This window comes from Sorangium sp. So ce281 (assembly GCF_051527395.1).
In the GTDB taxonomy this organism is placed as follows: Bacteria; Myxococcota_A; Polyangia; order Polyangiales; family Polyangiaceae; genus Sorangium; species Sorangium cellulosum_B.
In genome coordinates this window covers 4,567,606-5,028,978 of record NZ_CP150322.1, presented here as the reverse complement: position 1 = coordinate 5,028,978, position 461,373 = coordinate 4,567,606, and the positions used below count along the sequence as shown (strand labels likewise).

The window sequence follows — 461,373 nt, the reverse complement described above, 5'->3', positions numbered from 1 at the left end:
CGACCGCGGCGAGGCTGCGCGAGGCGCGGGTCGTGCTGCTGCTCGTGAGCGCGGATTTCCTCTCCACCGACGCGTGGCTCTCTCCGGAGATGCGAGAGGCGATCGGCCGCCACGAGGCCGGCGAGTGCCGGGTCATCCCCGTGATCCTGCGGCCCTGCGCCTGGGAGAAGACGCTGCTCGGCGCGCTGCAGCCGCTGCCGAGCCGCGCGCGGCCCGTGACGAGCTACCCCAACCAGAGCGAGGCGTTCACGGAGATCGCGAAGGGGATCCGGAGCGCCGTCCGCGAGACGGAGCCGCCGACGCAGCGGCCAACCGCTCGACGGCCGTCGAGCTCGCCCGACGCGGAGCCTCACATCAAGAAGCTGCCGCCGCGGAACCCGGGCTTCACCGGGCGCGACCAGCTCCTGAGCGAGCTGCGGAGCACGCTCACCACGGGGGGGCCCGCTGCGCTCACGCAGTCCATCAGCGGCCTCGGCGGTGTCGGCAAGACGCAGCTCGTCGCCGAGTACGCGCACCGGTACGCGAGCCAGTACAGCGTCGTCTGGTGGATCCGCGCCGAGGAGCCGGCCACGGCGGCCGAGGACTTCGCGCGCCTCGCCGCGGCCCTCGACCTGCCAGAACAGAACGAGGCCGACCAGCGGATCGCGATCGAGGCGGCCCGGTCGTGGCTGTCGCGCAACGACAGGTGGCTCCTCATCTTCGACAACGTGAACGATCCGCAGGACGTCGCCCCGTACCTGCCGCACCCGCGCACCGGGCACATCCTCATCACCTCGCGCAACCCGAGCTTCCGCGGCATCGCCACCCCGCTCACCGTGCCGGCGCTCGATCGCGCCGACTCGGTGAAGTTCCTGCTCGATCGGACCGGGCAGAGCGACGCGCGCGCCGCGGAGAAGCTCGCCGAGACGCTCGGGGATCTCCCCCTCGCGCTGGTGCAGGCGGCGGCGACCATCAAGGAGACGGGATCGTCCATCGCGACCTACCACGCCGCCTTCGGTGATCACCAGCGCGGGCTCCTGCTCCGCGGCATGCCGATGGACTACCCGACGCCGATCGCCACGACCTGGGGCCTCGCGTTCCAGGAGGCGCAGCGCTTCTCGCCCGTCGCGGTCGACCTCTTGAGCCTGTGCGCGTACCTGGCGCCCGACGACATCCCGCGCGAGGGCCTCGCCGACGCCGCGCCGCACCTGCCGGCGGCGCTCGCGGAGGCGCTGAGCGATCCGCTGATGCTCGACGAGGCGGTCGCCGCGCTCCGCCGCTACTCGTTCATCGACGTGCACGAAGGCGCGCTCTCCGTGCACCGGCTCGTCCAGGCGGTGGTCCGCGATCGCCTCTCGCCCGAGGACCGGAAGGTGTGGGCCGAGGCGGCGGTCCGGCTCGTCGATCACGCGTTCCCTGAGAGCAGCGACGAGGTGGAGACGTGGCCCTTCTGCGCCCGATGGCTGCCGCACGCGCTCGCCGCGGCGAGCCAGGCCGAGGCGCACGACGTCGCGCGGGAGGTGCGCGGGCGGCTCCTCGCCCGGTTCGCCGTCTACCTGCAGGGGCGCGCCGCGTTCGCGGAGGCGAAGGGGTACCTGGAGCGGGCGCTCGCGCTCCACGAGGCGGTGTTCGGCCACGACGATCCGAAGGTCGCGGCCGTGCTGCGCAGCCTCGGCAGCGTCCTCCACGACCTCGGCGATCTCGGCGGCGCGCGGGCACACCTGGAGCGCGCGCTGGCGATCGACATCGCGAGCTTCGGCCCCGATCACCCGGACGTCGCGCGCGACGTGAACGACCTCGGCAGCGTGCTCATGGATCAGGGCGATCTGCCGGGCGCCCGCAAGCACCTGGAGCGCGCCCTCGCCATCGACGAGGCGACGTACGGCCCCGACGATCCGAGCGTCGCGATACGACTCAACAACCTGGGCGCGCTCTTCCGCGACCTCGGCGACTTCGCGGGCGCGCGCGTGCACCTCGAGCGGGCGCTCGCGATCGACATCCGCGCCTACGGTCCGGATCACCCGACGGTCGCGATCGGGCGCACGAACCTCGGTCGCCTGCTCCACGATCTCGGCGACCTCAAGGGTGCGCGCGAGCAGTTCGAGGAGGCGCTCAAGATCGATGAGCACAGCTACGGCCTCTACCACCCGCGCTTCGCGCACGCGCTGAACAACCGCGGGCGCGTGCTGCGCGATCTCGGTGACCTGGCCGGGGCGCGCGCCGACTTCGAGCGGGCGCTCGCGATCGTCGAGGACACCTACGGTCCGGATCACCCGGACGTGGCGCGGGACATCAACAACCTCGGCAGCGTGCTGCGCGACCTCGGCGACCTCGAGGGCGCGCGCGCGAACTTCGCGCGCGTGCTGAAGATCGCCGAGGCGACCTACGGCCCGGACCACCCGGCGGTGGCGATCGGCTGCAACAACCTCGGCAGCGTGCTGCAAGCGCTCGGCGAGCTGCCCGGGGCGCGCGAGCAGCTGGAGCGCGCGCTCGGCATCGCGCAAGCCACGTACGGTCCGGACCACCCGGTCGTGGCGAGCATCGTGAACAACCTCGGGCGCGTCTTGCAGGCGCTCGGCGATCTGTCGGGCGCGTGGCAGCAGATCGAGCGCGCCGTGGCGATCGCCACGAAGGCGCTCGGGCCGTCGCACCCGTCCGTGCAGATCTTCTCGCGGAACCTCGCGCGCCTCGGCGACGCCCTGGAGAGCAGCGCCGAGGCGACCTGAGCTAGCCGATCAGGATCTGCGTCGGGTGCTCCAGGAGCTGGCGCAGGACCTTGAGGAAGGTCGCGCCGACCGCGCCGTCGACGACGCGATGATCGCAGGAGAGCGTCATGCTCAGGCGGCGGCCCGGCACGATCTGCTCGCCGCGCACGACGGGCTCGCGACGGACCTGGCCCACGGCGAGGATCGCCCCCTCGGGCGGGTTGATGACGGCGCCGAAGTTGTCGATCCCGTACATGCCGAGGTTCGAGATCGAGAACGTGCCGTTCGCCATCTCCTCGGGCCGCAGCTTCTTCGCCTTGGCTCGCCCGGCGAGCTCGCGCACCTCGGCCGCGATGTCGAGCACCTGCTTGCGATCGACGTCGCGCACCACCGGCGTGACGAGGCCCTCGGGGACGGCGACCGCGACCGAGATGTCGACGCGCTGGTGAACGAGGATCGCGTCCGGGGTGAACTGCGCGTTGCACTCCGGGACGCGCACGAGCGCGATGGCGCACGCCTTGACGAGGAGATCGTTGAAGCTGACCTTGGCCGGCTTCTCCCCCTCGGCGGCGGTCGCCGCGAGATCCGCGTTGATCTGCTCGCGAAGCGCGTTCAGCGGATCGGCGTCGACGTCGATCGAGAGGTAGAAGTGCGGGACCGTCTGCTTGGACTCGGTGAGGCGCCGGGCGATCGCCTTGCGCATCATGCTGAGCGGCCTCACCTCCGGCGCAGCGAGCTCGCCGGGGGCGGTCGCCTTGGCCGCCCCGGCGGCCGGCGCCGGCTTCAGCCCCTCGAGGTCGCGCGCGACGATGCGCCCGCGCGGGCCGCTGCCGGCGACGCTGCTGAGGTCGAGCCCGCGCTCTCGGCCGAGCTTCCGCACGTAGGGCGACGCCTTCACGCGCCCGTTCGACGACGGCTGCGGCGCAGCCGGCTGCGTGGGCGGCGAGATCGCCTCGCCGCGCGCCGCGGGCGGCGGGCTCGTCGCGGGCGCCTCGCCGCCGGCCGGCGGCGCGGCGCGCTCTCCCTTGGGCTGAGCCTCCGCCGCGCTCGGCTTCGCCGCGGCAGCGCCGCCGCTCCCGCCGGCGAGGGCGCTTACGTCCTCGCCCGGGGCGCCGATGATCGCGACGGGCTGGCCGAGCTGAACCACGCTGCCCGCAGGCACGAGGATCTTGAGCAACGTCCCTCGATCGAAGGACTTGTACTCCATGGTCGCCTTGTCGGTCTCGACCTCTGCGAGCAGATCGTCGATGTCGATCGCGTCGCCTTCCTTCTTGTGCCAGGCACTGATCTGCCCCTCCTCCATGGTCGGGGACAGCTTCGGAAGTTCCAGAACCTTCGCCATGGGTCTATCAACCTTGATCGGGGATGTGGGTCCGCTCAGTCAGCTTTTGTAGAGAACGCGGTGAACATTTTCGATGATCCGCGACGCCTGCGGGATCACGTACTGCTCCAGCCGCGCGTTGTAGGGCATCGGGACGTCGAGCGTCGTCGCGCGCAGCACGGGCGCGTCCAGCTCGTCGAACGCGAGCCGCTGGATGCGATCGGCGATCTCCGCGCCGACGCCGCCGTACGGCCAGCCTTCGTGCGCCACGACCGCGCGGTGCGTCTTCGTGACGCTCTGCACGATCGTCTCCTCGTCGAGCGGGCGCAGCGATCGCAGGTCCACGATCTCCGCGCTGATGCCCTCCTTCTCAAGCTCCGCCGCCGCCTCGAGCGCGACGTGCACCATCCGGCTCCACGCGATGATCGAGACGTCGGTCCCCTCGCGCGCGATCGAGGCGACCCCGAGCGGCACGATGAAATCGGGGTCGTCGGGCACCTCGCCCTTCACGCCGTAGAGCGTCTCGCTCTCCATGAAGAGCACCGGGTTGTCGTCCCGGATCGCCGACTTGAGGAGACCCTTGGCGTCCGCCGGCGTCGCGGGCGCGAGGACCTTGAGGCCGGGGATGTGCGCGTAGAAGTGCTCCATCGAGTGCGAGTGCTGCGAGCCGACCTGCTTCGCCGAGCCGTTCGGCGCGCGCAGCACGAGCGGGATGCTGAGCTGTCCGCCGGACATCTGCCGGAGCTTCGCCGCGTTGTTGAGGATCTGGTCGAACGCCACGGCGGAGAAGTTCCACGTCATGTACTCGACGATCGGCCGGAGCCCGACCATCGCCGCGCCGATCGAGATGCCCGTGAACCCGCTCTCGGTGATGGGCGCGTCGATCACGCGCCTGCTCCCGAATTTGTCGAGCATCCCCTCGGTCACCTTGTAGGCGCCCTGGTAATGCCCGACCTCCTCGCCGACGAGGTACACCCGCTCGTCGCGCTCCATTTCCTCGACCATGGCGGCGCGAACCGCCTCACGGAATCTTAGGACGGTCATCGCGCAAAAGGTCCTGCATAGGTTGTGGGCTCGAGCACCTCGGGCCCGGGTTCGGGGCTCTCCTCGGCGAAGCGGATCGCGTCGGTGATCTCGTCTTCCACCTCTTTCTCGATCGCCTCGAGGGCGGCCTTGTGGCCCTTCTCCTCGAGCTCGACGCGAGAGCGAAGGAGCACGTCCTTCTTCTTGCGCTCCTCGAGCTCCTCCTTCGTCCGGTACTTGCCGGGATCGCTCATCGAGTGGCCCCGGAAGCGGTACGTCCTGATCTCGACCAGCGTCGGCTCCGACTGCGTGCGCGCCCGCGCGACGGCCTCGGCGAGGCGATCACGCACCTGGAGGACGTGCTCGGAGTTGAAGCGATCGCGCTCCATCCCGTAGGCGAGCGCCTTCTGCGAGACGTCCTCGACCGAGAGCGTCCGGGAGAGCGGCGTCCCCATCGCGTACTCGTTGTTCTCGCAGACGAACACGATCGGCAGCTTCCACAGCGCCGCGAGCGACATCCCTTCGTGGAAGTCGCCGATGCTCACCGCGCCCTCGCCGAAGAACACCATCGAGACCCGGTCCTCGCCGCGGTACTTCGACGCGAACGCGGTCCCGACGGCGATGGGGATGTGCCCGCCGACGATGCCGTAGCCGCCGAGCATGTTGTGCTCTTTGTCGAAGAAGTGCATCGAGCCGCCGAGCCCCTTCGAGCACCCGGTGACCTTGCCGTAGAGCTCGGCCATCGCGGCGCGCGAGCTCATCCCGCGGGCGAGCGCGAGCCCGTGATCGCGGTAGGTGGTCATCACGTAGTCGTCGGGGCGGAGCGCCGCGGATGCACCGACGGCGATGGGCTCCTGACCGATGTACAGGTGAAGGAACCCACCGATCTTGCTCTGCGCGTACGCGCGGGCCGCCTCTTCCTCGAAGCGGCGTATCTGAAACATCTTTCGGTAGAGCGACAGATGGAGATCGTCGCCGTTTGTCAGGGTAGTCATCGCGGAGATCTCACGGGGCAGAACAGCAATTCAGACAGTCGCTAGCGCAGCGGTCGGCGTGTTTCCAGGGCGCCTCTCCGGGGCCTGCGATGGACCCGGCGAGGCGCTTGACGTCGGCCGTGCAGGACAGCGACGGTGCTTACTCGGGCTCCTTTACGGGAGTTCTTTCCGCGTGACAACGCATCCGCGATGTCACCCGTTCAACGCGCAGCAGCATCGGCGCCACCGGCGTCCTGCGTGCCGGGCTCTGTGGTCTCTGGCACGTCGATGGCCTCGGTCTCCGGTGCTCCGGCGTCCGCGCCTTGCTCGTCCTCGGGAAGCGCGGTCGGCACGGGCGAGGTCGTGGCGCTGCCCGGCGCGCTCGCGCTGCCCGGCGCACTCGCGCTGGGCTCCGCGGCGCTGGGCTCCGCGGCGCTGGGCTCCGCGGCGCTGGGCTCCGCGGCGCTGGGCTCCGCGCTGACCGTCGCGCGCGCCGTGGTGTCGGCGGGGTCGTGCTTCGGGCGCGCAGGCCGCGTCGACGGGACGGGGCGCGGTCGCGGCGCCGTGGTCGCCGACGAGGCGATCGGCGCTGCTCCGACGGCGGGCTCCTCGGCGGGCGCGTCTGCAGATCGCAGCGCCGTGTGGAGGAGCAGCGCGGCCGTGGCCACGACCACGGCCGCGCCCACGGCGATCTGCCCGGTCTTCCGCTCGCGGGGAGGGAAGTCGGCGTCGAGCGGATCTGCGCGCACCGCCGGTGGCTCGGCGGGCAGCGCCGGCGTCGCCGTGACGGCGCTGTCCAGCATCCGCCTCGGCATCTGGCTGGAGGCCGCCCACTCGAGGCTGCTCGCGAACGCGGTGCCGAACTCGTCGCAGCTCGGGTACCTGTCCTCGGGTCGCTTCGACAGCCCGCGCGCGAGCACCTGATCGAGCGACGGAGGGAGGCCGAGCTCCTTCGCGATCGGCGGCGGCTCGTCGCTCGCGATCTTCGAGGCGACCGAGACCGCGTCGTCGCCCGGGAACGCGCGGCTCCCGGAGATCGCCTCGTACATGACGGCGGCGAGCGAGAACTGATCGCTCTCGGGCGAGAACTTCCCGACGCGGAACGTCTCCGGCGCGCTGTACGCGGGCGTCCCCATGAGCCCTCCCTGGTGCGTCAGCGTCGAGTCCGGGATCCGCGCGATGCCGAAGTCGGCGATCTTGCCGCCGTTCGCGGAGAGGATGATGTTCTCCGGCTTGATGTCGCGGTGGACGATGCCTGCCCGGTGCGCGATCGTGAGGGCCTCGCCGAGCTCGCACGCGAGGCGCGCCGCCTGCGGCGCCGAGAGCCGCCGCTCGAGGAGGTGCTGCTTGAGCGTCGGCCCCTCGACGTACTCGAAGACGAGGTAGAGCCCGAAGTCCGGGTCCTCGCCGACGTCGTGGAGCGTGACGAGGTTCGGGTGGGTCACCCGGGCGGCGGCGCGCGCTTCGTGGCGCATCCTCACGATGAGCTGCTCGCGGACGTCGCGCGGGATGCGCAGGTCGTCGCGCAGGTGCTTCAGCGCGACGTCGCGATCGAGCAGCGGGTCGTGCGCGAGCAGCACGCGCCCCATCGCGCCCTCGCCGAGGAGGCGCTGCACATGGTAGCGGCCGAGGGCGGCGGGCAGCACGGAGCTATCGCTCGGCTGTGCGAGCGCGCCGCCGCCATCGGAGGACGAGGATCGAGGCACGTCGCGTCGGTTCTAACCGGCCGGCGGCCCCGGCGGAAGGCCTGGCCGGCGTCCCGCTTCCGGTTATGCTCTGCCGCAGCGCGCCCCGGGCCCACGAGCGGCGCTCGCGGTTCTGCGGAGGCGGTTCCCGCTGGGCCCTGGCGGCGTGCGGCATCCCAGAGAGGGCGCAGCGAGCACAGATGAGCACCGAGAGCGCGTCGAAGCCGGTCCAGGTCGCCGGAGCTAAGAAGAAGCGAGGCAAGGCCAAGTACATCGTGCTCGTCGGCCTCATGCTCCTCATCGTCCTCGCCCAGCAGACGGGGCTCCTCGGCTTCGGCGTGGCGCACCTCCGCGCCGCAACCTTCCCGAGAGACGAGTCGCTGCTCGAATATGTCCAAGGCAGCGCCCCCGGCGTGGTGATCGTCGACCTTCACCAGATCGATCTGCAGGCGCTCGGCGCGGAGGGGGGCGCGGTGCGGCTGCACATCGAGCGCACCCGAGACGACATCAAGAAGGCGACGGGCATCGATCTCGGGTTCGACGTCGACAAGCTGGTCGTCGCCCCGTCGCTCGTGGTCGCGCGCGGGCGTTTCAACGAGCAGAAGCTCGCAGAGCGCCTGGCGACGCACAGCTACGTCCAGGCAGAGTACAAGGGCGTGAAGTACCTGCTCCGCGCCGGCGAGGACGCGATCGCCGTGCGCGGCGGGTCGATCCTGCTGTATGGCGCCGAGCCGGAGATCCGCGCGAGCATCGACGCCGAGGAGGCCGGGACGTCGCTGGCGAGCCGGGACGAGGCGACGTCGCGCCTCGCGCACATCGGGTGGGATCGTCCCCTCCTGGGCGTCGCCCTCCTTTCCGAGAGCAAGCCGAGCCTCCGCGCGATCCTCACCGGCTCCACGGGCCCGCGCGCCGTCACCGTCGGCGTCTCGACGAAGGGCGGGCTCTCGGTGACCGTCGCGATCGACGCCGCGTCGGCCGACGCGGCCGAAGAGCTCCGGAAGCTCCTCGAGGAGAAGCGCGCGAACGTCGATGCGATGAAGGCGCTCGTCGGCCCGGAGCCCGGGGCAGCGCTCGCCGAGATCGCGAAGCGCGCGACGCTCGCCGTGGAGCCGGGCCCCGGCCGGCTGACGGTGCAGGTGGAGGTGCGCCCCGAGGAGATCGAGCTGCTCGCGAAGGCCGGCCATGCGGCGGCAGGCTCGCTCGGGGACATGTACAAAAATGTGCGGCTGCTTCAGCTCCTCGCGCCGGGCCCGTGACGGCGTCGTCTGAGCGGAGGGCGCGCTCGGCCCGTATCGAGGTGGGCACAGCTGTGCGCGACGGCAGCGCCGCTCACGTCGAGCTGGAGCGGCCGGCGGTGCGTCCCTGGTCGAGGCTCAGAGCTCGGCGCAGCGCGGGCACCGCGCCTCGACCCGGTCTGTCGCGCTCTTGACCCGGGCGCGTGCGGAGTCGCACCGCTGGTCCGCATCGCCGGCGAGCCCGCAGAGGTGCTGCGCGGCGCGGCTCATGGACGCGAGCGCGCGGCACGCGGTTTCGCACGGCGGCGCGGACGTCGGCTCGGCCTTCTTGGCCGGGGGCTCGCCGCCGGCGGCCGTCGCCCGCGGTGACGGCGCGGCGCGGCCGTCGGGTACGCTCGGACTCGGCGGTGAGGCCGCCGGCGGCGGCGCTCCCGGCTGCGCCGCTTCCGCCACGGCCCGGCCCTCGTCGCGCTGTGCGGGCGCGCCGATCGCCTGATCGAGCTCGTCCTCCGCGCGCTCGAGCTCCGCGAGCGCATCATCGGCCGTCTCGACGGCGCTCCCCTTGTGCGGCGCCATCGAGGTCGCACCGGCGGGCTCCGGCGCCACCGGGGCTTGCGCGACGGAGGCGCCGCCGCAGCCAGAGAGCGCGGCGGCGCTGATCCACAGGGTGGCGGCGGCGGCAGACCAGGCACGGTGTCTGTTCATCGGTCCTCCTGCGCCTGACGCCCGGCGCCCGGCTTTCGGCTCATCGCGGCGCCGCGGCGTGCGCCGCGGACCGCGACCGCGCGCCGAGATCTTGCGCGCGGCGCGGCGAGGTTGATCCCCCCGCCGTGCGCTATGCTCGCGGCGATGAATCTGCTTCGACCGATCGGCGCCCTCGTTCTGGCTCTCGGACTGGTCGCAGGCTGTCAGCGAGGCAGCTCGCGCCGGCCTGCGTCTCAGCCGTCGTACGGCCAGGCCTATCCTCCGTACGGCGCGCCCCAGCAGGGTGCTCCTCCACAGCAGCCCGGCTACCCGCAGCAGCCCGGGTACCCGCAGCAACCCGGGTACCCGCCGGCGCAGACCGGGCCTGTGCCGGCGCCTACCTTCAACGTGCCCACGATGCCCGGGCTGCCGGTGGTCGGCGATCCCATCAACGACATCAACGTCAGCTGGCTCCAGTCCGAGGCCGGCGTCGTCATGGGCGCGTTGATCGGCGCGCTGCCGGCGGCCTCGCAGCAGAAGGTGAGGGGCATCCCGTTCATCGCCGATCCGACGGTGGGCGAGGTGAACGCGTTCGCCGGCTGTGACGACCAGCGGATGCCGTTCATGGCGATCACCGACGGGCTGCTCGAGGTCGAGGCGCAGATCGCGCAGTTCAAGGCGACCGACGAGGTCTTCGGGACGAGGAAGCTCGACGAGTTCCTGCGGATGCTCGCGCAGCGGCAGCGGCCTGGGCAGCCGATCATCCGGCCGCCGGTGGGCTTCGTCGATCCGGTGCAGCACACGGACGCGCGCAAGGTCGAGCGGCAGCGCCAGCTCTACCACGAGCAGCTCGCGTTCGTTCTCGGCCACGAGCTCGGCCACCATCACCTCGGGCACACCGGCTGCGCGAACGGGCAGGGGGGGAGCCGGGGCGTCACGCCCGCGGATCTCGGGCGGATGCTGTCGCGCACGCTCCCCATCTTCAACCAGCCGAACGAGATCGCGGCGGACGTGGCGGGCGTGAACAACCTGCTCGCCGCTGGCGCGCGGCAGCAGGGGTACCGCTGGACCGAGGGCGGCGCGATGCTCACGCTCGGCTTCTTCGCGTCGCTCGATCAGCTCACGCCCGCCACGATCCTGTTTGCCTTCGAGCAGACGCACCCGCACCCGCTGCTGCGGCAGCCCGTCGTCCAGCAGACCGCCAACACCTGGCGGATGACCGGAGGCGCGCCCGTGTTCACGTTCCCTGGTTTCGGCGGCTGAGCCACGATTACCCGAGCGTCTTTGCGCTCGCGGGCGCTCGCCCGGAGGGCTCATCTGCTGCTTCGGCTTGACGCGACCGTGCAGCGCTCCTCCCATCGCGCCGAAAGGAGTCGACCATGCAAGCAGAGCTCGGGATCGAGGACCTCAAGGAAGGCACAGGCGCGGAGGCGAAGCACGGCCAGCTCGTGACGGTGCACTACGTCGGCACGCTGACCAACGGCGACAAATTCGACAGCTCGCGCGACCGCGGCCAGGGATTCTCGTTCAAGCTGGGGGCCGGACAGGTGATCAAGGGATGGGATCAGGGGGTCGCCGGCATGAAGATCGGCGGCCTCCGCAAGCTGACGATCCCGCCGGAGCTCGGCTACGGCGCTCGCGGCTTCCCGCCCGTGATCCCGCCGAACTCGACCCTCGTCTTCGAGGTCGAGCTGCTCGCGGTCAAGTGATCTGCAGCGTCGGCCCGCGGCGTCGGTCGCTGCTCGCGACCGGCGCTCGGGGCGGCGCGCAGGTCGACGCCGAGCCGGCCGCCCCGCCCGCGCGGCTCACGGCTTGATGGGGGCGCCACACTCGACGCAGAACCGGTTGCCGATGAAGAGCTCGTGCTTGCAGTGCGCGCACCGCGCGACCCGCACCTCGGTCGCGCGCTTCGCGGGCTTCGATGGCGGGGCTTCCTTCACGGGAGGCCTCGCCGCCGTCGTCACCGCGGTGTAGCGACCGGAGCCGGCGGCGGCCCGCGAGCGCCGATCCGTGAACGGCGCGGCGGCGGCCATGCTCGCCACCGTGCCTGGCGCGCTGTGGGCCTGGCTCCGCAGGCCGCTGTCCGCGATGGAGTGGACCTGCTGCGCCGCGATGTCGAGATCGACCTCGTCGACCGGGAGCTGTCCGTCGTGGACCGCCGCGGGCGGGACCGTCTCGCCGAACTCATCGACGTGGAGGGGCCGGGTGTCGTCGAGCTCGGCGCTGTTCGGTTGCCGCTCGTCCTGCGCGTCGAGCTGGATGCGGACGATCAGCGCCGAGATGTTGTCGGTCCCGCCCGCCTCGTTGGCCATCTCGATGAGGAGCTCGCAGGCCTCGTGCGGATCCTGGGTGACGTCGAACACATCGAGCATCTGCTGCTCGGAGATCATCCCGCTCAACCCGTCCGAGCAGAGCAGGAAGACGTCGCCGGGCTGGGTGGGCTCCGAGCGGATGTCGACCTTCACGGCGTCCTTCATGCCGAGCGCGCGCGTGATGATGTTCTTCGGGAGCCTTGCCAGCTCGTCCTGGCTCAGGTCGGGCTTGAGCGCGAGGGCGTCGTTGATGAGCGAGTGGTCCTTCGTGAGCTGCTCGATCTCGCCGTGTCGGATCCGGTAGCAGCGGCTGTCGCCGACGTGCCCGACATGGATCTGCTCCGATTCGCACGACACGTAGGCGGCGACCACCGTCGAGCCCATGCCCTGGTGCTGGGTGTACGTGTTCGAGATGACGAACACATCGTGGTTCGCCTTGCGGATCGCCGCGACGATGCGCCGTGCTTCCGGATCGAGCTCCTGCTCGTCGGCCGGGACGGGGCCTGGCAGGCTGCCGGCGCGGGTCGCCTCGAAGAAGTTGTCGAGCGATTTGGTCGCGAGCGCGCTGGCGACGTTGCCCGCGTTGTGCCCGCCCATGCCGTCCGCCACGACGAAGAGGCCGAGCTCGGACTTCACGAGGACGTTGTCCTCGTTGTGCTTTCGCTGGCGACCTACGTCGGTCACGGCAGCCGCGACGGGTCGGGTGCGGCTGCTCGTCCTGAACTCGCCCATTCGCGGCAGATTATACCTGCCCCTCACTCTGGACCGCCCACATTCCGGCTGCTTTAGCGGCGGGCTGCTTCCTCGAAGCCGGTCGCTCGAGCGGCGATCCTCGGTGATGTACCGGCCGAGGCCGCCGGAGGTCGCGTGCCCCGGGGTAGGGGATCCAGCGCGAGGCGCACACCGATCTGGAAGAATCCGTAGGCCGTGGGGTCGGAACCCTCGTCAGGGCGCGAGAGGTAGGTGCCGACGTCGAGCTCGGCGAACACTCCGACGCCGAGGATCGGCGCCGGGTAGAAGTCGGCGCCCAGCGCGATACGGGCGACATCGAGACCGTGGAACACGCGATCGGTCGCTGTCGAGCCGGCCGCCGAGGCCTCCGGCGATGTGAAGACCGTTCGCCGGTACCCCACGCCGTAGCTGACCCAGGGGTCGACCGCGATCCCCTGGGCGACGTGGTAGACGAACCCCAGACCCAGGTCGAGGCTTCGGCCGGAGCAGTCGCTGCAGCCTGCCGCTGCCGGGAGCAGGGTGTAGGAGCCGCTTGCTTCCAGGACGGTCACGCGGCTCAAGCCGATGCCGAGGTTGGCGCCGAAGGCGAACCCGCCCGAGACCGTGTCGGTGACCGGTTGGCCGGCGGCCATGCCGCCGAAGGGCTGGCTGTACCCGGCCCGTCCCTGGAGCAGGAGGTGTCCGCTTCGCTCGTCAGGCCCGGCGGGGCGCTTCACCCCTGCTTCCGGACCGGCTTCCTCTTCTTCCTCGGCTGCGGCCGCTTCCTCGGCTGCGGCCGTCGTCTGATCTGCGGGCTGGGCGAGGGCCTGGTTGGCCGAGAGCACCCAGCCCGCTGCCGCCACGCCGAGCATCGGCGCGGTCCACCTTGTCGAGCGCGATCTCACGAACGGCCTCTAGAACAGCGCGGTCCGGAGCGCAAAGGGGGCGCGTGCCGACGAGCAGGAATGTCGCCCGGGCGACGCAACTGCGCCTCGCGTGCCGACGACAAACCTCCTGGACCATGGACGACGCACAGATCCGCAGCGACCACGACAGCCCTTCCAGACCCCTCACCTCGGCTCATGGCGAGATGGCGGCGTCCGCGCCGCCTGCGGCGCCGGCCGCGCCCCTCGTGGCGCTGCCGGGAGCGCTCGTCGGAGCGCCCGGCGGTCGATCGGACCCCGGCGCGCGCGGCGGTGAGCCCCTCTCGACCCGGGACGTCACCGTGGAGATCGTGGACGATAGCGACGTGCTCGCCACGGTGTGGCTCCGCTGCGAGCACCCTGGCGGAGGCGCTCCGGTGCGCATCGCCGTCGCGCCGGGGTCCGAGCTCATCCTGGGCAGCGCTCCGGCTGCGGACGTGCGGCTTGACGATGCCGCGGTGAGCGCCCGGCACTGCCGCGTCGCGCACCGCGGCGCATCGATCGAGGTGACGGACCTCGGCTCTCGCAACGGCGTTCGTGTCGGTGGCGTCCGCGTGCGGCAGGCGATGCTCGTTCCTGGCGGCTGCTTCGAGATCGGTCGCACGGCGATGTGCGTCGAGGCGGCCCGAAAAGTCCCGGTGATCGAGGAGGACGGGCCGCCGCTCCCCGGGCTCATCGGCCGCTCGCGGCCCATGCGGCAGCTCGCTGCGGCGGTGCGGCGGGTGGCGCCGCTCCAGCTCCCCGTGCTGTTGCGCGGCGAGTCGGGCACGGGCAAGGACCTCGTGGCCCGGGCGATCCACGCGGAGAGCAGCCGGGCCGACCGGCCGTTCGTGGTCCTGAACGCCGCCACGATCCTGCGGGAGCTCGCCGAGTCCGAGCTGTTCGGCCATCGTCGGGGCGCGTTCACCGGCGCGGTTCGGGAGCGTCAGGGGGCGTTCGTCGAGGCCAGCCATGGGACGCTCTTCCTCGACGAGATCGCGGCGCTCTCGCTGGAGGTCCAGGCGAAGCTGCTGCGCGTCGTCGAGGAGGGGACGGTCCGCCCGCTGGGCGCGGAGAGGCCGACGCACGTCAACGTGCGGCTCATCGTCGCGACCTGCGAGCCCCTGGAGACCCTCGTCAGTGAGCGTCGCTTCCGCGCGGATCTCTACGAGCGCCTGGCGGTGTGCCGTCTTCAGCTCCCCGCGCTGCGCGATCGGCCCGACGACATCCCGCTCCTGGCCGAGCACCTCCTGGCGAGCTCGGAGATTGGCCGGCGCCAGCTGTCCCCTGGGGCGCTCGCCGCGCTGAGGGCGCACCGCTGGCAGGGCAACGTCCGAGAGCTGCGGAACGTGCTCATTCAGGCCGCGCTGCGCGCGCATGGCCGTGTGCTGCCCGAGCACATCACGGCGGTCATCGCCGATCGCGAGCCCCCGGTCCGCCGGAAGATCACGCCCGCCGACGCGCTCCGCGCCTTCGAGGAGGTGGGCGGCAACGTGAGCGCCGCGGCGCGGCTCGCGGATGTCCCGCGGTCGACGATGCGGGATCTGCTCCGCGTCGCGAGGGATACGTGAGCTCGATCCGCGGCGCGCGCGCACCGGGCTGCAGCGCTAGAAGGCGCCTGCGACGCTGAGCGTGGCCTGACCTGGCGCCACGAACGGCGCGATCGCGGTGATGCGCGGCCCGTCGGCCGCGGTCTGCTGCTTCTGCGGGTACCAATCGATCATGGCGTAGGTCGCGGTGCCGACGACCCCGACGCCGAAGAGGACCCACCCGGTGATCGCCCAGGGCACCGCACCGTCAAAGCGGTCGAGCTTCTCGCGGAGCTTTCCGCACGCGTTCCTGAAGTCGGGGAGGTCACCCGACGGATCTTCGCGCGCGCCACAGGGCTGAGACCTGCGGTTCGCGGGGATCGCGCTCTGGTGACCCGCGACGTACGCCTCGATCTGCCCCCCGATGTTGTCGGCGCTGCTGCGCGCGTCGACGGTGATGGCCGAACCGACGATCCCCATGACCAGGCCGACGCCGGCGACGCCGGTCCCCGCCCAGGCGAGCGGCTTGCGCGCGTACCAGTGGAAGAACGGCTCGCGTCCGCCGGAGGCCTGCGCCGGGCCCATCGAGCCCATCGTGCTGCTCGTCGAGACGCTGAAGCCGCCGGTGCCCGTCGGCGCTGCTGGTGATGGCGAGGGGCTCGGCGCGGCTGCGCCGGGAGCCATCGCGCCGGGAGCGGTCGCGCCCGGCGCGGGCGGCGCGATGTTCGTCGCCGGAGGCTGCGCCGGCGGTGGCGGCACGGCGCCCGGGGGGGCTGAGGTGGGCGCACCTGTCGGCGTCGCCGGGGTCGGCGCGCCGACAGGCGGCGTCGCGGGCGTCGCGCCGCTCGTGCCCAGGGTGAGCGTCGCCGGCGTGGCTGTGCCGATCTTCGCGTCCACCTGCGTGGTCGCTGATCGGTCCAGGTAGGTCGCGAACAAGGTGTGCTTGCCGGGCGTCACGAACACCGGATCGAGCAGCGGCGCCTTGCCGATGAGGACGCCGTCGACGCTGATGTCCGCGCCGTTCGCGTCGGCGGTCACGACGAGGAAGCCGGACCTCCGTTTCACATCGGCGATCGCCTTCTCCGCTGCGGCGCGCTGCTCCGGCGTCGCCGCGGCGTGCTCGCGCAGGAACTGCTGCAGGTGCTTGCCGGCGTCCTGGAGGTGATTGGAGCGAAGCTCGCTCTGTCCGAGGTTGAGCAGCACGGCCGGGTGTCGCTTGAGCGCGTAGACCTGAAGGAACGCGGTGCGTGCCTCCTCGAACCGACCGGCGTCGTACGCCTTGACCCCTTCCTCGTAGCGCTGGCGCGCGACCTCGGTCACGGGATCGGACGGTTGCGCGAAGCTCAGCGGCTCGCTGAAGAGAGAAGGGGGGAGCCCGGCCTCCGTGAGCACGGCGGGAGCGATCAGCGAGAGCAGGAGGACTGGGGCGCAGGCGCGTGTTTTCATGGCTCCTCAGATCGGGCTTCGCCTCGTCGGCGTCCGCGGAAGGTACGATTGCAGCAGGCCTCGCTGCCGAGGCGAGAAAGAGGTGCGCTTCAGAACGGCGCATCGCGGATGATGCCGCCGCCCTTGCTGCCTCCGGTCGAGCTCGCACCACGCTGCGCCGGTGCTGGAGGCGCGGGCCTCTGTGCAGGGGGCGCCGCCTTCGGCCTGGTCGCTGGCACCGTGGGCGTCGCTGCGCTCACGGCGGAAGCGGGCGCCGTGGCAGATGCAGGTGCCGTGGCCGCAGGAGGCGTCGTGACGGAGGTAGACGCCGCCGCTGCGGCAGAGTTTGTCGCCGTGGGCGCCGGAGGCGACGCTGATGCGCTCGGCGCCGGCGACGCGCCGTCGTCCGCAGCCGCGGCGGCGGTCGAGGCGACCGGGGGCGCCTGCGAGGCGGCGGGGGGCGTGGTCGCTGCGGCGGGGGTCTCCGCCACCGACGACGCCGCCGGGGGCCCGGGATCCTCTCCGGCGTCGTCCTGACGCAAGGCGCGAACGACGACGAGCAGCAAGGCCACGCCCGCGAGGGCGATCACGACCCGCAGCGCCGTCTTGTTCGGCGTGGACACGGGGATCTCGATCGGATCGTGGTCGTCCGTGCGGACGCCGGACGCGGCGATGGAATCCGCGCTTTCCCTGGCCGGATGCCCTGCGCGGGAGCCTCTGCGCGCCGGCCGTGCCGACGGCGGTTCGTTCTCCGGGGGCGGGGAGGGGGACCGGTCCACCCGCGGCTGCGGCTCAGCGGCGTGCGCGCCGGCCGCGGCGTCCGGCGCGCCGGCCGCGGCCGCCGGCTCACCCATTCCTACCTGTGTTTTCCCTGCCGGCACGGGGGGCTGATCCCGCGTCACCGCGCCGCCCTCCAGCGCGCTCGGGGCGCCCGCGTCCGAGGCGCCGCCGGCCGTCCGGGCGTGAGGCGAGGGGCTGGCCTGCTCACCGGTCCCCGCCGCTCCCGCGTCGCGGGACGTGGCCCCCGATGCGGGCCGCCCCGGCGGGTCCTCGCCGATCGCGATGGTCGGGACCCCCTCGATCACGGTGTCGGACACGCCGGACGCGCCGGCTGGTGGGGCCTCGATGACGCGCGTCGTGGGCGCCGCAGGTGCAGCAGGAGAAGGCGCCACCGCGGGTCCAGGCTTCACCGCCGGCGCTTCGGCGGGGGAGGGCGCCTGGGCTTCCGACGGTTTCGCCGCGGATGCGCCGGGCTCCTGAGCGACGGTGCCGCCGCGCGCGTCGCCTCGGGCGCCCGACAGCTCGTCGAACCCCTCCCAGGATGGCCGGATCGACGACGCGATCCGCTCCGCCTCCTCTGCAGAGAGGGAGCGCTCACCAGGTTCCGCGGTCGTCGGTTGCTCCCCCGCAGTCATCGCGGTGAGGAACTTACCACCCGCGTCTGCTGCACCGCAATCTCGCGACGGATCGGCGCATCACGGGCTGCCGCGCACGGCGGGAGCGCGCGCCCCCCGGCGCCCCCGGAAACCACCGCGAACGGCTCACCCGCCGCGCACGTCGCGCAGCAGCGCGTCATCCCAGGTGTCGGCGACCTGGCTCACCGTCGCGACGATGTCCTCGAACTCTTCGTACTCGAGCGCGCTGAGGCGCCGCAGGCAGCGCACCACCACCTCGTTGCGCGACTTGTCGATCGCGAAGGCCGCGTCGGAGGTGATGACGAAGCTGAGCTCCAGGAGACGCCTATAGAAGGCCTCGCGCCCGCTCAGGGGGACGGCCATGATGGGAGAGAAGACCATCAGGACGCCCTGAGCCTCCAGCACGTTGACGCCGATGGTCGCGCTCCCGTGCTGGAGCTGCGCGTACCCCGTCTCGTCGAGCGTGCTGGCGCCAGCGCCGCTCGGCGATCTGGCCCCGCCTTGAGAGCTCGCGTTGTACCGGGCGAGATACGCGTTGACCATGCTCGTCGCGTCGGCAAACCTCTCCCCCGACGCGCGGTCGGCGTAGAGGGGTCCTGTGGATGAAGTGGGCGTGAGGTCGGGCACGTGAAACCTCCTGGACGCATCGCCAGTCGCTCGGCGCGCGGGGCTGAACTGGCGAGCCGACAGCACACCAGCCCGGCGCAGTTGCATCGTAGCCCCGCGGTGTTCGCGGCGATCGCGCTTTTTGCAGTGGTGGCGCACGCCACCCTCGGGTGCAGCGCGGAGGGCGGCGCGCCGGCTGCGCCCGCCGGCGTCTCCGACGAGGAGCGCGCCGCCGCGCTGCTCGATCCGGCTGCGCTCCTCCCACCGCGCGCCGAGACGGTCGCCCTCGCCGATGCCGTCGCCATCGCGTCATCGCGCGCCGGGGCGCCGGCGCAGGCGGCCTCGCTCGCGGAGCTGGCCGGCGACCTTCGCGTGCGGCTCTTCCGCCTCGATCAGGCGGTCACCGACGCGCGCGAGGCGATGGAGCTCTACAGCGCGGCGGCGACGGCCTTCCGCGCCTCGGCCGAGCCGGCCCACGTCGAGCGCGCGTGCCAGGCCGAGCGCCGCCGCGCGCTGCTCGCCGGCGAGCTCGCTCACGACGCGGCCGTCGCGTACCGCGAGCTCTACCTGGTCTCGCGGCGCTACGCGGCCCTCGCCCCGCCCGCGCCGTCCGGCGGCGCGCCGCGCTCGCAGTGCCTGGGCGCGCTCGCGCTCGCGCTCGCGCAAGCCGCTGCCTACCGGCCGAGCGGGGATGCGCTGCGCGCGCTGGAGCAGGAGGGACACCGGGTCGAGGGCGTCGCGCTCGCGCTCGCATCGGGGCCGGCGCCGGCCTCCTCCGCCGCGCCCGCGAGCTCCGCGGGCGCGGCGCCGGTGCAGGTGACGACCGCCGAAGCCACCGGCGATGTCGTCGTGGCCCCCCGTGCGCCGGCCGCGCCCACCGGCCCGGTGAAGATCACCTCGATCGAGCGGCACGGCTCGGACAAAGGGGCGCGCGTCGTGGTCGAGCTCTCCGCGCCGACGACGTTCGACGTCGGCACGCTCGCGGCGGACGAGAGCGCCGGCAAGGATGCGCGCGTGTTCGTCGACATCGCGAGGGCGACGTCGCGCGGCATCGCGCGGGAGATCGAGGTCGGCGGCGTCCTGCGGCGGGTGCGCGTCGGCGTCCAGCCGGATGGAACGCGCGTCGTCCTCGATCTCGCCGCCAACCTGCACCGCCGGGTCTTCTACCTCCCCGATCCGTTCCGGATCGTCGTCGACGTGAGCACCCGCGCTCCGTTGCGCGACGACAAGGACAACCCCGGCGGCGCGCGAGAGGTCCGGCGTGTCGCGATCGACCCGGGGCACGGCGGCAACGACACCGGCGCCGTCGGCCCCACCGGGTTGAAGGAGAAGGACGTGACGCTCGACGTCGCCCACCGCGTCGCCCCGCTCCTCGCGCGCGAGCTCAAGATCGAGACGCTCCTCACGCGGGACAGCGACACCTACGTCCCGCTGGAGCTCCGCACCGCGCGCGCGAACGCGTTCCACGCCGACCTGTTCGTCTCGATCCACTGCAACGCGAGCGAGAACGGCCGCGCTCGTGGCGTGCAGACGTTCTCGCTCGCGGCCCCCCACGACGGCGAGGCGACGTCGGCGCAGCTCGCGGCGCGCGAGAACGCCGCCCGCGCCGGGCGGGGAGGGCAGGGCGTGGACCCAGGGGATCCCGGCGCCCGCCTCGAGGTGGCGGCGATCCTGTCGAACCTCAACGTCGGCGACATGGCGGCCCGCTCGCGCCACTTCGCCGAGCTCCTCCAGCGGTCGTCGCTCGCCTCGCTCTCGCCCCGCTACCCCGACACGAAGGATCAGGGCGTCAGGGGCGCGGGCTTCTTCGTCCTCGCGGGCGCCGACATGCCGGCCGCGCTGTTCGAGACCGCGTTCATCTCGAACCCCGAGGACGAGGTTCGCCTCGCGACCGCCGACTTCCGGCAGAAGATGGCGGACGCCATCGTGAACGCGATCCGCGCCTACCGCGAGGGCAAATGAGGGGCGCCGCTGGCCTGCGCGGGCGTCACCCTCGCTCGAGGCCCATGAGCCGCTCGAGCGAGTCGCGCAGCTCGCCGGCCTCGCCCTTCTTGATGAAGTCGTAGGCGCCGGCCTCGGTCGCGTTCTTCTTCATGTCCTCGTGGTTCGAGTACACGATGCAGCGGATGTGCGAGGTCGCGTCGATGGAGCGGAGCCGCTCCAGGCAGCGCACGCCGTCGAGGCCCGGCATCATGATGTCCAGGATGAGCGCGTCGGGCTGGAGGTTGCCCACCGCGACGAGCGCGTCGAACGGATCCTGGAACGTCGTCAGGTCGAACCTCCGCGACAGCGTCTTGCGGAGCGCGGCGAGGACGGAGGGGTCGTCGTCGACCACGACGACCTTCGGCTTGCCCATCCGGAGGATCTCCGGGATCGGGTAGCCGTACTTTCGGAGGAAATCGAGCACGTCCAGCCGCCGGAAACGGAGGTGCCGTCCTGGCGTGCGGAAGTGGCGGATCTCCCCCTTGTCCGCCCAATTGTGGATGGTCTTGAGGTCCACCTGACAGAAGCGCGCGACGTCGCTCGCGGTGAACAGCTCGGGCTGCGTCGTGTTCTCTTTCGGGTTCGTTTCCATGGCTCACTCCTCGAGATCAGGCGTCGCCGGCACGGAGGGGGCATTCGTCTGGGGGGTGTCGAAGCTGGTCGGCACGGGTGGATCTGGCTCTCGTTCCTGTTTGATGTGGATCAGGGATCCATGTGCGCAGCATTCTTCGGCGACGAAGCGCCCGTTGCGCAGGACATAACGGGTAGGACCCTCGGTGCGCCGATCGCGGGCCTCGTGCGAAGGGTCGCCTGGCAGCGCCAGGTAGGGCGGCTCGGCACCGTCGCCCGGGACGAAGCGCGGACAGATCGGCAGGAGCGACTGGCGTTCCGCGAGCGCCACGGCGCTGCGCACGTCCGCGACCGCGGCGAGGAGCTCGAGCGTGCGTGAAGTCGGCGGAGCGAGAAGGATCTCCCCACGCGCGGCGCGCTCCAGGACCTCGGACGGCGCTGCCCAGAAGCTCATCGTCGTCTCGTGCCCGTCGTGTCGCCCGATCTGGCCTGGCGGTAGCGGTAGCAGGAAGAAGCGCGCGTCGAAGCGCCGCGCCTCGGCGAGGGGCGTGAGCCACCGCGCCCACGGGACGAGCGCCGCGAGCGCGAGCTTCAGGCCGCGCCGCGCGAGGACCGCATCGAGCGGCGCCCCGGCGGCGAGCTCCCGCCCCACCGCGTCGACCTCGTCGCCGGACAGCGGAAGATCGGCCGGCAGGATGCCCCCTTCCTCCAGCGTCTCGCGGCACGCGGCCACGCACAGCGCTCGCGCCGGCGCCTCGCCCGTCGCGAACGCAGCGGCGCGCGCCGGTGGCTCGGTCGCCCGATCCCTCCAGACTTCCGCGCCGTCCTGCGCATCCACTTTCCCACCAGGGAACACCACGGCGCCCCCCATGAAGCTCGAGCTCGCGTGGCGGCGAACGCAGAACACCTCGATTCCAGCGTGACCGTCACGGAGGACGATCACCGTGGAGGCATCGCGGGGACGGACCGGGGTTCGGTTCTGATCGAAATCCAGCAATATGGGATAAATTTGTTCCACGTGAGCTGCCTTTCGTCAAACCGTCCGCTGCGTCTCATTTCCGGCGTGCTCTGTGGTGAGCATGCGGGTTTGAGGCCAAGTCCGCCGCCTTTTCCGGCGGCTCGGGGACTTCCCGCAGATGCTTTCCACGCTGTCCCGACAACCGATGCAAACCGATGCCGCAGCGTGCGGTCGGTCGCGGGCGTGATGGCGCTTGATGGAGACCGATGGCGAGTCGAGAGGCGTCGGCCGCAGTGAGCTCGGGCGATCTCTGCCTGCGACGGAGGCGTCGTTGACGGGCTCGGCTCCCACGCTTAGAATCCCGCGCCTCGCAATTTCGGGGGGCTGTCTGGCCTCTCCGGACATGTCGCGGAGCCGTAAGTCCCGGCAGCCGGGGTCAGCGCCCCGCGGCTTGCATGCGCCAGGGAGCTCAGACGGCAGCGCCGAACGGCGCATTCGACGCGAGAGGACCTATGAACAAGGCCCAGCTGAAAAAGTTCAAGACCCTGCTTGAGACGAAGCGCGACGAGATCGTCAAGAAGGCCAAGCAAACGCTGACCGAAGACATGATGCTCGACGCGAACGATCTCCCCGACGAGATGGACCTCGCGTCGAGCGAGTACCTGCAGTCGTTCACCTTCCGGCTCCGTGGCCGCGAGAAGTCGTTCCTCGACAAGATCCAGAAGGCGCTCGTGAAGATCGAGGACGGCTCGTTCGGCAAGTGCGAGGAGTGTGAGGAGGAGATCTCGGCGAAGCGCCTCGAGGCGCGCCCCGAGACGACCCTGTGCATCCGCTGCAAAGAGGATCAGGAGCGGGTCGAGAAGGACTACGGCTGACGCTGCGCCGCGCGAGGAGGCCGGCCGTCGGTCGCCTCCTTGCGCGAGGGTGCCTCGGCGCCGTCGGGCGTGCGCTCCTGCTCCCGGTCCACGTCGCGCGGACCGGGCGGGGCCACGCCCGTTCTGCTATTTGCGCGCGGTCGCGCGGCCGCGCGGCTGCTGTGGGGTGCGACGCTTCGACGCCACGAGCACCTCGCGCAGGTACCCGCCGGTGAAGGACGCCTCCTCCTGCGCGATGTCCTCCGGGGTGCCAGCGGCGACGATCGTCCCGCCGCGCTCGCCGCCCTCGGGGCCCAGGTCGATCACCCAGTCGCTGCAGGCGATCACGTCGAGGTTGTGCTCGATCACGAGGACGGTGTTCCCGGCGTCGCGCAGGCTCGTCAGGCTCGCGGTGAGCACCTCGATGTCGGAGAAGTGCAGGCCCGTCGTCGGCTCGTCGAGCACGTAGAGCGTGCGGCCGGTGGCCTTGCGCGCGAGCTCGCGCGCGAGCTTCACGCGCTGCGCCTCGCCGCCCGAGAGCGTCGTCGCGGGCTGCCCCAGCGTGATGTAGCCGAGGCCGACCCGCGCGAGCGCGGCGAGCCGCTCCCGGACGCGGGGGAGCGCCTCGAACTGGTCGATCGCCTGCTCGACCGTCAGGTCGAGCGCGTCGGCGATCGACATCCCGCGGTAGAGCACCTCGAGCGTCTCGCGGTTGTACCGGCGGCCGCCGCACGTCTCGCACGTCACGAAGATGTCGGGCAGGAAGTGCATCTCGATCCGGAGCACGCCGTCGCCCTGGCAGGCCTCGCAGCGGCCGCCCTTCACGTTGAACGAGAAGCGGCCCGCCTTGTACCCGCGCGTCCTCGCCTCCGGGAGGCCCGCGTAGAGCTCGCGGAGGAGCCCGAAGACCCCCGTGTACGTCGCCGGGTTCGAGCGCGGCGTGCGGCCGATCGGGGCTTGATCGATCGAGATGACCTTGTCGATGTGCGAGAGGCCCTCGATGCCGTCGCACGCGCCGATCGGGGCGGAGCTCCTGTACAGCTCGTTCTTCGCGGCCGGCAGCAGCGTGTCGACGATGAGGCTCGACTTGCCCGAGCCCGACACGCCGGTGACCGTGCAGAAGAGGCCGACGGGGATCTCGGCCGTGACGTTGAGGAGGTTGTGGGCCCGCGCGCCGATCACGCGGATGAAGCGCCCGTCGGGGCGCTGGCGCTTCGTGGGGATCGCCAGCTGCTTCTTGCCGCTGAGGTACGGGCCGGTGATCGACGCCGGATCGGCGCTCAGCTCCTCCGGCGTGCCCTGCGCCACCACGTTGCCGCCGTGCACGCCCGCGCCCGGGCCCATGTCCACGATGTGGTCGGCCGCGAGGATGGCGTCGCGGTCGTGCTCGACGACGATCACGGTGTTGCCGAGGTCCACGAGCCGCCTGAGCGCCTCGAGCAGGCGCGTGTTGTCGCGCGCGTGCAGGCCCACCGAGGGCTCGTCGAGCACGTAGAGCACGCCGACGAGCGCGGCCCCGATCTGCGTCGCGAGGCGGATGCGCTGGCCCTCGCCGCCGGAGAGGGTCTGCGCGGAGCGGTCGAGCGTGAGGTAGTCGAGCCCGACGTCGATGAGGAACCCGAGGCGGGCGATCACCGCCCGGAGCAGCGGCTCGGCGATCGCGCGCTCGCGCGGCGCGAGCGCCCCGTCGGCGTGGGCCTCGCCCGCGGCCTGCCGATCGGCGGAGGCCCGCGGCGCCCCTTCCTTCGGCGGCATGAGGCCCTCGAGGAAGACGCGCAGCGTGCGCAGCGGCAGGGTGCCGACGTCCGCGATGTTGCGATCCCCGAGGCGCACGGCGAGCGCCTCCGGGCGCAGGCGCCTGCCGTCGCAGGCGTCGCACACGCGCGTGATGACGAAGCGGCCGATCTCGTCGGAGAGCGCGGCGCTGTCCTCGTCGGGGTCGGCCTCCTCCTCGTCGGAGAGGGCGGGCTCGCCGCTGCTCAGCAGGCGCTCGAGCCGCGGGATGATCCCCTCGTAGGCGGCCCTCTTCTTCCCCCGGCCGCCGGCGCCCTGGGCGTCGCTCCCCTCGAGGATCGCCTGCCGCACCGCCGCCGGCAGCTTCGCCCACGGGACGTCCGGATCGCAGCCGAGCGCGCTGACGGCCCGCTCCGTCTCCGTGGCGAGCGAGAGCGAGCCGCGGCGCCCCCAGGCCACCACCGCGCCCTCGCGGAGCGTGCGCCGAAGGTCGGGGACGACGCGGTCCGGATCGATGCGGGTCCTCGCGCCGATGCCGTCGCAGGCCGGGCACGCGCCGTGCGGGCCGTTGAAGGAGAACATCCGCGGCTCGATGGGCGGCAGCGAGATGCCGCAGTCGATGCACGCGAAGCGCTCGCTCATCCAGAGCGGCTCGATCTTCATGCCGTCGCTCGAGATGTCGACCAGCAGCCTGCCCTCGCCCAGCTTGAGCGCGAGCTCGACGGAGTCGGTGAGCCGGCCCTTGATGCCGTCCTTGACCACGATCCGGTCCACGACCACATCGAGGTCGTGCGCGCGCGTCCGGTCGAGGACGATCTCGTCGCCGAGATCGACGATCTCGCCGTCGATGCGCGCTCGCACGAAGCCCTCCCGGCGCAGCCGCTCGATGTCGAGCTTCAGCTCTCCTCGGCGGCCTCGCGCGATGGGCGCCATGATCGTGACCCGCGTCTTGTCGCCGAAATCGAGGATGCGGTCGACGATCTGCTGGACGGTCTGGGCCTCGATCCGCTTGCCGCAGGCGGGGCAGTGCGGGGTGCCGACCCGCGCGAAGAGCAGGCGGAGGTAGTCCGAGATCTCGGTCACCGTGCCGACGGTCGAGCGCGGGCTCTTCGCCAGCGCGCGCTGCTCGATCGCGATGGCGGGCGAGAGGCCCTCGATCGACTCGACGTCCGGCTTGGACAGCTGCTCGAGGAACTGCCGCGCGTAGGCGGAGAGCGACTCGACGTAGCGGCGCTGCCCTTCCGCGTAGATGGTGTCGAACGCCAGGGACGACTTGCCCGAGCCGCTCGGGCCGGTGATCACCACCAGGCGGTCGCGCGGAAGCGACACGCTGACGTTCTTGAGGTTGTGCTGCCGGGCGCCTCGAACGACCAGTCGATCCATAGGGGGAACCGGAGAGCTATCACACACGGAAGCGGGCGTGGCGCCGCTCCTGCTCGCCGCTCGCTGCTCTGTTGGCTCAGTTGCCTCAGTTGCCTCAGTTGCCTCAGTTGCCCTGGTGGCCCCGCCCCGTCGCGCGCCGCGACGCGCCGCGCGCGGCGCGCGCCAGGTCTTCCGGTTGTCTTGCAATTCTTCTCACGTCGCTGCGCTGCGAGCTGGACTATGAGAGGGCGCGCAGGTGGAAGCGCGTGCAAGGAGTGTCCTGATGGCGGTCGGCGCCGGCGCTGCGCTCGGCGCGGTCGCGCTCCTTGCGCGGTACGCCCCTGAGCTCGACGCGCTGCTGCTCGCGCCGCCCTCTCCGTCCGGGCGCTTCGACCCCGGTCCAGCTGCGGCGCGCTCTGCCGGGCCCGCGGCACCAGCGTCGTCCACGCCTGCACCCGCCACGGCCGCTGGTCAGGGGGAGGCAGCAGCGCCCGCTCCGGGCTCGCCTCCCGGTGCGGCCCCGGTTCCGCGAGGCGCGAGCCTGCAGGCCGCCGCGTCGGCCCCGCTGGTCGATCCCTTCGCGGCGGATCCGGTGGCGAGCGCCGCGTGTCCCGCCGACATGAGCCTCGTGGAGGGCGATTTCTGTCCATCCCTCCCGTATGTCTGCACCCGCAGCGGCGACGGAGCCGGCCATGGCTGCCCCGAGTACGGGCGCGGCGCGCGCTGCCGGGCTCCGGTGGATCACCGGCGCTTCTGCATCGACCGCCACGAGTGGCCGAACCGGGTGGGCGAGCTCCCGCGCGTCTACGTCGACTGGTACGAGGCGAAGTCGCTCTGCGCGTCGATCGGCAGGCGGCTGTGCCGGCGCTCCGAGTGGATGCTCGCTTGCGAAGGACCGAAGCGCCTGCCGTATCCTTGGGGCTTCGTGCGCACGCCCAGCCCCTGCAACATCGACCGCGCCGCGATCGAGTTCGACATCGACGCCATGGTGGACGAGGCGACCCGCGAGGGCGAGATCGCCCGGCTGTGGCAGGCCGATCCCATCGGATCGCACCCGAACTGCATCAGCGCCTACGGGGCATACGACCTCGCCGGCAACGTCGACGAGTGGACCGACAACCTCGCCGACGATCCGGGCACGTCGCGCCCGGCCACGCTCAACGGCGGCTACTGGGGTCCTGTTCGGAACACCTGCCGCCTCACGACCGGAGGGCACGGGCCGACGTTCAAGTTCTACCAGGTCGGCTTCCGCTGCTGCTCGGACACGGTCGACGGCGTCGTCACGCCGCCGCCGCGGCCGTTCATCGAGCGCGACCGCGAGAAGGACGGCGTGTACGACTGACATGCGCGAGCGCATCGCCTTCATCGCCGCCCTCGTCGTCGCCGCCCTGGTGAGCGCGCTCCTCTTTGCTCCCCGCTTCCAGAGGCCGCCTGGTCCGCTCGACGCGGCGAGCGCGGCTCCGGCTGCGACCATCGCCCCGCCGGAGCCGGCCCCGCCCGCGCCCGCGCTGGCGCCTCCGCCACCTCCGCCGCTGCCTGCGTACGTGCGCGTCGACCCGGAGAGCCGCGCGGCGTGCCTCGGCGGGATGGTGCTCGTCGACGGCATCTATTGCCCGTACGTCGGGCACCACTGCGCCGCTTACATCGACGAGGAGAAGGACATCTGCGCGCGGTTCGAGCCGGAGGTCCTCTGCGAGGGGCGCCTTCAGCACCGGCGCTTCTGCATCGACGTCTTCGAGTACCCGAACATCGAGGGCGTCCGCCCGGTGGTGATGGTCAACTGGCTGGAGGCGAAGCGCGCCTGCGAGATCGAGGGCAAGCGGCTCTGCTCCGGCGAGGAGTGGGAGTTCGCGTGCGAGGGGCCGCAGATGTGGCCCTATCCTTACGGGATCGCTCGCGATCCCGAGGCCTGCAACATCGACAGGAAGATCGCGATGCCGGTGCTCGAGACGTTCGCTGATCCATGGAAGATCTCGGCGGAGGTCGAGCGGCTCGATCGCCGGGTTGCGTCCGGGGAGATGCGCCGGTGCGTCAGCCCCTTCGGCGTGCGCGACATGACCGGCAACGTCGACGAGTGGGTGAACAACGAGCTCGGCACGCTGGACGAGAAGCCGTTTCGATCGACGCTGAAAGGGGGGTACTGGGGGCCGATCCGCTCGCGATGCCGCCCGGTCACGTCGACGCACAACCGGTGGTTCCGCTTCTATCAGGTCGGGTTCCGGTGCTGCTCCGACGCGCTCGACGGGGGCAAGCCCGTGACCCCGGCGGCCAAGACAGCGCGCATCCCGCGCCGCAGCCCGATGGTCGATCCGGGCGGGCGGCAGGGGCCGTGAGGGGTCGCAGCCCGAGCGGGCCTGCGGCATGGCCTCCGGCGTGGCCTCCGGCGTGGCCTCCGGCGTGGCCTCCGGCGTGGACTGACCGCGCTCGCCGGCGCAATGTCCCTGCGCCCCGCCCGGCGAGGCCCCCCTCGCGCTGCCGCCCCGCCCGCGGACGGCTTCCCTCACGGCCGAGCCACCCCCGACCGCCGTGGCGCCATCGTGGAACCCGATCCGGCCGAACCGCTCCCCTTCCAACTGCGCGCCGCTTGGACTACGTTGTCCGCCGGTGCGAAAGTGGGCGGACCCGATCAGGGGTTCGCCCTTGTACCAGGGCCTATAGCTCAATCGGTCAGAGCCCCCGGCTCATAACCGGGCTGTTCCTGGTTCGAGTCCAGGTGGGCCCACGAAAGCCACGAAACAGAAGGAGACAAGGAAGCACGTGAGCATCCGCGAGCAGATCGCATTCCTCGAAGAGCTGTCGGCCATCGACAGCGAGATCCGCCGCATCGATGAGCAGCTCGACAAGCAGCGCGGCAGCCTGGAAGGGATGCGGTCCGACCTGAAGCGGCTAGAGGATCGGCTGAAGGGCGATCGGGAGACCCTGGCGGCGATGGACAAGACGCGCTCCGAGCTCGTCGTCGAGCTCCGCCAGATGTCGAGCCAGATCGAGCGCTCGCGGGAGAAGCTGCAGCGCTCCCGGAACGAGCGCGAGTCCAACGCGGCGCAACGCGAGATCGAGGAGCTGCGCAAGCTGCACCGCGATCGTGAGGAAGAGATCGAGCGGCTGAACTCGGCCTCCGAGGGGGCGCGCTCGGCGATCGATGTGGCGGAGGCGAGGCGCGTCGATCTAGCGGGGGCGATCGACGGCAGCGCGCCGGGGACGCAGGCGTCGCTGGCCTCGCTCGAGGCCGAGCGCGCCCAGCGCGCCGGGGCGCGCGAGCAGGTGGTCGGCAAGCTGCCGGTCGTCCTGTACCGCCGCTACGAGTCGATCCGGACGCGCAGGCCCGTCGCGATCGCCCGCACCTACGACGGCACATGCCTCGGCTGCCACCTGTCCGTGCCGCCGATGATGTTCCAGAAGATGCGCCGCCAGGAGGAGTTCGAGCGGTGCCCGAACTGCAACCGGATCCTCTACTACATGCCGCCGGAGCCCGCGACGGGCAGCACGCCGGCCGCGGACCCCTCCCGCGCCTGATCCCGGGTGCGGCTTGAAGACGTGCTCCGCCTGTTTCAGGCTCTTCTCGCACGACAGCGGCTTCTGTCCGGTCGACGGGCAGCGCCTCATCCCGGTCGCTGAGGTATCGCCGCCGGTCCACCCGGAGGACAGGCGCGTCGGCGCGATCCTCTGCGGCGGGCGCTACCAGGTCTGGCGGATCGTCGCCGACGGGGGCATGGGGCGCGTCTACCAGGCGCTCGATCTTCGGACCGGCCGCAGCGTCGCCTTGAAGATCCTCCACCCCGAGGTCGCGCTCGACGAGGTGAGCGTCGAGCGCTTTCACCGCGAGTTCGAGGTCAGCGCGTCGCTGCCCCACGGGCAGATCGTCGACGTGCTCGCCTTCGAGAAGACCGAGGACCACAGCTTCGCGCTGGTCATGGAGTACCTCGAGGGCGAGGAGCTGCGGACGGTCCTCAAGCGCGACAAGGTGCTGCCCCCCGAGCGCCTGGTGCGGATGCTGTCGCAGATCGCGCTCGGCCTGGAGGAGGCGCACAAGCGCAAGGTCGTGCACCGCGATCTCAAGCCGGACAACATCTTCCTGGTCGGCACGCACGACGGCGACATGGTGAAGATCCTCGACTTCGGCAGCGTGCGCGACAACAGCGAGGGCGCGAAGAAGCTGACCGTCGTCGGCACGACGATCGGGTCGCCCTTCTACATGTCCCCGGAGCAGGCGCAGGGGCTGCTCGCGCTCGACCATCGCGCCGACGTCTGGTCGGTCGCGGCGATCGTGTTCGAGTGCGTCACGGGGCAGGTCCCGTTCCACGCGCCGACCGGTCCGATGATCCTCGTGGCCATCATGGGCAGCAATCCGCTGCCTCCGAGCGTGGCGGGCAAGGCGTACGGGGCGCCGGCCTCGCTCGATCCGGTGATGGAGGAGGCCTTCATGAAGAGCCCGGAGGCGCGCCTCCCCTCCGTCGGCCTGCTCGCCGATCGCGTGGGCCAGGCGTACGGCCTCGCGGGGTCGCACCGCGACTGGGCGTACCTGCCGCAGAAGGAGCTCGCGGCCCGGATCCGCGCCGCGCCGCCGTTGGTCCTGGCCCGCCGGCCGCATGCCTCGGCGAGCGTGGGCGCGGCCCCCGCCGGCGCGAGCGGCGGATCGAGCGCCGCCGCGGTCATCGCGCCCTCGACGGACGCCGCCGATGCGTTTGCCGAGGACATCGTGATGGGCGTGCCACAGCGCTTGCCGCGGTGGGTCATCCCCGCCGTGGCCGGCGCGGCGGTGCTGCTCTGTGCGCTCGTCGCGCTGCTGATTTCGCGCTGACAGCGGCGCCGGCCGCGCGCTCGCGCGATGTTGCACGTTGCGCGCCCCAGCGTGCGGTGGCGGCGGTGGCGGCGGTGGCGGCGGTGACGCAAAGCGCGCGCGCTCCGGTTCAGTGCGCCATCGTCCTGGGCGCCGGGGCCCCGCGTTCGCGCTGGCGCCGCCGCTGTGTTATTTGTGTTGACCATGAGCACTCATCCTTCAACTCGGACCGGCAAGCCCCTCTCCGCCGCGATGTGCCTGATCGCGCTCTCCGGGCTCCCCGTCCTCGGCTGTAGCCAGAGCGAAGCGGCGACCTCTCGCGGCGCCACCGAAGCAGCACCTGCGGCCCCACCCCAGGGCGGAAAATCGAAGGTCGAGGATGCGGTCTACACCCTCGAAATGAAGCCGACGGGGACGTACAAGGCCGGCCAGGAGGGGCTCGTGGAGGTGTCGCTCCTGTCGAAGGGCGACTACCACATCAACGACAAATACCCCATCAAGTTCAAGGTCACCGAGGCGGCCGCCGAGGGCGTTTCGTACCCGAAGCCCTTGCTCAAGCGCGAGGACGGCGCGTTCGAGGAGACCAAGGGCCTCCTCAAGGTCCCGTTCGTGGCGGCCAAGAAGGGCAAGACCAAGGTGGCGGGCGTGCTCTCCTTCAGCATCTGCAGCGCCGCGAATTGTTTGATGCAGAAGCAGGAGCTCGAGGCGGTCGTCGACGTGCAGTAGGCGGAACGGTAAACTCAGCCTCACGTGAACAACGACACCTCCGGTTACCGGGGGGGCCAGCCCAGCGAGGTCGGCCCCAGCCAGACGGTCCAAGGCAGTGCGGCTGAGCGGGCCCGAAAGGCCCTCTCCGAGCTCGATGCTATCGCCTCCTCGATGGCCAGGCGCTTCAACGAAGAGCAGCGGGTCCTCTCCTTCCAGCAGTACCTGGAGCTCTTCGCTTCCAATCCGGTCCGCTTCGGACGCGACGCGGCTCGCTACGTCCGCGACATGTTCGACCATTTCGGCACGCGGACGATCAAGAAGCCCTGGGGGGAGCTGACCCGGTTCCAGCTCTTCGATCTGCCGTGGGACCTCCCCGCAGCCGAGCCCGCGCAGCAGGGCGCGCCGGCCGCGGCCTCCTACCACGGGCGGGACTTCGCGCTGATCGGCCACGAAGAGCTCCAGGCCGAGGTCTACCGGGTGCTCTGCAACTTCGTGCGCGAGGGCAGGGCCAACAGGCTCGTCCTGATGCACGGGCCGAACGGCTCGGCGAAGAGCACGCTCGCCGCCTGCATCCTGCGCGCCCTGGAGCACTACTCGACCCTCGATGAGGGGGCCGTGTACCGCTTCCACTGGGTGTTCCCGAGCCGCAAGACGATGCGCGGCTCGATCGGCTTCGGCGGCGACGTGAAGGCGAGCGCCGCGGACGGCACGAGCTACGCCCACCTCGAGGACGATCAGATCGACGCCCGGCTCGTGATCGAGCTCAGGGATCACCCGCTGTTCCTGCTCCCGGTGCGAGAGCGGCGGGCGCTCATCCTGAAGCTCTACGAGGACGCCGGCGCGACGGAGCCGCCGCCCGAGTGGCTGATGAGCGGCAAGCTGTCGCACAAGAATCAGCAGGTCTTCGAGGCGCTCCTCGTGGCGAGCGGCGGCTCGCTCGTCGAGACGTTGCGGCACGTCCAGGTCGAGCGGTACTTCATCTCCCGCCGCTACCGCGTCGGCGCCGTCACGATCGGGCCGGAGCTCTCGGTCGACGCCGGCGAGCGGCAGATCACGGCAGATCGCTCGCTCGCCTCGCTCCCGACCTCGCTCCAGGCGACGACGCTCTTCGAGGCGCACGGTGAGCTCATCGACGCCGCCGGGGGCGTGATCGAGTTCAGCGATCTCCTCAAGCGACCGCTCGACGCCTTCCGGTACCTCCAGCTCACGCTGGAGACGGGGGAGGTCAGCCTGCCGCAGCAGACGCTGCAGACGAACGTCGTGATGATCGGCAGCGCCAACGACGTGCACCTCAACGCCTTCCGGGAGCACCCCGAGTTCCCGAGCTTCCGCGGGCGCTTCGAGCTCCTGCGCGCGCCCTACCTCCGGAGCTACCCCGACGAGCAGGCGATCTACGACACGCAGATCGTCCCGTTCGTGACCCGCCACGTCGCCCCGCACGCGACGCGCGTCGCCGCGCAGTTCGCCGTGCTCACCCGCATGCGGCAGCCGGAGGCGAAGCGGTACCCCGACGCGCTCGCGCCGCTCGTCTCGAGCCTCACCGCCGTCGAGAAGATGGAGCTCTTCGCGACGGGCACGGCGCCGGAGCGGTTCGACGCCGAGGCGCAGAAGGTCCTGCGCGCTGGCATCGAGGCGATCTACCACGAGAGCGACGCGTCCGTGGACTTCGAGGGGCGCCTCGGCGTCTCGCCGCGGGAGGTGCGGACGCTCCTGCTCGACGCCGCGCAGAGCGAGGACCACGCGTGCCTCTCCCCGTTCGCGGTGCTCTCGGAGCTCGACGCGCTCTGTAAGCGGCAGGCGGAGTACGACTGGCTCAAGGAGAAGCAGCTCGCGGGCGGCTACCACGATCACCGGCTCTTCCGCGAGGTCGTGCGCACGCGCCTGCTCGACACGACCGAGGAGGAGATGCGGACGGCCAGCGGCCTCGTCGACGAGACGCGCTACGCCGAGCTGTTCGATCGGTACGTCTCCCACGTCGGCGTCTGGGTGAAGGGGGAGAAGATCAGGAACCCGCACACCGGCGACTTCGAGAACCCGGACGAGCGCATGATGCGCGAGGTGGAGGCGCTCCTCGGGGTCCGCACGAAGCACGACGATCACCGGCGCGGCCTGATCTCGGCCATCGCGGCGTGGGCCATCGATCACCCTGGCCAGAAGATCGTCAACGCGGTCGTGTTCCCGCAGCAGATCCGCAAGCTGCGGGAGGCGGTGTTCATGGAGCGGCGCAAGGGCGTGGCGCTCCTGGTTCGCGATCTCGTCGGGCTCCTCCGCGACGCGCAGAGCGAAGGCAAGTCCGAGAAGGGCTGGGGCGAGCTGCGCGAGGAGGAGCGCAGGAACGCGACGCGCGCGCTCGAGCGGCTGCGCGGGATGGGCTACTGCGACCGCTGCGCGCTCGACGCCGCGAGCGCGCTGCTCCGCGCGCGCTTCGCGGAGCTCGTCACCTGAAGCGAAGCATGCTCATCGACTCCCATTGCCACGTCGATCCGCGTCATTTCCGCGAGGGGGCGGACGCCGTCCTGGACCGCGCGCGGGCCGCCGGCGTGAATGCGTTCGTGGTCGTCGGCGTCGACGCGGATCTCTCCGCGGCGCGCTTCGCCGCGGCTCTCGCGGCGCGGCGCGCTGACGTGCACGCCGCGGTCGGCGTCCATCCGCACGACGCCTCCGCCGTGGACGACCGGATGCTCGCGGAGCTCGAGGCCCTCGCGCGCCGGCCCGAGGTCGTGGCCGTCGGCGAGATCGGCCTCGACTACCACTACATGCACTCGCCGAAGGACACACAGCAGCGTGTCTTCGCCGACCTCGTCGCCCTCGCTCGGAGGGTGGAGAAGCCCATCGTCATCCACACGCGCGAGGCGCCTGAAGACACGCTCGCGATCCTGGAGCGCGCGCAGGCGAGCGACGTCGGTGGCATCATCCATTGCTTCTCCGAGGATCGCGCGTTCGCCGAGCGGGCGCTCGCGCTCGATTTCGACCTCTCGTTCTCGGGCATCGTGACCTTCAAGACCGCGCGCGCGATCCAGGAGGTCGCCGCCTGGGCTCCGGCGGATCGGATCCTGGTCGAGACGGACAGCCCTTACCTCGCGCCGGTGCCGTTCCGCGGGAAGCGGTGCGAGCCAGGGCACGTGCTGCACACGGCGCGCTTCGTCGCGGAGCTCCGGGGCGAGCCCTTCGAGGCGCTGGCCGCGCGCACGGCGGAGAACACCCGCAGGCGGCTGCGGCTTCCGCAGGACGGCGCGCTCACCGGCTGAGACGAGCGCGCGCGGTCCGCGCCTGCGGGCTCGCCCCAGGCACGTCTCGAGGCATAGTGACAGCACGATGGCGCAGAGGTCTCGCGACGGTCGCCGGATCGCATTTGCGTGGGCGCTCTCCGTCGCAGCCCACGCAGGGCTGGTGGGCGCGGGCGCGCTGGCCGTCGCTGGCTCGTTCTCGGCGCGGGAGGTCGCGCGCGCGCGGACGGTCGGATCGCCAGCCGCGGTGAGCGCGCCGATCGAGATCGAGCTGCCCGTCGTCACGGACGGCACGCTCGACCGCGCTTCGGCGATCGCGCCCGAGCTGGCCGTCCGCCTTTCGCGCGGCGGAGGGGAAGCCGCGCCGCGGCCGGACACGGGGACGAGCGGGCGTGGCGGTACCGACGCGGCGGAGCTGCCTGCGTTGAACCTCGCCGACAGGGACGACGCGACCTTTCTGTCTCCAGAGATCCGCTCGCGCCTCGACAGGAGCCAGATCCAGCGCATCCGCTCGTCGTCCCAGCGCGCATCGCGCGAGGACTGGCGCGCCAGCCGGGAGCCCATGGAGCTCACGTTCCTCGCGGGGGGGCGGGTCGGCCGCCGGGCCGAGCGACGCACGTCGGCCGAGCGCGATCCGTCGCTCGGGGCGCGCGACGGCGGCGCGCCCCAGCATCGCGGCGGCGTGCTCGGCGCTGCGGCCCAGCCTGCAGGCATCGACGGCGCGACCGACGTGTCCGCTGCGCGCGACGCGACGCTTTCCCTGGCGGCGCGCCCGCGCGCCGCCGGCGGCGCCGTCGAGGGAGGCGAGCGCGCGTCCGCTGGGCTGGGCGTTCGCGACGGGCGGCCCGGCGAGGATCACCGCGAGAGCGCGGCGGTCCCGCTGGCACGGCCGATGGTCGCGGTGGGCACTCCATCCGTCCCCGCCGACGCCGTGGGGCACCCGAACGACACGGTGGACAGCGAGCAGGAGGTGGCGACGGCGATCCAGTCGCTCGTCCACGCCAGCTCGGCCGGAGGGGCGCGTGGGTTCGGGCCGGGCGGGCAGGCAGGACCGGGCGCGACCGGCGCGGGGGGCGTGGCGGGCCGCGGTGCGCGTTCCAGCGCGCTCGGTTCAGGGCGCGGCCGGCAGCTCGACAACGATCCGCTCGATCGCAGGCGCAGCCATTACATGAGGCAGGTCATGGCCAAGCTGCACCCGCTGTGGGCCGACGCGTTTCCCAAATGGGCCGCAGGCGAGGGGCTTCAGGGGACCGTGATCGTGACCTTCGTGATCGGCGCGGACGGGACCGTGGGGAGCGCGTCGGTGACGCGGCCGAGCGGCATCCCCGAGTTCGATGAGAACTGCCGGCGCGCGGTGCTGCGCGGTTCGCCGTACCCCCCGGTGCCGCCCGAGCTCGGCGAGAGCTTCCGGTGGTCGATGCCGTTCGAGGCGAGGAACCCCGCGGTCCTGCCGAAGCACCGAGGGCGCGAACGGTGATCCCGAGCAAACTTTGGGGATGACCGGGATGACCGCGACGATCACGCGTCACGACGCGCATGACCTCGCTTGACAGAGTGGAGACGGGGCGGTACTAGTCCGCCCTCACTTTTGCCGAAGTAGCTCAGCTGGCTAGAGCAGGCGTTTCATACGCGCCGGGTCGGGGGTTCGATTCCCTCCTTCGGCACCAGCAATGGTGACAGTCGGCCGCTGGCCTCCCTCGGAGGGCCAGCGGTAGCTGCGTGAACATCAAGGCCGCACGTGGACGAGGGTTCCTTCCTCGTCGTTGCTGTACACAGCGTGCCAGCCTTCGGGGAGCTCCGGCTCGGCCCACAGGAAGATGCGCCGCGCATCGATGGGCGTCAGCGCGATGTCGTGGAAGCCTTGCGCTTCGCCGACCCCGGCGCCCCAGTACATGCCGGTGATCGCCTGGCCCGGCGCGAGGTCCATCACCCACGGGGCGTCGGTGACGTCGAAGCTGCCGGCGACCTCGCGCGGATCGATGTTGCGCGTGACGTGCTTGCTCCGCACGCGGAAGGTGCCGCGCGCGGTGGACGCGGTCGCTTCAGGGTCGCGCAGCTGGTCGCGTCCCGACGAGATCAGCGTGGCGTAGATGGGCTTCTGCCCCTCGTAGGCCGTCAGGGTCTGGTTCACCACGCTGACGTCGAGCCAGCGCTGCGCGCCTTTGGCGAAGTCGGGGAGCTTGGTGCGACGCACGACGACGACAAGGTCCTGCGCGCGCAGCCAGAAGCCGTCGCGCGCCTCCTCGAAGCGGACGCCGTCCACCGTCCTGAACCTGCCCGTGAGCGGCACGCCCGTGTGGCGCTCGAGCTCCTCGTCGTTCGCGTTCGCCTTGCCGCGGCCGAGCGACCACGTGTGAACGTCGTGGCGATGGACGAACGCCACAGGCAGCCCGTGCTTCTCGACATCCAGGCCGTGCCACGGTGATCCGAGCGCGGCCTGGAGCCGGTCGGTCGGGATGAGCCGTCCGTCCGGCGTCACGCCGAACCTGCGTCCGTCGGCCGCGCCCGCCGTGAACGTGCGGGTGATCGCGACCCCGCTGCCTTTGCGCAGCGCCACCGTCTTCAGCGCGGCGCGCAGATCGACGCGGGCGCCGTCCTTTCCGCCGATGTCGATGCCGAGCGCGGCGACGGGCGGGAGCGGCGCGATCGCGTCGGCGATCGGGAAAAGGAAGTATCCGGCCTCGGTCCTGCGGCCGTCCTCGCCGATACCGTCGCCTCGCGGCAGCAGCACCGGGGGCCCGGAGGCGACGCCGCGCGCGTCCAGCGGGACGTCGTTGGCTGACGCGCCGAGCTGCGCGTCGCTGCGCTGCACACGCTCGAGATGGCGATCGAGATCCGGCTCGGCGTGCTGCAGCTCCTCGCGGCTGGGCACGGCGAAATACACCGGGGCGCCCTGGGTTCGCGTGCGGCCATAGCGGTAGGGGAGGGGCCGCGACGTGTCGGGCAGAGCCGGCAGGAGCGCGAGCACGTCGGTGTTCAGCGTCGCGCCGTCGCCTGCGCAGACGAACCCGCGGGGGCGGATCGCATACCAACCACCGCTGCACCCCGCGCGTCCGTACGGCTCCGAGGACCTCACGACGGCGGCGCCAGGATAGAGCTCGCCGAGCTTGCGTGCGCCCGCCTGCGGACGCGCGAGTACGGGCGTCCCTGCGCGAAGCGCGACCAGCTTGGGGCCGTCCGCGGGCAGCGCGGCGACCTCGAGCGCATCGTCGCTCGCCCCCTCCTTCGACAGCTCCGCTACCGCGCCTGCCGGTTTGCATCCGCACACGGTCAGCGCGACGAGCAAGCTCGCGAGCCGCCCATCGACGGGTCGCCGGCGGTGGCCGCCGTCAGGGCGCCGCGGCGCGCAGGGCGGCGGCGTCCGGAGGCGCGAAGGCGCGACCGAGCGGGGGAGATCCGTCGGCATGGAAGCGAGCGGCATCTGCCGATGCATGCCCGGCTCGCGCGCGCTGGGCCAAGTTCCGTGGCGTCGCCGGGGCATCGTCGGCGCGCTCGGCGCGTGTGTCGTGGGCGCGCGTCATCGGCGCGCGTGCCGCCCGGCCGCTGGCATGGCGCCAGCATCGACGCCATGAGGTGCTCGTGCGCCTTCGTCCTGCGCTGGTGTTCCTCCTGCTCGCGCCGTATGCCCTCGGTTTCTATGCATTCCTGGCGTTGCGCCGCGCCTCCGCGTCGCTCCAGCCGCGGCACCCGTGGCGCACGTGGGTGAGCCCGAACCTCCTGATCGGGGGGTTCCTTCTTCCAGGTGACGTCGCCGAGCTCCGACGCCTCGGCGTCCGCGCCGTGATCAACGTGTCGCGCGAGCTGTACGATCCGGTGCTCGCGCTGCGCGCGGCGGGGGTCGAGTACCTGCGCATCCCCTGCTGGGACATGTGCGCTCCCACGCTCGAGGAGGCCGCGCGTGGCGTGGCGTTCCTCGAGCGGCATATCGTGGCTGGCCACCGTGTCCACGTCCATTGCGCGAGCGGCGTGGGCAGGAGCGTCACGCTCGCGCTCTGCTACCTCGCCACCCGCGGCGGCATCGAGGTGGGCGAGGCGCTCGCCCTGATCGCGCGACGGCGCCCGCGCGTCGCGCTGCGCCCCGTGCAGCGCGCGTTCGTCGAGCGCTACGTCGCGTGGCACCGTGCGCGCGCGGAGGGCCGTGCGCGCGCGGCGCCGCCCATGATCACCTCCGGCGGAGGAGGGACTTCAGGCTGAAGAGCCCGAGCGCCGGCGCCGCGACGGCGAAGGCGCCGCCGCACGCAGCGAGGATGAGCGCGGCACCCCACGGCGCCGCGGCCACCGTCTCGGGCAGCGCCGCCTTCAACGCGGCGCCGCAGCCGACCGATATCGCCGCGAGCAAGGCCACGCGGCCGATCCGGATCTGATCCAGCCCGAGCCCGCCGATCTCGCGCCGCACGCGGCGCCCGAGGGCGATCGCCTCGACCCATCCCGCGATGACGGCGCCGAGCACCACGCCGAGCACGTCGAGCCACTGCATCAGGAGGAGCGCGACGGCGGTGCTGACGACCACGCGATAGAGCGCGTAGCGGGCCGGGGTCCTCGTGTCCCCGAGCGCGAACGACGCGGTGATCAGCACGCGCCCGGCGGCGTTCCCGAGCAGCGCGAGCCCGTAGGCGCACACGAGCGGCTCGACCCGCGCCGTCGACGCCTTGTCGAACGTCCCGGTCTGCAGCAGCAGCGTGATGAGCTCCCGCCCGAGCACGATGAACACGGCCGCGGCCGGCACGGTCAGCACCGTGATCCGCGCGAGCGACGCCCCGAGTCGGCGCGACAGCGCCTCGTTGCGCCGCGCGACGTCGGCCTCGGCCGTGTCGCGCGCCATCTCGGGCAGCGCGACCGCGGCCTCGCCGACGCCGAGGACGCTCATCGGCAGGAGGTAGACCGTCTGCGCGTAGCTGAAGGCCGCGTTCGCGCCGGCGCCGAGGAAGCTCACGAGGAGCGTGTCGACGAGCCCGGACACCTGGATGATCCCGCGGCCGAGCAGCGCGGCGGGCAGCTTGCTGCCGGCCTCTCGGACGCTCGGGTCGCTCGCGTCAAGGCGCGGCCTGAGCCCGCCGAGCAGCGAGCGCGCCGATGGGAGCAAGAGCGCGAGCTGCAGCGCCGCGCCCGCGAGCGCGCTCCACGCGAGCGCCTCGGCGAGCGGCTCCCCGCGCATGCCGAGCCACGCGCCGCACGCGAGCAGCCCCGCGATCTGGGCGGCGCTCCACGCGACGGGCGCGGCGTACGGGAGGAAGAACCGCCGGTGCGCGTTGAGCACGCCGAGCCCCCACGCGGACAGCACGAGCAGGCCGGTCATCGGGAAGATGATCCGGACGATCCGGGTCGTGCTGGCGAGCTTGTCGTCGTCGAAGCCCGCCGCGACCAGGAAGGACAGCCACGGCGCCGCGAGCACGCCGGCGAGCGACGCGGCCGCGGCGGCGACGAGCAGTAGCCCGAGGGCGGAGAGCGCGAAGTGCGCCGCGCGTCGCGCGTCGCCGGCCGCGCGGAGGCGCGCGTAGACGGGGATGAAGGTCGCGGAGAGCGTCCCCTCGCCAAGCAGGTTCTGGGTGATGTTCCCCGCGCGGAACGCCGCGGCGAGCACGTCGGCGAGCTCGGATGTCCCGAAGAAGTGCGCCGTCACCCGCTGGCGGAGCAGCCCGACGAGCCGCGAGAGGATGATCCCAGCCGTGACCATCGCCGACGAGCGCGCCGCGCTGGTCGCCTTCTCCTGCCCGGCCGCCGGCGGGCTTGCGCTGGTCGCCGGGGGCGCGCCCGGGGCCGCGCTCGCCGGCGTGGTCCCTGCCTGGATGGCGGCGGGCGGATCGAGATCGGGCGGCACGGCGGCGCTTCTATCAGACCTCCCGCCCCCGGGCGAACTCGGCGCCGGCTGCCCGGCGCCTCAGTCCCTGAGCCTCGCCGTGCCGAGCCGCTCCGCGTGCGCCAGCACCCGCCGGGCGATGGCCGGACCCTCGTCCCGGCGATCGAGGTGCCGCGGGATGAGCCCGCGCTCCGCGGCCTCCCACAGCTCCGGCTGAGAGATCCCGGACTCGGTGCGCGAGCGCAGCCGCGACAGGGAGATGTCCATCTCGGGCAGCAGGATCGGCGCCTGAGGATCGCGGAGGATCGCCGGATCGATGCAGCATGAGAGATCGTTCGCGCCGGCGGAGCGCGCGTTCAGCGAGGGGAGATCGAAGCGCGCTTCCAGCGTGCGGATCACCGACGCGTGGTCGAGCACGGTGCTCACCGCGCAGCCCCTCCGGACGAACGGGCCTGCCACGATCGACGGCACCCGGAACCCGAGCTGGGTGAACAGGGGGTCGTCGTCCGTCGTCGTCGGCGGCGCGACGTGGTCGAAGAAGCCTCCGTGCTCGTCGTAGGTGATCACGAGGAGGCACTGGCCCCACTGGGGGCTCTTCGCCAGCGCGTTGTAGACGCTGGCGATGAGCACCTGCCCGAGCTGCACGTCGTGGTCCGGGTGATCGTCGTTCGCGGTGGCGCCAAAGAACTGGGGATCGATGACGGAGAACGAGGGGAGGATCCCCGCGGCCGCGTCCTCGAAGAAGCGCTCGATCCCGGAGACGCCCTTGAATTTGAAGTACGCACCCGAGCACCACGGGACGTCGTGGAAGTAGTTCCTGCTCGAGATCCCGGCGTCGCTCAGCAGCTCGAACACGCTCGTGAAGCCGGTGACCGGCACGTTCCTCGAGACGCCCCTCGACGTGGCGCCGTGCAGGTAGAACCGGTTCGGCCAGGTCGGGCCGAGCACCGAGGAGAACCAGCGCTCGCAGACCGCCGACGCGTCTGCGAGCGCGTAGAGGACCGGCAGATGCTCCCGCACGTGATAGCCCATGACGTCGCGCTGGTCCGGCCCTGCGTGCGCGATGACGAACCCGTCGTTCCTCCCTTGATTCCACTGCGTGCGGGCGGCGTCCCAGCTGTGCGGCGGGTCGGCGGGCGTGAAGTTGTCGAGCTGGAAGGGCGAGATCCGCGTCCCATCGAGCGCTCGGTTCGACTCTGTGCCTGTCAGGCCGTCGATCTGCCGGCCTTCGTTCAGCAGCAGCGAGCCGAGATAGTGGTCGAAGGAGCGGTTCTCCATACAGAGAACGACGATGGTGTTGATGGGCGCCAGCAGCTCCGCCGGGCTCAGACCTCCCGTTTCCGCGCACCGATCCGGAGCGCCGCCGGCCTCGCCACCTTCCGGCGGTTCTGAGCCGACCGCTCCTCCCGAGCCACCCGCACCGCCGGCTCCGTCGCTCTCGTCCGCGCTGCCCGCGCTCGGCGCGGCGTTGCCGAGCAACATCGCGCCCTCTGGGGTGCTGCATCCGAAGGCCGAGGCGCCGAGCGCAGCGCCGAGCCCGGTCAGCACATGGCGACGGGTCAGAGGATCACGGGTCGAACCATTCCGTTTGTTCATCACGCACAGGATTCCCATGAACGCGGCTCCGAGGAAGGAGTTTTGGTCTCATCCAGAAGGTGATGAATCGTCCGCTGCGTATCGATGAAGCGGACGTAGCGGACGTACCTGAAGCGGATGTAACCGCTGTAATGGACATAACTGGTGTGATCAGCATAACAAGCACAGCGGATGTGACAGACATGACGGATGTGACGGATGTGGTCGACGTGAACGTAAAGGGAGCCGCTGATGAAGCCGAAGTAGCGGGAACAGTCGGCGTAACGGACGTAACGGGCGCAACGGGCGCAACGGGCGCAACGGGCGCAACGGAGGAAACCATTCTTTTCGCGAGGTCGGTGGGGTGGTATGAGTAAAAAAGGCGGGGGTTTACGTCAGCGAACTGTCACCTTCCGATGAGCTCGAATCCACTTCCACCTACTCCCGGCCGGCAAGCTACCGTCGCGAACGGCCGGCCGCTGCGGTTGTGCATCGTGGACATGAACAATGGCCACGTGAACCAGGCGATGCGCTGTCTACGCGGGCTCGCCGCGGGGTTCTTCGAACGCGTTCGGGCGCGCAATCCGGGCCTATCCTGCGAGGTCGTCGAGGTGTCTCCCAGAGACACCAACGCACCCATCCCTACGGATTGCGATCTGTACCTCGCGTCAGGGGGGCCCGGCTCTCCCTTGGATGGGGAGGGCGAGCCCTGGACGCGGGATTTTGCGCGCTTCGTGGACGGCGTGGTCGAGTCGGCGATCCAGGGGGGCGCGCACCGGCGCGCTCTCTTCGCGATCTGCTACTCGTTCGAGCTCGTCGTCCATCACTACAAGCTGGCCGACGTCGTGCCGCGCGTCGATCGCAAGTTCGGCGTCATGCCGATCTACACGACCCCCGTCGGCCAGCAACACCCGCTGCTGGCGCCGTTTGGGGATCGCCTCTTCGCGTTCGAGCACCGCAACTGGGAGGCGGTGAACCTCGACGAGCGCCGGCTGAGCTCCCTCGGCGGCCAGCTCCTCGCCCGCGAGAGCCGTGACGGCATCTCCAAGGGGCGGGCGATCCTCGGGTTGCAGGTCGCGCCCGGCGTCGAGGCGGTCCAGTTCCACCCAGAAGCGGATCGCGCCGGCGTCATGAGCTGGCTGGCGCGCCCTGAGCAGGCGGCTGCCTTCAAGGCGACCTATGGGGAAGTGACCTACCTCGCGATGCTGCGCACACTGGACGATCCTCGACGGCTTGCGCGCACCTACGCGCTCGTCATTCCGGGCTGGCTCGGGCGCTGCTTCAACGAGATCGCCGGTCCCCGCGGCTATGCGGAGCTCCCATCGCTCGAGGACCTCCCGTGCTCTCGCTTCAACGCGCACTGCAGCGCCGAAGAGCCGTCTGCGCGATCTCTCGCCTCTGGCGAGCGCGTTGCGCGCCAGATCTGAGCGGAGCGCCGGGGCAGCCTGCAAAGGATGCGTCCGAGGGCTACACTGCAGAAACGAAAGAGAAAGAGCTGGGATGTAGAGGCAGCAGAGGCAAAGCAGAGGCAAAGCCAGCGAGGCTGAGGAGGAAGCTGAGGAGGAAGCTGAGGAGGAAGCTGAGGAGGAAGCTGAGGAGGAAAGGGAGAAAACAAAGCTTACCGCCGCAGCGCCGACGAAGTGCTGCTCGCGCCTTGCGCGCCGGGCAACCTCTGGCTTATGGTCATAGGATAACGGGACGAGCGCGAGCAGTGCTCGCGGGCCAACATTTGGAGCCGGAGGCTCCTCGGGCACGCATGAGAGAGAACGCATGAATCACTCGCGTCCGGCCGCTCCGACGAGTCTATCTTCGCCGGACGTCCGCGAGCCGGGCGCGTCTGGAGAAGGCCACGCCGGCGTCGACTTGCCTGTGGAGCCCAAGGTCGCACGGCCATCCATTCCGCACGACGACCTGGGAGCCCAGGACGTCCAGTACGAGTCGCAGCTGACGGACCCGATCGCCATGTCGCAGGTCCGTGATGCGCTGACGCAGCTGAGCCGCGAGCGCGGGACGCAGCCGCACGTGCTGCTCATCATCTACCACCGGCAGGGCGCCGAGACGGTGCGGCTGACCGAGGGGGTCGGCGTCGTCATCGGCCGCGATCCGAGCGCCGATGTCGCGATCCCCGAGCGCAGCCTGTCGCGACGCCACGCGCGCTTCACGTTCCAGCGCGGCGACGTGCTCATCCAGGATCTCGGCTCCACGAACGGCACCTTCCTGAGCGGGCAGCGCGTCGAGCACGGCGTCTTGAAGCCCGGCGACGAGGTGATGCTCGGGGAGATCACGGCGTCGCTGCGCGTGATCGCGAGCGCCGAGCTGCCGGTGCTGAACCTCGACGCGCTCGACGTGCGTCGTGGCGCCCCGGAGCGGAGCAAGATGCCGAGCATCGAGAGCCTGGTGGGCGGACCCACGCCTGTGGGTGGGCTGCGCACGGTCGGCGACGAGGGGCTCGTGATGCGCAGCCCCGCGATGCGCCCGGTGCTCGAGACCGCGATGCGCCTCGCGCGCTCGTCCACGCCCGTGCTGCTCCAGGGCGAGACGGGGACCGGCAAGGACGTGCTCGCGCGGCTGATCCACGAGGCTGGCCCCCGCCACAAGATGCAGATGATCCGCGTCGGATGCAGCGGCGTGCCCGCCCAGCTCCTCGAGAGCACGCTCTTCGGTCACGAGGCCGACGCCTTCCCCGGCGCGGTCCACGCGCAAGAGGGCGTCTTCGAGGCGTGCGCGGGCGGCACCGTGGTGCTCGACGAGGTCGGCGACCTCCCGCCGTCCTGCCAGGCCGCGCTGCTGCACGTCCTCGACACCGGTCGCATGGTCCGCGTCGGTTCGACCAAGGAGATCGAGGTGGACGTGCGGATCGTCGCGACCACGTACCGGGATCTCGAGGCGATGTGCGAGGCGGGCACGTTCCGTTCGGATCTGCTCTACCGGCTCAACGCGGCGCTGCTGCGCATCCCGCCGCTCTGCGAGCGGCGGGAGGACATCGGACCGCTGGCGCAGCGGTTCCTCCGGCAGGCGAGCGAGCTGCACCGCAGGAACGTGCGCTCGCTCGATCCGGAGACGCTCGCGCTCCTGGAGCAGTACCCCTGGCCGGGCAACGTACGCGAGCTGCGCAGCGCCATCGAGCGCGCCGTCGTCATCGCGCGGGGGCATGTGATCACCCCGCTCGACCTGCCGGAGAGCATCCATTCCCTCTCGGCGCCCAAACGCGCCACGCCGCTGCCTGATCGGACTCCCGTCGAGCTCGCGGGGCCGCCCAGCTCTGCGCCGACGATCGGGCTCAAGGCGCAGATGGACCGTCTGGAGACGGAGATCATCCTCGATGCCCTCCGCGGCACCAACGGCAACCTGGCGATGGCCGCTCGGCGGCTCAGGATGCCGCTGCGCACGCTCCAGGAGAAGATCGCGAGCCACGGCCTGAAGCGCTCCGACTACCGGGACGGCCCGTCGTCGCGGTCGAAGTAGCGAAGCGCGCTAGCCTTCGTCCTCCAGCACCGCCAGGGCCGCATTGCGCCCGCACGCGCCGTGGACCCCGGCGCCGGGGTGCGCATAGGACGAGCCTAGATACAGGCCGCGGAGCGGCGTGCGGTAGCGGAAATAGGGGAACACCGGCCGGAAGATGAGCTGGTGCCGGATGTCGGCCGAGCCTCCGCCGAGATCGCCGCCGATGAGGTTTGCATCCATCGCCTCGAGATCGTCAGGCGCCCAGATCGTCCGGGCGATGATCCGCTGCCGGAAGCCGGGGGCGAGCTCCTCGATCCGCGCCTCGATGCGATCGGCGAAGCGCTCGCGCGAGCCCGCCCAGCCGCCCTCGATGGAGGAGGGGACGCGGGAGTAGGCCCACAGGGTGTGGCGGCCGGCCGGCGCGCGCGTCGGATCGACCAGCGACTGCTGCCCGATCACGAGATAGGGATGCTCGGGGAGCGCCCCGGCGCGCACCTGCCGCGTGAAGGCCGAGAGGTCGTCGAGGCTGTCGCCCGCGTGCACGACCGCCGCGCGCGCGGGGTCCTCGTGGGACCACGGCGTCGGGCCGTCGAGCGCCCAGTCCATCTTGAAGGTGCCGAACCCCTGGCGGAACCGTCGCATGGCGCGCTGCACCCGCTCGGGGACCAGCTCTGACGCGAGCAGGCGGAGGTAGAGCGTCGGCGCGGCGAGGTCGGCGACGATCGCGCGGCGGGCGCGGAGCTCCTGGCCGTCCTCGAGCCGGACGGCGACCGCCCGTCCCTCCCTGGCGATGATCTGGTCGACGCGGGCGCCGCAGCGGAGGGCGCCCCCGCGCTCCTCGACGCGCCTGAGCAAGGCGCTCGTGATCGCGCCGGCGCCGCCCTCGGGCACCGCGAAGCCGCCGCTCGAGGCGAGCACGGTGAGCATGAAGCCGACGATCGCTCCGCAGGGATCGTCCGGGCCCACGTCGGTGTGGAGCGCGAGCCCGGGGACAACGCGCCGGGCCGCCTCTGTCCGGAAGGTGCGCGTCGCGAAGCCACGTCCGCTCGAGAGGGCCACCTGCGCGAGGCGGAGCAGGTTGAGGGGCCCGAGCCGGAGCAGCGGCCCGAGGGCGGGCGGCGTGGACAGGAGCGCGTTCAGCAGCCGCTCGCGGGTGGCCGCGTGCCAGCCGGCGATCCGGCGCCACGCGGGGCCGTCTTCGCCGAGCGACCGCGCCGTCGCCTCGACGTCCCGCGCGATCGAGGCGCACGTCCCGTCGGGCGCCGGGTGAGCGCTGTCGATCGGCGCGTGCCGCCACACGAGGCCGGCCCCCGGCAAATCGAGCGGCACCAGCGCCGGGCTCGTCTGCCCGAAGGGGAAGAACGCCGCGCCGAGATCGTGGCGGAACCCGGGGAGGGTCACCTCGCGCGTGCGGACCGCGCCGCCCGGCTCTCGCTCGGCCTCCAGCACGAGCACCGAGAAGCCCGCGCGGGCGAGGTACGCCGCCGCCGTGAGGCCGTTCGGTCCCGCGCCCACCACGATCGCATCAGGGTCTCCACTCTGCATCGTCGTCTGCGGCTCCTCAGCCCACGAGCTGCGCGCTTGCCATGGTGCGGTTCGAGGCGATCGCCTGGCCGCTCCGCCCCACCACGAGCACGCCGACGGCGAGCACGTCGGGGAACATCGCGACGCCGCGCTGCGCGGCGCGCGCGGGCGCGACGCCGTCGGCGAGCCAGTCATAGACGGTCCGCGCGAGGAAGCGGCGCGCGATCTCCTCGCCGACGCCGGTCGTCGCCACGGCGCCGTGCGGGCCGGCGTAGATCCCTGCGCCCAGGAGCGGCACGTCCCCGGCGCGGCCGCGGAGCGAGTAGGTCGACCCGCCCGTCGAGGCCGCGGCGGCGAACCGGCCGTGCGTGTCGCGCACGACGGCCCCGACGGTGTCGCACTCGAGCGGCTCGGCGTCGAAGTTCCAGAACCGCGTCGCCGTGAGCGCACGGAAGCGCGCCGCGTCGTTCGTGGTCTCGTCGTCTCCGCCCTCGCCGCGCAGCGCGGCGAGGGCGCGGGCGTGCTTCCGGCGCGCCTCCTCGGTGACCGGATCGTGGTCGGCGAACCCCAGCCGGCGAGCGAACGCCGTCGCGCCGGCGCCGGCGAGGAGCAGGTGCGGCGTCTCCATCACCTTCGCGGCGACCAGGACGGGGTTCTTCACCCGCTCGATGCACGCCACTGCGCCGAACCGTCCGTCGCTGGCCATCACGGCCGCATCCATCTCGACCGTCTGCCCGTCGAGGCGGAGGTTCGAGCCCGTCCCGGCGTTGAAGCGCGGGTCGTCCTCGAGGCGCACGGTCGCCCCGATCGCCGCCGCGAGCGCCTCTCCGGCCCCGTCGAGCGCGCGGCGCGCCTCGTCGGCGGCCCTGGCGCAGCTCTCCGAGCCGCTCTGCGGCGCGGTCACTCCGCCGTGCGTGAGGATGACGTAGTTCACGTCGTTCTCCTGCGCGTACCACGACGGCGCGCCGCCGCGAAGGCAGCGTGGCGCGCGGCGGCCGGCGAGGCGAGCGGCGTGTCGCTCCAGCCAGCGGGAGGGCGGCGCGGCTCCGGCGCTGGGGCCGCTGCGCTCGACACCCTGCCGCGCTCCTGATACGTCGCGCGCTCACCCCGGAGCGGGGCCGGCGCCAGCCGACCGTCCGCAGCGGGACGAAGGCGGCCCGGTCGAAGGCCGCCGGCCAAGCCGCCCATCGAGGAGAGCAGAGACCGTGGCCAAGAACGAAGCGCCGAAGACCGCCATCACGCCCACCCGCAACGAGGACTACCCGGAGTGGTACCAGCAGGTCGTGCGCGCGGCCGACCTCGCGGAGAGCTCCCCGGTCCGCGGCTGCATGGTCATCAAGCCGTGGGGCTACGCGATCTGGGAGAACATCCAGCGCGAGCTCGACAGCATGTTCAAGGCGACCGGGCACAAGAACGCCTACTTCCCGCTGTTCATCCCGAAGTCGTTCCTCGAAAAGGAAGCGGAGCACGTCGAGGGGTTCGCGAAGGAGTGCGCCGTGGTCACCCACCACCGGCTCGTCCCCGGCCCTGGCGGCGGGCTCATTCCCGACCCTCAGGCCCGGCTGGAGGAGCCGCTCATCGTGCGCCCCACGTCCGAGACGATCATCGGCGCGGCGTTCGCGAGCTGGGTGCAGAGCTACCGGGATCTCCCCTTGCTGATCAACCAGTGGGCAAACGTCGTGCGCTGGGAGCTCCGGACGCGCCTGTTCCTGCGGACGGCGGAGTTCCTGTGGCAGGAGGGGCACACGGCGCACGCGAGCGAGGCCGAGGCGCGCGAGGAGACGCTGCGCATGCTCGGGGTCTACGCGACGTTTGCGCGCGACTTCATGGCGATGCCCGTCCTCGAGGGGCCGAAGACGGCGAGCGAGCGCTTCCCCGGGGCGGTCGACACCTATGCGATCGAGGCGATGATGCAGGACCGGAAGGCCCTGCAGGCCGGGACGAGCCACTTCCTCGGGCAGAACTTCGCGAAGGCGAGCGGCATCAAGTTCCAGACCAAGGAGGAGACCGAAGAGCACGCCTGGACGACGTCCTGGGGCGTATCGACGCGCCTCGTCGGCGGGCTGATCATGACCCACAGCGACGACGACGGCCTGGTGCTCCCGCCGCGCCTCGCGCCCGCGCACGTCGTGATCCTGCCCGTTTACCGGGGCGACGACACGCGCGCCAAGATCGACGAGTACATCGACGGGCTCGCGAAGGAGCTCCGGGCGCAGCGCTTCGGCGAGCGCCGCGTCGAGGTCGAGATCGATCGGCGGGACATCCGCGGCGGCGACAAGCAGTGGGAGTGGGTGAAGAAGGGCGTCCCCCTGCGCATCGAGATCGGGCCGCGCGACGTCGACGCCAGCGTGGCCATGGTGATGCGCAGGGACCGCTCGCCGAAGGACAAGTCGAGCATGGCGCGCGGGGAGCTCGTGGGCCGCGTCACGGAGATCCTTGGCGACATTCAGGCGACCCTCTACGCGCGCGCGCTCGCCGTGCGCGACGGCAACACGCACGTGATCAATAGCCGCGCCGATTTCGACGCGTTCTTCGCGTCGACCGGGGGCAAGGAGGCGCAAGGCGGGTTCGCGCTGGCGCACTGGTCCGGCGATCCGGAGATCGAGACGGCGGTGAAGGACGCGCACAAGGTGACCATCCGCTGCATCCCGACCGGGGGGTTCGAAGGGGCGCCGTGGGCCGACGCGCTGACGGGTGAAGGGCAGTGCATCTTCACCGGCAAGCCCAGCCCGCGGCGCGTGGTGTTCGCGAAGTCGTACTGAGCCGCAGCGGTTCGCAGGGAACGCGCCGACGCGTCGGCGCGTCCCCTGGCCGAAGAGACGCCGCGCGCTTCCTCGCGCCAGCGGCTCAACGGCGAAGGGCCGGGAGCACGTGCTCCGCCAGGATCGCGGGGAGCAGCCGCAGCTGCGCGCAGTGCTCCCCGGGGCCCGCTCCGGCGTAGCCGCGGACGTAGAGGCTGCCGCCGTCGTACATCCGGGTGAGCCGCAGCGCGTCTCCTGCCTCCGCTGCGCGGTCGCCGGGCGCGCCGGGCGCGGCGGAGGGGGCCTCGTCCCCGCGCGAGGTCACCGCGATGGGGGTGGCTCCGAGCTCGCGAAGAAGGAACGTGGCCGCCTCTTTCGTGGACGCGTAGCCGCTGGTCGGGATCTCGGTGTGCGTCAGGTAGAAGACCGGCGCGCCGCGCGCGGCGGCGTTGGCCAGCGCAACGTAAGGGGCGAGCTGCCCCTGCGCGAGCGACGTCTGCCCTGGCATGTAGGAGCCATAGAGGGAGTCGAGCAGGATCAGCGCATCCACGTGGCTGCTCCCGCGCTCGATGATCCTGCCGATCGCGCCGGACCCAGCGCTCCAGGATGACAGCACCAGGCGGCGCATGCGCGCGCCCGCGCTCCCGGAGGCGCCCTCGACCTCGCGGTCGATCGCCTGGAGCAGCGCGTCCCAGCTGCCGCCCTCGAGCGCGCGCGCGTATTCGCTCGAGCGGGTCCCCACGTCGACGCCGGCGATGACCAGATCCATGCCCCTGGGAGCCAGCACCTTCCGGACAGGCTCGGCGCCGTGGAAGTGGATCAGAAGATCGTAGCCGCCATCCGAGCGAATCGCGTGCGCCGGCGGGACGAGGAGCCTTCCGAGCGGAAGCGGGCGCCATCGCTCGTAGACGCCGAACCCTTGGTCGGCAAAGCCGCATCCCGCTTGCGCTTCGTGCTGATCGAGCGCTGCGCGCTCGGGCTCACCGCCCCTGGGCAGGGGCGACGGTTCCGCGGACGCGCTCGCCTGCGCCGGGGTTGGCGAGACGCTGGGCGCTCGGCTCCGCCGCAACAGCAGGGCGCCGCCTACGACGCCCAGGCTTGCCGCCAGGAGGAGCGCATCGCGGAGCTGCCGCGCCCTGCGGCCGCTCAGAACCCGGGGTTGGTCACGGTCGGTACCCACTTCGTCGAGGGACGCTTGCCCGGGGTTGTTCTGCGCGCGCTGGCGGCGCTCGATCCAGCAGCCGTCGCGCTCGGCGTCGCGGCGGCCGTCGCGTCTTTGGCCGTCGGGGCCGGAGCGCTCGCCCCGCGCACCTCCGGGTCGCTCGCCTCGAGGGCGGACCGAGCACCCACGCCGCCGTGGTCGTCCAGGAGCGTGGGCGCGCCGTCCGGCCTTGGCGTTGCGCCCGTCGTGGCTGCGGTCGCCGCCGGGCCAGCGCCGTGGGCGTGCGCCGTGAGCTCCTCGGACGCGCTCTGCTGCGGCGCGGGCCGCCGCAGCCACATCGCCCCGGCGCCCAGCAACGTGATGAGCGCGAGCGCAGCGGCTGCCACCCGCGTCCCCGAGCGACGGCGCGCCGCCGGGACCTCCATCGGGCCCAGCTGAGTGTCCTGGCCAGGCGCGCTCGGGATCAGCGACTCGGATGGCAGCGATGGCAGCGCCGGTCGCGAGGGCGCCGGGGTGCTCCGGCGAGGCGTGGGGAGCTGGGCGCTCGGGTGACCAGGAGGGAGCTGCGTGAAGAAGAGCTCGCTGATGCTGTCGCGAACGAGCATCACCTCGGGCGGGTGGTGGGAGGCGCGCTCGTCGAGCCTGCGGACCGTGTCGCGCAGCGCTGCCCGCCGGCGCTGGTTGCGCTCTCCCAGGAGCCCGCGCACGAACGCCCCGACGTCGTGGTCCGTCACCGTCGGCTCCTTGGCCAGCACGGCCTCCAGGGCGGTCTCCAGATCGAGCATCGTCTGGTATCGCCGCTCCGGCTCCTTCTGCAGGCACTTCATCAGGACCTGGTCCAGCTCGGGCGGGAAATCCGGGTTCTTCAGGCGAGGCGAGAGCGCCGGTCTCGAGGTGATGTACTTGAGCGTGAGGAGGTCGTTCTCTGCGGCGAAGGGGTGCTCTCCCGTCGTCAACTTGTAGAGCACGATCCCCATCGCGAAGACGTCGGTGCGCCGATCGACCCGCTCGCCACGCGCCTGCTCCGGCGACATGTACGGCACCTTGCCCTTGAGCTGGCCCGCGGTCGTGTCGTTGTGCGTGCGGTTGGTGGCCTTGGCGACCCCGAAGTCCACGAGCTTCACGTGGCCGTCGTACGTCACGAGGATGTTCTGGGGTGACACGTCGCGGTGCACGAGCCCGAGCAGCTGGTCCTCGTTCTGCGGGTCCCGGAGTTCGTGCGCGGCGTGCAAGCCGAGGCAAGCGCGGCCGAGGACGCGGAGCGCGACGCGCAGCGGGATGGCCACGCCGCTCTTGTTCGCCGCCTTCCCGATGACCGACAGCGCCTCGCCGTCGACCCACTCCATCACGATGTAGAGGACGTCGTCCTGCTCGCCGAGGTCGAGGATCTCGGCGACGTTCGGGTGATGGATCCCCGAGGCGAGCCGCGCCTCCTCGAGGAACATCTTCTCGAACTGGGGATCATCCGAGAGCGACGGCAGCATCGTCTTGATGGCGACCGTCTTCTGGAAGCCACGACGCCCCTTGTGGCGCGCGGCCCACACCGTGGCCATTCCCCCCTGCGCGATGGGCAGGAGGAGCTCGTAGTGCCCGAGCTCCTTTCCCGGCAACAGCTGGGGTTGGGGGATCATGACGTCGTGCGGCGCGCTCCTGACCGGTACGCGGGGACCTCGGAAGCTCGATCAAGTCTAGCCATCCGGACCCTGCGGTCACGATTTGTGGTGCTGATTACAAATTAGACTGGTGAAGCTCCGCGCCGCGGCAGGGGATCACGCGCCGGGCGGGACCGCCTGTCCCCAGAGCTGCTGGTAAATCTCGCTCAGCTTCTGGTGGGTCTCGGCCGAGAAGCCGTTGGTCGCGTGAGGCCAGCGGAAGCCGTCTCCCATGGCCTGATTGCACGAGAAGGAGACGAGCAGGTCGACCGGCGTGGGGTTGTTCGGCCGCACCATCGAGATGCCCAGGCCAGGATAGAAGCAGTTGCCGCGGTCCGCGGTGAAGCTGTCCTCGTCGCCGAAGACGTCGAGGATCTGGTCCTTGAGCTCCTCGTCGGCGTCGCTGGTCGTGAGCTGGCGCTGCTGGAGGATGACGAAGTTCTTGAAGCGCGGCTGCGCCGGCAGGACCGGCGTGCTGGCGGTCTGCCCCGGGATGAGGTTGGGCGGGATGAGCCCGGGCAGCGCCTGCTGCAGCCCCTGCAGGGCGGCCTGCCCCATCTGCTGGAGCTCGGGCGGGATGCCCGGGATGAGGGTGGGGGCCCCGGTCGTCGCTACGGGCGTCGGGGCCAGCTCCTGCCCCTGGAGGCGGAGGACCGTGATCTGCGCCTTGTCCATCTCGTCGAACGGCGCCGTACGGGCCGCGCAGCCGAAGACGAGGGGGGCCAGCAAGGCGATGCCTGCAAATGTACGGGTGGTGAGGTTCATGTTCACTTTGACGGTCGTCTAGCACGGCTATGCGCCGGAAGGTGAACAGCGACCGCACACGGCACGCGCTCGCGCCTGCGCTGGCCCCGGCGGGCTTCACATGGTGCTTGCGCCGAACTCGTACAGCGCCCGGATCTCGGTCAGCCGCGCCGCGATGTCGGCTCGAGTCACCGTCGCGATCCGCCGCGTGCCGACCGCTTCGACGCAGAACGACGCGGTCGCCGTCGCGTGGAGCATGCCGCGCCGGAGCGCGAGCGGCGTGATCTCCGGCTGGCACGCCAGGTAACCGATGAGCCCGCCGGCGAAGGCGTCGCCGGCGCCCGTGGGGTCGATGACGTCCTCGAGCGGGAAGCCGGGCGCGGCGAACACGCCCTCCTCGTCGAAGAGCAGCGCGCCGTGCTCTCCGCGCTTGATGATCAGCCGGCGCGGACCACGGGACAGGATCTCCTTCGCCGCGCGGCGGATGTTGTACTTGCCCGACAGCTGGCGCGCCTCCTCGTCGTTGACCACGAGCGTGTCGATGCGGCGCAGCATCGCCGCGACCGCCTTCGGCTCCCCCTCGATCCAGAAATTCATCGTGTCGGCGAGGACGAAGCGCGGCGCGCGGACCTGCTCGAGGACGTCGAGCTGGAGCGCGGGATGGATGTTGCCGAGCAGGAGGAAGGGCGTGTCGCGGTAGGTCTCCGGCAGCTTCGGCGCGAACGACGCGAACACGTTGAGCTGCGTGTCCAGCGTCGTGCGATGGATGAGATCCACGTCGTAGCGCCCGGCCCAGCGGAACGTCTTCCCAGGAGCGCGCTCGACGCCCTCGATCGAGATCCCTCGGGATCGCATCGCCGCGAGGGTCTCTTCGGGGAAATCATCGCCCACCACGGCCACGGTGCGCACCGGAGCGAAGCTCGAGGCAGCGAACGCCGAGTAGGTGGCCGAGCCACCGACGACGTCTCTTTCGTTGCCGGAGGGGAGCTCGAGGTCGTCGAACGCCATCGAGCCGATGATGAGGATCGCGGATGAGGTCGTCACAGGACGCCTCTTAGCCAGGTTTGTGCGTAGCCGCTAGCCGCGCGTTTCGTTTCCGCGACGGCGCCGCTGCGCCGCGGCCGCACCCGACCGCCAGCAGAGCCCGCCGTGCCCCTCGCGCCCGCTGCGCCCCCTCGCGCCCGCTGCGCCCCCTCGCGCCCGCTGCGCGGAGGAGCGGGCGAGGTGCCCTGAGGTCAGCTCAGTCGGCCTTGCGCCGAGGGCCGATGAGCCACTCGAGCCGCGCCTCTGCGTCGGGGGATGACGCGCCGGCCGCCGTCATGATGCACTTCTCCAGCGCGTGACGGGCCGGGCTCTGCGACACGTCGGGGAGATTGCGGGCAAGGGACTTCGCGACGTCCCGCGCATGCCCGATATTGCGGTTGAGCACCGCGATGACCGCCTCGACGCTCACCGCCTCCTCGCTGACGTGCCAGCAATCGAAGTCGGTGGTGAGCGCGAGCGTGGCGTAGGGGAGCTCCGCCTCGCGGGCGAGCTTCGCCTCAGGCAAGTTGGTCATCCCGATCACATGCGCGCCGAACGTCCGGAACATGCGGCTTTCGGCCCGCGTCGAGAACTGAGGGCCCTCGATGCAGACATAGGTGCCGCCGCGGTGGACGCGCGCGCCGGTGGCGAGCGCCGCGTCGTGGACCGCGCTCGCCAGGATCGGGCACACCGGATCGGCGAACGGCACGTGGGCGACGAGGCCTTCGTCGAAGAACGTCGAGATCCGGCGCTTCGTGAAATCGATGAACTGGTCGACGACGACGAGGTCGCCAGGCACGACGTCCTCGCGCAGGGAGCCGACGGCGCTCACGCTGAGCACGTGCGTCGCGCCGAGCATCTTCAGCGCGCAGATGTTCGCGCGGTAGTTGATCGTCGACGGCGAGAAGCGGTGCCCGCGGCCGTGGCGCGGCAGGAAGAGCACCGTCGCGTCGCCGCCCTTGACCTGCCCGCGCAGCACCACGTCGCTCGGCAGCCCGAAGGGGGTGGAGACCGAGACCTCCTCGACGTCCTCCAGCCACCCCATCTCGTAGACGCCGCTGCCGCCGATGATCGCGAGGACGTCGCGTGTCGCGCTGGCGCTCATCGCTCGAACCTCCGCTCGGAGAGCAGCCGTTCGCAGAGGGCCGCGCGCCGCTGGCGGCGGCACCGCTCGGCGAAGACGAGCGACCGCAGCTGCTCGTAGGCGCGGTTGATCTCGTCGTTCACGATCACGTAGTCGAAGAAGCCGTAATGCTCGATCTCGCCTTTCGCGTTGCGGAGGCGGCGGAGCGTCGTGGGCTCGTCCTCGGTGCCGCGCCCGCGCAGGCGCCGCTCGAGCTCGGCGAGCGACGGGGGAAGGATGAATACGGCGACCGCCTCGGGCAGGCTCGCCTTGATCTGCCGCGCGCCCTGGTGGTCGATGTCGAAGAGGACGCCGCGCGCGGTGGCGCGGGCGATCTCGATCTCCTTCAGGCTCGTGCCGTAGAGGTGATCGTGCACCCTGGCCCACTCGGCGAACGCGCCGATGCGGATCATCTGCTCGAACGTGCCCGGGTCGACGAAGTGGTACTCCCGGCCGTCGACCTCGTTCGGGCGCGGGCGCCGGGTCGTGTGGGAGACCGAGAAGCGCAGGTCGGGGAACTCGCTGCGCAGCCTCCCGCAGAGCGTCGTCTTCCCCGCGCCGGACGGGGACGACACGATGAGGAGGAGGAAGTCGTCACTGAGTGCTTCGGTCGACATGCTCTCCTGTCACTCGATGTTCTGGACCTGCTCCCGCAGGCGTTCGAGCTCCACCTTCATCGCCACGACGTGATGGGAGATGGCGGCGTCCTGCGCCTTGGAGCCCAGCGTGTTCGCCTCGCGTACCATCTCCTGAAGCAGAAAGTCGAGCCTCCTTCCGCAAGGGTCGGCGCTCGAGGCCGCGAGCGCGCCGCCGAACTGGTCGAGGTGGCTCCGGAGGCGGGTGACCTCCTCGGTGATGTCGCTGCGCTCGGCGAGCAGCATCACCTCCGCCTCGATCCGCGTCGCCTCGAAGCCGGCCTCGACCCCCTGGAGCAGGCGCTCGACCCGCTCGCGCAGGCGGCGCCTGAGCGCCTCGCGCGCCTCGTCCGCGCGCGACACGACCTCGGACGCGAGCGCGCGCAACGTGGCCACCCGCCCGCGCATGTCGCTGGCGAGCGCCTCGCCTTCGCGCAGGCACATGCCCTCCATCGCCTCGATCGCGCGCTCGATGGCCAGCTTGAGCGCCGCGCGGACGGCCGCGATCTCGTGGCCGCCGGCGGGCGCGAAGAGGTCCGGCACGGCGCAGAGCAGCGAGAGCGGCACGTCGGCGCCCGGCGTGAGCTCGTCGCGGAGCTCCGCCAGGGCGCGGAACGCCGCGCGCGCCTTCGACTTGTCGAGCGTGCTCGGGGCCAGCACCGCGCCCTCGGTGCGCACGATGATCTCGATGCGTCCACGCCGCAGGCGCTCGCGCGCCACCTGCTCGGCGAACATCGTCAGATCGACGAGCTCGCGCGGGAGCCGCGCGCGCACGTCGAGGAAGCGCTGGTTCACCGAGCGGATCTCGGCGACGACGCGCCCATCGGTGAGCGAAGCGTCACCGAGCCCGAAGCCGGTCATGCTCCGCACGAGCCGCCCCCGCTCTACCTAGCTCGCCTTTTGCCCGCTGTCCGAGGCCCCTTGGGCCTTGGGCAGCGGAACCTTGCCACAGGTCACCGTGGCCGACGCGGCCGCGGGGCCCTTCTCACGGAGCGTCCGCAGGTACGTGACCGTGGGGACGATGCCGTCCTCCCAGCGTACGCGGGGCTCGTAGCCGATGAGCTCGGCCGCGCGCGAGATGTCGGCGAGCGAGTGGCGGATGTCCCCGGCGCGGGCGGGGAGGTGCTCGACCGCGACGTCCCGCCCGAGGGCCCGCGAGATCTCCTTGCAGAGCTCATTCAGCCCGATCCTGCGTCCGCCGGCGATGTTGATGACCTCACCCTTGAACTTCTTCGGCGACGTCGCGCCGAGGAGGTTCGCGAGGACGGTGTTCTCGATGAAGCAGAAGTCGCGCGTCTGCTCGCCGTCGCCGAAGATCGGGATCGGCCGGCTCTGCAGGGCGGCGTCGACGAACCGCGGGATCGCCGCGGCGTAGGCACCGTCCGGCGTCTGGTTCGGCCCGAAGACGTTGAAGTAACGCAGGCTCAGGGTCTCGATGCCGTAGATGCCCGCGAAGACCTTCATGTAGTGCTCGCAGGCGAGCTTCGTGACCGCGTACGGCGACAGCGGCATCGGCTCCATGCCCTCGTGCTTCGGGAGGACGGGCGTCTCGCCGTACGCGCTGGACGACGCGGCGAAGAGCACCCGGCGCACGCCCTGGCGGCGCGCCACGTCGAGCACCGTGACCGTGCCGCCGACGTTGACGGAGTTCGACTCGATCGGCGACTCGACGCTGCGCGGGACCGAGCCGAGCGCGGCCTGGTGGAGAACGACCTCGACCCCCTTGGCCGCCGTCGCGACCGCCGCCGCGTCCCGGATGTCCCCCGTGATGCGCTCGATGAGCGACTGGTGGGGGAGCCCGTCGAGGTTCTCCCATCGACCGGTCGCGAGGTTATCGAGGACGCGGACGCGCTCGCCGGCGGCGGTCAGCGCCGCGACGAGGTTGCTTCCGATGAACCCGGCACCGCCGGTGATCAAGTAGCGAGGCGTGGACATGTGCGTGCTCCCCCGGCGGGCGCCTACTTCTTCTTGAAAAGGTTGTCGAGCTTGGAGCGAGAATCCGCGATGCGCTTCGAGTTGTCTTCCGGTACGCCGTTCTTGAACGTGAAGAAAGTACAATAATTCGCTTTCTCCCGATCCGGGATGTACTCGGCGATGTGCTCCTTGCACTGGTTGTGCGCGGCCGGATCCCAGTTCTCGCAGTTCCTGCAGCAGTGGAGGTCGACACCGCAGTGGGGACAGGTGTCCGCGCGCTGGAGCTTCACCTCGAAGATGAGCTCGTTCTTGCATTTATGACAGAAGTGGCGCTTCGCCTCGACCTTCGGAATCCAGCTCATGATGTCCTCCGGTACCACGACGAAGCCCGATCTGGCAGAAGGAACGCGCCGCCGCGGGCATGGTCGCAGATGGTGCGTGCTTATCCTACAGGCAGTGTCCCTGCGGATCGGGCGCCGAGGCCATGGGGCGGACGGCGTCTCGCTGGACCGACAAACGCCGCAGGCGGTTCGCCTGCTCGGCTGAGAGCCCGCCTGCCTGGCGGCGGCGATTACAGCAGCCCCTTGCGTCGCTGGATCTCGCCCATGACCCGCTGGTATTCGATTTCCCAGGTGCGGGAGCCCTCCTGCACGTGGCGGAGCTTGCCGCGCACCTCGGTGTCGAGCGCCTCGTCCATCTCGAGGTACTTCCGGAGGATGGGCCTTATCCGGCGGCGCAGGTCGTGGTCCTCGACGAACACCTCCTCGACGTTGTTCGAGTGCATCAGCATCTCGAGCAGCTGGTCGAGGAGATAATCCATGGTTTCCTCGCCTGTCTTGATCCCTTTCTGCTCCGCGGCCAGGCGCTTGACCCGGTTGAACTCGCCTTGAGGCAGCCCGCGTGCCTGGAGGATCTCTTTCGCCCGCTCGGTCGCTTCCCGCTCTGCGTGCAGGTAGCTCGTGAAGACCGACTCGACGTCGAGCGCGACCTCTTTCTTCGATTCGCACTCGATATCGCGGTTGTCCACGAGCGCGCGGACGAGTTCTTCTGTGAGGGGAGTAATTTTGCCGCTAAAGAGGCGCATCCAACGTCCGTAGCTGGAGGAGCGGTCGAACTGGCTCCCCCGTGCAGGGGTTCATTCACGGGGCGTGCCCGGCTCGAACCGAAAGGTACGGGCCGGGTATCCAGGATGTCAACGCAAGTGGGAGGTTCCGGCACAAGTCGGGCCCCCCAGCCGGTGGGGCCCCCCGGAACAGTAGGACCGCGACACCGCAAACCGCAGGAGCAGCCGCGATGATGATGGGTAAGGATGCGATGGCACGGAGCGTCAGGGTCCAGCCTGGCGCGCTCGGGAACGACGGTGGACTCGACCTGGACTCCCGCAAGCGGCGGGTTGTCCGGCGCGGCGCGATCGGCAACGCGGCCTCCCCGGCCACGCAGTCGGCGCTGGCGGACGGAGGGACGATCCAACGCGTCGCGAAAGGGCGTCACCTGGTGACGCAGGGCGACGCAGCGACCGCCCTTGCCATGCTCAGCCTCGGCCGAGTCCGGCTGGTGCGCGGGATGAGCGACGGGCGCAGCCTGTCGCTCGGCTACAGAGGGGCCGGCGACGTGCTAGGCGAGGCTGCGCTCGGGGGCGTCACGGCCCACCGGGAGAGCGCGATCGCCACGGAGGACGTCGAGGCGCTCCTCGTCCCCCTCGCGACGGTGCGCAACCTGATGGCGAGCGACGCCAACTTCGCCGCCGCCATCGTGACCACGCTGGTCGAGCGGCACACGGACACCGAGGAGCGCCTGGCGTCCATGCTCTTCCGCAACGTGGAGGCCCGCCTCTGTGAGTTCCTGCTCAAGGCCGCGACGCGCTGGGGCATCCCCGATCCGCGCGGGGTGCTCATCTCCGCGCCGTTCACCCATCAGGAGATGGCGAGCATGATCGGCTCCACGCGCGAGACCGTCACGCTCACCCTGGGCGATCTCCGTCGCAAGGGGGTGATCGAGATCGATCGCCGCAGGATCGTCATCCTCGATCGCGACGCGCTGAAGGGCCGCATCTGAGCCCGCCCGTCCGGCGGTGTCGTTGAGGGGCCGGCAGGGCTCCTCGATCGAGCGCCGTCGGTCACCGTCCGGGCTGTTCGCTCGGCGGCCTCTGCTCCGATAGCCCGACTGCTCCCGGCGTCGCAGCGGCGTTCGCCGCCCTGCTCGCGCGTTCCGCTCTCCAGGGACGCACCTCCCGGATATCCCGCGGATCTCTCCGGTCTGCCCGCTCGATTCGTCGCGGTGTTGCCCCACGCATCCGCCACGCCGTGGCCGTTCTGTCCGTGCGCTGCGCGATCGGATGTGCTGCGCGGTATGGGCCTCGCCACGCCGGTGCAGGCTCGCCGCGCGGTCCAGCGGTGCTGCGCGCCAGCGGCCTCGTCTTTACGGCGTCTGGACGGCGACCCGCGCCGACCGCGGCGCCTAGCGATCTCGCTTGGGTCCGCCGTTCGCCGGGTCACGGGTGGAGCGGACCCCGAGCTTGAGCCTGCGCATGACCGCCTGCTTCTGCCGTTCCTTGTACCTGGCGTGGCTCGCCTCGCCGACCTCGTTCGCCGCCTCGGTCTCGCGGTCGATCAGCTGGAACTCGCAGAGGACGAAGATGATCGGCCCGAGCGCCCAGGCCGCGGGCGGCGCCATGTCGAGGATCTCGGCGGGGAGCCGCACCGGCAGATCGACGACGAAGTGGATCACGCGGTAGCTCCGATCGCTGAAGCTGTTGTCGCCTGCCGTGAGCCCGTCGTCGACGTCGGTCTGCAACGCCTCGAGCATCGGCTGAAGGAAGGGCCGCGTCTCGCAGTAGCTCCGGAACCGCAGGATCGTGTTGGTGCTCTCGCCTGGCACGACGTAATTGAACGGAAACAGCCGCTCGGACAGGTACAGGAGCACCGGCAGCAGATCGTCCACGGTGCGGCAGACGATGCGGAAGCGGAGCTTGTCGTAGATGGCCGCCGCGGTCGTGTCGGTCTTCGACAGGAGCTTCGTGTAGAGCGAGTCCTTGTTCTTCCGCCCGCCGATGAACTCGGTGATCGGGAAGCCCGCCGCGAGCATGCCGCCGATCACCCGGTACACCTTCTCCTCGACGAGGTGGAAGACGTCCTGGTCCGACATGGGGATCGAGAAGAGGAGCTCGCGCCCGGCCAGGTGATGGATGATGTGCATCGCCTTGAGGATCGTGCAGGCGCAGAGCTGGCGGTGGCCCTTGCCCGAGGCGAGCAGCAGGATCTCCTCGACCGAGGCGCGAGCGACCGGGCTCGGGATCGGGAACTCGAAATGGCGGCGCAGGTACGCGATCGCTTCGTTCTTGACGCTCTCGAGGTGAGCGCGATCCCCCGGCTCGTCCGGGCGGAACTCCTGCGCCAGCAAGAGGTCCCGCGCCGCCTGCTCGCCCTGCAGGTTGAGCCTCCTCCAGTCGATGACCGAGTCGCCGCGCAGGATGAGGTGCACGGACTCCAGGTCCATGAGCGTGAACTCTTCGAGCCGCTTGAGCCGGCCGGCCGAGGCGTCTTGCGTCATGACCTCACGCTCCCCGAGCGTAAGCGCCAGCGATGTCGCGCGCTCGGGAAACCCTCGCGTCGAGGTGCAGCAGGCGGCAGCTGGGCGAGAAAGTCAGGAGACAGGGGCGTTCGGCGGGGCGGGGCTCGAGCTCGGGGTGCGGCCGAGCGAAAGGGTCCCGAGAAAGATGCCGATCGTCAACGCGACGACAGCGGCGTGGCCGAGGTACGCGCCACTGCAACCAATGGCGGCGAACGGGGCGAGCGCAGCCAGATACCACGGGGTGATCCTCATCGGTTCTCCTTCTCCGCCTCCAGCGGCACTGTACAGGCCGCATGGTCGCTCCCTCCGGGGGGGCACCACGATGCACCACGGTCGTCCCAGTCAGAGCGTGTAAGTGGTTGTAGGATAAGGTGCCACGCCCTGCTTCCGCGGGCCAAGAAGTAGCGGTTTCGGGGGGAACGCATCAAGGGAATTCGTTCTCACATTCCATTCCCACCCGAAACGTTGCCACTGGAAGCAAGAAAATATCAACAATAACAATGATTTATATTTGAGAACGAGGGTCTTTCATCAAGGGCTGCGTGCGGCCCGCTGGACGCGAGGTGGTACCTCAGAGACACGCGTCCAACTCACGGCGCTGCCTTGCTTGTCGATTTCCGGGCGTCAACGGTCTCGTGCGCCGGGCGACCGCAATGCGCGGCGGCAGGTCTCCGGCGCATCTGGCTGCTGCCGGGCTCGCTCCAGGAGCGTCGGCCGAAGCGCGCTCCGCGAGGCCAGCGGGAACGCGCTGGGCGCCGTTCAGTGCACGAACAGCGTGATCCGGGACTCGTCCGCGAGCGTGATGGCCCGGCTCGTCACGTCGTGCCCGCCCTTCCTGCCGACCGTGATCTCCACCTGGTAGAGGCCATCCGGGAGCGACACCTTCGTGTGGACAGCCCGTGGGGCCGTGCCCTCGGCGAAGCGCCATGAGCTGTCGATGACCGTCGCCGTGTCGTCCGCACGGTCGCCCGAAGAAGAATCCGTCCACGTCACGTCGAGCTGCACGACCGTCGCTGCGTCGTCGAGCTGCAGCTCGACCTCCCGCTCTTCGGGCAGGCGATTGACGAGGATGCTCCCCGCAACCAGCGCGCCCAGGAGGAGGATCGCTGGCGCGAGGCGCCGGAGCCACAGCGGCCGGCCCTCCGGCTCCGCCGGCCTCTCCTCTGGCTCCGCCGGCCTCTCCTCCGGCGCCTCATCGCGATCGTGCTGCGAGGTCGAGCTCATCGAGCTTCAGCGCGCTCGGTTGGTGCGGACGCGCTTCACGAGGCCCTCGATCACCGGCTGCGGCAGGTCGAACGCGGGCATCTTGTTTTTTCCCTTCCTGATCGTGTCGGCCATCTGGACGTCGGTCACCCGATCCTGCCATGCCGCGTCGGTGAGGTCCGGGGCGCGGACCATCGGGCCTTGCGGGCCGTCGCCTCGCCCGGCCCTGCCGTGGCAGGTGGCGCAGTTTCGCTGCCAGGCGAGCTCGATCAGCCCTGGATCGGTCTCGTCGGACGCGACCGGCCGAGCGGCTACCTTGCCGCCCTGGCCCTGCCCCTCGCCGGGGTTCGGCGGATCGTGGTCGTCCCGCGTCCACGGGCGGACGTCGCCCGCCCCGGAGTTGCAGCCGAAGAGGCCGACCGAGAGGAGGGCGATGGAAAAGAGGCGACCCAGGGGCCTGTCGTGACGTCTCCGCATGTCGTGGAGACGTACCGATAGTGAAGCTGGTGGGGGAGGCAAGAAAAGAAGGATCGCAGGGCGGCGTCGACCGCCGGCGCGCGGGGAGAACGCAGCGGCGCCCGTGGCCGGAGCGCTCCGAAGGGCGCTCGCACCGGCCACTGGGCTCCGCCGTCAGCTGTCAGCAGAAGGGGAGCGCGCCGGCTTGCCCGGGCCCGCGGTGATCGCGGAGCGCGGCCCGGAGCGCGGCCGGCGCAGGTGCGTCACTTGCAGGCGTCGCCGGCGACCTTGCCGCCGCCGTCCACGGGCTGCTTGTCGACCGCCTTGCCCTTGATGGCCGCGATGAAGAACCCGGTGCGGCGGTTCTGGGCCTTGCCCTCGGGCGTGTTGTTGTCGGCGACCGGCTTGGTCTCGCCGAACCCGACGGCGATGAAGCGCTTGCAGTCGTTCCCCTTCGCGACGAGCCAGCGAGCGACCGCCATCGCGCGCTTCTCGGACAGCGTCTGGTTCGCGGCGTCCTCACCGTCCGAGTCGGTATGGCCCTCGATGCGGAGCAGGCTGACATCCTCCCGCTGCTTCAGGAACTCGTCGACGAGGTTGAGGACCTCGTCGCTCTCGGGCAGGAGCTTGTCGCTGTTCGTCTCGAAGACCACCGGGCCGGGGAGAGAGACCTCGTTGCCCTTGAGCTTGAACGTCAGCTTGAAGCGCGGGCGGGGCTTCTTCTCCTCCTTCGGCTCGGGCTTCGGCTCCGGCGGGGGCGGGGGCGGGGGCTCGGCCACCGGCTCCTTGCCGGCGTTGAACGAGGCGCTGGCCGTGCAACCCGCCGTCGCGGCGGCAGCGCCAATCATCATCACGGCGCACAGAACGGAAGCGACGTATCTACGCATGGACCTTGTTCTCCTCTGAGGGGCACGAGCCAGAGCTCGCATCGGCGACCCGCCGGGCTGACGCCCTTGGACGGCGGCTCGCCATGAATCTTCACCGCCATCGGGTATTTGCGTGGTGGACGCTCGAAGCGATGCCGACTTCTAGCGAAAAGTCAGGACGAACGAAACCAGGAAGAGGGCGCCTCTCGGCCCGCCCACCAGCGGGCGGACCGAGAGAGCGCGCTGGCAAGCCCTCCCTTGCCTCAGCGCGTGCCCTGGACGGGTGGGGTCGCTCCTTGAGACGCTCGCGGGGGGCGCGACGGCTCAAGCGCGAGCACGATCTTCGCGGGTGGCCGGAGCCAGCGGAGCAGGCTGCACGTCGCAGGCTGTGGGGATTCCGGCGGGCGCGGGCACCCGGGAGGTGCCCGCGGAGCCCAGGTGGCGTGCGCGACGCAGCGGCCGCCGGTGGATGGGAGTCGCGCGGCGCTCAGCCTTCGTCTGCGGGCGCCGGCTGGCACGGAACGCCGGTCGTCTCGGCAGGCGGCGCGATCTCGCCCAGCTGGACCGCCTTCGCGGTGAACCCGATGCCGATGGAGATGGCGTCGCACTCCCTGCTCGGGTCCTGGCTGCCATCCTTCATGATGTCCGAGGCGCGGCGGACCTGGTCGAGGATCGTCTCCAGCGCGGGGCCTTCGCAGAAATTCGGCTGCACGGCGCCGATGACGCCGCGGAGCTCCTCGACGAGGACAGCCGTCTCGAGCACGCCGGCGATGGTCCCTTTGACCACCGATTTGTGATCGGGCGCGAGATCCATCGCGACCCTCACGTTGCGGATCGTGAGACCGATGATGGTGTCCGAGATCGTCAGGTTCAGCTGGAACGTGACCTGTGAATCCGGGCCCGAAACCCATGTGTCGTCGACGACGTAGCTGGCCGGGAACACCACCTTGGCGCTCTCGACGTCCTGAGCGTCGTCGAGGAGCTCCGGTACGACAGGCCACCGGTCGGCGCCATCCCAGGTGGGCGCCTCGCCCAGCGTGGCGCCGCCGTAGAGCTTCGCGGTGAGGGGGTTGTAGGACGACCGCTCGCCGAGCCCGTCGACCTTGAAGATCACCGTGAAATCGCCCTTGCCGATGGCGTCGCTGACCCGGGTCGACGGGTCGGTCAGGAGGTTGGAGATGAGGCCGACGAGCTTGCTGCCAAAGGCGTTGTCGATCCCGTCGGCGCCGTCCGGATAGACCTCCGAAGGGGCGGTGTCGTCCACCGGCTTGCACAGGTCCTGTGATACGGTGCTGGACACCTTGCCGTCGAGGTTGAATCCGTACTGCTTCCAGCTGCCGGCCACCTTCTTCCCGTCGCGATCCGTATCGCCGAGGAAGAGCCGGTCGATCGCGAACGCGACGCCCTCGCCATCCGCTGCCTGCTCCGGCCCCGGCGCGGGCGGCTGACCGAGGTCGACGTCTTGAACGACAGGCGCCGCGGCCTCGGAGCCACAACCGGCAGCGGACACGAGCGCGGTCGCCAAATACACCGCGACGGCGATACGGGATTGACGCATCATCGACCTCACTTTCTGGAAACCCCACCCCAGATCAGGCAAGTGCTCTCAAACGGGCGCACATGCTAGCGCCGGCCTGCGCGGCTCATCAAGGGCGATCCCCGCTGCGCAATGCGCTATATGTGAGCCCGCCGGCGAGCGCTGGTGGATTGTCCCGACGCCTCCCGATCTCGCTCGCCGCGCCCTCTCCACGGTTACCGATCTTTCCAGACTACAACCACGATGAGAAGCCCTCCGGAAGCCTGCTGTGACCGCTGAGTTCATCCACCTCCACGTGCATTCGCAGTACTCGCTCCTCGACGGCTCGCTGCGCGTCAAGGACCTGGCCGCGCGCGCCAAATCGCTGGGAATGCGCGCCGTCGCCCTGACCGACCACGGAAACATGTTCGGGGCGATTCAGCACTACAAGGCCTGCAAGGAGCAGGGCATCGGCGCGATCATCGGCTGCGAGGTCAACGTCGCCCGCGGCTGGGGCGCGGCCGCGGGGCAGGTGTCGCGCTCGGGCGTGGACGAGACGCCCGTCGATCACCTCGTGCTGCTCGCCGCGTCCGAGGAGGGCTACAAGAACCTCGTCCGCATCGTCTCCAAGGGGCACGTCGATCCTGCGAGCGGGCTCGCGCCGAGCGTGCGGCTCGACACGGTGGCGCAGTACAGCGCGGGGCTCATCGGCTTGACCGGCTGCATGGGCGGCGTGGTCGCCCAGCGGATCCTCGAGCAGGGCGAGGGGGAGGGGCGCGAGGCGCTCAGCCGGCTGAGGGACTGCTTCCAGCCGGGGAGCCTCTACGTCGAGCTGCAGGACCACGGGATGGTCGAGCAGTCGGTGCTCAACGGCATCCTGGCGCGGGCGGCGGGCGATCTGGGGCTTCCGCTCGTCGCGACCAACGACGCGCACTTCGGCGCGCGCGAGGACGGCGAGGGGCAGCTCTACCTGTCGTGCATCGCGGCCAACCGCACGTTCGCGGAGGCGAGCGCCGCGCACCACGGCAGCTTCGAGATGTTCCTCAAGCCCGCCGACGAGATGATGCACCTGTTCCGCGACCACCCGCAGGCGTTGCGGTCGACGCTCGAGATCGCCGAGCGGTGCTCGGCGCTGAAGCTCAAGCTCGGCAAGCCGATGCTCCCGACGTTCCCGCTGCCGAGCGGGTTCTCGGACTCGGCGTCGTACTTCCGGCACGTGGCGCACGACGGCCTCACGAAGCGGCTCGCCCAGATCGCGCAGACGGGCAGGAGAGTGGACGAGGCGACCTACCGCGCGCGGCTCGACATCGAGCTCGACGTCATCGTCCAGATGGACTTCCCGGGCTACTTCCTCATCGTCTGGGACTTCATCAAGTACGCCAAGGACCACGGCATCCCGGTCGGGCCGGGCCGCGGATCGGGCGCGGGCTCGCTCGTCGCCTATGCCATGGAGATCACCGATCTCGATCCGCTCCCGTACAACCTGCTGTTCGAGCGCTTCCTGAACCCGGAGCGCGTGAGCATGCCCGACTTCGACGTCGATTTCTGCATGGACCGGCGCGACGAGGTCATCTCCTACGTCACCAAGAAGTACAGCAAGGAGGCCGACAAGCCCTCCGTCGGGCAGATCGCGACGTTCCACGAGCTCAAGGCGCGGAGCGTGATCAAGGACGTCGCGCGGGCGATGGCGTTCCCCGCGAACGAGGCGCAGAAGATCGCGAGCCTCATCCCGCAGAAGAGCCCGGGGATCATGTACACGATCCCCGAGGCGCTCGAGATCGAGCCGAAGCTCAAGGCCCTCAAGGAGAGCGACCCCACGGTCGCGGAGCTCCTGAAGCAGGCGCAGAAGCTCGAGGGGCTGACGCGGCACGCGGGCATGCACGCCGCCGGCGTCGTGATCAGCGAGGGGCCGCTCTGGGACCACGTCCCCTGTTTCAAGAACGGCGACCAGCTCGTCACACAGTACTACAAGGACGACGCCGAGCTGGCCGGGCTCGTGAAGTTCGACTTCCTCGGGCTGAAGACGCTCACCGTCATCGACATCGCGGTGCGGCTCGTGAACGCGCGGCCCGACCTCGCGGGCAAGGAGGGCGAGCGCTTCGACGTGAACGCGGTGCCGCTCGACGACACCGCCACCTACGCGCTCCTCCAGTCGGGCGAGACCACCGGGGTGTTCCAGCTCGAGTCGAGCGGCATGCAGCAGCTCTTCAAGGACCTCAAGCCGGACGCCTTCGAGGACATCGTCGCCGCCGTGGCGCTCTACCGGCCCGGGCCGCTCGGCACCGGCATGGTGAAGGACTTCGTCGACTGCAAGCACGGCCGCAAGCCGATCGAGAAGATGCACCCGTTCGTCGACGAGCTCCTCCAGCCGACGTACGGCGTCATCGTCTACCAGGAGCAGGTCATGCAGATCGCGCAGAAGCTCGCGGGCTACACGCTCGGCGGCGCCGATCTGCTCCGGCGCGCCATGGGCAAGAAGAAGCCCGAGGAGATGGCGAAGCAGAAGGCGACGTTCGTCGACGGCTCGCTCAAGAACGGGGTGAAGGGCGAGGACGCCGAGCGCATCTTCGGGCTCCTCGAGTACTTCGCGGGCTACGGCTTCAACAAGAGCCACTCTGCCGCGTACGCGCTGCTGACCTACCAGACGGCGTACCTCAAGGCGCACTACCCGGTCGAGTTCCTCTGCGCGCTGATGACGGCCGACCGCGACAAGATCGAGAAGGTCGTGCGGATCATCGCGGAGGGGCGCGCGTGGGGGGTCGAGATCCTCCCGCCCGAGATCAACGAGTCCAAGACCGACTTCACCGTCGTCTACAGCGCAAAGCCGGCGACGAACGGCAAGCGCGTGGCCGGCACCCGGCGCGGAGGCTCGCGGGTGAGGGACCCGTACGATCCGAAGATCCGCTTCGGAATGGGCGCGATCCGCGGCATCGGCGAGTCGGCGCTCGAGGCGATCCTCGAGGCGCGGGACGCGGGCGGCGCGTTCGCGGATCTGTTCGACTTCGCCGAGCGGGTCGATCCGCGGCGGGTCAACAAGGGCGTGTTCGAGGCGCTCGTGCAGTGCGGCGCGTTCGACGCGAGCCTCCTCGCGCGGGGCATCTCGCGGGCGCGGGCGTTCGCCGGCATCGACAGGGCGCTCGAGCGCTCGCGCTCCGCGAGCAAGGAGCGGAACAGCGCGCAGATCGGCCTGTTCGCGGCGGTGGCGTCCAAGAGCGAGGTGAGGCTGGACGATTACCCGATGGTCGAGGACTGGGATCTGCGCGAGACGCTCTCGCGGGAGAAGCAGTCGCTCGGGTTCTACGTCTCGGGGCACCCGCTCGATCGGTACGGCGTGGATCTGAACCGCTTCGACGTGACCGCGGTGAGCGCGCTGGCCGGCATGGATGCCTGGGCCAGGGTGCGCGTCGGCGGGATGGTCGAGGGCTACCGAGAGCGCATCTTCAAGGGGGGCGGCGGCAAGATCGCGTTCTTCGTGCTCGAGGACACGACGGGCCGGGTCGAGGTCAAGGTGCGCGAGAAGCAGATCGAGAGCTATGCGGATCTCTTGAACCGGGGGGAGCCGGTCCTGATCTCGGGGAAGATCAGCTTCCCGATGGTGGAGGAGGGGGCCGAGGAGGCCGAGGCCGCGCCGCGCGAGCCGACCCTGCTGCTCGACGAGGTGCAGCCGCTCGCCGACGCCATCCTCGCGCAGACCCGGAGCGTGGCGATCACGCTGAAGTCGCGCAGCGCCAGGCGCGAGCACATCGATCGGCTCGGGGCGCTCCTGCGGGCGAGCCCCGGGGTGTGCCCGGTGCAGCTCGTGATCCAGCTCGACGACGGGGCAGAGGCGGTGCTGGCGCTGGGGCGCGATCTCCGCGTCGAGCCGAACGACGCCATGCTCGGGCGGCTCGAGAAGCTGTTCGGCGAGAAGGTGGCCGAGCTCAGGTAGCCGGCTCGCCCGCCCCCGCGTGCTCGGCGGCCCGCACGAGGGTGCCGAGCTTCGCCTCCGCTTCGCCGCGGTCGCTCTGGTGCTTGAGCAGGACGCCGAGCGTGTCGCGCGCGAGCTCCGGCGTCACCGCGCGCTTGCCGAGCAGGAGCAGCGCGCGGGCCCAGTCGAGCGTCTCGCTGATCGCGGGCGATTTCCGCAGATCCATGGCCCGCAGGGCGCCGACGAACGCCACGATCTGCGCCGCGAGGCGGGGCTCGATCCCCGGGAGGGCGACCTTCAGGATGGCGATCTCGCGCGACGGCGGCGGGTAGTCCAGGAACGCGTGCAGGCACCGGCGGCGCAGCGCCTCGGTCATCTCGCGCGTCGCGTTCGTCGTCAGCAGGACGAGCGGCGGGTGCGCGGCGCGGATCGTGCCGAGCTCGGGGATCGTGACCTGCATGTCGGAGAGCACCTCGAGCAAGAACGCCTCGAACTCAGGGTCCGCGCGATCGACCTCGTCGATGAGCAGGACGACCGGCGCGGCGCTCCGCAGCGCCGCGAGGAGCGGGCGCGCGATCAGGAAATGCTCGCTGAAGAACGACGCCTCGCTCCCCGCGATCGCGCGCGCGGCTCCGGCGAGGCTCGTCGCGCCGGCGATCTCCTTCGCGACGGCGTCGCGCAGCAGCTGCGTGTAGAGCATCTGCTTCGCGTAGTCCCACTCGTAGAGCGCCTTCGCCTCGTCGAGGCCCTCGTAGCACTGGAGCCGGATGAGCCCTCGGCCGAGCGCCTCGGCTGCGGCGCGGGCGAGATCGGTCTTGCCGACGCCGGCCGGCCCCTCGAGCAGCAGCGGCCGCTCCATCCGGAGGGCGAGCCAGAGCGCGAGCGAGGTCGCCGGATCGGAGATGTAGCGGGCCGCCGAGAGGCGGACGTCGAGCTCGGCCGCGGTGGCCGGGGTGTCGTCGCGGGCGCCCCGATCGTCGAGCGCGCCGCCGTCGTGATCCGGAGGAGGCGTCACGGCGGGACGGTAGCACGCCGCGCGCGGGCCATCGGGCGGCGCGGCGCGGCGCGGCGCGGCGCGCCAGAGTCCGCTAGCCGCGCAGCTCGGCGAGGATCTCGGCGGCGAGGAGATCGAGGCGCGGCGCCGCGCGATCGGGGCAGGGGAGATCGGCCTCGCCGCGGAGCGGGCACAGCTCGCAGCGGCGTCCATCCATGACGAGGCCCGCCCGCATGCCCGCCGCGCGCGCGGCCGCCACGTCGCTGGGCGCGTCGCCGATCATCCAGCTCGCCGCGACGTCGAGATCGAGGTCGCGCGCGAGCGCCGTCAGCATGCCCGGCTGCGGCTTCCTGCAGTCGCACGGGCCGATGAGCGCCGGATCGCCGCCCGGCCCGCCCTCGGGGTGGTGCGGGCACACCGCGAGCGCCGCGATCGCGACGCCGGCCTCGCGGAGCCGATCGACGAGCGCGCGGTTCGTGCGCTCGATCGCCCCCCACGGGACCTGGCCCTTCGCCGCGCCCGGCTGGTTGGTCGCGATCGCCAGCAGGAACCCCGCGCCCGCGAGGCGCCGCAGGCCCTCGATCGCGCCGGGGAGGAGGCGGATCTGATCCGGATGAAACGCCGTCACGACGACGCCGAGCTCGTGATCGCGCACCACGTCGATGAGCGTGCCGTCGCGGTCGAGCAGGATCCCGCGCCTCGCCACGCGGCGCTCAGCTCTCGGCCACGAGCTGGAGGAGACGCTCGCAGATGAGGTGGTGGTAGACCTCATGGAAGCCCTCCACGTGCGGCGTCGACGTGTAGCCCGCCCGCGTCCTCGGCACGATCACGCTGGCGTCGGCCATCTGGCGCAGGGCGCCGCCGTCGTAGCCGACGAGCGCGACCACCTTGGCGCCCGTCTTCTTCGCGAAATCCGCGGCGGCGACGAGGTTCTGCGACCATGGGCCGGCGCGATCGGCGCCCGAGCCGCCGTGCACGCTCAGGCACACGAGCACGTCGCCCGCGACCATGCGGCCGTCGAGCTGCTCCAGGAAGATCCGGTTGAAGCCGACGTCGTTGGTGAGGGCGCTGAGGAGCGCCGCGTTGTCGCAGAGCGAGGTGCACTTGAAGCGCCGCTTGCCGTCGACCCACGTGAACTTGGCGATGTCGCAGGCGAGGTGGCTCGCGTTGGCCGCCGAGCCGCCGTTGCCGCACGTGAAGATGGTGCGATCGCTCCGGTACGCATCGAAGAGGATCTCGATGACGCGAGCCATGTCGTCGGGGCTCGTCGCGAGGGCGATCTCGGACGTCTCGCGGAGGTACTTTTCGACGAAGTCGTGCGTGCTCTGAGGCATATGGCCGATCTATAGCCAGAGTCCCGCTGAAATGCCCAGCAGGAGGGGGGCGCCGGCGCGCCCGCTCACGATCGGTGCAGGTTCGCGACGATGCGCGCGCCGTCGAGATCGAAGCGGAAGCGCAGGACGCGCAGGCCCTTCGCGGCGAGCGCCTCCAGCACCCGGCGCCGCTCCGCCGGCCGGACGTAGAACATGAAGAAGCCTCCGCCGCCGGCCCCCATCAGCTTGCCGCCGAGCGCCCCCGCGCGTCGCGCGATCTCGTAGATCTCGTCGAGGACCTCGTCGGTCATCTTGGACGCGAGCTTACGCTTCTGGGTCCAGTGGGCGTGGAGGAGCTCGCCGTAATCGTCGAGCCTGCCCGTGACGAGGATGCGGTGCACGTCGCGGCCGATCTCCTTGATGCGGTGCATCCGCTCGACCACCGCGGGCTCCAGGTCTTGCAGCCGCCGGCCCTGCTCCGAGAGCACGATCCTGGCGGGCCTCTCGACGCCGCTCCACACGATGAGCAGGTTGCTCTCGAGCTCGTCCAGCACCTCGTCGCGGACCGGGACGGGCTCGACGTGCACCGAGCCGTCCGGAGAGAACGTGAACGCCGTGACGTTGCCGTAAGCGGCGATGTACTGGTCCTGCTTGCCGATCGGCTCTCCGAGGCGCTCGATCTCGATGGAGCAGGCCTCGCGAGCGAGCTGCTCGGACGACACGAAGTCGCGCTTGTACGTGTGCAGGGCGTTGAGGAGGGCGACCGTGAACGAGCTCGACGAGCCGAGGCCCGAGTTCGCCGGGAGATCCGCGACGCTCGTGAGCTCGATCGAGTGCTCGATTCCCAGCATCCGGAGCGCTTCCCGGAAGATCGGGTGCTCGATCGCGTCGACCGAGGGGACGATCTCGGTCTTGGAGTACGCGAGGCGGATGTCCCGGTGGAAGCGCTTGTTGGCCGTCACGTAGATGTACTTGTCGATGGCGGCCGACACGAGGTAGCCGCCGAAGCGGCCGGAGTACGCGGGCAGATCGGTCCCGCCGCCGCCGAGGGAGAAGCGGACCGGGGCGCGAGAGACGATCATCCCTGCTCCTCCGTCGCGGCCGCGGTCGTGAGGGCGGCCTCGAGATCGCGGAGGCCCTGCTCCGAGCCGATCTCGTGGAAGCGCGCCGCGACCGCGAAGGCCCGGAGGAGGCCGCGCGCCGCGAGGTCGCGCTGCACCACCTCGAAGCCGAGCGGCGCGCCGGCTGGCAGCGCCTCGACGACCTCGCGGCGGAGCGCGGTCGCGCCATAATCGATGTGGTCGAGCGCAGGATCGGGCGGCGCGCCCGCGCGCCGCTTCTCGTAACGCACCACCAGGTCGCCCGAGACCGCGGCGTTCGACGCATCGAACCGACCCTCGTTCCGGTACACGGCCATCGTGCCGAGCGCGCCGGGGTGTGCGCAGAGGTCCCGGAGCGGGGCCAGGTAGTCGAAGGGGAGGTAGGAGTCGCCGTAGGTCATGAGGAACACAGGAGCCAGCTGGGGCAGCGCGCGGCGCAGCGCGCCGGCCGTGCCCAGGAGATCGGGGCCGTCGTCGGCATAATGGAGAGGCAGGCCCGCGAACCGGTCGCCCATCGCCCGTCGAACGGCGTCGCCGAGGTGACCCACGCAGACGACCACCTCACCAAAGCCCGCTGCGGCGAGCCGCTCGAGGAGCCACGCCCCGAACGGCCGCCCGGCCACGGGCAGCAGGAATTTCGGAGTGCGCTCCGTCCGGGGGTGCATCCGGGTGCCGAGTCCGCCGGCGAGGATCACGGCTTGAGGAGGTGAGGCGTCGGCGCGCACGGGGAGGACCTACCATAGACGACGGCCGCCTTCGGGGCGTCTCCAGCGCTCCCCGCAGGCGACTCGGAGAAAAACGTCGCCACAAACTGTACGGCCGTTCAGGCGGTGGCTACGGTGTGCGCCATGACCAACAAGGACCTCGCTCCGTATCTTCTCCGGACGCTGGTTGCCCTCCAGAGCGAGGGCAAGACGGTGACCCTCGACACCTTGACCACGGCCCTTCAGGTGCGTCGGACCGACGTTCGCCGGGCGATCACCGCCCTGCACCGCGAGGGGTATCTCGACGTCCTCCGCATGCGGCTGACGCTCCGCGGGCTCGCCCTCGGCGCGGCCTTTGCGGCGTCGCAGCTCCGCCCGTTGCGCCGCGCGTCGCTCCGCGCCGTCAAGGCTGCTTGAGCACACCCACAGGGCCGCCACCCTGGCGCGGCCGTGAGCGGCGAGTCGACCTCTACCCGAGCGCGAGGCCCATGCGCGCGGACGGAGGGTCCCGACATGATCTCTCGATGCGTTTCAGATCTTGCCAGCATTTCATTTGATAAAACGGCAAATTCACACCGGACGCGCGCGGCCCCAGCCAGGGATCCGGCGCCCGGTCGCGAGCGCCGACCGGCGCAGGAACACCTGGTTTCTCCGGCCTGCGCGGGCCACTGTGCGTGGAAGACGTTGACATTCCGAGGGATTCATGAGACGGCGGCTGCGTGATATCCGATGTCGAGATCGAGAATGAGATTCGTGCTTCCGTGGCCGAGTTCCTGGAGGGCATGAGAGCGCTGGTCCGTAAGGACGTTCTCCGGACCGCCGCGCGGTACCTGCAAGTCGACATCAGCGCTGGGCTATCGACCGGGCCGGCCGCGACTCCCGCCAAGCCGGTCCGGAAGGGCGAGCGCGCTCCGGCGCCGAGCCGCCCGGCCGCGCCTCCCCCCCGCAGCGCCCCGTCGCCCAAGAAGCCGAAGCGCGCTGCGCCGCGCAAGAAGGCCGCCGCGCCGCGGACGCGCGGAGGTGGCGCGCGTCCGGCCGTCGCTGCGCCGAAGTCGCGCGCCGCGCGCGCCCCGGCGCCCGCCGTCGCGGCCCCCCTGAAAGCCGCCGAACAGCCCGCTCCGGCGAGCCTGGTAAACCCCGCGAGCCTGTCGTCCGGGAGCTCCGGGGACGAGATCGCCGAGGCGCTGCTCGCTCATGTGGAGATCGAGCCTGGGCAAGGGATCGACGACCTTGCGTTGGCGATGGGGACCCCTGCGGCGGAGCTCCAGGAGCCGCTCAAGAAGCTCCTTGCGGAGAACAAGATCACCGAGGAGCTGCGTCAAGGCCAGGCCTCGTACTACCCGGCCTGAGCGACCTCGGTGGGCCGGTCAGCCAGGCATGAGCGTTGCTTGGAGCCGGCCGAGCATTGGTTGGCGCCGGCCGCCGTCCGTCCGGTCAGAGCGGGCACGGGCCGGGCGACGCCCTGCGTGATGCGGGCGATGGACCGAGCGGGCCCTGCTGGCGCTGCCCTTCAGGAACTCGGCGGTTTCGGCCTCACGGCTGGCGAACCCGGCGATGCCATCGCCGCGGACTCGACGCGGACCCGGGGCCCCGGTACCCTGCCGGTCCAGGCGCTTTCCGGATGACTCCCGCGCACGAACAGATTCTCAACGTCCTGCTCGGCTATCTCTCGGCGATGAACGCAGAGGGAGTCCTGCTCCGGGCCATGCGGGAGGCGGAGATCCAGCCCGAGGCGTTCTCGCTCGACGACCTCCCCGACATCCTTCCGAGCATCGAGCGCCGAGCCCGCCTCTATGTGGATCCGATGCGGCTCGGTCGGCTCAGGTCGGAAATTTCGGCGATTGGCGGCGATCGACCTTCGCGGCGCTCGAAGGTCATGGCCATCCACGTGGAGGCCGACATCAGCGAGGCGCGCTTGAGCGCGAAGGCCGTTTGCGATGCGGCCGGCGCAAAGAGCTTCACGTCGCACAAGGTCGCGACCATCGTCAGCGAGCTCGCGCGAAACATCGTCCATTATACCCCTGGCGGGACGATCGAGCTCGCGGTGCAGCGCGACAGCCCGGTCCGCTTCCTCATCGTCGCCGTGGACGAGGGCGCAGGCATCCAGAACCTGCAGGAGATCCTCGCCGGGCGCTACAAGAGCAAGACCGGTATGGGGCGCGGCATCATCGGGGTCAAGCGGCTGGCCGATCGCTTTCATATCGACTCGGGGCCGAAGGGCACGCGGGTGGAGATCGAGGTCCACCTGTGAAGCTCTCCGTGGAGTACTCGATCCTCCCCAAGGACGGAGAGCTCGTGAGCGGCGACGCCGCGTTCGTGCGGGCAGGGGAAGACGGCGTCGTCTTCGCGGTCATCGACGCCCTCGGCCACGGGGAGCACGCGGCGGCCGCGGCGAACGTCGCGCTCAAGGTGCTCGCCGACGCGCCGAGCGGCGAGGACGTCCGCGCCCTCGTCGATCGCCTCCACGTGCGGCTCCGCGGCACCCGCGGCGCCGCCGGCATGATCTGTCGCTTCCGGGAGGGGCGGCTCCAGGGCTGCGGCATCGGCAACGTCGAGCTGATGTCGCACGGCACGCGCGTGCAGTGGCTCCAGAGCCCGGGCATCCTCGGCGCATCGCTCAGCAAGGTCCGGATCTTCGATGCGCAGCTCGCGCGGGGCGACCGGCTCGTCGTGTTCACCGACGGGGTCTCCCCTCGCTTCGATCTATCGCTGTTTCGTGGAATGAAGGCCGCGGATGCCTGCCGCGCCCTCATGAGCCGACACCGGCGCTCGCACGATGACTCAACGGTCTTGATCGCCGACATCGAACCTTAGGATGACCATGGAGCTCAAGCGCCTTCCCATCATCAACCTGTGGGACCGGATCCTGGTGCCCATCCAGGGGGACGTGACCGATGACCTCGCGGAGCAGCTGAACACCGAGGTGCTTCGGGCCATCCACGAGAGCGGCGCGAAGGGGCTGGTCATCGATCTCACGGCCGTCTGGATCATGGATAGCCACCTGTGCGCGGTGCTCTCGAACCTGGCCTCCGCCGCGCGGCTCATGGGCACACCGACCATCCTGTCCGGGCTGAGCCCCGAGATAGCGATGACGCTCCAGGCCATGGGGGTCGAGCTCGAGGCCGTGAAGACGGCGCTGACGCTCGAGCAGGCGCTCACGATGCTCGGGCTCGAGGTGCGCCGGGCCGAGGCGCGCGACGAGGACGACGACGACGAGGACGACGACGACCTGTTCGACGACGAGGACGACGAGGACGAGGACGACGACGGGTGGGAGGCGGACGACCGCGGCGACTCCCGCCGAGCGCCGACGAACGGGCGGTCCGCTCGGCCCGCGACGAGCGTCGATCGGCGGCAGAGCGCGAAGAGCCGGCTCAGGCGCCGCTGAGGCCGCGCGTGCGCGTCCACGACGATCGCGACGACGTCGACACGCCGAACACGCCCTCCTGACGGCGGGGTGACGGTGATTGTCCGGGTGGGCAACGCCGTGGGTCCCTGGTATGCCTCACGACCGCTCTCCGGGCGATCACCATGGACAAGCTGGATTGCCTCGCCGCCCCGCCGCCCAAACAGCGGGGGATTTTCTGCAACCGGACGCTGAATCTCCGTTCGATCAAGGCGATCGGATACGACATGGATTACACGCTGATCCACTACCGGGTGGAGGCGTGGGAGCGTCGGGCCTATGAGCACCTCCGGCATCTTCTGGAGAGCGAGGGCTGGCCGGTCGGGGACCTGACGTTCGAGCCGGACCTCGTGATCCGAGGGCTCATCCTGGACACCGAGCTCGGCAACCTGCTCAAGGTGAATCGGTTCGGCTACGTGAAGCGGGCCTTCCATGGGACGAAGCCGATCGACTTCGAGACCCAGCGCGCGACCTACGCGCGGACGATCGTCGACCTCGCGGACGGGCGCTACGTCTTCCTGAACACGCTCTTCTCTCTGTCGGAGGGGTGCATGTACGCGAAGCTGGTCGATCTGCTCGATCAGCGCCGGCTGCCCGAGGTGCTCGGCTACAGCGACCTCTATCGCCGCGTGAAGGATCGCCTCGACGCGACGCACATGGAGGGGCAGCTGAAGGCCGAGATCATCGGGGATCCGGACCGGTTCGTGCCGCTCGATCCGGAGATCCCGCTCACGCTGCTCGACCAGCGGGAGGCGGGCAAGAAGCTCGTCCTGATCACGAACTCGGAGTGGGTCTACACGCGCGCGATGATGAGCTACGCGTTCGACCGCTTCCTGCCGGGCGGCATGACGTGGCGTGATCTGTTCGACGTGGTCATCGTCTCCGCGCGGAAGCCGGAGTTCTTCTCGAGCCGCAGCCCGCTCTTCGAGGTGGTCACGGAGGACGGCCTCCTGCGTCCGGCCGGCCGGTTGCGCGTGGGCGGGCACTACCTGGGCGGCAACGCGGGGCTCGTCGAGCACCACCTGGGGCTGTCCGGCGACGAGATCCTCTACATCGGCGATCACATCTATGGGGATGTGCATGTGTCGAAGAGCGCCTTGCGGTGGCGGACGGCGCTCATCATCCGGGAGCTCGAGGACGAGATCCTCGCGATCGAGGAGGCGCGCGGGGCCGAGGCGCGCCTCGATCTCTGGATGCGGGAGAAGGAGGACGCGGAGCGCGTCTATGCCAGGCTGCGCCTGGAGCTCCAGCGGATGCGCGCCGGCTACGGGCCGGTCGCCGGGGCGACGGAGGGCGAGATCCAGGCGAAGATGAACGAGCTCAAGGCGAGCCTGGCGGCGCTCGACGCGCGGATCGCGCCGCTCGCGAAGGCGTCGGCCGAGACGTTGAACCCGAGGTGGGGGCTGCTCCTCCGCACGGGCAACGACAAGAGCCACCTGGCCCGGCAGATCGAGCGCTCGGCGGACATCTACACGTCCCGCGTCTCCAACTTTCTCCTGGCGACGCCTCACGTGCTGCTCCGCTCGCACCGCGGGAGCCTGCCGCACGATCCCATGGGCGCGCCGCCGGGCGCCGAGCCGCAGAACGGCGAGCCCGCTCCGGTCGACGACGCGACGCCCGTGGGCATGTAGGCGGCGCCGCCGCCGGCCTGCCGCGCCTCAGGCTGCCGCGCCTCAGGCCGCGAGCCGCTGCGCGGCGCTGTCGAGGATGTCGAGGCACCCCGACAGGCTGTCGCAGAAGAGCAGCTCGCGCCGGAGGGCCGACGCGCCGGGGAGGCCGCGGAGATAGCCGGTCAGGTGGCGCCGGGTCACGCGCACGCCGTGCGGCTCGCCGCGCGCCTCGGTGTTCGCGATGAGGTGCGCGCGGCACAGGGCGAGCCGCTCCTCGGCCGTCGGCGGCGGGAGGTGCACGCCATCGTCGAGGAGGGCCCGGGCCTCGCGGAAGATCCAGGGGTGGTCGATGGCGGCGCGGCCGACCATCACGCCGGCGCAGCCCGTCTCGCGGAGGGCGCGGGCCGCGTCGTCAGCGGTCTTGATGTCGCCGTTCACCACGACAGGGATGGACACGGCCTCGCGCGCCCGGGCGGCCCAGCCCCAGTCGGCCGCGCCGCTGTGCCCCATCTGGGCCGTGCGGCAGTGGATCGTGAGCGCGGCGACGCCGGCGTCCTCGAGGCGGCGCGCGAGGTCGACGATCGGCATATGGGACTCCGGCCCCCAGCCGATGCGCGTCTTCACGGTGACCGGGAGCGCGACCGAGCGCGTCACGAGCCGGGCCATCGCCACCATCGCCTCCGGATCGCGGAGCCAGCCCGCGCCCGCGCCTCGTCCGGCGATCTTCGGCACCCAGCAGCCGCAGTTGATGTCCAGGAACGCCGGTCCGGCCTGCTCGGCGACGCACGCGGCCTCGGCGAGGCGCTCCGGGTTGGCGCCGTAGATCTGGATCGCCGTCGGCTGATCGCCGTCGGCCAGGGCGAGCTTGCGCCGCGCGGTCTTGCACCCGCGCAGCAGCCCCTCGACGTTGACGAACTCCGTCACGCACAGCTCGGCGCCGAGCTCCCGGCCGATGCGGCGGAACACGGCGTCCGTCACGTCCTCCATGGGCGCGAGGACGACGGGGCGGCTTGCGAACAGCCGGCGAAAGCTTTCGGGCGAGAGCGGCACAGTGGCGAGCTTTCAAGCATGGATCCGGCCGGTTGACCAGGGCGACCGCCGCGGCCCGAGGCGTGAGGGCCCGCTGAGCTCGAGCCCGCGGCGCCGAGGCGCGAGCGGCGCCTGGCGCCTGACCGGCGCCTGACCGGCGCCGCGGCCAAGGCGACGAGCGAGACCCGAGCCCCCTGCCGCCCCGGTCACCTCGCCGCGCCTCGGCGTCCCGCCACGCCGCTCCCCCGAGGCGCTGACAGGATTCATGACCTCACGGGCATATGTGTGCACGGCGGACGAACACGGCATGTGGGGTGGCGAACGGTCATGTTGGTACGACATCCGGGGTGGGAGACGGCGGGCAGCGCAGCCCGGCATCGTGGCCGAGGAAACCTGCCGCACGAGAAGCCAACAACGCTCGCTTGACGTTCGGCGTGGCTCTGGCGACCCTCGAGATTGCCATGAAGCGTGCGCTGCTCCGAGAGGCTCTCCGCGCTGAGCGCTCGGCCGCGGCGCGCACGCTCAGAGAGCGCGAGACTCGCCCGCTCGGCACGCGGCGCAGCGCTCCGGGCGTCCACGACGCGGAGAGCGTCCGTCGCGCGGTCCGCCGCGCTTTCCGCGTCGCGCTCTGGATATGGCCGGCGTTCACGCTTGTCGACGTGTTCATGGCGACCGTGCTGTACCCCGCGGCGCCGGTGTGGCGCTGCATCGTCCTGCGCGTCGTCGAGCAGGCGCTCTCCCTCGCCGTGTACCGGCTCTCGGGGCGCCCGACGCTCTCGGGGCGCGTCGTGCTCCTCGGGTACGAGGCCGCGTTCCTCACCGCCGCGATCTTCATCTCGCTGATGGCGCTCGATTTCGGCGGCCTGACGAGCGCGTACATGCACGGGCTCTCCATCGTCGTGCTGCTCCGCACGGCGCTCGTGCCCGCGCCGTTCAGCAAGGCCCTCCTCGCCTCCGCGCCGATGTTCCTCGCCTTCCCGGCGACGATGGGCATCGCCGCGATCTTCTCCCCGTCCATCCAGGCGGCGTGGCTCGATCCGACGACGCTGCTCACGGCCGCGAGCCATTACATCTTCGTCCCTGCCTCGGGGGTGATCGGGGCGCTGTCGAGCCACGTCGTGTGGGCCGCGCAGCAGCAGGTCTATCAGGCGCGCAAGCTGGGCCGGTACCGGCTCGAGGCGCCGATCGGCAAAGGGGGGATGAGCGAGGTCTGGCTCGCGTGGGACGAGACGCTCCACCGCGACGTCGCCCTCAAGCTCCTCCGGACGCGGGACGCGCCGGACCCGGCGGTGCCGAAGCGCTTCGAGCAAGAGGCGCACGCGGCGAGCAAGCTCAGCGATCCGCACACCATCCGGATCTTCGACTTCGGAGCGAGCGACGACGGCATCTACTACATCGCCATGGAGCACCTGCGCGGGGCCGATCTCGCCGCGATCGTGCGCAGCTACGGCCCCATGCCCGTGGCGCGCGCCCTGCGCTTCGCCCTGCAGGCCTGCCGCTCGCTCATCGAGGCGCACGAGGCCGGGATCATCCACCGGGACATCAAGCCGCAGAACCTCTTCGTCACCCGCGTTGGCGACGATCACGACTTCCTCAAGCTGCTCGACTTCGGCGTCGCGCGGATGGTCGAGGGCGGTCGCGACGCCGAGCTCACGAACAGCGGCATGCTCTGCGGGACGCCCGCCTACATGGCACCGGAGGTGTGTCGTGGCGATCGGGCGGATGCGCGCAGCGACATCTACTCGCTCGGGGGCACGCTCTACTTCCTGCTCACCGGGGAGCTGCCGTTCGAGGGCTCGTCGTCGGGGCAGCTCTTCGTCGCCCACATGACGAAGGCGCCTTTCGCGCCGTCGGTGCGGCGCGGCCAGACCGTCCCTCGCGCGGTCGACCGCCTCGTCCTGCGGTGCCTCGCCAAGGACCCGCGCCACCGTTTCCAGAGCGCGCGGGCGCTGTTCGATGCGCTCCTCCCGCTGCTCGACGAGTCCGCCTGGACCGCGGCCGACGCGGAGCGCTTCTGGGTGACCGAGCGCGCGGAGAAGCTCGGCCGCCCGGAAGCGCCGCCCGAGCGCCCCACCGCGGCGCGCGGGGGCTCGACGCGGACGGCCTCCGCTCGATAGAGCCAGCGCACCGTCGCGCCGCGCCGCGCGGCCTCCTGTCTCACCTGCATGGGGGTCACGCGGCGGTGTTACATGAGGATTCGCTTCCTCGTAAGCCGCGTCCCGAGCCTCGTCGAGGCCGACGCCTGAGCCCGGGTACCCAGGGACCGCTCGCAGACCCGTGCGGGCGATCCGGGGGCACCGCGGTGGCGGTCGAGGCCCCTCCGCGGCCGCGTGAGGGAGCCTCGACCGTCAGCGGGCCCGTCGCTTCATCGTCCGCTCATGACCCCTTGCCGGCGTCCTGCCGTGGCGAGGACCGAGCCGCGGCGGCGCCGCACCCAGGGCGCGGAGCGGGCGTCAGCAGGGCCTTCTCGAGCGAACCGTGCTGGCGCGGCGTCCTACCAGCCGCAGCCGCCGCCCCAGCCGCCCCAGCCGCAGCCGCCGCCCCAGCCGCCCCAGGGCCGGAAGCCCCAGCCGCCGCCCCAGCCCCAGGGCCGGAAGCCCCAGCCGCCGCCCCAGCCCCAGGGCCGGAAGCCCCAGCCGCCGCCCCAGCCCCAGGGCCGGAAGCCCCAGCCGCCGCCCCACCAGCGCGCCGCATCGGGCTTCTCGCCGACGCCCTCCTCGCCAGTCGGGATCGCCGAGCTGGGGTCCGCGGCGCCGACATCGGGCGCGCCGGGGGCCGGCGCGCTTGCGCTTGCTGCGCTGGGGTCCGTGGCTCTCTCGTCCATCGCCGGATTCGCGCTCGACTCCTGATCAGCGGAGTCCGCCTCTTCGGCCTGGAACGCCTGCTTCGCCTCGTCGGTCTCACTCATCACATCGTCGGTGGGCGCGTCCGACGTCGTCGCCTCGGCCATGCAACCGGCCGCGGAGAGGGCCGTCGAGAGGGCGATGAGCGATGCGAACTTCGTCAATTGGCTCATGTTCCCGTTCTCCTGTGAACATCAATCCATGTCGAATGGAGTCATCGCCCGTCATGGCGACGAGCTCTGACACGCGGGGACCTGAGATCCCCCGCCGCACGATCATGTGTGGTGTTCGGGAGGTGATGTCGATTGCCGCAGAAAGGACACATGAGACACCATGGACGCTTTCTGCGAGGCCGTGCGCGCCGCGAGGGAAGCGTCACGCGCTCCTTCCGGGAGGGAGCGAGCCGCGGCCGCCCGGGAGAGCGCAAGCCGCGGCTGCGCGGCGCTCGCCGGCCTCCCACGTGCTCCAGCGGCTGCGCGCGCTCTCCGCAGATCCAGGGCGCTGGACTGCGATGCTGGCGAGGACCGGGCGCGGGAAGGCCTGTCCTTATGAGGCTTCGGCCGTGGTGCCTAGAGCGACAAACGGGTTGAAACCCCAGAAAAGAGCAGGAATTTGAGCCGCCAAGCGCGTCAAGGACGCCAAGATTGTGTTTTGTTCTCGGCGCGTTGGCGGCTCGTCTCTCGCTCGATCAACGTGATCGGCGTCCTGGAATGCAAACAGCTCGATCAACGGAGATGAACCGGATGGCGCGGAGCACCCAGGCGTCGGCCGCGAGCGACCGTCGCGCGGCGAAGGATGCTCCATGAAGGCTCGCGCGACCGTGTCGTTCGCCAGGATCTCCAGCGTGAAGGGTGCTGGAGGAGATCCGCGCGACTGCGTCTCCGGAGCACATGCTCCCGCGGTTCACACAGGAGTTCGTCAGGGCCACCATCGGACCCGTCCGCGACACATGCTGTCCCGTCCGGGTCGATGGCCGGGGGCGAAGCGCGATGGATTCGCGCGAGGAAAGCGGTGGACTGGATAGCCTGGGAGCAACGCGTAGGAGCGGCCCGCGAAGGGGCCTTGTGTCGACGCGTCGATGGTTGTGCAGGGAAGGGGGCGAGAAGAGCGCGATCGTGACGTCGATTGCGCGCGGCGAGCCCCGGTGAGGGGCTCGCCCGAGGCCGCCTGGAGGGAGCGCTCAGCCCGCGAGCTTCGCGCGGACCGCCTCGCCCATCCCCTGGGTCGACAGCTTGCCGCCGAGGTCCGCCGTCCGTGCGCCGCCGGCGATGGCCTGCGCCACCGCGCGCTCGAGCACGGCCGCCTCCTTGTCGAGCCGCAGCGAGTGCCGGAGCAGCATCGCGGCGCTCAGGATCGTCCCGATCGGGTTGGCGAGCCCCTTGCCGGCGATGTCGGGCGCCGAGCCATGGATCGGCTCGTAGACCCCGCGCGTCCCATCGCCCAGCGACGCGCTCGGGCAGAGCCCCAGCGAGCCGGCGAGCACGGCGGCCTCGTCGGTCAGGATGTCGCCGAACATGTTCTCGGTGACGATGACGTCGAACGCCGCGGCCGAGGTGATGAGCCGCATCGCGCACGAGTCGACGAGCTGGTGCTCGATGCGGATCTCCGGGTGGCGGGCGGCGACCTCGGTCGCCACCGTGCGCCAGAGCCGCGACGACTCGAGGACGTTCGCCTTGTCGACGGACGTGACGAGGCGCCTGCGCGACGACGCGAGGCGGAACGCGAGCTCGACGACGCGCTGGATCTCCTCGTCCGTGTACTCGAGCGTGTCGACCGCGCGCCGGCGCCCGTTCACCTCCTCGCGGAGGCGCGGCTTGCCGAAGTAGAGCCCGCCCGTCAGCTCACGGACGACCAGGATGTCGACGTCCGCGAGCCGCTCCGCCTTGAGGGGAGAGGCCTGGATGAGCTCCGGGAACAGGCGGATCGGCCGCAGGTTGGCGTACAGGCCGAGCCCCTGGCGCAGCGCGAGCAGCCCCTGCTCGGGGCGGACGCTCGCGCTCGGGTTGTCCCACTTGGGGCCGCCGACGGCGCCGAGCAGGACGGCATCCGCCGCGCGGCACGCGTCGAGCGTCTCCTGCGTCAGCGCCGTGCCGGTCGCGTCGATGGCGCAACCGCCGATGAGGTGCTCCGAGTAGCTGAAGCTGTGGCCGAACTGGGCGGCGACAGCGTCGAGGGTGGCGCGGGTTTCGGCGACCACTTCGACGCCGATGCCGTCGCCGGGCAAAAGAACGATATTGGCCTTCATGCGACCTCGCTGGCAGGCAACGTGGATGTGTACTGCTGGGGCTCTCTCGCTGCGAGCGTGAGCCCATACTCGATCCCGTCCGCGAGCGCATGCCAGGACGCATCGATGATGTTCGTCGACGCGCCGACGGTGCTCCACTGGCGATGCGCGTCGCGGCTGTTGATGAGCACGCGCGTCGTCGCCGAGGTGCCGTCGCGCCCGTCGAGGATACGGACCTTGTAGTCGACGAGCTGGATGTCACGCACGGCCGGGAACACGGGCGCGAGCGCCTTGCGGAGCGCGCCGTCGAGCGCGTTGACGGGGCCGGACCCCTCGGCCGCCGTGATCACCACCTCGTCGTCGACCGCGATCTTGATCATCGCCTCGGCGAAGGTGCCGACGCCCTCGCGCTGGCCCGCGATGACCTTGAAGTCGAGCAGCCGGAACGGCGGCTTGTAGCCCGGCGAGCTCCGGCGGAGCAGCAGCGCGACGGACGCCTCGGCCGCCTCGAACGACGAGCCTCGCGCCTCACGCTCCTTGATCTGCTCCAGCACCTCGACCTCGGCGCCCGTCGGCACCTCGAGCCCGAACTCCTCGGCCTTGCTGAGGAGGTTGCCGCGGCCCGACAGCTCGCTGACCACGGTCCGCATCGCGTTGCCGACGAGCGCGGGATCGATGTGCTGGTAGGACGCAGGCTCGCGCCGCATCGCCGCGACGTGCACGCCGCCCTTGTGCGCGAAGGCGCTCCGCCCGACGTAGGCCATGTGATCGTCGGGGGAGAGGTTCGCCACGTCGGCGACGTAGTGCGAGAGCTCGGTGAGCCCGCTGAGCGCCCCGTCCGGGAGCGCCCGGAGGTCGAGCTTCAGCTCCAGGTTCGGGATGATCGCGCAGAGGTTCGCGTTCCCGCAGCGCTCGCCGTAGCCGTTGATGGTGCCCTGGACGTGGCGGGCGCCCCCGCGCACGGCGGCGATCGAGTTGGCGACCGCGCACTCGCCGTCGTTGTGGGCGTGGATGCCGAGCGGGTGGCCCAGCGCCGCCTTCATCTCGGCCACCACCGCCTCGATCTGCCAGGGCATCGAGCCGCCGTTCGTGTCGCAGAGCGTGACCACCTCCGCCCCGCCGCGCACGGCGGCGCGCAGCGTCTCGGTCGCGTACGACCGGTCGAGCGCGAACCCGTCGAAGAAGTGCTCGGCGTCGTAGATCACGCGGCGGCCGTTCGCGCGCAGGAAGGCGATGGTCTCCTCGATCATCCGGAGGTTCTCGTCGAGCGTCGTGCGCAGCACCGCCGTCACGTGCTGGACCGAGCTCTTGCCGAAGATCGTGCAGACGCTCGTCCCGGCGGCGAGGAGCGCGCGCAGCCCGGGGTCGTCCTCCGGGGCCAGCGAGGCCCGTCGCGTCGAGCCGAACGCGGCGATCTTCGCGTGCTTCCACTCGATGTCCTTCGCCCGCTCGAAGAACTGCGCGTCCTTCGGGTTCGAGCCAGGCCACCCGCCCTCGATGAAGGTCAGGCCGAACGCGTCGAGGTGGCGCGCGATGTGCAGCTTGTCCTCGCACGCGAGCGAGATGCCCTCGCGCTGGGTGCCGTCCCGTAGCGTTGTGTCGTAGACGTCGACGCGGTCCGAGGGGCGGGCGCCCTGCTCCGCGCCGTTATGAGGCGGATTCATAAGGTTCGACTTCCTTGGTGCAGCGAGATCGGGTCGCCGAGCTCGTCGCCCCCCTGGGGGGCCTCCTGCGCTCGGCGCACGGCCCTACCTCGCGGTATCGACGGCGGCGCCGTGGCCGCTCTGGTTGCTCTCTGACGCCGCCGCGTCGTCCTTGGGCTCGACGCCGTAGGTCGCGAGGAGCCGGTTCAGGGCGGTGAGGTACGCCTTCGCGCTGGCCACCAGGATGTCGGTGTCAGCGCCGTGGCCGTGGAAGACCCGCGCCGCGGCGTCGTGCTGCGGGTGCCGCTTGCTCGACGTCGCGTCCGCCCGGACGCGGACGCTCACCTCGCCGAGCGCGTCGATGCCCTCGGTCACCGCGTGCACCGAGAACTCGAGGAGGCTGCTCGGCACGCGGACGATCTCGTCGATCGCCCGGTAAGCGGCGTCCACCGGCCCGGTGCCGATCGCGGCGCGGACGTGCAACGCCCCGTCCGGCCCGCGGAGGCGGACGGTGGCGGTGGGCATGCCCGTGGTCCCGCAGGCGACCTGGAGCGCGTCGAGCGTGTAGAGATCGTCGGCCTGCGCCCGCGTGGTCGAGACGATCGCCTCGATGTCGGGATCGGTGACGTGCTTCTTCTTGTCGGCGAGCGCCTTGAAGCTGGCGAACGCGGCCGCGAGCTGGGCCTCGTCGAGGTGGTAGCCGAGCTCCTCCAGCCGGTTGCGGAGCGCGTGCCTGCCCGAGTGCTTGCCGAGGACGAGCCGGGTCTGCGTCACCCCGACCATCTCCGGCCGCATGATCTCGTACGTCTCCTGGTGCTTCAGCATCCCGTCCTGGTGGATGCCGGACTCGTGCGCGAAGGCGTTGGCGCCGACGATCGCCTTGTTCGGCTGGACGTTGAAGCCCGTGGCCGCGCTGACGAGGCGGCTCACGGTGGCGATCTGGGTCGTGTCGATCCCGGTGCGCAGCCCGAAGACGGCCCGGCGCGTGGCGAGCGCCATGACGATCTCCTCGAGCGCGGTGTTGCCGGCGCGCTCGCCGATGCCGTTGATGGTCACCTCGGCCTGGCGCGCGCCCGCGCGGATGCCCTCCAGCGCGTTGGCCGTCGCGAGCCCGAGGTCGTTGTGGCAGTGGACCGAGACGATGGCGCGGTCGATCCCCGGCACGTTCTGGCGGATCCCGGCGATGAGCGCGCCGAACTCGCTCGGGATGGTGTAGCCGACGGTGTCCGGGATGTTGAGCGTGGTGGCCCCGGCGGCGATCGCGGCCTCGAGCACCTGGTAGAGGAACTCCGGCTCGCTCCGGCCGGCGTCCTCGGGGCTGAACTCCACATCGGCGCACAGGTCGCGCGCGTACGCGACCATGGCCCGCACGCGGTCGAGCACCTCCGCCCGGGTCATCCGGAGCTTGTGCTTGAGGTGGATGTCGCTCGTGGCGAGGAAGGTGTGGATCCGGGGGTGCGCGGCCCGGGCGACGCCCTCCCACGCCTTGTCGATGTCGACCTTGGTGGCGCGGGCGAGGGCGCAGATGATCGGCGGGGTCGCGGCGGGGCGGCCGGGGACCGCGGCCGCGCCCACGCGCTCGGCGATCGTCTGGACGGCGAGCAGATCGTCGGGGGAAGCGGCGGGGAAGCCCGTCTCGATGACGTCGACGCCGAGCTTCGCCAGCGCGAGCGCGATCTCGAGCTTCTCCGACGATGTCATCGTCGCGCCCGGCGACTGCTCGCCGTCGCGCAGCGTCGTGTCGAAGATGCGGACGTAATCGGACGGGGGCATCGCTTGATTCGCAATCATCTCAGGCATGGTGTTCTCCGCCGCCTCCCACGAGTGGAGAGGCTCAGTCGCCGGGCTTGATGGTGACGGGATCGATGAACGGCATCATCTTGCGCAGGTTGGCGCCCACGATCTCGAGCCGCTGCTCCCGCTCCTTCGCCCGCGTCGCCTCGAACTTCGGCCGGCCCGCCTCGTTCTCCGCGATCCACTTGCGCGCGAACTCGCCGCTCTGGATCTCGGCGAGGATGCGCTTCATCTCCTCGCGCGTCTTGTCGGTGATGACCCGCGGGCCCGACACGTAGTCGCCGTGCTCGGCGGTGTCGCTGATCGAGTACCGCATGTAGTTGAGGCCGCCGCGGTACATGAGGTCGACGATGAGCTTGAGCTCGTGCAGACACTCGAAGTACGCGATCTCCGGCTGGTAGCCGGCGTTGACGAGCGTCTCGAAGCCGGCCTTCACGAGCTCGCTCGCGCCGCCGCAGAGCACCGCCTGCTCGCCGAAGAGGTCGGTCTCGGTCTCCTCCGCGAACGTCGTGAGGAGCACCCCGGCGCGCGTGGCGCCGATGCCCTTCGCGTAGGCGAGCGCCTGGGCCTCCGCCTTGCCGCTCGCGTCCTGGTGGACGGCGAGGAGGGCCGGGACGCCGCCGCCGGCCTCGAACGTCTCGCGCACCCGGTGGCCGGGGCCCTTCGGGGCGATCATCGACACGTCGACCGACGGGGGGGGCGTGATCGTGTTGAAGCGGATGTTGAACCCGTGCGCGAACATGAGCGTCTTGCCCGGGCCGAGGTGCGGCGCGATCTGCTCGTTGTAGATGCGCGCCTGCGACGTGTCGGGGGCGAGGATCATGATGACGTCGGCGGCCTTCGCGGCCTCGGACACCGTGGCCACCTGCAGCCCCGCGGCCTGCGCCTTGGGCCGGCTCTTGCTGCCCTCGGGCAGGGCGACGATCACCGTGACGCCGCTGTCGCGCAGGTTCAGCGCGTGCGCGTGCCCCTGGGAGCCATAGCCCACGATCGCGACCTTCTTGCTCTGGATGAGCGAAAGATCCGCGTCGTTATCGTAAAAAATCTTAGCCATCTCTCTCTCCTTGCAACCGGGACCCGCACCTCGCGGGCTCCCGTCCTTCACGTCCTTCACGTGTCGCGCGCGCTCTTTACACCGTCGCTACACCGCCGTCATACCGTCAGGAGGCGCCGTTCTCGGCTGTGCGCACGGGGATCGAGTCGAACCTGGCCTCGGCCTCCTCGGCGCCGCGGGTCATCACGATCATCCCTGTCCGCACCATCTCGATGATCCCGAACGGACGGAGCACATCGAGCAGGCCCTCGATCTTGTCGCCGGTCCCGGTGATCTCGATGGTCAGCGCCTCGGGGGCGACATCGACGGTGCGCGCGCGGAACACCTCGCAGAGCTGGAGCACCTGCGCCCGGCTCGTCGCGTCCGCCTTCACCTTGATGAGCGCGAGGTCGCGCGCGACGGAGGCGGTGTGGGTGACGTCCCGGACCCAGAGGGTGTTGACCAGCTTGTAGAGGTTCGCCTCCAGGCGCCGCGCCCCGTCCTCGTCCGCCTCGAGGACCAGGGTCAGGCGCGAGATCCCGGCGATGTGGGTGCGCCCGACGCTCAGCGACTCGATGTTGTAGGCGCGCCGCCGGAAGAGGGACGCGACGCGGTTGAGCACGCCGGGGCGGTCTTCGACGTAGGCGATGAACGTGCGCAGGATGGGTCGATCCATGGATGCCTCTTGAAAGTCCCTCTTGTCTGTGGTGCGCCCGGCTCCGGCCGCGGCGCGCTCGGGCGCGCCCCGCCCGTCCGACGGGCGCACGCTCACGCTGGAGCGCGCGCCCGGGGCGCGTGGGTCTGCTGGCGCGTTCACGGGTCCTCCCCGGTCTCCACGATGGGGCTCGGGCGCCGGATCATGTCGTTCAGGTCGGCGCCGGCGGGGACCATCGGATAGACGCTATCCTCCTGCTCCACGCGGAAGTCGACGACCACGGTGCCCGGCGTGGCGCGGGCGCGCTCCACGGCCCCGGCGATCTCCTCGCGCTTCGTGACGCGGATGCCGGTCAGCCCGTGGGCCTCGGCGAGCTTCACGAAATCCGGGCTGCGCATCGGGGTCGCCGAGTAGCGCCGGTTGTAGAAGAACTCCTGCCACTGCCGCACCATGCCGAGGTAGCCGTTGTTGATGACGGCCACGTGGACCTTGAGCCCCTCCTGCGCGCAGGTCGAGAGCTCGCACGCGGTCATCTGGAAGCCGCCGTCGCCCACGACCACCCAGATCTCGTCCTCCGGCTTCGCGAAGCGCGCGCCGATCGCCGCCGGCAGGGAGAAGCCCATCGTCCCGAGCCCGCCGGAGGTGATGAGCTTCCGCGGGTAATCGTGCTTGTAGTACTGCGCTTCCCACATCTGGTGCTGGCCGACGTCGGTTACCACAAGCGCCTTGCCGTCGGTGAGCCGCCAGAGGTCGTGCAACACGTGCGCGGCGTACAATTTTTCGTTGTACGGCAATTGTTGAATGTCACGGACCGCCGAGTCGCCCTTCAGCAGGGTGATGCGGTCGACCCACGGGCCGCGGTCGCGCTGCTTGCACCCGGGGATGAGCGACAGCAGCGTGTCCCGGACGTCGCCGATGAGGCCGACATCGACCTTGACATTCTTGTTGATCTCGGACCGGTCGATCTCGACGTGGATCTTCTTCGCCTTGACGGCGTAGGTCTTGAGGTTGCCGGTCACGCGGTCGTCGAAGCGCATCCCGAGCGCGATGAGGAGGTCGGCCTCCTGGATGGCGTTGTTCACCCACGCCTCGCCGTGCATCCCCATCATGCCGAGGCTGAGGGGGTGCTTCGCCGGGAAGCCGCCGAGGCCGAGCAGCGTGGAGGCGACGGGGATCCCCGTCTTCTCCACGAAGGCGAGGAGCTCGCGCGTCGCCTCGGCCCTGACGATGCCCTGACCGGCCAGGATGAGCGGCCGCTCGGCCTCGTCGATGAGGTCGATCGCCTTCTCGATGTCCGTCTGGACGGCGTGCTGCGAGGGGCGGTAGCCGGGCAAGCGGACCTCGCCCTTCGGCGGCTCGAAATCGATCGACGCCTGCTGGGCGTCCTTGGTGATGTCCACGAGCACGGGGCCCGGGCGGCCCGAGCGCGCGATGTAGAACGCCTCGCGGAGGGCGGGGGCGATGTCCTCCACGTCGGTCACGAGGTAGTTGTGCTTGGTGATGGGCAGGGTGACGCCCGTGATGTCCGTCTCCTGGAACGCGTCGGTCCCGAGCAGCTTGGAGGACACCTGCCCGGTGATACAGACGATCGGCGAGGAGTCGAGCATCGCCGTCGCGATCCCGGTGACGAGGTTCGTCGCGCCCGGCCCCGAGGTGGCGACGCACACGCCGACCTTGCCCGAGGCGCGGGCGTACCCGTCCGCCATGTGCGCCGCGCCCTGCTCGTGCCGGACGAGCACATGGCGGATCGGGTAACCGAGGATCGTGTCGTAGGCGGGCATGATCGCGCCGCCCGGATAACCAAAGACCACGTCCACGCCTTCGCGGACGAGGACTTCCCAGATAATCTGTGCACCGGTTCGTTTCATAATTCCCGACTCCATCGAGTCACGCGGGTGAAGGTGGGGCCCGTGGGGGCGCCTTGGCCGCGGGGTTCCGCCGTTTCTCAGAGGCTCAGCAAACTAGGCGATCGCGCGCTGCAGATCCTCCCGAGGGCCGCCGCCGCTGCTCTCCTCGCGGCGGATCGCGTCGAGCACCCTGCGCGCGTCGTCGAGCGACACGACGCGCGAGCTGCCCGGCGCGCCCGCCGGCTTGGCGCGCAGATCAGCGCGCTGGTCCACGCTGGAGCGCGCGGAGGGCGGGTCGGCATGGAACTCGAACGATGCCTCCGCGGCGTCGCCGTGCGGGCGCGCGCCCACGAGGCGCGTCGAGGAGCGCTGGGGCGCGCGGACGGCGCTCCCGCTGGCTCGGGCGCGGATCTCGTCGACGAGCGCCTCGAACTCCTCTCGCACGGCGCTCGACGCGACGGGCACCCCACATCCCGCGGCGACGAGCTCGGCGAGCTCCGCGATGCGCTGGCCGACGGCCTCGGTCGAGGCGTCCTCCCGATTTTTCCTCGAATGTTCCTTGCTCACCTGATCCTCCTTCGACGACGGCTGCTCTCCGTGAACCCTCAGGCCGAAAAAAACGAAAGCCCCCGGACCATCTCGGTGCGGGGGCCAATCTCCATGCTGTTTCAGCTCAGAGCGGCGGCCCGCAACCGTTCCCGACGCGAATCAGCCCGACGACGTCAACTAGGCTGATGAGCGCAGGAATGGCTAGGCCCGCTAGGAGCCCGACGGACACGCCGCCTTCGACGACGACGAACGAACGCGCCGTCGAGGACGCCAACGAAGCGTGGTGCACAACCTTCTCAGCGAGGGTCCCATCGCCGGAGGCGTGGGCGCTGGCGGTGCACATCGGCTTCTGCATGGCGTAGATGGTTCTACCCTACAGAGCTGCTGCGTCGCGTCAAGTTGTTTCTTTACAGATCGCTTGTTTCTGCGGCATTTCGTGCGGTTTTTTGTTCGAGCGCGCGCACGTGAACCGCGTGATGTTCAGCACGAACCGGTGCTGTCCGGGAGCTCGGTCTGCGGTGGCTCGAACGGCGATGCACTGCGCTCGATGTGCACGGATGCGTCGCTCGAGCGCGACGCCGGGCGAGTCGAGCGAGGCGCGCCGAGCGCGTCGCGTGGAGCGCGCGCAAGCGAAGGCGCGGCCAGGATGCCGGAGTGCCGGGGGGAGAGGTGCGCAAACACCGGACGTCGGCTCGTGCACCCCCGAAGTGCAGACTGCTGTCTTGAACTGACTGCCGCCAGATCGCGCGACACACCCATGAACCCGGCATGCAAGCGCATCGCGTCGCGCAGGCGCGCCCTGCCGATCGAACGGCCTCGCCCTGGGGTCTGCAGTGCCGCCGCGTGGCCTCTCTCGGCACGGTCGGGCTCCTCGCGCTGAGCGACGCCGCCGCGGCCCGCGCCGATCCTGCGCAGCCAGGCGATCCCACGGCGCTCGCCGGTGCACAGCCAGCGCGGCCGTCGCTTCCACCCGCACCGCCTGCGCGGCCGCCTGCCGCGCCGGAGCGGCCCGCCGCTGCAGCGCCCCGGACGCAACCGAGGGCGGCCGCCAACTTCAGCACGTTCCTCGAGCTCCGGAACGATTACTCGAGCGGCAAGAACGGCTTCTTCAACGCAGCGGTGCTCCGGGGGGACTACGCCTTCACCAGGACGTTCTCGCTGCGCGCAGACCTGCCGCTCGCGTACGCGGGCGACATCGAGGGCCAGCGCGACGTGGGGCTCGGCGACATCCTGATCCGGCCGCTCGTCCGCGTGGTGGGCACGCCGCGGTTCGCGCTGGTCCTGGGCACGGATCTCCTCCTCGACTCGGCGACGAGGCGCGCGCTCGGCGCGGGAAAGAACCAGGTGGCGCCCCTCGTCCAGGCGTACGTCCGCGTGGCGCGGCCCGCGCGGCTCGGGGCCCAGCTGCAGCACGCGGTGTCGTTCGGCGGCGACCCGGGGCGGAACGCCATCCAGAAGTCGACGATCAGGGAATTCGCGATCATCGAGCTGCCGCATGGGTTCTGGGTGAGCCCGGACCAGGCGTTCACGATCGACCATCGCGGCGCGCACCGCGTCGTGTCGACGAGCGTGCTGGAGGTCGGCGCAGAGCTCAGCGAGCGGGTGCAGGTGTACGTCGATCCCGGCGTCCAGGTCGACGACCGGGGGGCGGTCGACTGGCTGGTCACCGGGGCGGTGCGGTGGGCCTTCCCGCAGCCAGCGCGGGCGCGCGCGGTCGCCGCCGCGCCGGTGCAGCGCGCGGGCGCGGGGCAGGCGGCGGGCGCGGGGCAGGCGGCGGGCGCGGGGCAGGCCGCGGAGGAGTAGGAGGACGCCCGGCGAGGGCCGCGCGCGTCCCGCGCCCGGGATGGGGCGGGGGGGGCGATCGACGGATCCGGGGTGGCGGACCCTTGACCTGGGTCGTCGTCCCGAGCCTGATCCTCGGTCGCACGCATGCTGTCACGAGATCCGCTGCTCCTGCTCTCCGCGACCCGGCTCGCCGCGCTGATCCGCGAACGCGCCGTGACGTCGGCCGCGGTCGTGGAGGCCCATATCCGGCACATCGAGCGCGTGAACCCGACGCTCAACGCGATGGTGGCGTACCGGTTCGAGGCCGCCCGCGCCGAGGCGCGCGCGGCCGACGCCCTCCTCGAGCAGGGCGGGGCCGCGGGCGCGCCGCCGTTCCTCGGCGTCCCGTGCTCCATCAAGGAGAGCTTCGCCGTCGCGGGCATGCCGAACTCCGCGGGGCTCGTCGCCCGCGCCGGCGTGCGCGCGGAGGAGGACGCCGTGACGGTCACGCGCCTCCGCGCGGCCGGCTTCATCCCGCTCGGCGTCACCAACGTGTCGGAGCTCTGCATGTGGATGGAGACGAACAACCGGCTCTACGGCCGGACGAACAACCCCTACGACCCGGCGCGCACCGCGGGCGGCAGCTCGGGCGGGGAGGCCGCGGTGATCGGCGCGGGCGGCGCGCCGCTCGGGCTCGGCTCGGACATCGGCGGATCCATCCGCATGCCCGCGTTCTTCAACGGCGTCTTCGGCCACAAACCGACCGGCGGGCTCGTGCCGACCTCGGGCCAGTTCCCGCTGCCGGGCGAGCGGGGGCTCCGCTTCATGACGACGGGGCCGATCGCGCGGCGCGCCGAGGATCTCATGCCGGTGCTCCGCATCCTCGCCGGCCCGGACGCGCGCGATCCGGCCTGTGCGCCGCTGCCGCTCGGCGATCCGGCCTCGGTCGAGCTCGGCACGCTGACGGTGCTCTCCGTCGAGCACGACGGGGTGCGCCGGGTGAGCGCCGATCTCGTGGCCGCGCAGCGGAGGGCGGCGGAGGCGCTCGCCGCCTGCGGGGCGACGGTGATCGAGGCGAAGGTCGACCTCCTCGCGCGGGCGCTCGACATCTGGACGGCGATGGTGGGCACGTCCGGGGGCGTCACGTTCCGGGCGTTGCTCGGTGATGGCCGCCCGGTCAGCCTGCCGCGCGAGCTCGCCCGCTGGTCGGTCCGCCGCTCGCCGCACACGCTGCCCGCGCTGGGGCTCGCGTTGCTGGAGGACGTCGGCGGGCTGCTGCCGGCGCGCGTCGAGCGCGCCCTGGAGCTCGGCAAGGCGCTGCGCGCCGAGCTCGTGTCGCGCATCGGCGAGCAGGGCGTGATGCTCTACCCGTCCTATCCGAGCCCTGCGCCGCGGCACTACGCGCCGCTCCTGCCGCCGTTCCAGTGGACATACACCGCGGTGCTCAACGTCATGGAGATGCCGGCGACGCAGGTGCCGCTGGGCCTCAACGGCGAGGGGCTGCCGCTCGGCGTCCAGGTGGCGGCGATCCACGGCAACGATCATGTGACGATCGCCGTGGCGGAGCACCTGGAGCGCTCGTTCGGCGGCTGGGTGCCGCCGTCGCTCTCGTGGTGCCGGCGATGACGTTCCCGCCCGCGGTCGTGGTATCAAGGCTGCCCCCATGACCAGCGACCGCGCGTACGACGTGATCGTCTTCGGAGCGACCGGCTTCACCGGTCGCCTCGTCGCCGAGTATCTCGCCACCAAGGGCAAGGACGCCTCGGCCCGCGGCGCAGAAGAGCGGCCCATCCGCTGGGCGATCGCAGGCCGGAACGCGGGGCGCCTCGCCGAGGTGAAGGCGGCGATGGAGGCGATCGATCCGGCGTGCTCCTCGCTGGGCGTCATCGAGGCGACGTCGGACGACGCGGCGGCGCTCGAGCGCATGGCTCGACAGGCGCGCGTCGTCATCACGACGGTCGGTCCTTACACGGCGCTCGGCGAGCCGCTCGTCGAGGCGTGCATCCGCGCGGGCACCGACTACGCGGATCTCACCGGCGAGCCCGGGTTCGTCGACCGCCTCATCGAGCGCCACCACGAGGCTGCCCGCGCGCGGGGCGTGCGGATCGTCAACTGCTGCGGCTTCGACAGCATCCCGCACGACCTCGGGGTGCTCTTCACGGTGACGAAGCTCCCGGCGGGCGAGCCGATCGTGGTGGAGGGCATCGTGCGCGCGCACGCCAGCTTCTCCGGCGGCACCTGGCAGTCGCTGCTCGAGATCATGGCGCACCCCGGCCCCAGGAAGGGCGCCGCGCGCGGCGAGGACGCGCAGGGTGCGCGCAGGGTGCGCGGGCTCAAGACGCGCGTCCGCTACGAGAAGGGGCTGCGCGCGTGGCTCTGCCCGATGCCCAGCATCGATCCGCTCGTCGTGCTGCGGAGCGCGCGGGAGCTCGACGCCTACGGCCCCGACTTCCAGTACAGCCACAACGTGCAGGTCAAATCCGGGCTGCAGCTCGTGATGGGGATCGCCGGCTTCGGCGCGGTCACGGCGCTGGCCAAGGTGGGACCGACGCGGGAGCTGCTCCGCAAGGTGCGGAGTCCGGGGGAGGGGCCGAGCGCGGAGGAGCGGGCGCGCAGCTGGTTCCAGGTGACCTTCCAGGGGAAGAGCGCGTCGCGCAAGGTGGTGACGCGGGTGAGCGGCGGCGATCCCGGTTACTCGGAGACGGCCAAGATGGTGGCAGAGTCGGCGCTCTGCATGGCGTTCGACCGCGAGCGGCTGCCGGCGCGCGCCGGGGTCATCACGCCGGCCGTCGCGATGGGGGAGCGGCTCATCGAGCGGCTTCAGGCGGCGGGGATCCGGTTCGAGCTGCTCGAGGGGTGAGCTGCGGCGGCTGGCGGCCGGCGCGGCTTGGTACAATCGCCCTGTGCACCGCGAGGCGTGGATCTTCGGTTACGGCTCGTTGATCTGGCGGCCTGCCTTTCGCTTCGAGCAGATGGTGCCCGGGTACATCACGGGGTGGGCCCGCCGCTTCTGGCAGGGGTCCACCGATCATCGTGGCGTCCCTGGGGCGCCTGGGCGGGTGGTCACGCTCATCCCGGCCCCTGGCGCGCGCTGCTGGGGGATGGCCTATCGCGTTGCCGGGGCCGAGCTCGACGAGGTGCTCCGCGCGCTGGACCACCGCGAGAAGGGCGGCTATGCGCGCCACGACGTGCCGCTCCACCTCGAGGACGGGGCGGCGGTGCGCGCGGAGATCACGGCCCGGTCGGCCATCGTGTACCTGGCCACGCCGGATAACCCCGACTACCTGGGCGCTGCGCCGCTCCCCGAGATGGCCGCTCAGGTGCTCGCGTCGCACGGCCCGAGCGGCTCGAACGTCGAGTATGTCCTGCAGCTCGCCGACGCGCTCGCGGCGATGGGCGCCCACGACGAGCACGTGACCGAGCTGGCGGCGCTCGTCGGCCATCGAGCTCCGCGCCCGGTCGACGTCTAGTTGACCTCGCTGCTCCCGTTCCCGCCCGCGTGATCCGCGACCCCGTTGGTCCCGTCCACGCCCGCAGCCGGCGGCGTCGACCCGCCCTCCTCGGCCTCGGCCGCGTCGGCCGCGAAGGCCTCGACGGCGACGACCCGCTCGTCCTGGCCGACGTGCATGATCCGCACGCCCTGCGCGTTGCGCCCCGTCTCGCGGATCTCGCTCGTCTTGGTGCGGATCATCTGCCCGCGATCGGTCACGATCAGCACCTCGTCGCTCGGGCTCACCATGGCGACGCCCACGACCGGCCCGTTCCGCTCGCTCGCGTCGATGAGGATGACGCCCTTGCCGCCGCGGCTCTGGAGCCGGAACTCCTCGAGCGGCGTCTGCTTGCCGTACCCGCGCTCGCACACCGCGAGCACCCGGTCGCGCCCGTCGCCGCTGACGCCGAGGCCCACGACCACGTCGCCCTCGTCGAGCTCGATGCCCTTCACGCCCATCGTCGCGCGGCCCGTCGGGCGCACCTGGTCCTCGGGGAAGCGGATGCTCATCCCGCTCCGCGTCGCGATCACGAGCTCGCGCTTGCCGTCGGTGAGCGCCGCCGTGAAGAGCTGATCGCCCTCCTCGATCCGTACGCCGATGATCCCCTTGTCCCGGTAGTTCTCGTACTCGTTGAGCGCCGTCTTCTTGATCTGCCCGCGGCGGGTCAGCGTCACCACGAACGTCTCGCCGTCGAAGCTCGGCACCGGCGTGATCGCCGCGACCTTCTCCCCCGGCTCCATCCCGACGAAGTTCACGATCGCCCGGCCCTTCGCGTTCCGGGGCGCCTGCGGGATCTCGTAGACCTTCTTGACGAAGACCTTGCCCTTGTCGCTGAAGAAGAAGACGTACGAGTGCGTCGACGCCACGAAGAGCTGGCTCACCCAGTCCTCCTCGCGCGCCTCCATCCCCACCATCCCCTTGCCGCCGCGGCGCTGCGCCCGGTACGTCGAGGTCGGCGTCCGCTTCAGGTAGCCGGCGTGCGAGATGGTCACGACCATGTCCTCTTCCTGGATCAGGTCCTCCATCTGGATCTCGGCCTCGGCCGGCACGATCTCGGTGCGCCGCTTGTCGCCGAAGCGCTCCTTGATCTCCTCGAGCTCCATCACGATCACGTTCATGAGCAGCCCCATGTCGGCCAGGATCGCCCGGAGCCGCTCGATGGTCTGCGACAGCTCGCCGTACTCCTTCGCGAGCTTCTCCCGCTCGAGGCCGGTCAGGCGCGACAGCCGCATCTCGAGGATCGCCTTGGCCTGCCGCTCCGAGAGGAAGTAGTCGCCGCGCGTGTCGGCCTCGGCGCACTCGGGCTCCGGCCGGCCGGCGCGCCGGAGGAACTCGCCGAGCCCCCGGAGCGGCAGCTTCTGCAGGTTCTCCCGCGCTTCGTCCGGATCGCTCGAGGCCCGGATCGTCGCGACGATGCGATCGATGTCGCTCGTCGCCATCCCGAGCCCCTCGATGAGCTCGCGCTGCGCCTCGGCCTGCCGGAGCTCGAACCGGCAGCGCCGCGTCACGACCTCGCGCCGGTGCTCGATGAAGTGCGAGAGCGTGTCCTTCAGGCTCAGCACCGCGGGGCGGCCGTTCGCGATCGACAGGTTGATGACGCCGAACGTCGCCTGGAGGTCCGTCAGCCGGTAGAGCTGGTTGACGACCACCTGCGGGAAGATGTCCTTCTTCAGCTCGATGACGATCCGCATCCCCTCGCGGTCGCTCTCGTCGCGCACCTCGCTGATCCCCTCGATGCGCTTCTCCTTCATGCACTCGGCGATCTTCGCGACCAGCCGGGCCTTGTTCACCTGGTAGGGGATCTCGGTGAAGACGATCTGCTCGCGGTCGCCCTTCATCGTCTTCTCGACCTGGTGGCGCCCGCGCATCGTGATCGAGCCGCGGCCGGTCGTGTACGCCTGCACGATCCCGCTCTTGCCGTAGATGAGGCCGCCGGTCGGGAAATCGGGGCCCGGGACGAGGAGGAGCAGCTCCTCCAGGGTGATGTCGGGGTTGCGGATGATGGCGATCGTCGCGTCGATGATCTCGCCGAGGTTGTGCGGCGGGATGTTCGTCGCCATGCCGACGGCGATGCCGCCGGAGCCGTTCACCAGGAGCTGCGGGAACTTCGCCGGAAGGACGCTCGGCTCGAGCTCCGAGTCGTCGTAGTTCGGGACGAAGTCGACCGTGTCCTTGTCGAGATCGGCGAGCAGCTCGACGGCCATCCGCGACAGGCGCGACTCCGTGTACCGCATGGCCGCGGGCGAGTCGCCGTCGACCGATCCGTAGTTGCCCTGCCCGTCGATGAGCGGGTAGCGCAGGCTGAAGGTCTGCCCCATCCGGACGAGCGCGTCGTAGACCGCGAGATCGCCGTGCGGGTGGTACTTGCCGAGGACGTCTCCGACGACGCGCGCGCACTTCTTGTGCGAGCCGGTGGGGCCGATCTTCTGCTCGTTCATCGAGTAGAGGATCCGGCGGTGCACCGGCTTCAGGCCGTCGCGCACGTCCGGGATCGCGCGGCCGATGATCACGCTCATCGCGTAGTCGAGGTAGCTCGTCCGGAGCTCGTCCTGGATGCTGACCGGAACCTTCTGCTGGATGTTCGACGTCTCTTCCATGGGGGACCTGCACCCGAGGCGCGGGGGGCGGGCGCGGCGCGCGCTCGGCCCCCGTCGTAGAGGCCCATCCCAGCGCGGCTCGAGCGTCGAGCGGAGCAGCAGAAGCGGCCCTGGCCTCGATCGACGAGCGACGAGGTGGAGCCCGGCCTTCGCCGCCCGCCCTATGACCCACGCTGTTCAGGGGATGCGACGGATGCGTTCAGGTACTCCAAGGGGCAGGCCGGCGCAAAGGGTTTGCCGGCCTCAGAGGGCGTTCCTAGCCCGCGCGCGCGGGCGCGGATCGCGGCCTGCCGCCGGCTCCTCGGCGGACGCCGCGAGGGCGCATCAGGGGTGCCGGACAGCGCGGCGGGAGCGCGGGAGCGTCCTGGGCGGGGGCGATGGACAGCGCGGCGGGAGCGTGAGGCGGCGCGACGCGGGCGCCGGAAGGGTCAGGGCCCGACGCGGGGGGGCGGGGCGCAGGTCCGGACGACGATTTCTACGTCCTTCTCCGCCGCGATCGAGCCGGCGCCGCCCGGGGCGTCGGGGCCGGGGCACTCCCATGTCCAGCTCGGATCGGCCGGTCCACCGCCGGCGTGCAGCATGACGGGGCTCCCGGAGGTCTCGCCGCCCTCGGGCGTGAGCGTCTCGGCGAGCTCCTTGTAGCCATCGATCCTGGCCGTGTACTCGTGCCCCTCGACGACGGACGTGAACGACACGCTCCACGCACAGGAGATCGGCGGCGACGAGGCCAGGGTGGACGGCCCGCCCTCCGCGCTCTCGTCGGTGAGCGTGGCGACGTAGCTGCCCATGCCCCCCTTCGCGCACTGGACGTCGCCCCCCAGGAAGGCGAGCGGGTCGATGGTCACCGACGTCCCGAGTCGCAGGTCGTCGTCGTTGTTGGACCCGTCGGCGCAGGCCGCGAGCGCGAGCACGGCGAGCGCCAGGGCGCACCGGCCGGACCGGGATCGCGGGGAGCGCCCGCGCCCGCGATCCGCAGCGAACAAGGTTCCGAAACCAGCTCGAGCTCGGCCCATTGGCAGGGGGCACTAGTCCAAGCCGGGGAACGGCGCCACATGAAACGCGGCCCGGCTGCGCGGGCGCGGCGCCAGGCGCGGCGCGCGGTCGAGCGAGGCCCGCGGGAGGAGGCGCCGGCGACGGCGCTGACGGGCGAGCTGCCGGATGCGCCGCTCGAGCCCGCGAGGCGGTGATGAGCTCGCGGAAACTGCGGGCGCCCTCTACGGGAATCGGCCCCGCAACGCCTCTTCACGTCGAATCTCGATGACGAGAGGCCGATTCATCCGGAGCAGCGCGACCGTGGCGCGGCCTGTCGGTGTTTTCCCGGCGATCAACAGCTGGTCCGTGACGTCGAAGTGGTCTTCCCAGCGACCCCAGCGAGGGTGGAAGAGGCTCGCGTGGTCGCCCGTGGTCGGGTCCTCTCCATGGGTCCGCGCTCCCTTGCGCAGGGAGCACGACACACACGCGAGCGCCAGGTTCTCCAGGGCGGTCAGGCCACCTGCGTGCCGTGGCTGGATGTGATCGACATGGAACGTGGCCTCCTGGCTGACCTGGGAGAGCCGGCAATACTCGCATCGATCGGCAGCACGCTTGCGGACGCGACGCTGAAGCGCCGCGGGCACGCCGTCGCCGCTCATCGCGTCAGCGCAGGCTCCTTCCGCGATGCGCGGAGGCGCAGCAAGCTGAGCAGCTCGGCGAGCTCTACGAGCCCCTCGGCTTCGACGGCCTCATCCGCCGATAGCTTCTCCCCGCGATCCTGCTTGTCCAGGAGCGCCTGCAGCCTCCGATCGACCCCCGCCGGGAGGCGGAGCTGTGCGAGATCGGAAGGGAGCTCCACATCAACGTGGACTGTTGCCGGCGTAGCCATCGTCGAAGTCCTCCCTGAACCTAGCAGGTTGGTGCGAGGTCGGCGATCAGTCAGTCCGAGGGAGCTTCCCCGCAGCTGAATTAGGGCCCGCCGGAGCCGCCGGAGCCGCCGCCGGAGACATCGCTGCCGCCGCCGGAGCCGCCGCCGGAGACATCGCTGCCGCCGCCGGAGCCGCCGCTGCCGCCGGAGCCGCCGCTGCCGGAGACATCGCTGCCGCCGCCGGAGCCGCCGCTGCCGGAGACATCGCTGCCGCCGCCGGAGCCGCCGCTGCCCGCGTTGCCGGCGCCGCCGCTGCCCGCGCTGCCAGAGGTGTCGCTGCCGGCGCCGCCGCCGTTCGGGGCGGCGACGAACGCGCAGGCCTCGAGCGCCTCCGCCTGCGCGGTGATCACCTTGCAGGGGGTGATCGCGCCGTCCACGCCCGTGGCGAGCGGCGCCGCAGAGCACTCCGCCATGGACGCGACCTTGGCGCTGGCGCAGGCGCGCGCCTCGCCGACGGCGGCAACGCAGGCATCGACCTGGAAGGTCGTCGGCTCTGCCACGGTCTGGCCGCCGCCGACGCCGGTCTCGAAGCCGTGCAGGCACTGGTCCCAGTAGAACTCGACGCAGGTGTTCACCCGCTCTTCGACGTCCCCGGAGCCGATCCACTCCGGGCACACGGCGGCCGCCTCGCACCGGGCCTGCTCGATCCGCCGGCAGGCGTCGACGCCCACAGCGTCGTTGCCGCAGCTCGGCGCTGTGATGAGGGTCACGGCGCCGAGGCCGAGCAACGCGGCCGCGGCCCAGGGCGCGGAGCTCCGCCTCGCGGCGGAGAGGACGGCGAGCGCAGACGAACCCACCCGGCGGAGCTACCACGCGGCCGCCGGAGGCGTCGAGTTTTCCGGCACACCAGCTGCTCACCCCACCTCGGGGGGCGCGAACGGCGACCGGACAAGGCCCGGTCCGATCTATGCTCCCAGGGCCGCGATCACCCTATGGATCCGCCGAGCCTCGCGCAGCTCCGACCCGACACGCCTTTCCATGGGCGGTACCGCGTCGTGCGCCCGATCAAGACGGGCGGGATGGGGGCGGTGTACGAGGTCGTGGACGTGGTCACGGACCGCCGCCGAGCGCTCAAGGTGATGCTCCCCGGCTCCATCCAGGACCCGGCCCAGCGCGCCCGGTTCGCCCAGGAAGCCAAGATCACGGGCGGGATCGAGAGCGACCACATCGTTCACATCTCCGATGCCGGCATCGACGCCGACTCGGGGATGCCGTTCCTCATCATGGACCTGCTCCAGGGCGAGGAGCTCGCGAGCCTGTCGGCGCGCCGCGGCCCGCTGCCGCCGGTCGAGGTGGTGCTCTACCTGGGCCAGGTCGCGCGCGCGCTCGACAAGATGCACGCGGCCGCCATCGTCCACCGGGACCTCAAGCCGGCGAACCTCTTTCTGACGAGGCGGGACGACGGCTCCCCTTGCGTGAAGGTCCTTGATTTTGGGCTGGCGAAGGTCGTGGCGCACCGCAGCATGGCGGACCGCACGGCGATGGTCGGGACGCCCCTCTACATGGCGCCCGAGCAGATCCGCGGCGACGTCGCCGTCGGGCCGAAGACCGACATCCATGCGCTCGCGCATGTCGCCTTCGCGCTGCTCGTGGGCAGCCCGTACTGGCTGACCGAGGCCAACGTCCTGCCGTCGGTCTACGCGCTCCTCCAGCGGATGGTGGCGGGGTTGCCCGAGCCTCCGAGCGCCCGCGCCGCGCGGCGCCGCAGCAGCATCCGGCTGCCGCCCGCCTTCGACGCGTGGTTCCAGCAGGCGACCGCGATCGACCCGAAGGACCGCTTCGAGCGCGCGACGGCGGCCGTCACGTTGATGGCGGAGGCGCTCGGCGCGCCCGCCCCGTCGACGCCGCCCCCGCCCGAGCGGCCCACGAACCCGCCGCCGTCGTCCCGCCGCGGGGTCGACGCCGACGACCGGCGCGCCGCCGACGACCGGCGCGCCAGCTCGCCGTCGGACCCCGGGCCGAAGCCTCCGGAGCCAGGGCCCAAGGCCGGGGAGTCACGCCAGCGCGACGAAGACCTCGCCGCGGTCGTCCACGAGGAGCGGCTCCGGGCCTTCCTGAAGAAGGAGGTGCAGCGCGCCAAGGAGCAGCGGACGACGAGGCTCTCGCTGCTGCTTCTCAGCGTGGAGGGGCTCCAGGGCGTCGAGGAGACGCAGGGCCGAGCCGGGGTCGATCGCATCCTCGGCGATCTCGCGCGCATCGTCAGGATCTACGTGCCGGAAGGCGGGCTGCTCGGGCGCTACCGCCGCGACACCCTCGCGATCGTCTGCCCCGGGATCGGCCGGACGCGGGCGTCCGCGTTCGCGAAGGTGCTCGGCGAGAAGGTGCGCCAGCACCGCTTCCGGCGGGCGGCCACGACGCCCTTCCGGATGACCCTCCGCATCGGCGTCGCGCACATCGAGGAGGGGGACGCGACGGGGCACGAGCTGCTCGAGCGCGCGGCGCGAGGGCTGCCCGAGCGGGGGGAGTGAGCTGAACGAGGGATCGGGCCGATGGCCGCCCGCTCCGCTGGCGCCGTTGCGCGGTCGCGCCGTCGCGACCTCGATTTCTTGAACGTTCCCCGTGAAGGGGCGATCCTCGCGGCCATGGCCTCTGCCATGATCCTCGCGGCGGGGCTCGGGACCCGGCTCCGCCCGCTCACGGACGAGATGCCGAAGCCGCTCCTGTGGCTCGGCGATCGGCCGCTCATCGCGCACATCGCCGAGCGGCTCGCAGCGGGCGGGGTCGTTCGCGTCGCGGTGAACAAGTCCCACCTCGCGGAGCGATTCTCGCGCGATCTGCTCGCGGCGTTCCCGGTGCCCGTCGACGTCCTGCACGAGCCGGAGCCCCTCGGCACCGCCGGGGGCCTCGCGAACGCGGCGGGCGCGCTCGGCGAGGGCGACGTGGTCCTCTGGAACGGCGACATCCTGATCGATCTCGACGTGGCGGCGCTCTCGGCGGCGCACGGTCGTCACGGCGCGGGCGCGACGCTCGCTGTCGCGCCGCGGCCGGCCGGGGAGGGGACGGTCGGCGTCGGCGCGCGGGGCGAGGTGGTGCGGCTCCGCGGCGAGCGCTTCGGCGACGAGGTCGCGGGCGGCGATTTCGTGGGCGTGCACGTGGTCGGCGGGGCGCTCCGGCGAAGGCTGCCGCCGCGCGGGTGCATGGTGGGGGACGTGTACCTGCCGTGGCTGCGCGAGGGGCGCTCGCTCGCGACGTTCGCTGCGCCCGCCGTGTGGCACGACATCGGAACGGTGGCCGCGTACCTGGCGGCGAGCGCGCGCTGGCTCTCGCAGCGCGGCTTGCGGAGCTACGTCGGCCCGGGGGCGTCCGTCGCCGAAGGCGTGGACGTGGCGGGCAGCGTCGTCGGGGCGGGGGCGCGGGTCGAGGGGGCGGGCGCGGCGCGCGGGTGTGTGGTCTGGCCGGGCGCGCAGGTGGTCCTCGGCGCCGGCGCCCCGCTCGAGCGCGCGGTGGTGACGGCGAAGGGGACGGTCGCGCGCGCGGCGGCGTGACGGCGCCGGCGTGGCGGCCTGACCGCCGGCGCACGTCTCACTTGCCGAGGTCGGCGAGCGCGGCCTTCGCGGCGTTGTGCCCCGCCGCGCCGATGACCGACCCGGCCGGGTGCGTGCCCGCGCTGCACGAGTACAGCCCGGCGAGCCCGAACCGGTAGGGCACGCGATCGGCGAAGCCGAAGCTGTTGTCGATGTGGTGGATGTGCCCCCTCGTGATCCCGAAGTGCCGCTCGATGTCCGGCGGCGCCAGCGTGAACGTCTCCAGCACGAGGTCGCTCATCCCAGGCGCGAAGCGATCGCAGATCGAGAGGAGGTGCTTCACGTAGCGCGGCGCGGCCTGGTCCCACGTCTCGCCGCCTGCGAGCGCGTAGGGCACCCACTGCACGAAGAGCGCCGCGTTGTGGTGGCCCTCCGCGTCGCGCAGGCTCGGATCGATCGGCGTGTGGAAGTACCACTCGATCGCGGGGAACTCCGGGAGGCGCCCGCTCATCGCGTCGCGGTGGGCCTGCCGCAGCGTGTCCATCACGACGTCCTCGTCGGGCAGGAGGTGGATCGTCGGCCCGAACTGCCCGCGGTCCTCCGGGAGGCACGTGAACGTGGGCAGGCCGGTCAGCGCCATGTTGACCTTGAGCGTCGAGCCGTCCTTCGCGAGCGCGTCGAGCCGCGCCGAGAGCGAGGCCCCGATCGCCGCCTCGCCGGCGAGCGCGCGGGTGCGGTACGGATCGGCGTTCGAGACGACCACCTTCGCGGCGATGCGCGTGCCGTCCTCGAGGAGCACGCCGGAGACGGCGCCCCCGGACGCCTCGATCCGCGCGACGCGGGCGCCGGTGACGATCGTCGCGCCCTCGGCCGTCGCCTTCTCGGTGAAGAGGCGGGAGATCGTGCCCATCCCGCCCTCGACGATCATCCAGGTCCCGTCGGCGCCGGGGAGGCGGCACATGTTGTGGATGAGGAAGTTCATGCCGGTGCCGGGCGACTCGAAGCCGCCCGCGAGCCCCGAGAAGGCGTCGGTCACGGCGTACATCGCCTGGAGGAGGTCGCTCTTCCAGCCGAACCGCGCGAGGTAGTCGGAGATCGTGCCCCGGCAGAGCGCCACGAACGTCTGCCGGAGGGCGGGCCGCACGTAACGCTCCGCCGTCTCCTCGATGGAGAGCGGCTCCGCGAGCCACGTCGGCGCGATGTCGTCCCGGAGCGCGGCGAGCTCGGCCTGGAGCGCGCTGTTCGCGTCCCAGTCCTCCTGGGAGAAGAACTCCAGGAACTGCCGCTTCATCGCGGCCTGGTCCGAGCCGAAGAGCAGGTAGCGCCGGTCCGTGGTCGGGAGGAAATAGTGCGGATCGCGCCGCCGGAGGGGGAGGGCGACGCCGACCTCGCGGAGCAGCTCGGGCGGGGCGAGCCCGAGCAGGTAGGCGCCGCTCGAGACGCCGAGGCCCGGCGCCTTCCGGAAGGGGTGCTCGGTCTTCACCGCGCCGCCGACCGCGTCCTTCTCCTCGAGCACCACCACGTCGAGCCCACGGCGGGCGAGGAGGACGGCGGCGACGAGACCGTTGTGGCCGGCGCCGACGATGACCACATCGGCGCGGGCCGGAGCTTCACTGCGTTTCACTGGGCACCTCCAAGCGCTGTGCGCGTCCTCTGCCGCGGCCGGCGCGCCGGCGCTCGGGCCATGGCGCACGAGGTGTTGCACGGATGGTACGATGAGGAGAGTCCTTTTCGCGCGCGATGGCCTGGAGGGACGCGCCGCGCTGGCCCCGAGGCCGCCCGCGCGGCGACCCTTTCCAGCCTGTCCTCTCCGCGGCGCCGGCGCGCGCGTCGCGCCCGACCGCTCCGTCCTGCTCTGGTCGGGCTCACCCGCCGGCGGTCGTCGTGGGCGACGCGGGCGCGCGCCACGCCGCGGCGACCTCTTCGGCGATGGCGCGCACGGTCAGCGGCGCCGAGCCCTCGGCCTTGTTGTTCACGAGCGTGAAGCTCTCGATGCGCAGCGCCGCGGCCTCGCAGAGGATCCGCGCGACCTCCGCGCGCATCTCGGGATCCGGCTCGACCACCCGGTTGAACGGGTGGAACCGGCGCTTCTCCGCCTCGTAGCGGCGATCGGGCTTGAGCGAGAGCCGGACGACCGCGAACGGGGCGTTCGAGACGGGCACCACCTCGGCCTGGGCCCCGGGAGACGGCATGTTGCGCCAGTAGCTGTAGGCGTGGGCGACGCCGCGCGCGCCAAGGATCTCCCGGTACTCGCCGGTGAAATACGCGCGCTCCCTGAGCTCGACCGCGCAGGAGAGCTCGCGCGGCAGCGCGCCGAGGAATGCGTCGAGCCGCTCGAAGAACGCGCGCGGCGGGAGCCGGTGGGGCGGGCCGACCGGGGGCAGCTCGAGCAGCACCGGCCCGGAGTGCGCCCGGAACACCGTGAGCAGCGGCGCGGCGACGCGCGAGAGGAAGAGCGGCACAGAGAGGAAATCCGGGTTCGGCTCGAGGCGAGCGGGGCCCGCGCTGCGCCGCTCGTCCTCGTCCGGCGGGGTCTGCGATCGCTCCAGCGTCTGGGACACGACGGCGTGCAGCGCCTTCGATACGCAGCGGAAGCCGTCCGGCAGCTGCGCTCCGTAACGGCGGAAGTCGCTGTCAGGGACGGGGGCGTAGAAGCTGCGATCGATTCCCACCGTCGTGAGCAGCGGGTGCCGGGCGTACTCGGCGAGGCCATCGCGCGCGAGCTCCTCCGTGCTCTGCCGCGCGGCGTAGACGAGGCCCTGCCAGCCGGGGAAGCTCCACGAGCTCGTGCCGAGGTGGAGCCCCGGCGGCAGCCGCGCCGCGAGGCGGGCGGCGTCGCCGTAGACCGCCGCCATCGCGTCGCGCTCGCGTGCCGCCTCGGCAGCGGCGGGCTCAGGCGCTGGATCGAACAGCGAGAGCTGCGATGCGTTGGGGCCACGGCGCCCAGGGGAGCGGCTCACCCGGTCGAGTCTACTGCTTCCGGCGCGCTCCGCGACACCGGCCACGCGGGCGGGGACGACCGCCGCGCTACCGCCGCGCTGGCCATGCGCTTCTGCGGGGAGCATCCGGCCCGCCGTGGGGTACAAGCTCGTGACGTGCTGCGCCGCTTCGCCCTCGTCGTGCGCGTCCTGGTCTCGACGGCCGGGAAGGACGCCTTCGCGCGCGCCATGCCGCTGTACATGGGCATGGGCCTCGTCGCAGCGGTCGTGTTCGGCGGCAACGGGATGCACCCCTCGCAGCTCACGGGCATCGCGGGTGAGTCGCCCCTGTTCCGGGTCGCGCTGTGGGGGGCGTGGTTGCTCGTCGGGACGCCGGCGGCGCGCGCGCTGCTCCGCGCTCCGGCGACGTTCTTTCTCCGCGCGCTGCCGGTCCCGCGCCGCGAGCTGCTCTCGGCTCACGCGCTGCTCCTCGCCGTCGCGGAGCTCCCGTGGGTGGCGCTCTGGGCGGTCGGCGCCGGCGCGCTCGCCGGCTGCGCCGCCGGCGCCGCGGCGCTCGCGGCGCGCTGCATGCTCCTCGCCCGCCCGCGCGGCGCGCGCGAGCTCTCGGCCCTCGCGCTGCTCGCGGGCGCCATCGCGCTCGGGGCCCCGGCGTCCGTCCTGCTCGCGTGCGCCGCGGCCGCGCTGGCCGTCGGGCTGCGCGCGGCTGTCGCCCGCGCGCCGGAGATCCCCGCCGGCCGCGAGCGCTCGATGATCCCATGGGCGGCGCCCGCGCTCGCCGCGCTCGCGCTCGCCTACCTGGCGGCGCTCGTCCGCGGTCACCGCGCGGTGCTCGTGCGGGGCCTCGCGCTCGCGGCGATCGGCGCGCTCGCTGCGGCGGCCTGGGCCCGGAACAGCGGGCGGTTCGGCGGTGGGCCGCTCGCCGCGGCGTCGCTCGTCGCGCTCGCGCCGGTCGCGCTCTGCGCGGGCGCTGGCCTCTCTGGTCCGGTCCTGCGCGAGGAGCGGCGGCTCGCGTGGCTCCTCGACGCGTGCGGCACGGCGGCCGGGCTCCGCGCGGGCGCCGTCGCCGCGGCGGTGGCCGCGCCGCTCGTCGCGCTCGCGCTCGCGCACGGCGCGGTGGTCGGCGCGCTCACCGGCGCGGCCCCCTCGGTGACGTTGCGCCTGGTCGGTGGTGCGGGGCTCGCGGGGCTGCTCCTCGCCGCGATCGCGCTCGGCTGCGTCCGGTGGTCCGTGCGGCAGGACGGCCGCGACAGCAGCCGGGTGCTGCTCTCGGTGGTCGCGGCGATCGCGGCGTCGACCGCGGCCGCATGGACGCTGGGCGATCTCGCGCTCGCGGCCTTCGCTCCGGCGGCCGCGCTGCTCGCGGGGCCCGCCGGGGCGCGCTGGCTCTCGCCGCGTCGCGGGCGCGGCGCGGCGGCGGGAGAGGGGAGGGCGCTGTGACGCTGGAGGCGACGGGGATCCACAAGCGGCTCTCGGGCAGGGACGTGCTCTCGGGCGTCGACCTCCGCTGCGGACCTTCGGAGGTGGCGGTCGTGATGGGCGAGAACGGCGCCGGCAAATCGACCTTGCTGCGGGTCGTCGTCGGGTTGCTGGAGCCCGATCGCGGCGCCGTGACGCTCTCGGGGGAGGCCGTCCACGGCGCCGCGGCCTCGGCGCGGCGCCGGCTCGGCTACGCGCCCGACGCGACCGAGGCGCTGCCCGATCTCCAGGTCGCGGAGCTCTGCGCCCTCGTGCGCGCGCTCAAGCAGGCGCCGCCGCTCGACGGCGCGTGGCGCGCGTGGATCGAGCGGCTCGGCGCGGCCGCCTTCTACCGACAGCGGCTCTCCGGGCTGTCGTTCGGTCAGCGCAAGCGCGCGCTCCTTCTCGCGGCGCTGGTGGGCGATCCTTGGCTGCTCGTGATCGACGAGCCGACCAACGGGCTGGACGCCGAGGGGGCGCGCACGGTGCTGGAGCTCATCGAGCAGCGCCGCGCGGAGGGGAAGGCGACGCTCCTCACGACCAACGACGCGGCCTTCGCGGCGGCGACCGGGGGGCACGTGCGCCGGCTGAACGGAGGACGCCTCGGCGCGGAGTAGGCGGCGCCTCGGCCCGTGGGGCGCCGCGCCGCCGGACGCCGCCTACCGGCCGGGCTGCCCCTCCTCGCGGCCCGAAGGGTGCGCCAGCAGCCGCAGCACCCGCGTCTCGCGCTGCTCGCGGCCTTCGAGGTCGAGCGACGTGGGGACCTGGTACCGCGCGAGCTCCTCGACCGCCTCCGAGGGGCAATAGGCGCGCCCGGGATCGCCGACGATCACCGCGGTGGCGCGCGCGGCCTCTTGGCGCAGCCACGGGAGGACGCGGTCGACCATCGCGCGCTCGTAGCAGACGTCGCCCGCCACGATGACGTCCCACGCGGCCGCCGCGGCGCTCGCCGTGAGGTCCTCGGTGATCACGTCGACGGTGACGCCGTTCAGGGCCGCGTTCAGCCGGAGCGCCGCCGCGGCGAACGGATCGATGTCGGCAGCGCTCACGCGCGCGGCGCCGGCGAGCACCGCGGCGATCGCGACGACGCCGCCGCCGGAGGCGAGGTCGAGGACGCGCTTGCCCGAGACCGTCGCGGGATGATCGAGGAGGTAGCGCGCGAGCGCCTGCCCGCCCGCCCACGCGAACGCCCAGTACGGCGGCGGCACGCCCGCGCGCGTGAGCGCCGCCTCGGTCGCGCGCCAGAGCGGCGTGACCTCGGTCGCCAGGTGGAGCTTGACCTCGGGGACGAACGGCGGGCAGGCGACGGCCGTCTCGCGCGCGACGAACGCCGCGGCGCGCTCGGCGGCGGAGGCGGCCTCCGCGTCGGCGTCGGGCTGCGGCGCGGGAGCGAGCCCCCTCGTCACGGCCATCGTCACCGCTTCGCGACGCGCGCCTCCGCGGCGCGCAGCGTCGTCTCGAGCAGCGAGGCGATCGTCATGGGGCCGACGCCGCCGGGCACCGGCGTGATCCAGGCGGCCCGCTCCCTGACGGCGTCGAAATCGACGTCGCCCACCAGCTTGCCCGCGTCGTCGCGGTTCATGCCGACGTCGATCACCGTGGCCCCTTCCTTGATCCAGTCGCCGCCGATGAGCTTCGCCTTGCCCGCCGCCGCCACGAGCACGTCGGCCTCGCGGCAGAGCGCCTTCAGATCGCGCGTGCGCGTGTGGGCGATCGCGACCGTCGCGTGCCGCGCGAGCAGCAGCTGCGCCATCGGCCTGCCGACGAGGTTGCTCCGCCCCACCACCACCGCGCGGGCGCCGGCGAGCTCGACGCCCGCCTCGGCGAGCAGGCGCATGCAGCCGACCGGCGTGCACGGCGCGATGCCGCCCGGGCGGCCCATCGCGAGCAGCCCTGCGTTCACCGGGTGGAGGCCGTCGACGTCCTTCGCGGGATCGATGGCGTCGAGCACGGCGTGCGCGCGGACGTGCGGCGGCAGCGGCAGCTGGACGAGGATCCCGTCGACGGCGTCGTCCGCGTCGAGCTCGGCGACGCACGCGAGCAGCTCGGCCTCGGTCGTCGCGGCCGGGAGCGCGCGGAGCCGTCCTCGAATGCCGACCTCGTTCGACATCCGCTCCTTGCTCCGCGTGTGCGTCACGCTGGCCGGGTCCTCACCGACGAGCACCACCTCGAGGCCGGGGGGCCGACCGTGGGCGGCCACGAAGCGCGCCACCCCCTCCCGCACCTCGTCGCGGACCTTCTGCGCGATCGCCTTGCCATCCAGGATCTTCGCCGCCATGGCCGCGGAGCTTAGTCCAGCCGCGGCCGTCGCGGGGGCGCGGCCCGCGGCGGACCGGGGAGCGATCGTGAGGATGGCCGGCGCACCGCCTCACGCCGCACGATCTTCCGGTTGACCCGTACGTCCAGCGTCTCTAGCCATGATCTGTGGACGCGCTGCACACCGATCTCTACCAGCTGACCATGGCGGCGGGCTATTTCCACCGCGGCATGGCCTCGCGCGTCGCGACGTGCGAGCTCTTCGTGCGGCGGCTGCCCCGGCACCGGCGCTTCCTTGTCGCGATGGGCCTCGAGCGGGTCGTGCGCTACCTCGAGGAGCTCCGCTTCACCGAGGAGCAGATCGCCTACCTGAGCGCGCTGCCCGCCCTCGCGGACGCGATGACGCCGGCGTTCTGCGGCTACCTGCGGGACTTCCGCTTCCACGGCGACGTCTGGGCCATCCCCGAGGGGACCGCGTTCTTCGCGAACGAGCCGGTCCTGCGCGTCACGGCGCCGCTCATCGAGGCGCAGCTCATCGAGACGTTCGCCCTGTCCGCCATCAACCACGCCACCGCGATCGCGTCGAAGGCCGCGCGCGTCGTCCTGGCCGCCGGCGACGCGGGGGTCATCGAGTTCGGCAGCCGCAGGGCACACCCGGAGGCGGCGATCGACGCTGCGCGGGCCGCGTACGCGGTCGGCTGTGTCGGCACCTCCAACGTCGAGGCCGGGATGCGCTTCGGCGTCCCGGTGCTCGGGACGGCCGCGCACATGTGGACCATGGCCCACCCGACGGAGCAGGCCGCGTTCGAGGCCTACGTCGCCGTCTTCCCGAGCGCGGCGATCCTGCTCGTCGACACCTACGACACGCTCGTCGGCGCGGCGCGCGCGGCGGCGATCGCGCGCGACAAGCTGAAGGGGGTCCGGCTCGACTCCGGCGACCTCGCCGCGCTCAGCGTGGCCGTGCGGAGGATCCTCGACGACGCAGGCTGCACGTCGGCGAAGATCGTCGCCTCGGGCGATCTGAACGAGCACCGCATCGCCGAGCTCCGTCGCGCCGGGGCGCCCATCGACCTCTACGGCGTGGGGACGGACCTCGTGACGTCGATCGACGCCCCGGCGCTGGGCGGCGTCTACAAGCTCGTGGAGATCGGCGACGTCGAGCGCGGCGCGGGCGGAGAGCGCACGCCCATCGCGAAGTTCTCGGAAGGGAAGGCGACCCTGCCCGGCGCGCACCAGGTGCACCGCTTCCACGATCGATCGGGGAAGCTCGCCCGCGACGTGATCGCGCTCGAGGACGAGCCGATGAGCCCCGACGCCGAGCCGCTGCTCGCGCCCGTGATGGCGCGCGGCGCCCGGGTCGCGCCGCCCGAGGGGCTCGACGCCGTCCGGCTGCGCGCGCGCGCGCAGCTCGCCGGGCTCCCGGACGCGCTCCTCTCCATCGACGACGGGCCCGAGCAGGGCGCGCACTTCGCGGCCGACGTGTCGCCGCGGCTCGGCGCGCTCGTGGAGGCGGTGCGCGCCCGCGTCGTCTCCGGCGCAGGACAGCGGTAGCGAGCGAGACCCCTGGCGTGCGCGGCCGCGAGAGGCCGCGCGCCCCCCACGACAGGAGACGACGACATGGCGAGCGGTAAATGGCCCCCACAATCTTCGCCCCCGAGGGTGTTCGTCGACGTCGACGTCCAGCGGGACTTCTGTGAGGAGACCGGCGCGCTGTACGTGCAGGGCTCGCCGAACGCGCTGTTTCGGAGGCTCACCGAGCACGCCGTCGCGCACGGGATCCCCATCGTCGGCTCGGTCGACTCGCACGCGTGGGACGCGTGGGAGTTCGCGTCGAACGACACGCCGGCCCCCGAGGGCGTCAAGCCGGGCTTCCCCGACCACTGCGTGAAGGGGACGCCGGGCTGGCTGAAGGTCGAGGGGACGCTGCCGCCGCGCTTTCGCTTCCTCCCGAACGTGGAGCGCGCGCCGATCGACGCGGCGGTGCGCGAGCTCGCGGCGCGCAGGAGCCACGCCGTCTACTTCGAGAAGGAGGTCTACAGCCTCTTCGCGAACCCGCTCGCCGAGGCGTTCCTGCGCGAGCTCGCCGCGGCGCTCGGCGACGCGCCGGAGCTCGTCGTCTACGGCGTGGCGACCGACTATTGCGTCCGCGCCGCCGCTCTCGGCCTCGCCCAGCGCGGCTACCGCACGGTGCTCCTGACCGACGCCGTCGCCGGCATCACCGAGGCCGGGGTCGCCGCCGCGCTCACCGAGGTGCAGGCCGCCGGCGTCACGCTCACGACGTCGTCAGCGCTTCTTTTCTAGGGAAGGTCCAGCGGATCGCGCGGCGAGCCCGGGCGGGCTCCCGCCGCGATCGCGTCAGCGGCCTTCCGGCGAGCCGGTCGCGTCCGGGATGCTCGGCTCGCCCTGGGCGCGCAGGGACCCGCAGAGGTCCACGAGCGGCTGCGGCTTGTCGAAGTGCCACCCCTGCGCATAGTGGATGCCCATCGACGTGAGCAGATCGGCGATCTCCTGGTTCTCCACCTGCTCGGCGACGGTCTTGATGCCGAGCGTGTCGCCGATGCGGTGCACCGACTCCACGATCGCGCGGTGGAGCGAGTTGTCCTTCAGATCGCGCACGAACATGCCGTCGATCTTGACGTAGTCGACCGGCAGGCTCTCCAGGTAGCCGTACGACGCGTGCCCGCTGCCGAAGTCGTCGATCGCGAACCGGCACCCCATGGCGCCGAGCTCCTGCATGAACCACAGCACCTCGCCGAGGTTGGCGAGCGCCGCCGTCTCGGTGATCTCGAAGCAGATCTTGCTCGGCGGCACCTGCGCCCGGTGCAGCTGCTCGACGAGGAAGTCGAGCAGGCCCTCGCGCAGCAGCGACACGCCCGACAGGTTGATCGAGCACGTGTCGAGGCGCCTCAGCGCGTGCTGCGGCAGCGCGCCGATGAGCCGGAACGCCTGGCGCGCGACGTAGCGATCGATCACGTGGATCAGGCCGCTCTGCTCCGCCGCCTGGATGATGCCGACCGGCGAGTAGAACCGGCCGTCCTCGCCGAGCTGCCGCACGAGCACCTCGAAGTGCGCGCCGTGGGGCGTGTGCGCCGCGCCCGGCTTGATGAGCGGGTGGATGCCCTGCGAGTAGAGCCGGAGCCGCCCCTCGGCGAGGTGGCGCTGCAGGCTCGCGACCCACTGCATCGAGCGCCGGCTCGTCGTCATCTGCTGGTCGTCGAGGTAGACCTGCAGCCTCCCGCGCCCGTTCTCCTTCGCGATGCGGCACGCGTGATCGGCGGCGCCGAGCACGTCGACGGCCCGCTCGAAGTGCGGGGTCAGCACCACGAGCCCGATGCTCGCGCCGATCGAGAACGTCTTCTCCGCCCACCCGAACCGGAACTCGAGCAGGCAGATCTGCAGGTCGCGCGCGATCCGCTCCGCTTCCCGCTCGCTCTTGTCCGCGAGCAAGAGGACGAACTCGTCGCCGCCGATCCGCCCCGCCGCGTCCTTCGGGCCGACGATCTCGTGCACGCGCGTCGCGACCCACTGGAGCAGATCGTCGCCCGCCTCGTGCCCGCAGGTGGCGTTCACGAGCCGGAAGCGATCCAGGTCGATGTAGCAGAGCGCGTACGGCGTGTTGTTCGCCCTGCAGTCGTTCAGCGCCTCCTCGATGCGATCGATGATCGCGTACCGATCGAGGAGCCGCGTCAGCGCGTCGTAGCGAGGCTTGGCCGGGTGGATCGGCAAGGGCCCCGGCGCGCCGAGCTCGCGGAAGAGGATGAGCTGCCCGGGCGCGGGCGGCGGCCTCGAGTCGCGCTGGCTCTCGCGCGTGGGCCGCCCCGTGAGCGCGCCGATCGTGTGGACGACGGGGATGACCGAGCCGTCGCGGCGCTCGAGCAGCGCGGTGTACCGCGCGGACGTCGGTCGACTCGCCGCAGCTGCCTCGGGCGCGGCGAGCGGCGCGCCCGGCGTGCGCAGCGCGCCCTCGTCGATGATCACCGGCGCGAGCGGCGCCACCGGCTCGCGCCGCGGCGTGAGCGCGGGCGGCGCAGCGGCCTTCGCCGGCGCGCCGTCGTCGAACAGCTCGGTCATCTCTCCGACGTCGATGTCCGGATCTCCGCTCGTCGTCCCCGCCGCCGGGATCAGCCGGAGCACGCGATCGAGCAGCGCGCCGCGCGCCTCGACGATCGACCAGCCGGTCAGCCGCTCCGCTGCCCCGTTGACGCGCACCACGCGCTGCTCGGCGTCGACTTCGATCACGCCGACGTCGAGCTCGGACAGCCACGCCGCGAGCTGCTTATCCGGCGAGCCGCGGTGCGCGTCCGAGCGATCGAACGCGGCGTGCAGGCTCGACTCCGGCCGGTCATCGATCTTTGCCACCACCCCGTTATGGTAGTTGCATTCCCGGAGAAGCGGACTTCTTAAGCGCCGACGGCGAGGAAACTCGACGGTCGCAGACCCCCCTTCGAGGTAGGCTCGGGTCGTGGTGGTCACGAGGCGGGCAGGCGCTCCGGGCAGACGTGGGCGCCGGCGCCGGCCGCACCTTCTTCCGACGCCGGCCGCGCTCGGCCGCAGGGCGACAGAGGTAGAATTTAACGCAATGCGTTGTGATGCTGGGTCGAGGTCAGGCAGCGGAGAGGCGTGCAGGTCGCTCCAGGTGGGGGGCTGAGGCGGCCATGGGGATCGTCCTGTTCGGGCTCACCGGCGGCCTGGGATCCGGCAAGAGCACGGTGGCGGCTCATTTTCGCGCGCGGGGGCTTCCGGTCATCGACGCCGACGCGCTCGCCCGCGAGGTGGTGGCGAAGGGAACCGAGGGGCTCGACGCGGTGGTGCGCGCCCTGGGCCCGGAGGTGCTCTCGCCGGACGGCTCGCTCGATCGCGCGCGCGTCGCCGCGGTGGTGTTCGCCGATCCGGACAAGCGCCGCCAGCTGAACGCGATCGTGCACCCGCGCATCACGGCGCTCACGCTGGAGCGCGCCGCCGAGCTCCAGGCGCAGGGCGAGCCGCTCGCCTGCTACGAGGCGGCGCTCCTCGTCGAGAACGGGGTCGCCGATGCGTTCCGCCCGCTCGTCGTGGTCGCTGTGCCCGAGGCGGTCCAGATCGCCCGCGCGATGGCGCGGGACGGCGCGACCGAACACCACGTGCGCGCCCGGCTCGCCGCGCAGCTCCTGCTCGCCAGCAAGGTCGCGGTGGCCGACTACGTCATCGAGAACTCCGGCGATCGCGCCGCGACCGAGCGGCAAGCCGACGAGGTGCTCGCCGCGATCCGGGCGAAGCTCGGCGTCGTTTCCGGCGCCGCGCGCCGGGAAGCAGGTCAGGATCCATGACGCGGCCTCCGCTGGACCACTGACTTGATGCGCAGTGCCCGGCGTGGAAACCTCGCGACCGGCCGATGACGTCGTTCAAGTCGAAGCTCGCGCGGCTCGGACCGCTCCCGGCGGAGCGGCGCGGCGCTGCGCCGCTCGCCCCCGCGCAGGCGCCGCTCGATCGCGGTCCCGCCGTGGACGGCGCCGGCCCCTCCGAAGCGCCTCCCGCACCGCCGGCCGCCGTGGCGCCGGCCGCGGCGCCTGCATCGCCCGCCACGGGCGTCGCTCGACCGTCGCTCGACGATCTGCGCGAGCGCATCTCCCGCATCGTCGCCCGGGGCGCGCCGCCGACCCCCAGGGCCGATCCCGCGCGCGGCGAGCTCCCCTTCCATGTCGAGCAGACGCCCGGGGGACCGCTCTATGCGAGCCGCACCCGCTCGCTCGCGGCGGCCCGCGTCGGCCGCGCGCCGCTCGTCGCCGCGCGCGACGCCGACCCGGCCATGCTCGCGCTCCTCTCGCTCGATCCGGCGCTCGCCGGCTGCGACGTGCGGCGGGCGCTGTTCCTCGATACGGAGACCACGGGCCTCGCAGGCGGCACGGGCACCGTGCCGTTCCTGATAGGCCTCGCCTGGTTCGACCCCGGGGCGGACGGCGCGGGGCCGCTCGGCGAGCCTCTGTCCGACGCCTTCGTCATGGAGCAGCTCCTCCTGCGCCGCCTCGGCGAGGAGGAGCCCATCCTGCGCCGCCTGGCCGAGCGCCTCGCCGGCGCCTCGATGATCGTCACGTACAACGGCAAGGCGTTCGACATGCCGCTCCTGCGCGCGCGCTACGTGATGAACCGCCTTCCGCCGCCGCCGGAGCTGCCGCACCTCGATCTCGTCCACGTCGCGCGCCGTATCCACAAGGCCCGCCTGAAGAGCTGCACCCTCATCGCCCTCGAGCACGACGTGCTCGGCCGGGTGCGCGTCGGCGACGTGCCCGGCGGCGAGATCGTCGCGTGCTACGCCCACTTCCTGCGCACCGGCGACGAGGAGGCGCTGCTCGGCGTCGTCGAGCACAACGCCGCCGACGTCCTCGCGATGGTCGCGCTGGTCGGCCTCTACGGCGAGCCGCTCGGCAGCCTCGCCGCCGGCGATCTCGCCGGGGTGGCCGCGACGCTGCGGCGGGCGGGCGCGCTCGAGCGGGCGGCCGAGCTGGCGGACGCGGCCGTCGAGCGCGGCGGCGGCGCGGCCGCGCGGCGGGCGCGCGGCGACATCGCGAAGGCGCGCGGGGACAAGGCGCGGGCGCTCGCGGACTACGAGGCCCTCGCGGCCGAGATCGACGATCCCTCGGTGCGCCTCGAGCTCGCGAAGCTCTACGAGCACCACGTGCGCGCCTTCACCCGCGCCCTCGAGCTGGCCGACCAGGGCACCGCGGAGCCCGAGCCCGCGCAGGCCCGCCGCCGGGCCCGCCTGCAGCGCAAGGTCGATCGCAGCGCCGCGGCGCTCGCGCTGCCGTTCGGGCAGGCCGCCGGCGAGGGCGCGGTCGACGGCGCTGCAGCGCGCCCGTGCTCCGAGCCAGCGGCGCCGCGGCGCGAGGGGGACGCGAGGGGGAGGGAGGAGTGAGCGGGCATCCACTGCGTCACTACGTCCTCGCGCCCCCGCGTCATCGTTTGGGCGTCCAGGCGGGCCGATCGAGAAATCCATCCGTCTGGCTTCTCGCCAGCGCGCGCGTGGGCTAGGGTGGGGGCGATGATTACCGTCGGCTGCGCCGGTTTCCCCGTCCCAGCGACGCGCTATTTCCGCGAGTTCATGTTCGTGGAGGTGCAGGAGACCCATGTGTCCCTCCCGGGACCTGGAACGATCCGGCGCTGGCGGCGCGAAGCTCCAGGCGGCTTTCGCTTTGCCCTGCTCGGTCCGCGCGAGATCGGGCAGGAGGGGTTTCGGGACGGCAAGGTCATCGAGACGGCGCTCAAGAGCATCGAGGCGGTCGCGGATGAGCTCGAGGCGAAGCTCGCCGTCTTCGTCGGCCCCCCGGAGTTCACGCCGACGCGCGCGAACAAGGCCATCCTGCGCGACTTCCTCGTCAACGTGAAGAAGCGCTTCGAGCGCGTCGTCTTCGAGCCTCCGCCCGGGTGGGATCCGGACGAGTGCGACGAGCTCACCCAGGAGGTCGGCGCGCTCGCCGCGCGCGATCCGCTGAACGCGGGCCTCTCGCGGCTGAAGGTGGCCTACTACCGCCTGCACGGTCCCGCGGGGCACAAGTCGCGCTACGAGGATCCGGCGATCGAGCGGCTCGCGGAGATCGCGCGCGGCGCGAAGCACGACGACGCGACGTACGTGTTCACGAACGTCGACATGTTCGCCGACGCGAAGCGCTTCAAAAAGGCGATGAAGCTGTAGAGCGGCGGTCGCCCGCTTCGGATACGGGCCCATCTCGACGTTTTCTGTGCTCAGCGTACGTGAGTACGCTTCCGCGCAGAAAACGCCGAGCTGGGCCCGTCTCCTGTGCGGGCGACCGCCGCTCTTGGGTCGCTCGAGCGTCCGCCGCGCGCGGGCGGGCGGCGTCGGTGTGTGCCGCGCGAATGCGCGGACGGCTCAGCCTTCGCCGCGCCGGAGCCGCCAGCGCTTCGGCCGCGTGAACAGCGCCATGGCGGCGCTCGCGGCCGCGGCGACGTACCACGGGATGTCCTTCACGGTCCCGTAGACGGTCTGCGCGCGCATGAACCGGGCCTCGCCGAGGAGCGACTGCTCCTTGAACGTGTCGCTGTGCGCGACGACCCGCCCGACCGGGTCGACGATCGCGGAGACGCCGCTGTTCGTCGCGCGCACGAGGTAGCGGCGGTGCTCGATCGAGCGCATCTTCGCGAGCGCGAGGTGGATCCACGGCTCCGTCGAGTCGCCGAACCAGGCGTCGTTCGTGAGGTTGACGAGGAGGTCGGGGTCGCCCTGGGCGACCAGCTTGTTCACGAAGTGCGGCAGGATGTCCTCGTAGCAGATCATCGCCGCGAGCCTGTGGCCGTCCCACTCGAGCGGAGCGAGCGACGTGCCGGGGCTGAAGCGGCCCGAGTTCGGCGACAGCTTGTAGAGGTACGGGACCAGCTCGCCGAACGGGAGGTACTCGCCGAACGCGAGCAGGTACTGCTTGTCGTATCGGCCGAGGATCTCGCCGTCTTTGCCGGCCATGAGCGCGGTGTTGAAGCTCACGCCGCGCTCGTTCCGGTCGGCCGGCAGCCGGTGGATGACCGTGCCGACCACCGTGGGGACGCCGAGGCGGCCCGTGAGCGACCGCTGGACCTCGCGCTGGTAGGCCGACTCGCGGAACGCTTGCGGCACGCCCGCCTCGCTCCACACGACGAGCTCCGCGCCCTGCTGCGCGAGCTCCCGGGTCCGGCTCACGTGGATCTTGAGCGCGTTCCGCCGGTCGAAGAGCGCGAGGTTCGGCTGGACGATCCCGATCTTGATCGGCTCCGCCGCGGCGGCGGCCGCGTCCACGGCGCGGATCCGGAGGACGCCATACACGGCGGCGAGCGCGGGGGCGGCGATCCCCACCGCGACGACCGCGCGGTTCAGCGGGCGACCGCGTCGCGGCGGGCCGGCGTCGCGGCCGGCTTCGCCCGGCGCGGGGCTCGGGGGCGCGCGATCCAGCCGGTGCGTTACGAGCTCGGCGATCGCGAGGTTCGCGGCGACCAGCACCAGGCCGACGAGGTAGGGGCCGCCGAGATCCGCGACCTGGCCCATCACCGGCGCGTTGTGGACCGAGGCGCCGTAGTACCAGGGGAAGAGGAGCGGAAAGACGAGCTCGCTCGTCACGAACGCGAGCGCGAAGGCCACCGAGCCTGGCCATCCGCGCGCCTCGGCCCGCCCGTAGAGCCAGCCGCACAGCGCGATCCTCCCGGCCTGGTAGCCGCAGAGGATGGCCATGAAGAGCGCGCAGAGGATCGTGGGGAATCCGCTGAACACGCGCAGCATCTCGAGCAGCCAGTAGAAGCCGGTCATCGTCATGACGAAGCCGGCGATCCAGCCGAGCAGCGCCGCGCGCCCGGGCGTCTGCCCGCGCAGCGCGACGATCAGCGGGACGAGGCCGAAGAACGAGATCGGCCAGAGATCCATCCCAGGAAACCCGAGGAAGTAGAAGAGCCCGCTGAGGGCCGCGAGCGCATAGGCGAGGCGCGCGGGCAGCGCGCGCGCCGGGCTTCCTGCGCGCGCGGGGGGGGCGCCCGCGCTGCGCGGCGCGCCCGGCAGCGGGAGGCTGGCGGTCTCTCCGCCCCCGGCGTCTGCGACGGCAGCCTCGCTCTCTTGCTGGTGCGCGGTCGTCATCGGGAGCGCCCGAGGAAGGGAATGGAACGCGCCGTCGTGACGGCGTCGCGGTGGAACCTGGAAGGGCCGAGCATGGCGGCCCCGTATTGAAGGGGCGCTGTCCCTCCGTCAACCCGCTCGGCGCGAGCCAGGCAACCCGCTCGGCGCGAGCCAGGCAACCCGCTCGGCGCGAGCCAGGCAACCCGCTCGGCGCGAGCCAGGCGACCCGCTCAGCGCGAGCCAGGCGACCCGCACCGCAAACGAGCGCTGCGAGCGGACGATCCCGGCGCTGGGCGCGCCCGCGCGGCCTGGCCAGGCGCGCGGCCTGGCCAGGCGCGCGGCCTGGCCAGGCGCGCGGCCTGGCCAGGCGGCGGAAGTTCGCGCAGAACGTGCCTGAACCCCCACGATCGCGACTACTATGCGCAGGTAGAGCCCATGTCGAAGATCCTTCACATCGAGGACGATCCCGCGAACCGCCTGCTCGTCCGCAAGCTGCTCCAGAACGCGGGCTACGAGGTCCTAGAGGCCGCCGACGGGCTCGAAGGGGTACGTCTCGCCTGTACGCAGCACCCCGACCTCGTCCTCGTCGACCTGAACATCCCGGGCCTCGATGGGTTCGAGGTCACGCTGCGCCTGCGCGGCGAGGCGTCGCTCGCCGGCGTCCCCATCGTGGCGATCACCGCGGAGGGCGACCGGGACACGAGCCTCGCCGTCGGCTGTGACGGCTTCCTCCAGAAGCCGATCGACGCGCGCTCCTTCCCGTCGATCATCGCCCGCTACCTCAGCGGCGCGCGCGAGGAGCTCCCCGCGTCCCAGGGGCCGCTCCGGCTGCGCGAGCAGAGCCAGCGCATCGTCGCCCACCTGGAGCAGAAGGTGGCCGAGCTCTCGCGCGCCAACGCCCGGCTCCGCGAGCTCGACGCCGCGCGCACCGAGTTCTACCGCAACATCTCCCACGAGCTCGCGACCCCGATGACCCCGATCGTCGGGTACGTGAAGCTGCTCGCCGACGAGGAGCTCGGCCCGCTCAACAAGGCGCAGAAGAAGGCGCTCCTCGCGATGGAGGACTGCGTCCGCAGGCTCCGCTCGCTCATCGACAACCTCCTCGACGTCACCGGCATCGAGACGGGCCGGATGCGCTTCATGCACTCCGAGTACGATTTCCTCGACACCACGCGGCGCGCCCTCGCCCAGGTCGCCGACCGCTTCGCCGAGGGGAAGGTCCAGCTCGTCGAGGATCTGCCGCGCGGCCCGCTCCCCGCGTGGGGCGACGCGGGCCGCCTGCAGCGGGCGATGATCCAGCTGTTCGAGAACGCGGCGAAGTTCACGCCGGCCGGCGGCACCGCGGGCGTGCGGGTCACCGTGCTCCAGTCGGGACACTACGAGCTCTGCGTCGCCGACTCCGGGCCCGGGGTCAAGGCGGACCGCCAGTCCCGCATCTTCGAGCCGTTCTATCAGGTCGACGGCTCGGCCACGCGCGCCTACGGCGGCGTCGGCGTCGGGCTCGCGATCGCGCGGCGCACCGCCCGGGGGCTCGGCGGCGACGTGCGCGTCGCGTCTCCCAGCAACGAGATCATCGAGGGGGAGACGCTGACCGGGGCCGCGTTCTACCTGACGGTCGCGCGGCGAGCGCCCTTCCAGGACGACGGCAGCTCCCCCGGACGGCTCGGCCCGCCCTCGTCGCCTCCCGCCGAGCCCTCGTCGTCCATCTGATGCACCCGGCCGCTCGTGCCATCTACCTCGACTGGAACGCCACGACGCCGCCGCACCCCGAGGTCCTGGCGGCGATGCAGTCCGCGGCGGAGGTGGCCTGGGCCAACCCCGCGAGCGTCCACGGACCCGGGCGCCGGGCGCGCGCGTTCGTCGAGCAGGCGCGGGAGGCGGTCGCCCGGCTGACGGGCTTCGACGCGCGCGACGTGATCCTCACCTCGGGCGGCACCGAGGCGAACAACCTCGCGCTCTGCCACGCGTTCGACGAGCCATCCGGGGCGCTCGTCGTCTCGCGGATCGAGCACCCGTCGGTGACCCGCGCCGCCGAGGCGCTCGCCGGCCGCGGCGTGCACGTCGCGTGGATCGATCCCGAGCCGTCCGGCCGCGTCGCGCCGGAGGCGATCGCGGCCGCCGTGGATCGGGCGGCGGCCGTCGCGCCCGTGCGGCTCGTGAGCCTCCAGGCGGTGAACCACGAGACGGGGATCATCCAGCCGATCGCCGAGGCGGCGGCGATCGTCCACGCCCGCGGGGCGCGCCTCCATGTGGACGCCGTCCAGGCCGTGGGGCGCCTCCCGCCGGAGGCGTGGGCCGGGGCGGATCTCGCGTCGATCGCGGCCCACAAGATCCGCGGTCCGAAGGGGATCGGCGCCCTGGCCGTCAGGCCTGGCATCCGGCTCCGGCCCGTCCTGCTCGGAGGCGCCCAGGAGCGCGGGTTGCGGCCCGGGACGCAGGACCCGCTCGCCGCGGCCGGCTTCGCCGTGGCCGCCCGGCGCGCGATCGGCGGTCCTGCCCGCTACGCGGCGCTCGCCCCGCTCCGCGATCGCCTCGAGGCCGAGCTCGTCGAGATCGGGCGCGCGGCCGGCGCCGCGCCGATCCGCAACGGCGACGGCGACCGCGCCCCCCACGTCACGAACCTCTCCTGGCCCGGCTGGCGCGGCGACGAGCTCTGCGCCGCGCTCGACCTGGAGGGCGTCGCCGTGTCCAGCGGCTCGGCCTGCAGCGCCGGGACCGCCGAGCCTTCCCCCGTCCTCACGGCGATGCTCGGGCCAGAGCGCGCGGCGTCCGCCGTGCGCTTCTCGATCGGCGAGGACACGACCGAGGGCGACCTCGTCGAGGCCACGCGCCGCGTGGCCCGCGTGCTCTCCCGCCTGCGATCGCTTCGAGCCGGAAGCTGAGCCGATCCCGTCGCTTACCGGGAACCCGTCGATTCTTGAACCATCCCTCGAGCCATTCCGGATAAGCGCGCAGAGAAGGGTGAGTCCACAGGGATATCTCTTCGCAGTGATTGAGCTTTTCGAGGGGGCTGTGGATTCTTTTGGTCGATCCATTGAATGGATCGAATCGGTCGTCTCGCTGTGAGCCTGTTCAGCGTTCGACGAGGCGCTCGACTTCGCTTCAGGTTTTGCTTGTATCCATTCGGATTTATTGTCAATTTTGTTGATGTAAAGAGTCGGCTCGCGGCGCTGCCCGGCGACCTCGCGGCGCGCGATCACGCCGGCTCCGGACGCATCGATCGAGGGCCGTCCAGGTCAGCTCTCGGATGAGCTCGCGCTCGAGGTGCGGTGGTGCTGCCAGGCCACGTCGCGTCGCGCGAGCGTGCTCGTGACCGCGACCTGGAGGCGCGCCGCGAGAGGCCGAGCGTGCCGTCCGGCTACGCGCCCGATGCGCGGCGCTGCCGGACGACTTCGTAGAGCGCGATCGCCCCTGCGACCGAGGCGTTCAGCGAGGAGATGGGGCCGGTCATGGGGAGCCGGGCGACGTGCTGGCAGACGCGGCGGACCGAGCGGCGCGTGCCCTTGTCCTCGGCGCCGATGACGATCGCGACTGGGCCGGTCAGGGGCAGCTCGCCGAGCTCCACCGGCCCCTGGGCGTCGAGCGCTATCGCGGCGACGCCTCGGGCGGCGAGCGCCTCCAGGGCGTCGGGCAAGGAGGGGACGCGGCACAGCCTCGCGTGCTCGATCGCGCCCGCGGACGCCCGGAAGGTCGCCGGGGTGAGCGGCGCCGAGCTGTGCTCGGGCCACAGGATGGCCCGGGCGCCCAGGGCGACGGCGCTGCGGATCACCGCGCCGAAGTTCTGCGGGTCCATCACGCCGTCGAGCGCCACCGTGATCGTGCCGGCGCCGGGCCGGCCCTCCTCGACGACCGGGATCTCGTCGACCCCGACGATCTGGAGCTCGGGCGCCGAGGCCACGGCCCCCTGGTGGCGCCCGCCGGCGCTGCGGCGATCGAGCTCGTTGCGGGGCGCGCGCTCGGTCGGGATGCCCTGGCCCTCCGCGAGGCGCGCGAGCGCGTCGAGCTTCGGGCCGCCGTCGCGCTGGACGAGGACCCACCCGACGCGCGCGCCGTGCGCGCGGATCGCCTCACGAACGGGCTGGAGACCGTAGACGAGGCGGCTCACGGGCGCGGCGGGTGGAGCGTGTGCGCGATCTCCTGGACGATCGAGCGCGCCGTGGCGAGCGGATCGGCCGCGTCGCGGATCGGCCGGCCGACCACGAGGAGATCTGCGCCGGCCGAGATCGCGGCCGAGGGCGTGGCGATGCGCTTCTGATCATCGCCTTGTGTGCTGCCTGCGCCTGGAGCGAGCCGGATGCCCGGCGTCACGATGAGCTCGCCCGGCCCGAGCGCCTCCCGCAGCGCGGGGACCTCGTGCGGCGAGGCGACGAACCCGTGGACGCCGGCGCCGCGCGCGAGCTGCGCCAGCCGGACCACATGCTCGGACGCGCTCCCCTGCACGCCCTGCGCGGCGAGATCGCCGTCGTCGAGCGACGTGAGCACGGTGACGGCGAGCAGGATCATGTCCTGAGAGCGCGCCGCCTCGTTGGCTGCGCGCCTCAGCATCTCGGCGCCGCCGGCCGCATGCACCGTCAGGTACCGGACCCCGAGCGCGGCGGCGCCCGCCACGGCCCGCGCCACCGTCTCGGGGATGTCGTGCAGCTTCAGATCGAGGAAGACATCGAGCCCGAGCGACTTGCCGATCTCGACCGCCCTCGGCCCCTCGCGGACGAACAGCTCCAGACCGACCTTGAGCACGCCGATCGAGGGGGCGATGCGGGTCGCCGCCGCCCTGGCCTCGTCGAGGTTCGCGTAGTCGAGCGGGAAGACGACCCTGCGGCGCGCCTCGTCGAGCGAGCCGCCGCCGAGGCTCGTTCTCTGCCTGACGGAGCTGTGGTTAGCCATTCAGGGACCCGTTCCGCGTCAGAGGCAGCTGCAGAGCGGATCGCCAGGGGCACAGTTGCAGGGCGCCTTGGCGCCGCCGCCGCTCGCCGGCGCGCCGCCCGCGGCCGGGCGTCCGCCGCTGCCGCGGCGCAGCTGCTCCTGCTTCTGCTGCTCGGCCTCGAGCTGCTTCTGCAGGGCGAGGCGCGTCGCCTCGTCCTTGGCGGTCGCGAGCTGATCGCGCAGCCCGGCCATCTTGCCCTCGGACTCCTTGAACTGCGCCTCGAGGCGCTTGTTCGCCTCCTCGAGCTCGCGGGCCCTCGCGGCCTCGGCCTGGATGCGCGCCTCGTTCTTCTGCGCCGAGTCGACGGCGACGACCGTGACGATGCCGATCACCAGCACGCTGGCGATGGCGCCGCCGACGAGGAGCTTGCGCAGCTTCTTCTTCGACTCGTCCTGCTGCAGCGCCGCGAGCGAGCGCTCGTGGTGCTGCTGCGCGGCCATCGCCTCGAGCCGCGCCTTCTGCTCGGCCTCGACGCGCGCCTTCTCGATCTCGGCCTGCCGGATCGCCTCGAGCCGCGCCGCCTCCTCGCGGGACCGGCGCTCCTCGTTGCGACGGCGCTCTTCCTCGGTGCGGATGCGCTGCTCCTCGGCATCGCGCGCGGCGCGCTCGGCCTCGACGCGCGCCTTCTCGGCGGCGGCGGCGGCGGCGGCCTTCTGGGCCTCTTCGCTCTTGATGCGATCCTCCTCGAGGTTCATCAGCTCCTTGAGCGAGAACAGGACCGAGCTTTCCTTCTGTTCCGACATGACCTCGTGGCTCCTTCGATCGAGCGCGTGCGGTTGGGCTACCAAGGGGCGGTGCGGGGACCTGCAGGTCGCCCTCGGAGGGCCACCGAGCAGGACGATTCTGACCCGCAGAGCGGCTTTGACGCAATTATTCGCGAACGCCACGACCCTCGTGATGTCGAGGCGCCGCGGAGCCGCCAGCCAGAGTATCGCCGTGGTGCACCGCAGGTACCAGCGGAAATCGTTGTGCTCCGTCCCTTCCACCGCACCTCCACGTCTCCATCTCGGTCACCTCGGCCACCTCGGCCACCTCGGTCACCTCGCGTGCCCTCGGTTCTCCTTGGTCCCTCCTTGCTCCTCCTTGGTTCACCTCCGTTCCCCCCGGTCGTCACGGCGCGCCTGCGCCGTCGGCGGACGAGCTGGTCCGTCGCGGAGGGCGCCCTGGGCATGACGGACAAGGGACCGCCCGATGGCGGGCACCGTCGCTCACCACGGCCCCGTTGGATTCTCGGTGGCTCTCCGGTAGCGTCGCGCGCCCATGGCGAACGTCATCAAGGCGCACATCACCGGTACGGTCTGGAAGATCGAGGTCAAGCCGGGCGACAAGGTCGAAGAGGGGACCGTCGTCGTCATCCTCGAGTCCATGAAGATGGAGATGCCCGTCGAGGCCGAGGAAGAGGGGACGGTCGAGGAGATCCTCGTCACCGAGGGGGCTGCCGTCACGGAAGGCGCCCCGCTGATCAAGCTGGCCTGAGTGGTCGTCAGGGTCCGCGGGGGCCCGGCGGCTCACGGACGTACACCGCGCTCACGCCCGGGTCATCGGCTCGGCGCGTGGGGCGCGGTCGCGCGCCCTCGCAGGACGCGCGCCCCCGCCGGACGCGCGCGGCGCCGCTCACTCGCGCCAGAAGAATTTCCAGGGGTTGTGCTTGAGGTCTCGCGCGAGCTCCTGCAGGTCGTCGAACAGCTGCTCATCCATGACGAGCGCGCCGACCGTCCCCTTGCCGCGCTTCACGTGGGCGAGGACCTCCTGGGCGTCGGCGGTCGCAGCCCTGGCCCTGCCCGCGATCTCGGCGATGTCGTCGAGCGTCTTTCTGATCTTGACCTGCTCGGTCTCGCCGCCCACGGTCGTCGAGAGGCGGCGCGCGTTCGCCAGCGTCTCGCGCGCGTCCGCCATGAGCGGCGGCAGGTCGCGCGCGGCCGTCCCGGTCAGCTGATCGGTGTTCGCGAGGATGCGGTCGATCTGCGGGTTGTTCACGTACCGCTGCCGGGCGTCCTTCACGAGATCGGTGCCGTCGACGCTCATCTGCTCGACGTTCTCGGCGATGCGATCGAGCCGATCCTGGTTTCGGTGCATGAAGTCGCCGGTGCCCTTCAGCGTCTTCCGGAGCCCGTCGAACGCCTCCCCGACCTCTTCGCGGTGCTCGCGCATCGCCGAGACCGTCGCGTGCAGGAGCTCGTAGCCCTCGGCGAGCAGCATGTCGAGGCGCGGCGGATCGAGCCCCCGGACGACGGCGTTCGGCGGGATCACCGGCCGATCGGTCGAGCCGGGCTCGATCGCGAGGAACTGCTCGCCGAGCACGCCCTGCGTGGTGACGTAGAACGTGGCGTTGTCGTGGATGCTCTGCTGGTAGCGCTCCTCGAGGCGCACCTGGATCCGCACGAGCGGCTCGCGCTTGCCGTCCTTGCCGAGCTTGCCGCCGCTGAAGTGGATCTCGCTCAGCTTGCCGACCTCCACGCCGGCGATCTTCACCGGCGCCCCGGTCTGGAGGCCGCCCGGGTTGTCGAACTCGACGTAGATCGAGTACTTCGGCTGGAAGTTGACCCCGCCCATCACGAGGATGAACGTGGCGAGGAGCCCGAGCGCCGTCAGGATGAGGATCCCGACCTTGACCTCGATCGATCGCGGGCTTGCCATGCGTTCGTTATCTTCTCCGATCTGGCGGCGGCGGGGTGAGGGAAATAGGCCAGGATCCACCTGCCGCAACGCGATATTCCAGCGGGCGGCGTGACGCTTCGCGCAGCCATTGCCTTGACGCAACCGCGCTTCTCTTCGTTCTGCTCGTTTCTTCGCTTCTCCTCGTCTCTTCTCGTCGCTTCTCGTCTCTTCTCGTCCCTTCTCGCTTTTCCCCGCTTCTCTCCTCTATCCCTCCTCTATCCCCCAGACCGCGATGATTTCGTTCCGAAATGTCCGAAAATCCTTTGGCCCCAAAGATGTCCTCAAGGATGTCTCGTTCGACGTCGAGGACGGCGAGGTGTTCTTCATCATCGGGCAGTCGGGGGTCGGCAAGAGCGTGCTCATCAAGCACCTCGTGGGGCTGCTCTATCCGGACGGCGGGGAGATCTGGCTGGACGGAGAGGAGGTGAGCCGCTTCGACGAGGCCCGGATGTACCCGGTGAGGATGAAGTGCGCGATGGTGTTCCAGCACTCGACGCTGTTCGACTCGATGACGTGCGCCGAGAACGTCGCGCTCCCGCTCCGCAAGCACAAGGGGCTCAGGCCGAAGGAGGCCCTCGCGGAGGCGCGCCGGCGGCTCGAGCAGGTGCATATGCGCGAGTTCGGGGACCGCTTCCCGCCGGAGCTCGGCGACGGGATGCGCAAGCGCGTCGCCATCGCCCGCGCGCTCACGCTCGACCCGCGCTACGTGCTCTTCGACGAGCCGACAACGAGCCTCGACCCGGTGAGCGCGCGGCGCGTCGACAAGCTGATCCGCGAGCTCAGCGATACGCTCGGCGTGACGAGCATCGTCGTGAGCCACGACCTCGTGAGCATCTTCACGATCGCCGACCGCGTCGTCATGCTCTACCAAGGTCTGGTGCGCCTGCTCGGGGATCGCGCGGCGTTCCGGGGCTCGCCGGATCCGGTCGTGCAGCAGTTCATCACCGGCAGCGCCGAGGGGCCGATCGAGTGAGGCGCCGGCGCGGCGCGGCGCGGCCGCCCGCCTAGCGGAAGATCAGGAAAGCGGCCGCCGAGATCAGCATGTTGAGCACGATGACCGCGAGCGAGGAGTTCACGACCGCGCGCGTCGTCGCCCAGCCCACGCCCTCGCTGCCGCCGAAGGTCGACAGCCCGGAGTGGCCGGAGACCACCGGGATCGCGGCGCCGTAGGCCACGCACTTCGCGAGGCCGGTCGCGAGATCACCCGCGTCGACGAGGCTGACGTTCATGAACGTCTCGGGGCTGACATCGAACATGCTGTACGCGGTGACCATCCCGGTGGTGAAGGAGACCGCGGCGCTCCAGACGATGAGGCACGTGGTCATCAGGAGGCTCGCGATGAACCGCGGCTTGATGAGGTAGTCGATCGGATCGGCCGCGCACATGCGGAGCGCGTCGACCTGCTCGGTCACCACCATCGAGCCGATCTCGGCGGCGATGCCCGCGCCGACCCGGGTGGCGAGCATCAGCGCGGCGATCGACGCGGCGAGATCGCGGACGAGCAGCTCGAGGTACGTCGCGCCGAGCATGGTCAGATCCGGGATGACCCGCTTCGCCTGCTGGCCGGCCTGGAAGACCATGATCATCCCGATGAAGCCCATCACGACCGTCAGGAAGAACAGCGATTTGTTGCCGATCTCGTACATCTGCTGGAGCACCGCGCCCGGCTCGCGGCGCCCCTTCGCGCAGTAGTAAAGCGTCCTTACAAATAGCGAGTAGAGCTCGCGCGCCGACTGGAAGAGGGACAGCGCGGCGGCGCCGATCGCGGCGACGCCGGACGCCTCCGGCGCGAGATCCCTGAGCTCGCTCGAGGGCGGGCCGGCGCTCGGGCGGTCGGATGTGCTCTTGTCCGGGGAGGGCATGCGCGGCGCCGCCGATCAGTCGAGCGTGAAGGAGACGAAGTAGTCGAGGATGAAGATGCCGGCGGCCGAGGCGACGACGGTCGCGTTGACGGCGCGGCCGACGCCGGGCGCGCCGCCGGTCACGCCGAGGCCATACTGGCAGCTCGAGAGCGCGAGCACGACGCCGAAGACGACGCTCTTGACGAGGCCGCTCATGACGTCGCCGATGTCGAGCAGCCCGCTCGTGAGGCCGTTGTAGAAGACGGCCGGGGCGACGCCGAGGAGGAGGTCGCCGGTCAGCGCGGCGCCGAGCAGGGCGAGCGCGTCGGCGAAGATCACCGAGAGGAGCAGCGTCAGCACCATCGCGAGGAAGCGCGGGGCGATGAGGAAGCTCACCGGGTCGATCGCGAGGACGCGGAGGGCGTCGATCTGCTCGGTGACGACCATGGTGCCGAGCTCGGCGGTATTGTTGGCGCCGACGCGGCCGTTGATCATGAGCGCCGTGAGCAGCGGGGCGATCTCGCGGAGCGTGCCGAAGCCGGCGCCCCAGCCGAGCAGGCCGTGCGCGCCGAAGCGCTCGACCAGCGGCGCCGCCTGGATGACCATGATCGCGCCGGTGAAGAGGGCGGTCACGACGACGATGGGCATCGACTTGACGCCCATCCTGTAGAGGTTGCGCATGAACTCGGCGCCGTCGACGCGGAGCGTGGCCACGCGCGCCGCGATCTTGCCCGCGAGCACGGCCATGCCGCCCACCGTGGCGGCGATCTGGAGGAACGAGCCGCCGAGCTGGTGGACGCCGGAGGGCTCCTGCGCGATCGGCGCGCGCGGCCGCTTCACGGGTGGCGCGGGCGGCGCGCCGGACGAGGCGAGCGCGCCGCCGCCGTGAGCGCGCGCGGCGGTGCCTGGGCCAGCAGGAGACGTCATGCGAGGCGGGAGCTTAGCCCAAGGCTCCCGGGGAGCGCGGCGCGATCTGGCGTGTCCCGAGAGGCCGGCGCTCGAGAGGTCGAGATCGCTACCCAAGCAGGAGATCGTCCTCTACCTGGAATGTGCCCGCCTCACCCCGAGGCAGTCTCGTGCGGTGGCAAACGCGCGCTCCAGCGCGCAATGCCGGCGCGCCTCCCGCGGAGGAGCGCGCCGGCCCGGAGGCGGGCTGTCGGCGACGATGTCCGGTCCCCCGGTGGAGCGAGCCTGGTGAAGAGCAGAGAAGCAGGTGGGATGTCCCCTCAGGAGGGCGTGGGCGCGTTGACGGGCGAGATCCGGACCGGCCTCCTCGACGACGGCCGGACGTTCGCCGTCCTCTCGGCGGCGACGTTCGCGCTCAAGGCGATCTTCGTGAAGCTCGCCTACGCCGCGCACCCCGTCGACGCGGTGACGCTGCTCGCGCTGCGGATGGGCATCGCGCTGCCGTTCTTCCTGTGGCTCGCCCGGAGGGAGCGCGGCGCCGCCGAAGGGCCGCTGACGCCTCGCCTCTGGGGAGGTGTGCTGATCGTCGGGTTCCTCGGATATTACCTCTCCAGCCTGTTCGACTTCATCGGGCTCACGTACATCAGCACCGGCCTCGAGCGGCTGATCCTGTTCGTGTATCCGACGCTCGTCCTCCTGATCGGCGCAGCGTGGCTGAAGCAGCCAGTGCGCGGCGAGGCCTGGGGAGCGCTCGCCGTGTGTTATCTCGGGCTCGCGGCGGCCGTCTGGCACGATCTCGAGCAATCCCGGGACGCGCGGGCCGTCGCCATCGGCGGAGCGTGGGTGTTCGCGAGCTCGGTGACCTACGCGCTCTACTACATCGGCGTCGGCAAGCTCGCGTCCAGGGTCGGCTCGACGCGCCTCGCCGCGTACTGCGGGGCGGCCTCGTGCCTGATGGTGCTCGCGCACTACGCGGCGGCGGGGAGCCCGGTCAGGCTGGGCGAGCTCCCGGCGTCGGTGTGGGGATACGCGGCGGCGATGGCGACGATCAGCACGGTGCTCCCCATCGTGCTGCTCGCCGCCGCCATCCGGCGGCTCGGCGCGGGCCGCGCGGCGACGTTCTCGACGCTGGGCCCGGTGCTCACGATCGCTTTCTCGTGGGTCATCCTGGGCGAGCCGGCCACGTGGCAGCAGGTCGTCGGGCTCACGCTGGTCGTGGGCGGGGTGAGCTGGCTCGGCAAGTCGACGTGAACCTGCGCCCCGCTCGGGAGCGCCGGGGCCGCGGGGCGCGGCGCATGCCCGCCGCGGGGTCAGGCGTCGTGCACCGCGGGGCGAGGCCCTGGTGAGCCGCTGCCGAAGAGCTCGCTCCGGACGCGATCGCGCTCGCGTTCGAGCTGCTCGGACGTCGCGCCCAGCCGCACGAGGAGGCGCTCGGTCATCGAGAACGCGACCTCCGCCTCGCCGGTCACCACGACGTCCGCGCCCGCCTTCTTCAGCGCGGTCACCTCGCGCAGGTAGAAGGCGCGGGCGAGGACGAACAGCCGCGGATTCACGCCCTTCGCCTGCTCGATCACCCCGTCCCCGGGCGCGCCCGCCGCCGTGAACAGCAGGCTGTCCGCCGTCCCGACGCCGGCCCGCTCGAGGATCTCCCGCTGCGTGGCGTCGCCGTAGATCGCGCGGATGCCCTGGTCCTGCAGCTGCTTCACCGTGTCGAGGTTCAGCTCGACGACGGTCGGCGCGATGCCGTTCTCGCGGAGCAGCCGCGTCAGCGTCTTCCCGACAGGGCCGTAGCCCACCACGACGGTGCGGTGGGCGTGCTCGTCCAGCGAAGCGGCGTCGGTCTCCGCGAGGGCGGCGTCGCGCTGCCGGAAGAGCGCGGACGTCCATCGCGCGAGGCGATCGCGGACGCCGAAGAGCACCGGGTTCAGCGTGATCGACACGATGGCGGCGACGACGAGCGTCTGCTCGGCCTCGACCGGCAGGACGCCGAGCTTCTTGCCGAGCGCCGCGAGGATGAACGAGAACTCCCCGATCTGCGCGAGCGAGAGGGCCACGGCGAAGGCGGTCTGGAGGGGGCGGCGGAGCAGCACCGTCACCGCGAGCGCGGCGAGCGGCTTGCCGATCAGCACCACCGCGAGCGTCCCCGCGGCCAGCTGCCAGGCCACGGCGAGCTGCGCCGGGTCGAGGTGCATCCCCACCGAGACGAAGAACAGCACGGCGAACGCGTCGCGCATCGGGAGCGCCTCCGACGCGGCGCGCGAGCTGAAGTCGGACTGGCCGACGACCAGGCCGCCGAGGAAGGCGCCGAGCGCCATCGACGAGCCGAAGAGGATGGCCGAGCCCACGGCGACGCCGAGCGCGACGACGAGCACCGTCAGCGTGAAGAGCTCCCGCGAGCCGGTCTTCGCCACGTACCCCAGCAGCGCGGGGATGAAGCGCTGCCCGACGATGAAGATGAACGCCACGAGCCCGGAGAGCTTCAGGACCGCGATCCCCACGGACACGGCGACGCCCGTCGCGCCCGCGCCCGCGGCGTCGCCCATCACGGCGGGGAGCAGCACGAGCACGAGCACGGTGAAGACGTCCTCGAGCACGAGCCAGCCGATGGCGAGGTGGCCAGCGGGGGTGTGCAGGACGTCGTTGTCGCTGAGGACCCGCGTGAGCACGACGGTGCTCGCCACCGAGATGGCGACGCCGAAGACGACCGCCGCGCCCCACGTCCAGCCCGCGGCGCGGCCGAGCATGGCGCCGAGCGCCGTGGCGACCGCGATCTGGATGAGGGCGCCGGGCACGGCGACCTTGCGCACGGCGAGGAGCTCGCGGACGTGGAACTGCAGGCCGACCCCGAACATCAGGAGGATGACCCCGATCTCCGCGAGCTGGTCCGCGAGCCGCTTGTCCGCCACGAACCCCGGGGTGAAGGGGCCGACGAGGATGCCGGCCAGCAGGTAGCCCACGATGGGGGACAGCCTCAGGCGCTGGGTGACGAAGCCGAGCGCCAGGGCTCCGGTGAGCCCGCCCGTGATCGTGAGGATAAGATCGAGTTCGTGCGGCATGTCCCCGTCTAGCGCTTTCCGTCGCCGGCCGCCGCCTCGCGGTGCGGCGCCGTCGGTGATCCCGAGCGCGGCGTGGGCCGCGCTCGGCTCTACCTATCTGTTTACGTGTTATTACGTGTTACATGCCCACGACGCCGATGGCCTCGTACGCCTCGATGATGTGCGGCTCCTCCCTGGCCTTCGCGACCCACGCCTGCATCGCGGGCAGCGCGAGGATCGACGCCACGTAGCGCCGGGAGACGGCGTCGAGCGCGACGCCGTACGTGTCGAACCGCGTCGCGACCGGCGCGTACATGGCGTCCGCCACGCTGAAGCGCCCGAACAGGAACTCGCCTCCCTGGCCGAAGCGCGATCGGCAGTCGTTCCATACCTCCTGGACGCGCGCGATGTCCTCCGACGCCGCGTCGGTGATCGCCACGCCCTGGATCTTCCGCCGCACGTTCATCGGCAGCGCGGTGCGGAGCGCGGCGAAGCTGCTCGCCATCTCGGCGCTCACCGATCGGGCGACGGCGCGCGCGTCGCGCGCCTCCGGCCAGAGCTTCGCCGCGGGGAAGAGCTCCGCCGCGTACTCGGCGATCGCGAGCGACTCCCAGATCGTGAGCACCCCGTGCTGCAAGGCCGGCACCTTGCCCGACGGAGAGTAACGCTGGATCTGCAGCGTGCGCGTGCCGGGCGCCCCGAGAGGGATCACCACCTCTTCGAAATCGGCGCCAGCCTGCTTCAGGACGAGCCAGGCCCGCAGCGACCACGATGAATAGGTCCTGTTCCCGAGATAGAGGGTGAGCTCAGCCATGCGCGGAGTCTACCACCGCGGCCGACCCGCGCGGCGGCGCGCTCACTGCGCTCGTCGCGCCAGATCGCCGCCGAACACCTCGCTCGCCAGCGCCTCCACCGCCATCCGGACCGCCTCGTCGCTCGTGTGGCGCACCCGGAAGCCCAGCGCCGCCAGCTTGCCAGGATCCATCCGCGATCGCGGCACGTCGCCGGGCCAGCCGCGCTCGCCTCCCTGATACCGGATCACCGCGTCCGGATAGGGCGACGCCGCCACGCACAGCTCCGCGATGCGCGAGACGCTCGTCGCGTCCTCGGGCGCGAGGTTGTAGAGGTTGAGCCGCTCCCTGGCCTGGTCGAAGCCGAACAGGATCCCCTCCGCGCAGTCCCGGACATCGAGGTACGGCTTCGACTGGCGCCCGTCGCCGAGCACCTCGAGCTCCGTCCGCCGATCGCGCAGCTTCCTCAGGAAATCGAGCGCCGCGCCGTGCGTCCCGCGCGGCCCGACGACGTTGCCGAAGCGGTAGATCCACGCCGTGAGGCCGAAGCACTCGACGTAGGCGCTGATGAGCGCCTCGCCCGCGAGCTTGCTCGCGCCGTAGAGCGAGATGGGCAAGGCGCCGAGATCGCCCTCCGCGCACCGACGCGCGGTGTCGCCGTAGACCGTCCCGGAGGACGAGAAGATCAGCCGGTTGACGGCCGTCCGGCGCATCGCCTCGAGCACGTTGTACGTCGCGATGGTGCCCTGATCGAGGTCGAGCCGCGTCCGCGCGAGCCCCCAGCGCGCCTCGGGGTTCGCCGCGAGGTGCACGACGAGGTCGTGGCCCGCCATGGCCTCGGTGAGCCGCTCCAGATCGAGGACGTCGGCCTCGACGAGCGTCGCGCGCCCGGAGGCGAGGTGCGACGCCACGAACGCGCGGCGCCCGACGGAGAGGTTGTCGTAGATCGTCACGGGGCCGCGCTCGACCAGGCGATCGGTGAGGTGGCTCCCGATGAACCCGGCGCCGCCGACGACGAACGACCTGAGCTCCGTCACCGCGCGTCTCCCGCGATTCCCGCGATTCCCGCGGTTCCTGCGGCCAGGCGCTCGATCCGCGCCGCGACCTGGAGGCGATCCTGGGTCACGAGGCGGAACGGCAGATCGTGGATCCGGAGCGGCCACTCGAGGCCGGTGATGCGGCCACCCGCGCCGCGCACGAGCGCGACGAGCTCGCCCGGCGTGAAGTACGTGCCCCGCACCTCGACGCCGGGCGCGGCGTTGCCGGCGAGATCCATCCAGAGCAGCACGCGCTCCGAGACCGGGCCGAACCGGAAGTGATCCTTGAGCGCGACGACGCGCGACGCGACCCGGAGCGCCTCGGCGAGCAGCGCGCCGGGGCGCGCGGCGTGGTGCAGCACGTCGGAGAGGAGCACCGCCTCGAACGCCGCGTCGGGGAAGGGGAGGCGCTCGCCGTCGTAGCCGATGACCGGCAGCGCCGCCCCGGGGCGCGCCTTCACGTCCACGCCGACGACGCGGAGCGCCCCGACCAGGCGCGCGACCTCCAGCGCGACCGTGCCGTCGCCCGCGCCGACGTCGAGCAGCGACGCCGCAGGGCCCACCTGCGCGGCCAGCGCCCGCGCGACGCGGCCCACGCGCGGCACGTGGACAAGGCGATGGTGCAAGGAGAACAGGGCGCGCTCGAGGACCGTCATCGTGTATCCGAGCCCCGGCGCCGCCCGCGCCGGAGAGCCGCGCCACGCTAGCACTATTGCGGGAAGTCGGAGGGGGAAGCGGATCGCCATGACGTCAAGGGCGCCAAGAAACCAGGGAAAGGGGAGGAAAAAAATGCCGGGACGGCACGTCTTCTTCTCCCTTTCTCCCTTGGCGACCTTGGCGCCATGGCGGTTTTCCTGCCGATCCGGGGCAACTTCCCGCAGCAATGCTGGTCGAGCGCCCGAGGACCGGCGACGCGCGGGGTTACCGGTTACGCCCGACCCGAAAGGACGGCTGCTCTGAAACAACCACTCTTCCATGGTCTGCGACAATGACGGTCCATGGCGCGCGCCGCCCTCCGTTCTCGCACCGCTCACGCTTGACCGATTCGCGTCATCGAACATAGCTGAATCGATGATCGGAGCGCGTGGGAAGGGGCGAGTGATGTGCGGTGGTTGCCGGCTCGTTCTGGCATCTCTCTGGTTCGCCATTTCAGGGTGCAGCGGAGAGACGGGAGACAAGGAGGCAGGCAAGGACACTGTCCCTCCGGACGACCCGGAGCCAGGCGAAGCGACGTTCTCGCCGGAGGACGCCACGGAGCTCTGGTTCGTGGAGTTCGAGCGAGCGCCGGCCGCGAGGGGCAGCGGGGGCGCCCGCGTCAAGGGCCTTGTCGAGGAGGAGCGGGAGCTCTTCCGGCGAGCCGCCGCGGCCCGCGGGCTCCGGTACAAACAAAGATTCTCGTTCGAGGAGCTCTGGAACGGCCTCTCCGTCGTGGTCGCGCAGGAGAGCTCGGCTGCGCTCGTGGACATGCCCGGGGTCAAGGCCGTCTACCCCGTGGTGCCGGTGGAGCTCGACACCACGCGCGCCGCGCCGACGGCCGACCCGGACCTCGCCGTCGCAGGCGAGATGTCGGGCGCGGATATCGTGCGCCGAGAGCTCGGCGTGACCGGCGAGGACGTCCGCGTCGGCGTGATCGACAGCGGCATCGACTACCATCACCCCGACCTCGGAGGCTGCTTCGGCCCGGGCTGCCGCGTGGCGTTTGGCTACGATTTCGTCGGCGACGATTTCGTCGCCGGTGACGCGACCAAGCCGCCCGTGCCCGACGGAGAGCCGGACGATTGCCTGGGCCACGGCACGCACGTCGCCGGCATCATCGGGGCGAACGGGGTCGTGCAGGGCGTGGCCCCGGACGTGACCTTCGGCGCTTACCGCGTGTTCGGCTGCCGCGGCGGCTCGCGCGCCGACATCATCCTCAAGGCGATGGAGCGGGCTGCCAGCGACGGCATGCACGTCATCAACATCAGCATCGGAACGCCGTTCCAGTGGCCTGACTACCCGACGGCGACGGCGGCGAGCGCGCTCGTCGGGCGCGGCGTCGCGGTCGTCGCGTCGATCGGCAACAGCGGCGAGAAGGGGCTCTGGGCCGCGGGCGCGCCCGGCGTGGGCGAGGCGGTCATCGGCACCGCGTCCGTCGACAGCACGCGCGTCACCACCCTGTCGTTCACCGTCGCGCCGGGCAACGCCGTGATCGGCTACACCCGCGGCGCCGGGAGCCCGCCCGCGCCGCTCTCGGGGAGCGCCGCCCTCGCGCGCACGGGGACGACCACGAGCGCCCGCGACGCGTGCGCCGAGCTCCCCGCCGGCGGCCTCGCGGGCCAGATCGCGCTCGTCCGGCGCGGCGGCTGCTCGTTCCACCAGAAGGCCGCGCGCGCGCAGGCCGCGGGCGCCGTCGGCGTCCTGTTCTACAACGACCGGTCCGGGGCGATGAGCCCGTCCGTGGAGGGCGACCCTCCGATCACCATCCCGGTCGTGGGGATCGCGCAGGCCGACGGCGAGCTCCTCAACGCGCGCCTCGACGCCGGGCCCGTGACCCACAGCTGGACCGACCGGGCCGTGGCCGCGCGGAACAGCACCGCGGGCCTCGTCTCCCGCTTCAGCTCGCACGGCCTGAGCGCGGCGCTGTCCTTCAAGCCCGATCTCGCCGCGCCCGGCGGCACGATCTACTCGACGGTGCCGATCGAGCAAGGTTCGTACGACACGCTCAGCGGGACGTCGATGGCGGCGCCGCACGTGGCCGGGGCCGTCGCGCTCCTGCTCGCCGCGCGCCCGGAGCTGTCCGCGGCGCGCGTGCGCGACGTCCTCCAGAACACCGCGGTCCCCGCGCCGTGGAGCGGCGGTCCGGGCGCCGGCGTGCCGGAGAGCGCGCACCGGCAGGGCGCAGGGGTGATCCGCGTCGACCGGGCGATCCGCGCGACCACCGTGATCAGCCCCGGAAAGCTCTCGCTGGGAGAGAGCGAGGCCGGCCCCGCCGCGCGCACGCTGACGCTCGAGAACTCGAGCGGGCACGACGTCACCTACGACCTGTCGCACGCGCCCGCGGCGTGCGCGACAGGGGGCGACCACTGGGCGCCGGCGAGCGCCACGACCGGCGCCGCGCGCGTCGATTTCAGCGCCGCCAGCATCACGGTGCCCGCCGCCGGGAGCGCGACCGTCTCCGTCACCGTCACGGCGAGCGACGCGCTCGCGGAAGGCGGCCTGTTCGGCGGCTACCTCGTGTTCACGCCGCGGGGCGGCGCGGCCGACGGCCTGCTGCGGGTGCCGTATGCGGGCTTCAAGGGCGATTACCAGAGCCTGCCCCTCTTCAAGCCGTCGGGGTCCGGGGCTCCGTGGCTCGGCAAGCTGAGCGGGACGCGCCTGACCCAGCAGCCGCGCGGCGCGGCCTACACGCTGGCGTCGGACGACATGCCGTATGTGGTCGTCCACCTCGATCACGGCGCGGAGCTCCTGACGCTGGACATCGTCGACGCCGCCACGGCGAAGCCGTGGGGGCGCGCGCTGATGCTGTCCCACGTCGGTCAGAGCACGTCCGCGACGGCGGTCACGCGGTATGGATGGAAGGGCACGACGAAGCGCGACGGGAGGCTCACCGTCGTTCCGGACGGGGATTACCTGATCAAGCTCCGCGCGCTCCGGGCGCTCGGCGATCCGGACAACGAGGCGCACTGGGAGACGTGGACGTCGCCCGTCGTCACCCTCGACCGGCCGTGACGGGTCCGCTCACGGCGCCTTGTAGACGAGCACCGGCCAGAGCCGGCGGACGACGCGCACGAGGTCGCGCTGCGCCCGCATGACCGCGCCGATGTCCTTGTAGGCCGAGGGCGCCTCCTCGCGCAGCCGGTCGGCGAGGCGGTGATCGAACCACACGCCCTCGGCCTCGCGCAGCAGCTGCCGCGCGCCGATGCGGCGGCGCGCCTCGCCCCGCGGCAGCGCGCGCCCGGCGCCGTGCGCTGACGAGCCGAGCGCCTCGGGGTGGCCGCGCCCCTCGACATGGAAGCTCGGGCTCCCCATCGACCCGGGCACGACGCCGGGCTCCCCTTCGCGGAGCCCCATGGCGCCCTTGCGGTGCACCCACAGCGCGCGTCCGCCGTGCTCCTCGCGCCGGACGTGGTTGTGATCGATCTCGATGCGCGACGACGCGTCCGCGTCGACGCCGAACAGCTCGGCGAAGAGCGAGAGGGCCTCGGTGACCATCCGCGCGCGGCTCGCCCGCGCGTACCTCGCTGCCCAGGCTGCGTCATCGAGGTATGCGCGGGCGAGCCGCGCGCGCCCGCTCGTGGCCGGCGCGCGGCCGGCGGCCCGCGCCCGGCACACCGACGGGGCTACGTGGCCTGCTGGCGATGATGATGCGCCGGCGCCGCGCACTGGTACTTGGCGACCCTGGCGACGACGCGGAGCATCCGGCGCATGACGAGCCTCCCGAGCGGCGCCGTCAGCGCGTCCAGGAGGAACAGCCGCCGCCGCGTCCGCGTGTCGGTCGCGCGGACGCGCGCCTCGTACGCGAGCAGCGTCCGGCGCTGTCCGTAGGGCATCACGACGAAGCTCGCCGCCCCCTTGACGTGACCGGGGCAGTCGAACGACTTGAACTCGGCGGCGGTCCGCCTCGTGAACAGGCTCTCCACGCTGAACAGGCGCGCGATCGAGCCGATGACGATCTCGGATCCCTCCTTTTCGGCAAGCTTGGACTGGCCGTACTCCTCGATGTTCTGGAGCGACATCCGCGCGCGCGCCGGGAGCGGCGCGAGGCGGAGCCTGCGCCGGGCGCGCCGCACGGCGGCCAGGCGGAGCGCGAAGACCGCGCGCAGGAGGAGAGAGCGGCTCCTCGCGAAATCCACCCTCTTCAGCGTGGCGTACGTCACCTCCGGTGGCGCCATCACCACGATCGCGTGGTTCATGACGATATCGGCCTCAGGTAGGAAATGTTCGAGCAGCGTGGGGCTGGCGCCGGAGCGCTGCGGGCACGCGTGCGAGGCATCCGTCGCGGATTGCTCTCCGCCCTGTCGGCTCTCACCCTGTTCCGTCGAGATGGTCTGCATGGCGAACTACCCCCTGCGGGTTTTCATTGGGCAGCCTCGACGGAACGCCAGCAGGGGACTCCTGCTCTCGACTCAGCCCCTCGCGCGTCGGGAGGCCTCCGCCATGCGGTGGGCGATGCGGAACGCCATCTCGAGCGACTGGCGGTAGTTCAGCCTCGGATCGCACAGGCTGGCGTAGCGCTGGTCGAGATCGGACTCCGTGAGCCCCGCCCCGACGCACTCGGTGACATCGTCGCCCGTGAGCTCGAAGTGGACGCCGCCGAGGTGGGATCCCATGGATTCGTGCACCTCGAAGCTCGCCTCGATCTCGGTGAGGATATCCTCGAAATTCCGTGTCTTGATCCCGCTGGACGTCGTCTGGGTATTGCCGTGCATCGGGTCGGACATCCAGAGCACCTTGCGCCCCGCGGACCGCACCGCCTCGATGAGCGGCGGGAGCCCGTCGCGCACGCGGCCCGCGCCCATGCGCACGATGAGCATGATCTTGCCCGGCTCGTCCGCCGGGTTGAGCCGGTCGAGGAGGCGGATCACGTCATCGCGGAGCGTCTTCGGGCCGAGCTTGATGCCCAGCGGGTTCTCCACGCCGCTGAAGAACTCGACGTGCGCGCCGTCCGGCTGCCGCGTGCGCTCGCCGATCCACGGCAGGTGGGTCGTCAGGTCGTAGAAGCCGGGCCGGCGCGCGACCTTCCGCGTCTGCGCGGACTCGTAGTGCAGGTGGAGCCCTTCATGGCTCGTGAAGAACTCGACCCGCGAGAGCTCCCCGACCGGCACCTCCGCGAGCGCCTCCATGAACCGAAGGGCCTCCCCGACCTGCTCTGTCATCCGCTGGTATCGCTCGCGCAGCTCCCCGGGCAGATCCGCCCGCTCGAGGAAGCTCAGGTCCCAGTACTCCGGGTGGTGCAGATCGGCGAAGCCGCCCTCCGACAGGGAACGGATGAAATTCAGGGTGATCGCCGCGTGCTGGTATCCCGCGATCATCAGGTTTGGATCGGGGCGCCGGGCGGAGGCGTCGAAGGGAGCGCGATTGATGAGATCCCCGAAATAGCTGGGCAAGCTCACGCCGTCGCGCGTCTCGACGGGGCTGGAGCGCGGCTTGGCGTACTGCCCGGCGAAGCGCCCGAGGCGCACCACCGGCCGGCGGGCGCCGTGCACCAGCACGAGCGACATCTGGAGCAGGATCTTGAGCTTGTTCGTGACGATGTTCGGGCGGCAGTCGTCGAGCGTCTCCGCGCAGTCTCCCCCCTGGAGCACGAACCGGCGGCCGACCTGCGCTTCGGCCAGATAGCCTTTGAGTCGCTCGATCTCCCACGAGGTCACGAGCGGCGGCAGCGCCCGGAGCTTCTCGACGGCCACCTGGACGGCGTCGGGATCGTCATAGGGGAGCGGCGCAGCGTTGAACCGTTCACGCCATGAATCTGGCGACCAGGGTTGAGCAGGAACGTACATGAGTTGAGCCCTATTATGGCAAGGCTCCCACCTGCGCAACCCTCGGTCAACGTCACCGATTCGAGCGTGAGGTGATGGGCTCGCGGGCGCGGTCATCGGCTCGCGGGCGCGGTCATCGGCTCGCGGGCGCGGTCATCGGCTCGCGGGCGCGGTCATCGGCTCGCGGGCGCGTCGGCCGCCCGGGGCGATGGCCCGGTGCGCGCCTCGATCGCCTGGATCGCCGACTTGATCTCTCCCGCGATCGAGGCGCACGGCGCCGCGCACCGGCTCATGCCCAGAAAGCCGCAGCCCTTGCTCTTGCTGGTGACGAGCGGCGTGAGGACATCGACGGCGCGCCGATCGCCATCGGTCGTCGCGCGCGCCAGCAAGGCCTGCCTCGCCTTGCAGGAGGGCGCGATCCGGAGCTCTTGGGCGATGCGCAGCGCGGGCGTCGCCCGCCCCAGGACCGCCGCCTCCGCGAGCCGCTTCCCGGCGCGCTCCTTCAGCGCGGAGCTGCCCACCGCGAGCTCGTAGAGCAGATCCGCCCCGTGGCTCCCCATGCCGCTCGCCATCAGGTCGAGCGCGGCCGAGGCCACCTCGGGCGGTCCGCCGGCGGCGCTCGAGACGATGCGCTTCACGTCGTCGTCGGCCGTCGCCCCCGGATCGAGCTCCAGCAGCCGCTTCGCCGCGGCGAGCGCGGCGGCGTGGTAAGGCGGCGGCAGCGCGTGGCGCAGCATCAGCGCGCGGAAGATCACCGGGTCCTTCGGGTAGCGCGAGGCGAGCGCCTCCAGCGCGAGCACGCCGCCCGCGGTCGCCGTGGCGAGCTCGTCGGCGGGGACAGCATCGGAAGGTCGCGGCGCGGCCGGACGCCGGAGGCCGGAGCTCGACGGCGGCGCGCGCTCGGCGAGCGAGGCCGCCTCGAGCCGGGAGAGCGAGACGCCGTCGCGCAGCAGCGCCGCAGCGAACACGACCGCCACGAGCGCAGCCGCGCCCGTGACCAGCCAGCGCGCCGCGGGCGGCGTCCCCGCCAGCACGGAGGCGCGCGAGCCGGGGGCGTTGCCGCCTGCGCCGCCTGCGCCGAGCACGGTGGTCGTTCCCGCGTGTGTGCCAGGTCTGCCGGGAGTGCTGGCCTGGCTGGCGCTCGTTCCAGGTGCCTGCGCTGGCATGGCCCGCTCCCCTAACACACGCCCGGACAGCGGCCCATGGCGCGCGTCCGGCGGCTCGGCCGCGGGCTCATCGCCGCTGTCCTCGCCACTGGAACAGGGCGGCAGCGCCCGCGGCGAGCACGCTGACGAGGAAGAGCAGCGCGTCCCAGACCGGCCACGCGATGCCGATGGCGCGCTGCAGGAACACGGCCTCGACGAGCCGCACGAGCAGCGACGCGGACCCGTAGGTCACGAGGGCGAGCACGACGGGCGTCGTGAGCCGAGGGGCGAGCGCGCTCATCCGGGCGTCGTCCCGCCAGACACGCCGAAATACATAGAAGCCGCCGAGAAGCCCGACGCCGAACAGGGCGCACAGGATCCCGAGCGTGAGCAGGGTGGCGCCCTGGCCCGACAGCGCGGCGGCGTCGCCGCGCGCCGCGCGCGCGAAGCCGGCGAGGCAGCTGACGAGGCCCGCGCCGAGCCACCCGAGGCCGAGGCTCACCGCGAGGAAGACCATCTGGCGCGTCAGGTACGCCTCGGACGACGCCGAGCCGGGCAGGCCGAAGGCGTGCGAGAGCGCGTAAGGCCGCCCGAGCACGACGGACGCGCGCGCGAGCGACGCGCGGGCGCTGGGCGGCCCGGGCGAGGCCGCTTCCTCGTAGGGCGCGAGCTCGCTGGCGAGCTCGCCCATCGACGCGTGGCGCCCCTCTCTCTCCTTCGCCATGGCGCGCTGGACGACGGCCTCCAGGCCCGGCGGGATCTCCGGGTTCAGCGAGCGCAGCGGCGGCGGCTCCTCCGTCATGACCGCGAGGAGCACTGCCGTCGGGTCGCTGCGCTCGAAGGGGCGCCGCCCGGTGAGCGCGTGGTAGAGGACCGCCCCCACGGCATAGATGTCGGCCCGAGGGTCGATCTCGTCCCCCTTCGCCTGCTCCGGGGCCATGTACGCCGGCGTTCCGAGCACCATGCCGGTCCTCGTGAGCGTGGACGGCGCGGAGGTCTTCGAGATGCCGAAATCGAGGATCTTCACGGTCGGACACGCAGGGTCGCCCGTGAGGAAAATGTTCTCCGGCTTGATGTCCCGGTGCACGATGCCCGCTGCGTGCGCGGCCGCGATGCCGTCGCACACCTCGCGCGCGATCCGCACCGCGGCGCCGGCCGGAAGCCGCCCTCCCGACCCTGCGAGGAGCTCGTCGAGGCCCTTGCCGTCCAGGTACTCGGCGATGATGCACGGACGGCCGTCGCTCAGCCGGTTCACGTCGAAGATCTCGACGATGTGCGGGCTCCGGATCGACGCTGCGGCTTCGGCCTCGCGCTGGAACCGCGCGAGGACGGTGGGCTGCTGGGCGAGCTCGGGCTGGAGCGTCTTCAGCGCGAACCGCTTGCCCGGGATGCGGGTGTGGTGCGTCTCGTAGACGCGGCCCATGCCGCCCTCGCCGAGCAGGCGGATGACGCGGTACGCGCCCGCCACCGTGGTGCCGACGAGGGGGTCCGCCTCCGCCGGCTGCCCGTCCGCCGCGATCTCGGCAGGGCTCGCCGCGCTCCCCGTGGGAGGAGCGGGTGGACGGACCGTGTCGGCGGTCGCCTCGTGCGCGGCCGCTGCGGCGAGCCCCTTGGGGAGCGCAGCGGGGCGGACCGTCTCGGCGGCCAGCTCGTGCGCCGCCGCGCCCGACGCGGAGGGAAGGGGAGCCCCCGCGGGGGGAGGCGGAGGTGGAGGGCGAACCGTCTCCGCGGTCGTAGAGGTGACCGCAGCGGCGGCGGCCGCGGCCTGCGCTCCGCGCACGGCGGCAAGCGCAGCCTGCCGCTCCGTGTCGCTCATGACGCGGGTGGGTCCGTCGCCCTCCTCGCCCCCTGCAGAGCGAGACGAAGGCACGGCAGGAGTGCCCGAGCGACCGGGCGAAAAGCTCGAATCCGACACGCTCAGGGCCTCGCTCCCATGGATCCGGGTCGAACCTCACCAGAGGCGAGGATCGACGGGTCGTCGCCAACGCGCGGGCGAACACCGCGAAGCGACGCTACCACGGATCGCGCCGCGCGAGGGCGCCGACCTGCGGAACCGCGATCGGCACGTGTTGTCGAGGTGTTCGCGCGGCCGGGCTGGCAAGTGTCGCGCGGTGCGTAACGGTGGTCGGCCGGTCAGCTCGCGGGCTGCTCGACCTGGACGGGCTTCTGCTTGGCAGCCTTGCGCTGCTCCGCATCGAGCAGGCCGATCCGCGCCTTCTGGCAGCGCTTCAGGCGCTTCTTCTTGAGCGGGGTGGCGAGCCATTCGTGACGCAGACGGACATTCCACTTCGGAGTATTGGCCATGATCGTAGGACTTTCTCTGCGAGGGCGGCGGAGACTACACAAACGTGCGGGGGCGTCAAGCTGTCAGTGGGGTCGCCCGCTTCGTATTTTTCGCTCTCATCTTGCCGTCTGTGCTGTCTGCCGTCGCGTGGTCGCGTAGTCGCGTAGTCGCGTAGTCGCGTGGGTGTGTGCGGCGCCGTGTGTGTTGCGTTCTGTCCCTATCGTCCGTGCGTTGGTGGCGCTGGCTCGCTGGTCCTTACCACGGTGCCGGCGGGGCGGCCCTGGCAATGGCAGCGCGCTCGTCGATCCGCTGCTGGAGGCGGCGCCAGAGCGCGCGTGCAGCGGGCGCGGGGACGGGAGGGAACGCGCGCACGGCGTGGAGCATGGTTGCGGCGCTCGTGTGGAGGGGGCGCTCCGACGCGATGAGGGCGCACAGGGCGCTGCGGCGCTCGGCCGACTGACGCGCGACGGCGGCGCGGAAGTCCTCGCGGGCGAGGCGCAGGCGGGAGCGGACCGTGTTCTCGTTGAGCGAAAGCTCGCCGGCGATGTCGGCCACCGCGACGCCGAGGAGATCGTACATGACGAGGATCACGCGCCGCTCGGGCGCGATCTTCAGCAGCAGCGCCGTCACGATCTCGGCGCGGTCCGCGCCCGCGAGCGACTGCTCGGGCGTCGGCGCCGGGGCGCGCCCGTCGAACGGCCAGGACACGCCGGCCCCGGAGGGGATCTCGCGACGCCGGTGAGCGCGCGCGTGATAGTGGCTCGTCTTTCTCCAGGCGATGCCGAACAACCATCGATGCAGCGCCGCCTCGGGCGTGATGCGAAGGGGCGGCGGTCCCGCCGCGGCGAGCCCGCCCGCAGGGGCCGCGTGGAACCGCCATGGCTCGTAGCTGGCCAGGCCCCGATAGGCCGCGAGGAAGACCTCCTGGAGCATGTCGTCCAGATCGTTCACCGAGACACCCAGCCAGCGGAGCGCGTGGTGAAGGAACGGCAAGCCCACGGCATAGACCGTCTCGAACGATGGGCGCGCCGGCGCGGACGGCGGCGCGGACGGCGGCGCGGACGGCGGCGCGGACGGCGAGGTGCGCGGCGGCGTCATCCGGAGCCTCGTGGCGCCGGGAGCTCCGCGCCGGCGCAGGTGGGGTAGGGGCGCGGCGCAGGCCGTCCGGATGGCACGTCGAACGCCGGCGGCCGGAGCCAGCGCTCGACCGGCTCGAGCTCGACGAGCATGTCCAGGGAGGTCCGGAGAGAGAGGCGAAAGTCGTCGTCCTCGGCGACTCGAGCGCTGTGGAAGGCGACATAAAACAGCACGGTGCCCAGCTGCATCGCCCGCGGATCTCCCCGGCGTTGCAGGAAGCGATCGGCGAGATCGCACAGGGCATGAAACAGGCGGCCTCCCGGACGACGGCTCTCGGGGCCGCACACCTCGAGGGTGGCGCACCGGCGGGCGCGCCGAGCTGATTTGTTCGTGGAAGGCGCGCGCGTCTTCGTCACGCGCGCCTTCGGACTGCTCCGATTCGGCATGATGCGGTCCCCCGTAAAGTGGAGATCAGGATGGATGCCGCGTGCATCCACCACATGGATTACGGAGACCGCATGGAGATGATTTCGTCCTGTGCTCTCTCTCGTGCGCCCCGGTGAGGGGCGGCTGCGCCAGGGCCGACCGGTGCCAGCCCCGCGAGATCGTCAATCCGGCACGGGCGTGAGCTGCACCTGGAGGTGGATCGGCGGGGCGCCGCTCCTGGCCTCGACCAGGCGGTCCCAGGCGAAGTAGCCGGCCTTCTCCACGGTGATCCGGTGCGCGCCGGGCGGCAGCGCGACGCCGTGGGCGGCGACGTAAGCGAGCGCGCCGATGTACTGGTCGTCGATGGTGACCGACGCGTCGGGCACGTTCCCCTTCACCCGCAGCGAGACCGTCGCCGGAGCCCGCGCGACGCACGCCGACAGCCCGAGCATCAGGAGCGCCGCCGTGGCGCGCGTCCGCTTCGCGCTCGCGCTGGCCATCGTCACTCCCACTCGATCGTCGAGGGCGGCTTCGAGGACACGTCGAGCACCACGCGGTTCACGCCGCGCACCTCGTTGATGATGCGCGAGCTCACCCGGGCGATGAGGTCGTAGGGCAGCCGCGCCCAGTCGGCCGTCATCCCGTCGGTCGAGTGCACCGCGCGGAGCGCGATCGCCTCGTCGTAGGTGCGCTCGTCGCCCATCACGCCCACGGAGCGCACCGGGAGGAGCACGCAGAAGCTCTGCCAGAGCGACTCGTAGAGCCCGGCGGCGCGGATCTCCTGGTCGAAGATGTCGTCGGCCGCCCTGAGCACGCGGAGCTTCTCCGGCGTCACCTCGCCGAGGCACCGGACCGCGAGCCCCGGGCCGGGGAACGGCTGGCGGTACAGGATGTCCCGCGGCATGCCCATCGCCTCGCCGGCGGCCCGCACCTCGTCCTTGAAGAGCTCCCGCAGGGGCTCGATCAGGCCGAGGTTCATCCGCTCGGGCAGGCCGCCGACGTTGTGGTGGCTCTTGATGACGGCGCTCGGCCCCTTGAACGAGACGCTCTCGATCACGTCGGGGTAGAGCGTGCCCTGGACGAGCCACTTCGCGCCCTGGACCCGCTTCGCCTCCTCCTCGAACACCTCGATGAAGAGGCGGCCGATCACCTTGCGCTTCTGCTCGGGATCCACGACGCCGCGCAGCCCCTCGAGGAACCGCGCCGACGCGTCGACGGCGTCGAGGTTCATGTGGAAGTGGCCGCGGAAGGTCCGCTCGACGCTCTCCGCCTCGCCCTCGCGAAGCAGGCCGTTGTCGACGAAGATGCACGTCAGCCGGTCGCCGAGGGCGCGCTGGCACAGCACGGCGGCGACCGACGAGTCGACCCCGCCCGAGAGGCCCAGGATGACGCGGTCGCTCGGCCCGGCCTTCTCGCGGACCGCGGCGACCGCCTCCTCCACGAACGACGCGGGCGTCCAGGTCGGCGAGAGGCCGGCGACGTCGAACAGGAAGGACTGGAGGATCTCCTTGCCGCGCGGCGTGTGGACGACCTCGGGGTGGAACTGGAGACCGTAGAGCTTGTCGCGCTCGCGGGCGACGGCGCAGAGCGGGCTGCCGGTCGTGGTGCCGAGCGACACGAACCCCTCCGGCATCGCGGTGAGCCGATCGCCGTGGCTCATCCAGACGTCGAGGGAGTCGCCCTCGACGAAGCGCGAGAAGATGCCCGTCGGGCGCTCGACGCGCACCGCCGCGGGGCCGTACTCGCCCCCCGTGTGCGCGCGCTCGACCTTGCCGCCGAGGTGATACGCCATGAGCTGGAGCCCGTAGCAGATGCCCAGCGTCGGGACGCCGAGCTCCAGCACCTCCCGGGAACAGCGGGGAGCGTTGTCTCCGTACACGCTGGCGGGGCCGCCCGAGAGGATGAGCGCCCGCGGGGCGAGCCGGCGCAGCTCGGCGACGGGCACGTCGAAGCGGTGGATCTCGCAGTAGACGCCAGACTCGCGCACGCGCCGGGCGATGAGCTGCGTGTACTGAGAGCCGAAATCGAGGATGACGACGAAGTCCCGCCGGGGTGAGAGCATGGCTGCCGCTAGCATGGCGGGGCTGGATCCGCCAGAGTCGCGCGGCCGAGGCGCTCGCCGCACGCCCGCTCGCGGCGCACGGCGCTACGGCTGCGTGGGCGGCGGCGGCGGCGTGGTGGGCGGCGGTTGCGTGGACGCCGGCGGCGCGCCCGGCGACGGGGCGAGCAGCGGCGCGCCCGGCGTCGCGTCGGTCGCATCCGTTGCATCCGGCTCGTCCGGCGTCGCGGCCGGCGCGTCGCCGACGCCGCCGTCGTACGCGCGCGGGCGCTCGTACTCGGGCGGCGGACCGGGCGGCAGCGGCTTCGGCGCGGCGGAGGAGCACGCCGCGGCGAGGTGCGCGGCGAGGATCGCGGAGAGCGCGGCGATCGGCGAGGCGTGGCGGGCGCGTGTCATAGCTCCACTCCGCTCCCCCCGGTGTTCCCGGGAGGAGCACGATACAGCGGCATTTCGGGAGGATCGGCGGGATCGGGCGGGACCTGGAGCCCCTCCGGATCGGCGAACGGCGAGGAGGGGACGGAGGGGCCCGCCGGCGGCGCGTCGAGCGGCGCCCCCAGCGCGCCCGGCGCCGCGAGGGGGATGCCGGTGCTCGCCGTGGCGGGCGCGTCCTCGCCTGCGTCCGACCCGCGGCACGCCGGAGCGATCACGGCGAGGAGCGCCCCCGCGAGGAGCGCCGCGCCGCGCCGCGGGCGGGCAGCGGCGCTCCCCGTGCGGGCGCGGCGGGCGTCTCGGAAGCGGGGTGCGAAGGACGCCTGGATCGGGCTTCGGAGATCGCCGGACACGGCGGGTACGCTAGCATGGACGCGCAGGAGAACGGTTGGCCCGCGCAGGGAGGCGAGCTAGGTTCCCGCTGTGGAACAGAGCAACATCGATCTAGAGGGCACGCTTCGCGCGCTCTGCCAGCGCGCCCGGGCGGCCGCCCGGGCCCTCGCCCCGCTGGACAGGGCCCAGAAGGACCGCGCGCTGCGCGCCATCGCCGAGCGGCTGCGCGCCGAGGCCGGCGAGGGCAAGCGCTCCGCGGTGCTGGCCGCGAACGCCGAGGACGTGGCCGCGGCGCGCGCCGCCGGCGTCTCCGAGGCGCTCGTCGACCGGCTCGTGCTCGACGAGGCGCGGCTCGCGGCGATCGCCGGCGCGGTGCTCGAGGTCGCCGCCGCCAGCGACCCGGTCGGGCAAGTCGTCGGGATGGAGCGGCGGCCGAACGGGCTCCTCGTCGGGCAGGTGCGCGTCCCGCTCGGCGTGATCGCGATGATCTACGAGTCGCGCCCCAACGTGACGGTCGACGCCGCGGTGCTCTGCCTGAAGAGCGGCAACGCCGCGATCCTCCGGGGCGGCAAGGAGGCGGCGCGCTCGAACGCGGCCCTCGGCGAGCTGATCTCGGACGCGCTGCGCTCGGTCGGGCTGCCGGCCGACGCCGTGCAGAGGGTCCCCTCGCTCGACCGCGAGGCCACGCGGATCCTGCTCGGCCTGACCGGCATGATCGATCTGGCCATCCCGCGCGGCGGCGAGGGGCTCATCCGGTTCGTCGCGGAGAACGCGCGCGTCCCCGTGATCCAGCACTACAAGGGCGTGAACCACCTCTACGCCGACGCCGGCTGCGACGTCGAGATGGCCTGCCGCCTCGTCGAGAACGGCAAGCTCCAGCGCCCCGGCGTCTGCAACGCGCTGGAGTGCCTGCTCGTCCACGAGAGCGTCGCGGCGCCGCTGCTCGGGCGCGTGGCCGCCCTCTCGGAGCGCGGGCTCGAGCTGCGCGGCGACGCCGGCACCTGCGCGCTCGTGCCGTCGGCGCGCAAGGCCGCGGAGGACGACTACGGGCGGGAGTTCCTCGCGCCCATCCTCGCGGTCCGGGTCGTGAGGTCGCTCGACGAGGCGATCGAGCACATCGGCCGCTACGGCTCGATGCACACCGAGGTGATCTGCACGCCCCGCTACGACCACGCGCAGCGGTTCCTGCGCGAGGTCGACGCGAGCTGCGTGCTCGTGAACGCGTCGTCCCGGTTCAACGACGGCGGCGAGCTCGGCCTCGGCGCGGAGATCGGCATCTCCACGACGAAGCTCCACGCCTACGGCCCGATGGGGCTCGCGAGCCTGACGACGCTCAAGTGGATCGCGTACGGCGAGGGCCAGACCCGCTGACGCGGGCGAGACGAGTGGCGCCCGTCATCGACGGGCGCAAGAAAGCGAGAGAACGTTGGCGAGCAAGAAGGACGCAGGCGAGGGGAGCGGCAAGCCGCGCGCGAAGTCGGGGGCGAAGGCGGGCGAGGGCGCGGAGCCCCGCGCGCCGGCGCGGAAGAAGGCGACGACGGCCAAGGCGGGCGCGGCCGGTCGAGCGTCGTCCGCGGCGAAGCCGAAGCGGCCGGCGTCGCCCCGGATCCGCGCCTCCCACGCGGGCGTCGGCGAGCCCGGCGCGAAGAAGGTGGTCCGCGCGCGCCGCGCGGGCGGCGAGGCGGAGCCGCTGGAGCGCGCGGCGCGGCCGATCCCGGCGGATCGGCCGGCCTCGAGGGCGCGGCGTCCGGCGCGCGACGACGGCGACGCGCCGGCCCCGCGGCCCACGCGGGGCGGCGGCGAGGGCGGCGCGAAGGCGGTGCTGCCGCTCGCGGGGCGGTCGCCCGCGCGCGCCAAGTCGCCGCTCGCCGGCCCGAAGCGCGCCGGCTCGCGCCGGAGCACGCCGCCGCCCGTCCCCGAGCCTTCGGCCTCCGCGCGCGAGCTCGCGCTGGCGCTGGCCGCGGCGGGGCTCGACAAGAAGGCGATCGGCGTCGAGATCCTGGAGGTCGTGGGGCGCGTCGACTACGCGGACTACCTCGTGATCATGACCGGCCGCTCCGACAGGCACGTCCACGCGATCGCGACGGGGCTGGAAGAGGCGGTGCGCAAGCAGAAGCTCGCGCCGCTCTCGATGGAGGGCCTCGCCGCGGCGACCTGGGTGCTCATCGATTTCGGCGACGTGGTGGTGCACGTGTTCCAGGAGGAGACGCGCCGCATCTACGACATCGAGGGGCTCTGGATCGACGCGGGGCGCGTCCCGGTCCCGGAGGAGAGCCTGCCGCCGGGGGCGCAGCCCGCCCCGCGGTTCGATCCGAGCTGAGCGCGCCGTGCGACTCGTCGTCGCCGCCGTCGGGCGCGTGAAGGACAAGCCGCTGCGCGCGGCGATGGACGAGTACCTCGGCCGCATCCGCCGCTACGTGGCGTGCGACGAGATCGAGATCCAGGACGGCCCGCCGGCGAAGGTCGGGCCGCTCCTTGCGCGCGCGTCGGCGGGGGCGAGCGTCATCGCCATGGAGGTGGGCGGCAAGGCGCTCGGCAGCGAGGCGTTCGCGGCCGGCGTCGAGCGCTGGGGCTCGCGCGGCAAGGGGGTGGTCGCGTTCCTGATCGGGGGCGCGGACGGGCTGCCGCCCGACGTGTCCGCCGCGGCGGACGACCGGTGGAGCCTGTCGCCGCTCACGTTCCCGCACCGCCTCGCGCGGCTCGTGCTGATCGAGCAGCTCTACCGCGCGATGACCCTGCTCCGCGGCGAGCCCTACGCCCACTGACGCGGCCGTGCCGGTCACGGTGGTGGGGTATCGGGCGGTCGAGTGTGGGGTCTTTTGAACCGCCAAGCCGCCAAGGACGCCAAGAAGAACACAAACATCTTGGCGTCTTATGGCGCCTTGGCGGTTCCCTCATTCCGGCAGGGGAATGCCCCCACTACCCCATTCATTCCTTGGGCCAGTCGGGGCACGCGAGCTCCATCGGGCCGTTGAACCAGCTCGCATAGGCCGCCTCGCCGGCCCTGTTGTACCGGCCGAGGTGCCGCTCGAAGTACTCGCCCCAGTGGGGCTTCCGGCCATCGGCGTCGGTGAACCCGTACTCCCTCGCGAGATCCCACGAGCTGAACACGCGGCCGGACTTCGTCGCGACGCGCGGATCGGCGGCGAGCGCCGCGACGGCGCGGCCCACGTAGAACGGCGTCTCCGATTCGATGAAGTGCGGGTCCTTCTCGGCGGCGTCTCGCCAGTTCGCCTCCGTGACGCCGAAGTGGTCGAGCATGGCCTCCGAGCGCAGGAAGCCGGGCGTCACCGCGAGCGCCGTCATGGCGGGGTGGCGGCGCAGCTCCCAGGCCATGGCGAAGGCCAGGCGGATGACCGACATCTTCGCCAGGTCGTAGAAGAGGTTGCCGCGGTAGCCGAAGTGGTCGCCGTCGGTGATCTCGACGATGAGGCCGCGATCGCGCTCGAGCATGAGCGGCACCGCGTGGCGGCTCGTGATGATGTGCGAGGTGACGGCCCGCTCGAGCAGGAGCTTCCCGCTGGGCAGGGACAGCTTCCAGAACGGCTGGCCGAACTCGGTGAGCTCGTCGCCGCCCCACACGTCGTTGACCAGGACGTCGAGCCTCCCGTGCTCCTGCCGGATCCGGGCGCAGAGCGCCTCGACCTGCTCCTCGACGGTGTGGTCGACCTGCGCGGCGACGCCGCGCCCTCCCGCCGCGCCCACGAGCTCGGCGGTCTCTTCGATGGTCTCGGGGCGCTGGCCCGTGGCGGGCCGGCCGCGGACGCTGCGCCCTGTGCAATAGACCGTGGCGCCGGCCTCGCCGAGCGAGCACGCGATGGCGCGCCCCGCGCCGCGCGTGGCTCCGGCGACGAGGGCGATCTGTCCTTCGAGCGGTCTCATACGGTGTCTCCTTCTTGGGGACCGGCGGCTCGGCGGGCGCGCGGGCTCCTGCCGCGCGCGCCCTTGTTTTCCGGCCTGCTCCGGTCGTCCTGCGACGCTACGGGCGAATTCCTGACATCTCCTGTCATGAATTGCGCGTAGCCTCCCCGGGCGAGTCACGGCGGGGTCGGGAGCCACGGACGGTCATGCGCGCGGATCGGCTGCTCAGCTTGATGTTGCTCTTGCAGCGGGCGAAGAGCCGGCAGCTGACGGCCGAGGACCTGGCGCGCCGCCTGGAGGTCTCGGCGCGGACGATCTACCGGGACCTCGACGCGCTGTCATCCGCGGGCGTGCCCGTCTATGCGCAGCGCGGCCCGAGCGGCGGGATCACGCTGGCGGAGGGGTGGCAGACGAGCCTGACCGGGCTGACGCGGCCCGAGGTGCAGGCGCTCGCGGCGGTCGCCGCGCCCGGGGCGCTGGCCGACATCGGGCTCTCGGCGGCGCTGGAGAGCGGGCTGATCAAGCTGTCGGCGGCGCTGCCGGCCGTGCACAGGTCGCTGGCCGAGCACGCGCGGCAGCGGCTCCACGTGGACGCGTCGGGGTGGTTCCAGGGCAGGGAGGTGGTGCCGCACCTCGACGTCCTGCGGGAGGGGGTCTGGCAGGATCGCAAGGTGTGGCTCGCGTACAGGGACTTCGACGGGGAGGCGAGCGAGCGGGTGGTGGAGCCGTACGGGCTCGTGATCAAGGCCGACCGCTGGTATCTCGTCGCCGGGACGGAGCGGGGGCCGAGCATCTTCCGGGGGGCGCGGGTGGCGGGCGCGCGGCTCCTCGAAGCGACGTTTGCGCGGCCGGAGGCGTTCGACCTGGCGGCGTGCTGGAAGGCCTTGAACCGGCGGTTCGCGGAGCAGAGGGCGAGCTACGTGGTGACGTTGCGCGTGACCGGGGAGGGGGAAGCGGCGCTCCGGCGGGTCCGGCCCGGCGGCGAGCACGAGCGGTGGGGGCGGGGAACGTGCGGGCGCGCGGGGACGAGCGTCGTGACGGTCGACTTCGAGCGGGAGTCGATCGCGGTCTCGCAGATCGTCGGGCTGGGCAGGGGCGTCGAGGTGCTCGAGCCGGCGGCGCTGCGGGCGCGGCTCCGGGAGATCGCGAAGGATCTACGAGCGGTCTACGGGGCGCGCGGCGCGGAGGCGCCTCAGCGCGCGGGCAGGAAGAGGTGAGCCGACACCGGAGGGATCGCGAACGTGCCCAGGCTCATTCCACGTCGGGGCACGAATACCCGATCTCCCAGTCCTGCACCTGGACTCCGCCGGCGCCGTCGCTCGTCGGATTCAGCGTCACCTGGAGCTCGAGGTAATCCGCTTGCGCTCCCGGCAGCGCGCCGAGATCGACGGCGCACGGCGGCGTCGAGGTGTCGTCGCACACCTGGGTATCGGCCGGCGTCGCGTGCGCGGTCGCGGCGAGCGTCACGGCCGCTGCGCCGAGATCGGCGGTGTCGTCGGCCGAGCGCACGAAGAACTCGACGCTCGAGTCGCCCGGCGTGGTCGTCCTGTACGTGAGGTATTCCCACCGGGCGTCTCTACGACCCCTCGACCAGATCTCGCAGCTGCGTCAGCTCCTGATCCACCCATCCTCTCTGCTCGTCGAACGCCGCCTCGGAACACCCCGGCGGCCGCTGGATGGTGAAGAGGAGCAGGCTCCCGGGGCCGTGCCGCACGATGCGCATGGGCATCCGCAGCTCTCCGCTGCCTGCATCCGCGCAGTGCCAGACCACGCCCGCGGCCGGGTCCGCCTCGTAGCGGAAGCGCACGTCTCCCTGGGGAGAGCTCACGATCCAGCGCTCCCCCTCCTGTCGCAATCCCTGGCAGAAGCGCGTGCTCCAGCGGGGCAGGAGGCGGATGTCGGCGGCCAGACGGAACGCCGTGTCCAGGGGAGCGCGCGTCAGGGCGAGGGCCGTATATCGCGTGTCCCCGGGCTCGTGGCCCGGAAAGTAGCTCACCTCCAGGCGCTCCAGCAGCGCACGCATGCGCGGAAACAAGGCGGCTCCGTGAGGCGAGCCGCAGTGAGCGGCCAGCGCCTCGCCGTCTTGATAGCGGTCCAGGACCACATAGCGCCCGGGCGCGCCGTCCCTGAACAGGTCGTAGCTGAGCGTGCCCGGCTCGTGGGCCCGGACCTCCGCCGCGTGGGTCCTGAAGATCGCCTCGAACTCCGCCTCGGAACCCGCCTTGGCCTGCGCGCGCTTGATACCACCGATCATGAGTCCTCCTTCCGACCTCGCGGAAGTTACGCGCCGGCATGCCGGCCGACTTGGAGGATCTTGCGATCGGTCGGCGGCTGTCCTCGGAGGCGCCGGATGGTCGACGGGCTGCCCCCGATCTCCCGGTGAAATCCATCGGTGAAATGGCTGCCAAAAAACAAGGACCGCCGAGGTGGCAGCCAGCCCGCCCGCGGTCAGCCACCGAGGCGCAGGGTCGGCCGGACCGGGCTTGGGCGATGGTCGTCCAAACCCGGAGGTTGTCGACAGCCTCCGCGGAGAGAAAAAACTCTGCGGGGAGGTTGTCGACAGGGTGGTGCCCTAGTTTGCCCCGAAGTGCCCTAGTTTGACTCCGCGCCCCGCATGAGCGGTTAGGCTCCCCCGGAAGTAGGCGCAGCCCGCGGGTGTTACGAGCACCCCGGGCTGCATGGTCCGACATCCGCTTACACGGAGCCGAACAGTGCAACTATACTTGATCCCACCCGACGGTGGGCAAGGCGAACGTGCGCCCGCGCGCCGCCCGTACCGCCGAAGCCCATCCCTCTCCCTCACCGCTGACGAGACCCGCCGATTGCGTGCAGCCTTGCGCGGCATCAAGGCCCGCCTGGGCACCTGGCGCGCCGTCTCCGAGGCCATGGACGGCGTCAACACCCGCACGCTGTGCCGCGTCGCCTGCGGCGCCGAGCGTGGATCGCCCGCACTGGTGCTGCTCGCTGCCCGCGTCGCCAAGACGACCGTCGAGCGCTTGCTGTCGCCCGGCGTCGTCGATGCCAGCCGGTGCGCGCACTGCGGGAGGTCTGGATGAAGCGCCCGCGGAAGGGGGCCGGACGCCAGCCTGCCGCGAAACACCCCCGGAAGCGACCGAGCATCGAGGCGATCCTCGCCGAGCGCTCCGCCATCATGGCCGTCATCGTGGCCAGCGGCGTGCCCACGCGCGACCGCGCCGACGTCTTCCAGAACGTCGTCATGGGCGCGTGGCGCTCGATCAAGCGAGGTCTCTACCGCCCGGCGCCCTGGGACGAGCCGCGCAAGGCGCTCCGCGGCTGGCTCTACTCGGTCGCGAGGCACCTTTCCATGCACCACGTCAACAGCGCGTGGTCTAGGCGCGCCGTCCTGACCGAGCAGCCGCTGGGACTGCTCCCTGAGCCCGTCGGGCCGAGCCTGGAGGCACAGGTTGCCGCGCGTGAGGTGCTGGACGCCATGACCGAGCTCCCGCCCTGGCAGCTGGAGGCGCTGCTCTCGGTCGACTCGCCAGAGTCGCTCGTCGCGTACGCCAAGCGGCGCCGCATGAACCCGTCAACGGCGGCGTCGAGGCTCAGGATCGCCAGGGAGGCGCTGGCGCTCCGGCTGAGGAGGTGGCGGCGATGAGCAAGCGAAACCCGGCGGAGCCGCTTCAAGTCGCCCGTCGCCGTCGAGCTGAGGGCCGTTCTTGCCGATGCCAACCCAGACATCGCCGAGGCCGCGCCGGCGCCCGACCCGTTGCAGTACGTCCGTAGAATCGCAGGCGCCCCCGGGCAGCCGTGCTCGACGCGCTCGCAAGGGGCCACCTTCTCGGTGGACCGTCGACCCGCCGAGCTCATGCACTACATGTGGAGCGCTGGAACTAAGAGCTACTACAGGTAGTGGGTCGACGGATTGTGGAAAACCGTTGGATAACCACTGGTAAACCTGTGTTCCGGCTGTTAACGTAGTGCCACGCACCGTCATTCGGTGCCCAAGCAGCATCAACCGACGCATCGCGTCATGACGAGCCGTCTAGGACGTTCCTCTATTTGCAGCTGTGCCATATTGCGGACGGTAGGCGACCACAAAGTGCTCAATAAATCTCTAGCCTAAGCCGTTCGCTATCACTAATCGAGACGCCATGGGACACCCTCACCTGCCTGGCGCGCCGATCACAGAGGCCATGGTCGACCTGCGCGTCGATCTGCCAGCTGGGACGACCGTGGAGCAGCTCTCCTCCCTCCAAGAACTGCTTGGTCCGATCTATCCAGAAAAAAAGTCCATTGTTGAATGGCGCGGACAGATTGACCCGACGGCCCAGCAGGCGGTCTCATCGGAGACGAAGGCTATTAAGGGGTATCAATTCTGGTCCGCAGACAAGCTGCACGTCGTACAGGCTCGGCTTGGTGGTTTTGCGTGCAGTCGTCTGAGGCCGTACCAGAACTGGGCAAATCTGCGCGATGAAGCAACTGCCAGATGGTTGCAGTATGTGCAGGTCGCCAATCCTACGAGGATCGGCCGCATTTCGATACGAACCATCAACCGCATTGAACTGCCATCGCCGGTCACGAATTTTGAGGACTATTTCAAGACGTTTGTTAAGATTGCAGATGGCCTGCCGCAGTTTCTAGCCGGCATGTTTGTGCGCATGGTCGTGCCGTCGGGCGATATGTCAGGCGTGATAACGATTGTGCTGGAAGAGGAAAACATAACTGAGGCCGTTGTGCCGGTGATCCTTGATATTGATGTAGTGAAGCCAGTGAACATGCCGGCTCACGGCGAGCAGCACTGGACAACGATCGAAGAGTTGCGCGCGTTCAAGAACGACATCTTCTTTGGCAGCCTCACCACCAAAGCGCTGGAGATGTTCAAATGAGTCAACTCGCTGCAAGCGCATTGTTTGCGAGCTACGTGGCGTGTGTTCAGCCGGAGTCCGGCGCGGGCAGTGACGCTGGTATAGTTGTTCGCAAATGGCACGAATGCGTTTTCCCGCATTATAATGAGCCGGTCAGTCGCCAGCGCGGTGTCTCGGGCTCGCTCGAGGACTGGGATGGCAGTGACGCCGGCGTCTTTGCGTTCGGTCGCACCGAGCGCGTTAAATGCACGGTGGGCACGAAGAGAGATTTCGACTTCGCCTATATTCCTGGCGAATTCGACTTCGACGGTGATAACGAAAGCTAACTGATGCCCCCGGAGCGAGCTATGGGCTCAACGGAACATTGGCCATGGTATGACATCGTGTCCGGGGAATCCGCGGATCAAGGCGACATAATAGTCGATTATCCGGCGCTGCGCCTGCCTTCTGACAGTAGCGCTGAGCTTGAAACGTATACCACGTCAGCGCTCGTAATGAACCAGACGTGCGATCTGGCCAACGGGAAAGATATCTCTTCGCTTGTTCTTTGTCCGATTAAGTCGGTGGCAGAATTCGTTGTGAAGCATCCTCAGTTTAGGCGAGAAGCTGATAAGACTGCCACCAAATTGAACGTGTCCGTGCCTGACATCGGCGCGAAGGACTTTGAAGAGCGCGCCTGGAAAATCATTTGGCAAAATAAGGACATCAAGAAGCAAATCGATGGTATTACGAAAGGGCAGCGGCCGGCATATGTGACTCTTTGCGAGCACAGGGATGCTCCTGTCTTTCCGATGTCACTCGTTGGCTTTCACCACGTGTTTGTTCAGCCTCGTAGTGCGGTTGACCGATGGTTGGCCAGTCGTGGACCACGGCTGCGGTTGCGTCCACCATATCGCGATCATGTTTCGCAAGCATTCGGAATGTTTTTTATGAGGGTGGGGCTGCACCAGGCAGTGCCTAGGCTTGCAGATTGATTTGTGGCCCGCTTGCGTGGGTTGATAATCCGTCCTTAGCCTTGTTCATGTTGAACAGGCTCAGCTGCTCCCAGCGCCTCGGCTTCGGCGTGGGCGACGGCTCCGACGGCGGGGGCTCCACCGGCGCAGCCGGTGTGGAGCCGACCAGCCGCTACTCCGCGCCGTCGGGCGGGTCGCCGAAGAGGTTCAACTGCACCGGCTTCTGCGGCCTCGGCTTCCAGGCGAACAGGTCAAGCTGACCGGTCGGCTCGGCGGTGGCGGGCTGCGGCGCTACGGGCTCGATCGCCACGACGGGAGCGACGCGAGACGGCGCCTCTATGGGCGCGGCGGCAACGACGGGCGGCGGTTGCGGCGCTGTGGGCGCCGACGTCGCCGACCCGCCCGGCAGCACCCGCAGCCAGCCCCGGCCGGCGGGGAGCGCCCTGGCGGTGCCCTCCGGCTTCGGGATGGCGAGCGGCTGTGGTTCGGGTTTCTCCCCTGCGGGCTCGGTCAGCGCCGCGTCCATGAGCATCTCCAGCGTCCACGCGGTGTCCGTGATGCCCGCCGCCATCGCCGGGGTGACCCGCATGTTCCGGGGGATGTGGCAGAGGTTCGTGTACACGTAGTGCAACGCGATCGCGGCGCGGTGCCGCGTGAGTTTCTTCGAGAACGCCAAGGTGCGGCGCCGCAGCCGCGCGTTCCACTGCCGCGCGGTGAGGTTGCTCCTCTCGATGGCGTAGTTCGTCGCCTTGGCCGGGTCCGGCGTGCCGAAGATGGCGCGCTTCTGGATGGAGTCGACGCCGCGCTCGACCGCGAACTTCTCCGAGGTGCCAGGCCTGCCAGGGCGCGAGCTGAAGTTCTTGACGGTCTGCATGTACGGCACGGCCCGCCCGAAGTTCGCCGCGATGGGCTGCGCGTACAGCGCAAGCCCGTCGGTGGTGATCTGCGGCATCACGGCGAGCCGAGCGCGCACGTCCTCCACGAGAGCATCGGCGCTCTCCTGGTCGCGCTTCCCCACGTGCCACGCGATGATGAGCTTGCTGGTGCGGCAGATCGCGGCCCAGGTCCACTGCTCCCCGCTGGTCGCTGTGTCGTGCTTGGCCGGGTCGACGTGGATCTGGCGGCGGGAAACCCACCCGTGCATCTCGTCGAGATCTACGAGCGGGGACGTCAGATCGCGCACCAGCCGGTCATGGAGCCGCGCGCAGCCTTCCCCGATCACCTGCCCGAAGCGGCCGATGGTGTCCTGATGGACGCCGGTCATGCGCGACGCGGCGCGGATGCTGGTGCCGTTCACGAGCGCGGCGAGTACCTCTAGCCGCCGCTCCGCTGGGAGCACGTTCGCCATGGGCTTGCACCTCTCCGGACGCGTGCCCATGATCGCAGCGCGACGTGCGACGGGTGGGCCACCATCCGGCGTTCCGCAGCCCCGCCTCGGGTACCAGCCGAGGCGGGGCGCTTTGCCTGTGCAAGTGAGTATAGCCCTTGTTTTCTAGGGCTCCAGCGCAGCTCGGATAGCAGTTGTCATAGCCAACACTGCGGATCCAGCGTCGAACAAGGCGTTTCTGACACGGTCAAGGGGGACGGGTGCGCCGTGTGACGCGGCTCGCCCTTGGGGCGACCAGGCGCCTCGGTGGGGCACCGGACGCGCAGCGAGCCCCGTCTGGCGCCGATCCTTTCGGGGAGCTCGGCCTGTTCACCTGTCAGGCTGTTCGGCGATGACGGGGTGACGTATGGATCCACGTCCCTCGCAGAAGGAGCACCGGATGACGAACAACCCTTGGGAAAAGGCGGATGAGCTGCGCGCAGAGGCCCACAGGCGCTACGAGGCGCTAAGCGCAGGCGCTCACGGTGGCGTGAGCCAACCGCGGCGCGAGCAGTTGCTTCGCGAATGGCAAGAGGCGCATCGCGCCTGGTGGGACGAGGTGCAACGCGTCGGCGGCACGCCCTGACCACCCACGCGACGTGCCCTAGTTTGAACGGCTGCCTGCCCTAATTAGGGCACCACCGTCGACAGCCTCCGCGGAGAGAAAAAACTCTGCGGGGAGGCTGTCGATAGCCTCCGCGGAGAGAAAAAACTCTGCGGGGAGGTTGTCGACAGCCTCCGCGGAGAGAAAAAACTCTGCGGGGAGGCTGTCGACAGCCTCCGCGGAGAGAAAAAACTCTGCGGGGAGGCTGTCGACAGCCTCCGGCGGACCGCTCACTCCGGGAAGAACGTCTCGATCGTCAGCGCCGGCGTCCCGTCCGCGTGGACCCCGCCGAGCACCGCGAGCGTCCCGTTCGGCGCGGGCACCACGGCCGCGCCGCGCCGTGGCTCCCGCAGCGGCAGCTCCTCGACCTGCGCCGCCGCGACGTCGACGAGGAAGCTCCGCGTGAGCCCGTCCTCGCCCGCCTCGGACCCCACCGCGAGGATGCGCCCGCCGGGCAGCGCGAACGCGGCGACGCCCCCGACGGCCGCGGTCAGCGCAGCGCCCTCGACCTCCACCGCCGCGCAGGTCGCGGCGCTCACGGCGCACCCCGGCGCGAGCCGCCGGGTCGGCACCGCGGCGCCGCCCTGGACCCCGCCGACGAGCACGATCTCCCCGGGACCGGTCACCGCGGCGCCCGCCCCCTCGGAGGCATCCGGCGGAAACGGCCTCGGCGAGAACTCGGTCGCGCCGTCGCCGAGCACCTCCAGCCCCGCGCCGTCCGCGCTCCCGCCCGCGACGACCAGGCCCAGACCTTCCAGCCACACGGCCGCGGCGCCGGTCCGCGCGTGGCGGAGCTTCGCCACCGAGAGCGCCCCGTCCGCGCCGACGACGAGCACCTTGTCCGAAGGCGCCCCCGCGGCCGCGCCCGCGCGCGTCGCGCCGACCACGAACGAGCGCCCGTCCGAGGCCTCGACCGTCCGGCCGCCCGCCACCTCCGCGAACGAGCCGAGCCCCTCGGGCAGCGACGCCTCGGCGCTCTGCCCCGCCGCGACGTCGGTCCAGCTGGCGCCCTCGTCGTCCAGCGTGAGCAGCAGGTCTCCCCGGACGACGAGCGACCGCGCCGCCCGCGGGAGCGCGCCGCTGGAGGCGCTCCCGCCCCACGCCGCGAGGTCGTACGCGTCGAGCCGCGCCGGGTCGACGTCACCCGCCGCGGCGCCCCCGGCCGCGGCCCCGCCGGTGAGGATCAGGTAACGCTCCGCGAGCGCCGCCCCGGGCGCGCCGACGCGCGACGCCGCGAGCTCGCCCGGCGGCCGCGCCCACCGGCCGGTCCGCTGGGCGAAGAGCGGCAGGACGTCGCCCGTCACCGCGGCGAGGTAGATGCCCGCCGCGGAGCGCCCCCGCACCACGGTCGCGCCGCCCGCGTCGAGGCCACGCACATCGAACGTGTACGCCCGCGCCGCCGGGATCTCGCCGAAATCGAGCTCGCCGCCCGGCGGCGCCGCCGCCGACACGGTGACGTCTCCCTCGGCCGCCGTCGCGGTCACCTCGATCCGGGCGACGGGTGGATCTTCCTGGAACGCGGTCGCCTCGTGCCCCGGCACGACCTCGATCGTGAGCGTCCACGGCCCTTCCGCGCAGCCCAGGAGCGACAGGCCGAGCGCGGGAAGGACACGGCCCAGGGGCGGGATCTTCATGCGGGCCGAGTCATAGCGCCTCGGGCGCGCGAAAGCCCGGCGGTTGCGTGTCGCCGCGCGGGCCCGCGGGCAGATCGAGATGGATTGACCAGGTTCGTCGACCTCGACCTTCAGTCACATTCGTACTTCCACATGCAGACGCCCTGTTCGTCCGTGAGGCCGGCCCCGTGGTATTCGTGCCAGCACGTCATTCCACTCGGGCATGTGGTGGTCTCGTCGCAGGGCAACCAGCAGACCGAGTCGCAGATGGGCGTGGCGGTGCCGCTCTGCGGCTGCGGGCAGTCCTCCGCCACGTCGCACGTGTAGTTGCAGAGCGCCGCCACGTCGCACCACATCGAGCCGTCCTCTTGTCTCTCGGTCACGTACGACACCATGCATGTGCGCTCCACGCCGTTCGCTTCGGGATCCGGGCAACGGGTGGGGAGGAAGTCCTCGCCTCCGGGGGCAGCGCAGGCAGCCCATGGCCCTTCGGTGGCCCCTTCGACGGAGGTCGCCAGGTGGACTTCCACGATCGGATCGACATGGCGGTCGCCGCACGCCGCCTGTGTGGACGCGAGGGCCGCCGACAAGCCCAGAGCCCAGAGCTTCGTAGCCGTGATCTTCATTGGGTCCTCCACGCCGAGCGCCGACGCGCCCGGCGTCAAGATGGTCTGCGCTGAGGTCACGGCAGCTGCCCGTTTCGGCTCACGGCAGCTCGACCTCCACGCCGAGAGACGCGCCCAGGAACGGGCGGCCCCACGCGTCCGTCGCGCGGCCTGCGGCGTCGATCACGACGCGCGGCACCGCGATCCCGGCGAGCAGGTGCTCGCTGATCCGAAGGTGTGGAGTCGGCGCGAACGAGAGCCCCGCGCGCAGGTACGGCGCGAGCGCGAACGCGTCCGCCGACCTGCCGGCGTACTCGGGCGAGCGGCCTTCGCCCTCGACGTGCAGCCAGGCGGCGGCGAGCCCCGCGCCGGCCGACGGCAGCCACGCGGCGTCGGTGCGGCCGAGCGGGACGCGCACCCCCAGCGCGGCGAGCGCCACCCGCACGCGTCGCGTGCCCTCTTTGCCCTCGCGGCTCGCGCTGGCGAGCGGAATCTGGACGAAGGTGGAGAGCCCCAGACGAGACCAGATCATCGCGTACCCCGACACGTCCAGCATCGGGGTGGCGGGCACGCCGCCTGCGCTCCACAGGACCGCCGGCGCCGCCCCGACGCCGAACGTCACCGGTGCTCTTCGGGTCGCGCCTGGCCTGGAGGCCGGGGGAGGGGGCGCGCGGGGGGGGCCGTCGGCTCGCGAACGCGCGACGGCGACGGGCGCGGGCCTCGCCGGCGGTGGCTCTTGCATGTCGACGACGGCGCGAGCCTCGGGATCGGCTTCGACCTCGCCCTGCGACGGACGGGGCGACCGCACCTCCAGGAGGCTCGCGCGCAGGAGCTCCACCGCGCGAACCGCGACCGTGGCTGGATCGTCGGCCATCACGGCGCTCTGGACCGATGGGCCGGTCGCACCATGGGCGATCGAGACCTCGACGCCACCCGGCACCTCCGTCACCCGGATCTCCGCCGCCGCTCCGGGCTCGTGTGCGCTCGTCTCGACCGGCCCCTGGGAGGGCGGCTCGGCGCCGCCCCTCACGATCACGACGGTGAATCCGAGCGTGGCGAGCTCGGCATAGACGCGGGCCATGATGGGGTCCGACCGGCGATCGGCGATCAGGACGACCTTCGGGCGTGGAGGCTCCGGCGGTGGCTCCGGCGGCGCCGCACGCGCTTCGGGTGCGATGAGGAGGCAGAGCCCGAGCGCCCAGGCTCCGCCGTGCGCCGCGCGAGCCGGCCTTCGTGACCGCACTCACTCCCCCTCGAGGAGATCCCGGGCGTGCGCGGCGTGGGGCCCCGCCGGATACCGCGCCAGGTAGCGGCGCGCAGCCTCGCGGGCCTCGCCGGCCGACCCCATCGACTCCCGGCATTCGATGACCCTCCCGAGCGCTTCCCGCGCAAAGGAGCCGCCCGGTTGCTCTTCGAGGTACACGAGGAACCAGCGCTCGGCCTCGGCGTACGATCGCTGCTGGTCGAACGCCATCCGGCCGAGGTGGAAGGCGGCCTTCGCCGCCTCGCCCGAGCCCGCGAACCGGCTCCGCGCCGCGGTGAGCGCCGCCGCGGCGCGATCCGGCTTCCCGGAGAAGCGCGCGACGTCCGCGAGCGTCAGCAGATCCGCCGCGCTCGCGCGGGCGACGAGCCCGTCGAAGCCCTCGGCCTCGGCGGCCGTCATGGCCTCCTGGTACCTGTCGCTGGCCACGAGATCGCGCCAGCTCGGCCGGCGGGGGGCGGCGTCCGCGGCCTTCGCGACCCCCGCTCGCTCGCTCGCGCCGGTCGCCGCGGGGGCCGGCTGATCGATGCGCGTGGCGGACGGCGCAGGCGGCGCGGCGGCGCGCCGCTCCCCGCGCGTGAGCTCGAAGCGCTGCTCCTTGCAGAAGACATAGAGCGTCTCTCCCGCAGCGACGGCGCGCCGCCCCCCCACGAGCGGCCCCGACACGGCGACCGATCCTTCCCGCAGCACCAGCTTGAGCTCCTCGCTCGCCGGGGACCAGCTCAGCTCGAAGCGCGTGCCGGTGACCTGCACGTCGAACGGGCCGACGTCGAAGCTCCAGGCGCTCGTCGCTGTGTGGGTCACCGTGGCCGTGAGCCGGCCGCCTTCGAGCAGAACGCGCGCGCCATGTGCGTCGGCGGCCACCACGCGCGCCCGGGCGCCCGCGTCCAGCGCCAGGGAGGTGCCGTCCGAGAAGGCGACCGCCAGAGGAGCCTCCGCGCCGGCGGCGATCCACGCCCCGACCTGACCTTGCGCCGAGCCGACCGCGAACGAGAGCGACGGCGGCGGCGGCGGGAGCAGCACGAGGAGCAGCGCCGCGCAGACCCCCGCCAGCGCCACGAGGGCCGCGGGCGCGATCCACCGAGGACGCGGGGGGCCGAGGCGCGCAGCCCCGGGACGGGAGGATCCGCCGCCCGCGATCTCCAGGAACCGTCGGCGCGCGCCGTCGAGATCCTGCGCCGCGAGCTCCTCATCCTGGGCCCGGCGGAGCTCATGAAGACGATCGAGCGAGGGACGATCGCTCATGACGCGCCTCCCTTCAGCCACTCCTCGAGGGCGGGTTGGTCCCGCGCCGCCTCGAGGAAGTGGACCTCCGCGCGGGCCAGCCTCCGCTTGATGGTCGCGAGCGAGACGCCGCACGCGCCGGCGACCTCCTGGAGATCCATGCCCTCGATGCGCCGCAGCGCGAACGCGATGCGCTCGTCGGCCGGGAGCCGCTCCAGCGCGCGGTAGGTCGCGCGCAGCGCCTCGCGGGCCTCACCTCCGTACGGGGGCTCCACGAGGGGTGGGAGCTCGTCGGGGGCGAAGAAGAGGAGCCATCTCCGGCGCGCGCGCCGCTGGATGCAGGTCCGCGCCGTGAACACGGCGACCGAGGTGATCCACGCCTTCAGCGCCGCCGGATCGCGCAGGGTGTCGAGGGAGGAAAGCGCGCGGACGAAGGCGTCGTGATGCGCGTCGGAGAGGTCGCGGCTCCCGCCGAGCAGCCGGCCGAGGACGCGGAGCACGTGCCCGGAGAAGCGCTCGTGGAAGGCGGAGAGCGCGGCAGGATGCCTCGCGCGGAGGCCCTCCACGAGCGCCTCGTCGCTCGCGTAGGCGACCACGCCGAGCCTTCGCGGGGGGGCGAGCGCGCCGGCGCGCATCACCATGATCGTGGGGCTCCGCTGGGAATGACCGAACGCCTCCTGCCGCCTCGTGACCCGAGCGGCCCCCTTGAGTCACGGCAGCGCCGCGAGACGGCTCACCGCGGACGAAGCCCGCGGGGATCGGCAGGCGATCGCGCGCCCGGCGCCAGCCGAGAACTTTCCCCGCGCGCGCCGCCGATGCGAGGCTGTCCGGCCCCGCCGAAGCGCGCGCTCGCCCGAGAGCGCTCGTTCCACGACCGGACTTATCTGGATGATGTAGGATAAAGTAGCACACGAAAGTTGTGGGTTGCCGGCCGGGCAGGGTAGACGGGGCGAGGAGGACGCATGAGGCGCAGCAAGGGCGAGAGCATGGACACCGGGGCGGTGCGGAACCTCGAGGAGATCCAGGAAGAGGATCCCGGGGCTCGCCCGTCGCGCGCGGGTGCGCTGGTGCTGGCCTCGCTCGGCGGGGCGTGCATCGTCTTCGCGGCGGTGGCGCTCCTGCGCGCCCCGCACCGCGAGCGGCCGGTCACCGCCGATCCGCTCGGCGATCTGGTCGCGCGCGCCCACCCGGCCGGCGTGAAGCCGGCCCCGCGCCCTGCCACGATCGGGGAGGACGTGACCTTCCCCGCGGTCCTCTCGGACGCGGAGCACCCGACGACCGCGCTCGAGGCCGTGCGCGATCCGCGGGCGGCCAGGGCGGCCGCCTCCGCCAAGGCGCCCGCCGCGGAGCCCGTCCCGCCGCCTGCCGCGGACCGGCTGCCCGTGGTCCCGCTGCCGGCGCAGCACGTGCTCGAGCGTCCCGGAGGCGAGGCCGCCCCGAACGACACGCTCACCGCGATGGCCCGCCACGTGTCGCGCGAGGAGGGGCCCGAGACCGAGCGGGGAGGGCCCGGCAGCTACCAGCTCCAGGTGAGCTCGTTCAAGGACCCCACCGACGCCGAGAACTTCGCGGCGGCCCTGCGCCGGCGCGGGCACAAGGCGTACGTCGAGCCGGCGTACGTCAAGGGCCGCGGCCTCTGGCACCGGGTGCGCGTGGGCCCCTTCAAGTACAAGCGCTCGGCCGTGATCTACCGGCAGGAGTTCGAGGCCAAGGAGCGCCTCGTGACGTTCATCGTCGACCCGCCCAAGACCACGGTCAAAGTGGCGGAAAGCCCCGCCGACGACGCGTAGATCAGGAGCTCTGGAGAGCCCTCCTCCGTCGGCGTGTGCGCCCCCGCTACCGGCGCGCCGCCCCCGGGAGCGCCGCGGCCGGCGTGAGCGCGCAGGACAGGACCCCCTTGGCCCCGGCGAGCTGCCCGGCGAGCTCGGACAGCTCCTGCCCGCGGCCCTTCAGCACCATCACCTGGAGCAGCCGGGCCGCGTCGAGGCGGACCAGCAGGCTGGAGACCAGAGACCCCGCGTGCCGCTCCTCCAGCTCGGAGATCCGCTGCACGAGCTCCCGCACCTCGGGCTCGTAGACGAGCGTCAGCGTGGCCGCCACCTCGGCCCCCTCGTCCAGCGCGGCGCGCGTCAGGTCCGCGCGGACCAGATCCCGCAGCGCCTCCGAGCGGTTCTCGTAGCCCTGCGCGGTGATGCGCCGATCGAACTCGGCCAGCAGCGCGCGATCCATCGCCACGCCGAAGCGGACCAGGTCGCTCATCGCTCGTCCCCGTTCAGCTCTTGCGCCGCTCGAGGTGCCGCCTCGCGGCGTCCTTCACCGGCGACGTCACGTTCTTGCTCTTCGCGATGCCCCGGAGATCGGACTCGCGCAGGTGCTGGACCAGCCGCGTCGCGACGAGCACCGGCGTCCTCGGGTTCTCCACGAGGTTCCGCTTCACCGTGTAGCTCTTCAGCCACTCGGGCGTCGTCGAGATGATCCGCAGCACCTCGTCCGAGATGTTCCGGTTGCGGGTGATGAGGACGACCTCCTCCTCCTGCATCTGCGGGCTGCGCACGGCGGCGCTGGCCACGAGGCGGTTCGAGTCGCGCACGAGCAGCATGCGCTCCTCGCGCGAGCCGAGCATCGCCCGCCGGATCCGCTGCGACATGGTCATGTCGGCGAGCCGCTTGTAGAGGGGGACGTACTGCTCCTTGATCTCCTCCTTGCCCTCCTCGTCCTCGACGTGGGTGTCGACCGGCTCGTCCGCCGCGAGCGCCTCCGCGAGCGCCTGCGTCTCGCTGAACAGCACGTCGTCCGGCGTGGGCTCGGGCGACGGCTCCGCGATGAGCTCGTCCTTGATCGCGATGCTGACCTCGCGCCACGCCGGGATGCCCGTGAGCTCGACCCCGTTGCGGGCGGCGAGATCGACGAGGCGGTCGGCGGTCGACATCCGCGTGTTCTTGTTGAGGTAGAGCCGCTCGATGACGCGCGGGTTCTTGAGCAGCCGCTCCTCGTTGACGGCGATGAGCTCCGTCACCGCCTCGCCCCCGGCCCGCGCGAGCTCCTCGAGCGTCTCCGGGGCGACGCCCGGCATCGCGAGGAGCCTCTCGACGACCGGGAGGCGATCCGCGTACACGCGGGCCAGCCGATCGATGACCGGCGGCTGCAGATCCGCGCCGAGCGCGCCCTGGAGCAGCGGCTCGGGGAGCGCCGCCAGCGTCTTCTCCGCGGTCTCGCGGGCCGGCTCCTCCTCGCGCGACGCGAGCAGCGCGAGCACCGTCACGACCTCGCCCGGCCTGAGCCCGGGGGCGATGCCGCGCGCCGCCATCTCCCTGAGCTTCTGCGGCGCGCCCGGCTGCGCCAGCTTCTGCGCGGGCGCCGAGAGGGCGCTGACGTCGATCGGCGCGGTCATCGAGGCGCCCTCGCCAGCGCGGCCCCATGTGGCGCCAGCGGCTCAAGCAGAGCGAGCAGAGCGAGCGGAGCAACGGGCATACGGTCCTCCCGGCGGGCATTGCTGCCCTGCGATCTGCGGACTATCCTGAGGCCGCTGTGTGCCTGAAAGGCGCGGCGATCGTCAACGGAGAACGAACGGCGCGCGCCCTGCGCGCCGCCTGCCGGAATGAAACCCGAGGTCCCGGGGGGCAGGGGACCGGCAGGTCCGTCACACCCAGCACACCGAAGAGGAGCGCGACATGGGGATTTTCGATTTCGTGAAGAGCGGCGTCCGCGAGATGATGATCGCGCGCCCGGACGCGGCGAAGCATCTCATCGTCTACAAGCACCCGGACCAGAACATCCCCTTCTGGTCGCAGCTGACGGTCGACAGCGATGAGTGTGCCCTCTTCTTCAAGGACGGCAGGTACATGGGTTACCTGCCCACAGGGCGCCACACCCTGCAGACCCAGAACATCCCGTTCCTGAACAACCTCGTCAACAAGTTCACGGGCGGGGACGTCTTCATCGCCGAGATCTTCTTCGTCAAGACGCAGCCGGTCCGCGGCGTGCCGTTCGGCGGGCCGCTGGAGTCGATGGAGGACCCCACCCTTTACGAGTTCGTGACGCCGCGCATCTTCGGTGAGTTCTCGCTGGTCGTGGTCGATCCGGTGCGGTTCGTCGTCGGGTACCACGGGCAGTGCGGCGGCAGCGGCGACAACGACGTCGTCCTGAGCTGGATCAAGGGCAAGTTCTTCATGAGCGTGAAGACCGTCATCGGCCAGGTCTGCGCGCAGCAGCAGAAGAGCCTGCTCAACCTCGGCGGCATGAGCATGGAGCTCGGCGCCCGCATCGTGCAATCCGCGCCGAACCTCGAGGAGATCGGCTGCAAGATCCTCGAGATCGGCAACTTCAACATCAACTTCTCGGCCGAGGACCAGAAGCTCCTCCGCGAGGCGAACAAGGCGCGCGGCGAGGCGCGCCGCGGCATCGGGGTCGCGCAGGACACCGCCCGCGCGAAGCAGTTCGAGCTCGATCAGCGGTTCCAGCAGGACGCTCGGTACGTGCAGCAGCTGGCGGGCAACTGGCAGAACTACGCGGCCGGCCAGGCGATGATGGGCGCCGGCCAGGGCATGGCGCAGGGCGGCGACGGCAGCGGCGTCGCGGGGCTGGGCGCCCAGGTGGCGATCGGCGCCGGCCTGGCGCAGGCGATGAACCCCGCGCTCGCGGCGCAGGGCCAGCCTCAGTTCGTGCCGCCGCACATGCAGCAGCCGGGGGCGCCGCAGGGCTACCCGGGGGCGCCTCAGGGCTACCCGGGCGCGCCTCAGGGCTACCCGGGCGCGCCTCAGGGCTACCCTGGCGCGCCGCAGGCTGCCCCCGCCGCAGCGCCGTCGATCGAGCAGCGCCTGGAGCGCCTCGGGGAGCTCAAGAGCAAGGGCCTCATCACCGACGAGGAGTTCCAGGCCCGCAAGGCGAAGATTCTGGAAGAGATCTGAGTCCTTACCAGGCGGCGCCGGCCGCCGCGCGCGGCGATCCGCGGGGGGGCGCTCCACCGCGGTCGCCAAACTGGCGCCATCTGATCCGAACCACTGAGCGCGCTTTCGGCTAGACTCGATGGGGTGCCAGTGACGCTCCGCATGGCCGGGGATGCTCAGCCCGAGATGACCGCCGGCGAGTCCGAGGCTGCCGAGCTGTTCCATCGGGAAGACATCCCTCGGCTGCACGGAGACGAATCATTTGCTCAGCCTCCGGCGCGCAGCGATGTGCCGCCAGCGCGCAGCGACCTGCCGCCGGCGCGCAGCGACCTGCCGCCGGCGCGCAGCGACCTGCCGCCGGCGCGCAGCGACCTGCCGCCAGCGCGCAGCGACGCGCCGCCGCGCAGCGAGTTGCCGCTTCGCAGCGACGTGCCACTTCGCAGCGACGTGCCACTTCGCAGCGACGTGCCGCCGCGCGGGGGGGAAACACTGCCGGCGCGCGTCGACGCGCGCCCGGCGCTCCCGCCGCTGCCGGCGCTCCCACCCCTGCCGGCGCGCTTCGACGGGCCGGCGCGCCGGGGGAAGGCGAAGCAGACGCCGCGCGCGCGGCGCTGCCCGACCTGCAAGCAGACCTTCTCCGGCGACTCCCGCTTCTGCCCGTTCGACGGCGATCCGCTCGCCGACGCGCCCGACTGGAATCCATCGGCCGATCCGATGCTCGGGCGCACCATCGACGGCCGCTACGAGGTGCAGGCGGTCGTGGGTGAAGGGGGGATGGGGACGGTGTACGAGGTGCGCCACAAGTCGCTCGGCCGCCTCTTCGCCCTGAAGGTGCTCCGGCGCGACATCGCGCAGGACGCCGAGCTCGTCGCCCGCTTCATCCAGGAGGCCAAGGCGGCCGCGGCGATCGGCCACCCCAACATCGTCGCGGTGAGCGATTTCGGCGCGATCGAGGTCGAGACGGGGCAGGCAGAGCTGCCGTTCTTCGTCATGGAGTTCCTCTCCGGGACCTCCCTCGCGTCGCTGCTGCGCACCGAGAAGACGCTGCCGGCCGACAGGGTCGGGCAGATCATGCTCCAGTGCGCCGCCGCGCTCGGGGCCGCGCACTCCGCGGGCGTCATCCACCGCGACCTGAAGCCCGACAACGTGTACCTCGTCCGCAACGGCGATCAGGAGTTCGTCAAGCTGCTCGATTTCGGCGTGGCGAAGGTGACCGGCGGCAAGCGGCTCACGCGCATCGGCATGGTGTTCGGGACGCCGCACTACATGAGCCCCGAGCAGGCGGAGGGGAAGCGCATCGACGCCCGCGCCGACATCTATGCGCTCGGTGTCCTCATGTACGAGTGCTTCGCTGGGCGCGTCCCCTTCGAGGCGGACACGTACATGGGCGTGCTGACCAAGCACATGTACATGTCGCCCGAGCCGCTCGAGCAGGTGATGCCCGACGCCGCCGCGCTCGGCGCGTTCGGCCCGATCGTCATGCGCTGCCTCGCGAAGAACCCCGAGGAGCGCTTCTCCTCGATGGCGGACCTCGTCGAGGCCATCGAGCTCGCGCTCGATCCGCCGGGCCGCGGGGCCTCCGTCGCGCCCCCGGGCGAGCTGCCTCGCCACGAGTCGATACGGCCGCGGGCGCACGAGTCGATGCGGCCGCGCGCGCACGAGTCGATACGGCCGCGCGCGCACGAGGAGGTGCTCGCCCCGGTCCAGGCGCCCGCGGAGCCGTCCGAGCCGCTCTCGATGGCCGCGCGCGTGGCGATCGCGCTCGCGGCGGTCCTCGTGCCCATCGCCATCGCCCTCGGCGTCCGCGCCTTGCGCGTCTCGGCGCCCGAGGAGCCGCCCGAGGCCGCCGCCGCCGACGCTCCCGGCGGCGCCCTCCGGGCGGAGACGGCGCCCGCCAGGGCGATCGACGAGCCGCCCGCCGCGACCGCGACCGCGGCCGCGACGGCGGCGCCCGCGCCGGCCGCGCCGACCGCGCAGGAGCCGCCCCGCACCCAGGGCACGGCCGCCCCGATCCCGGCGAAGCCGACCGCGACGACGGGCCGCCCCGCGGCGACCGCGGCGCCCACGGCCTCCGTGGTAAGGCCGCAAGCAACCGGCGATATCGTCGATCCCTGGAAGCGCTGATCGCGCGATCGGCGCGCGACGAAACCTGGCCTTCCCAGCCGTCCTGTGTGCACGATGGACGACGTCGATCACCGGACCCGCGGCCGCGGGACAAGCGATCGACGGCAGCGGCGACGCTCAGGGCGGAGCGCTTGACAGCGTCCGTTCGGGCTCGCCATCCTTCGCGAGGCGGAAACCTCTAGTGGCCAAGCAACAGCTCCTCCTGGTCGACGCGGATCCGCGCAGCGTTCGGGTCCTCGAGGTCAGCCTGAAAAAGGCCGGTTACAGCGTGACCACCGCGAAGGACGGAGCGGACGCTCTCGCGAAGCTCGAGGTCTCCACGCCGGACCTCGTCCTCAGCGACACGCGCCTCCCCAACGTGGACGGATATGCCCTCGTCCGCAAGATGAAGGAGCACGCCGACTGGGCCTCGATCCCGGTCGTCTTCCTCACGAGCCAGCGCTCCATCGAGGACAAGATCCGCGGGCTGGAGCTCGGCGTCGAGGACTACCTGACCAAGCCGATCTTCGTGCGTGAGCTCATCGCGCGCGTGACGCTGCTCCTCGCGCGGCGGACGCGCGAGGGGATCACGACGCGCCACTTCTCGACGACGGGGCGGACCAGGTTCTCCGGGTCGATCCTCGACATGAACGTCGTGGATCTGCTGCAGACGTTCGAGGTGAGCCGGAAGAGCGGGATCGTCCACCTGTCGCACGCGGACAACGAGGCGCAGGTCTACTTCCGCGAGGGCAAGGTCGTCGACGCGACGCTCGGCCGGCTCTGCGGCGAGGAGGCCGTTTACCGCGCGCTCCTGTGGAACGAGGGGACGTTCGAGGTCGAGTTCTGCAAGGTCGACAACCCCGACGGGATCGAGACGTCGACGCAGGGCCTCCTCATGGAGGGCATGCGCCGCGTCGACGAGTGGGGCCGGCTCCTCGAGGCGCTGCCGTCGCTCGCGACCGTCTTCGAGGTCGACAGCGAAGAGCTCCTGGAGCGGTTGAACGAGATCCCCGACGAGCTGAACGGGATCCTGCGCCTGTTCGACGGCAAGCGCACGCTGATGCAGGTGGTCGACGCGTCCCCGTTCGAGGATCTCTCGACGCTCTCGACCATCTCGAAGCTCTACTTCGAGGGGCTGCTGGTGCCCGCCGCCGCGCTCCCCCCCGACGACGTGGTGCCGAGCGAGCCGGAGGCGGCGTTCCACGACGAGTTCTCGCCGCTCTCGTCGCCGTCGAGCGCGCGGCGCTCCAACTACCCCGAGGGGAGCCCGGGGAACGCCGGCTCCGACGACCTCGAGGACGCCGTGGTGGTCCCGGCGCCGCTCTCGACCCGGGTCTCTCCGGCGGTGCTCCCGCGCTCCCGGCCCGGTCACGAGCTGCACGCGCCGGCGGGGGACCCCGACGCGGAGTCCCCCGGGCGCCCCGTGACGACCCGCAGCGCGGTGCACGGGCCAGGGGCGGTCGGCCGAGCGGCCAGCGCGAGCGCCGCCGTGGCGCGCTCCGCGCCGTCGGAGCCGCCGCGGAGCGCCGTGTCGGCCGCGACGGCGCGCTCCGGCGCGGCGGGGGGCCGCGCGCCGTCGGAGCCGCCGAGGAACGCCGCGGTGCGGCCCGGGGCCGCGGATGGCCGCGCGCCGTCGGAGCCGCCGAGGAGCGCCGCGGCGTGGCCCGGGGCCGCGGGTGGCCGCGCGCCGTCGGATCCGCCGAGGATCACCGTGTCGGCCGCGGCGGCGCGCTCCGGCGCGACAGGGGGCCGCGCGCCGTCGGATCCGCCGCGGAACGCCGCGGCGTGGCCCGGGGCCGCGGGGGGCCGCGCGCCGTCGGATCCGCCGAGGAGCGCCGCGGTGCGGCCCGGGGGCGCGGGGGGCCGCGCGCCGTCGGATCCGCCGCGGAACGCCGCATCGTCTGCCGAGGCCGCCCGGGTTACGCGGTCGCGCGCCGAGGTCGAGCTCGACAAGGACACCACGCTCGCGAGCAGCGACGAGGCCCCGCTCACGCGACCGCTCGTGACGCCGCGCAGCTTCGCGCAGAAGCAGCGCTCCACGAGGAGCGACAGGCCCGCGGCCGCTCCCGCCGAGCAGCGCGTTCGCTCCACGCCCCCCGAGGCACCCGCTGCGGCGCCTCCCGAGCCCGCGGTGCCGCCCGTGCCTGCGGCAGCGCCGCCTGCGCTCGCGGCGGCAGCGGGCGTCGCGCCGCCCGCCGGAGAGGAGCGCACCCCGGCGGCGTCGACGAGCCCCACGCTGCGCCCCCGCCCGCCGAGCGACGCTCCGCCGCCCGTCGCCGTCCCGCGCGCGGCGGAGCGCGCGCAGGCGCCGCAGCCCGTCGAAGCGAAGGCCGGGGAGGCGCGCCCGAACGAGGCCTCCCCGCCGCCGCTGCCGGTGCCGGACGCCGCCCCGGCGGCGAGCCTCGCGGCGGCGCCGGACGACGCGCCTCCTGGCGACCGCGGGCCGATCAGCGAGAGCGAGCGCTTCTTCCTCGGCGGCGGGGTGGACGCGCCGGAGGGGATGGCGGCGCAGGAGCATCCCTCGGCCGAGGACGCCGATACGACCGCCGGCGCCGTCGAGGCCACGCTCTTCGGGCCCCGCCACGAGGAGCGCCGGGCCCGCATCGCGCGGATCGTCGCCGGTCTGGTCACGGCGCTCGCGCTCGGGGCCGCCGGCGTGTGGCTGGTCGGCCAGACGGGGCGCCCCGTGCCCGCGGCGCCGGTCCATGCGCCCTTGCCGGAGGAGGGGCCGGCGGGGCAGCACACCGCGGCGGTGCCCGCAGCGGCGCTGGCCGCGTCGGAGCCGGACGGAGAGCCGGCGGCCGCCGCTGCGGCGGGGCTCTCCGCAGCGACCCCCGCCGACGCCCCGGCGGGGCAGCCGGCCGCGCCGGCGGCCCCGAGCGCGAGCGCGCGGGCGAAGCCTGCCGCGGCGAGCCCTGCGCCGGCCGGAGCGCCTTCCGAGAACGCTTCGCGCGCGCCGACCACCCACGCGGCGCCGCCGAGCGCGGCGGCGACCGCGGGCCAGACCGCCGCGCCGGCGCGGGAGCCGGCGCCGTCGGCTGCCCCGCCCGCGTCCGCGCCTGCCGCGCCCGCGCCTGCCGCGCCGGACGAGGAGGGCGGGCCCCTCTCGACGCGCGTGATGCGCGCCCTGGAGTCGGGGCAGACCGGCAAGGCGGTGCAGCTCGCGCAGCAGCTCACCGCCGCCTCCCCGGGGAGCGCCGCGGCGTGGCACCTGCGCGGCGCCGCAGAGCAGGCGGCAGGGCGCGGCGGGCGGGCGTCGTTCCGCAAGTGCGCCGAGCTCTCCTCGCCCGAGTCCTCGCTCGGCGCCGAGTGCCGCGCGCTCGCCGGCATGCCGTGAGCGTGCGGTCCGCGCTCAGCGCGACCGCGACCTGAGCCGGGGATCGAGGGCCAGGGCCGCCACGTCGAGCGCCACGGTGACGAGCACGATGGCGGCCGCGGAGAAGAGCACCGTCCCGACGATGAGCGGGCCGTCCCGGTTCTGGAGCGCCTCGACCGCCATGCTCCCGACGCCGGGCCAGCGGAAGAGCTTCTCCGTGACGATCGCGCCGCCCGCCAGCGCCCCGAGGTCGAGCGCGGCGAGCGTGGCGAGCGGCAAGAGCGCGTTGCGCAGCGCATGGACGACGAGCGCGCGCAGGCGAGAGGCGCCCTTGGCCCGCGCGGTGCGGATGAAGTCCTGGCGGAGCAGCGTCCGGAGCTCCTCGCGGACGATGCGCGCGTAGAGGGCGCTGCCGAACACGCCGAGCGTCAGCGCCGGCAGGACGAGGGAGCGCAGGTGATCGGCCGCCGTGGCGCCGTACCCGTCGTAAGGCAAGAGCCGGAGCTCGTAGGCGAGCACGTACTGGAGCGCGGGGCCGATCACGAAGGTCGGCGCGCTCGCGCCGAGCAGCGTGGCGCCGAGCGCCGCGTCCTCCCAGGCCGTCCCCCGGCGGACCGCCGCGACGATCCCGAGCGAGAGGCCGAGCAGGAGCTGCACCAGCAGGGCGGCCAGCGCGAGCTCGACGGATCGCGGCGCCTTCGCCTCGAGCAGATCCACGACCGGCTTGCGGTAATGGAAGCTGTAGCCGAGGTCGACGTGCAGGCCGAGCGGCCCCGCCGCGCAGCTGCGGTGCTCCGGATCGGCGCGCGCGCCGGCGTGGCCGCCAGGGGCGCTGTCGTCGCCGACCCCCGCGGGGCCGAGGTGGACGAGCCGCCGGACGAACCGCGCGAACTGCACGGGGACCGGGCGATCCAGCCCGTGGATGGCCCGCGCGCGCTCGAGGTCCGCCGCCGAGGCCTGCGGTCCGACGAGCATCCGCGCGGCGTCTCCCGGGAGCAGGTACGCTATCCCGAACGAGATGGCGGTGACCCCCGCGATGACGATCGCGGCCCAGCCGAGGCGCCGGAGCAGGCGCGCGAGCGCGGAGCCCACCGCGGAGGCGCGGCCCGGGCGGGACGTGGAGGCTCGGCGCGCGCGCGTGGTGCTCATCGGGGGAGGGCCGCGCGCGCCAGCAGCGCGCGGAGCGGCGTCGCGGTTCGTGGCGCGGCCGCGCGCGGCCCTCCGCCGGCCCCGGGCCGCGCGGACGGGTCGAGCCAGACCTCATGCAAGCGGGACGTGAGCGCGGCGGCGCCCTCGTGGCCGCGCACGTAGGGGTGCCAGAGCTCGAGCTGCCGCGCCGTGTACGTGGGCACCCACGGCGCGCGATCGCGGACGATGCGCTCGGCGCGGTCGTAGAGCGCGAGGCGCCGCGCGCGATCCTGCTCGGCGTGGGCGGCGTCGAGCGTGCGATCGAGCTCCTCGTCGCTGAAGAAGGCGTAGTTCTGCGAGCCCTCGTCGCGGATGGCGCGCGTGGAGAGCGTCGGCTCGAAGACGCTCGCCGGGTCGGGGAAATCGGCCTGCCACCCGACCCAGCCCATGGGGACGGCGCGGCGCCGCGAGGCCTCGGCGAGGTAGGTCGCCCAGCTGACGAGCCGCAGGCGGACGCGGAGGCCGATCCTGGCGAGCTGCTGCTGGACGATCTCGCCGATCGCCTGCTCCAGCGTGTCCGGGACCGCGATGTAGTCGATGACGCCCGGGTAGCCGCCCCTCCCCGTCGCCGGGTCGTACGGGTAGCCGGCCTCGGCCATCTGCGCGAGCGCGCGCGGGAGGTCGTGCTGCCGCATCGGCGCCTCGCGCGGGGGGCCCGGGATCGACGGCGGCAGCACCCGGTCGAGCGCGAGCAGATCGGGGCGCACCTTCTCCAGCACGGTGGGGTCGAGGGCGAACGCGACAGCGCGCCGGACCGCGAGCTGGTCGAACGGCGCGAGCTCGGTGTTGAGGAAGACGGCGTTGGTCCTGTTCCGCGTCACCCAGCGCCTCTGCCCCTCCCACCCGGGCGCGGCGCGGTAGGCCGCCGCGTCGATCGCGGTCAGATCGCGCAGGACGTCGAGCTCGCCCTCCTCGAACTTGTAGCGCTGGGTCGTCGCGCGCACGCCGGTCTGCCACGTGATGGCGTCGAGGTACGGCAGGCCCGGGCGGAAGTACCCCTCGTGGCGGGCGAGCCCGATGCTGCCGTCCTGGTCCCACCGCGCGACGCGGAACGGGCCGGCGCCGCACGGCGGCGGCGGGCTCGCCGCGTCGACCGCGGCCCCGGACGAGGGGCACACCGGCGCCATGAACGCGAGCGTCATGAGGGGCAGGAACGTCGCGTCCGGCGCGCGCAGATCGATCGCGACGGCGTGATCGCCGAGCACCCGCACGCCGGCGAGGTGCGGCGCCGCGCCCGCGTGGTACTCGGCGAAGCCCTCGATCATGTCGTACTGGCTCGCGCCCGGGCTCGGCGTCCTCGGGTGGAGCGTCCGCTCGATCGAGCGCTTCACGTCGGCGGCGCGGAGCTCCGCGCCGTCGTGGAACCGCACGCCCTCGCGCAGCGTGAAGACGTACGTCCGCCCGCCGCGCTGCACCTCGATCGCGCGCGCGAGATCGGGCGTGATGCGGCCGCCCTGGTCCCACGTGACGAGGCGGGCGAAGACGAGCTCCGCGACGGTGCTCGAGAGCTCGTCGTACGCGATCGCCGGATCGAGCGCGCGCGCGTTGACCGTGGTCGCGAGGCGCAGCGTCCCGCCGCGCACGGGCGCGCCGGGCGCCGGCTCGCCGCCGAGGGGCGCGCGGACGCCGCCCGCCGAGCCGCCCGAGAGCAGGAGCAGCGCCGCGCCCGCGACGAGCAGATCGACCGGCAGGCGACGACCGCGCGGGAGCGCCGCGCCGGCCGGATCGAGCGCGTCGCGGAGCCCCTCGCTCGCGCGGTGGAAGCCGAGCACGGCGAGCACGATGGCGAAGCCCGGCGCGGCCACGAGGAGCGGCCTCGCCCCGAGGTACGGCTCGGCCTCGTGCAGCATGCGGCCCCAGCTCGCGGTCGGCGGCTGCGCGCCGACGCCCAGGTAGCCGAGGGCGGCCTCCGCGAGGATCATCTGCCCGGCGCTGATCGTCGCGAGCGCGAGCAGCGTCCCGCCCACGTTCGGCAGGACGTGCCGCCGGACGATGTGCAGCGGCCCCGCGCCGAGCGCGCGCGCGGAGGCCACGAAATCGCGCTGCGCGAGCTCCGCCGTCTTGGCCCGGACGACCCGCGCCGCCCCGGTCCACCCCGTGAGGCCGAGCACGAGCAGGATCGTCCCCACGTCCGCGCGCCCCACGGCGACGCCGATCGCGGTCACGAACAGCAGGTACGGCAGGGCGAGGATCACGTCGACGAGCCGCATGAGCGCGCCGTCGAGCGCGTCCGCCCGCGTGCCGGCGGCCATGCCGGCCGTGACGCCGACGAGCGCGCCGAGCCCCGTGGCGAGGGCGGTCGACGCGAGCGCGATGCCGAGCGAGAGCCGCGCGCCGTGCGCGAGGCGCGCGAGCAGGTCGCGGAAGAGCGGGTCCGTCCCGAGCCAGTGGGCGGCCGACGGCCCGGGCGGCGCTCCGGAGGCGTCGCGGGCGAGGGTGAAGTCGCTCGCGTTCGGGTCGTGGGGGATGACGGCCGGCCCCACCGCGGCGAACAGCGAGAGCAGCGCGACGATCCCGAGGCCGAGCAGCGCCGAGCGGTCCCCGAGGAACCGCCGCGCCGCGTCCTCGCCGAGGACGGCGCGCCCCGCGCGCCGGGCCGCTCGCGCCGCGCCGCGCGAGAGCCGAGCCCAGCGCGCCGCCGCCGTCACCGCTTCCCTTCGAGGAACTGCGTCACGAGCGCGACGAACTCCCCCGGCCGCTCCTCGTGGGGCGAGTGCCCGGCGTCCATGATCTCGAGCATCGCGCCGGAGATCTCGCGGGCGAGCCGCTGCGCGCTCGCCGCCGGGAAGATGCGGTCGTCGCGCCCCCACACGACGAGGGTCGGCGCCGTGATCCGGGTGAGGCGTGCGACGACGGGGCGCGCGTCGAGCACCGCGCGCAGCACCGCGTGGGCGCTCTCGCGCGCCGAGGGGGCGTTGAAGAGATCGTAGTGCCGGTCGACGCGCGACAGCGGCACGGCGGCGTCCGCCCGGAACACGTCGTCGCGGAAGTACGACCGGAACGTGCCGCGGCCGTGGAGCTGCTTGAAGACGATGCCGCCCACGACAGGCAGGAGCGGGAGCTTCATCTTGAAGCTCATCGGGAACGGGTAACAGAGCGCGTCCTCCAGGACGAGCCGCTGCACGAGCTCCGGGTGGTTGGCGGCGAGCGTGATCGCGACGGCGGCGCCCATCGCGTGGCCGACGAGGTGCGCGCGGCCGACGCCGAAGGCGGCGATGAGGTCGGCCACGGCCTCGGCGAACGTCTCGATGCCGTAAGCGTACCGCGCCGGGCTCGGCTTCTCGCTCTCGCCGAAGCCCGGCAGGTCCGGGGCGATGACGTGGAACCGCTGGGCCAGCGTGTCGATCACGTCATCGAACTCCAGGTGGCTGACGAGGAAGCTGTGGATCAGCAGCAGCGCCGGGCCGTTGCCCGCGCCGGCGACCAGGACCCGCATCCTGACCCCGCGGGCGGTGACATCCCTGATGACGCGTTCGACGGGTCGGGGGGCGGCGGGAGAGGCCGAGCCCCGACCCTCGCTGGCGAGGGCTTTGGCCATGGTGGCGGCGAGACTATCAGCCCTTTTGTCTGAAATGACCGATGTGTGTCAGGGTACGGGGCATGCCGCTGCACGAGCCCCGCAGGGTGTCGGGCGCCCCCCTGCTCGCACCCATTGCACCGAGCGTCGTTTTTTTCCCGCCTCGGCCCCCGACCCGCGTCGAGCCGGGCGGGCCGACGCGTCGTCCCGACGGACGAAAAATGTCCGAGGGTTGTCAAGAACCCCGGCAAAGCACCGCGTCTCGCGACAGTCACACAATAATCGTAGTCGCGTCAATTGACTGTATTCCATTCAGTGGAATAGAGTCGCCCGCGTCGGTTGGGTAGGGCCTCCGGCAATCGATGGGAGGACCGGTGCAGAGGATCCCTGAGGAGGTGCTTGATCGCATCGAGCGGGAGCACGCCCAGGGGATCACATCGAGCGATATCCTCGAGCTGTTCGCGGCTCATGGCATCAAGTTCAGCGAGGCGACGCTCCGGAAGTATGTGCAGCTCGGCTTGCTCCCTCGCAGCGTGCGGGTGGGGCGCAAGGGCAAGCACCAGGGCTCGCAGGGGATGTATCCGGCCACGGTAGTCCGCCAGGTTCAGCGCATCAAAGAGATGATGGCCCAGGACTACACCATCGAAGAGATCCAGCGTGAATTCCTGTTCGTGAGAGGTGATATCGAGGAGCTCGAGCGCACGATGGCCAAGGTCTTCAATGCGCTCAGGGATGCTGCCAAGGAGAGGCGAAGCGAGACGAGCGGCAGGGCGATAGCCCAGGACCTCGCGAGCGCAGAGTCGCTCGCGCGGGAGCTCGTCGCCAAGCTGGGGTTGATAGAAGAGCGCTTGATGGCGCAAGCGCGGCTCACGAAACAGGCGGCTTCCTCCTGAGGGGCCGAGTCGCGGGGCTTTCGTCGTCGTGAAGTACATGGGGCCGCGGGCGCGGCCCCGCCTGGGTTTGATGCGATCGACGGGACGGGCATCGGCTCGTTTCGTCGCGATTTTTTAGGGACGGCATCCGGCTTTACGTCGGGCTTAAGGAGCGGCTCCCTCTGCGCTCGAGCTGGGACTCGGACGTACGGGGAGAGACGCGCGCGCTTGAGAGCGGAGACGCTACCAAACGGAGGCAGCGCATGGCGACGGTGTCTGACAGCGAGCTCGAGATCTTCGGCCTGGACGGTGCGGATGCGGCGGAGGGCGATCGCGGCCCAGCGGGCTCGACGGAGCCCATCGTGGAGGGCGCGCTCGCGCTCCAGGCCGATCCCGCGGAGTCGGGGAACGCCATCACGCGCGAGCAGCGCAGGTCGCGGCGGAAGCGCGAGATCCGGGCGCGGACGATCAGCGTCAAGCGCATGACCAAGCGCGAGCTCGAGATCGGCCGGATGCTCTACCCCGAGACCGACTACTACAAGCCGCGGGCCCGCGCCGAGTGCGTCGACGGCCCGAGGCCGTGCCCGTACGTCTCGTGCCAGCACCACCTCTATCTCGACGTCTCCGCCAGGACGGGCGCCATCAAGCTGAACTTCCCCGATCTCGAGGTCTGGGACATGAACGAGACGTGCGCGCTCGACGTCGCGGATCGCGGCGGCACGACGCTCGAGGACGTCGGGGCGATCATGAACCTGACCCGCGAGCGGATCCGCCAGGTCGAGGTCAAGGCGCTCGCGAAGCTAGAGGCGCTGAAGGACATGATGGCGCTGCGCGATTACATCGACGAGGGCCCGGTCGGCAAGCGCCGGCTCCCCGTGCTGACCCAGCCGGATGACGACGAGGACGAGGACGAGGTCGACGAGGACGCGGCCGCGGCCGCGGACGGCGACGCCGAGGAGGAGGGCCCCGAGGAGCCCCGCGCCGGGCGCCCGGCCGAGCTCGAGGACGCCGGCGACTTCGACGGCGGGGAGTGATCAGTCGGGCCGGGCCTCGACGGTCACGATAGCGTCTGCGCCGAGCGCGCCCGCCAGGAAGGCGCGCCACGCGGCCAGCGTGATCTTCGCGGCGGCCGCGCGGGAGGCGCGGCCGTTGAACAGGTGGATGAGCCGGCGCCTGGGCTCCGCGAGCGCGTCGCGCTCCCGCCGGGCGAGGTGGGCCTCGGCGCGGCCGAGATCGGCGTCGGTCACCCGCTGCGCCAGGCCGGCGAGGAGCTCCTTCACGCGGGCCGAGGCCTCGCTCAGCTCGCCGGCCTCTGCCCTGATCTCGACGGCGAGCGCCGCGGCGCGTGCCCCGCCGAGGACGCGCGCGCTCGCGCGGGCCGCGAGCGGCCGCTTCGCCGGCGCCGCGCTGGCTGGAGCCGGGGACGCCGTGCTCGCCGCGGGAGAGAGCGCGGCCGCGAGCAGCCCGCCTTCGCCGTTGAGGGCGGAGACCGTGAGCTCGGCGAGCTCGCGCGCCGTGGGAGAGGCCTCGCGCGCCGCAGGGAGCCGCGCGCCGACGACGGCCTGCGACAGGGCCGCCCCGGCCGGCAGGCGGGCGTCGTGGTGACCGAGCCGGGGCACCACCGCGCCGTCCGGCGAGCCGCACCCGCGCGGGGTGAGCCGCGGCGCGAGCCAGCGCTCGGCGGCCTCCGCCGCGGCGGCCGCCTGGGAAGCGTCGGCGTTCGCGAGGACGGCGAGCCGGAGCGGGCCGGTCGCGAGCGCCTGCCAGCGGAGCTGCACGGTCTCGAGCGCGCCGCTCGCCACCCGGTCCCAGACGCCGAACGGCTCGATCCAGGACGGGTGGTCGGGCGCGATCGCGGAGGCGAAGGCCTCGAGCGCCGCGGCCCGCCCTCCGGAGAGGTGCTCCAGGTGCTGGAGCGCCGCGGTGCGCGCCAGCGTGAGCGCCTCGGGGCGCAGCGTGGTCGCCGCGACCGCGCGCGCGGCGGCGTTCGCCACGCGGCGCCCGAGCTCGGCCGGGGTCTCGCGCTCGTCGCGGAACGGCGCGTGCGCGATCACGCCGACGGCATCCGCCGTGACCCACGGCTCGATCGTGACGTCGAGCTCGCGCCGCCGGGTCTGCACGGCGGCGAGCGCGGCGAGCGCCGTCGCGCCGGCGTCGTACAGCCCTTCCTCGGCGACGCCGCACGGGCTCCCGAGCAGGACCCAGACCTCGCCTTGCCCGCGCTCGACCAGCGCCCGCCGCTCCAGGGAGGGCTGGGCTCCCGGCGCGAGCGCGCGCGAGAGCTCGGCCTCGAAGCGCTGAGCGCCGGCCTCGCCCGGCGCCGCGGGCTTCGGCGGGTCGGCGCTCGGAGGGAGGCCGAGCGCCGTCGCCCACCGCTCCGGCTGCGCGCCCGGGGCGCTCCCGGAGAGCGCCCACCACGAGGCGCGCGCGCCGGCGTCGCGAGGGTCCTGCGCGGTGAGGACCTGACGCGTGGCGACGTCGGGGGTCGTCGGCGCCGAGAGGCCGCGGCGGATCTCCTGCCGCGCCACCGCGGCCGCGAGCGCCGCCGAGGCCTCGACGGGCGGGGCCGTGGGCAGATCGGCGCCCTCGATGGTCACGCTCACGCAGCCGCCGCGCGGGCGGGCGACCCCGAGCACCTCGACGGCGCGAAAGGGGGAGGGGAGCGCCGAGAGGCGCGCGCGGAGCGGGGACCCCGGCGCGCCGAGCCGCTCCGCCGCGGCGACGGCCGCCTGAGGGCTCGCGACGCGCGCGGCGACGGTCACGCGGGCGGCCCGCCGCCCCAGCTGGTTCGTCGCGTACACGCCGACCGTGTCCGCCGCCGGCCAGGGGTCCGCGGGCGGGGCGCCCGCCGGCCAGGCGTCGACGCCCTCCGCCGCGCGCGCCGCCTCTTCGCAGAACGCGGCCGGGCCGACGGCGGCGATCGAGGTGCGCCCGGCGTGCAGCGCCGCGGCGCGCCACCCCTCGAGCTCCCGCGCGCCCGCGGGCGTCGCCAGATCGACAACGGGCTCGGCGCCCGCGAGGCCCAGCTGGCCGGTGCAGGCCGCGATCGGCGAGAGCTCCGGCGCGTCGAGCGGGCTCGACCGGAGCGCCTGCGTCCGCTCCGCGGCCCGGGCGACCTCCGGGCTGCCCGCCGCGATGGGCTGCGCGAACGCCGCCGACAGCGCGCGCAGGAACGGCGCGACGCGCGCCGCGTCCCTGACGAGCAGGCGCACGCGGAAGGCGCTGCGGTCGATGCGCGCGTCCACGTCGAAGCCGGCCGCGAGCAGGCGCGCCTCGACCACGCTGGCGAGCGCCGTCGTCGCGACCGAGCCGAGATCGGTCGCGACCGAGACGACGAGCGCGGGCGCGGGATCGCCGTCGCGCGAGACGAGCGCGAGCCGCGGCCGGGCGTCGAGGTGGCGCACCTCGATCCGCCCGACGCTGCCCTCGGGCGTCGAGGCGAGGGCGTCCCCCCGCGCCCGCGAGCCGCCGGGCGCCGCGCCGCCGCAGGCCGCGAGCAGGACGAGCGGCGAGAGGAGCGCGGGCCTCAGGGAGCGCATGCGTCGTCGGAGGGCAACGGCGCGCCTTCCAGCTGGAAATCGGCGGGGCAACGCGGGGCGATCTTGAAGCCGTAGAAGTAGGTGAGCACGCCGGTGACGGACCGGAAGACGGCGCCGTCCGCGAGCGGCGGCCCCTCGCGCTCGAGATCGTAGAGCTCGTTCGAGAGGCGCGGGACGTCGGCGGGGCGCACGCCGGCCCCGACGTCGATCGACGCGGCGTAGCGGCCGTCGCGGCTCGAGGGGTCGCCGGCGATCCTGACGCCCTCGACCCGCACGAGCATGCCGATGTACGGGCGCGCCGACGCGTAGCCCCTCAGGTCGTCGAGCGGCACGCGGATCGGGACGGCGGGGCGGTCCTCGAAGCGGAAGCTCATGGTCCCGCCGATCTCGGGCAAGGTGCGGCAGCCGCCGAAGCGGCCGGCGGAGGGGCCGAGGAACTCGGTGAGCTCGCCGAGCACGTCGACGACGTCGCCGGGGACGAGCCGCAGATCCGGCGGGTCGAACGCGGGCTGGAAGACCGTCATCCCCGAGTAGGGGACCGGCTCGTCGGCGCTGTCTTGCACGTAGTGGTTGCCGCGCGCGCCCTCGCCGGTCTCGTCGAAGCTGTCGATGGCGACGAGGGTGGCGCCGGTGACGTGGGCGCGGCGAGCGGGCGGCGCGGCGCAGCGCCGGCTCTCTTCGTCCTCCGGGTCGAGCCACCCGGCGTCACCGACGATCTCGGCGACGCGCGCGCCGCCGCCGCGCTCGTCGGCGAGGGGGATCACGGGGGCATCTCCGTCGCCGCCGCCGCACGCGCCGAGCAGCGGGGCGGCGGCCGCGATGAGCGGAAGCGCGGAGGAGGGGCGGGGCGGGCGAGCCATCCTCCCCGGCTCATACCACAGGGCCGACGGCCGCCGAGCCCCCTTCGGGGGAGGGAAACGTCACGCCGCGAGGCTGACGCTGGACAGCATCGCCTCCAGGCGGCTCTGGATCTTGTGGCGCTTCGAGTACACCGTCTTCACGCTGATCCTCATCCGCGCCGCGATCTGCTCCGGGGGCAGGCCCTCGGCGAAGTAGAGCGCGACGAACTCGCGGTCCTTGTTGGAGAAGGCGTGGAGCACCCGCCCCACGAGCGCGGCGCGCTCGCGGCGCTCGGCCTGCTCCTGCGGCGAGGGGCGCTCGCAGGGGAGCTCGACCGCCGCGTCGTCGAGCGGGGCGCAGCGCGGCGCGCGCCTCCTCGAGCGCAGGTGGTCGTACGCGCAGTGGACGGCGAGCGTGCCGATCCAGGAGCTCAGCCGCGCGCCGCGGCCCGCGTCGAAGGTCCTCAGCTTGCGCATGTCGTTCGAGAGCAGCTGCACGAGCAGCGTGGCGTGGATGTCGCGGATGTCGTCCTGCGCGACCACAGCGGAGAAGCGGGCGATCACGCCGCTGATGCAGCGGTGGACGAGCCGATCGTAGCGGGCGTGGAAGGCGCGCCAGGCGCGCTCGTCCCCCGCGATCATCGCCTCCACCAGCGCACCTTCGGCGAGATCGCCGAGGTCTTCCGGGCGTCCGCTGTCGCAGAGAAGCAAGTCCTTGGGCATGCCTGGCGCCTGTGCACCCGACGTGCCAGCGAGGACCGACGCGCGGAGGCGTGGCGCCGCTGCGCGGCGTCCTCGCCCGGCGGCGGCCGTCGTCGCGCGATCCGCCGCGCAGCGCCGGCGCGACGCGCGATCTCCGGGGCCGCGGAGCTCGGGCGACGAGCGCGCGTCGCAGGGGTCATCGCGGCGGCGGCGGGTCGTCGCGGAGCTGCGCGCGCCCGACGCGCTGTTAACGCGGGTTCACGCGGCCGGCGCCGTTCTGGGAGACCCGGCGCGCATGGGCTCGGCGCGCGGGCCTGTTTCGGGTTATGGACGGATCGTGCTCTCCGGTCGTGCCCTGGCCCTCGCGGTCCTCGCGTGGTCGCTCCTCAAGGTCGCGGTGCGCCGTCTCTTCGGCGACGGCCCGAGCGGGCTCGCGCTCTTCCGCGAGAACTACGACGCCGATGGCCTGCCGCCGCTCTCGCCCGCCGAGCGCGCGGCCCTGCCCCGCTTCTCCCGCTGCATCGCGTGCGGGCGCTGCGATCTCGGGGAGGCCGAGCGCATCGGGGCCTCCAGGGGGGCCTACCGCGGCCTCATGACCGTGGTGCTCGCGTCGTCGCGGAGCATGCCGGACTTCGACGCCGCCGCGCTCGCGCTCGCGCACGTGCCGGAGGAGGTGCTCGCCGAGAAGGAGAGGATCTGCCCGACCGGCGTGCCGTTCCGCGAGCTGGCCGGGTTCGTGCGGGCCAAGGCCAGGCCCCAGGCGGCGCCGTCCGTGGACGGGGCGGGGAGCGGCGAGCCCTCGGCCCTGGCCCTGGTCGCCGCGGTGACCTCGCCCGCGGCCGACCTCGACCCCTCGTCGGCCGAACGCGCCGCGCCCGAGGCGACGTGATGACGCTCCGTGGACGCCGCGGCGTGGCGAGGACGCTCGCCTTCCTCCTCCTCTCTTTCACCCCCGCCTGCTCCGCTCACCAGCCTGCAGCGCCCCGCACGGGAGCCGACGCGCCGATCGCGCGCGGCGTCGCGCCGAGCACCCCGCCGGCGCCCCCGCGGCACCAGGCCGAGGACGACGATCCGGACATCGACGGCGTCTCCACGCCGATCGCGCCCGAGAGCGCGCGGAGCGCGGCGAAGGGGACGGCGATCCAGCACGGGCGCGCCACCTACTACGCCGACAAGTTCAACGGCCGCCGCACCGCGAGCGGCGAGCGCTACAACCCGCGCGCGCTCACGGCCGCGCACCGGACGCTGCCCTTCGGCGCCGTGGTCGACGTGGTCCGCCGGGACGGCCGCCGCGTGCGCGTGCGGATCAACGACCGCGGCCCGTTCAAGCGCGGGAGGATCATCGATCTGTCGCGCAAGGCCGCCGAGCGGATCGGGCTCATCCGGGACGGCGTCACCCAGGTGACGCTCGAGCTCATCTGGAAGCCGGCGCGGCGGCCGCGCTGACGCGCGCCGCCGCGGCTACTGGACGAGGCTGAGCCGCGGGGCCGCGGCGAAGGCCGCGAGGTGGCCGCTCTCCTCGGCCACGTAGACGTCGCACCGCTCGTCCACCCGCAGGAGATCCGGGATGAGGTCGGTCGGCACCTTGCCGAGCAGCGCGCCGTCGCGCGGCCGGACGACGTGCACCTCGCTCTGCGGCACGAACAGCGCGCCCGAGCGGAGCACCGGCTCGAGGCGCCGCGGCCTGTCGCCCTCGACGCCGCCCGCGATGACGTGCCGGTACCGGACCGCGCCGTCGTGCGCGCCGATCCCGACGATCTCGCCTGCCTCGCTGTTCACGACGACCACGTCGTCCACCATGAGGCACGAGGCCGTCGCCGCGCACGCGGTCAGGTCGAAGCGCGTCGCCCCGGTGCGGCGATCGAGCCCCACGAGCCCCGTGCCGCGCCGCCCGTGGGTCACCACGCACACCGTCTCGGGCCCGAGCAGCGGCGCGCCGACCGGCGCCACGTGCTTCGGCAGATCGACCGTCCACCGCGCCTCGCCGGACCACGGGTCGAGGTGGTGCAGCCGCGCCCCGCCGCGGCCGACGAAGGCGCCGTCGCCCGCCAGCGCGAAGAGCGCGTCGTGATCGACCGCCACCGGCGACGCGAACGGGAGCCGGTCGCAGAAGCGCCACACGACCTCGCCGCTCAGCACGTCGAGCGCCGCGAGGGCCGGCTCGCCGCTGCCCACGAGGACGAGCTTGCCCGCGCGGCGGAGCCGGAAGTTCTCGCCGCGCCGCGCGGCGTAGCGCCAGCGCACCTCGCCGGAGTAGAGGTCCACGGCCGCGAGGTGGCGCGTCCCCTCGCTCACGATGAGCATCCGCGGCAGCCCGGGGGCGCTCACCACCGCGCCCGAGGCGTTCGCGCCCACGCGCGGCGAGAGCCGCGTCGACCAGGCGACCTCGCCGCTCGACAGATCGTGCAGCTGCAGCGTGCCGTCGGGCAGGAGCCGCCCGAGGCCGACCGGCGTCATCACCGAGACCGCGCGCGGCGCAGGCTTGCGCCACAGGCACTCGCCGGTGCGCCGATCGATGCACGTCAGCTCGCGCGTCGAGCCCACCACCAGCACGTCGCCGCAGAGGAAGGTGGCGCGGAGATCGAGCGACGGGATCGCCGCGATCCACCGGGCCGTGAAGCGCAGGCGCGTCCGCCCGAACGTGTCCTCGGCGGCGGCCTGCGGGCGCGCCGCCGCCGCCGCGAAGGCGCGGTACGTCTCCGGGGCCACGTTGATCTTCGCGTCGTTGCGCGTGAGCTCGCGGAGCCGCTCGGCGAGCTCGCGGACGCGCGCCCGGAACTCGAACAGGCGCAGGTTCGACGCCTGCCCGCGATCGCGGCGCACCAGGCTGCGCGCCAGCGCCCGCCCGAACGCGACCACGCCCTGGGCGAGCGCCGCCACGTCGACGGCCGGGAAGGTCCAGGTCTGCGCCCGCTCCTCGGCGGCCGCGAACGAGGGGACGCGGCCGGCGCCGGGCGCGCGGGGATCCGCGGAGGGGACGCGGCCCACGCGGGGCACGCCGAGCGTGAGCGACAGCGCCCCCTCGCTGTGCAGCCGGACGCCGAGGATCGCGCCGCCGACGGTCAGCCGCCGGTGGTAGGGCTGGCGCCGCGCCCACGCGTCGAGCGACTCGAGCGACAGCGACGCGAGCTGCTCGGCGAACGGGAAGACGAAGACGTCGGGCAGCTCCCGCGCCTCCTCGCCCACGAGCACGCGGATCTTGCCCCGGAAGAGGAGCGAGAACAGGTCGGCCCGGAGCACGGCCGGCTGCGTGAGCGCCGCGCCCTGCGACGTGCGCAGGAGCGCCTCGGCCGCGATGGCGATCGGGATCTCGCCGGTCGGCTCGACGCCCACGATCGCGGGCTCTCCCCCCGCCTCGTCGGGCGAGAACGGCAGGGAGGCCGCGAGGCACCGCCGCGCGGCCGGGAGCCGCAGCTCGCCGAGCCCGCCGAGCTCCGCGTCGTTGTCGGCGACGGCGTCGCGGCGCGCGCCCCTGTGCGAGGCGAACCGGTCGATGGCCGCGAGGAGGCGCGCGCAGAGCGCTTCGCCGTCGAAGCGCCGCTCGTGCAGGGCGACCTCGGGCACGTCCCCGCCCTGGAAGACGGTGACGAGGAGGTCGCGGCCCACGCGCTCCAGCCCGAGCTCCCAGGGGTCGGGCTCGAGGCACAGGCGCACGACCGCGCGCGCGCGGCGTCCGGAGGCGAGCTCCGCCGCGGCCTCGGCGAGCTCGCAGAGCAGCGGCAGCGCTTCAGCCTCGGCGCGTAGCGGCAGCGCCGCTCCATCGAGCGGAGGAGGCGCGTTGCGCGCCCCCTCCAGGACGAAGTCGAGCACATCGTGCAGCGACGTGCGCTCGGGCTCCGGTGAGCAACGGGTGTTGTCGGCGACAAGTGACAGTCCGGGCATCCGCCGACGGATGCTAGGCAGTGCGCGGCCCGGTCCTAAGTTTTGTGCGCGGATCGCCGCGGAGTGGACAAGCACGTGCCACCTGGCTAGACGGTGCCGGCGCCGGGCGCGCCGCGGCCCGAGGCGCCCTGCGACGCGAGGACGCCCCGAGGACGGCGACGTGCGCCCCGCAGAATGGTTGGCAATCGAACCGGACGTGCGACACTGCGCACTCCGAGCGCCATGCCTGCCGAGAGACCGCCCCATTTCTCGATGCTCCGGTCGTTCGCGCTCGCCGACTTCGTCACGCTGGCGAACGCGGCGAGCGGCACGCTGAGCATCCTGCTTTGCCTGAACTACGTGGCCGAGCGCGAGCGCATCCATATCTGGGTGGCCTTCGGGCTCCTGCCGTTCGCGCTGGCGTGCGACGTCCTCGACGGCACGATCGCGCGCTGGCGTCGCAAGCACTCGCCGCTCGGGGCCGATCTCGACTCCCTCGCCGACGTGGTCTCGTTCGGCGTCGCGCCCGCGGTGCTCGGCTACGCGCTCGGCCTGCGCGGGCCGTGGGACGCCGCCGCCCTCGTCTACTTCGTCGCGTGCGGGATCAGCCGCCTCGCGCGGTACAACGTGACGGCGGCCGAGCTGTCGGACGAGCGAGGAAAGGTGCGCTACTACGAGGGGACGCCGATCCCCACGAGCCTGCTCATCGTGCTGCTCTTCGGGGTGCTCTTTGCCACGGGGCGCGTGCACGAGCAGCTGTGGCTCGGGTCCATCGCGCTCGGCCCCTGGGCGTTCCACCCGCTCAGCCTGGTCTATGTCGTGAGCGGCAGCGCCATGGTCAGCGGCACGTTGAGGATACCGAAGCCGTAACGGGTGAGGGGCGGGCGCGCGGCGCCGCGCGAGCGTTCAGGTTCGGCGCGCCACACACCCTTGCCACTCCCTGGGCGTCCAGGCAGGCTCCGGTCATGGGTCAGCCCGCCGAGAAGCAACCCCGCGCCACGTACGCGGACCTCGAAGCCGTCCCGTCGAACAAGGTGGCGGAGCTCGTCCGCGGCACCCTGCACGTGTTCCCCCGGCCGGCGCCGCGACATGCGCGAGCCGCGTCCAGGCTTGGGGGGAAGCTGTCCGGCCCCTTCGACCTGGGCGAAGGCGGGCCGGGCGGCTGGACCATCCTGGTCGAGCCTGAGCTGCACTTCCCCGACCCGCACGCGGCTGGTGAGTTCGACGCGCTCGTGCCCGACCTCGCCGGCTGGCGGATCGAGCGTATGCCCGAGCTGCCCGAGACGGCCTTCTTCCCGCTCGCTCCCGACTGGATCTGCGAGATCCTGAGCCCGTCGACCGAGGACGTCGATCGCACGGAGAAGATGCCCCTCTATGCGCGCGAAGGCGTGCTCCACGCGTGGCTCGTCGATCCAATCCGGCGCACCCTCGAGGTCTTCTCGCTCGTCGCGGGCAGGGGCTGGGAGCCCGGCCCCGTCCACCGCGACGCGGCGCGGGTCCGGGTCGTGCCCTTCGACGCCATCGAGATCGATCTCTCGGTGCTCTGGTCGAAGTAGCGGAGGCGAGCCCCGGGTCCGGCGGCCCGCGCACGGTCGCTCTCGATCACGGGCACCCGGCGGCGATAGACTGTCCGGATGCGGCCCTGCAGGAGCTGTGGAGCCTCGCTGGAGGCAAGTCGTGATGGGATCGCATGCCCGCGCTGCGGCGCTGACGCCCCCGGCGTCGCAGGCGTGGCTGCGCCGCCGGGCGCGCGCGCGCCCGCGCCGGGGCCATCCCGGGCGACGAAGGCGCTCCTCGCCGCGGCGATGGCCGCGGTCGGGATCGGCTTCGCGGTGATGTTCTTCGCGCGCGTCGACCCGCCGAAGGAGCCCGCGCCGCGCGCGCGCCCGCTCTCCACCCAGCTCGACGCCCTCTGCTTCGTGGACGCGAACGGCGACGACGCGCCCGACCCGGTGCTGTGGCAGGACGGCAAGACCCGCGGGCGCGTGGTGGCCGTCGACGGGCGCAGCGGGCAGGGGATCTGGGCCTCGCTGGAGATCGAGGAGCCGGACGCGCTCGCCTGCGCGGACCCGAACACGGTGCTCGCGGGCGGGGGCGACGCCGCGGTGCGCGCGCTGGACGCCCGCACCGGCAAGGCGCGCTGGGTGGCGGACCTCCCCGGGGTCCCCGACGAGATCGCGGGGGGCGACGGCTGCGCGACCGTGGTGATGAAGGACGGCACGGCGACCGGGATCAAGCTCGAAGGGGGCGCGGCGGCCGACTGCCCGACGGCGCCGCCTCCGTCGGCGATCACGGGGCAGTTCTGGGAGCGCAAGAAGAACCCCCAGGTGGTCCAGGCCGGCGGCGTGGAGGTCGTGCTCAGCGCGCCGGCCGGGGGCCCGCCGCGGCTCACCGTCGAGGGGCGGCGCGGCGGCGAGTCGCTCTGGAAGAAGGAGCTGGCCGCGCGCGCGCCGCTCTCCGGCGGGCGGCCCGACCTGTTCCTCGTCGCGAGCGGCGGCGCCGCCGTCGTCGTCGGCGTCGACGTGGTGAACGGCGCCGAGCCGCGGATCATCGCCCTCGATCCGGTGTCCGGGGCCGCGCGGTACGAGCGCGCCGCGGCCTACCTCGGCGACCGGCTCACGGCGGCGAAGGCGTCCGGCCCCTACGTCTACGTCGTCAGCGGCGCCGCGGTGAGCGGCGCTGCGCTGCGCGCGATCGACCCGGCGACCGGAGAGACCGCGTGGCGCGCGACCACGCCGCCGGCGCCGTCGCCGTGAGCCGGTCGCCGGCGTGGCCCGCGGCGCGCCCTCAGCAGAGGCAGCCCACGAACGTGCCCGAGAACAGCGGTCGCTCCATCACGGCGGCGCCGCACGTCGGGCACGTATCGCCGAGCTTGAGCTCGCGGGGCTGCGGCGCCGGCTTCGCCGGCTGCGCGGAAGGGGATGGCCCCGCGACGGCGAGCGGCTGGAACTCCACGATCGACACGCGCGAGAACCCCTGCCTCGGCGTGGCGCTGCGCTGCGGCGACGTCAGGAGATCCTGCTTGCTGCGGACCGGCAGGATGGGCCGCGACATGTTGATGTACGCGAGCTCGATCGTGTAGAGCGCCGGATCGAGCATGCGCGGGTCCTCCGGCTGGACGATCCCGTGCTGGAAGGCCTCGATCAGCATGTCGACGTCCGTCCTCGCGTTGCGGTTGCGCGCGGCGTCGACCAGGAAGAGGCCATTGCCGTAGTAGGCGGCGTTGAGCCAGAAGCCGGTGCCCGCGGTGTGGTAGCCGCCGGTCGCCCACTTGTACCCGCGCAGCGAGCGCACGTGGGTCGTCAGCGCGTTCGCGAGCGCGTACGACGTCATGCCGAGGGGCAAGAGGCTCACGAGCGCCGCCGGGTGGAAGTTCAGGCAATCGCTGCAACAGACAGGCACCGTCGGCACGAGCGCCTGCGCGGGATCGATGCAGACCTGGACTTCCGATTCGCTGCGATAGCAGCCGGTAAAACACGAATGCCGCTCGACGGCGGCCAGGAGCGCGGCGGGAAGTGCCATGCGGGGAACTATACCGTCCACGAGGGCGCATGGCTGCCACGAGGCGCAGCGCCGCCGCCGTTGTCCGAGGCGCGCGGGCCGCGGCGAGCCCAGGTGTTCACGACGTTCGCGCGCACGTGGCCGCGTGGTCGCGTCTCGCATCTCGCCTGCTCGCATGATCGCGAGCAGACGAGCGCAATTGCGTCCTTCGTGCGCCTGTCACAGGATCGCCGCGTGCCGATCGCCGTACACCCTGGGCGCTTGCTCCGCTGCCGGTGCGTCCTCGATGGAGATCGCGTGGAGCGGCGCGGGCTCCGGTCCAGCGCGGGCGTCAGCGCCTCGTGGCCACCGGAGTGCCGCGCGGACGCGCAGGCGGCGTGACGGGGCGGGGGCGTTCGCTGCTCGTTGCGCTCGCCGGCGCGCTCTCGGCGCTGCTCCCGGCGCTCGCGCTCTCGGGGTTCACGGTCGACGACGCCCTGATCACGGCGCGTTATGCGCACCACCTCGCCCGGGGGCTGGGCTACCGCTTCAACGCGGCCGGGCCGGTGACCGACGGCGTGACGCCGCTCGGGTGGGCGTTCGTGCTGGCGCCGTTCGCGGCCGGCGGGCCGCTCGCCGCCCTCGCGGCCGCGAAGGCGCTCGGCGCCCTCGCGTGGACGCTCGCCGCCGGCGTCCTGGCGCTCGCGATCGATCGGGCGTCCGCTCGTCCCATCCGGTTCGCGGCGCTCGCGCTCGTGCCGGCGTCGGCGCCGCTCGCCGCCTGGAGCGTGGCGGGCATGGAGACGGGCGTCGTCGCGGCGCTCGGGGCGCTCGCCGTCGCGCTGCCGTCGCTCGGCCGCGCGCTCGCCGGCGCGGCCTGCGCCGGGGCCGCGGCGGCGCTCCGGCCGGAGCTCCTGCCGTTCGCGCTCGTCGTCGCGCTCTCGGCCCAGGCGGCCCCGCGCCGCGACGCCGCGGGGGGCGCGCCGCCGCGGCCCGCGTGGGCGCGAGCGCTCGCCGCGCTCGCGCTCGCGGGCCTCCCGTTCGTCGCCGTGGCCCTGGCGCGCCTCTCGATCTTCGGGCGGGCCGCGCCGCTCGCCGCGCTCGCGAAGGCGCCGGACGCGGCGCTCGGGGCCCGGTACGCGCTCGCGTGTTTCCTCCTGACCGGCCCTGCGGCGCTGATCGCGCCGGCCGCGTGGCGCGCGCTCCCCGCGTGGCCGCGCGGGCTGCTCGCGGCGGTCGCGGTGCACTTCCTCGCGGTCGCGGCGGCGGGCGGCGACTGGATGCCGCTCTCGCGGCTCGTCGTCCCGGCGCTGCCCGCCGTGGTGCTCGCGGCGGCCCACGTCGCCTCGGTGGCGGATGCGCGCGCCACGGCGGTCCGGTTCGCGCTCGCGCTCGCGGGGGAGCTCTTCGTGATGGTCCGGGTCGGGCCGACCGCCGCGCGGGTGGGCAGCGACCGGCTGCGCGTCGTCGAGGAGCTCCGCGGCGCGCTCGCCGGGGCGGAGGTCGTCGCGGCGCTCGACATCGGCTGGCTCGGGGCGGCGACGGGCGCGACCCTCGTCGATCTCGCGGGGGTCACGGATCCGGCGATCGCGGCGCTGCCCGGCGGGCACACCACGAAGCGGATCCCCGGGGCGCTGCTCGACGCGCGCCGGGTGGACGCGCTGGTGCTGCTGCTCGCCGAGGGCGAGGCGCCCGCGTCGCCGTGGCCCGCGTCGCGGTTCGCGCGCGGGGTGGAGCAGCGCGTCGCGCGCCTGCCCGGCGCTGGCGACGCGTTCGCCCCCGTGGCGGTGAGCGGCGTGCCGCACCTCCGCTACGTGGTGCTGCGGCGGCGCGCAGGCGACGCGGACGCAGGCAAAGCGCCCGTGGAGCCACAGGCGGATTGATCCCTCCTGAACAGGGCAGAGTTCAAACCGCCAAGGGCGCCAAGGACGCCAAGATTTTTTCATTTCTTGGCGTCCTTGGCGTCCTTGGCGGTTCATCTCTCGGTTGATGGCGCTCTCGCCGCGCCTGCGGTGCGCGACGACACGTCGGTGAGCCGGCGAGGTGCGCCGGCGTGTGCGCCGCGCCGACGCGAGCGCCGGCGCCGCGACATGCGTCCCCGGGAGGTGGCTCGGCCAGGGGATCGGCCGCGGTGAGCCGGCGCGCACGCCGCGCGGCGTCGAGCGAAGTGACAGTGGACGGACGGCGCGCGCCGCTGGCACGCTGTGCAATAGCGGTAGAGCGCCCGCCAGGAGCGCGTCAGCTCGATGCAGGCAGGAGAGGTCGTCGACGACCGGTTCGAGATCGAGGAGCACGCCGCCTCGGGCGGGACGGCGCGCGTGTACCGCGCGCGCGACCTCCGGTCCGGCGAGCTCGTCGCGCTCAAGCTCCTCCAGACCGCCGCGACCGCGTCGCTGAGCGCCCTCGCGCGCGAGCATCTCGCCCTCGCGACGCTCGCGATCCCCGGCGTCGCCCGTTACGTCGCGCACGGAGCGACGGGCGGGGGCCGGCTCTACCTCGCGATGGAGTGGCTCGACGGCGAGACCCTCTCGGAGCGGCTCGATCGCGGCCCGCTCCCCCTCGCCGAGGGCCTCACGCTCGCCGCGGGCATCGCCGGCACGCTCGCCGCCGTCCACCAGCTCGGGTTCGTGCACTGCGACGTGAAGCCGGGCAACCTCATCCTCGAGGGCGGCGACCTCCAGCGCGTCCGGCTCATCGACTTCGGCGTCGCGCGCTTCTCCGGGGATGACGAGGAGGAGTTCCCGACGCTCGGCGACATCCGCGGCACGCCCCAGTACATGGCCCCGGAGCAGGCCCGCGGCGAGCCGCAGATCGACGCGCGCGCCGACGTGTTCGCGCTCGGCAGCGTGCTCTTCGAGTGCCTCACCGGGCGCGCCGCGTTCGGCGGCAGCGACCCGCTCTCGGTCCTCATGAAGGTCCTCCTCGAGGAGCCGCCGCGGCTCAGGGAGCTCCGCGACGACGTCCCGGCCTGGCTCGATCGGCTCGTCGCGCGGATGCTGTCGAAGGCGCGGGAGTCCCGGCCGCGCGACGCGGGCGTCGTCGCGGCGGCGCTCGCCTCGGGGGCGCTGGATTCACGCCACGACGCGGGCCCGCCGTCGCTGCAGCCCCCGTCGTCCCACCCGCCGGCGCGGCGCGGCCGCGAGATCACGACCAGCGAGCGGAAGGTCATGTGCCTCCTCCTCGCCCGGGAGGGCCAGTCTGACGCGGAGGCGACGCTCTCCGACGTCGAGGACGAGGCGAGGGCGCGGGCGATCCGCGAGATCGTCGAGCGCCACCGCGGCCGGGTCGAGCTCCTGGAGGCGCGGTGGCTGCTCGTGACGCTCTCGGGATCGGCCGCGCCCACCGACCTCGCAGCGCAGGCGGCCCGCTGCGCCCTCTCGCTCAGGGAGCTGCTCGGCGGCGCCCGCCTCTCGCTCGTCATCGGCCGGGCCGAGGTCGCCGCGCGGCTGCCGGTCGGCGCGGTGATCGATCGCCTCGTGCAGCTCGTCCAGGGCAGCCGAGAGCCCCTCCATCCGGCGGCGATCCGCATCGACGACACGACCGCCGGCCTGCTCGGCGCGCGGTTCGACGCCACCCGGGACGCGTCGGGGTGCTGGCTCCACGGCGCGCGCGAGGAGCCCCAGACGCAGCCCTCGCTCCTCGGCCGGCCGGCGCCCTACGTCGGGCGCGAGCGCGAGCTCGGGCTGATCGAGGCCGAGATCGACGCCTGCGCCCGCGGGGCGGCGCCGGGCGCGGTGCTGGTGACGGGCGCGGTGGGGTCGGGCAAATCGCGCCTCTGTTACGAGCTCGTCCGCGCGCTCGGGGCGCGCAGCGAGCCCCTCGCGGTGTGGCTCGGCCAGGCGGACCCGATGAGCGCCGGCTCCGCCTTCGGCCTGCTCCAGCGCGCGCTCCGCCGCGGGCTCGGCCTGCGCGACGGCGAGCCGCTCGACTCGAAGCGGCGCAAGATCCGCGCGCGCGTCGAGCGCCGCTGCGGCGCCGCGGCGGCCGCGCGCATCGCGCCGTTCCTCGGCGAGCTCGCGGGCGCGCCGTTCCCGGACGACGACGACGTGCAGCTCAGGGCGGCGCGGCGGCACCCGCTCCTGATGAGCGACCAGCTGCGCCTCGCGTGGGAGGATTTCCTCGACGCCGAGTGCGCCGCGCAGCCGGTGCTCCTCGTGCTCGACGACCTCCACTGGGGCGACCTGCCGACCGTGACGCTGGTCGAGGCCGCGCTGCGCAACCTGAAGGGCAGGCGGTTCGCGGTGCTCGCGCTGGCGCGTCCCTCCGTGCACGAGCTCTTCCCGGGGCTCTGGGGGCCTCACCTCGTCCGGGAGGTCCGCCTCGCTCCGCTCGCGCCGTCGGGCGCGGAGCGGCTCGTGCGGGAGGCGCTCGGCGCCCGGGCGAGCGCGGAGCTCGTGAGGACGCTCGTCGAGCGCGCCGACGGCAACGTGTTCTATCTGGAGGAGCAGATCCGCGCCGCCGCCCGCGGCCGGGCCGCGGCGCCGCCGGAGACGGTGCTCGCGATGGTGCAGGCCGGGCTCGACGCGCTCGACCCGGAGGCGCGCCGCGTGCTGCGCGCCGCGAGCGTCTTCGGCGAGGCGTTCTCCGAGGCGGGGGTCGCCGCGCTCGTGGGCCGGTCGGAGGTCGCGCGCGAGGTCGACGAGCTCGTGCGGCACGAGGCGATCGTGCGGATCGGTCCGCGGAGCGCGGCCGGCGACGCCGCGCTCCGGTTCCGCCACGCGCTCATCCGCGAGGCCGCCTACGGCATGCTGACCGAGGGCGACCGGCGGCTCGGCCACGCGCTCGCGGGCGGCTTCCTCGCGCAGCGCGGCGAGGCCGACCCCATGGCGCTCGCCGAGCACTTCGAGCGCGGCGGCGAGCCCGCGCGCGCGGCCACGGCGTACCTCGCGGCCGCGCGGCAGGCGCTGCGGGGCAACGACCTCGGCGCGGTGCTGGCGCGCGCGGCGCGCGGCGTCGCGTGTGATCCGGCGCCCGCCACCGTGGGCGAGCTCCGCCTGCTCGAGAGCCAGGCGCACTTCTGGCGCGGCGATCTCGCGCTCGCCGAGGAGCGCGCCGCGGCCTCCGCGGAGCACCTCGCGGAGGGATCCGCCGCCTGGTTCGCCGCGCTGACCCGGATCATCATCGCCGCGGGCGCCACGGGCGGCCTCGAGCGCGTCGAGCGCTGGGCCGCCGTCGCGCGCGGCACGCCTGCGCCCCTCGAGGACGGGAGCTCCGCCAAGAGCGCCTGCCTGAGCTCCGCCGCGCTCATGCTGATCTTCGGCGGCCGCTATGCGCTGGCCGACGCGCTGCTCGAGAGCGCGGAGCGCGCGATCGAGGGCGCCCCGGCGCCGGATCTCGAGGCCGTGGCGAACCTCCACGAGGCGCGCGCGATCCGCGCGCACGCGGGCGGCGACCCCGGCGCGAGCCTCGCGGGCATCGCGGCGGCGCTCGCGGCGTTCGAGCAGGCCGGCGACGTGCGGCGGGCGTGCATGGCGCGCATGAACCTCGGCTACTCGTACGGCCAGGTGGGTCAGCTCGAGGAGGCCGAGGCGGCGCTGCGCCAGGCGCTCGCCGAGTCGGAGCGCATGGAGCTGCGCGGCACCACGGCGTACGTCCTCCAGAACCTCGGCCTGGTGCTCTCCTACCGCGGCCGGCTCGACGAGGCGAGATCGGTCGAGGAGACCGCGTGCGCGATGCTGGAGCGCCACGGCGACGTGCGCATGGAGGGCTGCGCGCGCGTCTACCTCGCGAGCATCCTGCTCCTCGCGGGCGATCCCGAGGCGGCGGCGCGCGAGGCGCGGGCCGCGGACGCGATCCTCGAGCGGGCCCCGCCGATGCGCGCCTACGCCGTCGCGGTGCTCGGGCGCGCGCTGCTCCACCTCGGCAGCCCCGGCGACGCGCTCGCCGCCGCCGAGCGCGCGCGCGCGCTGCTCGACGAGGTGGGCGTGGAGGAGGGCGAGTCGGTGGTGCGCCTGGTCTATGCCGAGGCGCTGTCGGTCTGCGGGCGCGGCGCCGAGGCCGCGGAGGCGATCGCCGAGGCGCGCGATCGCCTGCTCGCGCGCGCCGAGAAGATCAGCGACGGCGCGTTCCGGGCGCACTTCCTGGAGCGGGCCGTGGACAACGCGCGCACGCTCGAGCTCGCGCGGGCGTGGCTGGGCGAGGCGGCGGAGTAGCCGAGCGCGCTCGTCGCTCCTGGCGAGGAGCGCCGCGCGATCCGCGCGCCCGCCCCCGCGCCGCCGGGGTGGCCTGCGCCGTCGTTTTCCGGTCGACCGCTCGACCGCGAGGTCGGATCCGGTAGCTTGCTCCTCGCCTGCGCCGGGGGGCGGCCTGGCATCGCGGGCGTGCGCTGCCAGGCGGGCGAGCGGACGGGCACGAACGAGAGAGGAGGTCATGATGTCGCACCAGGATGCGGGGCCGTCTCCCGCGCTGTTGATGGATGCGTTGAGCGCCCACGTGCGTACGGCGGCGCTGAAGGGGGCCATCGAGCTCGACCTGTTCACCGCGATCGCGGCGGGCAGCGAGACCGTCGCGGCGCTGGCCGGCGCCTGCGGCGCGTCGGAGCGCGGCATCCGCATTCTCTGCGATTACCTGGTCCTCCTCGGGTTCCTGACCAAGGACGAGCGGCTGCATTACCGCCTGACGGCCGACTCGGCTGCATTTCTCGACCGGCGCTCGCCCCTGTACCTGGGTGGGGTCACCGAGTTCGTCCTCTCGCCCATGGTGATGGAGGCCCACCGGGATATCGCCGCTGCGGTGCGCAAGGGCGGGACGGTGCTGCCCGACGAGGGGTCGATGGCGCCCGAGCACCCGGTGTGGGTGAGGTTCGCGCGCGCCATGGCCCCGTTGATGCGGCTCACGGCGCAGCTCATGGCGAACGTCGTCGAGGTGCCGGGCGGCAGGCCGGCGCGCGTGCTCGACGTGGCGGCGGGCCACGGCGTCTTCGGGATCACGCTGGCCCAGCGCCATCCAGGCGTCGAGGTCGTGGCGCTCGACTGGCCCGCGGTGCTGGAGGTGGCGCGGGAGAACGCGGAGGCCGCCGGCGTGGCCGATCGGTGGCGGCCGCTCCCCGGCAGCGCGTTCGATCAGCCGTTCGGCGAGGGGTACGACCTGGTGCTGCTCACGAACTTCCTGCACCACTTCGACGTGCCGACGTGTGAAGCGCTCCTGCGCAAGGCGCGCGCCGCGCTGTCCGAGGGCGGCCGGGTGGTCACGGTGGAGATCGTTCCGAACGAGGACCGCGTCTCGCCCCCGAGCGCGGCCGCGTTCGCCATGACGATGCTCGTCCAGACGTCGCGGGGCGACGCCTATACGGCAGCGGAGCTCGGCGCGATGCTCGGCCGCGCGGGGTTCTCGCGGACGGAGTTTCATCCGCTGCCGCCCTCGACGCAGCACCTGGCCATTTCCTACTGCTAGCGAGCGGGCGGCACGACCGCCTGACCGCGAGCGAGCGGGCGGTGCTACGCCTCGTCGGAGGGCGGTCGGCCAGGTCGTTTACACTGGGCGGCGGCGATGAGGAGCCGCCCTTTCATCACGCTGCGCCTCCCCAGGGTCGTTCATCCGGGCGAGACGTTCGACGTCGGGCTCTCGCTCGAGAGCGCCGCGAAGACGCCCATCAACTTCGTGCGCGTGGCCCTGCGGCACACGCACGAGCAGCTGGTTCCTGGCGAGGGGAGCTTCGAGGTTCGTGATCTGCTCCTCCTCAGCGAGGAGGTGGCCGGGGAGGGGCGGCTCGGCGCGGGGATTCACCGCTACCGGGTCTCGTTCGCGCTGCCCGGTGATCTCCCGCCGACGTTCGCCGGCGCCTTCCAGGCGTGCCGGTGCGAGGTCCGCGCGCACGTCTCCATTCCGTGGTGGCTCGACGCCCGGGAGAGCCAGGAGGTCCTCGTCCGGCCCAGGTCTGCTCGGCGGCCGGAAGACGGGCCGTTCATCGACGCGAGCCACCGGGGGCGTGGCGCCTTCGTCGAGGTGTCGCTGCCGGGCCGGACCCTCACCCCGGGCGCGATCGTGACCGGGGCCGTCGCCTTCGGGGGTCTCCCGGGGCGCTACCCCTTCGGGCTCCGCGTCGCGCTCGTCGGCAATGGGGTGGAGCAGGTGAACGCGCGCAGCGCTTCGTACGAGAGCTGCCCGAACGTGTTCTTCCAGGATGTCACGGGGATCGCCGAGGGAACGGAGGTGCCTTTCCGCATCTCTCTGCCGGGCGATCTCGCGCCGTCCTTCAGCCTCCGCGAGGTTGCCCTGGAGTACGCGCTGGAGGTGACGATCGAGCACCTGGCGGGCGGGGAGCTGGTGCGACATCGCGTGCCGGTCGTCGTCGGCCTGTTCGAGCCGCGGACCAGGCGCGATGGAAAGCGGCCCCGGGTCGGCGCGGATCGCTGGCGCGCTGTCTGGGCGCGCGCGGGGCGGCGGGTGGGGCTCTCGCTGGAGCGGGGGCTGCGGCTCCGCGGCGTGCGCGCGGGCTGCACGGTCGAGGTGGCCTCTGCCGTGAAGGGGTTGAGGGCCGGCCTTGGCGCGACGGTGCGGTTCGCGGAGCCCTGGGGGTTGCGCCTCGACGTCCAGTGGCGGCGCGTGCTGGAGCTCGATGGGCTGGAGACGGGGGACGAGGGATTCGATCGGCGCTTCCGGGCGGCGGGACGGGAGGAGGCGCAGGTGCTGGCCGTGCTCGGGCCCGCGCTCCGGCGCGCCCTGCGTGCGTTCCATCGGGCCGACGTGGACGACAGGGAGGCCTGGGTGTGGAGCGCCGCGGAGGCGTCGGACGAGCAGGCGCTCGACGCGTTCCTGGCGCAGGTCGACGCGCTGGCGCAGGCGCTCGCGGCGGCCGGCGCGGCGCTGCCGCCGCCGGCGGCGATGGCGGGGTGGCTGCCCGCATGGCGCCGCTTCGCGGAGGAGAGCGACGGGAGGCTCAGGGCCGGTTCGATGCGGCTCTCGGGGACGCTCGAAGGGGCGCAGTTCGAGCTGGAGACGCTGTTCAAGGGGGCCGTTCCTGCGAGGACCCGGGTCTCGTTGCGGCTGGATCCGCCGATCGAGGGCGCGGCCAGGCCGAGGAACGCGGCGGAGCAGGGGATCGGCGCGGCGATCCTGGAGCAGGCGGCGCGCATCGGGGGGGTTGCGGACGCGGAGGAGGGGGTCGCGGTGGCGCCGGGCGCGATCGCGGCGGTGATCGGGGCGCCGCTCGCGGATCCGGCGGCGGCGCGGGAGGTGCTGCGGCCCATGCTGGCGCTCGCGCGGCAGATGCGGGGGGAGGGGCGGGGCGGGCCGTACCGGTGAGGGGGAGCGAGGGCGGGGGCGAGACATGGCCGGGGGCTGGTCGGCGGGGCAGGCGGGTATGTCGGACATGGCCCGGGGCCTGGTCGGCAGGGCAGGTCGGCATGTCGGACATGGCCCGGGGCCTGGTCGGCAGGGCAGGTCGGCATGTCGGACATGGCCCGGGGCCTGGTCGGCAGGGCAGGTCGGCATGTCGGACATGGCCCGGGGCCTGGTCGGCAGGGCAGGCCTGTATGTCGGACATGGCCCGGAGGCTGGTCGGCGGGGCAGGCGGGCCCATCGCGAGTTGGCCGGGAGGCTGGTCGGCAGGGCGGGCGGGTAGGTCGCGAGTTGGCCCGGGAGCTATCCGGAGCGGGCTCAGAGCTCCGAGACTGCGCGCCGGATGCTCTTCACCACGTCGGTCCAGGCTTCGTCGCGATTCTCCCAGAGGGTGACCGGCTTGCCGTTGGTCGGCAGCGCCTGGAGCCTGGCGAAGGGCGCGCTGTGCCAGTCGGTCGGCCGGAGAAGGACCGGGATGACCCGGGCCTGGCCGGCGTCGTGGCGTTCGAGGGCGCGCCTCATCTCGTGGTCGATGCAGGAGTCCGAGGCCAGGAAGCTGGCGCTGACGAGGAGGAGGACCACATCGGCCGCTTCGAGGTTCCTGTCGATCCGGTCGGCCCAGGCGTCGCCTGCGGCGATGCGTCGGTCGTGCCAGCTATCGAGGAGGCCCTCGCGTTCGAGGAGGGCGAGGTGGGTCTCGAGCTCGTCCCGGAGCGCCTCGTCCTTGTGGGAGTAGCTGAAGAAGAGGCGGATGGGCCTGGGCGTCGCGGGGGCGTCCCGGGACGGGGTGGATGCGGAGCGCTCGATCAGCCAGAGGTTGCCGCTCGCGTCACCGGCGCAGACGAGCTCGCGCGACACGGCCACGCACGCAAATGGGCCCATTCCATGCGCTGTGTCCGCGCGTGCTCCTGTAGCGGCGTCCCAGAACCTGAGCTTTCCGTCGTTGCCAGCAGCGATGATGTATTGACCGTCGGAGCTCACTGCGCATGCGTTGATGCCATCGGCGTGGCCTTCGAGGGTGAAGTGGAGCTTCCCGGTCGCGAGCTCCCAGACCTTGAGCGTACCGTCCAGGGACGCGGAGACCACGCGCTGCCCATCGGGGCTGATCGCGCAGGCGTTGATCCACTTGGCGTGGCCTTCGAGGGTGGAGAGGAGCCGCCCGGTCGCGAGCTCCCAGATCTTCAGCGTCCTGTCGCCGGACGCGGAGACGATGCGCTGTCCATCGGGGCTGATCGCGCAGGCGTTGACCCAATCGGCGTGGCCTTCGAGGGTGGAGAGGAGCTGCCCGGTCGCGAGCTCCCAGATCTTCAGCGTCGTGTCGCCGGACGCGGAGACGATGCGCTGGCCGTCGGGGCTGATCGCGCAGGCGTTGACCCCCTGGGCGTGGCCTTCGAGGGTGGAGAGGAGCTGCCCGGTCGCGAGCTCCCAGATCTTGAGCGTGCCGTCGTCGGACGTGGAGACGATGAGCTGCCCATCGGGGCTGATCGCGCAGCCCCTGACCCACCTGGAGTGGCCTGCGAGGGTAGCGAGGAGCCGTCCGCTGGACACATCCCAGACCTTGAGCGTCTCGTCGTCAGACGCGGACACGACACGCTGGCCGTCGGGGCTGATGGCACATGCGTAGATCCAGCCCGGGTGGCCGTGGAGTGAGGGGAGGAGCTGCCCGGCCGCGAGCTCCCAGACCTTGAGTGTCCTGTCGCCAGCGGCGGAGACGGCGCGCCGGCCGTCGGGGCTGACGGCACAGGCAGTGATCCAGTCGGAGTGACCTTCGAGGGTGGAGAGGAGTCGTCCGGTCGCGAGCTCCCAGACCTTGAGCGTCCTGTCGGCGGAAGAGGAGACGATGTGCTGGCCGTCGGGGCTGATCGCGCAGGACCTGACCCCCATGGCGTGGCCCTGGAGCGTGGCCAGGGGCTCTCCCGTTGCGAGGTCCCATACCTTGAGCGTCCAATCGGCGGCGGCGGAGACGACGCGCTGACCGTCGGGGCTGATCGCGCAGTCCGAGACCCCGTGGATGTGGCCCTGGAGCGTGGAGAGGAGCCGCCCGGTCGAGAGCTCCCAGACCTTGAGCGTCCCATCTCCTGAAGCGGAGACGACGCGCTGGCCATCGGGGCTGATCGCGCAGGACTTGACCCCTTTGTTGACCCCTTTGGCGTGACCCTGGAGCGTGGAGAGGAGCCGCCCGGTCGAGAGCTCCCAGACCTTGAGCGTACCGTCGTCGGAGGCGGAGACGATGCGCTGGGCATCTGGGCTGATCGCGCATGCATTGACCCAATCGGCGTGACCGGAGAGCGTGCGCTCCTCGCCGGTCCACATCCGCACCGGATGGCGCAGCCGAAGCTTCGGCAGGCCGCGCGGGAACCGTACCGCCATCGCGATTCGGTGGGCTTCCCACCCGGCCGAGCGCAGCCGGTTGTAGACCAGCTCCGGTAGCGTCTCCGGTGACTCACGGAGCCAGTGCGACTCGGCCCGCACCGCCCGGTAGAGCAGATCGAGCTCGCCGTCGTCGAGAACTCTCGCCGCCAGGCGCAGCGCATCCTCGATCGCTGCAGGTCCGTCTTCGCGACAGAGCGCCTCCAGCAGCCCGAGATCCCTGCAGAACCATCGCGCCTTCTCTTGCTCGCCCGCCGTGAGCGCGTGCGGGATCGCATGACGCACGGCGTATCGCCTCTGAAAATCGCTCGCCTCTCCTGCGAGCGGCCACCGCGCCGTCGTCTCCAAGAGCCGCCGGTGCAGCTCGGCCATGCGCTTCGGCCCGAGCTTGTCCGCGACGAACGCGCGGAACGCCTCGTGGTACGGTCGGTACGCCCGCGCGCCGCGCCACGACGCTGGCTCCTCCAGGAGCAGCGCCCGCGCGGCGTGGAGGAAGTCCTCGCCGGCCTCCATACCCTGCCATCCCCACGCCGCCTCGATCTCCTCGAGCGGCAGCGCCTCGCGCGCCGCACAGACCAGGCCCAGCCCGTTCGTGACCAGCCCGAACTGCTCGCGCGGCAGGCCCCGGAGCTGGCGCCAAATCTGCTCCAAGAACCCGCTCAGCCCGCGGGGCAGGCGCTCCACGCGCCGTTGCTCGACCGGCTGCTCTTCGAGCCATTCCCTGAGCTTCACCGCATAGAGCAGGTTCCCCTCCGCTCTGATGACCGCCTCCTCGACGAGCCTCGGGTCGAGTCGCGGCGTGAACCGTGGCGCCTGATCCTCCCAGAACGCGCGGCAGGCCTGCTCGTTCGAGCTCGCCCACGCGGGCGCATCGAGGTCGATGCGCCGCACGTTGCCGCGGCTCTCCAGCCAGCCGAGGTGCGGGTACTGCGGGCGCGAGGCGCAGAGCGCGTGCACGCGGGGCGGCAGCGCGTACGGCAGGAAGCCCGGCAGCGGGTTCTGCCCGGCGCCGTCGCTCCGCGCCTCGTCGAGGCCGTCCACGACGAGCACCAGGCGCTCTCCACGGGGGACGAGCTCGCGCTTCGAGACCTTCGCCAGGAGCTCGGTCAGCCGGCTCTCCGGCCGCGCGTCAGGGTCCTTCTGTGCCGGGTAGAGCGCCTCGATTTGCGCGGCGAGGGAGCGCGTGATCGCCTCGGGGCGATCCCAGTCCATCACGTCACGCCGCAGGAAGTGGTGCGGCGCCCTGCGGCCGCGCTGCTCTTCCACGTCGAGCCATCGGGAGAGGATCGCGCTCTTGCCCATGCCGGGCCCGCCGGTGACGAGCACCCAGCGGCCCGACGCGCCCGCGCCATCGAGGTGATGATCGATGGCGGCGAGCACGTCCTCTCGACCGAAGAAGTGCTCGTGGCGGCAGCGCTCGATGCCGAAGTCGATGAGGTCTCTCGCCACGGCGCCAGTCTAGCAGCGCGCATGACCCGCCCGGCGTGTCCGCGTTCCCGGCACCCGTCCGCCGATGGCGCATCACCCGCAGGGCCCCGATCCTCAGTCCCAGCGGTCGAGCTTGTAGGTAACCCGCCCGTTCTTCGTTGTGACGCGGAAGAGGTAATCCCACTTGCCGGCGCTCTTCTGGAGCTTGATGCCGCAGGCTGATGCCTCCTTGGCTCCCGCGATGGTCGCGTTCTTCGCGTACGCCTCCATGGTGGCGCGGATGCCGTGGTACTCGCTTCGCAGGTCTTCCGGGAAGAAGCCGCCGCTGCGCTCGTGGTTCACGTCCCGCGCGCCGTCGAGGAGGAAGAAGACCGACTGGCCCTGGTGCGGGTACTTGTCCGGGCCGTCCCACATCGTCGGCTGCAGCGCGATCGCCGTGACGTCCTGGAACTGCCCCGCCTTCAAGTTCCACGCGCTCGCCGGCGAGCCCTTGACGTACATGTACCAGCTCACCTGGTTCCGCTTCTCTTCGCGATCCCACTGGAGGATGGGCGGCGAATCAGGGTTCGCGGCCGTCACCAGCGCCGCGTACGACGCGTTCTGCTCGGGCACGAAGAACTCGATGCGCTCCGCGTCCGCGAGCACGGTCCGCTGGAACTTCTCCCAGGTCATGACGACCGGCGGCTGCTCCACGGACGCTGCGGCCGTGGAGATCTTGGCCTTTAGGTGACCGAAGACGCCGCCGCTCCGCTCCTGGGGCGCGCCCGCCTTCGGCTTCCACAGCGCCTGGATGTCTTCGAGCTTCGCGAACCGGCGTTCCAGCGCGCCGGCCGAGCCGAGCTTCTGCACGATGGCCTCGGCCTGCGCGATATTGCCGGCGCTCGGCGCCGCCTGGGGGCGCTGGTAGAGGAGCGGGTGCATCTTGGCGTCGAACTTCGCCTTGATGTCGGAGAAGCCGAGCCCGGCCTGGATATCCTCCAGGAGGGTGCCGATCATGCCGCTGCGCACGTGGCAGAACCCGGCCGGTGCGGTCGCCGCGGCGAACCACGTGAGGTTGTCGCGGGCGACGGGGTTCTTCGTCGCCGCGCGCGCCTCATGCAAATCGATCAGCCACTTCGCCACGCCGATGCACTTCTCCGATCGGTAGAGGTTCCCGGTGACGAGGAGGGTGTGCGCCTGCCTCACGACCTCGAGCGGGAACTCGTCGAGCCCTCGGCAGAGAGTGCCGTAGTCCTGGAGCTTCTCGGCGATGACCTGCGAGGTGGTCTGCACGGCGGACGGCTTGAAGACGAGCTCCCGCCCGGGCGCGACGGCCATGTGCTTCCAGGAGAAGGGCGGCTTCTGGCTCTTGTTGCTCGGCATCCCCCACGTGCGCTCCTCGGAGAGGAAGACGCCGGTCACCTTCGCGCGCGCGACGAGGAGCGCCATGGCCTCGACGGAGGCCCGGAAGAACGGTGGCGCTGCTTCGGGGGCCCACGCGATCGACGTTGCGGTCCCATCGGGGGCGACCTTCACCAGCCCGCCGAAGCGCTCGACGAAGCGGCGGCACGCGGTGCATGTGTAGTGCTGGCGCCGATCCGCGCGGAGCCCGTCGAGGAACGCGTCGAAGAGGCCGGCGGCGTCCGTCGTGAAGAGGCGCGCGCCGCCGGCGGTCACCTCGCCGAAGCGGGCGCGGATGGCTTCGAGGAAGGCCGGGTACCGTTCGTCGTCGATCGGCTCAGCCTGAGACGTCGTGATCGCGTCGGACATCGCGTGCTCCTTGAAGGGCGGTCGGTGCGGCCATCTTATCCGGGGCGCGCTCGGAGCGCGTCGCAGGAGGTGCCTTTCCGCATCGAGGTGCCGGGCGATCTCGCGCCCGCCTTCAGCGACCAGGAGGTCTGCCTGGAGTACGCGCTGGAGGCGGTGCTGGAGCACGCGGGCGGCCGGGTCGTGCGTCGCGCTGCCGCTGGAGCCGGCGATCGAGGGCGCCGGCGGCGGTGCGGCCGCGGCGCCGACCCTCCGCGGCGCCGCAAATCCTTGGCGCCAGGCCGCGCGTCCGGGCGATATTGGCGTCTTCTCACCCGAGGGACGCCCATGAAAGACATCCTGTCTGCTCGCCTGGAGTCAGGCGCCTTCTCCGCCGACGCGGTCGAACTGTACGAGCTCACCGGGCGCGAGGTCATCTCGCAGCTGTTCGAGTTCCAGCTCCACATCGCGTGCAAGAGCCCGGAGGGGCTCGACGAGGAGGCGCTGCTCGCGGAGCCCGCCGCCCTGGTGTTCCTCCGGGGCGACCGCGAGGAGCGGCGGCTGTTCGGCGAGATCGCGGTCGTGCGCGACGCGCTCCTCACCGAGGCGGCGCACATGGCGTACACCCTCACGTTCGTGCCGCGCGCCTTCCGCATGACGCTCACCGAGACGTCGGAGATCTTCATGGACCTCTCGGTCCCGGAGATCCTCAAGAAGAAGCTCGAGCGCGCGGGCCTGTGCGAGGGCGACGACTTCGAGCTCCGCCTGGTCGGGTCGTATCCGCCCCGCGAGTACGTTGTGCAGTACAGGGAGACGGATCTCCAGTTCGCCTCGCGCCTGGCCGAGCACCTCGGCATCTCGTTCTTCTTCGAGCACCGGGACGACCGCGACGTCATCGTCTTCACCGACGCGAACAGCGGCTTTCCGCCCATCCCCGGCGGCGGTCGCGCGTACTTCCATCCCCGGGGCGAGCACGTCGGCGTCCACCGGATCGAGGGCACGACGCGCAAGGTCCCGGGCCGCTACGTGGTCAAGGACTACAACTACCGCACGCCGCACGTGCCGCTCATGGCGGCCGCGGCGGTCTCCGACGCGGCCGGCGGCGGCATCGTCGAGTACGGGGCGCACTTCAAGACGCCCGACGAGGGCGAGCGCATCGCGGCCATCCGGGCCGAGGAGCTGCGCGCTGGCCGCAAGGTCTTCGAGGGGGCGAGCGACGTGCAGGCCCTCGGCGCCGGGGCGCGGGTCACGCTCGAGGGGCACCCGCGCGGCGACATCGAGCTCTTGCTCGTCGAGGTGCGCCACAGGCTGCAGCAGGCGACGATGAACATGGGGACGGGCGGCGAGCGCGCCTATGCGAACGAGCTGCGGGCGATCCCCTTCGCCACGACCTACCGCCCGCCGCGCGTCACCCCCAAGCCCAGGGTGCACGGGGCCATCACGGGGGTCATCGACGCGGCCGAGAAGGGCCAGTACGCCGAGATCGACGAGGCCGGCCGCTACCGCGTGCGCTTCCAGTTCGACACGAGCGGCGCCGAGGACGGCAAGGCCTCCAGGCTGGTCCGCATGGCCCAGCCCCATGCGGGCGCGGGGTACGGGTTCCACTTCCCGCTCCGGAGCGGCGTCGAGGTCCTCCTCACCTGCATCGACGGCGACCCGGACCGGCCCATCATCACCGGCGCGGTGCCCAACCCGCAGACCCCGAGCACGGTCGGGGCGAAGAACGGGCGGCGGAACGTCATCCGCACGGGCGGCGGCAACGAGATCAACATCGACGACACCGAGGGGGAGGAGCGCATCAAGCTGTCGACGCCGTTCGGGGGCGCCACGTTCCAGCTCGGCTCGCCCAACACGCCCGAGGCGGGGGCGGCGCTCACGACGACCGAGGCCTTCACGGCGGTCGGCGCCGCCGGCGTCAACACGCTCACCTCGGTGAGCACCACGCTCACGGACGTGGCGTCCCTCTGGGCCTCGTCCAGCATCACCCAGTTCGCCAGCGGCGCATCGAGCGGGCTGTTCAGCGAAAAAGGATTGAAGATATTCAACGGGATCGCGAGCGCCGCGAAGGGCGCGCTCGACGGCTTCAAGAAGTGGGACGCCTACCAGCAAGCCCAGGCGGACGAAGCGGCCGTCGTCGAGGAGGAGCACATGAAGAGAGCGCTCGCGGCGGCCCAGAAGAAGGATCCCTATCCCGAGCTCGATCCGCCGATGAGGTTCGATCGTTACGGCGTCCCGAGGTCGATGACGAAGGAGGAATGGGAAACGGAGCGGCCCGCGTACGCGAAGGCGATCGAGGCGACCAAGCGCTTCACCGAGGCGAAGAAGCAGGCCGAGGATCTGAAGAAAACGCTCGCCGAAGAGGACCTGACACGGCGGCAATGGGCCGCGGGGGTCGATGTGGCCTCGGAGCTCGGCAAGGGCGCGAAGGGGCTCGTCGATGGCTACAAAGCACGCCAGGACCTCATCAACAACAGCGCGCAGCGGGCCGGGAAGGCCGCGGACGCCGCGAGCGTGGCCACGGCGAAGAGCATGGCCGCGGCGGCCACCTCCTTCGCCGGCGTGGCCCGCGTCGCGGGCGTGGTGCCCGGCATCGGCTCCCCCCATTTTCTCGGCGGCGCGGTCAACTCGGCCGTGCTGATCGGCATGGCCGACGCCTTCGTCGGCGGCACCGCGAGCGCCGCCCTGTCCTCGGGCGGACAGGCCATCGTCGCCGGGGGTACGGCGGCGATGCTGAAGTCGCCGGTCACCGTCTCGATCGGAGCGGGCGCCAGAACGCTCATCACAGCCGGACAGAAGCTCGACCTTCTCTCGCGCGGCAGCTACGTGTCCAGATCGACCGGCCCCTCACGAACTCACAGCCGAGGACCCATGAAAATCTCAACGTCCTCCTCGCTCGACGTCAGCGCCAAGAACACGCAAATCAAGTCCAACGGGGCCATCGCGATCCAGTCCACCGACAAGACAACAATAAGCGCCGCTGCAGATCTGGACGAGACGGGCGCCAACATCAGCCTCAAAGCAAACGCCAAAGCGGAGGTCAGAGGTGGAAGCTCCGTGGAGGTCAAGGGCGGCGACTGGGGAATGACAGCAGTGGCCAGCAAGGTCACCGTAGGCAACGGCGCCGATGGCCTCGAGGTCACCAGCGGGATGACCGAGATCCGCAAGGGCGCATCCAAGTGCACCGTCACCGCGGGCGTCGCCAGGCTGGCAAAGGGAAACAACAGCGTCCAGTGCTCGTCGTCGAAGGTGACGGTGAACGGCAGCCGGATCGACCTCGGTTAGCGCTCAGCGAATCATCAGCCAGGCGACAAGCACGAATGGGGCCAGGAGCAAGATCGCGATGCAGGGCAGAAAGATGGCCATCTGGCGCCGGTCTACTTTGATCCTCTCCTGCTCCTCCCGCCGCCGCTGCTCCTCCTGCTGAGCGCGTGCCTTCTTGAAGGAGGCCATCATTTCTGAACCGGACGGGAAACCGAGATCCTCTCGGCTCGACTTCTTGGGTCTCGGCTCCCTCCGACTGTCGAAGAGCAGCGCGCCCCCCGGATCAAATTTCCATGCGAGCCCCTCCGTACCGAAGAGCCAGAACGCACCATCGGGGCATACGGCAAGGGTCATCTTGTCTCGGGGCAACCCGTCGCGCTTCGACTCCAGGACGATGCTCTGCTCGCCTATCGCGCTGATGCGCACCAGTTGCTCGCGGCGGAGGAGATAGGCATTGCCGTGAACATCAGCACCTAGGTTGCAATATACTGACATCGGCGAGTCGGACGAGATCGCCACGCCGTAGATTTTTCGTCCGCTGGCATCGAATCGGGCTATCTCATCCCGACTTATCAAGTAGACCGACCCGTCCGGACCGCAATGGGTGCGCGCCCCCCAGGCGCACATTTGCACAGGATGGTCGGCAAGCTCACGCGGTCCTCGCAGACCATCGTCCGTGTGCCCCCCTGAAGCGCTGGGAGGCCAGACGGGTATCTCCACGCCGTTCGAAGCAATCCGCCGCAACTTATTCCCTTCCAGGATCAGCAGCGAGCCATCGACGCAACAGGTCAAGTCGTCACCGCCGCTAAGCTCCTCGACGATTCCTTGCGGCGCGCGTTGTGCCCCATCCTCGGCCGTGCCGGTCTCGGAGGACAGCCAGAGTTGCGGTGACTTGTTCTGGACTGTCACGAGGAGCGCGCCCTTGGGGGAGAGCAGGAGGCGCTTGGCCTGCGGGCGACCGCGCTGGATCCAGCGGACGCGCAACGAGGGATCGATGGACCAGAGCAGGTGATCGAACCGGAACTTCGGCTCGAAGTTCTTGCCCGAGAACCAGCGCCCCTGCTTGGCTGCGCAGTAGAGATTCCCCTCGGCATCGACAGCCGCATGAGGCGGCTCTTCTTCCCAGTCGAACAGCCCCGCCTCGACGGCCTGCGCGGCAGGGGCGCCGTCCGTGATCGACGGATCGAAGCAAAGAAACCAGCTCGCCGCCACCTTCCTCCGCCCGCGGAACACGAAGTCGTCCGGCACGTGCACGCTCGCGTTGCAGAACCTGCACACGCACGCGCGCGTCACGCCATCGAACGGCACGGGCGATCCGCACTGCGGGCAGGGAAACGTCGCCGCCTCGGCCGCACCTTCCGACGCCATGGCGGCCGGATCCGGGTCTTCGCCGACCAGGTGCGTGATGCTCGGGAGCGCTCCGGCGAGCTCTGCGGGGACCGTTCGCACCCAGGTCCGCTTCGCGCACCGCGCGCACGTGACCGTCGCCTGCTCCCGCACCTCCCGGATGTCCTCGACGGGAATGTCCTTGTCGCAGCCCTGGCAGGAGGGCGCGCGCCGCGTGTAGGCAGCCGAGAGCTTGCCCGCGGACGTGGACCGCCCCTCCTTCAGCAGCATCTTCGGGCCGTCGTGGATCGGATGGCGGAGCAGCGCCTTCCAGAGATCATCGGCGAGCGCCGCGGGCCTTCCGCAGCTCGCGCAGCCCACCTCGCGGGCCAGCGTGTTCACCGGCATCGGCAGCCGGCAGGTGCCGCACTCCGTCTCCACCTTCACCGCGACGCAGATCATCGGTCTCTTCGTCTCCCCGATGCCTCTCGATCACCAGAGAGGCTCCCTCGGGCGTGCTCCGGCGAAAGCGAACCGGACGCGAGGCTATCGTGCCCGTTCTCGCGGGTCCAGCGCGGGGCCTGCCGGCCCGAGCGCGTCCAGGTGTCGCGCTGTCCCTCGATCCGAGCCTCGTGACTGCGGACGGCCGCCGCGCAGCGTGTGCGGCTGGTCGGCGAGGCGGGCCGGCATGTCTGGACATGATCGCGTGCTGAGCCTGAGGGTTGGCGCGGGACGTCGAGCGGAGCGCCGCGTTGACTCCCGGCGCCGGTCCTCGCGGCGGCCGCCGATCGCCACGGCGACCGTCGCGGCGATGAACACGATCTGCAGTCCGCGGCACGCGCGGCGTCACCGGGCTGCCGCCCAGGGTGAGCCCCGCGCGCGCCGCATGCACGTTCGCAGGGAACATCGCCACGAGCAGCACCGTCAGCCCCGCAGCGGGCGCGGCGAGGCCTGTCGTTCTCGGCGGGAGGAGCATCGGTCCGGAGTCTACCCGGACGCAGCGAATGCCCGGCGAGGGCTCACCGCGCGAGAGCCGAGACTCTCCCAGTGTGCGCCTGCGCGCGCGGTCAGCCGAGCTGCCGCCTTACCGTCCGATGCGCGCGCGGATGGCGGCGCGCGTCTCCGCCGAGAGCGTGTCGAGGTAGGAGTCGGACAGGGCGTGGAGCACTTCGTCCGGCAACGCCAGCAACACCTGCTCGGGCGGCAGCCCGGCCACGCGCTGCTCGGGCGGCAGCCCGGCCATGCGCTGCTCGGGCGGCAGCCCGGCCATGCGCTGCTCGGGCGGCAGTCCGGCCATGCGCTGCTCGGGCGGCAGCCCGGCCATGCGCTGCTCCGGGGCGTACGCCGACAGCACCCGCTCGGGAGGGAGGGTGGCCAGGAGCTTGCGGACAACCTCGTCGAAGCCCTCCAATTCATGAATTTCCATGGCGATCTCCTCGGCTCCAAGCTGCTGCGAGAGCCATCTTCGGGCCTCCACGGTCCGGGCCTCGCCGTGCCCGAACAAGCGTAGCAGATCGTCGTCCTCTGCCTCCGCCGCTGCGTCGATCTCGACGATGAGCAGCGCGAACGCCCCGCCCTCGACCCGCCAGTAGCCGCCGCCGAGGTCGCCCCATTCCATGCCGAGCTCGGCCACATCCGCGTCGAGCGACCTGGTGCGCGACGGGACGAGCAGCACGCCGCACAGGTCGCTCCGCCGCTCGATCCGTTCCGGCTCGTCGGCGCAGTACAGGTGCAGGTAGCTGCACAGCCGGTCGAGGTTGCGCCTTCGGTAAGGCCGGCCGATGCTCTTGAACTCGACGATGGTGTCCCTGGGCAAGAGGTCCCAGAGCTTCTTCAGCGTGCCCGCGGGCTCGCTCGGCCCCGCGCTCCGGCGCAGCAACAGGTAATCGGCGCGGAGCGGCTCGTTCGAGAGCGGCACCTCGCTGCGCACCTCGAACCGGCGCGAGCCCCGTTGGTTGAGCAATGCGACGAGCAGCACGTGCCACGCCGTCCGGGTCGAGCCCATCGTGCGCCGTCTACAGGCCTGTCCAGATCGGGGCCAACAATCCGTGCGGCCAGCCCGACGAGGCGCGGTTCGGCGGGATCGTGATCGAGGCGATCGGCGAGACGACGTAGGAGATCAACCGAGCCCTCAGCGCGCCCTGGCGACGGCGCGGAGCGCCTCGACCGCGCGCCGGATGCCCTTGGCCACCTCGGTCCAGGCTTCGTCCTGGTTCTGCCAGGACGTGACCGGCTTGCCATCGGCCGGAAGCGCCTTGAGCCGGGCGAAGGGGGCGCCGTGCCAGTCGGTCTGCCGGAGGAGGACCGGAATGACGCGGGCCTGACCGGCGTCGTGCCGCTCGAGGGCGCGCTTCATCTCCCTGTCAAAGCAGTAATCGGAGGCGAGGAAATCGGCGCTGACGAGGAGCAGGATCACGTCCGCGTCTTCGAGGTTCCTGTCGATCTGGCCTGCCCAGTCGTCGCCGGCCGCGATACGGCGGTCGTGCCAGCCCCGGACCAGGCCGTCGCGCTCGAGGAGGGCGAGGTGCTTCTCCAGGTCGTTGCGGAGCCCCTCGTCCTCGTGGGAATAGCTGAAGAAGAGGCGGACTGGGTTGGTCGTCGAGACGCTCTCCCTGGCCGTCGAGGCGTGGAGCGCAGGCGACGCGGGGAGCAGCGGATCGTCGTCCGGGATGCGCAGGCCGGGCACCAGGGCGTCGAGCTCGCCCGGCTCGAAGCGGCAGAGGTTCGCGGCGTGCCAGAAGCCGCCCGCGACGTTGCCGCCGAGCTTGTAGCGGCCGTCGGGGCGGAAGGCGACCCAGCCCTCGGGGAGCTTGAGGAGCACGGCGAGGCAAGCGCCGGTCTGCACGTCCCAGAAGCGGACGGTGCCGTCGGTGGAGCTGGAGAGCAGCGTCTCGCCGTCCGGCATGAAGGCCATGTTCACGATCTCGCCGGTGTGCCCCTGGAGGACGCGCGCCATCTCGTCGGCGGACACGCGCCAGAGGAGAACGCTGCCGTCGTCGGACCCCGATGCGAGCCAGGTACCGTCGGGGCCGAAAGCCAGGCCCATCACCGGGCCGGCGTGGCCGCGCAGCACGCGTGGCTCGCCGCCCTCGGCGAGGGGCCAGAGCCGCACGGTCGTGTCGTCCGATGCCGAGGCCAGCGTCGATCCATCAGGGCTGAACGCCACGCTCCGCACGATGTGGCCATGACCTTCCAGCACGCGCGCCGCTCCTTCGCCGTCCACCTTCCACAGCCGGATGGTTCGATCGACCGATCCTGAGGCCAGCGTCGACCCATCAGGGCTGAAGGCCACGCTGCTGATTGTATCGTCGTGGCCGTCCAGCACGCGAAGCGGCTCCCCCGTCTCGGTGTTCCAGAGTCGCACTGTCCTGTCGAGCGAGCCTGACGCGATCACGCCACCGTCATGGCGGAAGGCGATATCCGTGATGTCGTAATAATGCCCGCTCAACACGCGCGCGGTGCGGCCTGCGCCGAGTCTCCGGAGCCAGACCGTGTGGTCGCGCTGTGCGAACGCCAGCGTCGTGCCGTCAGGGCTGAAGGCCAGCTTCGCGGAGGAGATGCCGCTATCCATCAGCGGCGGCAGCGCGGTCCACGTCGACATCCGCCAGAGATGAGCGCCAAAGTCCTCGGAGGCGAGCGCGAGCGTCGCGCCATCGCTGCTCAATGCCATCGCCATGGACACGTTCGGCTGTCCTTTCAGCACGCGCAAGGCGCCGCCAGTCGACACGTGCCACAGCCGCACCGCGCTGTCCTTCGAGCCAGAGGCGAGCGTCGCGCCGTCAGGGCTGAACGCGACGCTCGTCACGCCACCCAAGTGGCCCTCGAGCGCGTGGTACGCGACGCCTGATCGATTCCACAGCTGCACGGTCCCGTCGCCCGAGCCAGAGGCGAGCGTCGCGCCGTCGGGGCTGAACGCGACGCTCCTCACATACCGCGCGTGGCCCTTCAGCATGTGCAGCACCTCGGCCGTCGATACGCGCCAGAGGCCGACGTCGTAGTCCAACGAGCCGGAGGCCAGCATCTCGCCATCGGGGCTGAACGCGACGCTGAGCACGCCAGCCCGGTGGCCGCTCAAGATGCGCAGCGTCTCGCCCGTCGCGACCTTCCAGAGCCGGATGATGGTGTCGTGGGCTCCGGAGGCCAGCGTCTCGCCGTCAGGGCTGAACTTGACGGCCATCACTCCATCCAGATGGCCGAGGAGCACGGCGATCTGCTGGAAGGTGGCCACCTGCCAGAGCCGGACGGTGCGGTCAGAAGAGCCGGAAGCCAGCGTCTCGCCATCAGGGCTGAACGTCACGCTGTTCACGTGTCGAGAGTGCCCCATGAGCACGCAGAGCACGTTGCCAGTCGACACGTCCCACAGCCGGACGGTGCAGTCGGCCGAGCTGGACGCGAGCGTATCCCCGTCAGGGCTGAAGGCGACGCTCGTGACCCGGTCGGTATGGCCGTCCAGCCTGCGCAGCGCGCTCCCGGTCGCCATGTCCCACACCACGATCCCGTGGGAGTGACCCGATGCGAGCAGGGTCCCATCGGGGCTGATCGCCACGGCGTTGCACCGGCTCCCTCGCACCCAGGCTGGCTCGAACCTCGCTGCCTCCGGCGTCGCCGCGCCGAACGTGTCGCACCCGTCGAACCGCGCCCCCCGCGCCCCCACGAGCTTCGCCCCGCGCAGCCTTGTCGAGGCGAGCGTCGCCCCCGTCAGATCCGCGCCCACAAGGCGCCCCCGGATCGCCGTCGCCCCCGTCAGATCCGCCCCGGTGAGGTTCGCCCCGGTGAGGTCCGCGCCGTCGAGCAGCGCCTTCGCCATCAGCGCACCGCTCAGGTTCGCCCTTACGAGCTTGGCTTCCCGTAGATCTGCCCCCCGCAAGTCGCACCCGCTGAGATCCTTCCCCGAGAGGTCCTGCCCCCGCAGGTCCGCCCCCGCGAGGTTCATCCGCTCGCTCACCCCGAGCCCCATCCGCCCGTCGATCCGCAGCGCGTTCGCCGCCGCCACCGTCCCCCACGCCCCGCCGAGCGCCGCGCGTACCCACGCCTCCGCCGCCGTCCGGCCCGCGAGCGCCCCGAAGAAATCGGCCATCAGGTCGCTCAGCTCGCGCTGATCGAGCGCCGCCGCCTGGCCGGCGCGCTGCACCTCGTCGGCAGCCTCCCGCGCCACGAGCCACTCGAGCACCGACTGGTGGATGAACCGGAAGTTCTCCTGGTCGTCCCACACGAGCAGGGTCCCCGACCCGATCTGGTGCGCCGTCACCCCCAGGTCGAGCTCGTGCCGCCCGAGCGCCTGCAGCGCCGCGATGAGCTCCGCCGGCAGCTCGCGCACGTTCACGCTCTGCTCCGTCCGCTGCCACAGCCGCGTCGCGAGCTCCGTCACCGCCCGCCACCGCTGCGCCACCGACAGCCCCGGCTGCGCGCCCTTCGGGTGCGCGCGCTCGTACTCCCAGACGAGCCACCGATCCAGCAGCAGCTTGTACAGGCCCGCCGAGGTGATCTCCCCGTCGCCCGACTTCGCCTTCCGCAGCTGCGCTTCTTCGATCTCGGCGATGAACCCCAGCATCCGCGGGTTCGCCGACAGGCCGAGCAGGTCCTTCACGTCCGCCAGCAGCCGCATGCGCGCGTCGGCCGCCTCCTCGCCGCCGAGCCGGTTGAGGAGGAACCTGCGGATCTGCGCCTCGGTGAACGGCAAGAGCCGCGCGAGCCGGTAGCCGGGCAAGAGCGCGGCCTTCTCCGCGAGCGCGGACCTCACCTGCTGCTCCGAGATGAAGTGCTGGCTCCGGCTCGTGACCACCACCTTCGCCGCCTTGCCCTGCGCCGCCTGGATCAGCGTGTCGAAGTGCTCGACCGCGCGGTCGTACGTCACGCGGAAGGCGAGCTCGTCGAAGCCGTCGAACAGGAGCGCGATCCGCCCCTCGGCCAGCATGTGCCGGAACGCGGGCAGATCGATCTTGCCGAGCCCCGCGAGCGCGAGGTGCTGCGCGATGAGCGCGTTCAGGTCGCGCGCCTTCTCCAGCGCGCGCATCTCGATGAGCACCGGCGTCAGCGGGCCGCCCGCCTTGCCCAGCCGCCGCGCGAGCTCGTGCAGGAGGAACGTCTTGCCCGTGCCGAAGTCGCCGAGCACCAGCACGAACCGGTTGTGCTCCGAGTCGAGCAGCGCTGCGAGCGCATCGAGCGCGCGCTCGTGCAGCACCTCCTCCTGGCCCGTCGTGAGCGCGACGCGCTGGTCGACGTAGAGCGCCGGCGGATACGTGGGGTCCCGCTCGAGGCTCGCGTTCTGCCACGCCAGGTAGCCGCGGAAGTCGATGAGCCCCTGGTACTCGAGGAACCGCACGAGGCGCACGCGCCGCGCGCTCGCGTAACGCACGAGCTCCTCCGGCGCGGGCTCGCCGCCGTAGACCAGCGTGGACACGAGGCCGGGATCCTCGCGCCGGTACGAGGCGTCGATGCTCTCGATGAACGCGGAGACCGCCTCGGTCGAGATGCCGCTCTCGAGCGCCGCGAGCGGGGCGATCCGGACGATGCCGCCCTCGTTGACCGAGACGCGAAGGTAGACGCCGAAGGGGAGGGGCGCGTCGAACCACTCGATCTTGACGCCCTCGGGCTCGCGCAGCCTGCACACGCGCTCGACCCGCGAGAGGAAATCGTCGCTGCGCCCTTCCCCCGGCAGGAGGATGTCGTCGCCATGCGGATCCGCGTGGCCGCCCCGCACCCGCGCCGGGAAGGGGCGCAGCCTCGGGCCTCGGCCGGCGTGCTCGGCGCGCGCAGGCGCAAGGAAGCGCCTCAAGAACGCGACGAGGAACTCCGCTGACGCGCGGCACGCGAACGCGCGGAAGCTGTCGTCCTTGTCGTGGTCGGCGTGATCCGAGACGGCCTTCGCGATGATCGACCGCCTCCCGAGGCGCTCCGCGACGTAGCCGATCGCCGCGGCCTCCATCTCGACGCCGAGCACCTTCCGCCCGATCGGCTTCAGCCGCTCGAGCAGCCCCGCGTCCTCCTGCACCGCCTTGCCCGTGGCGATCGGGCCGATGTGCACGCGGAGCGGCCGGGCCGGCGGTGGGCCGTCCGGGTGGAGCAGGCGATCCCGGCGGACCTGCGCCACGCCCGTCTCCGTGAGCTCGAGGCCGCTGTCGCCGATGCGGAGCACGCCCGCCGCCTCCAGCTCGCCGATGCGCTCGGTCCAGCCCGGGCACCGCGCTGCGCGCTCCGGCCGCGAGACGGGCGGCGGTCCCCCCTCCACCTGGCTCTCGTAGAGCGCGTGCCGGAGCCACCACGCCTGCGAGGGCTTCGACGGCGGGCGCTCGGCCGCGAACGACGCCTGCCGCTCGAACTCGCGCGCGAAGAGCGCTGCATCCATGTTCCACGTGCGCTCGAGGTTGTACGTCTCGATGTCGTGGAAGAACGCGCCCTCGCCGCCGGGGTGGGCGACGCGCTTGCCCTCGTCGTAGCTGTAGACGCGGTCGGCGACGATGACGTCGCCGAGCGACACCTCGCCGCGCTTGCCGGCGCAGATGCCGCACATCGCGAGGCACCCTGGATCGAGCTCCTCGATGAGCCCCTGCGCCCTCGCCGCCGCCGCGCTCTCGCCCATCCGCCCCGACCACGCCGCGGCGACGCGGAGCGGCTCGCCGCGGTCGTTCGGGAGGTCGCGGACGAAGTACGGGAACCCGCCCGGATCCCGCGCCTCCCGCCAGCCGTCGCGACCGCCCTCGCCGAGCGCGAGCACCGCCTCGAGCTCGTCCTGCAGCGCGGTGACGATCAGCGCGTCGACGCGCCCTGTAACGATGTCTGCCGGCACAGGTCCACTCTAACAACAAGCGCTCACGCTCCGAGCTTGGTCCACGTCGAGACCTGGCCGAGCGCGGGTGACCAGACCCTGACTGGGTCCCGACCTGACCGAGCGCCGGTGGGCAGATCCTGAATGGGCCCAGACCTGGCGGCCCCCTCGTTTTCGAGGCCCCGCCCAGGTCGAGACCTCCAGCGAGGCTCCCCGGGGGAGCCGCCGGCCAGATCGGAGCCTGGCCGCCCGCCGCTCCGGCCTTCGCTTCTTCCTGGACGACCGCCCTCCCGGAAGGCTTTCATCCCGCCATGGCGAGGCTCGTCGAGGCGCTGAACCGGTTCTTCGGGCGGGTCGAGATCCTCGCCCTCGGCCTCGAGAACGAGCGCAGCGCCGCCGAGGCCGCGCTCGCGAAGGGCATGCCCCTCGAGGCCCGCGAGCACGCCCGCACCATCCTCTCCGTGCTGCCCGACTCGGCCGTCGGGCTGGCGCTCTGGGCCGACGCGGCGGAGGACGCGTGGCTCGACCAGGAGGTCGTCGCCTCGCTCACGGATCTCGCGAAGCGCGTCCCGTGGCGCGCCGACGTGTGGCTCCGCCTCGGCCGCGCGGGGCAGCGCATCGGCTGGGACGGCGCGCGCGACGCGCTCGAGCGGGCCACGTCGGCGCCGGAGGAGCGCGACGCGGCGCGCCTCGCGCTGCTCGATCTCTCGGACCTCGACCTCGCCGCGGGCGACCCGGCCCGCGCGCAGCGCTGGCTCGACCGCATCCCGGCGCCGCTCACGACCGTGCCCGACCGCGACGTGGCCCTCCGCCGCGCCGAGTGCGCGCTCGCGTACGGCGATCTCGACGGCGCGCGCGCCGCCGCGGAGATCCTCGGCGAGCCCACCGCGATCGAGGGGCGCGCCGCCCTCGTGCTCGCCCGGCTCGCGCTGGCCGAGGCGAGCGCCGCGGCGGGCTTCCCCGCGGCGGGCTCCTCCGCGGCGGCCCTGCCGCCCGCCGTGGTGGGGCGGGCGCTCGACCTCGGGCTGCGGGCGCTCGTGCTCGACGTCCCCGGCGCGGCGGAGCTCTGCGCCGCCCTGGTCGCCGCCTCCCGCGACGTGCTCGTCGTCGACCGCGTGCGCCGCGTCGTCCGCGCCGCGGGCGCGCTCGACGAGCCGACCTGGGCCGCCGCGTTCGCCTTCGCCGAGGGGCGGCGCGACGACGCGCGGCAGGCGCTCGCGCGCGGGCTCTCGGCGGGCGACCGCGCCGCCGCGGCGGCGCTGCTCCGCATGGCCGTCGAGACGCGCGACCTCGGCGCGCTCGACGCGCTCGCCGCGCGTGGCAACACCAAGGACGACGACAAGGAGCCGCGCGGCGCGGCCGCGCCCCCGCTCCCGCCCGACCTCGTCCGGCTGCGCGACGCCGCGGCGATGGCGTCCGGGGGGCAGGGGAGCGGCGCGCTCGACGCGCTCGACGCGGTGACCGGCGAGGGCGCGGCGTGGGCCGACGACATGCGCCGCGCGATCGCGCAGGCGTGGGTGCCCCCCGCGGGCGGCCCCGCCGGGGCCCGCGCCGCCGCCGCGTGGGGCGACGTGCTGCGCGAGCTCGCGCGCACGGCCAAGCTCCTCGACCGGCTCGACCTGCTCGCGGCGATCGAGGCCCTCGCGGTGGAGCGGGAGCGGCCGCTCCGCGCGGCCGTGGTGGGCGAGTTCAACGCGGGCAAGAGCACGTTCCTGAACGCGCTGCTCGGCGAGGACGTGGCGCCGACCGGCGTCCTGCCGACGACGGCGACGCTCCACTGGGTCGCCTGGGCGCCCGATCCGTTCGCGCGCGTCGTCGTGCGCGGCGGCCAGGACCGCGTCGTGCCGCACGCGGCGCTGAAGGACACGCTGCGCGCGCTCGCGGCGGCCGGGGACAAGGTCGCGCGGGTGTTCATCTACGCGCCCATCGAGCGGCTCAAGCGCGTCGAGATCCTCGACACGCCCGGCTTCAACGCGCCCGACCCCGATCACATCGCCGAGGCGCGGCGGGCGTTCGACGAGGCCCACGTCGCCGTCTGGCTGCTCGACGCGCCCCAGGCGATGAAGGAGTCGGAGCGGCGGGTGCTCTCCGAGATCAGCGCGCTCGGCGTGCCCGTGCAGATCCTCGCGAACAAGGCCGACCGGCTCAAGCCCGACGCCCTGGAGACGGTGCTCGCGCACGTGCGCGACAGCCTCGCGGCGAGCTCCATCGCCTCGCTCACGCCGCCGATCGCGTTCTCGGCGCGGCTCTCGCTGAAGGGGCGCCTCGGCGACGAGGCGGCGCTCGCGGCGTCGGGGTGGGCCGAGGTCGAGGCGCTCTTCGCCGAGCAGATCGTCGACGCGAGCGACGCGCTCCGCGAGCGCGCGCTCCGCCGCAAGGCGGGCCGCATCGCGGCCGAGCTCGCCCAGGCGGCGTCGGCGCGCGCGGCCGAGGACCGCGAGGCCGGGCGGAGGGCGCGCGCCGAGGCCGACCGGCTCCGCGCGAGCGCGGCGTACCTGCGGCGCGAGCGGCGCGCGCTCGCCGCGGCGATCGACAAGGCGCTCGAGCCGGCGCGCCGGGAGCTCGCGTCCGACCTGCGCCCGATCGCGGCGCTGCCCGAGGAGCGCAAGCGCACCGACGCGAGCGTCCGCGCCTACGTGCAGGAGCGGCTCGTGGCGCGGCTGAGCTGGCCGCTCTCCGCCGAGATCGCGAGGGCGGCGCGGGCCGGCGCGGAGCCGGCGGCGCGCGGCGTGCGCGGCGCGAGCGGCGCCGACGAGGGGGGCGCCGCGCCGTCGCCGCGGGCGGCGGCCCACGTGCGCGCCGTCCTGATGGGCATGGTGGCGGTGCACGACGCGCCCGACGAGCTCGCGGCGCGCCCGATCGAGGGCGTGGTCGAGGCCGCGATCGACGCGTTCGCGATGGCGCTGTCGGCCGAGGCGGAGGCGCCGGTGCCGCCGCCCGCGTCGGCGGCGGTCGAGCTGCGCGCGCAGGCGCTCCGGGCCGCCTTCGAGGCGCCCGCCACGCCGGCTGACGCCTGAGGCGCGAGGCGTCCGGCGGCTCGGGGAGAACGGCCGCCTTCGAGGCGCCCGCCACGCCGGCCAGCGCCCGAGGCGCGAGGCGTCAGCGGCTCAGGAAGAAGGCGAGCACCCCGAGCGCCAGCCCGATCAGCAGCGCCAGCGGCACCACGAGCTTGACCATCCACAGGTCCGTCGGGCGCGCGGGCGGGCGGCGGTCGCGCCGGACCGGCGCCGGCGCGATCTCGATGACGTTCTCGGCCGAGGACCGCGAGGGCGGCCGCGGCGGCGCGGCGGCGGCGGTCGCGCCGGCGCCGCGCGGCGCCTCCGGCCCCGGGGACGGCGCGCGGGCGCCCGCGGCGGGGAGGAGCGGCCCGAAGTCCTTGCGATCGTGGATCACGACGTCGCTCGCCGGCGGATCGCTCGTCGGCGCGACGAGCCGCCGCACCGCCGGGAGCGTGCGCGAGAGGTCGTCCGACGTCGCTCCGGCCGGCGCCTCGCGCGGGAGGGCGATGCCGGGGAGCGTCGCGGCGAGCGACTGGATCGCGGTCGACGGCGGTCCGTCCGTCAGCGACGCCTCGCGGAACACGGACTTCGCCAGCGCCTCGCCCCGCTGCGCCGGCGGCGGCAGATCGCCCTCGCGCAGCGGCGGCGCGGCCGTCATGGAGCTCCGGAGCGACGGCGGCATCGCCACTTCGAGGGTCGGCGCGTCCTCGGGCGCGCTCGTCCGGGCGGCAGGGAGCAGCGCGGAAGGCAGGTGGGGGAGGAGCCGCTCGAGCTCGTCGCGCAGCTCGGCCGCGCTCTGCTGGCGCTGGTTCGGCCACTTCGCGAGCGCGGTGAGGATGATCGCCTCGAGGGCAGGGTGGATCTGCGGCAGGAACTGGCTCGGCGCGGGCGGCGGCTTCCGGAGGTGATCCATCGCCACCTCCCACGCGACGGCCGTCGGCGGGAAGGGGAGCCGGCCCGTGACGAGCAGGAACAGGAGCACCCCGCACGCGTACACGTCGCTGCGCCCGTCGATGACGTCGCCGCGGCACTGCTCCGGGGACATGTACGCGGGCGTGCCGACGACCACGCCGACCGTGGTGACCGAGCCCCAGACGCTGATGGGCGCGCTGTTCGGCCCGTCCTCCTCGCCGCGGGTGTTCCTCTCGACCATCTTCGCGATCCCGAAGTCGAGCACCTTCACGCGCTCGACCGACGGATCCGCCGGATCCCGCATGACCATCACGTTCTCGGGCTTGAGATCGCGGTGCACGATGCCCCGCGCGTGGGCGGCGGCGAGGGCGTCGGTGATGCCGATCAGGAACCGCGCGGCGCGGGCCTCGGAGAAGCGGCGCTCGGCGAGCAGGACCTCGAACAGGTCCTGCCCGGCGACGAGCTCCATCACGATGTACGGCAGGTGCCCTTCCACGCCGGAGTCGAGGATCTGCACCGTGTTCGGGTGGTGGAGGCGCGACGCCGCCTTCGCCTCCCGGTAGAAGCGGGTGACGAACGTCTCGTCGCCGAGCAGCTGCGGGTGCATGATCTTGATGGCGACGTCGCGCGGCGCCGCGTCCTGCTCGCCGCGGTAGACCGCCGCCATCGCGCCCTCGCCGATGAACCCGGTGACGCGGAAGCGCCCTGCGATCGTCTTGCCGATGAGTTGCGGGCCCGCGCTCATGAGCGAGACTTCACCATAAAGTCCACGGAAAGAGCTACCCCGGCCTTTCGTGATCTACGGCTTCGCCGGCGCGGGGCGGGGCTCGCCCTTCGCCCCGAGGATCGCCTCGAGGATCGGCCGCGACCCCTGCACGGCGGTGCGCTGCGAGTAGAAATGGAGCCCGCGCAGGCCGCCGAGCTCCTCGCCGCCGCCGGCGCGGCCCGGGCCGCCGTGGATCGTCTGAGGGAGGACGGTGCCCGGGCCGGGCGCCTGATCGGCGATCTTCTCGCTGCCGAGCAGGACACGGCCGTGGTACGGCGCGACGCCGATCAGCACCTCCGCCGCGAAGGCGCGGTCGTCGCTGTAAACGGAGCAAACGAGGCTCCCGCGGCCCCGGCGCAGGAGCGCCACGGCGTGCGCCGCGCCGCCGTCGTACGGGAAGAGCGTGGCGACGGGGCCGAAGACCTCGTGCTCGTGGGCGGCGGGCGCGCCGTCGGGGCCGCTCGCGACGAGCAGCGTCGGCGGCACGAAGTACCCCTTGCCCGGGGGCACCCCGATCGCCTCGAAGGGCGCGGCGCCGCCGAGCGCCACCGCAGCGCCCGCCGCGAGGCGCTCGATGCCCGCGCGCACGCCGCGGAGCTGATCGGACGTCGTCAGCGGACCCACCGTGACGCCGTCCTGCGCGGGATCGCCGACGCGCGCGTCGCGGAGGCGGTCGACGAGGTCGTCGCGGACGGCGTCGACGACGGCCGCGGGCGCGAAGATGCGGCGGATCGCCGTGCACTTCTGGCCGGCCTTCTGGGTGATGTCGCGCGCGACGTCGCGCAGGAACATCGCGTACGTCTCGGAGCCGGGGACGGCGTCGGGGCCGAGGACGGCGCCGTTCAGGCTGTCGGCCTCGACGTTCACGCGGACGCCCTCCCGCGCGAGGCCCGGCGAGAGCCGGAGCGCGGCGCCGGTGGCGCTCGAGCCGGTGAAGGCGAGGACGTCCTCGCCGCCGAGGTGCGCGAGGAGATCGCCCGGCGGGCCGGCGACGAAGGAGAGCGCGCCGCGCGGCAGCGGGGCGCGCTCGGTGAAGATTTTCATCAGCCGGAGCGCGACGAGCGCGGTGCTGGTCGCGGGCTTCGTGATGACGGGCATGCCCGCGAGGAGCGCGCAGGCGGCCTTCTCCGCGAGCCCCCACGCGGGGAAGTTGAAGGCGTTGATGTGCACCGCGACGCCGGGGCGCGGGACGAGGATGTGCTGGCCGAAGAAGCGCGGCGAGCGACCGAGCTGGACGCCGTCGCCGTCCGTGAGCAGCCGCGCGTCGCCGAGCTGGGCGCCGAGGTCGGCGTAGTAGGCGAGCGTGCCGATCGCGCCGTCGATGTCGAACTTGGCGTCGCCGCGGGTGTTGCCGCCGTTCCGGATGGCGACGTCGATGAGCGCGTCGCGCTCGGCGTGCGCGGCGCGCGACATGGCGCGGAGCAGCTCGCCGCGCTGCGCGAACGTGAGCGCGCGCAGCGCGGGCCCGCCCTCGGCGCGCGCGAACGCCACCGCGGCCGCGAGGTCGAGGCCGTCCGTGCTCGTCTCGGCGAGCGGCTCCTCGGTCGCGGGGTTGACGAGCACGTGCGGCGCGCCCTGGCCGGCGCGCCACTGACCCTGGACGTAGCTCTCGAGCCGCTCCATCGGGCGCGTAGCCTACTCGCGCGGTCGCTCGGCACAACCCCCGCGCCGGGTGGCGCGGGGCGCCGCGGCCGCGCTGGGCGCGCGCACGTCCTGCGCGCACCTCATTTGCACGAGGCGGACGCGAGCAGCGCGGTGATCTTCGCCTTCACCACCTCGAACTCCCGCACCGCGAGATCGAGCTCGGCCTCGCGCTGCCTGCGGCCGGACTCGACCAGATCGAAGCTCGTCGCGGTGCCGGCCTCGAACGCGACCTGCGTGAGGCGCGCGGTCTCGCGGGCGAGGTCGCGCGACTGCTCGGCGACCGCGCGCGACTGCTCGGCGACGGCGACGCCCCGGACCGCCTGCGTCGTCTCGAGCCCCGCGGTGCGCTCCACCGCCCCGAGGCGAACCCGCTGCTGCTCGACCACGGCCCGGTTGATCTGGAGATCGCCGTAGCGCGCCCCGCCGTCCCAGAGGGGCACGGTGAGCACGGCGCCGATGGACCACCCCCAGGACCGCGCCCGGCGGGTGGACTCGTCCCCGAGCGAGGTCTGAGCGCTCAGCGTGCTCGACAGATCGACGTACGGGGCGAACGCGAGCTTCGCGTCGGTGAGGTTGCGCTCCGCGATCTCGAGCTCGGCCCGGGCGGCGCGGACGTCCGCGCGCTGATCCGAGCGCGCCTCGGCGCACTCCGACTGCACCTCCGCCGCGATCGCGTTCAGCGAGAAGCCCTGCGGGACGCCGACCTCGCCGCGCTCGCCCAGCACGGCCCCGAGCGCCTCCCGCGCCTTGCGCAGCGCCTCGTCGCCGGACACGAGCGTCGCGCGGGCGAGCGCGACGTCCTGCTCCGCGCGGACGACATCGAGCTTCGTGCCGGTGCCGAGCCGCTCGCGCCGCCGGGTCAGCTCGAGCCGCTCGAGCGCGCTGCGCAGGCCGACCCGGTTGATCTCGCTGACCCGCTCGGCCGTGACGATCGAGACGACGGCGTCCGCCACGGCGCCGACGGTGATGCGGCGTCGATCCTCCAGGCTCAGCCTGGCGACGTCCACCGAGCGCCTGGCGGTGCCGATGCCGTACCAGGCGCGCGGGGCGAGGACGGGCTGGCGGAGCGTGAGCGACGCCCTCAAGGTCGTCGGCGCATCCTCGACATCCTGGAACGCTCCCGTCGGCTCCCCAGGGGCGGGAGCGAGGCCCGGCGGGAGCCTCACGGCGCCGCCGCCCGCCAGCTCGTGATCCACATCACCGCGCGCGTCGAGGCTCGGGAGCGCCGCGGCGAGCGCCCGCCTCGCGACCCCCTCGGCGCGGGCGACCTCCTGCACGGCGATGGCGAACTCGACCGACCGCTGTTCGATCATCCCGCGCGCGTCGTTCCAGCTCGCCAGCGTGCGCGCCGGCGGGGGGACCGGCGCGAGCGCCGGGTCGTTCACCTCGATGCGCTGCGGCATCGGCGCCGGCGCGGCGGCCGCCGTCGGGGGTGTCGTCGCCGGGGCCGCCGCGGGCGCCTGCTGGCCCGGTCGCGGCTGAGCCTGCTGACCCGGTCGACCCTGGGGAGGCGCCGGCTGCGCGAGGGCGACACCTTGGCAGAGGGCGAGGACGGCGAGGTGGCTGACAGCGACCATGCAGAGCCGGCGATGGGGCATGCGCGTTCGATGCGCCGGACAGGGCGCGACGACAAGCACGAAGCGGGCAGGGGCGCGCTCCCGCCCTGTGCGCGTGTGCGAAACCGTGGGCGCGGCGAGCCCGCGCCGTGGGTCAGGTCGTGGCGACGAACCGCGGATGCGCCACTATTCTGGACCACCGATGCCAAGCCGGTTGCCCCCGATCGACATCTGCCTCGGCTGCGGGAAGCGGCGGCGATGCGGCCCCGCGGACCCCTGCGCTCGCTGCGGCGAGCCGCCGCACCGCGCCGTGTGGCGGCGGTCCGAGCCGCGCGGCGCGTCGCCGAGGATCGAGCTGTTCCTGAGCGCGATCACGAGCGGCCTGCTGCTCGCGTACACGGCGCTCTACGGGCTGCTCCTCTCGGGCCTGGCCGGGGCCGCGGACGGCTCCCTCGCGGCCGCCGCGCTGTTCGCGGCGAGCGTCCTGCTCGGCGCGAGGCTCGCGCGGTGGATCGTGCGGTCGCTGTTCGATCTCTGGGGCACCACGTGGGCGTACTGCTCGGCCGACGGCGCCCGCCGGGGGACCGTGCGCACGCTCCTCGGGTGGTACGGTGCCGGCGAGGGCGTGAGCCTGACGGGGTTCCACCCGACGAGCGCGGGCTCGACGCTCTTCTGTTCCTCGGACGCGATCGAGGCGGGGCTCCCCGTCGTCGCCGCGAACCTCTCGCGCATCGCGGGGGCGAAGGGCGGCGACGCGTTCTCGCCGTTCGAGGTGCTGATGCTCAGCGCCTTCACGGGCCTCGTCGCGCGCGGCGAGGCGACCATCAGCAGGGCCACGGCGGTGCGCTGGCGGAAGGGCTGGCTCGGCGCCGCGCGGCGCGGCGCGCCGAAGCCGGTGCTCACGATCGAGCGCTGCGGCGATCGCGAGGAGGGCAGCGCGATCGAGCGCGCGATCCTCTCGGCGCTGCAAGCGAAGGCGGACGGCCTCGCGCGCCTCGCGGAGCCCTCGCCGCCGGGGGGCTACCGCGACGCCGCGTGGCGGCCGCCGCCCGCGCGGCTCTGCATCGAGGAGGTGCTGTGCCCCCGCGCGCTCGCGCTGGCGGCGAGGGCGCTCCGGAAGGAGCCCCGCGGCGGCGCGCCGGTCGCGGTCGCCGCGGCGCTCGACGAGTTCGGCAAGCGCGACCCCGCCCGGATGAGCCACCTCCGCGTGCTGCTCGCGGAGCAGCGCCGCCGCGCGCTGTCGGCGTGAGCGGCCGCGCGGCGTCGGCGTGAGCGGCGCCGCGGCGCTCAGCGCCAGACGCCGATGCCGGCGCTCACGCTGTCATAGCGAGGCGCGAAATCCATCGACGCCTGCAGCGTCAAGGCGGTGTCTGGGATCAGGCCCCAGAGGTTCGTCGAGAGCACGCGGACGTCCGCGCCGAACGTGAAGTGCTGCCGGCCGACGCGCCCGCTCTCCAGGCGGCTGAAGCGGTTCGGCTCGTAGTAGCTGCCGAACCGCGTGTGCACGCGGCCCGGGATCGGCTCCGTCTCGATCCCGAACCGCGGCGAGAAGCTCACGTGTGCGCCCGAGCTGCCCACCGCCGACGGTCCGTGCTCGCTCCCGGGCTGCTTCTGCGCCAGGAAGCGCTCCAGGCTCACCCCGTTCGACACCGGGCCCGTGACGAGGAGCTCCGCCGTGATGAGCAGGTGCTCGCGCGGCCAGTTCCAGTAGCGCGCGCGCCGCTCCGCCTCGAGGACGGCCGGCCCCGCGGCGAGCTCGCGCTCGTCGGCGGCGCGCTCGCGCGCCCTCTCTGTCGCGAAGACGCGCTCGCGCCGCGCGCGCTCCTCCGGGTCGTCGATGGCGCCGAGCTCGCGCTCCCTCCGCTCTTCCCGCGCGGCCTGTCTGCGCGCGATCGCCTGGCGGAGCTCCCGCTCCTGGACGTGCGGGTCGATCCACGCCGGGTTGAGCGGGCGCGGTCCGACCTGCACGGCGAGGCCGACCTCGAGCTCCCAGGGGAGGACGACCTCGTTCGGCAGGATCAGCCCGCCGGCGCGGCGGACCTGCCCGTCCATCACCACGCCCTCGCCGAGCAAGCGGCCGCCGTTCACCGGGAAGCGGAACGTGGCGCCGAGCCGGTAGGACGCCCAGTCGGGGCGCACGAGCACCCCGAGCTCCGGGGAGATGCCCGCCATGGTCAGGTCGGTCTGCTCGGCCTGGAGGTTGAGCGTCACCGCGCGCGCGCCGGCGCCCAGCACGAGCGCGTCGCCGAGCAGGCGGACCCCGCCGAGGAAGTGGTACTTGCCGATCACGACCGTGGTCTCGGCGCCGGCCTCGTCCGTCAGGGAGTACCGTTGCAGCTCGGCGTTGACCCCGACGCCGAAGTCGCCCGCCTGGAGCTGGCCGCCGAGGGTCAGGTACACGAAATTCGAGTAATCGAGATCGATGTCGCCGCTGTTGTCGAAATCGTTGTTCTCGAAGAGCTCGATGGGCAGCGAGATCGACGCGGCCACGTCCCACTCGAACCAGCGCATGCTGAACGGCTCGCGGAGCGCGGGCGCCGCGGCGTTGGCGACCATGCCGGCGATCCCCTCGGCGTAGCCGGCGTAGGCGCCGGCGATCCCGGTCACGCGCAGCGGCGCCAGGATGGGCCCCTGGAAGAGGTCGATGGTGTAGGCGTTGTCCTGGAGCGGCTGAGCCAGCGCGGCCCCGGGCGGGCCGAGGAGGAGGGCCAGCGCGGAGAGCGCCGCAGCGGATCGGCGGGCGATGATGCAGAGCGCCGCGGTCCTGTCGGTCACCTCGCGCTGCTCCCGTCCAACAGCATCTCGTCGCGCCCGCGGCGAGGTGATAGCACTGGCCCGCACGGAAGGGACCGTGGAAGCGGAGCCCGACCGGCGGCGGCCGCGCACCCCTGCTCGCTCGAGGAATCGCAGCTCCCATGCCCGCTCAAGCTCCCGCGCCCATCGCTCCCGCCCCGGCCGTGCCGGGGACCGGGACGGGAGCGCGCCCTCTCGGAGCGCGGCGCCGCCCTGGCGGGCCTCGCGCCCGCGGCCGGCGCATCGCCCTGGTCGCGTACTACAGCTTCGCCGCGCTCATCATCGCCTCGTGCACCCTCCAGCTGATCCGGCAGGTCTTCTTTCTGCCGGCCGCGCCGTCGCCCTACGCGAGCTGCGAGGAGGGCCTCCTGGCGCTCGTCCGGGCCGTCGAGCGCGCCAGGGAGGCCGCCCCCGGGACCGACGGGGAGGACGCCGCCCTCGCCCGGTTCAGGAGCACGCTCGCTCCGGCGTGGACCTACCGGGACGGAGTGGCCGCCTCGTGCCGGGGCTCGGAGGACAACGAGCGCGCTCTCGACGCCATCGAGCGGCTCCGCTATGCGGAGGAGCACGCAGCGCGGCGCGAGGCAGGCGATCTGGCTCCGCTGCGGCGGCGGGTCCGGGCGATCGTCGATGGCCAGCTTGGGCCCGCGTCCCTGAGATAATACCCCGACGCGGCGATCACGCAGGACGATATGACCGATATGACCGTTCCTTCTCCCCCTGCCGCAGTGGCGGGTGAAGCGCAGACCGGCGACAAGCCCCAGCCGCCGCCTACCTTCGATGTGCTCCCCCTGTCGTCCGAGCTGCGCGAGACCCTCGCGGAGATTGGCTACGTCCACCCGACGCCGGTGCAGCTCGCCGTCTGGGAGCCGGTGACGCGCGGGCGCGACGCGGTCGTGCAGGCGCGCACCGGCACCGGCAAGACGGCGGCCTTCGGGCTCCCGATCGTCGATCACGCCGTGAAGCGCTCGCTCGCGCAGGCGCAGGTGCTGGCGCTGTGCCCGACGCGGGAGCTCGCGCTCCAGGTCTCGGCGGAGGTCGAGCGCCTCGGCAAGCGCAAGGGCATCAAGGTGGTCGCCGTCTACGGCGGCGCGCCGATGCAGCGGCAGATCGACGCGCTCGCCGCGGGCGCGCAGGTCATCGTCGGCACGCCGGGCCGCGTGCTCGACCACCTGCGCCGCGGGACCATCGTCGCCAAGCACATCCGGCTGCTCGTGCTCGACGAGTGCGACGAGATGCTCTCGATGGGCTTCGAGCGCGAGCTCACCGCGATCCTCGCCGAGCTGCCGCCGGAGCGGCAGACGCTGCTGTTCTCGGCGACGCTCCCGCCCGACATCGAGCGCATCGCGCGCAGCAAGCTGCGCTCGCCCGAGTTCATCACCCTCTCGGGCGACGCCGTCGGCGCGCTCCAGATCCAGCACTACGTCTACCTGATCACGGGCGACAAGCTGACGTCCCTCATCCGCATCATCGAGGTCGAGAACCCCGAGAGCGCGGTCGTCTTCTGCAACACCAAGGACGAGACCGAGGCGGTCGCCGGGGCGCTGAAGCGCCAGGGCTACGACGCCGACTGGCTGAACGGCGATCTGCCGCAGTCCGATCGCGAGAAGGTGATGAGCGCGACGCGCGAGGGGCGCCTGCGCTTCCTCGTCGCCACCGACGTGGCCGCGCGCGGCATCGACATCTCGCACCTCACGCACGTCATCAACTACGATTTCCCGCAGGACGCCGAGGCGTACGTGCACCGCACCGGCCGCACCGGCCGCGCGGGCCGCACCGGCACGGCGATCGCGCTGATCACGCCGCAGGACGTCGGGCCGCTCTACATCCTCCGGCTGACGTACAAGATCCGCCCGCTCGAGAAGCAGCTCCCCACGGAGGGGGAGCTCAAGACGCGCGCCGAGGCCGATCTCGTCGCGATGCTCGCCGAGGCGTTCCTGTCGAAGGGCACGCACCGCGACGATCTCTCGCTCGCGCGCCGGCTGCTCACGCACGACCAGGCCGAGGCGATCGTGGCGGGCCTCCTGCGCGATCACCTCGGCGCGCGGCCGACGGCGCAGGAGGAGGCGAGCGCCGCGCGGCGCGCCCAGCAGCCGCAGCGCGCGGCGGCGCGCGAGAGCGAGGGGCGCGGCCCGGATCCCTCGACCAAGCCCGAGCCCGCGGCGCGCGGACGGGCGGCGCGGGACGCGATCCCCCGCGCGGCCGACTCGGCCGAGCCGCGCTCGCCCGAGACGGAGCGCAGCGAGCGCGAGCGCGAGCGCGAACGCGAGCTGGCGCGCGAGGGCGATCGGGACCGCGGGCGGGAGCGCGATCGGCGATCGCTGCGCCTCCGCCGGGACGAGGGGCGGCGAGGCCCTCGCGGCGCGGACGCGCCCGGGGGGGAAGAGCCGCGCCGGCCCGAGGGGGCGCGGGCGCGCGACGACGGCCCCGTCTCGGTCGAGCCGCTCACGCGGCCGGAGCCGCTGATGCGGATCGAGCCGCCGCGAGCCGAGGGCGGGTCGGGCCGCGGCCCGGCGGAGCGCCTGCGCGATCGGCCCGCTGCGACGCTGCTGTCGGCGCGCCGCGGCGCTGGCGGCGCTGGCGCCGCTGGCGCCGCTGGCGCCGCGCCGGGCAGGCCTCAGGGCGGCGCGTCGGGACAGCCGTTCTCGCGCCACGCCGACTTCACCATGTGGCAGCCGCCCGAGGAGGAGGGCGACGACGAGCCGATCCTCGGCGAGCCTCCGTCTCCGGCGCCCGGCTCGCCGGTGTCGCGCGGCGGTGAGCGCGAGCGTGAGCGCGGCGCCCTGCCGCCGGCCACCGGCGAGGCCGCGGTCGAGATCGAGAGCGGCGAGGCGGGCGAAGCGCCGCGCGCCGAGCCCTCGCGCGACGAGGCGGACGGAGAGTTCGTCGAGGTCTTCATCAACCTCGGCCGCCGCGACGGCGCGCGCGCAGCGGATTTCCAGCGCGCGCTCATCGAGCGGGCCGGGATGTCCAAGGGGGACATCCGGCGCATCCGGGTGCGCGAGCGCAACGCGTTCGTCAGCGTCCCGAAGGCCGAGCTCGCGCGGGTCGTGGCGACGCTGAACGGCGCGACGATCGCGGGCAAGGAGGCGCGCGCGGAGCAGGCCCGGGAGCGCACGTCAAGCGCCGAAGAGGTGGCGGAGGACGCCTGAGCGCGGGTCGCGTGGAGCGACGCAAGAGCGTCTGTCCGCCGCCACATGGCGGCGGAGCGGGCTCCACGCGGGCGTTTCAAGCGGTTCCGCGCGGCGCACGACGCCGCCCGGCGGCGCAGGTCGATGGTACGTCGGTGGGGGCTTGCGTGCGACGTCGTCCAGGCGTCGCCGCTCGGCGCGCAACGCGCTAGCCAAGCTCGCCCACTGGTCGTATCACGGAAGGGATGGGGCGCAGTGGAGCGGAGGACATCGACCGGCTTCGACGGGATATCGATCGAGCGCTTGCTGACAAGCTCGATGCGGACAGGGTGCTCCCGCTGCTCGCGCGCCTGGCCCGCGCGACGGCGCCCGGGAGCGAGCCGTGGCTCTACGCGCACCGCCACCTCGCGGAGATGGGCGTGGAGCACGATCCGTGGCGCGCCGCGCTCTTCGCGCGCCGCGTGCTGCAGTTCCACGAGGAGGACGACGGCGCCTGGGCGGTGCTGGGCCTGGCGCAGTCGCTGCTCGGCAACTACCGCTACGCCGCGCGCGCCTACGAGCGCGCGCTGGCCATCGCGCCCGAGAACCCGTGGTACGCGCACAACCTGGGGCACCTCTACGACGTCGCGCTGAACCGCCCGCACGACGCCTTGCCGCTCCTGGCGCAGGCCACCGAGGCGCAGACAGGCGAGGCCGACATCGCCGCGAGCTACGCGCACGCGCTCGCCCGGTGCGGCAAGCTGGTGCTCGCCAAGAAGATCTTGAAGCGCGCCATCCGTCACGGGGCGACCGCGGACCAGATGGCGCTGTGGCGCTGGCTCGACGCGGGCGCCCCGACCACGGGCGAGAGCGGCCCAGACCCACAGCGCCCGGCCGAGGCGAAGCGCAAGGCCAAGCGGCGGCGCGCTCGCGAGCGTCAGAGCCTCGGCGATTGAGGTTGATCACGCCATCCGCGCCGGTGACCGGCGCGCGTCGCATGGGGGGAACCTCACGTGAGCTTGGACCCTCTCCATCCGCACATCCGAGATCCGCACATCCGAGGAGCGGAGGCAGGAGGTGCGCGCCGGCCGAGCTCGGCTGCGCTGCGGCGCGGCATGAGCTGCTGCTGGCGTGGCCGATCGTGACGCGGGGCACGGGCGCGGTTGTACGGGCACGGGCTACCTCGGCTGGGCGACGGTGGATGCCGTCGCCACAAGCGACACGCATGGCTGACGCGAAGCTTGACGGTGGGTTGCCCGGTTGGCGATAAGCTGTGTTTCTCGACTGGTGCTGGACACGGTCCCCGCTTGGGACAGGGGCACCCTGCGAGGAGAAGAAATGAGCGTCACGAGCGTGCAAAGGACGGACAGGACGGCGAAGAGCCACGCGCTCTCCGCGGCCGCCTCGTCTCGCCCGCGCGGCTCATCCTCCCGGCGCGCGCATCTGGAGCAATCCTGCAAGGGGATTCGTCGCGCCGCGCACCGGAGGGACGCGCTGCCTGGCGCCACGCACGGCGCGCGCGGGCTTACGACGGGGAGTTCGCGATGAGCGAAGAAGCTCTGCGGCAAGAGATTGCGAGGCTCACGGAGCGCGTCGCGACGCTCGAGCAGCAGATCGAGGGGCACGAGCGCGCGGCGAAGGAGCAGGCCGCGCAGCTCGACCTTGCGACGCGCGAGGCGCGCGAGCGCGGCGAGCAGCTGGCCCGAGCGGACGAGGAGCTGCGGCGACAGGCTGGCATCTTCAAGCTCGTGCTCGACAGCATGGCGGACGGCGTCGCCGTCGTTGACGACAGGGGCGAGCTCCTGATGCGCAACCCGGCCGCGGAGCACATGCTCGGCCGCGCGCCGCTCGACCTCACCTCGGGGGACGACGTGGGGCCCGGCGACGCCACGCTGTTCTTCCCCGATCGCGCGACCCCCTGGCCGATGTCCGAGCACCCGCTGTCGCGCGCGCTGCGCGGCGAGACGGTCGATCAGATCGAGCTCTTCGCGAGGAAGTCCGCCGAGCAGGAAGCGCGGGCCGCCCGCCGATCCAACGGCATGGCGGGCGGCGCGATGCCGACCCTCGCGCCCACCGCGGGGCCGCAGGGGGACGACGTCGAGCCGCGGTCGGTCCGCGTGCCGTCGGTGTTCTCCGAGCCGCGCATCGAGACCGGCCCGGTGTCCGGCCTGTTCCTGACGGTCAGCGCCAGCCCGATGCGGGGCAAGGACGGGGCGATCTCCGGCGCCGTCGCCGTGTTCCGCGACGCGACCGAGAAGAAGCGCCTCATCGAGGATCTCGAGGCGAAGAACCGCGACCTCGTGGAGAGCGAGAGCGCCAAGAGCGAGCTCGTCGAGCGGCTCCGTTACGCGATCGACGAGATCTCGACGCCCATCCTCGAGCTGTGGGACGACGTCCTCGCGCTGCCGATCATCGGCGTCGTCGATTCGCGCAGGAGCGCCCAGATCATGGAGCGGCTGCTCGACGAGATCGTCCGCCGCCAGTCGCGCTACGTCATCATCGACGTGACGGGCGTCGAGGTGATCGACACGCGGACGGCCGACCATTTCATGAAGCTGATGAAGGCGGTCGAGCTGCTCGGCGCGCGGTGTCGGATCACCGGGGTCAGGCCCGCCGTCGCGCAGACGATGGTGGAGCTCGGCATCAACCTCGGCACCGTGCGCGCCGCGCGCAACCTCAAGCACGCGCTGCGCGAGAGCATGGCGCTCGCCGGCCAGAAGCCGACGCCCGCGTCCCTCATGGGGACCCGCCGCGGCGCGGCCAAAGACAACGAGAAGCAGACAGGACAGCCGTTCACACCTGGCGGCCCGCGGGCCGCCTTCGATCCGTCGGGCAGCGGTGCAATGACCACGACACAGCTGCAGCTCAGCGCGAGGAAGGAGACGTCCACTTGATGCAAGCGGGTAGGGTCCCCATCGTGGGCCTCTTCGGGAACTTAATCGTCTCGGTGCAGGGCGGGCTCACCGACGGCCAGGTGGAGCAGCTGCGCGACGACGTGACCGGGTCGATCGAAGCGCGATCGCCCCGCGGCCTCATCGTCGACCTCTCCGGTGTCGAGATTCTCGATAGCTATCTCACCCGCGCCATCCGTGACATCGCGCTCACGGCCCGGCTGATGGGCGTCCGGACGGCGGTGTGCGGCTTGCGCCCCGCGGTCGCGATCGCGCTCGTGGAGATGGATCTCGAGATCCCTGGCGTGGTGACGGCGCTCAACCTGGAGCGCGCCGTCGAGATGCTCGCGCCGTCCGCAGAGGACGACATGATGCCGCCGGAGCTCACGAACGAGGTGTCGCATGAAGATCCCTCCTCGTGACGGACCGCCCTCCAGCGGCGGCGCCACGGGGCCGCCGTCGAGCCGGTCCAGCGGACCGGTGTCGACGCGCTTGCCGGGTACGTCGCAGTCGGCGCGCGGCCCCGTGCCGTCGTCTCCGCAGATCGTCGGCCGCTCGATCACCGATCAGATCGAGACGGTGCTGGCGCAGTTCCTCTCGCCTGCGGTGAGGAAGAGCGTCATCGACTGCGGGATCCGGCAGGCGAAGGTCGATCCGCTGGTCGCGCGCGAGGGTGATCTCCGGCGCCTCCTCGTCGAGGTCAAGCGCGGGGTGAAGCTGTTCGTCCGCGACCAGGCGCAGCTCGATCGGTGCATCTCCGAGCTCGGTGAGCTCGACCACGCTGCCCCCGCGCCGCGCGAGATCACCATCGATGTGCGCAACGAGGAGGACGTGCTGCGCGCGCGGTCAGCCGGCCGCGAGCTCTGCATCGAGCACCTCGTCAGCGACGTCCTGCAGACGAAGATCGTCACGGCGATCTCCGAGCTCGGGCGCAACATCGTCAGGTACGCGGGCAGCGGGCAGGTCGTCGTCCGCTCGCTCACCTCGCCGATGCGCGCGATCGAGATCGTCGCGCAGGACAACGGGCCTGGGATCACGAACCTGCCGGAGATCCTGAGCGGCAAGTACCGCTCGCGTCACGGTATGGGCGCGGGCCTCCGCGGCACGAAGGCGCTCATGGATGCGTTCGACGTCAAGACGGCGCCCGGCGCGGGGACGACCGTGACGGTCAGGAAGTACCTCGGATGACGGTCGCCATCGGGACCGCGTGCTGCGTCGCCGCCGGCGAGGAGATCGCCGGCGACGAGGTGGTGGTGGTCCGACATTCGCCGTGGGTGCTGATCGGCCTCGCCGACGGGCTCGGTCACGGTCCCCACGCCGCGCAAGCGGCTTCCGCGTTCTGCCGCTACGTGGAGGACCACGCGTCGATGCCGATCGAGGATCTCTTGACCGGCGCAGGGGAGCAGCTCGCGTCGACGCGCGGGGCCGCGGCTGCGCTCCTGCGCATCGACGAGAGCGTGGGCGAGCTCGAGTTCTCGGGCGTCGGCAACATCGCGATGAAGGCGATCACGCGGACGGCCATGCCGAGCTTCTGCTCGGCGGGGATCCTCGGGCGGCGCGTGCGGCGGCTCCGCAGCTTTCGCTTCCCCATATCGCCTGGCGATGTCGTCCTGCTCCACTCCGACGGGATCTCCAGCGGCTTCGATCTCGGCGCGTTCCGCGACTTCGATCCCGAGGAGATGGCGCGCCGGATCGTCGACGCCCACAAGAAGTCGTTCGATGACGCCACGTGCGTCGTCGCCGTGGTCCGCGACAGGGGCGCGGCGTGACGCAGCGGTCCCCGCCCGCGTTCAGCATCCCCGTCACGCGCGAGGAGGATCGCTTCGCCTGCGCGGCCGAGGGCGCGCACATCGCGCGCTGGGCAGGGCTCTCGGAGCGCGCCCAGCACGAGCTCGCGATCGCGATCGCCGAGCTCGTGTCGAACGCGGTGCGCCACGGCGGCGGCGGGAGCATCTGCATCCGCGCGATCCGCGACGACACGCAGGCGGGCGGCGGTCGGTGGGGCGTCGAGGTGATCGTGCGCGACTCCGGCCCAGGCCTGGACCCGAAGCTGGCGCTGCTCGAGGACGTCGGGCCGAAGAGCGATCGTGGCCCGTCCTCGTCGAACTCTGCGCGGCTGACGCCGAGGATGCCCGGTCAGGGGCTCGGCGTCGGGCTCGGCGCCGTGCATCGGCTGATGAGCTCCGTCATCATCCGTTCGTCACCCGGCATCAGCACCGAGGTCATCGCCGTCAAGTGGAAGTAAGCGCCGCCCCGCGCGCCCACGCGGCGCGGCGGTCGTGGTGCGGAGCGCCTCGCCCGATCAGTTGAGCTCTTTCTCGGTCCGCTCGTTCTGCTCGGCTTCGAGGAACGTCGCGGTGATCTCGCGCTCGAGCGCCAGGTTGATCTCGCGCTCCAGCGCCTCGACGCTGCCCGCGAGGCGGGCGACGTTGAGGGCGTAGACGAAGACCCGCGCGCACGGGTGGACCTCGGCGCTGCCGCGGAGGCCCCGCTCGCGCTCGTCGGCGTTGAGGCCGTCCAGGAGGACCAGCGCGCGGGGATCGACGCCTTCGGCCACGAGCTCCATCCCGGGCACGTCGGAGATGTAGAGCTCCGCGCCCTCGACGTAGCGCCGGAGCACGGGGTTGAGCGCGGCGACCGTCTTCTGGGCCAGCGTCACGAAGCCGTCGCGGCTCGGCGCCCAGGGGGGCATGCCGAGCTCGACGTCGAGCTCGCGGGAGCGCAGGAAGGCCTGCGTCGCGCCGCGGACATCGCCCCGCTCGTCGCGGATGAGGCCGAGGTAGTAGTGGGCCTCGGCGTGCCGCGGGTCCTTCAGCGCTGCCTCCTCGATGAGGGCGGCGGCCTTGTCGGCCTGGCCGATCTCGTAGAACGCGCGGCCCACGAGGAAGGTGTGGTTCGGGTTGTCGTAGGGGCCCTCGGGGATCCTCGCCGCGACCTGGGCCGCCTCGTCGAGATCCCCCTTGCCGAGGAGCGCGTCGAACTTCAGGAGGAGCGCGTCGATGATCTCCTCGTCGACCTCGGCCAGATCGAGCGCCTGGTCGCACATCTCGATCGCCTGGTCGAAATCGCCGAGCGGGTGGATGTACACCTCGGCGGCGTTGAGCATCGCCTCCAGGTAGGTGTCATCGAGGGCGATCGCCTGGCGGTACGCCTCGATCGCCTCCTCGCCCTCGCCCTCGAGGGCCGCGACGAAGCCGAGCAGGTTGTGAGCCTCCGGCGAGTTCGGATCTAGCTCGAGCGCCCGCCGGGCCGACGCCTCTGCTCCGCGCGTGTCCCCGCGCTGGACGAGATCCCACCCGCGGTCGAGGTGCGCCGAGAACTGGTCCATGGCGGCTCCACAAGTGTGCGAAGGGGAGCCCCGAGTCAAGAGGGAGCCCTGTCAAAGCAACCATTCAAGCTGTTCCGAGCACGGCTCGCCCGGATTTCCAGCAACTGGCGGGGGCAGGACGGCAGGCGGTCAGGCCCGCCAGGCCGGTCCAGGCGAGGCGCGGCTCCGGCGCGCGCTCGTACCACGCGTCGCGGCGAGCCCGCTCCGGCCGCTCCCTCTCGGCCCGCTCCATGGGGAGCGCACGGTGTTGTTGCGTCCTCGTCGCGCGGCGGCGCGCGCCGCGCGGCCCGCTCACTCGTGGATGGACACGAGCGTGCCGCGGTTCTCCGGCGTGGCCCAGACCCCGTGCCAGCCGCGCGGGAGCCTTGGCTCGCTCCAGAAGAAGACCTTCTTCGCGTCGAGCGGCGAGAGGTTCACGCAGCCGTGGCTCATCTCCCGGCCGAAGTTTCCGTGCCAGAAGGCGCCGTGGAGGGCGTACGAGCCGTCGTAGTACGCGACGAACGGCACGTCCTCGATGCTGTACGGCAGATCGCCCGCGACCGTGCCGTCGCCGTCCATCGTGGTCGCGATGTGCTTCTCGCGGATGCGGAACACCCCGGTGGGCGTGGCGTGGTTCTTCTTCTTGTCCTTCGAGCGCCTCCCCGGCGAGACGAGCGCCGCGAAGACGGGCCTGTCGCCCTCGATCGCGACCAGCGTCTTGCGCGACAGGTTGACGTCGATCCACTTCTCGCCCGGCGCGAGATCCGGCGGCGGGGCGCCGACATCGGTGTACGTCCCGTCGGCGCCCTTCATCCACCAGCCTTCGGTGGTCTTCCGGTACACCGTCGACCTGTGGGTGTGGCTCTCGCCCGTGAGGCCGAACGCCGCGAAGCGCTCGAGCGAGCCGGCCACGGAGACGGACTTCTTCTCGGCGTCGAACTGGTACTTGCTCGCCGACTTCGCGAGGATGAAGCCGACCGACTTCGCGCCCTCGGGGAAGTCGATGCCCTGCGAGGCCGGCGGCTTGATGATGTACATGCGGTCGCTCGGCGCGACGAGGCCCGCGGTCGTCTTGTACCAGCTGCGGCCGTTCCAGCCGAAGGTCTTGTCGACCGCGACGAAGAAGCCCTTGACCATCCGCTTCGCGACCGTCGAGTCGGCGTCCTTGTCGAGATCGGCGAGCGTGACGTTGAGCGGCCTGCCCTTCTCGTCGACGTTCTCCCACCAGGGCTTCTCGGGCTCCTCCTCGACCGGCGCCGGCGCGATGCCGAGCGACGCGGCCGCGGCGACGGCCGCCGCCTTGTCCTCGACTGCAGCCGGATCCGCGGCGACGGCGGCCACCGGCGCGGTGCTCGCGGCGGCCTCGGCGCTCGCCGCGGCGCGAGCGGCGGCCGCCACGGCGACCTCCTTCTCGGTCTCCTCGTACAGCGCCTCGGCGCGCCGCTTCTCGTCTTCCTTCCGCTTGCGCTTCGAGGACTCGAGGTACGGCTCGTAGCGCGTCATCTCGTCCTTCGAGGGGACGGAGCGGTAGAGCGGCGTGCCGTGGGTCGTGTTGAAGGCGTACTTGTACGGGAGGACCTCGTCGAGGTTCGGCGGCGTGATGCCGAGGCGGACCTGCGGGTTCGACAGGTCCGTCGTGGCCGACCTCCCGCAGACGTAGCCGCCGTCGAGGAGGCGGTACCAGCCCTTGGCGCAGCTCCCGCCCTTGATCGGCTTCGGATCGACCGGCACCTTGCCGCCGAGCCGGATGTAACCGAGCCGCTGCTTGGAGAACTCCATCGTCGGATAGACCGACGCCTGCGGCATGATCGAGCCGAGCAGCGGCCCCGTGTACGGCTTGTCGGGCGCGGGCGGCTCCGGGGCCTCCGTGGGCGCGGCGGTCGGGGCCTCCCCGGGCGCCTCGGCGGACGCGGCGGCGCGCGCCGAGGACACGGGCGCGGGGCGGGGGAGGGACGACGTCCGCTCGGGCAACGAGCCGCCCTCGGTGGAGGGGCCGGGGGGGGCCTCGCCCTGGCAGCCGCTCGCCCACGCCGCGGTGCCGGCGAAGGCCGCCGCGGCGATGAACCCGAGCGCGCTGGACACGAGCGAGGTGCGCGCGACGCCGCCGCCGCCGGCGCGTTCGGCTCCCGGCGCCGGTTGCGGGTTCCGCAGGTCGTCGGTGCGGACATTGCCGCTGCCGTGCGATCGTGCGGGGTCCTTCTGCCCGCGGGGGCGGGGGGCCTGAGAGCGGTTCATCGCATCCACAGCGTTGGGCGAGGACCGGCCTTCCCGATCCTCGCGGTCTGATGATCGACCCGTAGGGTCGGGTCGGCTCGGCGGTCTTAGTACCTGGTCACTCACGTGTCGATCCACTTCTCTGCGGAGCGCGCGCCCCTCGAGCCGACGACGGCGGACGGGGGGGCAGGCGGCATCGCATGACCATCGCTTGAGCGAACGACGTGCCACGAAGCCGCGACGCGCGGCGCGGGCGCGCTCCGGGGCATGGATGCCGTTCGGACGGCTGCTGCTAGGGTACCGCCGTGGCGGAACGGACCCCGGGGCGTGGCTTGAACAACACGACGGAGGCCCAGCGCGTGGGCCGTGGCACCGCGGTCGTCCCGCTCGTCCGCGCCGCCTCCAGGCGGGCGCTCGTCACCGCGGCCGTCGTCGCGGCGCTCCTGCACCTGCCCCTGCTCCCGACCCCGCTGTTCGCGTGGCTCGACGCGATGTTCGCGCTCCGGGGCGAGCTGGCCGACTACGACGCCGGCGAGACGATCGTGCCGATCGATCTCGATCTCCTCGCGGACGACCCCAGCGCGGTCGCGGCGGCGCCCTCCGCGAGCGGCGGCGAGGGGGCGCCTTCCGGGGCGGGCGCCGCAGCGCCGGCGACGCCGTCGCCCGCGACGCCGCCCGCCGCGTCGGCGAGCGCCTCTCCGGAGGCGCCGGACGCGGGCGCGCGCGGTACACCCGCGCCGCGCCGGAAGCCGCCGGGCGACGCAGGACCGGACGCGTCCGGCGACGGGGGGACGGAGAACGAGGGCGACCCCCCGAACCTGCGGACCCCGCTGAGCGCCGCGGGCGCGCCGGGCAAGCTCGCGTCGAAGGACCCGAACGTCCAGGTGCTCATCGCCGGCGACCGGCTCCGCAACCACGAGCTCGGCGCGTGGTTCGGCCGGATCCTGACGACCATCCCCGAGTGGCAGTCCTTCTTCAGCGACACCGCCGTCGACCCGATCCGGGACATCGACCACCTCCTCATCGCCGGGCCGCAGCTCCGCGACTCCAGCAAGGTCGTCGCCGTCATGGACTACCGGGCGCCCGAGGAGACCATGCGCGCGGCCGTCGACGTCATCGTGCAGCGGTCGAACGGCGCGTGGATCGAGGACGCCCCCGTCCCCGCCGCCCGGGCCACCGCGGACCGCAGCAAGCGCATCTTCGCGATGGTCCCGGACCGGCGGCTGCTCGTGGTCCTTCCCGCTGCTGAAGAAGATCAGCTATACAAGTTGAAGTCCATGAAAGGATTCAACAAATCTTCAACGGCGGGCATCGTCCTCTCGATGCTCACGCCCGCGAACGCGTTCCGCGGGGTCCAGGCGGTCCCGCGCAGCCTCGCCTGGATGCGCCTCACCGTCACGCCGACCAAGGACGGGGGCGCGGACCTCGCCCTCACGGCGGGCGATGAATCCGCTGAAGATGCGCTGGTTCACGCGCAGGAGCTCACGAAGACCTTGAACGCGATCCGGACCATCGACCTGGGGATCACGAGGATCGATGTGGTGGATGAGATCGCCTTCAACACCGACGGGAAGGTCATCTGGTCGAAGCTCCACGTCACGAACCGGCAGCTCAAGCTGATCATGGGCTTCGTGGAGAAGGCGCTCCTGGAGCAGGGCGGCGCGCGGAAGCCGTAGCGCGCGGGGCGAGAGCGCCGGCGCCGGGGCGAAGGCGGCCGCGGCGGGGCCGCGGGGGCCATGCCGGGGCGGAGCGCGGCCGCGCCGGGGCCACGGGGCCGTGCCGGGGCGGAGCGCGGCCCGGGCCGCGCGGAACACTAGCCAAAGCGGCGGCGTTCAGTTAATCCGACCAGCCCGCGCCGATGACGCCCGAACACTCTCCGTACGCCGTGCTCGATGAGCTTGCCGGACACCCCCGCGGCGACGACCTCGCGCGGGTCGTCCACACCGCGGCCTTTGCCGCAGCGGACGAGCGGCGGACGACCCTGGAAGGCGGCCTCGCGGAGCTCGTCGACCGGGCGGGCCTGTCGGTCGCCGACGCGGAGACCCGGTTCGGCAACGTGGTCCGGGCGCTCGAGCGCGGCACGAGCGAGGGCGCGGGGAGCGCGACCCGTGTGCTCCTGGCCACGCTGCTCGCGCGCGGGGTCGCGCTCTCGCCGCCCGACGGGCCGGAGGCGGAGGGCCGCGTCGCCGAGGCGCTCGTCTGGCTGGCGACGTACACCTCCGTCGACGCGCTCACCGCGCTGGACGCCGCGCTGGGCGAGCGCGCCGCGGGCCTCTGGCGGTCGATCGCCGCGCTGGTCCGGCGCGCCGACCAGGGCGCGCTGCCGCAGCTCGGCCGGGCGGGCGCGATCATCGCCGCGGCGGCGCTGCGGGGGAGCGCCTCGCCCGACGCGCGCGCCGAGGCCGCGGCGCTGGTGGACGACGTGCGCGATCCGATCGTGCGCTCGCTGCTGCGCGACGCGCTCTCCCCCGGCAGGCGACCGAGCCGCGCGCCGGGCGCCAGCGGGGCCGCGGAGGGGGGCGCCGGGGCCACCGGGGACGAGAGGTGGGCGCCGGAGCGCGACGGCGGGGCGACGGCGCGGCTCGCGGGCGAGCTGTCTCCGCCGCCGCGCGGGCCGGTGGCGCTCGTGCTGCTGGCGGCGACGGGGATCCTGCTCGTGATGCACGTCCTCCGGCTCGTCGGGCGGTTCCTTCTGCGGTACCGCCGGCCCGCCGCGCTCGAGGTCGGCCCGAAGGGCGTGACCGTCCGGAGCCGGACCGAGCTGTTCGGCCGGACGCTGAAGGAGCGGGAGACGTACATCCCGGTCGAGGCGCTCCTCCGGGCGACGCGCGAGGTGCGCTACCCGCGGCTCGCCCTCTACGCGGGGCTCGTCGCGCTGGGGCTGGGGACGTACCTGGGCGTGTCGCTGCTCGTCGACGGCGCGCGCGCGGGCTCCCCGGAGCTGCTCGGCATGGGCGCGCTCGTCTTCGCCTTCGGCGCGGCGCTCGACTTCGGGCTGTCGCACATGGAGACGGCGACGCGCGGCCGCTGCCGCGTGGTGCTCGTCCCACGGAAGGGCGCGGGGGTCGCGCTCGCGGGGATCGAGCGCGACGCTGCAGACCTCGCGCTGGGCAAGCTGCCGCGCGCCTGAAACTTGGCCGGATCGCGCCGCCTTCGCTAGGCCGATCGGGCGAGGTGATGGCGATGCGCTCGAAGACCGAAGCGATGGCGGGGCTCAGGCGGATGCTGCACGACATGCTGACCGCGCGGGAGGGCGGGGAGAGCGCTCCCCGCCTGGCGCGGGTGAAGGGCTGCGTCGACGGCGCGATGCGCGCGCTGCTCGACAGCGGGCAGGCGACACGGCAAGAGCTCCTCGATCTCGTGGCCGCGGAGCGCGCGCGCGTGAGCGGCCCGGCGACGGCGGAGATCCGCGCGGTGTCGCTGAGCGCCTGACGGCGCGGCGGCGCCGATCACGGCTGCGGGCAGCCCTGGTTCGTGGCGAAATCCCAGCAGGCGCCGCTCACCCCGGCCGCGCCGTCGCTTCCGGGGGAGCCACCGAGGCCGGCGGAACCGCCGTTGCCAGCCGTGCCTCCAGTGAACGGCACCTCGGCGGCCGCGGGGCTCGGCGTGAGCTTGTAGGCGATGCCCACCGCGTGGCCGCCTCGGCCGCCGCCGCCAGGGCCGCCATCGCCGCCCGCACCGCCCTTGCCACCCATGCAACCCGCGAGCGAGCCGGAGCCGGAGACGCGACTCCCCCCCTTGCCCCCCATGCCGCCCTCGCCGCCGGGGCTTCCACCTCCGCCCTCACCTCCATGGCCCGCCTTGCCGACGGCGATGGTCACATCGGTCAGCGCCAGCTTGGTCCCCAGGCTGAGGATCCCGATGCTCGACCCGCCGGCCTTGCCGCCGCCGCCTCCCGTTCCACCGCAGCCGCCGGCCCCGCCGCCGCCGCCGCTGGCGCCCGCGCCGTCGATGTAGCTACCCCCGCCGGACATGCAGAAACGCCCTGCTTTCGCGCCGCCGCCGCCGCCTCCGCCTTGACCGCGCGTCCCGCCGACGCCTGTGCCGCCGTCACCTCCGGTGATGCCGGCCAGCATCAGCGTGGTGCCGTTGCCAGCCGTGCCAGCGCCGCCAGAGGCGCCCCTCGCGCCGCTCGAGCCGTCCCTGCACTCCACCGTCTCTCCCGTCTCTCCCATCTGCCCGTGTCCGATGCCGCCGATGCCGGATGCGGGCGGGGAGGCCGCACCAGGCGCGCCGTCGCTGCCGGTCTGCCCGCGCCCTTCATCCACAGCGGGCTGTCCACCCAGGCCGCCGGCGCCGCCGCTCGTCTCGCCATCCGCGCATGTCGTTACGCCGGGCTGGCCGCTGTAGACCGCCACGAGGCACGCGCTCGAGACGTCCTCCAGCGCGTCCGCGCCATCCTGCACGACCTCCGGCGTCTCGCCGCTCGCGCCGTTCACCCCGTTCCCTGCGATCACGTCGACCTGCTCGAGCTGCGCGTCGATGTCCGCGACCGCCACGCCGATCGACGAGCCGCCCGGAGCCGTCGCGTTGGCCGCGCTGATCGTGAAGCTCCGCACCCGTGTCCCGCCGGCGTCCTCCGTCAGCGTGAGCGCCACCTTGTTCCCGGGCCCCTCGATGGCGCTCCGCGCCGCCGGGCTCCACGTCCAGCCCGCGTCGCAGTCGAAGCCGCCGATCACCTCGACGGCCGCCCGGACCGTGACGCTCTCCTCGAACACGCCGCTCGAGCACGCCAGCACCCGCTTGCCGTTCGCGTTCGCGAGCGCCTCCGAGAGCGACGCGTACGGCCTGGTCTTCGTCCCGTCTCCTCCGGACGCCGCGCCCGCGCTCGCGAACACCGCGCACCGGTCCACCACCGTGCTCGCATCCTGGGTCGGGTCCGGTTCGCACGTGGGGCCAGGGCCTTCGCCGCCGCCCGTCGTTTCGGGGGGGGGGCAGTACCTGGAGTCTTTCTTGCAATCCTCGGCGTAGGACAGCGGCCAGCACCCGGCGAGGTGCAGCGCCGCGATGGCCGACGCGGCGGGGAGCAGCCACAGAGAGAGCGGGACGCCGATGCGCCGCCGCGCGGGCGCGCCGGCCTGGTCCTGCGCGCCATCGGATGGCGCAGGGGATGCGTTGCTCACCGCGTTGCTGCTCGTTCGTTCCGTCGCTCTCATCGTCCCAAGCCTTTCCTGTGACGCTTCGCTCTGCCTGCAGATCATCGCAGAAGACGCTCCCGCGCCCTGGCCGCGTCGACCCAGGAGCATACCCAGTCGGCGGATCGCCTGCTCAACGGCGAACCGTCGGCCGAGTGCTCCTGGGGGACGCCGCACGCGGCGATCCCGTCGTCTCACGGCCCGGGCGCTCGCGCTCCGGCGCGCGCTTCAGGGGGTGACGAGCGCCACGTCTCCCTTGGTGGCCTGTCCGCCGACGCGCCACCAGTTCGCGATGAGCAGCCGCCCGTCCACCTCCACGATGCGCGAGAAGGCGCCCGCGAACCCCTCCTGCTCGATCTCCTGGATGAGCCAGCTGTGGCCGTCGCCGCTCTTCGTCCCGATCGCGAGCCGCAGGGTCCCGCTCGTCGCGTCCTGGTAGCTGATGCGCACCTCCCCGGCCGCCGTCACGAACACGTTCGCGTCGTCGCCGATGAGGTGCTGCCCGTCCTCGAAGGGGACGCCCTCGATCCCGAGCCCGTCGTCCGCCACCTCGGAGGGCTCGACCTCCGTACCTCCCTTCACCCGCGCGTACCGCAGCCCCTCCGAGCGGCCGTCCGCGTAGGCGAGGTGCCAGTCGCCGGCGCGATCGATGAACAGCGACGTCCCCATGCCCACGTCGCCCGTGTCCGCCCCGTCCGGCGCCGCGCCGTCCACGATGCGGGTCTCCCACGCGCCCGTCGACCTCGACGCGATCACCACGTCGCCGTGGATGCGATCGTAGAACGCCAGGCCGAACCCGCCCGCATTGTCGGGCGCCATCGCGATGTAGTCGCCGATCGCCTCGGGGTACGTCTCGAGCCGGTTGCCATCGGAGGTCGCGGCGCACGCCGGCGAGCCGCCGTCGTCGATGCACGCCTGCCCGGAGGCGCACCCCGGCTCGCAGTCGCCGGCCGCGAGCGGCGTCGCGCAGCGCCCCGTGCTCCGGATGCATTTCGCCCCGGCGCCGCAGAGGAACGCGCGGCACGGCGTCGCTTCGTCCTTCGCCACGTCCTCGAACCGCCACGCGCCCTCCCCGGGCGTGGCGCTCTCGCCGGTCGCGATCCGGACGCTCGACGTGACCGCGCCGCCCTCGCCCGGCTCCATCGCGAGGTAGGCGATGACGGGCAACCCCTTCACGAAGAGCAGCTTCGCGTAACGGCCGATGTCGCTGCTCGGCGCCTGCTGCACGAAGCTCACCGCCCACGTGTCGCCCTGCCGCTGCGCGAACTTGAGCGCGCGGTTCGTGCGGTCGTGGTAGGCCACCGCCGGCTCGCCGTCCGGCCCCACCGCGATCGACGTCCAGAGGCCGACGTCGTCGCCGGGGTCGGTCTGGCCCCCGCGGAACCCGCTCACGTCGAACCGGGCCGGGTCGACCGCGGGCTCCGCGGGCACCCCGTCGATCGCCTCCCACGCGACCGCCTCGCCGTCCCACGTGCCGACCACGAGGTCGCCCCACGCGAACGCGTTGCGCCAGTCGGCCTCGGCGTAGCCGGCGACCCAGACCGTGCGCTTGTCGGCGGCGACCGCGACCGAGGTGTACGCGCCGATGAGGCCGTGCTCCAGCGTCATGCAGTCGGGCGCGACGCACCCCGGCTCCACCTCCTCCGGCTCCTCGCTGCACGAGCATCCGGCGTGCGAGCCGAGGAGCGCCATGACGGCGACCCCGGCCAGCGCGCCCTTCACGCCCCGCGCGCCGCGCTGCGCGGGGCGCCGAGGCGACGCGCCCCGGTGGCCGCGCCGCGCGAGCCGCAAGGCCGCCGCCGCGACGGCGAGGCCGAGCCAGCGGACGCCCGACGGCGTCTCGCCGGCGCCGCCAGCCATGACGCAGCCGCAGCCCGCCGACGGGTCGACGGGGACCCGGCCGCGGAGGATCGCCTGCCGCGCCGTGCCGAGGTTCCCCTCCTCGTCCACGGCCTCGACCTCGATGTCGATGGCGTCACCGACGTCCACCGACGTCGTCTCCGCCGCCGTCGACCACGGGGACCACGCGCCGTCGTCGAGCCGCACGCGCACCTTCGCGCGCGCGGCGTCCGAGACCCGATCGCGCACCTCGAGCGGCGCCCGGCCGTCCACCGCGGCGCCGACGGAGATGACCGGCGGATCGACGTCGACCACCATCTCGACGGTCGCCGGCGTGGGATCGAGCGACAGGGGAGCGCCCGCGATCCGCGATCGCACCGAGATCACGTGACGCCCCGGGAGCCGCAGCCAGTCGTCGCGCAGGTCGACGATGCGCTCGCGCGTGAACGGGCGCCACACGCCGCTGTCGATGCGGTACGAGTACTCGACGGCCCGCGTGCCGTCGTCGAGCGGCGAGCTCATGACGAGCCGCGCCGTCGGCCCGTTGTCGCGGGTCATCGTGGGCAGGCGGAGCCCCTCGGCGCGCACCTCCTTGCGGCTCAGCTCGGCCTGCGTGTCGCTGCTCGGCGAGCGCTGCTGCGCCGTCATTCCGAAGGCCGCGAAGATGCCGAGGTAGTTGTCCTGCCCCTTCGTGAGCTTCCGCAGGCCGGGGGAGCCCGCGCCCTCGGCCGACTCCGGGATCACCAGCGAGAGCCCGAGCGCCGAGAGCGCCCCGTCGAGATCGATCGCCGGGATGCCGCCGCCGATCAGCTGCCCGAGCTGGCCGCTGAGGAGGCCGCCCAGCGCCTCCGCGATGTTCTCGGGGTTCTCCCGGAGCAGCCCGTGGTTCGTCACCTTGCCGTTCTCGACCCTGAGCGCCTCGATCACCGGCGTGAGCCCCTCGGGGGTGACCGAGAGGTTCATGGGCACATCCACGTCGAACGTCGCCGTCATGAACCGGATGAACCTGTCGAGCGACCAGACGTAGAAATCGAAGCTCGCCCGGTCCAGCTGGATGCGGATCAGCGGGTCGTCGCTTCCGTTCGTGCCATTGCCAAAGGTGAGCCGAGGGGGCGCCTGCGGACGGATGACGACCGCGACCTGCTGTGACTCGCGCTGGAGCGCGAGATCCTTTGCGGAGGGGGCCAGCAGCCCCAGCGTGCCCGAGTTGAGGAGAGGTACCGTCTCCGTGGAGATCCCGAGACAGAGCAGCCCGCTGTTGTAGAGACCGTTCATGGCGTAATTCGCGAAGCGCTCGGAGATCGCGAGACCGACGTGGGGGCCGGGAAGGTCCGCTGGCCAGTCGGAGACGGTGTTGGCGACGAGCTCATCGGGAATCGGGATGCCCGCCGGGAGCGCCATGTTCGACAGCGGCACACATTTCGATGTCGGCACCGGCTCGGCGCCGCCGTAGAGGCCAAGGGTGAGCCCGTTGCCGACCGGGTTGAGGTCGCCCCACGCGAGATCGGAGCCGTCGTCCCGTTCGCTCGTGCCGCCGCCGGCGAGCAGGAGGTCGAACCCGCCCTGCGTGCCGGGGGAGATGCTCGCGAGCAACCGGCCGAGATCGATGTGGCCCTCGACGCCGAGCAGGATCGAGGCGCACTCGTCGTTCGCGTGCGTGCCGTAGCGGCAGACGCCGCCGATGTCGTTCGTGCCGTCGGGGCAGGCCGGGTCCTGCGACGGATCCGCCTTCAGACAGAGCTGCTGGTCGAGCTGGGCCTTCAGCGTGTCAGCGAGCGAGCCGGTCAGGAGGGGGAGGACGATGGGGCGCAGGAAATCGAGGATGTCGCCGGCGATGGAGCCGCCGCAGTTGAGCCGCAACCTCGACTCGAGCTGATCCTTGCCGATGTCGAGCCGGACGATCTTGACGCGCGAGTAGCCCTGCCGCGAGTGCTGCGGATTGACGTCGATCTCGACGGAGAGCTCGACGTCGAGGTTGATGTTCGTGAAGGTCTGGTCGTCGGGCGGGCACGCGTCGTTGCCGTTGAGGGTCGCGATGACCGTGCTGTCCGTGACGAGCAGGTTGACCAGGATCGGGAGGTTCTGCAGGCGCACGGGCAGAGGTCCCCGGATGCGCAGGTTATGCGGCGTCCTCGGCTCGATCTGAAGCGCCGCACTCCCCACGTCGATCTCCGCCGTGCACATGGGCGGGCTGGCGTTCGGGTCGGCGCCGCCGGGACATACCGTGTAGCCGGTCCCGGAAGACCTGGGGATGGAGAACGTGATCACGCCGCCGTCCCCACCCCCGAGCAGCGCGCGCCCTAGGACACCCAGGTTCTGCTCGAGGAACTCGACGCCCGACTGCGTGAGCCGCGCCGCGCCGGCGTTCTCGATGCGATCCGCGGGCTTGAAGCCGGCGGGGAGGGGGGTCATTCCACAGCCGGCGCACCCGCCGCCCGAAGCGGCGCATCCGGCGATGATGAGGAGAGCAAGGATGGCGGAGAAATGCTTGATGAGGCGGGGCATAAGGAACCCTCCAGGGGAGCACGACCCGCAGCGCCACGCCCGCGGGGCGCGGGCTTCAGGACGCCGCGACAGATCGTACGCTCCCCGGAGAGCCCCCCGCAAGCGCTACTGCGGACAGAGACCGGTAATCTTGACCGCGCTGGCGGCATACTCGCCGCCAAGCGCATAGGCGTCGGCGCAGTCGTCCGTCGCGGCCGAGTTCGTCGCGCTGCACCAGTCACCCTTCAGCACGATCTTGGCGCTCTCGTCGCGCTTGCACGTATTGGGGATCTCACCGGTGCCGTACTCTCCGATATCGCCCGAGAGCACGACGCAAAGGCTCTGATCGAGCCCGGGGATGATCACCCGATCGACCTCTTCCAGCGTGATGAACGCGGTGAGCTTGCCCCCGTTGATGAACGCAGGGGGATCGCCTTCCGGGCCGGGGAGGCAGGCCTCCATCGGATCGAGCCCCTCGCGGTTGTACCGTCCGATGCAGTTGTTGTCCGCCGACACCTTCGCGTCGGTGAGCTGCACCTGGTGCATCGGCAGGACGATCGGCTCGGCGGCCGCGTCTCCCGCGCCCGTGTCCAGGAAGATCGGGACGTTCAGGATGTCGGCCGCGCCGCTCCATGCGCCGTCGGTCAGCGGGGCGTCGAGCTCCATCGGCGCGATCTCGAACTCGCCTGCAGACGTGTTGGCGAAGCAGTAGCCCGCGCGCGGGTCGCTCGTGGGCATCGCGCCGCCGGTGCGCAGCTTGCCGGTCGCCGTGTCGAACTCGAGCAACCAGGAAAAGGTCCCGGTGCCATTCAAGTTGCACACGGGCAGATTCATCGTCAGGCCCTCGGCGACGAGGCGGGCGATAAAGCCGACCGCGAGCACGTCGGGCTTCGTGATCGTCAGCTGCGCCATCCGCAGGCCGAACTTGGTCGCGCCCTGATTGTCGTGGACGGCAATGCAGTCGGAAGCGACAGCCGTGCAGACCGGGTTCGTCGGCGAACAGTCGCCAGGAGCCCCGCCGCCGGTCCCCCCTGCCGAGCTCGAGCTCGTCTCGCCGGCGTCGTCGCCCCCGCACCCCGCCCCCGCCGCCGCGCCCATCAGCGCGGACATACCTAGTACGCAAATGGCCTTCAAAAACCGCATCTCTTGCCTCCTCTGTTGTTGCAAGGTGCGGAGTATAGGCGGCGGAAATGCGATGACCACGCGGTCGAGGTGACGCCGCACCGCGTCGCTATCGCCACATTCACGTCACGCTCCGATGAGCGCGACGCCCTGCAGAGCCCGGCGTGACGCCTAGCGGCGCTCGTAGCGGTCGCCGAGCCGGGCGCCGACGGGGAGCGCGCGCAGCAGGCGAATCATGGTCCACACCGTGCCAGCCAGCTTGCGCAGCTTCGAGGTGCCGACGCGCTCGTTGTACTCGATGGGCATCTCCACCACGCGATAGCCGCACTTCGCAGGGAAGAGCAGCGTGTCGATGGGCAACGCGTCGCCCTCACCGTCGAAATCGAACGCGCGAATCACCGAGCAGCGGTAGGCGCGCATTCCGCTGTGGACGTCAGTTGTCGGGATGCCATGCATCGCATGTGTCATGGCGGCAAAGGCGCGGTTGGCGATGTAGTTCGGGACCGGCATGGCCGCCGGCCTCGTGCGGGTGCGCGCGCAGTTCACCACGTCGGCGCCCTCCTCCTCGATGAGGCGCCTGAGCACGGGGATGTTCTCGGCCGGATAGGTGAAGTCGCAATCGAGGTAGATGAGCAGATCGCTCCGGGCGGCGGCGCTGTACATGAGGAGCTCCATGGCCGGCCCGTGGCCGCGGGGCGGCACCTGCCGGAGCACGCGCGCCCCGAGGCCGGCCGCGATCTCGGGGGTCCTGTCCCGCGTGGAGCTGTCGACGCAGAGGATCTCCGCGTCGGGCGCCGCCTTCCTGATCTCGCCGATCATGGCGCCGACGCTCTCCTCTTCATCCATGGTCAGCATGCCGACGGTGAGCCGCATCCGGCGCGGGCGCGGCGGCTTCCTGGCGACGATCACGTGCTGGAACGCGAGGAGGCCGGGCGCGCGGTCGGCGACCACGTCCTCCAGCGGGCGGACGAGCGCGTGATACGCCTTGTAGGGGAGCGAGCTGGCGAGATCGCCGGGGTCGCCTCCCGCGCCGAGGCCGCGGAGGATGAGCCCCTTGGCGGCCCGGACGAGCATCGGGTTCTGCTCGACGCGGAGCACCTCGAGCCCGGCGCGCTCGATGAGCCGGACCGCCGACGCGCGGGTGAAGAAGCGGAGGTGCGTGTCGTCCAGGATGCCGCTCGGCTCGTAGTCGAACCGGCCGGCGAGGAGGCCGAGGCGCACCGGCCAGGCCGCGACGTTGGGGAGCGAGACGATGACGTGGCCGTCCTCCTCAAGGTGGGGCAGGAAGCGGCAGAGCACGGCGAGCGGGTCGGCGGTGTGCTCGAGGACGTCGGCGAACAGGAGCAGGTCGAAGCGCCGGTCGCCGAGCGCCTCGCGCACGGCGGCGTCGCTCGTGATGTCGGCGGCGAGGACCTCGTCGAGCGCCGCGCCGGCGCGCGCGAGCGAGCCGCGCGCGATGTCGATGCCGGTCACGCGCGCGCCCGTGCGCTTGACGGCGGCGCCGTTGAGCCCGATCCCGCAGCCGACGTCGAGCACCGTCCGCGGCCGGCCGGCGACGGCGACGAGGGCCCGGTTCACCTCTTCGACCGCGTACTTGCGCCCGGCGAAGGCGTCCGGCGCGGCGCGGCGCGGCGCGCGCCGACCGGGTGCGTCCCCCTGCTCGAGAGCGCGCGGCCCGCGGTCATCGCGGCCTTCCCTGTCTTCCCCGTCTCCTCGCGCGTGGCCGGGCTCGGCGTTCACGCGCGGCTACTTAGCACGCTTCTCCCAGGCGGCGTTGAATTCGCGGATCGTCTCCTCGGTCTTCGGGTTGTGGAGCATCTTCCGCAAGATCGCGGGAGGCACGGTCACGATGTGCGCGCCGGCGTCGAGCGCCTCGTTCACGTCCATGAGGTGGCGGATCGAGCCGACGATGATCTCGGCGCCCAGCCGCTCGCGCTCGAGCCTCGCGCGCGTGCGCTCGATGACCGGGGTCGCGGCGTAGCCCATGTCGCGGATGCGCCCGCTGAAGATCGAGACGTACGCGCCGCCGGCGAGCGCCGCGAGGTACGCCTGGTTGAAGCTCATCACGCACGTGACGTTGGTGCGCACGCCGCGCTTCGCGAGGGCGTGCGTCACCTTGAGGCCGACGTCGCTGAACGGCACCTTGACGCAGATCCGCTCGGGCGCCCACGCGTGATAGCCGCGTGCCTCATCGAGCATCGCCGCCTCGTCCTCGCTCGTCAGCTCGACCGACACGGGCCCCGCCGACGCCGCGAGCACCTCGCGGATGCGCCGCTCGAGATCGACGCAACCCGCGTCGCGCGCGAGGATGAGCGGGTTCGTGGTCACGCCGGCGAGCACGCCCCAGGAGAAGAGCTCCTTGATCTCGGCCGGGTTCGAGCTGTCGAGGAAGAACATGGAGCGCTCCTGCGGGCTCGCTCGAGCCCCGGCGCGGTCTAGGCCAGTTCGATGCAATAGAGAAGGGGATAGCGAAGGGGAAGAGCGAAGGGGAAGAGCGAAGGGGAAGAGCGAAGGGGACAGCGAAGAGCAGAAGGGGAGAAGAGAGGAGGGGAGAACGAGACACCGTCCACGCTGCGCGGCGCGCCGCGCCGCCCTGCGGTGACGTTCGCGGCGCGGCCTGTGTGAACGACGTTGCAAAGACGGAGAGTCCGCGCTTCAGTTCCGGTTGTCGGAGATGTCTCTCCGATGGAACGTTTCTCCACGGCCATGCGTCGATGAGCAGCGGACGATCGTCGAGGGAACCGGTGGCACCCAGCCCGCTGCTCGCGGCTTGCTCGCCGGCGGGGCTCTACGTCGCCGCGCCTGGCGGCCAGCTCGTCGATTGCAACGACGTGCTCGCCCGGCTGCTCGGCTATGGCTCGCGGGAGGAGGCGCTCGCGGCGGCCGATCTCCACCTCGGCGGGGGCGCGGCGGGCGCGGCACCGCCGCCGGCCGGCGTGGTCGAGGGCTTCCTCACCCGCCGCGATGGATCGGCGGTCCGGGTGATGAGGACCGAGACCGTCGCGGAAGCGCGCGGCGAGCGGCTCGTTGTCGGGGCCATCGTCGATCTCTCCTCCGCGCGCTGCACCGACGATCGCCGGCGCGAGCTCTCGGAAGGGCTCGGCCAGGCGCAGAAGATGGAAGCGGTGGGGCGGCTCGCGGGCGGGATCGCCCACGACTACAACAACCTGCTCGCGATCATCCTGAACTACACGAGCCTGGTGATAGAGGAGCTCGACGAGCAGAGCCCCGTGCAGAAGGATCTCGCCGAGATCAAGCGCGCCGCGCAGCGGGCCGCGTCGCTGACGCGGCAGCTGCTCACGGTGAGCCGGCGGGGGCTCGCGCAGCCGGTCGTGCTGGATCTGCGGGACGTCGTGCGCGGCATGGACGGCGCGCTCCGCGCCGCCGTCGGCGGCAGCATCGATCTGGCGATCGCGCTCGGCCCGTCGGCCTGCCGGGTGCTGGCGGACGCGGGGCAGCTCGAGCAGGTGGTGATGAACCTCGCGCTGAACGCGCGCGACGCGATGCAAGGCGGCGGCCGGCTGTCGATCGAGACGCGCGCGGTCCGCGTCGGCGCTGCGGGGAGCCTGCGCGACGCGCACCCGGCGGTCCCGCCCGGCCGGTACGCGCGCCTCGTCGTGAGCGACACCGGCTGCGGGATGTGCGACGACGTGCGGACGCGCGCCTTCGAGCCGTTCTTCACGACGAAGCCGAGGGGGAAGGGGACCGGCCTCGGGCTCGCCACCGTGTACGGGATCGTCAAGCAGTGGCACGGCCACATCGAGCTCGCCTCCCAGCCCGGGGAGGGCACGCGCGTCGAGATCTACCTGCCGCTCGCCGCGCGCGGGGCGTCCTCGCGGCGAGCGCGCGCGGGACATCCGCGCCGCGCCGCGCCGCGCCCGGGCGAGGGAGGGACGGTGCTCGTCACCGACGACGAGGACGCGGTGGTCACGCTCGCGAGCCGGATCCTGGGGCAGAACGGCTACACGACGCTGACGGCGCGCGGGCCGCGCGAGGCGCTGCGCGTCTGCGAGGCGCAGCGCGGGCGCGTCGACCTCCTGCTCACCGACGTGCTGATGCCCGAGATGTCCGGCGGCGAGCTCGCCGCGCGCCTCGTGAAGCTCAGGCCGGACATGAAGGTGCTCTTCATGTCCGGCTACACGGGCGACGCCCTCGACGGCCCGTTCGCCGTCCGCCCGGGCGCCGCGGTGCTGGGGAAGCCCTTCACGGCCGAGTCGCTGCTCCGCGCCGTCCGCAGGGCGCTCGAGGGGGCCGCGTAGGCGGGACGTGCCGGCCTTGTTGGCTACGGCGCTTCACCTCGCTTGATGCCGTACGCGCGGATCTTCTTGTGGAGGTTCGTGCGCTCGACGCCGAGCAGAACGGCCGCGCGCGAGATGTTCCAGTCGAGGCTGGCCAGCACCTCGACGATGTAGCGGCGCTCGGACCGATCGCGGAACTCGCGGAGCGTGAGGCGAGGGCGCCCCGGCTCGTGGCGGGCCGCGCCCGCGGGCGGCTCGGCCGCGCCGGGGGCGTGGGGCGCCGCCGCGCCGTCGCCGGCGGCCCCCTGCGCGTCGTCCTCGAACGGGTTCTCGTGCGGATCTTCCGGGAGATCGGCGATCGTGACGACATCGCCCGAGAGGATCGCGGCGCGCTCGATCACGTTCTTGAGCTCGCGGACGTTGCCCGGCCAGCTCCGGCGCTCGAGCGCGGCGTAGACCACCGGATCGATGGCCTTCTGCTTGAGGCCGTTCTCGTTGCAGAACGCCGCCATGAACGCGTCGGCGAGCGCGCGCAGGTCCTCCATGCGGTCGCGCAGCGCCGGGCTCTTGATGGGGAACACGGCGAGGCGGAAGAAGAGATCCTCGCGGAAGCGCAGCGCGGCGACCTCGCGCGAGAGGTCCTTGTTCGTCGCGGCGAGCACGCGGACGTCGACGTGCCGGCTGTGCTCGCTGCCGACGCGGCAGATCTCGCCCGACTGCAGCGCGCGCAGCACCTTGGCCTGGGCGGCGAGGTCCATGTCGCCGATCTCGTCGAGGAACAGCGTGCCGCCGTGGGCCTGCTCGAAGAAGCCCCGCTTCGGCCCGCTCGCCCCGGTGAACGCGCCGCGCTCGTGGCCGAAGAGCTCGCTCTCGATGAGCTCGCGCGGGATCGCGGCGCAGTTGACCCGGACGAAGGGGCCCCGCGCCCGCGGCGACAGCCGGTGGATGGCGCGGCTGACGAGCTCCTTGCCCGTGCCGCTCTCGCCCGTGATGAGCACGCTCGCCTTCGTGGGCGCGACGCGGTCGATCTCCTTGAACAGCCGCTGCATCGCCGCGCTCTGGCCGATCATCTCGTAGCGCGCCTGCACCTGCGCCTTGAGATCCTCGACCTCTCGAGCGAGCCGTGAGTTCTGCAGCGCGTTCTTCACGCCCACGAGGACGCGCTCGCGGTTCAGCGGCTTCTCGAAGAAGTCGCTGGCGCCGAGCTTGATGGCCTTCACCGCGTCGTTGACGGTCGCGTGGCCGCTGATCACGATCACCGGGAGCTCGCGGGTGGCGTCGTCCTGGCGCACGCGCTGGAGGAGGTCGAGGCCGTTCATGCCGGGCAGGAGCAGGTCGACCAGGGCGAGGTCGACGGGGCTGTCGCCGTGCGCGAGCAGCTCCAGCGCCGCCTCGGCGCTCGGGGCCTCCGCGACCTGGTAGCCCTCGCCCTGCAGCACCAGCGCGAGGGTGCGGCGGATGTTGCGCTCGTCGTCCACCACGAGCACGGTGGGCGCGGCGGCGCCTCCGGGCGGGGCGGTGGCCGCTGGGGCGGACGGCGGAGAGGAAGCGGGCATGGGTCGACCATACCCCAGCTCAGCCGTGCGCCACGATGCGGGGAGCGAAGGAGCACAGGCCCGGCCCCGCGGCGGAAGCCCTGGCGCGCCGGCGCCGGATTGGGTACGAGGCCTGCTCGATGAGACCCTCCGCCGCTGTCCTCGCCCTCGCCGGGTGCCTCGCTGCCCTCGGAGGGCTCGTGGGCTGCGATTTCGAGCTCAACGACGGCCGCGCCGCGACCCTCACGTACACCGAGGACGCGCGCGCCGCGTACAACGAGGCGCTGGCCGCCTTCCAGGCCAAGGACTGGGAGGACGCCCGCGCCCTCTTCGGCGAGGTGAAGCGGCTCTTCCCTTACAGCCGCTACGCCCGGCTCGCCGATCTCAGGATCGCGGACCTCGATTTCGAGCAGGGAAAGTACCCGGAGGCGATCTCGGAGTACCGCGCGTTCATCCAGGAGCACCGGACGGATCGGAACGTCGAGTACGCGAAGTACCGGATGGCGAAGGCGCTCTACCTGGACATCGACGACACGGTGTTCCTGCCGCCGGCCGAGGAGCGCGATCAGGCGACCACGCTCGAGGCCTACAAGGAGATCCGGACGTTCCTCCGGCAGTACCCGCGCAGCCGGTACCGCGAGGACGCGGCCTACATGCTCGAGGTCGTGACGGGGCGGCTCGTGCGCCACGAGCTCTACGTCGCGCGCTACTACCTCAAGGAAGACGCGTTCGACGCGGCCCTCGCCCGGATCGACTACGCGCTGCGGACCTTCCCGGGCTCCGGGCTCGACCCGGAGGCGCTCGTCCTCAAGGGCGAGACGCTCCTCAAGATGAAGAAGTCCGACGAGGCGCGCGCCGTGTTCGAGTCGGTCATCCGGGACTGGGGCGGCCCGTTCGCCGTGACCGCGCGCCGGTTCCTCGACGAGATGGGCGGGCCGCGCGGCACGCCTGCCAAGAAGGCGGCGTCGGGCCGCGCCCCCGCGGGGCCGCAGCTGTGACGCAGGCCGTCGGACGGCCGTCCTCCGGCGCGCGCTACGTGCTGGAGCAGGCCGACGCCGGAGATGCGCAAGGGGAGTTCGTGTACCGGGGCGTCGTGCGGCTCCCGGACGCGGACGTCCCGGTCGAGGTGCGGGTCGCCGAGGCGACCGGCGCGGCCTCGGCGACGGTGGACGCCGCGGCCGTCCCGCACGGCGGGCCGCATCCCGAGGAGCTCTCCAGGACGGCGGCGGCCCTCGTCCGGAGCGCGACCAAGTCAGCGGACGCCCATGCGCGGCGGCCGCCGCGGAAGATCGTTCGCTGGCGCGGCTAGGCGGAGGCGGCGGGGGCACGCGCCGCGGTCCGGGCGCCTGGCGCCTCGGGCGACTGGCGCGCCCAGGGCCGTCGTCTCCCGGCCGGGAGCCATGCTAAAAGCGTCCCACCATGTCCGAGAAAGTACCGATGACGCCCGAGGGACAAGCGCGGCTCCGCGAAGAGATGCGACGGCTGAAAGAGATCGACCTGCCGCAGGTCGTCAAGGACATCGGGACGGCCCGGGAGCACGGCGATCTCTCCGAGAACGCCGAGTACCACGCCGCCAAGGAGCGGCAGGGCATGATCGTCGCCCGCATCAGCTACCTCGAGCAGACGCTCTCGCGCGCCGAGGTGATCGATCCGTCGAAGCTGAGCGGCAGCAAGGTCCAGTTCGGCGCCAAGGTCAAGCTCGCGAACGTGGACACGGACGAGGAGCAGAGCTTCCAGATCGTCGGGCCCGAGGAGGCCGATCTCAAGGTCGGGCGCATCTCCATCGCCTCGCCGCTCGCGCGCGCGCTGCTCGGCCATGAGGTCGGCGAGGAGGTCCGCGTGAACATGCCCGCCGGGCCGCGCACGTACGAGATCCTCGAAGTCTCCTACGCATGACCGAGCGCAACGGGGCCGCTCCGATGCGCCCGCGGGGCCATGGGGGCGCCAGCCGGCCTCCCGGGGGGCCCGCGCCCTCCGGGCGGCCCCTCCCGGGGAGCCGGCCTGACACGACGGCTGCCGGGGAGGGGATCGCCGGCGTCGTGCCTGGGTCGGCCGGCCACCGGGCCCCGGCGGCGCCGCGCCCGCAGGCCGGGCCGGCGCGCCCGTCCACGCCGGCGCCCGCGCCGAGCCGCGCCACGTTCCCGAGCGGGAACTCCGACGCGCCTCCGAGGAAGCTGGAGACGGAGATCGGGTGGCGCATGGCGGACGCCTACCTCGCGATCGCGGCGCTCGCGCTCGCCGAGCTCCTCGTCGTCGGCGTGTGGCGGTGGCGAGAGCTCCTCGGGCCCTACGAGCTCGGCCGCGCCCTGCGCGACCTCCTGCCGCTCGCGCTCTCGGCCGCGGCGCCATGCGCCGCCGTCCTCGGCGCGGTGCTCGAGATCGTCATGCGCGCCGAGCGCAAGGCGTTCCGCGCCGCGGCCGCGCTGATCGCGGGCGCGTTCGGCGGCGCGGTGGCCTTCGGGGTCTCGACGGGGCGCATGCTCGAGGGCGGCCGGCGCGCGCCCTTCATCGCGGCGCTCGCGCTCGTCGCCGCCGCGGCGACGTTCGCTGCGGCGCCGCGCGCCGCGCGCGCCCTGAAGCGAGCGCGCGCCGCGGCCGCCGGCAGGTGGCTCCTCCTCGCGGCGATCTGCGCGATCGTCCTGCTCGAGGTCGCGAACGTGCGCGTCCTGCCGCGCCTCTACGCCGCCTTCCACCTGGGGCTCGCGGCGCTCACCCTCGCGGCGGCGACCTTCGCGACGCCGGCGCTGCCCGCGCGCGCGGCGCGCCTGGAGGACGCGCACGGGCGGCGCTCGCCCAGGCTGGTGCGCGCGGCGCTCGCGCTCGTCCTCTTCGCGTTCGGCGCGGCGCTCGCGCCCGGCGCCGCGGACAGGCTCGCGCTGGCGGACAACATCCGGCTGATCTACGCGACGCACGGCCCGCTGCTCGGCCACGTGGTCGAGCTCGCCGCCGTGCTGTCGCCGCCCGAGCCGCTCGACGCCGCGCCGCTCGACGAGCGCGCGAGCGGGCACGCCATCGATCTACGGGGGCGCGACGTCGTGCTGATCAGCGTCGACGCCCTGCGCGCCGACCACGTGGGGGCGTACGGCTACGACAGGAAGATCACCCCGAACCTCGATCGCCTCGCGGCCGAGGGCGTGCGCTTCGACGCGGCGTACACGCCGACGCCGCACACGTCGTACGCGGTGTCGTCGCTCATGACGGGCAAATACATCCGCCCGCTCGTGCTGCAAGGGCTCGGGGACGACTCCGAGACCTTCGCGCAGCACCTCCGCCGCTACGGCTACAAGACGGCGGGCTTCTACCCGCCGGCGGTGTTCTTCATCGACGGCGAGCGCTTCGGCGCGCTGCGCGACCGGGCGCTCGACTTCGAGTACCGGAAGGTCGAGTTCGCGAGCGCAGAGCTCCGGCTGGAGCAGGTGCGGAGCTACCTCGCCGGGCTCGGGCCGGAGCAGCGCGCGTTCATGTGGGTGCACCTCTTCGAGCCGCACGAGCCGTACGAGGCGCACCCGGAGCACCCGCTCGGCGACCGCGACATCGACCGCTACGACGCGGAGATCGCCGTGGCGGACGCGGGGGTGGGCGCGATCGTGGACGAGGTCCGCAAGGGGCGCCCTGACGCCGTCGTGATCGTCACGGCCGATCACGGCGAGGAGTTCGGCGAGCACGGCGGTCGCTACCACGGCACGACCGTGTACGAGGAGCAGGCGCGCGTGCCGCTCGTCGTGAGCGCGCCCGGCCTGCTCTCGCCGCGCGTGGTCCGGGCGCCGGTGCAGCTCGTCGATCTCCTGCCGACGGTGCTCGCGGGGCTCGGCATCCCGAGGCCGGCGCGCGTGCGCGGCGCGGACCTCGGGCCGCTGCTCGCCTCCGGCGACGAGGCGGTGGAGCAGGGCACGGCGGCCCCGCCGGGCGGGCCGCCCTCGCTCCCGGGCTTCGCGTTCGCCGAGACGGACGCGCAGACGCTGCTCGCCAAGGGCACGCTGCGGCTCGTCTGCGCGCGCAAGATCGGCGCGTGCGCGCTCTACGACGTGGCGGTCGATCCGCGCCAGCAGGAGGACATCTCCGCGCTGCGCCCTGCGGAGCTCGGCGCGATGCGGTCGGAGCTGCGCGCGGTCGAGGCGTCGCACGGGCGTTACGAGGTCCGCGGCCTCCGGCAGGAGGGCAAGGGCTGGCCCGACGCGCTCCGCCGCGGCATCGCGGGCGACGCCGACGCGGTCGTCGAGGTCGCGGCGCTGCTCGACGACGCGGACGTGGCCATCCGGCGCAAGGCGGGCGAGGTGCTGTTCGATCTGCGCCGCTCCGAGGCGGCGCCCTCGCTGCGCCTCGCGCTCGTGCGCGACGAGGACGACGAGGTGCGGCGCTGGGCGGCGCTGACCCTCACGCGGCTCGGCGAGGGCGCGCCGCTCACGCGCGATCTCGTCGTCGATCCCGATCGCAAGTGGCGGCGCCTCGCGGCGCTCGCGCTGGCGGAGTCGGGCGATCGCCGCGGCGACGACGTGCTCGTGGCGTGGCTGCGGCAGGTGGTCCGCGGCGCCGAGCAGGACGGCGGCGCCGACGCGGGCGAGGTGACCTCGTTCGAGCGGGCGCGCGAGATCGTGGACGCGCTCGCCAAGATCCGGGTGAAGGCGGCGCTGCCGCCGCTCATCGCGGCGCTCGGCGACGTGCGGCTCCGCCCGTACGCCGCGGCCGCGCTCGCGGCGATCGGCGAGGACGCCGCGCGGCCGGCGCTCGCGGAGCGGCTGAGCCAGGAGCCGTACCAGACCGCGCGGGTCGCGATCGCGGAGGCCCTTGTGAAGCTCGGCGCCGGCCCCGAGCTCCGGGCGCCGCTCCTGCGCATGCTCGGCACGCCCGATCCGCTGCCGGGGGGGCTCGGGCTCGCGCTCCGGGCCGACATCCTCGACCTGCTCGGCGGGCCGCGCGAGCGCGATCTCGGCCGCCTGCGCCGCTTCGCGAAGAGCGGGGTGGGCCTCGGCGTCGTGATCCCGAAGGCCGGCAACGGCAAGGGCGTGCGCGTCCTCTGCCGCGCGCGGACCGACGACGGCCGCCCGGGCGAGGTGCGGTTCGGCAGGCCCACGCGTAGCTGGCGCCCGCCGAAGCGGGACGGCGCGTCGCTCGTCCCGGCCAGCGCGCCGGAGCTCGATCCGGAGCGCGCGGTCACGCTCGCGATCCCGCCGGGGAGCGAGCCGACCGAGGCGTTCGCGACGCTGCCGCCCGCGGCGGGCGCGAAGGCCGGCAATTACGGCGATTTCGTGGTGTACGCGACCCAGAACGTCGAGGTGTCCGCGTGCGCGGTCGTCCCGCTCAGCGACGAGATCCCGCCCCCGCCGCCTGCGCCCTGGTCGCCCGAGGAGGCCGGGGCGCCGCCGCGCTCGGACGACGAAGCGCCCGCCGCTCACCGGCCAGATTGACGCCGCAGGCCGCGAGACTAGAGTCCGCCGCGTGTCGGACAAGGACCGAGAGCAGGCCGAAGAGAAATCCGCGCGGAGCGACGGCGATGTCGTCACGCGGAGCGATGGCGACGAGGACGGGGCCGCGGAGGCGGCCCCGGCGAGGCCGCCGCGCGGCGCTCCGGTGAAGGACGCCGGCGGCGACGGCGGCGACGGCGGCGACGGCGAGGCCGCGCAGCGCGTGGCCGATGCGCTCGGCGTCGGCGAGGCGGACGAGGCTCCCGCGCCGGAGGCGGCGGGCGAAGAGGCGGCCGAGGCGGTGCCGAACCGCGCGGCCCGCCGCCGCGACGAGGCCACGGCGCGCCGTCGCAAGAAGAAGGCGACCGGCGAGGAGCTGCCCAAGGACAAGAACGCCCGCGCGAAGGAGCTGCTCGCTCGACGCAGGGAGCAGGCCGAGGGGCGCCGCCCGGTCCAGCTGCTGCCGGGCGAGATGGTCGAGGACGCGCTCAGCCGGATGAGCAGCGGCGCTGGCCGGTGGATCAAGACGAACTTCCACATCGTCCAGTGGGGCGTGCTGGCGGCGTTCGTCGCGACCGGCGGCGTGCTGTTCTACCTGTCGCGGGCCGAGAAGAAGGACGCCGTCTCTTCGTCGGCGCTCGTCGCGGCCGTCGCCGCGGACCGGGGCAGGGTGCTCGCCGAGGACACGCGCAGCGAGGAGGAGAAGGAGCTCGACGTCACGAGGACCTTCAAGACCGCGGACGAGCGGTCGGCCACCGCGCTCGCCGAGTACAACAAGGTCATCGACGAGCACGCAGGCACCGGGGCGGCGACGCTGGCGAAGCTCGGGCAGGCCGGGGTGCTGCTCGACAAGAAGGACTACGCGCACGCGCTGGACGCGTACAGCGTCGTGGTCTCGTCGCCGCTGGCCGGGGCCGATCCCGACGTGAAGGGGCGCGCCATCGAGGGCATCGCCTTCGCCCGAGAGGGCAAGGGGGATCTCGACGGCGCGCTCGCGTCGTTCAAGGAGCTCGAGGCGATCGACATGAAGGGCTACAAGGAGCTCGCGCTGTACCACCAGGCGCGGCTCCAGCTGGCCAAGGGCGACACCGACAAGGCGAAGCAGCTGCTCAAGAGCGCGCACGAGAAGCTCCAGGCGCCGTCGGCGGAGGGCCGCCCGTTCCAGTTCCTCGAGGCGGTCGTCGAGGAGATGCTGCGCAAGATCGATCCGGCCGCCGTGCCGCCCCGCGCCGCGTTCGGCGGTCCGAAGGGCCAGTCGATGACGCCGGAGGAGATCGAGCAGCTGCTCCGCCGGGCGCGTGAGAACGCGGAGAAGAAGGCGGGCGATGCGCCGCACTAGCCGCGCAGCGGGCGTCGCGCTCGTCTGGCTGGGGCTCGCGCCGCTGAGCGGCTGCGGCAACCTGGGCGTCGCTGCGGCGCCCGATGCGCCGCTCTGGCTGCACCACCCGGGCGGCGCCCTCGGCATCACCATGCGCCGCGAGCTCACCGCCGAGACGCGCAAGGTCGGCGAGGCCTACGAGCGCGGCCGCCCCGAGATCGACGTGGCGCACCGGCGCGTCTTCGTCGGATCGAGCGATCACGGGCTGTACGCGCTGCGCGCGGACACGAGCGACGTCCTCTGGCGCTTCGAGACGCTCGGCCCGGTGCAGTGCGAGCCGCTCTACGACGCCGCGTCGGACACGGTCTATTTCGGCTCGGACGATGGCGCGCTCTACAAGGTGCGCGCGTCCGACGGCGCGCTGCTCTACCGCTTCATGACCAACGCGAGGGTCGCGCGGCGGCCGGTGTTGCGCGACGGCGTGCTCTACGTGACGAACTCGAACGACACGCTGATCGCGCTCGACGCGGCGACGGGGGCGATGCGCTGGCACCAGCACAGGACGCCGGCGGGCGGGATGGAGATCTCCGGACACGCGGGGCCGGCGCTCGGCCGGGACAAGGTCTACACCGCGTTCTCGGACGGGGTCGTGATGGCCTACGACCTCAAGGACGGGTCCGAGCAGTGGGCGCTCGTCGACCTGGCTGCCGAGGCCGAGCAGAGCGCGGGCGGCCAGACGCCGAAGTACCTCGACACGGACACCACGCCGGTCCTCGGGAAGATCGCCTCGGGCGATGTGGTCTTCGTGGCGGGGTATGCGGGCGGGGTCTTCGCGCTCGACGCCGAGAACGGGACCCGGGCCTGGATGAACGAGGCGGCGGTCGGCGTGACCGAGCTTCTCCTGTGGGAGCAGCCTGCGCACCAGCCTCGGAGCGGAGGCGGTCCGATCGTGCCCGCGCGGAAGGTGCTGCTTGCGTCCTCCGGCATGACCGGCCTGTGGGCGCTCGATCCGGAGGATGGCCGCACGATCTGGCGCCGGGACCTGCCTGACGGCGGCATCTCGGCCCCCGTGCCGTTCTCGGGGGCGCTGCTGGTGACGACCACGCGCTACGGGATCTTCCTGTTCTCTCCGCTGGACGGGGCCGTGATCGACGGCATCGAGACCGGCGGCGGCATCGCGATGACGCCCGCGGCGTACGGCCGGCGTGCGTTCGTCCTGACGAACGGCGGCTCGCTGCTGAGCCTCGACGTCGAGACGCCCCCGATTCCGAAGGGCTGAACACACGCACAGACCGAGGCGCGGCGGCTCGCTGCTGGCGGGCCGAAGGGCGCGCAGGGCGTTGCGGACGACGCCTTGAGGCGCGTTGCGGGGCTCCGGCGTGGTGCCTCCGGCCAGGTCTCGTGGCGGGCAGAGCCAGCCGACCGACCCAGGTTGCGTCAGCGGACGGGTGGGGTGCGGCGAACCCAGGTTGCCGCGGGCGAGGCCGACCGACCCGGGTTGCGGCGGGCGAGGCCGACGGCCGACCGACCCAGGTTGCGGCGACGGCGACCGACCCGGGTTGCGGCGGGCGAGGCCGACGGCCGACCGACCCAGGTTGCGGCGACGGCGAGGCCGACCGACCCAGGTTGCGGCCCGATCGGCCTTCAGGTGCATGAATTTACTCGTGGAATCGAGCCGATCTCCCCTGCCCGCCGCACCGGCCTTGGATCGCATAAGAAACATTATGTCAACTCGAGCGCCTGGCCGGGTTTCCGGGCCTCATGACTGGCCCCGAGCGCAGCCAGGCGCACCCCGGCCAAGCGGTCGCACGCCCTGAACCGCGCCCCATCGACGGGCCCCCGCGCCCGGCCCGCGACGGCCCCGAGCGAACGGCCCGCCGGGCTCAGCGCTCGGCGCCCACGTCGCCCTCGTCCAGCGCTTCAGGACGTTGCGGCGGAATCGCCGCCCACAGGACGACCTCGCCGGCTCGGGTCAGCGGGCTCCCGGAGGCCTCCTGCTCGCTCCACCACGCGCGGACCTTCGCCGGCGCGCCCTCGCCGAGCGGCTCGAAGCCCTTCTTCTCGTAGAAAGCCTGGGCCCAGCTGGCCCTCTCCCTGGAGCGCACCACGACCTGCTCCATGCCGAGCTCGCGCGCTCGATCCCGGAGCTCCGCGAGCAGCCGCGTCCCGATGCCGCATCGCTGGTGGTCCGGGTGCACCGAGAGCTCCTCCAGGACTGCGACCCCAGGCGCCTCGTCGCGCCACGCCACGTAGCCGGCCACCTCGTCGTCCGCCTCCGCCACGCGCACGTCGTGCCGCCGCGTCAGCGCGGCGAGATCGGCGAGCGTCCGCGCCTCGATCTCCGCCGCCCCGGGGCCAGCCTCGCGGTGCATCTCCGTACAGGCCTGCTCCAGCGCCACGAGCGCCGGCAGCTGGGCCTCCTGCAGTCCTGTCACGCGGATCCGTTCCGGGGCTGTCCGTTCGTCATGCATCCCGCGAGGCTACCGTCGATGCGCGGGATGCCCCACTTCTTGCCGAACGTGTCCCCGCGGCGCCGCGGCAGCTCAGCTGCGCAGCTGGAGCAGCCGCGCGATCGTCTCGCCGTCCCCGGGGCTCAGCGGGACGAGGATCCCGAGCGCTGCGCCCCGGGGCGGAGCGTTCCTTCCGTCCATCGGGACGAGCCGGAGCTCCCCGGCGCTCGATATGCCGATCACCGCGATCCGCAGCGCCGGCAGCGGCTCGATCTGCGACGCGGGCAGCCGCGGCGGCGGCGCCTGCCATTCCCCTTCGTACGGCGGATCGTTCCACGACGAGTGCTCCGACGAGGCCCCACGATCGTCCGAGGGGGCTCCCTGCGACCAGGACGCCGCCTCCTCCGCGCCCTGGCCCTGCATCGCGCCCGAGGGCTCCCTCGCCAAGGTCGGATCTCCGTGCCGATCCGCAGAGGCGATGCCGGCGTCGGCTTCATCCGGCTCGGCCTCGGTCCAGTCGCCGCGGTCGTCGGACGCGTGGCCCTCCTCCGGTGCGGCGGCGGGCGGCTTGCCGTCGCCCGCCAGCTGCTCCAGGACGAGCATCGGCGTCTCCTCGTCCAGATCCTCGATCCGGAGCTCCATCAGCACCCGCTGCTCCTGCGGGGTCAGGGCGCGGCGCGCGGTGCCCTCCTCGTCCGTGCTCGGCCAGAGGCCCGGGCGCCGCTCTGTCGCCTCTTGCGAAGAGCCCGCGCCGAGCGGGACCGCCGGCCGCCGCGCCAACGCCGCGGCCATGGCCGTCGGCGTCGGCACCGTCGCGCGCTGATCCGCCGGAGGATCCGCGTCGGCCGGCAGCTGCTCCCCGCTGGCGCTCTCGCGCGCGGCGTCCGACGCGCCCTGCCCCGGCTCCTGGCCAGCGAGCGCACCCGCGGCCGGGAGCTTGACCGCCGGGACCTCTTCGGTCACCGCGGTGGTCGACGACACCCTCCCGTGGGGCGACGCCGCGAAGCCGGTGATCGCTCGCGCGTTCGCCGGAACGGCGCGGCCAGGCGATCCGGCCGTCGAGGCGGCCGCACCCGGCGGGGCGCCGGTCTTCGTCGCCGCGGCAGGGCGCGCCGGGAGCCCTGCCGCGTGGCTTGGCGTGCGCGCCGCGGGCGACAGCTGGGTCGGGGTCACCTCGCGCAGGGCCGCTGCGTTCACCGGCGCGGGGGCGCGCCCCGGCACCACCGACGCCGGCCTGCCCAGCCCCGCCGGGGGCCTGGGCACGGCGCTGTCGCGGAACGTCGCCGCCGCGGACGTGATCGGCCCTGCCGGCACATCGCCGGCAGGCGCGCGGACCGAAGGCGCCCGCATCGCGGCGGGCGGCGCGCTCGTGCCCGCGCCGCCGCGCTCGGCTCGTCCTGCCTCCACGCCCGGCGGATGCGACGGTCGCGCCAGCGCCCCCGGCGAGCTCGGCCTGGGCGGCGCCGCGCTCGCCGTCGCGGGAGGCGGAGGCGCGCCGGACGCCTTGGGAGGCGCGCTCGCGGCCGCAGTCGGCGGCGCGCTCGCGGTCGTGGGCTGCGAGGCCGTGGCCGTATCCGCCTCGGGCGCCGCGATCTTCTGCGCCACCTCCGCGGCGGCCTTGAAGAGCTCGAGGGCGCGCAGGTCGGCGTTGGCATCCGAGGCCTGCTCCGCGGCGCGGCGCAGCCACCTCAGGGCCTCGTCGCGTTCGCCGCGCCCCCACAGCGCGGTCGCGGTCGACAGCGCCCAGTGCACGTCTTCGTTGTCTTCGTCGTGCGGCGGCGGGATCGGGCGCAAATTGGCTTCCATGAGGCCTCGTCGAGCAGGTCGCTCACCGTGTATCACGACTCCAGCGCCCGCGTCTTCAACGCGAGCTGGCGCACTTTTCGCACCTTTACGCGCACTTTTACACGCGTCTTTACACGCGTCTTTACACGCAACGAATCATTCCCTTTCGCCGCGCTCGGTTCCCATCGGTTCGCATCGGTTCCGATCTCCGCGCGCGCCACATCGAGCGCCCTGGCGGCGCTCGCCGCGTCCTCTCTTCGGGCCGCGCTCGCCTACCCTCTGCTGCGATGCGTCCCTCCGAGGCGCCTTCGCCCCCGAGCTTGAGGTCCGTATCCGCTTCGTGGCACCCTGGCTTTGCGGGACCTCCTTCGTGACGTGCAGGCGCGATGGCGCTGCGTCGCTCCGGCAGACGTCGAGGCTACGGGCCTCCACGAACGTAACGGTGGCACTCGAGCCCTACCCCTCCAAACTCCGCCTCCCCATCTAGTAGGACCACCGCGTGCAGATCCTGTCGGACCTCAAGCCTGGAGACACGCTGGGCCGCTACGAGCTCCTCATGCCGGTCGCCCGTGGAGGGATGGCGGCCGTCTGGGCGGCGCGCCTCGTGGGATCCCGCGGCTTCCAGAAGATCGTCGCCATCAAGACGATGCTGCCGGAGTTCGGCGACGACCCGGCCTTCGAGGCGATGTTCCTCGACGAGGCGCGGCTCGCGTCCCGCATCCGGCACCCCCACGCGGTCGAGATCGTCGAGCTCGGCGACGAGAACGGCGTGCTCTACATCGTGATGGAGTGGGTCGACGGCGACACGATCGCCACGCTGAACAAGCAGGTGAAATCGACCGGGGGCGTCGGCGTCCCCCTGCCGATCCTCCTGCGCATCGCCTCGAGCATCTGCGCCGGCCTGCACGCCGCGCACGAGCTGCGCGACGACGAGGGCAGGCTCGTCGACCTCGTGCACCGCGACATCTCCCCGCAGAACGTGATGGTGTCGTTCGACGGCATCGTGAAGATCGTCGACTTCGGCGTCGCCAAGGCCACGGGCCGCCTGCACGAGACGCACGTCGCCGGCCAGCTCAAGGGCAAGATCCCGTACCTCTCGCCGGAGCAGCTCACGTCGGGCAAGGTCGACCGACGCGCCGACATCTTCTCGCTCGGGGTCCTCCTCTACACGACCCTCAGCGGCTACCACCCGTTCCGCGGCAAGACGGACGCGAAGACGATGGAGAACATCATTCGCTTCGCCCCCGTCCCCATCCGCGAGCTCGTGCCGGACGTCCCCTTCGATCTCGAGCTGGCGATCGAGCGCGCCCTGGCCAAGGATCCGGCGGACCGCTGGAGCGACTGCGCGTCGTTCCAGCGAACGCTCGACCAGATCGCGATCTCTCTCGGCACCCCGGTCACGGAGGGCGACGTCGGCCGCTTCGTCCGCGAGACGCTCGGGGACGCCGTCGCCGAGCGCCGGAAGAAGCTCGCGACGGCGATCCAGCTCGCGGACAGCCGCTTGTCGTCGCGGGGGGAGCTCCGCTCCACGTCCGGGCGGCGAGGCGAGCCGCGCAGCAGCAAGCGGCCGCCCGCCGGGAACACGCCGCTGCCGGCCACGTTCGCCGGCATCCTGCCCGTCTCTCTCGACGAGCCGCCGCCCAAGTCCTCCTTCCCGCCGCCCTCCAGCCGCAAGCTGCCGGTCAAGTCCGCGCCTCCGGCCCTGATGACGCCGGCGCTCCGCCGGCGGCGGCGGTGGCCCCGCCGCATCTTCCTGGCCCTGGTCGTGGTCCTGCTGCTCGTCTCGGGGGCGGCGCTCGCCGCCCGCGCGGGCCTCCTGCCCGTGCCCGGCGAGGTCCACGACGCCCTTCGCGACGTGCGCGCGCTCCTTCGCGGCGCGCGCGAGCTGCTCCGCGGCGTCCTCGAGCGGCTGAGCGCGCTCCTGGCAGACTAGCGCGGACTAGCTCCGCGCGGCCGTCACTTGATGCCGGCGGACGGCTCCGGCAGGCAGACGCCGAGCGCGCAGAGCAGCAGGTTGACGTCGCCTGCGGCGCAGTACACCTGCCGCGCGCAGTAGTCGTCGTAACCGCAGAGCTGATGGCAGGACGCCTCGTTCCCGAGCGCCCCGGTGAACGTCATGCAGGACCAGCCGCTCGACAGCCAGAGCCCCTCGGGCCGCTTCGTGTCGAAGAGGCACGCGTCGGCGCGCGTCTCCGGGTCGAACACCTCCGCGGTGCAGGCGTCGCCTCCGGACAGCTTGCCCCGCGCGGCGGACATCGTGTTGAGCAGGTAGGTCACGTCGCACGCCTGATCCGAGGCCGAGTCCCGCGCGATCCGGGCGCGCAGCTCGTCCTTCCTCGCCGCGTACGATCGGACCGCGCGGATCGCGCCCGTGACCTGGTTGTTCCCGCCGTCGGGCTTCGTCCCCTCGGCGAGCGCCGCCAGCACCTTCTCGACCAGCTGCTCCGTCTCCGGATCGGCCCCTGCGGAGCCGTCCTTCGCGTAGCCGAGCCGGATGGTCGAGGGCGGCGTGCGCGACGTGCACGGCTTCGCGTGCGCCCAGAGCTCCTCGCTCACGATGGGCGGCCGCTTCGTGAGCGGCTGCTTGCAGACGCCCACCGATCCGGGAGGCAGCGAGCCGGAGGCCCGCGGCGTCGGCTGCCCAGGACCTTCGTTGACGTACTCGGTCGACGCGCAACCCGCGGCGCCCGCGGTGACGGACAGCGCGAGCAGCCAGCCCACCGAGAGAGCTGCGACGCAGCGATGCGGAGCGTTTCCCACGGCCGCACGGTAGCAGAGCCGGCGCGCGAGCAGAAATTCTCGCACCGAGGCGCGCCTCGGCCGGCGGCCGCCGCTCGATGCATCCCGCCGCCCCTGCCCCGCCGAGCGCCTCCGCCGGAGCCGCCCGCGGCCGGGAGGAGGGCTCCTCCCGGCGCGCGGCATCCCCGCGGCGGCCTCCGCCGCCGGGCAGCTCGGGGCCTCACAGGCCGAGGCTCGACTGCGCGATCAGGTCGTCGACCACGGCGTGGAAGCTCTTCGTCCGGGCGTAGACCGCGAGCTGGCGATCGGCGCTCGTCCCTTCGTGGAGGATCCTCCGGACCCGCTCGAGCTCGCCCTGCGACCCGAAGATCTCCGCCGACTCCTGCACGAACTCGAGGAGCTCGCCGACGAGGTGGCGGACGGGGACCTGCTCCTGCTTCCCGAAGTCGATGAGCTGCCCGTCGAGGCCGTAGCGCACGGCGCGCCACTTGTTCTCCTCGATGAGCTCCTGCCGGTACTCGCGGAACCCGAGGTTGCGCCGGTAGAGGAGGTAGAGCTTGCCCATGACCGCCTGGACGAGCGCGGCCAGCGCCACGGTGTCGTCGAGGCGCGTGGTCATGTCGCAGATCCTCACCTCGACCGTGTCGAAGAACGGGTGCGGGCGGACGTCCCACCAGATCTTCTTCGCGTTGTCGATGCAGCCCGTCTTCACGAGCAGATCGACGAAGCGCTGGAAGTGGCCGTACGACTCGAAGAGCCCCGGGATCCCGGTGCGCGGGAAGCGCTTGAAGATCTCGCTGCGCGTGCTCTTCAGCCCCGAGGGGCGGCCGAGCCAGAACGGAGAGCTCGTGGAGAGCGCGAGGATGTGCGGCAGGAAGTAGCGGACCTGGTTCGCGAGGGCCATCGCCACCTCGCGGTCCTTGACGCCGACGTGGACGTGCAGCCCGAAGATGAGGTTGGCGCGGGCGACGTCCTGCAGGTCCTCCACGATGCACCGGTAGCGCTCGCCGTCGGTGATGTCCTGCTGCTTCCAGTCGCTGAACGGGTGCGTCCCGGCCGCGACGATCCGCATCCCCCCTCGCCGCGCGAGCGTGTTCAGGCTGCCGCGCAGCTCGACGAGCTCTCCCCTCGCCTGCCGGATGTCCCGGCAGACGCCGGTGCCCGTCTCCACGACCGACTGGTGCATCTCGGGGCGGGCCCGGCCGCGCAGCCGCTCGTGGCCCGGCCCCCCCTCGAGCAGCTGGCTCACGTACGACCGCAGCTCGCGCGTCTCCGCGTCGACGATCTGGAACTCCTCCTCGATGCCCAGCGTGAACTGGCCGTCGAGGAGCCCCTCGACGGCGGTCATGACGAGGCCCCGAGCCGGACCTTGCCCACGGAGGGCCGGACGAGCCTCGACCACGCGTAGCCGTCCCGCGTCCGCCGGTCGCCTCTCGAGCACTCCACGGCGAGCGAGACCATCCAGTCGACGGCGATGTTGAAGTACCGCTCCCGCAGGTGCTCGATGTGCATGTCCGGCGCCGGGTTCGTGAAATCGATCGCGTACGGCACGCCGTCGCGGATCGCGAACTCGATCGAGTTCATGTCGTAGCCGAGCGCCTGGTTGATCTTGATCGCGTCCTCGATGACGCGGTCGTGCAGCGCCTTCGGGAGCCACCGCTCGTCCTCGTGCTGCACGTAGCAGCCGCGGAGCCCCGTGGGGCCGATCGCCCTGGGGTCGTACTGGATCGGGAGGATGCGATCCTTCCCGACGCAGATGCAGCGGACGTAGTCGTCGAAGTCGATGAACTCCTGCAGGGTCATGACGTTCTGCCCCGAGGCGTTGTAGGCGGCGAGCAGCTCCTCCTGGCTCCGCACCACCGACACGTCCTTCCACCCCCCGCCGTCCGCGGGCTTGAGGATGGCCGGGAAGCGCACGTAGTCGATGATCGCCTCCCAGTTGAGCGGATACTCGAGGTTGCGGAGGCTGCGCTCCTTGACGATCGCCGGGATGTAGTCGCGCTGGGGCAGCATGACGGTGCGCGGCGTCGCGACGCCGATCTGCGACGCCAGCGAGTAGCCGAAGAACTTGTCGTCCGCGCTCCACCAGAACGGGTCGTTGATCACGAACGCCCCGCCGAGCGCGGCGGCCTTCAGGTAGAAGCGGTAGTGCTTCACCTCCTGGCTAATGCGGTCGATGAGCACCCGGTACGGGCTCTCGAACCGCTCGGGCGTCCCGCCGAGCTTCGCGATCTCCGCCCGGACGCCCGGCACCTTGTTGCACCTCTCGAGGAAGGCCTGGGGGAACGACTGTTCCCAGCCGACGAGGATGCCGATCTTCTCCGCCATACGTTGCTTGCTCCTCCACTCCGCTTACGCGCGGCTGGCGCCGCTGACGCACAGCGTAGCGCGGACACATGGGAATTTTGCGCTGGAAGTGTGTCGATGAGTCAGGTTGCCACACGGTCCAGCAGCTCTGTTCGCGCGCCCGCCTGGCGCGTTCGTGATGGCGCTTGCAACCGCGGCAAACGAGCGACGCGGACGCGAACGAACGCGGACGCGGATCGCGAGGGTGGCGGCGGGGCCGGTGCGGGCGCGTGTGGTGGCGGCGCGCGGCGCGCGGCGAAAGCCACGGAGATCCAGGGGCAGGCGCGGGCTCGATCAGCCAGGGACGGAGGCCGCGAGAAATAAATCTTGACGGACTCCGCTCGGCGAGTACAGTCGCGCACCTCTCCGACGGGGCGGGTAGCTCAGCGGCAGAGCGTCGGCCTTACAAGCCGATGGTCGCAGGTTCGACCCCTGTCCCGCCCACTTCCTGGGTTTAGGGGCCTGGGTGATCCGTAGTGATGTCAGTCTGGGGTGGTAGTTAAGTTGGTTATAACGCCGGCCTGTCACGCCGGAGGCCGCGGGTTCGAGTCCCGTCCACCCCGCCAGCTTTCTTCCCTGTCATCTGAGTCGATGCTCGCCTGAGCCTCCCTCGGTTGGCCTGCATCGCTCGGTGCAGGCCAGGCGAGGAGGTCTGGCACGTGGCGAGCTTGCTCATGGGAAGCAAAGCCGAGCCGGCTCGGCGCTCGCCGAGCGGTCGTATCCCTGACGTCTGGGGTGGTAGTTAAGTTGGTTATAACGCCGGCCTGTCACGCCGGAGGCCGCGGGTTCGAGTCCCGTCCACCCCGCCAACGCTTCTTGAATCTCCGCCGCGCCGCCGTCCGCCGTCGCACTTCTGACAGGCCGGGCGCTTCAGGCGTGGCGCGCGCGGCGTTGCGCCTCAGTCGTCGCGCTGCGAGAGCGTGAGCAGCGCCTTGACCTTCGCGTACGAGATGTAGGGGTTGTCCTCGGCGCCCCCGAGATCGTCGGCGTCCTCGCCCGCGCCCTGGGCCCGCACCGGGATCCAGAGATAATCCGGGTGGAGCTCCTTGCCGTTGATCCCGTTCACGATCGAGGGGTTCTTGATCCACTCGCCGCCCAGGATGGTGAGGTTCTCGTCGAGCTCGAGCACGTAGTGCAGCTCCGACACGGAGAGCGGGACGGTGCGCTGCTCGGGCGGCGTGAGCAGCGTCTCGCCGGTGACCGAATCGGAGATCATCCAGAAGCGCGCGGCGACGCGGACGAAGCGCGTCGCGCCCGGGTTGAACCTGTAATTGTAGCAGTCGGCGCCCGCATACGCGCCGCCGCACAGGAGCCGCGCGGCCTGCCGGACGTCCACCTCCTCGATGACATCGATCGAGAACTGCTTGACGGGGAAGCTCCACACCTCGACGTCCCAGGTGTGGTCGACGACGAACATGAGCTTCTGTCGCTGGGTCGAGTCGCCGTGGAGCGGCTTGGCTCCGACCCCGAGCAGCCCGGTCATGGCCACGTGCATCGTGGCCGGGTTCAGGTCGCGGCAGGCGGGGTCGATGGGCCTGCCGTAGACGTCGCGCATCGTCCGATCCGCCCGCGTCTCGCAGCGGCGCCCCGCGAAGGTCACCGAGTCGCTGAAGTAGAGCTCGCTCATCAGCGCCTCGATGTCCGCCATGCGGAACAGGACGCAGCCGGTCTCCGCCGCGGCGCACTCGGTCACCTTCGCGCCGGAGAGCTTCACCCGGACGTCGCGGCGCGGCCCGGCCCCCTCGGCGGCGACGTAGGCCGACCACCCGTTGCAGTGCCCCCACCAGTACTCCGGGTAGACACCCTGGTAGAGCCCGTGATGCTGTAGCTCCCAGCGCGTGGCCGGGCCGGCCACGACCACCGTCGGCTGGATATAGGGAGGATTGCGCAGGTAGGGAGGCCTCCTCAGGTCGTCCATGCTCCACGAGGCGATGGCCCCGAGCGTCTCCATCTGCCCCGAGTGGAACAGGACATCGTATTTCTCGACGGGAGAGATGTTGTCCGGGTCGGAGATCCGGTCGGAGTAGTTCTTGTTGGTCGAGTTCCAGCGATCGGCGATGCCGTTCTGCCGCTGCGGCCACCAGTTCGAGGCGAACGCGGTCGACTGCGCCTCGCCTTCCCGGAGCGTCGAGTTGAGCTGGAGCAGGGAGCCCCGGAGCTCGGGGTGCAGGAGCGAGGGCTGGTTGGCGCTGTCGAGCGCCTCGCGGCCGTCGGTTCGAGGGATGAGGAGCTGGTGCGCGCCGCCGAGGATCTGGCCGGTCTCGGGCGAGAAGCCGAGCACATACGGCAGCTCTCCGCCTTCCATGAAGCGGAAGGTCGAGACGTTCAGGCTGCTCGCCGCGGCGGCGACGCTCTCTCCCGGCGCCGGGTCGAGCTCCACGCAGCCCTGAACCAGGAGCACCGAGCTCACGACGCTCGCCCTCATCCACGTCTTCATCGCCGAACCCCCCGGAGACCGACGCCCGCCGATCTCTCGCGCGTGCTCTGCAGAGGGCGCGCCACCGAGCCCGGCGTTAAAGAGCGCAGCCATTGCACGGAGCGGCGGCCGGACGATTCACCGTGCGCCGATGCGCCAGAGCACGACCTTCACGGTGTCGATGAGGATGGATATATCGAACCAGAGCGAGAAGCTCTTCATATAATAGAGATCATACTGGAGCTTCTCCAGCGCGTCCTCGGCGGACGCGCCGTAACGGCAGCGCACCTGTGCGTGCCCCGTCACTCCCGGCTTCACGAAGAGCCGCTGCCGGAAGAAGGGGATTTGTTTCTCCAGAGCGTCGATGAACTCGGGGCGCTCGGGCCGCGGCCCCACCATGCTCATCTCGCCGACGAGCACATTCCAGAGCTGCGGCAGCTCGTCGAGCCGCGTCTTCCGGATGAACCGCCCGACGCGGGTCACGCGCGGATCGTTCTCCGTCGCCCACGCCGCCCCGTCCTTCTCGGCGTCGGTCCTCATCGAGCGGAACTTGTGGATCCTGAACGGCTTCCCGAGAGCGCCTGTCCGGATCTGCGAATAGAGCGCCGGCCCCCTGGAGTCGAGCTTCACGAGGGCGGCCGTGAGCGCCATCAGCGGAAGCGCGAGGACGAGCCCGGCGGTCGCGCACGCGACGTCGAAGATCCGCTTCGCGATCAGCGTCCGCCGCCGCACGCTGAACCCGTGAGAGAAGATGATCTGGCTCGGCTTCAGCTCGCGCACGCAGATCTTGCCGGTCACCCGCTCGTAGAAATCCATGCCCTCCTCGATCTCGACGCCGCGGAGCTTCAGATCGAGCAACTCTTCCAGGGGGAAGGCGGCGCGGCGATCGGACGTCGCCACGATCACCGCCGCGACGCCGCGCTGCTCGACGAGGCGGCGGAGGTCACGGTACCTCCCCGCGATCTCGGCCTCGTCGATCGGCTCCTCGTCTCGGACGAGCCGGCCGGCGAGGCGCAGCCCGAGGACCTGTCCATCCTTCCGGATGAGGGCCGCGCACGAGCGGGCGAGCTCCCCAGAGCCCAGCACGACCGCGCGCTTCGAGAAGCTCTCGCTCCTCATCACCCGATCACACGCCGCGCGCCACGCCGGGAGCACGAGCGCCGCCGCCCCGAGCGACGTCAGGATCACCCGGTCGCTGATCTCCGCGTCCGGCACGAGCCAGAACGCGAGCCACAGCACCGCCGCCGCCAGGCCGAGCGCCCGGAACATCGTCAGGACCAGCGCCCGTGCCCTGGGAGGCTCAGGCCCGTAGAGGCCGTGATAATAGAGCGACGCCAGCGCCACCAACGAGATGCTCGCTGTACGTCCGAAGCGCTCCCCATCGAGCGTGTGCTCCCAGCCCACGAGCACGCCCGGCGCGCAGCACACCAGCAGCGAGAGCAGGCTGGCCTCGACAAACCACACCATCGCCCGGCGCGGCGACCGGAACAGCTCCAGCATCGTTCCTCCACTCGTCGGCCCCGGGCGGTCGCACATCACGGCGCGTCGCCTCTGACGGGGCACCTACGGTTGTAGTTGAACCTACACTAGAGCAGACCGGGGCAGATCGCCAGATGCCTCCGACGAATCTCATTTCATGACGGCGGACTGAGCCGCCGCGCGCGAGGCCGGGCGCGGCGAATTTGGCGCTTTCGGGGCCAGGTTGCGCCGATGACGTGCGGGCTGTCGTGGGGAGTCGCGGCGCGAGAACGCCGTCGACGGATTGCCTACGTCGAGTCCTTAGTGTCACGCGGACCGCGGCTGAGCCGCCACGCGCCACGCGCCACGCGCCATGCGCCACGCGCCACGCGCCACGCCAGCAGCGCGCCGCCCGGTGCACGGTCGTCTCGCCGGCTCTCCGGCGGCTGAGCCGTCGCGCGGGTGGACGCGCCCGCCCCCTGCGGGGGAGCGATTGGCGTGTCGAGGGGGGCTTATCGCGCGTCGCGCGTCGCGCGCGGGCCGGCTTGCGCGGGGGGGGCCTCGCCGGAGGTGTCGCCGCCGCCGTCGGGCTCGCGGCCTGGCTCGGGCGCCTGCCAGCGGCCGGAGGGCATCCCCTGGATCATCGCGCCGCGGCGCTCGTCGTCCCATGCGCCGTCGGGATCGCGGCGGAGCGTCCGGTGTCGATCCGTCGATAGCGTCCCCGAGATCCCGGCGCTGAAGATGCTCCTCAGCGAGCCGCCGGCCTCGCCTGCGCTCGGCGCCGGATCGAGCGCGGCGCGCGTGTACTCCAGATCGACGCCGCCGCTCAGCGCGAGCCCGCGCCAGAGGGGATAGGAGATCTCCGCGCCCGCGAGCGCGGTGGTGGTGGACAGCGACCCTTCCCTGGAGGGCGCCGCCGCGCCGGGGGTGAGGTGGAGCGGCGGATTGGCGGCGACGGGGGCGCTGCCGGTCGAGAAGCGGGCGACCCCGGTCACGAGGAGGTCGCGGGTCGCGCCGCCCCGGGCGGGCCGAAAGCTCGCTTCGAGGGACGCCTCGTGCTCGTGTCCGAATCCGATCCTCGGCCCGAGCGACGTGTAGGCATAGGCATAACCCGCTGTCAGCCGATAGCGCTGCTCCACGTAGGTGAGCCCGAGCCGCGCCGCCGGCGCGATCACCGCGTCGCGCGACGACAGCACGGGCGGCGGGCTCGCGACGGTCACGCCGCCGGCGACCCGCGTCGAGACGTTCCGCGTGAGCTCGTGAGACTCGGAGAGGAGCGCGGCGCCGGCGTGGACGCGGGCCGCGCCGCGCGTGAGATCGGTGTCGAGCAGCGCGTGATGGTACTGGGTGACCTCGTACCGGAGCTCGGGCGTCAGCGTGTCCAGCGCGCCGAGGTCGAACGAGGTGCTCACCTCGGCGCGCCCCGTGTGCGCGTCGATCCCGACCGCGGCAGGGTCGTCGGCCGAGAGCGCGCCCGCCTGCTCGTAGCCGGCGCCGACGCGCACCGAGGAGCGCCGCGACGCCGTGATGGAGAGGGCCGGCGCGGCGGAGAGCGTGTATTGCAGGCGATCGCCGGACAGGAACGGATCGCGCGCGGCGAGCGCGTCGTCGGCGCGCACGCCGAGGCGCGTCGCGAGGTAGCCGGCCGCGGCCATGGAGAGATCCGCGAGCGGCGAGAGCGCCCAGCCCGCTCCCCCGCCGAGCCGCGCCGAGGCGCTGTCGGAGGGCGTGAGTCGAGCCGAGTCGAGCGAGACCTGAAATACCCGCTCGTAGCTTCCATCGACGCTCAGTCCATAACGAGACACCTCGCCCCGGAGAGAGCCCTCGAGCGAGCCCACGACGCCAGCCATCAGCGCTCCCGAGCCCACGTCCCCGACGTTCGACGCCACGCGCTGCTCCACCGCCGCCCGCGCCGTCACGTCGGAGTCCCACATCGGCAAGACGAACGAGAACACGCGCCCCCTCGCTGTCGAGCGGCAAGCCCCGCGGCACGGAGCGACCCGAATCGGCCGCCCTCCCCTCCCCGGCAGCACGCCCGGCGCCCGGAGCGTCCCACGTTCGGTGATGTTTGCAACATTACAAGTCTGGCCTCGGCGTGCGTGTGCCACCGCGCGCCGCGCGAGGGGCTGCGCGGCGCCGCCGGGGACGCTCCGGAGAGCGGGCCAGGCCGTGCAAGGCGCGCGTTCGCGGTGTGGACGTGCGCCGGCAGGGCAGGACGTACCCCGGAGTCCATCGCTGCCCCGCTGAGGGCGGACCCATGGAATGTAACAAATGTTACACCATGAAGGCTGGCGTGGACGTGGGCATGAACGAGGCGGGCTGGCCGAGGCCGCTGCGCGTCCTCTGGGTGACGCGCATCTTTCCGAACCGGGTTGAGCCGCTGTCGTGCGCGTTCCAGCGGCAGCAGCTCGCGGCGCTGTCGCGCCGGTGCGCGGTGGAGGTCCTCGCGGCGATCCCGTACCACCCGGGCGTATCGCTCCTGGGCGATCGCACACGCCCGGGCCGGCTGGTGGCGGTGCCGGCGCGCGACGAGATCGACGGCGTCCCGGTGGTCCACGCGCGCGCGCCGTACCTCCCCGGGGCGGGCCGGGTGCTGGCGCCCGTGAACGCGCCGCTCTACCTGGCGGGGCTCCTGCCCTACGTCCCGCGGCTGCGGGGGCGGTTCGACGTCGTGCTGGGGGCGTGGCTCTACCCCGACGCCTGCGCCGCGGCGCTGCTCGCCCGGATGCTCGGCCTCCCGTACGCGGTGAAGGCCCACGGCACGGACGTGAACGTCGTGGCGCGCTGGCGCTCGGTGCGGCCGCTCGTCGGCAGCGCGCTCCGGTCCGCCGCATGCGTCATCGGCGTGAGCCGGCCGATGGTCGAGGCGCTCGTGGCGCTCGGCGCGCCGAAGGAGCGCGCGGTCCTCGTCCGCAACGGGGTCGACCGCGCGCTCTTCCGCCCTGCCGACCGGTGCGCCGCCCGGCGCGAGCTCGGGCTCCCGGCGCGCGGGCGCATCGTCACCTTCGTCGGGCACGTCAGCCGGGAGAAAGGGATTCACGAGCTGCTGCGCGCGTTCGAGGCGCTCGGCCGGGACGGCGGCGACGGAAGCGAGCCTGTCCATCTCGTGATCGTCGGCGATGGTCCGGAGCGGGCTGCGGTCGAGCAGGCCGCCGCGCGGCGCGATCGCGAGCCCGCCGATCTGAGCGAGGGGCGCGGCCGGATCATCGCGGTCGGAGCGAGGCCGCTCTCCGCGGTTGCCCGCCACCTCGCCGCGACGGATCTTCTGGCGCTTCCGAGCTGGGCGGAAGGAACGCCGAACGTGGTGCTCGAGGCGCTCGCGGCTGCACGTCCTGTGGTGGCCACGCGCGTCGGGGGCATCCCCGATGTGGTGACGCCGGGGCGCACCGGCCTTCTCGTCCCGTCGCGCGACGCCGTGGCGCTCGGCCGGGCGCTCCGCGAGGCGCTCGCGCGCGCCTGGGACGACGACGCGTTTGCCGAGGCGGCGCCGCCGTCGTGGGAGGAGAGCGCCGAGGCGCTGCAGCGGCTGCTCGCGCGGGCGGCGTTCGGGGACGACGGGCGGGCCGCCGCCTAACTCTCCTAACTCTATTGCGGGAAGTTGCCCCGGATCAGCAGAAAAACCGCCAGGCCGCCAAGGACGCCAAGGGGAGAGGGGAAAGGGGGCCGTCCGGGCATCCCCCCTATTCCCCGGTATTCTTGGCGCCCTTGGCGGCTTGGCGGTTCGCTTCCCCGGCCGACTTCCCGCAGTAGAGCTAAGGGTGGATCACCACGAGATCGACCATGTGCAGCGCGGCGCCCCGCGGTGCCTGCAGGCCGTATGCTCGACCGCGCTGCGCCGGCTGCCGAGGAGCGTGAGGCCCGCCTCGACCCAGCCCGAGATGCCATGGCCGCACATGTAGAGCGGCAGGCCGCCGCCCGAGAGCGTGGCCCTCCCCGCGGCGTCGCTGGTGGCCGTCACGCTGAAGTCGCCATACTTGAAGTAGGTCTTGTACATGAGGCCGAAGCGCTTGAAGAGCACCGACGGCGAGCCCACCACCGCCATCGTCTTGTAGGTCGTCGTCAGGTCCTTCCGGGCGATCTCCGCGCCGAAGAAGCGCATCTTCTCCATCCTGCCGCCGAAGAGCCCGTGCAGGAGCGCGCAGTCGATCTCGAGGAGCGGCGTCATGTCGTGCCAGGCCAGAGGCATCGGCGGATCGTCGAGGTAGCGGGCCGCCTGCGGCGAGAGCTGACGGCTCAGATCCGCCACGGCCCGCTCGCCATAGCGCTGCCGCAGGGCCTCGGCGCGGGAGCCGAGCAGGGTGCCCTTCACGAGATTCCCCTCGCGGAGGACCCGAGGATCGCCAAGGAACTGGGAGGAGTCTGGCGTCGGCATGCTGCAGAGCGCTCCTGTCTTCGTCCAGTATAGCGACAGATCCACGCGGAGGTGCGGCGGATTCGCGTCATGTGCCCTCGAGCCTCGATGCGCGTGTCCTCCGAGGTTCCGAGGTGTCCGAGTCTTCCGGGGCCGCGGACGGGCGCGGAGGCGAGGGCTCACTCCGCTCGCTAGTTCGATTGCGCTCGCTATTTCGACGTCGCCGCCGTCCTGCCCCGCGAAGCGCGAGCGCCACCTCGGCCGCGATGGCGTCGCCTTACCAGGTGAATGGTATGCAGTATCACCACCGGCGCGACGTGCATGGCGCCGTCGATGTTGGTCATGTGACACGGACGCACACTGCTCATTCCTCGTGACGCGTGGCGCGCACGCAAATACTCGGCACGACGCGTGCTGTTCAGCATGGGTCAACGCTGGCCGGCGCGGCTGTTCGCGCCCAGCGATACCGGGAACCAGCATGCGACCGATTCACCACATCGTCACCGCCGCGGTGCTCTCTCTGGGCCTTGTCGGGGCGCCGGGGCGCGCCGCCGCGCAGCCCGTCACCGGTCACCCGCGACTCTGGCTCACGAACGAACACCTCCCGAGGCTGCGCGGGTGGGCCGCGGACAGCCGAAACCGCATGTACAGGGAAGCCATGTTGCCCGCGCTCCGGGGTGCGATCGCAGCTTACGAAGGCCGGTTCTACCCGAATGGGCGGCCGAACCCGACGTGGCCGGACGGCGGCACCAACGCCTATGAGCAGTATCCGACCGAGGCGTATGCCGAGTTTTTCGCATTCATGTCGCTCATCGATGCCGACGCCGCGGCCCGCCCCACCCACGCCGTCAGGGCGCGCAACCTCTTGATGGTCGCCATCGAGGAGGCGAGCAAGGGGAGAGCCGACGGCCAGCCCTTCCGCCGCCCGGGGTTCGCGACCGGCGATCGCTCGCGCTGGTGGGGTGAAGGGTTCCCGCTGACGGTCGATTGGATCTACAACGCGACCGACAGCGGCGGCCGTCCGGTGCTCTCCGCCGGCGACAAGGCCAAGATTCGGCAGGTCTTTCTCAGGTGGATTGACGACAACCTGCACGCATCGACGGCGGGCAACGAGCACCCCCACCCCGTCGGCGTCATGAACGATCCGGCGCTGCTCCGCGATCCGCTCCAGCTCAGGTGGGCTGCGAACAACTACTATCTCGGCCATCTGCGCAATGTCACGCTGATGTCGCTCTCGATGGACGACGCGGACGACCCTCCGCTCGATCCGAGCGCGCCGGCGGGGGCGCTCGGCAACACGCTGCGCAGCTATCGCGCGGACGCGACGGGCGCGTGGCTCTACCAGGCCTTCGCCATCTTCGAGGCCTCCGAGACCGCGGCCAAGCAGCTCGGGGTCCCTTCCGACGGGCTCGGCGTGGCCAGCGGCGGCCTGCCCGTGGAGGGCTTTCTCTACGGCGGCGGCATCGCGACCCTCCACCAGGCGCTGCTGGGGCTCTATACGGCCGGCTACGGCACCCAGGCCCAGTCAGGACCTCAGATCGGGCTGCTGCGCAGCGGATACTGGGACCGCTTCACGGACGGGTTCCTGCACTCGATCGCGCCGGGCCCGGTCACGTACCCGTCGAGGACCGACCTCGGGCCGGTCTACGAGATGGCGAACTACGGCGACACGCTGCAGATCTGGGTCGAGCCGCGCTTCGCCGAGCTGTTCGGCTCGCTCGGCGTCTTCGACCAGCTCACGGGCAACACCGCGCGCTTGCAGAGGTCGCGCTGGATCGTGGCCAACACGATCGCGGGCGGCGCGCCCGAGCTCTACGCGCGCACGTCCAAGATCTGGGGCTCACCCGCCCCGAGCCGGGCGATCCTGAGCTTCATGCTCTTCGACCCGGCCGTGCCGCTCCCGGCGGATCCGCGCCAGGCGATGCCCACCGCCTTCTTCGAGCGGGCGCAGGGGCGCGGCTCCCTCCGCGCGCGCTCGGACTGGACGGCGGGCGCGACGTGGTTCACCTGGCGGTGCGGCTGGGTCACCATCAACCACCAGATCGGCGACTGCAATCAGATCGAGCTCTACCGGAAGGGAGAGTGGCTGACGAAGGAGCACACGAGTTACTCGAACAACCTGACCGGGGCCACGACCGACTACCACAACACCCTCTCCCTGCAGAACGACAAGCCGTCGAACATGCGCTGGTTCGAGAAGGAGATCGTCGCGCGAGGCGGCCAGTGGCGCGAGGGGCGCGCCGCCGGCGATCCGAAAACGCGCATGACCCGGGGCGCCGGCTACGTGTTCGCCGAGGGGATAGCGACGGATCTGTACAACACCCGCGAGAACGTCTGGACGCCCACGGACGCCGCCCGCGACATCGTCCATGCGAGCCGGTCGGTCGTCTGGCTGCAGCCGGATCACGTGGTCGTCTACGACCGCGCGACGTCGCGCACCGCCGGCCGGTTCAAGCGGTTCAACCTGATGACCACGTCGGCGCCGCGGATCGCCGGCCGGACGGCCAGCGCCGTGACCCCGCGGGGGCAGACGCTGTTCATCCAGAGCCTCTTGCCGCGGAGCGCCCGCATGACGGCCGCGCCGGTCGAGAACGTCGACAAGCCGGCGACGATGGAGCCGACGACCCACCGCCTCGTCGTGGAGGATCAGACCGCTCCGACGGACGTCCGCTTCCTGCACGTGCTGCAAGGCGCGGACGCGGGCGCGGCGATGGATGCGGCGACGCGGATCGACAGCGCGCAGGGCTCCGGCTTCGACGGCGCGCTCGTGGCAGGCACGGTCGTCCTCTTCCGCTCGGATCTGCGCTCGGAACCGCGACCGAGCTCGGGGCCGCTGACCTATCAGGTGCCTCGCGCGACGCGCAGGCACGTGATCACCGGCCTCCTGCAGAAGGCCGGCTACGACGTGGCCGTCGTCTCCCGGGAGCCGGAGCTCAAGATGCGCATCACGCCGGGCGGGCGCTACGCGACGGACGACTCGGGCGTGCTCTCGTTCGACACGCCGTAGCGCGCGGAGCGCGGCGCGCGGTCGGCGCCGGTGCGATGAACGGCGCGGCGCTCCCTTCAGGGCTTCGGGGCGAACACCCGGTCGAGCTCCTCCTTTCCGAACACCGGCGCCCAGGGCAGGAGCTCGTACTGCGCCAGCCCCTTCTCCGTGAAGGGATCGCCGTCCCGGATCCGATCCAGCGTCGCCCCGGCCGCCTCGTCGGGCACCCGGAGCAGGAGCGCCCCGCCGTGGCGGGGATCGAGCGGCCCTGACACGAGCACGAGTCCCTGCTCGATGAGCCCCTTCAGATAGGCGCGGTGGGCGTCGACGGCCGGGAGCACCTCGTCGAGCGGTCGCCTGTAACGAATGATCGCAATCGCGTACATGATGTCGTGAGTCCTCGCGCGGCAATCTACCAGAGCACAGCGCGCCCGGTCGGAGAGTCTGTTCGCGCCAGGGCGCCCTCCGGCCGAGCCTCCGGCGGCAATCGCGCGGTCCCCCTTTCCCTTCGCGCTCCCGTCTGGCAGTGTGCGCGCCCTCCGCTGGAGACACCTGTATGGCGAGACCCCCGAAAGCAGCACCTGCTCCTGTCCTCCCGTCCTCGCCGGCCGCCGCGCTCGCGGCGTACGGCCGCGTTGAGCCGAAGCTCCTCGAGCTCGGCCCCGACGATCTCGTGACCGTCTACGTCGAGGTCCCCAGGGCCGTGAGCTCCGTGCTCTCCGCCCTGCCCCACCTGCGCGAGCTCCGCGACGAGATCGTCCGGGATCTCCCGAACCATCCGATCGCGATGCTGGACGAGCTCGAGGACTACGCCCTCGCGGCCTGGTACGCCGATCTTCTCTACAGCACGCCCGCGAGCGAGCTCGACGCGAAGAAGCTCACCGAAGAGGCCGGCACGCTGCGCGAGGGGCTCCTCGTCGCGGCCGAGGCGCTCGGTTACAGGAACCTGCTCGACAAGCAGCGCGTCGCCGACATCCGCAAGGGCAAGGGGCACGCGGATCTCGCGAGCGATCTCATCGCCCTGGCCGAGCTCTTCCGCGGCTCCTGGGACAAGGTCCGCGCCAAGACGGCGGTCGAGGACGAGGAGCTCGAGCGCGCCGCGGATCTCGGCGTGCGCCTCCTCGCCGCGCTCGCCGCGAAGCCCGGCAAGGGCTCGTCCGCGGCGCCGAAGATCACCGACGCCGGCGATCGCCGCGCCCGCGCGATCTCGCTGGTCGCGAAGGCGTACGAGGAGTGCCGCCGCGCCGTCGCGTACCTGCGCTGGCACGAGGGCGGCGACGGCGACCTCGCCCCGTCGCTGCTGCAGAAGCCGCGCGGCCGGCGCCCGAACGCCGAGAAGGCCGCGGCGGCCGCGAGCAGCGCCTCGTCCGAGGCGCCGGCCAAGGCGCCCGACGAGGAGGTGTCCGCGGCAGAGGGCGGCGAGCTCTCGTCCCCCGAGCCGGCGAACGACGCCGCGCCGGTCGTGGGCGCCTGATCTCCCGCGCCTCGCGCTCTTGAAGCGAGCGCGCGGCAGGGACGAGGCGCGGGCAGCGCGGAGGCTCCTCTGGGCCTCCGGCTGCCACGCGCCCTCCCCTGCCTCGGCGCGCCTCGCCGACCTCGATCTGCCGGCCTAGAGTCCCGGCTCCGGCTACCGGCTCCGGCTCGACTCCTCGATGAGCTCGACCTTGTAGCCGTCCGGATCCTCGACGAACGCGATCACGGTCTTGCCGTGCTTCATCGGGCCCGGCTCGCGCGTGATCTTCCCGCCCGCCGCCCGGATGCGGTCGCAGGCCCCGCGGATGTCATCGACCCCGAGCGCGATGTGCCCGTACGCCGTGCCGAGCTCGTACTTGTCCACGCCCCAGTTGTGCGTGAGCTCGATCTCGGCGTGCTCGGGGTTCTTCCCGTAGCCGAGGAAGCAGAGCGTGAACTTGCCCTCCGGGTAGTCCTGCCGCGACAGGAGCTGCATCCCGAGCACGTCCCTGTAGAAGCCGATCGAGCGCTCGAGATCGCCGACCCGAAGCATCGTGTGCAAGATCCTCATGCCGATTCCCGTCTCCTTCCTCCGGCCCTGGCGCCCGCGCGGCGCTCAGCCGTAACGCACCGAGATGAGCTCCATCTCCGCCTCGCCCGCCGGGCGGCGGACCGTGATCACATCCCCCGCGCGCCTGCCGAGGAGCGACCGGCCGACCGGAGAGCGCCAGCTGATGCGCCCTGCCGCGCTGTCGATCTCGTCCTCGCCCACGATCTGGTACGTGCGGCGCGCGCCGTCCTCGTCCTCGATCTCGACCGTCGCGCCGAAGAAGACCTTGTCGCCGCGCTGCTCGGACGGATCGACCACGACGGCCTTCTCCAGCCGCTTCGTCAGGTAGTGCATCCGCCGGTCGATCTCGCGCAGCTTCTTCTTCCCGTAGATGTACTCGGCGTTCTCGGAGCGGTCGCCCTGCGCCGCCGCGTCGGCGACCTCCTGGACGATGCGAGGCCGCTCCACGGAGCGGAGCCGCGCGAGCTCTTCGGACAGCCTCCTCGCCCCGCTGGGCGTGATGTAAGCCGGGTCGGACATGGTCGATCGCGGGCGAGCCTACGCCGCGCCGCTCGCCAGTTCAACGCCGTGGATCCCGGCGCGGGGGCCCCGCCGAGGACCCGCCTCGGATGCCCCGATCTTCATGGATCTCCACGAGATTCTCCACATGTTGCGGACGGCTGTTGACGCGCCGCGGCGACATGCTAGGCGAATGCAGAACTGTGCCGCAGCTGCGCGGAAGACCGGGAAGGGAACCGGCTGCCAGCGCCTCCCTGCCGCGGCAACGAGGAGGTCTCCCATGTCGAACGCTCAAACCCACCAGAACCGCTACAAGGCCGACCTCCGCGAGATCCGCTTCCTCCTCTTCGAGCAATTCCGGCTGGACGAGCTGCTCGGCAGCGCGCCCTACGACGCGTGGGGGCGCGACGAGGTAGGGATGGTCGTCGACGAGGCGTACAAGTTCGCGTGCGATGTCTTCGGCCCGCTCAACGCGGTCGGCGATCGGGTCGGCTGTCGCATCGAGGGGGGGCAGGTCAAGACCCCGCCGGGGTTCAAGGACGCGTGGGACAAGCTGTATGAGGCCGGGTGGAAGTCGGTCTCGGTCTCGCCCACCTACGACGGTCAGGGCGGTCCCTTCACGCTCTACACGGTGGTGGAGGAGTTCCTCTGCGGCGCGAACGCGGCGCTCAACATGTACCCCGGGCTGACGTACGGCGCGGCCGAGGTGATCGAGCACTTCGGGACGCCGAGGCAGCGCGATCTCTTCTTGAAGCGGATGTACGGCGGGCAGTGGAGCGGGACGATGTGCCTGACCGAGCCCCAGGCCGGGTCGGACGTCGGCTCGTCGCGGACGAGCGCGGTGAAGCAGAAGGACGGCAAGTACCTCATCCGCGGCACGAAGATCTTCATCTCCGGCGGCGACCAGGACCTCACCGAGAACGTGGTGCACCTCGTGCTCGCCCGCGTCGAGGGCGCGCCCCCCGGCACGAAGGGGCTCAGCCTCTTCGTCGTGCCCAAGGTCCGGGTGAACGACGACGGCTCGCTTGGCGGGCCGAACGACGTCGTCGTCGGCAACATCGAGCACAAGATGGGCATCAACGGGTCGTCGACGTGCGTGCTCAACTTCGGCGAGAGCGACGCCTGCCTCGGGGAGCTCGTCGGCACCGTCGAGCACCAGGGCATGCCGCAGATGTTCCGGATGATGAACGGCGCGCGCATCTCCGTGGGCCTGCAGGGCGTGTCGGTCGCGTCCTCGGCGTACCTGAACGCGCTCGAGTACGCGAAGGATCGCAAGCAGGGCTCGTCGATCCTCCAGTGGAAGGACGCGACCGCGCCGCGCGTGCCGGTCATCGATCACCCGGACGTGCGGCGGATGCTGCTCGACATGAAGAGCCGCGTGGAGGGCATCCGCGCGCTCATCATCAAGCTCGCGCGCCACCAGGACGCGGTCGCCGTCTACCAGGGCAAGGACGACCGCGCGGCCGCCTACAACCAGGGCCAGGTCGACCTGCTCGTGCCGCTCGTGAAGGCCTACTCGTCCGACCAGGCGTTCCGCGTCTGCGAGACAGCGATCCAGACCTTCGGGGGCGCCGGGTACACGAAGGACTACCCGGTCGAGCAGTACTGCCGCGACGCGAAGGTCTTCTCGATCTACGAGGGCACGAACCACATCCAGGCGATGGACCTCGTCGGGCGGAAGCTCGGCCAGGGCGGCGGGGTCAACCTGCAGGCCTTCCTGAACGACGTGGCCGAGTTCGTGAAGGCCAACGAGAAGCACCCCGTCCTCGCCGCGAGCATCAAGGAGCTCCGCGAGGCGCACGAGGCCGTCGCCGGCACCGCGATGCGGCTGCTCTCGTGGTTCCAGCTGGGCAAGATGCCGATGGTGCCGCTCGCGGCGAACCGCTTCCTCGAGATGATGAGCGAGCTCGCGATCGGCTGGCTCCTGCTCGACGGCGCGGTCATCGCGCTCAAGGCGATGGAGGGCCTGCCGGCCGGCGACGCCGGCGCGAAGGACCGCGCCTTCTACGAGGGCAAGAAGCACGCTGCCCTCTACTTCGCGGCCAACGTGCTGCCGCACGCGAAGTTCTCCGCCGAGATCCTCGGGCGCGAGGACTCGTCCGCGCTCGACATCCCGGCCGACGCCTTCGCGACCGTCTGACCTCCCTCCCCGCGCCGGCCCCGCCTCCGGGCGGGGCGCGGCGCGGGCTCACGCGGGGACCGTGAGCCGCTCGGCCAGGTCCCGGACGGGCACGGGCATCGTCGGGTCGCGCGAGACGGCCATGATCTCGGCGCGGAGCGCGCGGACCTCCGTCAACCGGAGCCACGAGAGCGCGAGCCGCGTCATGCTCGGCAGGCCTCTCGCGAGCACCACGCGGACGACGTCGGCCGCGGGGAACGAGAAGGCCACCTCCTCGGGGGGCAGGCCCGCGGCCGTCGCCGCCGCCTCGATGCTCGCGTCGAAGTCGTCCCGCTTGGTTTCCAGCACCTCGAAGAAGGCCCGCTCGCGCTCGGGCGCGATGGCCTGAGCCGCCCCACCGCCTTCGGGCGCGAAGACCCAGGCGCCCGAGCCGTCCAGCCCCACCCGGGCGCCGGACTCCAGCGTGACGAGCGGCAGGAGGCGACCGCCTTCGATCGGCTCACCGCCGCCGGCCTCGATCCGCTCGCGCACGAGGTCCCTCAGCTCCGCGCTCATGGGCCGATGTTCGCACGGAATACCCGGCGATGGGCAACTGGGGGTGGGGCCAACTGAGCCGACACGCCGCGCGCCGGCAGGCGCGGGGCGGCCGCGCGCTCATGCGCGCCGTGGCCTCGTCTCCTCCCCACCCGGGTGATCCCTCCCCCACCCGGGCGACGCCCGCGCCCGCGCCCGCGCCCGCGCCCGCGCCCGCGCCCGCCAACGAGCGCGTGCGTGACGGGGCAGGCGCGGCGATCGCGCCGGGCGGCACGCGCAGGTCGCTTTGCTTGGAAAACGCGCAGGGCTGACCGGAATAGGAATAGTATGAGGATTCGATTCAAGGTTGATGCATGGGTAGTGGGGTTCATTCCGGTCGCGATGGCGTTGAGCGGCTGCGTCGAGCAGCCGGATAACATCATCGGGATCGGGAACCCCGAAGACGAGCTGTCCGACGAGGCCTGCACTCCGAGCAAGCACGAGACGGTCCCCTCGAAGTGCGGGGTGTGGGTCTCGAGCACCCTGGGGGACGACAGCAACGCGGGGATCCAGAGGGCGCCCCTGAGGACGATCTCGGAGGCGTTCCAGGTCTCGCCGGACAAGGGAAGGCGCATCTATATCTGCGCCCAGACGTTCGACGAGGCGGTGATCGTGCCGGGGGGACACAGGCTCTTCGGCGGGCTCGACTGCGACGACCGCTGGCGCTGGATAGGCGACAAGAAGAAGACCACGCTCACCGCTCCCGAAGGCGAGACGCCGCTCTCGTTCGATAACGGCGAAGGCGCGGCGGTGATCGAGGATTTCCACGTGACCGCGCGCTCCATCCCGGTGACCCACACCGAGCTCGCAGGCAGATCCGCGATCGCCGCGAACAGCTCCGGGGTCCCTGTCCATTTCACGCGGTGCATCCTCGAGGCGGGCGACGGGGCGCCGGGGGCGAACGGCGGGGCGTTCGTGGACGGCGCTGCCGGGAAAGGGATGATCGGCAACTTCGGCAACGCCGCGTGCTCGGCCACGACGGTCACCGGCGGGCTCCCCGTGAACAACACCTGCGGTACGCCCGACGATCGGTCGGACGACTCGCGCGGCGGCACGGGAGGGACGGGGGGCCTGGAGTCCGGGGGGGATGGAAGCAGCGGGGTTCCGGGCGATGTGATGAACGGCGGCAAGGGCGAGACCAGCACCCAGCGCTGCACCGCGGGGCAGGCGGGCGCGGACGGGGTGGACGGGAGTCCGGGCGCCGGCGCGACGGGCTTCGGCGATCTGTTCCTGGATGGGTATACGGGCCCGCTCGCCGGCGACGGGACGCCGGGCAGGCGGGGCCAGGGCGGCGGAGGAGGCGGCGGCGCGAAGGGCGGCACCGGCGCGCAGATGTGTCCTTTCGAGGCCTCTGCGGCCGGCGCCGGCGGAGGCGCCGGGGGCGCGGGCGGGTGCGGCGGGCTCGGCGGCCGCGGCGGAGGCGCCGGCGGGGTGAGCATCGCCCTCTTCGTGGGGAGCGCGTCTATCACCTTGAACGACGTGGTCTTGAAGACGGGCCGCGGCGGCAATGGCAGCGCTGGGGGCGAGGGCCAGCCGGGCGGCGAGGGCGGCGAGCACGGGGCAGCCGGGACCCGAGGCGAGGCCGACGGGCTGAACGCCGCCTGCCCTGGCGGTCGCGGTGGCCGGGGCGGCCAGGGCGGCCGGGGCGGCGGCGGGCTCGGCGGCCACTCGATCGCCATCGCGTACGCGGGCATCGAGCCTTCGCTCACGAACACGACCATCGAGCTGGGTGAGGCCGGGATCGGAGGGCGCGGGGCCAGCCGGACCTACGACGGAGCCGACGGCGTGGCGGCAGAGATCTACGATATCGAGCAGCGTTTCCGGCAGTAGCGCGGCGTGAGGTCCGCGCCGCGACAGCGCCCGGCTCTACGCCGGCGCCGCCGGCGCGGGCCAACTCCGATCCTCCTGCATGCAGCGGAGCTGCGTCACGCGCCGTCCCTCGGCGGTGGTCACCACGATCTCCCGAACGGGCGTGTCGCGCCGCGCGCGTCGGCTCAGCTTCTCGACCACCAGGAAGCCCTCCCGCGCGCCCGCGAGGTGGAGGAACTCGTCGAACAGCGCGATGTGCGCGTGCGCGCCCTCGTCGGCCGTCGCGATGCGCCGCTGGGTGGTGACGCCGATCGCCAGCGCGCCGCCCCGGGCCCGCACGACCATCGCAGGATCGAGCCCACGCTGGCTCTCATCAGGCACCGTCCAGATGTCCGCGACCCCCGCCTCGGTGAGGCGCCGCTTCATGTAGTAGAAGGAAGACTCGAGCGTGTTGTTCCGGTACGGGATCGCCTTCGACTCGATCGGATCGACGTGATTCCGCCAGAACGCGATCAGCGCGCGCGCCCAGCGCCCGCCGTCGAGCCGGCGATCCTGGAACGGCCAGTCCTCCGCCATCGCCTGCGCGCACACGCCGCGCAGCGCCTGCTCGTCGATCCCGCGCGTCGCCAGGCAGGGCGCGCAGTGCATGTAGGCCGTTCCCCTATCGAGGAGCGCGCCGCACATCGAGCAGATGTCGTTGCCGTAGCCGGGGCCCATGTACCGGAGCCAGCCGGCGCTGAGCTCCTCGTGAGCCGCGCGGCGCTCCTCGTTCCGCTCGATCTCCCGCAGTCCGTCCCGGAGGGCCTTCGAGGCCGCGCGCCGCTCGTCATCTCGCTGCTTCATCCGCTGTCCTCCAGCGTGAGCCCGTCCGCGCCGGCTCGGGCAGTGTAACGCCCGAGCCTCCGCCACGCTTCGCAAGGCGGTGGGATCCGCCCATGCGCGATCCTGCACACCAGCTCGGCCAGCGTGCCGCCGCGGGTTATTGACGCTGACTTTCATTTACGGCTACGGTCCCGGTCGACGAGATGTCACGATTTGCCCCGTTTCTTGCGCTCCCGCTGGTCTTCAATGTGGGCTGCGGCTCGGAGTCCGCTCCGGACGATCCTCTGGCTGGCATCACGCTGATCGGCGACGACCTCACCGACGTGCCGCTGCGCGACGCTTCTGCGGAGCAGGTAGCGCGGTTCAAGGACGGCGACGCGCTCTTCGATTTCGTCTTTCGCGAGCGCGACGGCCTCGGGCCGCTCTACATCCGCGCGGCGTGCGCCGGCTGTCACGACGGCGCCGCGCGCGGCCCGGGCGCGGTCCAGAAGATGGCGCTCGTCGAGGACGACGGCGTGACGCCGGCGGCGGATCAGGGGGGGCTCCCCTACGGACACACGTTGCGGCCCTACGCCGTCGGGGGGGCGACGACGCTCTCGCAGCCCGAGATCGAGGCGACGATCAAGGTCTCGAAGCGCCTCGGCCCGCCGGTGTTCGGGCGCGGCTACATGGAGGCGGTCGACGACGCCGAGATCGAGCGGGTCGCGACCGAGCAGGCCGCGCGCGGCGACGCCATCCGCGGGCGCATCAACCGCGTGGTGTTCCACTCGAAGCAGAGCGGGGACGCGTCGTTCAACGCCTTCGTCGAGGGCGACGAGAACCTCATCGGCCGCTTCGGGTTCAAGGCGCGCGTCGCCACGCTCGACGACTTCACGGCCGACGCCTACCAGGGCGACATGGGCATCACCTCGCCGCTCCGGCCGGACGAGCTGCCGAACCCCGACGGGCTCACGGACGACGCCAAGCCGGGCGAGGACGTGGTCCTCGACACGGTGAACGCCGTCGCCGACTACATGCGCTTGCTCGAGATCCCGAGGCGCGCGCCCGCGGACGCGCGCGGCCAGGCGCTCTTCGCCGAGGCCGACTGCGCCGCCTGCCATGTCCCCTCGCTGAGGACGCGCGCCGACTACCCGATCGCGCAGCTCGCGGACATCGACGCTCCGGTCTACACGGATTTCCTCCTGCACGACCTCGGCCCTGATCTCGCCGACGGGCTGGCCGACGAGTCGGCCAGCTCCGTCGCCTGGCGGACGGCGCCGCTCATCGGCGTGCGCCACAGCACCTCGTACCTCCACGACGGCCGCGCCAGGACCATCGAGCAGGCCATCTTGCTCCACGACGGCCCCGGCTCGGAGGCCGCCGCTTCGGTCGCCGCGTTCCGCGCGCTCTCCTACGAGGATCGCGGGGCGCTCATCGACTTCGTGCGCTCGCTCTGATCGACGTCCACCGAGGCGCACACGCACCAGTCCACATCGCGCGCTCGCCCCACGCGAGCGGTGACAAGGAGCTCGAAGATCATGCATATCCCCGCCCGCTTGCGGTCCGGTCTGGCCATCGCCGCCGCCGCCCTCTCGCTTCCTGCGTGCGGAAGCGACAACGAGGCGCTGCTCACCGACGCGGAGCACGAGCGGCATGCCGTGTCCGACGTGAAGGCCTTCATCCAGGGCAACATCGACCAGTTCGCCGCCGCCACGGCCGCGCTCCAGGCGGCCGCGCCCGCGCCGGACGCCGACGGATGGAGCGCGACGAGCGACAAGGAGGCCGTCGATGCCATGAAGGCCGAGTGGAAGAAGGCGCGGCACGCCTACGAGAGCATCGAAGGAGCCATCGCGGTCGTCTTCCCGGATCTCGACTACTCGACGGATGCCCGCTACGACGCGTTCATCGAGGTCGAGGCCGACGACAACCTCTTCGACGGTGAGGGGGTGACCGGCGTGCACGCCATCGAGCGCATCCTCTGGGCCGACGCGATCCCGGAGCCCGTCCTCGCCTTCGAGTCTGAGCTCGATAACTACAGCGAGGCTGCCTTCCCTGCCACCGAGGCCGAGGCCGCGTCGTTCAAGGACGAGCTCTGCGCGCGCCTCGCGGCCGACGCGGCGAAGATGCAATCGGATTTCGGCGCGCTCGCGCTCGACGCGCCGTCCGCCTACCGCGGGGTCATCGCCTCGATCGCCGAGCAGGTGGAGAAGACGAGCAAGGCGGCGACCGGGGAGGAGGAGTCGCGCTACGCCCAGTACACGCTCGCCGACATGCGCGCGAACGTCGCGGCCGGCGTGGCGACCTACGAGGCCTTCCGGCCGTGGATCCTGACCAAGGGCGCCGAAGGCGCGGAGGTCGACACGGCGGTGCGCGACGGCTTCGAGCGGCTGTCGAGCGCGTACGACGCGATCGCGGGCGACGCGCTGCCGCCGCTTCCGGAGGGGTGGAGCGAGGCGGAGCCGACCGAAGAGCAGCTCGCGACGCCGTTCGGGAAGCTGTTCTCGCTCGTGGAGCACGAGAGCGACGACGCGACCCCGGGCACGCTCGCCAGCGACATGACGAGGTCCGCCGATCTGCTCCGGATCAAGACGCTCCCGTAGAGCGGGGCCCATCGAAGCAGCGCCCCGCTCTAACGCGGCGCGCGCGGCGCGCTCGGCCGCGTCAGCCGCCGGCGTTCCACCGCACGAGCACGCACGTGACGTTGTCGGGGCCGCCGTGCTGGTTGGCGCGGTCGATGAGGGACCGCGCCGTCGCGGCGAGGTCGCTCTCCTGCGCGAGCAGCTCGGCGATCTCCAGCTCGGAGACCGGGCCCGAGAGCCCGTCCGAGCAGATCAGCAGGAGATCTCCGGCCTCGGGCCGCTCGACGCGCGTGGCCACGTCGACCGTCTTCCCCATCCCGAGCGCGCGCGTCACGACGTTGCGGGCGAGCAGCGGATCCACATCGTCAGGCAGCTGCTCGCCGGTGTTCAGGTGCTCGTTCCAGAGCGAGTGATCCTCGGTGAGCCGCTCGAGCCGGCGCTTTCGGTAGCGGTAGACCCGGCTGTCGCCGACGTGCGCGATGCACGCCGAGCTCCCGTCGACGTAGACGCCCGCGAACGTCGTCCCCATGCCGTAGCAGAGCGGGTCGCGCTGCCCGACCTCGAAGATGCGCTCGTTGGCGCGCCAGATGGACGAGACCAGGCGCAGCTCGAGGGGCGTCACCTCCTCGTCGTACCCCGTCGGCTGGGTGATCTCGCCCTCGCCGTCCTTGCAGCACGAGCGCACGATGTCGACCGCCATCCGTGACGCGACCTCCCCACCGGCGGCGCCGCCGATGCCGTCCGCGACGACGAAGAGGCCGAGATCCAGATCGACCGCGAAGCTGTCCTCGTTGTGCTCGCGCTGGTGGCCAACGTGGCTGTCACCGGCGGCTTCGATGTGGAGCGGGGGGTTCACAGAGCTTCCTCGTCGGCGGGAGGCGTGTCGTGCCGGGAGCATCCAGCGGCGGGACGCCTCGCGCAAGTCAGGAAGGAGCTCAATTCGAGTGAAGAGCGCCGGCCTGCTCGGGTTACGCACGTGACGCGCGTGACGCGCGTCACGTGCGCAGCGCGGCGGTCGCTGGCGACTGGAGAGGCGGATGGGCGCCGTGCGGCTCGCTGCGCTGCCCGGCAGGGGGCGGGACGCTGGCCGTGAGGGCCTCGAAGCGGCCGCTCTTCCAGGTCACGAGGCCCCCCGAGAGGCGCGCGGCGCTGCCCGCCACCGGCTCGGACCTCAGCCAGACCAGGGGGCGCGCGGCGAAGATCGGCTTGGTGCAGGCCACGTCCTCGAAGGCGGCGGACCACGAGCCGGTGTTGCCGAAGAACAGCCCGCCCTCCCAGGTGCCCTCGGGCGTGTGCGTGTGGCCGAAGACGACCGCTCTGGCGCGATGGGCGCGGGCGACGTGGCGCGCGGCGCGACTGACGCGCTGCCACGTCGCGTCGAGCGGGAGCTTCGGCACGAGGCGCTCGTAGACGATGAGCGCCGCCGGCGCGACGAGCGCCGCCGGCGCGAGCCAGAGCGGAGCGAGCAGCAGCCACACGAGCGCCACCGCGACCGCGAGCAGCGCCAGCGCGGCCCGGTCGAGCCACAGCTCGCGCGCGACGAGCCCCAGCCGATCCTCGGCCGGGGGCGCGAACAGGCGGGCGTGACGGGCCACGGCGCGGAGCGGGGCGCCCGTCTCCTGCGCCGCGGCGGCGAGGCACTCGCGCAGGCGAGCGCGCCGCTCCGGCTCGCGCCGGCGCACGAGCTCGAGGAGCGTGCGGAGCGCGCCGAGCGCCCACGCCCCCGCGAGCGAGCGGCTGGAGAACATGTAGTAACGCGCCCAGTGCGCGAAGTACCCGAACGCGGACAGCATGAACGAGGCGTCCACGTGCGGGTTGAAGTAGCCCATCCGCGACACGAGCAGCCGGCACACGAGCGAGCCCATGGTGGGCTGGATCTCGCCCGGTTTACGCCCGAACGGGACCATCGGATAGCGGTAGCTGCAATACGCGTCGTACTGGTTGCCGTGCTCCACGATGATGCCGTCGGGCGTCTTGTGGAACCACGCGCGAAACACGACGCGCGCGCCCAGCGTCGCGCGCGGGGCGCTGGAGGGCGGCGCGTCGCTCTGCGCGGCGAGCGCCGCATCGACGACGCGGGCCCGGACCAGGTCGCGCACCTCGGGCAACGTGAGCTGGACGTCGTGGTTGCCGGAGATGAACACGACGGTGTGCCCGTCCGCGACGACGCGACCGAGCGCCTCGATGAACACAGGGTGGTCCGCGAGGATCGCCTCCATCGCCGGGACCGCGTGCTCCGCGCTGCGGGGGAGATCGTGAAAGACGCTCTGCTGGTCGATCACGCGCGGCGCATCGAAGTCGAACACATCGCCGTTGAGCACGAGCGTGAGCTCATCGCGCCCCGCGCCGCGCGCCGTGCCCTGCCTCATCTCGTCCCGGAGCGCGTCCAGCATCGCCGCGACCTCGCTGTCGGGGGAGTAAGGAGCCTGACGGTAGCGCATCCACAGGCCGTCACCCGGCTCGAGCTCGCAAAGATGGATATCTGAGATCGCCACCGTATGGAGCATTCGATAAGGTGACACACGCGCCCGTCCACGGCCGTCAGGGAACGGTCACGGCCTGGGGTCGGGTGATGGCGGAGGCGCATGCGGGCGCGGCGCAGCGTGACGTGCCGCGGCGCTGCGATCGCCCCGAACTGCGAGGTATTGACGTCTGCGCGTCTGGGCGGCTGTCGGGATTTGTGGTGTCTTGGGCGTTGTGTCGCTCGTGGTCGTGGTCGTTGCACCACGCCGCCGCCGCTTGCTCGCTAGGGCTTTCCCTTGCGCTTGACGATCACGAACTGCACGCGGCGGTTCTTCTGGCGCCCTGTCTTGACGCGGTTGTCCCCGAGCGGCTGCTCGAAGCCGTAGCCCTTGGCGACGAGCTTCTCCCGGGGCACCCCGGCGGACACGAGCCACGAGAGGACCGCGTCCGCGCGCTGCTGCGACAGGTGGAGGTTGTACTCCTCGGTCCCGTTGTCGTCGGTGTGGCCTTGCACCTCGACGAGCTCGATGTCCGGGTTCTGCTGGATGGCGTCGCGCACCTCGTACAGGATCTCGTCGGAGATGGGATCGACCGTCTCGGCGCGCGACTTGCCGTAGACGACGAACTGCACCGGCTTGGACGTCCTGATCTCGTCGGCGTTGACGCGAACGAACCTGGGGCAGCCGTTCTGTCGTGGATCAGGGTCGGAGGGCCCCCGCTCGTTCGGGCAGGCGTCCGCGGCGCCGCGCACGCCGTCTCCATCCGGATCGTCCGGGCAGCCGTTCTGCTTCGGGTCCCGGTTCGCCGGCCCCTTGACCCTGGGGCAGGCGTCCGAGGCGTCGGCGATGCCGTCGCCGTCCGCGTCGCCAGGGCAGCCGACCTTCTTCGGGTCGTCGCTCGCCCCGCCGCGCACGCTGGGGCAGGCGTCGATGCCGTCGTGGAAGCCGTCGTCGTCCGAGTCCTCGGGGCAGCCGTTCTCCGTGGCGTCGGCGCTGCGGGCTCCCGGGGTGTTCGGGCACGCGTCGTCGATGTCGAGCACCGTGTCCCCGTCGCGATCCGCCGGAGGACATCCGTCCTTCGCGCGATCGGGCGAAGGATCGCCCTTCACGTCAGGGCAGGCGTCGATGTCGTCGTTGATGCCGTCGTCGTCCTTGTCGCCCGCGACGGCGGCGGCCTGGGCGCGATCCGGGGCCGGCTTCGGGAGCGGCGTCCAGCCGACCATGCCGACCGCGCGGACCGGCGGTGTGCCGATGGCGCTCGTGAGGCCCGGGCCGACCGCGGCGCCGAGCGTGAGGCCGTCGAGGACGCGCAGCTTGGCGCCGAAGAGCAGCTCGGCGTTGACGCTGGCCCCGTCGCGCTGCACCGGCGTGCTCGAGAGCAGGACCTCGTCGCCGAGCGGCGCGCCGCCGTACGCCTCGGCGCCGAGCTGGAGGAGATCGTCGGCGATCAGGAGCCCCGCGGCGCCACCGAACGTGAACAGCTGCGGCCGGTTGGGGCCGCCCCCGAGCTCGACGCCGCCGCTCGCGCTCCACAGGAAGCCGAGCGACGCGCCCGCCGAGCCGACGCGCCCGCCGAGGCTCGCGTGGACGGCGCCGCGGGTCTCCGCGTCGCCGGTGTACTGCGCCGGCGAGCCGGTGGGCGCGAACAGGTAGCCGCCGATCCCGAGCTGGAACGGGCCTGCGTCTTCCCCGAGCACGCGGAAGCGCGCGCCGAAGCGGAGGTCGCCGAGCTCGGGCGCCGTCAGCTCGGTGAACTCGACGCCGGGGATGCCTGGGTCGTGGCCGCCCTGCGCGACGGCGAGCGGCGCGTCGATCGAGAGCAGCAGGCGATCCCACAGCGCGAGCGAGGCGTCGAGGCGGAGGAACGTCTGCGAGGAGACGAGGTCGACGGGGGTGTCGCCGCTGGTGTGGATGGGGCGGTGGGCGTAATCCAGCATCACGTAGGCGCGCGGCGCGAGGTGGCCGGGAGCGGCCGGAGAGGGCACGCCAAAGAAGGCGTCTCCAGCGGGCGCCGGCTCGAACCGGTCGAGGGAGAACCCACCGGTGGATTGACCGCGCGAGGCGCCGGCGAGCGTCATGAGGACGGCCGTGGACGCGACCGCTGCGACGGAGGAAGACCTCATCGGCCGGGCACGATAGCGGGGGCGCGTGGCGGGGGGCAACATCCGCATTTCTTCCCTGACCGCGGCGATCCTGGGCGAGGTCCAGGAGGCGGCCTGCGACCCGCTCGCGCCGCGTTCGACGTGGTCACTGTCCTGGCGACAGGACGACGGTGCGCAGAGGGCGCGCCGCGCCAGGGACGATCAACGACGATGGGATGGCCGAGCGCGGCGCGTCACGGACAGTCGCCGAAGGCGCTGTTGGGTACGACGCTGCGCGTGATATCCGCCGTGACGGTGGGGATGTCCTGTGTCCAGACGTGATCCGTGGGAGCCGCGTCGCAAGTCCCATTCTGGGAAAGGTCCACGTACCAGTGCATCTTGTACGCTTTGTCGCCGGGTATCTGCCCCGTCACACTGAACGTGCCGTCGGCCTCGATCGCGTCCGACGCGCTCAGCGCCGGCGCGGCATCGCCGGCAGCGACGATGGCCACGTAGACCATGTCACCAGCGGTGTAGGCGGGAACATAACCGGTGCCGCGGAGGGTGAAATTGAAGCTCTCGCCCGACGTGCCGCCAGCGCCGCTGGAGCCGCCTGCTCCCGCGCCGCCTGAGCCGCCCGCGCCGCCTGAGCCGCCCGCGCCGCCTGAGCCGCCCGCGCCGCCCGTTCCCGCACCGCCGGCGCCGCCTGTTCCCGAGCCGCCCGAGCCGCCCGCGCCCTCGCCGCCAGCGCCGCCCGTCCCTGCGCTGCTCGTGCCGCCCTCACCCGTGGTGGTGGTCGTCGTCGAGCTCGAGGTCGTCGCGTCCCCCGTGGCGTCGTCACCTCCGCATCCCGCGCCCGTACCGGCGATGACGAGTGCGCCCATCGCCATCCACACCGCGATCCACCGAGATGCCTGCATGAGGGTCCTCCTTGAAGCTCCGTTATGGCGGGGCGCATCTTCGTGCGCCGCGGGCTCATCCGCGTCGTTCGGCTCGTTGAGGCGTACTCTCGTACGCCTCACTCGCCTGCCTGGCGGCTGAGCCCGTATCACACGAATCTGCACCTCGCTATCCAAGATTGACGATATCGGACGGCTGCGTCGGCGAGGAGCCGTCGCGCTCGCCGGGCGTAGCTCTCAGGTGATCGCCAGAGCCCAGTTTCCGCGGCGTGGATTCATGCTGCCCGTCGCGGTTGCAGCCGGCCTCGCCGCCGGAGCACGGCGGCGAGGAGCAGCAGCATCCCCCACGCTTCCCGGGGCATCGGCGCACGTCCCATGCGGCAGTCGCAGCCGCCTTGGAAATCAGGCGACGTCGCGCCGCCGCTGGTCGCAGTCGTCGTCGCGGCCTCACCGCCGGCGCCGCCCATGCCGCCGGCGCCGCCCGCCCCGCCGGCCCCTCCGCCGCCGCCGCTGCCTGTCGGATCCGGCGGCTCGCAGGCGTCACCCTGGCCGTCCTCGTCGGTGTCGGTCTGTTCGGGGTTCGCCAGGCTCGGGCAGTTGTCGGCGTCGGTCACCACCCCGTCGCCGTCGGGATCGCAGGCGTCGCCGAGATCATCGCCGTTCGCGTCTTCCTGCCCGGCGTTCGCCAGGCTCGGGCAGTTGTCGCAGACGTCGCCGCGGCGGTCGGCGTCGGCGTCTGCCTGATCGGCATTCACGAGCTGCGGGCAATTGTCGTCCGCGTCAGGTATCGAGTCGCCGTCGGCGTCGTCATCGCAGGGATCGCCGAGGCCGTCGCCGTCGATGTCGGCCTGCGGCTCGCCCGGCGCAGGCGGCGGGTTCGCCGCGAAATCGCAGTTGTCGTCCTCGTTGATCACCCCGTCGGCGTCCGGATCGCCGTCTGGATCGCACGCGTCGCCGGTGCCGTCGCCGTCGGCGTCTTGCTGCCCGGCGTTCGCCAGGCTCGGGCAGTTGTCGTCGACGTCGAGCGTGCCGTCGTTGTCCGAGTCGCCGTCGCACACGTCGCCCTTGCCGTCGCCATCGGTGTCGACCTGCGGCTCGCCCGGCGCGGGCGGCGGGTTCGCCATGAGGCGGCAGTTGTCGTCGCCGTCGAGCACGCCATCGTCGTCCGAGTCGGTGTCCCGGTAATCCGGGGTCCCATCGCCGTCTGTGTCGGTCGCCGGCGTGTTCAGCAGAGCATCCCCGGCCTCTTCGGCATCGAGCACCTCGTCGCCGTCGCTGTCGGGGTCCACGGCGTCGATGAATGCGTCCTCGTCGGTGTTATTGGTCGGATCGGCAGGATTGTCGCGGTTCAACACCTCCTCGAAGTCCCCGATGGTGTCGCCGTCGGAGTCGACGCTCGTCGGGTCGGTCCGGAGCGCCGCCTCCTCTGCATCCGTGAGGTGGTCGTTGTCGTCGTCGTCGTCGCAGACGTCCCCGTCGCTATCGCCGTCGGTATCGAGCTGGTTGGTGTTGATGTCGTATCCGCAGTTGTCATCTGCGTCGAGGACGCGATCGTTGTCGTCGTCATCGTCGCACTCGTCACCGAGCGCGTCTTCGGGCCCGTTCTTCGGGTTGTTCTCCTGCCCCGGGTTCGGGGTGGTGCGGCAGTTGTCGCCCCCGTCCGGCACCCCGTCCGCGTCGTCGTCGTTGTCGCACGCGTCGCCCAGCGCGTCGCCCCCGGCGAGGCTCAGGTCGGTGTTGATCTGCGTGCTGTTCGGCGCGAACTGGCAGTTGTCCGCGGCGTCGAGCACGCCGTCGGCGTCGTCGTCGTCGTCGCACGCGTCGCCCAGCGCATCGCCGCCTGCAAGGTTCAGATCCGTGTTGGCCTGGGCGCTGTTCGGCTCGGTCGGGCAGTTGTCGTTCACGTCGGGCACGCCGTCGGCGTCGTCGTCGTCATCGCAGGCGTCGCCGAACCCGTCGCCGTCGGTCAGGTCCTCGTCCGTGTTCGTCTGATCCAGGTTGCGTTGGAGCGGACAGTTGTCGGTGGCGTCGGGCACGCCGTCGGCGTCGTCGTCGTTGTCGCACGCGTCGCCCTGCGTGTCGCCGCCGGGCAGGTTCCGGTCCGTGTTGCGCTGGCTCGTGTTCGGCTCGGTCGGGCAGTTGTCGGATGCGTCGAGCACGCCGTCGGCGTCGTCGTCGTCGTCGCACGCGTCGCCCTGCGTGTCGCCGGTGGCGGCGTCGGTGTTCGTCTGGTTCGCGTTCGGCACGTCCGGGCAGTTGTCGCAGGAGTCGCCTCTCTGGTCCCCGTCGCTGTCGCCCTGGTTGTTCGTGTCGTTCGGCCCGTTCGGCGTCGAGGGGCAAATGTCGCAGACGTTGCCGACCCCATCGTGATCCTCGTCGATCTGGCTGACGTTGGCGACGCTGGGGCAATTGTCGCAGGCGTTGCCGAGGCCGTCGCCGTCGCCGTCGATCTGATCCGTGTTGGCGACCTCGGGGCAGTTGTCGCAAGCGTTGCCGACGTCGTCCCCGTCGCCGTCGGCCTGGTTCGCGGTGATGAGGCGCGGGCAGTTGTCGCACGCGTCGCCGAAGCCATCGCCGTCGGTGTCGACCTGGGTCAGCGTCGCCACGTACGGGCAGAGATCACACGCGTTTCCGAAGGGATCGCCGTCCTCGTTCTGCTGATCGTTCGGGCGTCCCAGGCAGTTGTCGCACGCATCGCCGACCCCGTCGCGATCGTCGTCGACCTGGTCGTCGTTGGGCGCGCCAGCGCAGTTGTCGCACGCGTCGCCGACCGTGTCGCCGTCCCTGTTCGCCTGGTCCGCGTTCGCTCGCTCTCGGCAGTTGTCGCACGCGTCGCCGATCCCGTCGTGGTCCGCGTCTTCCTGACCGCTGTTGGGCGTGCCAGGACAGTTGTCGCACGTGTCGCCGACCCCGTCGCTGTCGCCGTCATCCTGGTTCGTGGTCGGCGTGGTTCGGCAGTTGTCGCACGCGTCGCCGATCCCGTCGGCATCGCTGTCAGCTTGGTTGGTGTTGGGCGCGTCCGGGCAGTTGTCGCAAACGTCGCCGAAGAGGTCTCCGTCCCTGTTGAGTTGATCGGTATTCGGGTCGTCCGCGCAGATGTCGCAGGCATCTCCTATGCCGTCGTTGTCCCTGTCGCGCTGATCGTTGTTGTAGGCTCCGGGACAATTGTCGCAGGCGTCGCCGAAGTTGTCGCCGTCGTCGTTGCGTTGATTGTTATTGGGGACGTTGAGGCAGTTGTCTGAACGAGCGCCGAAGTCGTTGATGCCGTCGCTGTCGTTGTCATCGTCACAGCTGTTTCCAATCCCGTCGCCGTCGCTGTCGAGCTGGTCTTCGTTGCTGGACGTGTCGCAGTTGTCGCAGACGTTCGGCACGCCATCGCGGTCGGTGTCGACGTCCGGATCCGCGGCCATCGGCGTGGGTATCGTCGGACACTTGTCGGCGGTGTCCGGTGTCCCATCGTTGTCGTCGTCGAGGTCTGTGTCGTCCAGGGTGCCGTCGTCGTCGTCGTCGTTGTCGCAAGCATCGCCCAGACCGTCGTCGTCGCCGTCATACTGGCTCGGGTTGCTGACCCCTGGACAGTTGTCGAGCGCGTTCGCGACCTGATCGTTGTCCGTGTCCCACAGCGTCGCGCTCGCCGGCCGTGGCGCGAGCGCCACGAGCGCGAGCAGGCCCGCGAGCAGCGGCACGATCCCGCGTCGCGCGGCGCCGGTGTGCGCGAGGTGGCGGGACATCCAGGGCAAGGCGGGGAAAGTCATCGCGGCTCCTCCAGACAGATCGCGCCGTACGCGACAGCGCCCCCGTAAGCCTACCCAGTTTCGCCCGCCTCCTGGGGAGGTTTTCCTCGGCCGCGCGCTCGATCGAGCGGCGATCGCCCGCCGCCGCGTCCCCGTGTCGGAGGACACGTCGGAGGAGCCCCCCGCCGCTCTCGACGCGCCGCCTCACTGTTCGGCCGCGGGCCGCCTTCTGTTAGGATGGCCCAGATCCGCCCTCTCACGTCGCGCGCGCCGCGCCGACCACGGAACGACCCTTGCGAAACCACCGCGTGCTGCGACTCGGCTTCAGGCTGCGAACGGCTGCGCTGCTCTCTGCGTGCGCCATTCTCCCCCAGGTCCTTGGCTGCTCCGACGAGGGCGCCTCGCGCCGCTCCCCCCCGCCCGGCCCCGGGTCGCCTCAGGCGGCGCCGCCCGGAGCGCGCGCCCGCATCGCCGCGATCCGCGCGCGCTTCGCCGACGTCCTCGCCTCCAGCCCCGTCAAGATCGTCGCGGCGACTCCGGCCGGCGCCCTGCGCGCGGCAGCCCCGGAGGCCGCCGCGGCGTCCGTCGAGCTCCCGGCGCGCGCCGCCGGTCCGGTGCGCCTCGCCGACGGCGCGTCTCGCGTCTCGATCGCCTTCTCCCTCGTCGACGCCGCCGACGTGCCTGCGGCGGTCGACAGCGGCCTCGTCCTCTACGCAGGCGCGCTGCGCGCCGAAGGTGGCGGCGCCCGCGACGTCCTGCACCGCGTCCTCCCGAACGGCACCGAGGACTTCGTCGTCTTCGAGCAGGAGCCGGCGCGCAAGGAGCTCCGCTACCGGGTCGACGTCACCGCCGTCTCGGGCCTCCGCCTCGTGGAGCGCACGCTCGAGTTCCTCGACGCCGGCGGCTCGCCCCGCCTGCGCGTCGCGCCCCCCTACCTCGTCGACGCGACCGGCGCGCGCGTTCCGGCCTCGCTCTCCGTCGAGGGCTGCGCCGTCGACACGAGCCCTCGCGCTCCGTGGGGCCGGCCGGTCACCCCGCCGGGCGCGACGGCGTGCACGGTGATCGTCGGATGGCAGCCCGCCGGCGTCCGGTACCCGGCGCTCGTCGACCCGCAGTGGATCGCCACGACGAACCAGATGATCACGCCGCGCGCCCTTCACACCGCCACCGTGATCGACCCGGCGAACCCTGCGAGCCCCGTGCTCTTCGCGGGCGGGTTCGACGCGTCCGGGGACGCGCTGGCGACGACGGAGCTGTACTTCCCGCTCGACCGCACGTTCGCGAGCACCGGCGCGATGAACGTCGCGCGCGGCGCGCACACCGCCACGGCAGTCACGAAGCTCGCCCCGGCGGCGCCGTCGGATCCTGCGCCTCCGCCGCCGGCGGTCGTCGTCGTGGGCGGCAGCAGCCAGCGCACCAGCGGCACGCCGGTCGCTGCCGTCGAGGTCTACAACCCGGCCACCGGCCAGTTCGTCAGGGACGCGGGGGCCTCGCTGGGCCGGTTCAATCACTCGGCCACCCTCCTCGATCCAGGCGTGGTCCTGGTCGCAGGCGGCCTCGCGGATCCGCTCAACCAGCCCACGAGCTCCGCTTCCCTCTACACCTTCAGCGCCTTCGGACCGAACGGCGGCGCGCCCGTCACGAGCACGCTCGCCTCCGTGGGCAGCATGGCGACCTCGCGCCACGCCCACACGGCGGTCCGCCTGAAGACGGGGAATGTGCTCGTCGCAGGCGGCTTCGTCCTCTCGGGCGCGGCGCTCACCTCGGCCGAGATCTTCCACGAGGACGAGGGCGTCTTCCGGCCGATCGCCGTCCTCTCCCCCTCCGCGACCCCGATGACGGCGCAGATGAGCGCCCTCCGCGGCTTCCACACGGCGACGCTCATCGACCCTGCGGAGGCGCTGGGCGGTCAGGCGGCGACGACGCTCGATTCGGGCGAGGTGATCCTCGTCGGAGGCACCACCCGGGTCTCTGGCGGCGCCTACGTCCGCACCGTCGACATCTACCACGACGGCGTGGCCGATCCGACGAAGCGGGGCTTCGAGCTCCAGCCGACGCCGATCTCCATGGCGAACGCGCGCGCCAACCACACGGCGAGCCTGCTGCCCACCGGCGGCGTCCTCATCGCCGGCGGGTTCGACGGCACGACCTCGCTCTCGAGCGCCGCCATCTACGATCCGCTGACCAGGAAGTTCAGCGCCCTCAGCCTGCCGGCCGGTTCGCTTGCACTGGAGGCTCGCCGGGAGCACGCCGCCGTCGTCGTCAACGCCGGCACCGACCGCGTCGCAGGCCGGGCGGTGCTCGTCGCGGGCGGCATCGGGGCCACGAACGCGCAGGTGCTCGCCAGCGCGCAGCTGCTCATCAAGGCGAACGGCGAGCCGTGTGCGCACGATCAGGAGTGTGCATCAGGGCATTGCTCCGATACGGAGAACGTCTGCTGCAACGAGGCGTGCGACCAGGAGTGCTTCTCGTGCACGGCGTCGGGCAAGGGGACGGGCAGCGATGGCACCTGTGGTCCTGCGAAGCTCGACACGGAGCTCCCCGTCGTTTGCGTCAACCAGATCGAAGTGCACAACCGCTGCGATGGCCAGGGGCGCGCGCTCGCTCATGAATCCACGAAGGACTGCAAGCCCGGCCGCTGCGGCAGCAACAACAGGTGCATCCTCTATTGCCTGGACGACTGCGGTTGCGACGAGAGCGGTTGGTGCGACGTCGGCGTCGGCGATCCGGACGCCTGTGGTGAGGCCGGCGGCGCCGGAGGTGCATCGTCCGGAACGGGTGGTGGTGGCGCGGGCGGCGCGTCCACCGGCGCGGGTGCAGGCGGCGCAGGCGGCGCGTCCGCTGGAGCAGGTGGCGCGGGTGCAGGCGGCGCGTCCGCTGGATCGGGTGGCGCGGGCGGTGCCTCCGCCGGATCGGGTGGCGCGGGCGCAGGCGGCGCATCCGCTGGATCGGGTGGCGCTGGTGCCGGCGGTGTAGGCGGCGCGTCCGCTGGATCGGGTGGCGCTGGTGCCAGCGGCGCCGCCGTTGGATCGGGTGGCGCTGGTGCCGGCGGCGCAGCCGCTGGAGGCAGCGGAGGTGCAGGTGGCGCAGGCGGAGCGTCCGCCGGATCGGGTGGCGCGCCGCCCGGGTCGGGTCTGTGTCTCGATCGACTCGCCAACGGCGCCGAGTGCGCTCGCGATCGCCAGTGCGTCTCGGGTCACTGCGTCGACGGATTCTGCTGCGATTTCGCGTGCGATGGCCAGTGTCAGGCATGCGACGTGGTGAACAACGTCGGCAGGTGCACGAACGTCGGGACGCCTGTCGACCACGAAGCGCCGCACCCCAACGAGGGCGGCACCTTCCGGCGCGAGGCCTGCCCCGGTGACGGCGCGTGTGCCGGCTACTGCGGCGGCGCCACCGACGCCAAGTGCATGTTCCCTGTGGAAGGGGCGGTCGCGAGGACCTTCACGTGCTCCTGCCCAGACGAGGGCTGCATCGTGGGTCCCGCGACGCTCACGCGCTTCTTCTGCACAGGAGACGGCGGCGAGAAGGAGCCGGAGGTCGAGCGCTGCGGCGGGTTCAAGTGCGCGGACGAGACCGCCTGCAAGACCTCCTGCGCCTCCGACGACGACTGCATCCAGGACTTCGTCTGCCTCGACGGCGTCTGCGCCGACCTCGAGGAGATCGGACCGAGCTGCGACGGCGAGCACACGCTCCGGTCCCCGGGCGCCGACACGGACTGCACCCCGTACAGCTGCCCGCCGGGCGGAAGCGCCTGCGCCTCACCGTGCAGATCGGTGGCCGACTGCGTCGATGGCATGGTGTGCAACCTCGAGAACCAGTGCGTCCCGCAGATCGATCCGTCGGAGGTCCCGTCCTGCTCCTGCGGCGTCGTCGGCGCCCCCGCCGAGCGCAACGCAGCGCGCCTCTCCGTCCTCCTCGGCGTCGCCGCGGCGCTGGCCGGGCTTCGCCGCCGGCGGCGCGCGCTCTAGAGCGGCGGTCACCCGCTTCGGATACGGGCCCACCTCGACGTTTTCGGTGCTCAGCGCACCGGAGTGCGCTTCCGCGCCGAAAACGCCGATCTGGGCCCGTCTCCTGTGCGGGTGACCGCCGCTCTGCATGGTGCAGAGGTGGGCGGAAACCGCTGTAGACGATCGAGACGCATGCAACGCCTCGCGGCCGCGCACCGGCGCGTCGGCGCGGGTCTCGTCAGAACTGGTAACGCAGGCTCGCCCCGGGCGAGATCATCAAGACGAAATCGCCCATGAGCGAGTCCGGCTCGTACGTGCCGATCCCGTCGCTCGCCGCCGCCAGCTCGATCGTCCTGTCCCACTTCGGCTTGCTGAGGCCGATCAGGAGAAGCAGCTTCAGGCTACCGGACACCTCCCACCGCTCTCCGAGCCGCAGGCCGAGCCGCACCTCAGGATCCGTGTAGAAGTAGGTCGCCGGGGCGAAGTCGACCACCGGGAACGTGTTGAACGACTCCCCGCCGGTCGTCCTGAACCTGCCGGTCCGCTCGTCGCGGACCTCGCCGACGAGCACCCCGGCGCCCAGCCGGAGCAGCGCCGGGAAGTCCTCGCCGAAGTGGTATCCGAACGTCGCGCCGGCGAGGAAGCCGCCCAGGCGGAGCGTGTCGCTCGCCGTGCCGTCGAGCGGATCCCGGTAGCCGACCGGCCTGAGCGTCGCCGAGCGCTCGTCGAGCTGCTGCGCCGCGAACAGGCCGCCGAGCTCGACCCCGACGCCGATCCCCGAGCCGAGCTCGTAACCCCCGTGGATCATGCCGAGCCCGCCGAGGCCGAGCGAGCTGGAGCAACCCGAATCGCAGCCGTCCGTGATCGCCCCGCCCAGCGTCGGCGCCAGCAGGAACGACGCGCTCACGTCGAGCGTGATCTTCGGGGGCTTGCGCCAGATGTCGGCGTCCTCGTCGCGCTCGAGCCGCATGTCGAGGCTCTGGCGCTGGCCCTTCTGCAGCGTCACCGTGCGCGTCCCGGTGACGAACCCGTTGGCCTTCACCTCGACCCGGTGCGCGCCGGCCTTGAGCCGGCCGAGCCAGACGCCGTTGCCCACGTTGACCGAGTTGATCCACACGCTCGCGCCGGGCGGCGTGGGGTCGATCCGCAGCGACGCGTCGAGGTCCTCGGCGAGCAGCGACAGCGTCGTGAGCTCCTGCGGCTTCACGGGCGCCGCCGTCGGCTGCGTCCCGAGCTTCCCCGCGCCGCGCAGCGCGACCATGTGGTCGCCGACCGACAGCGCGCCGATCCACGGGGTCTGCCCCACGACGACGTTGTCCACGAGCACGTCGACCGTCTTGCCGGCGCGCTCCACCACGCGCAGCCGGCCGGAGCGGGTCAGCCTGCGGAGCTTCGCGTTCACCGTGACGGTCTGCCCCCCGGCGACGTCGACGCGCGTCTCCACCGGCTCGTAGCCTTCCTTGAAGACGCGGACGACGTGCGGGCCCGCCGCCACGCGGATCGGCTTGACGGGCGGGTACTGCCCGCGCTCCTCGCCGCTCACCACGATGGACGCCCCGGGCTCCGCGTTCGTGATGTCGAGCGTCCCCACGAGCGCCCGCAGCTCCGCGATCTCCCGCTGCGCGGCCGCGCGCTCGGCGGCCGACATGGTGAAATCGCGGAGGAAGGTCTCGAACATCTCGAGCGCCTCGTCGTAGCGCTGGAGCTTGCGCAGCGCGATCGCGGCGTTGTTCGTGGCCGCGCGCGTCGGGAAGAGCTTGCGCGAGAGGAGGAACTCCGCGAGCGCAGGGCCCCACGCCTCCTCGCGCAGCAGCGTGAGCCCCTTCTCGAAGTGGAGCCGCGCCACCTGCCGGTCCGTCTCGGAGACGGGCGCCTCCTCGGCCGGCACCGCAGCCCCGGTGGCCGGCGCGACGCTCTCCCTGGCCGGCGCGCCGGCTTCCGCGGCGGGCGCGGCGCCCTCCTTGACCGGCGTGGCGGCGTCCGTGGCCGGCGGCGCCGGCGGCGCCGGCTGCGCGAGCGCCGGTCCGGCGGCGACCGCGACCGCGACCGCGGCCGAGAGCGCGCGCAGCCGCGGCGCTGCGCGGGGACGCCGCGCGAGGGAGAGAGGACGAGAGCCGCCGCGCCGCGTACGCAGATCCATTCGATCGAGCACCGTACTCAGCCTGTCGTTCCGCTGCTACTTTCCGAACTCGTCGGTGTTGTCGATGATCCCCTTGGGGGTCGTGGGCGCGGGCGGCGGCGCCGGCGGCGCGGTCGAGGCGCTCTTCGCCGACGTCGCAGTACCGCCCTTCCCCGAGGTCGGCGTGAGCTCGACCTTCGGCGGCAGCGCGCCGGTGTCGGTCACCACGACGTCGGCCATCGCCTCGCCTCCCCCCTTCTTGAAGACGCGCACCCTGTGCACGCTCCCGGGCGGCCCGGTGATGTCGAGGATCCCGTTGCGCGTCGTCACGCGCTTGCCTTCGACCTCGACCGAGGCGTCGGCGGGCAGGATGACGACCTGAACGCGCTTCGGCTGCGGCTCGACCGCCGCGACCACCTCCGGCGTCGTCGGCGTCGCGGCCGGCGGCGCCGTCGGGGCGGTCGACGTCAGCGCGGTCGACGTCGGCGTGGCCGCCGCAGGCGGGAGCGTCTCGACGGTCGCCTTCGCCTCCGGCTGCACGACCGGCTCCGGCGACGGCCGGCTGATGAAGTACACGCCCGCCGCGATGACCGCTGCGGCGAGCGCGGCGCCGGCCACCACCGGCACCCGCGGCACGCCGGGCTGCGTGCCGCGGTGCGACTGCGTGAGCGCCCCCGTCGTGGCAGCGCCGGCGTGGTTGGCGGCCGGAATGATCGCCGCCGGCGGCCCGCTCTGGAGCGGGGGAGGCGCGAACGAGGAGTAACCTCCGCGGTGCTCCTGCGGGACCGCGGGGTACCCGCCGCTCTGGTTCGCCGGCGCGGTCGCGGCGTACACGCCGCCCTGGTTGGCCGGCGAGAACGCGGGGTACCCGCCGCTCTGGTTGGCCGGCGAGGCCGCTGCGTACGCGCCGCTCTGGTTCGCGGGCGGCGCGTTCATCGCGAGCCGCGGCGCGGACTGGCGGTGCACGGCCTCCGGCAGCGGCACGAGCATGCTCTCGTGGATGCCCCAGCCGTACGGAAGGAGCGGCCGGATGGCGCCGAACATCTCCTGCGCGCTCTGGTAGCGCTGCCCGGGGGATTGCAGGAGGCATCGGTGCACGATCGCCGCGATCTCGGGCGCCACCCACGGGGCGAAATCCTGCACATGCGGCGGAGGATCCGAGCAGATCGCGATGATCAGCTCACCGAGCGCGGTGATGTGATGGTACGGCGTCCGCCCGGTCAGCAGCTGGTAGAGCACGGCGCCGAGCGACCAGATGTCGGTGCGGTGGTCGATCTCTTTCTGGCCGCGCGCCTGCTCGGGCGACATGTAGAGCGGCGAGCCGATCAGGTTCCCGGTGCGCGTCAGATCGGCGCTCTCGGTCTCGTTCGCCCGGTCCATCTTCACCTTGGCGATCCCGAAATCGAGCAGCTTGACGAGGATCTCGCCGGCGTCGCGGCGCGCGAGGAACAGGTTGTGCGGCTTGATGTCGCGGTGGACGACGCTCGCCTCGTGCGCCTTCTGGAGCCCGATGCACGACTGCGCGACGATGCGCAGCGCGAGGTCGGGCGCGAGCGGGCCGACGCGCTTGATGAGCTCGTGGACGTCCTCGCCCGCGAGGAACTCCATCGCGAGGAACGGCAGGTTCGAGCCGCGATCGACGCCGGCGTCGAGCACCTGGGTGATGTGCTGTGTGTCGATCGCGCCCGCCGCGCGCGCCTCGCGCTGGAAGCGGCTCACGACCTTCGGGTCGCGGGTGAGATCCGCCGAGCTGATCACCTTCACGGCGCAGCGCCGGCCGGTCCCCGTGTGCTCGGCCTCGTAGACCGAGCCCATGGCGCCCTCGCCGAGGAGCTTGCGAATCTGATACTTGCCGTCGATGATCGTGCCGATCACAGCGTTAGCGCCACTCTAAGGGATCGCTCGCGGCGTAGCAACGCCCGTGAAGGCGGCGCATGCCGCCGGCGCGGACTCGCTGGACTCGGGTGCAGTTCCGCGCAATTTCGGGGGCCGCGCCGCGCTCCCGAGGCGCAGCGCGTCCTCACCATCCTCGCTGGCCGTCCCGCCGCCATCATCCATCCCGCGCGGGCCTCGGGGGCACGGCGGCGTGGCGCCGTGCCCCCTGCGTCCGCGACCCGCGCTGGCGGCGACGACCTCACCTCACATGGGTCGCCCCCGCCGGCGCAGGCCCAGCCTCTGCCGTTGGGCCGCTCGAGCGCTGCCGTCACGCTCCCGCCGTCCGCTGGCCGCCGAGGTGGTGAGCCCGCTGCGGCGCCGGCGGAGCTCGCGGGGGAGAGCGGCGACGAGGGGCCGACCCGAGATCGGCCATCGAGCGCGAGCGACTCACGCTCTCCCGTGGCGGCCTGCGCGCGGCGCTGGGCCTGTTTCCTCCGAGCCCCGCGCCGTCTCCGCGGCTGGCGTCAGCGGTCGAGGCCCGAGGCCCCGCAGTTACCAGCCGAACCCGTTGCCGCCGCAGGGGCCGCCCGCAAACCCGGCGTTGCCGCCGCAGGGGCCGCCCGCAAACCCGCCACCGCAGGGGCCCACGAACCCGGCGTTGCCGCAGCCCCCCGAGAACCCGTTGCCGCCGCAGAAGCCCCCCGTGAAACCGCCATTGCAGGGACCCTGGAACCCGCCGCCGCAGGGGCCGGCCGAGAACCCGCCGTTGAGCGGGCCGCCGATGCCCGGATTGCAGGGGTTGCGGGGCCGGTTGCAGCAGCAGGGGGAACCGAAGTTGTTGCACGGGAAGCAGTCGGGAACGAACGCGGTGTTGAAGGTGGTGCAACTCGAGATGAGCGCGGCAGGCACGCCGAAGCCGCCGAAGCCGCCGAAGCCGCCGAGGCCGCCGAGGCCGCCGAACGGCACGCCGCCCACGCCCGGCACGCCACCGACGCCCGGCACGCCACCCGGCACGCCCACGGGCCCCTGGCCGACAGGCCCCTGGCCGACAGGCCCCTGGCCGACAGGCCCCTGCCCCATCTGGCCGATCGGCGCCTGCAGGCCGGGGCTCGCCGGTCCCTGCACGCCGACCGGCCCCTGGCCGAGGTCCATGGGGCCCTGCGCGCCGATCGGCCCGCCCTTGCCGCCGTACGGCCCCTGATACCCGCCCCTCGCCGACGCGCCGTCCTCGAGCGCCGCGGTGGTCGAATCGACCTGCTCGACCTCGTCGACGCCGGCCTCGTCGAGATCCGCGTCGCTCACCGCATCAACGGCGCACCCCGTGCCCAGCGCCGCCATCACCACCGCGAGCCCCAGCACCTTGCCATGAATCGAGAGCATGTGTTGTCCTCCTCAATATCCCGTGATGGCCGGAAGGTCCGAGCCACCCTGGGCTCATCGAAGAGCAGGCTGTGTGCCTCAGTCCTCGTGTGCAGACACTGCCGCTGCGAGCTCGTGTCACCGGCCTTAGGGCGTCCGCAAAAAGGCATTCTCTGGATCGACGCCGGCCTTGGTTTTCCGGGTTCTCAACGCGGAGACCGGCGGGACGGCCCCCGATCGGAGCGCGGTTCGCCCGCGGGTCGCGCGCCCCATGCTGGAGATGGCGAACTCAACGCCTCGGGGGCAGGCGCCGCGCGCCGCGCGCAGCGCCTCTCTCGCGGGCTTTCGAGCAGAGCACCTGCGCTCCCGCCCGCGCCGCGGCCGTCGTGAACGAGAGGCGTCGAGGCCCGCTCGCGACGGCGCGCGGCGCCTCCTCGCCGCTCGTCTGACCGGGCCGCAACCCGCGCACGACGTCGGACCCTCTGCGCCTGACGTGCTCAGGCTGCGCCGTTTGTGCCCCAACGGAGGCACGACACGATTCGATCGCCTCGGGCCGTAATCGTCTGCCTCCGCCACCGCAACTTCGCGGCGGGCGCTCGAAACGAGCCGCGTCGGCGAGATCCTGCGCCCATGGACCACCCGATGCGCGTACGTGGGCTCATGTGGTTAAATCTGTGTGGATGGATTCACCTGGCGCCCTGGTGGTCGACGCCCTCGTCTCGCTCGGCGCCGTCCGGCGGCGTGATGTCCTTGCAGCAGCGGAATCCAAGGTGGTAGTTCGCGTGGCTGCCCCTGCTCATGAGGCGCGTCGCGTGCCAGTCGGGGGCGCGAAAGCGGCAGTCGTCGGCGTGGACCTCCATCGACGAGAACGCGAACCAGCTGCCCTTCATCTCGGTGAAGCCCCGATCGCCGTGCCGCGCGAGCTCCTCGGGCAGGATGGGCAGGCTCATGTGCTCGGCCACGTTGCCGTGCAGATCGAAGACACCGAGGCTGCTCCGGCATGCGGGGAACGCGCCGGCCGGATACGTGTTGGAGCCGCAGCGGTCCCACCCGCCGCCTGGACAGCCCGGCGTGCGGGAGCTCCCCGTCCCGCAGAGCGCGTGGTTCTTCGTGGGGCCGTAGCTCCACACCTTCTCGCGCAGGAGGTTGTGGTGCCAGCTCGCCTCGTTCCGGGGGCGCGCCCACTCGTACTCGACGTCCGGATCCCGGAGGGCGCCGGCGCACGCCCCCTCCCACTCGTGCGCGTCGCAGATCCGTTTCCCGACCGCCCTGCACAGGAGCGCCGCCTCGCGGGCCCGGACGTGCACCACGGGGTACTCGCAGGGCACGTTCGGGAACTCGAGCTGATCGATGCACGCGGGGGCGTCTGCCGCGGTCTGACCGCGCGTGGGATCGAAGAGCGGCACCATCCCCGGCGCGCCGCAGGCCGGCTCGCGCGCCGGCTCGACGCCCGAGAGCGCTCGAATGCGGCGGCACTCGGATCGTGACATCGGGTGCCGCGTCAGCGCGGGGTTGCCCTGGCCGAGCACCGTCGACGCCGCGAAGATCGCCTCGACCTGCCGCATCGCCTCGTCGGGGAGCGCGAGCTCGCGCCGCATCCGCGCGAACAGCCGGAGGCGCTGCTCTTCCAGCGTGCCGGGCTCGGCGTCCTCGTCATCCGCCGCGAGCGTCACGCGCTCTGGCGGCGCCGTCGGCGCGCGCTCCGGCAGCGCGCTCGCCGCGCTCGCCACGAGCGGCGCCGCGCTGCGCGCCGCCGTCGCGGGCGCCCCGGCCCACACGGCCACAGCCGCGCTGGTCCACACGGCCGCCCCCGCGCCGGCAGCGCCCGCGGCGACGAGGGCCGCGGCCCTGCCACGCCGGCGCGCAGGCGCCGCGCGCGCGCCGGTCGAGAGCGCGGGCGGCGGGCCGCTCGACGCGGGTGATCGCAGGGCGCAGGCCGGCTCTATCGGCGTCTCGGTGCAGGACATCAGCGCGCGAGCTCGCGCTTACTGCTACGAGCATCCATGGATTCCGGCAACTTTCGGGGCGCGCGCGGTCCGAGCGGCTCCTTGACGGTCCTGCCCGGGGCACGTCAAATGAGGCATGGCGCGAAGGGCGGCCCTCCGAGTCCTCTACCTGGCGCTCTTGCCGGTGCTCGTCCTGCTCGCGCTGGTCATCACCCCGGCCCTCGTCGTCTCCAGCGTCGTGAGCGAAGGCCGCGTGTGGCGGCCGGAGACATGGAAGAAGATCTCCTACGGGAGCCGCTACTTCCGCTCGTCGTTCCGGGGGAGGCTCGGCGAGGTCGTCGACGTCATCGACGTCGTCCGCGATCGCCTGATCCTGCTGTTCGTGCTCCTCGCCGCGGCCTGCGGCGCCGGCGGGCTCGCCGTGTACGCCCTCGAGATCGGCGTCCCCACCTGGCTCTCCGCGTGGCTGGACGGGTCGTTCCTCTCCTTCCTCGCGTCCTGGTTCCCCGCGGGCGGCAGGCTCTCCTTCGGCGGCGGGGCCGCGCTCGTCCTGGCCGTGTGCACGGCGCTCGCCGCGCTCGCGCTCGGGGTCTCGCTCTATGCCTGGCTCGCGTCCGCCCTGGGCGAGGCGACCCGCGTGATCCTGCGGTATGGCGGCGCGGCGACGCTCTTCCCCGATCCTGGCGACGCGATCCCCGGCGGGCGGCTCGTCCTCTGCCAGATCTCCGATCTCCACATCACGGCGGGCGGCCGCGAGCCGTACGAGATCGAGGAGGGCTCCGCCGCGTGGCCGGAAGGGGCCCCTCGCCCCGACACCGCCGAGCTGACAGGCCGGCTCCAGCGGCTCGTGGCGGAGATCGCCGCCATGAAGCCGCCGCTCGTCGCGCTGACGGGCGACATGACCGATCTCGGGGAAGAGGCGCAGTGGGACCAGCTCGAGGCGGCGCTCTCCGGCATCCCGGCCTCCTCGCAGGTGCTCATGGTGCCTGGCAACCACGATGTCGCCATCAACGTCGGCACGTCGCCTGACCCCTACCTCACGAAGCGGGCGGAGCGCGAGCAGCGCTTCATCGAGGTGCTCACCCGCGTGGAGCGCGGCCCCTTCCAGCCTCCCCTCCACCTCCCGGCCCGCAAGCGCGCGCGGCGGCGGCTGCGCGCGATCGCCGGCCTGTATCCGAGGCGGATCGAGCTCGAGGGCGGAATCCGGATCTTCGGCCTCAACTCCAACCGTTACCGGTCGCGGTTCGTGGGGTCGAGCGCGATCGGGCAGATCGGCGGCGCTCAGCTGCGGCGCCTCGCCCGCGCGCTCCGGCGGGGGTCCGGCCCGGTCATCGTGCTGCTCCACCACCACGTGGCGCGCCTCGCGGGGCCGATCTCGCTCAACGACACGTTCATGATCGCCATGGATGGCCCGCGCCTCCTCGAGATGCTCGCGGCGTACCAGCAGAAGAACCCGAAGAAGAACAGCGCGCTCGTGCTCCACGGGCACAAGCACCTCGCGTTCTTCGGCCACTACCGCTCGAAGAGCGGCGGTCGCGTCAGCGTGTACGCGCACCCCTCGTCGACGCTCGGCCACGAGACCGACGGCCACCTCGACGGCGTCGCCAGGTTCGCGGCGATCCGCCTGACGGACGACGGTATCTGGCGCGTCGAGACCCACCCGCTCCGCCCCGCGCGCTCCGCCGCGCCGGCGCCGCCGGCCCCGGCCGAGGCCGAGGTGTCCTGACCGACCCGACCCGGGTCGGGTCAGCCCGCCCGCGCGCGTGGACGCGGATGCCCGCGCGCCTTGCGGAGCCCGGGGAGACCTCGGCCGATGAGGATGTAGCGCAGCGCGTTCTCGGCCGCGTTCGCGATCAGGAAGGGCGCGCGATCCATGGCCTCGGACAGCGTGCATGGAGCCTCGAGGATCGACGAGAACGAGTCGATGCCGCACGCGTAGTTCACGCGCGCATCCTCGTCGATGGTCCCTGCCAGAGCGATGACCGGCAGCCTGAAGTGCTTTGCGCGTCTGGCCAGCTCCGCCGGCATCTTGCCGCGCGAGGTCCGGGCGTCGAGCCCCCCCTCCGCGGTGACGACGAGATCGGCGTCGCGCAGGAGGCCGTCCAGGTCCAGGTAGCGGACGAGGACATCGTAGCGAGGCAAGAGCGTCGCCTTCAGCAGGGCATGGAGCCCCGCGCCGAGGCCTCCGGAGGCGCCTCCTCCCGCCATGGTTCTCACGTCCACGCCCACGTCGCGCGCGATGATGGCGGCGTAGCGCTCCAGGGCTGCCTCCAGCCGCTCGACGGTCTCCGGCGAGGCGCCCTTCTGCGGGCCGAACACGCGCGCCACGCCGCCGGCGCCGCAGAGGACGTTGCGCCAGTTGCACGCCACGTCGATCTGCACGCGGGGAATGCGGGAGTCCCTGCCCGAGAGGTCGATGCGGTCGAGCTCCAGCAGCGCTCCTCCTCCCGCTCCGATCTCGCTCCCCGCCGCGTTCAGCAGGCGGATGCCCAGCGCCTGGGCCATGCCCGCCCCGCCGTCGTTGGTGCCGGAGTCACCGCAACCGATGAGCAGCCGCGCCGCGCCCGCGTCGAGCGCGGCGCGGATCAGCTCGCCGACGCCGCGTGTCGTCGTGGCCATCGGGTTGCGCGCGTGACGCGGGACGAGGCGGAGCCCGGCGGCAGCGGCCATCTCGAGCACCGCCGTCCGTGGTCCTGCGCCGCCGAGGAAGCCGAAATGGGACGCGACGGGCTGGCCCAGCGGGCCTGTCACGATGGTGGGGTGCAAGGAGCCGCCCGTCGCCTTGACCAGCGCCCGGGTGAAGCCCTCGCCGCCGTCCGTGAGCGGCGCCTTCAGGAGGCGCGCTTCCGGCAGCGCGCGCCGGATGCCCGTCGCGATGGCCTCGGCGACCTGCTCCGCGTCCAGGCATTCCTTGAAGCCCGACGGAGCGATCAGGATGCGCAGGGGGCTCGTCATGGCGCGAGCCCCATCCAGCGCCAGTAGGTGAAGTGAAAGACGGCGATCAACGCCAGGTGGATCGGGAGCAGGACGGCGCTGAGGAGCAGGAGATCCGCCGGGCGGAACGTCTCTCCGTCGAGCCCCTGGAACATCAGGAGCGCCTTGGAGCTCACCGGGAACGTCAGGCAGTAATCGATGCCGACCGTGCCGAGGAAGATGAGCGCCGCGGGGTCGAGATCGCGATCGGCGGCGAGCTGCAGCAAGATGGGGCCGAGCGCGACGATGCGAGCGACGTGGGAGGTGAGGTAGAGATGGGACGTCAGCGACATCACGCCGACCGCCACGACGAGGAGCAGGTGCCCTCCGGCGCTCTCGATACCGCTGTTGCGGAGCAGCGCCTGAAAGAGCCAGCCGGACGCGCCCGTGTCGATCAGCGCTCCTCCCAGGACGAGCGCTGCTCCGACGAAGAGGAGGAGGTTCCAGTCGACCGCCTTCACGCCTTCCTTCCAGCGGAGCGCGCTGCCGGGCGCCGTGAGCACGAGCGCGCCGGCCAGCGTGACCGTTGCGCTCTCGTAACCGTGCCACCGCTCCGAGAGCCAGAGCGCGACCATCGTCGCGCCGACGGCCAGGGTGATCCGCTCCGAGCGCGACAGGGAGCCTCGCGGGCGCCGGGGAACCCGGATGCGTCGCCCGCGGCGCTCGCCATCGAGGAAGAGCGCCATGATGACCGCGCAGGCGGCGCCGCTGGCCACCATGCCGAACGGCATCCCGTAGAGGACCCATTCGCCGAAGGACAGCCGGCGGCCGGTGACCTGGCTCAGCAGCTGGTTCGCCACGAGGTGAGACCCCGCGCCGACCAGCGAGCCGATGGTGCTGACCAGGATCACGGTGGGGAACAGCAGCGCGAGGGCGCGGGCGATGCGCGGATCCGCCGTGATGGAAGAGATGCTGCGGAAGATGGGAATGGCGATCACGGCGCGGCCGGAGACCGACGGGACGAGGAGCGACGACGGGATGAGCACGGCAGTCAAGCACCAGAACAGGCCGCGCACGGTGCGAGCGCGCTCGACCACGCGCTGCGCCATCCGCATCGCCAGGCCGGACTGCTCGACTGCGCCGCCCAGGATGAACGCCCCTATCATCAACCAGATGACGTCGGACGCGAGGGAGTCGAAGAGCCGTTCCTGGGGGCTGACGCCGGTCAGGAGGAGGAGCAGCGCCGCGCCGAGCCCGACGTACGCCACGTCGAGCGACGTGGTCGACCAGAGGATGATCGCCAGCAGCACGGCGAAGAGCGCGATCCGGGCGGGCGCCGGCAACGTCGCCGGCAGGACGACGGCGATCCCCGCAGCGATCGTCAGCGAGAGGGGCAGGAGGACGCGAACCCGATCGGCCGGGCGCGGCGGGGCCGGCCGCGAGGGCGGCGTACGGGCGGCCACGGCATGGCTGCCATCCGCGGCTTCGAGGTCGGGCGCATCATCATGATTTGCGTCGTTCGATGACATGAAGATCGCCCGCTTGGAGGAAGGCATAGTCCGTGCCCCATCCTGCAACCGTGCTGGCGAGACAGGCTGCCCGCAGGCCGCGATCACGGCCGCGGATGCGCCCGACCCAAGCCCGGCGCGGCGCCGTCCACGTTCGGCGCCAAGCTCCGCCTCGTCGACGACCTTGCCCACCAGAGCCGGCGCTCTCAGCCACTTCCACACACCGGGCGTCGCGCACCGAGCTGTGGTGAGAGAGGAGACCACACTTCAAGAAATGCTGGGTCGCGGCAACTCATTGCCGGACCGCGTTGGCGGAAAGCATCATTTCTGCTCCGTGCGTCGTCCGGCTGCCATGTTGGTCAGCTATGCTTGCCGGATGGCGAGCACCGGGAGCGAGCTTCACGGCCGTGTCTGCTCCGGGTGCCTCACGCAGAATCGACGGCTTTGGCGCCGGCGACACGCGCCCGGCCGCGCTTCATGGAGGGTTCGACTTATGAGACTGCCCACGATGGCCATTGTGTTGCTGACAGTGGGTGCGATCGGCGTTGGATGTGGGGGCAATGGTGCCAGCGACGGGAGCTCCCAGAGCGGCGGCCCGGGGAGCGGGGGCTCTGGCCAAGGGAGCTCCCAGAGCACGAGCGGCGATTTCGGATCGGGCGGTCCGGGCGCAAGCGGCTCCTCGGGGCAAGGCGGCTCCTCGAGCAACGGCAGCTCCTCGGGCCAAGGTGGGGCGTGCGCCACCCAGTCGGCCAGCGCCGATCTCCAGCCCGTGTACCTCGCCTTCGCGTTCGACGTGTCCGGTAGCATGGGCATGGGCGACGAGCCCTGGTACGATAAGGAGCTCAAGTGGGATCCCGTCGTGGCGGCGACGAAGCAGTTCTTCGGTGATCCCCTGTCCGAGGGCATCAACGCGTCGCTCAGGTTCTTTCCGAGCGACGACGAGGACCGCGATGAGAAGTGCTCGGCCGAGACCTACGAGACACCGGAGGTCCCGATGACGCCGCTGCCCTCTCCGCGCTTCGAGGCGGCGATCACCGCCGTCACCCCGGCCACCAGCGCCGACTGGCGCGGCGGCACGCCGACGCTGTTCGTCATGCAGGGGACGATCTCGTACGTCGAAGACCAGCGGCGGGCCACGCCCGGCAGGTACGCCATCGTCCTCGTCACGGACGGCTATCCTGCGGGCTGCGGCACGGAGTCCAACAGGATCCAGCGCGTGTCGGACGCCGCGGCCGGCGCGCTCGAGGACGGCGTCCCGACGTACGTCATCGGCGTCGACAACCCGCCGATCGAGGGCGCGCCGCACGACCTCGACAACCTGCACCAGATCGCCGACGCGGGCGGGACGGAGCGAGCCTACCTGATCGACACGGGCAATCCCGGGGCGACCTCGGCCGCCTTCAAGGCGGCGATCGACGCGATCCGCGGCGCCTCGGTCTCCTGCACGGTCGAGATCCCGCCCGCTCCCGACGGGCGGAGCTTCGACGCGCAGCGGGTCCGCGTGACGTACCAGAGCGGCGGAGGTAACCCGACGGCGCTCTCCTACGACCAGGAGTGCGCGAGCGAGAACGCCTGGCGTTACGACAGCGCCGCGAACCCGACCCAGATCGTGCTCTGCGACAGCACGTGCGCCACGATCCAGTCGGACCCCGAAGCGGCCCTGGGGGTCGACTTCACCTGCGAAGACGTGATCGTGATACCGCAGTGAAACGCGGACGACGCGCAGCACCTGCGCTCGGCGTCGTCCGTCTCGGCGGTTCTTGACACCCTGCGACATTCCCGCCCACGATGCCTCGGTGACACCGCGCTCGCCGAAGTCGCCCGCCGCCCTCGCTGTCCCGCGATCCGCTGCCCGCCCGCCCGCCGTCCTCACCATCGCGCTGTCGCTGCTGGCCGGCGCGTGCCAGGGCTCGTCGACGAGCACGAGCCCGCCCTCGGAGAAGACCGCCGGCCCCGGCGCCGCGGCGCCGGCGAGCGCTGCGCCCGCCGCCGCATACAAGGTCGGCATGGTGCTGGTCGGCCCCTACAACGACAAAGGGTGGAACCAGGCCCATCACGACGGCATCCGGTCGGTGCTCGCCAAGATGCCGGACGTCGGCTTCGAGTATGTCGACAAGGTGAACCCGTCCGATCGCCCGAACGTGAAGGGTTCCCAGGTCGCGGACGACCTCATCTCCCGGGGCGCGCGGTTCGTCGTGTACAACTCCGACGATTACAAGGACGACGCCCTCGAGACCGCGCGCAAGCACCCGGAGGTCACGGTCATCCACATCTCCGGCGATTACGCCTGGAAGGAGGGCAAGAACCACAAGCCCCAGCCCAACCTGGGCAACCTCATGGGGCGTATCGAGACGGCCCAGCACATCGCCGGGTGCGCCGCGGCGCTCGGCACCGAGACGGGCAAGATCGGGGTTGTCGGCCCGCTCGTGAACGACGAGACCCGCCGGCTGGTCACCGCGGCGTACCTCGGCGCGCGGTACTGCTGGGAGAAGTACCAGAAGAAGAAGCCGGAGGACCTCACGTTCAAGGTCACGTGGATCGGCTTCTGGTTCAACATCCCGGGCGTCACCCTCGACCCCACCAAGGTGTCCGACGACTTCATCGGCGGCGGCTTCGACGTGCTGATGACCGGGCTCGACACGCCCGAGGCCGCGCTGCAGGCCAAGAAGGCGAGCGGCGCGGGCAAGAAGGTCAAGTACGTCCATTACGACCACAGGGCCGGCTGCGACCTGGCGCCGGAGATCTGCCTCGGCGTCGCATACTACAACTGGGCGCCGCTCTACCGCGACGCGATCGAGAAGGCGCGCGCGGGCAAGTACGCGAGCGAGTTCGTCTGGCAAGGGCCCGACTTCCGCGACCTGAACGGCGCGTCGTCGGTCGTCGGCTTCGGGCCTGGCGCCGCGCTGGGAGAGGCGCAGGCGCCGCTCGGCGCGTTCGTCATCGAGCTCGCCAACGGGCTCGACCTCTTCAAGGGGCCGCTCAAGTTCCAGGACGGCACCGAGTTCCTGAAGGACGGCGAGGCCGCGACGCCCCAGCAGATCTGGTATCTGCCGCAGCTCGTCCGGGGGATCACCGGGCCGAGCAAGTAGCCGTCTCCGGGCCGTGATCCATGCGGATCGAGATCGAGCACGTCGCGAAGCGGTTCGGCCCGGTCAAGGCCAACGACGGCGTGTCGCTGGCGATCCAGGCTGGCGCCGTCCACGGGCTGCTCGGCGAGAACGGCGCCGGCAAGAGCACGCTCCTCCGCATCCTGGGCGGGCTCCTCCGCCCGGACGCGGGCCGATTGCTCTTCGACGGCCGCCCGGTGGCGCTCGCGAGCCCGGCGGACGCGCTCGCCGCCGGCGTCGGCGTGCTCCACCAGGAGCCGCTCGATTTCCCGCCGCTCACCGTCCTGGAGAGCTACCTCGTCGCCCGGCCCCGCGCGGCCGGCGCTGGGGGCGGCGCGCGCTCGCCGCTCCCGGGCCGCGGCCGCGCCGCGAGCATCTTCCTCCCCCGGCGCGCGGCGCGCGAGGAGCTGCTCGCGCTCGCGGCGCGCTTCGGTTTCTCCGTCGACCCGGACGAGCACGTCGCCCGGCTCACCCTCGGGGAGCGCCAGCAGCTCGAGCTCTTGCGGCTCCTCGCGCTGGGCGCCCGAGCGCTGCTCCTGGACGAGCCCACGACGGGGATCTCCGGGGCGCAGCAGGAGGCCCTGTTCTCCGCGCTGCGGCGGCTCAAGGCGGACGGCAAGGCGATCGTCCTCGTGTCGCACAAGCTCTCCGACGTCGAGGCGCTCTGCGATCGCGTGACGGTGCTGCGGCACGGCAAGGTGGCGGGAGAGGCGGAGATGCCGGCCGGGGCCGATCGCCTCGTCGCGCTGATGTTCGGCGAGGCGCTTGCGCCTCAGGAGCGGTCCCCCGAGGAGGACGGCGGCGCGCCGCTCGCGCCCCTGGAGCGCCTGCCTGAGCCGAGCGGCGGCGCGGAGCCGAGCGGCGGCGCGGCGCTCGCCCTCGAGGGCGTGGCGTTCGGCGATCACCGGCTCGACGTGCGCATCGCCCACCTGGCCGTCCGCCGCGGCGAGGTGATCGGGCTCGCGGGCCTCGAGGGGAGCGGCCAGCGCCTCCTGCTGCGCGCCTGCGCGGGGCTGCTCCGGGCGCGGCGGGGACGCGTCGTCGTGGGCGGGGCCGACCTGACCGGCCGCCCCTACCCGGCCTTCCTGCGCGCCGGCGTGGGCTACCTGCCCGCCGATCGCCGTCGCGAGGGCCTCATCGCGGGCCTCTCCATCGAGGAGCACGTCGCGCTGCGCGCGCCGCGGCCCGGCCTCTTCCTGCGCCCGCGGGAGATCCGCCGCGCCGCCGAGCGGGCGATCGAGGCGCTCCGGATCCGGGGCCGGCCCGACACGCCCGTCGAACGGCTCTCCGGCGGCAACCAGCAGCGCACCCAGCTCGCGCTCCTCCCCGCGGGCCTCGCGCTGCTCCTCCTGGAGCAGCCGACCCGGGGGCTCGACCTCGCGTCGGCGCGCTGGGTCTGGGAGCAGCTCCTCGCGCGGTGCCGTGCGGGCGCGGCGCTCCTGTTCGCGTCGCCCGACCTCGACGAGCTGATGCGCTACAGCGACCGCATCCTCGTGTTCAGCGGCGGGCGCGTCTCGCCGCCCGTCGGCGTCGCCGACCTCACGCTGGACCGGCTCGGGCGGATGATCGGCGGCGAGCTCGACGGCGCCGCCCTGCCCTCGGCGGCTGGTGCGCCTGCGCTGCCCCCGCCGCCTGCGGGGTCCGACCGATGAGCTCCGAACCGAGCGCCCCCGCCGAGCCCGCCGCGCGCCGCGGGGCCTTCTCCCTCCTCCTTCGCCTCGCGCCGCTCGCCCTGGCGTTCGCGCTCGTGGCGGGCCTCTGCGCGCTCCTCGGCGCCTCGCCGGCGGCGGTGGCCGCGGGCCTGTGGCAGGGCGCGTTCGGCTCCGCGGATCGCGCCGCGCGGGTGCTCGTCACGCTGGCGCCGCTGCTCCTCTGCGGGAGCGGCCTGCTTTTCACGTTTCGCGCCGGGCTGTACCACCTCGGCGTCGAGGGGCAGCTCGTCCTGGGCGCCGTCTGCGCCACGGGCGCGGCGCGCGCACTGTGGCCGCACCTCCCGGCGGGTGCCGTGGTCGCGCTCTGCGTCGGCGCGGGCGCGATCGGCGGGGTGCTCTGGGGCGCCCTCACGGGCGCGCTGCACACGCGGGTCCGGGTGAGCGAGATCTTCGCGGGCCTCGGCATGAACTTCGTGGCCCAGGGGCTGGTCCTGTACCTCGTCTTCGGCCCCTGGAAGCGCCCTGGCGTCGCGTCCATGGCCGGCACCGAGCCGCTCGACGGCGCGCTCCGGCTCTCCACGCTGGGCGGCACCGATCTCAGCCCCGTCGCGCTCCTGCTCGGGGTCCTCTCGCTCCTCGGGACGGCCGTCGTGCTCGGGCGCACCCACCTCGGGCTCCGGCTCCGGGCGGTGGGGCTGAGCCCGCCGGCCGCGGAGGTGCTCGGCGTGCTCGCGGCGCGGCAGGTGCTCCTCGCGTTCGCGGTCTCCGGCGCGCTCGCCGGCGTCGCCGGCGCGCTGCAGGTGCTCGGCACGTTCCACCGGCTCATCCCGAGCATCTCGAGCAACCTCGGCTTCCTCTCGCTGCTCGTGGTGATGCTCGCCGGGCGGCGCGCCGCGCTCGTCGCGCCGATCGCCCTGTTCTTCAGCGCGCTCAACGTCGGCAGCCTGGAGCTCCCGATGACCCTCGGGCTGGAGTCCTCGCTGTCGGGCGTGCTCCAGGGCGCGCTCGTCCTGCTCGCGCTCCTCTCCCCCAGGGCGGCGCGCGGCGGCGGCCGGCCGGAGGTGGCGTGATGGGACGAGGCCCGAAGGGACGAGGCCGATGGGGGCGGGCCTGATGGAAGGACACCTCGGAGGGAAGGAGCAGCCCTCATGAGCGACGGCGGCGCCGAGCTCCTCTCGCTGCTCGCGACCGCGCTCGCGGCGTCGACGCCGCTCGTCTACGCGGCGGTCGGCGAGACGCTGACCGAGCGGGCCGGGGTCATCAACCTCTCGGCCGAGGGCGCGATGATGCTCTCGGCGATGGTCGGCTTCGCGGCCGCCCTGTCGACCGGGAGCGTCCTCGCCGGCTTCGCCGCCGCGGCCGCGACCGGGGCGCTCGTCGCGCTCGTCGTGGCGATCGGCGGGATCTACCTTGGCCGCTCCCAGATCGCGGTCGGCTTCGTCCTGGCGATGCTCTGCGCGGATCTCTCGTCGGTGCTCGGCGGCCCGTACGTGCGCGTCCCCGGGCCGACGGTTCCGGCGGCGTCGATCCCGGTGCTGCGGGACGTGCCGCTCGTGGGGCCGCTGCTGTTCCAGAGCGATCCCCTGGTGTATGGCAGCTACGTCCTCGTCGCCTGCGCGTGGCTCTTCCTTTATCGCACGCGCGCGGGGCTCCTCCTCCGCGCTGTGGGCGAGCAGCCGGCGGCGGCGCACGCGCGCGGGGCGCATGTGACGCGGGTGCGCACGGCGGCGACGCTCGTGGGCGGGGCGCTCGTGGGCATCGCCGGCGCGGCGTACTCGCTCGATTTCAAGGCGGGATGGAGCCACCGCCACACGGCGGGTTACGGCTGGATCGCGCTGTCGATCGTGATCTTCGGCGGCTTCCATCCGGTGCGGGCGGCGCTCGGCGCGTACCTCTTCGGCGTGCTGTCGTCGGCGGCGAGCCTCGGCCAGAGCGCTCTGCCCTCGGTGCCGACGCAGGTCTTCAGCGTGGCGCCGTTCGCGCTGATGATCGCGGTCCTCGGGCTCACCTCGAGCGGGCTCCTGGAGCGCGCCTCCGCGCTGCTGCCGAGCGCCGCGCGCCGCCCGCTCCTGCGCGCGTTCGACGCGACGCCTCCCGCGGCGCTCGGGCAGCCCTACCCGGCGGACGACGGGGCGGAGGAGCGGCCGCGCGGCGTGGATCAGCGGGCGAGATAGCAGACCTCGAGCCAGGGGCGGTCGCTCTGGAGCGGGTGATCGCTCGAGCGGTACGACGTGCGCCCGTCCGGCCCTTCCTCGAGGAGGAAGCCGTAGTTCGGGGTCGCGCCGTCGACCCACGCCTGGACGAGCCCGGTCAGATCGGCGCTCATGGCATAGGGGCTGACATAGGTGAGCTCCGCCGCGGCGGCCTTGTCGTAGCCCGCGGCGAAGCTCTGCCAGGTCACGGTGTCTTCGCGCCACGGCGCGGTGATCCGGTGAGCGCGCACGGTCTGGTCGCTCGATCCGAAGGCGACGACGCCGAACTCTGCCGACGTGACGGTAGCCCCGGCGGGGATGCCGTCGAGCCCGAACCGGTAGAGCGCCTGCTTGCGCGCGCCGCTGGAGTCGCCCGAGTAGTTGTAAGGAATGTGGCCGTCGCTGTAGCCGGGGAAGGCTTCCCAGATATCGGCGTCCTCGACCGCGCCGAAGGCGCCTCGCTGCAGGGTGACGCACACGTCTTTGCACGCGTCCCCGAGGCCGTCGCCATCGCTGTCGAGCTGGTCTGGATTCGCGGCAGCGGGACAGTTGTCGCAGGCGTCGCCGATCCCGTCGAGGTCGCTGTCGGTCTGGTCCCAGTTGGCGACGCTGGCGCAGTTGTCGAACGCATCGCAGAACGAATCGCCGTCGCTATCGCCGAGCGGACACGGATCGCAGGCGTCGCCGATCCCGTCTCCGTCCGCGTCGGCCTGGTCCGGGTTGTCGCGGTTGGCGCAGTTGTCGCAGCCCGCGCCCAGGCCCGGGGCGATGTCGTCGCCGTCGTCGCTCGAGAGCGACGACAGCCCCATCTCGTAGCCGTCGCAGACGTCGCGATCCGCGCAGGGGATCGGGCCGGAGACCGCATCGTACAGGCAGAGGAGCGACGCGCCTTCGGTCGCCTCGACGTACACGCGGGCGAAGCCGACGGCCGTCGACCCGCCGCCGACGACATCGACCTGGAGATCATTGCACGCCGCGGGATTGTAGAGGGCGAGGACGTCGGGCTCGGTGAACGTCCTCTGGAGCGTCTCCGTGGTGCAATCGCAGCCGTTGGTGCTCGCGACCGTGTCGAGGTGGACCCCATTCAGGTACAGCGAGAACGCGCCGGCGCCGCAGTCGGCGTGGTTGATGGTGTACGTGATCGCGGTCGGTGCCCCGAAGGCCGTCCCGGGGATCCCTGCGAGCACGAGAAGTGAGAGGCAAGCGCGAGCAGCGCTCGTATGGAAGTATCGCATGATTCTTCTTATATTCTTAGTTTAGACAACATACAATGACCCCGAGAGGTTTTTGGGGTTCGCCGGTGCGCGCGCGTGTCACGTGTCGCGTGTCGCGCAGTGAACAGCGGGGTACACGATGCGCAGTGAACAGCGGGATACGCGCTGTGGGGTGAACGACGGGATACGCGCTGTGGGGTGAACAGCGAGGTACACGACGCGCAGTGAACAGCGGGGTACACGGTGCGTAGTGAACAGCGGGATACTCGCCGTGAACAGCGGGATACTCGCCGTGGGGTGAACGGCGGGGTACGCGACGCGGGTTACGCATCCGGCGGTCAACTCGTCGGGGGCGGGCGGCCGGGCAGCGCCTCGACACCATCGCCGTCCGCATTCGTGGTGACGCCGGTCGTGGTGGTGCCGGTGTCGATGGGACGTTGCGGGCGTTCAGGCGGCTTGCCGCATTGACGATTTCTTACGGCGCTCCGCCGCGAGCGGCGAGCGGCGGACGCGCGGGTACGGCCGGGACGCTGGCGCGCAACCGGCGGCTGGGATATAGTGTTACGATCGGGCGAACATCGGCGTTCGTCCGCATTTAGCCAGAACGAGAGGTAGGCAGGAGAAGGATCTTCACTGCTGTTGAGCTGGTACAGCTCCCAAAGCTGGACGCGCCTTCTGCCCAGGCGCCGGGCACGAACGAGCTGACCGCCGCGAGGGCCTTGCTGGGGACGAGGCCGCGGTCAGGAAAATTCCCCGGGGAGTGATCGAAGCGCTGCGGACCGATGTGGGCCGTGTGTCGGGCATGATTAGCAAGCGGGATCCGCGGAAGACGGAGATGGTGCGGCGGCTGCTCGCGCCCGTCGAGACCTGGCGGCCGGCGGCGGCGTGGGGCAAGGCGGAGACAGCGCCGGGCGACCTGCGGGTTGGCTCGATGGTGGTCCGGATCAGGTCGGCGCGTTATCAGCCGATGCGCGCGCTCGCCGATCGTGTCCCGGGGTAACAGGGCTCACCGCCTCCTCAGCGTGCCCGCCGGCTCGGTCGGCCCCGCTTCCGTTCGCTGCAGCAGCACGTAGTCGGCACGCAGCGGCTCGCACCTCGAACCGGCGCGTGCCCCGCTGGACAAGCCGCGCCGCGACCAGCACCTGCCACGCCGTCCGGGTCGAGCCCATGGGGCGTCTCTAACGGACTGGACAGGCGGGGCCAAGTACCCGCGCTGCCAGGGTCTGCCAGGGACGGTTCACCTGCTGGTGTGCCTGAATTGGACCGCGCGTGTCGCGCCAACTCAGGAGGAGAAATCCTGGTCCAGGCGGGTGTTCAGGTCGACCCGCTCGATGCTTTGCCATGCGCTGCGCGCAGCCTCGACATGTCGGTGCCGGGCGGCGGAGTCGGGGGCGATGGCGGCGAGCCGGTGATGGGTCCAGCCGATGGCATAGGGCTCCGGGATGCGCTGGTATAGCGCGAGGGCTTCCTCGTAGCGAGCACGGGCAGCGCTGGCATCGCCGTGGTCTCGCGCGATGTCTCCGAGGCTCTTGATGCAGTCGGCCTCACCGAGCACAGATCCGACCTGCCGGTAGAGCGGCAGCGCTTCCTGATAGCCCGCCCTGGCCTCGTCGTGCTGCGACTGCTCGAGCGCGATGTCTCCGAGGCTCTTGATGCAGTTGGCCTCGCCGAGCACAGACCCGACCTGCCGGTAGAGCGGCAGCGCTTCCTGATAGCCCGCCCTGGCCTCGTCGTGCTGCGACTGCTCGAGCGCGATGTCTCCGAGGCTCTTGATGCAGTTGGCCTCGCCGAGCACAGACCCGACCTGCCGGTAGAGCGGCAGCGCTTCCTGATAGCCCGCCCTGGCCTCGTCGTGCCGCGAACGTCTCAGCGCGATGTCTCCGAGGCTCTTGATGCAGCTGGCCTCGCCGAGCACATCCCCCACCTGCCGGTAGAGCGGCAGTGCTACCTGATAGAGCGCCCTCGCCTCGTCGTGCCGCGAACGTCTCAGCGCGATGTCTCCAAGGCCCTGGATGCAGTTGGCCTCGCCGAGCACATCCCCCACCTGCCGGTAGAGCGGCAGTGCTTCCTGATAGAGCGCCCTCGCCTCGTCGTGCTGCGAGCGCTCCAGCGCGATGTCTCCAAGGCGCTGGATGCAATTGGCCTCGCCGAACACATCCCCCACCTGCCGGTAGAGCGGCAGTGCTTCCTGATAGAGCGCCCTCGCTTCGTCGTACTGCGAGCGTTCCAGCGCGATGTCTCCAAGGCGCTGGATGCAGTTGGCCTCGCCGAGCACAGACCCCACCTGCCGATAGAGCAGCAGCGCTTCCTGATAGAGCGCTCTCGCCTCGTCGTGCTGCGAACGTCTCAGCGCGATGTCTCCAAGGCTCCGGATGCAATTGGCCTCGCCGAGCACATCTCCCACCTGCCGGTAGAGCGGCAGCGCTTCCTGATAGAGCGCTCTCGCCTCATCGTGTTGCGAACGTCTCAGCGCAATGTCTCCAAGGCTACGAATGCAGTTGGCCTCGCCGAGCACATCCCCCACCTGCTGGTGGAGCGGCAGCGCTTCCTGATAGCGCGCCCTCGCCTCGTCGTGCTGCGAACGTCGCAGCGCGATGTCTCCAAGGCGCTGGATGCAGTTGGCTTCGCCGAGCACATCCCCCACCTGCTGGTGGAGCGGCAGCGCTTCCTGATAGCGCGCCCTTGCCTCGTCGTGCTGCGAACGTCGCAGCGCGATGTCTCCTAGACGCTGGGCGCACCGCGCCTCTCGCCGCCTATCGCGAGTGCGCTGCGCCTCCTCCAGCGCCCGACCGAGGGGCGATGGCGCCGCATGCCCGGAGAAGCACGCGAACTCCGTCAGTGCCACCGCGATATCGATCCACCGCGTGGCCTCGCCGCCGTCCAGCCCGCGCCGGATCATCGTGTCCAGATTCGCTGTCTCCGGCGCGAGCCGCGCCGCGGCTTCGGTGCCGCCACGTCTCCCCGGAACCGGCCCAAATGTACGCGCGAGCTCCCCATAGTGTTCCATCGCCCGCCCGATGTCCTCAACGACTGGCGGGTACTCCGCAGCCGCGTACTCGCGTACCGGCAAGATCATCTTCAGCCGGCCGCCCTCGAAGTACGCCAGCCCCACCTGCGCCAGCGAACGCGCCGCCGTCGGCCCCATTCCCGGCAAGAGCACCGCGAGATCCCGCTGCGCGATGCCGTCCGGTAGCACCGCCAGCACCGAGAGCAGCCGACGCGCGCCGGCCGTCATCCGCGGCGATCCGATCGACAGCTCCAGCGAGGCTTTCCAGCTTCGGAGCCGATCGTGCGCATGACCCTCGCGCTCCAGCACAGCAGTTCGGCGGGCCTCCCATTCCTCCTTCAGGTTGACCAGATCGTTTCCGTGGGCTGCGTGCGCGAGCAGCGTGATCGCCAGCGGAATGCCCTCCATAGAGGGAAGCAGCGCCGAGAGCGCCGGCTTGCCGCGGTGCTCCTCGCCCGCGATCGCACAGAACACCGTCTCCGCCTCGACACGCCCCAGCGGCCGGAGCTCGACGGGAGAGCTCCAGGTCACGCGCCCCGGTCGGCCCGCGCCGCGCACCGAAGCCACGAGCGACAGGCCCGGCACGGCCGCGAGCTCCGCGAGCAACGCCTCCGTCCCGGACTGGTCGTCGCCATCCCAGGGTGTCTCCAGATTGTCGAGCACGAGCACCGCAGGGCCTGCCGCTAGGCACGACAGCGCTCGCTGCCACAGATCCGGCCCGGAAGAGACGCGCAGGGCGCCGGCCAGCGCGACGGCTGCAGACTCGGCATCCGGCGCGGCATCGAGCCGCGCGAAGAAGCGCCGCTCCCCGAAGCGGGCCACGACCTCCGGGCGGTGCAGGACCGCCAGGCTGACCGTGCTCTTGCCGACGCCCGCAGCGCCGAGGAGCAGCACGCGTCCCGGCGGCTCGCCCACGAGCGCCGCGACGATGGCCTCCACCTCCAGACCCCGGCCGATGCACAGCTCCGCCGGTGGCAGCCCCGCCGCCAGGGCGCTCCGTCCTCCCGGCGCCGCCCGACGGCTCATCACGCCCTCGACCACGGCGCGCAGGCCGCGCACCACCTCGGTCCAGGCCTCGCCCCGAACCGGCCAGCCTTCGACAGGCCGCCCGCCCTCGGGGAGCGGAGCAAGCTTGCCGAACTCGGTCCAACCCCAGTCGCAAACTCGGACAGGCACGGGCACGACCACCACCTCGCCCGCGGCGCGCCGGGCGAGAGCGCGCGCTGCCTCCTCGTCGAAATGACGATCGGAGGCGAGGAAAGCGGGGCTCACCAGCAGGACAACGACCTCGGCCGCCTCGAGCTGCGCGCGCGCTTCCGCCGCCGGTTCTCCCCCCGCGGCGACCCGGTCGTCGTGCCAGACCGCGATCGATCCGCTGCGCTCGATGGGCCTCAGGTGGACCATGAGCTCGACACGTAGCGCGGCGTCTTCCGGGACAGACGAGATGAAGAGACGAACGGGCTTCCCCATGCGCGCCTAGGAGTGCAGTTTGCTCCGCCGAGCTTACCGACGTCGCGGTGGGCTGGATAGCCCACGATGCCCGCCACATCCCATGGGCGGTCGCCTGTCAGCGGACAGATGCAAGGCAGCGACTGCGCTCGCCGCGCGGAAGAGGCTGCAGTAGACGTTGCGGTCGATGCGCCACGAGGCACGCCTGCCGGCCAAGCTCCCCGCCGCGTTGTTCCTCGCCATCGCCCTGACGCTCGCGCCGAGCACGACGAGCAGCCGCCGCGACGCGCCACGCATGCCCGGACGATCCCCCTGCCCGCTTGGGATGGCAAGCTGCTCCGCGCCATGGTGCTCGCGACCGAGCGCGATCGCTACGTCGTCGCGCGCACCGAGGCGGCGAGCACCCTCGCGCGCATCGACGTGGCGGAGGCCGGCGCGACGGCCGCGCCGCTGTCGCTCCCCTCGACCAAGCCGGTCACGGACGCCTCGCTTGCGACCGCCGATGGCTCGCTCTGGATCCTGCTCAGTGAAGGCGACGGGGTGGAGCTGTTCCGCCGGAACAAGGAGGGCGTCTATACGCGCGCGACGTTCCCCGAGGGCCAGGGGCTCTCGCCCACAGGGATGGCCGCTGCGAGCGCCGACGTGGTGTACCTCGCGGGCACGACGTCCAATGTGCGCTCCGTGATCCTGTAGTCTCGTCCAGGCAAGCTCTCCTTTCCCTCGGAGGAGCGAGGCGCGGGAGGTCCCGACGCGGGCGCCCCGACGGCGCCGGACGGCGGAGCGCAGGACGGCGGAGCCGCGAGCGCAGCGCCGGCCGCGCTCTCCTCGAGCTGCGCGTCGCCGTTCGTGATCCTCTTCGCCGTCAGCAAGTCAGCGCCTGCGGACGACGACTATCCCGCGACGCGTGACGCGCTCTCTTCACCCCTGCGGAGGTCCTCCGTGAGGTGAGGCTCGCGGGCGCGTCGTGACGGCTCAGCTGATCCCCATGGGCGCGCCGCCCTCGGCGACGAACCGATCGGCGATGTCCACGAGGAGCGCGTCGGTGGCGGGCTTGCTCTTCACGGTGACCTGCGTCTCGTCCGCCAGGAGCACGAACGAGCCGACCACCTTGCCGTCGAGCCGCACCTCGTGGCTCCCGCCGGGCGGAGCGGGGGCAACCTCGTAGACCTTGCCGTCGCGTGCCTTGATCTTCATGACCTAGCGGTAGCACGCAGGAGCGCCGAGCGCGTTCCCCCGCGCGGCAGCCCCACGGCAGGGCGCCTAGGGCAAGAGCCCCTCCACCGCGGGCGGATTGCGCGGTAGGATGCGGCCGCGCGCTGCGCGCGAGGAGTGTTCACCGTGCCGAGATTCGATCTGATCCCGAGCCCGTTGCTCGCGTCGACGACGGCGCGGGAGCGACCCGGGGAGAGCGTCATGACAGCGGCCTCCGCGCGCGCCATCGAACCACGGACCCACGCCGCGGGCCGCCCGCTCGACGCCGATCGCTGATGCTGACGCCAGCGCCTGGCCAGCCCCCCGAAGCCGGCGGCGGATGGATCGTCCTCGGCGTCCTGAACGAGATCCTCCTCAAGCTCGCCGACCAGCCGGACCTCCGGTCGCTGTGGGAAGAGGTCTGCGCGAGCGCGCGCTGGATCGTCCCGTCCCAGCGGCTCTGCGTCGTGCTCGCCAACGACGGCGGCGGCGCCAGGATCGCGGCGAGGTACGAGCGCGGCACCTTCGAGTACGGGGCGCCCGAGGGCGGCGGCGTCGTCGTGGACGCCTGGATGGTCGCGGCGCTGGAGGCGCAGCGCCCCGCGTGGTTCAGGGGGCCGTGGGACGAGGCGCGCGAGGCGGATCGCGCGCGCGCGTGGCTCCTCGCGGACGACCCCGACGTCGTCTTCCACGTGCCGATCCAGGTCTACAAGAAGACCATCGGCACGATGCTCTTCGCCCTGGGAGACCAGCGCCAAATCGACCGGAAGGCGCTGGCGAGCGCGACCACGTACGCGCTGTACGTCGGGGCCACGTACACGACGCTCAGGAACTCGCTCGATCTCGCCGCCGCGAGCGCGCAGCTGCGCGAGCAGAACGACGAGCTCGAGCGGGTCCAGATCGAGCTGCGCCTGCAGCTCGACCGGGTCCGCGCGGCGCACGAGGCGATGCTCGAGATGTCGACGCCGATCATCCAGGTGTGGGACGGCGTGCTCACGCTGCCCGTGATCGGCACGATCGACAGCGCGAGGGCGGCCCGCATGATGGAAGAGGTGCTCGACGCGGTCGTCCGGCACGGCGCCCGCTTCATGATCGTGGACCTCACGGGCGCGCAGGCGACGGACACCTCGACCATCGATCACCTGCTGCGGATCTTCGCGGCGACGAGGCTGCTCGGCAGCCGGTGCATCGTCTCCGGCGTCCCGACGGCGATGGTCGGGAGCATCCTGGAGTCCGGCGGCAGCCTCGACGGGATCCCGGTGTTCAGCACGCTGAAGAGCGCGCTCGAGCACGCGGTGGGCGCGATCCGGCAGCAGGCACAGCCGGCGCGCCGGTAGCCGCCGCAGCCGGAGGAGCGCCCGGACCGGAGCGGTGAAGGCCGCGCGCCGCGCGCCGCGCGCCGCGCGCTGTGATACGCCCGCGATCCCACACAGGAGCGTGACGGATGAAGCTCGCGATGATCGGACTCGGCAGGATGGGCGCCAACATGGCGCGCCGGCTCATGCGCGGCGGCCACGAGGTCGTCGCGTTCGATCTGAACCAGGACAGCGTGAAGCGGCTCGGCGAGGAGGGCGCGGCGACGGCCTCCTCCCTGGGCGACGCGGTGGCGCAGCTCGCGTCGCCGCGGGTGGTCTGGGTCATGCTCCCCGCGGGCGCGCCGACCGAGCGCGTCGTGGAGGAGCTCGGCGAGCAGCTCGGCGCGGGCGACGTGATCATCGACGGGGGCAACACCTACTTCAAGGACGACGTCCGCCGCGCCAGGGCGCTCGCCCCGAAGGGCATCCGCTATGTCGACGCGGGCACGAGCGGCGGCGTGTGGGGGATCGACCGCGGCTACTGCCTGATGGTGGGCGGCGCCCCCGAGGCGTTCGCCCTGGTGCAGCCGATCCTGCGGACGCTCGCGCCGGGGCCGGGGGACATCCCGCGCACGCCGGGCAGGCAGGAGGCCCAGGGCGGCGCGCAGAGCACGTCGGAGGAGGGCTACCTGCACTGCGGCCCGGTCGGCGCCGGGCACTTCGTGAAGATGGTCCACAACGGCATCGAGTACGGCCTCATGCAGGCCTACGCGGAGGGGTTCGACATCCTCAAGAACGCGGCGGGGGAGCGCCTGCCCGAGGAGCACCGGTACGCGCTCGACCTCGGCGAGATCGCCGAGGTCTGGCGGCGGGGCAGCGTGGTGGGGTCGTGGCTGCTCGACCTCACCGCGATCGCCCTCGCCGAGAGCCCGGAGCTCACCGGCTACAGCGGCTTCGTGCAGGACTCCGGCGAGGGCCGCTGGACCGTGATGGCGGCGATCGAGGAGGCCGTCCCCGCCGAGGTGCTGTCGTCGGCGCTCTACGCGCGCTTCCGCTCACGCCACGATCACACCTTCGCCGAGAAGGTCCTCTCCGCGATGCGGCACAAGTTCGGCGGGCACCTGGAGCGCCCCACGGGGGGCTGAGCGGCGTCCCTGCTTGCCGATCGAGCGAGGCTCCGGGAGCGCTCCCTGGGCACCCGTGCGCGCGGCGCCGCGGGGGAGAACCTCATCCTCCTGAAGAAGCTCACGAATGGGGTGATAAGCTGCTGAATTTGCTGTATTTTTAGCTCAGAGCTCAGAGAATCTCCGACGAGTCGCGCTCGTCGGGCTGCGCGCGCTGGCCGGCGGCGAGGAGCGCCTCGGCGAGGAGCATCGCGTCGACCGGCCAGAGCTCGGGTGGACGCCGGTGCTTCGCCCCGGCCTCGGGGAGCGGGCGGCAGCTGAGCACGAGGCGGCGGAAGCGGTCCGGGACGGCGTCCCGGCCGTGCGCCGCGCCAAGCAGCGCGCCGGCGATCGCGGCGTTCGTGTCGGTGTCGCCGCCGGCCATCACCGTGTCGACGAGGCCTCGCTCGAGCGAGGGCGCGTGGAGGAGCTGGTGGAACGCGTTCTGCAGGGCGATGAGGACCCAGCCGGCCTGGTGCGAGAAGCTCCGGGGCGGGGCGCTGCGCGCGGCCGTGAGCGCGGCGACGACCGCGCGCTCCCCGCTCCGCTCCGCCTCGTCGAGGGCGGCGGCGCAGGCGCCCTCGACGCCGGCGCCGCCCACCGCCGCGGCGATGGCCGCGACGAACGCGGCGGAGGCGGCGCAGCAGACCGGGTGGGGGTGCGTCAGCGCGCTGTCGTCGCGCGCCCAGGCCGCGGCCTCCCGCGGGCGGCCCGCGCCGAGGACGCCGAGCGGCGCCGCGCGCATCACCGAGCCGTTCGCCTCGCTGGTCAGGCTCGCGGCGGCGCGGGCGCGATCGCGGCGCGCGCCGGGCAGCGGCGCGCCCGCGGCGGCCCTGAGCGCGGCCGCCGTTGTGTTGCCGATGTCGAACGGGCCGGAGCCGTACCAGTGCACGTAGGCGTCGAGCGCGGCCTCCGCGACGAAGCCGCGCTTGCGGACGATCGAGCGCGCGAGCATGAGCGCCATCTCGGAGTCGTCCGTCGGCTGCCCGGCCAGCGTGCCCCACGTCCCGCCGTCGGCGAGGTCGCGGACGCCGTCCGGGTAGAGCGGCGCGATCGCCTCCGCGGTGCGGAACTCGACGAGCGCGCCGAGCGCGTCGCCCGCGAGCTGGCCGAGCAGGCAGCCCTGTGCGCGCGCGAGCGTGCCAGCGCCCTCGACGAGCAGGCTGCGCGAGGGGCGCAGGAGCCCGTACGTGCCCTGCGGCGGCGGGATGCGGCCGTGGATGACGGCGTTCCACGGGCGGCGCGCGAGCTCGCGCACGACCGCGGGCGCGCCGCCGAAGAGGCGGCAGACCTCGCCGTCGCCCTGCGCGGTGTACGCGATGGGCGCGCCGTCGTCGTCGACGAGCTCGCCGCCCGCGGCGCGCACGAGCGCGTGCCCGGCGGCGTAGTCCCAGCTGCGGGGCCGGCTGAGCGAGACCGCGGCGACGCCCTCGCCGGCCGCGGCCAGGGCGAGCCGGTAGGCGAGGCTCGGGAGCGCGAGGAACCGCGCGGGGGCGACGCAGCGGGCGTTGCGGGCGGGGAGGTAATCCGCCGACTGCGACAGCAGCACGACGGCGTAGCGATCGAGCGCGCCGCCGGCGAGCGACGGCGAGACTGCGGCGCCGTTGCGCCGGATCGGCCCGGCGCCCTCGGCCCAGGCGATGAGATCGCCGTCGTCGTCGGGGTAGGCGTACGCGAAGACGACGCCGAGCACCGGGGTGCCCTCGCGGAGGAGGCCGATGGAGACCGAGGCGCCGCGATAGCCGTGCAGGAAGGACGCGGTGCCGTCGTGCGGATCGACGACCCAGCGGTGCGACGGGTCCACGCCGTCCAGGGCGCCGGTCTCCTCCCCGAGGAACGCGTACGGGGTGGCCCGGGTGAGCGCGTCGCGCAGCAGGAGCTCGACCTCCACGTCGACGTCGGCGTTCGTCCCGGCGCCGCGTGGGCCGCCCGGGCGGTGGAACTCCGCGCGGAGGAGCGCGCCCGCGCGGCGCGCCGCGTCGACGGCCAGCGCGAGCTCAGCGTCGTAGCCCATGCCGTTCCCCTGGTTCCACGCGAGGCACCCTACCCCAGGTCGGCGCGCTGGCGGTGGCCGGCGTCGAGATCACCCGGGGGAGGCGCGGCGCCGTAGCCGCGCACATCGGCGACGGCCGCGTCGACCTGCGCGACGATGGTGCGGGCGTGGTCGAGGAACGCCGCGCCGGCCGGCAGGAGCCGCATGCCGCGCGCGGTGCGCTCGAACAGCGGCGCGCCGAGCTCGTCCTCCAGGCCGCGGATCTGCCGGCTGAGGGGCGGCTGCGCGATGTGGAGCCGGCGCGCGGCGCGGCCGACGTGGCCCTCCTCGGCGACGGCGATGAAGTAACGGATCTGCGAGAGGCTCACGCGGCCGATTCTAGCCCGAACCCCGCGCGCGGGGAGCCGCGCGCGAGGGCCCGAGATCAAAACGGTATTGGATGGCCGCTCGCTGCGCGCGCATACGCCTCGCATGAACGTGGACATCCTCAGGCCTCACGCGTGCGAGGCGATGCGGCGCGCAGGGCGCGCCGCGGCGGCGACGCTCTCGGCCGTCGGAGCGCGGCTCCAGCCCTTCGTGACGACGGCGGACATCGATCAGTGGGTGCGTGAGGACACGGCGCGGCGCGGCGGCCGCCCGAGTCAGCTCGGCTACAAGGGCTTCCCTGCGGCGGTGTGCACGAGCCGGAACCACGTCGTGTGCCACGGCATCCCGCGGCGCGACGAGGTGCTCCTGCCGGGCGACATCGTCAACGTCGACGTGACCACGGAGCTCGACGGCTACCACGGCGACACCTCCGCGACGTTCTTCATCGGGGACCCGAGCCCCGAGGCGCTGCACGTGGTGGACGTCGCCAGGCGCTGCCGGGACGCGGGCATCGCGGTCGTGCGCGACGGGGCGCGGCTCGGCGACATCGGCGCGGCGATCGAGGAGATCGCGCGCGCGGAGGGGTGCGGCGTGGTCCGCGAGGTCGGCGGGCACGGCATCGGACGGAGGATGCACCTGCCGCCGCACGTCGCGCACACCGGGGTGCGCGGGGCGGGCATGCGGCTCCGCGCCGGGATGGCCATCACGATCGAGCCGATGGTCAACCTGGGCTCGCACCGCATCCGCACGCTCGACGACGGGTGGACCATGGTCACGGAGGACGGCAGCCTCTCGGCGCAGTTCGAGCACACCGTGCTCGTCACGCGGGACGGCTGCGAGATCCTGACGCTCTCCTGAGGCTCCGAGGGCCGCCCTGGGGCCTGCGCCCGCGCGCTCGCAGGCCAAGGATCCTGGGAAATGCTAGGATGAGGGCCCATGCGGCAGGCGCTCGAGCACGGCTACGCGTTCGATCCCGACGACCCGCGCGCCCCCTCCGAGGCGACGTGGGAGCGCATGACCGACGAGGAGCGCGCGCGGGTCGTGGACATGCTTCCGTCCGAGTTCGAGCTCGAGCCGCCCGAGGGCGATCCGCACCGCGTGGCCGCGGCGCAGGTGATCGCGACGCTCGACGCGTACTTCCGCCGGAGCGGGCGGAGGATCTACCTGTCCTCGAACCTCGCGGTGTTCTACCCGGACGAGCCTGCCTTCGCGCCCGATCTGCTCGCCGTCCTCGACGTGGAGCCTGGCGAGAGGATGAAATGGGTCGTCGGCGCGGAGGGCAAGGGGCTCGATCTGGTGCTGGAGGTGGCCTACGCGGGCAACCTGACGAAGGATTTCGAGACCAACGTCGAGCGTTATGCCCGGCTCGGCATCTCCGAGTACTTCATCTTCGACCGGCGCCGGCTGAGCCTCCGCGGATACCGGCTCCCGCCGGCCGACACGGCTCGCAGGGCGCGGAGCTACCAGCCCGTCCTGCCCCAGGCAGGCCGGTTCGCGTCGCAGGTGCTCGGGCTGGAGCTCGCGGTGGAGGGCTCGAAGCTGCGCTTCTTCAGCGGGACGGCGAAGCTGGAAGAGGCGGATGAGCTGATCGCGCGGCTCGGCGTGATGCTGGACGACGTGCTCGCGCGCAAGGACGATGCGGAGCTGCGCGCCGCGGGCGAGGCCAGCCGCGCCGAGGAGGCCGAGCTTCGCGCCGAGGCGGAGGCCAGGCGCGCGTCGGACCTGGAGCGCCAGCTCGCCGAGGCGCTGGCCGAGATCGAGCGCCTCCGCCGCGACTGACCACGCTCGCGGCGCGCGCGAACGCGGCGGCGTCACACCCCCTTGGTCACCCAGGCCCAGACGAACTCGCACTCCATCGGCGACGCGCCGCTCTCGTCGGTCACCGTGACGGCGACCGCCACGTCCCCTTTCGGCTGGTCCAGGAAGGATTGGCGCTGCTCGGGCGTGAGGGTCGCGACCGCGCGGAGGCCGCCTTGGGCGCGGCGCTTGTAGTCAATCTTCATGCTGCGCAGGAGCGGTAGCTTGTCGTCCGGCAGGTTGACGGCGACGACGAAGCCGGTCGCCGTCTCGGCCAGGAGCCCCGCCGCGGCGGCGTGCACCCCGCCGATGTGGTTCCGCACCCTGCGCCCGTTGGCGAGCCGCAGCGCCACCCGATCCGAGCTCACCTCGTCGAACTGGACTCCGGCGGTCCCGGTGAACGGCACCATGCGCTGGAACAGCACGCTCTGCGCGCGCGTGCGAAGGAAGGACGGAAGCGCCTGGAGCGGCGCGAGCGAGCGGGCGATGAAGTTCAGCTGGGACATAGACCCTCCGGAGGCGAGCTTAGCGCATGCTGGCCCGGCGCCTCATCAGGCTGTGGGCGGCGCGGATCCCGCGTCAGCGCCGCCGCCGCTGTGGCTTGCTCGCCGCGACCGCGGCCTCTTCCTCGGCCTGCTCCGCCGTGGAGCGCGCGGTGTCCGTCTCGACGCGCAGCTTGCCCTGGCGATCCCCCTCCTCCGCCGCGCCGATGCGCTGGCGCGGGGCCGCCGCAGGGCGCCAGTCCTTGCCGATCGCCCTCGCCATGGCCACCTCGTGCCTGCGGCGATGGTGCTCGTGCCACCACCGCATCTGCTCGGCCTCCTCCGCCCAGTCGTCCTCGTGCGCGGTGAACGCGACCAGCCCGTGGATGGCGACGCCGATGGCCCAGCCCAGCGGGATGATCGCCGCCCAGAGCACGACGCCGAGCGGAAAGGCGAGCGTGAGGAGCGCCGCGTTGACGATGAGGTAGACGCCGAGGTGCCGGTAGAAATCGCGGCGCTTGCGCCGGAGCCACGCGGCGCGCTCGGCAGCGGTCGCCGCGCTCGACCTCCGCTCCATGCCGTCGCGCTCGTCGCGCTCGCGCCCGCGAAGCGCGCGGCTCGCCTCGCGCAGCGCCTCGGGGCCCACGCCCACCTCCGCCGCCGCGGCGAGCAGGTCGTCGAAGCCGAGGCGCGCGTCGCCCCGCGGGGCGCGCGCCACGCCTCCGTCGGCGGAGGCCTGGCGCTCGATCGCCTGCGCCAGGACGTCGCGGACCTCCTCGGTCGAGAACCGCTGCGCCGCGGTCTCGCCGCCGCGAGGCGCCTCGCTCCGCTGCGCGCCGGGCGCCTGCGCGGGCGGCGTGGACGTCGCTGCGGCAGGCGCGGCGGGCGCCTCGCCCCTCCCGGCCGCCTCGAGCGCGCGCAGGAGGTCGTCCATCGACGCGAACCGATCGTCGGGGCGCTTCGACAGCGCGCGCAGGACGACCGCGCTCACCGCGGGCGGCACGGCGGCGGCGTCGAGCAGGGCGCGGTCGACCTCGTCGGTGAGGATCGACGCGACGACGGCGAGCATGTCGCCGGCGCCGCGCCAGGGCAGCCTGCCGGTGAGGAGCTCGAAGGCGAGCACGCCCCACGCGAACTGGTCCGCGCGCCCGTCGAGCTCGGCGCCGCGGATCTGCTCCGGGGCCATGTAGACCGGCGTCCCGAGCTTGACGCCGAGCGCGGTCAGCGTCGGCAGCGCGGGGGCCTCGGTGGACGCGTTCGGATCGGCGTCGCCGGCGGCGCGGCGCGCGATGCCGAAGTCGAGCACCTTGATCACCCCGTCGTCCCGGACCATCACGTTCTCCGGCTTGATGTCCCGGTGGACGAGCCCCCGCCGGTGCGCCGCCGCGAGCGCGCGGGCGACGTCGGCGAGCCAGGCGACCCGCGTCGAGGCCGGCGCGTCGGCGCCGCTGATGGCGCTGCGCAGGGTGCGGCCCGGGACGAGCTCCATCACGATGAACGGCGTCCCCTCGATCTCGCCGACGTCGAAGATCGAGACGGCGTTCGGGTGGTCGAGCGCTGCGGCGGCGCGCGCCTCACGGAGCAGGCGCGCGCCGGCGTCCTCGTCCACGGCGCCGCCCGCGATCACCTTGACCGCGACGCGCCGCCCGAGCCGCGCGTCGTGCGCCCGGTAGACGCAGCCCATCCCCCCCTGCCCGATGGCGGCCTCGATCGTGTACCGCTCGAACGAATCGCCCGGCTTCAGCATTGCCGGCCGGGAGACTAATGGATCCGCGCGAGCTTGGACAGGCGGCCCTCGGCCGGGAACGGCGCGCGCGCGGCGTCGATCCGCGGCCGCTTGGCGCCCCGTTGGCCATGGAGGGCCCGGGGCGTGGCGTCAACTCCGCGCATCGCGGCGCCGCGGCTTGTGTAAGGTGGCGCCATGTCATCGCATCGAACGATGCTGCTCGGCGTCGCGGTCGGGGCAGCGGGCGGTCTCACGGCGAACGCTGTCGCGGCAGGGCACCCGGCGCTCACCTGGATCGTCGATCACATCACCTACCCGGTGGGCCAGATCTTCCTGCGCCTGCTGTTCATGCTCGTGCTCCCGATCTTGTTCTCGGCGCTCGTGATGGGCGTCTGCGAGCTCGATCTGAAGCACGTCGGTCGGCTCGGCCTGCGGACGCTGGGCTACACGGCCGTCGTCTCGAGCATCGCGGTGCTGATCGGCCTCGTCCTGGTGAACCTGATCCGCCCGGGTGACGGCCTGCCCGAGGCGGTCCGGACCCTCGCGCACGGCGGGGGGATCAAGGCGGCGACCGCGCCGGTCGACACCTCGCCGGTGGGGATGATCATCGCGATGGTGCCTGACAACGTCGTCAAGGCGGCGGCAGGGGGCGACGTGCTCGCGGTGATCACGTTCTCGCTGCTCTTCGGCATCGCGCTGTCGCTCACCCAGACCGACGCGGCGGCGCGGCTCCGCGAGTGCATCCAGGGGCTGCTCGACGTCTCGATGCGGCTCATCGAGGGGGTGCTCCGGTTCGCGGCGATCGGCGTGGGCGCGCTGCTCTTCACGATCACGTCCCGCATGGGCATCGGCATCATGCAGCAGCTGGCGGCGTACGTGCTCACGGTGCTGCTCGGCCTCGGCCTGCACATGTTCGTTGTCTATTCGCTCTCGGTCCGTTTCCTTGGCGGGATGTCGCCGGTCGCGTTCTTTCGCGGGAGCCGGACGGCGATCGTGACGGCGTTCTCGACCGCCTCGTCGAACGCGACGCTGCCGACCGCGCTGAAGGTGGCCGAGGAGGAGCTGAAGCTGCCGCCGTCCGTGTCGCGCTTCGTGCTGACCGCCGGCGCCGCGATGAACCAGAACGGGACGGCGCTGTTCGAGGGGGTGACCGTGCTCTTCCTGGCCCAGGTCTACGGCGTCTCGCTGAGCTTCGGGCAGCAGGCGACCGTGATGCTCATCTCGGTGCTCGGGGGGATCGGCACGGCGGGCATCCCGGCCGGCTCGCTGCCCGTCATCGCGATGATCCTCGGGATGCTCGGCATCCCGCCCGAGGGGCTCGGCCTGGTCCTCGGGGTGGATCGGTTCCTCGACATGTGCCGGACGGTGATCAACGTGGTGGGGGACCTGGCAGCGGCGGTGTTCGTGTCGCGGGATCAGCACCCGAAGCCGCAGGAAACCGCCGGCGCGTGACGTGACGGGGCGAGCGCCCACGCGCGACGCTTCGCGGAAGGCTGTTCCGTCGCGGTCGAGGTGCGCGGAAACGGCGAGCCGGTGGACGGTACCGCCCTCCGTCACTCCAGGGTGAACGTCGCTCCCGTCACCGGATCACGCAGCAAGATCGGCACGTCCTCGCCGGCGCTCTTCAAGCGCGCTCGCGCCTCCTTGATCGCCTCGTCCACGGCTGCCTCCGCTGCCTCCCGCGCGGCCTCCCCTGCCCCCTCGCCGCTCGCGCCGAGCTGGGCCGACCGCTGGTCCTCCTCGGCCCGCTGCGCCCGCTCGCGGTTCGCCTCGGTATCGAGGGCGTCGCTCGTCTCGCCGACGGGCACCACCTTCACGAGGAAGTCACCCACCCGCAGGCTCATCGGATCCGGCTTCTTCGGGTCGCTCACGGCGTCTGTCCTCCGGCCACGCATGAGCTTGCCTCGGTTCCGCGCGATCCACCACCCCGACCGCCGCGCAGATCGCGCGGCGCACGCGCGCGCCCCTCAGGAGAACGACCGGTGCTCCGGCCGGTAACGAGCGCTGGCCGTCGTCGTGGCATAGGAAGAGCGGTAGTCCGTCGCGAGCCAGACCAGGCCGACGGCCACGCCCGACACGAGATAGAAGCTCCTCGCCGCGGGCTCCTCATCGAAGCCGAACAGCCACGGCGCCGCGACGAGGAGCACGGCGACCGTGGCCTCGATCGCTCCGTGGACAGGGAACGGGATGAGCTTCGCGGCGCCCAGCGGGAACGCGGTGAGCAGCGTCATCCCGAGGTGCGCGGCGCCCAGGATGTAGCAGAGCGTCTCGGGGAGCCCGCCGAAGCCGAACAGCGAAGGGGCCAGCAGGAACAGGGCCGCAACCGCATAGTCCACAAACCCATGAGCTCGAGGCGACAGCATCTTCATGACCGACTCCTTGCAAAATCGATGTCCGGATTGATTGCCTTCGTCGGTCCGGAAATTTGCAAGGGGTATGCCGCCCAGACGCTCACGGGAGAGAGCTTGTCCTCCCGGCGACCTCGGCGGCCATTCGATGATCCATCGGCCAGGAAAGGAAGATCAGCGAGCGTGCGCCTGGAGGCGCCGGGCGCTTCGACGGCCGAACCCGCGCCACATTTCCGCCCGGGGGCTCGGCCACGAACGCTCTTCGTGTGGCACATTGCCCCGCCGTGCGTCACTTCGCGGCGGAGATCAGGAGCTCTGGATCGACGCGTGTCTCGAAGAGATTCATGCGCCAGTCGAGGTGCGGTCCGTTCGTGCGGCCGGTCATCCCGACGGTCGCGATGACCTGCCCCTGCTTGACCTCGTCGTTCACCTTCACGGCGAAGCCGTGGAGATGGATGAACGTGGAGGTCAGTCCCTGCCCGTGATCGATGATCACGGTGTGACCGCTCAGCGGGAGGTCCTTCTCGACGAGCACGACCTTGCCGCAGGCAGGCGCGCGCACCGGCGTACCGACGGGCACCGCGATGTCCACGCCCCAGTGGATCCCGCCGTCCGTGCCGTTGAGCAGGCGCGGCTGGCCGTACCGTGAGGTGATGGGGCCCTTGGACGGCCAGATGAAGCCGTTCTTGTAGCAGTTCCTCTTCGTGTACTTGCTCCGGATCGCGTCGAGCTTCTTCTCGGTCTGCGTGAGCTTCACGCGCGTCGCCATGTCGAGCTTGACCATGTTCTCCGGCAGGCGGTCGACCTTGTCGACCTCGAACTTGCGAGGCTCCACGTCGAAGAGCTTCTCGAGCACCTGCCCGTCGTCGAACGTGATGGTCAGCTTCTCCTGCGCTGGCGCGTTGCGCGAGAAGGCGATCAGGAACTCCCCTTCGTCGCTGACGGTCACGCGATGGCCGGGGAACGCCATGCGGCGCAGCTTGCCGTTCAGCTTCGCGCGCAGGAGCCCTCCCTGGACGGCGCGCCCTTCCACCGAGAGGCGGCTGTCGTCGGCCGCGGGCGGCCCGGCGTCGGCCGCCGCCGCGGGCGCCGCGGCATCGGCGGTGTCGGCCGCCGCGGGAACGGCGCTGGCGTCGGGCGCCTCGGCCGGCGCGCTGCTCGCGGAGGCGACCGGGGCGGCGGAGGCCATCGGCGCCGGATCGGCGGAGGCCTGGGCGCCCGTGGTGGACGAGCTCGAAGAAGGAGCCCCGCGATCGCAGGCAGCGATCGTGAGCAAGCTTACAAAGATGACGGGAACGCGCATGGCGTCGATCGTGCCAGAGTTTCCGCACACCGACGAGATAATGTCGAAGCGCGTCATTCGGGCATGGTCCGGTCGCAAACGACCTGTGCGCCTTGCAGACGACCTGTGCGCCTCGGTGCGGCGCCCTCCCCCCGTTGGCGCGCGACGAGCGCCAACGAGCACCCGGCTCGCGACGCCGCGCGCATCAGGCGATGCGCGGCGTGACGTGGCGGATCGAGCGCGGCGGCAGCGCGGTGAGGATCAGTTATCGAGGCGAGGGGTGTCGTGCCGCGGCTGCGACCGCGCCGGGGGCTGCGCCTGCGCGGAGGGCTGCGCCTGCGGCCGAGCATGCCCCTGGGGCTGTGGGCGGCCCTGTCCCTGCGGCCGCGCTTGCCCCTGGGGGTGCGGCCGGCCCTGTCCCTGCGGCCGGCCCTGTCCCTGAGGCCGGCCCTGTCCCTGAGGCCGGCCCTGTCCCTGAGGCCGGCCCTGTCCCTGAGGCCGGCCCTGTCCCTGCGGCCGAGCTTGCCCCTGCGCCTGCGATGCGGGCCTGGGATCGATCTGGAAGAAGGGAACCCCGGGGTCGGCGAGGAGGGGGAGGCGCTTCTGGATGAGGCGCTCGATGTCGGCGAGGTAAGCGCGCTCCTCGCTGTCGCAGAACGAGAGCGCCACCCCGGACGCCCCGGCGCGCGCCGTGCGGCCGATGCGGTGCACGTAGCTCTCCGGGATGTTCGGGAGGTCGTAGTTGATCACGTGCGAGATGTCGTCGATGTCGATGCCGCGCGCCGCGATGTCGGTCGCGACGAGCACGCTCGTCGTCCCCTGCTTGAAGCTCGCGAGCGCCCGCTCGCGCGCGCCCTGGGACTTGTTCCCGTGGATGGCGACCGCCTCGATGCGCGCACGGCTGAGCTGCTGGACCACGCGGTTGGCGCCGTGCTTCGTGCGGGTGAACACGATCGCCCGGCGGAGCGCGGGATCCTTGAGCACGTGCTCCAGCATCGCGCGCTTGTCGGACCGCTCGACGAAGACCACCCGCTGGTCGATGTTCTCGGCCGTCGTGGCGATCCGCGCGACCTCGACGCGCACCGGGTTGCGCAGGATGCTGTTCGCGAGCTTCAGGATGTCCGGCGGCATCGTCGCCGAGAACAGGAGCGTCTGCCGGCGCTCGGGCAGCATCGCGAGCACGCGCCGGATGTCGTGGATGAACCCCATGTCCAGCATCCGATCGGCCTCGTCGAGGACGAGCGTGTCGAGCCGACCAAACGGGGCGATGCCCTGCGAGCAGAGATCGAGCAGCCGGCCCGGCGTCGCCACGAGCACGTCGACGCCGCGGCGCAGCGCCTCCATCTGGGGGCGCTGCCCCACCCCGCCGAAGACGACCGCGGTCCGCAGGCCGAGGTTCTTGCCGTACGTGGTGAAGCTCTCGGCGATCTGCGCCGCGAGCTCGCGCGTCGGGGTGAGCACGAGCACGCGGAGCCCACCCTGCCTCGTCGTCCCGCCGCTCTGCGCGAGGCGCTGCAGGATCGGCAGCGCGAACGCGGCGGTCTTGCCCGTGCCGGTCTGCGCGCACCCGAGGAGGTCGTTGCCCTCCAGAATGGGCGGGATGGCCTGCTGCTGGATGGGCGTCGGGGCGCTGTACCCCTCGGCCTCGACGGCGCGGAGAAGCGGTTCGATGAGCTTGAGATCGGCAAATTGCATGGACATCGGGCTGGAATCGGGCTGGAGCACAGCCCCTCCTGAGCAAGGGCGGAAAGTACGCCGCGGCACCGCGCCCTCCTTGTGGAGAGGGTTCGATCACGGAGAGCTGCCGCCTCGCGCCGCCTTGAGCGGAGGCTGCGAGGACCAATGACAGCGACCGAGCACCGCGACCCGTGCCAGGTCAGTCCGAGGCGGCGACTCTAGTACGGCGTGATGAGGAAGTCGAGCCGCGACCGCGAGCCGACCGCGAGCCGTCGCGCTTTGCTCGCGCTGCTTCGCGTCCGGTGCCAGTTCCAGCTCCAGTTCCAGCTCCAGCTCCAGCTCCAGCTCCAGTTCCGGTTCCAGTTCCGGTTCCGGTGCCCGCGTTGCCTTGGCCGCGCCACGCTTCCCGCTGTCGTTGCCCGTTGCGCCGCCGCCGGAGCCGCGATCGCATCGCTCCGCTCGCGGTGCGCGGAGCGGCCTCCGCGCGCGCGGCGCACCATGCTAGACCGTCGCCCGAGCGGAGGGCCCGCTTCTCGTGCGCTCGCGCTCGCAGGTCGCCCCGCGTCGTCCGCGACCTCCAGCGTCTTCCCGCCCCTTCGGAGCAGCTCAGCACGCCATGGCCGAAACCGCCGAAGCCTCGAAAACGCCGGCTCAGGTCGGGCACTCCGCTCCGGAGCGCCCCGTCCCTCGGTTGCCCCGATCCCGGCTTCGGCGCTGGGTTCTCGGTGCCGTCGCCGTCCCGATGCTCTCCGGGGCCGGGTTATGGATCGCGGTGCACCGCATTCCATGGATGGGCCCGCTCGTCGCGAACGGGCTGCGTTCGGTGATCGGGGCGGAGAACGTGACGGCGCTCGAGGAGACCGCCTACGCCCTGGAGGATCGCGTCCACCAGCTCTGGCGCAAGGACGAGCCGCCGAAGACGTACTGGGAAGTGCCCGAGCAGCCGGGCCCGGCCGCGGCCGCCTCGCCGCCTTCGACCGCGACGCCGAGCCCGGCCGCGGGGGGCACCGGCGCGGCGGCGTTCCGGCCGACGGACGTCGGCCCCTCGCACGCGGCCTGGTCGGCTCCCGGCGACGGGCGGTGGGTGCCCATCGCGGATCACGCCCATCCGAGCGACGCGCCGCGCCTCCACAAGACGCTGCTCCACCCGGATCCGAACCGCTCCTGGGCGGAGCTGTTCATCGTGGCGGTGGATCTCGCGCGGGTCGATGTGCACCTCATGGCCGGCTCCCGCGAGCCGGCGGCGACGACCGAGGAGGGCAAGCCCTACGAGCGGCCCGCGAAGATCCCCGAGGCGGACCACGAGCGGCTGCTCGCGGCGTTCAACGGCGGCTTCATGACCGAGCACGGCCGGTGGGGGATGCGGGTCGACGGCGTGACGCTCGTGCGCCCCCGGGACCAGGGCTGCACGCTCGCGCGGCGCCGCGACGGGCGGCTGCAGATCGCGCCATGGCCCCGGCTTTCGGCGGGAGAGAGCGACATGCAGTGGTGGCGGCAGACGCCGAGCTGCATGGTCGACGAGGGCGAGCTTCACCCGCTGCTCCGCGCGCCGCAGGTCCGCAACTGGGGCGCCACGCTGGACGGCAACACGGTGATCCGCCGCTCCGCGGTGGGGCTCGACCGCGACGGCAAGGTCCTCTACGTCGGGATCAGCAATCACACGACGGCGCCCGCCATCGCGCTCGGGATGCAGCACGCCGGCGCCTCGACGGTGGCGCAGCTCGACGTGAACTGGTCGTACCCGAAGTTCCTCCTCTACGAGCCGGGTGAGGGCGGCGCCCTCGCGCCGGTCGCGCTGGCGAGCGGCTTCGAGTTCTCGGAAGACGAGTACATCCGCAAGCGCTCCCTGCGCGATTTCTTCTACCTGACCCGCAAGACCCCGGCGCCCTCGACCGCGACCCCGTGACCACGTGATGCCGCGCGGCGGCCGGCGGTCCGCTCCGGACCGGGGCTCGCGCCCGCGCGTGGTGGTTCGGAACGAGAGTTTTCTTGCCACACGGGCGAGCCCGTCGAGCCGCATTGCATCGAGCGAGCACCTCTTGCCACGGGACAACGACTCTCACGCATCGCGACGCATTGCGATCAGCCCACCTCAATTTCCAGCCATATTTCATCGAGGCTGCTGGTCTCCGCGATTGACAGCGCGAGGGAGCTCGATAGGTAAACGGCACCTCACGGCGGAACACCATGCGTTTCTATGCAGACCTCCATGTGCACTCGAAGTACTCCCGCGCGACGAGCGGCGATTGCGATCTCGCGCATCTGAGCTACTGGGCTCAGCGCAAGGGCATCGCGGTGCTGGGCACGGGGGACTTCACCCATCCAGCGTGGATGGCCGAGCTCCGCGAGCACCTCGTGCCGGCCGAGCCCGGGCTCTTCCGCCTGCGGGACGATCTCGGCCGCGCGGTCTCGGAGCGGCTCCCCGGGGCCTGCCGCGGAGCGACGCGCTTCGTCCTCTCGGTGGCGGGTCCACGTTCTTCTCGATGGATAGCGGGCGGGTAAGCGATCCTGCCGGCAGCGGCGACTATTCCTTCTCGGATTTCGCGGTGCTCTACCGGACGGAGGCGCAGTCCGAGCGCTGCACCTCACGCTCGCGGAGCGCTGCGGCGGCGACGTCGATCGCTTCTTGATCGAGCTCGCGGTGTGCTCCGAGATCGACGCGTGGGATCCGCGGGCCGACCGCATCTCGCTGCTGACGCTGCACGCGGCCAAGGGGCTCGAGTTCCGCGTGGTCTTCCTCGTGGGGTGCGAGGACGGCCTGCTCCTGCGGGTCGGCCCGTCGCCCGAGGCGCAGAGGGGATCACGCGCCGGGGCCGATCGTCAGATGAAGCTATTTTAGCGCGGCGCGCCGCCGAGCCGCTTCTGGGCCGCGCATGCCGCCTTGTCCTGCGTCCGCACGCACTGGTCTGCGTAGAAGGTCCGAGCCCGCTCCCTGTCCTTGCGCTCCAGGAGCGGGCCGAACGCGTCACACGCCTTCTTCTCGCCCCATTGAGTGCAGGCCCTCTCGTAGAGCGAGTAGGCCCGCTCCGGATCGGCGGTCACGCCGTCGCCGCGCTGCCAGATCTCGGCGGCCCGCACGCAGCCGCCCGTGCCGCACACCTTCTCGTAGAGCGCCGCGGCGCGCGCCATGTCCTTCGGAATGCCGCTCCCCTTCTCGTACATCCCGGCGAGGCTCAAGCACGCCTCGGCCCCGAACCCCTTCTCCGGACAGCCCCTCTCGAAGAACGAATACGCCTTCGCGACGTCCTTCGGAACGCCGTCGCCCTGCCCGTAGACCGAGCCGGCGGCGTTGCAGGCGCGCATGTCCCCCAGGCTGCAACCGTGGCTGTACGCCACGATCGCCTTCACCCCGTCCTTCGGCGCCCCCTGCCCCTTGCGCAGGATGTCCCCGAGATCGACGCAGTCCTCGGACTGGCCGCCCTGGCACGCGCGCTGGAGCACGCCCACGGCGACCCCCACGTCCTTCGCCGCGAGCTTCCCCTCGACCAGCAGCTTGCCCAGCGCGCTGCAGCTCGGCCCGTACCCGAGATCGCAGCCGCGCCGGAGGAACCCGACCGCGCGCGTCGGGTCCTTCGGGAGGACCGCCTGCGGGCCTTCGCTGAGGTACCACTCGGCCACGCTGAAGCACGCCCAGCCGTCGCCCATCTCGCACGCCTTGTCGGCGAACTCTCGCACCTTGGCCCGCCCCGCGGCGTCCGGGGGGACCTTGGCGCTCTTCATGTCACGCAGGAGCTGCTTCGCCCTCGCGTAGCAGGCCTGCGTGACGCCGGCGCCGCACGCCTTCTCGAACAGCTCCGCCGCCCTCGCGTCATCGCGCGGAAAATCCTTGCCGCTCAGGTACTGAATCCCGAGGTGATAGCAGCTGCCGACATCGCCCTTCCCGCACTCCGCCGCGCAGGATCGGGCGTCGGTGGGCTCGCACAGGCGCGCGGGCGCGAGCGCAGGCGGGGAGCACTTCGCCCCGCTCGGCACCGTCCCGAGCGGGCACAGGCTCGACAGCTTCGGGAACTCGTCTTCCGCCTGCTTCACCGGCGCCTCGGCCGCCGCCGCCTTCTTCGCGAGCAGCGGGACGAGCTCGAGGCGCAGCGGCGCATGGCAGCGCTCCGTCGGCGCCTGCGCGTCAGGCTTCGCGGCCCGGCAGGCGTCGAGCTCCCCTTCCTTGCTCGTGGTGCTGCCCTGGCTCGCCGTCGCGGCCGCCCCGACCGCCCCGAAGAGCTGATCCACCGTCCGCGCCGTGCCCCGGCTGCCTGGCGCCATCGCGAAGGCCCCGAGGAGCGCGGCCCGCACGAAGTGCGTCGCGCCCTCGCAGCTGCCCGAGAGATCCTGCACGGAGGAGGCGGCCACCGTGGTCGCCAGCTTCCCCGTCGGCACGAGCGCCACGTCGATCGCGGCCGAGCCGCCGCCCTCGATCGCGGTGCTCAGCGCCGGGGCCCCGAAGGGGACGTTCGCCTGCATCTCCGCAGAGTTTGTTAATTGTATTACTTTTTCTGCCCGGCTCACGCCAGCGAAGGAGTAGCTCCCTGGGAGCTTGCACTGCGTGAGGAGCTTCAGCGTCGTGCAGTCGTAGGAGACGACGGCGATGCCGTCTTTCATCGCGAGACCGAGATCGGAGCGGCGTGTCGTGAGCCAGTCGACGATGAGCGGCTCCGCGTGGCCGATGGCCGGACACCCGCCGCCGGTCGTGCTGGCGGTGCTCTCCGGCGAGACAGTGGGCCGGGGAGGATGCACGACCACCTCGGGTTCCAGGCCCGGTCCACAGGCCATCGCTCCGAGCGAGAGCCCAACCACGCACAAATCGAACGCGCGCTTCATCGGGCCGACAGAACCATGAGCCATGGGGTCCGGTCAATACGGCGAGCGCGACCGCGGGCGGCATACGACCGGCCGCGCGGACCCGAGCTGTGCTCGGCGCGCCCCCGCGCCCGGAGCCGCCATGAGCACGTCCAGGTCCCAGGAGAAACTGCGAGAGAGCCTGAACCTGGTGACTACGCTGCTCGAAAAGCAACGCGTCATCGAGACGCTGACGCACAAACAGGAGAGCAAGAACAAAGAGCTCGTCGAGGCGCTGGTCCACCGGCAAAATCTCGCCCTGCTGCAGAGGAAGCTCAGGGATCTGCACCCGGCGGACCTCGCCCACATCATCGAGGTGCTCCCGCAGGCGGACCGCCTTGTGGTGTGGGCTGAGCTCGAGCCCTACCGCGCCGCACAGGTGCTGCTCGAGTCCTCGTGGTCGGTCCGCGACTGGCTCGTCGCGGAGACGGAGCGCCCTCGCCTCGTCGCGCTGCTCGGCCAGCTCGATCCGGACGATCTCGCGTACATCAGCGAGTCCGTCGATCCGGAGATCGTGGCGGAGGTGTACCAGTCGCTCGACGCGCGCGAGCAGTCTCTCTTCCAGTCGACGATCGCGTACCCCGACGGCTCTGTGGGCCACCTGATGAGCCCGGAGCTCGTCTCGGTGCGCGACGGCCGGGACCTCGGCGGCGCGCTGGAGGACGTGCGCCGGCGGGGCGAGCTGCCGCCGCACACCGAGGCGCTGTTCGTGGTCGACGCGCGCAACGTGCTCCGCGGCGCGCTCTCGCTCAAGGACCTGCTGCTCCGCGAGCCGAGCGCGCAGGTGAGCGCGGTCATGTCCACCGACGTGGTGAGCCTCACGCCCCAGGAGCGCGCGAGCGACGCGGCCAGGGCATTCGAGCGCTACGACCTCATCGCCGCGCCGGTGGTGGACGAGCGCGGCAAGCTCGTCGGCCGGTTGACGGTGGATGTGGTGATGGACTTCCTGCGGCGGCAAGCCCAGAGCGAGGCGCTCTTGCGCGCGGGCCTCGCGGGAGAGGAGGACTATTTCGCGCCCGCGTGGACGAGCGCGAAGAACCGCTGGCTCTGGCTCTTCGTCAACCTGCTCACGGCATTCCTGGCCTCGCGGGTCATCGGCCTCTTCGAGAGCACCATTCAGGATCTCGTGGCGCTGGCAGCGCTGATGCCCATCGTGGCGAGCGTCGGCGGCAACACGGGCAATCAGACGGTGGCGCTCGTGATCCGCGGCCTCGCGCTCGACCGGCTCACGCGGGCGAACACGGGGCACCTCCTGAAGAAAGAGCTCTTCGTCGGCCTGATGAACGGCGCGGTCTGGGGCACGGTCGTGGGGCTCGCCGCCGCCGCCCTCTACGGCAGCGTCCCGCTCGGCCTGGTGATGGCCGCGGCCATCCTGCTGAACCTCGTGGTGGCGGCGATGGTCGGGTGCGCGGTGCCGCTCGTGCTCCAGCGCCTGGGCCGCGATCCGGCCCAGGGGTCGAGCGTCCTGCTCACGTTCACCACGGACAGCATGGGCTTCTTCATCTTCCTTGGGCTCGCCAGGGCGTTCCTCGTCTGAGCCTGCCCGCGCGCCGCGCGCTCGCGCTACGATCCTGCGATGGACACCGCCCCCGCCCCGCAACGGCCGCTCGTCGCGATCCGGTATTGCCCCAAGTGCCGCTGGCTCACGCGCGCAGCGTGGCTCGCTCAGGAGCTGCTGATCACCTTCCCTGACGAGATCGACGTGCTCCTGTCGCCGGGCGCGAGCGGCATCTTCGACGTCACGCTCGACGGCGCGCCGCTCTTCTCGCGCGCCGTCGAAGGGCGCTTCCCCGAGCCCAAGGAGCTCAAGCAGGCGATCCGCGACCGCGTCGCCCCGGAGCGCCCTCTCGGCCACTCCGATCGATGAGAGGTGCCCTGATCGGGCGAGCGCCGCGCTAGATGTCGAAGTCGAGGATGCTGTCGAGCTCGGAGCCGCCGACGGCGGGCGTGCCATGGGGCGGCGACGCGACGCGCAGCCTCGGGGCCTCGAGCGCGACGCGCTGGCCGCCGGGGACGCTCTTCGTGAGGAACACCGAGCCGCCGACCACGCTCCCCTGCCCCAGCACCGTCTTGCCGCCGAGGACCGTGGCGTTCGCGTAGATGGTGACGTTGTCTTCCACCGTGGGGTGGCGCTTCAGGCCGCGCGCGCCCCGCGAGTGCTGCGGCAAGGACAGGGCGCCGAGCGTCACGCCCTGGTAGAGCTTGACGTGCTCGCCGATGTCGGTCGTCTCGCCGATCACGACGCCGGTGGCGTGATCGATGAAGAAGCTGCCACCGATGTTGGCGCCTGGGTGGATGTCGGCGCCCGTCCTCGTGTGCGCCCACTCGCTCATGATCCGGGGCATGAGCGGCACGCCGAGCAGGTACAGCTCGTGCGCGACCCGGTGCACCGTCACGGCGAGGAGACCTGGATAGGCCAGGATGATCTCGTCCATCGAGGCCGCCGCCGGATCGCCGTCGTAGGCCGCCTGCACGTCGAGCAGGAGGCGCCGCCGGACCTCCGGCAGCCGGGCGATGAACACCCGCGCCACGTCGCGCCCTCGCTGCCGGCACCTCGGGACGTCGAGGCGGCCCGCGTCGACGGTCTCGTCCTGGAAGCACAGACAGCGCTCGATCTGTCGCTCCAGCTTGTCCCGCAGCGTCGAGACCAGGGTGCCCACGTGGTAGAGCAGGTCCTCGTCCGACAGGTCCTGCCGCCCGTGATAGCCCGGGTAGAAGATCTGGAGCAGGAGATCGATGATCTCGGTGATCTCCTGGCGCGACGGGGTGAAGCGCTTGTTGATGTGATGCCCGCGCGCATCCTCCCGGTAGCTCGCGATCAGCGCGTCGACGATGCCGTGCAGGTCGGCCGACGCCTCGGAGGGGGAAGCATCACACTTCTTGCTCACGTCGACCTCACGAGGCCTTCATGGCCTCGACCTCGGAGAACATTCCCTCGAAGAGGGGCCCAGAGAGGTACCGCTCGCCGGCGTCCGGGAGGATGACCACGATGGTCTTTCCTTCCCACCTGGGATCCTTCGCGAGCCGGCTCGCCGCGGCCATGGCCGCGCCGCAGGAGATGCCGCAGAGGATGCCTTCCTCCGACGCGAGGCGCCGCGACATGGTGATGGACTCGTCGTTCGAGACCGTCTCGACCTGGTCCACGAAGGAGAGGTCCAGGTTCTTGGGGACGAAGCCGGCGCCGATGCCCTGGATCTTGTGCGGGGACGGGGTGAGCGGCTGGCCGGCGAGCGCCTGCGAGATGACCGGCGAGTTGACCGGCTCGACCGCGACGGTGTGGAGGGCGCGGCCGCGGCCGCGCTCGAAGTAGCGGCTGACCCCGGTGAGCGTGCCGCCGGTGCCCACGCCCGAGACGAGGACGTCGACGTTGCCGCCGGTGTCGTCCCAGATCTCGGGGCCGGTGGTGGTCTCGTGGATCGCGGGGTTCGCCGGGTTCTCGAACTGCCGCATCAGCACGTACCGGCCGGGGTCGGAGGCGGCCAGCTCCTCGGCCTTGGCGATGGCGCCGTTCATCCCCTTGGGGCCCGGCGTCAGGAGCAGCTTGGCCCCGAGGGCGATGAGCACCTTGCGCCGCTCCATGCTCATCGTCTCGGGCATGCTGAGCACGCACTCGATCCCCCTCGAGGCGGCGGCGAAGGCCAGCGCGATGCCGGTGTTGCCGCTGGTCGCCTCGACGATCGACTTGCCAGGGCCGAGCACGCCCCGCTGCTCGGCGTCCCAGACCATGGCCGCGCCGATGCGGCACTTGACCGAGTACGCCGGGTTGCGCCCCTCGATCTTCGCCAGCACGGTCGCGCGCGCGCCGTCGATCACGCGGCGGATGCGAACGAGCGGCGTGCGGCCGATGCTCTGGGTGTTGTCGTCGTAGACGCGGGGGAAGCTGGTCATAGGGGGCCCGTGCGGGTGAGTGGGGAGGAAAGAGGAGATCCAGAGGCGCCCCGCGCTGTCAAGGTCCACGTGAGCCGCGCCTGGGTCGCGCCGTATTTCCAGAGCGCAGCGCGGCGTCGTCCGTCGCTGACGTCGGGGCGACGCCCGCCGCGCCAGCTCGCCCGGCGGGAGCGCGCCGCGCTCAGCGCGCCCCCTCGCCGGCGAACCGTTGGACGTGCAACGGTCGACGCGCAGGGACCGGCGAGACACCCCGGCGCATGGAGGTCAGTCGGGCCATGAGCGGCGCGGTCGTACGGTCGATGGCGCGAAGTCGATTACGCGCTCTGCGCGAAGCGCAGGAGCCAACCAGATCATCCTCGGAGGGCGGACTGGCCTGCTCCGGCAGGGCCTCGATCGCACCGCGCCGGCGCGCGGGTGTCCCGAGTTCCCATGAGGCACAGGGGATGACGCAGCGCGACCAAGGTGGCGGTGATGGCGGTCGATTCACGAGAGTTTTTTTTGCCGGAGTGCGTCATTTCTGATCTGCTGGCGCTCGAACATTCACGTCGTACCACGCCGTGCCACGTCGGAGCACCGGCGGCTCAGAGGTGCTCACGAGCGCTCACGAATCCCGGAACCACGGGGCTACGCGCGCAAGCAAGGTGCTTCCCTGGGCATGGGCGCATGGTCAAACGATGAACCACCATGGGACTACGTCGGACCAGGTCCAGGTTCCTTGACGCCTGCGCATGCGAACCTATCGTGTAGAATTTTAGCTCTTGCCATGAGTGGCATAGGCCTCGCATCATCGCTGACATGTTCCCCGCTGAGCCCCCTTGCGTGGAGGTCCAACTGCCCCATGACGAGGATGAGCCCACTTTAATTTTCCGTCGTCCGCCGGCGTCGATTGGGGGCATGGCGATGCCGTTCGAATCGCCGGCTCCGGTCATGGCATCTCCGACGCGGCGCTCCACGTCGCGCTTGATCGCCTTGAGCGCGGGTGCGGGCCTTGGCTTCGCGGCGGTGGTGGGCGGGCTCGTCTCGATGCAGCTCGGCGCGGCGGGCTTCGATCTCCGCGCGGGCTCGGCGCTCCAGCCTGCCGCGGCCGCCGCGGCCATCCTGCGGTCGACGGGGGTGGCGGCGCGGGTCGAGGCGAAGGCCGAAGCGGCCGCGCCGCTCCAGGCGACGCCAGCGACGGCGGCGCCGGCCCTCGCTGCCGCGGATCGCGCCGACGCGACGCTCGATCGAACGGCGGTGATCCCCATCCCTGACGGGATCATCACCATCCCCGCCTCGTTCGCCTCGGCAGATGGGGCGTACGATCTGGTGATCCACTTCCACGGGGTCAACGACGTCGTGCAGGCGGGCATCGATCGCGCCCGGCTCAACGCGGTTGTGATGATCATCAACCTGGGCATCAGCTCTGGCGCGTACGAGACCCAGTTCTCGATCCGCTCCTATCTACCGGCGTTGATGGCGAAGGCGCAGGCGGCGCTCGAGGCCCGTGGGCTGCGCGGCGCCCGGCTCCGGCGCGTCGCGCTCTCGGCGTTCAGCGCCGGGTACGGCGCGGTTCGCGGGCTCCTGAACCAGCCGGGGTTCACGGACAAGGTGGACGCCGTGCTCCTCCTGGACGGCATCCACACCGGCTACATGCCGCTCGACCACAGCCTGGACATGGAGCGCCTCAAGCCGTTCAGCCGCTTCGCCGAGCTGGCGGCCGCCGGCAAGAAGCTGATGTCGATCACCCATTCGGAGATCACCCCGAACGGCGACTACGCCGGTACTCACGAGAGCACGGACGCTCTCCTCAAGCTCACGGGCGCGCAGCGCTCCCCGGGCGCGGGCGCGGACGAGCAGGCGATCTACGACCTGAGCGGAGAGGCGAGCGAGGCGAAGCTCCGGTTCGCCCCCCTGTCCGAGGCGCACAGGGGCACGTTCCATGTCCGCGGCTATCCGGGCACCCAGAAGCCAGATCACGTGAGACACCTCACCCGCATGGCGGAGACCGCCTTGCCTGATCTGGTGCGCTACTGGGGCGAGCCGCCCGCGCAATGACGGGTCGATCGAGCCCTCGACGAGTTCGGCCGGTGGGTAGCTGGACGCCGGCCCATCGAGTGGGTGCTGGCCATGCTAGAGTACCTGGCGATGTCAGCGACGACCCGAGAGGAGCTCCTGTGGAGGTTCGGCAAGGCCGAGGACCCGGAGGTGGAGGCCCGGCGGACAGCGCATCCTCGAGGTGCTGCTCGAAGCGAGCCCGCAGGTCCAGGAACGGCTCATCGAGAAGGGCATCGAGAAGGGCATCGGCAAGGGACGTCTGGCCGAGGCACGCGCCGCCCTGCGACGTGTGCTCGCTCGCCGGCAGCTCGCGCTGAGCCCGTTGGACGACGCTCGCATCGAGGCGTGCGTCGAGCTGGCGACCCTGGAGCGGTGGCATGACCAGGCCATCACCGCGACGAGCGTCTCCGAGGCACTGCTGTAGCTCGGTCCGGCACGGGGCGTACCCCTGTCGCTCGCGCCTCGCGGCAGCGCTTGACCTGTCCACGCCGTCCGGAACGATCATCCGACGATCGCAGCGGCGGCAACGCGCGGCACCCTCGTTGTAGCGTGCGTTCTATCGCCGATTTCCGCGAATCCGTCCTTCCTTGATCTAAACCCACCCTCGCGCTCCTGCGCACCTGTTCATTCCAGACGCCGTTGCAGGCGTGGGAACTCGGATATCGCGTATCGCGCGGGCGCCTGTGCGCCAGGATCCGAGCGCTTCGCTGCGCAGTGCCGTCGTTGGCGCGCAAGGGTGAGGATGCGTGCGTGGCAGATCGCCGCATTCTGGGGCGCGCATGCCGAGCTCAGCCGCCTGTGCCACGGCCTGGGAACGGGAAACCACCGGCAAGCGAAGAGGCCATTGCGGTATCGGAATTGCTTTTCCCACCAAAAGCGACGGTGGCATGATGATGGCCCGACAAAGACAGGCACAAGGCACGGCGCGGCGGACTCAAGCGGTGCGACCGGCAACCCTCACCGCTCGCCGCAAACGCGGCGTGACGGCGGCCGACGTGGACAGCCAGCGCTCGTCCGCGGCGGCGGGAGAGGCCGACACCACCGCAGCGATCCCGCGCCCGACGCTGACCTACGCGGATGCGCTCGAGGGCGCCCGGAAAGGGCCGTTCCCGGGCGAGATCGAGCCCCAGCTCGCGACGCTCGTCACCGAGCCACCCCCCGGCGAGGGGTGGCTCTACGAGGTCAAGCTCGATGGCTATCGCATGCTCGCGAAGCTCCGCGGGGGGCGCGTGACGCTCCTGACCCGCCGCGGCCAGGACTGGACCGAGCGGTTCGCGGGCGTGCGCGACGACCTCGCCCGGCTGCCTGCGCGGGAGGCCGTGCTGGACGGCGAGATCGTCGTCGTGAGGCCGGACGGCGTGACCGACTTCCAGGCCCTCCAGAACGCGCTCAGCGACGGGAATGGCAGGCGCGAGGGGCGCCTGATGTACTTCATCTTCGACCTGCTCTACCTCGACGGCCGCGATCTCCGCGGGTGCACACAGGTCACCCGCAAGCGGGCGCTCGAGGCGCTGCTCGCGGAAGCGCCCGAGGAAGGGCCCCTGCGCTACACGGAGCACGTCGCGGAGGACGGCGCCGCCGTCGTCCGGCACGCGTGCGAGCTCGGGATCGAGGGCGTCATCGCGAAGCGCCCGGAGGCTCCCTACCGGAGCGGGCGCGGCGACAGCTGGCTCAAGGTGAAGTGCGGCCGGCGCCAGGAGTTCGTGATCGTCGGCTTCACCGAGCCGTCCGGCGCCCGGAAAGGGCTGGGGGCGATCCTCGTCGGCGTGAACAGATCAGGCAAGCTCGCCTACGCCGGCAAGGTGGGCACGGGCTTCACGAGCAAGACGCTGACGACCCTGCGCAGCCGCCTCGACGCGATCGTACGCGCCACGCCGGCCAGTTCAGGGGCGCCGCGCATGCGGGGCGCGCGCTGGGTCGAGCCCAGGCTCGTCGCGGAGGTCCGCTTCTCCGAGTGGACGCGCGACGGACGGCTGCGACACCCCTCCTTCGAAGGGCTCCGCGAGGACCGCACCCCGGAGTCGGTCACCGTCGAGCGCGAACAGCCGCCGCCGCAATCGCCGCCCGGCGAGGCAGCGGGCGCGGCGCCGAGCAGAGCGGCCGGCGCCCCGCCGAGGAGGACCGCGACCACGGCGGGGGGCAAGTCCCCGCGCGGGGGCCGGAGCAGAGGCGCCGCGGAGCGGGTCGAAGTCGCCGGGGTGCCGCTGACGAACCCCGACAAGGTGCTCTATCCCGCGCAGGGGATCACGAAGCTCGCGCTGGCCCGGTATTACGAACAGGTCGCCGAGCACATGCTGACCCACGCCGAGAAGCGGCTGCTCACGCTGGTCCGCTGCCCCGCAGGCCAGGGCAAGCCCTGCTTCTTTCAAAGGCACGAGGCCGAGGGGCTGTCCGAGGCGATCCAGCGGATGGCCGTCGAGGAGGACGACGGCGAGCGCACCTATCTCTATATCGAGACCACCGAAGGGCTCGTGTCGCTCGTCCAGATGGGGGCGCTCGAGGTGCACCTCTGGGGGAGCCGCGTGGACCGGCTCGAGCAGCCCGACAGGATGGTGTTCGACCTCGATCCAGCGCCGGAGCTCCCGTGGGAGCGCGTGGCGGACGCGGCGAGGACGGCGCGGCGCCTCCTTTCGTCGCTCGGGCTACGGAGCTTCGTCAAGACGACCGGCGGCAAAGGCCTGCACGTCGTGGTCCCGATAGCGCCACGCAGGGGCTGGGACGAGGTGAAGGCGTTCACGAAGGCCGTGGCCGACGCGCTCGTGCGCTCCGATCCGGCGCGGTACACCGCGACGATGTCGAAGGCGAAGCGCGCCGGCAAGGTCTTCGTCGACACCCTGCGGAACGGGCGCGGCGCCACCGCGGTGGCGCCCTACTCGACGCGGGCGCGCCCCGGCGCGGCCGTCGCGACACCGCTCTCGTGGGACGAGCTCGACGCGCCGCTCGATCCCGCCTCGTTCACCACCGACACCGTCCCGCAGCGCCTCGCCGCGATCCGGGACCCATGGGCAGAGCTCACGAGCGTGCGCCAGTCGATCACCAGCGCGATGCTGAAACACGTCGGGCTCTGATCTTCTTCCCGACGCCCCCGACAAACCCAGGAGCCGGAGAGCTCGCCGAACCGAAGAAGAGCGACACCAGCGACACAACGAATGCCTTTCACTGACGTTCCGTTCAGCATGGTCGTAATGAGGCAGAAAGGCGCCGTGCGCTTGGTTGACGGTGCTGCACGCGCGCTGCATCGTCCTCCGAGTGACCATGACCAAGGATCGGGACTCCAGCGCCCTTTCGGAAATTGCAGAGCGACTCCACCAGTTCGACGGTGAACCGCTGCGGGTCGAGTTCCTGGCGCGCGGCATCGACGCGCTCACCCAGGTCGCGGAGCGGCTCGATCAGAGCGAGCTTGGCGAGGTGGTCGCGTCGCCCAGCAACGCGGATGCCCTGGTGACGGCGCTCACGCAGCCGAGCGCCGTCGGCCTCTTCTCCGCCGCGGATCCGCTCACGCCGGCCCGCCTCCGCGGCCTGCAGGCGAGGGACGCGCTCCTCGCGGCCGAAGGGGGCACGCTCACCGCCGAGGAGGTCGGCGAGAGGCTCCGCCTCCCGCCCCAGACGATCGAAGCGCGGCGCGCCGCCGGAAGGCTGCTGGCCGTCAGCATCGGCGCTCGTGGCCACGTCTACCCCGCATGGCAGTTCGCGGACGAGGGCCTGCTGCCGGGGATGGAAGAGATCCTGGCCCTGCTCGAAGAGCACCCCCCGCTGGCGAAGGTCCGCTTCTTCCTCTCCGGCAACCTCCGCCTCGACGGCGAGCGGCCGCTCGACTGGCTCCGCCGCGGCGAGCTGGACCCCGTGCGGCTCGCCGCGCGCACCTTCGGTGAGCAAGGCGCGGCCTGAGAACGCGCCGCGATGACGACGACGCTCGGGGCGCATCCGGACCCGCCCCTCGACCTCGCGACGTCGCCGCTCCCCATCGGGATCTACCGGCGGAGCTGGTTCCGGATCCACTGGCTCACGCGCGATCCGCTGCACTTCGGTCGCTCGGGCGACAACCGCTTCGACGCGCCGGACGGCGAGTTCGGCGTGCTGTACGCCGGGAAGGACCCGCGCTGCGCCTTCATCGAGGTGTTCGGCCACGCGACCGGCGTGCGCTTCGTGGAGCAGAGCGAGCTCGCCGCGCGGGGGCTCGCGCGCATCGCGCCGCGGCGGCCGCTGCGGCTCGTGAACCTCACGGGAGAGGGGCTCGCGCGCCTCGGGGCCGACGCCCGCCTGACCTCGGGGGAGTCGTATCGGGCCGCCCACCGCTGGGCGCGCGCGATCCACGACCACCCGAGGCGACCCGACGGCATCGCGTACGCCGCGCGCCACGACCCGACCCGCGTCTGCGCCGCCCTCTTCGAGCGCGTCAGCGCGGAGCTCGAGGTGATCCGGCTCGGCTCCCTCGCGGATCCGGCGCACGCCCCGCTCCTCGCCGGACTTCTTGATACCTACAAGTTCGGGCTCGTCTGAGCCTGGACGAGCGGGCGGCGGCGCGGCTGTGGCGCCCCGCCGAGCGCGATGGCGGAGCAGGGCGCGCGTGCGGGCTCCGCGCGCGCGCGCCGGCACGACCGGTGCTTCTCCCCGAAGCAGGCGCGCCGCCGCGGCGCCGCGATGGGCGGAGATCGCGGGACGCACGGCCGGGAGGCGGGGGTCCGATGAAAATCAAGAATCTGCGGCTGGAAACAGGCTATCTCGTGGAGCCTATCCCGCTCCAGAAGGGGATCTCGGTTCATCAGATCCAGATCACCACGGTGGGCGAACAGGGGTCGTCTCGGGTCCGGATCTCGCTCGATCCCAACCGCTGCACGGTGGACAGCTACGGCGAGGCCAAGGCGTGCACGCGGGTGGCGCCGGTCCAGATCGAGGCGGACGTGGAGCTCCTCGAGGAGTGCGACCAAAAGCAGCTGCTCGCCCTCAAGTTCGAGGGGGGCAACGGGCCAGCGGTCCGGCTCGCGCTCCTGCCCCTGTGCGGCACGGGCAAGGAGGCCATCGTCGCGCGGCTCCTGATCTTCGGGGAGACCGGGGAGATCCTGGCCATCGTGCCGATGCAAGGGTCGTCGGCCGGCTGCCTGATGGCATGAGCGAGCCCGGCGCGGCAGCACCGCCGCGCCGGGCTCCCCGGGCGCCCTGACGACCTCAGGGACCTGGACAGGGGCGGTACACGAGGCCGTACTCGAGCCGGACCTGGACGTCGGTCGTGTCGTTGGTCAGCACCCCGGAGCTCGACGGCGCAAACCGGTTCGTGACATAGAGGCTCGTCTTGATGTTGAGCGGCCGCACGGTGCCGCACTCGGACCACACCGTGGTCGTGAAGGTGTCCGTGCGGGAGAAGTCGCTCGTGAACGGCCCGATCATGCTCCACGTGAGCGGCCCCGAGGTGAGCGGCGACCCCGAGAAATAATACGATGTCTCGTGGAGCCCCTGGACGCCTGCCTCCAGGTCGGCGAACCCCCGGTACGTGGCGTCGAAGACCGCGACTTGCCACCCCGGATCGAACCGCAGATCCACGGCCAGCTGGCAGAACGCGCGGTTCGTGGCGCGGCCGATGCCCGGGCCGGCGTGCGCCTCGAACTGGTCGAAGATGACGGTCAGCGCCTTCTGATCAGGCGAGATCACCCCCGCAGCGGAGCCGACAGGGCAGCCGCTGCCAGCATAGGTGAAGTTCGCGATCCGCGTATTCTGCGCCAGCGCAGGAAAGGCGAAGAAAAACGCCGAACAAAAGCCGAACGCCCATCGCAGGAACATCGTCCCCCCCTTTCGCCGTCAGGCGACATCACGTCGCCGTGCGTCGTCGCCGGCGCGCGCGTCACCGCTGTCGCACGCCGGTCGACATGTCGTGACGAGCATGCGATGGCGGCGCGCTCCGCGCAACCCGCGCGGGGCCCCCTCCCCCGGCGCGGCGCCGCAGACTGGCCGGAATCCATCGAATGATGTGAGGCCTGTGGGGCTCACGGACATCCGGCCAGAGCCGGAGTGCAGGCGAAGCAGGCGAAACGAAGGAGAGGCCTGTCACGGCGGCGCGGCGACGCGGAACACCGGGACGAGATTCACGCGCTCGTCCCAGGACGGATGGCGCTTGTAGAAGAAATCGAGCCGGGCCTTCGCGTCCTTCGCAAACGCAGGATCGCGCAGGCGCGCATTGAACTCGTTGCGCAGCGCCGGATCCGCGGCGAGCATGCTGCGCGCCTCCTCCTCGGCGACGTAGGCCTCCATGTACTCCTTGCGCTCGAAGGAGGCGTTGAAGAAGCCCCAGGCGACGAGGGAGTCGGGCGCGAGCGGCTCGAGGAGGTGCAGGACGAGGGGCGCCCGCGGCTGCGCGATGGGAACGAACAGCGAGCCGGCCGGTAGATCCTGCTGCTCTGGCCGGAAGGCGCCCTGGAGCTTCACGCGCGTCCGCCCCTCGAAGGGCCGCTCGAACGTCACCGCGCCGGCCCGGAACGCCTCGACGGCGAAGCCGGGGCGCGCCTCGGGGAGGATCTGGTAACGCACGCCGTGCAGGCGAAGCTTGTCGGCCACCCAGGCCGCGTGCGCCGCCGGGATGACGTAGCCGGCCTCGGGCGCGGTGACCGTCAGGTCCGGCTGGATGCGGTCGAACAGCGGCACGCGCCAGATCTCCGGGCGGGACTCGTCGTAACGGGTCCACGTGCCGCCCGAGATCTCCGAGGCGCGCTTCTCGTAAGCGAAGCCGCGGAACGGGAAGATGCGCGAGGCCGGCCCCGCGCGGTGCGTGAGGGCGAAGGGGACGCCGGCGAGGCGCGCGCTCGCGGCGTCCGCGCGCTCGGCCGCGGCGCGGAGGGCGCCCGCGCCGGAGCCGGAGGAGACGCGCTCGAAGAGCGCTCCGAGGAGGTCGCGCACCGCGCGCACGCGCTCGGCGTGGGTGGCCCAGCTGTGCGTCTCGACGAGCACGCCGATGCGGTTGCGGGCAGCGCTGTAGGACTGCGAGAAGCGCGGCGGCCCCGGCTCGGTGGAGATCCCCGACGAGGGGTCGTCGTCCTCGCGGAAGGCCGGGTAGAACGGGAGCGGCAGGTGACCGAGCGCGGAGAGGCGCGCCTGGAGCTCCCCCGAGAGGGCGCGCGCCGCGGCGTCGAGCCCGCCGGGATGAGGTACCGAGGGCTCCACGACCACCGCGATGTCGTGCTGGAACTTCGCGCCGTCCGTCGTGTGCAGGTCGACCTGGACCACCGGATCCCAGGCGTCGAGGAGCGCCAGCATCGCCCGCATCTCGGGCGCCTCGGCCTTCATGGTATCGCGGTTCAGGTTGAGGTTCTGCGCGGTGGCGCGGAAGCCCATCTCCTCGGGGCCGCGCTGGTTGGGCCGCTGGTTTCGACGGAACCGCTCGTGGCCGTCGACGTTGAAGACCGGCACGAACACCGCCGTGGCCGCCGCGAGGGCGCCGGGCGCCAACGCGCCGTCGAGCAGCTCGCGGAGCGCCCAGAAGCCGCCGTCCTTGCCGTCGATCTCGCCGGCGTGGATGCCGCCCTGGAACAGGATCACCGGGCGCCGCCTCGCGCGCGCCGCCGCGGGGTCGAGCGTGCCATCGTCGGAGGCGGCGATCGCGAGCATGGGCCTTCCCTCGGGCGTCGTGCCGAAACGGACGCAGCGGGCGCGGCCCGGATAGGCCTGCTCGAAATCGCGGCATAGCCGCTCGACCTCGGCATAACGACCCGTGCGCCGGAAGCCGGTCCGCTCGGCCTCGGTGACGAGCGAGGGCGCCTCGGGAAGCGCAGACGGCGCTGGCCCGCCGCCGGCCGGCGCGCCGCGCGCCGGGGCCTGGCGGGGCGCGAGCAGCGCGGCCAGCGCGATCCCGAGGGAGATGTGGCGGCAGCCGAGGGAAACGAGGCGGCGGGGGGCCGCGATGCAGGGGCGAGACATCGGGGGAGTCGAGCAAATTCCGTGTCGAACGGCAATGGCGTGATCCCTGGCCATAAGCAGGCCAAGCGCGATGCCGGCCAGCCGAGCCGGACGTTGATCACCCGCGATCGCGCGAATATCGACAATCATGGTGGAGCACCGGTTCGCGAAGAGCCTGGGTAGCCCCATGAGGATGGACATGGCTCGGCCACGGTCGGCCGGCCGATGACGGCCCTTGGTGAGGACGCGCGCGCCTGGCGGGCACAGGGGCACCAGCGCATCATTCCTGATCGCCGGCGTGCCGGACGGCCGCGCAGGGTCCGGATGTTCTTCGAAGGCGTCCGCCGCGGAGGTGGGCGGCGATGGGAGGTGGGCAGCGACGATTAGCCGGTGAACGGCGCGCCGTTCAGTGCAGCGCCGGGCCCCGATGGCGCTGCCGTACCCGATGGCGCCGCCGTACCGGTCGGCGCCGGCGCTGTCGGCCCAGCCGGGGCCTCGTCCGCCGGCGCGGCGGCGGCATCGCTGGACGACGCCGCGCGGCCCGTGCGGCCCTTGTAGAGGGACGGGGCGATCGCATCGGCGTCCCCCTCGTCCCAGCGCAGGTACGTGACGGCGCGGCGGGCCTGGTCGTAGGCGTGGACGAGCAGCGAGAACGCCCGCGCCCTCCTGTCCGCGGCCTCGGTCGGCCCGGGACCTTTGCCGTGCTCCCTCACGCCGAGGGCCGCGAGGATCTGCGGCCCGATCTCCCCGGCGCGCTTCACTTCTTCCTCGGTCGCCGCCGTCCTGCCGGCGACCTCCGACCAGCTCGCAGTGAAGAGCGCCGAGAGGGCGACGAGGTCATTGGCCGTGTCGATGTACCCTTGTCCGGCGCGGATCTCCGCGACCGTCTCCGCGTCGAGCAGGCCGCGGCGGGCCAGCGCCTCGGCGTCGCTCAGCAGGTTCTCGCGCAGCGGGGCCGCCTCCGCGAGCAGCGGCTTCAGCGCGTTCTCGGCGCCGCCGCTCGACAGCCATGCGAGGTGCGCGTACCAGGCCGCGAGCGCGTACGCCTCGAGCCGGTCGAGCGACGCGAGCTCGTGCGTCGGCAGGCGCTCCGCGATGGCGGAGCGCAGCGCGAGGAGGCCGGGCAATACGCCCAGCACCTGGGAGACCACACGGGGAATATCGAGGTTGATGGCGATGAGCCGATCGGGGCTGAGCGCCTCGATCTCGGGCAGGGTCTCGTCGAACGCCGCCGCCGCCTGGGGCGGGGCCGCGGGCTTCCTGGGAGCGGGCTTCTTCTTGAGCGGAGAAGGCTTCGTCATGAGGGAATGACCTCTCGTTGTTCGTCGTCGCGGAGCAGCGGAGAACAGGTATGGTGCGCTCCTCACCCCCGCGCGCTGGACGTGTCGAGAACGTCAGGCGCACACCGGACGTTCCGGGCAGGGATAATCACCCCCGCCAAGCCGTCAATCGACCTCACGGCTGATTTTCTGACGCCGTGGCTGGTGCCGCGAAGGCTGCGGGGAGCCTCTCCTGGCCCGTGTCCGGTGCCGCGAAGGCTGCGGGGAGCCTCCCCCCGGACCGTGGCTGGTGCCGCGAAGGCTGCGGGGAGCCTCTCCTGGCCCGTGTCCGGTGCCGCGAAGGCTGCGGGGAGCCTCCCCCCGGACCGTGGCTGGTGCCACGAAGGCTGCGGGGGAGCCTCTCCCGGACCGTGTCCGGTGCCACGAAGGCTGCGGGGGAGCCTCTCCCGGACCGTGTCCGGTGCCACGAAGGCTGCGGGGGAGCCTCTCCCGGACCGTGTCCGGTGCCACGAAGGCTGCCGGCAGCCTCTCCCGGACCGTGTCCGGTGCCACGAAGGTTGCGGGGAGCTTCCCCCGGACCGTATCCGGTGCCACGAAGGCTGCGGGGAGCCTCCCCCGGACCGTATCCGGTGCCACGAAGGCTGCCAGACTGCCCGGTTTCTCCTAAGCTCCGGCAGAGATGAGCGCGCTCCCTTCCCGCCGTGCGCTGACCCTGGGCGCGGCCCTGATCGGCGCTGCGGCGCTCCTCACGCCGCTCGGCATCGCCTCGCTACGCCACGCTTCGGAGGAGCGGGTCGATGACCCCGCAGCGGCGGCGCCCGCGCCCCCCGGTGCAGCGACGGCGCTCGCGGATGGCGGGGACGGCCCTCTGGACGGCGACGCCGGCGCGCCTGCGCCTGCGCCTGCGGACGGCGACGCCGGCCTCCTGGACGGCGGCTGGGACGCGGGCGGCGCGCGGTTCGAGCTGCCCGCGTGGTCCGCCTCGTCGCGCGCGGCCACCTACGGAGGGCTCTCGGCCGACGCTTGCGACAGGGAGATGAAGCGCCGCGGGATCCCGCACGCCCCGGCGCGCGGCGCCCCGCTGGTCGACCGGCCGATCAGGATCACCGGCCCGCTGCACGGGGTCACGTTCCGCGGCGACGGCGTGGCGAAGCCCAGGTCGGCCTCCCCGTTCGACATCGCCGACTGCCGGCTGGTCCTCGCGCTCGACGATCTCGCCGCCTTCCTGGCGACGCACGGGATCGTCGAGGTCGTGCACTTCAGCATGCACCGGCCCGGTCCAGCCGGCGCTGTGGCGCCGACGAAGGCGGCCGCGAAGCCGCCGGCAGGCAAGAAGGCCCCCAAGGCCGCCGGCAAGGCGGTGAAGCCCGGTGAGCGCGCCGCGAAGAAGCCGGCGGCGGCGCCCGGGCGCCCCAACCAGCACGCCCTCGGGCTCGCCATCGACGTCGCTGCCTTCGTGAAGGCCGACGGGACTCGACTCGACGTGAAGGCCGACTGGCTCGGCGCCATCGGCGCGCCGCCGTGCGGCCCCGGCTCGGAGCCGAAGGCGCCCAGCCCCCACGCGCTCGAGCTGCGGGAGATCCTCTGTTCCATCTCCACGAGCGGGCTGTTCAACGTCGTCCTCACGCCCAACGCGAACGAGGCGCACGCGGATCACTTCCATTTCGATATCAAGCGAGACGCACGCTACTTCCTGCTGGAGTGAGCGGGCGTCACGGCGCGTGTCGCTCCGCTGCACTGGACGGATCGAGTGCCCGCCGGAAGCGAAGAGCCCGCACATGCCGCTGCCCCGCGGGTCGCATTGCGTTATCGAGAGACATTTTCCACGGACAAATGCATCCTTGATGCCGTTCCTGCTTCTTGACGCCGAGCGGCTGGCGCAATTACCGTGCACGCGGAATGCGGAACGAGCGCAACGCGACCAGGCGAGTATCCGTTATGGCTGTTGTGCTCTGCGCGTGGAGCGCGAGCACGTTGACCGCGTGCCGTTATTCCGATGCTTGCTGGGAAGGGCTGGACTGCGCCCCCGATCCGGAGCCCTCGCCCGGACCGTGCGAGGGAGAGCCCGGCACGGCGCCGGCACTCGACGAGTGCGGGGTGTTCGTCAGCGAGCACGGCGACGACGACCACCCCGGTACGAAGGACGCACCGGTGAAGACGCTCCAGCGCGCGGTCGGGCTGGCCACGACCAGACGAGGCGGCGGTGAGGCGCCGACCCGGCGCGTGTACGCTTGCGGCGAGGTGTTCGACGAGGCGATCTCCCTCCCCTCGGGCGTCGATCTCTGGGGCGGCCGACGCTGCGACGGAGGCGACTGGTCGTTCGGCGGGCCCGCTCAGCGGACGACCATCGCGCCGCCCGGCGGAGTCCCGCTGCGCGTCATCGAGGGAGAGGATGCGACATCGACGATCTCCGGCGTGCGCGTCGTGGCGGCGGACGCCTCCGCGATCGACGGCAGGTCGTCGATCGCGGTGATCCTGAGCTACGGCGCCAGGGTGAAGCTGGTGTCGAGCGTGGTCATCGCGGGCAACGGCAAGGACGGGGAGCCCGGCGAGGACGCGTCGAGCGCCCGCGCGCAGAGCGGGCAGTTCGGGAACGACGGGGCGGACGCCTGCACGGAGGGCGCCGCGACGGGCGCCCTCCCGGTCGTGACCGCGTGCGGCGAGGGCATCGAGTCGACGGGCGGGTACGGGGGCGACGGCGGGATCGAGCAGGGCGGCGACGGCGCTTCGGGGCAGCCCGAGCCCGCACCGAACCCCGACGGCAAGGGCCTCGGAGGAGCCGGCGCCGGCAGCATGGCGTGCAGCGACGGGAAAGATGGCGCGCCCGGCGCGGACCGTGGCCGCGCCGGCGGAGCGGCCGGCATTGGCTATCTCACCGACGATGGGTGGATCGGCGTCCGCGGTGACGACGGGGACCGGGGCGGCGTCGGCCAGGCCGGGGGCGGCGGGGGCGGAAGCAAGTCGCGCGACGGTGTGAGTCCCCCCGTGTGCCCGGCCTCCGGACCCCAGACCGGGGCGGCCGGCGGCTCGGGGGGCGGCGGCGGCTGCGGTGGCCTGGGCGGCAAGGGCGGCGGGTACGGCGGCGCGAGCATCGGCATCGTGGCGCTCGAGGGCACGGAGCTCACGCTCGAGGCCACCGACGTGTTCACGGGCCGCGGCGGGAACGGGGGAACCGGCGGAACGGGCCAACCGGGCGGCTTCGGCAAACCCGGTGGGAACCGTGGCAAGGGGTTCGTGGCCGGGATGTGGAACGCCTGCCATGGCGGCAGCGGCGGCAACGGCGGCCGCGGGGGCGACGCCGGTGGCGGGCTCGGCGGCCCGTCCGTCGGCATTGCTTACGTGGTCCCCAACCTGGCCCTCCGGCCCGGCGCCGTGATCAAGGTCGGACCGGCTGGCGAGGGCGGCCTCGCGGGGAACGCCGCCACGCTGGATGTGGCTGGCAAAGGCGGTTCCGGTCCTTCGGCGGAGACCCAGGCGTTCAGCGGGCCGAGCGAGCTGCCCCGTTAGCGCCTTGGATAGCGTGCGTCCCCAGGGACGCTTCCGGTGAGGCATGCCCATGCGCGTCGAGTCCGTGTTCCTTCCGTTCGTCGTCCTACCGCTCGCCATGGCCGGTTGCGGGAACTCTCCGGAGGTGAACGGGCCGGGCGGCGCACCGCCGTGCGACGCTCCGTCCGCCTGTCCGGGCGATGCCGTCCCGGAGTCGGCGTGCCTCGAGGAGCTCGCCGCGGATCGCGCGATGGACGGCTGCGGGGTGTTCGTCAACAGCGAGATCCTCGACGGAAACGACGCGAACCCCGGCACGAAGGACCGGCCGGTTCGCTCGGTCCAGCGGGCGATCGAGCTCGCTCGCACCGGGCGCGGTCGCGTGTTCATGCCCACCGATACCTTCGTGGGGGCGATCAGGCTTCCTTCCGGCGTGGACATCCATGCCGGCTTCGACTTCCTCGAATGGCGGCGCCGGAGCAGCGACAGCCACGGCCACATCAATTCCGAGATCGATGCGCGGATCGCGGTGATCGTCGAGCCGGCACGCCCCGGCGACACGGGGGCCGCGGACGGGGTCTCGACGCTCGATCACGTGTGGGTCCAGAGCGGGGTCCAAATCGGGGTGCTCGTTCAGTCCAACACCGCGGTGGAGATCGTCCATAGCCAGATCAGGGCGCTCTACGGCGGCAGGGCGGGTCACGACGGGGAAGAGTGGCGGCCGAGCCGAGCACCGGCCGGCCCCGATGGCCTGTTCGGTGAGGACGGGTGTTCCGCCGCGGCGATCCCCGGGGGCGCGGCGGTGACGAACCCGTGTGACGACGGAACGTCGAGCACCGGTGGCAAAGGCGGTGATGGGCTTCCCGCGCGGGCCGAGGACGGGGACACCGGTGACCCGGTGCCGGCGTCCGACCCGTACTCGGGCCTCGGCGGCGACGCGGAGCGCGAGGACAGCGTCTGCGAGAACGGCCGGTCCGGGCTCTCCGGGTCCCCGGGAACGGTGGGGGCGGCCGGCCAGGGCATCGGGCGCCTCACCGAGACGGGATGGGAGGGCGACAAGGGGACGGACGGCGGCAGGGGCGCGCCGGGCCAGGGTGGAGGCGGGGGCGGCGGCCGGCGCGGCGGGCTCGCCGTGTGCGCGGCGGCGGACAAGGGAGGGGCCAGCGGCGGCTCTGGAGGCGCCGGCGGTTGTGGCGGCCGAGGGGGTCGAGGCGGCGGGAACGGCTCGCCGTCGATCGGCCTCGCTGTGCTGCACGCCAGGGTGACGGTCCGGGACAGCGTCATCAAGGCGCCCGCCGGCGGGCGGGGAGGCCACGGAGGGCCGCCCCAGCAAGGTGGCGAACCTGGACGAGGCGCGCCGGGCGGCGACGGCCGCGACGGAGCGCGGGCCTGCGAGGGGGGCCGCGGCGGTGACGGCGGCGACGGCGGCTACGGCGGCCCCGGGCGCGGCGGCGACGTGATCGGGATCGCCTACCTCGACGAGGACCAGCTCACGCTGGAGGGGGTCACCTTCGAGCTGGGCCTGCCGGGCCCAGGCGGCACGAGCTGGAGCCATGACGGCACCATGACGACCGGAGAGGATGGCGTCGCCGTGGAGACGCTGCGCTTCCCGGAGTAGGCCGGGTTGCGGGCCAGCTCGTTCGACGGAGCGGGCCGTCTTCCCCATCGCGACAGAGCTCGCCCCCGGCGCGGTTCTCCGCGCCCACGCCGCCCTGGCCCGACCGCTCTTCGGGCGGCGCCTCGGCGCGACCGAAAGAGGTTCTGCGCCGATCTCGATGAGCTACGGACTCGCAGGCTCATCGACCCTCTCGCCGAGTCTGCGCTTTATCCAGGTTGAAGCACCTCGACGTACTCTAATCGCCCCGTCTGCTTCACGCACAAAGTCGGGCGCAAGGACGATTGTGGACTTGGTTGGTCGGAATGCAGCAGGATCGGAGCGTGGTCCGGCATCTGGCCCGGCATACCATCCGAGCTCTCCGCTAGAGAGCTTTCGTCCGATGATGATGCCGTCACCATCGTTCGGCCAATCGTCGGGTTTATGGATGCCGATCGTTCCATCCACCTCTTGAACGATCACAGCCTCGGGTAGGCTGTCCAGACGACCGTGATAGTTCCTGATCTCTTCGGCGATGATCTCTTGGACGGTCGGTTCGACGCTGGAAGCTGGAGGCTCGCGCTCGGGGGTCTCGGGAACGCTGGACGGCGCGGCCTCTGGCTCCGCCGTGTCAATGGCCATGCAGACGTCCAGCTTTGCCCTGGTCGCGGCCAGGGCGCTTCGTTCGGCCTCGCACCCGTCGCCCGAAGGCGTCGTGCCCGGAGACGTGGGTGATCCGCTAGCATCCGCTGCGACACCTGGCGCATCGTGTGGTACGGCGCGTCCGAGGAAGACGCCAAGGATGCCAGCCCCGGCAATGATGACGAACCCGAAGGCGCGAGAACTTGTCATGGCGCATTCTCACTGCGGCGGCTTCGACGGTCGATCGAGCTTCCCGCCGAACATGAACTGCACGCCAGGGCTCGCAGGCTTTCCGTCGATTGTGATCGTCCCATCTGGTCCACGCTTCCAGACGGGTCGCGGAGGGACCGGAGGATCCCAGGGGCGGAATGCGTCGGGATCTGTGCGTGGTCCGGCGTCTGGCCCGGCATAAACTCCGAGTCGTCCGCTGGGCAACTTGCGCGCGACGATGTACCCATCGCCGTCATCCGGCCATTCGTCAGGTTTGTAGACACCGGTTCTCCCATCGTAGTGCTGGACGATCACGGCCTCGGAATAGCTGTCCAAGAGCCGGCGATTCCGACGGATCTCTTCGACCTTCGACATGCGCTGGTCGAAGGGCTGGGATTCCGGAGGATCGGGCTCGGATGGCTTGGTGGCGCCAGATGGCTCGGCCTCGGGAACCCGCGAACGAAGAGCCATGCAGAGTTCCAGTTGTGCGCTGGTCGAGGCGAGAACGGCTCGTTCCTCTCTGCAGCCACGGCCTGGAGGTGCCGCAGTGGAACTCGGGGGCGATGCGCTCGGAGACGCTTGTGCGCTTGGCGCGTCGCGCATAGAGACCCGTCCAATGAAGATGCCAGCGGCACCGGCAATGAGCGCGAACCCAAGCCAGTTGCGAGTCATCATCGCGCCTCTCGAGCTCCTACGCTTGCGGGCACCTCGTCACTTCTGCGTATCAGGAGCAGATTCGGTGTCTCGACGATCGAAGATCTTCAAAATGGACTCGATCGTCGTCCGCAGCTCTTGGGGAGGTTGGCGCGTAGTCGTCCACTCCAGCACCAAGCCGATCAACCTTCGGACGAAGTCACGGTCGGCCTGCCGCACGACCAGCGTCGTCGCCACCTCTCCAGATAGAATCGCATCGAAGGCGTCTCCCATCGCGCACAGAGTCCCTGACCATTCACTCCCCGGGAGCTCGGATGCCGACGCACCGCCGTCGAGGGACTCCACGATCGCAGAGAGACAGTTAAGTCCCTCAGAGAGCGCCTGCGCCACTTGCCGATCACGCGTCATTCGCCCGCCCTTATTTGTCAAACTGATATCGACAGAGCCAGGTTCCAATCGGATTGATGACGGTGCAATTGTCTCCATTTGAATACTGATAAGAGCATGTCCATGTGGGTTTGCCACCCTTGCACCAGTACAGATCGCCAATTCCGCTACTGGGGCTATAAGGATGCGAAGCGTGATGAACGCAGTAGGCGCCGATCGCCTCACACTGGTCTACGCACGCATGGCTGCCGGGGGACGCGCAATTCACCTGGGCTGCCGCCTCAACGGCTTCGCTGCATTCGGAAGGCTCCATCTCGTCTTGCGGATCCGGTGGCGCATCTCCGAAGCCTCCGGCGCCACTCGGGGTGATGATGCCTGCGCCGACGCCCTCGCCACGACCATCCCGAAGGTAGCACTCACCCATGTCGTAGTTGCACGCAGCAGCGAAGCCACAGATCACCACTACGCTGGCCTTCATATCGCCTCCAGTCGCAAAACTGGTCCGACGGTTAAGCTCATGCCCCGCGGCTCATCGCATGTTCGCTGACGAGCCGCACCACTCCCCGGCGCGGCTAGACTCTTCTCAGTCGAGCGCGGCGTCAATGGGTGATCAGGAGCACAAATTCTGTCCGTGCGCCAGTTGGGGCGGCCGGCGAGGGCATCGGGCGCATCACCGAGGCGACAAGGCGGCAAAGGCCAGCATAGGCATGCCGGGTCAGGGCGGATGCCTGGCAGCGGGCCGGTCCACGTCCCAGCACGGCATACGCCGGCGCTGCAAAACCCACATCGGACGCGAAGCACGCTTCGCGGCGTCCCCTCCCCCGAGCCCCCCATCCGAGCTGTGCAATCTGGACAGACGCGGCACTTCGTGCGAACTCTTGATGAAGAACATGTCGGTCACGTGTCGCAGCCATGTTCGCGTCCTTTCTGCTGGCGAGGTCCACTGGCAAGAATGGACCCCCTCCCGGAACGGCGGCGCGGACCAGCGCCCCGTGGTCCTGGTACACGGCCTCTCCGACAGCTGTCGGACCTGGAACCGCCTCGCCCCCGCGCTCGCGGCGGCAGGGCGCCGGGTCGTCGCGCTCGACCTGCCCGGCCACGGCGACTCGGCCCGGCCCGACGCGCCCTATACGGTCGCGTGGTATGCGGGCGTGGTCGCTGAATGGAGCCGTGCCCTCCGGCTCGGCGATTTCGATCTGGTGGGGCACTCGTTCGGCGGCAGCATTGCAATGTGTGTGGCCACCGTGCGCTACGCGGAGCCGTTCTTCGTGCCGGTGCTGTTCGGCGTCGCGCTCGCGGCCATCTCCTCGCCGATCGCGAGCTGGGTCACCCGGCGGCGGCTCCCTCCGGCCGGGCGAGGGGGAGCGTGAAGAACAACGTGGCGCCAGCGCCGAACTGACTCTCCGCCCAGATCCTCCCGCCGAGGGCCTCCACGAAGCCCTTCGCGATGGTGAGCCCCAGCCCGGTCCCCAGACGCGCGGTCTCCGCCACCTGCCAGAAACGATTGAAGATGTGAGGGAGCTCGTCGGCGCGGATCCCCGCCCCCGTATCCCTCACGGCGAAGAGCACCTCGTCGCCACGTGGCTCCGCTCGGACCGTGATGGCCCCTCCCTCCTCGGTGAACTTGATCGCGTTGCCGATCAGGTTCGCGAAGACCTGGAGGACCCTCTCGCGATCGCAGAGCACCTCGAAGCCGCCCCCGCCGCGGATCTCGCCCTCCAGCACCAGGTGCTTCTGCGTCGCCAGCGCCCGCTCCATCTCGATCGCGTCGCGGACGAGCGCGCCCGCCTCGTGCCTCCGCTTCTCCATCGACAGCCGACCCGCCTCGATGGCGGCGACGTCGAGCAGATCGCCGATGATCCGGAGCATCCGCTGCGCGGCGAGGAGAATGACCTCGGCCTTCCTCCTGTCGTGCGCTCCCTCGCCGTCGGCCGGCAATGTCCGCAGGAGGAGAGCCGCGGCCGTCAAGATGGAGCTCAACGGGTTCTTGAGGTCGTGAGAGACGATGGCGAGGAAATCGTCCCGCGTGCGAATCGCGCGCTGCGCGTGCTGGTACAGGCGCGCATTCTCCACGGCCATGGCGGCCCGGCGCGCCACCTCTTCGGCCACCGCCAGATCGGCGGCGGAGTAGCGGCGGCTCGGCTCCGCCGTCACGAACGTGAGCGTGCCGATCGTCCGCCCGCGGGCCACGAGCGGCACCACCATCACCGCTCCCGAGCCTCCTGCGCGGAGGAACCCTCGATAGCCCGGATCGTGGGCGGCGGCCCCCACGGCAGACTCGGTGATTTCAGGGATGAGGAGCGGCTCGCCGGTCCGCAGCACCCTCGCCTGCGGGGTCTCCCAGCCCTGCCGTTGGGCGAAATCCCCCATCCGCTCGGTCAGCCGTTGCTTCGCGGGCTCGGCGGACGTCGGCTCGAGGCGCTCGACACGGCCGTTCTCGTCGACGAGATCGACGAAGTAGAGATCGGCGAGGGCGTGCACCGACAGGCGCGCCACCGTGGAGACCGTCTCGGCGTAGTCGAGCGAGGAGGCGAGGACCGCGCTGACCTCCGCGAACAATCGCTGCACCTGCTCGGCTCGCTTCACCTCCATGATATCCCGGAAGACGAGCACCGCCCCCGAGACCTGCCCTGCTCGCTGCAGAGGGGCGAACGTGCAGCTGACGTGCAAGGCCGCTCGGTCCCGACATGAAACCACGTCCTCGTCGCTCCGGACCGGCTCGCCCGTGTGGATCGCCCGCAGCGCGGGGTGATCCTCGTCGGGTACGGACGTCCCATCCGCGCGTCGAATCTGGACGACCTCCTGGACGCGCCGCCCCACGACCTCCTCCGTCGTCCAGCCGAGCAAGCGCTCGGCCGCGGGGTTGAAGAAGGTGATCCGCCCCTCGCGATCCATCGCGAGCACGCCCTCGCCGATGCTGCCGGTCACCGCCCTCGTGAACTCGAGCTGCTCACGGACCCTCGCCTCCACCTCCTTCGCGGGCGTGACGTCCATCGAGACGCCTTGAAGCCGAGGCGCGCCGGCGCTGTCCTTCACCAGGTGCATGGCGGTGTGGAGCCAGAGCACGCGACCGTCCGCCGTCCGACAGCGATGGTCGCAGCGCTGGTCCCTCTCGGCGGCCAGCGTCCTCCGGAGCGCCTGCTCGAGCTCGCCGCGATCGTCCGGCTCGGCGCAGCGGCTCCAGAAGTCGGGCTCCGCGAGCCACCGCGCGCGCGGATAGCCGAGGAGCTCCTCGGCCTGCGCGCTCACGTAGCGGACCTGGAGCGTGCGCGCGTCGGCCTCCCAGACGAACGCTCGAGCGAGGTTGTCCACGAGCGCCTCGTAGCGCTGCCGTATCGCCTCGGCGAGGGCCCGCTGCTCGTCGGATTCGGCCTGCCTCCGCTGGGCCGCTGCTCGCGCCGCCTCCGCGGCCGCCTGCTTGGCGTCGATGATCGTCTGGCGATCGAGCGCTATCGCGAGCTGGTTGACCGCCGCGTTCATGAACACGAGATCCGGCTCCTCCAGACGGGCGGCGCCCTCGATCTGGAGAGCGCCGAAGATCGGCCCGCGGTCGATGACGAGAGGGAGGACGAGGAAGCACCCGCGCTCCTCTGCCTCGGCCCGCGGGGCCCCGGCAGGCTGTCCGGAGGGCGCGTTCGTCGCGGTCGGCTCGTCGTCCAGATCGGCCGGCCGCGCGGCCTCCGAGCCGGTGAGGTAAGCGTACGAGGTCGCGGCATGGGACCTGGCTGCCTGGAGTCGATCGGCGCCGACTCCTTCGGCGCTCCAGACGATGGTCTTGACCCCGGGGCGACCCGGGACCTCCAGGAGGACGAGCGCGGTGCGGAGGGGGAGCGCCTGCGCGAGGATCCCGAGGATCGACGGGACGGTCCGCTCGGCGCTCTCGAAGCGCGTGAGCTGCTTGCTGATCTCGTAGAGGTACAGGACGCGAGGGGACGCGCGATCGAGGCCTCCGGCGGCCGGACCCTCGCCGCCGCGCCGCGCCGGCTCCTGCTCCCCGCGCGCGTCGTCGCGCCTCGCCTCTTCCTTGTGTGCTCTCGGCGGCTGCTTCGTCCGGCGGCCAGCGCTCATCTCCGCCCCCTATTTCTTCGTTCGCCTCCGGCCCTCGATGTTCTTCGCCGCCAGAGGGGCACCCATGTCAGCGCGCCGCCCGATCCGGGCGCCGCCCTTCCCGACGGTGAAGTGGTAGGTGCCGAAATCGTGCTCGCTGCCGCGCGTCTTCACGACCACGAGGGTCGGCCTGATCTCGCCCGGCATGGGCGTGTACCGGAGCACGACGAGGTTGTCGGCCACCGGAGAGAACCTGCGGTCGGTGACGGTCTCGCTGGAGTACATCACGCTCGATTCGAGCGTGAGCACGGTGGTCACGCCGAGCGCCTTGAACCGCGTGATCAGCGCGTAGAGGAGCTGCCGCAGCTCGTCGTCCGCGATGCCCTCGGCCGCGAGGTGGCTCACGCTGTCGAGGACGAATCGACGCGTCTTCTGCGTGCGGATCTTGTCGGTCAGGAGCGAGAGGAGCTGGCTCGGGCGGACGCGCTCCCGCGAGAGATAGATGACCTCGGCGAGCCCCTTCTCGATCGCCTCTTGGAGCGGCAGCCCCAGCGCCTCCGCGGTCCTGATGAGCTGTGCGGGCCCCTCCTCGAGGGCGAGGTAGAGCCCCGGCTCTTCGCGGCGGCAGCCTTCGAGGAGGAACTGCAGCGACAGGGTGCTCTTCCCGATGCCCGCGCTCCCGGAGAGGAGCGTGACGCTGCGCTCGAGCAGCCCTCCGCCGAGCAGCCCATCGAGCCCGGGCACGCCGGAGGGCAGGCGCCGCGCCGTGTCCAGGGGGGGCGGCGGCTCGCCGAACGTCGCCTCCGCGTTGTAACGGGGATAGACGATGATCCCGCCCGGGCCGATGTGGATGCTGTGCCGGCCCCTGAGGTGGGCGGTGTTCCTGAGCTTGTAGATCTCGATGTAGCGCTGGCGCTCGAGCCCTTCCTCCGTCGAGGAGAGGAGGATGACCCCGTCGACCACGGTCTCCTCGACGCCGAAGCGGCTGATCTGGTTGGTGCCGTAGGGGATGTCGGTGGCGAGGAAGCCGACCGCCTGCGCGTTGTGGATGACGCTGGCGAGCTGAAAGACCTTCTCTCGGTCTACCTGCGGGTCCTTGACCTTGTGCAGGAAGACCGACACCGAATCGACGACCACGCGCCGCGCCTTCATGCCGAGGATCCGCTCGCTGAGCATGAGCAGGTGCCCCTCCACCAGGATGTCGGGCTGCGGGATGAAGACGATCTCGACCATCCCGCGCTCGATCTCGGCGTCGAGGTCCCAGCCGAGGCCACGGGCGGTGGCGCGCAGCCGCGCCTCGCTCTCCTCGAAGGAAAAGAATATCCCCTTCTCGCCGGCCTTCGCGCCGCGGTAGATGAACTCGAGCGAGAGCACCGTCTTGCCGGTCCCCGCCACGCCGGCGATGAGGAGGGTGGAGCCACGCGGGATCCCGTCTCCGAGGAGCTCGTCGAGCCTCGAGATGCCCGTCCTGAGGCGCGGCTCCTTGCCCTCGACGGCCGCCCGGTGGATGGTGAGGCGGGGCGCGAACACGTCGATGCCGGCCCGGGTGATGGCGAACGAGTGCTCCTCGCGGCTGTGGTCGGTGCCGCGCATCTTGACGATCTGGATGACCCGCCGCTGCTCGCCGGACTCCTGGCGCTGGTTGATCATGATCAGCCCGTCGACGATCGAGAACAGCGGGTTGGTCTCGATGTCGCTCTGCCCGAACTCTCCGAGGAAGAAGGTGGTGGTCTCCCACGCCATGAGGTTGATCGCGAGCTCGTAGCCGAACTTCCGGAGCTCTTCCTTGGACTTGGCGAGGTCGTCGAAGACCTTGAAGCTGTCGATGACGACGATGGACGGCTTGACCTTCTTGACGTGATCCATGACGAGCCTGGAGGCGCCGTCGAGGCCCTTCGTCCGGAGGATGGCGCCGAGGTCGACGAACTGGATTCCCCCGTCGATCTTCCCGGGGTCGAAGAAGTCGAACTGATTCAGGTAGCGCAGCGTCTTCGCGGTCGGCTCCGAGAGCGTGCTGAAGTAGAGGACCCGGGCCCTGGCCGAGGCGTTGTGGAAGCAGATCTGCTGGGTGAGGATCGTCTTGCCCGCGCCCGGCGGGCCGGCGACGACGACGATCGACCCCTTCGGCAGCCCCCCACCGAAGAGCGCATCCAGGTTTCTCACCCCCGTCTCGATGCGCGCGATGGCCGTCTTCTTCGTCATGGCTCCACTTCCTCGCCGTCCTCGCCCTCGGAGATCCCGGGCGCGCTCTCCGACGCTCTCTCGATCCCGCCCCCCTCCTCCTGCGCGACCTTCGAGAGCTCCGCGTGGAGCGCCGGCGTGAGGATCTCCGCCGTCAGGTTTCCGAGGACCGTGAGGAACTCCACCAGGATGAACCGGAGCCCCTCCTCGATCTGGTCGCGACGCACGCCCCCGGCGCGCTCCTGGAGCTCCACGCAGCAGATCCCGCCCGACTCCACCCTGAGCGACGAGAGGACCGGGTATCGCTCGCTCGCATAGTAGAGCACGCGATCCACGATGGCGCCGAGCGTGACCTCCCCGAGGGTGACGTGGGCGCGCCGCCACAGGGCGTTGAACGCTCGTTCGAAGAGCTGGACGAGGCGGTCGGGAGGCGCGCCCCGAGCTGCCTGACCCATCCAGGCGTCCACGCAGGCGCTGTGCTCGTTCGCGTCATGCATGGGCGCTATGTGGCCTCGACGGTCGCCGGGGAGGGCAATGTGCATGCCGGTGCCGCATCGCGCGCTCGATCATGGCGTCGCGCGCGGGCAGCGTCGCCATGGCGCTCGCGCTTCAGGCCGGACGGTCGCGGCGTTTGCGCTCAGGACGCTCACCGGATCCGTCGATGGTGTGAGCTGTGCGGGCCCTTCAGCTCGGCGCGGTCGCGGGCTCGAGTCCGCGCTCGATCGCCGGGCGACTCCCCGCCGAGCGCGTGGAGCGCGCCGTCCGCGGTGCGCTGCGCCGCACGCAACGAGATGCCCGCCGACCTCCGCGCGGCGCGGAGATCGTCGACCAGCTTCCGCACGCGATGGATGTCCTGCGCGCTTCCGGCGGCGGCGCGGAGCGCGATGATGGATTCGAGCCCCTCGAGGACGTGGCGGACGGCGCGGCGCGCGGAGGTCGCCGCGTCAGCTGCCTCGAGCAGCATCGCCCGCGCATCCTGTGAATTTCTCTCGAGGTCTCGCATCTCGGTCATTTCGTGCAGTTCGCGAGGGGAAGGGCCGCTCGGTCCATCGCGATGCCGCTGCGGGAGGGCTCGAGGAGCGAGCCTCTTCAGCGCTCCACGCCCGCTCGCGGCTCGATCTTGCGCGGCCTGACACCGCTGGGCTCAGGCTGGCACAGCGGCGGCCCCACGTCTCTCGTTATCGCCCGGTGGCGGCGCCTCGTCCCGATTCGGGCACGGGAGACGGTCGAGCGCTGCATGGATCTCCTCTTCTTCCTGGCCGGTCCTCACGGGACGAGGGGCGCCGCCGCGGCGGGCGAGCGCCGAGCTGGCACCGAGGAGCGCGGCGGGCTGGCCTGCACCCCGTGCGACGGCGCGATCGCGGCATGGCGCCAAGGTCGCCAAGGGAGAATTGGGTTGGCCGGGATGCGGCAGAGTCGGCGCGTCGCGCGGAGAGACGCGGCCAATGAAGGCGCCAGAGATACGGGCAATGAGCGAGAGCACAAGGCAGCTGCGACTCGCCATCGTGCCTCTCGCCAGGTTGCGCAGCCTGGGGGGCGCGGGCTGACAGGCCACGTGATCTTGATTCGGCCATTCCTGGGGGGGATACCCGTGTCGCACCAGGGTCGACGGCCGGCCAGGGCGGCGGGCGCATGACCGAGGCGGGATGGCAGGACGACAAGGCGGCGGACGGCGGCAGGGACATGCCGGGTCAGGGGAGAGGCCGGGCACCGGTCCGGTCCACCTACCAGGATGGCGTACGCTGGCGCTGCACAACCCACACCGGGCCCGACACACGCTTCGCGCCGAGACGATGTCGACCGTCCACAACGAGCACGCGGCCGCTGTGCAATCTGGACAGACGCGACACTTCGTGCGAACTCTTGATGAAGAACATGCCGGTCACGTGTCGCAGCCATGTTCGCGTCCTTTCTGCTGGCGAGGTCCACTGGCAAGAATGGACCCCCTCCCGGAACGGCGGCGCGGACCAGCGCCCCGTGGTCCTGGTACACGGCCTCTCCGACAGCTGTCGGACCTGGAACCGCCTCGCCCCCGCGCTCGCGGCGGCAGGGCGCCGGGTCGTCGCGCTCGACCTGCCCGGCCATGGCGACTCGGCTCGGCCCGACGCGCCCTATACGGTCGCGTGGTACGCGGGCGTGGTCGCTGAATGGATCCGTGCCCTCCGGCTCGGCGATTTCGATCTGGTGGGGCACTCGTTCGGCGGCAGCATTGCAATGTGCGTGGCCACCGAGCGGCCAGGGCGCATCCACCGCGTCGGGCTGGTCGCCGCGGGCGGCATCGGGACCGAGGTCGCGCTTCCGCTGCGCCTCGCCGCCGTGACCGGGCTGATCGAGCTGGCCGCGCCGGTGCTCATGGGCGTCGGCACGCACGCGGGGGTGCTGGTGCTCGGCGGCGATTTCAGCGCGGAAGAGCGCAGGCACCTCGCCCGGATGAACGCGCGGCCCGGCACGGCGCGCGCCCTGTCGCGCACGCTCCGCCACGCGATCGATCTGCGCGGCCAGCGCCATCACCTCATGGACATCGCGCATCGGCTCCCCGAGATACCGCCGCTCGCCGTCTACTGGGGCGAGCGCGATCAGGTGATCCCGGCGCGCCACGCGGCGGACATCGACCGCTACATCGAGGGCGCGGCCGTGCGGCGCTTCGCCAGGGCGGGGCACTACCCGCACAGGGAAGCGGTGAGCGATCTCGCCCCCGATCTCCTCCGGTTCCTCGACGAGCCGCGGGCCGCGCCGCGCCTGCGCACCGGGGCGCGCGCCCCGCGCGCATCCGCCGCGGCGGCCCGCGCGCCGCAGGCCAGCCGCCCGCCGCCCGTTCCCTGTTGACGCCGCGCCCCCCGGTGCGGTTCTCTCGGGCGCCGGTGCAACTCGAATGTGAGACATGCGGCGCCTCGCTGCGCGTCGACGCGGACCAGCGGACCGCGGTGTGCCCCTACTGCGCCTCGCCGTCGGTCGTGGAGCGGCCGCCCTCCCAGGATCGGCCGTCGCCGCACTTCGTCGTCGGGTTCACGACGACCCGGGAGAGCGCGCAGGGCGCGGTCAAGGCGTGGCTGGGAAAGCGGAGCTTCTTCGTGCAGTCGAGCGTCAAGACGGCGACGATCGACGCGATCCGCGGCGTCTACACGCCCGCCTACCTGTACTCGGCGATGGCGCAGACGCGCTACGCGGCGCAGATCGGCGAGAACTACCAGCAGACCGAGACGTACACGACGACCGACGACAAGGGGAACAGCGTCACCCGGACGCGCGTCGTCACAAGGACCGAGCACCGGCACCTCGAAGGCCAGCACGCGACCTACGTCATGGACGTGCTCGTCGTGGCGTCCCGCGCCGTCCCGAACGCCGAGCTCGAGGCGATCGAGCCGTTCGACCTCCGCACGATGCGGCGCTACACGCCCGCGGTGCTCAGCGGCTGGATCGCCGAGGAGCCGACGATGACCCAGGCCGAGTGCTACGGCCTGGCGCGGCGGGAGGCGCTGGAGAAGATCGGCCGCGACCTGTCGGGCTTCATGCCCGGGGACAGCCACCACGGCCTGACCCACGAGACGCAGCTCGACCGCGAGACGCTCGAGCTGCTCTATGTGCCCCTCTGGGTGCTCGCCCTCCGGCACGACCCGCAGAAGCCGCCCTTCCGGGTCCTCATCAACGGCCAGACCGGCGCGATCCACGGCAAGGCCCCCCTCTCCTGGATCAAGATCGCCCTCGCCGTCGTGCTCGTGATCGCGCTGATCGCGGCGCCCTTCGTCCTCGCCGCGGCGCGCGACAGGGGCCGCGATCCGGCCGAGCGGCGCGGCGCCGCGCGGCCGCCCGCCCCCGCCGCCGCCGCGCCGGCCGAGCGCCTCCGCCCCGGGAGCAGCCCCACACCGACCGGAGGGACGCGATGAGCGCGAGCATGGACGACGTCGCCTCGGCCACCACGAGCGCCGCGGGGCCGTGCTGCGCGCGCTGCCAGGGGCCGCTGGAGCCGGGGGACCTGCGCTGCGCCGTCTGCGGCCTCGCCGCGCCGCAGGGCCGCGCCCCGGCCCCGCAGGCGGTGCAGGTGCTGCGGTGCACCGAGTGCGGCGCCGCGGTCTCGTACTCGGCCGAGGCGCAGGCGCCGAAGTGCCGCTTCTGCGGCGCCGTCACGCGGATCGAGCAGCCGGTCGACCCGATCGATCAGGCCGACTGGCTGCTCCCGTTCGGGGTGCCCCCCGATCAGGCCGATCAGGCGCTGCGGCGGTGGATGTCGACGCTCGGCTTCTTCCGGCCGTCGGATCTCTCGCGCGCGGCGACCGTCGAGGGGCTGCGCCCGATCTGGTGGGCGGGCTGGCTCGTCAGCGCGGACGCCGTGGTGAGCTGGACGGCGGACTCGAACGCGGGCGCCCGGCTGAGCAGCTGGGCCCCGCACGCCGGACAGACGCGGCTGCCGTTCCGGAACCTGCTCCTGTCCGCCTCACGCGGGCTCTCGCTCGACGAGGCCCGGGAGCTCGCGCCGTACTTCCGGCTCGACCTGGCGGTGCCCGCCGCGCACCGGACACAGCAGCAGCTCGGCCCGCCCGACGCGGTGCTGGAGCAGTTCGACGCGCAGCGCTCGGCGGCGCGCAAGATCGTCAGCGAGCGGATCGCCGCCAGCGCGGAGGACGCCCTGACGCGAGGCGTGATCCCGGGGTCCACGTTCCGCAACGTGCACGTGGCGGTGCTCCTGCACGCGCTCGAGACGCGCCGGCTGGCGCTGCCATCGTACGTGCTCGCCTACCGCTACAAGGGGCGCAGCTACCGCGCCGTCGTCCACGGCCAGGACTCGAGCCACGTCACAGGCACGGCGCCGATCGCGTGGGGCAAGGTGGCGCTGGTGGTCGCCGGCGCGCTCGTGCTCGTCGCGCTCGTGATCGGGGCGCTCGTGCTCGCGCGCGCGGCGTAGCTTCGCCCGGCCGCTGTGGCGGAATGCCTCGAGCGCGCGCTCGGTGCGGCACGGCAGAGCCATGATCCGCGCCCTCCACCGCGCGCTCCGGCCATGGTCCGGATCTGGCACCGAGGCCGGAGCTCGAGGGCGAGTACTGGGACAACGAAGGCACGGCCGGGCTCCGGTTCCTCGTCGAGGCGGTCAAGGCGTACGTCACCGGGACGACGCCGAAGACCGACGCCGCCCAGCACGGCGCGGTGCCGCTGAACCGCGGGCAGCCCGGCGATGACCGGGTGTCCGCGCGATAGCGATCCACGCCGCGGATCGAGCGGGACGGAGCGTGGCGCACCCCTTGCTCTTGCTCGAGGAGGCTGCGCCGCGCTCCGCTCCACCGGAGCGGAGCGCGGCGCGAGGACCCGTCAGCAGCGAGGTTGGGCATGGGGATCTTCACGATGTCTCGTCGAGCGCAGAGGGTCGTGGTCGCGGCGGCGGCGGTCGTCGTCATCGTGGGGCTGCGCCACGCGGAGCCGTTCCTCGTGCCGGTGCTGTTCGGCGTCGCGCTCGCGGCGATCTCGTCGCCCATCGCGACCTGGGTGACCCGGCGCGGGCTGCCCGCGGCCCTCGGGGCGCTGGCCGCGCTCGTGGTCGATCTGGCGATCCTGGTCTTCGTCGGGGCGGTGGTCACCATCGCCGGGGTGGAGCTGGAGGAGAAGGTGCCGGTCTACCTGGTCCGGATGTCCTCGATGACCGACGCGCTCGCCATGACGCTCACGGAGCGCGGCTTCCCGGTGAACCCGGCGTTCCTCTCGCGCACGCTGCACACGGCGTCGCTGGTCCCCCTCCTCGGCGGGGCCGCGGTGACGGTCGCCAGCGCGGCGTCGAGCCTCGGGGTGGTGCTCCTCGTCGTGTTCTTCGCGCTCTGCGAGGGCGCCGGCGCGGGCGCGAAGGTGCGGCGGCTGCTCTCGACCCCTGCGCGCGGGCTCGAGCACGTCGATCGCATCGTGCGGGAGGTGAAGAAGTACCTCGTGGTGAAGACGCTGACGAGCCTGCTCGTCGCCGTCCTCGCCTATGTGCTCCTGATCGTCCTGGGCGTGGATCTGGCGCTCCTCCTGGCGTCGAGCCTGTTCGTCCTGCACTTCATCCCGAACATCGGCGCGGCGGTCGCGACGATCCCGGCCGTGCTCGCCGCGCTGGCCAGCCAGGGCCCGGGCACCGCGGCCCTCGTGGCCATCGGGTACCTGCTGATCAACCTGCTGGTGGGCAACGTGCTCGAGCCGCGCGTGCTCGGGCGGACCCTGGGCCTGTCGCCGCTCGCCGTCCTGCTCGGCATGCTCTTCTGGGGCTGGCTCTGGGGGCCGGCGGGCGCGCTGCTGTCGGTGCCCATCATGATGGTCGCGAAGATCACGCTGGAGAACGTGGATGGGCTCTCGTGGGTCGCGCGCATCATGGAGCCCGCGCCCGAGGAGCCAGAGACGGCGCCCGCCAGCGGCGAGCCGGCGCCAAGCTCGCTGCTGCGGCCGAGCGTCGCGGGAGCGCGGAGACCCGGGTAGCGATAGCTGGCCTCGTGCACCAGGTCTTCTCTTGAAGATCAGCCCATGTCCACGAGCGTCATCACGAGCATGAAACCGTGTCCGCGATCGGAGTCGGAGAGCGAGCAGGCGCTGCCGGCGAGCCCCGATTTTCGCGCGCTCTTCGAGGGGCTCCCGGGGTGTTACCTCGTGCTCCGCCCGGACTTCACCGTCATCGCCGTGAGCGACGCCTACGTTCAGGCCACGAGCACCCGGCGCGAGGAGCTCCTGGGCCGCGACATCTTCGATGCCTTCCCGGACAATCCGGACGATCCGCACGCGACCGGCACGAGGAACCTGCGCGCCTCGCTCGAGCGTGTGCTCGAGACGCGCGCCCCCGACAGCATGGCCGTGCAGAAATACGATATCCAGCGCCCCGGAGCGGAGGAAGGCGGCTTCGAGGAGCGGTACTGGAGCCCCATGAACTCGCCCGTCGTGGGGCCGGACGGCGACGTCGCGTACATCATCCACCGCGTCGAGGACGTGACCGAGTTCGTCCGCCTGAAGCAGCGTGGGATCGAGCAGACCCGGCGCACGGAGGAGCTGAAGACGCGGGCGGAGCGGGTCGAGGCCGAGGTCTTCCTCCGGGCGCAGGAGATCCAGCGCACGAACGAGCAGCTCCGCGTGGCGAACGAGCAGCTCAACCGGCTCGATGAGCTGAAGACCAGGTTCTTTTCGAACCTGAGCCACGAGTTCCGGACGCCGCTCACGCTCATGCTCTGCCCGATCGACGAGCTGCTGACGATCGCACCCGGCAGCCTGACCGGCAGGCAGCGCGAGCTCGTCGAGCTCGCGCGCCGCAATGCGCGGCGGCTCCTCAAGCTGGTGAACAACCTGCTCGACTTCGCCCGGCTCGAGGCCGCCGGGATGCAGGTCACCTACGAGGCGCTCGACCTGTCGGCGCTGACCGCCGAGGTGGCGAGCGCGTTCCGCGGGCCCGTGGAGCGGGCGGGGCTCCGGCTCGTCGTCGACTGCCCGGCGCTCCCGGAGCGCGTCTACGTCGATCGCGAGATGTGGGAGAAGATCGTCCTCAACCTGGTCTCGAACGCGTTCAAGTTCACGTTCGAGGGCGAGATCGCGATCTCGCTCCGGTGGTGCGGCGACCACGTGCGCCTCGAGGTCAGCGATACGGGGATAGGGATCGACGCCGAGGAGCTCCCCCGGATCTTCGAGCGCTTCCACCGGATCCAGGGGGCGCGCGGGCGGAGCCACGAGGGCTCCGGCATCGGCCTCGCGTTCGTGCGGGAGCTGGTCAGCTTCCACATGGGCGACGTCCATGCGGCGAGCGAGGTCGGTCGGGGCAGCACGTTCACCGTCCGCATCCCCGCCGGATCAGCGCACGTGGCCGCGGAGCGCGTCGGCGCCGAGCGGGAGCTCGGCATGACGGCCGTGACGGTCCAGGCGTTCGTGGAGGAAGCGTCGCAGTGGGTCTCCGGGCCCGCGCCGCCGGCGGAGCTGCCGCTGGAGCCACCGGCGAGCGCAGGACACGCGCGCCCGGCGGAGGGCCCGGCCGGCCACGTCCTGCTCGTCGAGGACAACCGCGACATGCGGACCTACCTCCGGGACGTCCTCGCGACGCGGTGGACCGTCGAGGCCGTCGAGAACGGCGAGGCGGCGCTCTGCGCCGCGCGCGCGCGCGCGCCCGATCTCGTGCTCACCGACGTCATGATGCCCGGGCTCGACGGGTTCGGCCTCCTCGAGGCGCTGCGCGCCGATCCGACGACGCGGCTCGTCCCCGTGGTGCTCCTCTCGGCCCGATCCGGGGAAGCGTCGCGCGTGCATGGCGCCGAGGCGGGCGCGGACGATTACCTCGTCAAGCCGTTCTCGGTCCGCGAGCTGCTCGCGCGGGTCGGCGGGCGCATCGAGATCGCCAGGCTGCGCCGCCAGGTCGACGAGGACGTCGAGCGCCTCCGCGAGAGCGAGCAGCGCTTCCGCTCCCTCGCCGACTGCGCCCCCATGATGATCTGGATGTGCGGGCCCTCCGGCGGGTGCGAGTACGTCAATACCGCGTGGCTGCGCTTCACGGGGCGCTCCCTCGCCGAGGAGCTGGGAGACGGCTGGCTCGACGCGATCCACGCGGACGAGCGCCCGCTCGTCGCGAGCGTGTGCGCCGAGTCGATCGAGACGCGCGAGCCGTTCATGCTGGAATGCCAGATGCTCCGCCGGGACGGCGAGAGCCGGTGGGTCGTGACGCAGGGCGCCCCGCGCTTCGGCGCCGCCGGAGCGTTCCTGGGGTTCGTCGGCTCGTCGCTGGACATCACCGAGCGCAAGCGCGTCGAGGACGCGCTGGCCGACGCGGATCGCCGGAAGGACGAGTTCCTGGCCATGCTCGGGCACGAGCTGCGCAACCCCATGGCGCCGATCTGCGTGGCCGTGGAGCTCCTCCGGCGGCGGAGCCGCGGCGGGCCGCCGGACCGGCACGTCGAGGTGATCGCGCGGCAAACGAGGACCTTGATGCGCCTCGTGGACGATCTGCTCGACGTGTCGCGCATCACCCGGAGGAAGATCGAGCTCCGCAAGGAGCGGGTCGACGTCAAGGCCGCCGTGACGCGCGCCGTGGAGTCGACGCGCGAGCAGATCGAGGCGCGGCGGCACCAGATCCGGCTCGTGCTGCCGGCGGCCGCCGTCCACGTCCTCGCGGACGCCGTCCGCCTCGAGCAGATCCTCGTCAACCTGCTCACCAATGCGTGCAAGTACACGGATATCGGGGGCCACATCGGGATGACGGTCGAGCAGCGCGGCGACCAGGTGGAGCTGCGCGTCCGCGACGACGGGATCGGGATCGCCAGGGAGGTGCTGCCCCATGTCTTCGAGCTGTTCCATCAGGCGGATCGCAGCCTCGATCGGGCGCCCGGCGGCCTCGGTCTCGGGCTGACCATCGTCCGCGATCTGGTCGCCCTCCACGGCGGGAGCATCGAAGCGACGAGCCCGGGGCCAGGGCAAGGCAGCGAGTTCATCGTGCACCTGCCCGTCGCGGCGGACGAGCGCGCACCCGCGGCGGCGGACGAGCGCGCACCCGCGGCGGCGGACGAGCGTGTGCCCGCCGCGGCCGTCGGGGCGACGTCCGCGCCCTCGAAGAACGCGGAGCTGCCGTCTCCGGCGGCGAGAAAGCTCCGCGTCCTGATCGTCGAGGACAACGTGGACGCGGCGAGCACCCTCGCCGACGCCTTGCTGGCCCTCGGGCAAGAGGTGTGGATCGCCGGCGACGGCCCGCGCGCGTTGAAGGCCGCGGCGGAGCATCGGCCCGATCTCGTGCTCCTCGACATCGGGCTTCCAGGAATGGACGGCTACGAGGTGGCGCGGCGCCTCAGGGAGGCCGAGCTGTGCTCGGGCGCGCTCGTCGCGCTCACGGGGTACGGGCAGGCGTCGGACCGCCGCCGCGCCGAGGCGGCAGGGTTCGACGCCCACTTCGTCAAGCCGATGTCGCTGGATGCGCTCGCCGGGGTCGTCGACGCTGCCGCGGCGTCCGGAACCTGTCAGGGCGCCGCGGACGGCGCCGGCGCGAGCCCGAAGACGCGCTCGTGACGGGCGCTCACGTGGCAGCCCATGCACGAGGCGACCCGGCCGGCGGAGGTCACCTCGCCCGCGGGCGTGACCGTGCCGTAGACCCAGCCCGCGTCGGTGCCGGGCGTGTCCGGCGCGACCTTGAGCACCACGTAGGCGCCGGCGAGGCGCGACGCGCGGTAGACGCGATCGCCGTCGCGCAGGATGGGGTCGAAGTGATCCGCGGCGTCCGGCGGCGTGGCGCCGGCGCCCGGGAGGGCGGCCGCCGCGCCGTCCTCCACCAGCTCGGGGACATAGCTCTCCTTGATCAGGACCTGTCCGACCGGCTGGGCGACGGGGGCCTGTCCCTCGGCGAGCGGATAGCGATCGCGGTGCTTGGCGAACACCGAGTAGAGCTTGCGGGCGTGGCCGCCGTCCTCGGCGGCGCTCATCCGGACGCGGCCGGGCAGCGGCATCCGGCATAGCCAGGGCGCCCAGCGGAGCTCGTCGTCGACGCGCCCCCAGGGCTTGTAGTCGCGAAAGGCGGCGGCGATGAGCGGCGCGAGGCGGGGGTCGATCTCGGCCTCGGCGGTGCCCGTCTCGGGCGGCGAGCCCGGCGCATTCGCGGAGGAGGAGGAGACGGGGGCCGGAGGGGGCGTTGCGTTCTCGGCGTCGTCAGGGGTGATGGGCTCGTCCAGGGGGCGGCTGCACCCGGACGCGAGCGCGAGGATCAGGAGCAGGGCGAGGCGCATGGAGCGGATCGTACGATCGGAGCGCAGGAAAGGTCTGCCGGGAAGCACTGTTCCGCGCGACGCGCGATCGCCGGGAACGCTGGCGTCCTCGCACGCGCCGCAGCGCGCCCGCCGGCGGCCGTGGTCATGGCGCGGACGGAGCAGGCCCGGCCGGCGGCGGCGCGGCGCGGGTCGGCTGGCAGCGAGGACAGAAGTAGGTCGACCGCATCATCGTCCCCTGCCGGCGCATCTGGATCGCGGCGCCGCAGTCGTAGCAGGCGTATCCCTCGCGGCCGTACACGCTGACCGGCCTCCTGCGGTCTCCGCCGGCGCGCGTCGTGCGAGTGGCCGCGTAGTGCGCGGTCGGCCCACGGTACGCGCTGGCGGCGTCTCGCGGCTCGACGTTGGCTTGCAGGAGGCGGCGGCCGACGTCGAGCATCGCGGAGAGCTCCTCGTCGGAGTACGCCCGGACCGGGGCAAAGGGATCGAGGCGCGTCCGGAAGAGGAGCTCGCTCTTGTAGATGTTGCCGATGCCGGCGACGACGCGCTGGTCCATGATAGCGACGCCGAGCGGCGCCTCGTCGAGGGCGCGCAGGCGGCGGAGCGCCTCGGCGGCGTCGAAGGCGCCGCCGAGCAGATCCGGGCCGAGGCCGCCGAGGAGGCGGTCGCCGCGCAGGGCGCTCGCGCGGAGCAGGCGCGCGACGGGCGCGCGGAAGCAGACGGCGACATAGCCCGGGACCGCGAGGATGGCCGTCGCCGTCGCCTCGGACCGCTTCCAGCGCTCGCCCTCGCGGTAGAGGTGCCAGGCCCCGCTCATGCGCAGGTGGGTGTGGAGGACGGTCCCCTCGTCGAAGAAGATGAGGAGGTTCTTGCCGCGCGCCTCCACGCGCTCGACGCGGCGGCCGACGAGCCAGCGGCACGGCTGGTCGCTCCGGGGCAGCTCCAGCGCGACGACGCGCGCGCCCGCGAGCGCGGGGCCGAGGGCGGCGGCGATGCGGAAGAGGGTGTCGCCTTCAGGCATGGGCGGTGTCCGGAGGCTCTGGTGCGGACGGGCCGGATCGCAAGGGGCACGGGCGGAAGAGTCAGGGCCTCACCGCATCGCCAGCCTCGTTTCGCGCTCGCCTGAACATGGTTGCTCCCCTCCTCGGTTCGCGGCAGTCGAGCGTCGCGACCCTGGAGAGCCCCTCGATGTCTCACCCGACCTGGTGCCCCGTCGTCCTGCTGGCAGCGTCGCTCTGCGCGCCGTGCCAGGAGCGAGCCTCGCGGACGTCAAGGAGGTCGTGGGTAGCGCAAGCGACCGTCTCGCGGGGCGCGGGCGGCTCCGCTGCGCTCAGGCCGTTCGATCCGCGCGCGCGCTGATCACGTACCCCTTCCGCGCCAGCGCGTGGCGGAACCCGGCTTGCAGGTCCCGGTGCGTCGCGAGCTTGCCGAACTCGATGCCGAGCTCGATGACGGTGCGGGCGATGCTGGGCGAGGCGCCGACGACGCTGCACTCGGCGCCGAGGAGCCCCGCGGCGCGCGTGGCCTGGAGCAGGTGGTTGGCCACCGCGCTGTCGACCGACGTGACGCCCGTGATATCGACGATGACGAACTCGGCGTGGTGCCGCTCGACCGCGGCGACGAGCGACTCGACGAGCTGGGCGCCGCGCGAGCTGTCCATCTGGCCGATGAGCGGGACGACGAGGATGCCCGGGTGGATGGGGATGCTCGGCGTCGAGAGCTCCTGGATGAGCTCGATCAGCCGCCGCTGGGTCTCCAGGAGGATCGACTCCTGGCGCTGCGCGTCCTCGATCTTCTTGCGATCGGTGATGTCCTCGATGAGCCCGAGGAGATAACGGCCCTTGCCCGTGGCGTCCTCCATGGGGACGAACCGGGCGCGGCCGATGCGGTCCCCGAAGCGCTTCGAGGGGACGCGGAGCTCAGGGACCTCGACCGGCACGCCCCCCGCGAGGACGTCGCGGCTCTCCGCGTCGATCTTCGCGGCCAGCGCCTGCGGCAACAGGTCGCTGGCGCGCAGGCCGATCAGCTCTCCTGGCGCGTGGCCATGGAACTCCTCGAAGCTCCTGTTCACCCGCACGTAGCGGAGCTCCGCCGCATCCTTGACGAAGAGCATGAGCGGGAGGTGCTCGACGATGCCGTCGAGGAGGAGGCGCGCGCTCTCGAGCGACGCCGCCGTCGCCCGGCGCTCGGTGACGTCGTCGTAGACCACGGCGGCGCACCGATCTCCCACGGGGAACGACCACGTCGTCATGACGCGCGTGCCCTCTTCCTGGGGGAGGATCACCTCGCTCTCGTCCGTCCCGCCGCCGCGGATCAGCTCCGCCAGGCGCTGAGGAATGCCGATCTGACGGAGGCTGGGGGCGCTCTCGTCCATCGTCCGGCCGAGCATCGACGCGGTGCGCCTGCTGGCGATCCGCTCGGCGGCGCGGTTCATGTAGACGTACCGGAGCGACCGGTCGTCCTCCGGGGCCTCGAGGGCGAGGAAGGTGCAGCCGAGGTGCATGGACTCGACCACCTGCGCGCACCGGCGCTGGTGCTCCTGGGCGCGGCGCTCCCCTCCATCGACGAGGCGGAGCAGCGCGCAGCGGCCGCCGCCGATCGTGCAGGCGAGCCCGCGAAGCACCCACCGCGGCGCGCCGCGGCCCTCGTCCGGGAGGTCGATCTCGGCTCGATCGACCTCGCCCGAGAGGAGCGCCTGGATCCGGGCGACGTCGGCGGCCGCGGGCGCCAGCGACAGGAGCACGCGATCGCCCTCCGGCGACAGCGGCAGGCTCGGCGCCCCGAACCCCGAGAGGAGCCGATCGAGCCGCTCGTTCTTGCACAGGACGGCGCCCCGCGCGTCGATGACGAGCGCGGGGTCGTCCAGGGCCTCGATCAGGAGACGTGGATCGATGTGAAGCGCCTCTGCGCGATCTTCGGCTGTCGTGTGCACGCACCCACCCCGTGAGCTCGACGCGAGGAGGCGAGGGCCGAGCGCGGCCCCCGCTGCTGAACGGTCATAACGGGGCGCATCATCGCTCCGTTCTCGCGCTTCTGCACCCTCCGGGTGAGCAGAGTCGCCGAAAAAGGGAGACGGCGTTCGCGCCGGAGGCGCTCTCCGGTGCCGGAGCGAGCCCGAGCGGCGCTGGAGCCGCGCGCGGGAATCGTCAGCTGGCGGTCACGCTGTCGCGCTTCTCCTGAGGCGGCTGCGGCGCCATGCGCCGGATACAGTAGCTCAGGGCAGCCCGCAGATCGCGCTGCGTCGAGATCGTCGAGAGATCGAGCCCCAGCGCGACCATCGTCTGCGCGACGTTCGGCTTGATGCCGGCGACGATGCCTTCGGCGCCGAGCAGGCGGATCGCCGCCACGAGCTCGATGAGGTGGCTCGCCACCTTCGTGTCCACCATGTCGACCCCGGTCAGATCGAGGATCGCGAAATGGGCTTGTTTTTCCATGATGCGCGCGAGCAGCGCATCCATCACCTCGGCCGTCCGCATGCTGTCGACCACGCCGATCATGGGGAGCGTCAGCACGCCGTTCCACACCTCGATGATCGGCGTGGAGAGGTTGCGGATCACCTCCTGCTGCTTCTCGATCTGAGAGAGCCTGGCCCGCAGCTCTTCCTGCGTGCGCTTCACCGCGGTGACGTCGAGCGAGAACCCGAGCACCGCGTCGACCTCGTCGCGCCCGTTGAGCACGGGGACGACCCAGCTCTCCCAGTGGACGCCGTGCGCCGTGTTGTGGTCATGGGCCATCGCGCCGGCGAGCGCTCCCCGCAAGATGAGGCGGTCTTTCTCGGGATAGAGCTCGAGCAGGTTCTTCCCGAGGAGCTCGCCCCGCGCGAGCCCGGCGGCGTCGAGCCCCTTGCCGTCGTGGTAGATGACGGTCCCCTCGGTGTCGATCGCCCAGAGGACGACCTGGAGGTTGTCTGCCAGCCCGTCGAGGAGCCGCTCCTTGAGGCCCGGCTCTGCAGGGCTGCGCTTGCCGTCGGCGTCGGCCTGCCGCAGCGACCCGTGGATCGTGCCCCCTTCGGGCGCCCGGCGCGCGTTGCACGTCAGACGCCGGTAAGCGCCCTGGGCGTCCATCAGGCGCACATCGACCTGCACCGGCTCTGTCTGCTCCTTCAGCCGGCTCCACGCAGCGGCGAAGTCGGCGCGATCCTCCGCATGGACGAGCGCCGTGAGCGAATTGCCATGCGCTATCCCGGCCCCCAGCGCCTGACGGAGCGCGCCGCTCGCGTGCAGCACATCCCCATCGATCCCCACGATGAAGAGCATCTCTGGACAGGTTGCAAGAAATGTATGCAGCAGCGCTGAAGTAGCGTCCATTTCGCTCGCCATCGTCTCCCTCCCGTATGTCCCCCCACAACAAGATGGCTTGTAACAGAAGCGCATCGCTGTTGGGAAGCCGGGCTCGCAACAGGATGATGTTGGTGCGATGGACAACGCATCGCGTCGCGACGCGACGATCCCGAGCGTCGACGAGACGGTCACGACGCCCGCGCGGCGAAGGAGCATCGACGGCAGGAGCGCGCGCGTCGCATCTCCGGGGTCGTGGATGAGCTCTCCTGCATTGCCGCGGTCAGCGGCGCGGCCGCACCTTGAACCAGAGCTCGAGGTCCACGCGGCCGTCCTTCGGCTCGTCGGTGACGTAGTGCTCGTGGGAGGTGAAGTCGTCGGGCGCGAGGCTGCTCTCCCTGAACCAGCACGAATAGATGCTGCGATATGCCTCTGAAATCCCGGACACCTCGCCGGCATAGCGGAAGACGGCGTAGCGGCCCTCGCTCATCCGGCCGCGGAAGAGCGGGGGCGGCAGCGGGACGGCCTCCGGACAGGGCACGCAGGCGTGGTATCGGCACAGCTCGGGGGCCGTGATCTGCGGGCTGTCGTGCGGTATACCCCAGGCATCCACGGTGTCTTCGCAGAGCCCGAGCTGCCGGGCGGCAGCGATGAGGTCCGACCAGAGGCGCTCGAGGGCCGGGACGTCGTACCCGCTCGGGCTGGCGAGGCATGCGAAGTCGAGCCCGCTCGTGGTCTCGAATCGGACCCGCGCGCTCCACGCCGCCGCCTCGAGGCGCCGCTCGTCGACCGCGCGCTCGGGCGGGAGCGTATAGAGCTTTTCCGGCCGAAAGTCCTTTCCGTAGAGCGACGTCAGCTTCCCGATCGCGACGGGGAGGCCGCGCTCCGGGCTCCGCACCTGCGACGGGCTGCAGCCGAAGTGCGCCGCGAACGCCTTCGAGAAGTTCGACGCGGACGAGTACCCGGACGAGAGCGCCACATCCATGATGCTTCGGTCCGGCTCGTACGCGAGCCGCAGCGCCGACTGCTCGAGCCGCCTCCGGGTGATGAACCGCCCGATCGGCTCGCCGACCGCCGCGTGGAAGACCCGGTGGAAATGGAACTCGCTGAGGCGCGCCGCGCGCGCGACGTCCGCGACCGTGATGGGCCTCTCGAGGTTCGCGGCGATGAAGCGGAGCGCGCGCTCGATCTCGGACCGGTGGGCGGACTCCGTCACGACGACCTCCGCGAGGCGGCGATCGCGACTGCGAGCGGCTTGCCCGGAGCGCGCGGGCCTTCGAATCGCATGGCCGCATTCTAGAACGGCCCCGGCCGGAGAGGCGCGCTCCGGCGCTCCGAGGTCGGGGCGACCTACCCGCTCACCCCCGGCGCGGCTACGCTGGCCGCTCCAGACCAACCCGAGCCGCGCTGCCGATGACCCCCACCCTCGATCTCCTCGACCTCGATGTGTCCTACGCTTACACGCACGCTGTCCGGCTCCTCAGCCTGGACAGGGTGACGCCTTTCTGGCCCGATCTCGGGCTTCGCATCGACGGCGTCGAGGCGGTGAAGGCGGCCGCGCGCCGCTGCGTCCGGGCGGAGATCGCGATCGAGGCGCTGGACGACGAGGAGCGGGACTACGAAGCCATGATCGCGGTGCACATCGCGGCGTTCCTCGCCGACGTGGAGCGCACCCAGGGCACGGCGGCCGCGGCGCAGATCCGCGCGTGGATCGAGGAGCGCTACTTCGTCCTCGACCGGCTGCCGGACTGGCGGACCATGTGGCAGGTGCTCGTCATATGGCTGTCGCGCCGCAAGGAGCACCGCGTCGCGCGCTTCGGCCTGCCGCTCGACAAGATCACCAAGCTCTTCCAGATCGCCCGAGCGTGGGCGGAGGCCGAGGACGCGCTGGATCGGCGCATCGACGAGGCGGAAGCGCTCCCGCTGGAGGGATGGGACGCCGAGGCCTACGCGGCGTACCGCGCCGACGACGCCGACCTGAGCCCCCTCACCGGGCTATCGCAGCACCTGGTCGCGCTCGAGTTCGAGCGCACCTGGGGCGCGATCCGGCGGCTGCTCGGCCCGGCGGAGATGGACGCGCTCGAGCGCTGGGGTCAGGCCGAGGTGCTGGCCCACATGGAGACGATCTCGCCCCACTCGGCGCGGATCCCGCCGGACAGCCGCAGCCTGTCGTGAGCGCGACGCGCGCCGCAGGAGCGCCTCCGTCCCGTGCGCCGGGCCGTGCGTTTTCCAAACAACCCCGAAGAGCTCCCCGCAATTCTGGGTATGAGCACCCACGTTCCTCCCGCGGACGCCACCCGCACCGCTACATGGAATTCCGTTCACACCGCAGCGCTTGAGACGCTCCCGCGCTCGCTCCGGCTCCTGGGGGTCGCCGCGCCCGACATCGACGACCTGGTCCAGGACGTCCTCCTTGCGGCGTACGAGAGCCTGGATCGGTTCGATCCCGACTACCCCGCCTCCGCCTCGCCGCCGCCTCCGCGCGAGGCCGACTCGGCGGTCGATCCGCCGCAGCGGGATGGCCGGCGCCCGCGCGGCACCGCGGAAGCCCGATGGCTCTTCGGGATCGCGTGGCGGAAGGTCAGCAAGCACCTGGAACGCGCCTACCGCCGCCGCGAGGTGCCGGACGGCTTGCACCCCGCGCCGCGCGGCCAGGCCGTCGATCCCGCGCCGAGCAGCGAGCAGCGCGTCGTGGAGCGGGAGCGGCTGGAGCTCGCGATCGACGTGCTGAGCACGATCGCCCCCGAGCGGCGGGTCCTGCTCGTCCTGCACGAGGCCTGCGATGTGCCGATCGTCGAGATCGCGCGCGAGCTCGGCATCAACTACAACACGGCCGCGAACCGGCTGCGCCTGGCCCGTGAGGACTACCGCGCCGCCGTCGCGCGGCTCCGCCCGGACCAGCGGGAGGCGCTGCGCGCGTGCTGGCTCCCGTTCCCGCTGGCGTCGGAGTTTCTGGTGGGCGACGGCGGCGCGAGCACCTCGGCGCAGGCGGCACCGCCGCCGGCGCCTGCGCCGCCTGCGTCACCCGCACCGCCGGCAGCCCCGCTGACAGCGCCTGCGCCGCTTGCGGCACCCGCACCGCCGGCAGCCCCGCCGGCAGCGCCTGCGCCGCCGGCTCCGTCCGGACCGCCGGCACCCCCGCCGCGTTCGCCTGCCACCGCGACCCTGCCACGGAGGCCTGGCCGGATCGCCCTCGCCCTCGGGTCGGCCGCGGCGGGCGTCGCCGGAACGGTCGCCGTGCTGCTCGCCCTCGCGCCGCCGCCGGCCCTCTGGGCTCGCCGCTTCGCGCCCGTGCTGCCCGAGCTGCTGCCCGCGCGCACCGCCTGCCTGGCAGCGACCCCGCCGCAGCAGGCGTCGGAGCCGGGGCCCGGCGCCCCGGTGATCGAGACGCCCCACCGCCCGTGCCCTGCTGCTCCCCGGGCGGTGCCACGGGCCAGGGAGGCCAGCGAGCGCGATGACACGTTCGCGGAGGAGCTGCGGCTGCTCACCGCGGCGCGAGAGCGCCTCACCGCCGGTGATCCCGCCGGGGCGCTCCGGCAGATCGCCGTGCACGAGCAGCGGTTCCCCGGGGGCCAGCTGAAGAACGTGCGGGAGCGGCTTCGCACGGTCGCCCTGGCGCGCGTCGCCGCCCCGGAGCAGGGCGCGACGGGGAGCGAGCCGTCGCGATGAGCGGGCCCTGCGGCAGACCGAGGTTCGGCGCGCGCCTGGCCCGGTGCGGCATCGGTCCGCGCGGGGGCGCGAGGTGGCCGGCGCGCGCCGCCGTCGCGGCGGCCACGGCGGCCATGGTCCTGCTCCGTGTCGCGGAGGGGCACGCCGCGCCGGATCTGCCGCAGGCTGCGATGCGGCTGGAGGTCGTGCGGGGCCCCGGCGCCGAGGGCTGCGCCGGCGAGGCGCTCCTGCGCGCGGAGGTGGCGCGCGGGCTCGGCGGCGATCCGTTCCAGGACGACGCGCCGCGGGTGCTCACGCTCAGCATCGCGCGGGAGGGGCCGGAGCTCACGGCCTCGATGGCCCTGCGCGAGGGCGAGGGCGCGGGCGATACGGCCTGGGCCGAGGGGTTCAGCACCCGGAGCGGCTGCGCGGAGCTGCTCTCCGGCGTGGCCCTCGCGATCGTGGCGCGTATCCTGACCACGCCGGAGCGGGCTCACCCGCCGGCCGAGGTTTCTCCGCCGTCCGAGCGCCCATGGCCGCCCTCGCCGCCGCCGGAGCCAGCGCGCCGGGCCGAGAGGTTACCGGTGCCGACCCCGCCGAAGGCCGCGCCGACCCCGCCGGAGCCGCTGCGGCTCGAAGCGGGGTTCGGGGCGACCCTCGGCCTGGGGATCACGCCGGGGGCCGCGGCCGGGATGACGCTGGCCGTGGGCGTTCGCCGGTCCGGATGGTCGATCGCGGTGGAGGGGCGCGGGCTCTTCTCCCTGGCGCAGGAGGTGGAAGACATGACCATCAGCACGAGGGCCCTCACAGCGGCTGGTGTGGGCTGCCTACGCGACAGCCATCTGTTCGGCTGCGGGGTCGCGACCGTCGGTTTCGTCCGGTTCGTGCCCCGGCATCCGTGGGACATGACGGTGCGCGACAACCGTCTGTTCAGCGTTGGAGCGCGGCTTGGCAGCGCCTGGGCCCTCTCGGACAGGTGGAGCGCGCACGGATACGCCGAGGCCAGCGCGATCGTGGATGACACGGTGCTCCGGCGCCGGGGCCAGCGGCGCGATACCGCTGGATCCGTCACGTGGTCCTCACCTCCGGTCGGCGCGGCCCTCGGACTCGGTGTCACGGCGACGTACTGAACGACCTCGTGGAGCCCGGCTCTCCTCGCCGACGACGTGAGAAATTTCAAAAGGAAACCATAATGCTCAGTGCAATCGATTCTCTCATGAAAGCTGCCCGTTGTGAGCGCGGGCCATCTCTACGTATCTTGTCCGGCATGCGAACCCTCTTCCTCCTGCTCGTAGGATCCCTCTTCTTGCCTGGCTGTGCCGAAGAAGATCCGACCGTCATCGGTCCCTGTCAGCCTCAGGAGTACGGCAACCCAGGTTGCCCGTGGCCCGAGGAGGGCGGCGGCGGGGCCGGCGGCGAGGGTGGTGGGGGCGGCGGCGGGGCCGGCGGCAGCGGCGGGGCCGGCGGCGGCGACGAGACCGCCTGCGCCGGCGATTGCGTCCCACCGGCGCCGCTCGGCTGGTTTGGCCCGGCGCTCCTCTGGTTCGGCCCGCGGGACCAGGTGCCGGACTGCCCCGCCGCCGCGCCGAACATCGGCTACGAGGGGTTCGCCGACCTGGCGCCCGCGCCGCTCGCCTGCGCGGCCTGCCTGTGCGATCCGCCTGACGCGGCGACGGCCTCGTGCCAGCTGCCGCTGGGCTGGTCGGCGCACACGGCGACGGGAACGACGTGTGCTGGCGACCCCGGCAGCGTCGCGACCACCTTCGCCGGGCCCGACGGCTGGGACGGTGCCTGCACCGCCGCGAACGCGATCCCCGCCGGCCAGGACTGCGGCGGGAAGCCGTGCGTGCAGTCGATCTCGATCGACGCGCCGGTCGCGCTGGTCACCGTCTCCTGCACGCCGAGGGTCGACGAGCCTCCGCCGCCGGCGCTCCTCGATCCCTGGCTGACCCGGGCGCTCGCCTGCGTGCCCGGCGCCTACACCGAGTGCCTGGGCGACCGGAGCACCTGCATGCCGTCGCCGGACCAGCCCGGGGTCCCGCCGCCCGGCGGCTTCCTGACGTGCATCTTTCACGAGGGCGACGTGACGTGCGACGCGCCGTACCTCGACAGGCACGTCTTCTACGGCGGCGCCGAGGACACGCGCGGCTGCTCCGAGTGCGGCTGCGGGGCGCTGGAGGGCGCGTCGTGCACCGTCATGGCGTCGGTCTACAGCGACGGCGCGTGCGCGGACCTGCTCGTGTCCGCCGTCGTGAGCTCGACGACGCCGTTCTGCGGGGTCACGCCGCCCGGCGTCGCCCTCGGCAGCAAGTCGGCGGAGGTCGTGGCCGTGGACCCCGGCGGCTGCGCCCCGAGCGGCGGCGAGCCCACCGGCGAGCTGCTGCCGGCCGAGCCGTCGACCTTCTGCTGCCAGGCCTAGGACACCAATCATGTTGAAACCCGGAGAATTTTCACAGGGAGGCGAGGAGGCGGGGAGGAAGAGAGAGAGAAAAAATCTTCTTCTCGCCGTCTCTCGCTCCCCGCCTCCTCGCCTCCCTGTGAAATTCCCGCTTTTTCTCGGGGTTTCAACCCGTTTGTCGCTCTAGGGCCCGCGAGAAGAACAGACGATCATCGCCTCGCGCTCGGCAGAGCAGCTCACCCGATCCGCGAGCTCTCCGCGCTCCTCGTCGCGGAGGGCCGCGCCCAGGGCGCCTGCGAGCGGCCCCGAGCCGACCACCGGCCCCACCGGCTCACGCACCCAGAACGCCATGATCGACCCCGCGAGCGTGCGGCGTCCCTCGGCCCGAAGCCGCTACATGGCGGTGCAGGCCCGGACGTCCGAGGGGCGGCTGTGCGCCACGGAATGGGTGCGCTGCCAGCGAGCGTTCGCGGCGTGACCGCGCGAACCGATTGGCCCCCCATCGATCCCCTGAAAGCGAAGCGAGATTGTCCGCGACCGGCCGCGCGAGTCATCGCTTGCTCCCGACGTCCTGGACATCGCGCACATGCCTTGGCGAGCTCGACGCGCTCGCTCGCGACGTCTGGCCGCAGCCATACACACGGATTCATCGAAGAACGACAGCCTTTCCTGCATCCTCCTGACTGCTTCTTGAGGCAAACGCAAGACACCATCAGATGCCCCTGGGAGCAAGAGCCTATGACCGCAGCAACTCGTCGTCCAAGAACGACCCGCCTCGGCCTCACCCAGCTCATCTCCGCGACGGTACTATCTCAAGCTGGATGCACGATCCTCGATAGAGAACCAAGACCGACGTGCATGGATCCATCCCCCGAGTGCCAAGCGCTGTGTGCACAAGAGACCGTCCGGCCTCAGCCAATCTACTGCGAGAACGCGCTGCTGCTACAAGACCGATTCCTCCTCATACTAGCCACGAATACATGCTATGAATGGCGCGAGTCATCGCAACCCGTCAGCGGCCCCTCGCTAATCATCGCCCCGCAGGATGTCGGGATAACGCCGACCAAGATGGCCCCTGCTACTACTAGAACACCAATCATGTTGAAACCCGGAGAATTTCACAGGGAGGCGAGGAGGCGGGGAGGAAGAAAAAAAAAGAATCTCTCCTTCTCGCCGTCTCTCGCTCCCCGCCTCCTCGCCTCCCTGTGAAATTCCTGCTTTTTCTCGGGGTTTCAACCCGTTTTGTCGCTCTAGCTCACAGCACCCGGAGACTCATCCACACCTCACCAGCTGCGGCTCCGACGACAATCGCCATCAATCCGCAAGGCTCGTCAGATAAAAATGTCACCGAAACCGACAACATGGATTGGATTGGGGTTCGTCGCCGTCGCCGCCTTGGCAGCGTACAACCTGGGAATCATCTCGGCGACGAGCGACAACCGGCCTCAGACGCGCCAGAACGTCAGAAAGAACAAACCCGATCTTCGGTCAACTCTGAGCGCCACCCAGCAAAGGTTGGCCATCTGCGAAGAGACCCGCCAGCGTCGCGACGACCACCCTCACGAGGGAGCGAGGGAGCCCTACAACAGCAGTGACGGCAACCCCACACCTTCACCTGAGCGAGGGCTCTCGAAGCGATGCATCATCGCGATGCAAGCGCAGGATCTGAATATAACGGGCGCGCAGTGCAGGAACCTTAGAAGACATTTCGATGCATACAAGGCAATCCTGGGGAGCAGCACCGTCAGCTGTGAAACCGTCTTGAGCATTCGAGACCTTGCCCGGAGACAGCGCCAGATTTGCGCTCTCATCACAAGAATCAACGAGGAGCCCGGAACCCAGGACGCGACGAGCAACCTTCTCGCCGCCGGCGCGATAGAAGAGGCTTACACAATCAGCAGCAAGTACGGCGACGTCGACATGAACAAGCTGGTAAATAACCCAGCGTGCATTGCCCGCATGCAGGCCGAATAACTCGAATACACTCCTCCGTTCAGGTCGCCGAAACCATCGCCCCGTCGGCCGAACAGGTTAGGTCCGCCATTCCGCGAGTGCCGTTAAAATTTCAATCCGCGACGTTCGACGCATGGAAAGATCATCGAAACCGACAAGATGGCTTGGGTTTGGGGTCGTCGCGATCGCCGCGTCGGCGGCAGCATACAATCTGGGACGCGCCTCGGCGGGGAGCGACGATCAACATCAATCGCACCAGGACGCCGCCAGGAATAACGACTCCGATGTCCGGTCAGCTCTGAGCGTCACCCGGAGGAGGTTGGTCAGCTGCGAAGAGACCCTCCAGCGCCGCGACCACCAACACCAGAAGAGAGAGGGAAAGCCCCATGCTGGCCAAGGCAGTCCCACACCTCCACCTGAGCCAGCGCTTTCAGAGCAATGCGACATCGCATCGCGAGCGACGGAGCTCAACAGGATGGCCGAGAGCTGCAGGGACTTCAGGTGGCAATTCAGTGCGTACGAGGAAATACTGGGCAACGCCACGATCGACTGCGAATCCGTGTTGAGCATTCGAGAATTGGCGAGAGAGCAATTTTGACCTACTCCGCCGTTCTAAGACGCTTCGAAAGCGCATCGCTGCCAGACGTCACGAGCGACGTCCGCGGAATCAACGCAATGGAAAGCGCCTATATGACCAAAGACGAGTACGGCGACATCGACATCGACGAACTCGTAAAGAACCCCGAGTGTATCGCCCGCATGCAGACCGAATGACTCGAACCCATCTCGAGCCACCGTTCATCTCGTGGGAGCCATCGACCCGCTGGCCGAACGGGCGAGGGCCGCCATTCTTGCGCGCGCTGTCAGGTCTTGCAGCATTCACCCTCGCCGCTCCGGCATCAGCGCAAGAGCCAGGGCCCCCAGAGAAATTCCATTGGGACGGCCTCCGTCTCAACGGTATCGTTCAGACAAAGCTCCCCCATCTCGCAAGGCTCGGAGTCACGTACGGCGGCCGAACGGCTCCGGGGGCTGTCCATTCGGTCATGGTGAGCTTCGGGCAGACCGCGAGTCCCACCCGGGTGCTCAATATCGGGTACTTCATCGGCGTCGGCGTGGGCAAGGAGAACATGTCGACGATCGAGGACGAGAAATTGGGGATCCACGGCACGTTCGAGGCCGGACGGTTCCGGGCGAGCGCGGCCACGAGCCTTCAGTTCTACCAATTGATCGGCGCCGTTCTTCCCGTGTTCACCACGACCTTGAGGCCCCAGGGGACCCTTATCCGGACCACACACGTCGACCTGTTCCTCGGTGCAGACGTCAACTCCTTCAATCTCGACACCCAGATCGGACTCACGCTCGGGCCACGATTCAGGGACATGAGAATCTTCGAACGAAGCATCGACGGGCTCTTGTCGATTACGGAGATGAATGCCTGGATCAGCGTTCCCGGACATGGAATCCTCTGGGCGGCCTACGTCGAACCGCGCCTCGGGATCGTCGTCGATCTGGAGCCCGACGAAGGAGACAAGGAAGAAAGGCGCGACCGGATCCGTGAGTACGGGCAGCTCTGATCGGCCGCGCCAGGGACGCCGCTCGCCTTGTCGCGCTCGCTCAGGCCGGTCGCGGCGCGGGGCTCAGGGCGCCGCTCCCTCTCCCTCCCCATCTCCCCTCGCGTCGCTCGCGATCGCCTCGGGCTCCTCCTCCAGCGCCTCCTCGACGGCTTGCCCGGAGGCGGCCCGCGAGAGCAGGCGCGGCGTGACCGACTCGAAATCGTCGCCGTGAAGGTAGTAACCCACCTTCCGGAGCGCCGGGTGCCGCCGCAGGAGCAGCGTCCACAGCCGATCTCTCGCGTCCTCGGCCGCTGTCTTTTCCTTCTTCTTGACCTCCACCCGGGCTCCGGCCGGGGTCAGGTTCTCGAGCAGCCACTCGCTCGTCCGCCGGAGCTTGTCGATCTCCTCCCTCGTGAACGGGTGGAGCCCCTTGAGCGCGGCCGCGTGCTCCGTGAACAGCGCCGCGAGCTCCATCCCGTCCCGCGCCATATCGTATTTCCCCGAGCCGGCCCGGATCTGCGCGACACGCTCCCTGTCGAGGAGGCCACGCCGGGCGAAGAGCTCCGCCTGGGTCAGGAGATCCTCGCGCGGCCCGCCGATCTCCTTCAGCGCCTTGTCGATCTCCTTCGGGCCCGCCGCCCGGGGCAGCGCCTCGCGCGCGGCGAACAGGAGCGCCCGCGCGAGGTCCGGCAGCTCCAGGAGCTCGTCGACCGCGATCCTGGGCAGGTGCTCGCGCACGGCCTTCACCTGCTCCTTCGTGCCGAGCACCGCCGTGACACCGCGCTTCACGTCGACCGCGCTCCCGGAGCCACGTCTGCCTATTCTCCGGCCCCTGGATGCGGCACGGCGCTCTCCGGTGGGCTCAGGGGCAGCTCCACCACGAACGTCGCGCCGGCGCCCGGCTTGCTCTGCACCCGGATGGATCCGCCGTGCGACGCCACGATCGAGCGTGCGATGTAGAGCCCGAGCCCGATGCCGCCGAAGTTGCGCACCGACACAGCGCGCTCGAAGCGCTCGAAGATCCTGCCCTGATCGGCCTCCGCGATCCCGATCCCCTCGTCCCGGATCATGAATTGCGCGCGATCCGCCTGCCGCCGCACGCCGATGAAAATAGGCCCGCCTGCGCCGTACTTCACCGCGTTCGACAGGAGGTTGACGACGACCTGCTCCAGGCGATCCGGATCCCAGTGCCCGACCACGGGCGCTCCCAGATCCAGCTGCGTCGGGCAGCGGGCGTCCGCGAGCTGGGGGCGCATCCGCTCGACGACCTCACGCACCAGCGCCGCCAGATCGACCGGCGCCCGCGTGAGCGTCAGCCGCCCGGCGTTCATCCTCGTGACGTCGAGCAGCTCGTCGACCAGGCGCCCGAGCCGCGACGTCTGGCGGCCGAGGATACGGAACATCGCCTCGATCCGCTCCGGGGGAACGCCCGCGAGCGAGCGGCGGCGCAGCAGGCGCTCGGCCGCCTGCACCTGCATCTGCATCGAGGTCAGCGGGGTCTTGAGCTCGTGAGACGCGACGACGAGGAACTCGTCCCGCCGCTCGATGGCCTCCTGGGCCTCGGTGTAGAGGCGGATATTGTCGAGCACGAGCGCCGCGCGGCGCCCCAGCTCCTCGGCCAGCCGCAGGTCGGCGGGGCCACAGCGGCGCTCGGGCGCCGTCGCCAGCAGGGTCATGACGCCGAAGTACCGGTCGCGCGCGAGCAGCGGAACCCGCAGGAACGCGTGGACGCCGAGCCGCTCCCAGGGCGGCCTGACCCGCGGGTCGAGCGAACGCACCTGCTGCACCAGCGGCTCGGCGCGGCCATCGACCCCCTCGGATCCGGCCGGCGGCGCTCCTGCCAGCGCGCGCAGCGCGTCCTTCAGCGCTTCCAGCTGCTCGCCGGGCACCCCTGCGACGACCGTCGGGCCCGCTGTCCTGTCCGCCGAGAGCACCTCGACGACACACTGATCCGAGAGCTCGGGCACCGGGAGCTGCGCCACGCTCTCGAAGGTCGCGCCGTACCCCAGCGTCATCAGCTTGCGGCTCGCCTCGGCCAGGAAGCGCTCGGCCTGCTCGGCCCGCTTGCGCTCGGTGATGTCGGTGGAGATGCCGCAGAGCACGCCGGGCATCACCCCCTCGCCGAGAGGGAATTTGATCGACAGGAACGTGTGCAGCCCGTCCTCCAGCGGCACCGTCTCCTCCCACTCCATCGGCGCGCCCGTCTCTAGCACCTTCCGCTCGTGCTCGCGGACCATCTCGGCGAAGGGAGCCGGGAAGAGGTCGGCGTCGGTCCTCCCGAGGAGCTGCTCGCTCGGCACGCCCAGGAGGGCGCCGACCTGCCGGTTGGCGAGCAAAAACCGGCCCTCTCGATCCTTGACGTAGACGCTCGCCGCCGAGTTGTCGACGATGGCCTGGAGCATCTTCTGATTGGCCTTGAGCGCCTGTTCCGCCCGCCGCCGCTCGGCGTTCTCCTGCTCCACCTCGGCATAGAGCATCGCGTTCTCCAGCGAGAACGCCGACTGCGAGGCGAGCAGCTCGACGACGCTGAGCCGCCCGGGCGTGAACGCCCCGGTGGCGAGGTTGTTTTCCAGGTAGAGCAGGCCGATGAGCCGAGCCTGGCGCACGATCGGGAGGCACAGCACCGATCTCGCGCGCTTGCGCCGGAAATACTCATCCTCCACGAAGGGGTGCCGGCCGGCGGCGTCGTCGAGCAGCACGCGCTCGTGGCTCCGGCGAACATAGTTGAGGACCGACTGCGGCAACGCGGCCGAAGGCGCCTCGCCCGCGTCCAGCAGCCGCACCGCGCCCCCCGGCGCCTCGATCGCCGCGAGCCAGAGCTGCTCCTCCCGGGCCAGGAGGACACAGCCCTCCTCGGCGCCCGCGTGCTCGACCACGATGCGAAGCAGCACCTCGAGCAGCCGCGAGAGCTTGAGCTCGCCAGAGATGCTCTGCGCGGCCTTCACCACCGACAGGACGTCGAACTGCTCGGCCCGCACGGCGAAGGTGACGGTGGGGGCGATCGGCTTGCGCTCGACGAGGTGAGGGTAGCGCTGATCGAGCTGCTCCACCTTGGCGCGGGCGCCCCAGCGGAAATAGCCGGCGCGGGCGCTTCGCAGGTAGCTGTCGGCGGGCGTCGAGAGGCCGCGCGCGCGGTAGAACTCCGCGGCGAGCTCGCAGGCGATGGCCTCATGCTGGACGAAGCCGCCCTCGCGCGCCGCCGCGATGGCCTGCTCGTAGAGCCGGCTGGCCTCCGGCTCGCGCCCCAGGAGCCGGGCGATCTCGGCGCGGACCAGGGTGTGCTTGTGGAGGAAGTTGTCGGGGCCGCTCCTGGCCCACGCGCCGAGCTGCCGCTCGCACTCGAGGAGCTCCTCGGGGAGCACCCACGGCGCGGATGGCTGCGCCTCGCCCGCGCCCTGCGGCGGGTCGAAGAGGGCCGCGAGCGCGAGCGCGCGATAATAGAAGCTCTCGGCGATGAGCGCGTGCGGACCGACCCTGGCGGGGTGCTCGGCGATCGCGCGGGTCGCCGCCGCGAGCGCCTCTCGGGGAGCGCCGAGCACGAAGAGCGCCTGCGCCTTCAAGCTGTAATAGAAGTCGCGCGCGGCCTCCAGGTGCCCCCCCTGCTCCAGCCGCGCCTCGAAGGCCGGCGGATCCAGCTCGGACCCGTCCGGCATCGAGAAGCGGACCGGCCTCCCGCGCAGCGCCTGGATCATGGCGTGGCCGCCGAGGAGGGCGTTGTGCGCGAACGTGTGGCCGACCCTGCGCACGAAACCGAGGCGCTCTTCGACCTCGTGAAGCACGTCCTCCAGCGGCTCGCCGGCGAGCAGCGGGAACAGCGCGGCCCAGATGCAGTTGAGGCACGCGTTGTTCACATCACCGGACTCGACCGCGGCGGTGAAGCCGTCGCGCGTGGTTGGATACGTCTCTCGGTAGTGGCGTGTCCAGAAGACGACATAGTGTCCGAAGAGGATGACCACCACCGATTTCGTGGTGAGCAGGCCGCTCCTCTGCGCCAGGTCGTAGCCGAGCCTGCCGAACGAATAAGCCTCCTGATATCGCCCGAACCTCGAGCTCATCACCATCGCGAAGGCGGCGTACGCGACGGCGGAGTGCTCGGCGTTGCCGTGGCGCAGGCTGAGCTTGACCATGCGCATGACGGCGAGGTGGTACAGGTTCGGGTCCACGAAGAACGCAGGGAGGGACACGCTCTGCAGCACGCCCATCGTGATCTCGATCCCTGGGTGCGTCATGGGCGGCAGGTGGATCAGGTCCTCGATGGCCCGATTGCCCAGGGCCTTCCAGACGCTCTCGGTCTCCTCCTCGACCTGCGCGTCGGTGGGGTGGAGCGGCAGATCGACGTCGCACGCGCGGAGGCCCGAGAGCGCGATCTCCACCGCGCGGGCGTATTGCCCGCGGGTGGCGTTCAGCGCGACGGCGAGCTCGACGACGGCGGCCGTCTCGTGCCGTGTCCTCGCGCGATCCATGAGCTCTTCCACGCGCCCCTCGGCTTCCTCGAAGCTGCCGGTGATGTACGCGATGTGCGCGCGCTCGAAGGTCAGGCCGTAGGTCAGCTCGTGGCGCGTCTCCCACGAGGCCGGCGCGAGCAGCGAGAGGCCAGCCGCGAAGAGCGCGGCGGCGGACTGGAAGGCCGCGGCCGCCTTGGCCTTCCTGCCGGCGCGGAGGTTCAGCGCGGCGACCTCGTCCCGCTCCGCCTGGGAACGCAGGAGCGCGGCGCCGCGGTTGAGGTGGGCGACGACGTCGAAGAGCGCGTCGTCGCGCTCCTCCGCGCGTCGTGCCCCGAGGAGCAGCCGCCCGATACAGAGGTGCATCTCGGCGAGCTGTCCCGCCGGGATGAGCGAGGTTGCGGCTTGCTGCACCCGGTCGTGGAGGAATCGATAGGCGCCGTCCCGGCGGAGCAGCAGCCCCTCCTGCACGGCCTCCTCGAGCGCGTCGTGGAGCTCCGCCGCCGGACGGCCCGCGACCACCGCGAGCGTGTCGAGCTCCAGGCTGCTGCCGAGGCACGCGGCGAGCGTGAGCGCGTCCCGCGTCGGGCCCGAGAGCCGCTTCAGCTTGCCCGCCATCAGCTCGACGACGTTGTCGGTGAACTCCTTGTCCCGGATCGCGGCGATGTCCCAGCGCCACCTGCCCTCCTCCGCGTCGAAGGTGATGAGCCCCTCCTGGTGCAGCGCGATGAGGAACTGGCGCACGAAGAACGGGTTGCCGCCGGTCTTCTCATAGACGAGCTCCGAGAGCGGCTCGGCCTGCTCTGCCGGCGCGTGCGGCGCGTGGACCGTCTCGGCGACGAGCGCCCCGACATGGGCGGCCGAGAGCGGATCGAGGACGAGCTCGACGACGGCGGCGCCGCGCTTCCGCGCCTCGGCCAGCGTGAGCCGCAGCGGGTGCGCGGGGCCGACCTCGTTGTCGCGGTACGCGCCGATCAGCAGGAGGTGCTCGGACCCGGCGTAGGTGGCGAGCTGCTCGAGCAACTGGAGGCTTCCGGCGTCGGCCCACTGCAGGTCGTCGAGGAAGAGCGCGACGGGGTGGTCCTTCCGGGCGCATGCCGAGACGAAGCGCTGGAGCGTCGCGTGAAGCCGGCTCTGGGCCTCGGCGGGCGGCAGCTCGGGCACGGGCGGCTGCGGGCCGAGGAGCAGCGTGAGCTCGGGGAGCACGTCGGCGAGCAACCTGCCGCTCTCGCCGAGGGCCTCCCGGAAACGCCGTCTCCAGCCCTCGACCTGCTCCTCGCTCGCGCAGAGGATCTCCTGAAAGAGCGCCCGGAACGCCTGATGAAAGGCGCTGTAGGGGACGTCCCTCGCGGCTTGCTCGAACTTGCCGGACAGGAAGAAGCCGCGCTCCCTCACCACCGGCCGGTGCAGCTCGGCGACGAGCGACGATTTGCCGATGCCCGAGTAGCCCGACACGAGCACGAGCTCTGGCCGGCCGCTCGCGACCACGCGTTCGAACACGGCGAGCAGCGCCGTGACCTCGCGCTCGCGCCCGTACAGCCGCTGCGGGACCTGGAACCGGTCGGAGAGATCGCGCCCCCCGAGCGCGAAGGGCGGAATGGAGCCGCTCGCCCGCCATCGGGCGAAGCACTCGTCGAGGTCGTGCCGCAGGCCCGCCGCGCTCTGATAACGCTCCTCGGCGGCCTTGGAGAGCAGCTTGAGCACCACCGCGGAGAGCTGCGGGGGAATCGAGGGGACGAGCGCGTGCGGCGGCCGCGGCGCCTGGGCGATGTGGCAATAGACCCACGCGACGGGATCGCTGGCCTGGAACGGCAGCGTGCCCGTCAGCATCTCGTAGAAGACGACGCCCAGGGAGTAGAGATCGGTCCGCTGGTCGATCCAGCGGTTCATCCGGCCTGTCTGTTCCGGGGCCATGTAGGCCAGGGTCCCCTCGATGAGCCCGACGTGCTCGAGGTGCTGGAGCTCGCGGGGTATCCGGGACGCAATCCCCAGGTCGGTGATCTTCACCTCGCCGGTGGCGGGGTTGAGGAGCACGTTCTGCGGCTTGATGTCCTTGTGGACGACGTTGTGCCGGTGCAGCCCGGCGAGCGCCTCGGCCAGGCGGATGGCGAGGGGGAAGAAGCGCTCGAGCGGCGTCGGCCCGTCGCCATCGAGCAGCCGATCGAGCGACACGCCGCCGAAATCCTCCAGGACGAGCGCCGGCTGTTCGCCGAGCATCGCGAGCCCATGGGGCATGACGATGGCCGTTGTGTCGAGCGCCCGAGCGATCTCGTATTCGTGGCGAAGCCGCTCGGCGGCGCGAGGGCTCGCGTGATCGCGCCGGAGGACCTTGAGCACCACGGGACGGCCGTCGTCCTCGCGCACACCCCGGTAGAGAAGGGTGTCTGAGCCCTCGTAGAGGGTCTCGATGATGGCGTAACGGGACGAAGACCCGTGATCGGACGAGACGGGATTGGTGCCCACGTGAGCCCTGATGCGGGGGATGCGCGACACATGCTGCCATGGTCGGCGGGCGTCGCCAGCGCTTTGAGCGGGCGGCGCCCCGGCCCTCTTCCGTCCTCCGCGAACCTTGCTAAGCGCGCGCCGCCGGCCGGAAACGGGCGAGCAAGGAAAGGGGCACCTCGGGCAGCGGCGGAGGCACGGGCTCGCCGAGCGCCAGGAGATTCAGCGTCTCCTCGGTGAAGTGCCCCGTGAACTGGCGCCGCCGCGCGGCCAGCCACGCTGCGACGGACGCGGCGCTCTCCTCGCGCGCCGCCTGGATGTCGGCGATCTCGTCGGCGTCGATCGGCGCCGTGGCGATGAAGTCCTGGACCGTCTTGAGGACCTCGTGGAACCGCGCGAGCTCGGTCTGGATGCCCTCGTCGACGAGCGCGGCCCACGTGGCCCGATACGAGGGGTCCGGGACCGCGCCGAGGTGCTCGATGCACCGGACGCACGCCTTGGCGCGCCACGTCCGGCTCGGGCGCTCGATGGGCGCGCCGAGGTAGTCCTCGAGCTCCTCGCGGTCGTCGGCGTCGGCCACCCTCGCGGCGGCCCAAAGCGCCCGCGGTTGCCACCGGCTCGCGAACCGGTCGAGCTCGGACACGAGCTCGGGCAGGTCGGGGTCGCGCGGGGGGCGCAGGGCGCGCCATCGACGCCACTCGCCGAACGAGCGCTCTCCCCTCACGACGCTCGCGCAGTAGACGCCTTCGGCGTGAATCTCCGGCGTGTACTCCGCGAGGAGCGCGCGCGTCTGGATCTCCGGAAGACGCACGACATAAAGGAACGCGCAGAGGCGCGTGAGCTGCTCGCGCGCCGACACGCTGAGCGCGGGCAATTCGAGATCGCAAAGCGGGGTGTTCGGCGCGGGCAAAGAGGGCATGATCCTGGGAAGATACATTGGACTCTCCCGGTCGCAACAGCGCGTCCGTGCTCGCCTCGCGCGTGGTTACGTTGGTTCCGCTCGTTCCGCTCATCAGCGGCGCAGCAGCGCCTCGCTCCCCGCCAGCGCGCCGCCCAGGGTCCCCCATCGCCCCGCGAGCTGCCGGCCCGCGATCGCATAGCTGACCACGCCGACCTGCTGGCTCGGCGACCAGCCCACGACGAGCTGATCGCCCGAGCGGATGCCCACCCCCTTCAGCGCGCCGGTGCTCAGCGCCCACGTGACGGCGTACGTCTCGCCCGTGGGCACGATGACGACCGTGCCCTTGCGAGCGCCGTCGACGATCCGGTAGCTGCCGACCAGCCCTTCAGGGCCCTCCAGCTCCTCGGAGATCACCTGGCCGGGCCGGTCCGTGGCGATCCACTGCCCGCGGAGGCGCCCGCCGTCGATGCGGTAGGCGGCCGCGCCGTAGGGGCCGCCGCTCGCCCATCCCACGGCGAGCGTCTGCCCCTGCACGAACGCGATCCCCTCGTAGCCCTCGCCCTTCGTGATGATCCAGGCGATGCGGTACGTATCGCCGCTCCGGGAGAGGAGGACGTTGCCCGAGTAGCTGCCCTGCCCGCCCGGGTTGCGCGACGATACGATGTCGTACGTGCCGGCGAGATCGGCCTCGCTGCTCGCCGCGGCGCTCGATGGCCTGGCCGGCGGCGTCGGCGCCCCGCCCGCGGGCGCATCGCCCCCGCCGTAGAGCGGCGCCGGCGGCGCGCCGTCGGCGGCGCGGTCCGCCGCGCGGAGCCGCTGGAAGGCCACGAAGCCGCCGACGATGAGCGCGGCGACGGCGATCAGCCCGCCGCCTGCGATCGCGAGCAGCAGGCCCCAGGGCGCCCTGCGCGGGGGCAGCGCCGGCACCGGGACGAGCGTGCCGCCGGCCATGCCGCCGACGTCGGTGCGGTAGACCCCCGGCTGGGTCGGCGCGGTGATCGGCCCGGAATGGCCGGAGTAAACCGGCGGTGTGGGCATGGAGGGCACGGCCGGCAGCGGCGCGGACCTGTGGGCGGCCGCGGCGAGCACGGGGTCGAGCGCCGCCATGGCCTGCGCCGCGTCGGCGAAGCGAGCGCGGACGTCGCGGGCCAGGCACCGGGCGAACCAGGCGTCGAAGCCGGGGGGGATCAGGTGCGCGCAGCCGAGCTGCGCGGCGCGGGCGGACGGCGGGTCCAGCGGGCCGAAGAGCACCTCGCGCATGAGCGACATGACCGAGGCGCTCTGCCCGCGGCTCGGCTCGACCCAGTAGACGCGCGCGGTGAGCAGGTAGAACGCGAGCAGCCCGAGCGCCCAGACATCCGACGCCGGGACGACCTGCGCGGCGAGCTCGGTCTGCTCGGGCGCCATCCAGAGCGGCGTCCCGACCGAGGCGGTGATCGACGTCGTCGCCCGCGCCTCGGCCACGATCTTCGCGACGCCGAAGTCGAGCACCTTCACCTTGAAGCGGACGTTCTGCTGCCGCGGCCGCGCGATGAAGATGTTCTCGGGCTTGAGATCGCGGTGGACGACGCCCGCGCGGTGCGCCGCGCCGAGCGCGTGGCACAGCTGCCCCATCAGCTCGCGCACCTCGTCGGGCGGCAGCGCGCCGCGCTGCGCCATCACGGCCGAAAGGTCGGCCCCGTCGAGCAGCTCCATCGCCAGCCAGGGCGTCTGCGTCGCGGGATCGACCCCCGCGGCGACGACCTCGACGACGTGATCGCTCTCGATCCGCGCCCCTACCCTCGCCTCCTGCTCGAAGCGCTCGCGGAAGCGCGGGTCCTGCGCGAGCTGCGCGTGCATCAGCTTCACCGCGCGCGGCTTGCCCGTCGAGAGCTGCTCGGCGACGAACACGGCGCCCATGCCCCCCTGGCTCAGGGGGCGGACGACGCGGAAATCGCCCCCGAGGACGGTGCCGGGGGCGAGCGGTGCGGCTGTCGTGGGGTCGACCATGGCGAACGGGAACCCTCCAGGCGACGTCGGGAGATGCGCGACGCGCTCCGGTAGCGTATCCAAAGACGCGCGATCCAGGGGCTCCGCAGAGCGCCTCGATCGGACCTGAACCGAGGCCGCCGGAGGAGCCAAGGGGGCGGGAGCCGGGCGCCCCGTTCACGAGAGCGCGACGCGGATCAGTTCTCGAATCGAACCTTGTCCATGTAGTAGGGACCGGAGCTTGGGGTCACGTCGAATCTGAACTTCACATCTGCCGCTCGCGGCAGTGAGCCCGACAACTACAGGCCACCGTTGCCATCGAGGCTCGCTCCGCAAGGAAACCGCAGTTGCGCCTCCGTCGCGAGCCCACCGTCTCCCGAGTGGCCGTTCTGCCTGCACGTTCCCGTGACGGTGGTCATGATCCCTTCCGGATCCACCTTCCGCACGCACCCCCCGCCCGCCTGGGCTGAAGGCAGGATCGTGCGTTGCTCGACGACGAGCGGTGACGGCCGGACACCGACGCCAGGGGCGGACGCGTCGATCGCGCTCCATGGACCACGGCGATCCGTGATATCCGATGTCGATGCGTCACCTCCTCCTTCCCTTGGCGCTGCTCTCCACCGGGGCGCTGGCCCTCCGCACGCTGAGGCAGAGGCTCTTGGCACAGCCCGATCGCTACCCGGAGCAGCGGCTCCGGGAGGAGCCAAAAGGCACCGAAGTGCAGATCGAGCGCCCCGACGGCACGCGCCTGCGCGCGATCTCCGCCGGTCAGGGACCGACCGTCGTGCTCGCGCACGGCTTCGGCGCGTCCGTGCTGGAGTGGAACATCGTATGGGATGGGCTCCTCGCGGCGGGCTACCGCGTGGTGTGCTTCGATCAGCGGGGCCACGAGAAATCGACGATCGGATCCGACGGTGTCAGCACGAGCTCGATGGCCGGGGATTACCTCGCGGTGCTCGAGCGCTTCGGAGTCGAAGATGGCTTCCTCATCGGTCATTCGATGGGTGGGTTTCTGGCGATCGCCGCGGTGCTGGAGCAGCCCGGCGTGGCCGCGCGGCTCCGCGGTCTCGTGCTGTTCGCCACCTTTGCCGGGCGCATCCTCCAAGGCGCCCCTCAGAACTGGCTTCAGATTCCGTTGCTCGAGCACCAGGTCCTCCAGAAGCTCATCGCCAGTGAGACTGCGGGGCTGCTGTTCGGCGCCTCGCTCGCCGGGGCTCGCCCCTCGCCTGCGGAGAGCCGCGTGTTCATGGACCTCTTTCGCCGGCAAGATCACCGGCAGCTCGTCCCTGTTCTACGCGCGCTCGGACAGGAGGATCGCTACGCGCGCCTGGGCGAGATCGACGTGCCCACCGTGGTCATCTGCGGCCGGCAGGACCGCACCACGCCGCCGTGGCACTCCACGCGCCTGGCCGCCGGCATTCCGGGCGCGCGCCTCGTCTGGGTGGACGGCGCGGGGCACCTGCTCAACTGGGAAGCGCCGGAGTCCTTGATCGAGGCCGTCGCCGAGCTGGCCTCGCGGCCGAAGCGGATCCCCTCCTAGAACAACGATCACGTTGATCAAGCGAAAAATGAACCGCCAAGACGCCAAAAAACAGAAAAATCTTGGCGTCTTTTGGCGTCTTGGCGGTTCGAAATTCTGTCCTTTTCAGGCAGTTTCAACCCGTTCGTCGCTCTAGGCGCCTCGGGAGGAGGCGATCAGGGCGTCAAGGGATCGATTGCCACCATGGCGAGCGTGGGGGTCGACCGTGGTCCGACGTTGCCACGTTCCATCATGACGAGGAGACGCCGCCGCCTGCTTCACCCGCCCGGCAAGCGCCGCCGCCGGGGTCGGGCCCCCGGCGGGGCGGGCGGCGCTCAGCCCCCGCCGCCCTCGATCCGCACCAGGATCTGGTCCGTCGCGCTCAGGCGGACGGGATAGGTCTTGAGCCCCTCCCCGCCGCTCAGGGCCTCTCCCGTCTCCAGGTTGAACTTCTGGGCGTGCAGCGGGCAGATGAGCGTGCAGCCGCCGAGCAGCCCGTCGACCAGCGGGCCGCCGCGGTGCGGGCAGCTCGCCTGCGTGGCGAACACGCGGCCATCCCGCGCGACGAACACCGCGATGCGCTCCGATCCGACCTCGAACGCGCGCCCCTCGCCCGGCGGGATCGCCGAGAGGGGGCCCAGGGTGATCTCCATCTCGCGCCCCCTCATTGCACGATCGGCAGGACCGATCGGAACTGGTTCGGCGTCGCCGGGGCGTACGCCTCTCTCCACGGATCGCGGTACGCCTCGACCGTCTTCCGCATCTCCTCGTCGAGGCGCGCCGCGATGCCCTCGCTGTCGTCCACGACCACCGCCCGGATCCTCTGGATGCCAATGCGCTCCACGAATCCGTACGTCCGCTCCAGGTACCTGGCGTTCTCGCGGTAATACTGGATGAAGCGGCCCATGAGCCGGAGCACGTCCTCGTGCGCGTCGACCACGCAGAGCACGTCGCCCTTGCGCACGTGGGCGCCGGCCGCGCCGCCCACGTAGATCTCCCACCTGCCGCCCTCCACCGCGACGGCCCCGACGTCCTTCACCATCGCCTCCGAGCAGTTGCGCGGGCAGCCCGCCGTCGCGAGCTTCAGCTTGGCCGGCGTGTCCATGCCGTGGAAGCGCTCTTCAATCTTCACCGCGAGCGCAATGCTGTCGCCGAGCCCATACCGGCAGAAGTCGCTCCCCACACAGCTCTTGCACGTGCGGTACGATTTGCCGTAAGCGAACCCAGAAGGCATGTCGAGGTCGCGCCACACGGCCGGCAGGTCCTCCTTCTTCACGCCGAGCAGGTCGATGCGCTGGCCGCCGGTGAGCTTCACGAGCGGCACGCGGTACTTGTCGACGACGTCCGCGATCCGCCGCAGCTGCGCGGCCGACGTGACGCCCCCCGCGATCTGCGGGATCACGCTGAAGGTGCCGTCCTTCTGGATGTTGGCGTGAACGCGGTCGTTGATGAAGCGGGCGTCACGCTCGTCGTCGTAGTCGTGGTGCCATACCGTGCGGAGCAGCGACGCGAGCCCCGGCTTGCTCCCCGGGTCCTCGTTCCCGCCGGCGAGCTCGCGGAACACGGCGGACACCGACCGCAGCCCGCGCTCGCGGATCGCCTGGACCAGCTCGGGCTTGCTCAGCGGGACGCCAGGCACGTAGTAGCTGGCCGCGGGGTCCTGCTCCGCCGCGCCCCCGCACGCCCACGCCACGACCTCCGAGACGAGCTGCTTGCAGGCGCCGCAGCCCATGCCCGCGCGCGTCGCGTCCATGACGGTCCGGAGGGTCCGCTTGCCGGCGCGCACACACGCGACGAGGCCCTCCTTGGTGACGCCGTTGCAGTTGCAAACCTGCATCCCTTGCGGCATCTCCTCGATCGTCGTTTGCGGCGAGGGCGCGCCGAGCTCGAACAGCAGCGACAGCCGCTCTTCCGGGAGCGGCGTGCTCTTGTCGAACGCCTGCATCAGGTACGCTGCCTTGCTGACGTCGCCAAGGAGGATGCCGCCGAGCAGCCTGCCGTCGCGGATGATGAGCTTCTTGTACGTGCCCTTCTTCGGCTCGAGGAACTGCACGATCTCGTCGCGGTCGTCGGCGGGCTCGGTGATGCCCATCGAGGCGAGCTGGATGCCCATGACCTTGAGCTTCGTGGAGACCTTCGAGCCGGCGTAGGAGGCCTTCTCGTTGCGCTTCGTGATGTGGTCGGCCAGCACCTTGCCCTGCTCCCAGAGCGGCGCCACGAGCCCGTAGACCTGCCCCCGGTGCTGCGCGCACTCGCCGACGGCGTAGATCCTCGGGTCGTCGGGCGAGCGCATGTGGTTGTCCACCACGATCCCGCGCTCGACGGTCAGGCCGGCGCGCAGGGCGATCTCCACGTTCGGCCGGATGCCCGCGGAGATCACCACGAGATCGCAGGCGAGCGCCTCGCCGTCGGCGAAGCGGAGCCCCGTCACGCGGTCCTCTCCGAGCACCTCCTTCGTGCTCTTGTTGAGGTGCACCGCCACGCCGAGCTGCTCGAGCGTCGTCCTCAGGATGCCGCCCGCCGTGGCGTCGAGCTGCTGCCCCATCAGGTGACCGCTGATGTGGACCACGTGGACGTCGAGGCCGAAGTTCTGCAGCCCGCGCGCGGCCTCGAGCCCGAGGAGCCCGCCGCCGATGACCGCGGCGCTCCGCTTGCCCCGCGCGTACTGGGCGATCTTGTGGCAGTCGTCCAGGCTGCGGAACACGAACACACCGGGCTTCTCCCTGCCGCCCTCCAGCCGCACCCCCTGGATCGGCGGGATGTACGGCGAGCTGCCCGTCGCGATGATGAGGTTGTCGTACGGCGCCACGACCCCGTGATCGCCGGTCACCTGGCGCGAGTGCCGGTGGATCGCCCGCGCGCGCACGCCCGCGTGGAGCTGGATGCCGTTCTCCCGGTACCAGGCCAGGGGGTTCAGGAAGATCTCGCTCGGGTCCTGGGAGCCGTTCAGCACCTCCGAGAGCAGGATGCGGTTGTAATTGCCATACGGCTCGTCGCCGAAGATGGTGATCTCGAACTGATCGGCCCCGCCCCGCGCGAGGATCTCCTCGACGGTGCGGACGCCGGCCATCCCGTTGCCGATCAACACGAGCTTTCGCTTCTTCTGCATGGCTCAGATCTCCGCCAGGCCGATGTCGATCGTCGCGAGCCCGCGCGCGCCTTCGGGCGCGCCCACGCACAGCTCGATCACGCTCTCCGGGTGGATGTCCTCGATGATCACGAGGGGCACGTGGATCGCCGCCTTGGCGCCGATCGGGAAATAGCGCATCGGGTGGCCGTCGCGCTTGAGGAGCAGGTAGATGAGCTCGGACGTGGAGTTGCCCGCGCGCAGGTAGATGAGCTGAGCGCGCTTGTCCCGCGGGACGGTGTACCCGACCGCCGGACGAAGGGGCACCGGCTGCTCCAGGCCCTGCCCCTCGAACGAGTAGACACCCTGTATGAACCTCGGTGTTTCCAATGTGGCCTCCCGGGCGGATCATCGGACCCTCGGACGGGCGAGCGCGCCGTACGCCGCCCGGCGCGCGCCGCGCTGGCGCCGCATGAAGGTCATACAGCGAGGACAGTTTCGAGGGTTCGTTGCCCGGCGGCGCGATCCCGTGTAGGTCGGGTTTCCAAGGTGTTTCGATCGTCACTGTCCTCTTCGCCCCGCCCGGCCGCCGCCGCGGAGCTCGTCGTCGTCGGGGCCGGCTCGGCGGGCGCCGTGATCGCGGCGCGCGTCACGGAGCGCGCGGATCGCGAGGTCCTGCTGCTCGAGGCGGGCCCGGACTACCCGGACCCGGAAGGCCTGCCCGCGGATCTGCGGGACGGCACCCGCAACTCGTGGCTCGCGCACGACTGGGGCTATCGCCACCGGCCGACGCCCGGGCAGATCATGTTCCTCTTCCCGCGCGGCAAGGTGGTCGGCGGCTCGTCGGCCGTGAACACGTGCATCGCGGTCCGCGGCCAGCCGTACGACTACGACGAGTGGGCGGCGCTCGGCCTGCCCGAGTGGGGCTTCGACGCCTGCCTGCCCTATTTCAAGCGCCTCGAGGACGATCTCGACTTCGGCGAGCCCTGGCACGGCAAGGGCGGCCCGGTGCCGATCCGCCGCGCCCGGCGCGAGGAGCTCGTGCCGTGGCAGGCGGCGTTCGTCGACGGGTGCAGGGCGCTCGGTTACCCCGAGTGCGCGGACACCAACGATCCGCGCGCGCCCGGCGGCGTCGGGGCGCACGCGATGAACAAGATCGACGGACAGCGGATGAGCGCGGCGCGCTGCTACCTGACCGCCGAGGTGCGCCGGCGCGAGAACCTGCGGCTCCGGCCGCGCACGACGGTGCGGCGGGTGCTCGTGCGGAACCGCCGGGTCGAGGGGGTCGAGATCGAGACCGACGGGCGCGTCGAGGTCGTCGCGACGCGGAAGGTGGTGCTGAGCGCCGGCGCGATCGCGACGCCCGGGATCCTCCTGCGCAGCGGGATCGGGCCGCGGGCCGAGCTCGCGCGCCTCGGGGTCGCGCTCGTGTCCGACGTGCCCGCCGTGGGGGCGCGGCTGCTCGATCATCCGGGCGCCGCCATCGGCCTGTGGCCGCGCCGCCGCGGCCTGATCGACGTCCTGCGCCAGCCGCTCGTCCAGACGATGCTCCGCTATACCTCGCGCGGGAGCCCGTACCCGAACGACGTGATGCTCCAGCCGGGCTCGTTCTTCCCGCTGCACCCGCGCCTCACGGTGCCGGCGTTCGCGATCGCGTGCTGCATCGGCAAGCCGCGCGGCGTCGGCCGCATCGAGCACGTGAGCGCCGACCCGCACGCGCGGCCCCGCATCGCCTCGAACATGCTCGTCGACCGGGACGATCGGTCGCGCGCCGTCGACGCGCTCACGCTCGCGTACGAGATCGCCCGCACCGCGCCGATGCGCGAGCTCGGCTGGTTCGTCTGGCCCACGGAGCGCACGCTGAGGCGGCGGGAGGCGCTGGAGCGGTGGATCACCCGGAGCTGCGGCTCGGGCTACCACCCGTGCGGGACGGCCCCGATGGGGCCCGAGGGGGACCTCGCGGCGGCGGTCGACGGGCGCGGGCGGGTCCGCGGCGTCGAGGGCCTGGTCGTCGCGGACGCGAGCATCATGCCGACCATCCCGAGCGTGAACACGAACCTGACAGCGCTGATGATCGGCGAGCGGTTCGGCGAGTGGCTCCGCGACGGCGCTGTGTAGCCGCCGCGCTCAAGGCGCCGTCGCGCAGCCGCGACCGCGGAAGACGACCAGACCATCGAGCTGGACGCCCACGACGTCAGGGCACCCGTTGCAGTCAAAATCGGTGATGCCGACGCCGAAGCCGTCGATGTTTTCGAAGGTGCCGGGGAATGGAGCCGCCTCGGCTTCGAACGTGCCCTCCGGCGTCTGGAGGAACGACCACATCTCGGCGGTGTTCCGGCTGACCGCGACGAGATCGCTCCGCCCATCGAGGTTCAGATCGGCGATCTGCAGGCCTCCTGAGACGAAATATTGGTGGTCATCGAGGGTGAGCAGCGGCTGCGGCGCAGTCAGGTGGCCGAGGTCGTCTTGCAGCAGGATCCAGACCCGCATCGGCCCGTCGGTGTACTCGTGCGTGACGGCGGCGACGTCCTGGCGTCCGTCGTTGTTCACGTCGCCCACCGCGACCGAGACGAACGAGACGCCTGAGCTCGGCGGCGTGGTCTCGAAGAAGACCTGCTGTCCGGTCGTGTCGAACCCGCTCTCGATGTCGTGCGGAAAGACGGCGATGCCCGCGCCCACGCCGGTCATCGCGATCACCGCGTCGGGGTGGCCGTCCCCGGTCACATCGCCGGTGACGATGCCGGACATGAACACGCCGGCAGGCAGCTCGTGGGCCAGCGCGAAGCCGCCGCCGCCGTCGCCCCGGTAGACGAGGATCTTGCTGTGATAGCCGAGCCCGACGATGTCGAGGATGCCATCCCCGTCATGGTCCACGGCGCTCGGGGAGAACGTGGTTGGCCCGGCGATCGTCCTCGGGGGCTCGAAGGCGCCGCCGCCCTGGTTGCGGAGGAAGGCGAGCCCTTCCTGCTGCGCGACGACGACGTCGAGCGCGCCGTCGCGGTCCGCGTCGAGCAGCAACGTGTCCTCGACCGAGTTGGCCGGCGTGGAAGGGGTGTAGATGACTGCGCCGTTCAGCTCCTGTACGCGCGGATGCGTCTGCACGTACATCGCTTCGCGATCCGTGCTCACGAAGTCGAAGCGCCTGTCCCCGTCGATGTCGCCCAGCGACAGCTGACCCATGACCACGCCCGAGGACTCCGCAGGATAGAGGAGGCCGGGCTTCAGGTAGTAGCCGCTGCCGTCGCTCGGCTCCTCGCCGGGGAACGGGCCCGCGCATCGATCGCCCGCGCCGCCGCCGGTCGGCCTCGGCACATCCGCGCCGCCGGTCGGCACATCCGCGCCGCCGCCGTTCGGCACATCGACGACGCGCTCGCCCGTCCCCGGCCGGGCAACGGGCCTGTCCGGCGAGGCGACGTCAGCCGCCTCTTCGTCGTGCGGCGGATCGACCGAGTCGTCGTGGGGAGATGGCTCGGGAAGGACAACCGAGCTCTCGCACCCCGAGCTGAATCCGATGAGCAAACAACAAGCTACCACCATGCGTCCGATGCTGTGTCGCGCACACCTCATAGATTACCTCCGCAAGACAAGTGAAACCCACGAACCTGAACGTCTCCAGGACACGCCCGTCCCCGCGCCCTCGGCGGCTCGGCGACTACGATGCAATGAACGGGCTGCGCATTCATCGGAGCAGGAAAATCGCAGCGCGTCATCAGGGGCGCGGCGGCACGTTCTTGCCCGCGCCGGTTCGCCCGTGAGCCGGCGCGGCGAGCCGGAGGCGCGCGGCGGCTCGATCGGGTCGGACAGGTCGGAACGTCATCGTCGGCTTCCCACGTGTGGATTGCGGGCTGACAAATCCATCATTTGTCGGCATTTCAGCAGAAAATTGAACGGGGAGACCGGGAGATTTTGGGGATTGTACTCCCCGTCGCCTCGCCTCTCCGTTCAATTCCCCCGAAAAATTCGAGAGCGCCGCGGATCCCCGGCCTGGCCGTGTCAGACGCTCCTCGTCTGCGGCGTCTTCCCGGGACGCGGGACTCGGTACCTCCTCTCCATGAAGGGGCATCGCCGCGGCGCCGAGGACTCCGAGGGGATCGCAGAAAATCGCTGTGCTCTCCTTGCCCTCTGTGCTCACTGCACCTCCCTGCCCCGGATCCCGGGCACTCGATCGACGGGGCGAAAGGCACCTCCTGGAGGAGGCCCGAGGCTTGCTCTCTCCACCGCAGGTGCGTCGATAGCACCGGGAGGGGCGCATGTGGACTTCGAAGACGGGGAGAACCAGCGGTAGGTCAACAAGCGGGAAAGGCGTCGTCCAGGGGCTCGCCGGGCTTCTCGGGATCGGCCTCTGTCTCGGCATCTCCAGCGCTTCCGCCGGCGACGCGACCCAGGCCATCTCGCCTCAGGCCCGGGCGCAGGGTCGTGCCGCGCCGCCGCGGCAGACCACGACCTTCACGCAGCGCGCCCCGCAGCGGGTCGCGACCGCCACCTACGTCGCGAACCCGCGGAGGGCGCGCTGGATCATCGGGGGCGCGTCGACCCTGGGCGGCTTCTGGGTCGCGTCGGCCGTCCGCGGCGCCGCGCTCTCCCTCGGGCAGCCGGAGGTGCGGATCCGGCTGGTGCCGCAGTGCTCCCAGGGCGCCTGCTTCGTCGTCCGGCGCTACGAACGCACCTCGGCGAACCCCGCCTCGCTGCTGATCCCCCTCGCGGGTCCGTGGATCCACCTCGGCACGGGGCGGCCGACGGCGGCCAGCGCGGTCGGGCTCTCCCTCCTCGGCGCCGGGCAAGCCGTCGGCCTGGGGATGCTGCTCGGCGGCATCGCCATGCCTTCGCAGGTGCGCGTGCCGCTGCAGCGCGGCCAGGTCCTCCAGGTGGGCGCAGCCCCGCTCGTCACCCCCGGCGGGCTCGGGCTCTCGATCAGCGGATCGATGTAGGCGCGCCCGTCACCGCGCGAGGCGCGAGGTTGAGGATCGCCCGCACCCGCAGCCGCTCCTCGGGCGTGAACGAGCCATCGAGCAGCGCCTCCTCCTCGGCGCGCCGCGCGTCGGGATCGGCCACCGTCGCCTCGATGTCCGCGCGCGCGCCGGCGAACGCGTCGAGGCGCTGCTGCCAGGCCGCCCGGTGCCGGTCCAGCTCCGCGAGCCGGTCCGCGGCCTCGGGGCCCACGGTCGCGACCCGGTGCGCGCGCAGCGCCTCGTCCGACGCGCCCGCGTCCCGGAGCGCCTGCTCCTCGGCCTGCTGCGCGAGCGGGCGCGTCGCCGCCTCCCGCGCCTCGCGGACGGCCTCCGGGAGCGCCGCCTCGACCTCCGCGATCCGCGCGTCGCGCTCCTCCGGCGAGAGGGCCTCGTCCGCGAGGATGCGGGACTCCTCGATCGCCGCCTCGATCTCCCGCTCCTCGTCGCCGAACAGCCGCGCCGCGGCCGCCTCGCCGAACCATGCGCGCCGGATCGCGCGCAGCGCGGCGAGGCGCGCCGCCGGATCGGCCTCCTGCTCGACGCGCGCCTCGCCGGCCGCCTCGCGGTAGCCGAGGTACCGGTCGAACAGCGCGATCGCCTGCTCCGCTCCGCGCCCCGCCGCCCGCTCCCGGATCGCCGCGACGACGCGGGCCCGGATCGCCGGCGCCGGCTCCTCGCCGGTGGCGCTCAGGAAGTAGTCGAACAGCCCGAGCAGCTCCGGGCCGACGACCAGATCGCCGCGCTCGTCGACGGTCACCGCGCCGTCGACGTCGGTGCCGCGGAGCGAAGGGGGCGCCGCGCTCGTCGGCGGGCGCGGCGCCGCAGGGGGCCGCGCTACCGACAGCGCCTGCCGGACGCGCGTGGGGGCCGGCGCAACCGACAGCGCGGGCAGCGCCTCCTTCCGAGCGGGGCGCGCGGCCCCGCTCGATCGGCTTGAGGGCGCCGCCGGCCGGGTCCGCTCCCCCGAGATGAGGCGGCCCGCGCCGATCGCCGCGACGAGCGCCATGGCCACGAAGAGAGCTGTCCTGCGACGACGCGCCACGAAGAGCCCTCCAGGAGGCTAGAGGCCGACGGCCTTCAGCCGGCTCGCATGCGACCGGAACACGGACTTCGGGTTCGGGCCAGACAGGTTGATAAACCCGAAGAGCTGATTGACCTCGTCGAGGTGGTTCATCGCATAGTCGTCGCGGAGCACCTCCCCGAAATGGGAGCTGCACCTGCCCACCATCCCGTCGTTCGACTCCGAATACAGCGTGGAGATGAGCTTGAGCGTCAGGTCGGTCGGATCGAGGACGCTCGTGACGACCGATGTCCCCGACCACGAGAAGAAGCGCACGCCGCCCTCCTCGGCGGGGCCCTGCCCGCACCGGCCGTCGGGCAGCCCGGCGGGGTAACGCGCGTTGAACTCGCGCATCCCGGCGGCGGACAGCGACCTGACGGCGGCGATCGCGTCCTGGGGCGCCGTGTGCCCGCTGAGCAGGCTGAGCACCGCGCCGAGGCCGTTGGCGAGGAACGAGAGCGCCCCCTCCGCGAACCCGCCCTCCCGCAGGTTCTCCTGGAGGAAACTGGCGAGCTCGGCCCCCTGATGCGGAGACCCGATGGTGGTCACCGAGGCAATGAGATCCGGCCGCACCGCGGCGACATACCGGGCGTCGAGCCCGCCATGGCTGTGCCCGACCAGGTTGACCTTGCCGCTCCCGGTGCGCGCGACGATGTCCTCGACCTGCGCGAGCAGCGCCTCCCCCCGCGCCTCGGTGCTGTCGAACTGGGGCACCTCGGTGGCATACACCTCCGCTCCGCCGGAGCGCAGCGCAGACGCGATCCCACCGAAGTAGTCGATCACCCCGAACATCGCCTTGAAGCCGGCCATCCCGTGACAGAGCACGATCGGATACCGCGTCTGAGCATAGCTCTTCATCGCCAGCGCGCCCTCGCCGACCTCGACGCGCTCGGCGTCCACCGGCTCGTCCATCGACGCGACGCATCCTTGCGAGAGCAGCACCACGACAGCTCCGGCCGTGTACCGCAATGCGTCAATCAACGTCCGGCGCCCGGCCCATCGTTTTCTCTCGACTCTCTCCCGATTTCGAGCGGGTGTGACGGCGGTGGGTCGTGCAGCGCGCGTGCTGGAGGAATGAGCTCGTCTGATCACCTGTCACCTCTGATAGAGTATTTGTTTAATTCGAATCAAGCAGAACTCACAGGCTCTCAGCGCCACAGTCACCTCGCGCATCCTGGACAATCGGAAGGCCGGTGTCCTCCCCTTCACGGGTCACGTCGGTCCGGGCGGCGCGACAGGACATCAGCGCGGGGGCGCCCAATGCCCATGTCGCGGGGAGGGCCGGGACACGCGGACGGGCGAGGCGGAGGGCGCGCGCCCTCGGGGCGGCTAGGTCGCCGTGGCGCCGCGGACGATGCGCGCGTTCTCGGGCACCGCGGTCAGGAACCGCTCGCGCCGCCGCGGGTCCGCGATCCGCCGCGCCCGCGCGAGCAGGAGCTCCCTGGCCTCCGAGAGCACCGCGGACGCCTCGCCGTGGGCGCCGGACGCCGCGAGCGCCTCGGCGTAGGCGAGCCGCACGAGCGACTCGCCTTCTTCCAGGGATCCGAGCGCCGCGAGCTCGCCGAACGCCGCCCGCGCCGCGCCGAGCGCCGCCGCGACCTCGCCCGCGGCGAGCAGCGCCCGCGCGCGCACCGCCACGGCGGCCGCGCGCAGCCGGGGGGCCACGTGCAGCGCCGCCTCGGCCGCGCGCGCCTCCCGCTCGGCGGTCGCGGCGTCGCCGGAGAGGAGCGCGATCTTCGCGAGGTAGGTCCGCGCCACGCCCTCCATGCGGAGGTCGCCCCGCTGCTGGAACGCCTCCACCGCGCGCCGCTCGACGAGCAGCGCCTCGTCGAGCTTGCCGAGCTGCCCGAGCGCGTGGCCGAGGTTGTGGAGCGCCACCGTCTCGAGCTCGCGCAGCCCCATGCGGTCGGCGGCCTCCAGGGCGGCGCGCAGGACGGACTCGGCCGCCCCGAGCTCGCCGAGCTCGGCGTAGATGAAGCCGAGGTTCGCGCCGATCACGCACGCGCTGCGCCTGTCCCCGGCCTGCTCGAAGGCCGCGAGCGCCGCCTCCAGGCCCTCGAGGCACGCCTCGGGATCGCCGCCGGCCGAGGCGCGGATCGCGCGGAGCTGCTGCGCCATCGCGACGAGCTCGGCGTCCGGCGGCGGAGGCGCGCGGAGGTCCTCGTCGATGCGCGCGAGCAGCGCGCCGGCCTCGGCGTAGCGGCCGCCGAAGACGAGCTGCGCGCCGCACTCGCAGAAGCACGCGATCCGGGCGCGGCGCAGCGCGGCGGCGCCGGAGGACAGCGCTGCGGGCGCGGCGGAGGCCGGCGCCGGGGGCGCGAAGGACGGCGGCCCCGCCTGCGCAACGGAGGGCGGCGCCGGGGGCACGCAGGGCGGCGGCGCCGCGGACGCGAACGTGGGAGGCGCAGCGGACGCGTAGGAGGGCGGCGCCGCCGACATCCCCTCGGCGACGGCGGCCCACCGCGCAACGCGGTCGACCGCGCCGAGCTTCCCGGCCGCGGCGGCGATCTGGGTGACCGCCCGGAACCACCCGGCGCAGCCGGCGGGGAGCAGCTCGGCCGCGGACGCGCCCAGCTCCTCGGCCGCCGCGAGGTCGCCCGTCCAGACGTTGACCTCGGCCGCGACCAGCCGGAGCGCGCCGAGATCCTCGCCCTCGGCGCCGCACGCCTCGCCGCACGCGGCGCGCTCGAGCGCGGCGCGCAGGTCGTTCGCCTCGAGCGACTGCTCGGCCGCGCGGCGGTACCAGCGCACCGCGCGGCCGGGCTCTCCGCCGCGGCGGAAGTGCTCGGCCACGCCCCGCGGATCGGCGGAGGCGCTCCGCTCGAGCCACGCGCCCGCGAGCCGGTGGCCGAGGGCGCGGTCGCGCTCGGTCAGCATGGCGTACGCGGCCTCGCGGACGAGCGTGTGGCGGAAGACGTAGTCGGCGGCGTCGGCGAGGCCCGCCGACGCCGAGGCCGGCGCGACGAGCTCGCGGTCGGCGAGCGCCGTCAGCCAGGCCTCCACGTCGGCGAGGCGCTCCTCGCCGCCGAGCAGCGCCGCGACGCCGCGCTTCGAGAAGCGATCGCCGAAGATGCTGGCCGCCCGGAGCACGCGCTTGCCCTCGTTGCCCTCGGCGTCGAGCCGCGCCTCCACCGTGCCGAGCACGGAGTCGGGCAGGAGCTCCTCCTTGCCGCTCGCGACCGCGCGGATGAGCTCTTCCAGGTAGAACGGGTTGCCGCCGGCGCGCTCGACGAGGCGCGCGACCACGCCCTCGGGCACAGGCTCGCCGAGCGCGGCGCGCACGAGCTCCGCGCTCGCGCGGCGCGGCAGCGGTCCGAGCTTGATCGTCTGCACCTCGCGCTCGGCCCACAGGCTCGGGAACAGCCGGTGGACGTCCGGGCGCGCGAGCGCGAGCAGGATGAGCGGGAGCTCGCGGAGGTTCCGCAGCGTCGCGTCGAGCAGGCGCACGGTGGCGGCGTCGCCCCAGTGGAGGTCCTCGAGCGCGAGGAGCACGGGGCGCGCGGCGCACTCGGCGGCGAGCCAGTCCTCCCAGGCGGCCCCCACGCCGTCGCTCATCCCGGTGGCGCTCTGGCGCGCCGCCCGCACCATGCGGGCGTGCTCCGGCGACGGCGCGCCGCAGATCTCGCCGAGGAACGCCGCCGCGCGATCGAGCGCAGGGCCGCCCAGGTGACGTCCGAGCCGCTGCTTCAGCTTGCGCTGCCGCGCCCACGCCGGGTCGCGCGCGCGGAGGCCGGCGGCCCGGCAGAGCACGTCCGCGATCATGCCGAACGGCGAGCCGGGAGAGCCCGAGTCGGCGCGGCCCCAGAGGATCTCGATCGGCTCGTCCCGCTGCCTCAAGGCGGCGAAGAGCTCCAGGCGGAGCCGGGACTTGCCGGCGCCGGGCGGCCCGAGGACGAGCACCGCGCTCGCGAGCGACTCGGAGATGCAGCCGGCGAGCACGCCGTGGAGCATCGAGAGCTCGCGGGCGCGGCCGACGCACGGGGTGCGCTTCCCCAGCAAGGCGGGGGCGATCTCGTCCACGGCGCGCTCGCCGTAAAGGAAGAGCGGCCCGCCCGGCGCCGAGGGCGCGGCGTGCGCGACGATGAAGCGCGGGCCGAGCATGTCGGCGGTCGCGCCGTCGATGCGCACCGCGCGCACCTCGCGTTCATCGAGCGCCGCGCGGAGCTCGGCGAGGCCGCGGTCGATCACGTCGCCCTCGGCGAGGCCCGCGGAGAAGACGCCCCGCCCCGTGATGACGCAGAGCGGTGCGGCCGGGAGCTCGGTGCGGAGGGCGAGCGCGCACTGGGCGGCGCGCTCGGCGCGATCCACGGCGCTGCCGGGGCCGGACATCATGACGATCTCCACGCCCGGGACGAGCTGCGTGAGCCTGCCGCCGTGGAGCTCGACGAGCGAGCGGATCTCCGCGGCCCGCGCGCTCGACGTGGACGGCTGCGACCTGCTCGATCCGGGCGGCAGCTGCGACCTGCGCGAGGCGGGCGGCTGCGACCTGCCCGATCCGGGCGGCGGCTCGCCAGGGGCCTCCTGGGGGGCCTGCGGGGCGGGCTGCGGCGCCCGGGCTGCGCCGTGGCCGGGCTCGCCGAGGAAGACGAGGCTCACGACGCGCTGCTCGCCCAGGGTGAGCGCGGCGCGGTCGCGCGGGGCGAGGCCGTGGGCCGGGGCGTCGGGCGCCGCGCCGCCCGCGAGCGTCGGCGCGTCGGGCGGCGCGGTCCACCCGCCCCGCATCGCGGCGATCCGGTCGAGCTCGGCCGCGACCTCGGCGCCGTCGCGCGGGCGGTCGCCGGGCTGCCTGGAGAGCATGCGCGCGACGAGCTCGTCGAGCGGCGCCGGCGCGTCCGCGCGCACGTCGCGGAGGCGGGGCGGGCTCATCAGCAGCACCCTGCTGAGCGCGGCCATGGGGCTCGCGCTCGCGAAGGCAGGCTGGCCGGCGAGGCACTCGAAGAGGACGCACCCGAGGGAGAACACGTCGCCGCGCGGGTCGGGCACGCTGTGCGCCTCGACCTGCTCCGGGGCCATGTACCCCGGCGTGCCGAGGACGCCGCCGGTGACGGTGACGCGCCCCGCGTCGCTGCTGGGCCGCGCGATGCCGAAGTCGACGAGCTTGACCCGCCCGGCGTCCCCCCCCGGGAGGAAGAGGTTGCTCGGCTTGATGTCGCGGTGGACGATGCCGCGCGCGTGCGCGAACGCGAGGGCGTCGGCGGCCCGGCGCACGAGCAGGAGCCCCTCGCTCGCCGGCAGGACGCGGCGCGCGAGGCGCGCGGCGAGGTCCTCGCCGTCGAGCCACTCCATGGCGAGGTAGCGATCGCCTTCCGGGGTGCCGCCGTGCGCGACGTAGCGCACGATCCCCGGGTGGACGAGCGCGGCGAGGAGGGCGGCCTCCCGCTCGAACCGCTCGATCTGGATCTCGTTCCTCAGCCGGACGATCTTGAGGGCGACCGCCGCGCCGCCGAGGCGGTCGTACGCCTTGTAGACGGTGCCCATCCCTCCGGAGGCGGCCTCGCCCTCGACGACGAAGCGCCCCGCGATGATCTCCGCGTGGCCCACGTCAGCGCAGGAACACGGTGATCGAGCCGGGGTTCGGCGTCCTCTCGACGGTGAGCTTGCCCGAGCTGCCGCGGACCTTGCCGCGGCAGTTCGGGAAGCTTCCGTCGCTGTCCGGCCTGTCGCACAGGCTCTCGCACGAGCCGGCGACCTGGATCGCGCACGTCTCGAGCGAGGGCCCGCAGGCGCGCGCGAGCGACGACGGCTCGGGGGGGAGGCACGCGTGGTAGCGGCGCTGCGGCGCGAAGATGTTGCCGTAGTAGGTGGCCTCGCGCCTCGGATAGGCCGCGCGCTCGACCTTGTCGGCCTGGAGCTCCTCGCGATCTCCGCGGACGGAGATGCTCACCTTGTGCCCGAGGTAATTGACGCGGGCGAGGACGCAGCCGCTGACCCAGGACCGGCACGCTTCGTCGCAGGCGCCGCCCTCCTCGCCCCAGCTCGCCGCGAGGCCGAGCTCCCCTGGGAAAGAGTGCTCGTCGCCGTTCACGGCGACGGTGAAGCCTTCACCCGCGGGCAGCGCGCAGCCCGCGACGTACTTCAGCAGGGTGCGCGCAGCCGGGTCGCGGAGCGCCTCGGCCGTGAGCGGGTGGCCCGAGAGCGCCTCGGCCGTGAGCGCGTTCGACGTCAGCGCCTTCGACGCCAGCGCGTTCGACGTGAGCGCGTTCGACGTGAGCGCGTTCGACGTGAGCGCGTTCGCCGTCTGGGCGGCCTGGGACGCGGCGTCCCCGGCGTCCTCGGCCGGAGCGTCCGGATCGAGCGCCACCGCGCACGCGCTCGCGAAGAGCGCCGCGATGGCCAGGAGGAGTGCAGCTAGCTTCGGCGAATGCTCCATGGATAACACCCCCCTGGGATGCCCATGAGCGCATGGCCCACGAGCTCCCGAAACGACCGGCGCCGAGGCGCGGGCCAAGGGGTACGCGCATCGAACACCGGCGCGTGATCTTGTTCAGATGCACGAGCCGCGAAGAAGCCCACGAGTCGGAGCGGCCGATGGGGCCATCTCCGCTACAGAGACAAATGGAAAGATGTCACTGATACTCCGCCGGGCAAAGACCGACGCGCACGCAATGGTCTCTTTTTTTGTGTCGCGGCGCGATCGCTCTGTTGGCGTTGTTGCGGCGCTGTCGGCGCGAGACTCCTGCTCTGTCCAAGGCATCATGGACAGCGATGCTGGCACCGCGGACGGAGGCGTGATGGGGTGCGGTCGAAGTGCAATGGTGGCGACACGATGGCATGTCACCGACAGCCAACCTCCTCGCCGGGACGCGCCCGGAGAGGCGCTCGGCGGGCTCGATCCATCCGAGCGGGCGACGGCCTGGGCCTGCGCCTTCCAGGCCCCGCCGTCGACTCCCTGAGCTCCCCCGGCGAGCCCGCTGGCCGCCGGGGCAGCCGGCAGGGAGGCGCCGAGGTCGTCCGAGCCGGCCGGTGCGTTGCGCCCCCCGGCCGTCCGCAGCGGTCGCGCGACGGAGGGCGGGGGCGTTGGCGTTGGGGCGAAGGACGGCGGCTGGACGGGCTGCTCGGCGCGGTGCATCGGCGCCCTTGACGTCGCTGCGTGCTGATCATTACATGCCCCGGACCATGAAGGGCCATGCGCGCAATCTGATGACCGAGCGCGTTATCGCTTTGGAGCAGGGCACGCCGGTCATCGACATGTTGCAGCTGTTCGCCAACCATCACCTGAGCGGCGCGCCGGTCATCGACGAGGGGCACCACATCGTCGGGTTCGTCAGCGAGACGGATCTCCTGGGCGTGCTCCTGCGCAAGGAGTCCGCGGGCATGACGGCTGCAGACGTGATGAGCACCCCGCCCATCTGCGTGGACGAGTTCATGCCCACGGACGAGGTGATGACCCTGCTGCGCGCGAACCGGATCCACCATCTGCCGGTGGTGCGCGAGGGGCGCCTCGTCGGCATCATCACGCCGCAGGACATCCTGCGCTATTTCGTGGAGTCCGTGATGCCGCTCCCGCCCAGCTCCGCCTGACCTATCCAGTTTCCGCTCGGGCGCTCTCCGCGCCTTACCGCCGGTCGAACTGGTACCGCGCCCGCTCCGCGCCCTCGATCTCCACCACGATGCGCTTCGGGCCGAGCCGCACGACCGCGTGCGCCGCGGCGGGGCGGCCCGGCGCGTCGTCGTCGAGGTTCTCGATCAGGCTCTGGAGCGTCACGTACGGGATGCCGCGGATCACGTCGAGGTGGTTCCAGTGCAGGTGGCCGTTGAAGACGGCGAGCACGCCGTGCTCCTCGAAGATCTTCCGCATCGCGCGCCGCTCGCGCACGAGGCAGATGTGCGGGCTCCCCTCGAACCAGCGGTTGCCCCGGAGATCCTGATCGGCCGCGCTGTGGTGCATCAGCACGATCTTGGGCAGCGGGGACGCCGCGAGGTCCTCGCCGAGCCAGGCGAGCTGCTCTGGCCCGAGCGAGATGTCGTGATCCTTGCGCTCGCGCGTGTGAAGGACCGTGAAGTGGAAGCCGCCGCGGTCGAAGGCGTAGTGGAGCCGCGTCGCCTCGGGTCTGCCCCAGGCGGACAGCAGCTCGGCCTCGCTCAGGTGGATCACGTCGTGGTTGCCGGCGACGTGGAAGAGCTCGGCCTTCAGGCCGCCGAGCGCGGCCATGCAGGCGCCGTAGCGCTCCCGGTCCGCCTCGGGCCCCTCGTCCTCGATGTCGTCGCCCAGGTTCACGACGAGATCGGGCCGCGTGATCTCGTTCATCCGCCGCACGAAGGCGCGGGTCAGCTCGGGCGCCTCGCCCGTGAGCTTGCGCAGCTTGCCCCCGAACGACGCCTCCGGGCCGAAGTGCAGGTCCGAGACGAGGGCGACGACGAGCTCCATGCGCGCCTCGCCGCTCAGCCCGACTTGGCGCCGGGCTCCGGCGCCTTGGAGCCGCCCAGGCACGGGGGAGAGCGGAAGTCCGCGCCCCCCTGCCGCTCCCACTCGTCCGGCGTCATCGCGCGGATCGTCAGGGCGTGCAGCCCGGAGCGGAACTCCTCGCGCACCAGCTCGTTGACCCGGCGGTGGCGATCGAGCGGGCTCAGGCCCCGGAATGCCTCGCTCACCACGAGCACCTTGAAGTGGGTCTCCGAGCCCACCGGCACGCTGTGCATGCGGCTCTCGTTCTCCACCTCGATGTGCACGGGATCGAGCGCGCGAACGAGCTTGCCGTGGATCGTCTCCTGCTTCGTTCCTGTCGTCATGGCCGCGCGAAGCTTACCCTCCGCCGCGCCGCCGGTCACCCGTGGGGCGCGGCCCCTCGCCCGCAGAGGGATCGCCCGGCGCCCCCACCAGCGAATGAGCCGCCCGGCGCGCCCGGCCGGGCGTCACTTCGCCTGGGGATCGGCGCGCGGCAGACCTCGCTCATCGAACAGGAGCGCGATGTCGACGTGGAACTGCGCTCTTCGAGAGGACGGCGGTGCTTGATGGTGGTGGGAGCTCGGCGGCGCACGATGGGAGCTCGGCGGCGCGCGGTGGGAGCTCGGCGGCGACGCGGAATGACCGCCGTGCGCCTCGCCGTCCTGCGAGCCCATCGCGAGCACCCCCCGCTGCGAGGGTGCCGCGCCCGGCTGCAGGCCGATGCTCTCCTCCCACGGCTGCGCGTCGCGCTGCTCCCACGGCTGCGCGTCGCGCTGCGCGGCAGGCGACGGAGGCACCTGCCGCGGAAGCGCATGCGACGCCGGCGTGTCCCGACGTGGAACCACCCCGCCCTGCTGCCGCGAGCGCGGAACGGCCTGTTGCGACAGCGGCGCCGACGTCTCTCGCCGTGCAGACGTCGCGGCCGGCGCATCCCGACGCGCGTACGCCCCGGCTTGCTGCGAGCCGGCCACCGGCGTATCCCGCCGCGCGTATGCCTCGACCGGATGCGAGCCGGCCAGCGGCGTATCCCGCCGCACGTACGCTCCAGCCGCCGGCGATGCCTGCGCCGGCCTGGACGCGTCCCGGCGCGCAACCGCCGGGCCAGCGGCCGGCGGCGGCGGGAGCGGCGTCGGAGCGGGCAGCTCACGGCGCGCCCGCGACGAGGGCGGCCCCACCATGACCCCCAGGCGCTGCGGCACCGGCGCCTCGCGCGGGCGGTGCGCCGCCTCCCCCGGCGCCTCCGCGCGTGAGCGCTCCGGCCGCTGCGCAGCCACGGCAGCCGCCACGCGCTCGCGGTACGCGAGCTCCTGCGCGCCCGCGCTTCGCGGCTCCTGCGCGCCCGCGCTGCGCGGCCCCGAGCGCGGCAGCGGCGTCGCCTCGGGGTCGCGCCGGGACGCCGGGTCCGGCTTCATCACCCCGATGGTCAAGCGCTCCGACCGCGGCACCGACGCGCTCTCGTCCGCCGGCATCATCGAGTAGCGACCGGGCGTCTGCTGCCGCGAGCGCTGCTTGCGGCTCTCGCGCGCCGCCGTGGCCAGCAACGCCCCGAGCTCGTCTGCCACCATCGCCTCGTCGACCCGCACGAGCGTGCTGACCACGTCGCGCGCGATCTCCTCGAACGCCTCGGGAGCGAGCGCATAAGTCGACGACGTGACCACGATGACCACCGGCCGACGCTCCTCCGCGAGCGCGGCGGCCATCGATACCGGGCACGCCTTGACGATGATCCCCACATCCATCGCCGCCGTCTGGCAGCGCTGGAGCAACGCCTGATCGCCGCCGATGAGAAGGGCCGTCGGGATCTGGGCGCGAAGCGTGGCGTCAGAGATTCGCGGCATCGGTCCCAGGATCCTAACCCCGCTACTGCACGCAGAGGTCAGGAAAATCCTGTCATCGGACATTCCACGTCATGTCTGGACAACGGGCTCAGCCGATGTGGGGTACTGCGCGCCGCCGGATCACATCACGGATGCGTAGGTGACGTGGGCAGCTCGGTGAGATGGCAGGCGGCCCAGTGCCCAGGGCGACGCTCCTCCAGCGGAGGGGCCTCGGCGCTGCACCGGTCCATCGTATACGGACAGCGTGTGTGAAAATGGCACCCTGACGGCGGGTTCAGCGGACTCGGTACTTCGCCGACGAGGGGCAGCCGGCGGCGCGTGCGCTCGACGTCGGGATCCGGGATCGGGATCGCCGACAGCAAGGCCTGCGTGTACGGATGTTGCGGTGAACGGAAGAGCTCGTCCGGGCGAGCGCGCTCCACGATCCGGCCGAGGTACATCACCGCGATCTCGCTTGACAGGTGGCGTACCACGGCGAGGTCGTGCGCGACGAACACGTACGTGAGCGAGAGCTCGCGCTGGAGCGACGCGAGCAGGTTGACGATCTGGGCCTGGATGCTCACGTCGAGCGCGCTGACCGGCTCGTCCGCGATCACGAGCTTCGGCTTCAGGGCGAGCGCGCGGGCGATGCCGATCCTCTGCCGCTGGCCGCCGGAGAACTCGTGCGGATAGCGACGCATGTACGAGGGCGAGAGCCCCACGAGCTCCATGAGGCGCGCCACCTCGCGGAGCGCCTCGTCGCGCGACGAGACGAGGCCGTGGGTGGAGAGCGGCTCGGCGATGAGGTCGTGGACCGTCATGCGCGGGTTCAGGCTCGCGTACGGGTCCTGGAAGATCATCTGCATCTCGCGGCGCGCCTTCCGCAGCGCGCGCGGATCGAGCGTCAGGATCTCCTGGCCGTCGATCTTCACGCTCCCCGACGTGGGCGGGACGAGGCGGAGGATGCCCCGGCCCGTCGTCGACTTGCCGCAGCCGGACTCGCCGACGAGGCCGAGCGTCGCGCCGCGGCCGACGTCGAACGAGACGCCGTCGACCGCGCGCACCGTGCCGACCTGCCGCTGGAGCAGGCCGCGACGCACCGGGAAGTGGACCTTGAGATCGCGCACCGAGAGCAGCGGCGGGGGGGTTGCAGCGGTGGTCATGGCGCTCGTCCTGCGACGTCCTCGACGTGGCACCGCACGACGTGCAGCGCCTTCCTGTTGCCCTCGCCCGAGACGACGCGCGGCGGCGGCGCCTCCTCCCGGCACGCCGCGATCGCGTGCGCGCAGCGCGGGTGGAACGGGCAGCCCGGCGGCAGGCGCGCGAGCGAGGGCGGCATCCCGGGGATGGGCACCAGGTCCCCGCCGCGCGCGTCGTCGAGCCGCGGGATCGAGCGCGACAGGCCGATGGTGTACGGGTGCCGGGCGGCGTGGAAGATGGCGCCGACGGGGCCCTCCTCGACGATGCGCCCGGCGTACATGACCGCGACGCGATCGGCCATCTTCGCCACGACGCCGAGGTCGTGCGTGATGAGGAGGACGGCCGCGCCGAGCGCCTCCTTCCGCTCCCCGATCAGGTCCAGGATCTGCGCCTGGATCGTGACGTCGAGCGCCGTCGTCGGCTCGTCGGCGATCAGCAGATCGGGGTCGCACAGGAGCGCCATCGCGATCATCACGCGCTGCCGCATCCCGCCCGAGAGCTGGTGCGGGTGGTCGTCGATCCGCGACGCCGCCGCGGGGATCCCGACCGCCTGCAGCATCTCGACGCTGCGCCGGCGCGCCTCGGCGCGGCCCATGCCGCGGTGGAGCTCCAGCACCTCGATGAGCTGCTCGCTCACCCGGAGGTAAGGGTTCAGCGACGTCATCGGGTCCTGGAAGATCATCGCGATCCGGTCGCCGCGGACGCGCTCCATCCGCGCCTCGCTCACCTCCACGAGGTCCTCGACGACGCCGCCCTCGGACTCGAGCAGGATCTGGCCGCCGACGATCCTGCCCGGCGGGTCGGGGATGAGCCGCAGGAGGGAGAGGCTCGTCACGCTCTTGCCCGAGCCGGACTCGCCGACGATGCCGAGGACCTCGCCGCGATCGAGGCTGAAGGAGATGCCATCGACCGCGCGGACCACCCCCTCCTCGGTGAAGAAGTGGGTCTTCAGGTTCTTGACCTCGATCAGCATGGTTGCATGGTCCGTGCCGGCGCGCGTCCCGGAGATGGAGCGCGGCGCCCTTCAGTCCTTTCGGATGCGAGGATCCAGGGCGTCGCGGAGCCCGTCGCCGAGGAAGTTGAAGCAGATCAGCGTGAGCGCGAGCATCAGCGCCGGGAAGATGAGCTGCCAGGGGAAGAGGTCCATCGCGTCGGCGCCGGTGGACGCGAGCAGGCCCCAGCTCGACAGCGGCTCCTGCGTGCCGAGGCCGAGGAAGCTCAGGAACGCCTCGGTCATCATCACCTCGGGGATGGTGAGCGTCGTGTAGACGATGATCGGGCCGACCGCGTTCGGCACGAGGTGCCGGAAGATCAGCGCGGCGTGCCCGACGCCGATCGAGCGCGCCGACTCGATGAACGGCTGGCCGCGCAGCGCGATGACCTGGCCGCGGACGATGCGGGCCATGGTGAGCCAGGAGATGCCGCCGAGGGCCGCGAAGACGACGACGATCTGGAAGATGGGGAAGTAGCTCGGGTCCGACGGCTCCTTGACGAAGAGGCCGAGCGCGACCTTCCAGGCGCGGTAGAGGACCGTCTGGTCGTTCGCGAAGAAGACCATCAGCAGGATGACGAGGATGAGGAACGGGAACGTGTAGAGCACGTCCACGATGCGCATCATGATCGCGTCGACCTTGCCGCCGAAGTACCCGGCGATCCCGCCCCAGCTCACGCCGATGACGAAGCTCACGAGCGTCGCGACGATGCCGACGGCGAACGAGATGCGCCCGCCGAAGAAGACGCGGGCCATCAGGTCGCGGCCGAAGTAGTCGGTGCCCATCCAGTGGGCGAGCGACGGGGGCTGCGCGCCGAGCTTGAGATCCGCCTTGTCGTACCGGTAGCTCGACAGCTCGGGGACGAGGACGCAGGCGAGGATCATCGCGATGAGCACGACGCCGCAGGCGACCGCGGCGCGGTTCTTCCGGAGCCGCCGCCACGCGTCGCGGCCGAGGCTCGAGCCCTGCTCCAGCGCGTCGAGCCGCAGCGGGCCGGCCGGGCTCGGCGCCGCGCCGCCCGCGCCGCCAGGGGCGGCGGGCGGATCGCCGGGGGCGGCGGGCTGCGGGAGGGCGGCGTGGAGCATGGTCAGCGCAGCTCCACCCGCGGGTCGATGAAGGCGTACGCCACGTCGACGATCGCGTTGAAGACCATGAGCAGGAAGCCGTAGACGAGCATGACCCCCATCACGAGGTTGTAGTCGCGGTTCGTGGCCGCCTCGACGAAGTAACGGCCCATGCCGGGGATGTTGAAGATCTTCTCGACGACGAGGGAGCCGACGAGCAGGCCGCTGAAGCCGGGGCCGAGGAAGCTCACGACCGGGAGCAGCCCGCCCCGGAGCGCGTGCTTCAGGACGACCTTGCGCTCGGAGAGCCCCTTGGCGCGGGCGGTGCGGATGAAGTCCGAGCGGATCACCTCGAGCATCCCGCCGCGCGTAAGCCGGGCGATGTAGGCCGCGACCGGGAGCCCGGCGCAGATGACCGGCAGCACCATGTGCCGCCACGTCTCCCAGCGCGCCACCGGGAACCAGTAGAGCTTGAGCGAGAAGACGAGCATGAGCAGCGGGGCGAGCACGTACCGCGGCACGCTGAGGCCGACCATGGCGACCCCCATGGCCGCCGTGTCCTTCCAGGTGTTCTGGCGGATGGCGCCGATGATGCCGAGCGGGATGCCCGTCGCGAGGGCGAAGAGCATCGCCCAGCACCCGAGCTGCATCGACACGGGCAGGCTGAGCGCGATGATCTCGTTGACGGTGCGGTTCGGGTACTTGAACGTCGGGCCCAGGTCGCCTCGGGTGACGAGCGCAAGGAGCCAGTCGCCATACTGCTTCAGCACCGGATCGTTCAGGTGGTACTTGGCGTCGAGCTGCCGCTGGACCTCGACGGGCACGGCCCGCTCCTGGTCGAACGGGCCGCCCGGCACGATGCGCACCAGGACGAACACCAGGGTGGCGACGAGGAAGAGCGTGGGGATGATGGAGAGCAGCCGCTTGATGGCGTAGGAGCTCACGGCGCGCCGCCTCCCGGCCGTCGGGCCGCGCCGTTCGCCTCGTCATCCCGCCGCCTTCCGTGGATCCCGAGCGATGTCACGAGGTGCCTCCGTGCTGCCTTCCTTCAGCGCGGCGACCGCCGCGATCGCCGCGAGCGCGCGCCGCGACCTCCCGCATATCACGGAACCGCCGGTCGACCGCGGCGTTTCGCGCGGCACGTCGCGCCGCGCGAAACGCCGCGGCCGAGGCGGCCTGCGCGCTATGTCCCGCGTTCATCCGCGCCTGTTCGCGGCTACCCCTTGAGCTTGCCCTGATCGCGGAGCTTCACGAGCTCCGCGTAGCCGCCTTCGAGGACCCCGCCGACGAACACCATCGGGAACGTCGGAAAGCCGGCCCAGAGCTTGATTGCGAGCCGCTCCTTCCACCTGGAGAGGTAACTCCCGTACTCCAGGTAGGTATATTTCACGCTCTCTCCGTCGAGCAGCTGGCGCGCCTTCTTCACGAAGGGATTCTGGGCCATCCCGACGACGACCACCCGGTCGCGCCCCACCGCCGCCGCGACCTCGTCGACGATGGACCGATGAAATCCGGCGATCTGCGACTTCACCGTGTCCGAGAGTTTCTCGGGAGCAAGCGTGGGACGTTCGGCCATGGAATGAGCACCTCCGCGCCGGGAGCGTACCGGCCCGAAGACGACACGGGCAACGGCCGGATCGGCCGGCGACCGCTCGCGTACAGCGCACGGCCGCGCGCCTGAGAGAGAGCCAGAGAGACACGGAGCTCCCGCAGCGGGGCCGAACTCCCCAGCTCCTCCGCGCCTCGAATCGCGCCTCCGTGCGATGGTTCCGTCCGCTACGGGATGAGCAGCACCTTCCCCGTCGTCGCCCGCCCGGCGAGCGCGCGGTGCGCCTCCGCGGCCTCGGCGAGGGGGTACGTGGCGCCGATCGAGATCGTGAGCTCGCCGCGCGCGATCGCGCCGAGCACGTCGGCGGCGCGCTCGAGCAGCTCCTCGCGCGTCGCGGTGTAGTGGCCGAGGCTCGGCCGCGTGAGGTAGAGCGACCCCTTCTGGTTCAGGATCTGCGGGTCGAACGACGGCACCGGGCCGCTCGACTGGCCGAAGAGCACCATCGTGCCGCGCAGGCGGAGCGCGCCCAGGCCCTTCACGAACGTGTCGCTCCCGACGCCGTCGTAGACGACGTGGACGCCGGCGCCGCCCGTGAGCCGGCGCGCCTCGGCCTCGAAATCGGCCTTCGTGTACAGGATCACCTCGTCGGCGCCGGCGCCTCGCGCGAGGCGCGCCTTCTCCTCGGTCGAGACGGTGCCGATCACGCGCGCGCCGAGCCGCTTCGCCATCTGGCACAGGAGCAGGCCGACCCCGCCCGCGGCCGCGTGGATGAGGCACGTGTGGCCGGGGCCGAGCGGGAACGTGGAGCGCACGAGGTACTGCGCCGTGATGCCCTGGAGCATCGCGGCCGCGGCGCGCCTCGCGCCGACGCCCGCGGGCACGGGGACGAGCTTCGCGGCCGGGATCCGGACGTGCGTCGCGTACGAGCCGGGGCCGCCGGTCCACGCGACCTCGTCCCCTTCCCTCACCTCGGTGACGGACGGGCCCACCGCCTCGACGCGCCCCGCGCCCTCGAGGCCGAGCGGGATGGGCGGCTCGAGCTTGTACTGGCCGCTCCGCTGGTAGATGTCGATGAAGTTCACGCCGGCGGCCTCGACGCGGACCACGGCTTCCCCCGGGCCCGGCGCGGGCGTGGGGAGCTCCTCCAGCGTCATCACCTCGGGGCCGCCTGCGGCTTTCGGTCGGATCGCGAGCATGCCGCCCATGTTGTCGAGGCGCGCTGGGCCGTCAAGCCACCGGCGCGATCATCGACCCGCATCGAAGCCGACGCGCATCGAACCCATTGCTGTCCCGCGCACGCCGTGGATGATGCCTCCATGGCTCTCCATCCTTCCGAGTCGCTCTCCGCGAGCAACGCCTCTCCCGCGTCGCCCTCGTCCGCGCCCCCGCCTGTGACCGCCGCCTCGGCCGGCCTAGGCCGAGCAGACGCGACGGTCGCGCCGTTTCCCGCGGACTTCCTGTGGGGCACGGCCACCGCGGCCTACCAGATCGAAGGCGCCGCCAGCGAGGATGGGCGGACGCCCTCCGTGTGGGACGTCTTCTCGAAGACCCCCGGGAAGGTCTTCGAAGGGCACACCGGAGACGTCGCCTGCGACCACTACCACCGTTACAAGGAGGATGTCGGGCTGCTCGCCGAGCTCGGGGTCAAGAGCTACCGCTTCAGCGTCTCGTGGACGCGGGTCCTCCCGGACGGCACCGGCAAGGTCAACCCGAAGGGGCTCGACTTCTACGATCGCCTCGTCGACGAGCTCCTCCGCGCCGGCATCGTGCCCATGTGCACGCTCTTCCACTGGGACTTCCCCCAGGCGCTCCAGGATCGCGGCGGGTTCCTCCAGCGCGACGTCGCCGACTGGTTCGCGGACTACACGACCGTCGTCGCCCGGCGGCTCGGCGATCGCGTGCCCTGGTGGGTGACGCAGAACGAGCCACAGGCGTTCATCGGCAACGCGCTCCTCAACGGGGTCTTCGCCCCCGGGCTCAAGCTCCCCTACCGGGAGTACCTGACCGCCGCCCACAACCAGATGCGGGCGCACGGCAAGCAGGTGGACGCCCTGCGCGCCGCGGCCACGGCGGCGAAGATCGGCTACGTGCTCGCCACCCAGGTGCAGCGCCCGGCGACCGAGGATCCGGCGGACATCGAGGCGGCGCGCGAGGCGATCTTCTCGGTCTATGACAAGCACCCGTGGAACAACGCCTGGTGGATCTGTCCGGTGCTCGAGGGGCGGTATCCGGAGAGCGGCCTCCAGCTCTTCGGCGACGACATGCCCGAGTTCCCCGCCAGCGACTTCGACCAGATCAAGCGGCCGATCGACTACCTCGGGCTCAACATGTACTCGGCGGGCACGTGGCGGCAGGGCAAGGACGGCAGGCCGGAGCGCGTCGTCTCCCCGCCGGGCTACCCGCGCGGGACGCTCGACTGGCTGCAGATCGTCCCCAGCACGCTCTACTGGGGATCGAGGTACTTCTGGGAGCGGTACAAGCTGCCCATCGGGATCACCGAGCACGGCCTGGCGACGCGGGACCAGGTCTTCCTCGACGGCAAGGTCCACGACCCGAAGCGCATCGACGTCATGCACCGGTACCTGCTCGGCCTGGCGCGGGCGGTCCAGGAGGGCGTCCCGGTCGTCGGGTACTGGGCCTGGTCGCTCCTCGACAACTTCGAGTGGGCCGAGGGCTACAAGGATCGCTTCGGGCTGGTCTACGTCGATTACGCGACGCAGCGACGGATCCCGAAGGACTCGTTCTCCTGGTACCGAGAGGTCATCGCGACCGGCGGGCGCTCGCTCCTCGGGCCGACGGCCGTCGCGTGGGACAACGTGACCGGCTGATCTTGGTCAGCCGGGTTTGCGGCCGATCGCGATGTTCGCCGTCACCGGGACACGCACGGCCCCGCCTGGTTCGGCGAAGGGCTCGATGACGGCGCGCAGCGGGCCGCGTAGCCGAGCGTGCCCATCGCCGTCCAGCGCGACGTAGAGGGGCATGAAGCGCAGGATCTCGCCGAGATCCGCCATGAGCTGGTCCACCGAAGCGCCGCCCCATGCGCCGTCGACCGCGTGCACGGCGACCTCGCCGCACCCGGCCCCGAGCATCTCGGCCTTCAGGCCCTCCGGCGAGCACAGCACCGTCATGCCCTGGGGCGGCGGATGGATCGGCGCGTCCGGGAAGGTGCGGCGATAAGCCTCCACGAAGAGCGGCCCCGGGCCCGCCCCCTCCGGGCTCGACCAGGTCGCCACGATGATCCGGCCCCCGGGCCGGGTCGCGCGGACGAGCTCGGCCATGCCGCGGCGCCAGTCGGGAAACATCATGACGCCGAACACGGAGCAGCTCACGTCGAAGGTCGCGTCCTCGACCTCCAGCGCCTGCCCGTCCATCACCCGGGCCTCGCTCCCTGCGAAGGGCTGCAGTCGCTCGCGCAGGCGCGCCGCCATGCCGCGCGAGATATCTGTCGCGAGCACGCGCGCGCCCGCCTCGGCCGCGGCCAAGGTCAGGGCGCCCGTCCCTGCGGCGACGTCGAGCACGCGCTCGCCGTGCCCGATCCCGCCCGCGAGCGACAGCGCCGCGCGCGCGAAGCCCGACGTCAACGGCTCGGCCCAGCGCTCGTAGCTCGCCGCCAGGGCGGTCCAGCGCGCTTCGTCGCTGAAGTTGAGTGGTTCAACGCGGTTGGTCATCGGCCAATCCTCTCTTCATCGATCATGGGAGAGGAGCCTGTCACCGTCCCAGGAGCGCGTCACTGGCGGCGCTTTCGGTGGATCTGGCCTCTTTTTCGATCGCCGCACCTCTCCCGCGGCCAGGCCACGGCGAGGGCGGCGCGCTCCGCAGGATTGTCGCTGGCGCCCTTTCGTGCTCCCCTGGTGATCGCGGAGGAGCCCCGTGGCATCGGTCGCTCCCTCGCCGGCGCGACGCGCAGCTCGGGGTCCTTCCCCCACGCTCCGCCGACCGCCGGCCCGTCAACGCAGTCGTGTGGAGGCTCCCATGTCGATCGCCGGTCCCCTCTTAGGAATCGTGATCACCCTCGTCGTGCTGGGCGTCATGGCCGTGGTGTTCGTCACCGTCTTTCTGCCCATGATGAAGAACGCGAACAAGATGCTCGCGGGCGCGAACGAGATGATCCAGGCCCAGACGGCGGCGGCCAACCTCCGCATGACGGGCCTGCCCGCGCAGGCCCGCGTGCTCGTCGTCCAGCCCACCGGCACGATGATCAACTACCAGCCGCAGTGCCGTGTCGACCTCGAGGTGTATCGCCCGAACGCGCCGCCGTACCGCGCGGCCATCCTCGCGGTCATCCATCAGATGGCGATCCCGCGCGTGCAGCCGGGCCTGGTCGTGCCGGTCAAGATCGACGCCGCCAACCCCAACAACATCGCGCTCGACGTCTAGAGCGGCGGTCACCCGCTTCGGATACGGGCCCATCTCGACGTTTTCGGTGCTCAGCGCACAGGAGTGCGCTTCCGCGCCGAAAACGCCGATCTGGACCCGTCTCCTGTGCGGGTGACCGCCGCTCTGCGACGCTTGTACCTGGGGCGGGTGGGAGCGGTCGGATGCCGGGCTCAGGCCTGCGGGAGGGCGCGGCGCGAGCCCGGATGCCTCACAGGGGGATGTCGACGGGCACGAAGCAGGAAATGTTGGTCTCGATGCGGAAGTTCGACCCGTCGGTGTGCCGCTCCGCGTGGAAGATGTCCATCGCGTAGCTGTTGCCCGGGAAGATGCCGAGATCCTGGGCCTGGGCATCGAAGTCGATGACGCTCTCCGCGGGCCCGTGCATGCTGCCGAGGTCGAGCGCGAGCTTGCCGTTGATGAAGATCCAGATGTCGTCGTCGCCCCGGAAGGTGAACTTCTGACCGGCGACGTAGCCGAACATCAGGTGGATCTCGGTGGTGAAGAGGAAGTTCTGTCTCTTGCCGTTGTTGGGCGGGGTGATCCCGAACCCCTCCTCCGGCGCCAGCGGGAAGAAATCCGCGCTGTCGAACACGTATTGCCCCGATCCGGGCGGCGACTCCTGGAGCGCGAGCTCCTTGGGGAACGTCATGTTCACGCCCGGCACGTCCCGGTACCACTGGTTGAAGCTTTCCTCGCTCGTGATGGTCTTCTGGCTGCCGACCCCGTCCCTGCAGCCGAGCGGGGCCGGCAGCTGCGCGAAGCAGCCTACCGAGTCGAGGAACACCGGCTTCCGATCGCCGTCGAGCGTCGGCTCGATGAGCTGGCGACGGGGTTCGTCGCCCCTGAAGCTGGCCATCTCGAAGTCGGGGTGCGTCTCCTTGAAGTCGCGATAGGTGACGTCGAGGACGCTCTTGCAATCGCCGCCGCCGCCGCCTCCGCCGCCGGCAGTCACGTTGCCCCCCGTGATGGTCCCGAAGTCGTCGCCGGTCGAGCTGCTAACGCCGCTCGTCGGCGTCCCGCTGCTGCTCGCGGGCGTCCCGCTGCTGCCGCCGGATCCGGAGGTGGGGCCGCTGCTCTCGTCGGGCGCCGAAGAGCACGCCAGGGCCATGGCTGCGAACGTCAGAAGAAAGAAAGAACGAGGGTACATGGTGCACTCCTAGGGAGCAGTAGCACAACCATATTTCGCGGCTTTTGTCAACCACGTCTCATGGCGATCGCGTGGTGAAGCGTTGCGGCAAGCTCGGGGAACATGCCTTGTTCGATGGAACGGGCGGTGGCCATGGCTCTCCCCCGCGCCTCCCGCGTCTCCCGCGCTTTTCGTGCTTCCCGCGCCTCCCGCGCTTGCCTTCCCCGGTCCCGGTTTCGCGTTGCGCACCTGTCGAATCCGGCCACCTCCCCGGGGGGCTCAGGCTCAGACGAGGCGGTGTCCCCCGTCGACGCGCAGCACCTCGCCGGTGGTGAACCCGTTTCCCATGAGGAAGAGCGCGGCGTGGGCGATGTCCGCGGGCGCGCCGACGCGCCCGACCGGGAGGCGGCGCGCGTGCTGCTCGAAGCGCTCCTGCTTGGCGCCGCCCGCGAGGGAGTCCCAGACCGGCGTGTCGACCCAGCCCGGCGACAGCGCGTTCACGCGCACCGGCGCGAGCTCCACGGCCAGGGCGCGCACGAGCGCCATGAGCGCGCCGTTCACCGCGGCCACGACCGCCCCGCCGGGCCCCGGCCGCTCGGCCGCGATCCCGGCCGTGAACGTGAGCGAGCCGCCCGGCTCGATCCGCGCGTGCTTGGCGACGTGGAGGGCCGCGACGAGCTTCGAGTCGATCACGCGGCGCGCCGCGGCGATGTCCAGCGCGCGAATCGGCTGGTAATGCCCCTCCACCGCCGTCACCACCACATGGCGCGCCGGCGGATGCTCGTTGAACAGACTCCGCACCTCGGCCTCCTGCGTCGCGTCGGCCGCGAAGGTGCGCACCCGGCGCGGCTCCCCGAGCTCGGCCGAGGCGCGCGCGAGGCGCTCGCGCGAGCGGCTCACGACGGTCAGAGACGCGCCGCGCTCGAGGCAGGCCCTGGCCACGCCGAGGCCGATGCCCGACGAGCCACCGATGACGACCACATGCTGATCTTCAAGGTGCATGAGCGAGGCGTAGCGCGCGCGCCTCTAGCAAACCATGGGATGCTGTGGCATGATCCATCCCATGAGCGGGACGATCTCCCTCGAGGACGTGCGGCTCTTCGCGGCCGTCGCTCACCACCTGAGCTTCGTGGAGGCGGCGCGGCGCACGGGGGTGCCCACGAGCACCGTGAGCCGCCGGGTGGCGCAGCTGGAGGAGGCGCTGGGGGTGCGGCTGCTCCAGCGCACCTCACGCCGGGTCGGCCTCACCGGCGAGGGCGCGCGGCTGATCGAGCGCGCCGGGCCGCTGCTCGACGAGCTCGGCTCGGTGCTCGACAGGGCCGCAGATAGGGAGGACGAGCCCGCGGGCAGGCTCCGGGTGACGGCGCCCGTGATGACGGGCGCGCAGCGGATCGCGCCAGCGCTGTTCTCCTTCGCCGCCCGGCACCCGCGCCTGTCGCTGGAGCTCACGCTCACGAACGCGGTCGTCCCCCTGGTCGAGGAGGGCATCGACCTCGCCTTCCGCGCGGGGCCCGTTCAGGACGCCGACCTCGTGGCGCGGCGGATGTGGTCGCTCCCGTACGCGCTGGCCGCGTCGCCGCGCCTCGTGAAGGACGCGCTCGAGGGCCGCTCGCGGCTCGCGCGCGCGTCGCTCGGGTCGGTGCCCGCGGTCCTGAGCCACCCGGGCGCTGCGTGGCGCCTTCGCCGGCGGGACGGCTCCGTCGAGCAGGTCCGGCCGCGCGCGCAGTTCTGCGTGAACGACCCGCGGGTGGCGATCGCCGCCGCGGCGCAGGGGCTCGGCGTGGTCTGCGCGCCCCGCGAGGTGATCGAGCAGCAGGGCAAGGCGCTCGTCGAGCTCACGATCACGGGGCGCACGGTCGAGCCCCGCGAGCTCTTCGCGGTGTACCCGTCGCGGAAGCTGCTCTCCACGCGGGTGCGGCTGGCGATCGACTGGGTGATGAAGCACCGCTGACCGCCACGGCGCGCGGCGCCGCCGCGATCAGGGCACCTGGAGCTCGATCCGCAGCCAGTCGGCCGCGACCTCGATCTCGACGCCCCCGTCGATCGCGCGGTGCGACCTGGCCCCGACCACGGAGCGCGGCGCCGGCACGCCGTGGACGCGGATCGTCTCCACCTCGCGCGCGAGGGGCAGATCGCCCGTCGCGCTGCGCTCGAGCGCGAACGTGGCGCCGTCGAGGCCGCCCTCGATCCGGGTGACGCGCGACGCGCCGTGGCCGTCGCCCTCGTCCTCATAGAGGCGGCCGCTCACGCGCTCCGCCGCGTGGACGTGCCATGTGATCTCCTCCCAGCTCGCGCTCGTCGTGTGCATTCGAGGCGCGGTGAGCGCCACCGCGCCCCCGGCGCGCAGCCACACGGGGACCACCCCGAGCGGCGCATCGGCGATCACGTGGCGCCCGCCCTGCTCCACGCTCCCCGCGCGCTCCAGGTTCGCGAAGTCCAGCCATGCGCCGGCGGGCAGGTACACCAGCCGCTTCGACTGCCCTGGCCGCACCACCGGCGCCACGAGCAGATCGCCGCCGAACAGGAGCTGATCGAACGCGTGGAGCGCCTCGGGGTCGCCCGGCGCCGCGAAGGACAGCGGCCGCAGGACGGGTATCCCCGTCTCCGCCGCCTCGTGCATGAGCGTGTACAGGGCCGGCAGGAGCCGGTAGCGCCGCTCGAGCGCCGCGCGCGCGAGGCCGAGGTACGGCTCGCCGAAGCGCCAGGGCTCCTGCGCCGGTCTGCCCCTCGCCGCGTGGTTGCGCATCAGCGGATAGAACAGCCCCGCCTGCATCCAGCGCACGAGCAGCTCGCCGTTCGCGCGCCCCGTGAAGCCCGGGATGTCCGCGCCCACGAACGGCACGCCCGAGAGGCCGAGGCCGACCAGCATCGGGATGGACGCTTCCAGGTGCGTGAAATTGCTGGCGAAGTCGCCGGTCCACACCGCGGCGTACCGCTGGATGCCGGCGAAGGCCGCGCGCGTCAGCACGAAGGGGCGCCGCTCCGGCGCGTGGCGCGCGAGGCCCTCGTGGGCGGCCCGCGACATGCCGAGTCCATAGACGTTGTGGACCTCGAGGTGGCGCCGGGCGCCGTGGCGCGCGTCGTCGGGGAGCGTGCTGCCCTCGATGGCGCCGAGGCCCGCGGCGCGCCCGCCGCTCGGCGCCGGCAGGCCCCTGTCGGGGCGGACGGAGAAGCACGCCGGCTCGTTCATGTCGTTCCAGATGCCGGCGATGCCCGCGTCGACGAACGGCTTCTGCAGATCACCCCACCAGCGCTGCACCTCCTCGCGCGTGAGATCGGGAAAGACCGCCGGGTCGGGCCATACCTCTCCCACGAGGGGGCCGCCGCGAGGCAGCCGGACGAGGTAGTCTCGCGCCCTCGCCTCGTCGTAGACGGCATATCCCTCGTCGGCCTTGATCCCCGGGTCGACGATCGTCACCAGCTTGACGCCCTCGGCCGCGAGCTCGCGCGCGAGCCGCGCCGGGTCGGGGAAGCGCGAGCGGTCCCAGGTCCAGACCCGATAAGCATCCATGTAATCGATATCGAGGTGGACCACGTCGAGGGGGAGGCCGCGCGATCGGTAGCCGCGGACGACGCCGCGCACGTCGTCCTCGGTCTCGTAGCCCCAGCGCGACTGGTGCGCCCCGAGGCTCCAGAGGGGCGGCATGGCCGGGCGACCGGTGAGCGCGGCGTAGCGCCGGAGGACGTCGGCCGGGTGCGGGCCGGCCAGGAGGTAGACGTCGAGCTCGGGGCCCCGCGACTCCCATTCGATGCGGGTCGGGTCGTTCAGGGCGATATCGACCTCCGAGCGCCACGGCTCGTCGAGGAAGAGGCCCCAGGCCACCCCGCCGCGGAGGGCGATGAAGAAAGGAATCGAGGCGTAGAGCGGGTCGGACTCCACGTGCGGCGGGAAAGCGTCGGTGTTCCAGAAGGTGAATCGCAGGCCGCGCTTGTCGAGCGGGCCGACCTTCTCGCCGAACCCGAGGTAGGCCTCGCCCGGCGGCGCCGCGAGCGAGAGCCTGGAGCGGAGCTCGTCCACGGGGAACGCCGGCCGGACCTGCCCCGAGACGGCCTCGCTGCGCGCGAGGGCGCGGCCCGCGGCGTCGCTGAAGGCCCATGTGCCCGACGCGAGCGAGACCTCGAGAGAGGCGCCCTCGGCGCTCACGTGGAGCGTGTCCCCCTCGCGGCGCGCGGAGAGCGGCAGCGCGCCGTCTGCCACCACGGCGAAGGAGTGTTTGGGCGGCTGCTCGGGGTGCGTGAAGCTGGTCACCGCGGACGAGGGGGCGTGGCGCACGCGCAGCACGCCGGGGCCTGGACAGCGGATCTCGACCGCGGCGCGGGCGCCCCAGAGGAGCACGTGCGTCGCGCCGATCGAGGCGTCGGTGAGGAGGCTGCGCGCGCCCGTCATGGCCCCCCGAGCCGCCCCGGCGGCGGCAACTCCAGCACGGGCGGCGGCGCTCCGGCCGGCCCCTTCTGCCAGTCCGGGTCGATCCAGAGCCATTTGATGAGCTGCGTGTTCCGCGCGTTGGGGATGAACCCCCTCACCCACGGCTTCACGAGCGTCGGCTTCTCCTCGAAGTAGAGCGGTATCCTGCTCATCCCGTCGAGCGCCCGCCGCTCGGCCGCCCGGAAGCGCCGGATGCTGTCCCTGGGATCGGCCGTCGCGGCCGCCTCGCCGACCGCCTCGTCGAACTCCGCGTCTGCCCAGCCGGTCCGGTTCTGGGGGCTCTGCGACAGGAACGTCCCGAGCCACGTCTGTGGATGGTTGTAGTCGGCCAGCCAGCCGAGCCGGATCACCTGGAAGTTGCCGTCGCGGAGGTCCTTGAGCATCACCCGCCACTCCTCGCTCCGCAGCGTCGCGGAGACCCCGAGGTGGCGCTTCCACATGTCCTGGATGGCCACGGCGACCTGCGCGTGCCCCTCCCCCGTGTTGTAGAGGATCTCGAGCGGCGGAAACCCCTTCGCCCGCAGCTCGTCTCCCTCGCGGGCGACCTCGTACCCGGCCTCGGCGAGCAGCGCGCGGGCGCGCGCCGGGTCGTGGCCGACCTCGGGGCTCGAGAACGGATCCACGCCGCGCGCCCTGTCCTCCGCCGCCTGCTCGGCGTAGCCGGATCCGGTGATGTCGGGCACGTAGTGGGTCGCCGGCTTCCCGACCCGCGTGATCTTCTCGACGAGCTCCCGCTTGTCGATCGCGAGGTTCAGCGCCCACCGGACGCGCGGATCGTCGACCGGCGGCTTCCTCGTGTTGAGCTCGTAATACACCGTGGAGAGGAACTCGCTGCGCCGGAGATCCTTCTTCCCGGACAGCCAGCCGCGGTGGTCGTACGGGAGCTCGCAGTTGTCTCCCAGGTAGTCGATGTCCCCCGCCTTGTAGAGCTGCAGGGTGGCGTTGTACTGGGCGATCTCCATCCAGACGATCCGGTGGATCCTGAGCGCGTCGTGGCCCCAGTACGCCGGGTTCCGGTTCATCGTGATCTCGTACCGGAACTTCCACTCGTCGAGCCGATAGGGCCCGTTGACCACCATGTTCTCGGGGCGAAACCAGAGCTCCGGCTCGCCGCGCGCCTCGAACGGCTCGACGACGTCGCGGCGCACCGGGAAGAGGGTGACGAAGCTCGTGAGATCGGTGAAGTACGGCGCCGGCTGCTCGAGCTCGACGTCGAGGGTCAGGTCGTCGCGGGCCCGCACGCCCACGGCGGTGTCGTCCTCCACGAGCGACGACGTGGCGACGAACCCGGTCGCCCCGCCGGAGCCGGAAGGCGGCGCGGCGCGAGCGCCTTTGGCCGCGGCGGGGTCGTACGTCGGGAGGCTCGCGTGGGGCGCGACCAGCGCGTACGCGGCGGCCTCCACGGGCGCGAGCAGGCAGCCCGGGAGGAAGCCGCGGCCCGCCGGCCCCTCGATCTCGAACCAGCGGTCGGCCGCGCCATTGCAGGCGACCGGCGGCCCGGCCGCGAGGAGCGCGACCTCGGCGCCCCGCCACCCGCCGCCCGGGGTGGCGTCGCGCGGCGCGGGCGGCGGGGCCGCGCCGGCCGCGTCGAACGAGAGCCGCTCGCCGGCGCCGGTCGCCTCGTCGGGCTCGGCGTAGGTCACCGAGGTCACCCCGGTGGGCGGGGCCGGCAGGGGCGCCACCGCCGACGTCACCCGGGCGGGCGACTGGCCGAGCACGACGACGAACGCTCCTCCGGGCAGATCGAGCGCGGGCGGCGCGTCGGGCCGAGGCGCGCGGCGCAGCGTCGCGCCCTCGCGCAGCGCCTTGAGCTTTCCGAGGTTGAAGAGCTCGCCGTTCTTGAGGATGTGCAGGTTCGTCGCGGCGAGCGAGGCCGTCGACGGGCGCAGCACGCGCTTCCATGCGTACTCGAAGTCGGGCGCCGTCACCGGCTTGCCGTCCGACCAGCGCGCCTCCGGCCGCAGGTGGAACCGGAAGAACCGGTTGTCGTCGCTCCGCTCCCAGCGCGCCGCGACCCCCTGCGCCGCGTGGAGATCGCCGGGCGCGTAGCTGGTCAGCCCCTCGAACATCTGGTGGAGCAGCGTGATGCTCACGGAGTCCACGGCCTTGCCTGGATCGAGGTACTCCGGCTCGTCGCCGTTGTTGACGTAGAACGTCGTGACGTCCTTGCCGACGCGCGACGTCGTCCCGACGTACCCCTCGGTCTCGCCCGCGCAGGCCGCGAGCGGACACGAGAGGGCCGCGAGCAGGAGCGCTCTATCGCGCCTCAGAGCCGCGGCCCTAATCGGCGAACCCCTTCGGGTTCTGCTCTTGCCAGCGCCAGCTGTCGCGGCACATGGTCTCGAGATCGCGCTCCGCGCGCCAGCCGAGCAGCTCGATCGCGCGCGCGGGATCCGCGTACACCGAGGCGACGTCCCCGGGGCGGCGCGCCACGATCTCGTGGGCGACGCGCCTCCCGCTGACCTTCTCGAACGCGGCCACCATCTCCAGCACCGAGTGTCCCCGCCCGGTGCCGAGGTTGACGGTGAAGCTGTCGCCGACGCTGAAGATGCGCTTCAGCGCGGCGAGGTGCCCGAGCGCGAGGTCGACCACGTGAATGTAGTCGCGCACGCCGGTGCCGTCCGGCGTCGGCCAGTCGCCCCCGAACACCCGGAGCTTGTCGCGCCGCCCCACGAGGACCTGCGTGATGAACGGCGTCAGGTTGTTCGGGATCCCGTTCGGATCCTCCCCGATGAGCCCGCTCTCGTGGGCGCCAACGGGGTTGAAGTAGCGCAGCGACGCGAGCGACCAGCCCCCGGTGGCCGCCACGTCGCGCAGGATCTGCTCCACCATGAACTTGGACTGCCCGTAGGGGTTGGTCGGCCCGAGCCGGCTCCCCTCGTCGAGCGGCACGCGCTCGGGATCGCCGTACACGGTGGCGGACGAGCTGAACACCAGCTTCCGCGCGCCCCGCGCGTCGAGCGCCTTGAGCAGGCACACGGTCCCCGCGACGTTGTTCTCGTAGTACGAGAGCGGCTTCTCGACCGACTCGCCGACGGCCTTCAGCCCCGCGAAGTGGATGGTCGCGTCGATCGGGTGCTCGGCGAGCAGCCGATCCAGGAGCGCCGCGTCGCGGATGTCGCCCAGGATGAACGTCACCTGCTTCCCGGCGATCCGCTCCACCCGCTCCACCGCCGCCTTGCGGCTGTTGCAGAGGTTGTCGAGGATCACCACCCGGTAGCCCGCGTGGAGGAGCTCCACGCAGGTGTGCGAGCCGATGTAGCCCGCGCCTCCGGTGACCAGGATCGTCTTGCTCATGTCGTTCTCCCGAGAGGGTCTATGCCGCGCTCTCGTCGATGAGGCCACGGCACAGGCCGGCGCGTCAACGGGGACCTCGGGGCGCAGCCGGCCCGCCCGGCGGGGCGCTGTCAGGGCGCGTCAGGGCACGCCGAGCCGCCCCGGCGTCGGGAACTCGAGCTCCGGAAACGCGGTCTCGTTCGACGGGTTGTCGCGCCAGCTCGGGTCGTTCCACAGCCACCTGACGAGCTGCACGCCGCGCGAGTTGCCCTTGAACCCCTTGACCCACGGCTTCACCAGCGTCGACTTCGTGTAGAAGTAGAGCGGCAGCTTGGGCATGCCGTCGAGGGCCCGCTTCTCCGCCTTGCGGAACGCCCGGATGCTCTCCTTCGGATCGGCCGTCGCCGCGGCGGCGCGCATCAGGTTGTCGAACTCCTGATCGGCCCATCCCGTCCGGTTCTGCGGGCTGTACGAGAGCAGCGTGCCGAGCCACGTCGCCGGATGGTTGAACTCGCCGATCCAGCCGAACCGCACGACCTGGTAGTGCCCGTCGCGCACGTTCTTGAGCATCACCTTCCACTCCTCGTTCCGCAGCGTGGCGGACACGCCGAGGTGACGCTTCCACATGTCCTGGACCGCGACCGCGATCTGCTTGTGGCCCTCGCTCGTGTTGTAGAGGAGCTCGAGCGCCGGGAAGTTCTTCGCCCGGTACCCGTCGCCCTCCTGGACGACCTCGTACCCTGCCTCGGCGAGCATTGCGCGGGCGCGCTCCGGGTTGAACGCGACCTCCGGCGACGAGAACGGATCGACCCCGAGCTTCCTGTCCTCGGCGACCGCCTCGTCGTAGCCCGATCCGGTGTAGTCCGGGACGTAGTGCGTGGCCGGCGTCTGCCCCGCCCGCGTGACCTTCTCGACGAGCTGCCGCTTGTCGACAGCGAGGTTGAGCGCCCAGCGGACGCGGGCGTCGTCGACCGGCGGCTTCTTCGTGTTGAACTCGAACCAGTAAATGGATAGGTACGGGTACCGCTGGAAATCCCGCTTGGTCGACAGCCAGTCCATGTGCTCGGCGGGGAGCGAGGTGTTGTCGCCCAGGTAGTCGAGATCCCCCGCCTTGTAGATGTTCATCGTGGCATTGTAGAGCTCGACCTCCAGCCACACGACGCGGTGGATCTTCAGCTTGTCGTGGTTCCAGTACATCGGATTCCGCTTCATCGTGATCTCGTAACGGAACTTCCACTCATCGAGCGTGTAAGGGCCGTTGACCACGATGTTCTCGGGGCGGAACCAGAGCTCGGGCTCGCCGCGCTTCTCGAACGCCTCGATCACGTCCTTGCGCACGGGGAAGAGCGTCACGTAGCTCGTGAGATCGGTGAAGTAGGGCGTGGGCTGTTCCAGCTGCACGTCGAGCGTATGGTCGTCGCTCGCCCGGACGCCGACGGCGCCGTCGTCCTCCACGAGGAGCGCGTCGGGCACGAAGCCCACGGGGGGCTCGCCCTGCGCGGCGCTGCCGGAGGGCGGCGCCGCGGCGTCGTACGTGGGGAGGCTCGTGTGCGGCGTGACGACGGCGTACGCCTCCGACCGGGGCGCGGCGCCCGCGCCCTCCTTGCCCGGGTTGCCGGCGTTGCCCGCGGGGGGGACGAGCGCGCAGCCCGGGAGGAAGCCGCGCGCGCCGCCCCGCTCGATCTCGAACCACCGGTCGGCGGCGCCGTTGCATTTGCACGGCGGGCCCACGCGGACGATGTCGACAACGGCGCCCTGCCAGCCGCCGCCGGGCGCCGAGCCGAGCGGCGCCGCGCCGCCGGCGGCCGCGTCGCCCCCTGCTGGGCCGCCCCCTGCCGCGCCGAACGAGAGCCGATCGCTCGCGCCGCCCTTCCCGTCGCCCTTCGCGAACGTCACGGCGGCGGAGCCCTCCGGCAGCGCCGCGAGGGGCGCGATCGCGGTGTCGACCTGGATCGGCGAGCGCGCCAGCACCACGACGAACGCCCCCTTCGGCAGATCGAGCGCGGATGGCGCGTCGGGCCGCGGGGCCGCGCGGAGCGGCGCGGCCTCGCGCAGCGCCTTGAGCTTGCCGAGGCTGAACAGCTCGCCGTTCTTGAGGACGTAGAGGTTCGTCGCGGCGAGCGAGGCCGTGGAGGGGCGCAGCACCCGCTTCCACGCGTACTCGAAGTCGTGCGCCGTGACCGGCTTGCCGTCCGACCAGCGCGCCTCCGGCCGCAGGTGGAACCGGAAGAGCCGGTTGTCGTCGCTCTGCTCCCAGTGGGTCGCGACCCCCTGCACCGGGCGGAGGTCGCCGGCGCCGTAGGTCGTCAGCCCCTCGAACATCTGCTGCACGAGCGTGGAGCTCGCCGAGTCGTTGGATTTTCCTGGATCCAGGTACTCGGGCTCGCTGCCATTGTTGATGTAGATCGTCTCTGTGTCCTTGCCGACGCGCGCGGTCGTCCCGGCATACCCGCCTTCGCTCTCGCTGCACGCCGAGAGCGCGAGGATCGCGAGCCCGAGCGCCGCGGAGGCGCCGCGCGCCCCGCAACCGGCGCTCCCGCCGCCCCCCGCGCCGCCGGCACCTCGTCGCTCCGGAGCCCGTCGCATAGCGCGCGCGTAGCACGGCGCTCCGGGGGCAGGAAGACCATGGCTGCCCGGCGCGAGCGCGCGTGCGGGCGCGTGCATGAAACGCCGATCCTCCCCAGGTGAAGCGCAGCAAGGGCGCCGTGGCAGTCGGCGATGGATCGGCGATGGATCGGCGGTGGCGCGTCGCCGTTCGCCCGCGAGCGCCGCCTAGCTCGGCCCGGTGCCGTGGTTGCGGCCACACCATCGCTCGGGTAGAGGGCACGCGTGATCAGCGCAGTCCATGTCGAGCGGCTTCGCGGCATCCGCACGGGACGGCTCTCCGAGCTCACGCCGCTCACCGTGCTCGTCGGGCCGAGCGGCGCCGGCAAGAGCACGATCCTTGATGCGCTCCTCATCGCCGCGGGCGGCGCCCCGGGCGACGCCATAGGGCGCGTGGTGCGCCGCCGAGCCGAGCTGCCCCAAGGCGGGCCCTGGCTCTTCGAGCGGCGCCAGCCCGACGCGCGGATCGTGCTCGAGGGGGACGACACTGGCACCCGAGCGTGCGAGCTGAGCTGGTCATCGACCCCCTCCGAAGATCTCGTGCGAAGGCTGCCCGAGCGCGAACAGGAGCGGCATCCCATCGAGATCGGCTGTGACGTGACGTCTTCGCTCGGCCATTTTCGCTCACGCACCGTGATCTCCGTCGGCAACGAGTACCGCTTCGATCTGAGCAGGGCCGATGCCCACTCCGATGTGCGCCAGTTCCGTGACGCGCGCGCCGTACGGCTGGTGGAGCCCGC

Annotated in this window: 353 protein-coding genes, 5 tRNA genes and 1 pseudogene (2 of these 359 cut by a window edge); 158 read left to right on the top strand and 201 right to left on the bottom strand. The window is 72.1% G+C overall.

Translation table 11 applies throughout. The features are described from left to right. Nucleotides 1-2,705, top strand: partial view of an FxSxx-COOH system tetratricopeptide repeat protein gene (fxsT, locus tag WMF27_RS19040; protein ID WP_437767464.1) — the 3' portion only. 166 nt of this gene lie to the left of the window's left edge; 2,705 of the gene's 2,871 nt are visible here — the last part of the coding sequence; its start codon lies beyond the left edge, outside the window; the stop codon is at nucleotides 2,703-2,705. A 1-nt stretch (nucleotide 2,706) separates the two neighbouring features. On the opposite strand, the gene WMF27_RS19035 is transcribed toward fxsT, so the two are convergent. From WMF27_RS19035 to WMF27_RS19020, 4 genes are all read right to left on the bottom strand, one after another. Then, on the bottom strand, nucleotides 2,707-4,026 hold the full coding sequence (locus WMF27_RS19035; protein ID WP_437767465.1) for a pyruvate dehydrogenase complex dihydrolipoamide acetyltransferase: 1,320 nt from the start codon (nucleotides 4,024-4,026) through the stop codon (nucleotides 2,707-2,709). Between the two features lie 39 nt (nucleotides 4,027-4,065). Then, complete coding sequence (locus tag WMF27_RS19030; RefSeq protein ID WP_437767466.1) at nucleotides 4,066-5,049, bottom strand: pyruvate dehydrogenase complex E1 component subunit beta; 984 nt, start codon at nucleotides 5,047-5,049, stop codon at nucleotides 4,066-4,068. Continuing rightward, the gene (pdhA, locus tag WMF27_RS19025; protein ID WP_437767467.1) at nucleotides 5,046-6,023 is read right to left on the bottom strand and encodes a pyruvate dehydrogenase (acetyl-transferring) E1 component subunit alpha; all 978 of its coding nucleotides are present in this window, start codon (nucleotides 6,021-6,023) and stop codon (nucleotides 5,046-5,048) included. Before pdhA ends, WMF27_RS19030 begins: the two co-directional genes overlap by 4 nt. A 200-nt stretch (nucleotides 6,024-6,223) precedes the next feature. After that, nucleotides 6,224-7,708 (bottom strand): protein kinase domain-containing protein, encoded by a 1,485-nt coding sequence (locus WMF27_RS19020; protein ID WP_437767468.1) that lies wholly within the window; start codon nucleotides 7,706-7,708, stop codon nucleotides 6,224-6,226. Nucleotides 7,709-7,887: 179 nt separating this feature from the next. Here WMF27_RS19020 and WMF27_RS19015 point away from each other — a divergent pair, with 179 nt between their 5' ends. Then, nucleotides 7,888-8,943, top strand: coding sequence for a hypothetical protein (locus tag WMF27_RS19015; RefSeq protein WP_437767469.1), 1,056 nt, complete (start codon nucleotides 7,888-7,890; stop codon nucleotides 8,941-8,943). Between the two features lie 117 nt (nucleotides 8,944-9,060). Here the strand turns inward: WMF27_RS19015 and WMF27_RS19010 are convergent, their stop codons facing one another. Continuing rightward, nucleotides 9,061-9,627: a hypothetical protein gene (locus WMF27_RS19010; protein ID WP_437767470.1), complete on the bottom strand. Its 567-nt coding sequence runs from the start codon at nucleotides 9,625-9,627 to the stop codon at nucleotides 9,061-9,063. A 144-nt stretch (nucleotides 9,628-9,771) separates the two neighbouring features. Here WMF27_RS19010 and WMF27_RS19005 point away from each other — a divergent pair, with 144 nt between their 5' ends. Next, the gene (locus WMF27_RS19005) at nucleotides 9,772-10,869 is read left to right on the top strand and encodes a M48 family metalloprotease (protein WP_437767471.1); all 1,098 of its coding nucleotides are present in this window, start codon (nucleotides 9,772-9,774) and stop codon (nucleotides 10,867-10,869) included. A gap of 116 nt (nucleotides 10,870-10,985) precedes the next feature. Further along, entirely contained in the window at nucleotides 10,986-11,315 is a 330-nt protein-coding gene (locus WMF27_RS19000) for an FKBP-type peptidyl-prolyl cis-trans isomerase (RefSeq protein ID WP_012236426.1), read from the top strand. Between the two features lie 96 nt (nucleotides 11,316-11,411). On the opposite strand, the gene WMF27_RS18995 is transcribed toward WMF27_RS19000, so the two are convergent. Then, nucleotides 11,412-12,602 (bottom strand): Stp1/IreP family PP2C-type Ser/Thr phosphatase, encoded by a 1,191-nt coding sequence (locus WMF27_RS18995; protein WP_437767472.1) that lies wholly within the window; start codon nucleotides 12,600-12,602, stop codon nucleotides 11,412-11,414. 101 nt (nucleotides 12,603-12,703) lie between these two features. Continuing rightward, nucleotides 12,704-13,501, bottom strand: coding sequence for a hypothetical protein (locus tag WMF27_RS18990; RefSeq protein ID WP_437767473.1), 798 nt, complete (start codon nucleotides 13,499-13,501; stop codon nucleotides 12,704-12,706). A 149-nt stretch (nucleotides 13,502-13,650) separates the two neighbouring features. On the opposite strand from WMF27_RS18990, the gene WMF27_RS18985 reads away from it, so the two are divergent. After that, nucleotides 13,651-15,102 (top strand): sigma 54-interacting transcriptional regulator, encoded by a 1,452-nt coding sequence (locus WMF27_RS18985; RefSeq protein ID WP_437767474.1) that lies wholly within the window; start codon nucleotides 13,651-13,653, stop codon nucleotides 15,100-15,102. Between the two features lie 36 nt (nucleotides 15,103-15,138). On the opposite strand, the gene WMF27_RS18980 is transcribed toward WMF27_RS18985, so the two are convergent. From WMF27_RS18980 to WMF27_RS18970, 3 genes are all read right to left on the bottom strand, one after another. Continuing rightward, the gene (locus WMF27_RS18980; protein WP_437767475.1) at nucleotides 15,139-16,506 is read right to left on the bottom strand and encodes a hypothetical protein; all 1,368 of its coding nucleotides are present in this window, start codon (nucleotides 16,504-16,506) and stop codon (nucleotides 15,139-15,141) included. A gap of 89 nt (nucleotides 16,507-16,595) precedes the next feature. Continuing rightward, entirely contained in the window at nucleotides 16,596-17,675 is a 1,080-nt protein-coding gene (locus WMF27_RS18975; RefSeq protein ID WP_437944366.1) for a hypothetical protein, read from the bottom strand. A gap of 351 nt (nucleotides 17,676-18,026) precedes the next feature. Then, nucleotides 18,027-18,443: a YbjN domain-containing protein gene (locus WMF27_RS18970; protein WP_437767477.1), complete on the bottom strand. Its 417-nt coding sequence runs from the start codon at nucleotides 18,441-18,443 to the stop codon at nucleotides 18,027-18,029. Between the two features lie 213 nt (nucleotides 18,444-18,656). Between WMF27_RS18970 and WMF27_RS18965 the strand changes: the two genes are divergently transcribed. Then, nucleotides 18,657-20,468 (top strand): N-acetylmuramoyl-L-alanine amidase, encoded by a 1,812-nt coding sequence (locus WMF27_RS18965; protein ID WP_437767478.1) that lies wholly within the window; start codon nucleotides 18,657-18,659, stop codon nucleotides 20,466-20,468. 25 nt (nucleotides 20,469-20,493) lie between these two features. Here the strand turns inward: WMF27_RS18965 and WMF27_RS18960 are convergent, their stop codons facing one another. Beyond that, the gene (locus WMF27_RS18960; protein WP_012236418.1) at nucleotides 20,494-21,081 is read right to left on the bottom strand and encodes a response regulator; all 588 of its coding nucleotides are present in this window, start codon (nucleotides 21,079-21,081) and stop codon (nucleotides 20,494-20,496) included. A gap of 3 nt (nucleotides 21,082-21,084) precedes the next feature. Further along, complete coding sequence (locus WMF27_RS18955) at nucleotides 21,085-22,002, bottom strand: NUDIX hydrolase (protein WP_437767479.1); 918 nt, start codon at nucleotides 22,000-22,002, stop codon at nucleotides 21,085-21,087. A gap of 527 nt (nucleotides 22,003-22,529) precedes the next feature. Here WMF27_RS18955 and WMF27_RS18950 point away from each other — a divergent pair. Continuing rightward, complete coding sequence (locus WMF27_RS18950; RefSeq protein ID WP_012236416.1) at nucleotides 22,530-22,892, top strand: TraR/DksA family transcriptional regulator; 363 nt, start codon at nucleotides 22,530-22,532, stop codon at nucleotides 22,890-22,892. A gap of 126 nt (nucleotides 22,893-23,018) precedes the next feature. Here WMF27_RS18950 and uvrA read toward each other — a convergent pair whose 3' ends face one another. After that, the gene (gene uvrA, locus WMF27_RS18945; RefSeq protein WP_437767480.1) at nucleotides 23,019-25,988 is read right to left on the bottom strand and encodes an excinuclease ABC subunit UvrA; all 2,970 of its coding nucleotides are present in this window, start codon (nucleotides 25,986-25,988) and stop codon (nucleotides 23,019-23,021) included. 262 nt (nucleotides 25,989-26,250) lie between these two features. Between uvrA and WMF27_RS18940 the strand changes: the two genes are divergently transcribed. The 10 genes from WMF27_RS18940 to WMF27_RS18895 all read left to right on the top strand — a co-directional run bounded on the left by WMF27_RS18940 (nucleotide 26,251) and on the right by WMF27_RS18895 (nucleotide 36,346). Continuing rightward, nucleotides 26,251-27,309, top strand: a complete 1,059-nt coding sequence (locus WMF27_RS18940) for a formylglycine-generating enzyme family protein (protein ID WP_437767481.1) — start codon at nucleotides 26,251-26,253, stop codon at nucleotides 27,307-27,309. Between the two features lies 1 nt (nucleotide 27,310). After that, nucleotides 27,311-28,300: a formylglycine-generating enzyme family protein gene (locus WMF27_RS18935; RefSeq protein ID WP_437767482.1), complete on the top strand. Its 990-nt coding sequence runs from the start codon at nucleotides 27,311-27,313 to the stop codon at nucleotides 28,298-28,300. A 315-nt stretch (nucleotides 28,301-28,615) separates the two neighbouring features. Then, nucleotides 28,616-28,689: transfer RNA gene (locus WMF27_RS18930), tRNA-Ile, on the top strand. 35 nt (nucleotides 28,690-28,724) lie between these two features. Next, the gene (locus WMF27_RS18925) at nucleotides 28,725-29,480 is read left to right on the top strand and encodes a zinc ribbon domain-containing protein (protein WP_437767483.1); all 756 of its coding nucleotides are present in this window, start codon (nucleotides 28,725-28,727) and stop codon (nucleotides 29,478-29,480) included. Between the two features lie 13 nt (nucleotides 29,481-29,493). After that, nucleotides 29,494-30,765, top strand: coding sequence for a serine/threonine-protein kinase (locus WMF27_RS18920; RefSeq protein WP_437767484.1), 1,272 nt, complete (start codon nucleotides 29,494-29,496; stop codon nucleotides 30,763-30,765). Nucleotides 30,766-30,948: 183 nt separating this feature from the next. Next, entirely contained in the window at nucleotides 30,949-31,470 is a 522-nt protein-coding gene (locus WMF27_RS18915) for a hypothetical protein (RefSeq protein ID WP_437718717.1), read from the top strand. Between the two features lie 153 nt (nucleotides 31,471-31,623). Next, on the top strand, nucleotides 31,624-33,897 hold the full coding sequence (locus WMF27_RS18910) for a PrkA family serine protein kinase (protein WP_437767485.1): 2,274 nt from the start codon (nucleotides 31,624-31,626) through the stop codon (nucleotides 33,895-33,897). An 8-nt stretch (nucleotides 33,898-33,905) separates the two neighbouring features. After that, nucleotides 33,906-34,700: a TatD family hydrolase gene (locus WMF27_RS18905; RefSeq protein ID WP_437767486.1), complete on the top strand. Its 795-nt coding sequence runs from the start codon at nucleotides 33,906-33,908 to the stop codon at nucleotides 34,698-34,700. A gap of 67 nt (nucleotides 34,701-34,767) precedes the next feature. Continuing rightward, a complete protein-coding gene (locus WMF27_RS18900; protein WP_437767487.1) occupies nucleotides 34,768-36,156 on the top strand; it encodes an energy transducer TonB family protein in 1,389 nt (462 codons plus the stop codon). Between the two features lie 113 nt (nucleotides 36,157-36,269). Beyond that, a tRNA-Met gene (locus WMF27_RS18895) sits at nucleotides 36,270-36,346 on the top strand. Between the two features lie 59 nt (nucleotides 36,347-36,405). Here WMF27_RS18895 and WMF27_RS18890 read toward each other — a convergent pair. Beyond that, the gene (locus WMF27_RS18890; protein ID WP_437767488.1) at nucleotides 36,406-38,100 is read right to left on the bottom strand and encodes a L,D-transpeptidase; all 1,695 of its coding nucleotides are present in this window, start codon (nucleotides 38,098-38,100) and stop codon (nucleotides 36,406-36,408) included. Between the two features lie 158 nt (nucleotides 38,101-38,258). On the opposite strand from WMF27_RS18890, the gene WMF27_RS18885 reads away from it, so the two are divergent. After that, nucleotides 38,259-38,873: a protein-tyrosine phosphatase family protein gene (locus tag WMF27_RS18885; RefSeq protein WP_437767489.1), complete on the top strand. Its 615-nt coding sequence runs from the start codon at nucleotides 38,259-38,261 to the stop codon at nucleotides 38,871-38,873. Here WMF27_RS18885 and murJ read toward each other — a convergent pair. Together murJ and WMF27_RS18875 are read right to left on the bottom strand one after the other, a co-directional pair. Further along, nucleotides 38,842-40,497 carry a murein biosynthesis integral membrane protein MurJ gene (gene murJ / locus WMF27_RS18880; RefSeq protein WP_437767490.1) on the bottom strand — a complete coding sequence of 552 codons (1,656 nt, stop codon included), beginning with the start codon at nucleotides 40,495-40,497 and terminating at the stop codon, nucleotides 38,842-38,844. The genes WMF27_RS18885 and murJ overlap by 32 nt on opposite strands. A 60-nt stretch (nucleotides 40,498-40,557) precedes the next feature. Further along, nucleotides 40,558-42,072: an alkaline phosphatase family protein gene (locus WMF27_RS18875; protein ID WP_437767491.1), complete on the bottom strand. Its 1,515-nt coding sequence runs from the start codon at nucleotides 42,070-42,072 to the stop codon at nucleotides 40,558-40,560. 62 nt (nucleotides 42,073-42,134) lie between these two features. On the opposite strand from WMF27_RS18875, the gene WMF27_RS18870 reads away from it, so the two are divergent. The 3 genes from WMF27_RS18870 (at nucleotide 42,135) to WMF27_RS18860 (ending at nucleotide 45,516) form a co-directional block, all read left to right on the top strand. Then, nucleotides 42,135-42,428, top strand: coding sequence for a hypothetical protein (locus WMF27_RS18870; protein ID WP_437767492.1), 294 nt, complete (start codon nucleotides 42,135-42,137; stop codon nucleotides 42,426-42,428). A 123-nt stretch (nucleotides 42,429-42,551) separates the two neighbouring features. After that, on the top strand, nucleotides 42,552-43,478 hold the full coding sequence (locus WMF27_RS18865; RefSeq protein ID WP_437767493.1) for a hypothetical protein: 927 nt from the start codon (nucleotides 42,552-42,554) through the stop codon (nucleotides 43,476-43,478). 343 nt (nucleotides 43,479-43,821) lie between these two features. Continuing rightward, nucleotides 43,822-45,516, top strand: coding sequence for a sigma 54-interacting transcriptional regulator (locus WMF27_RS18860; RefSeq protein WP_437767494.1), 1,695 nt, complete (start codon nucleotides 43,822-43,824; stop codon nucleotides 45,514-45,516). A 9-nt stretch (nucleotides 45,517-45,525) separates the two neighbouring features. On the opposite strand, the gene WMF27_RS18855 is transcribed toward WMF27_RS18860, so the two are convergent. Continuing rightward, nucleotides 45,526-47,040, bottom strand: coding sequence for a phytoene desaturase family protein (locus WMF27_RS18855; protein ID WP_437767495.1), 1,515 nt, complete (start codon nucleotides 47,038-47,040; stop codon nucleotides 45,526-45,528). Nucleotides 47,041-47,056: 16 nt separating this feature from the next. Further along, entirely contained in the window at nucleotides 47,057-47,953 is an 897-nt protein-coding gene (locus WMF27_RS18850) for an isoaspartyl peptidase/L-asparaginase (protein ID WP_437767496.1), read from the bottom strand. A 271-nt stretch (nucleotides 47,954-48,224) separates the two neighbouring features. On the opposite strand from WMF27_RS18850, the gene proS reads away from it, so the two are divergent. After that, a complete protein-coding gene (proS, locus tag WMF27_RS18845; RefSeq protein ID WP_437767497.1) occupies nucleotides 48,225-49,781 on the top strand; it encodes a proline--tRNA ligase in 1,557 nt (518 codons plus the stop codon). A gap of 85 nt (nucleotides 49,782-49,866) precedes the next feature. Here proS and WMF27_RS18840 read toward each other — a convergent pair whose 3' ends face one another. From WMF27_RS18840 to WMF27_RS18795, 10 genes are all read right to left on the bottom strand, one after another. Further along, the gene (locus WMF27_RS18840; RefSeq protein ID WP_437944365.1) at nucleotides 49,867-50,529 is read right to left on the bottom strand and encodes a hypothetical protein; all 663 of its coding nucleotides are present in this window, start codon (nucleotides 50,527-50,529) and stop codon (nucleotides 49,867-49,869) included. 377 nt (nucleotides 50,530-50,906) lie between these two features. Further along, nucleotides 50,907-52,553, bottom strand: a complete 1,647-nt coding sequence (locus WMF27_RS18835; protein ID WP_437767499.1) for a serine/threonine protein kinase — start codon at nucleotides 52,551-52,553, stop codon at nucleotides 50,907-50,909. 138 nt (nucleotides 52,554-52,691) lie between these two features. After that, nucleotides 52,692-53,339 (bottom strand): hypothetical protein, encoded by a 648-nt coding sequence (locus WMF27_RS18830; RefSeq protein WP_437767500.1) that lies wholly within the window; start codon nucleotides 53,337-53,339, stop codon nucleotides 52,692-52,694. A gap of 96 nt (nucleotides 53,340-53,435) precedes the next feature. After that, nucleotides 53,436-54,362 (bottom strand): PfkB family carbohydrate kinase, encoded by a 927-nt coding sequence (locus tag WMF27_RS18825; protein ID WP_437767501.1) that lies wholly within the window; start codon nucleotides 54,360-54,362, stop codon nucleotides 53,436-53,438. A 196-nt stretch (nucleotides 54,363-54,558) separates the two neighbouring features. Continuing rightward, complete coding sequence (gene mtnP, locus WMF27_RS18820; protein WP_437767502.1) at nucleotides 54,559-55,446, bottom strand: S-methyl-5'-thioadenosine phosphorylase; 888 nt, start codon at nucleotides 55,444-55,446, stop codon at nucleotides 54,559-54,561. Further along, entirely contained in the window at nucleotides 55,443-56,081 is a 639-nt protein-coding gene (gene gmk, locus WMF27_RS18815) for a guanylate kinase (protein ID WP_437616465.1), read from the bottom strand. Before gmk ends, mtnP begins: the two co-directional genes overlap by 4 nt. Before the next feature lie 9 nt (nucleotides 56,082-56,090). Further along, nucleotides 56,091-56,960, bottom strand: coding sequence for a YicC/YloC family endoribonuclease (locus WMF27_RS18810; RefSeq protein WP_437769835.1), 870 nt, complete (start codon nucleotides 56,958-56,960; stop codon nucleotides 56,091-56,093). A gap of 27 nt (nucleotides 56,961-56,987) precedes the next feature. Continuing rightward, the gene (locus tag WMF27_RS18805; RefSeq protein ID WP_437767503.1) at nucleotides 56,988-58,034 is read right to left on the bottom strand and encodes an SDR family oxidoreductase; all 1,047 of its coding nucleotides are present in this window, start codon (nucleotides 58,032-58,034) and stop codon (nucleotides 56,988-56,990) included. Nucleotides 58,035-58,057: 23 nt separating this feature from the next. Further along, nucleotides 58,058-58,375: a hypothetical protein gene (locus WMF27_RS18800; protein ID WP_437767504.1), complete on the bottom strand. Its 318-nt coding sequence runs from the start codon at nucleotides 58,373-58,375 to the stop codon at nucleotides 58,058-58,060. Between the two features lie 209 nt (nucleotides 58,376-58,584). Beyond that, on the bottom strand, nucleotides 58,585-59,097 hold the full coding sequence (locus tag WMF27_RS18795) for a DUF507 family protein (RefSeq protein ID WP_012236388.1): 513 nt from the start codon (nucleotides 59,095-59,097) through the stop codon (nucleotides 58,585-58,587). Between the two features lie 230 nt (nucleotides 59,098-59,327). Here WMF27_RS18795 and WMF27_RS18790 point away from each other — a divergent pair, with 230 nt between their 5' ends. Beyond that, nucleotides 59,328-60,068 carry a Crp/Fnr family transcriptional regulator gene (locus WMF27_RS18790; RefSeq protein ID WP_437767505.1) on the top strand — a complete coding sequence of 247 codons (741 nt, stop codon included), beginning with the start codon at nucleotides 59,328-59,330 and terminating at the stop codon, nucleotides 60,066-60,068. Nucleotides 60,069-60,470: 402 nt separating this feature from the next. On the opposite strand, the gene WMF27_RS18785 is transcribed toward WMF27_RS18790, so the two are convergent. The 6 genes from WMF27_RS18785 to WMF27_RS18760 all read right to left on the bottom strand — a co-directional run bounded on the left by WMF27_RS18785 (nucleotide 60,471) and on the right by WMF27_RS18760 (nucleotide 65,669). Then, nucleotides 60,471-61,562, bottom strand: a complete 1,092-nt coding sequence (locus WMF27_RS18785) for a TIGR04552 family protein (protein ID WP_437767506.1) — start codon at nucleotides 61,560-61,562, stop codon at nucleotides 60,471-60,473. A gap of 93 nt (nucleotides 61,563-61,655) precedes the next feature. After that, nucleotides 61,656-61,835, bottom strand: a complete 180-nt coding sequence (locus WMF27_RS18780) for a hypothetical protein (RefSeq protein ID WP_012236385.1) — start codon at nucleotides 61,833-61,835, stop codon at nucleotides 61,656-61,658. 507 nt (nucleotides 61,836-62,342) lie between these two features. Further along, nucleotides 62,343-62,807 carry a hypothetical protein gene (locus tag WMF27_RS18775; RefSeq protein WP_437767507.1) on the bottom strand — a complete coding sequence of 155 codons (465 nt, stop codon included), beginning with the start codon at nucleotides 62,805-62,807 and terminating at the stop codon, nucleotides 62,343-62,345. Nucleotides 62,808-62,813: 6 nt separating this feature from the next. Next, nucleotides 62,814-63,263 carry a c-type cytochrome gene (locus WMF27_RS18770; protein ID WP_437767508.1) on the bottom strand — a complete coding sequence of 150 codons (450 nt, stop codon included), beginning with the start codon at nucleotides 63,261-63,263 and terminating at the stop codon, nucleotides 62,814-62,816. Between the two features lie 242 nt (nucleotides 63,264-63,505). Further along, on the bottom strand, nucleotides 63,506-64,129 hold the full coding sequence (locus tag WMF27_RS18765) for an OmpA family protein (RefSeq protein ID WP_437767509.1): 624 nt from the start codon (nucleotides 64,127-64,129) through the stop codon (nucleotides 63,506-63,508). Nucleotides 64,130-64,595: 466 nt separating this feature from the next. After that, nucleotides 64,596-65,669 (bottom strand): hypothetical protein, encoded by a 1,074-nt coding sequence (locus WMF27_RS18760; RefSeq protein WP_437767510.1) that lies wholly within the window; start codon nucleotides 65,667-65,669, stop codon nucleotides 64,596-64,598. A gap of 244 nt (nucleotides 65,670-65,913) precedes the next feature. On the opposite strand from WMF27_RS18760, the gene dnaE reads away from it, so the two are divergent. Further along, on the top strand, nucleotides 65,914-69,552 hold the full coding sequence (gene dnaE, locus WMF27_RS18755; protein ID WP_437767511.1) for a DNA polymerase III subunit alpha: 3,639 nt from the start codon (nucleotides 65,914-65,916) through the stop codon (nucleotides 69,550-69,552). On the opposite strand, the gene WMF27_RS18750 is transcribed toward dnaE, so the two are convergent. The 5 genes from WMF27_RS18750 to WMF27_RS18730 all read right to left on the bottom strand — a co-directional run bounded on the left by WMF27_RS18750 (nucleotide 69,545) and on the right by WMF27_RS18730 (nucleotide 73,663). Next, nucleotides 69,545-70,546 (bottom strand): AAA family ATPase, encoded by a 1,002-nt coding sequence (locus tag WMF27_RS18750; RefSeq protein WP_437767512.1) that lies wholly within the window; start codon nucleotides 70,544-70,546, stop codon nucleotides 69,545-69,547. The genes dnaE and WMF27_RS18750 overlap by 8 nt on opposite strands. 73 nt (nucleotides 70,547-70,619) lie before the next feature. Further along, nucleotides 70,620-71,231, bottom strand: a complete 612-nt coding sequence (locus tag WMF27_RS18745) for a D-glycero-alpha-D-manno-heptose-1,7-bisphosphate 7-phosphatase (RefSeq protein WP_437767513.1) — start codon at nucleotides 71,229-71,231, stop codon at nucleotides 70,620-70,622. Between the two features lie 7 nt (nucleotides 71,232-71,238). Beyond that, a complete protein-coding gene (locus WMF27_RS18740; RefSeq protein ID WP_437767514.1) occupies nucleotides 71,239-71,859 on the bottom strand; it encodes a D-sedoheptulose-7-phosphate isomerase in 621 nt (206 codons plus the stop codon). Nucleotides 71,860-71,924: 65 nt separating this feature from the next. Further along, nucleotides 71,925-72,920, bottom strand: a complete 996-nt coding sequence (locus WMF27_RS18735; RefSeq protein ID WP_437767515.1) for a GHMP family kinase ATP-binding protein — start codon at nucleotides 72,918-72,920, stop codon at nucleotides 71,925-71,927. Continuing rightward, nucleotides 72,917-73,663 carry a nucleotidyltransferase family protein gene (locus tag WMF27_RS18730; protein ID WP_437767516.1) on the bottom strand — a complete coding sequence of 249 codons (747 nt, stop codon included), beginning with the start codon at nucleotides 73,661-73,663 and terminating at the stop codon, nucleotides 72,917-72,919. The genes WMF27_RS18735 and WMF27_RS18730 overlap by 4 nt, the downstream gene beginning before the upstream one ends. Nucleotides 73,664-73,786: 123 nt before the next feature. On the opposite strand from WMF27_RS18730, the gene WMF27_RS18725 reads away from it, so the two are divergent. From WMF27_RS18725 to WMF27_RS18700, 6 genes are all read left to right on the top strand, one after another. Then, nucleotides 73,787-74,059, top strand: coding sequence for a hypothetical protein (locus tag WMF27_RS18725; RefSeq protein ID WP_437767517.1), 273 nt, complete (start codon nucleotides 73,787-73,789; stop codon nucleotides 74,057-74,059). Between the two features lie 344 nt (nucleotides 74,060-74,403). Continuing rightward, nucleotides 74,404-74,991 (top strand): hypothetical protein, encoded by a 588-nt coding sequence (locus WMF27_RS18720; protein WP_437767518.1) that lies wholly within the window; start codon nucleotides 74,404-74,406, stop codon nucleotides 74,989-74,991. 326 nt (nucleotides 74,992-75,317) lie between these two features. Next, nucleotides 75,318-75,893 (top strand): ATP-binding protein, encoded by a 576-nt coding sequence (locus WMF27_RS18715; protein ID WP_437767519.1) that lies wholly within the window; start codon nucleotides 75,318-75,320, stop codon nucleotides 75,891-75,893. Further along, the gene (locus WMF27_RS18710; RefSeq protein WP_437767520.1) at nucleotides 75,890-76,456 is read left to right on the top strand and encodes a SpoIIE family protein phosphatase; all 567 of its coding nucleotides are present in this window, start codon (nucleotides 75,890-75,892) and stop codon (nucleotides 76,454-76,456) included. Before WMF27_RS18715 ends, WMF27_RS18710 begins: the two co-directional genes overlap by 4 nt. Nucleotides 76,457-76,463: 7 nt before the next feature. Beyond that, nucleotides 76,464-77,030 (top strand): STAS domain-containing protein, encoded by a 567-nt coding sequence (locus WMF27_RS18705; protein WP_437767521.1) that lies wholly within the window; start codon nucleotides 76,464-76,466, stop codon nucleotides 77,028-77,030. A 143-nt stretch (nucleotides 77,031-77,173) separates the two neighbouring features. Next, nucleotides 77,174-78,679, top strand: a complete 1,506-nt coding sequence (locus WMF27_RS18700) for an HAD-IG family 5'-nucleotidase (RefSeq protein ID WP_437767522.1) — start codon at nucleotides 77,174-77,176, stop codon at nucleotides 78,677-78,679. A gap of 42 nt (nucleotides 78,680-78,721) precedes the next feature. On the opposite strand, the gene dusB is transcribed toward WMF27_RS18700, so the two are convergent. Beyond that, a complete protein-coding gene (dusB, locus tag WMF27_RS18695; RefSeq protein WP_437767523.1) occupies nucleotides 78,722-79,708 on the bottom strand; it encodes a tRNA dihydrouridine synthase DusB in 987 nt (328 codons plus the stop codon). A 440-nt stretch (nucleotides 79,709-80,148) separates the two neighbouring features. Here dusB and WMF27_RS18690 point away from each other — a divergent pair, with 440 nt between their 5' ends. Next, a complete protein-coding gene (locus WMF27_RS18690; RefSeq protein WP_437767524.1) occupies nucleotides 80,149-81,804 on the top strand; it encodes a serine/threonine-protein kinase in 1,656 nt (551 codons plus the stop codon). A 377-nt stretch (nucleotides 81,805-82,181) separates the two neighbouring features. On the opposite strand, the gene WMF27_RS18685 is transcribed toward WMF27_RS18690, so the two are convergent. From WMF27_RS18685 to WMF27_RS18645, 9 genes are all read right to left on the bottom strand, one after another. Beyond that, nucleotides 82,182-82,703 carry a hypothetical protein gene (locus WMF27_RS18685; protein WP_437767525.1) on the bottom strand — a complete coding sequence of 174 codons (522 nt, stop codon included), beginning with the start codon at nucleotides 82,701-82,703 and terminating at the stop codon, nucleotides 82,182-82,184. Nucleotides 82,704-83,710: 1,007 nt separating this feature from the next. Beyond that, a complete protein-coding gene (leuB, locus tag WMF27_RS18680) occupies nucleotides 83,711-84,775 on the bottom strand; it encodes a 3-isopropylmalate dehydrogenase (protein ID WP_437300774.1) in 1,065 nt (354 codons plus the stop codon). After that, entirely contained in the window at nucleotides 84,772-86,418 is a 1,647-nt protein-coding gene (gene cimA / locus WMF27_RS18675; protein ID WP_437767526.1) for a citramalate synthase, read from the bottom strand. Before cimA ends, leuB begins: the two co-directional genes overlap by 4 nt. 84 nt (nucleotides 86,419-86,502) lie before the next feature. Next, the gene (locus WMF27_RS18670; protein ID WP_437767527.1) at nucleotides 86,503-88,197 is read right to left on the bottom strand and encodes a 2-isopropylmalate synthase; all 1,695 of its coding nucleotides are present in this window, start codon (nucleotides 88,195-88,197) and stop codon (nucleotides 86,503-86,505) included. 34 nt (nucleotides 88,198-88,231) lie between these two features. Further along, nucleotides 88,232-89,245, bottom strand: coding sequence for a ketol-acid reductoisomerase (ilvC, locus tag WMF27_RS18665; protein ID WP_012236362.1), 1,014 nt, complete (start codon nucleotides 89,243-89,245; stop codon nucleotides 88,232-88,234). A gap of 106 nt (nucleotides 89,246-89,351) precedes the next feature. Continuing rightward, nucleotides 89,352-89,900 (bottom strand): acetolactate synthase small subunit, encoded by a 549-nt coding sequence (gene ilvN / locus WMF27_RS18660; protein WP_437300770.1) that lies wholly within the window; start codon nucleotides 89,898-89,900, stop codon nucleotides 89,352-89,354. A gap of 137 nt (nucleotides 89,901-90,037) precedes the next feature. Continuing rightward, nucleotides 90,038-91,747: a biosynthetic-type acetolactate synthase large subunit gene (ilvB, locus tag WMF27_RS18655; protein ID WP_437767528.1), complete on the bottom strand. Its 1,710-nt coding sequence runs from the start codon at nucleotides 91,745-91,747 to the stop codon at nucleotides 90,038-90,040. 93 nt (nucleotides 91,748-91,840) lie between these two features. Beyond that, nucleotides 91,841-92,293: a hypothetical protein gene (locus tag WMF27_RS18650; RefSeq protein ID WP_437767529.1), complete on the bottom strand. Its 453-nt coding sequence runs from the start codon at nucleotides 92,291-92,293 to the stop codon at nucleotides 91,841-91,843. A 106-nt stretch (nucleotides 92,294-92,399) separates the two neighbouring features. Further along, nucleotides 92,400-92,630, bottom strand: a complete 231-nt coding sequence (locus WMF27_RS18645) for a hypothetical protein (protein ID WP_437767530.1) — start codon at nucleotides 92,628-92,630, stop codon at nucleotides 92,400-92,402. A 413-nt stretch (nucleotides 92,631-93,043) separates the two neighbouring features. Here WMF27_RS18645 and WMF27_RS18640 point away from each other — a divergent pair, with 413 nt between their 5' ends. From WMF27_RS18640 to WMF27_RS18625, 4 genes are all read left to right on the top strand, one after another. Further along, nucleotides 93,044-94,078 carry a hypothetical protein gene (locus tag WMF27_RS18640; RefSeq protein WP_437767531.1) on the top strand — a complete coding sequence of 345 codons (1,035 nt, stop codon included), beginning with the start codon at nucleotides 93,044-93,046 and terminating at the stop codon, nucleotides 94,076-94,078. A 126-nt stretch (nucleotides 94,079-94,204) separates the two neighbouring features. Next, nucleotides 94,205-95,665: an amidase gene (locus tag WMF27_RS18635; protein WP_437767532.1), complete on the top strand. Its 1,461-nt coding sequence runs from the start codon at nucleotides 94,205-94,207 to the stop codon at nucleotides 95,663-95,665. Nucleotides 95,666-95,702: 37 nt separating this feature from the next. Next, nucleotides 95,703-96,899 carry a saccharopine dehydrogenase family protein gene (locus WMF27_RS18630; RefSeq protein WP_437767533.1) on the top strand — a complete coding sequence of 399 codons (1,197 nt, stop codon included), beginning with the start codon at nucleotides 95,703-95,705 and terminating at the stop codon, nucleotides 96,897-96,899. Nucleotides 96,900-96,942: 43 nt separating this feature from the next. Beyond that, on the top strand, nucleotides 96,943-97,509 hold the full coding sequence (locus WMF27_RS18625; protein WP_437767534.1) for a gamma-glutamylcyclotransferase: 567 nt from the start codon (nucleotides 96,943-96,945) through the stop codon (nucleotides 97,507-97,509). On the opposite strand, the gene gyrA is transcribed toward WMF27_RS18625, so the two are convergent. After that, a complete protein-coding gene (gene gyrA, locus WMF27_RS18620) occupies nucleotides 97,506-100,127 on the bottom strand; it encodes a DNA gyrase subunit A (protein ID WP_437767535.1) in 2,622 nt (873 codons plus the stop codon). The two genes, WMF27_RS18625 and gyrA, sit on opposite strands and share 4 nt — an antisense overlap. Nucleotides 100,128-100,555: 428 nt before the next feature. After that, entirely contained in the window at nucleotides 100,556-101,110 is a 555-nt protein-coding gene (locus WMF27_RS18615) for a hypothetical protein (protein ID WP_437767536.1), read from the bottom strand. A 69-nt stretch (nucleotides 101,111-101,179) separates the two neighbouring features. On the opposite strand from WMF27_RS18615, the gene WMF27_RS18610 reads away from it, so the two are divergent. Next, nucleotides 101,180-101,314, top strand: coding sequence for a hypothetical protein (locus WMF27_RS18610; RefSeq protein ID WP_437767537.1), 135 nt, complete (start codon nucleotides 101,180-101,182; stop codon nucleotides 101,312-101,314). 27 nt (nucleotides 101,315-101,341) lie between these two features. Here WMF27_RS18610 and WMF27_RS18605 read toward each other — a convergent pair whose 3' ends face one another. The 3 genes from WMF27_RS18605 to WMF27_RS18595 form a co-directional block, all read right to left on the bottom strand. Next, nucleotides 101,342-101,758 carry an HNH endonuclease gene (locus WMF27_RS18605; protein WP_437767538.1) on the bottom strand — a complete coding sequence of 139 codons (417 nt, stop codon included), beginning with the start codon at nucleotides 101,756-101,758 and terminating at the stop codon, nucleotides 101,342-101,344. Further along, on the bottom strand, nucleotides 101,755-101,988 hold the full coding sequence (locus WMF27_RS18600) for a hypothetical protein (protein ID WP_437767539.1): 234 nt from the start codon (nucleotides 101,986-101,988) through the stop codon (nucleotides 101,755-101,757). The genes WMF27_RS18605 and WMF27_RS18600 overlap by 4 nt, the downstream gene beginning before the upstream one ends. Nucleotides 101,989-102,068: 80 nt before the next feature. Beyond that, a complete protein-coding gene (locus WMF27_RS18595) occupies nucleotides 102,069-102,824 on the bottom strand; it encodes a hypothetical protein (RefSeq protein WP_437767540.1) in 756 nt (251 codons plus the stop codon). Nucleotides 102,825-102,959: 135 nt separating this feature from the next. Here WMF27_RS18595 and WMF27_RS18590 point away from each other — a divergent pair, with 135 nt between their 5' ends. After that, a complete protein-coding gene (locus WMF27_RS18590) occupies nucleotides 102,960-104,495 on the top strand; it encodes a protein kinase domain-containing protein (protein WP_437767541.1) in 1,536 nt (511 codons plus the stop codon). Nucleotides 104,496-104,573: 78 nt separating this feature from the next. Continuing rightward, entirely contained in the window at nucleotides 104,574-105,512 is a 939-nt protein-coding gene (locus tag WMF27_RS18585; RefSeq protein ID WP_437767542.1) for a sugar phosphate nucleotidyltransferase, read from the top strand. A 37-nt stretch (nucleotides 105,513-105,549) separates the two neighbouring features. Here the strand turns inward: WMF27_RS18585 and WMF27_RS18580 are convergent, their stop codons facing one another. After that, nucleotides 105,550-107,115: a phytoene desaturase family protein gene (locus WMF27_RS18580; protein WP_437767543.1), complete on the bottom strand. Its 1,566-nt coding sequence runs from the start codon at nucleotides 107,113-107,115 to the stop codon at nucleotides 105,550-105,552. A 241-nt stretch (nucleotides 107,116-107,356) separates the two neighbouring features. Beyond that, nucleotides 107,357-108,451, bottom strand: coding sequence for a DUF72 domain-containing protein (locus WMF27_RS18575; RefSeq protein ID WP_437767544.1), 1,095 nt, complete (start codon nucleotides 108,449-108,451; stop codon nucleotides 107,357-107,359). 135 nt (nucleotides 108,452-108,586) lie between these two features. Here WMF27_RS18575 and WMF27_RS18570 point away from each other — a divergent pair, with 135 nt between their 5' ends. Further along, on the top strand, nucleotides 108,587-109,867 hold the full coding sequence (locus WMF27_RS18570; protein WP_437767545.1) for a hypothetical protein: 1,281 nt from the start codon (nucleotides 108,587-108,589) through the stop codon (nucleotides 109,865-109,867). Continuing rightward, a complete protein-coding gene (locus tag WMF27_RS18565) occupies nucleotides 109,864-110,502 on the top strand; it encodes an ATP-binding cassette domain-containing protein (protein ID WP_437767546.1) in 639 nt (212 codons plus the stop codon). Before WMF27_RS18570 ends, WMF27_RS18565 begins: the two co-directional genes overlap by 4 nt. 42 nt (nucleotides 110,503-110,544) lie before the next feature. Here WMF27_RS18565 and WMF27_RS18560 read toward each other — a convergent pair whose 3' ends face one another. Both WMF27_RS18560 and folD read right to left on the bottom strand, forming a co-directional pair. Continuing rightward, complete coding sequence (locus tag WMF27_RS18560) at nucleotides 110,545-111,297, bottom strand: class I SAM-dependent methyltransferase (RefSeq protein ID WP_437767547.1); 753 nt, start codon at nucleotides 111,295-111,297, stop codon at nucleotides 110,545-110,547. A gap of 2 nt (nucleotides 111,298-111,299) precedes the next feature. Continuing rightward, nucleotides 111,300-112,163, bottom strand: coding sequence for a bifunctional methylenetetrahydrofolate dehydrogenase/methenyltetrahydrofolate cyclohydrolase FolD (gene folD / locus WMF27_RS18555; protein ID WP_437767548.1), 864 nt, complete (start codon nucleotides 112,161-112,163; stop codon nucleotides 111,300-111,302). A 146-nt stretch (nucleotides 112,164-112,309) separates the two neighbouring features. On the opposite strand from folD, the gene WMF27_RS18550 reads away from it, so the two are divergent. Together WMF27_RS18550 and WMF27_RS18545 are read left to right on the top strand one after the other, a co-directional pair. After that, a complete protein-coding gene (locus WMF27_RS18550; protein ID WP_437767549.1) occupies nucleotides 112,310-113,692 on the top strand; it encodes a nicotinate phosphoribosyltransferase in 1,383 nt (460 codons plus the stop codon). A gap of 66 nt (nucleotides 113,693-113,758) precedes the next feature. Then, the gene (locus WMF27_RS18545; RefSeq protein ID WP_437767550.1) at nucleotides 113,759-114,442 is read left to right on the top strand and encodes a cysteine hydrolase family protein; all 684 of its coding nucleotides are present in this window, start codon (nucleotides 113,759-113,761) and stop codon (nucleotides 114,440-114,442) included. Nucleotides 114,443-114,496: 54 nt separating this feature from the next. On the opposite strand, the gene WMF27_RS18540 is transcribed toward WMF27_RS18545, so the two are convergent. Continuing rightward, nucleotides 114,497-116,500, bottom strand: a complete 2,004-nt coding sequence (locus WMF27_RS18540) for a putative bifunctional diguanylate cyclase/phosphodiesterase (RefSeq protein WP_437767551.1) — start codon at nucleotides 116,498-116,500, stop codon at nucleotides 114,497-114,499. Nucleotides 116,501-116,796: 296 nt separating this feature from the next. Here WMF27_RS18540 and coaE point away from each other — a divergent pair, with 296 nt between their 5' ends. From coaE to WMF27_RS18525, 3 genes are all read left to right on the top strand, one after another. Continuing rightward, a complete protein-coding gene (gene coaE, locus WMF27_RS18535; RefSeq protein ID WP_437767552.1) occupies nucleotides 116,797-117,447 on the top strand; it encodes a dephospho-CoA kinase in 651 nt (216 codons plus the stop codon). A gap of 65 nt (nucleotides 117,448-117,512) precedes the next feature. Further along, nucleotides 117,513-119,030 carry a ribonuclease H-like domain-containing protein gene (locus WMF27_RS18530; protein WP_437767553.1) on the top strand — a complete coding sequence of 506 codons (1,518 nt, stop codon included), beginning with the start codon at nucleotides 117,513-117,515 and terminating at the stop codon, nucleotides 119,028-119,030. Between the two features lie 126 nt (nucleotides 119,031-119,156). Then, a complete protein-coding gene (locus WMF27_RS18525; RefSeq protein WP_012236337.1) occupies nucleotides 119,157-119,807 on the top strand; it encodes a DUF72 domain-containing protein in 651 nt (216 codons plus the stop codon). A 195-nt stretch (nucleotides 119,808-120,002) separates the two neighbouring features. Here WMF27_RS18525 and lnt read toward each other — a convergent pair whose 3' ends face one another. Beyond that, nucleotides 120,003-121,724, bottom strand: coding sequence for an apolipoprotein N-acyltransferase (lnt, locus tag WMF27_RS18520; RefSeq protein WP_437767554.1), 1,722 nt, complete (start codon nucleotides 121,722-121,724; stop codon nucleotides 120,003-120,005). A gap of 414 nt (nucleotides 121,725-122,138) precedes the next feature. On the opposite strand from lnt, the gene WMF27_RS18515 reads away from it, so the two are divergent. Further along, nucleotides 122,139-123,413 carry a hybrid sensor histidine kinase/response regulator gene (locus tag WMF27_RS18515; protein WP_437767555.1) on the top strand — a complete coding sequence of 425 codons (1,275 nt, stop codon included), beginning with the start codon at nucleotides 122,139-122,141 and terminating at the stop codon, nucleotides 123,411-123,413. Further along, on the top strand, nucleotides 123,413-124,585 hold the full coding sequence (locus tag WMF27_RS18510; RefSeq protein ID WP_437767556.1) for a cysteine desulfurase family protein: 1,173 nt from the start codon (nucleotides 123,413-123,415) through the stop codon (nucleotides 124,583-124,585). The genes WMF27_RS18515 and WMF27_RS18510 overlap by 1 nt, the downstream gene beginning before the upstream one ends. Nucleotides 124,586-125,061: 476 nt before the next feature. Here WMF27_RS18510 and WMF27_RS18505 read toward each other — a convergent pair whose 3' ends face one another. The 3 genes from WMF27_RS18505 to WMF27_RS18495 are packed head-to-tail and all read right to left on the bottom strand — an operon-like array spanning nucleotide 125,062 to nucleotide 127,613. Next, nucleotides 125,062-125,808 (bottom strand): TrmH family RNA methyltransferase, encoded by a 747-nt coding sequence (locus tag WMF27_RS18505; protein ID WP_437767557.1) that lies wholly within the window; start codon nucleotides 125,806-125,808, stop codon nucleotides 125,062-125,064. Next, nucleotides 125,805-126,587: an orotidine-5'-phosphate decarboxylase gene (pyrF, locus tag WMF27_RS18500; protein ID WP_437767558.1), complete on the bottom strand. Its 783-nt coding sequence runs from the start codon at nucleotides 126,585-126,587 to the stop codon at nucleotides 125,805-125,807. The genes WMF27_RS18505 and pyrF overlap by 4 nt, the downstream gene beginning before the upstream one ends. An 18-nt stretch (nucleotides 126,588-126,605) precedes the next feature. Further along, nucleotides 126,606-127,613 carry a hypothetical protein gene (locus WMF27_RS18495; protein WP_437944363.1) on the bottom strand — a complete coding sequence of 336 codons (1,008 nt, stop codon included), beginning with the start codon at nucleotides 127,611-127,613 and terminating at the stop codon, nucleotides 126,606-126,608. Nucleotides 127,614-127,887: 274 nt separating this feature from the next. Between WMF27_RS18495 and WMF27_RS18490 the strand changes: the two genes are divergently transcribed. Beyond that, nucleotides 127,888-128,103, top strand: coding sequence for a biotin/lipoyl-binding carrier protein (locus tag WMF27_RS18490; protein ID WP_437767560.1), 216 nt, complete (start codon nucleotides 127,888-127,890; stop codon nucleotides 128,101-128,103). 138 nt (nucleotides 128,104-128,241) lie between these two features. On the opposite strand, the gene WMF27_RS18485 is transcribed toward WMF27_RS18490, so the two are convergent. Then, nucleotides 128,242-129,264, bottom strand: a complete 1,023-nt coding sequence (locus tag WMF27_RS18485) for an MlaD family protein (RefSeq protein ID WP_437767561.1) — start codon at nucleotides 129,262-129,264, stop codon at nucleotides 128,242-128,244. A gap of 253 nt (nucleotides 129,265-129,517) precedes the next feature. On the opposite strand from WMF27_RS18485, the gene WMF27_RS18480 reads away from it, so the two are divergent. Beyond that, nucleotides 129,518-130,258, top strand: a complete 741-nt coding sequence (locus WMF27_RS18480; RefSeq protein ID WP_437767562.1) for an ABC transporter ATP-binding protein — start codon at nucleotides 129,518-129,520, stop codon at nucleotides 130,256-130,258. A 31-nt stretch (nucleotides 130,259-130,289) separates the two neighbouring features. Here WMF27_RS18480 and WMF27_RS18475 read toward each other — a convergent pair whose 3' ends face one another. Next, the gene (locus tag WMF27_RS18475) at nucleotides 130,290-131,147 is read right to left on the bottom strand and encodes an MlaE family ABC transporter permease (protein WP_437767563.1); all 858 of its coding nucleotides are present in this window, start codon (nucleotides 131,145-131,147) and stop codon (nucleotides 130,290-130,292) included. A 15-nt stretch (nucleotides 131,148-131,162) separates the two neighbouring features. Beyond that, a complete protein-coding gene (locus tag WMF27_RS18470) occupies nucleotides 131,163-132,053 on the bottom strand; it encodes an MlaE family ABC transporter permease (RefSeq protein WP_012236325.1) in 891 nt (296 codons plus the stop codon). 291 nt (nucleotides 132,054-132,344) lie between these two features. On the opposite strand from WMF27_RS18470, the gene WMF27_RS18465 reads away from it, so the two are divergent. Then, nucleotides 132,345-133,283, top strand: a complete 939-nt coding sequence (locus tag WMF27_RS18465) for a DMT family transporter (protein ID WP_437767564.1) — start codon at nucleotides 132,345-132,347, stop codon at nucleotides 133,281-133,283. A 59-nt stretch (nucleotides 133,284-133,342) separates the two neighbouring features. Here the strand turns inward: WMF27_RS18465 and WMF27_RS18460 are convergent, their stop codons facing one another. From WMF27_RS18460 to WMF27_RS18445, 4 genes are all read right to left on the bottom strand, one after another. Further along, nucleotides 133,343-135,088 carry a cation:proton antiporter gene (locus WMF27_RS18460; protein ID WP_437767565.1) on the bottom strand — a complete coding sequence of 582 codons (1,746 nt, stop codon included), beginning with the start codon at nucleotides 135,086-135,088 and terminating at the stop codon, nucleotides 133,343-133,345. A 118-nt stretch (nucleotides 135,089-135,206) separates the two neighbouring features. Then, nucleotides 135,207-135,881: a glutathione S-transferase family protein gene (locus WMF27_RS18455; RefSeq protein WP_437767566.1), complete on the bottom strand. Its 675-nt coding sequence runs from the start codon at nucleotides 135,879-135,881 to the stop codon at nucleotides 135,207-135,209. A gap of 42 nt (nucleotides 135,882-135,923) precedes the next feature. Further along, a complete protein-coding gene (locus WMF27_RS18450; protein ID WP_437767567.1) occupies nucleotides 135,924-136,895 on the bottom strand; it encodes an NAD-dependent epimerase/dehydratase family protein in 972 nt (323 codons plus the stop codon). Beyond that, a complete protein-coding gene (locus WMF27_RS18445; protein WP_437767568.1) occupies nucleotides 136,892-137,551 on the bottom strand; it encodes a class I SAM-dependent methyltransferase in 660 nt (219 codons plus the stop codon). Before WMF27_RS18445 ends, WMF27_RS18450 begins: the two co-directional genes overlap by 4 nt. 415 nt (nucleotides 137,552-137,966) lie before the next feature. Between WMF27_RS18445 and WMF27_RS18440 the strand changes: the two genes are divergently transcribed. After that, nucleotides 137,967-140,603 (top strand): S8 family serine peptidase, encoded by a 2,637-nt coding sequence (locus tag WMF27_RS18440; RefSeq protein WP_437767569.1) that lies wholly within the window; start codon nucleotides 137,967-137,969, stop codon nucleotides 140,601-140,603. 9 nt (nucleotides 140,604-140,612) lie between these two features. On the opposite strand, the gene WMF27_RS18435 is transcribed toward WMF27_RS18440, so the two are convergent. The 12 genes from WMF27_RS18435 to WMF27_RS18380 all read right to left on the bottom strand — a co-directional run bounded on the left by WMF27_RS18435 (nucleotide 140,613) and on the right by WMF27_RS18380 (nucleotide 151,126). Further along, nucleotides 140,613-141,206, bottom strand: coding sequence for an RtcB family protein (locus WMF27_RS18435; protein WP_437944361.1), 594 nt, complete (start codon nucleotides 141,204-141,206; stop codon nucleotides 140,613-140,615). 8 nt (nucleotides 141,207-141,214) lie between these two features. Next, nucleotides 141,215-141,787: a hypothetical protein gene (locus WMF27_RS18430; RefSeq protein WP_437767571.1), complete on the bottom strand. Its 573-nt coding sequence runs from the start codon at nucleotides 141,785-141,787 to the stop codon at nucleotides 141,215-141,217. 213 nt (nucleotides 141,788-142,000) lie between these two features. Continuing rightward, on the bottom strand, nucleotides 142,001-143,374 hold the full coding sequence (locus tag WMF27_RS18425) for a 3-deoxy-7-phosphoheptulonate synthase class II (protein WP_437767572.1): 1,374 nt from the start codon (nucleotides 143,372-143,374) through the stop codon (nucleotides 142,001-142,003). A 152-nt stretch (nucleotides 143,375-143,526) separates the two neighbouring features. Further along, entirely contained in the window at nucleotides 143,527-144,519 is a 993-nt protein-coding gene (locus WMF27_RS18420; protein ID WP_437944360.1) for a hypothetical protein, read from the bottom strand. A gap of 67 nt (nucleotides 144,520-144,586) precedes the next feature. Beyond that, entirely contained in the window at nucleotides 144,587-146,314 is a 1,728-nt protein-coding gene (locus WMF27_RS18415) for a serine/threonine-protein kinase (protein ID WP_437767574.1), read from the bottom strand. Between the two features lie 317 nt (nucleotides 146,315-146,631). Further along, on the bottom strand, nucleotides 146,632-146,802 hold the full coding sequence (locus WMF27_RS18410) for a hypothetical protein (RefSeq protein WP_012236312.1): 171 nt from the start codon (nucleotides 146,800-146,802) through the stop codon (nucleotides 146,632-146,634). Nucleotides 146,803-147,037: 235 nt separating this feature from the next. Further along, nucleotides 147,038-147,880 carry an RNA polymerase sigma factor gene (locus WMF27_RS18405; RefSeq protein ID WP_437767575.1) on the bottom strand — a complete coding sequence of 281 codons (843 nt, stop codon included), beginning with the start codon at nucleotides 147,878-147,880 and terminating at the stop codon, nucleotides 147,038-147,040. Beyond that, nucleotides 147,877-148,305: a hypothetical protein gene (locus WMF27_RS18400; RefSeq protein ID WP_437767576.1), complete on the bottom strand. Its 429-nt coding sequence runs from the start codon at nucleotides 148,303-148,305 to the stop codon at nucleotides 147,877-147,879. The genes WMF27_RS18405 and WMF27_RS18400 overlap by 4 nt, the downstream gene beginning before the upstream one ends. Before the next feature lie 162 nt (nucleotides 148,306-148,467). After that, a complete protein-coding gene (locus tag WMF27_RS18395) occupies nucleotides 148,468-148,785 on the bottom strand; it encodes a PEGA domain-containing protein (protein WP_437300722.1) in 318 nt (105 codons plus the stop codon). A 2-nt stretch (nucleotides 148,786-148,787) separates the two neighbouring features. Further along, entirely contained in the window at nucleotides 148,788-150,362 is a 1,575-nt protein-coding gene (guaA, locus tag WMF27_RS18390) for a glutamine-hydrolyzing GMP synthase (protein WP_437767577.1), read from the bottom strand. A gap of 69 nt (nucleotides 150,363-150,431) precedes the next feature. Next, nucleotides 150,432-150,740 (bottom strand): hypothetical protein, encoded by a 309-nt coding sequence (locus WMF27_RS18385; protein ID WP_437767578.1) that lies wholly within the window; start codon nucleotides 150,738-150,740, stop codon nucleotides 150,432-150,434. Next, on the bottom strand, nucleotides 150,737-151,126 hold the full coding sequence (locus WMF27_RS18380; protein ID WP_437767579.1) for a hypothetical protein: 390 nt from the start codon (nucleotides 151,124-151,126) through the stop codon (nucleotides 150,737-150,739). Before WMF27_RS18380 ends, WMF27_RS18385 begins: the two co-directional genes overlap by 4 nt. 70 nt (nucleotides 151,127-151,196) lie before the next feature. Between WMF27_RS18380 and WMF27_RS18375 the strand changes: the two genes are divergently transcribed. The 3 genes from WMF27_RS18375 to WMF27_RS18365 are packed head-to-tail and all read left to right on the top strand — an operon-like array spanning nucleotide 151,197 to nucleotide 153,871. Further along, nucleotides 151,197-152,477 (top strand): glutamate-5-semialdehyde dehydrogenase, encoded by a 1,281-nt coding sequence (locus WMF27_RS18375; protein WP_437767580.1) that lies wholly within the window; start codon nucleotides 151,197-151,199, stop codon nucleotides 152,475-152,477. Nucleotides 152,478-152,532: 55 nt separating this feature from the next. Then, nucleotides 152,533-153,426 carry a ribosome silencing factor gene (rsfS, locus tag WMF27_RS18370; protein WP_437767581.1) on the top strand — a complete coding sequence of 298 codons (894 nt, stop codon included), beginning with the start codon at nucleotides 152,533-152,535 and terminating at the stop codon, nucleotides 153,424-153,426. Nucleotides 153,427-153,433: 7 nt separating this feature from the next. Beyond that, the gene (locus tag WMF27_RS18365) at nucleotides 153,434-153,871 is read left to right on the top strand and encodes a 23S rRNA (pseudouridine(1915)-N(3))-methyltransferase RlmH (RefSeq protein ID WP_012236304.1); all 438 of its coding nucleotides are present in this window, start codon (nucleotides 153,434-153,436) and stop codon (nucleotides 153,869-153,871) included. A gap of 163 nt (nucleotides 153,872-154,034) precedes the next feature. Here the strand turns inward: WMF27_RS18365 and WMF27_RS18360 are convergent, their stop codons facing one another. Beyond that, a complete protein-coding gene (locus WMF27_RS18360) occupies nucleotides 154,035-154,988 on the bottom strand; it encodes an SDR family oxidoreductase (RefSeq protein ID WP_437767582.1) in 954 nt (317 codons plus the stop codon). A gap of 185 nt (nucleotides 154,989-155,173) precedes the next feature. Here WMF27_RS18360 and WMF27_RS18355 point away from each other — a divergent pair, with 185 nt between their 5' ends. After that, nucleotides 155,174-156,184, top strand: coding sequence for a helix-turn-helix transcriptional regulator (locus WMF27_RS18355; protein WP_437767583.1), 1,011 nt, complete (start codon nucleotides 155,174-155,176; stop codon nucleotides 156,182-156,184). 34 nt (nucleotides 156,185-156,218) lie between these two features. Here the strand turns inward: WMF27_RS18355 and WMF27_RS18350 are convergent, their stop codons facing one another. Beyond that, the gene (locus WMF27_RS18350) at nucleotides 156,219-156,476 is read right to left on the bottom strand and encodes a hypothetical protein (RefSeq protein ID WP_437767584.1); all 258 of its coding nucleotides are present in this window, start codon (nucleotides 156,474-156,476) and stop codon (nucleotides 156,219-156,221) included. Between the two features lie 67 nt (nucleotides 156,477-156,543). Continuing rightward, nucleotides 156,544-157,221, bottom strand: a complete 678-nt coding sequence (locus tag WMF27_RS18345; protein ID WP_437767585.1) for a putative quinol monooxygenase — start codon at nucleotides 157,219-157,221, stop codon at nucleotides 156,544-156,546. A gap of 580 nt (nucleotides 157,222-157,801) precedes the next feature. On the opposite strand from WMF27_RS18345, the gene WMF27_RS18340 reads away from it, so the two are divergent. The 5 genes from WMF27_RS18340 to WMF27_RS18320 all read left to right on the top strand — a co-directional run bounded on the left by WMF27_RS18340 (nucleotide 157,802) and on the right by WMF27_RS18320 (nucleotide 160,770). Further along, the gene (locus tag WMF27_RS18340; protein ID WP_437767586.1) at nucleotides 157,802-158,023 is read left to right on the top strand and encodes a hypothetical protein; all 222 of its coding nucleotides are present in this window, start codon (nucleotides 157,802-157,804) and stop codon (nucleotides 158,021-158,023) included. Continuing rightward, nucleotides 158,020-158,586, top strand: a complete 567-nt coding sequence (locus WMF27_RS18335; protein ID WP_437767587.1) for an RNA polymerase sigma factor — start codon at nucleotides 158,020-158,022, stop codon at nucleotides 158,584-158,586. Before WMF27_RS18340 ends, WMF27_RS18335 begins: the two co-directional genes overlap by 4 nt. 496 nt (nucleotides 158,587-159,082) lie before the next feature. Further along, a complete protein-coding gene (locus tag WMF27_RS18330) occupies nucleotides 159,083-159,817 on the top strand; it encodes a TIGR04255 family protein (protein WP_437767588.1) in 735 nt (244 codons plus the stop codon). Then, entirely contained in the window at nucleotides 159,814-160,122 is a 309-nt protein-coding gene (locus WMF27_RS18325; RefSeq protein WP_437767589.1) for a hypothetical protein, read from the top strand. The genes WMF27_RS18330 and WMF27_RS18325 overlap by 4 nt, the downstream gene beginning before the upstream one ends. Nucleotides 160,123-160,143: 21 nt before the next feature. Further along, a complete protein-coding gene (locus WMF27_RS18320) occupies nucleotides 160,144-160,770 on the top strand; it encodes a hypothetical protein (RefSeq protein WP_437767590.1) in 627 nt (208 codons plus the stop codon). 151 nt (nucleotides 160,771-160,921) lie between these two features. On the opposite strand, the gene WMF27_RS18315 is transcribed toward WMF27_RS18320, so the two are convergent. Further along, nucleotides 160,922-162,097 (bottom strand): IS1 family transposase, encoded by a 1,176-nt coding sequence (locus WMF27_RS18315; RefSeq protein ID WP_437767591.1) that lies wholly within the window; start codon nucleotides 162,095-162,097, stop codon nucleotides 160,922-160,924. Nucleotides 162,098-162,515: 418 nt separating this feature from the next. Between WMF27_RS18315 and WMF27_RS18310 the strand changes: the two genes are divergently transcribed. Then, a complete protein-coding gene (locus WMF27_RS18310; protein WP_437767592.1) occupies nucleotides 162,516-162,701 on the top strand; it encodes a hypothetical protein in 186 nt (61 codons plus the stop codon). A gap of 18 nt (nucleotides 162,702-162,719) precedes the next feature. Here the strand turns inward: WMF27_RS18310 and WMF27_RS18305 are convergent, their stop codons facing one another. From WMF27_RS18305 to WMF27_RS18280, 6 genes are all read right to left on the bottom strand, one after another. Then, a complete protein-coding gene (locus WMF27_RS18305) occupies nucleotides 162,720-162,953 on the bottom strand; it encodes a hypothetical protein (RefSeq protein WP_437767593.1) in 234 nt (77 codons plus the stop codon). Next, nucleotides 162,950-164,353 (bottom strand): hypothetical protein, encoded by a 1,404-nt coding sequence (locus tag WMF27_RS18300; protein ID WP_437767594.1) that lies wholly within the window; start codon nucleotides 164,351-164,353, stop codon nucleotides 162,950-162,952. The genes WMF27_RS18305 and WMF27_RS18300 overlap by 4 nt, the downstream gene beginning before the upstream one ends. A 110-nt stretch (nucleotides 164,354-164,463) precedes the next feature. Beyond that, a complete protein-coding gene (locus WMF27_RS18295) occupies nucleotides 164,464-164,958 on the bottom strand; it encodes a hypothetical protein (protein ID WP_437767595.1) in 495 nt (164 codons plus the stop codon). 79 nt (nucleotides 164,959-165,037) lie between these two features. Next, entirely contained in the window at nucleotides 165,038-166,018 is a 981-nt protein-coding gene (locus tag WMF27_RS18290; RefSeq protein WP_437767596.1) for a hypothetical protein, read from the bottom strand. A 162-nt stretch (nucleotides 166,019-166,180) separates the two neighbouring features. Next, nucleotides 166,181-167,443, bottom strand: coding sequence for a tetratricopeptide repeat protein (locus WMF27_RS18285; RefSeq protein WP_437944358.1), 1,263 nt, complete (start codon nucleotides 167,441-167,443; stop codon nucleotides 166,181-166,183). Then, nucleotides 167,440-168,063: an RNA polymerase sigma factor gene (locus WMF27_RS18280; protein ID WP_437767598.1), complete on the bottom strand. Its 624-nt coding sequence runs from the start codon at nucleotides 168,061-168,063 to the stop codon at nucleotides 167,440-167,442. The genes WMF27_RS18285 and WMF27_RS18280 overlap by 4 nt, the downstream gene beginning before the upstream one ends. Nucleotides 168,064-168,384: 321 nt before the next feature. On the opposite strand from WMF27_RS18280, the gene WMF27_RS18275 reads away from it, so the two are divergent. Further along, nucleotides 168,385-169,212 carry an SPOR domain-containing protein gene (locus WMF27_RS18275; protein ID WP_437944357.1) on the top strand — a complete coding sequence of 276 codons (828 nt, stop codon included), beginning with the start codon at nucleotides 168,385-168,387 and terminating at the stop codon, nucleotides 169,210-169,212. Between the two features lie 46 nt (nucleotides 169,213-169,258). Here WMF27_RS18275 and nikR read toward each other — a convergent pair whose 3' ends face one another. Continuing rightward, nucleotides 169,259-169,681 (bottom strand): nickel-responsive transcriptional regulator NikR, encoded by a 423-nt coding sequence (nikR, locus tag WMF27_RS18270; protein WP_437767600.1) that lies wholly within the window; start codon nucleotides 169,679-169,681, stop codon nucleotides 169,259-169,261. A 13-nt stretch (nucleotides 169,682-169,694) separates the two neighbouring features. Further along, nucleotides 169,695-170,813 (bottom strand): hypothetical protein, encoded by a 1,119-nt coding sequence (locus WMF27_RS18265; RefSeq protein WP_437767601.1) that lies wholly within the window; start codon nucleotides 170,811-170,813, stop codon nucleotides 169,695-169,697. A gap of 280 nt (nucleotides 170,814-171,093) precedes the next feature. On the opposite strand from WMF27_RS18265, the gene WMF27_RS18260 reads away from it, so the two are divergent. From WMF27_RS18260 to WMF27_RS18250, 3 genes are all read left to right on the top strand, one after another. Beyond that, complete coding sequence (locus WMF27_RS18260) at nucleotides 171,094-172,329, top strand: SPFH domain-containing protein (RefSeq protein WP_437767602.1); 1,236 nt, start codon at nucleotides 171,094-171,096, stop codon at nucleotides 172,327-172,329. A 141-nt stretch (nucleotides 172,330-172,470) separates the two neighbouring features. Beyond that, on the top strand, nucleotides 172,471-174,432 hold the full coding sequence (locus WMF27_RS18255; RefSeq protein WP_437944356.1) for a protein kinase domain-containing protein: 1,962 nt from the start codon (nucleotides 172,471-172,473) through the stop codon (nucleotides 174,430-174,432). Nucleotides 174,433-174,613: 181 nt separating this feature from the next. Next, on the top strand, nucleotides 174,614-177,748 hold the full coding sequence (locus tag WMF27_RS18250; protein WP_437944355.1) for a response regulator: 3,135 nt from the start codon (nucleotides 174,614-174,616) through the stop codon (nucleotides 177,746-177,748). A 15-nt stretch (nucleotides 177,749-177,763) separates the two neighbouring features. Here the strand turns inward: WMF27_RS18250 and WMF27_RS18245 are convergent, their stop codons facing one another. From WMF27_RS18245 to WMF27_RS18235, 3 genes are read right to left on the bottom strand one after another with little or no spacing between them, the layout of a single operon-like run. Then, nucleotides 177,764-178,876, bottom strand: coding sequence for an ABC transporter permease (locus WMF27_RS18245; RefSeq protein WP_437767605.1), 1,113 nt, complete (start codon nucleotides 178,874-178,876; stop codon nucleotides 177,764-177,766). After that, nucleotides 178,873-181,563: an ABC transporter substrate-binding protein gene (locus tag WMF27_RS18240; protein WP_437767606.1), complete on the bottom strand. Its 2,691-nt coding sequence runs from the start codon at nucleotides 181,561-181,563 to the stop codon at nucleotides 178,873-178,875. The genes WMF27_RS18245 and WMF27_RS18240 overlap by 4 nt, the downstream gene beginning before the upstream one ends. Further along, complete coding sequence (locus tag WMF27_RS18235) at nucleotides 181,560-182,453, bottom strand: alpha/beta fold hydrolase (RefSeq protein WP_437767607.1); 894 nt, start codon at nucleotides 182,451-182,453, stop codon at nucleotides 181,560-181,562. The genes WMF27_RS18240 and WMF27_RS18235 overlap by 4 nt, the downstream gene beginning before the upstream one ends. 353 nt (nucleotides 182,454-182,806) lie before the next feature. Between WMF27_RS18235 and WMF27_RS18230 the strand changes: the two genes are divergently transcribed. Next, nucleotides 182,807-183,325, top strand: a complete 519-nt coding sequence (locus WMF27_RS18230; RefSeq protein WP_437767608.1) for a MerR family transcriptional regulator — start codon at nucleotides 182,807-182,809, stop codon at nucleotides 183,323-183,325. A gap of 242 nt (nucleotides 183,326-183,567) precedes the next feature. Next, complete coding sequence (locus tag WMF27_RS18225) at nucleotides 183,568-184,338, top strand: sigma factor-like helix-turn-helix DNA-binding protein (RefSeq protein WP_437767609.1); 771 nt, start codon at nucleotides 183,568-183,570, stop codon at nucleotides 184,336-184,338. Here WMF27_RS18225 and WMF27_RS18220 read toward each other — a convergent pair whose 3' ends face one another. From WMF27_RS18220 to WMF27_RS18210, 3 genes are read right to left on the bottom strand one after another with little or no spacing between them, the layout of a single operon-like run. After that, on the bottom strand, nucleotides 184,339-186,843 hold the full coding sequence (locus tag WMF27_RS18220; RefSeq protein ID WP_437944354.1) for a hypothetical protein: 2,505 nt from the start codon (nucleotides 186,841-186,843) through the stop codon (nucleotides 184,339-184,341). Further along, entirely contained in the window at nucleotides 186,831-187,703 is an 873-nt protein-coding gene (locus WMF27_RS18215; protein WP_437767611.1) for a hypothetical protein, read from the bottom strand. Before WMF27_RS18215 ends, WMF27_RS18220 begins: the two co-directional genes overlap by 13 nt. 60 nt (nucleotides 187,704-187,763) lie before the next feature. Then, entirely contained in the window at nucleotides 187,764-188,405 is a 642-nt protein-coding gene (locus WMF27_RS18210) for an RNA polymerase sigma factor (protein ID WP_437767612.1), read from the bottom strand. A 316-nt stretch (nucleotides 188,406-188,721) separates the two neighbouring features. On the opposite strand from WMF27_RS18210, the gene WMF27_RS18205 reads away from it, so the two are divergent. After that, complete coding sequence (locus tag WMF27_RS18205) at nucleotides 188,722-189,273, top strand: hypothetical protein (protein WP_437767613.1); 552 nt, start codon at nucleotides 188,722-188,724, stop codon at nucleotides 189,271-189,273. A gap of 209 nt (nucleotides 189,274-189,482) precedes the next feature. Next, complete coding sequence (locus WMF27_RS18200; RefSeq protein WP_437769836.1) at nucleotides 189,483-189,830, top strand: septal ring lytic transglycosylase RlpA family protein; 348 nt, start codon at nucleotides 189,483-189,485, stop codon at nucleotides 189,828-189,830. A gap of 15 nt (nucleotides 189,831-189,845) precedes the next feature. On the opposite strand, the gene WMF27_RS18195 is transcribed toward WMF27_RS18200, so the two are convergent. After that, a complete protein-coding gene (locus WMF27_RS18195; RefSeq protein ID WP_437767614.1) occupies nucleotides 189,846-192,266 on the bottom strand; it encodes a PQQ-binding-like beta-propeller repeat protein in 2,421 nt (806 codons plus the stop codon). Nucleotides 192,267-192,488: 222 nt separating this feature from the next. Between WMF27_RS18195 and WMF27_RS18190 the strand changes: the two genes are divergently transcribed. The 3 genes from WMF27_RS18190 (at nucleotide 192,489) to WMF27_RS18180 (ending at nucleotide 195,001) form a co-directional block, all read left to right on the top strand. Beyond that, nucleotides 192,489-193,115, top strand: a complete 627-nt coding sequence (locus tag WMF27_RS18190; protein ID WP_437767615.1) for a CDP-alcohol phosphatidyltransferase family protein — start codon at nucleotides 192,489-192,491, stop codon at nucleotides 193,113-193,115. A gap of 95 nt (nucleotides 193,116-193,210) precedes the next feature. Further along, on the top strand, nucleotides 193,211-193,801 hold the full coding sequence (locus WMF27_RS18185) for a Uma2 family endonuclease (RefSeq protein ID WP_437767616.1): 591 nt from the start codon (nucleotides 193,211-193,213) through the stop codon (nucleotides 193,799-193,801). 174 nt (nucleotides 193,802-193,975) lie between these two features. Continuing rightward, nucleotides 193,976-195,001 (top strand): outer membrane protein assembly factor BamB family protein, encoded by a 1,026-nt coding sequence (locus WMF27_RS18180; protein ID WP_437767617.1) that lies wholly within the window; start codon nucleotides 193,976-193,978, stop codon nucleotides 194,999-195,001. 31 nt (nucleotides 195,002-195,032) lie between these two features. On the opposite strand, the gene WMF27_RS18175 is transcribed toward WMF27_RS18180, so the two are convergent. Beyond that, nucleotides 195,033-195,767 carry a hypothetical protein gene (locus tag WMF27_RS18175; RefSeq protein WP_437767618.1) on the bottom strand — a complete coding sequence of 245 codons (735 nt, stop codon included), beginning with the start codon at nucleotides 195,765-195,767 and terminating at the stop codon, nucleotides 195,033-195,035. Nucleotides 195,768-196,123: 356 nt separating this feature from the next. On the opposite strand from WMF27_RS18175, the gene WMF27_RS18170 reads away from it, so the two are divergent. The 4 genes from WMF27_RS18170 to WMF27_RS18155 all read left to right on the top strand — a co-directional run bounded on the left by WMF27_RS18170 (nucleotide 196,124) and on the right by WMF27_RS18155 (nucleotide 204,968). Further along, entirely contained in the window at nucleotides 196,124-197,608 is a 1,485-nt protein-coding gene (locus tag WMF27_RS18170) for a hypothetical protein (protein WP_437767619.1), read from the top strand. Nucleotides 197,609-197,971: 363 nt separating this feature from the next. Then, nucleotides 197,972-201,877, top strand: coding sequence for a serine/threonine-protein kinase (locus WMF27_RS18165; RefSeq protein ID WP_437767620.1), 3,906 nt, complete (start codon nucleotides 197,972-197,974; stop codon nucleotides 201,875-201,877). Between the two features lie 217 nt (nucleotides 201,878-202,094). Next, the gene (locus WMF27_RS18160) at nucleotides 202,095-203,117 is read left to right on the top strand and encodes a methyltransferase (protein WP_437767621.1); all 1,023 of its coding nucleotides are present in this window, start codon (nucleotides 202,095-202,097) and stop codon (nucleotides 203,115-203,117) included. 96 nt (nucleotides 203,118-203,213) lie between these two features. Then, the gene (locus tag WMF27_RS18155; protein ID WP_437767622.1) at nucleotides 203,214-204,968 is read left to right on the top strand and encodes a hypothetical protein; all 1,755 of its coding nucleotides are present in this window, start codon (nucleotides 203,214-203,216) and stop codon (nucleotides 204,966-204,968) included. A 354-nt stretch (nucleotides 204,969-205,322) separates the two neighbouring features. Here the strand turns inward: WMF27_RS18155 and WMF27_RS18150 are convergent, their stop codons facing one another. Next, nucleotides 205,323-208,823 carry a TIR domain-containing protein gene (locus tag WMF27_RS18150; RefSeq protein ID WP_437767623.1) on the bottom strand — a complete coding sequence of 1,167 codons (3,501 nt, stop codon included), beginning with the start codon at nucleotides 208,821-208,823 and terminating at the stop codon, nucleotides 205,323-205,325. Nucleotides 208,824-208,916: 93 nt separating this feature from the next. Continuing rightward, nucleotides 208,917-210,551 (bottom strand): hypothetical protein, encoded by a 1,635-nt coding sequence (locus tag WMF27_RS18145; protein ID WP_437767624.1) that lies wholly within the window; start codon nucleotides 210,549-210,551, stop codon nucleotides 208,917-208,919. 324 nt (nucleotides 210,552-210,875) lie between these two features. Here WMF27_RS18145 and tssI point away from each other — a divergent pair, with 324 nt between their 5' ends. Beyond that, complete coding sequence (gene tssI / locus WMF27_RS18140) at nucleotides 210,876-213,809, top strand: type VI secretion system tip protein TssI/VgrG (protein WP_437767625.1); 2,934 nt, start codon at nucleotides 210,876-210,878, stop codon at nucleotides 213,807-213,809. A 3-nt stretch (nucleotides 213,810-213,812) separates the two neighbouring features. Here the strand turns inward: tssI and WMF27_RS18135 are convergent, their stop codons facing one another. The 3 genes from WMF27_RS18135 to WMF27_RS18125 all read right to left on the bottom strand — a co-directional run bounded on the left by WMF27_RS18135 (nucleotide 213,813) and on the right by WMF27_RS18125 (nucleotide 222,900). Next, a complete protein-coding gene (locus tag WMF27_RS18135) occupies nucleotides 213,813-215,576 on the bottom strand; it encodes a hypothetical protein (protein WP_437767626.1) in 1,764 nt (587 codons plus the stop codon). Nucleotides 215,577-216,198: 622 nt separating this feature from the next. Then, entirely contained in the window at nucleotides 216,199-217,119 is a 921-nt protein-coding gene (locus WMF27_RS18130) for a hypothetical protein (RefSeq protein ID WP_437944352.1), read from the bottom strand. A gap of 126 nt (nucleotides 217,120-217,245) precedes the next feature. After that, the gene (locus WMF27_RS18125) at nucleotides 217,246-222,900 is read right to left on the bottom strand and encodes a pentapeptide repeat-containing protein (RefSeq protein ID WP_437767629.1); all 5,655 of its coding nucleotides are present in this window, start codon (nucleotides 222,898-222,900) and stop codon (nucleotides 217,246-217,248) included. A 290-nt stretch (nucleotides 222,901-223,190) separates the two neighbouring features. Here WMF27_RS18125 and WMF27_RS18120 point away from each other — a divergent pair, with 290 nt between their 5' ends. Beyond that, nucleotides 223,191-225,896 carry a dynamin family protein gene (locus WMF27_RS18120; RefSeq protein WP_437767630.1) on the top strand — a complete coding sequence of 902 codons (2,706 nt, stop codon included), beginning with the start codon at nucleotides 223,191-223,193 and terminating at the stop codon, nucleotides 225,894-225,896. Between the two features lie 82 nt (nucleotides 225,897-225,978). Here WMF27_RS18120 and WMF27_RS18115 read toward each other — a convergent pair whose 3' ends face one another. The 3 genes from WMF27_RS18115 to WMF27_RS18105 form a co-directional block, all read right to left on the bottom strand. Next, nucleotides 225,979-227,535, bottom strand: coding sequence for a protein kinase domain-containing protein (locus WMF27_RS18115; RefSeq protein ID WP_437767631.1), 1,557 nt, complete (start codon nucleotides 227,533-227,535; stop codon nucleotides 225,979-225,981). Between the two features lie 54 nt (nucleotides 227,536-227,589). Further along, nucleotides 227,590-229,179 (bottom strand): 3,4-dehydroadipyl-CoA semialdehyde dehydrogenase, encoded by a 1,590-nt coding sequence (locus WMF27_RS18110; protein ID WP_437767632.1) that lies wholly within the window; start codon nucleotides 229,177-229,179, stop codon nucleotides 227,590-227,592. A gap of 101 nt (nucleotides 229,180-229,280) precedes the next feature. After that, entirely contained in the window at nucleotides 229,281-230,777 is a 1,497-nt protein-coding gene (locus WMF27_RS18105) for a TolC family protein (RefSeq protein ID WP_437944351.1), read from the bottom strand. Nucleotides 230,778-230,958: 181 nt separating this feature from the next. Between WMF27_RS18105 and WMF27_RS18100 the strand changes: the two genes are divergently transcribed. Next, a complete protein-coding gene (locus tag WMF27_RS18100) occupies nucleotides 230,959-232,005 on the top strand; it encodes a hypothetical protein (protein ID WP_437767634.1) in 1,047 nt (348 codons plus the stop codon). 38 nt (nucleotides 232,006-232,043) lie between these two features. Here the strand turns inward: WMF27_RS18100 and WMF27_RS18095 are convergent, their stop codons facing one another. Beyond that, the gene (locus WMF27_RS18095) at nucleotides 232,044-233,531 is read right to left on the bottom strand and encodes a hypothetical protein (RefSeq protein WP_437767635.1); all 1,488 of its coding nucleotides are present in this window, start codon (nucleotides 233,529-233,531) and stop codon (nucleotides 232,044-232,046) included. 140 nt (nucleotides 233,532-233,671) lie between these two features. Between WMF27_RS18095 and WMF27_RS18090 the strand changes: the two genes are divergently transcribed. The 8 genes from WMF27_RS18090 to WMF27_RS18055 all read left to right on the top strand — a co-directional run bounded on the left by WMF27_RS18090 (nucleotide 233,672) and on the right by WMF27_RS18055 (nucleotide 241,795). Next, a complete protein-coding gene (locus tag WMF27_RS18090) occupies nucleotides 233,672-234,211 on the top strand; it encodes a hypothetical protein (RefSeq protein ID WP_437767636.1) in 540 nt (179 codons plus the stop codon). Between the two features lie 39 nt (nucleotides 234,212-234,250). Next, complete coding sequence (locus WMF27_RS18085) at nucleotides 234,251-236,701, top strand: DEAD/DEAH box helicase (RefSeq protein ID WP_437944350.1); 2,451 nt, start codon at nucleotides 234,251-234,253, stop codon at nucleotides 236,699-236,701. 224 nt (nucleotides 236,702-236,925) lie between these two features. Further along, nucleotides 236,926-237,615, top strand: a complete 690-nt coding sequence (locus WMF27_RS18080; RefSeq protein WP_437767638.1) for a hypothetical protein — start codon at nucleotides 236,926-236,928, stop codon at nucleotides 237,613-237,615. Between the two features lie 588 nt (nucleotides 237,616-238,203). Beyond that, nucleotides 238,204-239,553, top strand: a complete 1,350-nt coding sequence (locus tag WMF27_RS18075; protein ID WP_437767639.1) for an STAS domain-containing protein — start codon at nucleotides 238,204-238,206, stop codon at nucleotides 239,551-239,553. Nucleotides 239,554-239,576: 23 nt separating this feature from the next. Next, nucleotides 239,577-239,972, top strand: a complete 396-nt coding sequence (locus WMF27_RS18070) for an STAS domain-containing protein (protein ID WP_157906757.1) — start codon at nucleotides 239,577-239,579, stop codon at nucleotides 239,970-239,972. Then, nucleotides 239,953-240,738, top strand: a complete 786-nt coding sequence (locus WMF27_RS18065; protein WP_437767640.1) for an anti-sigma regulatory factor — start codon at nucleotides 239,953-239,955, stop codon at nucleotides 240,736-240,738. Before WMF27_RS18070 ends, WMF27_RS18065 begins: the two co-directional genes overlap by 20 nt. Next, nucleotides 240,735-241,319 (top strand): SpoIIE family protein phosphatase, encoded by a 585-nt coding sequence (locus tag WMF27_RS18060; RefSeq protein ID WP_437747109.1) that lies wholly within the window; start codon nucleotides 240,735-240,737, stop codon nucleotides 241,317-241,319. Before WMF27_RS18065 ends, WMF27_RS18060 begins: the two co-directional genes overlap by 4 nt. Further along, nucleotides 241,316-241,795 carry an ATP-binding protein gene (locus WMF27_RS18055; protein ID WP_437767641.1) on the top strand — a complete coding sequence of 160 codons (480 nt, stop codon included), beginning with the start codon at nucleotides 241,316-241,318 and terminating at the stop codon, nucleotides 241,793-241,795. Before WMF27_RS18060 ends, WMF27_RS18055 begins: the two co-directional genes overlap by 4 nt. Before the next feature lie 57 nt (nucleotides 241,796-241,852). Here WMF27_RS18055 and WMF27_RS18050 read toward each other — a convergent pair whose 3' ends face one another. After that, nucleotides 241,853-242,878, bottom strand: coding sequence for a tetratricopeptide repeat protein (locus WMF27_RS18050; RefSeq protein WP_437767642.1), 1,026 nt, complete (start codon nucleotides 242,876-242,878; stop codon nucleotides 241,853-241,855). A gap of 291 nt (nucleotides 242,879-243,169) precedes the next feature. After that, on the bottom strand, nucleotides 243,170-245,092 hold the full coding sequence (locus WMF27_RS18045) for a L,D-transpeptidase (protein WP_437767643.1): 1,923 nt from the start codon (nucleotides 245,090-245,092) through the stop codon (nucleotides 243,170-243,172). 284 nt (nucleotides 245,093-245,376) lie between these two features. Between WMF27_RS18045 and WMF27_RS18040 the strand changes: the two genes are divergently transcribed. From WMF27_RS18040 to WMF27_RS18030, 3 genes are all read left to right on the top strand, one after another. Continuing rightward, nucleotides 245,377-246,747, top strand: coding sequence for a hypothetical protein (locus WMF27_RS18040; protein WP_437767644.1), 1,371 nt, complete (start codon nucleotides 245,377-245,379; stop codon nucleotides 246,745-246,747). A gap of 182 nt (nucleotides 246,748-246,929) precedes the next feature. Next, the gene (locus WMF27_RS18035; protein ID WP_437767645.1) at nucleotides 246,930-248,201 is read left to right on the top strand and encodes a hypothetical protein; all 1,272 of its coding nucleotides are present in this window, start codon (nucleotides 246,930-246,932) and stop codon (nucleotides 248,199-248,201) included. A 53-nt stretch (nucleotides 248,202-248,254) separates the two neighbouring features. After that, nucleotides 248,255-248,503, top strand: a complete 249-nt coding sequence (locus WMF27_RS18030; protein ID WP_231864921.1) for a hypothetical protein — start codon at nucleotides 248,255-248,257, stop codon at nucleotides 248,501-248,503. 17 nt (nucleotides 248,504-248,520) lie between these two features. On the opposite strand, the gene WMF27_RS18025 is transcribed toward WMF27_RS18030, so the two are convergent. The 5 genes from WMF27_RS18025 to WMF27_RS18005 all read right to left on the bottom strand — a co-directional run bounded on the left by WMF27_RS18025 (nucleotide 248,521) and on the right by WMF27_RS18005 (nucleotide 258,048). Next, nucleotides 248,521-250,227 (bottom strand): hypothetical protein, encoded by a 1,707-nt coding sequence (locus tag WMF27_RS18025; RefSeq protein ID WP_437944349.1) that lies wholly within the window; start codon nucleotides 250,225-250,227, stop codon nucleotides 248,521-248,523. A gap of 207 nt (nucleotides 250,228-250,434) precedes the next feature. Then, nucleotides 250,435-254,550, bottom strand: coding sequence for a hypothetical protein (locus WMF27_RS18020; RefSeq protein ID WP_437767647.1), 4,116 nt, complete (start codon nucleotides 254,548-254,550; stop codon nucleotides 250,435-250,437). A 105-nt stretch (nucleotides 254,551-254,655) separates the two neighbouring features. Then, nucleotides 254,656-255,672 carry a hypothetical protein gene (locus WMF27_RS18015; protein WP_437767648.1) on the bottom strand — a complete coding sequence of 339 codons (1,017 nt, stop codon included), beginning with the start codon at nucleotides 255,670-255,672 and terminating at the stop codon, nucleotides 254,656-254,658. 150 nt (nucleotides 255,673-255,822) lie between these two features. Continuing rightward, nucleotides 255,823-257,391: a methyltransferase domain-containing protein gene (locus tag WMF27_RS18010; protein ID WP_437767649.1), complete on the bottom strand. Its 1,569-nt coding sequence runs from the start codon at nucleotides 257,389-257,391 to the stop codon at nucleotides 255,823-255,825. A gap of 6 nt (nucleotides 257,392-257,397) precedes the next feature. Next, nucleotides 257,398-258,048, bottom strand: coding sequence for a transaldolase family protein (locus WMF27_RS18005; RefSeq protein WP_437747098.1), 651 nt, complete (start codon nucleotides 258,046-258,048; stop codon nucleotides 257,398-257,400). Between the two features lie 347 nt (nucleotides 258,049-258,395). On the opposite strand from WMF27_RS18005, the gene WMF27_RS18000 reads away from it, so the two are divergent. Continuing rightward, the gene (locus WMF27_RS18000) at nucleotides 258,396-259,910 is read left to right on the top strand and encodes an ATP-binding protein (protein WP_437767650.1); all 1,515 of its coding nucleotides are present in this window, start codon (nucleotides 258,396-258,398) and stop codon (nucleotides 259,908-259,910) included. A gap of 23 nt (nucleotides 259,911-259,933) precedes the next feature. Here WMF27_RS18000 and WMF27_RS17995 read toward each other — a convergent pair whose 3' ends face one another. Next, nucleotides 259,934-261,445, bottom strand: a complete 1,512-nt coding sequence (locus tag WMF27_RS17995) for a sigma-54-dependent transcriptional regulator (protein WP_437767651.1) — start codon at nucleotides 261,443-261,445, stop codon at nucleotides 259,934-259,936. Between the two features lie 119 nt (nucleotides 261,446-261,564). Between WMF27_RS17995 and WMF27_RS17990 the strand changes: the two genes are divergently transcribed. The 6 genes from WMF27_RS17990 (at nucleotide 261,565) to WMF27_RS17965 (ending at nucleotide 269,423) form a co-directional block, all read left to right on the top strand. Next, nucleotides 261,565-262,422: an outer membrane protein assembly factor BamD gene (locus tag WMF27_RS17990; RefSeq protein WP_437767652.1), complete on the top strand. Its 858-nt coding sequence runs from the start codon at nucleotides 261,565-261,567 to the stop codon at nucleotides 262,420-262,422. After that, nucleotides 262,419-262,733, top strand: coding sequence for a hypothetical protein (locus tag WMF27_RS17985; RefSeq protein WP_437767653.1), 315 nt, complete (start codon nucleotides 262,419-262,421; stop codon nucleotides 262,731-262,733). Before WMF27_RS17990 ends, WMF27_RS17985 begins: the two co-directional genes overlap by 4 nt. A 110-nt stretch (nucleotides 262,734-262,843) precedes the next feature. Further along, complete coding sequence (greA, locus tag WMF27_RS17980; protein ID WP_012236225.1) at nucleotides 262,844-263,320, top strand: transcription elongation factor GreA; 477 nt, start codon at nucleotides 262,844-262,846, stop codon at nucleotides 263,318-263,320. Between the two features lie 143 nt (nucleotides 263,321-263,463). Further along, the gene (locus WMF27_RS17975) at nucleotides 263,464-266,829 is read left to right on the top strand and encodes a sulfatase-like hydrolase/transferase (protein ID WP_437767654.1); all 3,366 of its coding nucleotides are present in this window, start codon (nucleotides 263,464-263,466) and stop codon (nucleotides 266,827-266,829) included. 31 nt (nucleotides 266,830-266,860) lie between these two features. Beyond that, nucleotides 266,861-268,165, top strand: a complete 1,305-nt coding sequence (locus tag WMF27_RS17970) for a hypothetical protein (protein ID WP_437767655.1) — start codon at nucleotides 266,861-266,863, stop codon at nucleotides 268,163-268,165. Further along, the gene (locus WMF27_RS17965; RefSeq protein WP_437767656.1) at nucleotides 268,152-269,423 is read left to right on the top strand and encodes an outer membrane protein assembly factor BamB family protein; all 1,272 of its coding nucleotides are present in this window, start codon (nucleotides 268,152-268,154) and stop codon (nucleotides 269,421-269,423) included. Before WMF27_RS17970 ends, WMF27_RS17965 begins: the two co-directional genes overlap by 14 nt. A 604-nt stretch (nucleotides 269,424-270,027) precedes the next feature. Here the strand turns inward: WMF27_RS17965 and WMF27_RS17960 are convergent. Together WMF27_RS17960 and WMF27_RS17955 are read right to left on the bottom strand one after the other, a co-directional pair. Beyond that, nucleotides 270,028-270,579 carry a GNAT family N-acetyltransferase gene (locus WMF27_RS17960; protein ID WP_437767657.1) on the bottom strand — a complete coding sequence of 184 codons (552 nt, stop codon included), beginning with the start codon at nucleotides 270,577-270,579 and terminating at the stop codon, nucleotides 270,028-270,030. 108 nt (nucleotides 270,580-270,687) lie between these two features. Continuing rightward, nucleotides 270,688-272,400, bottom strand: coding sequence for a hypothetical protein (locus tag WMF27_RS17955; protein WP_437767658.1), 1,713 nt, complete (start codon nucleotides 272,398-272,400; stop codon nucleotides 270,688-270,690). Nucleotides 272,401-272,878: 478 nt separating this feature from the next. On the opposite strand from WMF27_RS17955, the gene WMF27_RS17950 reads away from it, so the two are divergent. Further along, entirely contained in the window at nucleotides 272,879-274,312 is a 1,434-nt protein-coding gene (locus tag WMF27_RS17950; RefSeq protein ID WP_437767659.1) for a protein kinase domain-containing protein, read from the top strand. Between the two features lie 23 nt (nucleotides 274,313-274,335). Here WMF27_RS17950 and WMF27_RS17945 read toward each other — a convergent pair whose 3' ends face one another. The 3 genes from WMF27_RS17945 to WMF27_RS17935 all read right to left on the bottom strand — a co-directional run bounded on the left by WMF27_RS17945 (nucleotide 274,336) and on the right by WMF27_RS17935 (nucleotide 277,446). Next, nucleotides 274,336-275,139 (bottom strand): hypothetical protein, encoded by an 804-nt coding sequence (locus WMF27_RS17945; RefSeq protein WP_231864919.1) that lies wholly within the window; start codon nucleotides 275,137-275,139, stop codon nucleotides 274,336-274,338. 199 nt (nucleotides 275,140-275,338) lie between these two features. Beyond that, nucleotides 275,339-276,466: a carboxylate-amine ligase gene (locus WMF27_RS17940; RefSeq protein ID WP_437767660.1), complete on the bottom strand. Its 1,128-nt coding sequence runs from the start codon at nucleotides 276,464-276,466 to the stop codon at nucleotides 275,339-275,341. After that, nucleotides 276,463-277,446 (bottom strand): ATP-grasp domain-containing protein, encoded by a 984-nt coding sequence (locus tag WMF27_RS17935; protein WP_437767661.1) that lies wholly within the window; start codon nucleotides 277,444-277,446, stop codon nucleotides 276,463-276,465. The genes WMF27_RS17940 and WMF27_RS17935 overlap by 4 nt, the downstream gene beginning before the upstream one ends. Before the next feature lie 390 nt (nucleotides 277,447-277,836). Here WMF27_RS17935 and WMF27_RS17930 point away from each other — a divergent pair. The 3 genes from WMF27_RS17930 (at nucleotide 277,837) to WMF27_RS17920 (ending at nucleotide 278,273) form a co-directional block, all read left to right on the top strand. Continuing rightward, nucleotides 277,837-277,908: transfer RNA gene (locus WMF27_RS17930), tRNA-Val, on the top strand. A 45-nt stretch (nucleotides 277,909-277,953) separates the two neighbouring features. Next, nucleotides 277,954-278,030 (top strand) — tRNA-Asp (locus tag WMF27_RS17925). Between the two features lie 166 nt (nucleotides 278,031-278,196). Further along, nucleotides 278,197-278,273: transfer RNA gene (locus WMF27_RS17920), tRNA-Asp, on the top strand. Between the two features lie 89 nt (nucleotides 278,274-278,362). Here the strand turns inward: WMF27_RS17920 and WMF27_RS17915 are convergent. The 3 genes from WMF27_RS17915 to WMF27_RS17905 form a co-directional block, all read right to left on the bottom strand. Next, complete coding sequence (locus tag WMF27_RS17915; protein ID WP_437767662.1) at nucleotides 278,363-279,901, bottom strand: hypothetical protein; 1,539 nt, start codon at nucleotides 279,899-279,901, stop codon at nucleotides 278,363-278,365. A gap of 117 nt (nucleotides 279,902-280,018) precedes the next feature. Next, nucleotides 280,019-281,380, bottom strand: a complete 1,362-nt coding sequence (locus WMF27_RS17910; RefSeq protein ID WP_437767663.1) for a sugar transferase — start codon at nucleotides 281,378-281,380, stop codon at nucleotides 280,019-280,021. Between the two features lie 470 nt (nucleotides 281,381-281,850). Further along, complete coding sequence (locus WMF27_RS17905; protein WP_437767664.1) at nucleotides 281,851-283,293, bottom strand: hypothetical protein; 1,443 nt, start codon at nucleotides 283,291-283,293, stop codon at nucleotides 281,851-281,853. A 326-nt stretch (nucleotides 283,294-283,619) separates the two neighbouring features. Here WMF27_RS17905 and WMF27_RS17900 point away from each other — a divergent pair, with 326 nt between their 5' ends. After that, nucleotides 283,620-284,912, top strand: a complete 1,293-nt coding sequence (locus tag WMF27_RS17900) for a glycosyltransferase family 4 protein (RefSeq protein ID WP_437767665.1) — start codon at nucleotides 283,620-283,622, stop codon at nucleotides 284,910-284,912. Nucleotides 284,913-285,101: 189 nt separating this feature from the next. On the opposite strand, the gene WMF27_RS17895 is transcribed toward WMF27_RS17900, so the two are convergent. After that, nucleotides 285,102-285,710 carry a hypothetical protein gene (locus WMF27_RS17895; protein WP_437767666.1) on the bottom strand — a complete coding sequence of 203 codons (609 nt, stop codon included), beginning with the start codon at nucleotides 285,708-285,710 and terminating at the stop codon, nucleotides 285,102-285,104. 457 nt (nucleotides 285,711-286,167) lie between these two features. Between WMF27_RS17895 and WMF27_RS17890 the strand changes: the two genes are divergently transcribed. After that, complete coding sequence (locus WMF27_RS17890) at nucleotides 286,168-288,696, top strand: hypothetical protein (RefSeq protein WP_437767667.1); 2,529 nt, start codon at nucleotides 286,168-286,170, stop codon at nucleotides 288,694-288,696. A gap of 56 nt (nucleotides 288,697-288,752) precedes the next feature. Here WMF27_RS17890 and WMF27_RS17885 read toward each other — a convergent pair whose 3' ends face one another. Continuing rightward, nucleotides 288,753-289,061, bottom strand: coding sequence for a YciI family protein (locus WMF27_RS17885; protein WP_437767668.1), 309 nt, complete (start codon nucleotides 289,059-289,061; stop codon nucleotides 288,753-288,755). A gap of 170 nt (nucleotides 289,062-289,231) precedes the next feature. On the opposite strand from WMF27_RS17885, the gene WMF27_RS17880 reads away from it, so the two are divergent. Continuing rightward, nucleotides 289,232-290,149: a hypothetical protein gene (locus WMF27_RS17880; RefSeq protein WP_437767669.1), complete on the top strand. Its 918-nt coding sequence runs from the start codon at nucleotides 289,232-289,234 to the stop codon at nucleotides 290,147-290,149. 153 nt (nucleotides 290,150-290,302) lie between these two features. On the opposite strand, the gene gloA is transcribed toward WMF27_RS17880, so the two are convergent. Beyond that, nucleotides 290,303-290,698 carry a lactoylglutathione lyase gene (gene gloA / locus WMF27_RS17875; RefSeq protein WP_437767670.1) on the bottom strand — a complete coding sequence of 132 codons (396 nt, stop codon included), beginning with the start codon at nucleotides 290,696-290,698 and terminating at the stop codon, nucleotides 290,303-290,305. A gap of 45 nt (nucleotides 290,699-290,743) precedes the next feature. Beyond that, nucleotides 290,744-291,217 carry a transcription elongation factor GreB gene (gene greB / locus WMF27_RS17870; protein WP_437767671.1) on the bottom strand — a complete coding sequence of 158 codons (474 nt, stop codon included), beginning with the start codon at nucleotides 291,215-291,217 and terminating at the stop codon, nucleotides 290,744-290,746. A 259-nt stretch (nucleotides 291,218-291,476) separates the two neighbouring features. Here greB and WMF27_RS17865 point away from each other — a divergent pair, with 259 nt between their 5' ends. Continuing rightward, a complete protein-coding gene (locus WMF27_RS17865; protein WP_437767672.1) occupies nucleotides 291,477-293,336 on the top strand; it encodes an acyl-CoA dehydrogenase in 1,860 nt (619 codons plus the stop codon). Between the two features lie 48 nt (nucleotides 293,337-293,384). Here WMF27_RS17865 and WMF27_RS17860 read toward each other — a convergent pair whose 3' ends face one another. Further along, on the bottom strand, nucleotides 293,385-293,870 hold the full coding sequence (locus WMF27_RS17860; protein ID WP_437767673.1) for a hypothetical protein: 486 nt from the start codon (nucleotides 293,868-293,870) through the stop codon (nucleotides 293,385-293,387). 306 nt (nucleotides 293,871-294,176) lie between these two features. Here WMF27_RS17860 and WMF27_RS17855 point away from each other — a divergent pair, with 306 nt between their 5' ends. Continuing rightward, nucleotides 294,177-295,718, top strand: coding sequence for a PGRS family protein (locus WMF27_RS17855; RefSeq protein WP_437767674.1), 1,542 nt, complete (start codon nucleotides 294,177-294,179; stop codon nucleotides 295,716-295,718). A gap of 36 nt (nucleotides 295,719-295,754) precedes the next feature. Here WMF27_RS17855 and WMF27_RS17850 read toward each other — a convergent pair whose 3' ends face one another. After that, nucleotides 295,755-296,540, bottom strand: coding sequence for a hypothetical protein (locus WMF27_RS17850; RefSeq protein WP_437767675.1), 786 nt, complete (start codon nucleotides 296,538-296,540; stop codon nucleotides 295,755-295,757). A gap of 182 nt (nucleotides 296,541-296,722) precedes the next feature. On the opposite strand from WMF27_RS17850, the gene WMF27_RS17845 reads away from it, so the two are divergent. Further along, nucleotides 296,723-297,955 (top strand): di-heme oxidoredictase family protein, encoded by a 1,233-nt coding sequence (locus WMF27_RS17845; RefSeq protein WP_437767676.1) that lies wholly within the window; start codon nucleotides 296,723-296,725, stop codon nucleotides 297,953-297,955. Nucleotides 297,956-298,036: 81 nt separating this feature from the next. Continuing rightward, nucleotides 298,037-299,098 (top strand): EfeM/EfeO family lipoprotein, encoded by a 1,062-nt coding sequence (locus WMF27_RS17840; RefSeq protein ID WP_437767677.1) that lies wholly within the window; start codon nucleotides 298,037-298,039, stop codon nucleotides 299,096-299,098. Nucleotides 299,099-299,159: 61 nt separating this feature from the next. Here WMF27_RS17840 and WMF27_RS17835 read toward each other — a convergent pair whose 3' ends face one another. From WMF27_RS17835 to WMF27_RS17815, 5 genes are all read right to left on the bottom strand, one after another. Continuing rightward, a complete protein-coding gene (locus WMF27_RS17835; protein WP_437767678.1) occupies nucleotides 299,160-299,933 on the bottom strand; it encodes a PP2C family protein-serine/threonine phosphatase in 774 nt (257 codons plus the stop codon). Between the two features lie 139 nt (nucleotides 299,934-300,072). Continuing rightward, nucleotides 300,073-301,572, bottom strand: a complete 1,500-nt coding sequence (locus WMF27_RS17830) for a hypothetical protein (protein WP_437767679.1) — start codon at nucleotides 301,570-301,572, stop codon at nucleotides 300,073-300,075. 251 nt (nucleotides 301,573-301,823) lie between these two features. Beyond that, nucleotides 301,824-303,662, bottom strand: a complete 1,839-nt coding sequence (locus WMF27_RS17825) for an OmpA family protein (RefSeq protein WP_437767680.1) — start codon at nucleotides 303,660-303,662, stop codon at nucleotides 301,824-301,826. Nucleotides 303,663-303,874: 212 nt separating this feature from the next. After that, a complete protein-coding gene (locus tag WMF27_RS17820; protein ID WP_437767681.1) occupies nucleotides 303,875-304,540 on the bottom strand; it encodes a hypothetical protein in 666 nt (221 codons plus the stop codon). Nucleotides 304,541-304,794: 254 nt separating this feature from the next. Then, the gene (locus WMF27_RS17815) at nucleotides 304,795-308,274 is read right to left on the bottom strand and encodes a thrombospondin type 3 repeat-containing protein (protein WP_437767682.1); all 3,480 of its coding nucleotides are present in this window, start codon (nucleotides 308,272-308,274) and stop codon (nucleotides 304,795-304,797) included. 272 nt (nucleotides 308,275-308,546) lie between these two features. Here WMF27_RS17815 and WMF27_RS17810 point away from each other — a divergent pair, with 272 nt between their 5' ends. Further along, nucleotides 308,547-312,224 carry a Kelch repeat-containing protein gene (locus WMF27_RS17810; RefSeq protein ID WP_437767683.1) on the top strand — a complete coding sequence of 1,226 codons (3,678 nt, stop codon included), beginning with the start codon at nucleotides 308,547-308,549 and terminating at the stop codon, nucleotides 312,222-312,224. A 217-nt stretch (nucleotides 312,225-312,441) separates the two neighbouring features. Here the strand turns inward: WMF27_RS17810 and WMF27_RS17805 are convergent, their stop codons facing one another. The 4 genes from WMF27_RS17805 to WMF27_RS17790 form a co-directional block, all read right to left on the bottom strand. Continuing rightward, nucleotides 312,442-314,343, bottom strand: a complete 1,902-nt coding sequence (locus WMF27_RS17805; RefSeq protein ID WP_437767684.1) for a PEGA domain-containing protein — start codon at nucleotides 314,341-314,343, stop codon at nucleotides 312,442-312,444. Nucleotides 314,344-314,379: 36 nt separating this feature from the next. Next, nucleotides 314,380-316,197, bottom strand: a complete 1,818-nt coding sequence (locus tag WMF27_RS17800) for a serine/threonine protein kinase (protein WP_437767685.1) — start codon at nucleotides 316,195-316,197, stop codon at nucleotides 314,380-314,382. Between the two features lie 552 nt (nucleotides 316,198-316,749). After that, entirely contained in the window at nucleotides 316,750-317,577 is an 828-nt protein-coding gene (locus WMF27_RS17795) for a hypothetical protein (RefSeq protein ID WP_437944347.1), read from the bottom strand. A gap of 665 nt (nucleotides 317,578-318,242) precedes the next feature. After that, entirely contained in the window at nucleotides 318,243-319,523 is a 1,281-nt protein-coding gene (locus WMF27_RS17790; protein WP_437944346.1) for an SUMF1/EgtB/PvdO family nonheme iron enzyme, read from the bottom strand. A 115-nt stretch (nucleotides 319,524-319,638) separates the two neighbouring features. On the opposite strand from WMF27_RS17790, the gene WMF27_RS17785 reads away from it, so the two are divergent. Then, nucleotides 319,639-321,228, top strand: a complete 1,590-nt coding sequence (locus WMF27_RS17785; protein ID WP_437944345.1) for a metallophosphoesterase family protein — start codon at nucleotides 319,639-319,641, stop codon at nucleotides 321,226-321,228. Between the two features lie 20 nt (nucleotides 321,229-321,248). On the opposite strand, the gene WMF27_RS17780 is transcribed toward WMF27_RS17785, so the two are convergent. Next, nucleotides 321,249-322,457 (bottom strand): glycerate kinase family protein, encoded by a 1,209-nt coding sequence (locus WMF27_RS17780; protein ID WP_437944343.1) that lies wholly within the window; start codon nucleotides 322,455-322,457, stop codon nucleotides 321,249-321,251. After that, a complete protein-coding gene (locus WMF27_RS17775; RefSeq protein WP_437944342.1) occupies nucleotides 322,454-324,115 on the bottom strand; it encodes an SLC13 family permease in 1,662 nt (553 codons plus the stop codon). The genes WMF27_RS17780 and WMF27_RS17775 overlap by 4 nt, the downstream gene beginning before the upstream one ends. A gap of 301 nt (nucleotides 324,116-324,416) precedes the next feature. Here WMF27_RS17775 and WMF27_RS17770 point away from each other — a divergent pair, with 301 nt between their 5' ends. The 5 genes from WMF27_RS17770 (at nucleotide 324,417) to WMF27_RS17750 (ending at nucleotide 330,856) form a co-directional block, all read left to right on the top strand. Continuing rightward, nucleotides 324,417-325,631, top strand: coding sequence for a vWA domain-containing protein (locus tag WMF27_RS17770; protein ID WP_437944341.1), 1,215 nt, complete (start codon nucleotides 324,417-324,419; stop codon nucleotides 325,629-325,631). An 88-nt stretch (nucleotides 325,632-325,719) separates the two neighbouring features. Then, a complete protein-coding gene (locus WMF27_RS17765) occupies nucleotides 325,720-327,012 on the top strand; it encodes a BMP family lipoprotein (protein ID WP_437767692.1) in 1,293 nt (430 codons plus the stop codon). A 20-nt stretch (nucleotides 327,013-327,032) separates the two neighbouring features. Further along, nucleotides 327,033-328,682 (top strand): ATP-binding cassette domain-containing protein, encoded by a 1,650-nt coding sequence (locus WMF27_RS17760; protein WP_437767693.1) that lies wholly within the window; start codon nucleotides 327,033-327,035, stop codon nucleotides 328,680-328,682. Further along, on the top strand, nucleotides 328,679-329,752 hold the full coding sequence (locus WMF27_RS17755) for an ABC transporter permease (protein WP_437944340.1): 1,074 nt from the start codon (nucleotides 328,679-328,681) through the stop codon (nucleotides 329,750-329,752). The genes WMF27_RS17760 and WMF27_RS17755 overlap by 4 nt, the downstream gene beginning before the upstream one ends. A 78-nt stretch (nucleotides 329,753-329,830) precedes the next feature. Further along, nucleotides 329,831-330,856, top strand: coding sequence for an ABC transporter permease (locus WMF27_RS17750; protein WP_437944339.1), 1,026 nt, complete (start codon nucleotides 329,831-329,833; stop codon nucleotides 330,854-330,856). Here WMF27_RS17750 and WMF27_RS17745 read toward each other — a convergent pair. Next, a complete protein-coding gene (locus tag WMF27_RS17745) occupies nucleotides 330,841-332,061 on the bottom strand; it encodes a DNRLRE domain-containing protein (protein WP_437944338.1) in 1,221 nt (406 codons plus the stop codon). The genes WMF27_RS17750 and WMF27_RS17745 overlap by 16 nt on opposite strands. Nucleotides 332,062-332,890: 829 nt before the next feature. Here WMF27_RS17745 and WMF27_RS17740 point away from each other — a divergent pair. After that, entirely contained in the window at nucleotides 332,891-333,088 is a 198-nt protein-coding gene (locus WMF27_RS17740) for a hypothetical protein (RefSeq protein WP_437944337.1), read from the top strand. Nucleotides 333,089-333,370: 282 nt separating this feature from the next. Here the strand turns inward: WMF27_RS17740 and WMF27_RS17735 are convergent, their stop codons facing one another. After that, nucleotides 333,371-336,565: a tetratricopeptide repeat protein gene (locus tag WMF27_RS17735; RefSeq protein WP_437944336.1), complete on the bottom strand. Its 3,195-nt coding sequence runs from the start codon at nucleotides 336,563-336,565 to the stop codon at nucleotides 333,371-333,373. 324 nt (nucleotides 336,566-336,889) lie between these two features. Between WMF27_RS17735 and WMF27_RS17730 the strand changes: the two genes are divergently transcribed. Beyond that, a complete protein-coding gene (locus tag WMF27_RS17730) occupies nucleotides 336,890-337,237 on the top strand; it encodes a hypothetical protein (protein ID WP_437944335.1) in 348 nt (115 codons plus the stop codon). Between the two features lie 279 nt (nucleotides 337,238-337,516). On the opposite strand, the gene WMF27_RS17725 is transcribed toward WMF27_RS17730, so the two are convergent. Further along, nucleotides 337,517-337,738 carry a hypothetical protein gene (locus WMF27_RS17725; RefSeq protein WP_437492658.1) on the bottom strand — a complete coding sequence of 74 codons (222 nt, stop codon included), beginning with the start codon at nucleotides 337,736-337,738 and terminating at the stop codon, nucleotides 337,517-337,519. A 144-nt stretch (nucleotides 337,739-337,882) separates the two neighbouring features. Here WMF27_RS17725 and WMF27_RS17720 point away from each other — a divergent pair, with 144 nt between their 5' ends. The 3 genes from WMF27_RS17720 (at nucleotide 337,883) to gnd (ending at nucleotide 340,175) form a co-directional block, all read left to right on the top strand. Next, nucleotides 337,883-338,032, top strand: coding sequence for a hypothetical protein (locus tag WMF27_RS17720; RefSeq protein ID WP_437944334.1), 150 nt, complete (start codon nucleotides 337,883-337,885; stop codon nucleotides 338,030-338,032). Next, nucleotides 338,032-339,072 carry an STAS domain-containing protein gene (locus tag WMF27_RS17715; protein ID WP_437944333.1) on the top strand — a complete coding sequence of 347 codons (1,041 nt, stop codon included), beginning with the start codon at nucleotides 338,032-338,034 and terminating at the stop codon, nucleotides 339,070-339,072. The genes WMF27_RS17720 and WMF27_RS17715 overlap by 1 nt, the downstream gene beginning before the upstream one ends. Before the next feature lie 107 nt (nucleotides 339,073-339,179). Next, complete coding sequence (gene gnd, locus WMF27_RS17710; protein WP_437944332.1) at nucleotides 339,180-340,175, top strand: phosphogluconate dehydrogenase (NAD(+)-dependent, decarboxylating); 996 nt, start codon at nucleotides 339,180-339,182, stop codon at nucleotides 340,173-340,175. Nucleotides 340,176-340,326: 151 nt separating this feature from the next. On the opposite strand, the gene WMF27_RS17705 is transcribed toward gnd, so the two are convergent. Beyond that, the gene (locus WMF27_RS17705; RefSeq protein WP_437944331.1) at nucleotides 340,327-342,207 is read right to left on the bottom strand and encodes an inositol monophosphatase family protein; all 1,881 of its coding nucleotides are present in this window, start codon (nucleotides 342,205-342,207) and stop codon (nucleotides 340,327-340,329) included. 29 nt (nucleotides 342,208-342,236) lie between these two features. After that, a complete protein-coding gene (locus WMF27_RS17700) occupies nucleotides 342,237-342,554 on the bottom strand; it encodes a LysR family transcriptional regulator (protein WP_437767703.1) in 318 nt (105 codons plus the stop codon). Nucleotides 342,555-342,657: 103 nt separating this feature from the next. Between WMF27_RS17700 and map the strand changes: the two genes are divergently transcribed. Together map and WMF27_RS17690 are read left to right on the top strand one after the other, a co-directional pair. Then, nucleotides 342,658-343,410, top strand: coding sequence for a type I methionyl aminopeptidase (gene map, locus WMF27_RS17695; RefSeq protein WP_437767704.1), 753 nt, complete (start codon nucleotides 342,658-342,660; stop codon nucleotides 343,408-343,410). Nucleotides 343,411-343,488: 78 nt separating this feature from the next. After that, entirely contained in the window at nucleotides 343,489-344,331 is an 843-nt protein-coding gene (locus WMF27_RS17690) for a Uma2 family endonuclease (RefSeq protein ID WP_437767705.1), read from the top strand. A gap of 32 nt (nucleotides 344,332-344,363) precedes the next feature. Here the strand turns inward: WMF27_RS17690 and WMF27_RS17685 are convergent, their stop codons facing one another. Continuing rightward, on the bottom strand, nucleotides 344,364-344,855 hold the full coding sequence (locus tag WMF27_RS17685) for a hotdog fold domain-containing protein (protein WP_437767706.1): 492 nt from the start codon (nucleotides 344,853-344,855) through the stop codon (nucleotides 344,364-344,366). A 73-nt stretch (nucleotides 344,856-344,928) separates the two neighbouring features. Beyond that, entirely contained in the window at nucleotides 344,929-346,578 is a 1,650-nt protein-coding gene (locus WMF27_RS17680) for a protein kinase domain-containing protein (protein WP_437767707.1), read from the bottom strand. A 174-nt stretch (nucleotides 346,579-346,752) separates the two neighbouring features. Between WMF27_RS17680 and WMF27_RS17675 the strand changes: the two genes are divergently transcribed. Further along, nucleotides 346,753-348,009, top strand: a complete 1,257-nt coding sequence (locus tag WMF27_RS17675) for a dicarboxylate/amino acid:cation symporter (protein WP_437944329.1) — start codon at nucleotides 346,753-346,755, stop codon at nucleotides 348,007-348,009. 101 nt (nucleotides 348,010-348,110) lie between these two features. Here WMF27_RS17675 and WMF27_RS17670 read toward each other — a convergent pair whose 3' ends face one another. The 4 genes from WMF27_RS17670 to WMF27_RS17655 form a co-directional block, all read right to left on the bottom strand. Next, nucleotides 348,111-348,428 (bottom strand): hypothetical protein, encoded by a 318-nt coding sequence (locus tag WMF27_RS17670; protein WP_437944328.1) that lies wholly within the window; start codon nucleotides 348,426-348,428, stop codon nucleotides 348,111-348,113. Between the two features lie 96 nt (nucleotides 348,429-348,524). Next, a complete protein-coding gene (locus WMF27_RS17665; protein ID WP_012236164.1) occupies nucleotides 348,525-348,926 on the bottom strand; it encodes an SPW repeat domain-containing protein in 402 nt (133 codons plus the stop codon). A 268-nt stretch (nucleotides 348,927-349,194) separates the two neighbouring features. Further along, the gene (locus WMF27_RS17660) at nucleotides 349,195-350,208 is read right to left on the bottom strand and encodes a M23 family metallopeptidase (RefSeq protein ID WP_437944327.1); all 1,014 of its coding nucleotides are present in this window, start codon (nucleotides 350,206-350,208) and stop codon (nucleotides 349,195-349,197) included. A 240-nt stretch (nucleotides 350,209-350,448) separates the two neighbouring features. Continuing rightward, entirely contained in the window at nucleotides 350,449-351,882 is a 1,434-nt protein-coding gene (locus tag WMF27_RS17655; RefSeq protein WP_437944326.1) for a DEAD/DEAH box helicase, read from the bottom strand. A 754-nt stretch (nucleotides 351,883-352,636) separates the two neighbouring features. On the opposite strand from WMF27_RS17655, the gene WMF27_RS17650 reads away from it, so the two are divergent. From WMF27_RS17650 to WMF27_RS17640, 3 genes and pseudogenes are all read left to right on the top strand, one after another. Continuing rightward, nucleotides 352,637-353,770 (top strand): hypothetical protein, encoded by a 1,134-nt coding sequence (locus tag WMF27_RS17650; RefSeq protein WP_437767711.1) that lies wholly within the window; start codon nucleotides 352,637-352,639, stop codon nucleotides 353,768-353,770. A 281-nt stretch (nucleotides 353,771-354,051) separates the two neighbouring features. Beyond that, nucleotides 354,052-354,327: pseudogene (locus tag WMF27_RS17645) on the top strand (hypothetical protein); the annotation flags it as partial. A 163-nt stretch (nucleotides 354,328-354,490) separates the two neighbouring features. Further along, on the top strand, nucleotides 354,491-354,703 hold the full coding sequence (locus WMF27_RS17640) for a 3'-5' exonuclease (protein ID WP_437944325.1): 213 nt from the start codon (nucleotides 354,491-354,493) through the stop codon (nucleotides 354,701-354,703). Here the strand turns inward: WMF27_RS17640 and WMF27_RS17635 are convergent. Then, nucleotides 354,700-356,319 (bottom strand): SEL1-like repeat protein, encoded by a 1,620-nt coding sequence (locus WMF27_RS17635; RefSeq protein WP_437944324.1) that lies wholly within the window; start codon nucleotides 356,317-356,319, stop codon nucleotides 354,700-354,702. The two genes, WMF27_RS17640 and WMF27_RS17635, sit on opposite strands and share 4 nt — an antisense overlap. A 478-nt stretch (nucleotides 356,320-356,797) precedes the next feature. Between WMF27_RS17635 and mgtE the strand changes: the two genes are divergently transcribed. Then, the gene (gene mgtE, locus WMF27_RS17630) at nucleotides 356,798-358,231 is read left to right on the top strand and encodes a magnesium transporter (protein WP_437944323.1); all 1,434 of its coding nucleotides are present in this window, start codon (nucleotides 356,798-356,800) and stop codon (nucleotides 358,229-358,231) included. A 39-nt stretch (nucleotides 358,232-358,270) separates the two neighbouring features. Next, nucleotides 358,271-358,561 carry a SelT/SelW/SelH family protein gene (locus WMF27_RS17625; RefSeq protein ID WP_437803142.1) on the top strand — a complete coding sequence of 97 codons (291 nt, stop codon included), beginning with the start codon at nucleotides 358,271-358,273 and terminating at the stop codon, nucleotides 358,559-358,561. 28 nt (nucleotides 358,562-358,589) lie between these two features. Here WMF27_RS17625 and WMF27_RS17620 read toward each other — a convergent pair whose 3' ends face one another. Beyond that, nucleotides 358,590-359,582: a serine O-acetyltransferase gene (locus tag WMF27_RS17620; RefSeq protein ID WP_437944322.1), complete on the bottom strand. Its 993-nt coding sequence runs from the start codon at nucleotides 359,580-359,582 to the stop codon at nucleotides 358,590-358,592. Nucleotides 359,583-359,589: 7 nt separating this feature from the next. Then, nucleotides 359,590-360,582 (bottom strand): cysteine synthase A, encoded by a 993-nt coding sequence (gene cysK, locus WMF27_RS17615; RefSeq protein WP_437944321.1) that lies wholly within the window; start codon nucleotides 360,580-360,582, stop codon nucleotides 359,590-359,592. Between the two features lie 969 nt (nucleotides 360,583-361,551). Here cysK and WMF27_RS17610 point away from each other — a divergent pair. The 6 genes from WMF27_RS17610 (at nucleotide 361,552) to WMF27_RS17585 (ending at nucleotide 367,727) form a co-directional block, all read left to right on the top strand. Next, nucleotides 361,552-362,616 carry a hypothetical protein gene (locus WMF27_RS17610; protein WP_437944320.1) on the top strand — a complete coding sequence of 355 codons (1,065 nt, stop codon included), beginning with the start codon at nucleotides 361,552-361,554 and terminating at the stop codon, nucleotides 362,614-362,616. Between the two features lie 181 nt (nucleotides 362,617-362,797). Beyond that, nucleotides 362,798-363,040 (top strand): hypothetical protein, encoded by a 243-nt coding sequence (locus WMF27_RS17605; protein WP_437944319.1) that lies wholly within the window; start codon nucleotides 362,798-362,800, stop codon nucleotides 363,038-363,040. 517 nt (nucleotides 363,041-363,557) lie between these two features. Then, nucleotides 363,558-365,684, top strand: coding sequence for a DNA ligase D (gene ligD, locus WMF27_RS17600; RefSeq protein WP_437944318.1), 2,127 nt, complete (start codon nucleotides 363,558-363,560; stop codon nucleotides 365,682-365,684). Between the two features lie 187 nt (nucleotides 365,685-365,871). Beyond that, nucleotides 365,872-366,504 (top strand): hypothetical protein, encoded by a 633-nt coding sequence (locus WMF27_RS17595; RefSeq protein WP_437767718.1) that lies wholly within the window; start codon nucleotides 365,872-365,874, stop codon nucleotides 366,502-366,504. A 12-nt stretch (nucleotides 366,505-366,516) separates the two neighbouring features. Beyond that, the gene (locus WMF27_RS17590) at nucleotides 366,517-367,116 is read left to right on the top strand and encodes an RES family NAD+ phosphorylase (RefSeq protein WP_437767719.1); all 600 of its coding nucleotides are present in this window, start codon (nucleotides 366,517-366,519) and stop codon (nucleotides 367,114-367,116) included. 185 nt (nucleotides 367,117-367,301) lie between these two features. Then, nucleotides 367,302-367,727: a hypothetical protein gene (locus WMF27_RS17585; protein ID WP_437944316.1), complete on the top strand. Its 426-nt coding sequence runs from the start codon at nucleotides 367,302-367,304 to the stop codon at nucleotides 367,725-367,727. A gap of 55 nt (nucleotides 367,728-367,782) precedes the next feature. On the opposite strand, the gene WMF27_RS17580 is transcribed toward WMF27_RS17585, so the two are convergent. From WMF27_RS17580 to WMF27_RS17570, 3 genes are all read right to left on the bottom strand, one after another. Continuing rightward, nucleotides 367,783-368,391, bottom strand: coding sequence for a DUF4360 domain-containing protein (locus tag WMF27_RS17580; RefSeq protein WP_437767721.1), 609 nt, complete (start codon nucleotides 368,389-368,391; stop codon nucleotides 367,783-367,785). Nucleotides 368,392-368,655: 264 nt separating this feature from the next. Beyond that, nucleotides 368,656-370,518 (bottom strand): M14 family zinc carboxypeptidase, encoded by a 1,863-nt coding sequence (locus WMF27_RS17575; protein WP_437944315.1) that lies wholly within the window; start codon nucleotides 370,516-370,518, stop codon nucleotides 368,656-368,658. A gap of 362 nt (nucleotides 370,519-370,880) precedes the next feature. Further along, nucleotides 370,881-371,798 carry a hypothetical protein gene (locus WMF27_RS17570; protein ID WP_437767723.1) on the bottom strand — a complete coding sequence of 306 codons (918 nt, stop codon included), beginning with the start codon at nucleotides 371,796-371,798 and terminating at the stop codon, nucleotides 370,881-370,883. 658 nt (nucleotides 371,799-372,456) lie between these two features. Between WMF27_RS17570 and WMF27_RS17565 the strand changes: the two genes are divergently transcribed. The 3 genes from WMF27_RS17565 (at nucleotide 372,457) to WMF27_RS17555 (ending at nucleotide 376,878) form a co-directional block, all read left to right on the top strand. Continuing rightward, nucleotides 372,457-373,482, top strand: a complete 1,026-nt coding sequence (locus WMF27_RS17565; protein ID WP_437767724.1) for an extensin family protein — start codon at nucleotides 372,457-372,459, stop codon at nucleotides 373,480-373,482. A 233-nt stretch (nucleotides 373,483-373,715) separates the two neighbouring features. After that, nucleotides 373,716-375,284, top strand: a complete 1,569-nt coding sequence (locus tag WMF27_RS17560) for a hypothetical protein (protein ID WP_437767725.1) — start codon at nucleotides 373,716-373,718, stop codon at nucleotides 375,282-375,284. A 49-nt stretch (nucleotides 375,285-375,333) separates the two neighbouring features. Next, on the top strand, nucleotides 375,334-376,878 hold the full coding sequence (locus WMF27_RS17555; RefSeq protein WP_437944314.1) for a hypothetical protein: 1,545 nt from the start codon (nucleotides 375,334-375,336) through the stop codon (nucleotides 376,876-376,878). Nucleotides 376,879-377,040: 162 nt separating this feature from the next. Here WMF27_RS17555 and WMF27_RS17550 read toward each other — a convergent pair whose 3' ends face one another. Both WMF27_RS17550 and WMF27_RS17545 read right to left on the bottom strand, forming a co-directional pair. After that, entirely contained in the window at nucleotides 377,041-377,496 is a 456-nt protein-coding gene (locus WMF27_RS17550) for a hypothetical protein (RefSeq protein ID WP_437944313.1), read from the bottom strand. 921 nt (nucleotides 377,497-378,417) lie between these two features. Further along, nucleotides 378,418-378,633 (bottom strand): hypothetical protein, encoded by a 216-nt coding sequence (locus WMF27_RS17545; RefSeq protein ID WP_437767727.1) that lies wholly within the window; start codon nucleotides 378,631-378,633, stop codon nucleotides 378,418-378,420. Between the two features lie 1,106 nt (nucleotides 378,634-379,739). Between WMF27_RS17545 and WMF27_RS17540 the strand changes: the two genes are divergently transcribed. Beyond that, nucleotides 379,740-380,117 carry an alpha/beta fold hydrolase gene (locus tag WMF27_RS17540; protein WP_437767728.1) on the top strand — a complete coding sequence of 126 codons (378 nt, stop codon included), beginning with the start codon at nucleotides 379,740-379,742 and terminating at the stop codon, nucleotides 380,115-380,117. Here the strand turns inward: WMF27_RS17540 and WMF27_RS17535 are convergent. The 4 genes from WMF27_RS17535 to WMF27_RS17520 form a co-directional block, all read right to left on the bottom strand. Further along, the gene (locus tag WMF27_RS17535) at nucleotides 380,074-382,815 is read right to left on the bottom strand and encodes a sensor histidine kinase (protein ID WP_437944312.1); all 2,742 of its coding nucleotides are present in this window, start codon (nucleotides 382,813-382,815) and stop codon (nucleotides 380,074-380,076) included. The genes WMF27_RS17540 and WMF27_RS17535 overlap by 44 nt on opposite strands. Nucleotides 382,816-382,824: 9 nt before the next feature. Beyond that, nucleotides 382,825-384,996: an ATPase domain-containing protein gene (locus tag WMF27_RS17530; protein ID WP_437944311.1), complete on the bottom strand. Its 2,172-nt coding sequence runs from the start codon at nucleotides 384,994-384,996 to the stop codon at nucleotides 382,825-382,827. Next, a complete protein-coding gene (locus WMF27_RS17525) occupies nucleotides 384,993-385,472 on the bottom strand; it encodes a hypothetical protein (RefSeq protein ID WP_437944310.1) in 480 nt (159 codons plus the stop codon). Before WMF27_RS17525 ends, WMF27_RS17530 begins: the two co-directional genes overlap by 4 nt. A 149-nt stretch (nucleotides 385,473-385,621) precedes the next feature. Continuing rightward, nucleotides 385,622-385,987, bottom strand: coding sequence for a hypothetical protein (locus WMF27_RS17520; protein WP_437944309.1), 366 nt, complete (start codon nucleotides 385,985-385,987; stop codon nucleotides 385,622-385,624). A gap of 965 nt (nucleotides 385,988-386,952) precedes the next feature. Here WMF27_RS17520 and WMF27_RS17515 point away from each other — a divergent pair. From WMF27_RS17515 to WMF27_RS17495, 5 genes are all read left to right on the top strand, one after another. After that, nucleotides 386,953-387,801, top strand: a complete 849-nt coding sequence (locus tag WMF27_RS17515) for an alpha/beta fold hydrolase (protein ID WP_437767733.1) — start codon at nucleotides 386,953-386,955, stop codon at nucleotides 387,799-387,801. After that, entirely contained in the window at nucleotides 387,798-388,859 is a 1,062-nt protein-coding gene (locus WMF27_RS17510; protein ID WP_437767734.1) for a hypothetical protein, read from the top strand. Before WMF27_RS17515 ends, WMF27_RS17510 begins: the two co-directional genes overlap by 4 nt. After that, nucleotides 388,856-389,875, top strand: a complete 1,020-nt coding sequence (locus WMF27_RS17505; protein ID WP_437767735.1) for a zinc ribbon domain-containing protein — start codon at nucleotides 388,856-388,858, stop codon at nucleotides 389,873-389,875. The genes WMF27_RS17510 and WMF27_RS17505 overlap by 4 nt, the downstream gene beginning before the upstream one ends. Nucleotides 389,876-390,309: 434 nt before the next feature. Continuing rightward, nucleotides 390,310-391,407: an AI-2E family transporter gene (locus WMF27_RS17500; protein WP_437767736.1), complete on the top strand. Its 1,098-nt coding sequence runs from the start codon at nucleotides 390,310-390,312 to the stop codon at nucleotides 391,405-391,407. 45 nt (nucleotides 391,408-391,452) lie between these two features. Beyond that, nucleotides 391,453-394,950, top strand: a complete 3,498-nt coding sequence (locus tag WMF27_RS17495) for an ATP-binding protein (RefSeq protein ID WP_437767737.1) — start codon at nucleotides 391,453-391,455, stop codon at nucleotides 394,948-394,950. Here the strand turns inward: WMF27_RS17495 and WMF27_RS17490 are convergent. The 5 genes from WMF27_RS17490 to WMF27_RS17470 form a co-directional block, all read right to left on the bottom strand. Continuing rightward, nucleotides 394,902-395,660 (bottom strand): hypothetical protein, encoded by a 759-nt coding sequence (locus tag WMF27_RS17490; RefSeq protein WP_437767738.1) that lies wholly within the window; start codon nucleotides 395,658-395,660, stop codon nucleotides 394,902-394,904. The two genes, WMF27_RS17495 and WMF27_RS17490, sit on opposite strands and share 49 nt — an antisense overlap. Nucleotides 395,661-395,784: 124 nt before the next feature. Further along, nucleotides 395,785-396,660, bottom strand: coding sequence for a DNA-formamidopyrimidine glycosylase family protein (locus WMF27_RS17485; protein ID WP_437767739.1), 876 nt, complete (start codon nucleotides 396,658-396,660; stop codon nucleotides 395,785-395,787). 309 nt (nucleotides 396,661-396,969) lie between these two features. Next, on the bottom strand, nucleotides 396,970-398,571 hold the full coding sequence (locus tag WMF27_RS17480) for a PAS domain-containing protein (protein WP_437767740.1): 1,602 nt from the start codon (nucleotides 398,569-398,571) through the stop codon (nucleotides 396,970-396,972). Nucleotides 398,572-398,785: 214 nt separating this feature from the next. Further along, entirely contained in the window at nucleotides 398,786-399,895 is a 1,110-nt protein-coding gene (locus WMF27_RS17475) for a PAS domain-containing protein (RefSeq protein ID WP_437944306.1), read from the bottom strand. 304 nt (nucleotides 399,896-400,199) lie between these two features. Next, complete coding sequence (locus WMF27_RS17470) at nucleotides 400,200-401,132, bottom strand: AraC family transcriptional regulator (protein ID WP_437767742.1); 933 nt, start codon at nucleotides 401,130-401,132, stop codon at nucleotides 400,200-400,202. 197 nt (nucleotides 401,133-401,329) lie between these two features. Between WMF27_RS17470 and WMF27_RS17465 the strand changes: the two genes are divergently transcribed. The 4 genes from WMF27_RS17465 (at nucleotide 401,330) to WMF27_RS17450 (ending at nucleotide 405,983) form a co-directional block, all read left to right on the top strand. After that, nucleotides 401,330-402,091: a hypothetical protein gene (locus WMF27_RS17465; RefSeq protein WP_437767743.1), complete on the top strand. Its 762-nt coding sequence runs from the start codon at nucleotides 401,330-401,332 to the stop codon at nucleotides 402,089-402,091. A gap of 90 nt (nucleotides 402,092-402,181) precedes the next feature. Then, complete coding sequence (locus tag WMF27_RS17460; protein ID WP_437767744.1) at nucleotides 402,182-403,585, top strand: RNA polymerase sigma factor; 1,404 nt, start codon at nucleotides 402,182-402,184, stop codon at nucleotides 403,583-403,585. Beyond that, complete coding sequence (locus WMF27_RS17455) at nucleotides 403,582-404,694, top strand: hypothetical protein (protein ID WP_437944304.1); 1,113 nt, start codon at nucleotides 403,582-403,584, stop codon at nucleotides 404,692-404,694. The genes WMF27_RS17460 and WMF27_RS17455 overlap by 4 nt, the downstream gene beginning before the upstream one ends. A 137-nt stretch (nucleotides 404,695-404,831) precedes the next feature. Further along, the gene (locus tag WMF27_RS17450; RefSeq protein ID WP_437767746.1) at nucleotides 404,832-405,983 is read left to right on the top strand and encodes a hypothetical protein; all 1,152 of its coding nucleotides are present in this window, start codon (nucleotides 404,832-404,834) and stop codon (nucleotides 405,981-405,983) included. A 162-nt stretch (nucleotides 405,984-406,145) separates the two neighbouring features. Here the strand turns inward: WMF27_RS17450 and WMF27_RS17445 are convergent, their stop codons facing one another. Continuing rightward, nucleotides 406,146-406,313, bottom strand: a complete 168-nt coding sequence (locus WMF27_RS17445; RefSeq protein ID WP_437767747.1) for a hypothetical protein — start codon at nucleotides 406,311-406,313, stop codon at nucleotides 406,146-406,148. Nucleotides 406,314-407,333: 1,020 nt separating this feature from the next. Here WMF27_RS17445 and WMF27_RS17440 point away from each other — a divergent pair. The 3 genes from WMF27_RS17440 to WMF27_RS17430 all read left to right on the top strand — a co-directional run bounded on the left by WMF27_RS17440 (nucleotide 407,334) and on the right by WMF27_RS17430 (nucleotide 409,489). Next, entirely contained in the window at nucleotides 407,334-407,936 is a 603-nt protein-coding gene (locus tag WMF27_RS17440; RefSeq protein ID WP_437767748.1) for a hypothetical protein, read from the top strand. 573 nt (nucleotides 407,937-408,509) lie between these two features. Further along, nucleotides 408,510-408,689: a hypothetical protein gene (locus tag WMF27_RS17435; RefSeq protein WP_437767749.1), complete on the top strand. Its 180-nt coding sequence runs from the start codon at nucleotides 408,510-408,512 to the stop codon at nucleotides 408,687-408,689. Nucleotides 408,690-408,958: 269 nt separating this feature from the next. Next, nucleotides 408,959-409,489 carry a hypothetical protein gene (locus tag WMF27_RS17430; protein ID WP_437767750.1) on the top strand — a complete coding sequence of 177 codons (531 nt, stop codon included), beginning with the start codon at nucleotides 408,959-408,961 and terminating at the stop codon, nucleotides 409,487-409,489. A gap of 63 nt (nucleotides 409,490-409,552) precedes the next feature. Here WMF27_RS17430 and WMF27_RS17425 read toward each other — a convergent pair whose 3' ends face one another. The 4 genes from WMF27_RS17425 to WMF27_RS17410 form a co-directional block, all read right to left on the bottom strand. Further along, nucleotides 409,553-410,257: a hypothetical protein gene (locus WMF27_RS17425; RefSeq protein WP_437767751.1), complete on the bottom strand. Its 705-nt coding sequence runs from the start codon at nucleotides 410,255-410,257 to the stop codon at nucleotides 409,553-409,555. A gap of 29 nt (nucleotides 410,258-410,286) precedes the next feature. Next, complete coding sequence (locus WMF27_RS17420) at nucleotides 410,287-416,373, bottom strand: AAA family ATPase (RefSeq protein WP_437767752.1); 6,087 nt, start codon at nucleotides 416,371-416,373, stop codon at nucleotides 410,287-410,289. Nucleotides 416,374-416,482: 109 nt separating this feature from the next. Continuing rightward, nucleotides 416,483-417,271 (bottom strand): hypothetical protein, encoded by a 789-nt coding sequence (locus WMF27_RS17415; protein WP_437767753.1) that lies wholly within the window; start codon nucleotides 417,269-417,271, stop codon nucleotides 416,483-416,485. A gap of 93 nt (nucleotides 417,272-417,364) precedes the next feature. Further along, nucleotides 417,365-419,242, bottom strand: coding sequence for a serine/threonine protein kinase (locus WMF27_RS17410; RefSeq protein ID WP_437767754.1), 1,878 nt, complete (start codon nucleotides 419,240-419,242; stop codon nucleotides 417,365-417,367). A gap of 562 nt (nucleotides 419,243-419,804) precedes the next feature. On the opposite strand from WMF27_RS17410, the gene WMF27_RS17405 reads away from it, so the two are divergent. Further along, nucleotides 419,805-420,761 carry an alpha/beta fold hydrolase gene (locus WMF27_RS17405; protein ID WP_437767755.1) on the top strand — a complete coding sequence of 319 codons (957 nt, stop codon included), beginning with the start codon at nucleotides 419,805-419,807 and terminating at the stop codon, nucleotides 420,759-420,761. A 314-nt stretch (nucleotides 420,762-421,075) separates the two neighbouring features. On the opposite strand, the gene WMF27_RS17400 is transcribed toward WMF27_RS17405, so the two are convergent. The 3 genes from WMF27_RS17400 to WMF27_RS17390 are packed head-to-tail and all read right to left on the bottom strand — an operon-like array spanning nucleotide 421,076 to nucleotide 424,197. Continuing rightward, entirely contained in the window at nucleotides 421,076-421,393 is a 318-nt protein-coding gene (locus WMF27_RS17400; protein WP_437767756.1) for a Rieske (2Fe-2S) protein, read from the bottom strand. Between the two features lie 11 nt (nucleotides 421,394-421,404). Beyond that, complete coding sequence (gene nirB / locus WMF27_RS17395; protein ID WP_437767757.1) at nucleotides 421,405-423,849, bottom strand: nitrite reductase large subunit NirB; 2,445 nt, start codon at nucleotides 423,847-423,849, stop codon at nucleotides 421,405-421,407. A 3-nt stretch (nucleotides 423,850-423,852) separates the two neighbouring features. Beyond that, entirely contained in the window at nucleotides 423,853-424,197 is a 345-nt protein-coding gene (locus tag WMF27_RS17390; protein ID WP_437767758.1) for a molybdopterin oxidoreductase, read from the bottom strand. Between the two features lie 159 nt (nucleotides 424,198-424,356). Here WMF27_RS17390 and WMF27_RS17385 point away from each other — a divergent pair, with 159 nt between their 5' ends. Next, the gene (locus WMF27_RS17385; RefSeq protein ID WP_437767759.1) at nucleotides 424,357-425,925 is read left to right on the top strand and encodes a GMC family oxidoreductase; all 1,569 of its coding nucleotides are present in this window, start codon (nucleotides 424,357-424,359) and stop codon (nucleotides 425,923-425,925) included. A 9-nt stretch (nucleotides 425,926-425,934) separates the two neighbouring features. Here the strand turns inward: WMF27_RS17385 and WMF27_RS17380 are convergent, their stop codons facing one another. Continuing rightward, nucleotides 425,935-427,326, bottom strand: a complete 1,392-nt coding sequence (locus WMF27_RS17380) for an FG-GAP repeat domain-containing protein (RefSeq protein ID WP_437944302.1) — start codon at nucleotides 427,324-427,326, stop codon at nucleotides 425,935-425,937. 731 nt (nucleotides 427,327-428,057) lie between these two features. Here WMF27_RS17380 and WMF27_RS17375 point away from each other — a divergent pair. Further along, nucleotides 428,058-428,735 carry a hypothetical protein gene (locus WMF27_RS17375; RefSeq protein ID WP_437767761.1) on the top strand — a complete coding sequence of 226 codons (678 nt, stop codon included), beginning with the start codon at nucleotides 428,058-428,060 and terminating at the stop codon, nucleotides 428,733-428,735. On the opposite strand, the gene WMF27_RS17370 is transcribed toward WMF27_RS17375, so the two are convergent. The 4 genes from WMF27_RS17370 to WMF27_RS17355 form a co-directional block, all read right to left on the bottom strand. Then, nucleotides 428,719-429,798, bottom strand: a complete 1,080-nt coding sequence (locus WMF27_RS17370; protein ID WP_437944301.1) for a lipase secretion chaperone — start codon at nucleotides 429,796-429,798, stop codon at nucleotides 428,719-428,721. The genes WMF27_RS17375 and WMF27_RS17370 overlap by 17 nt on opposite strands. 18 nt (nucleotides 429,799-429,816) lie before the next feature. Then, on the bottom strand, nucleotides 429,817-430,728 hold the full coding sequence (locus WMF27_RS17365) for an esterase/lipase family protein (protein ID WP_437767763.1): 912 nt from the start codon (nucleotides 430,726-430,728) through the stop codon (nucleotides 429,817-429,819). Between the two features lie 417 nt (nucleotides 430,729-431,145). Then, entirely contained in the window at nucleotides 431,146-435,357 is a 4,212-nt protein-coding gene (locus WMF27_RS17360; RefSeq protein WP_437767764.1) for a serine/threonine-protein kinase, read from the bottom strand. A 1-nt stretch (nucleotide 435,358) separates the two neighbouring features. Continuing rightward, entirely contained in the window at nucleotides 435,359-436,186 is an 828-nt protein-coding gene (locus WMF27_RS17355) for a hypothetical protein (protein WP_437767765.1), read from the bottom strand. Between the two features lie 770 nt (nucleotides 436,187-436,956). Here WMF27_RS17355 and WMF27_RS17350 point away from each other — a divergent pair. Beyond that, a complete protein-coding gene (locus tag WMF27_RS17350; protein WP_437767766.1) occupies nucleotides 436,957-437,337 on the top strand; it encodes a CBS domain-containing protein in 381 nt (126 codons plus the stop codon). 34 nt (nucleotides 437,338-437,371) lie between these two features. Here WMF27_RS17350 and WMF27_RS17345 read toward each other — a convergent pair whose 3' ends face one another. From WMF27_RS17345 to WMF27_RS17305, 9 genes are all read right to left on the bottom strand, one after another. Continuing rightward, a complete protein-coding gene (locus tag WMF27_RS17345; RefSeq protein WP_437767767.1) occupies nucleotides 437,372-438,184 on the bottom strand; it encodes a metallophosphoesterase family protein in 813 nt (270 codons plus the stop codon). Nucleotides 438,185-438,198: 14 nt separating this feature from the next. Further along, entirely contained in the window at nucleotides 438,199-438,546 is a 348-nt protein-coding gene (locus WMF27_RS17340; protein ID WP_437767768.1) for a BolA family protein, read from the bottom strand. A 123-nt stretch (nucleotides 438,547-438,669) separates the two neighbouring features. After that, the gene (locus tag WMF27_RS17335) at nucleotides 438,670-440,040 is read right to left on the bottom strand and encodes a hypothetical protein (RefSeq protein WP_437767769.1); all 1,371 of its coding nucleotides are present in this window, start codon (nucleotides 440,038-440,040) and stop codon (nucleotides 438,670-438,672) included. 125 nt (nucleotides 440,041-440,165) lie between these two features. Further along, nucleotides 440,166-441,182 (bottom strand): ABC transporter ATP-binding protein, encoded by a 1,017-nt coding sequence (locus WMF27_RS17330; protein ID WP_437767770.1) that lies wholly within the window; start codon nucleotides 441,180-441,182, stop codon nucleotides 440,166-440,168. Beyond that, a complete protein-coding gene (locus tag WMF27_RS17325) occupies nucleotides 441,179-442,192 on the bottom strand; it encodes an ABC transporter ATP-binding protein (protein ID WP_437767771.1) in 1,014 nt (337 codons plus the stop codon). Before WMF27_RS17325 ends, WMF27_RS17330 begins: the two co-directional genes overlap by 4 nt. A gap of 51 nt (nucleotides 442,193-442,243) precedes the next feature. Then, nucleotides 442,244-443,296 carry an ABC transporter permease gene (locus tag WMF27_RS17320; protein ID WP_437767772.1) on the bottom strand — a complete coding sequence of 351 codons (1,053 nt, stop codon included), beginning with the start codon at nucleotides 443,294-443,296 and terminating at the stop codon, nucleotides 442,244-442,246. A 2-nt stretch (nucleotides 443,297-443,298) separates the two neighbouring features. Then, entirely contained in the window at nucleotides 443,299-444,219 is a 921-nt protein-coding gene (locus tag WMF27_RS17315) for an ABC transporter permease (RefSeq protein ID WP_437767773.1), read from the bottom strand. Nucleotides 444,220-444,491: 272 nt separating this feature from the next. Then, nucleotides 444,492-444,851, bottom strand: coding sequence for a glutaredoxin (locus WMF27_RS17310; RefSeq protein ID WP_437767774.1), 360 nt, complete (start codon nucleotides 444,849-444,851; stop codon nucleotides 444,492-444,494). Between the two features lie 200 nt (nucleotides 444,852-445,051). Further along, nucleotides 445,052-446,020, bottom strand: coding sequence for a quinone oxidoreductase family protein (locus WMF27_RS17305; RefSeq protein WP_437944300.1), 969 nt, complete (start codon nucleotides 446,018-446,020; stop codon nucleotides 445,052-445,054). Nucleotides 446,021-446,140: 120 nt separating this feature from the next. Here WMF27_RS17305 and WMF27_RS17300 point away from each other — a divergent pair, with 120 nt between their 5' ends. Next, nucleotides 446,141-447,652: a GH1 family beta-glucosidase gene (locus WMF27_RS17300; RefSeq protein WP_437944299.1), complete on the top strand. Its 1,512-nt coding sequence runs from the start codon at nucleotides 446,141-446,143 to the stop codon at nucleotides 447,650-447,652. A 6-nt stretch (nucleotides 447,653-447,658) separates the two neighbouring features. Here the strand turns inward: WMF27_RS17300 and WMF27_RS17295 are convergent, their stop codons facing one another. Further along, entirely contained in the window at nucleotides 447,659-448,492 is an 834-nt protein-coding gene (locus WMF27_RS17295; RefSeq protein WP_437944298.1) for a class I SAM-dependent methyltransferase, read from the bottom strand. Between the two features lie 304 nt (nucleotides 448,493-448,796). On the opposite strand from WMF27_RS17295, the gene WMF27_RS17290 reads away from it, so the two are divergent. Next, on the top strand, nucleotides 448,797-449,201 hold the full coding sequence (locus tag WMF27_RS17290; protein ID WP_437553661.1) for a hypothetical protein: 405 nt from the start codon (nucleotides 448,797-448,799) through the stop codon (nucleotides 449,199-449,201). Nucleotides 449,202-449,409: 208 nt separating this feature from the next. Here the strand turns inward: WMF27_RS17290 and WMF27_RS17285 are convergent, their stop codons facing one another. Further along, nucleotides 449,410-450,348: a fibro-slime domain-containing protein gene (locus WMF27_RS17285; RefSeq protein WP_437767778.1), complete on the bottom strand. Its 939-nt coding sequence runs from the start codon at nucleotides 450,346-450,348 to the stop codon at nucleotides 449,410-449,412. A 264-nt stretch (nucleotides 450,349-450,612) separates the two neighbouring features. Continuing rightward, nucleotides 450,613-451,329, bottom strand: a complete 717-nt coding sequence (locus WMF27_RS17280) for an SDR family oxidoreductase (RefSeq protein ID WP_437767779.1) — start codon at nucleotides 451,327-451,329, stop codon at nucleotides 450,613-450,615. Between the two features lie 49 nt (nucleotides 451,330-451,378). Here WMF27_RS17280 and WMF27_RS17275 point away from each other — a divergent pair, with 49 nt between their 5' ends. Further along, the gene (locus WMF27_RS17275; RefSeq protein ID WP_437767780.1) at nucleotides 451,379-452,278 is read left to right on the top strand and encodes a LysR family transcriptional regulator; all 900 of its coding nucleotides are present in this window, start codon (nucleotides 451,379-451,381) and stop codon (nucleotides 452,276-452,278) included. A gap of 27 nt (nucleotides 452,279-452,305) precedes the next feature. On the opposite strand, the gene WMF27_RS17270 is transcribed toward WMF27_RS17275, so the two are convergent. The 4 genes from WMF27_RS17270 to WMF27_RS17255 form a co-directional block, all read right to left on the bottom strand. Then, nucleotides 452,306-454,714, bottom strand: coding sequence for a glycoside hydrolase family 31 protein (locus WMF27_RS17270; RefSeq protein ID WP_437767781.1), 2,409 nt, complete (start codon nucleotides 454,712-454,714; stop codon nucleotides 452,306-452,308). Next, nucleotides 454,711-456,855, bottom strand: a complete 2,145-nt coding sequence (locus WMF27_RS17265) for a peptide ABC transporter substrate-binding protein (protein WP_437944297.1) — start codon at nucleotides 456,853-456,855, stop codon at nucleotides 454,711-454,713. Before WMF27_RS17265 ends, WMF27_RS17270 begins: the two co-directional genes overlap by 4 nt. A 178-nt stretch (nucleotides 456,856-457,033) precedes the next feature. Beyond that, nucleotides 457,034-458,050, bottom strand: a complete 1,017-nt coding sequence (gene galE, locus WMF27_RS17260) for a UDP-glucose 4-epimerase GalE (RefSeq protein ID WP_437767783.1) — start codon at nucleotides 458,048-458,050, stop codon at nucleotides 457,034-457,036. A gap of 120 nt (nucleotides 458,051-458,170) precedes the next feature. Next, nucleotides 458,171-460,615, bottom strand: coding sequence for an ABC transporter substrate-binding protein (locus WMF27_RS17255; protein ID WP_437767784.1), 2,445 nt, complete (start codon nucleotides 460,613-460,615; stop codon nucleotides 458,171-458,173). A gap of 243 nt (nucleotides 460,616-460,858) precedes the next feature. On the opposite strand from WMF27_RS17255, the gene WMF27_RS17250 reads away from it, so the two are divergent. Continuing rightward, a protein-coding gene (locus WMF27_RS17250) for an ATP-binding protein (protein ID WP_437767785.1) crosses the window boundary here: on the top strand, nucleotides 460,859-461,373 show its 5' end (the start). The gene runs 541 nt beyond the window's last position; only the first 515 of its 1,056 coding nucleotides appear in the window; the start codon lies at nucleotides 460,859-460,861; its stop codon lies off the right edge, out of view.

What these genes read in the sequence shown, in the direction of transcription:
- WMF27_RS19035 (WP_437767465.1), bottom strand. Translation starts at nt 4,026, where the DNA reads ATGGCGAAGGTTCTGGAACTTCCGAAGCTGTCCCCGACCATGGAGGAG.
- WMF27_RS19030 (WP_437767466.1), bottom strand. Translation starts at nt 5,049, where the DNA reads ATGACCGTCCTAAGATTCCGTGAGGCGGTTCGCGCCGCCATGGTCGAG.
- pdhA (WP_437767467.1), bottom strand. Translation starts at nt 6,023, where the DNA reads ATGACTACCCTGACAAACGGCGACGATCTCCATCTGTCGCTCTACCGA.
- WMF27_RS19015 (WP_437767469.1), top strand. Translation starts at nt 7,888, where the DNA reads ATGAGCACCGAGAGCGCGTCGAAGCCGGTCCAGGTCGCCGGAGCTAAG.
- WMF27_RS19010 (WP_437767470.1), bottom strand. Translation starts at nt 9,627, where the DNA reads ATGAACAGACACCGTGCCTGGTCTGCCGCCGCCGCCACCCTGTGGATC.
- WMF27_RS19005 (WP_437767471.1), top strand. Translation starts at nt 9,772, where the DNA reads ATGAATCTGCTTCGACCGATCGGCGCCCTCGTTCTGGCTCTCGGACTG.
- WMF27_RS19000 (WP_012236426.1), top strand. Translation starts at nt 10,986, where the DNA reads ATGCAAGCAGAGCTCGGGATCGAGGACCTCAAGGAAGGCACAGGCGCG.
- WMF27_RS18990 (WP_437767473.1), bottom strand. Translation starts at nt 13,501, where the DNA reads ATGCTCGGCGTGGCGGCAGCGGGCTGGGTGCTCTCGGCCAACCAGGCC.
- WMF27_RS18985 (WP_437767474.1), top strand. Translation starts at nt 13,651, where the DNA reads ATGGACGACGCACAGATCCGCAGCGACCACGACAGCCCTTCCAGACCC.
- WMF27_RS18980 (WP_437767475.1), bottom strand. Translation starts at nt 16,506, where the DNA reads ATGAAAACACGCGCCTGCGCCCCAGTCCTCCTGCTCTCGCTGATCGCT.
- WMF27_RS18970 (WP_437767477.1), bottom strand. Translation starts at nt 18,443, where the DNA reads ATGGTCAACGCGTATCTCGCCCGGTACAACGCGAGCTCTCAAGGCGGG.
- WMF27_RS18960 (WP_012236418.1), bottom strand. Translation starts at nt 21,081, where the DNA reads ATGGAAACGAACCCGAAAGAGAACACGACGCAGCCCGAGCTGTTCACC.
- WMF27_RS18950 (WP_012236416.1), top strand. Translation starts at nt 22,530, where the DNA reads ATGAACAAGGCCCAGCTGAAAAAGTTCAAGACCCTGCTTGAGACGAAG.
- uvrA (WP_437767480.1), bottom strand. Translation starts at nt 25,988, where the DNA reads ATGGATCGACTGGTCGTTCGAGGCGCCCGGCAGCACAACCTCAAGAAC.
- WMF27_RS18940 (WP_437767481.1), top strand. Translation starts at nt 26,251, where the DNA reads ATGGCGGTCGGCGCCGGCGCTGCGCTCGGCGCGGTCGCGCTCCTTGCG.
- WMF27_RS18935 (WP_437767482.1), top strand. Translation starts at nt 27,311, where the DNA reads ATGCGCGAGCGCATCGCCTTCATCGCCGCCCTCGTCGTCGCCGCCCTG.
- WMF27_RS18915 (WP_437718717.1), top strand. Translation starts at nt 30,949, where the DNA reads ATGAGCACTCATCCTTCAACTCGGACCGGCAAGCCCCTCTCCGCCGCG.
- WMF27_RS18910 (WP_437767485.1), top strand. Translation starts at nt 31,624, where the DNA reads ATGGCCAGGCGCTTCAACGAAGAGCAGCGGGTCCTCTCCTTCCAGCAG.
- WMF27_RS18905 (WP_437767486.1), top strand. Translation starts at nt 33,906, where the DNA reads ATGCTCATCGACTCCCATTGCCACGTCGATCCGCGTCATTTCCGCGAG.
- WMF27_RS18900 (WP_437767487.1), top strand. Translation starts at nt 34,768, where the DNA reads ATGGCGCAGAGGTCTCGCGACGGTCGCCGGATCGCATTTGCGTGGGCG.
- WMF27_RS18890 (WP_437767488.1), bottom strand. Translation starts at nt 38,100, where the DNA reads ATGCCGCTCGCTTCCATGCCGACGGATCTCCCCCGCTCGGTCGCGCCT.
- WMF27_RS18875 (WP_437767491.1), bottom strand. Translation starts at nt 42,072, where the DNA reads ATGAACAAACGGAATGGTTCGACCCGTGATCCTCTGACCCGTCGCCAT.
- WMF27_RS18870 (WP_437767492.1), top strand. Translation starts at nt 42,135, where the DNA reads ATGAATCGTCCGCTGCGTATCGATGAAGCGGACGTAGCGGACGTACCT.
- WMF27_RS18865 (WP_437767493.1), top strand. Translation starts at nt 42,552, where the DNA reads ATGAACAATGGCCACGTGAACCAGGCGATGCGCTGTCTACGCGGGCTC.
- WMF27_RS18860 (WP_437767494.1), top strand. Translation starts at nt 43,822, where the DNA reads ATGAATCACTCGCGTCCGGCCGCTCCGACGAGTCTATCTTCGCCGGAC.
- WMF27_RS18855 (WP_437767495.1), bottom strand. Translation starts at nt 47,040, where the DNA reads ATGCAGAGTGGAGACCCTGATGCGATCGTGGTGGGCGCGGGACCGAAC.
- WMF27_RS18840 (WP_437944365.1), bottom strand. Translation starts at nt 50,529, where the DNA reads ATGGATCTGGTCATCGCCGGCGTCGACGTGGGGACCCGCTCGAGCGAA.
- WMF27_RS18835 (WP_437767499.1), bottom strand. Translation starts at nt 52,553, where the DNA reads ATGATCCCCCAACCCCAGCTGTTGCCGGGAAAGGAGCTCGGGCACTAC.
- WMF27_RS18830 (WP_437767500.1), bottom strand. Translation starts at nt 53,339, where the DNA reads ATGAACCTCACCACCCGTACATTTGCAGGCATCGCCTTGCTGGCCCCC.
- mtnP (WP_437767502.1), bottom strand. Translation starts at nt 55,446, where the DNA reads ATGAGCGCCAGCGCGACACGCGACGTCCTCGCGATCATCGGCGGCAGC.
- gmk (WP_437616465.1), bottom strand. Translation starts at nt 56,081, where the DNA reads ATGTCGACCGAAGCACTCAGTGACGACTTCCTCCTCCTCATCGTGTCG.
- WMF27_RS18810 (WP_437769835.1), bottom strand. Translation starts at nt 56,960, where the DNA reads ATGACCGGCTTCGGGCTCGGTGACGCTTCGCTCACCGATGGGCGCGTC.
- WMF27_RS18805 (WP_437767503.1), bottom strand. Translation starts at nt 58,034, where the DNA reads ATGTCCACGCCTCGCTACTTGATCACCGGCGGTGCCGGGTTCATCGGA.
- WMF27_RS18800 (WP_437767504.1), bottom strand. Translation starts at nt 58,375, where the DNA reads ATGAGCTGGATTCCGAAGGTCGAGGCGAAGCGCCACTTCTGTCATAAA.
- WMF27_RS18795 (WP_012236388.1), bottom strand. Translation starts at nt 59,097, where the DNA reads ATGCGCCTCTTTAGCGGCAAAATTACTCCCCTCACAGAAGAACTCGTC.
- WMF27_RS18790 (WP_437767505.1), top strand. Translation starts at nt 59,328, where the DNA reads ATGGCACGGAGCGTCAGGGTCCAGCCTGGCGCGCTCGGGAACGACGGT.
- WMF27_RS18785 (WP_437767506.1), bottom strand. Translation starts at nt 61,562, where the DNA reads ATGACGCAAGACGCCTCGGCCGGCCGGCTCAAGCGGCTCGAAGAGTTC.
- WMF27_RS18780 (WP_012236385.1), bottom strand. Translation starts at nt 61,835, where the DNA reads ATGAGGATCACCCCGTGGTATCTGGCTGCGCTCGCCCCGTTCGCCGCC.
- WMF27_RS18775 (WP_437767507.1), bottom strand. Translation starts at nt 62,807, where the DNA reads ATGAGCTCGACCTCGCAGCACGATCGCGATGAGGCGCCGGAGGAGAGG.
- WMF27_RS18770 (WP_437767508.1), bottom strand. Translation starts at nt 63,263, where the DNA reads ATGCGGAGACGTCACGACAGGCCCCTGGGTCGCCTCTTTTCCATCGCC.
- WMF27_RS18765 (WP_437767509.1), bottom strand. Translation starts at nt 64,129, where the DNA reads ATGCGTAGATACGTCGCTTCCGTTCTGTGCGCCGTGATGATGATTGGC.
- WMF27_RS18760 (WP_437767510.1), bottom strand. Translation starts at nt 65,669, where the DNA reads ATGATGCGTCAATCCCGTATCGCCGTCGCGGTGTATTTGGCGACCGCG.
- WMF27_RS18740 (WP_437767514.1), bottom strand. Translation starts at nt 71,859, where the DNA reads ATGCCTCAGAGCACGCACGACTTCGTCGAAAAGTACCTCCGCGAGACG.
- WMF27_RS18735 (WP_437767515.1), bottom strand. Translation starts at nt 72,920, where the DNA reads ATGATCGTCTCTCGCGCCCCGGTCCGCTTCTCCCTCGGCGGCGGCGGG.
- WMF27_RS18725 (WP_437767517.1), top strand. Translation starts at nt 73,787, where the DNA reads ATGACCAACAAGGACCTCGCTCCGTATCTTCTCCGGACGCTGGTTGCC.
- WMF27_RS18715 (WP_437767519.1), top strand. Translation starts at nt 75,318, where the DNA reads ATGAACGCAGAGGGAGTCCTGCTCCGGGCCATGCGGGAGGCGGAGATC.
- WMF27_RS18705 (WP_437767521.1), top strand. Translation starts at nt 76,464, where the DNA reads ATGGAGCTCAAGCGCCTTCCCATCATCAACCTGTGGGACCGGATCCTG.
- WMF27_RS18700 (WP_437767522.1), top strand. Translation starts at nt 77,174, where the DNA reads ATGGACAAGCTGGATTGCCTCGCCGCCCCGCCGCCCAAACAGCGGGGG.
- WMF27_RS18690 (WP_437767524.1), top strand. Translation starts at nt 80,149, where the DNA reads ATGAAGCGTGCGCTGCTCCGAGAGGCTCTCCGCGCTGAGCGCTCGGCC.
- WMF27_RS18685 (WP_437767525.1), bottom strand. Translation starts at nt 82,703, where the DNA reads ATGAGCCAATTGACGAAGTTCGCATCGCTCATCGCCCTCTCGACGGCC.
- leuB (WP_437300774.1), bottom strand. Translation starts at nt 84,775, where the DNA reads ATGAAGGCCAATATCGTTCTTTTGCCCGGCGACGGCATCGGCGTCGAA.
- cimA (WP_437767526.1), bottom strand. Translation starts at nt 86,418, where the DNA reads ATGAATCCGCCTCATAACGGCGCGGAGCAGGGCGCCCGCCCCTCGGAC.
- WMF27_RS18670 (WP_437767527.1), bottom strand. Translation starts at nt 88,197, where the DNA reads ATGCCTGAGATGATTGCGAATCAAGCGATGCCCCCGTCCGATTACGTC.
- ilvC (WP_012236362.1), bottom strand. Translation starts at nt 89,245, where the DNA reads ATGGCTAAGATTTTTTACGATAACGACGCGGATCTTTCGCTCATCCAG.
- ilvN (WP_437300770.1), bottom strand. Translation starts at nt 89,900, where the DNA reads ATGGATCGACCCATCCTGCGCACGTTCATCGCCTACGTCGAAGACCGC.
- ilvB (WP_437767528.1), bottom strand. Translation starts at nt 91,747, where the DNA reads ATGAAACGAACCGGTGCACAGATTATCTGGGAAGTCCTCGTCCGCGAA.
- WMF27_RS18645 (WP_437767530.1), bottom strand. Translation starts at nt 92,630, where the DNA reads ATGCAGAAGCCGATGTGCACCGCCAGCGCCCACGCCTCCGGCGATGGG.
- WMF27_RS18640 (WP_437767531.1), top strand. Translation starts at nt 93,044, where the DNA reads ATGCAAGCGCATCGCGTCGCGCAGGCGCGCCCTGCCGATCGAACGGCC.
- WMF27_RS18635 (WP_437767532.1), top strand. Translation starts at nt 94,205, where the DNA reads ATGCTGTCACGAGATCCGCTGCTCCTGCTCTCCGCGACCCGGCTCGCC.
- WMF27_RS18630 (WP_437767533.1), top strand. Translation starts at nt 95,703, where the DNA reads ATGACCAGCGACCGCGCGTACGACGTGATCGTCTTCGGAGCGACCGGC.
- gyrA (WP_437767535.1), bottom strand. Translation starts at nt 100,127, where the DNA reads ATGGAAGAGACGTCGAACATCCAGCAGAAGGTTCCGGTCAGCATCCAG.
- WMF27_RS18610 (WP_437767537.1), top strand. Translation starts at nt 101,180, where the DNA reads ATGAAACGCGGCCCGGCTGCGCGGGCGCGGCGCCAGGCGCGGCGCGCG.
- WMF27_RS18605 (WP_437767538.1), bottom strand. Translation starts at nt 101,758, where the DNA reads ATGAGCGGCGACGGCGTGCCCGCGGCGCTTCAGCGTCGCGTCCGCAAG.
- WMF27_RS18600 (WP_437767539.1), bottom strand. Translation starts at nt 101,988, where the DNA reads ATGGCTACGCCGGCAACAGTCCACGTTGATGTGGAGCTCCCTTCCGAT.
- WMF27_RS18590 (WP_437767541.1), top strand. Translation starts at nt 102,960, where the DNA reads ATGGATCCGCCGAGCCTCGCGCAGCTCCGACCCGACACGCCTTTCCAT.
- WMF27_RS18560 (WP_437767547.1), bottom strand. Translation starts at nt 111,297, where the DNA reads ATGGCCGTGACGAGGGGGCTCGCTCCCGCGCCGCAGCCCGACGCCGAC.
- folD (WP_437767548.1), bottom strand. Translation starts at nt 112,163, where the DNA reads ATGGCGGCGAAGATCCTGGATGGCAAGGCGATCGCGCAGAAGGTCCGC.
- WMF27_RS18545 (WP_437767550.1), top strand. Translation starts at nt 113,759, where the DNA reads ATGGCGAGCGGTAAATGGCCCCCACAATCTTCGCCCCCGAGGGTGTTC.
- coaE (WP_437767552.1), top strand. Translation starts at nt 116,797, where the DNA reads ATGGGGATCGTCCTGTTCGGGCTCACCGGCGGCCTGGGATCCGGCAAG.
- WMF27_RS18530 (WP_437767553.1), top strand. Translation starts at nt 117,513, where the DNA reads ATGACGTCGTTCAAGTCGAAGCTCGCGCGGCTCGGACCGCTCCCGGCG.
- WMF27_RS18525 (WP_012236337.1), top strand. Translation starts at nt 119,157, where the DNA reads ATGATTACCGTCGGCTGCGCCGGTTTCCCCGTCCCAGCGACGCGCTAT.
- lnt (WP_437767554.1), bottom strand. Translation starts at nt 121,724, where the DNA reads ATGACGACCGCGCACCAGCAAGAGAGCGAGGCTGCCGTCGCAGACGCC.
- WMF27_RS18515 (WP_437767555.1), top strand. Translation starts at nt 122,139, where the DNA reads ATGTCGAAGATCCTTCACATCGAGGACGATCCCGCGAACCGCCTGCTC.
- WMF27_RS18510 (WP_437767556.1), top strand. Translation starts at nt 123,413, where the DNA reads ATGCACCCGGCCGCTCGTGCCATCTACCTCGACTGGAACGCCACGACG.
- pyrF (WP_437767558.1), bottom strand. Translation starts at nt 126,587, where the DNA reads ATGGCTAACCACAGCTCCGTCAGGCAGAGAACGAGCCTCGGCGGCGGC.
- WMF27_RS18490 (WP_437767560.1), top strand. Translation starts at nt 127,888, where the DNA reads ATGGCGAACGTCATCAAGGCGCACATCACCGGTACGGTCTGGAAGATC.
- WMF27_RS18485 (WP_437767561.1), bottom strand. Translation starts at nt 129,264, where the DNA reads ATGGCAAGCCCGCGATCGATCGAGGTCAAGGTCGGGATCCTCATCCTG.
- WMF27_RS18480 (WP_437767562.1), top strand. Translation starts at nt 129,518, where the DNA reads ATGATTTCGTTCCGAAATGTCCGAAAATCCTTTGGCCCCAAAGATGTC.
- WMF27_RS18475 (WP_437767563.1), bottom strand. Translation starts at nt 131,147, where the DNA reads ATGCCCTCCCCGGACAAGAGCACATCCGACCGCCCGAGCGCCGGCCCG.
- WMF27_RS18470 (WP_012236325.1), bottom strand. Translation starts at nt 132,053, where the DNA reads ATGACGTCTCCTGCTGGCCCAGGCACCGCCGCGCGCGCTCACGGCGGC.
- WMF27_RS18465 (WP_437767564.1), top strand. Translation starts at nt 132,345, where the DNA reads ATGTCCCCTCAGGAGGGCGTGGGCGCGTTGACGGGCGAGATCCGGACC.
- WMF27_RS18460 (WP_437767565.1), bottom strand. Translation starts at nt 135,088, where the DNA reads ATGCCGCACGAACTCGATCTTATCCTCACGATCACGGGCGGGCTCACC.
- WMF27_RS18455 (WP_437767566.1), bottom strand. Translation starts at nt 135,881, where the DNA reads ATGGCTGAGCTCACCCTCTATCTCGGGAACAGGACCTATTCATCGTGG.
- WMF27_RS18445 (WP_437767568.1), bottom strand. Translation starts at nt 137,551, where the DNA reads ATGACGGTCCTCGAGCGCGCCCTGTTCTCCTTGCACCATCGCCTTGTC.
- WMF27_RS18440 (WP_437767569.1), top strand. Translation starts at nt 137,967, where the DNA reads ATGATCGGAGCGCGTGGGAAGGGGCGAGTGATGTGCGGTGGTTGCCGG.
- WMF27_RS18430 (WP_437767571.1), bottom strand. Translation starts at nt 141,787, where the DNA reads ATGAACCACGCGATCGTGGTGATGGCGCCACCGGAGGTGACGTACGCC.
- WMF27_RS18425 (WP_437767572.1), bottom strand. Translation starts at nt 143,374, where the DNA reads ATGTACGTTCCTGCTCAACCCTGGTCGCCAGATTCATGGCGTGAACGG.
- WMF27_RS18420 (WP_437944360.1), bottom strand. Translation starts at nt 144,519, where the DNA reads ATGCCAGCGCAGGCACCTGGAACGAGCGCCAGCCAGGCCAGCACTCCC.
- WMF27_RS18415 (WP_437767574.1), bottom strand. Translation starts at nt 146,314, where the DNA reads ATGAGCGACACGGAGCGGCAGGCTGCGCTTGCCGCCGTGCGCGGAGCG.
- WMF27_RS18410 (WP_012236312.1), bottom strand. Translation starts at nt 146,802, where the DNA reads ATGGCCAATACTCCGAAGTGGAATGTCCGTCTGCGTCACGAATGGCTC.
- WMF27_RS18405 (WP_437767575.1), bottom strand. Translation starts at nt 147,880, where the DNA reads ATGACGCCGCCGCGCACCTCGCCGTCCGCGCCGCCGTCCGCGCCGCCG.
- WMF27_RS18400 (WP_437767576.1), bottom strand. Translation starts at nt 148,305, where the DNA reads ATGCCGAATCGGAGCAGTCCGAAGGCGCGCGTGACGAAGACGCGCGCG.
- WMF27_RS18395 (WP_437300722.1), bottom strand. Translation starts at nt 148,785, where the DNA reads ATGGCCAGCGCGAGCGCGAAGCGGACGCGCGCCACGGCGGCGCTCCTG.
- guaA (WP_437767577.1), bottom strand. Translation starts at nt 150,362, where the DNA reads ATGCTAGCGGCAGCCATGCTCTCACCCCGGCGGGACTTCGTCGTCATC.
- WMF27_RS18385 (WP_437767578.1), bottom strand. Translation starts at nt 150,740, where the DNA reads ATGACACGCGCCCGCCACGCCTCGCCGATCGCCGCGCTCTCCGCGATC.
- WMF27_RS18360 (WP_437767582.1), bottom strand. Translation starts at nt 154,988, where the DNA reads ATGAGACCGCTCGAAGGACAGATCGCCCTCGTCGCCGGAGCCACGCGC.
- WMF27_RS18355 (WP_437767583.1), top strand. Translation starts at nt 155,174, where the DNA reads ATGCGCGCGGATCGGCTGCTCAGCTTGATGTTGCTCTTGCAGCGGGCG.
- WMF27_RS18345 (WP_437767585.1), bottom strand. Translation starts at nt 157,221, where the DNA reads ATGATCGGTGGTATCAAGCGCGCGCAGGCCAAGGCGGGTTCCGAGGCG.
- WMF27_RS18335 (WP_437767587.1), top strand. Translation starts at nt 158,020, where the DNA reads ATGAAGCGCCCGCGGAAGGGGGCCGGACGCCAGCCTGCCGCGAAACAC.
- WMF27_RS18330 (WP_437767588.1), top strand. Translation starts at nt 159,083, where the DNA reads ATGGGACACCCTCACCTGCCTGGCGCGCCGATCACAGAGGCCATGGTC.
- WMF27_RS18325 (WP_437767589.1), top strand. Translation starts at nt 159,814, where the DNA reads ATGAGTCAACTCGCTGCAAGCGCATTGTTTGCGAGCTACGTGGCGTGT.
- WMF27_RS18320 (WP_437767590.1), top strand. Translation starts at nt 160,144, where the DNA reads ATGGGCTCAACGGAACATTGGCCATGGTATGACATCGTGTCCGGGGAA.
- WMF27_RS18315 (WP_437767591.1), bottom strand. Translation starts at nt 162,097, where the DNA reads ATGGCGAACGTGCTCCCAGCGGAGCGGCGGCTAGAGGTACTCGCCGCG.
- WMF27_RS18310 (WP_437767592.1), top strand. Translation starts at nt 162,516, where the DNA reads ATGACGAACAACCCTTGGGAAAAGGCGGATGAGCTGCGCGCAGAGGCC.
- WMF27_RS18300 (WP_437767594.1), bottom strand. Translation starts at nt 164,353, where the DNA reads ATGAAGATCCCGCCCCTGGGCCGTGTCCTTCCCGCGCTCGGCCTGTCG.
- WMF27_RS18295 (WP_437767595.1), bottom strand. Translation starts at nt 164,958, where the DNA reads ATGAAGATCACGGCTACGAAGCTCTGGGCTCTGGGCTTGTCGGCGGCC.
- WMF27_RS18290 (WP_437767596.1), bottom strand. Translation starts at nt 166,018, where the DNA reads ATGGCCCGCGTCTATGCCGAGCTCGCCACGCTCGGATTCACCGTCGTG.
- WMF27_RS18285 (WP_437944358.1), bottom strand. Translation starts at nt 167,443, where the DNA reads ATGAGCGATCGTCCCTCGCTCGATCGTCTTCATGAGCTCCGCCGGGCC.
- WMF27_RS18280 (WP_437767598.1), bottom strand. Translation starts at nt 168,063, where the DNA reads ATGGTGATGCGCGCCGGCGCGCTCGCCCCCCCGCGAAGGCTCGGCGTG.
- WMF27_RS18275 (WP_437944357.1), top strand. Translation starts at nt 168,385, where the DNA reads ATGAGGCGCAGCAAGGGCGAGAGCATGGACACCGGGGCGGTGCGGAAC.
- nikR (WP_437767600.1), bottom strand. Translation starts at nt 169,681, where the DNA reads ATGAGCGACCTGGTCCGCTTCGGCGTGGCGATGGATCGCGCGCTGCTG.
- WMF27_RS18265 (WP_437767601.1), bottom strand. Translation starts at nt 170,813, where the DNA reads ATGACCGCGCCGATCGACGTCAGCGCCCTCTCGGCGCCCGCGCAGAAG.
- WMF27_RS18260 (WP_437767602.1), top strand. Translation starts at nt 171,094, where the DNA reads ATGGGGATTTTCGATTTCGTGAAGAGCGGCGTCCGCGAGATGATGATC.
- WMF27_RS18255 (WP_437944356.1), top strand. Translation starts at nt 172,471, where the DNA reads ATGGCCGGGGATGCTCAGCCCGAGATGACCGCCGGCGAGTCCGAGGCT.
- WMF27_RS18245 (WP_437767605.1), bottom strand. Translation starts at nt 178,876, where the DNA reads ATGAGCACCACGCGCGCGCGCCGAGCCTCCACGTCCCGCCCGGGCCGC.
- WMF27_RS18235 (WP_437767607.1), bottom strand. Translation starts at nt 182,453, where the DNA reads ATGGCCAAAGCCCTCGCCAGCGAGGGTCGGGGCTCGGCCTCTCCCGCC.
- WMF27_RS18225 (WP_437767609.1), top strand. Translation starts at nt 183,568, where the DNA reads ATGGCGACGGTGTCTGACAGCGAGCTCGAGATCTTCGGCCTGGACGGT.
- WMF27_RS18220 (WP_437944354.1), bottom strand. Translation starts at nt 186,843, where the DNA reads ATGCGCTCCCTGAGGCCCGCGCTCCTCTCGCCGCTCGTCCTGCTCGCG.
- WMF27_RS18215 (WP_437767611.1), bottom strand. Translation starts at nt 187,703, where the DNA reads ATGGCTCGCCCGCCCCGCCCCTCCTCCGCGCTTCCGCTCATCGCGGCC.
- WMF27_RS18210 (WP_437767612.1), bottom strand. Translation starts at nt 188,405, where the DNA reads ATGCCCAAGGACTTGCTTCTCTGCGACAGCGGACGCCCGGAAGACCTC.
- WMF27_RS18195 (WP_437767614.1), bottom strand. Translation starts at nt 192,266, where the DNA reads ATGCCCGGACTGTCACTTGTCGCCGACAACACCCGTTGCTCACCGGAG.
- WMF27_RS18190 (WP_437767615.1), top strand. Translation starts at nt 192,489, where the DNA reads ATGCCTGCCGAGAGACCGCCCCATTTCTCGATGCTCCGGTCGTTCGCG.
- WMF27_RS18185 (WP_437767616.1), top strand. Translation starts at nt 193,211, where the DNA reads ATGGGTCAGCCCGCCGAGAAGCAACCCCGCGCCACGTACGCGGACCTC.
- WMF27_RS18175 (WP_437767618.1), bottom strand. Translation starts at nt 195,767, where the DNA reads ATGGCACTTCCCGCCGCGCTCCTGGCCGCCGTCGAGCGGCATTCGTGT.
- WMF27_RS18165 (WP_437767620.1), top strand. Translation starts at nt 197,972, where the DNA reads ATGCAGGCAGGAGAGGTCGTCGACGACCGGTTCGAGATCGAGGAGCAC.
- WMF27_RS18160 (WP_437767621.1), top strand. Translation starts at nt 202,095, where the DNA reads ATGATGTCGCACCAGGATGCGGGGCCGTCTCCCGCGCTGTTGATGGAT.
- WMF27_RS18155 (WP_437767622.1), top strand. Translation starts at nt 203,214, where the DNA reads ATGAGGAGCCGCCCTTTCATCACGCTGCGCCTCCCCAGGGTCGTTCAT.
- WMF27_RS18145 (WP_437767624.1), bottom strand. Translation starts at nt 210,551, where the DNA reads ATGTCCGACGCGATCACGACGTCTCAGGCTGAGCCGATCGACGACGAA.
- tssI (WP_437767625.1), top strand. Translation starts at nt 210,876, where the DNA reads ATGAAAGACATCCTGTCTGCTCGCCTGGAGTCAGGCGCCTTCTCCGCC.
- WMF27_RS18135 (WP_437767626.1), bottom strand. Translation starts at nt 215,576, where the DNA reads ATGATCTGCGTCGCGGTGAAGGTGGAGACGGAGTGCGGCACCTGCCGG.
- WMF27_RS18130 (WP_437944352.1), bottom strand. Translation starts at nt 217,119, where the DNA reads ATGGGCTCGACCCGGACGGCGTGGCACGTGCTGCTCGTCGCATTGCTC.
- WMF27_RS18120 (WP_437767630.1), top strand. Translation starts at nt 223,191, where the DNA reads ATGGCGAGGCTCGTCGAGGCGCTGAACCGGTTCTTCGGGCGGGTCGAG.
- WMF27_RS18115 (WP_437767631.1), bottom strand. Translation starts at nt 227,535, where the DNA reads ATGAGCGCGGGCCCGCAACTCATCGGCAAGACGATCGCAGGGCGCTTC.
- WMF27_RS18110 (WP_437767632.1), bottom strand. Translation starts at nt 229,179, where the DNA reads ATGGAGCGGCTCGAGAGCTACGTCCAGGGTCAGTGGCGCGCCGGCCAG.
- WMF27_RS18105 (WP_437944351.1), bottom strand. Translation starts at nt 230,777, where the DNA reads ATGGTCGCTGTCAGCCACCTCGCCGTCCTCGCCCTCTGCCAAGGTGTC.
- WMF27_RS18100 (WP_437767634.1), top strand. Translation starts at nt 230,959, where the DNA reads ATGCCAAGCCGGTTGCCCCCGATCGACATCTGCCTCGGCTGCGGGAAG.
- WMF27_RS18090 (WP_437767636.1), top strand. Translation starts at nt 233,672, where the DNA reads ATGCCCGCTCAAGCTCCCGCGCCCATCGCTCCCGCCCCGGCCGTGCCG.
- WMF27_RS18085 (WP_437944350.1), top strand. Translation starts at nt 234,251, where the DNA reads ATGACCGTTCCTTCTCCCCCTGCCGCAGTGGCGGGTGAAGCGCAGACC.
- WMF27_RS18080 (WP_437767638.1), top strand. Translation starts at nt 236,926, where the DNA reads ATGGGGCGCAGTGGAGCGGAGGACATCGACCGGCTTCGACGGGATATC.
- WMF27_RS18075 (WP_437767639.1), top strand. Translation starts at nt 238,204, where the DNA reads ATGAGCGAAGAAGCTCTGCGGCAAGAGATTGCGAGGCTCACGGAGCGC.
- WMF27_RS18065 (WP_437767640.1), top strand. Translation starts at nt 239,953, where the DNA reads ATGAAGATCCCTCCTCGTGACGGACCGCCCTCCAGCGGCGGCGCCACG.
- WMF27_RS18060 (WP_437747109.1), top strand. Translation starts at nt 240,735, where the DNA reads ATGACGGTCGCCATCGGGACCGCGTGCTGCGTCGCCGCCGGCGAGGAG.
- WMF27_RS18050 (WP_437767642.1), bottom strand. Translation starts at nt 242,878, where the DNA reads ATGGACCAGTTCTCGGCGCACCTCGACCGCGGGTGGGATCTCGTCCAG.
- WMF27_RS18045 (WP_437767643.1), bottom strand. Translation starts at nt 245,092, where the DNA reads ATGAACCGCTCTCAGGCCCCCCGCCCCCGCGGGCAGAAGGACCCCGCA.
- WMF27_RS18035 (WP_437767645.1), top strand. Translation starts at nt 246,930, where the DNA reads ATGACGCCCGAACACTCTCCGTACGCCGTGCTCGATGAGCTTGCCGGA.
- WMF27_RS18030 (WP_231864921.1), top strand. Translation starts at nt 248,255, where the DNA reads ATGCGCTCGAAGACCGAAGCGATGGCGGGGCTCAGGCGGATGCTGCAC.
- WMF27_RS18025 (WP_437944349.1), bottom strand. Translation starts at nt 250,227, where the DNA reads ATGAGAGCGACGGAACGAACGAGCAGCAACGCGGTGAGCAACGCATCC.
- WMF27_RS18020 (WP_437767647.1), bottom strand. Translation starts at nt 254,550, where the DNA reads ATGCCCCGCCTCATCAAGCATTTCTCCGCCATCCTTGCTCTCCTCATC.
- WMF27_RS18015 (WP_437767648.1), bottom strand. Translation starts at nt 255,672, where the DNA reads ATGCGGTTTTTGAAGGCCATTTGCGTACTAGGTATGTCCGCGCTGATG.
- WMF27_RS18005 (WP_437747098.1), bottom strand. Translation starts at nt 258,048, where the DNA reads ATGTTCTTCCTCGACAGCTCGAACCCGGCCGAGATCAAGGAGCTCTTC.
- WMF27_RS17995 (WP_437767651.1), bottom strand. Translation starts at nt 261,445, where the DNA reads ATGCCCGCTTCCTCTCCGCCGTCCGCCCCAGCGGCCACCGCCCCGCCC.
- WMF27_RS17990 (WP_437767652.1), top strand. Translation starts at nt 261,565, where the DNA reads ATGAGACCCTCCGCCGCTGTCCTCGCCCTCGCCGGGTGCCTCGCTGCC.
- greA (WP_012236225.1), top strand. Translation starts at nt 262,844, where the DNA reads ATGTCCGAGAAAGTACCGATGACGCCCGAGGGACAAGCGCGGCTCCGC.
- WMF27_RS17965 (WP_437767656.1), top strand. Translation starts at nt 268,152, where the DNA reads ATGCGCCGCACTAGCCGCGCAGCGGGCGTCGCGCTCGTCTGGCTGGGG.
- WMF27_RS17955 (WP_437767658.1), bottom strand. Translation starts at nt 272,400, where the DNA reads ATGGAAGCCAATTTGCGCCCGATCCCGCCGCCGCACGACGAAGACAAC.
- WMF27_RS17940 (WP_437767660.1), bottom strand. Translation starts at nt 276,466, where the DNA reads ATGACCGCCGTCGAGGGGCTCCTCGACGGCCAGTTCACGCTGGGCATC.
- WMF27_RS17935 (WP_437767661.1), bottom strand. Translation starts at nt 277,446, where the DNA reads ATGGCGGAGAAGATCGGCATCCTCGTCGGCTGGGAACAGTCGTTCCCC.
- WMF27_RS17915 (WP_437767662.1), bottom strand. Translation starts at nt 279,901, where the DNA reads ATGAAGACGTGGATGAGGGCGAGCGTCGTGAGCTCGGTGCTCCTGGTT.
- WMF27_RS17910 (WP_437767663.1), bottom strand. Translation starts at nt 281,380, where the DNA reads ATGCTGGAGCTGTTCCGGTCGCCGCGCCGGGCGATGGTGTGGTTTGTC.
- WMF27_RS17900 (WP_437767665.1), top strand. Translation starts at nt 283,620, where the DNA reads ATGAAGGCTGGCGTGGACGTGGGCATGAACGAGGCGGGCTGGCCGAGG.
- WMF27_RS17895 (WP_437767666.1), bottom strand. Translation starts at nt 285,710, where the DNA reads ATGCCGACGCCAGACTCCTCCCAGTTCCTTGGCGATCCTCGGGTCCTC.
- WMF27_RS17890 (WP_437767667.1), top strand. Translation starts at nt 286,168, where the DNA reads ATGCGACCGATTCACCACATCGTCACCGCCGCGGTGCTCTCTCTGGGC.
- WMF27_RS17885 (WP_437767668.1), bottom strand. Translation starts at nt 289,061, where the DNA reads ATGTACGCGATTGCGATCATTCGTTACAGGCGACCGCTCGACGAGGTG.
- WMF27_RS17880 (WP_437767669.1), top strand. Translation starts at nt 289,232, where the DNA reads ATGGCGAGACCCCCGAAAGCAGCACCTGCTCCTGTCCTCCCGTCCTCG.
- gloA (WP_437767670.1), bottom strand. Translation starts at nt 290,698, where the DNA reads ATGAGGATCTTGCACACGATGCTTCGGGTCGGCGATCTCGAGCGCTCG.
- greB (WP_437767671.1), bottom strand. Translation starts at nt 291,217, where the DNA reads ATGTCCGACCCGGCTTACATCACGCCCAGCGGGGCGAGGAGGCTGTCC.
- WMF27_RS17865 (WP_437767672.1), top strand. Translation starts at nt 291,477, where the DNA reads ATGTCGAACGCTCAAACCCACCAGAACCGCTACAAGGCCGACCTCCGC.
- WMF27_RS17860 (WP_437767673.1), bottom strand. Translation starts at nt 293,870, where the DNA reads ATGAGCGCGGAGCTGAGGGACCTCGTGCGCGAGCGGATCGAGGCCGGC.
- WMF27_RS17855 (WP_437767674.1), top strand. Translation starts at nt 294,177, where the DNA reads ATGAGGATTCGATTCAAGGTTGATGCATGGGTAGTGGGGTTCATTCCG.
- WMF27_RS17850 (WP_437767675.1), bottom strand. Translation starts at nt 296,540, where the DNA reads ATGAAGCAGCGAGATGACGAGCGGCGCGCGGCCTCGAAGGCCCTCCGG.
- WMF27_RS17845 (WP_437767676.1), top strand. Translation starts at nt 296,723, where the DNA reads ATGTCACGATTTGCCCCGTTTCTTGCGCTCCCGCTGGTCTTCAATGTG.
- WMF27_RS17840 (WP_437767677.1), top strand. Translation starts at nt 298,037, where the DNA reads ATGCATATCCCCGCCCGCTTGCGGTCCGGTCTGGCCATCGCCGCCGCC.
- WMF27_RS17825 (WP_437767680.1), bottom strand. Translation starts at nt 303,662, where the DNA reads ATGAGGTCTTCCTCCGTCGCAGCGGTCGCGTCCACGGCCGTCCTCATG.
- WMF27_RS17820 (WP_437767681.1), bottom strand. Translation starts at nt 304,540, where the DNA reads ATGCAGGCATCTCGGTGGATCGCGGTGTGGATGGCGATGGGCGCACTC.
- WMF27_RS17815 (WP_437767682.1), bottom strand. Translation starts at nt 308,274, where the DNA reads ATGACTTTCCCCGCCTTGCCCTGGATGTCCCGCCACCTCGCGCACACC.
- WMF27_RS17805 (WP_437767684.1), bottom strand. Translation starts at nt 314,343, where the DNA reads ATGGATCTGCGTACGCGGCGCGGCGGCTCTCGTCCTCTCTCCCTCGCG.
- WMF27_RS17795 (WP_437944347.1), bottom strand. Translation starts at nt 317,577, where the DNA reads ATGCTCTCGATTCATGGCAAGGTGCTGGGGCTCGCGGTGGTGATGGCG.
- WMF27_RS17790 (WP_437944346.1), bottom strand. Translation starts at nt 319,523, where the DNA reads ATGTCCTGCACCGAGACGCCGATAGAGCCGGCCTGCGCCCTGCGATCA.
- WMF27_RS17785 (WP_437944345.1), top strand. Translation starts at nt 319,639, where the DNA reads ATGGCGCGAAGGGCGGCCCTCCGAGTCCTCTACCTGGCGCTCTTGCCG.
- WMF27_RS17780 (WP_437944343.1), bottom strand. Translation starts at nt 322,457, where the DNA reads ATGACGAGCCCCCTGCGCATCCTGATCGCTCCGTCGGGCTTCAAGGAA.
- WMF27_RS17770 (WP_437944341.1), top strand. Translation starts at nt 324,417, where the DNA reads ATGAGACTGCCCACGATGGCCATTGTGTTGCTGACAGTGGGTGCGATC.
- WMF27_RS17760 (WP_437767693.1), top strand. Translation starts at nt 327,033, where the DNA reads ATGCGGATCGAGATCGAGCACGTCGCGAAGCGGTTCGGCCCGGTCAAG.
- WMF27_RS17755 (WP_437944340.1), top strand. Translation starts at nt 328,679, where the DNA reads ATGAGCTCCGAACCGAGCGCCCCCGCCGAGCCCGCCGCGCGCCGCGGG.
- WMF27_RS17750 (WP_437944339.1), top strand. Translation starts at nt 329,831, where the DNA reads ATGAGCGACGGCGGCGCCGAGCTCCTCTCGCTGCTCGCGACCGCGCTC.
- WMF27_RS17740 (WP_437944337.1), top strand. Translation starts at nt 332,891, where the DNA reads ATGATTAGCAAGCGGGATCCGCGGAAGACGGAGATGGTGCGGCGGCTG.
- WMF27_RS17735 (WP_437944336.1), bottom strand. Translation starts at nt 336,565, where the DNA reads ATGGGGAAGCCCGTTCGTCTCTTCATCTCGTCTGTCCCGGAAGACGCC.
- WMF27_RS17730 (WP_437944335.1), top strand. Translation starts at nt 336,890, where the DNA reads ATGGTGCTCGCGACCGAGCGCGATCGCTACGTCGTCGCGCGCACCGAG.
- WMF27_RS17725 (WP_437492658.1), bottom strand. Translation starts at nt 337,738, where the DNA reads ATGAAGATCAAGGCACGCGACGGCAAGGTCTACGAGGTTGCCCCCGCT.
- WMF27_RS17715 (WP_437944333.1), top strand. Translation starts at nt 338,032, where the DNA reads ATGCTGACGCCAGCGCCTGGCCAGCCCCCCGAAGCCGGCGGCGGATGG.
- gnd (WP_437944332.1), top strand. Translation starts at nt 339,180, where the DNA reads ATGAAGCTCGCGATGATCGGACTCGGCAGGATGGGCGCCAACATGGCG.
- WMF27_RS17705 (WP_437944331.1), bottom strand. Translation starts at nt 342,207, where the DNA reads ATGGGCTACGACGCTGAGCTCGCGCTGGCCGTCGACGCGGCGCGCCGC.
- map (WP_437767704.1), top strand. Translation starts at nt 342,658, where the DNA reads ATGAACGTGGACATCCTCAGGCCTCACGCGTGCGAGGCGATGCGGCGC.
- WMF27_RS17690 (WP_437767705.1), top strand. Translation starts at nt 343,489, where the DNA reads ATGCGGCAGGCGCTCGAGCACGGCTACGCGTTCGATCCCGACGACCCG.
- WMF27_RS17685 (WP_437767706.1), bottom strand. Translation starts at nt 344,855, where the DNA reads ATGTCCCAGCTGAACTTCATCGCCCGCTCGCTCGCGCCGCTCCAGGCG.
- WMF27_RS17680 (WP_437767707.1), bottom strand. Translation starts at nt 346,578, where the DNA reads ATGCTGAAGCCGGGCGATTCGTTCGAGCGGTACACGATCGAGGCCGCC.
- WMF27_RS17675 (WP_437944329.1), top strand. Translation starts at nt 346,753, where the DNA reads ATGTCATCGCATCGAACGATGCTGCTCGGCGTCGCGGTCGGGGCAGCG.
- WMF27_RS17665 (WP_012236164.1), bottom strand. Translation starts at nt 348,926, where the DNA reads ATGAAGATGCTGTCGCCTCGAGCTCATGGGTTTGTGGACTATGCGGTT.
- WMF27_RS17660 (WP_437944327.1), bottom strand. Translation starts at nt 350,208, where the DNA reads ATGCGCGTTCCCGTCATCTTTGTAAGCTTGCTCACGATCGCTGCCTGC.
- WMF27_RS17655 (WP_437944326.1), bottom strand. Translation starts at nt 351,882, where the DNA reads ATGCAATTTGCCGATCTCAAGCTCATCGAACCGCTTCTCCGCGCCGTC.
- WMF27_RS17635 (WP_437944324.1), bottom strand. Translation starts at nt 356,319, where the DNA reads ATGCAGGCGAACGTCCCCTTCGGGGCCCCGGCGCTGAGCACCGCGATC.
- mgtE (WP_437944323.1), top strand. Translation starts at nt 356,798, where the DNA reads ATGAGCACGTCCAGGTCCCAGGAGAAACTGCGAGAGAGCCTGAACCTG.
- WMF27_RS17625 (WP_437803142.1), top strand. Translation starts at nt 358,271, where the DNA reads ATGGACACCGCCCCCGCCCCGCAACGGCCGCTCGTCGCGATCCGGTAT.
- cysK (WP_437944321.1), bottom strand. Translation starts at nt 360,582, where the DNA reads ATGACCAGCTTCCCCCGCGTCTACGACGACAACACCCAGAGCATCGGC.
- WMF27_RS17595 (WP_437767718.1), top strand. Translation starts at nt 365,872, where the DNA reads ATGACCAAGGATCGGGACTCCAGCGCCCTTTCGGAAATTGCAGAGCGA.
- WMF27_RS17590 (WP_437767719.1), top strand. Translation starts at nt 366,517, where the DNA reads ATGACGACGACGCTCGGGGCGCATCCGGACCCGCCCCTCGACCTCGCG.
- WMF27_RS17585 (WP_437944316.1), top strand. Translation starts at nt 367,302, where the DNA reads ATGAAAATCAAGAATCTGCGGCTGGAAACAGGCTATCTCGTGGAGCCT.
- WMF27_RS17580 (WP_437767721.1), bottom strand. Translation starts at nt 368,391, where the DNA reads ATGTTCCTGCGATGGGCGTTCGGCTTTTGTTCGGCGTTTTTCTTCGCC.
- WMF27_RS17575 (WP_437944315.1), bottom strand. Translation starts at nt 370,518, where the DNA reads ATGTCTCGCCCCTGCATCGCGGCCCCCCGCCGCCTCGTTTCCCTCGGC.
- WMF27_RS17570 (WP_437767723.1), bottom strand. Translation starts at nt 371,798, where the DNA reads ATGACGAAGCCTTCTCCGCTCAAGAAGAAGCCCGCTCCCAGGAAGCCC.
- WMF27_RS17565 (WP_437767724.1), top strand. Translation starts at nt 372,457, where the DNA reads ATGAGCGCGCTCCCTTCCCGCCGTGCGCTGACCCTGGGCGCGGCCCTG.
- WMF27_RS17560 (WP_437767725.1), top strand. Translation starts at nt 373,716, where the DNA reads ATGGCTGTTGTGCTCTGCGCGTGGAGCGCGAGCACGTTGACCGCGTGC.
- WMF27_RS17555 (WP_437944314.1), top strand. Translation starts at nt 375,334, where the DNA reads ATGCGCGTCGAGTCCGTGTTCCTTCCGTTCGTCGTCCTACCGCTCGCC.
- WMF27_RS17550 (WP_437944313.1), bottom strand. Translation starts at nt 377,496, where the DNA reads ATGGCCATTGACACGGCGGAGCCAGAGGCCGCGCCGTCCAGCGTTCCC.
- WMF27_RS17545 (WP_437767727.1), bottom strand. Translation starts at nt 378,633, where the DNA reads ATGGGAGACGCCTTCGATGCGATTCTATCTGGAGAGGTGGCGACGACG.
- WMF27_RS17535 (WP_437944312.1), bottom strand. Translation starts at nt 382,815, where the DNA reads ATGAGCGCTGGCCGCCGGACGAAGCAGCCGCCGAGAGCACACAAGGAA.
- WMF27_RS17530 (WP_437944311.1), bottom strand. Translation starts at nt 384,996, where the DNA reads ATGACGAAGAAGACGGCCATCGCGCGCATCGAGACGGGGGTGAGAAAC.
- WMF27_RS17525 (WP_437944310.1), bottom strand. Translation starts at nt 385,472, where the DNA reads ATGCATGACGCGAACGAGCACAGCGCCTGCGTGGACGCCTGGATGGGT.
- WMF27_RS17520 (WP_437944309.1), bottom strand. Translation starts at nt 385,987, where the DNA reads ATGACCGAGATGCGAGACCTCGAGAGAAATTCACAGGATGCGCGGGCG.
- WMF27_RS17505 (WP_437767735.1), top strand. Translation starts at nt 388,856, where the DNA reads ATGAGCGCGAGCATGGACGACGTCGCCTCGGCCACCACGAGCGCCGCG.
- WMF27_RS17500 (WP_437767736.1), top strand. Translation starts at nt 390,310, where the DNA reads ATGTCTCGTCGAGCGCAGAGGGTCGTGGTCGCGGCGGCGGCGGTCGTC.
- WMF27_RS17495 (WP_437767737.1), top strand. Translation starts at nt 391,453, where the DNA reads ATGTCCACGAGCGTCATCACGAGCATGAAACCGTGTCCGCGATCGGAG.
- WMF27_RS17490 (WP_437767738.1), bottom strand. Translation starts at nt 395,660, where the DNA reads ATGCGCCTCGCCCTGCTCCTGATCCTCGCGCTCGCGTCCGGGTGCAGC.
- WMF27_RS17485 (WP_437767739.1), bottom strand. Translation starts at nt 396,660, where the DNA reads ATGCCTGAAGGCGACACCCTCTTCCGCATCGCCGCCGCCCTCGGCCCC.
- WMF27_RS17475 (WP_437944306.1), bottom strand. Translation starts at nt 399,895, where the DNA reads ATGCTCTTCATCGTGGGGATCGATGGGGATGTGCTGCACGCGAGCGGC.
- WMF27_RS17465 (WP_437767743.1), top strand. Translation starts at nt 401,330, where the DNA reads ATGACCCCCACCCTCGATCTCCTCGACCTCGATGTGTCCTACGCTTAC.
- WMF27_RS17460 (WP_437767744.1), top strand. Translation starts at nt 402,182, where the DNA reads ATGAGCACCCACGTTCCTCCCGCGGACGCCACCCGCACCGCTACATGG.
- WMF27_RS17455 (WP_437944304.1), top strand. Translation starts at nt 403,582, where the DNA reads ATGAGCGGGCCCTGCGGCAGACCGAGGTTCGGCGCGCGCCTGGCCCGG.
- WMF27_RS17450 (WP_437767746.1), top strand. Translation starts at nt 404,832, where the DNA reads ATGCGAACCCTCTTCCTCCTGCTCGTAGGATCCCTCTTCTTGCCTGGC.
- WMF27_RS17445 (WP_437767747.1), bottom strand. Translation starts at nt 406,313, where the DNA reads ATGGCGTTCTGGGTGCGTGAGCCGGTGGGGCCGGTGGTCGGCTCGGGG.
- WMF27_RS17430 (WP_437767750.1), top strand. Translation starts at nt 408,959, where the DNA reads ATGGTGAGCTTCGGGCAGACCGCGAGTCCCACCCGGGTGCTCAATATC.
- WMF27_RS17415 (WP_437767753.1), bottom strand. Translation starts at nt 417,271, where the DNA reads ATGCCCTCTTTGCCCGCGCCGAACACCCCGCTTTGCGATCTCGAATTG.
- WMF27_RS17410 (WP_437767754.1), bottom strand. Translation starts at nt 419,242, where the DNA reads ATGGTCGACCCCACGACAGCCGCACCGCTCGCCCCCGGCACCGTCCTC.
- WMF27_RS17405 (WP_437767755.1), top strand. Translation starts at nt 419,805, where the DNA reads ATGCGTCACCTCCTCCTTCCCTTGGCGCTGCTCTCCACCGGGGCGCTG.
- WMF27_RS17400 (WP_437767756.1), bottom strand. Translation starts at nt 421,393, where the DNA reads ATGGAGATCACCCTGGGCCCCCTCTCGGCGATCCCGCCGGGCGAGGGG.
- nirB (WP_437767757.1), bottom strand. Translation starts at nt 423,849, where the DNA reads ATGCAGAAGAAGCGAAAGCTCGTGTTGATCGGCAACGGGATGGCCGGC.
- WMF27_RS17375 (WP_437767761.1), top strand. Translation starts at nt 428,058, where the DNA reads ATGTGGACTTCGAAGACGGGGAGAACCAGCGGTAGGTCAACAAGCGGG.
- WMF27_RS17365 (WP_437767763.1), bottom strand. Translation starts at nt 430,728, where the DNA reads ATGGACGAGCCGGTGGACGCCGAGCGCGTCGAGGTCGGCGAGGGCGCG.
- WMF27_RS17355 (WP_437767765.1), bottom strand. Translation starts at nt 436,186, where the DNA reads ATGGAGCATTCGCCGAAGCTAGCTGCACTCCTCCTGGCCATCGCGGCG.
- WMF27_RS17350 (WP_437767766.1), top strand. Translation starts at nt 436,957, where the DNA reads ATGACCGAGCGCGTTATCGCTTTGGAGCAGGGCACGCCGGTCATCGAC.
- WMF27_RS17345 (WP_437767767.1), bottom strand. Translation starts at nt 438,184, where the DNA reads ATGGAGCTCGTCGTCGCCCTCGTCTCGGACCTGCACTTCGGCCCGGAG.
- WMF27_RS17340 (WP_437767768.1), bottom strand. Translation starts at nt 438,546, where the DNA reads ATGACGACAGGAACGAAGCAGGAGACGATCCACGGCAAGCTCGTTCGC.
- WMF27_RS17335 (WP_437767769.1), bottom strand. Translation starts at nt 440,040, where the DNA reads ATGCCGCGAATCTCTGACGCCACGCTTCGCGCCCAGATCCCGACGGCC.
- WMF27_RS17330 (WP_437767770.1), bottom strand. Translation starts at nt 441,182, where the DNA reads ATGACCACCGCTGCAACCCCCCCGCCGCTGCTCTCGGTGCGCGATCTC.
- WMF27_RS17325 (WP_437767771.1), bottom strand. Translation starts at nt 442,192, where the DNA reads ATGCTGATCGAGGTCAAGAACCTGAAGACCCACTTCTTCACCGAGGAG.
- WMF27_RS17320 (WP_437767772.1), bottom strand. Translation starts at nt 443,296, where the DNA reads ATGCTCCACGCCGCCCTCCCGCAGCCCGCCGCCCCCGGCGATCCGCCC.
- WMF27_RS17310 (WP_437767774.1), bottom strand. Translation starts at nt 444,851, where the DNA reads ATGGCCGAACGTCCCACGCTTGCTCCCGAGAAACTCTCGGACACGGTG.
- WMF27_RS17305 (WP_437944300.1), bottom strand. Translation starts at nt 446,020, where the DNA reads ATGCTCGCGATCCGACCGAAAGCCGCAGGCGGCCCCGAGGTGATGACG.
- WMF27_RS17300 (WP_437944299.1), top strand. Translation starts at nt 446,141, where the DNA reads ATGGCTCTCCATCCTTCCGAGTCGCTCTCCGCGAGCAACGCCTCTCCC.
- WMF27_RS17295 (WP_437944298.1), bottom strand. Translation starts at nt 448,492, where the DNA reads ATGACCAACCGCGTTGAACCACTCAACTTCAGCGACGAAGCGCGCTGG.
- WMF27_RS17290 (WP_437553661.1), top strand. Translation starts at nt 448,797, where the DNA reads ATGTCGATCGCCGGTCCCCTCTTAGGAATCGTGATCACCCTCGTCGTG.
- WMF27_RS17285 (WP_437767778.1), bottom strand. Translation starts at nt 450,348, where the DNA reads ATGTACCCTCGTTCTTTCTTTCTTCTGACGTTCGCAGCCATGGCCCTG.
- WMF27_RS17280 (WP_437767779.1), bottom strand. Translation starts at nt 451,329, where the DNA reads ATGCACCTTGAAGATCAGCATGTGGTCGTCATCGGTGGCTCGTCGGGC.
- WMF27_RS17275 (WP_437767780.1), top strand. Translation starts at nt 451,379, where the DNA reads ATGATCCATCCCATGAGCGGGACGATCTCCCTCGAGGACGTGCGGCTC.
- WMF27_RS17270 (WP_437767781.1), bottom strand. Translation starts at nt 454,714, where the DNA reads ATGACGGGCGCGCGCAGCCTCCTCACCGACGCCTCGATCGGCGCGACG.
- galE (WP_437767783.1), bottom strand. Translation starts at nt 458,050, where the DNA reads ATGAGCAAGACGATCCTGGTCACCGGAGGCGCGGGCTACATCGGCTCG.
- WMF27_RS17255 (WP_437767784.1), bottom strand. Translation starts at nt 460,615, where the DNA reads ATGCGACGGGCTCCGGAGCGACGAGGTGCCGGCGGCGCGGGGGGCGGC.